The sequence below is a fragment of the Pseudomonas sp. HD6515 genome, from assembly GCF_024971855.1.
Lineage (GTDB): Bacteria > Pseudomonadota > Gammaproteobacteria > Pseudomonadales > Pseudomonadaceae > Aquipseudomonas > Aquipseudomonas alloputida.
Genome location: NZ_CP079827.1, coordinates 4,190,677 through 4,652,049 on the forward strand (window position 1 = coordinate 4,190,677; position 461,373 = coordinate 4,652,049).

Below are 461,373 nucleotides of genomic sequence, written 5' to 3' on the forward strand. Positions count from 1 at the left end.
GGCGCGCTGCCGCCGTGGGCTGGAGGGCCCCGCCGAAGCCTCGGCCACCCTCAGGCCGGCCGGTCGCGGTTGTCGATGAAACTCAGCGCTTGGTACAGCATTTCAATGCGCGGCATGCTGCAGCCTGCCGCCCGTGCGCGTGCCAGCGGCTCGGCGTAAATGGCCCCCAGCTCCAACGGGCGTTTGTGGACATGGTCGTGATACATGCTCGGCCAGTAGTCGGGCATGCGCTCGGTCACCTGAAACAAGTGCTCGGCATAGCCCTCGGGCAGTACATGGCCACAGGCTGCCGCCCCCTGCACCACCTCGGCCATCAAGGCCTGTATCAGCTCGCGGCTATTGCTGTCGGCCATCAGTGGCGAAGTGCTGGCCCCCAGCAGCACCGACAGCCCGTTGTAAGGCACGTTCCACACCAGCTTCTGCCAGCGCGCCAAGGCCAGGTTCGGCATGGCCTGCGAGTCGATCCCCGCCGCCTGGAACAACCCGGCGCCTTCATTCACCAGCGCGACACCGCAATCGGTGGCCGGCCCGCTGTGATACCCCAGGTTGACCGCCCCCAGCGCCTGGTGGCGGATTACACCTGGCGCCTGGCGGTTGACGCAGATGAAGCACAGGCCGCCGAGCAGGTGCATGTCGCTGCGCAAGGCCGGACGCAACTGCTCCTCGACACCCAGGCCGTTCTGCAACAGCACCACCTTGGCGCCGGGCGCAGCAGCCTGGACGATCAACGGTGCCAACTGCTCGTTGCTGGTGGCCTTGGCCCCGATCAGAAGCCAGTCACAGGGCGGCATGTCGGCGGCACTGACGTAAGCCTGCACCCGCATGTGCAGTGCGCCATGCACGGCACTGTCCAGGCTCAGCCCGCGTTCACAAACGGCCTGGTACTCGCTGCGCAACAGAAAATGCACATCGAAACCGGCCCGGGCCAGCATCAACCCATAAAAGCCGCCGATGGCGCCACTGCCGATGATGCCGATGCGAGGGGGGTGCGAATGCATGCCAATCTCCAGGTAAAGGGTCAGCACTCTTTTTACACAGGTTACGTAGCGCTGGGCAGTCCATTCGCGCGCAACCCCCTCGCTCAGGTAAAAACCCCACAATGACTGGGTTCAGCCCATTGTCGTGCCATCTGTAACGCGCTAAGGTTCGGCTCCCCGCTGCGATTATTCTTGCTGCTGGGCCGCACGGGGATAGTTGGCGGCCGGCACCCGTGACCTGACGAGTAACACGATGGCTGATTTACCGATCGATGACTTGAACGTTGCCTCCAACGAGACCCTGATCACCCCTGATCAGCTCAAGAAGGAAATCCCCCTCAGCGCCAAGGCCCTGCAGACCGTGACTGCCGGCCGTGAAGTGGTGCGCAATATTCTCGACGGCAAGGACCATCGCCTGTTCGTCGTGGTCGGCCCTTGCTCCATCCACGACATCAAGGCAGCCCACGAATACGCCGAGCGCCTGAAAGTGCTGGCCGAAGAAGTGTCCGATACGCTGTACCTGGTCATGCGCGTGTACTTCGAAAAGCCGCGCACCACCGTCGGCTGGAAAGGCCTGATCAACGATCCGTACCTGGATGACTCGTTCAAGATCCAGGACGGCCTGCACATAGGCCGCAAGCTGCTGCTGGACCTGGCCGAAATGGGCTTGCCGACTGCCACCGAAGCGCTCGACCCGATTTCCCCGCAGTACCTGCAAGACCTGATCAGCTGGTCGGCCATCGGTGCCCGCACCACCGAATCGCAAACACACCGCGAGATGGCCTCGGGCCTGTCCTCGGCGGTGGGTTTCAAGAACGGCACCGACGGCGGCCTGACCGTTGCCATCAATGCCCTGCAGTCGGTGTCCAAGCCGCACCGCTTCCTGGGCATCAACCAGGAAGGCGGCGTGTCGATCGTCACCACCAAGGGCAACCCATACGGCCACGTGGTACTGCGCGGCGGCAATGGCAAGCCGAACTACGACTCGGTCAGCGTCGCCCTGTGCGAACAGGACCTGGCCAAGGCCAAGATCAAGGCCAACATCATGGTCGACTGCAGCCATGCCAACTCCAACAAGGACCCGGCCCTGCAACCGCTGGTGATGGAGAACGTCGCCAACCAGATTCTCGAAGGCAACCAGTCGATCATCGGCCTGATGGTCGAAAGCCACCTGAACTGGGGCTGTCAGTCCATTCCGAAAAACCTGGACGAGTTGCAGTATGGCGTGTCGATCACGGACGCCTGCATCGACTGGTCGGCGACCGAGAAAACCCTGCGCAGCATGCATGCCAAGCTCAAGGATGTGCTGCCGCAGCGTAAGCGCGGCTGAACATTGCGGGAATAAAAAACGCCGGGCACTGCCCGGCGTTTTTTTGTTGTGTCGGGTGCCTATGGTCAGCTCAGGCCTTGCTCGAATGCCGCTGCTGGCGCTCCATGTAACGCTCCACATACGAGCAAGACGGGATCACCGTGTAGCCCATCTGCTCGGCGTACTCCAGCGCCCGCTCGGTCAGGGCGGCAGCGATCCCACGGCCGCGCAGGGCGTTGGGCACGAAGGTGCGATAGATGTCCAGCGTCTGCTTGCCCAGATCCATGTACGTCAGGTAGGCACGATGACCGTCCACGTTGGTCTCGAACTGATGACCGGCCTGGTCATGGTGGATGGTCAGCGCTTCGCTCATCACTACTCCTCGCAGGTCTTCTCGGCAGACCCTTACCTTAACCGATGGTGGTTTATCCGGCACAGAATCCTCTACGCCACCTGTTGCCGCTTCGACCATTGGACGATTGTAATCGTTCGGATCGTCTGGCACTCACAAGATAGTAGGCACCGCGAGCGGGATTGCTCAAGGTGGTGGCGCTTAAAAAAGGTCAAAACGCCGCCCGGGTGACTTTCCCAAGCCCGCGCAACAGCCACCGGATGTTCTAGGGCTTAAGACGCTGATCGACAGTTAAAGTCACCCTTAGTTCAACAAAAAAGTTCCTGCACCACAACCGCTTGCGAACCCTGCACATTTTTTTCACAGACACGTCGCAAATCTTGTCGGCGCGGAGTCAAGCAACATTTTTTTTGCAGTTCTTGCGCTCTGTCAGTTTACTTACTACAAGTAATGGGTACTATGTACGCCGGCCAGTTTCTCTTTCCTGAGAGATGGCTATTTAATAGAAAGTCCTTGAAGGGGAACACGATGAACAACGTTCTGAAATTCTCTGCTCTGGCTCTGGCCGCAGTTCTGGCTACCGGTTGCAGCAGCGTATCCAAAGAAACCGAAGCTCGTCTGACTGCGACTGAAGACGCAGCAGCTCGCGCTCAAGCTCGTGCTGACGAAGCCTACCGTAAGGCTGACGACGCAATGGCAGCCGCTCAGAAGGCTCAGCAGACCGCTGACGAAGCCAACGAGCGCGCTCTGCGTATGCTGGACAAAGCCAGCCGCAAGTAATAATCCTCACGGATTGTTAAGAAGCCGACCCACTTGTGGGTCGGCTTTTTTATTGCCTTTGAATCCGACAAACGCGGCCAACAGGTACAAAAAGGCCTGCACTAAGGCAGGCCTGGGTGTGTCGAAATCACCTTACTGCAGTTCGGGCGGAATGCTCGACACCATCGGTGCGGCCCCTTGGTTTTCCACCGGCACGGCAATTTCTACCGGCATGCCATCTTCTGCAGCCACCACGTCACGTACCATGTCCCAGTTCATGCGTAGGTTATTGGCCAGGTCTTCACGCTTGAGCAAGGCATTGATAACTGCGGTGTGTTTGTCGACCACTGACGGGTTACCCTGGTCATCCAGCGGCGTGTGTGCCTCAAGATAGACCTTGCCGGCGCTGATACCGAACTTGTAAGGCTCGTTGATGATGCGCACTGGCGTCCCCACCGGCACCATCTTCGACAGTTCAAGCACGTTGTTGTTAAGCATGCGGAAGCAACCGTGACTGGTGCGCATGCCAATGCCGAACTTCTTGTTCGAACCATGGATCAGATAGCCCGGTACGCCCAAGGTGAACTTGAGCGGCCCCAGCGGGTTGTCCGGGCCAGCCGGCACCACCGTCGGCAGGATGTCACCGTCCTCAGCGTGCTCTTTGCGAATCGAAGCGGGCGGCGTCCAGGTCGGGTTGGGCGTCTTGGCGGTGATCTTGGTGTTGGCGATCGGCGACCCCCACCCCTCGCGACCAATGCCCAGCGGGAAGGTGTACACCACGCTCTCCCCCTTGGGGAAGTAGTACATGCGGTACTCGGCCAGGTTGATGACGATGCCTTCGCGCGGCCCCGGCGGCAGAACGAAACGGGTCGGCAGGATGATCTCGGTGCCGGCGCCCGGCAGCCAAGGGTCCACGCCGGGGTTGGCGGCAATCATTTCCAGGTAGCCGAGGTCGTTTGCGGTGCCGATATCGGCGAACGTGTCCTCGTACTTTGCCTTGATCACATGCACCTGGCCGACGATGTCTTCACCGGGCGGTGGCAGTGGCAGCTCCAGCGCAGCAGCGGGGCCCGCTACCAACAGGGCGGCCAGGGACAGGCTACGGGTGACGGCAGGAAAGCGCGGCAACATCCGGTAAATCCTTCGAAAGATGGGTCAAGAGAATCGATTGTACACCCGCGCCGATGCAAGCGGGAGGCATTGGCACGCTGCAAGCGTTTCAGATGATGAAAGGCGCTTGTCGTTCAGCTGCCATGCAGCTCAGGCCACACCGGGCGCATGCCGCGTCGCTGGGCATCGAGGATGGCACGGCACAGCTCACACAGGCGGCCATCGCGGTAAATCGATCGCGGCACCCCCGACCAACGCGGCTGGGCTGGCAGCAGGCCGCCACACAAGGTACGGTCGACCGGCACGCCCAGCTCAAGCTGGCGGGCCACGAGGTGGACGCGGATTTCCTGGCAGGCGAACAGGTCGAGCTGCTCGTCGGGCTCGATCAGTTGATAGGCATACAGGGACCAGGCAGGGCGCGGCATTTGGAGCACTCGAAACGGGGGGCGCAACATTAGCCGAAAGGCGCCCCCGTTTAAAGCTTCACAGCAAGGGTTTTATCGCTGGCCAGGCATTTTCCAGCAGGCGCTGCTGAGCCCCCTGGGCCGGATGGATGCCATCAGCCTGCATCAGTTCAGGTACGCCCCCTACCCCTTCGAGGAAAAACGGCACCAAAGGAACCTGTTTGTCCGCTGCCAGCTGTTCATACACCTTGGCAAAGGCGGTGGTGTAACGCACACCATAATTGGGCGGCAGGCGCATGCCCAATAGCAGCACCTTGGCCCCTGCCTGACGCGAACGCTCGATCATCGAGGCAAGATTTTGTTGCAATTGTGCAGGCGGCTGCCCGCGCAGGCCATCGTTGCCGCCCAGCTCCAGCACCACCAGGCTTGGTTTATGTGCTGCAAGCAGCGCCGGGAGCCGCGCCTGGCCACCTGCGCTGGTATCGCCACTGATCGAAGCATTGACCACTTTGTCGTCAAAACCTTCGTCCCTGAGACGGGCCTGCAAGAGAGACACCCAGCCCTGACGGCTATCCAGGCCAAAACCGGCGCTGATACTATCGCCAACAACCAGCAGTGTTCCTGCCGCTGCGCTCTGGGCCAGGCAATACAGGGCCAGACCGGCACTCAACCACCACACTCGCATCGGATTCTCCATGAGCCCCAGCATTCTCGTTGCGCAGAACCTTAGCAAAGTGGTCCCCAGCGCGGAAGGTGACCTTACCATCCTCCACGCACTGTCTCTCGACCTGGCCCAAGGCGATAGCCTGGCCATCGTCGGCGCCTCGGGCTCTGGCAAGTCGACCCTGCTCGGCTTGCTCGCCGGCCTCGACCGCCCCAGCGCTGGCAATGTCGTGCTCGCCGGCCACGACCTGGGGCCACTGGATGAAGACCAACGCGCCCGTGTGCGCGCCGAACATGTGGGTTTCGTGTTCCAGTCGTTCCAGCTGCTCGACAGCCTCAATGCACTGGAAAACGTCATGCTGCCACTGGAGCTGGACGGCCGCCGCGATGCCCGCGAACAGGCTCGCACTTTGCTGGAGCGGGTCGGCCTGGGCAAACGCCTGAGCCACACACCTCGGCAGCTGTCGGGCGGCGAGCAGCAGCGCGTGGCAATCGCCCGCGCCTTCGCCGCGCAGCCTGCGGTGCTGTTCGCCGATGAGCCCACCGGCAACCTCGACAGCCACACCGGCGAACGCATCAGCGACTTGTTGTTCGAGCTGAACAAGGAGCGCGGCACTACCTTGGTGCTGGTCACCCATGACGAACGCCTGGCCCGCCGCTGCCGGCGCCAGATCCGCCTGGACGCGGGCCGCCTTGTGGCGCCGATGGAGGCCCGGTGAGCCGTATGCCGCTGTCCCGCCTGTGTGGCCTGGCACTGCACCAGTTGCTGCGCGATGTTCGCGCCAGTGAAGTGCGCGTGCTGTTCTTTGCCCTGCTGGTGGCGGTAGCTGCCAGCACCGCCATCGGCTATTTCGGCGCCCGCCTCAACGGCGCCATGCAGCTGCGCGCCAGCGAGTTTCTGGGCGCCGATCTGGTACTGCAGGGCAGCGCACCGGCCCGCGAGCAACAGCTCGATGCCGGCAAGGCACTGGGCTTGCGCCATGCACGCGTGGTCGAGTTCACCAGCGTGGTCGGCGGCGACAATGGCATCCAGCTGTCCAGCGTAAAGGCCGCCGACGGCGCCTACCCATTGCGCGGGCAAGTACGCAGCGCTCCGGCACCTTATGCCGAAGAAACACCCGGCGGCGGCCCTGCCCCTGGCGAAGTGTGGGTGGAACCGCGCCTGTTGGCAGCACTGGGGCTGGCAATCGGCGACAGCATCGACGTGGGCATGAAAACCCTGCGCATGAGCCGTGTGCTTACCTACGAACCGGACCGCGCCAACAACTTCTACAGCCTTACCCCGCGCGTGATGATGAACCTGGCCGACCTGGAGGCCACCGGCGTGATCCAGCCGGGCAGCCGGGTCACCTACCGTGACCTGTGGCGCGGCGATGCCGAGGCACTGGCGCAATACCGTCACACCGTGGAAAAAGACCTGGCCGCCAACCAGCGCCTGCGTGACACCCGTGATGGCAACCAACAGATCGGCGGCGCGCTGGGCAAAGCCGAACGCTACCTGAACATGGCCAGCCTGGTGGCTGTATTGCTGGCAGGCGTAGCCGTGGCATTGTCGGCCAGTCGCTATGCTGCACGCCGACTGGACGCCAGTGCCCTGCTGCGCTGCCTGGGCCTGTCGCGCCACCAGGCATTGGGCCTGTATTGCCTGCAACTGGCCATGCTCGGCCTGGTCGCTGCCCTGGCCGGTGCCTTGCTCGGCTGGCTGGCTCAGCTGGGCCTGTTCCGCCTGCTGCACGGCTTGCTGCCGAGCGTGGTGCCCGCTGGCGGCATCGTTCCTGCGCTGGCAGGTATCGGTACCGGGCTGGTGGCACTGGCTGGCTTTGCCCTGCCGCCCATTGCGGCGCTGGGCCAGGTGCCGCCACTGCGCGTGCTGCGCCGTGACCTGCTGCCGATACCTGCGAGCAGTTGGCTGGTGTACGGCGCCGCCCTGCTCGCCCTGGGCCTGATCATGTGGCGCCTGAGCCTCGATCTGCTGCTCACCTTCGCCCTGCTCGGTGGCGGCCTGGTCGCTGCGCTTCTGCTCGGCGGCCTGCTGTTGCTCGGTTTACGCAGCCTGCGCCAGCTGCTGGCCGGTGCGCCACTCACCTGGCGCCTGGGGCTGGGCCAGCTACTGCGCCACCCCATGGCTGCAGCAGGCCAAGCCCTGGCATTCGGCCTGATACTGCTGGCCATGGCCTTGGTCGCCCTGCTGCGCGCAGAGCTGCTCGATACCTGGCAAGCACAACTACCCAAGGATGCGCCCAACCACTTCGCCCTGAACATCCTGCCAGATGACCGTGAGCCGTTCATTCAACACCTGCACCAGGTCAATGCCGCTTCAGCGCCGCTGTACCCGGTAACGCCCGGGCGCCTGGTGCAAATCAATGAAAAACCGGTACAGCAGGTGGTCAGCAAGGACTCGGCAGGCGAGCGCGCCGTGCAGCGCGACCTCAGCCTGACCTGGGCCGCCGAGTTGCCCGAAGGCAACGTGCTGACCGCAGGCAGCTGGTGGCAAGCCTTGCCAGCCGACAACGATATCCCCGGGGTTTCGGTGGAGGCGGAACTGGCCAGCAGCCTGAAACTGCAGATGGGCGACCTGCTGACGTTCGATATTGGCGGTCAACAGCGCCAGGCCCGCGTGAGCAGCCTGCGCAACGTGCATTGGGACAGCTTCCAGCCGAACTTCTACATGATCTTCCAGCCTGGCACGCTGCAGGGGCTGCCGACCACTTACCTGACCAGCTTCTACCTGGCACCGGGGCACGACCTGGATGTCGTCGCGCTGTCACGGGCGTTTCCGGCGGTGACCATCCTGCAGGTGGATGCCTTGCTCGACCAGCTGCGCAGCATTCTCGCCCAGGTAACCCTGGCGGTGGAGTATGTGCTGCTGTTCGTGCTGGCCGCGGGGCTGGCAGTGTTGTTCGCTGGCTTGCAGGCCACGCTGGACGAGCGCATTCGCCAAGGGGCACTGTTGCGCGCACTGGGCGCGGCGCGGCCCTTGCTGGTAAAAGCCCGACGTATCGAGTTCGGCCTGCTGGGCGCGGCCAGCGGGCTATTGGCGGCCGTGGGCTGCGAACTGATTACCTGGGTGCTGTACCGCTATGCCTTCGACTTGCAGTGGAGCCCGCACCCGTGGCTGCTGGTGTTGCCGCTGACAGGGGCACTGCTGGTGGGGGGTGCGGGGGTGCTGGGAACGCGGCGGGCGTTGAATGCCAGCCCGCTGGCGGTGTTGCGCGAGGCTTGAGGCCTGGCTGTCAGCGCTTCTGCAGGCGCACCCCTGAGGGCTGGGCGATCGCCTGCCGGGACAGCACATGCCTCACGCTGGCGCAAGACGGGCCCGGTCAGTCCGTCGAGACGCCCTGGCCGTAACGGATGCTGCTCACATACCAGGTCGCTTCACCGGTAGGTGTATGCACCACCACCTCATCACCCTCCTCCTTCTTCAGCAAGGCGCGCGCCATGGGGGCATCGATCGAGATGTAATCATTGCGCCCGTAGATCTCGTCGTAGCCGACAATGCGAAACTTCATGGTCTCGCCCTCGTCGTTCTCGATCTCAACCCAGGCACCGAAAAACACTTTGCCTTCCTGCTCGGGCGAGTACGCCACCACTTTCACATCTTCAAGCCGCTTGCGCAGGTATCGCACCCTGCGGTCGATTTCGCGCAGCAGCTTCTTGTTGTACTGGTAGTCCGCGTTCTCGCTGCGGTCACCCAACGAAGCGGCCCAGGCAACCTTTTGGGTGATTTCCGGACGATACACCCGCCACAGGTGGTCCAGCTCTTTCTTCAGCGCCTCATGGCCTTCTGTGGTGATGATATTGGTGCTCAATAGCGCATTCCTCAGCGGCGGGTAATCAGGCCTTGACGCGCGATGCGGGTGAGATGGCCTATGACTTCGGCGGCCTCGTCCGGTGCCGGCGCCTGGATCACAGCCAGGTCGAAACGGTCATTGCCATACTGCGCGAGGTGGCAGCCACTGTCGGCGAACTGGATCAGAAAGGCACGCGCCTGCCCCTTGCGCCGTGACAGGCCTTCAAGATGACGTAAAAGGGTGGGTTGATGCCGGCCGCCGAGCAGGATGCGCGGTGTGCGGGACGCCTGGCTGGCAGGCAAAGGGCTTAAACAGACACTGGTACGTGGGCAACTCATGGAGCTTCTCTCCGCCTCGCGAATCCCGCTGGGCAGCGGTGGGAGGCGTCACCGAACCAGCGCTTTAGCGGTATTTCGGACGGCCCGGAGGTGGGGCTTTCCTGCGCCCCGCAAGTAGCTGTTTAAATCGGCGCAGGCGGTATGCTAGAGCGATGAGCCCCAAGTTGCAAGCGACGAGCCGCAAGCAAGAACACGCCGAGTATTGGCCCGCGCTTGCCTGCGGCTCGTAGCTCACAGCTTGCAGCTGATTATCGGGCGATCAGGCGGTCGAGCGAGAAGCGGCCAGCGCCTTCGATCATGACTGCAACAGTGCCGGCCAACAGCGCCAGGGCGAACTCATAGCCGTTGTTGGACATGAACAGGCCGTTGCCGATGTGCACCGAAACGATCGCCACTACCAAGGTCACCGTCAGCGCCAGGGCCGCCGGGCGAGCCAGCAGGCCGACCACCAAGGCCAGGCCGCCGAAGAATTCGGCACTGCCGGACAGCAGGGCCATCAGATAACCCGGCGCCAGGCCGATGCTTTCCATCCATTGGCCGGTGCCTTCCAGGCCGTAGCCACCGAACAGGCCGAAGAGTTTTTGCGCACCATGAGCCATGAAGATGATGCCGACCAGGATGCGGATAACGCTCAAGCCAGCGCCAGCACGTGTAGAGAACAGCGCGTTGAGGGTAGTGTTTTTCATGTCGAAGCGTCCTTGAAGTGAAGCAGTTGTGTGGGTATGGGCGCCATCATAATCAATTCTATTGATATGAAAATCGCAAAAAACCCAACATAACAATCGATAAAATCGATTTTAACGCTTCGCCACGCGCTCCAGTGCCGCGCGTTCGCGGTTGAAGGCCAGGTAGTACTTGTTGATGCTATTGACGAAATTGACCGGTCCCATCCCCACTTGCTCCATGGCGATGCGTTCAGTCTGGAAGAACCACTGGTTACCGTTTAGACCTCGCCGTCGAGCCTCTGCGCGCATGGCCTGAACCCGCTCGGGGCCGAGGTTGTAGGCTGCCAGCACAAAGGCCATGCGCTCACGCTCGTTGATCTTGGCACTGGCAAAAAACTTGCGCCGGATAAGCGCCAGGTAACGGGCACTGGCCAGGACATTGCCATCTACCGTTGCAGTGTTGCTCACCCCCACCCGCTGGGCTGCCGAAGGGGTAATCTGCATCAGGCCATGGGCACCGCCAGTACCGCGTGCAGCCGGGTTGAGCGTCGACTCCTTGAAGGCCAATGCAGCCAGGTTGAGCCAGTCGATCTGTTGCGCCTGGCCATGCTTCTGCAACACCGCCCGCACCGATGCCAGACGCTGGCGGTCCTTGCTGGCCAACGGGTTGTGTACCCGGTACTGGCGGCGGTAGATGCGCTCGAACGCCGCATCCTGGTTATCTGGCGCGCGGTAACCTTGCAGAAAGTGATCGACTGCGGCCAACAATTGCGGCGCATCACGCCCTACATACCAGCGCATGGCTTGCGGCGCACCCAGGCGCACCCGGCTGTCCAGGCGCAGGCGCGGCATAACCCGGGCCCAACGCCGGGCAATGGGCTGCTCGACCATGGTCAGGTGGTAGATGCCTGCCTGTACCATCTCCAGCACATCCTCCACCGCCAGCGTCGAATCGACCCACTCCACTTTGATCGGCGGCCGCTTGCGCAGTGCCAGTTGCTGGTTGACCTGCTGGATCAGCGGTCCGGCAGCACTGGCGCTGGTCAACGCCACGGTACGCCCTGACAGCTGTTCGACCTTGCTGAAACTTCGCTCGCCTTTGCGCCCGACCAGCATCAGCGGCACTTGGTCGAGTATCGGCGCACTGCTGCGGACACCGCTCACCGTAGTGGGGTCAAGCAGCTCGCCTGGCGCGGCCAGGTCACCCTCGCCGCGGGCCAGGGCGCCCAGCAACTGTTCCTTGGCCCGCGGGATGAGCTTTAGCTGGATCTGCTGGTCGTCGGCAGTACGAGCATTGAGGAAATGCTCCAGGGCACGCAGCCGATAATACTCGATGCCGACTGGCTCGCCCTTGACCTCACCGGAACTGTTGCGGCTCTGGTTGACCAGCACTCGCAGTACTTTGCTGGTGCGAATCTGCGGCAGGTCACGCACCTTGGCAGGCGGTATGTGCTGCTGTGGGCCCGGCGAGCGCGCCTGGACGGGGCCGGTAAAGATCAACCCCAGCGTCAGCAGAAAAATGAGCCAGCATCGCTGCATGCGAAAACGTGTCCGTGGTCGGTGAGCGGCATCCATGGGTTGCACCGCCAAGTGATAAACGACGGTAAATGACCACGGCAACAGCATGAAGTTCTTGGTTTTTTCAGAAAAACGCGCTTTTTGCTATGCTGGCCGCCCCGCGGCACGAGATAGCACCATGCAACTGATCGATATCGGCGTCAACCTGACCAACAGCAGTTTCCACGACCAACAGGCCGCAATCGTCGAGCGCGCGCTGGAGGCCGGCGTTACGCAAATGCTGCTGACAGGCACCACCCTGGCGGTCAGCGAACAAGCCCTGGAACTGTGCCATCAACTGGATGCAAGCGGCGCCCACCTGTTCGCCACGGCCGGCGTGCACCCTCACGATGCCAAGGCCTGGGATGCCGACAGCGAGTGCCAGCTGCGACGGTTACTGAGTGAACCGCGCGTACGCGCGGTGGGCGAATGCGGCCTGGATTTCAACCGCGACTTTTCCCCTCGCCCGCTGCAGGAAAAAGCCTTGGAAGCCCAGCTGACACTGGCTGCGGAGCTGCGCCTGCCGGTGTTCCTGCACGAGCGCGATGCCAGCGAGCGCTTGCTGGCGATTCTCAAGGACTACCGCGACCACCTGACCGGCGCGGTGGTGCACTGCTTCACCGGTGAGCGTGAGGCGCTGTTCGCCTACCTGGACCTGGACCTGCACATCGGCATTACCGGCTGGATCTGCGACGAACGCCGCGGCACTCACCTGCACCCGCTGGTGGGCAACATTCCTCAAGGCCGGCTGATGCTGGAAAGCGACGCGCCCTACCTGCTGCCGCGCAGCTTGCGGCCCAAGCCCAAGAGCGGGCGCAACGAGCCGGCGTTCTTGCCGGAGGTACTGCGCGAGGTGGCCTCGCATCGCGGTGAATCAGCCGAGCACACGGCGGCGCATACCACGGCAACGGCGCGGGCTTTCTTCCAGCTCCCCTGAGTCTCGCGTGTTTCTGCGGGGCGGGTGAACACAGTTGATATGCATCAACACATGTCTAGGAGGATGAGGGCACAATGATGGCACCTTGCCAATATTGTTTCCGCTCAACTCAGAGAAGACCTGCCCATGGGTGCCTGGCTTAGCAATGTTTCCCTGAAGTACAAGTTCTGGGCCGTCAACGCAGTGGCCTTTGTCACCACCTTGCTGCTGGTGCTGTACGCCGTGCACCTGGAGCAACGCGCACGTGCCGAGGCGGCTCAGAGCCAGGCGGTCGCACAAGCCCAGTTGCTGGCCGCCTGGCCAGCCGGGCAAGCACTGCCACGCCCGGCCAACGTCATCAGTTGGTCAACCGGGCAAACGCCAACCTACGCCGGGGAGGCGCTCGATGCCCTGCGCAACGCCCAAGGCTGGGTCGCATTGCCGAGCGCCTGGGTCCTCGGCGAAAACCCACTGCGTGGCGCACAGGTGCTGCGCAGTGGCGACCAGCAGTTAGCTGTGCTGGCCCAGTCACCCAGTTTGCGCCAGGTCTTCTTCGATCGTTTCAGCAATTACGCGGTGTGTGTGCTGATCCTGATGCTGGCCATGCTCGGCGCCTCCCAACTGCTGATCCGCTTCCTGCTCAGCCAACTCAACACCCTCAAGGACGTGATGCTGCACGTGGAAAAGACCGGCGACCTGTCGGTCCGCGTACCGCTAGCCAGTGGCGACGAGGTCGGCCAGATGGCCGGGGCCTTCAACGCCATGCAGTCCACCTATCACCGCGTGGTCAGCACCGTCGCCCACAGCGCAGCACAGTTGGACTCGGGCGCTGCACGCCTGGCCGCCAGCATGAGCGACGTACGCCATGGCATGCTCGGCCAGCAGAGTGAAACCGACCAGGCCGCCACTGCCATCAACGAAATGTCGGCGACCGTGCACCACATTGCCCAGCACGCCGGTGCCACCCGCGATTTGTCACAAACCGCCGACACCTTGGCCGGCAGCGGTCAAGCGGTGGTCAGCCGAGTGCAGGATTCGATTTCCGGGCTTTCCAGCGGCGTGCAACAAACTGCCGAGATGATTCGACAGCTAGCCGAGGACAGCCAGAAGATCAACGGTGTAGTCAGTGTGATCCACAGTATTGCCGAACAGACCAACTTGCTGGCGCTTAACGCTGCCATCGAAGCCGCGCGCGCCGGTGACCTGGGCCGTGGCTTTGCCGTGGTGGCCGATGAAGTGCGCAACCTGGCCAAACGCGTGCAAACCTCCACGGATGAGATCACCACCATGGTTTCGGCCCTGCAGTCGGGCACCCGCGATGCGGTGGAGTTCATGCAGGAGAGTTCGTACAAGGCCGACGACTGTGTGCGTCAGGCACAGGAAGCCGGTGAGGCGCTGGCTGAAATCACCGGTGCCGTGGCGCAGATGCGCGAAAGCAATACCCAGATCGCTGTAGCGGCCGAGCAGCAAAGCCAGGTAGCCGAGGAAATGAACCGCGCGGTGGTCAGCATCCGCGATGTCACCGAGCGGACCGTGCAGCAGACGGTCGGTTCAGCGACCACCAGCAGCGAACTGGCGACCCTGGCCGGCGAACTGAACAAGGCCATTGGCCAGCTCAAGCTATAGTCACCATAGCCAGCTTCGATTGGCCCCCGCGTGGGGGCCGCACTAAGCTTTGGGCATGACCGAGAGGAAATCCCCATGAGCAAACGCCTGCCCAATCTTCCCGCCTGGCAATGGCGCGGCTATCACCATAATCACCGCCACCCGGCCAACCTGGTGCTGCACCTCATTGCTGTGCCGTTGTTCATTCTAGGGACACTACTGGTGCTGTCCGGCCTGTTCGGTTTCGACCTCGGCCAGATCGCGGTGGGTGTGATTGCCCTGGTCGCCGCGCTGGGCCTGCAGCGCCAAGGCCACCGCCTTGAAGCCCAGCAGCCCGAGCCGTTCGCCAACCGCCAGGATGCCGTGCAGCGCTTACTGACCGAGCAGTTCATCACCTTTCCGCGCTTTGTGGTGAGCGGGGCCTGGTGGAGGGCCTGGCGGGAGCGGCACAAGCACCGGCACTGAGCCAGCTGCCGGAGCGCTACTTGTGAGCAGCCTTGCAAGGGTCAGGCGAAAACAGTGACGGTCTGCCGGCTCAAGGCCAACAACTCGCCCTGCGCCGTCCACAACGCCGCGGCAGCATGACCATAGCCATCCCGCGCATGCTCGGTCTCCACACAGTACCGGCACCATTCCTGGGTCGAAAGCTTCGCCGTTGGCTGGATGAACTCGATGGTCCAGGTCAGCGTACTGCCCGCAGCGGGCTGCTTGAGAAACGGCATAAGGCTGGGCGGCCACGCATCCACCAACGCCAGCAAGTGCGCCTCGTTCACCGGCTCGTCAGCCACATCCCGCAAACGCACCCAGCCGCCCATCTTGCGCGACTGATTGCCACTGAACGGCAGCCCGCCTACTGCCCAGCGCAGGGCCACATGGCGCATGAACTCCGGGGTAACGCCTTTGATATAGGGCAACTCCGGGGCCGCCTCTTCGAGCGCAGGCATTTCAATGGCCGGTAACGCCGGCACTTCGACCACCGAAGGGCGGCCCGCACCGAAATTGCCCTGCACCAAAGTCACCACCTGGCCATCCTGAACCGCGCGGCCCAACAGCGTGCTAACCGCCTTGCCTTCGCGCAAAACCTCCACCTCGAAGCGGATGGGCACATCCGCAGCCGCTGGCGCCACGAAGCTGATGGCCAATGAGCGTACCGGGCGGCTGTCGCAGAGCCTAAGGCGCATGGTTTCATACACCATGGCCGCCATCAGGCCACCAAAGGCAGCGCGCCCCTGGGCCCAGCTGGGCGGAATGCTGACGGAATCCGGGTTGGCCCGTACGGCGTCGAGGAGTTGGTTGAAATTCATTGGCCGGCTCCTGCCTGCAAAGAAAAAGGTCCGCTCATCCTAGCCAGCAAACGCCGGGCAATCAGCCCGCATATCGGTCATTTTCCGTGATAACGCCGCGCCAGCGCCTCTTGCAGGGCATCCAGCGTCACATCTGACTGGCGCTCCGCCTCATGCAACTCCTGCTCCCAACCAGCCTTGCAGGGGAGCAGGTCGGCATGATCGCGGGCTTGCAGCAGCCATTGCAGGCGGTCGTGCCAATCCCCCAGGTTGCCCTGTGCCTTTTTCAACAGACGTTGCAGTTTCTTCCCTGCGTGATCGAGTTGTGGGTAGGCCTCATCGCCATAGCGCGCACGCTTGATCAGCAAACGCAGGCGGTGGCGATCGTGAGCCGGGTCCTGCAACGCTTTGTGCAACTTGCGCCACTGCTTGACCAGGCGCTTGTCGATACGCTTGCCCAGCGACTTGACCAGCCCCTCCCGGTCCGCCGCCCGCAGGAACAATGGAAAGGCGTCGAGAATCGCCAATACCCTGGCCAGCTGTGGGCTGGCAGCGACACTGGCGAAGGTCCTGTCACGCCCCTCCAGACGCCGCTGCCCGGCTGCCGCATGACCGCGCCCGATCAGCTCAGCCGCCAGCACCTCGCGATCACGCAGCGGCGTGGTAAGGGTACCCAGCGAACGTGCCGCATCCTCCAGTTGCTCCACACCCGGCAGCCCACGCAGCGGCCTCAGCAGACTGCGCAGGCGCCGCAAGGTGATACGCAAGTCGTGCAAAGCCTCGCTGTCGGTATTGGCAGCCAGGCGTTCACGACAGGCCAGCAAGCGCACCTGCAAGGTCAGTATCTGGGCAACGACATGGTCGAGCATGGCAGACATACGATGCTCCCTGTTCAGCGCCCGGCGCGAGATTCACGAATGTAGAACCGCGCCTTTTCGGCTTTGCGGGTGCAGCTTTCGTAGCCTTCGAACTGCTGCTGGGTCTTGGCCCCGGTCAGCAGTGACAAGGCCTTGGAATAACTTACAGCACCGGCAAAGCCTTCGGCCTTGGCCAGGTCCAGCTCCTTCCAGGCGGCATCCAGCTGGGTCGCGCAGCTGTCACGGTAGGCCGTCTTGCCCGCGCAGCCAGCTAGGGCCAAGGCAATCAGTGGAAGGCAGATCCAGGCTTTCATCAGTAATACCTCTATGGAAAAACGGTGGCTGTTCGACGCTCCGACAGCTGGAAAGTGCCATGCCCAGCCGGCTTTGCCTGGCCAGTTTTATTACAGTAGCTCAGCACGATCTACATTGAAGCACAGGCAGCGATGGGTGCATTGTAGGACCATGATGGCACTGGCCGGGGAATGTTCATGAGTAAACGTGTGGCACTGGTACTGGGATCGGGCGGCGCCCGAGGGTATGCACACATCGGCGTGATCGAAGAAATCGAGCGCCGCGGCTACGACATAGCCTGCGTCGCAGGGTGTTCCATGGGCGCGGTGATTGGCGGTATCTATGCCGCCGGCAAGCTGGACGAGTATCGCAACTGGATCGAAAGCCTCGACTACCTGGATGTGCTGCGCCTGGTCGACGTCAGCTTTCGCCTCGGTGCGATTCGCGGCGACAAGGTGTTCGGGCAGATCCGCAAGATCGTCGGTGAGATAAACATCGAGCAACTGCGCATACCCTACACCGCAGTGGCCGCCGACCTTACCAACCAGCAGGAAATCTGGTTCCAGGAGGGTTGCCTGCATCAGGCCATGCGCGCCTCAGCGGCCATTCCCAGCCTGTTCACGCCAGTGATGCAAGGCAACCGCATGCTTGTCGACGGTGGCATCCTCAACCCGCTGCCAATCGTGCCGGTGGTGTCCAGCCATTGCGACCTGATCATCGCGGTCAACCTCAACGCCACCAACCAGAAGCAGTACCAGTTGCCGGTGATCGAGCGCCCGGCGGCATTCAAGATGCGCTTTGACGCCTTGTTGAGCTCGCTGGGTTCACGCTTGCCATTCCGGCGCAAACCGGCGGAAGAGCTGATCCGCATCGAAAAGGAAATCGTCGCCGAGGGGTTGGCACCGCCAAGCCCGTGGCTTGCCGACAGCGCCGACCCGGAAAACCAGCAACCGGCAGCGGCCCCGGAGCGCGAGGGCGCACCGAAGTCGGCCACCGGCTCTTTCATCATCGACAACGTGGGGCCAGCCTCGCTGCTGGACTTGATCAACCAGAGCTTCGAGGTCATGCAGACTTCGTTGGCACAGTACAAGATTGCCGGCTATCCACCGGATGTGCTGATCAACGTGCCCAAGCGGGTGTGCCGGTTTTTCGAGTTCTACAAAGCGCCGGAGCTCATCGCCCTGGGGCGAGAGATTGCACGCGATACGCTGGACAGTTATGAAGGGGTGAAGCGGTAGCACCTGGTTGGCGCCGCACCTGAAGGCGGTGTGGTGCTCGACAATGACCGTGCTCGCGGCTGGCGAAAACGAAACAGGCCGCACGAGGCGGCCTGTTTCTTCATGCAACGAACACCTTAGTAACGGGTGATGTCTGCATTGGCTTCCAGCTGCTTGCGGTAAGCCGCAAAGTCCTGCTGGCCAGCACGGGACGCGAGGTAGCGACGAATCTGCTGCTTCTCTTCGTCGGTGGCGGTAGCGCCGTCGTTCACACCCTTGAGCTGCAACACCACCAGGCTTCCGTCACGCAGCACCACACTGCCATACACAGGCTTGTCCTTGGCTTGCGGCTTGCCCAGACGGAACAGTGCCTGCAGTTCGGCCGGGTCAATACCGTCCTCACCACGGGTGACTGCCTCATAGGCTTTCCAGCCTTGGCCTTCGTGAACGCTGCCTGCTGCGATGGAACCGTCACGCAGGCCGGCAATCAGCTTGTCTGCCTTGGCCTTGAGTTCGGCAGTCGCCTTCTCTTTGGCCAGGTGCTCCCTGATGTTCTTGGCCACAGCGTCCAGCGGCAGTTGCTCTGGTTTGCGGTGTTCCTTGACGCGCAGCACCACGGTGGTCTCAGGGTCGAGCTCGATGGCGGTGCTATTGGCACCCTCATCCAGCACTTCTTCAGAGAACGCCGCCTGCACCACCGCACGGTTGGCGGTAATGCCTTCACCGCCCTCACGGCCGAAGGCCGCGGAGGTGTGCACCTTGAGGTTCAGGTCCTGGGCCGGCTGGGCCAGGTCGGAAGCCTCGTAGGCAGCATCCTGCAGTTGCTTGCTGGCGTCGACATAACGCTGCTCGACCAGCGGCATCTTCAGATCGCGGGTCAGTTTGTCCTTCAGGCTGGCGAAGCTCGGTACTTCTGGCGCCTGGACGCCCAGCAGCTTGATCAGATGGTAGCCAAACTCGGTGCGCACCGGAGCAGATACCTGGCCATTCTGCAGCTGGTACAGCGCCTCTTCGAAGGCCGGGTCGTATACGCCCGGGCCGGCAAAGCCAAGGTCACCACCGGTGTTGGCGGAGCCTGGGTCCTGAGAGAACTCCTTGGCCAAAGCGGCAAAGTCCTCACCCTTGGCCAGACGCTGCTCGATCTCTTCGGCGCGGGCCTTGGCCTGGGCGTCGGTGACCTTGTCGTTGACCTCGATGAGGATGTGCGCGGCATGACGCTGCTCGGCCAGGTTGGCGATTTCCTTCTCGTACTGGGCCTTGAGCTCTTCGTCGGTCACTTTGACCTGATCGAAGAACGCCGACTTCTTCAGCTCGATGTAGTCGATCACGACCTGGTCAGGCGACATGAACTCCTTGGCGTGCTGGTCGTAGTGCGCCTTGACCTCTTCGTCGCTGACCTTGACTGCGGCCGGGTCGGCCTTGAACGTCAGGGAGGCGAAGTCGCGGGTCTGCTTCTCCAGGCGAGCAAAGGCATCGACCTGTTGATCGGTGACGAAGCTGCTGCCGGCCAGGCCGGTGCGCAGTTGGCCGATGAGCATTTCCTCGCCGAGCATCTCGCGGAACTGCATGCGACCGTAGCCCATCTGGCGGATCACCTGGTCGAAACGGTCAGCGCTGAACTTGCCGTCCACCTGGAACTCAGGGGTCTGCAAGATCACCTGATCCAGCGCGGCCTCGGAGAATGCGAACTTGGCATCCTCAGCACCTTGCAGCAGCAGCTTGCGGCTGATCAGCCCCTTGAGTGCCTCCTCTCGCAGCAACTTGTCATCCAACAGCGCCGGGTCGAAATCCTTGCCCAACTGTTGCATCAGTTGACGGCGCTGCATGTCGGCCGCCTGGCTCAGCTCGTTCTGGCTGATGGTCTGGCCGTTCACCTTGGCGGCGTCCTGGCTATGAGTGGCGGCCTGGAAAATGGCTTCGAAACCGGTCAATGCCATCAACACGACGATAAGGCCGATGATGGTCTTGGCAATCCAACCTTGTGAATTGTCCCTGATATTTTGCAGCATGCGTCCCCCAGAAACGGCTGTACCACTGCGTCGACAACCGCGGAGCGTGGGTAGAATCCTGATAAAAGAAAGGCGCATCCGAGGATGCGCCTTTTCTTAGCAAACGTGTCAGGCGGGAACGTTTGCGCCCCGCCATCACCGTGCTCGGACCAGGCCAGGCCGGGTCCGGCTGAAAGACGACTTAGTTGACGGCGTCTTTCAGGCCTTTGCCTGCCTTGAAACCTGGAACCTTGGCGGCTTCGATCTTGATTGCCTTGCCGGTTTGCGGGTTGCGGCCGGTACGCTCGGCGCGCTCCTTGACCGAGAAGGTACCAAAGCCAACCAGTACCACATCGTCACCTTGCTTCAGGGCGCCGGTGACGGATTCGATGACTGCGTCCAGCGCACGGCCGGCTACAGCTTTCGGGATGTCTGCAGATGCGGCGATAGCGTCAATCAGTTCCGACTTGTTCACTCTAAGTCCCCTTATTTCTCTATTGAGTTTGTTTCTAAGTATGTAATGAAAAGCTTATGAAACGTGTGCTGGGAGGCATGGCGACAATAACGTGCCGCTTTATAGCAAGGCGCCGAAAATACTGTCAAGGAAAGCCCCCCAGCCAAAAACTACTAATGCGTGCTGATTCTTTCCTTAGCATCGCCGTCGCGCTTCTCGTCTTTCGCGACAATCTCCGGAGCCACATCTGGCAAGGGCTCCGGGGCGTATTGCAGCGCAATTTGCAGGACTTCGTCAATCCATTTGACCGGTTTGATCTGAAGATCCTGTTTGATATTTTCAGGAATCTCCTTGAGATCGCGAACATTCTCCTCGGGAATGATCACCGTCTTGATCCCGCCACGGTGTGCCGCCAGCAGTTTTTCCTTCAGCCCGCCAATGGCCAATACCTGGCCACGCAAGGTGATTTCGCCGGTCATGGCCACGTCGGCACGTACCGGAATCTGCGTCAGCGCCGACACCAGTGCGGTGCACATTCCGATACCGGCACTTGGGCCGTCTTTCGGCGTGGCGCCCTCAGGCATGTGAATGTGCACGTCATGCTTCTCGTGGAAGTCGGCGGCAATCCCCAGGCTGCGGGCGCGGCTGCGTACCACGGTCTGCGCGGCGGTAATCGACTCGACCATGACATCGCCCAGCGAGCCGGTCTTGATCAACTGGCCCTTGCCGGGGATGACCACGGCCTCGATGGTCAGCAACTCGCCGCCCACCTGGGTCCAGGCCAGGCCGGTTACCTGGCCGATCTGATCCTGCTGCTCGGCCAGGCCATAGCGGAACTTGCGCACGCCCAGCAGGTGCTCCAGCTGCTCGCTGGCCACCTTGACCTTGACCTGCTTCTGCCCGGTATGTTCCTTGACCACCTTGCGGCAGACCTTGGCAATTTGCCGCTCCAGGCCCCGCACACCGGCTTCACGGGTGTAGTAGCGGATGATGTCGCGAATCGCCGAGATGTCGACTTCCAGCTCTTCCTTCTTCAAGCCGTTGGCCTTGACCTGCTTGGGCACCAGGTACTTGACCGCGATGTTGATCTTTTCGTCCTCGGTGTAGCCAGGCAGACGGATGACTTCCATCCGGTCCAGCAGCGCCGGCGGGATGTTCATCGAGTTCGAGGTGCACAGGAACATCACGTCCGAGAGGTCGTAGTCGACCTCCAGGTAGTGGTCGTTGAAGTTGTGGTTCTGTTCAGGGTCGAGCACTTCCAGCAGTGCCGAAGCGGGGTCACCGCGCATGTCGCTGCCCATCTTGTCGATCTCGTCGAGCAGGAACAACGGGTTGCGCACGCCCACCTTGGTCATCTTCTGGATCAGGCGACCCGGCATGGAGCCGATGTAGGTACGGCGGTGGCCACGGATCTCGGCCTCGTCACGCACGCCACCCAGGGCCATGCGCACGAACTTGCGGTTGGTGGCGGCAGCGATCGACTCGGCCAGCGAGGTCTTGCCGACACCGGGTGGCCCGACCAGGCACAGCACCGGACCGCGGATCTTCTTGACGCGCTTCTGCACGGCAAGGTATTCGAGGATGCGTTCCTTGACCTCTTCCAGGCCATAGTGGTCGGCATCGAGGATTTCCTCGGCCTTGGTCAGGTCCAGACGCACCTTGCTCTGAGCCTTCCACGGCACCTGCACCAACCAGTCGAGGTACGAGCGCACCACGGTAGCTTCGGCCGACATCGGAGACATTTGCTTGAGCTTGTTCAGCTCCGCCTGAGCCTTGGTCAAGGCATCTTTAGGCAGACCTGCGGCTTCGATGCGCTTTTTCAGCTCTTCGACTTCATTGTGGCCTTCGTCACCATCGCCAAGTTCTTTCTGAATGGCCTTCATCTGCTCATTCAGGTAGTACTCGCGCTGGCTGCGCTCCATCTGCTTCTTGACCCGGCCGCGAATGCGCTTTTCGACCTGCAGGAGGTCGATTTCGGCATCCAGCAGTGCCAGCACGTGCTCGACACGGGTAGTCAAGTCGACGATTTCAAGAATTTCCTGCTTCTGCTCGATCTTCAGGGCCATGTGCGCGGCCATGGTGTCGACCAGGCGACCTGGCTCGTCGATGCTGTTCAGCGAAGACAGCACTTCGGCAGGCACCTTCTTGCCCAGCTGAACGTATTGTTCGAACTGCGACAGCAGCGTGCGCACGAACACTTCCGACTCGCGCTCGGCAGTGTCGGTTTCGTCGATCAGGGAGACTTCGGCACGGATGTGCCCTTCAACTTCGGAGAAGCGCTCGACCGCACCGCGCTGTTCGCCTTCGACCAGCACCTTGACGGTGCCATCAGGCAGCTTCAGCAGTTGCAGCACGGTGGCAACGGTACCGACGCGGTACAGGGCGTCCTCACCCGGATCGTCGTCGGCTGGGTTCTTCTGGGCCAGCAGAAGGATCTGCTTTTCGCCCGTCATCGCCGCCTCGAGGGCTTCGATGGACTTTTCGCGCCCCACGAACAGCGGGATAACCATGTGCGGGTAAACAACGACATCGCGCAATGGCAAAAGAGGCAAGTCGAGGGTGGTCTTCATGATTTCGCCTCTACAGCGGCCTTATGGCCGGAAACCGGTGGAAATGATGCTTGGACCTAATGTGGGGGCAGGCTTGGGAAATTACAAGCGCTTGCACAGGAAAAGCAGAAAGGGGCCCGTAGGCCCCCTTCTTGCTTGCAACCGAGAACCGGCCATTGCCTGAATCAGGCGTCTGGTGCGGCTTTGGCTTGCGGTTCGCTGTTTTCGTAAATCATCAGCGGCTGCGAGGTACCCTCAATGACGCTCTCGTCGATAACCACCTTGCTGACATCCTTTTTCGAAGGAATCTCATACATGGTATCGAGCAGCACGCCTTCGAGGATCGAACGCAGGCCACGAGCGCCAGTCTTGCGCTCCAGGGCCTTGCGTGCAACGGCCTTGAGCGCATCGCTGCGGAACTCGAGGTCGACGCTTTCCATCTCGAACAGCTTGGCATACTGCTTGGTCAGGGCATTCTTCGGCTCGGTGAGGATCTGCATCAACGCAGCCTCATCCAGCTCGTCGAGGGTAGCCAGTACCGGCAGGCGGCCGACGAATTCCGGAATCAGGCCAAACTTGACCAGATCGTCCGGCTCGACCTCACGCAGGGACTCACCAACCTTCTTGCCCTCTTCCTTGCTGCGCACTTCGGCACCAAAACCAATGCCACCTTTGGTGGAGCGGTTCTGGATGACCTTTTCCAGGCCCGAGAACGCACCACCGCAGATGAACAGGATGTTGCGGGTATCAACCTGCAGGAATTCCTGTTGCGGGTGCTTACGACCACCCTGCGGCGGAACCGAGGCCACGGTGCCCTCGATCAGTTTCAGCAGCGCCTGCTGCACGCCCTCGCCCGAGACATCACGGGTAATGGACGGGTTGTCCGACTTGCGCGAAATCTTGTCGATTTCGTCGATGTAGACAATGCCCATCTGGGCCTTTTCCACGTCGTAGTCGCACTTCTGCAACAGCTTCTGGATGATGTTCTCGACGTCCTCACCCACATAACCGGCCTCGGTCAGGGTGGTGGCGTCAGCAATGGTAAACGGTACGTTCAACAGGCGTGCCAGGGTTTCGGCGAGCAGGGTCTTGCCCGAGCCAGTTGGCCCGATGAGCAGGATGTTGCTCTTGCCCAGTTCGACTTCGTCACCCTTCTTGTCACGCTGGTTCAGGCGCTTGTAGTGGTTGTACACCGCTACGGCCAGCACCTTCTTCGCGCGCTCCTGACCAATCACGTACTGGTCCAGGATGCCGCTGATTTCTTTCGGCGAAGGCAATTTGTGCGCGCTGCTCTCGGCCTGGGCTTCCTGCACCTCCTCACGGATGATGTCGTTGCACAGGTCGACGCACTCGTCGCAGATAAATACCGAGGGCCCGGCAATCAGTTTGCGCACTTCGTGCTGGCTTTTGCCGCAGAAGGAGCAATAAAGCAATTTGCCGCTGTCCTCGCCGTTACGGGTGTCAGTCATTCGATCGATCCAATCCGGTAGGCTTGCAACACAAGATGAAGGCAATTGCGGGCTTTTTCAAGTCCGCAGGTAGGCGCTTTCGACGCCCACCTGCTCTGACCCCCCGGTTCAGGAGGCCAGTTGCCGCTTGTCGTAGACCGAGTCGATCAGGCCGTACTCGGCTGCGCGCGAGGCGCTCATGAAGTTGTCACGCTCGGTGTCACGCTTGATGGTCTCGAGTTCCTGGCCGGTGTGATAGGCCAGCAGCTCGTTCAGACGGGCCTTGATATTGAGGATTTCCTGGGCGTGGATCTCGATATCGGTGGCCTGACCCTGGAAGCCGCCCAGCGGCTGGTGGATCATCACGCGCGAGTTAGGCAGGCAATGACGCTTGCCCTTGGCACCTGCCGCCAGCAGGAAGGCGCCCATGCTGCAGGCCTGGCCGATGCAGATGGTCGAAACGTCCGGCTTGATGAACTGCATGGTGTCGTAGATCGACATGCCGGCGGTGACGGAGCCGCCCGGCGAGTTGATGTACAGATGGATATCCTTGTCCGGGTTTTCCGCCTCAAGGAACAGCAGTTGCGCAACGACGAGGTTGGCCATGTAGTCCTCTACCGGGCCAACCAGGAAGATCACTCGCTCCTTCAACAGACGCGAGTAGATGTCGTAAGCGCGTTCGCCACGGGCGGACTGCTCGATAACCATCGGGACCAGGCCGCCTGCGGCCTGGATGTCAGAGCTCTGCTGAATATAAGAATTGCGGGACATGTCCTGCGCTCACTCCCAAATAGTCATGGCTTGAATACGCACAAGCCAGCTCGAAGGCTGGCTTGTGGAGGTTTCCTACGAGAGAAGACCGTTACTCAGCAGCGGCAGGCGCCTCGGCTGGTTTAACGGCTTCTTCGTACGAGACCGATTTGTCGGTCACAGTCGCTTTCTGCAGAACAGTATCTACAACTTGTTCTTCCAGCACAACCGAACGCACTTCGTTCAGTTGCTGGTCGTTCTTGTAGTACCAGGCGATGACCTGCTCAGGCTCTTGGTAAGCCGAAGCCATTTCTTCGATCATCTCGCGAACCTTGGCGTCGTCCGGCTTCAGCTCGAACTGCTTGACCACTTCGGCCACGATCAGGCCCAGCACGACGCGGCGCTTGGCTTGCTCTTCGAACAGTTCGACTGGCAGCTGCTCAGGCTTGATGTTGCCACCAAACTGCTGAACAGCCTGCACGCGCAGACGGTTGACTTCGTTTTCCAGCAGGGCCTTTGGCACTTCGATCGGGTTGGCGGCCAGCAGACCGTCCATGACCTGGTTCTTGACCTTGGTCTTGATCGCCTGACGCAGCTCACGCTCCATGTTCTTGCGAACTTCGGCGCGGAAGCCTTCCAGCGTCGATTCCTTGATGCCGAACTGGGCGAAGAACGCTTCGTTCAGTTCTGGCAGTACAGGTGCCGAAACGCTGTTGACGGTGATGGTGAACTCGGCGGCTTTGCCAGCCAGGTCCAGGTTCTGGTAGTCCTCTGGGAAGGTCACGTTGACAACGCGCTCTTCGCCAGCCTTGGCGCCTACCAGACCTTCTTCGAAGCCTGGGATCATGCGGCCGGAGCCCAGCACCAGCAGGGTGCCCTTGGCCGAACCACCGGCAAACGCTTCACCGTCGACCTTGCCGACGAAGTCGATGTTGACCTGGTCGTCGTTCTGCGCAGCGCGCTCGACGGCCTCGAAGCGGGTGTTCTGCTTGCGCAGCACTTCCAGCATGTTGTCCAGGTCGCTGTCAGCCACTTCGGCGCTCAGGCGCTCGACCTTGATCGACTCGAGGCCCGCAACAGTGAACTCAGGGAAGACTTCGAAGATGGCGACGAACTCCAGATCCTTGCCCTTTTCGAAGGACTTGGGCTCTACAGCCGGGGCGCCAGCCGGGTTCAGCTTCTGCTCGACGATGGCTTCGTAGAAGGAAGCCTGGACCAGGTCACCGAAAGCCTCTTGACGGGCGTCCGCCTCGAAACGCTGACGGATCACGGTCATCGGTACTTTACCAGGACGGAAGCCCGCAATCTTGGCGCGCTTGGCAGTCTGCTGCAGACGCTTGTTGACTTCGTTCTCGACGCGCTCGGCCGGAACGGCGATGGTCATGCGGCGCTCGAGAGCGGAAGTGTTTTCAACAGAAACTTGCATGGATATTCCTCGTTGCACAGACGTTAGCCGGCGTTAGCCCGACTCCAGAATCAAGGGCAAACATTCTAGTGAGTCACGCAGCAGAAGTCACCCCACACGGGACGACTGAAAACAACGCCGGTCGATTAACTTTCAAGGCCCGCACGGCACAGCGCCAGGCCTGCTTCCAACAGGGCTGCACGGCGCCGGAGGGCGGCCTGCAGCCGAAATACTTTGTCAAACAACTACCCGCAACGCATTCGCCTCCTTTATTGAGGATCAATGTCGTTGAACTGGCAGTACTCCTCCCATTCCAGCCCCAGCGCCTCGGCCACTTCACGGTGCGTTTCCAGGCGCATGGCCTGCAACTGCTCCGGGGATTCAGCAATCAATTGCAGCGCCAGCTCCCAGGGCTCAATACCCTGCTCCTCGGCGGCATCCTCGAACGCCCACTCGATCTGCTGGGCCTGCTCACGCGCATCCAGCTCGCGGATCTCCTCGAGCAACTGCGGATTGGCTTCGGCAAAGCGCTGCAGCGCCAGGGCCTGACGGGCTTCTTTTGCAATCATCGTGATGTCCTTTGCCGGCCGAACAGGCCGGTGTTTCAACCGGCTGAAATCTAACAGCTTTTATTGGGGTGCCACCAGAGGATTACAAGGGGCAGGAGGTGTTTTGGCTGAGGCGCGGCTCATCACCGCTACGCAGACCCAAAACAAAAAGGCGCCCGATCTCACGATCAAGGCGCCTTTCAGGAATATGGGGTGGACGATGGGAATCGAACCCACGACAACTGGAATCACAATCCAGCGCTCTACCAACTGAGCTACGCCCACCATATTGCGGTCTTGCGGTACAACCTTAAAGAAGCATGGTGCGGACGAAGAGACTCGAACTCTTACAGCTTGCGCCGCTGGAACCTAAATCCAGTGTGTCTACCAATTTCACCACGTCCGCGTAACGCTTAAAACAAAGGCGCCAGATGCTATCGAGGCGCCCTTGAAAAATATGGGGTGGACGATGGGAATCGAACCCACGACAACTGGAATCACAATCCAGCGCTCTACCAACTGAGCTACGCCCACCATATTGCATTACAACCTACTTGCTTGCCAAAGCTGCCTAATGGCGCACCCGGCAGGACTCGAACCTGCGACCATCCGCTTAGAAGGCGGATGCTCTATCCAGCTGAGCTACGGGCGCTTAAGCTTGAAGCCTAACCGAACGAGACGCTAACAAGGAACTGTTAAACCACTCATTCTGCCCGACTTAGCCAACCAGTGCTAGGCTGTGCCCGACAAGTGCGGCGAATCTTATAGTCGACCCCGAAAGTCGTCAACACCTTTTTCGAAAAAATTTAAATTATTTAAGGGGTTAGGGGATTTGCCCGACCACCCGCCTTTGCCCTTGGCCCATGTCGTGCGAGAATGCACGTTCTTTATTGTTCCTTCTCGATGGTTAATCACGCGTCTATGACTGCACACCTAATCGATGGCAAGGCTATCGCCGCCAGCCTGCGCCAGCAGATCGCTCAACGTGTCGTGGAGCGTCGCCAGCAAGGCCTGCGTACGCCGGGCCTGGCAGTGATCCTGGTCGGCACCGACCCCGCCTCCCAAGTCTATGTCTCGCACAAGCGCAAGGACTGCGAAGAGGTCGGCTTCATTTCGCAGGCTTTCGACCTGCCCAGCGAGACCACGCAACAGGCCCTGACCGAGCTGATCGACCGTCTCAATGACGACCCGGCCGTCGACGGCATCCTGTTGCAACTGCCGCTGCCGGCACACCTGGACGCCTCGTTGCTGCTCGAGCGCATTCGCCCGGACAAGGATGTGGACGGCTTCCATCCGTACAACATCGGCCGCCTGGCCCAGCGTATTCCACTGCTGCGCCCGTGCACACCGAAAGGCATCATGACCCTGCTGGAAAGCACCGGCCAGGACCTGTACGGCATGAACGCGGTGATCGTCGGCGCGTCCAACATCGTTGGCCGCCCGATGGCCATGGAACTGCTGCTGGCCGGCTGCACCGTGACCGTCTGCCACCGCTTCACCAAGGACCTGGCCGGCCATGTCGGGCGTGCCGACCTGGTGGTCGTGGCTGCCGGCAAGCCGGGCCTGGTCAAGGGTGAGTGGGTCAAGGAAGGCGCCATCGTCATCGACGTGGGCATCAACCGCCAGGAAGACGGCAAGCTGGTCGGCGACGTGGTCTACGAGACTGCCCTGCCCCGCGCCGGCTGGATCACACCGGTGCCGGGCGGCGTCGGGCCGATGACCCGGGCGTGCCTGCTGGAGAACACGCTGTACGCGGCAGAAGAGCTGCACAAGTAATACCGCGTAATGCGAAAACGGCACCTTTTGCAGGTGCCGTTTTTTTTGCCCGTGACAAATGACCTCTTCGCGGACGAGCCTGCTCTTGCAAGCGGTTGTCCGGCCCCCAGGGGGCGGGGGAAGCCACCACGGTGTTCAGCCGATCACTTCCTGGCCGCCTCCCAAGACTTCAGCAGTTCGTTGTAGCTGACGGTCTCGCCCATGGGCTTTTCGTTGGCCAGCTTGGCTTTCGGCGCACCCGGCTGGTCGAACCAGTACTGGGCGTCCTTCTCCGGATTCAGCTTGGGCGCACACGTCGCCTGGGCATTGGAGCGTTGCAGGCGCTCCATCATGCGGTCCTGGTCGCGGGCCAGCCCATCCAGGGCTTCCTGCGGGGTCTTTTCGCCACTGGCGACTTCGGCGATATGGCTCCACCACAATTGCGCCAACCGCGGGTAGTCCGGCACGTTGGTGCCGGTCGGCGTCCACTGCACCCGCGCAGGGCTGCGATAGAACTCCACCAGCCCACCGAGCTTGGGCGCCAACTCGGTCATGGCCTGGGAGTTGATGTCCGACTCACGAATCGGCGTCAGGCCGACGATGGTCTTTTTCAGCGATACGGTCTTTGAGGTGACGAACTGGGCGTACAGCCACGCCGCCAGGCGTTGCTTCTCGGGGGTGGACTTGAAGAAGGTCCACGAGCCGGTGTCCTGGTAGCCGAGTTTCATACCCTCTTCCCAGTATGGCCCCTTCGGTGAAGGCGCCATGCGCCACTTCGGCGTGCCGTCGGCATTCACAACCGGCAAGCCGGGCTTCGTCATGTCGGCGGTGAACGCGGTGTACCAGAATATCTGCTGGGCAATGTTGCCTTGCGCCGGCACAGGGCCGGCTTCGGAGAAGGTCATGCCCTGCGCTTCCTTGGGCGCGTAGGCACGCATCCAGTCCACGTACTTCTGCGTGGCATAGACGGCGGCCGGCCCATTGGTATCGCCGCCGCGGGTCACGCTGGAACCCACCGGATGGCAGTCCTCCACGCGAATGCCCCATTCATCGACCGGCAAACCATTGGGCAGGCCCTTGTCGCCGCCGCCGGCCATCGAGAACCAGGCATCGGTGAAGCGCCAGCCCAGTGACGGGTCTTTCTTTCCGTAGTCCATGTGCCCGTAGACACGCTTGCCGTCGATCTCCTTGACGTCTTCGGTGAAGAACTTGGCAATGTCCTCGTACGCCGACCAGTTCACTGGCACCCCCAGTTCATAGCCGTACTTCTCTTTGAACCTGGCCTTCAACTCAGGCCGTTCGAACCAGTCGGCGCGGAACCAGTACAGGTTGGCGAACTGCTGGTCGGGCAGTTGGTAGACCTTGCCATCGGGCGCGGTGGTGAAGGAAATACCGATGAAGTCCTTCAGGTCGAGGGTCGGCGAGGTGTAGGCTTTGCCCTCGTTGGCCATCAGGTCGGTGATCGATTCCACTTTGCCGTAGCGAAAGTGCGTACCGATCAGGTCGGAGTCGTTGACCCAGCCGTCATAAATGTTCTTGTCCGACTGCATCTGCGTCTGCAGTTTTTCCACCACATCGCCTTCCTGCAGCAGGTCGTGGGTCAACTGGATGCCGGTGATCTCACTGAAAGCCTTGGCCAGCACCTTGGATTCGTATTCATGGGTGGTGATGGTTTCCGACACAACGTTGATCTTCATCCCGCGAAACGGCTCGGCTGCCTTGATGAACCACTGCAATTCGGCCAACTGCTGTTCGGGGGTAAGGGTCGAAGGCTTGAACTCGCTGCCGATCCATTTCTTTGCCGCCTCTTCGTACTGGTCGGCCCAGGCTGTGCCTTGCACGCTGGCCAGTACCAGCAACGCGGCCAGGGTCAAATGTCGCCTGTTGTGTTTGTTGTCGAACATTGTGATCTCCCGTTTCAGTTATCCCACAGGGCCGCTCGCTCAGCCCCAGCGCAACACCACCGCCAGCCACGCCAGCGACAGCAGCGAGGCCACCCACAATGGCCAGTCGCTGACACCTACCACCAGCAGGTGCAGGTAGGCGCTGGCCAGCAGGCCGATGAACAAACGGTCACCACGGCTGGTGACCAGCGGCAAAAAGCCCCGTCGCTCTACGCAGGGGCGACGCAGTTCAAGCAGGGTCATGCCCAGCAGCAACAGGCCCACAGCGGCGAAGAACAGCGCTGTCGGCAGGGTCCAGGCCATCCACTCCATGCGTTGCCCTCCTCACACCCGGCCCAGGGCGAAGCCCTTGGCCACATGATTGCGCACGAACCAGATCACCAGCATGCCCGGCAAGATGGTCAGCACCCCCGCTGCCGCCAGCACACCCCAGTCGATGCCCGATGCCGACACCGTGCGGGTCATCACCGCGGCAATCGGCTTGGCATTCACCGAGGTCAGGGTGCGCGCCAGCAGCAGTTCGACCCAGGAGAACATGAAACAGAAAAACGCCGTGACGCCGATGCCCGAGCCAATCAGCGGTATGAAGATCTTCACGAAGAAGCGCGGAAAACTGTAGCCGTCGATGTAGGCGGTTTCGTCGATTTCCCTTGGCACGCCCGACATGAAACCCTCCAGGATCCAAACCGCCAGCGGTACGTTGAACAGGCAATGGGCCAGCGCCACGGCAATGTGGGTATCGAACAGCCCGATCGACGAGTACAACTGGAAGAACGGCAGCAGGAACACCGCCGGTGGCGCCATGCGGTTGGTCAGCAGCCAGAAGAACAGGTGGCGGTCGCAGAGAAAGCGGTAGCGCGAGAACGCATAGGCCGCGGGCAACGCCACGAGCAGTGAAATCAGCGTGTTCAGGCACACGTAGTACAGCGAGTTGATGTAGCCGCTGTACCAGCTGGCGTCGGTGAAGATCACTCGGTAGTTGTCGAGCGTGAACGCCTGCGGCCACAGGGTCAGGCCGCCAAGGATCTCGGCGTTGCTCTTGAACGACATGTTCAGCAACCAGTAGATCGGCACCAGCAGGAAGAAGAAGTACAGCAGCAGGGCCATTGATTTGCGTGTGCTCATGGCCTAGTCCTTGTCGGCATGGGTCATGGCGGTGTAGAACAGCCACGACACCAGCAGGATGATCAGGAAGTACACCAGTGAAAACGCTGCCGCCGGCCCCAGGTCGAACTGCCCTACGGCCATACGCGTGAGGGTCTGGCTGAGGAACGTGGTCGCATTGCCTGGCCCGCCGCCGGTCAGCACGAACGGTTCGGTGTAGATCATGAAACTGTCCATGAAGCGCAGCATCAACGCGATCACCAGCACGTTCTTGAGCTTGGGCAGCTGGATATGGCGAAACACCGCCCAGCCCGAGGCCCGATCGATGCGCGCGGCCTGGTAGTACACGTCGGGGATCGCACGCAGCCCCGAATAGCACAGCAGAGCCACCAACGAAGTCCAGTGCCACACATCCATCACCAGCACGGTGAGCCAGGCGTCGAATGGGTCACCGGCATAGTTGTAGCTGACCCCGAGCTTGGCCAGGGAAGCGCCGAGCAGGCCAATGTCGGCCCGGCCGAAAATCTGCCAGATAGTGCCGACCACGTTCCACGGGATCAGCAACGGGATAGCCATGACGATCAGGCACACCGAGGCCATACGGCCTTTGGTTGGCATGGCCAGGGCGATGCCTATACCCAACGGAATTTCGATCAGCAGTACACAGGCCGAGTAAATGAACTGGCGCAGCAATGCGTCGTGCAGCGCCGGGTCGCGCAGTACCTGGCGGTACCAGTCGGCACCGACGAAGTAGCGGCTGGACTGGTCGAAGATGTCTTGCACCGAGTAGTTGACCACCGTCATCATCGGCACCACCGCGCTGAACGCGACCAGCAGGAACACCGGCAGCACCAGCCACCAGGCCTTGTTGTTCGGCACCTTGTTGTTCATGGCCCGGCCTCCAGCAGCACATCGTCGACATACAGCATCAGCCACTGCGCCGGCAGGCTGACCCAAGCCTTGTCCACAGGCAACGGGCGGTCCTCGCCCAGCCTCGCCTTGAGCGCGACACCGCCCAGTTCGAGGGTGACGATGCGATAGGTACCCAGGTCTTCGACGTCCAGCACCCGTGCCGGGTAGGCACCCTCGAACGGGCTGTCCCACAGCTGCACGAACTCCGGGCGAATGCCCAGCTGCAGCCGCCCGCCCGCCAATGCAGCCAGGCGCTCGCACAAGCCATCGGGCAGTACCAACTGGACATCGCCGAACACCACCGCGCCCGCCTCGGCACGCACGTCAATCAAGTTCATGCCCGGGCTACCGATGAAATAACCGACGAACGTATGCCGCGGTCGCTCGAACAGCTCGCGCGGCGTGCCGAACTGGACGATGCGGCCGCCGTGCATCACCGCGATCTTGTCGGCGAAGGTCGAGGCCTCCAACTGGTCGTGGGTGACGTAGATCATGGTGATGTTGAACTGCTCATGGATCTGCTTCAGCTTGCGCCGCAGCTTCCACTTCAGATGCGGGTCAATCACCGTCAGCGGCTCGTCGAACAGGATCGCCGACACGTCATCGCGCACCAGGCCACGCCCCATGGAGACTTTCTGCTTTTCATCGGCGGTGAGGTTGCGTGCTTTCTTGCGCAACACGGCAGTCAGCTCGAGCACTTCGGCAATTTCTTCCACCCGGGCACGCACCCGGGCTTCATCGAGCCCCTGGTTGCGCAAGGGGAAGGCCAGGTTGTCGAACACCGTCATGGTGTCGTACACCACCGGGAACTGGAACACCTGGGCGATATTGCGCGCCTGCGGGGACAGCTGGTTGACCGGCTTGCCGTCGAACAGCACCTCGCCATGAGACGGCGTCAGCAGCCCGGAAATGATATTGAGCAAGGTCGACTTGCCGCAGCCCGACGGCCCGAGCAACGCATAGGCACCGCCCTGTTCCCACACATGTTCGAGTGCGTGCAGGGCATAGTCTGCCTCGCTGGCGGGCTGGCGGCTGTAACTGTGCGCCAGCTGGCGCAGGCGGATTTCGGCCATCACCCTCTCCTCGCCTGGCGCAGCCCCGGGGCCTGCACCAACACCCCGGCGCTGTCGAAAACGAACAGCTTGTGCGTGGGGATGAACACGCGTATCGGCGTGTCCACCTGGTATTCGTGCACCCCGGGAAGGTGCAGCACCATGCGCCAGTATTCGTTGCGCACATGCAGAAATGTTTCTGACCCACTGATCTCGGCCAACTCCACCAGCACCGCCAGCTCCAGGTCATCGTCATGGGCCGGCACCAGCGCGATATGGCTGGGGCGCACGCCGAAGCGGTAGTCACCTTCGGCCAGCGGCTCCAGGTCGGCATTGCGGGCAAAGTGCACGGTCTGGGCCAGGCTCACCTCGTTACCCGTGATACGGCCAGACACCAGGTTGATCGGCGGCTCGGAAAACAGCTCGGCAGCCAGCACGCTCCTGGGGCGCTGATAGACCTCGGCGGTGGGCCCGCTCTGCACGATACGGCCTTCGTGCACAAGCGTGGTGGTGCCGCCCAGTGCCAGCGCCTCGTTGGGCTCGGTGGTGGCGTACACAGCAATGCAATGGCGCGCCGCGAACAGCTCGCGCAGCTCCTGGCGCAGGCCTTCGCGCAACTTGTAGTCGAGGTTGACCAATGGCTCGTCGAAGAGGATCAACGAGGCATCCTTGACCAGTGCCCTGGCCATCGCCGTGCGTTGCTGCTGGCCACCGGAGAGCTCCAGTGGCAGGCGTTGCAGGTAGGTTTCGATGCGCAGCATCTCGGCAGTTTCCTGCACCCGCCGTCGGATCTGGTCCTCGGCCATGCGCGCCTGGCGCAGCGGCGAGGCGATGTTTTCGTACACGCTCAAGGTCGGGTAATTGATGAATTGCTGATACACCATCGACACATTGCGCTGACGCACCGGCACACCGGTGACGTCCTGGCCATCCATCAGCACCCGCCCCCGGTCCGGACGGTCCAGCCCGGCCATCAGGCGCATCAGGCTGGTCTTGCCGGCCAGGGTGCGACCCAGCAGCACATTGAACGAACCGGGCTCGAAACGCAGTGACGCCTCGACGATCCACGGCTGGTTGTCGACGCTACGGCTGACCTGCTCCAGCACCAGGGACATGGCGTGGCCTTTTTGTGATTGTTGTCTGCCGGCTACAGCCAGTTCCGTGCCAGTCCTTGCCCGGTGCTCTGGTTCGGGGCCTGGGTGGCAGCGCTGGCAAATCGCGGGCGCGCAGGTGAACACAATCACTGCACAACTGGACACTGGCCAGTTTGACAATGAACAGCCGTGGACAACACTGAACGGCGGTCGACCCATGACAACAATCACACAGGACAGGCCCATGGCCGCATCCGCTTCGACCCACACCCGCCTGATCCAGGCTTCCTGGGACCGCTGCCGCGACCACGGCCTGCAGCCGCAGCATGCGCCGGACTTTGACTGCCTGTCCCGCGCCGAGCTCAGCGCCCTGCTGGAGCGGCGCCAAAACCTGCTACGCCTGACCCGCGAGGAAGTGCTACCGCACTATGCGCACCTCTTGGGTAACGCCAGCTACCTGGTGATGCTGGCCGATGCCAGCGGCTGCCTGCTCGACAGCTGGGGCTCGCGGCGTTTCATCGAACCGCGCCAGCACCATGGTTTCAGCGCCGGCGCCCATTGGCACGAACGTGGCGTCGGCACCAATGCCCTGGGCACCACACTGATTTGCGCCGAAGCGATTCACGTCGGCCAGGACGAACACTTCCTGCGCCAGAACCGCTACATGTCCAGCGCCGCCGCCCCCCTGTTCGACGCCGCACGGCAGCTGGTCGGAGTGCTCGACGTAGCCAGCGACGGCTACCTGCCGGCCAGCCAGACGCTTGGGCTGGTGCGCATGATGGGCCAGAGCCTGGAAAACCGCCTGATCCTCGCCGAACATGCTGACCAGCATGCGCAACTGATCTTCAACAGCGCCTCCGACAACCTCGACAGCCCTTGGGCCGGCCTGCTGGTGTTCGATGAGCGCGGACAGGTGTTGGCTGCCAATCACCGGGCCGATAGCCTGCTCGGCGTAAACCCGCTGCAGCAAAACATCGAGCAACTGTTCCAGTTACCCCTGCAACAGCTGCTCAGCCATCCCCGACAACAGCCCTTCGCTCTGCAGGCCACCGGGCGCAACCGCTTTCACTGCCAGTGGCACCCCCCACGCGAAACCATTCGACGCCCCGAAGCCGGCAACGCCGAGCCGCGCCTGGAAAAAGCCTTGAAACAAGCCGGCCTGCTATTGGAGAAGGACATCCCGGTGTTGGTGGAGGGCGAAACAGGCGTAGGCAAAGAAGTGTTCGTCGACACCCTGCACCGGGCCAGCAGCCGCGCCAGGCAGCCGCTGGTCGCCGTAAACTGTGCGGCGATCCCGGCCGAACTGGTGGAGTCGGAACTGTTCGGCTATGACAAAGGCGCGTTCACCGGCGCCCACCACAAGGGCAACCCAGGGCTGATCCGCAAGGCCGACCACGGCATCCTGTTTCTGGATGAGATTGGCGACATGCCACTGCCCACCCAGGCCCGCCTGCTGCGCGTACTGCAGTCGCGCAGCATCCAGCCGCTGGGCAGTGGCGAACCGGTGCCGGTGGATATCCGCGTGGTGTCGGCGAGCAATCGCAACCTGGCCGAAGAAGTGCGCGCCGGGCGCTTTCGCCAGGACCTGTACTACCGCATCGCCGGCCTGACACTGGTGCTGCCTCCCCTGCGCGAACGCGCTGACCGGCGCCAGCTGATTGAGCAGGTGCATGCCCGCTACCGCGAGCCCGGGCAACCTGCGCGGCTGCCCCCGGCCATAATCGACCTGTTCGATCAACACCCCTGGCCGGGCAACCTGCGCGAACTGGTGAGTGTGCTACAGGTGGCGTTGGCCCTGGCGGCCAACGGGCCAGTCGGCGTCGAGCACCTTCCAGCGGGTTTTCTGGCCGAGTCGAAAACACCGGTGCCGATAGCGACTGAAGAGACGGACCTGCAGAGCCTGGTCGAGCAAGCCAATGGCAACCTGTCGGCGGTGGCCCGCCGACTGGGTATCAGCCGCACCACACTGTACAAGCGGTTGCGTGAGCGATGAATCGATTGGCCCTGAAGCGCGCCGCACAGCAGGTTTTCGAAGCCACCCCTGATCGACAGCAGGTGGCGCCCCCGTGCAGCTCAAGACCACGGCCCGCTGATGGCCTTCAAGGGTCACGCCACTGCACTGGCTGCCGGTAGGCCTGTGCCCAGGCTTGCACGTCACTGGCGGGCATCGGCCGGGCGATGCAGTAACCCTGCGCCAGCTCGCAGCCCAGGCCCATCAGTACCCGACCGTGCTCGACACTCTCCAGCCCCTCGGCAATCACCTCGCGGCCAAACGCCCGCGCCAGGCCGATCACCGCCTCCGTCAGCGCCAGGTCGTCCTGGTCATGAAGGATGTCACGCACGAACGACTGGTCGATCTTGATCGTCTGGGTCGGCAAGCGTTTCAGGTAACTCAAGGACGAATAACCAGTGCCGAAATCATCCAGTGAGAAACGCACACCCAGCGCACGGCAGGCATCCAGGCAGCGGCTGACATGCTGCAGGTTGTCGATGGCCACCGACTCGACGATTTCCAGGTCCAGCAGCGCCGGGTCCACCGCCGGGTACGCTGCCAGCAACTGCTGCAGGCGCTCGGCAAAGTCATTGCGCTGCAAATGCCGCGCGGCGATATTCACGCTCAGCGACCAGGGCTGCCCTTGGCGCTGCCAGGCCTGCAACTGGCTCAACGCCTGCCCGATCACCCACTCGCCGATTTCGACGATCAGGTCGGTCTGCTCTACCCATGGCAGGAAATCGCCAGGCGGCACCACACCACGGCCTGGCCGCTGCCAGCGCAATAAGCCCTCGAAGCCCAGTACCTTGCCGCTGCGCAGGTTGACCTTGGGCTGGTAGTAAAGACACAGCTCACCGTTGCGCAGCGCCCGGCGCACGCGCGCCACGGTCTGGTGGGTGGCCTTGAGCTCCTGTTCCTGCGACACGTCGAACAGATGGTAACGGTTGCGCCCGCGCTGCTTGGCCACATACATGGCCTGGTCGGCGTGGCGCACCAGGGTGTCGGCATCTTCGTCATCCTGCGGGTACAGGGTCACGCCGATACTGGCGCTGAGCGACAGTGTATGCTCACGCACCACACAGGGCGCCGCCAAGGCACGCAACACCCGCTGCAGGGCTGCATGCAGCTGGTGCTCATCATCGACATCGCGCAGGATCAGCACGAATTCGTCGCCCGACAGCCGCGCCACGGCATCCCCACCACGCAGGATACTCTTCAGGCGCTGCGCCACTTCCACCAGCAGCAGGTCACCCACGGCATGCCCGTAGCCGTCGTTGACCGCCTTGAAACCATCCAGGTCGAGCATGCACACCGCCAGCGAGATGCCTTCGCGGCGCGAGTAGGCCAGAGCCTGGTTCAGCAGGTCGGACAGGTAGGCGCGGTTGGGCAGGCCGGTGAGCACATCGTGACCCACCCGCCACTGCAAGGTATGCAGCAGCTGGCGCTTCTCCGTGACGTCAAAGCGGATCGACACATACTTGCGCACCTGGCCTGTCAGCGGATCGACCAGTGGCACCATGGTGCTGTCGACCCAGTACAACGAACCGTCCTTGGACCGGTTGCAGATTTCGCCCTTCCACACCCGCCCGGCGACCAAAGCCCGCCACATGCCGACAAAGAACGTCGGTTCATGCAGCCCGGAATTGAGGATGCGGTGGTTGGCCCCCAACAGTTCTTCACGGCTGTAGCCCGAGATGCTGCAGAACTGCTGATTGACGTAGGTGATGTTCCCACGCAGGTCGGTTTCCGAAAAGATTGCGGCCGCGTCCACGGCCGCGCGATAGTTATCATCCATAAAGCATCCTGCCTTAGCGGTTGAAGCGCTCCACCAGGGCGCGCAATCCGGCGCACACGTGTTCCAGTTCGGTACCGCGCGAGGCGGCGGCGTTGGCGCTGTGGGCGCTGTGCTGGGCAATACCGGCTACGCCGTTGATCTGCCGCGAAACATCTTCTGCCACCGCCGACTGCTGCTGCGAGGCGGTGGCCATCTGCTGGCTCATGTCGCTGATGCGCTGTACCGCGTCACGAATGCCATGCAGCGCCTGTCGGGCTTCCTGCACCTGGGCAACGCCTTGCTCGGCACCGTCGATGCCTCGGCTGGCGATCGCCACGGCTTCCTCGGCGCCACTGCGCAGGGCATCGATGATGGCCTGGATGTGCAGGGTGGACTGGCGGGTCTTGTCGGCCAATGCCCGGACCTCGTCGGCGACCACGGCAAAGCCCCGGCCCTGCTCGCCCGCACGGGCAGCCTCGATGGCGGCGTTGAGGGCCAGCAGGTTGGTTTGCTCGGCAATGCCGCGGATCATCCCGGCTGCCTCGGCGATGGCGCCGGTCTGACCCGCCAGGTGGCTGACCGCCTGGTTGATCTGCGTCACAGTGCTGGCCAGGTTACGAATGGCCGTGCCGCTGGCATCGGCCACCTGGCTACCTTGCTCGGCCAGCAGGTGCGCCGTGTGTGCCTCGGCGGCGGTCAACTGCACGTGGTTGGCGACTTCGCCAATGGAGGCGGCCATCTGGTTCATTGCAGTGGCGCTCAGGTCGGTTTCGGCACGCTGCTCCAGCAATGCCGCCTCGGTGCTGCGCGACAACTGCCCGGCATCGCGAGCGGCCACGGCCATTTGCCCGGCCAGATCGCTTAGCCGCGTCAATGCGGTTTTCAGGCGTGCCTCTTCGCTGATCAGCATCAGTTGCAACTGCCCGGCAGCACCCGACAGGTCGCTGTAGGTCAAGGCTGCAACCGGGTCGGCGAAAGCACCTTCGGCACCCTGCACAATCTGCTGCAGCTGCCGCCCGAGGGCATTGCGCGCCCATAGACCGCAGGCCACGAACAGCCCCACAGTCAGCCCCTGCCCCACCAGGCCAGGCCACAACTGATTGGCACCCACCGCCAGCAGCCCACCGGCCAGTGGCAAGGCCAGGGCCTGCGTCAGCAAGCTCAGACGGCGCGGCGCCGACAATGCCGCCTGACCGTTGCGCAGCCGCGCATAGAGGGCTTCGGCACGGGCTACTTGCTCGCGCGTGGGGCATACGCGCACCGACTCGTAACCCACTACCCGCCCACCTTCGAGGATGGGCGTGACGTAGGCATTGACCCAGTAGTAGTCGCCGTTACGGCAGCGGTTCTTGACGATACCCATCCAGCTCTTGCCGGCTTTCAGGTAGCGCCACATCAACTCGTACACCGCCGGCGGCATGTCCGGGTGGCGCACCAGGTTGTGCGGGCTGCCGATCAGTTCGGCCTCGCTGTAGCCACTGATGGCGGCAAACTCAGGGTTGCAGTAGGTGATCAGGCTGGCGGTATCGGTAGCAGAAATCAGCCGCTGATCGGGGGGGAAACGTTGCTCGACCGGGGTTACCGGCAGGTTGAGGCGCACGATGAGACTCCATTCGATGACAAGCCGGTACCCAGTACATCGACGGCCATCGGAACCGATTCATGAGGATCCGTTCCAATGGGCAAAAGCGCTTCCTGCCGTTACGGCACGAGGCCGAACGGTACAAGGAAGGTGACGATGACTGACCGGTCAAGCCATGAATTCTACGAAATTCATCACATAAATAAAACAAAGGTGATCGATCATGGCGTTGCGCCACATTGATAGATATCGTTAAGTTCTTGATTCTAAATGGGAATTAAGCGATGACGAGATCAGCTTTGGGTATCGCCCTGCGCCGCTACCGCAAGCTGGCGGGCCTGACCCAGGCACAACTGGCTGAACGAACCGGCTTCGACCCCAAGACCATCAGCCGTTTCGAAACCAGCACCTACACCCCCAGCATCGATGCAATCATGGCGTTTGCCCAGGTGCTGGGCGTCAAGCCCAAGGACTTCTTCGCTGAACCGGACGACGAAGAGGAGCAGCGCGCCTACCTGTTCGGTGTCATCCACAACGCCCCACCCAAAGATCTTGGCAAGCTGATTGCAGCGGTGGATCAGGCACTGGCCAAGCCCTGAGCTATTTCAAGCGCCCCCCTTTTACGGCACGCACCGAACTAGAGCATGGCAGGCTGGATTGCCCCACAACTGGTCAGACCGGTAAGGCCAAAAAAACCTTGCAATCAGGTATTTTTCGCGCTTTTATGGCCTCGCGCTGAACAAACCGGTAAGACCACAATAATTAAGTCCTGCGCTCTTTCGCCCCGTGCGGCTACCGAAGCAAGGACACCGATCAGAGACTCCTCCCATGCTCAAATGGTGCTCGCGTTCGATTTTCCTGCAAGTCGTACTCGGCCTTGCCCTCGGCATCGCCTGCGGTCTGAGCTTCCCCGACCTCTCCCTGCAACTCAAACCCCTCGGCGACGGCTTCATCAAGCTGATCAAGATGCTCATCGGCCTGATCGTGTTCTGCGTGGTGGTCAGCGGCATTTCGGGTGCGGGTGACCTGAAAAAGGTCGGCCGCATCGGCCTGAAGTCGGTGATCTACTTCGAAGTGCTGACGACCCTGGCGCTGGTGATCGGCCTGGTGTTCGCCTTCACCAGTGGCATTGGCAGCGGTGCCAATATTCACCTGGATCAACTGTCCGCCGCCGATGCCAACGGCTTGGCCGAGCGCGGCCAGCACATCCATGGCGCCACGGCGTTCTTCATGGACCTGATCCCCACCTCGGTGATCGGTGCCTTCGCCGACAACAACATTCTTCAGGTGCTGCTGTTCTCGGTGCTGTTCGGCAGCGCGCTGAACCTGGTGGGTGACTCGGCCGCCGGCATTTCGCGACTGATCAACGAACTGAGCCATGTGATCTTCCGCATCATGGGCATGATTGTGCGCCTGGCGCCGATCGGCGTGTTCGGCGCCATTGCCTTCACCACCAGCAAGTACGGCCTGGCGTCGCTGCAGCACCTGGGCGGGCTGGTGGCGCTGTTCTACCTGACCTGTGCCGGCTTCGTGCTGATCGTGCTGGGCACCGTCATGCGCCTGTCGGGCCTGAAGCTGCTGCCGTTGATCAAGTACCTGCGTGAAGAGCTGACCATCGTCCTGGGCACCGCCTCTTCCGACGCCGTGCTGCCACAGATCATGCGCAAGCTTGAGCACCTGGGCATCGGCAGTTCCACGGTCGGCCTGGTGATCCCTACCGGCTACTCGTTCAACCTCGATGGTTTTTCCATCTACCTCACCCTGGCGATCGTGTTCATCGCCAACGCCACCGGCACGCCACTGGAAATGACCGACCTGCTGACCGTCCTGCTGGTGTCGTTGGTGACTTCCAAGGGGGCTCACGGCATCCCAGGCTCGGCACTGGTGATTCTTGCCGCCACCCTGACTGCGGTACCGGCGATCCCTGTGGTTGGCCTGGTACTGGTGCTGGCGGTGGACTGGTTCATGGGTATCGGCCGGGCGTTGACCAACCTGATCGGCAACTGCGTGGCCACCGTGGCCATTGCCCGTTGGGAGAAGGACATTGACCTGGAGCGTGCGCAGAACGTGCTCGACGGCAAGCCTGGCTTTGCCCCCACGCCACGCAAGCAACCCAACGCCCATCAACAGGAATTCTGAGCGAACGTGGCCGGCATGACGCCGGCCCTTCCAGGAGCGAACCGTGATCAGCTCATCAACCGTCGTCAACTCAGTGGTGGAAAAACTCCGCCAGGCCCTGGCCCGCGGCCAATGGCGTACCGGCGACATGCTGCCAGGCCAGCGCGAACTGGCCGAACAACTGGGCATCAGCCGCCCCAGCCTGCGCGAAGCGGTAACCGTGCTGGAAACACTGGGCCTGGTGCGCTCGTTACCCGGCAAGGGCGTATTGGTGCTGGATGCCGATGCCCAGGCATCGGGCGTGGAAACCAGCGCAGCGGCCAGCCTGGCCGACGTGCTGGAACTGCGCTACACACTCGAACCGTTCATCGTCGGCCTGGTGGCGCAGTCGGCCAACAGCCAGGACATCGGCCAGTTGCGCCTGACCCTGATGGACATGCGCGAAGCGCTGGAGGCCGATGACAGCGAGGCCGGGGTCAAAGCCTACATTGCCTTCCATGAGGCGCTGTTCGCCCTGACCACCAACCCGATTTTCCAGAGCGTGGTGCAGCAGACCGGCAATGCCCTGAAGCAAAGCGCCGACATGCTGCGCAACTCGCCAGAGCACCTGGCCGCGCGGCTGAAGGAAAACGAAGCGGTGGTGCGCGCCATTCGCGAACGCAGCAGCGCCCAGGCCAGTGCCCAGATGCGTCAGCACATCGTGGCCGAAGGGCTGCGCATGGGCATCGCGCTGAATATCCCGGACGAACATCCACATCCATGACCTCAGGAGAGTGCCCATGAACGCCGCCCCCCACTTGCCTGCCCTGCTCGCGGCCGGCGAAACCCGCCTGTCGGCCGAGCAGATTTATCCGCGGCTGTTCGACGCCATTCTCGAACAGCGCCTGCCGCCGGGCAGTCTGTTGCCCGAACAGGCGCTGGGCCATGCCTTTGGTGTCAGCCGCACGGTGATCCGCCGCGTGCTGGGGCGCCTGTCCGACCAGCAGGTGGTGGTACAGCGCCCCAGCCACACCGCACATCTGGCTGCACCCGACCCAGACCAGGCACGTCAGGTGCTCAGTGCCCGTCGCCTGGCGGAAACCACGCTGATCACCCTGGCCGCGCAACGCGCCCGGCCGGCGCAGGTACGCCAGCTACGGCAACTGGTGGAGCGCGAGCGCCAGCACCATGAGCGTGGCGAACGCTGCGCAGCGATCCGCCTGGGCGGCGAGTTCCACCTGAAACTGGCGCAGGTGGCGGCCAATGCACCACTGGCGCGATTTCTCAATGGGCTGGTGCCGATGACCTCGCTGATCATCGCTCGCTACGAAACGCCGTGCTGCGATCACTGCGCGTGGGAAGAGCATGCGGCAATCATCGATGCCGTGGAGCAAGGTGATGCCGAAGCGGCGCTGGGGTTGATGCACAGGCACCTTGACCGTCTGGAAGAAAAGCTCGACCTGGAATAACCCGACCAAACGGACGCGATCGCTCCCACGCAGGCCGCGCTCACGCAACCACCTGCATCAGAGCGGATGCGGGCGATGGGCTGCACAGCAGCCCCAATAACCCCACCCTATACTTCGAGAACCACCCCAGCCTCTACCAGGGAGGCGGTCGCGTGAGTTCTCGAGTCCTCCTGTTGCTCTGCCTTCTGCTGGCCCTCGGCGGTTGTACCAGCAAGCGCCCCCCTGCCCCGCCGCCACCCACAATACTCACTCCCGCGGCCTGGCAACGCATCGACCAGGAACTGATAGAAGCCTCGGCCGGTGCCGCCGGCTCGGCCAACGACTATGCCCGGCGCTCTATGCGGGTGTGGAAGGAGCAGGTGCAGCAACGCACCGAAAGCGACTTCATCCCTTGGTTCACGGGTTACTGGACCCAGCAGTGGCTGACCCTCAAGGTGGCCTGGTACAAGCTCGACAGTGGCGAGGGTCGGGAACCGGCAGAAAAACGCCTGGCCCTGTACCTGCAGGAGCAGTATCACGCGCGGGTGATCGAGCCGGTAGCTGAGCAGATCAACCCCGAGGGCATCCGCGACCGCGCCTGCGAACTGTACCTGCAACTGCTCGGCCAGCAACTGCCGGCCATCATCAGCCGTTACAACGCGCCGCCCGAGCAGTTCAGCCAGCGTCTCAACCGTATCCCCGCCATCGCCCTGGGGCCACCGGATGCGCGCAATGCCAGCCTGTATCAGTTGCTGCGGGCCAAGTCACTGGACCAGCAACCGGCCTGGCAAGCCATGCGCCAGCACTTGCATCAGCAGGCCAGCAAAGGCCCCGGCAGGACCGATGTCGGGCTCAACTCGGTGGCCACCCAGGCCAGCGAAAAGCTTGGCGCCACCCTGGCCCCACGCGGTATCGCCAGTGCCGTGGCATCGGCAGTGGGCAAGGTGGCAGGGGCGATGATTTCGATTGCTGCAGCCGGTTACGGGATGATGACCCATGACCGTGATCACCCGCAGATGGTCGAACAGCTGCGGGTGATCCTGAACGTGGCGTTGAACCAGGAATGGCAGGAGTTGATGGAGAACCGCCAGAGCGGGGCCATGGCGGGGGTCTATTACCTGTCGGGGCAGGTTGAGGACAGCTTGCTGGCCAGTGCGCCGCGGCCGGTGGAGCAGCAGGTCGAGCAGCAGCAGCAGGCGCCTTTGATCATTCGCCTGCCACCTTAGAGGCGGCCTGTGCCGGCTCCTTCGCAGCGCAAGGCTGTATCAAGCTGTGGCCAGGGCAGCGCTTGGCAAGCCAAACACACGATCAAACGCCCAGTTGTAGGCAAAGGTGTAGCACGGCACCAGGATGATGAACGCCATATCCACCAGCAGCGCCTCCAGCAATGTCATGTCCAGCCACCAGGCAATCAGCGGAATCAAGTAAACCACCAGGGTCAACTGGAAGCCGATGGCATGCACCACCCGCCGCGCCACGCTGCGCCCACGCTTGGCCTGGCTGCTCTCCCAGTACTCGAACAGGGTGTTGTAGATCAGGTTCCAGAGCATGGCGATGGTGGTGATCATCACCGCCAGCGGCCCGGTATGCGACGCCTGCGTATCTGACAGGTAGGCCAGCCCGAGGGTCGACATGCACAGCCCGATCAGTTCATAGAAAGTCACGTAGACCAGCTTGCGTTTCAATCCCTGCACCCAGGTTACCTCCAAAGACAAAATGCGACGGGGGCGATCATGCTTCAACGCACTTGACAGAAAAAGTCAGCAGCTGTCAGATCAACTGACAGGAGGCTGCCATGAACTTTTCCAGCGACAACATCCAGCTGTTTCTGGCCGTGCTCGACAACGGTTCGTTTTCTTCCGCTGCGCGCGCCCTCAAGCGCGTGCCGTCAGCCGTGAGCATGGCCATTGGCAACCTTGAAGCAGAACTTGGCTATAGCCTGTTCGAACGTGGTCCGCGTGAAGTTCGCCCAACCGCACAGGCCTTGGCCCTGGAGCCACACGCCAGGCTGATTGCCGAACAACTCGGGCTGCTACAGGTTCATGCCCTGGAGTTGTCCCAAGGGCTGGAGAGCAGCCTGACCCTGGCGGTGGTACCCGACATCGATCACCGCCCGCTGCTGGCGGCCATCGCCAACCTCGGTGAGCGCCACCCCTTGCTGGACATTGCCCTGGTCAGCGCCCCGCAGGAAGAAGCCCTGCACTTGCTGGACAGCGGTCGTGCCGACCTCTGCGTAGCCTTTGCCGGCCTGCAGGTCGATGCCCGCCGCGGCTTCCAGCACATCGGCATGGAGTCGCTGGTAGCCACCCTGTCGCCGGCCCACCCGGCCTTGCGTGAGGGGCGTATCCACTACCTTGAGGACCTGACCCAGGTGCGTCAGATTCTGGTGCGCAGCCGCGATCTGCCACTGGCTGACCCTCGCCCGCTGATCGGCGCCACACACTGGTCCACCGACAGCTTCGACCTGGCGCTGCAGATGGTTGAAGCTGGCTTGGGCTGGGGTGATCTGCCGTTGTCGCGGGTCGCGCCGCTGCTGGCCAGCGGGCGTCTGGTGCGCCTGGAGTTCCGCAATACACACAACGCGTTGCAACTGCCCGTGCATATCCTGTGGCGCAAACAACAGCCGCTGCAGCAAGCCGCACGCCTGCTGATCGAGCAGTTGGCTGACCCGTGACTGCCGTCCGTCGAAACGCCTGTAAGAAATTTCTCTAAGCACTTCAATCTTTTACCCCTCGAGCCGATATCTCGGTCGACAGGCCCCGCATCGCGTCATGAGCGCGCTGCGCCCTCCCTTCATTGGCTCAAGGTCTCGAAACATGAACCTGAAATTTCGCCACAAGATCCTGCTCAGCGCCTGCGGCGTCGTGGTCCTGGCATTTGCCCTGTTCACGCTCTACAACGACTACCTGCAACGCAATACCATCCGCCAGAATATCGAAGCCTCGGTGCAGCAGTCCGGTGCACTGACCGCCAGCAGTGTGCAGAACTGGATGAGCGGGCGCATTCTGGTGCTGGAGAACCTGGCTCAGGACATCGGCCAGCAAGGCGCCGGCGACACCTTGGCAGGGCTGATCGAGCAGCCGTCCTACACGCGTAATTTCCTGTTCACCTACCTGGGCCAGGCCAACGGCGAATTCACCCAGCGCCCGGATGCCCGCCGGTTACGACCCGCGCCAGCGCCCTTGGTATGGCGCCGCCGCCAACGCCGGGCAGACCGTGCTGACCGCCCCGTACCAGGGGGCAGTCGGTGGCCTGATGGTGACCATCGCCACGCCGGTGAAGAGCAAGCGCAATGGCGAACTGATCGGTGTGGTCGGCGGTGACGTTACCCTCGACACCCTCGTCGAGATCATCAACTCGGTCGACTTCGGCGGCATCGGTCACGCCTTCCTGGCCGACGCCAATGGCCAGGTGATCGTCAGCCCGAACAAAGACCAGGTGATGAAGAACCTCAAGGACATCTACCCAGGCAGCAACCTGCGGGTTGCCGCCGGCATGCAGGATGTCACCCTCAACGGCCAGGACCGCATCATCTCGTTCGCCCCGGTGGCCGGCCTGCCTTCGGCGCAGTGGTACATCGGGCTGTCGATCGACAGGGACAAGGCCTATGCCGCGCTCAGCCAGTTCCGCACCTCGGCGATCATTGCCATGCTGATTGCCGTGGCCGCCATCGCCGGCCTGCTCGGCCTGCTGATTCCGGTGCTGATGAGCCCGCTGACCACCATGGGCCGCGCCATGCGCGACATCGCCGAGGGTGAAGGTGACCTTACCCGCCGCCTGGCCGTGCAGAACAAGGACGAGTTCGGCGAACTGGCTACCTCGTTCAACCGCTTTGTCGAACGTATCCATGCCTCGATCAGCGAAGTGTCCTCGGCCACCCGCCTGGTGCATGACCTTTCGGAGAAAGTGGTCAGCGCGTCCAATGCGTCGATCAGCGGTTCTGAAGAACAGAGCATGCGCACCAACAGCGTCGCTGCGGCCATCAACGAACTGGGCGCCGCCACCCAGGAAATCGCCCGCAACGCCGCAGATGCTTCGCAACATGCCAGCGGTGCCAGCGAACAGGCGCACGGTGGCCGTGAAGTGGTTGAAGAAGCCATCAGCGCCATGACTGCCCTGTCGCAACGGATCAGCGAGTCGTGCGCGCAGATCGAAACGCTCAACGCCAGCACCGACGAAATCGGCAAGATCCTCGACGTGATCAAGGGCATTTCCCAGCAGACCAACCTGCTGGCACTGAACGCCGCCATCGAAGCGGCCCGTGCCGGTGAGGCCGGCCGTGGCTTTGCCGTGGTGGCCGACGAGGTGCGCAACCTGGCGCACCGTACCCAGGAGTCGGCGGAAGAAATCCACCGCATGATCACCAGCCTGCAGGTGGGCTCGCGCGAAGCGGTGCACACCATGAACACCAGCCAGGTTTCCAGCGAGCAGACCGTGCAGGTGGCCAACCAGGCCGGCGAACGCCTGGCCAGCGTGACCCAGCGCATTGGCGAAATCGATGGCATGAACCAGTCGGTGGCGACAGCGACCGAAGAACAGACTGCCGTGGTCGAGAGCCTCAACCTGGACATCACCCAGATCAACGCCCTGAACCAGCAAGGGGTGGAGAACCTCAACGAGACCCTGCGCCATTGCGACCAGCTGGCCCAGCAGGCTGGGCGTTTGAAGCAGTTGGTGGGCAGCTTCAGGATCTGATGGCCTTGGGGGCGCTTCGCCCCCTTGCGCAACGCAAGGCCGCTTCCACAGGTGTTACGCGGTTGCCGTGGAAGCGACCTTGTGCCGCGATCGGGCTGTCATGCAGCCCGTTACGCCACCGCCGCTTCAACAGCCTTGCCCCGCCGCACCCAGGCCAGCAGCACCGCCGCCATCAGCACAAAGCCCAAGTAACCGAAGAACGGGTACACCTCACCCACCAGGCTGATGAACCCCACCAGGCTACAGCCGAACGCCACCACCCCGGTCACCACCGAGCCCCAGCGGAACTTCGTCGTGCCCGCCGGTAACAGCCGCGAGAGGAAGGAAAACAGCGTGCCCACCGCGGTGTTGACGATCATGCCGAAGATGATCAGGCACATCACCAGCCCCAGCAGTGGTGACACTTCGTTGGCAATCGACAGCATGGGCATCGGCTGGTCGGCCACACTATCCAGGCGCGACAGCAGCCCGGCACTCATCACCAGCATCAGGCCGCCTAGCGCTGCACCACCGAGCAGGCCTCCCCACACAGCGGCTTTCTCGCCCTTGGCCGAACCGCCCAGAATGGCCAGGATCGGCGCACCCGCGACGATGTTATACGACACATACAAGAACGCCCCCAGCAGCCAATGGCGGGTGCCGGCCTGTTGCTGGCTGGCCACCTGATCGAGCGCAGCAAAGCTCTGCTCGCGGGTGATCACGGCATACAGCGCTATTGCCGAAGCCACCAGGATCAGCAAGGGGGTGATGGCGCCAATTGCAAGTATCATCTTGCGCACGTCCAGGCACACGATACCGACTACCACCAGCGTCACCAGCACGCTGCCAGTCAGGGCCGGGATGCCGAACTGCTGCTCCAGCAAGGCACCACCACCGGCCAGCATGACCACGGTGACGGCGAACATGAAAAAGGTGATCAACCAGTCGACGAACATGCCCAGGTGACGGCCGCAGATGGCCAGGATCACATCCTTGTGCGAGGTGGCCTGCTGGCGATTGCCCAGCCCCGCCAATGCCATGCCGAGGAAGGTGAACAAGGCGGCGCTGACCAACGCGCCAGCCAACCCCCACACGCCGAAATCGACAAAGAACAACAACAGTTCCCGCCCTGAAGCGAACCCCGCCCCCACGATCACGCCGACAAATGCGCCGGCGATCTTCAGCTGCTCTTGCATGTGAACCTCTGGATTTATTGTTGTTTTGTCATCGCCGTCGCATACCGGTTGTAGGGGCGGCCTTGCAGCCCATCGCGACACAAGGCCGCCTCTACACGGGCTCTTTGCCCTGTCAGGCGTCGCCGACGAACGCCTGCACTTCTATCTCCACATCCACGCCCAGGGCCAACGCCGAAGCCACGGTGGAACGCACCGGTAGCGCCACGCCGAAGAACGCCTTGTACACCTCGTTGAAGCCGGCGAAATGGCGCATGTCCGACAGCCAGACCGTGGCCTTCACCACCTGGTCGAGACGTGCGCCACAGGCCTCCAGGCTTTCGGCGATACGCTCGCAGGCAGCACGGGTCTGGGTCTGGATATCACCGCGCACCACTTCGCCGCCAGCGCTCATCGGCACCTGCCCGGAGAGGAACAGAAAGCCACCGGCCTTTACGGCGCGGGAAAACGGGAACGGCAAGCTGCTGGGGAAACGCTGAATGTCATTGCTCATGGGATGCTCCTTTCAGGGTTGCTGGAAACGGGCCGGGGACAGGCGCTCGGGCGCCACGCCCTGGCTGACAAGGTCGGGACACAAGGGCTGGCCCATCAGCAAGTCGGCGGCCAGGCGCGAGGCGCCCGCTGCCGACTGGATGCCATAGCCACCTTGGGCCGCCAGCCAGAAAAACGCGGGTGCATGCGCATCGAAACCGATCACCAGGTCGCCGTCGGCAACGAATGAACGCAGCCCGGCCCAGGTGTGGCTAGGGCGGCGGATCGCCAAGGTGGTCATGGCTTCAATGTTGTAAATACCCAAGGCCACGTCGAACTCCTCGGGCGCGGCATCCTGTGGCTCGACCGGGTCGGCATTGGCTGGAGACCCCAACAGTTGGCCGGCATCAGGCTTGAAGTAGAAGCTTTCATCGACGCCAATCACTGCAGGCCAGCGGGCAAAGTTTTGTTCTGCCGGGCCGGGGAAGGTGAACGCGCTACGGCGGCACGGTTGCAAGCCGATGCGCGCCACCCCGCACTGCTCGGCCACACGGTCCGCCCAGGCACCTGCAGCATTGACCAGACATCGGGCCTGCAAACGGCTGCCATCAGCCAACTCCACCTGCCACACGCCGTCCAGGTAGCAGGCCTGGATCAGCTCGGCGTTGCAGCGCAGTTCACCGCCGGCAGTGCGATAACCCCGCAAGAAGCCTTGGTGCAAGGCATGTACATCAAGGTCCATCGCACCTGGCTCAAGCACCGCGCCGGCCAGGGTTTCGCCACGCAGGCTGGGTATCAGTGCCAAGGCCGCGTCCCGGTCCAGCAGGCTGACTTCTGTGCCATTGGCCAGGTTCTGCGCGTAAGTTTGCTCAAGCAGTTCACGTTGCTCCAGGCTGGCCACATACAGACAGCCTCGCGGCTCCAGCAGCGGGTGCTCGCAGAAGCCCTGCGGTGGCGCTTCGTAGAAGGCTCGGCTGGCGCGGGTCAGTGCCTGGATCTGTGGGGTGCCGTAAGCCTCCATGAACATGGCCGCCGAACGCCCGGTGGAATGGTAGCCAGGCTGCGATTCACGCTCGACCAGCAGCACGCGCTGCTGACCGGCCAGGCGGTAGCCCAGCGAAGCGCCGGCGATGCCAGCACCGATGATCAGGGTGTCGTAGGTCGGGGTCATGCACGCTCCTGCCAGGCCAATTATCATTTATGAGAATTCTAATATATGAGAATTTAGAAATGCGCAAGGGTCCAAGGTAAGATGCCCGACCAACGCCGCATGCCGAGATCCCTGAATGCCTTCAGCTCTACCCCAGCTTGACCGTGCAGTAGTGGGCCAGCGCCTGCGCCAGGTGCGCAAGGCGCGCCAGATGACCCTCAAGCAATTGTCCGAAGCCAGTGGTGTGCCGCTGTCCACGTTGTCGAAGATGGAACTGGCGCAGGTGTCGGTCAGCTATGAAAAACTGGCCGCTGCTGCGCGGGCGCTGAATGTCGATATTGCCCAGCTGTTCCGCGCCAGCGGCACGGTCAGCGCCCCGGTGCCGGTGACCGTGGTGGTTGACTCACTGCCCGCAGCGGCGGGTTATTCGACCGGCACCTACGACTATTATCCGATTGCCGGGGATTTCCCCGCGCGACGCATGACACCGGCTTATGCCCGCATCATTGCCCGGGAACGCGGCCAGTTCGACGATTTTATCCGCCACCCCGGGCAAGAGTTCGCGCTGGTGCTGAGCGGGCGTGTGCGCATCGAGTTCGAGACCGGCGAAGCGGTCAGCATCGGGCCGCAGGAGACGGCGTATTTCGACAGCCAGGTGGGGCACATCTACCTGTCGGAAAGTGATGACGGTGGTGATGCCCATGTCATGGTGGTGATGACTGATCGTTGATCGGTCACGCCCGCCCAAGGCAAACCCGGTTATAACCTAATAACGAACAAGTCTATTTGGCTATAAAAAAATCTATATGCTGACTGGCATCCGATAACGGGCAAAGTTGGGCAGTCGAGTAGCGTATGGATGTAGGTTCTTTCGGTTTCACCATTGCTGGCCTGGTCGTGGGCTTCATCGTCGGTATGACCGGCGTCGGTGGCGGCTCGCTGATGACCCCGATCCTGTTGTGGTTTGGTATCCACCCGGCGACCGCTGTCGGTACCGACCTGCTGTATGCAGCGATCACCAAGGCCAGTGGCGTCTGGGTGCATGCGCGCAACAAGAACATCGACTGGAAGATCACCGGCCTGCTCAGCCTGGGCAGCGTGCCCGCAGCGGCGCTGACCCTGTGGTTCCTCAGCACCCTGCACACCGACACCTCGGCGCTCAACGCCATCATCAAGCAAGGCCTGGCGGTGGTGCTGATCCTGACCGCGCTGGCCATCCTGTTCAAATCGCGCCTGCAGGCCTTCGCCAGCCGCCATGCCGGTGATCACTACCACCTCAGCGACCGTAGCCTGAACACCCTCACGGTGCTGACCGGCGTGGTGCTTGGAATAATGGTCACCCTCACCTCCATCGGTGCTGGCGCCCTGGGTACAGTGGCGCTGTTCCTGCTGTACCCGTTCCTGGTCACCCGTCGCCTGGTCGGTACCGAAATTGCCCACGCCGTGCCACTGACCTTGGTAGCAGGCCTGGGCCACGCGGGCATGGGCAACATGGATTGGTCGCTGCTGGGCTACCTGCTGCTGGGCTCGCTGCCAGGCATCTATCTGGGTAGCCACCTCACCGGGCGAATCTCCGACCGCGTGCTGCGCCCTTGCCTGGCAACGATGCTGCTGCTGATCGGTTACAAGCTGGCGTTCTGAGCCTTAGCCCAGGCGCAACCGCCACTGCCCGGTAAAGCTCAGTTCCAGACGTGACAGCGGCAGCACGTCAATTCGCTGCCCGGCACTCATCGGACACCCAAGCACCTGTACCAGCATGGCGCGTATGACCATCGGGTGGGTCACGGCCAGCCAGTCACCCGGCCTGTCAAAGGCCGCCAGCCAAGCGGCCAGGCGCTGGCATAGCGCAGCGAACGACTCGCCACCATGCACGGCACTGGCCGGATCCCGCAGCCATTCTGCCAACGCCTGCGGTTGCTCGGCTTGTAGCTGCTTCAACGACAAACCCTGCCAACGCCCAAGGTCGCAATCGGCCAAGCCCGGCTCGACCTGTACTGCCCCCGTTAACCACGCCGCCGTCTCGCAGGCCCGCCGCTCTGGCGCACTCAGCAGTTGCACGCCTGATCGGTCGGCGTCTGCCTGTCGGGCTAGCGGCAGGATGCCATCATCCGTATGGTGCAGGCGCCCGTTCTTCTGGGCCTGGGTCAGGGCATGGCAAATCAGGGTCAGGCGGATGGCTTTCACCAGGCATTTCTCGCAGCGGGCTGGGGTGCATGGTTTAGCACGCTGCGAGACGTTTGGCTGCAACAATGTCGCCGGCCATTCGCGACCCGATTGACTTGCGATTGGGCCGCAGGGCGGCCCTTGGGATCAGAAGTTGATATTCAGCGCAGCAAACACCGCCCTGCCCGGCTGGTTATACGTGTTTGCCCCCGAGCTGCTGGCGTTGCCGCCGCGCAGGATCTGCTTGTCGAAGACGTTGTTCACGCCCACCCGCACGTCGTAGTTGGCATTGAACTTGTACCCGGCGCTCACGTCCACCAGGCCATAGGCCTCGACGTCCTGCTGGGCGGCCTTGTCGTAGTCCTGCTGGGTGCGGTAGTTGTAGGTCGGCGATTTTTGCTTGCCGAAGTAAGTACCCGCTACCTGGAATGACAGCTGCTCGGTCGCGCGCCAGTCGAGGCTGGTGTTGACGGTGTATTCCGGGATCACCGACAGCGGCTCGCCCGTTTCGCGATCATCGTTGTCGAGCATCCAGGTCAGGTTGGTGTTCCAGTCCAGGGTCGGGGCCAACTCGATGAAGAAGTTGCCTTCGACACCTTCCACCCGCGCCTTGCCGGCGTTGTCCCACTGAGTCACGCGGCTGCCGGTACCCATGGTGTAAAGCACATCGGTATCACCGATGATCTTGTTCTTGTAGTCGTTGCGGAAGTAGGTGGCACTGGTGCGCCAGGTACCCCGGTCGTACAGCAGGCCGATTTCCTTGTTGACGCTGATCTCGGGCTTGAGGTCGGCGTTGCCCTGCAGGTAGCAGCCACCATTGTTGGCCTGTTGCACACTGCAGCCATTACCGCGGCTGTACAGCAGGTAGTTGGGGTTGGACTGGTACAGGTTCGGAACCTTGTAGGCACGGGCGATGCCGCCTTTTACCGACAGCGCTTCGGTCAGCTTGTGCGACAGGTTCAGGCTCGGGCTGAAGTTGTCACCGAAGCTTTCGTGGTGGTCGAAACGCAGGCCCGGCGTAAGGGTGGTGTCGCCAACGATGATGTTGTCTTCGACAAACAGCGCATAGCTGCGTGCGGTCATCTTCGAGCTGCTGCGATCGAAGCCGACAAGGCCGTCATTGTGGGTGGGGTCGGAGCTTTGCGGGCGCAACGAACCTTGGTCGTTGAGGGTTTCGTACAGGTACTCGCCGCCCAAGGTAAGCACATGTTCTGTGCTGCCCATGGCGAACGGCAGGTTCACCTCACTGCTCAGGCGTGTGTTACGCAAACGGGACATGGCCCCACCTTCGTCGCTTGGGGCACCTTCGGTGCGGCCAGCCAAGCCCTCGTTAAGGCGCCAGTTGCGTACGTATTCGTAGGCCAGCGTGGTCTTGCTGGTACCCCAGGTGAAATCACCGAGGTGGGTCAGGTCATAAGTACTGCGCTGCATCACGTTGGTTTCGTGGCCGTAGAGGCTGGAGACGAAGTCGACGTCTCCGCCGCCGTTGCTGTTCATGGTGTCGCCGGCAAAAATGTTGCCCTGACGGCTGTAGCCGGCACTGGCTTCCAGGCGATGCTCGTCGTTCAGTTTCCAGCTGAGCAGGCCGTTGATGTCCTTGTTGCGAACGCCTTCTCGCCCCGCAACCAAGGCGCTGGTGGCATGCCCGGCGTTGATGTCCAGATCGTCGGCGTCAGTCTTGGCCAGGCCACCGTACAGGCGCAAACCCAGGTTATCGGTCAGGCCGCCACCGAGGTTGAAGTTGGCTCGCCGGCTGGCGCCTTCTGCGCTGTCTTCGGGCAGTTGCGTGTACAGGCTGACGCTGCCTTTCAGCTCGTCGGAAGGACGCTTGGTGATGATATTGACCACCCCGCCCATGGCGCCGGAGCCGTAGCGTGCGGCGGCCGGGCCACGCAGGATCTCGATGCGCTCGACCGCTTCGGCCGGCACCCAATTGGTTTCACCCCGAGTATCACGGTCACCGTTCCAGCCATAGCGCACAGCGTTGCGCGCGCTGGATGGCTTGCCGTCGATGAGGATCAACGTGTTCTCCGGGCCCATGCCGCGCAGGTCGATCTGCCGGTTGTTTCCGCGTGCGCCACTGGCACTGTTGCCGGTCAGGTTAACCCCGGGCTCGCGGCGGATGATGTCGGACAGGTCATTGGCCGGTGGGTGGCGCTTGATGTCCTCGGCCGTGATGATCGACGTGCCCAGGGCCTGTCGCGCCTCGCGCTCGGCGGTGATCAGGGTGTCCTGGATCACCAGCGCGTTGTCGGCGACGGGCGCTTCCACTACCTCACCCGCACGCCGCTCCTCGGACTCTGCCGCAGTCGCCAGCATGGACGGCGACGCCAGCGCGACGAACGCCAGGGCCAGGCTGTTGGATGAAGTTCTGCACTGCATGGGTACATCTCCTGCGATTCATGAGCGAAAAGGCACATCCCTGTCGGAAACCGGGAGCCCTCGCCCACCGGCCCCGCACTCAGTTCGGCGGCCAACAGGGGTGGTAAATATAGAGAGTCGCAAATGCGAGTACATCTTATTTACGAAGTTTACATGTTTGTAACTGAACTTTGCTGAACCGTGATCTTTGGCACAGCGAGGCTCGCTGTGGGAGCAACGGTCTTGCTCAACATTTGATAAGCCTTCGCGCTCGCCTGTAGGAGCGGGTTTACCCGCGAACACCGGCGAAGGCACCCTATGACGGAATGACCACCCTGCATTCATGGACAGTTCAGTCATGTCCGCAGGCTGTTGCTGCCATCCACCTATCCGATTTGCATCCTGTGTGCAGGCATCTACAGTTTCGACGTACAACGCTGCGGAGCGGCCAGATGCGTGGCGATGACAACAACTGCGCAAGCACTGCCAAAAGCCAGCCGAAAATGCCCCGCAGCATCTGGGCGCTGGGCTTCGTGTCGATGTTGATGGACATTTCCTCGGAGATGATCCACGCCCTGCTGCCCCTGTACATGGTCAGTGTGCTCGGCGCTTCGGTGATCGCGGTGGGGTTCATCGAAGGAATCGCCGAGTCGACCGCATCGTTCACCAAGGTGTTCTCTGGCGCCCTCAGCGACCGACTGGGTAAACGCAAGCTGCTGACAGTGATCGGCTATGGCCTGAGTGCGCTGATGAAGCCGGTATTTCCCATGGCCTCCGGACTTGAGTGGCTGACTGCGGCACGCTTCGTCGACCGTGTCGGCAAAGGCATTCGGGGGGCACCGCGTGATGCACTGGTGGCCGATGTTACGCCGGTCGAGCTGCGCGGCGCGGCGTTCGGCCTGCGTCAGGCGCTCGATACCGTGGGCGCTATCCTCGGGCCATTGCTGGCGATCGTGTTGATGTGGCTGACAGCGAGCCATTTCCAGACCGTGTTCTGGGTAGCTATTATCCCGGCGTTCGTGGCGGTGTATATCCTAGTTGCCTTCGTTCACGAACCTGAAGCCTCAGCTATGGGGCGTCGGGTACGCTCACCGTTGGCACTGCACGCGCTTCGGCGCCTGGGGCCGGTCTATTGGCGCCTGATCGGTCTGGCCACGTTGTTCACCCTCGCCCGTTTCAGCGAGGCGTTCTTGCTGCTGCGGGCTCAGAACATAGGCCTGACTCCGCTGTGGGCGCCGGCGGTACTGGTATTGATGGCGATGGCCTACTCACTGTCGGCCTACCCTGCCGGCGTGTTGTCGGACCGAGTGGGGCGCCGTGGCGTGCTGATGGCCGGGCTAGGCCTGCTGATCACTGCCGACCTGCTGCTGGCCCTTTTGCCAGGATGGGCCGGGCTTGCCTTTGGGGTAACGGCCTGGGGCCTGCACTTGGGCTTCAGCCAAGGCATCTTCTCTGCCATGATTGCCGACAGCGCCCCCGCCAACTTGCGCGGTACCGCCTTCGGCCTGTTCAACCTGCTGACCGGTGCGGCACTGCTGATAGCCAGCGTGGTAGCCGGATTGCTGTGGGAGAGTGCGGGGTTCCAGGCAACCTTCCTGGTTGGTGCAGGGTTTGCCGTCACCACCCTTGCAGGGCTGACGCTGCTGCGCTGAACCTGGCTAGCCTGGCGGTTCACGACTGCAGCGCACGCAGGTTGAACAGTTCCATCCTGTAACCCGAACGCTCCCGCCGCAGGGGTCGAACGCCTGGCCAGGGAGCACGGCCTGCCGGTGAAGGCGTTCGAGTGGTTCGGGTCACCAAGGATGTCGGCAATGCTCGCAGTGAAGGGGCCAAGCTGATCGCGATGCTGGATGGCGATCTCCCCCTCAAGCCGAACTAGGCCAGCGCAGCCTCCTGCTCCAGCAACGACCAACCGCCATGCCCATCCACCTCAAGCCGGTGAGTATGGAACGCTGCCAGCGTGCTGCGGTGGCCGACACTGACCAGCAATGCACTCGGCATTTCCGAACGCAACAACGCATACAGGGCATGCTCGAGCCCCTCATCCATCGCCGAGGTGGACTCGTCGAGAAACACCACCTCAGGCCGGTTGAACAGTACCCGGGCGAACGCCAGACGCTGCTGCTCGCCCACCGAGAGGATGTGTGACCAGTCACAGCTGACGTCCAGACGCTCGGCCAGGTGGGCCAGGTTGACCTGGCGCAGTGCCTGCTGCATGAGCAACTCATCCTTGGTATTACTGGCTGCCGGGTAGGCAATGACGGTACGCAAGTCACCCAGCGGCAGGTACGGGCGTTGCGACAGGAACAGTGCCTGATGCCCCGTTGGCCGCCTGACCTTGCCTTCGGCATACGGCCAAAGACCCGCCAGGGCACGCAGCAGCGTGGTTTTACCACTGCCCGATGGCCCTTTGATCAACAACGCCTGGCCGGCATGCAGGCTCAGGTCCAGGTCGGCGATAAGGGCATGTCCGTCCGGGCGCAGCACCTGCAATCCCGCGATCTGCAGCGCATGCGCCTGGTCTTCGGTGGTGACGCGCGGCAACGCACTTGCCTGCTGGTTGGCATCGAGAAAGCCGGTGAGACGGTCAAGGGTCGCGCGGTACTGCGCGAACGCATCGTACGACTCACGGAAGAACGACAAAGAATCCTGCACCTGCCCAAAGGCCTGGGAAGTTTGCATGACGTCGCCCAGCTTGATCGCCCCACTGAAGAAGCGCGGCGCCTGAAGAATGAACGGAAACACAACGGCTACCTGACTGACACCCAAGTTGAAGCCACTGAACTTCAAGTTCCGGTACACCAATGCCCAGGCATTCACGATCAAGGCAGCAAAACGGCCGAGCAACGTGCCCCGCTCGACTTGCGAACCTTGGTAGAAGGCAATGTTCTCGGCGTTCTCACGCAGACGCATCAACGCGTAACGGAAGTTGGCGGTGAGTTTCTCGTTGAGGAAGTTAAGCCGGATCAGCGGGCGCCCAAGGCGGAAGGCGACCCAGGTGGCGACGATGACATACAGGTAAACGGCAAATACCATCGCCCGAGGGATCTCTACGCCGGCCACCGTCAACGGTGCCGACAGCCCCCAGAGGATACCGGTGAACGCCACGAGCGAAACCAGCGCACTGACTGCGCCCAGGGCAAGGGTGACCGAGTTGGTGACAAAAGCGTTAACGTCCAGTTCGATACGTTGGTCAGGGTTGTCCACTGGCTCGGCAAGGAACTGGCCACGGTAATAGGCATCGCCCTGCATCCAGTCGTGGGTCAGGCGCTCGGTCAGCCAGACCCGCCACTTGATACTGAATGCCTGGCTGACATAGAAGGTGAACAGCGAGCGCAACACATGGATGGTAGCCAGCACTGCGAAGACGCCGAGCAGGTACCAGAACGCCGCCTGGTCAAGGCCCTGCAAGGCGCTGTAGAAGCCGTTGTACCAGAACGAAAAAAGAACGTTTAGGCGAACCGAAAACAGCGTCAGGACCAGCAGCAGGGCAAACACCAGCAACGGCCGCCAACTGCGCCTGAAACTGAAATAGGGCCCGGCAAGCTGCCAGAACTGGCTGCCCCAGCGTGTACAACGCACGGCCAGAGTTGCGGCTGCAGTGAAGCTGACAAGGGTGATGAACGAGGCGATTGCCAGCCAGCTTAGGCTCTCTTGCAGGGCCTGATGCCAGTTCATTTCCATGGTAAGTATCCGTGCTGAGTATTTCCGCGAGCGTAGCATTACGCTGTCATTCGTCAGGTATAAATGACGCACATTTCATGATTTGTAGGAGCGGGTTTACCCGCGAATGGGCCGGGCCTGCTACCCAATTTCCACCCGCCGTTCACTGTTGCCGCTGCTACCGTATTCGCGGGTAAACCCGCTCCTACACAGTTTGGTGGTGGACACACATCGGGGGGTGGACACAGGCCGTCGTAGGAGCGGGTTTACCCGCGAACACCGGCGAAGCCGGTGCCCTCCACCGAGCTGCCTGTTCCCACAGTGATTCGAGCAGGTCCAGTTTTTTTGCCAACAAAGACAAAACCCCTACCTGCATGCGCAGATAGGGGTTTTGCGAAATGAATCTTGACGATGACCTACTCTCACATGGGGAAACCCCACACTACCATCGGCGATGCATCGTTTCACTACTGAGTTCGGGATGGGATCAGGTGGTTCCAATGCTCTATGGTCGTCAAGAAATTCTGTTGCCAGAATGTCCAGATGGACAGCCCAGCGAATTCGGATATGCGATATTTGTGGTCTTACGAATTTTCGGGTCTTTCGTCTTCACCACCGCAACCTGCGTCAGCAAATTGCTTGGGTGTTATATGGTCAAGCCTCACGGGCAATTAGTATTGGTTAGCTCAACGCCTCACAGCGCTTACACACCCAACCTATCAACGTCGTAGTCTTCGACGGCCCTTTAGGGGATTCAAGATCCCAGTGAGATCTCATCTTGAGGCAAGTTTCCCGCTTAGATGCTTTCAGCGGTTATCTCTTCCGAACATAGCTACCCGGCAATGCCACTGGCGTGACAACCGGAACACCAGAGGTTCGTCCACTCCGGTCCTCTCGTACTAGGAGCAGCCCCTCTCAAATCTCAAACGTCCACGGCAGATAGGGACCGAACTGTCTCACGACGTTCTAAACCCAGCTCGCGTACCACTTTAAATGGCGAACAGCCATACCCTTGGGACCGGCTTCAGCCCCAGGATGTGATGAGCCGACATCGAGGTGCCAAACACCGCCGTCGATATGAACTCTTGGGCGGTATCAGCCTGTTATCCCCGGAGTACCTTTTATCCGTTGAGCGATGGCCCTTCCATACAGAACCACCGGATCACTAAGACCTACTTTCGTACCTGCTCGACGTGTTTGTCTCGCAGTCAAGCGCGCTTTTGCCTTTATACTCTACGACCGATTTCCGACCGGTCTGAGCGCACCTTCGTACTCCTCCGTTACTCTTTGGGAGGAGACCGCCCCAGTCAAACTACCCACCATACACTGTCCTCGATCCGGATAACGGACCTGAGTTAGAACCTCAAAGTTGCCAGGGTGGTATTTCAAGGATGGCTCCATGAGAACTGGCGTCCCCACTTCAAAGCCTCCCACCTATCCTACACAAGCAAATTCAAAGTCCAGTGCAAAGCTATAGTAAAGGTTCACGGGGTCTTTCCGTCTAGCCGCGGATACACTGCATCTTCACAGCGATTTCAATTTCACTGAGTCTCGGGTGGAGACAGCGCCGCCATCGTTACGCCATTCGTGCAGGTCGGAACTTACCCGACAAGGAATTTCGCTACCTTAGGACCGTTATAGTTACGGCCGCCGTTTACCGGGGCTTCGATCAAGAGCTTCGCTTGCGCTAACCCCATCAATTAACCTTCCGGCACCGGGCAGGCGTCACACCCTATACGTCCACTTTCGTGTTTGCAGAGTGCTGTGTTTTTAATAAACAGTCGCAGCGGCCTGGTATCTTCGACCGGCATGGGCTTACGGAGCAAGTCCTTCACCCTCGCCGGCGCACCTTCTCCCGAAGTTACGGTGCCATTTTGCCTAGTTCCTTCACCCGAGTTCTCTCAAGCGCCTTGGTATTCTCTACCTAACCACCTGTGTCGGTTTGGGGTACGGTTCCCAGTTATCTGAAGCTTAGGAGCTTTTCTTGGAAGCATGGTATCAACCACTTCGTCGCCTAAAGGCAACTCGTCATCAGCTCTCGGCCTTGAAATCCCGGATTTGCCTAAGATTTCAGCCTACCACCTTAAACCTGGACAACCAACGCCAGGCTGGCCTAACCTTCTCCGTCCCTCCATCGCAATAACTGGAAGTACAGGAATATTAACCTGTTTTCCATCGACTACGCTTTTCAGCCTCGCCTTAGGGACCGACTAACCCTGCGTCGATTAACGTTGCGCAGGAAACCTTGGTCTTTCGGCGTGCGAGTTTTTCACTCGCATTGTCGTTACTCATGTCAGCATTCGCACTTCTGATACCTCCAGCAAGCTTCTCAACTCACCTTCACAGGCTTACAGAACGCTCCTCTACCGCATCATCGTAAGATGATACCCGTAGCTTCGGTGCATGGTTTGAGCCCCGTTACATCTTCCGCGCAGGCCGACTCGACTAGTGAGCTATTACGCTTTCTTTAAAGGGTGGCTGCTTCTAAGCCAACCTCCTAGCTGTCTAAGCCTTCCCACATCGTTTCCCACTTAACCATGACTTTGGGACCTTAGCTGACGGTCTGGGTTGTTTCCCTTTTCACGACGGACGTTAGCACCCGCCGTGTGTCTCCCATGCTCGGCACTTGTAGGTATTCGGAGTTTGCATCGGTTTGGTAAGTCGGGATGACCCCCTAGCCGAAACAGTGCTCTACCCCCTACAGTGATACATGAGGCGCTACCTAAATAGCTTTCGAGGAGAACCAGCTATCTCCGAGCTTGATTAGCCTTTCACTCCGATCCACAGGTCATCCGCTAACTTTTCAACGGTAGTCGGTTCGGTCCTCCAGTCAGTGTTACCTAACCTTCAACCTGCCCATGGATAGATCGCCCGGTTTCGGGTCTATACCCAGCGACTAAACGCCCTATTAAGACTCGCTTTCGCTACGCCTCCCCTATTCGGTTAAGCTCGCCACTGAATATAAGTCGCTGACCCATTATACAAAAGGTACGCAGTCACCTAACAAAGTAGGCTCCCACTGCTTGTACGCATACGGTTTCAGGTTCTATTTCACTCCCCTCTCCGGGGTTCTTTTCGCCTTTCCCTCACGGTACTGGTTCACTATCGGTCAGTCAGTAGTATTTAGCCTTGGAGGATGGTCCCCCCATATTCAGACAAAGTTTCTCGTGCTCCGTCCTACTCGATTTCATTGACAAGAGATTTTCGTGTACGGGGCTATCACCCACTATGGCCGCACTTTCCAGAGCGTTCCACTAATCTCAAACCAACTTAAGGGCTGGTCCCCGTTCGCTCGCCACTACTAAGGGAATCTCGGTTGATTTCTTTTCCTCAGGGTACTTAGATGTTTCAGTTCCCCTGGTTCGCCTCTTGCACCTATGTATTCAGTACAAGATAACCAGCTTATGCTGGCTGGGTTCCCCCATTCAGAGATCTCTGGATCACAGTCTGTTTGCCGACTCCCCAAAGCTTATCGCAGGCTACCACGTCTTTCATCGCCTCTGACTGCCAAGGCATCCACCGTATGCGCTTCTTCACTTGACCATATAACCCCAAGCAATCTGGTTATACTGTGAAGACGACATTCGCCGAAAATTCGTACGTTGCTCTTTCGAGCAGAACTCACAAATTTTACCTTAGCCTGATCCACCAGCAGTGAAACTGGTGTTCAGTCTATATCTATCACATATCCGAATTTTTAAAGAACGATCTGACAAAAGCCAGAAATCAACATTCGATGCGAATGCTCATTTCTGAGTTTGATCAAGGTACAGCAAGTGGTGGAGCCAAGCGGGATCGAACCGCTGACCTCCTGCGTGCAAGGCAGGCGCTCTCCCAGCTGAGCTATGGCCCCGCATATTGGTAGGTCTGGGCAGATTTGAACTGCCGACCTCACCCTTATCAGGGGTGCGCTCTAACCAACTGAGCTACAGACCTATATAGGGTCTTGATCGTCTTCGACAATGAATCAAGCAATTCGTGTGGGAGCTCATCAGCAGGCTGATGTCGTCGATTAAGGAGGTGATCCAGCCGCAGGTTCCCCTACGGCTACCTTGTTACGACTTCACCCCAGTCATGAATCACACCGTGGTAACCGTCCTCCCGAAGGTTAGACTAGCTACTTCTGGTGCAACCCACTCCCATGGTGTGACGGGCGGTGTGTACAAGGCCCGGGAACGTATTCACCGCGACATTCTGATTCGCGATTACTAGCGATTCCGACTTCACGCAGTCGAGTTGCAGACTGCGATCCGGACTACGATCGGTTTTGTGAGATTAGCTCCACCTCGCGGCTTGGCAACCCTCTGTACCGACCATTGTAGCACGTGTGTAGCCCAGGCCGTAAGGGCCATGATGACTTGACGTCATCCCCACCTTCCTCCGGTTTGTCACCGGCAGTCTCCTTAGAGTGCCCACCATAACGTGCTGGTAACTAAGGACAAGGGTTGCGCTCGTTACGGGACTTAACCCAACATCTCACGACACGAGCTGACGACAGCCATGCAGCACCTGTGTCAGAGTTCCCGAAGGCACCAATCCATCTCTGGAAAGTTCTCTGCATGTCAAGGCCTGGTAAGGTTCTTCGCGTTGCTTCGAATTAAACCACATGCTCCACCGCTTGTGCGGGCCCCCGTCAATTCATTTGAGTTTTAACCTTGCGGCCGTACTCCCCAGGCGGTCAACTTAATGCGTTAGCTGCGCCACTAAAATCTCAAGGATTCCAACGGCTAGTTGACATCGTTTACGGCGTGGACTACCAGGGTATCTAATCCTGTTTGCTCCCCACGCTTTCGCACCTCAGTGTCAGTATCAGTCCAGGTGGTCGCCTTCGCCACTGGTGTTCCTTCCTATATCTACGCATTTCACCGCTACACAGGAAATTCCACCACCCTCTACCGTACTCTAGCTTGCCAGTTTTGGATGCAGTTCCCAGGTTGAGCCCGGGGCTTTCACATCCAACTTAACAAACCACCTACGCGCGCTTTACGCCCAGTAATTCCGATTAACGCTTGCACCCTCTGTATTACCGCGGCTGCTGGCACAGAGTTAGCCGGTGCTTATTCTGTCGGTAACGTCAAAACAGCAAGGTATTAACTTACTGCCCTTCCTCCCAACTTAAAGTGCTTTACAATCCGAAGACCTTCTTCACACACGCGGCATGGCTGGATCAGGCTTTCGCCCATTGTCCAATATTCCCCACTGCTGCCTCCCGTAGGAGTCTGGACCGTGTCTCAGTTCCAGTGTGACTGATCATCCTCTCAGACCAGTTACGGATCGTCGCCTTGGTGAGCCATTACCCCACCAACTAGCTAATCCGACCTAGGCTCATCTGATAGCGCAAGGCCCGAAGGTCCCCTGCTTTCTCCCGTAGGACGTATGCGGTATTAGCGTTCCTTTCGAAACGTTGTCCCCCACTACCAGGCAGATTCCTAGGCATTACTCACCCGTCCGCCGCTGAATCAAGGAGCAAGCTCCCGTCATCCGCTCGACTTGCATGTGTTAGGCCTGCCGCCAGCGTTCAATCTGAGCCATGATCAAACTCTTCAGTTCAATACTGCTTGGGTTTTTAAGAAACCCTAAACTTGGCTCAGCAATCTCAAATGACTATGTGATTTCTCGCATGGTCACTTGTGATGCTGATAATCTTTTTGACTATCAGTCCGTACTCACAAGCACCCACACGAATTGCTTGATTCAATTTGTTAAAGAGCGTTTGGTTAAGAGCTTTTCGTCTCAACCGAGGCGCGCATTCTACGCTTTCCTCAGAGCCTGTCAAGCGTTTATTTTGAAGTTTTTAGCGAGAAACTCGTTTAGCTTCAAACACTTGACTCAACACAGTGGCTAGCTTTGCTTCGCTACCGCGTTGGAGTGGTGCGCATTATAGGGAGGCCATCGAGAAGGTCAACCTTTAATTTCAATGATTTGAAATATTTCTGGCAAAACCGCTTAAGGGCTACCACCCACCCCACCAATTGCGCACTATATTGCTCAACACCTCCCTCGCCAAAGGATTGCCGCACTTAAATGAACACCCAGCCCCGCAGCCTGGCCGCCACCCTCTTCCCGATCGGCCTACTGCTTATCGCCATGGCATCGATTCAGTCCGGCGCCTCTCTGGCCAAAAGCATGTTCCCCATCATCGGCGCACAAGGCACCACCACCCTGCGCCTGATCTTCGCCAGCATCATCATGCTGCTTATACTGCGCCCGTGGCGGGTACGCATGACCGCCAACACGTTGCGCAACGTGGTCATCTACGGGATGGCACTGGGCGGCATGAACTTCCTCTTCTATATGGCCCTGCAAACGGTACCCATCGGTATCGCTGTGGCCCTGGAATTCACCGGCCCGTTGGCCGTGGCAATCTTCTCCTCGCGCCGACCGATCGATTTCCTGTGGATTGCGCTCGCCATCGCTGGGCTGCTGCTGTTGCTGCCAGCAGGTCACAGTGGCCAGGCACTCGACCCAGTGGGCGCCGCCTATGCGCTGGGGGCGGGCGTGTGCTGGGCGCTGTACATCCTGTTCGGGCAACGTGCAGGAGCCGAGCACGGCATCCAGAGCGCGGCCCTGGGGGTGGTAGTCGCGGCCCTGTTCGTCGCCCCCATCGGTATCGCCCACGCCGGTAGCGCTCTGCTCACACCTGCCGTGATCCCCATGGCGTTGGCCGTTGCAATACTGTCCACCGCCCTGCCATACAGCCTGGAAATGGTTGCCCTCACGCGAATCCCGGCGCGCACGTTCGGCACCCTGATGAGCATCGAACCGGCATTTGGCGCATTGTCCGGCCTGCTTTTCCTCGGCGAGATGCTGACACTCACTCAATGGCTGGCGATTCTGGCAATCATTACCGCCTCGGTCGGCACCACCCTGTCCATGCGCAAGGCAACCAGCCCGGCCATCGCAGCAGACTGATATGAGAAATATTTTCATTTGAGAAAGGATTAGTGATTGTAGCAGCCCGTCTCGCTGATTAAGCTGTCACAGAATCATCATCTTTACGCTATCTACTGGGCCGAACACGGACGCTGGGGGAAGGTTCAGGAAGAACCGAAGCGACAACGACAGGGTCGTGACAACTGATTTGCCCTGCATTTAAGGACAGGAATGAAACGAATTTTTCTCATCCTGGCCATCTTGGCTATTGCTGGATGTGCCGCCACAGCCAAGACCGAGGTCAAAAGGGGCAAGAAGGGCCTGCATATCAATTGCTCCGGTCTTTCTTCCTCGTGGGACAATTGCTACAGCAAGGCCGCAAGCGCCTGCAGCACGCGCGGCTACCGAGTTGTTGCGCGCTCGGGCGATAGCGATGAAGAAGCCGGTGACTATTTGTTCGGCATCAACCCGGCGGGTTACACCAGCCGTAGCATGATCGTCATCTGTAAATAGAGAAAAGGGCAGCTCGCAAACTGCCCTTTTTCATTTGTGTTACAGCGGTGCAGTACGCAGCTCCAACCAGGCTAGCGCATCCCCTTGGAGCAAAGGCGCCAGGCGCTCACGTACGCTGGCGTGATAGCCGTTCAGCCACTCCACCTCTTCCTTGGCCAGCAACCCGGGCAACAGACAGCGGGTGTCGATAGGGCACAGCGTCAAGGTCTCGAATTGCAGGAAGTCACCAAAGGCACTCCTCCCCGCTTCGCGGTTGACCACCAGGTTCTCGATGCGAACGCCCCACTGCCCCGGGCGGTACGTACCCGGCTCGATCGAACTGATCATGCCCGCTTGCATGGCCGTCTGCGGTGCAGGTGCCGCCTGGTAGGCGATTACTTGAGGCCCCTCGTGAACGTTCATGAAGTAGCCCACCCCGTGGCCCGTACCATGGCCATAGTCGACCTGGTCAGCCCAGATCGGCGCCCGGGCAATGGCGTCGAGCAACGGCGACAGTACCCCTCGCGGGAACGTGGCACGCGACAGGGCAATCATGCCCTTGAGTACACGGGTGCAGTCCTGCTTCTGTGCCAGACTGGGGTTACCGACCGGCACCATGCGCGTGATGTCGGTAGTGCCGCCCAGGTATTGACCGCCCGAGTCGATCAGTAGCAAGCCATTACCCTCGATGAGCGCATGCGACTGCTCGGTGGCACGGTAGTGTGGCATCGCGCCATTGCCATTGAAGGCGGCAATGGTAGAAAAGCTCAGTGACACGAAATCAGGGCGTCGAGCACGCGCGGCACTCAATTGCTCGTCAACCGTCAGCTCCGTAATGACCTCCCGGCCGAGGTTCGCCTCGAACCAGGCGAAAAACTCGCACAAGGCTGCGCCGTCCTGCTCCATGACCTGGCGAATGTGCACCAGGTCGTCGTCACCCTTGCAGGACTTGCTCAGCGTGGTGGGGTTTAGCCCCTCGACAAGAACCACCTCTGCCGCCAGGTTGTCCAGCAGGCCGCAGGTCACCCGGGCCGGGTCCACCAGCAGCCGCGCCCCCGCAGGAACAGTGCCAAGCGCCTTGCCTGCTTCGCTGTAGTCGCGCACCTCGATGCCGTCGACCTCCAGCACATGACGCAGGTGCGCGTCCACCTTGTCCTGGCCCACGAACAGGATGGCCTGCTGCTGATTGATCAGGGCAAAGGCCAGGAAAACCGGATTGTAAGAAACATCGCTGCCGCGCAGGTTGAACAGCCAGGCAATGTCATCCAGGGTTGCGATGAAGTGCCAGTCGGCCCCCTTGGCCAGGATGCCCTGGCGCAATTGCGCGAGCTTTTCCGCCCGGCTCACCGTGGCGTGTGGCGGCAGGTGCTGGTACACCGGGTTGCCTGGCAGCGCCGGGCGCCCGTCCCAGACTTGACCCAGCAGGTCCATGTCAGTCACCAGCTGCGCTCCACGCGCCTTCAGCCGCTCGGCCAGCTGGCGCGCCGAAGCCAGGGCCATGACCGCACCATCCACTGCCACGCGACCGTTGGGCTCGACGTTTTCGCCCAACCATTCCAACGCTCCGGGTTTGCCCGGCAACAGTTTCATCAGTTCGATGCCGCTGCCCTCCAGCTCCTGAGCTGCCTGCTCCCAGTAGCGGCTATCGACCCACAGCCCGGCAAACCCAGGCGTCACCACCAACGTACCGACCGAGCCCTGGAACCCCGAAAGCCACTGGCGCCCCTGCCAGTAACCGGGCAGGTATTCGGAAAGATGGGGGTCGGCCGAGGGTACCAGCAAGGCATCGATGCCCCCTGCCGCCATGGCTTGGCGCACGTGCACCAGTCGCTGCGGCACGCTTTGCTCAAGGGTGGTCTGGACGTTCATGCGCTCTCCTGCGACTTCATAACGGTTGATCCAATAGGCCGATAATGGAACAGCCACCCGGGCGCTGCAATCGCGACGACCAAGATACGGCATGCATTGCCCACCACGCCCTGTGCCAATAGGACACTTCCTACAACAGGACCAGGACCACCGATCAAGTTCCCCTGAACTTCCCCAAGACACCGGCTTCACACACAGTACACTCATTGCACACAGGCAAATGACCATGCCCAGTGCCATCGAACCGAAAGCCGGCGTGGTGTTGCTTGACACCCGCGACCACACGCCCGAACACGAGCACGGCGTTCATCTAAAGCTTGTCGAAGGCCTGGCACGTTTGCTGGGCTGCTCACCTATACAGCCCACGCAGCAGCCAGATGCCGCCGATGCCTACTATTATCTGCCAACCGAGACCCTGATCGACCCCAGGCGATATGCCGCCTTGGGTATTTGCAGCGAACAGGACCTGTTTGGCGGCATGGTGCCGCACCCCTACATGGCAACCAAGGCGATCTCTCACCCGTTACCCGCCGAGGCCAGCTTCCCGCCGGGCTGGACCGACGACTTCGCCCGACAGGCCAGCGATGCCCTGCTGCGCGGCTACACCGTGTTCAGCAAAACCGACGCTCGCACTGCCGCACAGTTGCTGCTGCTCGACGGCCCGCTGAGGGTCAAACCGGTACTGGCTTGCGCAGGACGCGGTCAACAGGTCATCACCACGGCAGACGCCCTTGAGCCTCTGCTGGCCGGCATGGATGACCAAACGTTGGCGCTGTGGGGCCTGGTGCTCGAAGAAGACCTGAGCGAGGTGCAAACCTTCAGTGTCGGTCAGGTGCGCGTCGCCGGCTTGACCTGCAGCTACTACGGTACCCAGCAACTGACACGTGACCATCAGGGTACCGAGGTCTACGGCGGTTCTGACCTGGTGGTGGTACGTGGCGACTATCAGGCGTTGCTACAGCTCCCACTGGAAGACCACCTGCGCCTTGCCATCAACCAGGCCATGGTTTACGAACAAGCCGCCGAGCAGCACTTCCCGGGCTTTGTCGCCTCACGTCGCAACTACGACATCGCCCGCGGCATCAGCCCTTCGGGCCACCTGTGCAGCGGGGTGCTCGAACAATCCTGGCGCTTGGGTGGTGCCAGCAGTGCCGAACTGTTGGCCCTGCAGGCGTTTGCCGATGACCCTGCATTGCAACGGGTACGTGCCTCCACCCACGAAGTATTCGGCAACCCCGACCTGCCCACTGACGCCACCCTCTTTTACCAAGGAAACGACAGTGAACTCGGACAACTCAGTAAATTTGCGCGGATTCGCGAACATGGCCATTCAGAGTGAAACCGTTGAACTGCAGGTCGAGAATGACCGCATCGCCGGCACCTTGGTCAGTCCGGGCACCAAAATGCCGGGGATTCTCTTCGTACACGGCTGGGGCGGCAGCCAGCAACGTGACCTGGCCCGCGCCCGGCATATCACCGGATTGGGATGCGTGTGCATGACCTTCGACCTGCGCGGTCACGAAAAGACCGAAAGCCAACGCCTCACGGTCACCCGTGAACAAAACCTGCAGGACTTGCTGGTGGCTTACGATCGACTGGTCAGCCACCCGGCTGTCGACAGCAGCGCCATCGCCATTATCGGCAGCAGCTATGGCGGTTACCTGGCGACTCTGCTGACCCGCCAACGGCCGGTCAGATGGCTGGCCCTGCGGGTACCTGCCCTGTACTGGGATGACGAATGGGGCACCCCGAAGCAAACCCTTGACCGTCAACGCCTGAATGCCTATCGCCAACGCCACCTGGGCCCGGCCGACAACCGCGCGCTGGCCGCGTGTGCCGAATTCGGCGGGGATGTGCTGCTGGTGGAGTCAGAGCAGGATGACTACGTGCCGCACAGTACCTTGATGAACTACCGCTCGGCGTTCGTCAACGCCCACTCGCTCACCCATCGCATCGTCGACGGCGCCGACCACGCACTGTCCAGCGAAGAGAGCCAGAAAGCGTACAGCTCGCTCCTGGCGGCATGGATCAGCGAAATGGTCATAGGTGCCCGCCTGGATCGCTACCCGCACTACGCACCATGGTATGCCTGAGGACCGCCCACCTGGCAATGCAGGACGCCATCGTCGCCGCGCACCAGGCTGCGCAAGGCCTGGTAGGCGGCGAAGTTGACGCCGCGTGCCTGATGCTGGCCCAGCAGGTCAAGAAAGGATTCCTCGATGAAGTGCACGGCCGCCGCCGCCCAGGCCTGGCGTGACTGCCATTGCAAGTACTGCAACACCCGGCTGCCATCGTCGCTGGCCTGGATGCTCACACCCTGCAGCCCTTCGCAACGCGCAGCCAACGCTTCACTACGGGCCACCAGGGCCTGAGCCAACGCTTGCTGGCACATACTGGGCACTTCGTATTCGATCATCTGGGTAAACCACAAGGCATGAGGTGATGCCAACATCGACAGTCTCCTGGCTACGTACGCATGCAGCGCGATGCCGAGCAGGGTAAAACCTCAAGCAAAGTCAAGGTCAAGTGGTTTCTATAGAGCCTCGCCGGATACCGCAAACCGCCGCCGATATTCACTCGGGGTAAGGCCAGTGACACGCTGGAATACCTTGCGAAACGCGCCCGGATCCTGATAGCCGACACCCCACGCGATCTGTTCGACGTTGCGCCGGGTAAACTCCAGCAAGCGGCATGCACGCCCCACCCTCACCTGCTGGCAATACTCGGTCGGGCGCAGCCCGGTAGCGGCACGAAAGCGCCGCAAGAAAGTGCGCGCCTCCAGCCCCGCGCAGGCCGCCATCGTGGCCAGGTCAGCATCCTGCCCGCCATTGCCCTGCAACCAGTGCTGCACCTTCAACACGGCCTCGTCGCCGTGATCCAGGCGCGGGTTGAACACAGCGCCGGGCAGCGGCGCCGCGACCGGATCGACGGCCAGATAGCGGGCGGTCTCCTGAGCCACCGTCGTCCCCAAAAAGCGCTCCAGCAGGCGCAAGCCGAGGTCCGTCCAGGCCATCAACCCTGCCGAGGTCACGATGTCGCCGTCATCCAGCAACGGCTGCTGAGCCTCTACCCGCACCCTGGGGAAGCGCTGGGCAAGCGCATGCACATAATTCCAGTGCGTGCAGGCCGGGCGCCCGTCGAGCAAACCGCTGGCGGCAATGAAAAATACACCGATGCATACCGACGCCAGCACCGTACCACGCCCGTGCAGCAGGCACAGCGGCGCGCGATGACGTTCGAGCAACTCGGCTTGCGGAGCTGACTCCAGGCTTGGCGGAATGATCAGGACCCGCAGGCCTGGTACGGTGACAGCTGAGTTATCCGACGCAGGCAACAACTGCCCCGTCTCATCTGCCTGCCAGCAACTGACGCGAATGTGCGGCAGCTCGACGGCCCCCAGTTCGGCCGCAACCCGGTTGGCCACCAGGAACAGGTCGGCCAGGCCATGCACAGCGGCGCGCTGCACGCCGGGGTATAGCAGCAAGCCGATATCCAGGTTAGCGCCGGTGTCAGTTTTTGCCCGCATAGTGTCGTTCGCGCCAATCCTCAGGTGAGTGAACACAGCCTATAACTAACGTCTCTCGACGACTACTGCCACAGGAGGCAGCATGAGCAAGCAGGCACTGATCATCATCGACATCCAGAACGACTACTTCCCGGGCGGCAAGTGGCCCCTCGATGGCGCCGACCAGGCGGCCGACAACGCCGCCCGCCTGCTGGCAGCCGCACGCCAGCGCGGCGACCTGGTGGTCCATGTGCGGCATGAGTTCGACACTGCCGATGCACCCTTCTTTGCCCCCGGCTCGCAGGGTGCGGCCATCCACGCCAAGGTCGAGCCATTGCCGAGCGAGCCGGTGGTGCTCAAGCACAAGGTCAATGCCTTCCTCGGTACCGATCTTGAGCACACGCTGGACCGGCATGGCGTCGAGGCGCTGACCATCGTCGGCAGCATGAGCCACATGTGCATTGACGCCGCCACCCGGGCTGCAGCCGATCTGGGCTATCAAGTGACTGTGGCGCACGATGCCTGCGCGACCCTGCCACTGGCGTTCGACGGCAAGCAGGTGCCGGCGGCTCATGTGCATGATTCGGCGATGGCGGCGCTGGCGTTTGCCTATGCCAATGTGGTGAAGACCGACGAGCTGCTGAAAAGCTGATCGGCTTGAGACCTTTGGGGCTGCACAGCAGCCCCAAAGCCTGCAGGCTCAAATCGCCACATTGCGCACAAACCGAACAGCCACCACGCCATCGTTACGGTAGGCATACCGGCAGTTACTGGGGAACACATGGAACTGCCCCACCTGCAAGCGATGCTCGACCTCTTCGATGATCAGCGTCAGCTGCCCATCGATCACATAAATCTGCTCGCTCCAGCCTTCGGCATCGGCCTCACTGTGATAGCACTCCCCCGGTGCCAGGGTCCATTCCCAAAGTTCCACCTCGCGCCTTGCCGGGCTGGTGCCCAGCAACACCGCTCGGCTCTGCGGGTGTTCGCCAGCCCACGCCAGCTCTTCAATGCGCCCGGGGTCGCGCAGGTCTGGCGCCTGGATCAGGGTACTGAAAGCCACGCCCAAGGCTTCGGCAATCAGGTCCAATGTGGTCAGGCTGACATTCTTCTCGCCCGCCTCGATCGCGACCAGCATGCGCCGGCTGACCCCTGAACGCTCGGCCAGCGCCGCCTGACTCAAGCCGGCGGCGTTGCGCAGACTGCGCACATTGAGGCTGACATGTTGCAGCACCGATGCCCGGTGCGAAGAATCCTTGTGCACTATATTGCTCACTGGTCAAGATTGCGCAGTATACTGCCCACTTTTGCGGCGATTGTGCGCCGCCCTTTCCGAGTGTGCAAGACCATGAATCAGCCCAGCAGCAAGCCTACCCCTGCCGTCACCTTCCGCCTGAGCAAGGCCGAACTGGTGCTGGTATTCATCACCATGTTGTGGGGCGGCACTTTCCTGTTGGTGCATAACGTAATGACCGTCAGCGGCCCGATGTTCTTCGTCGGCCTGCGTTTTGCGGCAGCCGCGCTGTTCGTTGGTGTGGTCTCGGCGCGAGCGCTGCCCGGCCTGACCTTCACCGAACTGAAGGCCGGCATGCTGATCGGCGTGTCGATCATGCTCGGCTATGGCCTGCAGACCATGGGCCTGCAAACCATCAGCAGCAGCCAGTCAGCGTTCATCACTGCGCTGTACGTCCCGTTCGTGCCGCTGCTGCAGTGGCTGGTGCTGGGGCGGCGGCCTGGCCTGATGCCCAGCATGGGTATCTGCCTGGCATTCATCGGCCTGATGCTGCTGGCCGGGCCGGAAGGCGGCAGCCTGCGTTTCAGCGAGGGCGAACTGGTCACCCTGATCAGCGCCGTGGCCATCGCCGGTGAAATCATTCTGATCAGCCGCTACGCCGGTCAGGTCGATGTGCGCCGGGTTACGGTGGTACAACTTGCGACCGCATCGCTGCTGGCGTTTCTCATGATCGTGCCGACCCAGGAGCGCCTCCCCGACTTCTCCTGGCTGTTGCTTGCCAGCGCAGTGGGCCTGGGCGCAATGAGTGCGGTGATCCAAGTGGCAATGAACTGGGCACAGAAGTCGGTCTCGCCTACCCGCGCCACACTCATCTATGCCGGTGAACCGGTGTGGGCCGGCATCGTCGGGCGTCTGGCTGGCGAGCGCCTGCCTGGCGTGGCGCTACTCGGCGGCCTGCTGATCGTGGTTGCCGTGGTGGTCAGTGAACTCAAGGTGCGGCGCCCTCGCGAAACCGTCGAAACACGCGATGTACAGAACCCTGGCGAAGGCCAGGCGGGGCTGTAAAACAGTCAACAGCGGCTATTCTTTGTAAAAAACTGTTATAAAAAAACCGCTTGTCACAGCCGGTTTGTAGGATTCTGCGACAGCTTGCGTGTTGGTGATAAACACCTCGGCACGTATGATTCTTTGCAAACTTCTCCAGAATAGGCCGCTATGTCCTTGATAGTGCTATTGCTTCTGCCGTTCGTGGGCAGTTGCCTGGCAGCTGTGCTGCCGCACAACGCACGTAACGCCGAGTCCATTCTTGCCGGGCTCGTAGCCCTGGTCGGCACCGTCCAGGTAGCACTTCTGTACCCTCAGATTGCCCATGGTGGCGTCATTCGCGAAGAGTTCCTGTGGCTACCCAGCCTGGGGCTGAACCTGGTGTTGCGCATGGACGGCTTTGCCTGGCTGTTCTCGTTGCTGGTACTGGGCATTGGCACGCTGGTATCGCTGTATGCGCGCTACTACATGTCACCGCAAGACCCGGTCCCACGCTTCTTCGCGTTCTTCCTGGCATTCATGGGCGCCATGCTCGGCCTGGTCATCTCCGGCAACCTGATCCAACTGGTGTTCTTCTGGGAACTGACCAGCCTGTTCTCCTTCCTGCTGATCGGCTACTGGCACCACCGCGCCGACGCCCGTCGCGGCGCCTACATGGCGCTGATGGTAACCGGTGCAGGCGGCTTGTGCCTGTTGGTAGGGGCCCTGCTGCTCGGCCATGTGGTCGGCAGCTATGACCTGGACAAGGTCCTGGCTGCCGGGCATACCATCCGCCAGCATGCGCTTTACCCGGTGCTGCTGCCCCTGATACTCATCGGCGCCCTGACCAAGAGCGCACAGTTTCCCTTCCAGTTCTGGCTGCCCCACGCCATGGCAGCGCCCACACCGGTGTCGGCCTATTTGCACTCGGCCACCATGGTCAAGGCCGGGGTGTTTCTGCTGGCACGCCTGTGGCCGGTACTCTCCGGTAGCGAGGAGTGGTTCTGGATCGTCGGCGGTGCCGGCGCCCTCACCCTGCTGCTTGGCGCTTTCGCCGCCATGTTCCAAAATGACCTCAAGGGCCTGCTGGCCTATTCGACCATCAGCCACCTGGGCCTGATTACCCTGCTGCTGGGCCTTAACAGCCCGCTGGCTGCCGTCGCCGCGGTATTCCACATTCTCAACCATGCCACCTTCAAGGCCTCGCTGTTCATGGCCGCCGGCATCATCGACCACGAGAGCGGCACCCGCGACATTCGCCGCCTCAGCGGCCTGATCCGCCTGGTGCCCTACACCGCGACCCTGGCCATGGTCGCCAGCGCCTCGATGGCCGGCGTGCCGCTGATGAACGGCTTCCTGTCGAAGGAAATGTTCTTTGCCGAAACGGTATTCATCAGTTCCACCGCCTGGGTCGAGGCCACGCTGCCGGTGATCGCCACCCTGGCCGGCACCTTCAGCGTGGCGTACGCCCTGCGTTTTACCGTCGATGTGTTCTTCGGGCCGACGGCCCAGGACCTGCCCCATACCCCGCACGAGCCGCCACGCTGGATGCGTGCTCCGGTGGAGCTGCTGGTGCTCACGTGCCTGGTCGTGGGCATCTTCCCCACCCAGTCGGTCGGCCCCCTGTTGGCCGCTGCGGCCCTGCCGGTGGTTGGCGGCACCCTGCCAGAATACAGCCTGGCCATCTGGCATGGCTGGAACGCGCCAATGATCATGAGCCTGGTCGCCATGAGCGGCGGCATCGTTCTGTACCTGCTGCTGCGCAAACAACTGCGCCTGGGTCGCTTCCCCTACCCGCCCGTGATCGAGCGCTTCAATGGCAAGCGGTTGTTCGAGCACGGCCAGGTTCATCTGATGTTGCTGGCGCGTCGCATCGAACGCCTGTTCACCACCCGGCGGCTGCAGTCGCAGCTGTTCATGCTGGTATTCGCCGCGTTCCTCGCGGGCCTCACGCCGATGCTCCATAGCGGCCTGAGCTGGGGTGATCGCCCGAAGATTCCGGGTTCCGGGGTATTCGTCGCCCTGTGGCTGATCGCCATTGCCTGCGCCATCGGCGCCGCCTATCAGGCCAAGTACCACCGCCTGGCGGCACTGATCATGGTCAGCGTCTGCGGCCTGATGACCTGCATCACCTTCGTCTGGTTCTCTGCGCCCGACCTGGCACTGACCCAGTTGGTGGTGGAAGTGGTCACCACCGTGCTGATCCTGCTCGGCCTGCGCTGGCTGCCACGGCGTATCGAAGGCGTGTCACCGCTGCCGGGTAGCCTGGAGCGCGCGCGCATGCGCCGCCTGCGCGACTTGCTGCTGGCCGTGCTGGTGGGTGGCGGCATGGCCGTGCTGTCGTACGCCATGCTGACCCGGCCCACGCCCAACGACATTTCCTCGTTCTATCTGAGCCGTGCGTTGCCTCAGGGCGGCGGCACCAATGTGGTCAATGTCATGCTGGTCGACTTCCGCGGCTTCGATACCCTCGGTGAAATCACCGTGTTGGTGGCTGTGGCACTGACGGTGTTCGCCCTGCTACGGCGCTTCCGTCCTCCAAAAGAGAGCATGCAACTGCCGGCGCAACAACGCCAATTGGCGCCGGACGTAGTCACCGACCTGATCAACCCGCGGCATGCCACCGATACCGCGCTGGGCTTCATGATGGTGCCGGCAGCTCTGGTGCGCCTGCTGCTGCCGATCGCCTTGCTGGTGTCGATGTACCTGTTCATGCGCGGGCACAACCAGCCCGGTGGCGGCTTTGTCGCTGGCTTGGTCATGTCGGTGGCGTTCATCCTCCAGTACATGGTGGCCGGCACCCAGTGGGTCGAAGCGCAGATGAGCCTGCGGCCGCTGCGCTGGATGGGTACCGGGCTGCTGTGCGCGACCCTGACCGGGGTCGGCGCCATGCTGCTGGGTTACCCGTTCCTCACCACCCATACCGCCCACTTGCACCTGCCATTGCTGGGTGATGTGCACGTGGCCAGCGCGCTGTTCTTCGATATTGGCGTATTCACCGTCGTGGTCGGCTCGACCCTGCTGATCCTCACAGCCCTGGCGCACCAGTCGGTGCGCGCCTACCGCCCGGGCAACCCGGCAAAAACCAGCCAAGCAGGAGCCGCCTGATGGAAGAAGTGATTGCAGTCGCCATCGGCGTGCTGGCTGCCTCCGGAGTGTGGCTGATCCTGCGCCCGCGTACCTACCAGGTGATCATGGGCCTGTGCCTGCTTTCTTACGGGGTCAACCTGTTCATCTTCAGCATGGGCAGCCTGTTCATCGGCAAGGAGCCAATCATCAAGGATGGCGTTACCCAGGACCTGTTGCATTACACCGACCCGCTGCCACAGGCACTGGTGCTCACCGCCATCGTCATCAGTTTCGCCATGACCGCGCTGTTCCTGGTAGTGCTGCTGGCCTCGCGAGGGCTGACCGGTACCGACCACGTGGATGGCCGGGAGCGTGACGAATGAGTGATATCAGTCAACTGATTGTCGCCCCCATCCTGCTGCCGCTGATCACGGCGGCGATGATGTTGCTGCTGGGTGAAAAGCACAGGCACATCAAAGCCAGGCTGAACCTGCTGTCCACCTTCTCCGGCCTGGTGATCGCGGTCTGTCTGCTGCTGTGGGTGCGCACCCAGGGCCAGGCAGCGTCGATCGGCGTGTACCTGCCGGGCAACTGGCCGGCGCCATTCGGCATCGTGCTGGTGGTGGACCACCTGTCCGCGCTCTTGCTGACCCTGACCGGGGTCATCGGTTTCAGCGCGCTGCTATTTGCCCGTGCCCGCTGGGACGGTGCAGGGGCCAGCTTCCATGCGCTGTTCCAGATCCAGCTGATGGGGCTGTACGGCGCCTTCCTCACCGCCGACCTGTTCAACCTGTTCGTCTTCTTCGAAGTGCTGCTGGCCGCCTCCTATGGCCTGCTGCTGCATGGTTCGGGGCGTGCGCGGGTGCGCGCCGGCCTGCACTACATCGCTATCAACCTGTTCGCCTCGTCGCTGTTCCTGATCGGCGCAGCGATGCTGTATGGCGTGACCGGTACCCTGAACATGGCGGACCTGGCGCTGAAGATTCCACTGGTACCGGAGGCCGACCGTGGCCTGCTGCATGCCGGCGCGGCAATCCTGGCCATGGCCTTCCTGGTCAAGGCCGGTATCTGGCCGCTGAACTTCTGGCTGGTGCCAGCTTACGCGTCTGCCAGCGCGCCGGTGGCTGCACTGTTCGCCATCATGACCAAAGTCGGCCTGTACGCCGTGCTGCGCCTGTGGACATTACTGTTCTCCGGGCAGGCCGGGGCCTCGGCGCATTTCGGCGGCGAATGGCTGGTTTACGGCGGCCTGGTTACCCTGGCGGTGGCAGCGGTATCAATCCTGGCGGCACAGCGCCTGGAGCGTATGGCGGCACTCAGTATCCTGGTCTCGGCCGGCACGCTGCTGGGTGCGGTGGGTTTTGCCCAGGCGGCTCTGACCGGCGCGGCGCTGTTCTATCTGGTCAACTCGACCCTTGCGCTGTGCGCACTGTTCCTGCTCGCCGAACTGGTCGAACGCTCGCGCTCGGCCAATGAAGCGCCGCTGGACGACGAAGAAGACGCCATGCCGCCGCCACTGGAATCGCTGCACCCGCCCAAGGGCATCAACCTCGACGATGAACAGCAGGTGGTAATCGGCCAGATCATCCCGTGGACCATGGCCTTCCTCGGCCTCAGCTTCATCGCCTGTGCACTACTGATCATCGGCATGCCGCCGCTGTCGGGCTTTGTCGGCAAGCTCAACCTGATCAGTGCGCTGTTCAATCCACTGGGCCTCGGCGTACCGGTCGAGCAGCCCCTGAGTGCCGCCGGCTGGGGCCTGGTGGCGTTGCTGATCCTGTCCGGCATGGCCTCGCTGATCGCCTTCGGCCGCGTCGGCATCCAGCGTTTCTGGAAGCCCGAAGAGCGCCCGTCCCCGGTGCTGCGGCGCTATGAATGCCTGCCCATTGTCATCTTGCTCGGCCTGTGCCTCATCCTCAGCTTCAAGGCCGAGCCGTTGCTGCGCTACACCCAGGACACTGCCGCCAGCCTGCAGGCCCCCGATGCCTATATCGACGCCGTGATGGCCGCCCGGCCGATTCCTGGCCCCACCTCGCGCGACGTACAGGTGCAGCCATGAACCGACTGTTCCCCGCCCCACTGCTATCGGTCTCGCTGTTCGGCCTGTGGCTGCTGCTGAACCTCTCGGTCAGCCCTGGCAACCTGCTGCTGGGCGCCGCACTTGGCATACTGGCGCCACTGTTGATGGCGCCCCTGCGCCCGCAGCATGCACACGTACGGCGCCCCCTGGTCATCGCCCGCCTGATCGTCCGGGTCGGCATCGATGTGATCGCCTCCAACCTGCTGGTAGCCCGTGGTGTGCTGCGGGCCGGCAAGCAGCCGCCACGCTCTGCGTTCGTTCACATACCACTGGCATTGCGTGACCCCCACGGCCTGGCAGCGCTGTCGATGATCACCACGGTGGTGCCTGGCACCGTCTGGTCCGAACTGGCACTGGACCGCAGTGTGCTGTTGCTGCATGTGTTTGAGCTGGACGATGAAGCGGCCTTCATACAGCACTTCAAGGACACTTACGAACGCCCGCTTATGGAGATTTTCCAATGACAGGCCTGCTCGCCAATGCCGTCCTCGCCAGCCTGTTCATCTTCGCCCTGGCCATGGGCCTGGCGCTGATCCGGCTGTTCCGTGGCCCGTCCGCCCAAGACCGCGTGCTGGCCTTGGACTACCTGTACATCCTGGCCATGCTCACCATGTTGGTGCTGGGTATCCGTTATGCCAGTGACACCTACTTCGAAGGGGCCCTGCTGATTGCACTGTTTGGTTTTGTCGGCTCGTTTGCCTTGGCCAAGTTTCTGCTGCGCGGTGAGGTGATCGAATGACTGAAGCCCTAGTACTGCCATTCTGGCTGGAGCTGGTCACCGCCGCGCTACTGCTTACCGGCAGCCTGTTCGCCTTGGTCGGTGCTATAGGCCTGGTACGCCTGAAAGACTACTTCCAGCGCATGCACCCGCCAGCGCTGGCCTCGACCCTTGGTGCCTGGTGCGTTGCACTGGCCTCGATCATCTACTTTTCGTGGCTCAAGGGCACCCCTGTGCTACACGCGTGGCTGATTCCGATCCTGCTGTCGATCACCGTGCCGATTACCACGCTGTTGCTGGCGCGGGCGGCGCTGTTTCGCAAACGCATGTCCAAAGAGCCGGTGCCTGAAGAGATCAGCAGCGGCCGAGACCGTGGCAATTGAAGGTTTGCCGTCTCAACCTTGGCTGAGGCGCTGCAACTCGCGCCGGACCATGGCGGCATATGGCGGCGGGCTGAGGCGATAGAGCTCAGCCGCCACCCAAGTCAACCAGGCGCCTTGCAGCTTTTCACGTCCGGCCAGCAAACGTTCTGCCTCAGCCACGGCATCTGCCTGGTGCTGCCGATGAAACTCGGCCCGCGAGGCTGGTGCGTCGTCACTGTCGGTCATTCACTGGCCTTGAAGGTGGTCAGTTCACCCTTGCGCCATTTGGCGACCTTGCCAGTCACTGCTTTAAGCAACTTGCCCAGGCCTTCCTGCACTTGCTGCTGCGCGGCGAATACCAGCATCACGCCATGGCCTTCACGAAACACGATGCCCTCGCCTTCCGGCACAGAAACGAAGGCGTAGTCGCCCACGCCATACACATTCAACTTGATTTCGCGAAAGCGCATTTCCAGCTTGCCACCTTCGCGGCTGGGCAATACGGCAGCACGAAAGTGGTCGCCGACTTTCAGTTCAAGGCGCTGCTTGTCATCGACCACCAGTGCACTCTCGGTGTCGATTTCGGCCATGTACAGGCCTTCAGGACTCTGCTCGGTGACATAGATGAAGCGGCCCTGAAACAGTTGGGCCAATTTACCGCGCAAGTCGCCCAGGGCGAACAACGCATGCGTATCAAGTGTGCTGACTGCCAATGAAGTAATCCTCAACCGGTTACAACCCGCCCTCACCCAAGCTCGGGGAGGCACGGCCATTTCTTATCGATAGGCAAAAAGAGTAATAAAGCGATATGCGAAATGTCTGTGCTCGCTGACGATGCAGCGTGCAGGAATCTTTACTCTGGTTTGCCAGACTCGCCCTCAACCGAAGGCGTTTGGCTCATTCCCGGCTTGGGAAGCGTGATGCCTGAAATCACTTGCCAGAAATCGCAACCAATGGCGTGAGCCTGCAAGAAGACAAGCCCTGGCATCCATGTGCGCATTACTGTAGGACAAATATGCCCGAAAACACCGAAACCCGTCGAGAGGCAATAAACATTTTCAGGCAGCCAGCCCTTTCTTCAGTTGCAGTTGCCAGGCAGCCTGACACTCAAGCGCTTCTTCGCGCGTGGCGAAGGCGGTGCCGCGCCGCTCGCCATTGACCAGCACGACCCAGCAAATGCGCTTGCCCAGCGCCTGCAAGGTGGCCGGCACACCCGACCCTATCATCACAGCCACATCGACTCGGCTATTCATCATTCCCTCCGGAATTTAATTAGCACCCTAACGATAAAGCCATGATACGCCCGACAGTGACGCGGAAACAGCGCATCCCGGTACATCAGTGTTTCGTAAGGCGTAACAAAAACGGTATCGACGAGAAACGCAAAAAGCCCCAGGAATTGCTTCGAGGGGCTTGCACCACGCGCGGGTTTATACCTGACGCTGGTGGCGGTCGAGCTGCTCGTGGCGCTCCTGGGCTTCGATGCAGTACTTGGTGGTCGGGCTGATCAGCAAGCGCTTCAGGCCGATAGGCTCACCACTGTCATCGCACCAGCCGAAGCTTTCGTCGGCAATACGGTCCAGGGCCATTTCCAGCTGTGGCAGCAGGCGCTGGTCGCGGTCGATGGCATTTACCAGCCAGCTACGTTCTTCTTCGACCGAAGCCACGTCGGCGGGGTCTGACGGGGTGTCCAGGCCTTCGATGGTGGTGCGGCTGAGTTCGATGCGTTCATGGGTTTCGACTTTCATCGCCTGCAGCAGCTCAGTAAAGAAGGCAAGCTGGTCGGCGTTCATGTAGTCATCGGCCGACATGGCCAGCAACTGTTCCTTGGTCATCGATTTCTCTATGAAAAAATGTGCATTTGGGCGATTCATGTGCCGTCGATGCCTATGCATCGCCAGCGGAATTCTTCAAGCGCCAACCGGCACTCTTTTACAGGGGGCGGCAGTCTAAGGCGCCACGCCGCGTGGAGCAACTGCAAATGGGTGCGAATTTGCTTCCACTGCTCACAATCCGCCGGTCGGCACCCCAGCTCAGCTGCTGGGCCAGCAGTAAACTGAGATTCTGGCAGTGCCCATCCGCCTGCTGTTGCTGTTGCTGTTGCTGTTGCTGTTGCTGTTGCTGTTGCTGTTGCCGTTGATCTTGATCTTGATCTTGATCTTGATCTTGATCTTGATCTTGATCTTGATCTTGATCTTGATCTTGATCTTGATCTTGATCTTGATCTTGATTTTGATCTTCGCGACTTCAGGAGGCCGAACGCAGGCCTTGCGGAGGCAGGTGACGGGCATGGATGCCCGTCAAGCGCTGAGGCCCCAGGATGGGGCCTTCGGCGCGGTCCTGCCGGGAGCAAGGCCGGAGTGAGGGGACCCCGGAGCGCAGCGCAGGGGCCGGATGATGGGAGCGCAGCGTTTTTTGGTTACTTTTTGTCGCGTTTGACAAAAAGTGACTCGCCGTAAGGGCGAAAAGGTGAGTCGGTGTCGCCATCGCGAATGGACTGTTCGCTGAGTCAAAACAGACGAATTTGCTTCTTGCTTCTTGCTTCTTGCTTCTTGGATGTGGGCATTCACATCGAGTAGGTATTCATTCACGCAGGTGGCGCATAGTCACCTTTCCGCCCTTACGGCGGGTCACTTTTTGTCAAACGCGACAAAAAGTAACCAAAAAACGCTGGCTCCTATCATCCGGCCCCTGCGCTACGCTCCGGGGTTCCCTCGCTACGGTCTTGCTCCCGGGAGTACGCGCTGCAGGCCCCATCCATGGGGCCTCAGCGCTTGACGGGCATCCATGCCCGTCACCTCCCTTCGCAAGCCCTACGCTCGGCCTCCTGAAGTCGCAATCTGCGTCGCCTGAACTATCGCGCACTTAGAAGCAAAAGCCACAGCAACGGCAACGGCAACGGCAACGGCAACGGCAACGGCAACGGCAACGGCAACGGCAACGGCAACGAACCGAGTCTGATCAACGGTCCTTGAACTGTGCCTCACGCTTGGCGATGAATGCGGCCATGCCTTCTTTCTGGTCTTCGGTGGAGAACGCCGCATGGAAGACCCGACGCTCAAAGCGAACCCCCTCGCTGAGGGTGACTTCAAATGCTCGGTTGACGCTCTCCTTGACCATCATGCCCACCGGAATCGACTTGCTGGCAATGGTCGCCGCCACCTTAAGCGCCTCCTCCACCAGCTCTGCCTGCGGCACGATCCGCGCCACCAGGCCTGCACGCTCGGCTTCTTCCGCCCCCATCAGGCGGCCGGTCAGGCAAAGCTCCATGGCCTTCGCCTTGCCCACCGCACGCGTCAGGCGCTGGGTACCGCCCATGCCCGGCAGCACGCCCAGGTTGATTTCCGGTTGACCAAATTTGGCATTGTCCGCCGCGAGGATAAAGTCGCACATCATCGCCAACTCACAGCCGCCGCCCAGGGCAAATCCAGACACGGCAGCAATGATCGGCTTACGGCGATTGGCAATGCGGTCGGCGTCGCTGAACAGGTCGTCGACGTAGATCTGCGGGTATTGTAGCTCAGCCATTTCCTTGATGTCGGCGCCAGCGGCAAAGGCTTTGGCCGAGCCTGTCAGCACCACGCAGCCGATGTTCGGGTCGCGCTCAAGCTGGTCCAAGGCCTGGTTGATCTCACCGACAATCTGCGCGTTCAGCGCATTGAGCGCCTGCGGGCGGTTGAGGGTGATCAGGCCAACCTTGCCGTGGATGTCCAACAGGATGGTTTCGAATGCCATGCAGTCTGCTCCTTCAAAGATTGCGCGCAATGACCATGCGCTGAATGTCGCTGGTGCCTTCGTAGATCTGGCAAACCCGAACGTCGCGGTAGATCCGCTCCAGCGGGAAGTCACTCAGATAGCCATAACCGCCCAGGGTCTGCAAGGCATCCGAACAGACCTTTTCGGCCATTTCCGAGGCAAACAGCTTGGCCATCGACGCTTCCACCAGCGCCGGACGCCCCGCATCACGAAGGGCAGCGGCGTGCAATACCATCTGCCGGGCAACGGAAACTTTCGTTGCCATGTCAGCCAGGCGGAACGCCACGGCCTGGTGCTCGATCAGCGGTTTGCCAAAGCTTTGGCGCTCGTTGGCATAGTCGCGCGCCACTTCGAACGCCGCGCGGGCCATACCCACCGCTTGCGAGGCGATGCCGATACGGCCGCCTTCAAGATTGGCCAGGGCGATCTTGTAGCCTTCACCCTCCGCACCCAGCCGGTTGGCCACTGGCACGTGCACATTGTCGAAAACGATCTGGCAGGTGTCGGAGGCGTGCTGGCCGAGTTTGTCCTCGACCCGCGCTACCTGGTAGCCCGGCGAATCGGTCGGCACGATGAAGGCGCTGATGCCACGCTTGCCGGCCTCCGGGTCGGTGACTGCAAACACGATCACGACGCCGGCGTTCTGCCCCGAGGTAATGAACTGCTTGCTGCCATTGAGCACGTAATGGTCGCCCTCCAGGCGTGCACGGGTCTTCAGGCTGCTGGCATCAGAGCCAGCCTGCGGCTCGGTCAGGGCGAAAGCACCGAGCATCGCACCTGTCGCCAGCGGGGTGAGGAATTGCTGTTTCTGCTGCTCGTTGCCGAAGCGCAGAATCGGCACGCAACCCACCGAGTTGTGCACGCTCATGATGGTCGAGCAGGCGCCATCACCCGCAGCGATTTCCTCCAGCGCCATGGCATAGGCCACATAACCCGTGTCGCTGCCACCCCACTGCTCGGGCACCAGCATGCCGAACAGGCCCAGTTCGGCCATTTCGTCGATGGCCTCTTTCGGAAAGCGATGGTCCTTGTCCCATTGCTCGGCAAACGGCTTCAGGCGTTCCTGGGCGAAAGCACGTACCGCGTCGGCGATCTGTTGTTGCTCGTCATTTACCAGCATGGTTCACCTCAGTACAGGCATTCAACAGCCATGGCCGTGGCCTCGCCACCGCCGATGCAGATGGCCGCCACACCCCGTCGCAGATTGTTCTGGCGCAAGGCCGACAACAGGGTGACCAGAATACGTGCGCCAGAAGCGCCGATCGGGTGACCGAGGGCGCAGGCGCCGCCGTGGATATTGACCTTGTCGTGTGGCAGGTCGAGGTGTTTCATGGCCGCCAGGGTGACCACAGCGAAGGCCTCGTTGATCTCGAACAGGTCGACTTCGGCCAGGTTCCAGCCGGTGCGTTTCATCAGTTTGTCGATCGCGCCGATCGGGGCGGTCGGGAACAGCGCCGGGGTGTCGGCAAAGGCGGCGTGGCCGTGGATGACGGCCAATGGCTTGAGGCCACGTTTGTCGGCCTCGGAGCGGCGCATCAGCACCAGCGCCGCAGCGCCGTCGGAAATCGAACTGGCGTTGGCCGCCGTCACGGTGCCGCCTTCACGAAACGCCGGTTTGAGCTGCGCTATCTTGTCCAGGCGTGCCTTGGGCGGCTGCTCGTCATCCTTGATGACGCGCTTTTCCTTGCCCTCGGTGACTTCCACCGGCACGATCTCGGCGGCAAAACGGCCGCTGCTGATGGCTTCCTGCGCTCGGGTCAGCGAGGCGATGGCGAACTGGTCCTGGGCCTCGCGACTGAAAGAATTGGCCTGGGCGCAGTCCTCGGCAAAGGTGCCCATCAGGCGGCCTTTGTCGTAGGCGTCTTCGAGGCCGTCCATGAACATGTGGTCGATGATCTTGCCGTGGCCCATGCGGTAGCCGCCACGGGCTTTGTCCAGCAGGTACGGCGCGTTGGTCATGCTTTCCATGCCACCCGCCACTACCACGTCTGCGGTGCCGGCCAGCAGCAGGTCATGGGCCATGATCGCGGCTTGCATACCCGAGCCGCACATCTTGTTCAGGGTGGTGCAGGTGGTGTGCTTGTCCAGCCCGGCGCCTAACGCGGCCTGGCGTGCCGGCGCCTGGCCCTGGCCGGCCGGCAGCACGCAGCCGAACAGTACCTGCTCGACACAGGCGGCACCGATGCCGGCACGTTCCACGGCACCACGAATGGCGGCGCTGCCCAGTTGCGGCGCAGTCAGGCTCTTGAGGTCGCCCTGCAACCCGCCCATGGGCGTGCGCACGGCGCTGACGATAACGATGGGGTCATTGGCGAGGGTCATGTTCGCTCTCCTTACTTGGCAGCCATGCGCAGCGCACCGTCGAGGCGGATGACCTCACCGTTGAGCATGCTGTTCTCGATGATGTGGCGGGCCAGCGCGGCGTATTCCTGCGGGCGGCCCAAGCGGGGCGGGAACGGTACGCCGGCAGCCAGTGAAGCACGTACCTCATCGCTCATGCCGGCCATCATAGGGGTTTCAAAGATGCCCGGCGCGATGGTCATCACGCGGATGCCGAAGCGTGCCAGTTCGCGCGCAGCCGGCAAGGTCAGGCTGGCAATGGCACCCTTGGAGGCAGCGTAGGCGGCTTGGCCAATCTGGCCGTCATAGGCGGCAATGGAGGCCGTGTTGATGATGACCCCTCGCTCGCCGCTCTCATCGGCAGCCCCTTCGGCCATGGCCGCCGCCGCCAGACGCAACAGGTTGAAGCTGCCGATCAGGTTGACGTTGATGACCTTGGCGAAGCTGGCCAGGCCATGCGGGCCCTGCTTGCCCAGCACCTTCTCGGCACCGACGATGCCCGCACAATTGACCAACCCATGCAAGCTGCCAAAGGCGCTGACAGCTGCATCGACAGCCGACTGGGCCGCTTGCTCGTCACTGATATCAGCCACGGCGAAACGGGCGTTGTCGCCCAGCTCGCGGGCCTTGGCTTCGACAGCCTGGGCATTGAGGTCGACCAGCATGACCTTGGCGCCAGCCTCGACCAGCATCTGTGCAGTCGCGGCACCCAGCCCTGAAGCGGCGCCGCTGACGATGAAATGTTTATTGGCGATGTGCATGAGTACTTTCCTTTCAGACGCTGACAGGGGTGGCCTGTTGCGCTTGTTGTTTGGCGACTTCCTGGTTGCGCAGGATGAAGCGTTGCAGCTTGCCGCTCGGGGTCTTGGGCAGCTCGCTGACGAATTCGATTTCCCTGGGGTAGGCATGCGCGTAGAGGCGCTGGCGCACGTGCTGGCGCAAGGTTTCTTCCAGCTCGACGCTGCCGGCGTAGCCGCTGGCCAATACCACGAACGCCTTGATCAGCTCGGTGCGCTCCGGGTCGGGCTTGCCGATCACCGCGGCCTCGATCACCGCCGGGTGCTCGATCAACGCGCTTTCCACATCGAACGGCCCCACCCGGTAACCGGAGGTGGTGATCACGTCGTCGCTACGGCCAACGAAGCTGATGCTGCCATCCGGGTTCAGCTCGACAGTGTCGCCGCTGAGGTAGTACTTGCCGATGAAGGCTTTGGTCGGCAGGCCGTGGTAACCGCCGAACCAGCACAGCGGCGACTGCTCGCGGTCAACGGCGAGGATGCCTGGCTGGCCGGCTGGCCGCTCGTTGCCCTGCTCGTCCAGCACCACGATGCGGTGACCGGGGATGGCATAGCCGGCAGAGCCCAGGTGCACCGGGTGCTGCAGACCATGGTGATTGCACAGCACCATGCCCAGTTCGGTCTGCCCGTAGTGATCGTGAATGGTCACGCCCAGCTCGTCGGCGAACCAGCGGATCACCTCGGGGTTAAGCGGTTCGCCGGCACTGCTGACCACCCGCAGACGACCCTTGATCGGTGCCGAGAAATCTTTGCCCGCCGCAATCAGCAAGCGATACGCGGTGGGCGAGCCGGCCAGGTTGGTGATGCCCAGCTTGTCGATCACCCGGGCGCAGCTCTCGACACTGAACGGGCCATCGTAGAACGTGGTGGCATGCCCCAGCGACAATGGGCCGGTAACGGCGTAATACAAGCCGTACGCCCAACCCGGGTCGGCCAGGTTCCAGAAGTTGTCCTCGGGCAGCAGCTCGATGGCATCACGCATGTAGCCCTGAAACGCGACGATCGCACGCAGTGGCACTTCCAGGGGTTTTGCCGGGCCAGTGGTTCCAGAAGTGAACATCAGCAGGAATGGATCGTTGCCTGAGCGCATCACCGGCTCACATACGTCCGCTGCGCGCTCCAGGCATTGCTGGAAGTCCAGCTCACCACTGCGGGCCTTGACAGTGATGATGGTCGGGCAGACGTGCACTTCGTCCAGCTTGGCGCGGTTGTGGCTATCGGTGACTATCACTCGGGCATGGGATTGCTCAAGCCGGTGCTCGATGGCCTTGGGGCCGAACGCGGTGAACAAGGGCTGGTAAACCGCCCCGAGGCGCCAGGTAGCGAGGATGGTCACCAACAGTTCGGGGGTGCGCGGCATCAAGCCGGCAACCCGGTCGCCTGCGCCTACCCCCTGCGCCTTTAGCACATTGGCGAACCGGGCAGCCTGCACCTGAAGCTGATCGAAGCTATAGCGCGCGCTGTTACCATCGCGGTCTTCATGAATCAGTGCCAGCTTGCCGTCACCGGCATGGCGGTCACAGCATTCGACACAGGCATTAAGGGCTTCAAGGTTGCCGTGCAATGCCGCCACAACGGCCTGGTCATGGTCAAACGTGCGAGCGGCCTCGGCGTAATCGCGCATCATCGGACTCCTGGTTTCTTGTTTTTGGAGTTGAAGCATCGGTCCGACGATGTTCGCGCCGCTCATGCGCGGCGGCAATGGCCAAAGCTGTCAATCTGGATGACTGGTTTGGCCGCCGCCCATCACCCCTCTGCGCGCTCGGCTGCACGCAGGTAGGACTGGGTGAGCCCTGCGACCAGGCGCTCGATGTCGAGATCCTGCTGTGCCTGCAGCCGGTGTAGTTGCTGCTCGAAGGCCGCCGGCGCCAAGACAGGACGTTGAGCCTGCAGCTCAAGCGTGCGCCGCGTGTAGTCCGCACTGAGGGCATCGAACATTTGGTCATGTTGCTGGCGCAGGTAACGTCGCCAGAACGCGCGCTGGCTCAGGCTATCGGTCAGGCCCTCGATGATCTGCGCGCGCGTAACCCGCAGGAACGCATCCTCTATCTGGGCCTGTGTCAGCGCGACAGCTTCGGGATAGCGCATGGCATATGGCTGGTTGGGCAGCTGCAACCGGCTACGAAGTTGCACCCTGTAAGCCAGCCCCAATGCCAACTGGTCAATATGTTCACTGGCAGCCAGACGCTGCCGGCCATCCTGGTAGGCAATCCCTTCCAGTTGATCCAGCCGGAACAGTTGCCTACCCAGTTCGAGCAACTCTCCCCTGCTTTCAGGGTTGGCTGCGGCGGCTTCTGCCTGCGCCTGCCTCACCGATACTTGCAGTGCACTGAAGTGACTGGCAACGGCGTCCGAACATGACAGTGGCAGGCCGGCCTGCTCAAAGATCCGCCGGCACAGCACCGGGTCGCCGTCCAGCGTAGCCAGCAGTGTCCATACGCCGTCAACCAGCGCATCACGCCCTTCACCCGCTTCGCTGTAGTCCGCTGTCATCTCCAGGCGAGCCAACAACCTGAACAACCCGCTGCTACCCGCTTGCTCCAGCAACCGCAGCCACACGCCCTCCCGCTCGGCCTGAACCGTCGCATCCGTATGGCCTACCCAACGCGTACGGGCCCTGACCAGGTCAACTGAACCCAACTGCTCAGGGGAGTGCCGGTGCTCTTCGATCACATCGAGTGCATACAACCCTCTTTGCTGCATGACCGACAAGGGGTTGTTTTCTATCAGAATGGCGCGTCGAAATGCATAAGGCATCAGCTGGATCTCGGTGGGCACTTCGCGGAGTTGATTGTTACGCAGGTCAGCACACTCGAGTAGACCACAGAGCTCCAGGCGACGCGGCCAACTGCCCAGGCGACAATGACGCAGGTTCAGGCTTGTCAGCCGAGAAAGTTGATGAAAGCTCATGTCCAGCGCTTCCAGCCGGTTATGGCTGAGATCAAGATGCGCAAGGTTGGACAAACCATGCAAAACGCCGATCGCCTGGGCATCGAGGCGTATCTCGTTATGCGCTAACCGAAGCGATTGAAGATTCGGTAAATGGGCAATGCCTGTTGGTAGACGCATCAACGCGTTGTTGTTGAGGTTAAGGTGCGTCAGGGCAGTGAAGGGGCGAAGGAAGTCGACCGGTATGTCAGTAATCCGGGTGTCGTTCACGCTCAGCAGGGTAATGCGATGGAAATCGATGTTCGGCGGCAGTGCCGGCAGTGTGCGCAAACTCAAACCGCTCATCGACAAGCGCTGCCCTTGTGTTTGCCCCTCGCCGGCCGAAACAGGCTCGCCCTGCAGTCGCCAGGCTCGCAGGATGCTATCGGCCGTCAACCTGCGGGCGGCGCGTCGACCCTCCTGCAACTCGGCACCGACCCAGCGATTCAGGTACAGCACCAGTTGGTCATGTGCTTCCTGCAGTTCTACTAGGCGCTCGAAGACTGGCTGCGGGCCTTGTTGCACACGCGCCAGCTCCACATCGAGCGCGGCCTCGTCCAGGCCAGGATAAAGCGACCGTAGCTGGTCACGAATGATCGCCCGCTCATCTCTGGGTGCAGCGCCAGGGCGGCCACTGAGCGGGTATCCCACGCGCCCATCGTCCATGCGACGCCCTGGATTGAGCCAGGCCTGCTCCTCTGGCCAGCCGAGCATGCGCGCGATATCCCAATGGGAAGCGGGTAACCGCGCCAGAAGCTTCTCACGCAGTTGGCTCGCCGCCGCACTGCCCACCAGTTGCATCGCTGCCCGCTGCTCCGACGTTAGTGCAATGAAAAGCGCCTCGAAGATACATCCAGGCTCGTCAGCGATAAGCACGTGTGGCACACCTGACCCGTCGTAGATCAGAAACCTGCCTTCGTGCCGGACCACTGTTCTTTTTGCCTCGGTTTGCCCGCCGCTACCGAGGCGCCTGATAGACCGCCCATCCAGCCCGGAGTCACGCAAGTCGAGGTCAACTTGTTCAAGTCCGAAGCTATCCAGTAACGCAAGGGCCAGCTCGCCGGTGACGTCACTGTACGCTGTGCTCAGATACAATCCCGCCAGCCCCCGGCTCAGGCGAGCCAGACGCAAGAGCGAACGGGCGTTGTTCGCGCACGGCAATGGCAGCCGCCGCTCGACCCGCGCCATTTGGTGCTCAAGCTCATGCGCTTGGCCGGTTACTTCATTTATGTAGGCCGAAGGCAAACCCGGAAAGTCCCGCTTTACCAACATGCTCAGCGGGTCTGCTGCAAGTGACTGCTCTGTCAGGTGGGCAAACAATTGCGGCCGCAACCCGGCCTCATGCCCCCGGATCTGCTCCAGTCCGGCGCCCACGTCTGGCCTTGCTTCACACCAGGCCAGCAGTTCACTGTCCGATGGCACCAACGCCTTCAGTCGAACACGCTCGAAAAACGTTTGAATGCGTGCATGCGCCTGGAAGGCGCGCAAGGTTTGGCCAAGGCTCACCGGCGCCGAGCGATTCTCCACGAGAACGCCGCGCAACAAATCTGCATCGATACCTGCCACCCGCATGATCTGCTCGGCCTGATGTGCGTCGACAGGGGAATGCTGTGGCCATAATGCATCCAGCATGCGAGCAGGCGCCTGCCAGCTGAGTGGTTGCTCACGCATCAGCTGCCAGCCACGCTCACCATTGTGCAACACGACCGGCCCGTAGCCGCCCTCACTCGCTACATGGCGCAGGCGATAGGGGCCATCGGCGATAGGCTGATGCACTTCGAAGTTGCGCCCATCGATACGGACCCAGCGGCGGCCCACCTCGCCATAGCGTCCCTCTTCAAACAGGTCGATAGCGCCCGGCAGTGATCGATAATTCCTGGCGTTGAACTGCCACAGGCGACCGCGCCCATTCCCAAGGCTTACCGGCTCCAGGCCCGCGACAAACGCACTGCGCACAAAACTGACACCCGCCACCGTCGCAGCGGTAGCCGCCAAGGTTTCGGCAACCCCCAGCAGATGCTGCAGCGCTTCGTGTTGGTGCCCTCTCGACCAATCCCGTGTCCCTTCGAACACTTCAGCGCACGTCTGGGCAACCACCTGACCCAGCAGCACGCCGCCCACAGCCGGGATGAACAAGCCGGCGAGGTTTACCAGGTCCAGACCTGCCGCTTTCCACTCAGCGTGTCTGGCGCTTACCGCCAGGCTATCAGCGTCGGCAGTCGGTACCAGCAGCAACCGGGCATCTTCCTTGGCCCGTTGCACTTGCCGAGTCGCCAGTTGCGTGAAGATCCCTCCTTCAGGAGTTTCACCCTCAAGCTCCAGGTCCGGCAGCTTGTCTTTCAAGCGCTTGCCGAGGGTACTGACAAAACCTGCACGGTGCTCAAGGCTGATGAGCTGTGTGAAGTACTGCCAGTAACCGGGATCTGGCAACAACATCGCCACGGTACTGTTCATGGAGGCGGCATTATCGAAGAACCGCAATGCCTGCCGGGGATCACCAGGCAGGTAAAGTACGATGCCCCGTTCATTTCCCGCCTTGTCTTGCAGGTGGATCAGCAAGCCATCGACCACAGGTTTCCCTAGTGCCCTCAGCAGCATGGGTTTGCCTTCAAGCCCTTGTTGTCGCTGCCCCTGACCGTGGTCCACCAGCTCGCGCAGTGCAAGCTGCACATCGACGCTTATGTTTCCCTGCAAAGCCGCAAGCTCGGTCGCCAGCTTCAGCCCCGAACGTTTGTCTTCAGCCAGCACCGCCTGGGTAGCTGGCGGGAAGATCCTTTGCAACGTGTCCTGATAGCACTGACCAACGTCCAGATTGCGACAGGCCGTAATCAATGCTTCCAGCGATGCATTCAATGGTTTATCGCTGCCTGGCAAAACCAGCCCCGTGCCTTCGTAGTAGCGGGTATTCGCAGCAAAGTTGCGCATCAGCCGCAGTAACCCGTTTTCACGCGTCTGGCTGTACCCGTATGTCTGTTGCAAGGTACCTGGCAGTGTGCCGAAGCGCGGCGCTACCCGCAGCCATTCGAGCCGGGCAAATACCTGCCCGTCCGGCAACGGTGCATCCAGCAAAGCCGCCAGGTGCTTCTCGGCAAACTGCTGGAGCGGCAGTAACTCAAGCGTCAGGCCACTCAAGCGAGCCTGGCTGGCGTGGTGCGCGTTCAGGCTGGTGCGCAGGGTGTTGATCTGGCCCCGTGACGCGCGTTTGAGCCACTCAGGTAATCGGGCACCGATGAATGGGTCATGGCCCGTCGTGTTGATAATCATGGTGGGTTCCCCCGCTATTTGACGAAGCCAACCATGTTGTTCAAATGCCGGGCCAGGATGCAGAGGGAACGGGTTCGATCGGCTCAGGAGCCTCGGGGCGGCCGCGACGGCATGTTCAGTTCCTGCTCGGTAAGCCTCAAGGCGAGCGCATCGAACGCCAGCTCGGTTTCTCGCTTCAGCGCCTCGCAGCGCCCCACATACTCACCACTGCCCAGGGTTTCTTTCTGCTCGTCCAGGGCCTCCATTGCAGCGTCGAAATGGTCGGAAATTTGCGCATACGCTTCGGGATACCTGGCGCGCAGGTACGGCGCCCAGAAATCTCGCTGACTGATATAGCGAGCCCGTTCAGCACTCGCTTCGGCCTCCAACACTGCCGCGTACGCCCGATCGAGATGAGCCTGGGTGACACCGGCAATCGTACGAAACTGCATGGTCCGCGGTTGCCCTATCAGGTTCAGGCGGCTTGCCAACCCGGTGCGATACGCCAGGCTCACTTCGACCTCATCCACACCACGCCCTTCGGCCGGTCGGCCAAGGTAATCGCTACAGGCGAAGCGTTCTACTTCATCAAGACGGAACATTCGCTGAGCCAACAACAAGCGGGCGTCACGCGTGGCGATCGGATCGCCCCCGAATGTCACTTGCAGCACTCTCATGCGGACCTCGAGCTGGCTGAAACAGTGCGCCACACTGTCAACGCAAGTCCGCGGATCGGCCGCTCGCTCAAAGAGTTCTTCACGGATCCGGGTATTTTGCGTAGCGGCTTCTATCATCCGCCACACTCTTCGCGAAAGGTCTTCGCGCACCCGTCGAAAATCGGCACTGTCAATCAGCTCTGCCAGCAACTGGAAAAACTGGGTATGGCCTGGTTCACGCCTCAAGGCATCCCACTGTTCAGCGCTGCCGACCTGATCATGCGTGTCCAGTGTCTGCAGCCACGCTGTTCTGGCCCGGAGCAGGTCTGCCTCTTCCCCCTGCAAATCGCCCAGAGGCGGTTGTACCGCGTACAAGCGCTCGCGATCGGCCGCCGATAGCGCATTGCCGTCGACAAGCACCCGCTGACGCACGGCCAGCGGGGCATCGATCAATGACGGGGGCAAGCTGGAAATCTGGTTGTATCGCAGATCGGCATACTCAAGCAGGCCACACCACTCAAGGCCTTCCGGTACCACCTGCAACCCAGCTCGATACAAATGAAGCTCGCGCAAGCGGGAAAGTCGGTGGATACGCAAGTTGATCGAGCCCAATGGGTTTCCGCTAAGGTCCAATGTACGCAGGCTGGCGAGGTGCGCCAATGCATTCACGTGTGGCTCGGTCATGCGAATTCGGTTGCTTGCCAGGTGCAGGTAACGCAACTGGGGCAACGTTTCGAGCCCTTGCGGCATTGCATGCATGCTATTTCTGCTCAAGTCCAGACGCTGCAGGTTCGGGAAAAGGCTCAGAAACCCTGGCGGCAGTGCCGGTAGCCGCAACCCCACCAGCGTCAGGTCCATGATGTGGCCAAAGTCAGTACCCGACGGTATCGCAGGCAACCCGCCCACCGGCACGCTCAGGACACTCAGCCGCAACCCACTTTCCTCTACGTCGGAATAAACAACCCGCTCACCTTCCAAACGCCAGGCACGGCGAAAAGCGTCCGCAACCCCCCTACGGTAGCCACGATCAGGCTCGGCTACGGCGTCCGTCCAGCGGGCGAGACTCTCATCAAGCCGGCTATACTGGAGTTCCTGATTCAGCAGGTTGGTATAGACCGAATGCGAACGGGTCAAGAGGATTTGCAAGAATCGTTCGACCTCATGCTCATCGAACGAAGGGTAAAGGCCACGAATCCTTCGCAGCAGCATATACCTCTGTGCGCTGGTCGAAGCCCCCCGACCACTGAGCAAGTAGCCTACCCGCCCATCGGGCAACCGGTGCAATGAGGAAGCCACGGGCTTGGCGTCACGCCATCCGAGCAGTCGGATCAACTCCAGACGGTCACGCGGTAGCCAACCTTGCATCGACGAACGTATACGGCCTGCAGCATCTACGCCCACCCACCCTTGAAGGCGCAGGAAGGTGGGCGGCAAACAAGCGGACAGCACTTCGAACAGCCCTTGGGGCTGTGCTACCTCCGTCTCGCATTGCCGGCCCATCTCGTCGTAAAGCTCAAAGCTGCCCGCACGCCACACCATCACCGTGACCTGCTCTGCTCCAGTTTGCTCGGGGAACAGACGTTCAAGCGTTGGTCCCAGGCTTGAACCCTTACGCAGTACCAGGTTCATCTTGCCAGGTGTCAACCCTTGGCGGCGCAGCAAGGCAAACGCCAGATTGACGCCGTCTGCATGGTAACTGCTGCGCAGAAAAAGCGCTTCCCGCGCCCGGATCAAGCGGGCATGTTGCAGCATGCTGCGCGCCTGCTCGGCCAACGCCAACGGCACGCGGGACGTGCTCGACATCTGCTGGCGCAGCTCAACGTCAGCTGCCTTGAGCAAAGACAGCGCGTAGGCGTCCGGTAGGCTCGAGAAGCTGCTTTTCAACGTGTTCAGCAGTGGCTCATCTTGCAAATAATCCTTCGCAAGGTGATCCAGCAAAGGCCCCCGCAAGCTTTCGGCCGCCACTTTGATTGCATAGGTCTGCGCAGATAGACTCTGCCCTTGCAGTCCCAACTTGTTGATGCACCACTGCCAAGCGTTGGTATCGTGTTCTCCTACCTCCAGGCTGACGAAAAACGCCTCGATCCTGGCGTCAGCGGCAAACCGCTCCAGGGTATCGCGCAGCCCCACTGGCAGAGCACGGCCTTCAACCAGCAGACCGCGCAAATGCGCCTCGTCGACATCCGCCACGGTCAGAATGTGCGAGACTCGCTCCGGGCTGAGGTTAGCCGCGCCTGGCCAGAGTCGCTTGAGTAAAAAATCCGCCCCCTGCCACTCCAGAGGCCGCTCGTAACCGAGCCGCCAGGCACCTTCACCGTTATATTCCAAGGGAGGGCCAAATACACCCGAACCTTCCCGGTGCAACAATCTCCAGGTTCCCGCGGTATCGCGCCGTACCCGGTAAAGAACCCCCTCGCGTCGCCACCAATAGGCTTGGCCATCGCCAAGCAGCCCATTGTCCAGCTCAATCATTGTCGATACCGCCCTGAGTGCCTGGTACGGTCGCAGGTCGTGATGCCATAAACGTTGTTTGCCTGCCTCAGTAGTGACCGGCTCCAACTGCCCGACAAATGCGCTGCGCACTGCGTGCATGCCCGCAGCGACTGCGCCCCCGGCAGCCACTGTAGCGGCGACCTGAAGCAGATGCTCGAGTGCTTCGTGCTGGTGCCCTTGGGCCCAATCGCTGGCCCCCTCGAACACCTCGCCAAGCACTTGGCGGCCTAGATCAGCCAAGAGCAATGCACCAATGGCAGGCACAAAAAGCCCTGCCAGGTCCAGCAATACCAACCCCGCAGCCTGCAGCCCTTGCAAGCGCTCTGCAGCAGCCTTGGCGTTTGCCTGGGACGTCGGCACAGCCAGGAAAGCGGCATCGGCCTTGATGCGTTGCACATGCTCAGCAGCCAAACCGGTAAACAGCTCATCACCTGCAGCAACCGGGCATGGCTCCAGGTCCGGTTGTTCATCCAGCAGACGTTTGCCCAACTTCTCCTGGTAGTCAGCCTGGCTGGCAAGTGCAACACGACGAGCAATCGCCTGACGGGATCGAGCATTGCTCATGGCAACGACCAGGTCTCGGTTAGCCGAACGCCAGTCATCGTAGCGGCGCAACGGCTGATGGGGGTCGTCCGGCAGATAAAGCAGCACACCCAATAGCCTTCTGGGATTGAAGAGCAAATTGGTAAAACCGCTGGGCGTGCCAACCAGTTTGAATGCAATTGCCCCATCCACCCGATGCCCGAGGATTTGCAGCGCACTCATGCTGAGCTCATGATCCGAAGCCAGCTCGGGACGCGTGCCCTGGCAGACCTCGCGCAACATTCGCAGGTCACTGTAAGACAGTTGCTCCTTGACGGCCGCAATTTCGACAGCCGCAGCCAGTTCCAGACGTTTGTCGTCGGCCAGCTGGCGCTTGAAACTGGCCGTCAGTACCTGATCAAGGTGCTCTTGATAGGCCTTGCCGACATCGGTGCTGCGGCACAGCCGGACAACTTCGTCGATTCGCTGGGTGATGACATGTACCGCTTCGCCGCTTGCGGGTGTTGGGTGCACCAGCGCCGTGCCGGGAAAGAATGACTCACCTTCATTGAAATTCTGCAACAGCTTCTGCAAAGCCGGCACGGTCACAAAATAGGACTCGAACGCCTGCAGCTGCCCCTGGCTAACCTTCAGGCGCCGTCGTTCTTCACGCCACCTGGCCTTGGAGACGTCTATATCTAGAGACAATTGCGACTTCATGACCTGCTGAAGGTGGCCAGCAGCAAATTGCTCGAGCGGTTGCACCTGCTGCCAGACCGCCGCCATACGTCGCTGGCTCTGCAAATGTACTGTCATGCAAGCACGCAGCAACGCCAACGGCTTGGGTGCGGCGCGCTTCAGCCAGGCGGGCAATTGCTCAACTATGAAGTCATTGGCGGGGTGCTGCAGTTTGGGGTGGATCGCGGGTTCGGGCATGGTCGAATCCTCAGTCTGGATTTGGCCTGCCACCCTGGGCCCGTGTGGGAATGCACTACAGCGGGAAGTGTTCGCCCTTCAGTGCCCTGCCCCTCGCGCCTGGATCAATGCCCGATAATGCCCTGGGTTGCAGCCGAACCACTTGCGAAATGCCTTATAGAACGAGCTGCTGTCGGCGAACCCCAAACGCTCGGCAAGCTCGCCCATGGCCACGTCTTCCTGGCTGAGCCAGGCGATCGCCAGCTCCCGTCGTACGCTGTCCTTCAAGCCCTGGTAGTTCTGCCCCTCTTCTGCCAGGCGCCGCCGCAGGGTCGATGGCGACAGGCACAGCTGCCGGGCCAGGCGGTCAGCATCGGGCCATTGCGCAGGGGCAAGGCGCAGCAGGTCGGTGCGGATACGCCGCCCGAGGCTGGCCGGGTCACGGTATTTGACCAGGATATTGCCCGGCGCTTCGGCCAGAAAACGCTGCAGTTCCTCTTCACTGCGCCGCAGGGGCAAGTCGAGGCATTGCGAAGCGATGATCATGCGTGTGCGTGGACGCTCAAAATGCAGGTTTTCCGAAAACATGACCCGGTAGTCGTCGCAAAAGGGTGGTTCGGTACAACGCAGATCAATGCTCAGAATCGGGATACGCCGCCCGGCCAGCCAGCAGGTCACGCCATGCACGATCATCCAGAACGTGAAATAGGTGAACGCGCGGCGCGGTTCGTCACGCGGCTCATTGATGACAATTTCGGCCAGGCCTTGCTGGCGCACCAGGCTGGGCTGCATGTCTTGAAGCATCAGCGACAGAAATGCCAGCGAGGTGTCCAGGCCTGCACCCAGGGTTGGTTGGCCCATGCTGGCACGGCACATGAATGCCAGGCTGCCACTGCGCAGACCGCGCGGGTCCATCGCGAAAAATTCGTCGTTGCAGCGCCGGGCCAGCAAGCGCCACAGGCGGGCATAGGACTCGGCACTGACCCTTGCCTCTGGCAGGTGCAATTGTTCAACGGCGATGCCCGCCCTGGCCAGCAAGCCGCTGTCAGGCTCACCGGCAGGGCAGGTCTGCAACAGCGCTTCGCGCACCAGCTGCATGGAAATGGTGTCTTTGTCGCTCATCGACGGTCCTGTCGGCTGATTGCCGGCCATATTAGGGTCTGTATGAAAAGCCTTGAGACGAAGGTCAGGCAAGGCGAAAACAGCCGAGGAAGCGGAGTTTACGGGTTGTAAATGAGCATTCCGAGGCTGTTTTCAACGCAGCATCACCGAGTATCAAGGCTTTTCATACAGAGCCTAGGGTGCCCCGCAGCAAACAGCCATCATAGCCCCGCTGCCAGGCTCAGGAATGCCTGAATCAGGCGCAGTTCGCGACGGCGCTCCAGGCAGCCGATCACGTGTTGGTTGACAAGGCCCTCGCCGGCCAAGGGTCGTGCCACCACACGGGGATCATTGGCCACTTCAGTGGAAGAAACAACGCCAATACCCAGCTGCGAGGCCACTGCCTCGGTTACCGCCTCCCGGCTGTCCAGCTCCAGCAATACACGCGGTTGCACGCCCGCCTTGATGCAGGCCTTGTCGAAGGTGCGCCGGGTGGTGGAGCTGGGTTCGCGCAGCACCATGATCTGCTGGTGCAGCTCGGCCAACGGCAAGTCCTCCCGCTCGCTGGCCCAGGCGTGCCCCACGGGTAACAACGCACACAGGCGCGACTCACAGAGATTTTGCAGGTGCAGCCCTTTGCGCGGCTCGATTTCGGTCAGCACTGCCACGTCGGCATGCTCGCCGAGCAGCGCAGCCAACGTCTCCTGTGCATTGCCCAGACGCAAGTTGACGGTGACGCCAGGGTACCGCTCACGCAGCAGCGCCAGCATCGGCATGACCCGGTGCGGACCGTCGGCGGCTACCTCCAGGCGCCCGGTCAGCAACTGGCGGTTGGCCTCGAGCATGGCCTGCGCTTCTTCAGCCAGGCCGAACATGGCGCGCGTGATGGCCGCCAGGCGCGTGCCCTCTTCGGTCAGTTCCACGCGCCGTGCAGTACGCCGCAGCAAGGTGATCTGGTAGTGCTCCTCCAGAGCCTTGACGTGCCCGGTCACCGCCGGCTGGCTGATGAAGAGGCGCTCGGCAGCACGGGTAAAGCTGCCCTCACGGGCCACGGCGTCGAAGGCGCGCAGCTGGAACAGGTTCATATTTATCGGCCTGACTTATAGCTGAGATAACAACAAACAATTTGATTGATGACAGCGCGAATTGCAACCTAGGCCTCGTAGTTTCAGCCCACCGCTTGTGAGGAATAACGGAATGAGCAACGCCCCGATTCTGCTGACCCCAGGTCCCCTGACCACATCAATCCGCACCCGCCAAGCCATGCTGGTGGACTGGGGCTCCTGGGACCGTGACTTCAACCAATTGACTGCCAGCGTCTGCGAACAACTGCTGGCCATCATCGACGGCGCCAGCAGCCACCACTGCGTGCCCCTGCAAGGCAGCGGCACCTTCGCCGTGGAAGCGGCCATCGGCACCTTGGTGCCACGCGATGGCAAGGTTCTGGTACTGATCAACGGCGCGTACGGCCAGCGCCTGGCAAAGATCTGCAAAGTGCTGGGCCGCACCTACAGCACCTTCGAAACGGCCGAAGACCAGCCGACCACGGCCGCCGACGTCGACCGGCTGCTGGCCGAAGACTCGGCCATCACCCATGTGGCGCTGATCCACTGTGAAACCAGCACCGGCATCCTGAACCCGCTGCCCGAAATCGCCCAGGTGATCAAACACCATGGCAAGCGCCTGATCATCGATGCCATGAGCTCGTTCGGTGCGCTGCCGATCGATGCCCGCGAAATCCCCTTCGAAGCGCTGATCGCAGCCTCCGGCAAGTGCCTGGAAGGCGTACCCGGCATGGGCTTCGTCTTCGCCGAAAAAAACGCCCTGGTGGCCGCCGAAGGCAATGCCCACTCGCTGGCCATGGACCTGCACGACCAGCACGCCTACATGGCCAAGACCGGGCAATGGCGCTTCACCCCGCCTACCCACGTGGTCGCGGCCCTGCACGAAGCACTGCAGCAATACAACGAGGAAGGTGGCCTTCCGGCCCGCCACCAGCGCTACGCAGACAACTGCAAGACGCTGCTCGACGGCATGGCAGCCATCGGCCTGCGCAGTTTCCTGCCCGCCGAAATCCAGGCGCCAATCATCGTCACCTTCCACGCCCCCACCGATGCCCGCTACCAGTTCAAGGACTTCTACGAGCGGGTCAAGGCCAAGGGATTCATTCTCTACCCGGGCAAGCTGACCCAGGTCGAAACCTTCCGCGTCGGCTGCATCGGCGTGGTCGGGGCGGACGGCATGCAGGCCGCCGTAAATGCCGTGGCCGAGGTGCTGCGGGAAATGGAAGTGCTGGACATCTGACGCTTTGCCCACCCGAACCCAGGAATTCGCGCACATGAACTACAACAACCCCACCCAACTGCAAGCCGCCATCCTCGACTGGGCTGGCACCGTGGTCGATTTCGGCTCATTCGCCCCCACCCAGATCTTTGTCGAGGCCTTTGCCGAGTTCGACGTGCAGGTGTCCATCGAAGAAGCCCGAGGCCCGATGGGCATGGGCAAATGGGACCATATCCGCACCCTGTGCGACGTACCGGAAATTGCCGAGCGCTACCGCAAGGTGTTCGGCCGTACCCCGACCGATGATGACGTCACCGCCATCTACAACCGCTTCATGCCACTGCAGATCGAGAAGATTGCCGTGCACTCGGCACTGATCCCCGGTGCGCTGGACACCCTCACCGGTCTACGCCAGGACGGCCTGAAGATCGGCTCGTGCTCGGGTTACCCGAAAGTGGTGATGGACAAGGTGGTGGAACTGGCGGCGCAGAACGGCTACGTAGCCGACCATGTCGTGGCCACCGACGAAACCCCGAACGGCCGACCATGGCCGGCCCAGGCCTTGGCCAACGTGATTGCGCTGGGGATTGACGATGTAGCGGCCTGCGTGAAGGTGGACGACACCGTGCCAGGCATTCTTGAAGGCCGCCGTGCCGGCATGTGGACCGTGGCGCTGGTCTGCTCGGGTAATGCCTTGGGCCTGACCTGGGAAGGCTTCCGGGCGTTGAGTGCCGAGAAACTGGAAAGCGAGCGCCAGCGCATCCATGCACTGTTTGCCGGCTCCCGCCCACACTACCTGATCGACACCATCAACGACCTGCCCGAAGTGATTGCCGACATCAACCGGCGCCTGGCCAAGGGCGAGATGCCGCAAGCCTTCTGACCCTTGCGTTTTCGCAGTGGTAGCGGCCCTTGCGCGACACAAGGCCGCGCCTACGGCGGCCTGCGCCCAATCACCGACCTGTGTCCACCCTCGATCAGGCGTAGGAGCGGGTTTACCCGCGAATACGGTAGCGGCGGCAACGGTGAACGGCGGGTGGAGATTTGCCAGCAGGCCCGGCCTCTTCGCGGGTGAACCCGCTCCTACACGCGGCCTGTGCCCAACCACCGACCTGTGTCCACCCCCGATCCGGCGTAGGAGCGGGTTTACCCGCGAATACGGTAGCGGCGACAACGGTGAACGGCGGGTGGTAAATGGCCAGCAGGGCCGGCCTCTTCGCGGGTGAACCCGCTCCTACACGCGGCCTGTGCCCAACCACCAACCTGTGTCCACCCCCGCTCCTACGGCCGACAAACCTGAGCTAGAACGTTATTGTGGCAATTGCACCCGCGGTTTGGTCGCGGCAAAGATCGCCCAGCTGGAGACGAACAGCGCCGCGATCAACGGACCGATCACGAAGCCGTTTAGGCCGAACACCGCCAGCCCGCCAAGGGTCGACACCAGGATCAGGTAGTCCGGCATGCGCGTATCCTTGCCCACCAGGATTGGCCGCAACACATTATCCACCAGGCCGATCACCAGCACCCCGAACGCGGTAAGCACCACCCCTGGCAGTATCGCCCCGGTCAGCAGGAAATACGCCGCTACCGGCGCCCAGATAATGCCCGCGCCCACCGCCGGCAGCAGCGACAGAAACGCCATCAGCACCGCCCACACCAACGCACTCGGGATATCCAGCACCCAGAAAATAAAGCCTCCCAACGCACCTTGGGTAATGGCCACCAGCACGTTGCCCTTCACCGTCGCCCTCACCACACGATTGAACTTCAACTGCAAACGACGCTTCTGGTGCTCGGGCAGCGGGACGGCCATCCGCACCCGGCGCGCGACTTCCGGACCATCACGCAGGAAAAAGAACAGCAAGTACATCATGATGCCAAAACTGATCAGGAACTCGAATGTGCCCTGCCCAAAGCTGAACGCCTGGCTGGCCAATACCTGGCTACCCTGGGTTGCCCACTTGGCGATCTTGTCACGCAGCCCGTCGAGGTTACCCATGCCCATATTGTCCAAGCCACGCTGGGCGAATGCCGGGAGCATGTCCTTGCCGCGCTCGACGTAACCGGCGATGTCCAGTTGCCCGCTTTCGATGCGCTGGTACAGCGTGGCGCCCTCTTGAACCAGCAGGGCGCTGGTGATGATCACCGGCAGGATCGCCACAAGCAGGCACACCAGCGTGGACGTGGCCGCGGCAAGGTTGCGCCGCCGACCGCAGCGGATCAGCAAGTGACGCTGCAGCGGGGCGAACAAAATGCCGAGAATCACCGCCCAGAAGATTGCGCCGTAATACGGCAGAAGAATCCAGAAGAAGGCAATGGTCACCAACGCCAAGAGTACTGCCAGGGCTTTGTTCTGTAGCGCGGTTTCGTTCATCGCAGTTCCTCAAATGGCTTATGAGTGATTAGTGCACCGCACCTGGACAAAAGTGCCGCGCTCACTTGACGCAAATCAATACGCGCCTTGTCCATCGCCCCTAGCATCCCGGCCTTTTTGCCCCGGTGCGTACATGAACCCTACTGCCAAGCCCGAACTGCTGGCCCCCGCCGGCACCCTCAAGACCATGCGCTACGCGTTTGCCTACGGCGCCGATGCGGTCTACGCCGGCCAGCCGCGTTACAGCTTGCGGGTGCGCAACAACGCGTTCGATCACGCCAACCTGGCGCTGGGGATCGAGGAGGCGCACGCCTTGGGCAAGCGCTTCTACGTGGTGGTCAACATCGCCCCGCACAATGCCAAGCTCAAAACCTTCCTCAAGGACCTGGCACCCGTGATCGAGATGGCGCCGGACGCGCTGATCATGTCCGACCCCGGGCTGATCATGCTGGTGCGCCAGCACTTCCCACAGATGCCGGTGCACCTGTCGGTGCAGGCCAACACTGTCAACTGGGCCAGCGTGCAGTTCTGGCAGCAACTTGGCCTGAGCCGGGTGATCCTGTCACGGGAGCTGTCGCTGGACGAAATCGAGGAAATCCGCCAGCAGGTGCCGGGCATGGAACTGGAAGTGTTCGTGCACGGCGCCCTGTGCATGGCCTATTCCGGCCGTTGCCTGCTGTCGGGCTACCTCAACAAGCGTGACGCCAACCAGGGTAGCTGCACCAATGCCTGCCGCTGGAAGTACGACGCCACGCCGGCCACCGAGAACGCCACCGGTGACATCGTGCGCCAAGTGCAGCCCACCCTGGGCCTGGGTGCGCCCACCGACCAAGTGTTCCTGCTGCAGGAAAGCAACCGCCCCGGCACTGAAATGCCGGCGTTCGAGGATGAGCACGGCACCTACATCATGAACGCCAAGGACCTGCGCGCCATTCAGCACGTCGAGCGCCTGGCCTTGATGGGCGTGCATTCGCTGAAGATCGAAGGCCGTACCAAATCGCACTTCTACTGTGCCCGCGCGGTACAGTCGTATCGCCAGGCGATCGACGACGCGGTGGCCGGGCGACCATTCGACCGCGCCCTGATGGGCAACCTCGAATCCCTGGCGCAACGCGGTTACACCGAAGGTTTCCTGCGCCGCCACGTGCACGACGAGTACCAGAACTACCAGCGCGGCAACTCGATGTCCGAGCGCCAACAATTCGTTGGCGAGCTGACCGGCGTGCGCGTCGACGGCCTGGCCGAGGTCAAGGTGAAGAACCGCTTCGCCGTGGGCGACCATCTGGAGCTGATGACCCCGCGCGGTAACTACCACTTCGACCTGCACCGCCTGTGCAACCGCCAGCAGCACGCCATCGAGGTAGCACCGGGCGATGGCCACGTTGTGTATCTGCCGATCCCGGAACAGGTTGCCCTCGACTACGGCCTGCTGATGCGCGACCTCCGCATCGACGAAGCAGCAAGCTGACAACACTGTAATGTGCACATCAGCTACCTGACAGCCGGCGGCAGCGAACATCGTGGCGCTTCTGCATGAGGCCACGCCATGTTGCGCAACCCCTCGCGCCGTACGTTTGTCAAAGGCCTGGGCGCCGCCAGCACGCAGGCGGGCGGCAACAAACCGCGCTGCGCCTGGAAGCCGCTTACGCTATGCTGCTGACCAACCGCTGGATACTGGAGCCGACCCTGGAGGCCAACCTCTACGGGCGCAACGACGCCGGGCGCGAGCAAGGCGCGGGGTTGGCCGACAGCGTGGTGGGCCTGCGCCTGCGCGACGAGATCACGCACGGCTTCGCCCCCTACGTCGGGCTCAGTTTCAACCGCCTGCGCGGCTCACGAGCCAACCAGGCCCTGGAAGACGGCGAAGAGCTGGGCCGGACCCGCCTTGTCGCCGGTATCCGCCTGCGTTTTTTAAGGAGTGCTTCACCATGCTGCGCAAACACCTGCTGACCCTGAGCCTGCTGGCCGTCACTGGCCTGGCCCAGGCCGCCGAGACCATCGACGTCTACCGCGACCCCAACTGCGGCTGCTGCAAGGCCTGGATCAGCCACCTGCGTGACAACGGCTTTACCGTCAACGACCACGTCGAGCCAAACATGAGCGCCGTCAAGCAACGCCTCGGCGTGGCGCCACGCCTAGCGTCGTGCCACACCGGGGTGATCGACGGCAAGTTCGTCGAAGGCCACGTGCCGGCCGAGCAGGTGCGCCTGCTGGCCAAGCGCAACGACCTCAAGGGCCTGGCGGTGCCGGGCATGCCCATGGGCTCGCCCGGCATGGAGATGGGTGACCACAAGGATGCCTACCAGGTCATCGGGGTGACCCAGGATGGCCAGGACACCGTGGTCGCCAACTACTGATGCCCAGCCTGGGGGCGCTGTTTCTCAGCGCCTTTGGTGCCGCCACCCTGCTGCCGCTGCAATCGGAGGCCGTGCTGGTCGGTCTGTTGCTGCGCCAGCCCGAGGCATGGGCGATCCTGCTGCTGGTAGCCACCCTGGGCAACGTGCTCGGCTCGGTGGTCAACTGGCTGCTGGGCCGGGCCATCGAGCACCTGCGCGACAAACGCTGGTTCCCTTTCAGCGCTGCCCAGCTGGCGCGTGCGCAGCAGCGCTACCAACGCTGGGGGCAATGGTCGCTGCTGCTCAGCTGGATGCCGGTGATCGGTGACCCGCTTACGCTGATCGCCGGGATCATGCGTGAGCCGTTCTGGCGCTTCCTGTTGCTGGTGACCCTGGCCAAGGCTGGCCGCTATGCAGTGCTTGCCATGATCACCCTGGGCTGGTTTCACGCCTGGTAACACCTTTCAGGTTTCGCGTGGTCCACTGCCTGTTACAGTCGCCCCATTCAACCTGGCCCTACACGGAGTGCCCCCATGCTGCGCGCAACCGCCCTCGCCCTGGCCTGCCTTGCCAGCAGTTCGGCCATCGCTGCCGAGTCGCCTACCTACGGCCCCCAGCTTGAAGGCTTCAGCTACCCGCACCCCCTCAAGCATTTCGACTTCAAGTCCCAGGGCCAGGCCCTGCAGATGGGCTACATGGACGTGCCCGCCCAGGGCCAGGCCAACGGCCACAACGTGGTGCTGATGCACGGCAAGAACTTCTGCGCCGCCACCTGGGAAACCACCATCGACGCCTTGAGCAAGGCCGGCTACCGGGTCATCGCGCCCGGCCAGGTCGGCTTCTGTACATCAAGCAAACCGGCGCATTACCAGTACAGCTTTCAGCAACTGGCCGACAACACCCATGCCCTGCTCGAACAGCTGGGTGTGAAGCAAACCATTGTGCTCGGCCACTCCACCGGCGGCATGCTGGCCACCCGCTATGCGCTGATGTACCCCCAGCAGGTGGAACGCCTGGCAATGGTCAACCCGATCGGTCTGGAAGACTGGAAAGCGCTGGGGGTGCCCTACCGCACCGTGGACCAGTGGTATGCCCGCGAACTCAAGCTGGATGCCGAAGGCGTACGTGCATATGAACGCAAAACCTATTACGCCGGGCGCTGGAAGCCTGAATATGAACGCTGGGTGCAGATGCTGGTGGGCTTGAACAAAGGGCCGGGGCATGAAGCGGTGGCGTGGAACTCGGCACTGATCTACGACATGATCTTTACCCAACCGGTGTACCACGAGTTCAAGCACCTGCAGATGCCGACCCTGCTGCTGATCGGCGACCAGGACACCACGGCCATCGGCAGCGATATCGCGCCGTCGGAGGTAAAGGCCAAGCTGGGCAACTATGCAGAGCTGGGGCCGCAGGTGGCCAAGCTGATACCCAAAGGTGAGCTGATCACGTTCGAAGGCATGGGGCACGCGCCGCAAATCGAGGAACCGGTGCGGTTCAATCGCACCCTGGTCGAATGGCTGGGCAAGTGAGCCAATGATTGGCCCCTGTGGGAGCACGCAGGCTTTGGGATTTTGCGCACGCCCGCTGCTGCCACAGGGTTCCTTTACACGTTCCAGACCTGCGCTTCCGTCCAGCCCAGCTCGGCAAAGTCGCCCGCCCGCAACTCGGCCTCTTCCTCGCAGAAAAACTCATCCAGCTGTGGTGGCCTGACCGCTGTATCACTGAGCATTGCGTGCACCTGCCCACGGTGATGCACCTGATGTTCGAACAGATGCGCCAGCAACCGCAGCCGCTGCTCGCGCTGCACCCGATCGGGCCGCACGACGCTCACATAGCGGCCCAGGTCGCCATCACTCAGCCCCCGGCAGTAGGCGATCAAACGGTGGTCAGCCTGGGCCTGCTCGGCATGCAGATCGGTGCAGGTGGCAAACGGCTGCTCCGGGTCGAAAAAGCGTTCGCCGTCGGCATCGGGCTGCTCGCCGCGCTGCTCGCACTCGAGCATATGCAGGTAAAACCAATCCACCGTCAGCAAGTGGTTGAGGGTGGCCTTGATCGACGGGAAGAAGCTGCAACGCGGGGCGACGAACTCGTCCTGGGTCAGTTGCAGGCAGGCCTTGTACAGGCGGTGGTTGGCCCAGCCATTGTTATAGGCCTGGGTCAGCAGATGATGCGATAGCGGCTGCATGGTCGGCTCCTTTTCAGGCGAAGCGTTGCAGTTGCATCTCCCGTAGCCGGCTCAGGGTGCGCTGGTACGGGAACGCCAGATACCCTTGAGTGTAGAGGGCATCGAGCGGCACCTGTGCCTCCAGGTACAACGCCACCCGACGGTCATAGCATTCGTCGACCAGGGCAATGAAGCGGCGAACCGCATCGTCCTTGGGCGACAGCGCCGGCAGTTCACGGTCACCCGCCACGACCCTCGCCGCGCCATCTTCGGTGCCTCGGGCAATACGCCCCGCCCGCTGTTCCCCGCCCAGCGCCGGAATGCCGGAGACCAGAATCGAGGGAAAACGGTCGCACAAGGCCATGAACTCCATGGCCGCCAAGGGTTGATCGCACAGATCGGTGAAACGACACCAGATAGCCTGCTCACTGCGCCGCACGACGTGAATGTGCCTTGAGCCAATAACCAAAGGCTGATTCGTGCCGGCGTCTTCGGGGCTGAGCTGGCGAAACACCTCGGCCAACTGGCTGGCCTGCCCTGCCTCCGCTACCCAATAGCGCTGCCGCGCTTCACCGGGGTGCAGGCGGTGATCCTGCTCGCCCGCTACCGGCAGGACCTGCATGTGACGACCAATGGAGGCGATGGCCGGCAGGAACCGCTCGCGGTTGAAACCATCGCGGTAGAGCTGCTCGGGCGGCTGGTTGGAAGTGGCAACAATCACCACGCCCTGATCGAACAATACCTGGAACAGGCGGCCGAGGATGATCGCATCACCGATGTCGTTGACGAACAGTTCATCAAAGCACAGCACACGGATTTGCCGCGCCAGCTCCGCCGCCAGGGCCAATAGCGGGTCGGCGGTGCCGTTGAGCTGAAACAGGCGTTGATGCACCCAGGCCATGAAGTGATGAAAGTGCTGGCGCCGGCTCGGTATGCGCAGGCACTGGTGGAACTGGTCCATCAGCCAGGTCTTGCCGCGCCCGACCGGGCCCCAGAGGTAGAGGCCCTGGGTGGGGCGGCCCTGGTCGAGGGACTGGAAGCAGGCTTGCAAGGCCTCGACGACGCGGGCCTGGGCGGGGTCAGCGACGTAGCCCCGAGTGCTCAGGGCTTGCTGGTAGAGGGTTTGGGGGTCGATGGCCATGGCCGCATTCTACCCGACTGTCACCCTCGGTGCAGGCGCGCGTCAGTCGGCCAGGCCGGCCTTGAGTAGCGCGCCGTCCTTGTCATCGGTCAGTACATACAGGTAACCATCTGGCCCCATCCGCACATCACGGATACGCGCCTTCAGGTCACCGAGCAACCGCTCTTCGTGCACCACCTTGTCGCCCTCCAGTTGCAAGCGGATCAATTCCTGCGTGGCCAGCGCCCCTATGAACAGATTGTGGTCCCAGGCCTTGAACGTTGGGCTGTCGTAGAATGCCATACCGCTGATACCCGGTGACTTTTCCCATACATGGTGCGGGTCGACCATGCCGTCTACATGCTCGCCCTTGGCCTCGGGGATGGGCAGCAGCGAGTAGTTGATGCCGTGGGTCGCAATCGGCCAACCATAGTTCTTGCCAGGCTTTGGAATGTTGATTTCATCCCCTCCGCGCGGGCCGTGTTCGTGGGTCCACAGCTGGCCTGTCCAGGGGTTGAGCGCGGCGCCTTGCTGATTACGGTGGCCGTACGACCAGATCTCCGGGCGCACGTTGTCCTTGCCGACGAAGGGGTTGTCTTTGGGCACTTCGCCGTCCGGCAGAATACGCACGACCTTGCCTTGCAACTTGTCCAGGTCCTGGGCAGTGGGGCGTTGGTTGTTCTCGCCCAGGGCGATGAACAGGTAGCCATTGCGGTCGAACACCAGCCGCGAGCCGAAGTGGTTACCCACCGACAGCTTGGGCAGCTGGCGGAAGATCACGGTGAAATGCTCCAGCCGGGCGCGGTCCTCGGACAGCTGCCCGCGGCCGACCGCAGTACCGGCCTTGCCGTCACTGCCCTCCTCGGCGTAGGACAGGTAAACGGTGCGGTCCTTGCCGAACTCCGGTGACAGTGCCACATCCAGCAAGCCGCCCTGGCCTTCGGCCCAGACCTTGGGTACACCGCTGATCGGCGGGCCGACCTTGCCTTCGGCATTGACCAGCCGCAGGTTGCCGGCGCGCTCGGTCACCAGCATGTCCTTGCCACCGGGCAGGAAGGCCAGGGCCCAGGGGTTGCGCAGGCCATCGGCAAGCGTGTCGACGATCAAGGTGCCTTCTTCGCTGGGGAACCGCTGTTCGGCCGCCGCATGCGCCCACAGTGGCAGCAGCGCGGCGGCGGTCAGGGTGACTAGCCAGGGTGCTCGAAGCATGCCGGATTCCTTTCAAGTGGGCTTAAGGCGCACGAGGGTTATCGCGCGGTGGCCGGGTGGGTTCCAGGTTCGGGGTTTGCTGCTGACGGCGCAGGTTGTCGCCGTTACCGATGCCGCGGTTGTCCAGGGTGGGTGGGCGCTGGTACGGGTCGGTGGACGGGCCACGTACCGGAGGCGTAGCTGGCATGCTGCCTTGACGACTGTTGGGGTTGGCCCGCTGGATCGGGCTGTTGTAAGGGTTGCTGTTGCCGACAGCATGTTGCACGGGCTGCTGCGCAGCTGCGTGCGCGGGCAGGCACAGCGCCAGGCTGAGGGCCAGGATGGGCAATGTCGGGGTCATGCTTCACCTCCTGTACGAAAATGCCGCGCCTGGTGGGTTTGATAGCCTAAGGCGCGAGGGGTTCGCGGCAAAAGTGTGAATGCGGGTGGAGTTGATTCCTGATGTTTCAGTATGGGCCGCGGAGGGCTGCTTCGCCCTCCAATGGCCGCAACCTTCTACTGGCCGTTATCCACCTTGTGCCGCGCCGCATACAGGCACAGCATCTCCATGGCCAGGGTTGCCCCGGCCAATGCAGTGATATCGGCATGGTCATAGGCTGGCGCCACTTCCACCAAGTCCATGCCTACCAGGTTGATGCCACGCAGCCCACCCAGAATCTCCAGCGCCTGCACCGTGCTCAGCCCGCCACACACCGGCGTTCCGGTACCGGGCGCGTAGGCCGGGTCGAGGCAGTCGATGTCGAAGGTCAGGTACACCGGCCGCTCGCCCACCCGCTGGCGAATCGCTGCAATCACCGCCTCTGTGCCCTGGCGGTGCACCTGCCTGGCGTCGAGAATGGCAAAGCCCTGGCTGTCGTCATTGGTCGTGCGCAGGCCAATCTGCACCGAGTGGGCCGGGTCAACCAGGCCTTCGCGGGCGGCATGCCAGAACATGGTGCCGTGGTCGATGCGCTTACCCGCCTCGTCCGGCCAGGTGTCACTGTGCGCATCGAAATGGATCAGCGCCAGCGGGCCATGGCGGCGGGCGTGAGCCTTGAGCAGCGGGTAGCTGATGAAGTGATCGCCACCAAGGGTCAGCATGGCGCAACCCGCCTGCAGAATGTGCTCGGCATGGGCCTCGATGCTGTCCGGTACCGACTGCGGCGTGCCGCTGTCGAAGGGGCAGTCGCCATAGTCGATGACCGCCAGGTGGTCGAACGGGTCGAACGCCCACGGCCAGTGGCGGGCCCAGGCCTGCTGGACCGAGGCAGCACGGATCGCCCGCGGGCCGAAGCGCGCGCCGGGGCGGTTACTGGTGGCCGTGTCGAACGGCACACCGCTGACCACCACATCCACACCGCGCAAGTCGCGGCTGTAGCGGCGGCGGGAAAAACTGACAACACCGGCGTAGGTGCTTTCTGCGGCGGTACCATACAGGCTATCGCGGGTCATGGCCTGGTCATTGCTTGCGGCTTGGTCCACGGTCGGGCTCCTTGATTGTCATGGGCTACTGCCGGCTGCGGAAGGCGGTCCACAGACGGTTGCGTTGTCGCAGGTCGGCCAAGGCCATGCTGCGGTCGGCATACAGGCGCTGACGCACCTCGGCCGACGGATAGATATCCGGGTCGTTGCGCACCGCTTCGTCCACCAGCGGCGTGGCAGCCTGGTTGGCATTGGCGAAGAACAGCGTGTTGGTCAGCGCTGCCACCGACTCTGGCTTGAGCATGAAGGCGATGAACGCCCGTGCGGCCTCGGGGTGCGGGGCGTCCTTGGGGATGACCAGGTTGTCCTGCCATACCAGCGTGCCTTCGCGGGGGATGCGGTAGATCACCTCGAACGGCTTGCCGGCACGACGGGCCTGGTCGGCGGCCATCGCGGCATCACCGTTGTAGGTCAGCGCCAGGCACACGCTGCCATTGGCCAGGTCGTTGATCTGCCGGCCGTTGGCAACGTAGCTGACCGACGGCTGCAACTGGCTGAGCAGGTTCTGCGCGGCAGCCAGGTCATCCTTGTTCTGGCTGTAAGGGTCCTTGCCCAGGTAGTTCAGGGCTACGCCGATCACCTCCTGGGGCGAGTCAGGCAAAGCGATGCCGCAACCCTTCAGGCGGGTGGCGTACTCGGGCTTGAACAACAGGTCGAGGCTGTCCAGCGGTACATCGCCAAGGCGCTGGCGTACTGCCTCCACATTTACCCCCAGGCCCAGCGTGCCCCAGGTGTACGGCACAGCATGGCGGTTGCCGGGGTCAACCTCGGCCAGTTTGCCCAGCAGGTCCTTGTCGAGGTTGCCATAGCCAGGCATGGCCTGAGCGTTCAGCGGTTGCAGGGCATTGGCCTTGAGCGCTCGGGCCAGCACGGTGGATGACGGCACCACCACGTCGTAGCCGCTACCACCGGTCAACAGCTTGGTTTCCAGCACCTCGGGGGTGTCAAAGGTGTCGTAACGCACCTTGTAGCCCGTTTCCTGTTCGAAGCGCTGCAAGGTTTGCGGGGCGACGTAATCGGCCCAGCTGTAAAGATTGACGACCTTTTCTTCGGCCTGCAGCGGCAGGGCCAGAACCAGAGACAAAAGGCACAACGATCGACGCATGGCGGACACCTCGGTAAATGGGTGGATGCCGCGAGCATGCCAGCCGGGTTACATTGCACAAATGGCAAGTTTGCAAAGCTGACATTCATCAGGAGCAATGTAATGTTCGGACAAGTGCACGACCCCGACCTGCACCTGCTGCGGCTGTTCGTCACTGTAGTCGAGGCAGGTGGCTTCAGCGCCGCTCAAGGCGTGCTGGGCCTGAGCCAGCCCACCATCAGCCAGCGCATGGCGCAACTGGAGGCACGCTTGGGTTACCGCCTGTGCAGCCGCGGCAAGGGTGGTTTTCGCCTGACGGAAAAAGGTGAATTGCTATTGGAGGCGGCGCGTGGGCTGCTGCTGAACATCGAGCAGTTTCGCCAGCAGGCCAACGGCGTTGCCGGGCGGCTGCTGGGAACTGTGCGCATAGGCATGGCGGAAAATCAGGACAAGGCGGTGAGCCTGAAACTGGCGGCGGCCATTGCGGCATTTCGCAGGCGAGAAGAATCGGTGCAACTGGAGCTTGTCAGTGCACCGCCGGCGGAGCTGGAACGGCTGTTGCTGGAGCAGCGACTGGACTATGCCATCAGCTACTTTTCCGGCAACCAGGCGGCCTTTGATTACCAGCCCTTGTTCGCGGAGCGCCAGCGGCTGTATTGCGGCAAGGGGCATGTGCTGTATGGCGAGACGGATGTTGGGCTTGAGCGGTTGCTGGACATGGACCAGGTGCGCCATCCGTACCGTTTTCTCAAAGGGGGCGAACCATTCCAGAGCAGACGCAGCACGGCAGTGGCGGAGCAGATCGAAAGCGTGCTGACGTTCATTCTGTCTGGGCGGCATATTGGCTACTTGCCATGCCACTGTGCACAGGGCTGGGAGGCCGAGGGGCTGTTATGGGCGCTGGACCCTGAGCTTGATTTTGGGGTGCCGTTCACCTTGGCCCGGCACCGGGCACAGGGGGTTGGAGAGGCAGCCCATGTATTTGCGCAGGATTTGCTGGCGGCGTTTGCCTGAACCGGCCCCTTCGCGGGTGAACCCGCGCCTACACCGGATCGGTGGTGGACACCTGTCGGTGGCTGGGCACAGGCACCGTCGTGTAGGAGCGGGTTTACCCGCGAAAGGGCCGGCCCTGCTGGCCAATCTCCACCAGACGTTCACCGTTGCCGCCGCTACCGTATTCGCGGGTAAACCCGCTCCTACGCCGGATCGGGGGTGGACACAGGTCGGTGGCTGGGCACAGGCCGTCGTGTAGGAGCGGGTTCACCCGCGAAGGGGCCGGGCCTGCTGGCCAATTTACACCCGCCGTTCACCGTTGCCGCCGCTACCGTATTCGCGGGTAAACCCGCTCCTACATCGGATCGGTGGTGGACACCTGTCGGTGGCTGGGCACAGGCACCGTCGTGTAGGAGTGGGTTCACCCGCGAAAGGGCCGGTTCAGGCAACCACAATCAGTAAGCCATGCTCCAGGTCAGGGTGTAGGTCCGTCCGCGCCCCTGGTAGTCATACAGATACGCCGGCCCGTAGGTCGGCGAATAGAACAACGTCGCACGCTGTCCCCATACCGTGCTGTACTGTTTGTCCAGCACGTTCTGGATACCGGCACTGACGGTGCCGAAACCGGTGTCTTGGCTGCCCAGCAGGTCAAAGGTGGTGTAACCGTCAATCTCGTGATCGGCATCGTCCTTCAGGCTGAAGGCATGGTTGGCCTGCAAGCGTGCACTGCGGCCATCGCCCTTCCAGCCGACAAACGCGGTGGCCTTGGACAACGAGGCATAACGGGCATCGCGCTTGATCCAGCCGCCGTCCTCGGCCTCTTCCTCGGAGCGTGTCATGTGCAATGTGCCGCCGGTTTCCCAGCCGGTCTGGAAGTGCCGGGTCAGTGCACCTTCAAAGCCAAAGTCGCGGCTTTTCTGCTCTTCCACGTCGATGGTCAGCGTTTGCGAATCGACGTTGATGATCTTGTCCGACCAGATGTAGTACAGCGCTGCCTGTGCATCCCAATCCAGGTCGGCATAGCGCCAGCCCACTTCCACCTGGCGGCTCTTGATACCGGCCAACGGGTTATCGGCCACGCTCAGGCCCGGCTTGCCGTAGTACTTGGCCGGGTCAGGCAGGTCGAAGCCTTCGCCATAGTTGCTCCACACCTGGTGGCCGTTCTTGAAGTCGTAGATGGCACCGACGTTGAACAGGTTGACCTGATAGTCGTTACTGCCGCCCGGCACGCCCTTGAAGTCGCTGACATCCACGTCCATCTGCTGGCGCCGGGCGCCACCGGACAACGTCAGGTTGTCGGTGGCATGCCAGTCCAGCTGGGCATACACCGACACACCATCCACCCGGTAGCTGGGGTAGCGTGCGGCCTTGCTGTCTTTTTCCAGCTCAAGGCCACCCGACTCGGACGAGGTCTGGGCGTTGAAGGTGGTCTGCTCGGCGTTGAAGCGCTCGCGGTCCAGGTCAACGCCGTAGGTCAGCTTCAGCGTATCCCACTGTTTGGCAAACAGGCCCTTGAGGCTGGTAACTTCGAAGTTTTGCTGCGAGGCGGCAAAGTACACCCCGCGCGAGCCGGTGGGCGTGGCACGGTTGTAGTACGGGAACGGGTAGAAGTTGTCGTCTTCCTTGCGGTACGAGGCCTGCAGGTAGAAGTCCTGGCCCAGCACGTCGGTGTGGTGGTAATTGGCGTTGAGCAGCAAGCGCCGCGTACGCGGCTCCAGGTCCGATGAATAACCGCTGCGCAGCTCGGCGTCTTCCAGGTCGGATGGCGCGTTGTAGTTCAGGTTGGGGAAGTAGATACCCGTGCTGCCGTGGTTGCCCGAGTCGTAGTACTGGGCCAACAGGTCGAGGCTCTGCTGGTCGTTCAGCTGCAGGCCCAAGGTACCGAGTACGTCGATGGTGCGGTTGTACTGCAGGTCGGTCTGGGTGTTGTCGATGAAGATCTGGTCGCCAGCACCATCGTAGAAGGCTTCGTTCTGCTCACCGGAAACGCCCAACCGGGCATTGACCCGTTCGTTGCCGCCGCTGACCGACTGGGCGAAGCGGGTGGCCAGGTCGTCGCTGTTGTTGAAACCGCTGCTGGCCCCCAACTGGGTCTCGAAGCGCGCCGGGCCAGGCTCGCCCTTTTTGGTCACGATGTTGATGATGCCGCCAGTGGCGCCACCGCCGTAGATGGCGCTGGCGCCAGACAGCACTTCGACGCGCTCGACGTTGAACGGCGAAATGCTGTCGAACTGGCGCGACAGGCCGCGGGAGCTGTTCTGGCTGACCCCGTCGATCATCACCAGCACGTTGCGCCCACGCATGTTCTGGCCGTAATTGGTGCGCCCTTCCGGCGCCAGGTCAAGGCCCGGTACCAGCTTGCCGATGGCTTCCTTCAAGCTGACGCCGCTGTCGATCTGCTCGCGCAATTGCTGCTGGTCGACCACCCAGACGGTCCCAGGGATTTCGCTGATGGCAGTGCTGGTGCGCGACGCTACGCTGACTTCGATCGGCTTGAGGTTGACCGCCTGCGGCGCGGCCTCGGCCTTGCGCAGGGTGACGGTGCGAGCCTCGCTGAACTGCCAGCTCATGCCGCTGCCGGCCAGCAACTGCTGCAGGGCCTGCTCGACACTGTAGTTGCCCTGCAACGCCGGGCTGACCTGGCCGGCGACATCGCCTGTGGTGTACAGCAGGTGCAGGCCGGCTTGGTCGGCGAAGGTGGTCAGCGCCTGGTCCAGCGGCTGGGCTGGCAGGTCGAGCTGGACCTGGCGGGCCTGCATCTGGGTCTGTTCGGCAGTCGTCGCGGCCCCTGCGTGCAGGGGGCCGAGCAACAGGGCCATGGCACTGCAAGACATCAAGGCATGGTGAAAAGGACCGCGACGGCGGTGCAAGGGCTTGAGCATCAGAGGCACGAATGAGCTTCCTGACAAGTCGTAAATGAGAATGGGTTGCTGATCAGTCTCACTACGACGATCTGGCTTGCAGGAACTTGCAGTGGCAAATGGAAAATATTTTTATTTCTGTCCGGCCTCTTCGCGGGCAAGCCCGCTCCTACAACGACTGCGCCCGCCTGAAGGTTGTGCGACCTGTGCAGGAACGGGCTTGCCCGCTAAGAGGCCGGCACAGGCTGATCAATGCACCACGGCCAACCACGGCAGGTAGGTCACCTTCAGGCCATACCGCTGCTCCAACGTCCGCAACAGGGCCTCAGGTTCATCCAGGTCAAACACCCCGCTCACCTCCATCGCAGCCAGCTTGCTGTCGGACAACACAATGCGCCCATGCCGGTATCTCTCAAGCTCCGTCAGCACCTGCCCCAGCGGCTTGCCGTTGAAGATCAGCTTGCCACGCTGCCAGGCCATCTGCGTGCCGGCATCGGCCGCCACCGCCAGTTCATGTTCACCCACCTTGGCTTCACCGCGTGCCAACACGACGTGGCCATCGCGGTGCACGCTGAAGGTGGCGGCATTGCCCTGCACCCGCGCACCGGCCGTTTCGACCACGAACGGACGTGAATCATCGGCGGTCTCGAACAGCGCCTCACCCGCATCGAGTACCACACGCCGCTCATGCTCGCTGAACGCCACGCTCAAGGCACTGGCGCTGTTCAGCGTCACCCGTGTGCCATCTGCCAGGGTAATGACCTGCCGCTCGCCCACGGCGGTGTGGTAATCGGCCAGCAGCATCGGGGCTTGCTGCCAACCCGCCACGGCGGCGACCAGCAACACCACCGATGCCGCCACACCCGCCTGCTTCAGCCGGCCGCGGCAATGGCGCAAGGCCTGGCCGATATACTTTGCCACCATGCTCTCGGAAACCCCCAGGCGTTGAGCGACCTGCTTCTGGGTCAGGCCCTCGACACGGTTGAGCAACAGCGCCTGGCGGGCATTGTCGGGCAACTGCAACAGGGCCTGGTCAAGAATCTGCAAGCGCTCGCGGGCCAGCAACGCCGCCTCGGGTGCCGGCGCCGGACAGGCCACCTCACAGGCTCCGTCGCTGTCGTCGTGGCTGGCGGCGATGCGTTGCTCACGGCGCAAGGCGTCAATCGCCAGGTTGCCGGCCACACGGAAGATGAAACTGCGCGCGTGCACCACCGGGACCGCCTGCTCGTCGATGTTCACCAGCTTCAGGTAGGTTTCCTGCGCCACATCGGCCGCGCGCTGACGGTCGCTCATGCGCCGCGTCAGAAACTGCAGCAGGTCGTCGTAGTGCTCCTGGAAGCTTGCCAGCAGGCCCGACATGGGTGAAGTCAGCATGATTGGGGAACAGCCAGTAAGAGAGGTTATCGGGCGTTAATGAGAAACAGTATCTTTCATATGAACCGATACTTTCAACGTCGACGCGCATTTGCCACACTGCCAGCTCCACTCCGGCAAGGTCACAGCCCATGACTGCCCGTCTGTACCGATACACCCGCCTGTTTCTGGTCCTGCTGATGGCCTTTGGCCTCGCGGCCTGTGCGCTGCTCCAGCCACGCGACCCGGTGAACATCAGCGTGATCGGCATCGAACCACTGCCCGGGCAGGAGCTGGAACTGCGCATGGCGGTGAAAATGCGGGTGCAAAACCCCAATGAGTCACCGATCGATTACAACGGCATCGCCTTGAACCTGGAAGTGAACGGCCAGCCGCTGGCCGCTGGTGTCAGTGACCAGCAGGGGCACATTGGCCGCTACGACGAAGCGGTGATCGTGGTGCCGGTAAGCATCACGGCGTTTTCCTTCCTGCGCCAGGCCTATGGGCTGGGCAAGGTAGATTCGCTGCAGGGTCTACCCTACAAGCTGCGCGGCAAACTGGCCGGCGGGCCGCTGGGGACCGTGCGTTTTACCGATGAAGGCAAGCTGGACCTGCCCAAGGGCACCTACTGATAAGCGCCGGGCGGGTGTGCTCAGCGGTTGGCGCTGGCTGCGGCCATCAGCTTGTTGACTTCGCTGCGCACCATGCTGGCGTATTCAGGCGGCGTCATGCCGTCCAGTTCGGCGCGCACCCACTCGGCCCATTTGCCCTTGCGCCGTGGCTTTTCGGCAATCAGCCGGGCGGCTTCGCCCTTGGCTTTGCCCAGGTTGTTCTGCCACATCTCGAACAACCGGGCCTTCTCTGCCTCGATCTGCGCCCGTTCCTCGAAGCTCATGTTGGCCAGATTGAAACTCATGAAGGTACCTGCAGGTTTGAAAATGGCCGCTATCTTACACCCAGGCACAGCATCACCGGAAAGCCGCCGCAACTTTCCCGACGTGGCGGCATCCATTGTTCACATCACCCCCATTGACGAGGACGAGTTCATGGCCCGGAAAAACGCCACGCTGGCGGACAGCGATCAGATCAAGGACCAGGTATTCAGCGAACTGCAATCGCTGATAGAAGAATCGGAAAAACTGCTGAACGACAGTGCCGCACTGGTCGGCGAAGAAGCAGAGACGTTGCGCGCCCAGGTGAGCCTGAAGCTGCGCCAGGCACGCCAGGCGGCGAGCAACGTGCGCAGCAAGGCGCAACCGGTGGTGGACGCCACTCAGGACTACATCGGCGGCCACCCCTGGCAGACCGTGGCCATTTCCGCCGGCCTCGGGTTGGCGGTAGGCCTGCTACTGGGTCGGCGCAGTTAAGGCCTGCGCCGCCTGGTGCACATCAGGCGGCCAAAGCCTGCGGGATGCCGCTGTGGAAGCGCAGCTCCTGGTCTGGTGACTGGATCAGCTCCATTTCCGCAGCGCGTACCAGCTCGACACGGCGGGCGATGTCCGCTTCATCACCGTAGTTGTGCGCCAGTTTCAGGTAGCCCTGGTAGTGGCGCGCTTCGCTTTTCAGCAGCCCGTGGTAGAAGCGGCCCAGCTCTTCATCCAGATGCGGCACCAGCGCGGCAAAACGTTCGCAACTGCGCGCCTCGATGAACGCCCCCACCACCAGCGTATCCACCAGCTTGACCGGCTCGTGGGCGCGCACCAGTCGGCGCAACCCCGACGCGTAACGCCCCGCCGACACCGGGCGCAACGGCACCCCGCGACGCTTCATGAGGCGTAACACCTGTTCGTGATGCACCAGCTCCTCGCGGGCCAGGCGCGACATCATGTTGATCAGATCAAGGTGAGTGTTGTACTTGGCGATCAGGCTCAAGGCCGTGCTGGCGGCCTTGAACTCGCAGTTCTTGTGGTCGATCAGCAGGGTTTCCTGGTCGGCGAGCGCCGCTTCGATCCAGGCGTCTGGCGTCGGGCAGCCAAGAAAGGCGTCGATTTCGGGGATCAGGGACATAAGCGTGCAACCACACAGAACTGGCAGGGCCGGCGATTATACCGGCGGCGGCTGGCGATGCCAGTGACTATGCTTGATGTACATCAAGCGCTGGAGGGGGAAGCGCCGACTATAGTCAGGCATTGGTCGCCATCATCGAAGGGAGTTAACGCCCATGCAAGCCGTCCGCAGCATTCTCGTCGTCCTCGACCCCGCGCACGCTCACAGCCGGGCGCTTACGCGCGCCAAGCTGATTGCAGGCGTCACGGGCGCACGCCTGCACTTGCTGATGTGTGACAAGCGGCATGATCACAGTGCGCTGCTCAGCCTGCTGAGCAGCCAGTTGCATGATGACGGCTACGCCAATGTCACCCATGAAGAGGGCTGGCGCGACAGCCTGCACGACACCATCATCCATGTACAGCAGGCCGAAGGCTGCGAACTGGTGATCAAGGAACACCGCCCGGACAACCCGCTGAAAAAGGCCCTGCTCACCCCCAGCGACTGGAAGCTGCTGCGCCAATGCCCGGGTACCGTGCTGATGGTCAAGAGCGAACGGCCGTGGACCGGGGGCAAGATTTTGGCGGCGGTGGACGTGGGTAACCAGGACGAAGACCACCGCCGCCTGCATGCCAGCATCATCGACCACGGCTTCGAGATTGCCAAACTGGCCAAGGGAGAACTGCATGTCATCAGCGCCCACCCGTCGCCGATGCTGTCAGCGTCGGACCCGGCCTACCAGCTGAGCGATACGATCGAAAAACGCTACCGTGAAGCATGCAAGGCGTTCCAGGCCGAATACGGCATCAGCGATGAGTGCCTGCACGTGGCCGAAGGGCCAGCGGATGTGTTGATTCCACATACCGAAAAGAAGCTCGATGCAGTGGTGACCGTGATAGGCACGGTGTGCCGCACGGGGATTTCCGGGGCGTTGATTGGCAATACCTCGGAAGTGGTGCTGGATGCGCTGGAGGGCGATGTGCTGGTGCTCAAGAGCGAAGAAGCCATCGCCCACCTGGCGGAGCTGGCCCGCGGCTGAGTAGGCAATATGCAGGCCCCTTGTAGGAGCGGGTTCACCCGCGAATGCGTCATTGATTTCAACGCCACATTCGCAGGCAAACCCGCCCCAAGGTTCCGTTGCCGCCCGGGAATCTAGACCAACGCCTCCCGCACCTTCGGGTCAAGCCCCTCCCCCGCGTGGGCCTCGCTCCACTCCGCCAATTGCCGGAGCATCGCCGGCGTCCAGAAGCTCTTCAGATGCTGCCGCACCCCTTGCACCGCCAGCGCCCGGTCTGGCTCGCTGTCGAAGTAATGGGCAATCTGGTTGGCCATCTTGACCAGGTTTTCACTGCTCATCGGCGAACCTCGGCTTTCTCCGCAGCACGGCGCTCTTTCAGCAGCCGCTGCTGTTCATCACTGAAGTCCTGATAGCGCTTCTGCCATTGCGATGGCTGGAACACTTTCACCACTTCCACTGCCGTCACCTTGTACTCGGGGCAGTTGGTGGCCCAGTCGGAGTTGTCGGTGGTGATCACGTTGGCACCCGACTCCGGGAAGTGGAAGGTGGTGTACACCACGCCCGGCGCCACCCGCGCACTGACCTTGGCACGCAGCACAGTCTGCCCGGCGCGGCTGCCGATGCCGACCCAGTCACCGTCGTGGATGCCACGGCTTTCCGCGTCGGTCGGGTGGATCTCCAGGCGGTCGGCATCATGCCAGGCAACGTTGGCAGTGCGCCGGGTCTGGGCGCCGACGTTGTACTGGCTGAGGATACGACCGGTAGTCAGCAGCAACGGGTAGCGGTTGTTGACCTTTTCGTCGGTGGGCACGTAGCCGGTGAGCATGAAGCGGCCCTTGCCACGCACGAACTGGTCGATGTGCATGGTCGGCGTGCCGTCTGGCGCAGCGTCGTTGCACGGCCACTGCAGGCTGCCATGGCGGTCGATTTCCGCGTAGCTGACACGACGGAAGGTCGGCGTCAGGCGGGCGATCTCGTCCATGATCTCGGACGGGTGGCGGTAGTTCATCGGGTAGCCCAGAGCGTTGGCCAGGGCCACGGTAGCTTCCCAGTCGGCCTTGCCGGCCAGCGGCTCCATGACCTTGCGCACCCGCGAAATACGCCGCTCGGCGTTGGTGAAGGTGCCGTCCTTTTCCAGGAACGAACTGCCCGGCAGGAACACATGGGCGAACTTGGCAGTTTCGTTGAGGAAAATGTCCTGCACCACCACGCACTCCATGGCGAGCAAGGCCGCCGTGACGTGCTGGGTGTTGGGGTCGCTCTGGGCGATGTCCTCACCCTGGCAGTACAGCGCCTTGAAGCTGCCATCCAGCGCCGCCTCGAACATGTTGGGAATGCGCAGACCCGGGTCGGGCTGCAAAGTCACGCCCCAGGCCCGTTCGAACTCGGCGCGCACGCCCTCGTTGGAGACATGCCGGTAGCCGGGCAGCTCGTGGGGGAACGAGCCCATGTCGCACGAGCCCTGCACGTTGTTCTGCCCGCGCAGCGGGTTCACCCCTACCCCTTCACGGCCGATGTTGCCAGTGGCCATGGCCAGGTTGGCAATGCCCATCACTGCGGTGCTGCCTTGGCTGTGCTCGGTCACACCCAGGCCGTAGTAGATGGCCGCGTTGCCGCCGGTGGCATACAGCCGGGCCGCAGCGCGGATCTGCTCAGGTGGCACGCCACAAACCGGGCCGAGCACCTCGGGAGCGTTGTCTGGCAGGCTGACGAAGTCGCGCCAACGGGCAAAGTCTTCGGTTTCGCAGCGGGCATCGATGAAGCGCTGGGCCAGCAGGCCCTCGGTGACGATCACGTGGGCCAGGGCGTTGAGCATGGCCACGTTGGTGCCCGGGCGCAGTTGCAGGTGCAGGTCGGCGCGGGCGTGCGGCGAGTCGACCAGGTCGATACGCCGTGGGTCGATCACGATCAGCCGCGCCCCCTGGCGCAGGCGGCGCTTGAGTTGCGAGCCGAACACCGGGTGGGCGTCGGTGGGGTTGGCGCCAATCACCAGCACAACGTCGGCCTGCATCACCGAGTCGAAGCTTTGCGTGCCGGCTGACTCACCCAGGGTCTGCTTCAGGCCATAACCGGTGGGCGAATGGCACACCCGTGCGCAGGTGTCGACGTTGTTGTTACCAAACGCCGTGCGCACCAGTTTTTGCACCAGGTAGGCTTCTTCGTTGGTACAGCGGCTGGAGGTGATGCCGCCGATGGAGTCGCGCCCGTATTTGAGCTGGATGCGGCGGAACTCGCTGGCGGCATAGGTCACGGCCTCGTCCCAGCTGACTTCCTGCCACGGGTCTTCCAGGCGCTTGCGGATCATCGGTTTGGTGATGCGGTCCGGGTGGGTGGCGTAGCCCCAGGCAAAGCGGCCCTTGACGCAGGCGTGGCCGTGGTTGGCGCCACCGTTCTTGTCCGGGACCATGCGCACCAGCTGGTCACCCTTGATTTCGGCGCGGAACGAGCAGCCAACGCCGCAGTAGGCGCAGGTGGTAATGACCGAACGCTCAGGCTGGCCAAGCTGCACCAGGCTCTTTTCCGTGAGGGTCGCGGTCGGACAGGCCTGCACGCAGGCGCCGCACGACACGCATTCGGAAGCCAGGAAGTTTTCGCCACCCGCGGCCGCCACCCGCGATTCGAAACCGCGCCCGGTAATGGTCAGGGCGAACGTACCCTGGATGTCCTCGCAGGCGCGCACACAGCGGCTGCAGACGATGCACTTGCTCGGCTCGTAGTCGAAATACGGGTTGGAAACGTCTTTTTTCTCGTCCAGGTGGTTGGCGCCGTCATAGCCGTAGCGCACCTCACGCAGGCCCACCTGGCCGGCCACGGTCTGCAGCTCGCAGTTGCCGTTGGCCGAACAGGTCAGGCAGTCCAGGGGGTGGTCGGAAATGTACAGCTCCATCACGTTGCGACGCAGGCCGGCCAGGCGCGGGGTTTCGGTGCGCACCACCATGCCTTCACTGACTGGCGTGGTGCAGGATGCCGGGTAGCCACGCATGCCTTCGATTTCCACCATGCACATGCGGCAGGAGCCGAAGGCTTCGAGGCTGTCGGTGGCGCACAGTTTGGGGATGCTGGTGCCCAGCATGGCGGCGGCGCGCATGACCGAGGTGCCAGCAGGCACGCTGATGGCGCGGCCGTCGATGCTCAGGCTGATCTGCACGTCGCTTTCGCGGGCCGGGGTGCCGAGGTCGCTGCTTTTATCAGAAGCGGGGTCGAAGAGATTGATCACTGTGCGGCCTCCGTGGTGGTCAGCCCAAAATCGGCGGGGAAGTACTTGAGCGCGCTGGCCACCGGATAGGCAGTCATACCGCCCATGGCGCACAACGAACCGTACTGCAGGGTGTCGCACAGGTCGCGCAGCAACAGCGCCTGGTCATGGCGCTCGGTGATGTCACTGCTGGCGATCAACCGGTCGACCACTTCCATGCCCCGGGTGGAGCCGATGCGGCACGGGGTGCACTTGCCGCAGGACTCTTCGGCACAGAACTGCAGGGCGAAACGCGCCATGCTGGCCATGTTCAACGTATCGTCGGCCACCACCACACCGCCGTGGCCGAGCATCGCGCCCACGGCAGCAAACGCTTCATAGTCCAGTGGGGTGTCGAAATGGCTGGGGGGTACCCAGGCACCAAGCGGGCCACCGACCTGCGCGGCCTTCAGCGGCCGGCCACTGGCCGTGCCACCGCCATAGCCTTCCACCAGCTCGCGCAGGGTCAGGCCGAACGCGCGCTCGACCAGGCCACCCTGGCGAATGTTGCCGGCCAGCTGGAACGGCATGGTGCCCAGCGAGCGGCCCATGCCGAAATCGCGATAGAACGCTGCCCCCTTGGCCAGAATGATGGGCACCGAAGCCAGGGTAAGCACGTTGTGCACCAACGTCGGCAGGCCGAACAACCCTTGCAGCGCAGGCAGCGGTGGCTTGGCGCGGACAATGCCACGCTTGCCTTCGATGGATTCGAGCAGCGCGGTTTCTTCGCCGCAAATATAGGCGCCGGCGCCCACCCGCACTTCCAGGTCGAACGCCTGGCCGCTGCCGGCTACGTCAGCACCCAGGTAGCCAGCGTCACGCGCGATGGCGAAGGCCTGGTCAAGTACCCGGATGGCGTCGGGGTACTCCGAGCGCACATAGACGTAGCCCTTGTCGGCCCCCACGGCAAGGCCGGCAATGATCATGCCCTCGATCAGCAGGAAGGGGTCGCCCTCCATCAGCATGCGATCAGCGAACGTGCCCGAGTCACCCTCGTCGGCGTTGCACACCACGTACTTCTGCCCGGCGCCAGCGTCACGCACGGTGCGCCACTTGATGCCGGCCGGGAACGCCGCACCACCACGGCCACGCAGGCCGGAGTCGAGTACTGCGGCAACCACTTCGGCACCGTCCAGCGCCACGGCGGCCTCGAGGCCTGCGAAACCGCCATGGGCACGATAGTCGTCCAGTGACAATGGGCGGGTGATGCCCGCGCGTGCGAACAGCAAGCGTTGCTGGGTCTTGAGATAGGGTATTTCTTCGACCGGCCCCAGTGCCAGCGAGTGGCCACCGGGTTCGCCCGCCAGGGCATCAAGCAGTGACGGCACATCGTGTGGCGTAATCGGACCGAAACCCAGGCGCCCTTGCGCACTGTCGCACTCGATCAGCGGCTCCAGCCAGTAAAGCCCGCGCGAGCTGGTGCGCTGGATGTCCAGTGGCAACTGGCGGCGCTCGGCCTCATGCAGCAGGGCATCGGCAACCTGATCGGCACCCACGGCACGGGCTACCGAATCACAGGGAATATACAGCTTCAGCATGCTGAGTCCTCCCGGCAACCATTGACCAAGTCCCGCAGGCGCTCAGGGGTGAGGCGCGCGTGCACCTGGCCGTCCAGCTCCAGCGCTGGCGAGCAGGCACAGGCACCCAGGCAATAAACAGGGCGCAGGCTGATGGCGCCGTCGGCGCTGGTGCCGTGGTCGCCCAGTGCCAACTGTTCACGCAATTGCGCGGCGAGGGCTTCGGCGCCACGGCTCTGGCACGACTCGGCACGGCACAGGCGCAGGGTGTGGCGAGCGGGCGGCGCGGTGCGGAAGTCGTGATAAAAACTGATAACCCCACGCACTTCAGCCAGGCTGAGGTTGAGGGCATGGGCGATCTCGGGAACAGAAGCGTCGGGGATGTAACCCAGCTCGTGCTGGACGGCATGCAGGATCGGCAACAGGGCACCCGGGGTGTCCTTGTCGCGGGCCAGAATGCGCTGGATTACAGGCAGGTGGAGCAATTCATCAGGCATACAGCGGACCTCGGCATCACGGACCCTGCCTGATTTTTTTTAAGGGGCAGGTTTCCGGCGTGTTCTGCTGCGGCGCACCGCCCACGTCACAGTTGCGTGGTACTGGCGGCCTCCTCGCCCACGGCCGCACGTCTGCGCGCACTGACCCTTGGGCATCCTGCTAGCATGGCACTTGTAGCGCCGAGGGGTTGCATGCGAGCGACCAGGCGCATTCTGAAACCGACGAACGTGGTTACGCCCCGGCATCATCTGCCACGGCTTGCCGATCAGGTGGGTCTTGAAACCATCGTTGCATGCACCAGGCCCTCGAAACCGAACCTGGTCCATTGCCGGGCCTGCCAGACGGCAGCCCCGGCAATGGGCTGCCATCCAGCATGGCGACGGGGCAGAACGCGACTGAGTTCAGTCGGTAGACTGCACCGTTGCGGTGTCGGCGGCGGGAGCCGGAGCCTGGGCCTGGGCCTTTGACTTCGCACGATTGCGTCGATCCTGGCTGCGTTGCCGCGCAGCCTGCTGCTTGGCATGCAGCGCCTGAGCGGCGGTCACAGTACCCGCGGCCTGACCGTTCAAGTCAAGGCGCGGAGCATTCTCCACCATGCTCGCCCAGTATCGAGCGCCCCGGCACCACGTGGAAATGCCCAGCTTGAGCTGTTCACGGGTTAACCCAAGCAGCTCCAGGTGTTGCTCGGCATCCTTGAAAATGCCCTCCTTGAGCGGCACCTTGGGGGCCGGGTTGACCGGGAAAGCCAAGGGAAAATGCTTCTGCAGTGGCCAGATCGCTGCCACCGCCGGGTCCATCTCACGCGGCTTCGCCTGCGGGGGCGACTTGCGCTTGGGCGGTTTCGCGCTCTCGGCCTTTACCTGCCCTTTTTCCGCCCGCAGGCGGTCTCGTAGCTCAGCTAGTTGTTCAAAACCCATTGTTCATTCACTGCTTCGAAGTTGATTGCGTGGTGCAAGGATACCCCATGCAGCCAGCACATTGCTTGCAGGCCAACTTTCCCGGCCAGCCCAGGCACAAGCGCATGCCTGTGCGACGGCCCTCAGCTGAACACCCAAAGCACGCGTGTGGGCTTGTCGGTCAGGTTGGCATACCGAAAACGGGCGTGGGGTTGCAACTGAAAACTGTCATTGGCGTACAGCGTGACCGGGTCAGCATCGCCCAACCATACGGTCAGTTCGCCTTCGAGCACGAAGCAGCCCTGCTCCGAGCTGTCGTCCAGGTACTCCTCGCCACTGCTGGCCCCCGGCTGCAAGTGGCTATCGAGCATGGAAAACGCGCCCGTTATGGAGGGCGATGCCAGCACGTCGGTGATGCCACCTGCCAGGTGCAGCGTGCGACGCTCGTGCGGGCGGGTGACCCAGTCGAGCTCACGGGGTTTGTCCAGCTTGTAGAAGTAGGCTGTGGATACACCGAGCTCTTCGCTGATGGCTGTGAGATCGGCCACAGTCGGGCGTGACACGCCGCGTTCGACCTGGGACAGAAAGCCCACCGAACGGCCGATGCGCTGTGCCAGCTCGCCCAGTGTCAGGCCCTTGAACTTGCGCAGGTCGCGAATCAGTACTGCCAGGCCTTCGATTTCTTCGTGCACTTTCATGGTTGAATCGCGACTTTCAGACGGGAAATGGATGCCCAGAAAAGTACAGGATTCATTTCACAAAGCAAAATGCTTTGCGGAAGGTGCCTGACGTGAAATGTACGATTGCGGCACCGATCGAGCACCGCGCAGGCGGCGCTCGATCTCACAGGTGCTGAGAACAGCTAACCAGGCCCTCCGTCCTTACCGAACAGCCTCATAGGTCAGGTCCAGGCACTTGCGGGCTTTCTCCACCAGTTCGTCGATCTCTTCGATACTGATCACCAGCGGTGGGGCGATGATCATGGTGTCGCCTACAGCGCGCATGATCAGGCCGTTGTCGAAGCAGTGCTGGCGACAGATCATGCCGACACCTTTGCCTTCATAACGGGCCCGGGTGGCCTTGTCTTTCACCAACTCGATCGCACCGAGCATGCCCAGGCCGCGCACTTCGCCTACCAGCGGGTGGTCGGCCAGTTCGCGCAGGCGTTGTTGCAGATAAGGCGCGGTTTTATCGTGCACCTGCTGGATGATCTGCTCGTCACGCAGGATCCGCAGGTTCTCCAGGCCTACCGCTGCCGCCACCGGGTGGCCGGAATAGGTGAAGCCGTGGTTGAAGTCGCCGCCTTCGCTGATCACCTTGGCCACCTCGTCACGCACGATCACCCCGCCCATGGGGATGTAACCGGAGGTCAGGCCCTTGGCGATGGTCATCAGGTCAGGCTTGAGGTCGTAATAATCGGTGCCGAACCACTCACCGGTACGGCCGAACCCGCAGATCACTTCGTCGGCGACGAAGAGGATGTCGTACCTGGCCAGGATTTCCTTGATCTTCGGCCAATAGGTCTGCGGCGGAATGATCACGCCACCGGCGCCCTGGATCGGCTCGGCGATGAAGGCGGCGACGTTGTCCACGCCAACTTCGAGGATCTTCTTCTCCAGTTGCTCGGCCGCCCACACACCGAAGTCGGCCTCGGTCATGTCGCCGCCTTCGCCAAACCAGTACGGCTGCGGGATGTGCACGACATCCGGGATCACCCCGCCCTGCTGGTGCATGCCACTCATGCCGCCCAAGGCGGCGCCCGCCACGGTAGAGCCGTGGTAGCCGTTGATGCGGCCAATGATGACCTTCTTGTTCTTCTGGCCCTTCAGAGCCCAGTAATGGCGGACCATGCGCAGCACGGTGTCGTTGCCTTCGGAGCCGGAACCGGTGAAGAACACGTGGTTCATGCCTTGCGGGGCCACCTCGGCGATCGCCTTGGCCAGCTCCAGCGCGGGCGGGTGCGCGGTCTGGAAGAACAGGTTGTAGTAAGGCAGCTGCTTCATCTGCTGGCTGGCGACATCGGCCAGCTCATCGCGACCATAGCCGACTGCCACGCACCACAGGCCGGCCATGCCATCGAGAATCTTGTTGCCCTCGCTGTCCCACAGGTACACGCCCTTGGCCGAGGTGATGATGCGCGGGCCTTTCTCGGCCAGTTGCCTGACATCGCTGAACGGGGCCAGGTGATGGTCGCGGCTCATGGTTTGCCAGGCAAGGGTCTGCGAATTCTGTTCACTCATTGACTTCACTCCATCAAAATGCGCAGCCGCGCTGCGAGGTATTTTTTACAGGTGGGAAAGGCCGCTGCTCAGGCAGACAGCAACAGCCTCTGGCGCAGTACCGAGCGGTGCCGGCAGGCCTTGCCAAAGGACTGGAAGATGGCCAGGTAATGGGGGTTATCCATGACCTGGAACTCGGGGTGCCATTGCACACCCAGGGCAAAACCCTTGCTGTTCTCGACCGAAATCGCTTCCACCAGGCCATCGGGCGCCAGCGCTTCCACCCTCAGCCCGGGGCCCAGTACGTCGATGCCTTGGCCGTGGATGGAATTGACGTCGAATATTGCCGGCAAGCCCATACGGTCGAGCATGCCGCCAGGCTCTACATGCAGGGTGTGGCGCGGCCCATATTGCTTGTCGAGGGGCTCATCCTTGCCTTCGCGGTGGTCCATGAACATGCCGGTCTCGTGGACCTTCTGGTGCAGGGTGCCACCCAGCGCCACGTTCATTTCCTGGAAGCCACGGCAAATGCCAAGTACCGGTACACCGGCGGCGATGGCGGCGCGCATCAGCGGCAACGTGGTGGCATCGCGCAGAGGGTCGTGATGGGTGCCCGCAGCACTGGCCGGGCCGTTGTAGTGGTACGGCTCGATGTTGGACGGCGAACCGGTGAAGATCAGCCCATCCACCACGTCAAGAATATCGGCGCTGTCCATCAGCTCACCGAGGCTGGGAATGACGATGGGCAGCCCACACGCCGCCTTGGCTGCCGCGCGCGCGTATTTCTCGCTGATGGTCTGGGTTGCATGCAGCTCAATCATGCTGGTGCATGCGGTAATGCCGATCACGGGCACACGTGGCATATCTTCCTCCGGCAAATCCATATTGCGCGTTGTATTGAAACGGTAGAAAGGGAGGGTGCAGCGTCGCTGTTCCAACCTCGGCACCTACAGGAACCAGCGGTATTCGCGGGCATCGATGTGGTGCATGAAGTCCAGTTGCTCCTGGTATTTGTTTTCGCAATAGACCATCACGAACTCGCTGCCCAGGCCTTCGTTGACCACCGGGTGGTGACGCATGGCGGCCAAGGCGCTGAGGGCATCCTTGGGGAAGTCGATGCCGCTCTGGCGGTTGTCGTTCAGCGGGGCGATGGGCTCCACGCCACGATCCAGACCATGCTCCATCCCGGTCAAAATGGCCGCCAGTACCAGATACGGGTTGGCGTCGGCGCCAGCGAGGCGGTGCTCGATGCGCAGGTTGCGCGGGTCGGACTCGGGGATGCGGATGCACGCGTCACGGTCTTCGAAACCCCAGCTGGCCTTGCTCGCCGCGTTGACCATGGCGCCATAACGTCGGTAGGCATTGTGGTTGGGGGCAAAGATCGGCATGCAGTGCGGCAGCAGCTCCAGGCAGCCTGCCACCGCATGGCGCAGCTTGCGCTGTTCACTTCCCGCCAGGATGTTATTGCCGGCGGCGTCGTACAGGCTGACGTGCACATGCATGCCGCTGCCTGGCGCGTCCAGGTAAGGCTTGCTCATGAAGCTGGCACGGTAGCCGTGCTTCATCGCGATACCGCGGGTACTGCGGCAGAACAGTGCCGACCAGTCCGCCGCACTGAGGGCATCGTCGCTGTGCGAGAAGTTGATCTCGAACTGGCCTGGGCCCAGCTCTGCGGTGATGACGTTCGCCGGCACGCCCTGCTCGTTGGCGCCATCGACCATCTCGTGCAGGACCGACGAGAAGCGCGACAACCGCTCGATGTGCATGTTCGGCTGATCGTCTTCATCCTCGGTTGCCGTGTCACGTGGGTACTGTGGCAGGCCGTTATCAAGCTTGCGGTCGAACAGGTAGAACTCCAGTTCGAACGCCACCACCGGGCGGATGCCACGCTTGGCCAGACGCTGAAGCACACGCGCCAGCACTTCACGGGGCTCGAATTCGATCGGCTTTGCGGTGCCGTCGGACGTGATCAGCATCTGGGCGATCACTTCCTTCTCCCAACGCACCGGTTTCAGCGTACCCGGCACCAGGCGCCGGGCGGCATCCGGGTCGCCGTCGGCGAAGCAATAGTCACCAATCGGGTAAAGGCCGCCCTGGGTCCCCAGCAGCACGCAGTTCTGCGGCAGCTTCAGTGGCGCACCGGCTGCGACTTTTTCCAGCATGTCCATGGGGTAGCGCTTGCCGTAGAAGTGCCCGGGGATGTCCAGCGCAATCAGGTCGACATAGCGAATTGCCGGGTGTTCTGCTCGGAACGAGCGCACTTCAGCCAGCAGGTCCGGAAAGATGACACTCATCTTCTTATCCTTGTGAGGTGAACGAATTCAATTGAAGACCCAGAGCACACGGGTGGTTCTGTCCGTCAGGTTGGCGTAACGGAACGGCGCATGGGGTTGCAGCTGGAAGCAGTCGTTGGCTTGCAGGGTCACGGCATCGCCCTGGTCCAGCCACACCGTGAGTTCGCCCTCGAGCACGAAACAGCCCTGCTCGGAACGGTCGCTCAAGTACGCCTCCCCACTGGTGGCGCCCGGCTCGAGAAGGCTGTCGAGCATGGAGAAAGCGCCTGCGATGGTCGGCGAAGCCAGCACGTCGGTGATGCCCGACTCCAGGTACAACGTGCGCCGCTCGTGGGGGCGCGTGACCCAGCCAATGCTGCGGGGCTTGCTCAGGTTGTAGAAGTACGCGGTTGATACGCCGAGCGCTTCGCTGATAGCGGTGAGGTCTGCCACGGTCGGGCGCGAAACGCCGCGTTCGACCTGGGAGAGGAAACCCACCGAGCGGTTGATGCGCTCGGCCAGTTCACCCAAGGTCAGGTTCTTGAATTTGCGCAGGTCGTGAATAAGGATCGCGAGGGCTTCAACCTCTTCGTGTCTCTTCATCGTTTCGGACTGCCGTGAAATTTTTAGACTTATTTTTCATGAAAATTTACATGAAAAATTTCACGCGTCAAGCTGAACAATGAAAATGTGCAGCCGCCAACAGAGGGCTTGCTGCGCAGCGTGGCGGATTGCCTGCGGTGGCGCGGGTTTCTTTACAGGCGCTCGGCGAGTAGCCTCGTGGGTGAATCCTCCAGCCCGACCCTGTCCATCGCCATGCCAAACGGTTTCCCTGATTTGCCCTCACTCAATGCGCTACGTGTGTTCGAAGTGGTTGCCCGCCACCTGAACTTTCGCCTGGCCGCCGACGAGCTGGGGGTGACCCAGGCGGCAGTTGCACAACAGATACGCGGGCTGGAAGCGAGCCTGAACCTTCGTTTGTTCGAGCGCCTGCCCCGGGGCCTGGCACTGACCGATGCGGGGCTGGGCTACAGCGGCAGCATTCGCAACGCCTTGGCGATGATCGATGAGGCAACCCGCCTGCTGCGGCCACAAGCGTCTCATCTGACGGTCAGCGTGACACCGACCTTTGCCTCCAAATGGCTCATTCCCCGGCTGGGCCGCTTTGCGCACAGCCATCCGGACATTGATTTACGTGTACTGGCCACAGATCGGCTGTCCCACTTCAATACCGACGGCGTGGATCTCGCAGTCCGCTATGGCAAGCCCGACATCGGCGCGGGTTTGAACAGCGAACTGTTGATGGAACAGCGTATCGTCGCCGTGGCCAGCCCAACGTTGTTCGAAGCCAGCAAAGTCCCCACCAGCTTCGAGCAGCTTCAAGCGTTCACCCTGCTTCACGATGCCCATGATTTCTGGCCTCGGTTCCTTGCACAACTGTTCCCGCAACACGGGCAAGCGACTGCCAAAAACCTGCGGTTCAACCAGACTTCATTGGCCATCGATGCGGCCATCAGTGGTCAGGGTATTGCGTTGGCAAGCCTGGCGTTCGTCAGTGATGACCTCGTCGCGGGCAGGCTGACCCAGGTCTTCGCTCAGCAACTCAGGCTCGATAAGTCGTTCTATCTGGTATGGCCACGAAAGTTGCAGCAGCCGGAGTCGCTAGGCATTGTCCAGCGCTGGCTCAAGCAACAAGCAGGCAATAGTTAATCTACTGCCTTGGTGAAGTTTAGCTGTCTCCCTCGCGGCCACGACTGCTGCTAATTTTAGTGCACCTAAGCATTAGGCCATTAACGTTCCGGAGGCAGCATGTCAGTAGAAAAAGTTTCGATCATCACAGCAGGTGGCAGTGGTATGGGCGCGGCTGCGGCACGGCGCCTGGCCGCTGACGGGTTCAAGGTTGGCATCCTGTCCTCCTCGGGCAAGGGCGAAGCGCTGGCTGCCGAGTTTGGCGGTGTGGGTGTAACAGGTAGCAACCAGTCGGTTGAGGACCTGAAACGCCTGGTCGATGTCGTGGTGGAAAAGTGGGGGCGCATCGACGTGCTGGTCAATAGCGCCGGCCATGGTCCGCGAGCGCCAATCCTGGAAATCAGCGACGAGGACTGGCACAAGGGCATGGACACCTATCTGCTCAATGTCATTCGCCCGACTCGCCTGGTGACGCCCTACATGCAGCGCCAGAAAGGGGGCGTGATCATCAACATTTCCACCGCCTGGGCGTTCGAGCCGAGTGAGCTGTTCCCGACGTCTGCAGTGTTCCGTTCGGGCTTGGCCGCATTCACCAAAATCTTCGCCGACCAATTCGCCGGGGACAACGTGAGGATCAACAACGTCCTCCCCGGCTGGATCGACAGCCTGCCGGCCACCGAACAGCGCCGCGACAGCGTGCCGCTCAAACGCTATGGCACCCGCGAGGAAATCGCCGCCACCATCGCGTTTCTCGCCAGCGAAGGCGCTGCCTACATCACCGGGCAGAACATCAAGGTCGATGGCGGCGTGACACGTAGCGTTTGATTGCCCGTTGGCCGCAGCATACGCAACGGCGACCCCCACCTCCTTCGAAGCTATCGGTCAGCGTCACCCTTGCTGGCCGGTGGCGGGTATTAGGTTAGCGAGACGGCGTGCCCATCTGCTGCTGATGCTGCATCATCTGATCCATCATCATCTGTTGCATTCCCATGTATCTGTCCATCATGTATTGGTGCTGCTTCATCTGCTCAGGCGTCATTCCGGCGTAATGGCTGCTCATCTGCCCCCAGCCCATCATGTGGCCGCTCCCCATCATGCGACCGCCCATCATGCCGCCGCAGCACCCCATCATTCCCTTCATCGTGAGCATTCCTTGCTGCATCATGGCCTGGTGATCTTGCATGAGTTTCTGGCGCTGGACTGGATCGGTAGTTTTGTGGATCAGGCTCATTTGATCCTGCATTTTTTTCAGATTTTCTTGAGCCTTCGCCATCTCCTGATCAAATTGCTCAATGTTCATCGACTGTTGAGTCGGCTCGGCGGCGCTGGAGGCCTGCTGGGCAAGGGTTAGAGCAGGAAAAAGAACACCCGCCAAAGCCAGGGCGACGAGTTTGGATGCTGTCATGGTTCAGATCCTTATAGGGAATGGCGGGCAGGGAATGGAACGTTGCTGTTCAGTATAGGTCTCGATTAAGGACGCAAACTGGTGCACGTTGAAAGGTGTCGCTGACACCTAAGCAAGTCGTGAGGGGCGCGCGCAAGCATTCATGGGCTACCGGCGCAAAGTTAAATAATGCGCCATCACCCAAACACTGTGTGTCGACAAGGGTTGTGCCGGCGGCGCCGATGGCAATCCAAACCGCCTCTTCGCGTGGAACGGCCCAACCTTCTGCCGTTCATGCTCGCCCCTGGCTTCATTTTTTAACGCGGGAGGATCGCCAAGAAGACCTCATGCGCATCATCAGGCGTAACTCAACCAAGCCGATGCGGCTTCGCCAGCGTCATTTCCACGCATCAAGACCGCCAGTAGGGTTCTCAGCTTTGCTTTTGAAAAACTCTCGTAAATGATCAACAAAATAAGCGACTTTCGCAGATAAATTCAGGCGTTCTAAATAGACAGCGTAAATGTCTGCCGGCTCGGTCTCATAATCGTTCAAGACTTCCACAAGCTGACCTGTACGTAGATAACCGGCCAGGTTTCATTCCGCTCGCATCAATATCCCATGCCCGTCCAGCGCCCAAGTCAACGCTACCTCTCCATCGTTAGTACTCAAGCTCCCGTGGACCTTGATGGCGTCGAACTGTTTGCCTTTAGACATACGCCATATCCCGAATGCGGATTCATTTTGACGCAACACGATACAGTTGTGCCGGACCAGGTCTTTTGCCGTCTCAGGAGTTCCGTGGGTACGTAAGTACTCAGGGCTTGCACACAAACGTCGGCGATTAACCGCTATTTTCCTGGCAATGAGCCTTGAATCAGGCAGTTCACCAAAACGGATCGCCACGTCAATTGCGTCATCAGGGAGATGGATAGGCCGGTCCGTCAGGTGAAGCTGAACTTCAACCTCTGGATAGCGCTTGGCGAAGAGTGAGATGGCTGGCCCTACATGGGTGCGGCCGAAGCCCAGCGGTGCATTCACGCGCAACAAACCCTTTGGCTCGGCCCTGCTGCTGGATACCTGCCGCTCCATCTCCTCGATCTCGCCGAGAATGCGTTTTGCATTGATCAGGTACGTCTCACCTTCGGCCGTGAGGCTGATGCTGCGCGTCGTTCGGTTCAACAAACGAACGCCAAGACGCTTCTCCAATTGCGCAAGCCGCTTGGTTACAGCGGGGGGAGTGAGGTTCAGCTCACGGGCTGTCGCTGCCAGGCTGCCAGCCGCCACCAACTGGCTGAAAAAAGCAAGTTCCGACACAGGATTCATAATTAACCTCAAGGAAATAATGTCTTAAATCTGAGTCTATTACACCACTCAGAAAAAACCATTACCTTAGGCCTGCCTGATTAACCACAAAAACGCTGGGCTATTTAGCTTTGCCGGTCTTGCCTGTCTGCCGCTTAGCCCAGTCGCCACATAAATCCGACTCACAACAATAATTCGGAGACGGCAATGGCCAAACGATGGATAAGTAAGCTGTATGTGCAGGTACTGATTGGCGTCTCAATTGGGGTACTGCTAGGCGTGCTCTGGCCGGAGGTCGGCGCAGACATGAAGCCACTGGGTGATGCCTTCATCAAACTGATCAAGATGGTTTTTGCACCGATCATCTTTGCAACCGTGGTTCTCGGCATCGCCAAAATGGAAAACATGAAGGAGCTCGGCCGTGTCGGTGCCCGGGCCCTGATCTACTTCGAGGTTCTCTCCTCTTTCGCATTGGTGCTGGGCCTGATCGTTGTGAACCTGGTGCAACCTGGCCAAGGCATGAACATCGACCCTGCCACCCTGGATAGCAATGCCATCTCTACCTACACCGCTGCTGCCGTTAGCGGATCGGGCGGCTTCACCGACTTCTTGTTGCATGTAATCCCCGGCAGCGTAGTGGATGCCTTTGCCAAGAACGAAATCCTGCAGATTCTGCTGTTCTCGACCTTACTCGGCATTGCGCTGGCCAATCTAGGAGAACGCGGCAAGCCCGTAGTCGATGTGCTCGAGTCGTTTTCTCACGGCATGTTCTACATCGTCGGCATGATGATGCGCATTGCTCCGCTGGCAGCCTGTGGCGCCATGGCTTTCACCGTCGGCAAATATGGCCTGGGCTCCATCGTTTCGCTGGGCAAGCTGATGGCAACTATGTACGTGACCTGCTTCCTGTTCGTGGTGATCGTTCTCGGCTCAATCGCTCGGATGTCTGGGTTCAGCTTGTGGAAGTTCCTCAAGTACCTGCGGGAGGAGCTGTTCACCGTATTGGGCACCAGCTCATCGGAGTCTGTTGTGCCACAAATGATGAACAAACTGGAGAAGGTCGGCGTCTCGAAACCGGTAGTAGGCCTGGTCATTCCTTCGGGGCTGACTTTCAACCCTGACGGCCAATGCATCTACTACACAATGGCGGCGATATTCATCGCGCAGGCAACAAATACCCCACTGACCCTCATGGACCAGCTGATCGTCCTGGGCGTGCTCCTGCTCACATCCAAAGGCTCTGCAGGCGTCACGGGTTCGGGCTTCATCACCCTGGCCGCAACCCTGGCCACCATGGACAACATCCCTGTAGCCGGCATGGTTCTGCTTCTTGGCGTAGACCGCTTCATGTCTGAGGCTCGCGCCATTACCAACACCATCGGCAACGCCGTGGGCACCATGGCCATCGCCAAATGGGTCGGTGCCCTCGATAGCACCAGGATGAATCAGGTCTTGGATGGCCAAGTGGTGGGCGAGCCAGAAAAAAGCGAATCACTGCCTTCGGCTGCCAAGCCTGCCATTGACTCTGACCCAAAAAACCTTGTGATGCACTGAGGAAGTAAACATGGAAACCGTAGACAAAGAAGCCGCTGTGGAATCGCTGACCGACGTCTTGGCGAAGTTCACCGCCTACATCGGCAAGCGCCTGCCCAAGGATGTAAAAGAAAAGACCGCCAAGCTGCGCGCAGCGGAAACCAACCCGCTGGCCATCGCCGTCTACGACTCGATGGCCGACAACCAGGATTACGCTGACAAGCTGAACCGCCCCAGCTGTCAGGATACCGGTGTGATCCAGTATTTCATTTCCGCCGGTGCACGCTTCCCGCTGCTGGGCGAAATGGAGGGCATCCTCGAGAACGCCACCAAGGAGGCGACCATCAAGGGCCCGCTACGCCACAACGCAGTTGAAACCTTCATCGAAAAGAACACCGGCACCAACACCGGCTCGAAGATCCCGTGGCTGGACTGGGAAATCATCCCCGATGCCGACTACGCCATTGTCGATGTGTACATGGCGGGTGGTGGCTGTACGTTGCCGGGCTCGGCCAAGGTGCTGATGCCAGGGCAAGGCTACGAAGGGGTCACAGAGTTCGTCTTCGATGTCATCACCTCCCGCGGTGTCAACGCTTGCCCGCCTTTGCTGGTAGGCGTGGGTGTATCGACCTCGGTCGAGACCGCGGCACGCCTTTCGAAAAAGGCCATCCTGCGCGAAGTGGATTCCAGCCATCCCAACGAAAGTGCAGCGATGATGGAGAAGCTGCTGGAGGAAGGCCTGAACGAAATCGGCATTGGCCCCCAGGGTTTGACGGGCAACAGCAGCGTGATGGGCGTGAACATTGAATCGTCGGCCCGACACCCCTCGACCATCGGCGTCGCGGTATCGACAGGTTGCTGGGCGCACCGCCGCGGCAAGATCCGCATCAATGCCGACCTCACTTATGACATCCTCTCCCATGAAGGCGTAGTACTGTGAAAAAGATCCTGACCACTCCAATAAGTGACGAAGATTTGGCAAGCCTGAACGTTGGCGACGTGGTTTACCTCACTGGCCAGTTGGTGACTTGCCGAGACGTTGCACATCGCCGGCTTATCGAGTTAGGCCGGGAGCTTCCTGTAAATCTTCGCGGCGGCGCGATCTTTCACGCAGGCCCCATCGTCAAGAGAAAGGACGATGGCAGCTTTGAAATGGTGTCGATCGGCCCGACGACTAGCATGCGCATGGAAAAGTTCGAGAAACAGTTCATTGAGCAAACTGGGGTAAAGCTGATCGTCGGCAAAGGCGGCATGGGCCCGGAGACCACCACGGGCTGCCTTGAGAACAAGGCGGTGCATGCAGTGTTTCCAGGCGGCTGTGCCGTCTTGGCAGCGACCCAGGTGGAAGAGATCGAACGCGCCGAATGGCAGGACTTGGGCATGCCGGAAACGCTATGGGTCAACCGTGTACGAGAGTTCGGCCCGCTGATCATTTCTATCGACACCAAGGGCAATAACCTGTTCGAGCAGAACAAAGCCCGGTTCAATGAACGCAAAGGCGCGGTGATCGAGAAGATCAATAGCCAAGTACGGTTCATCAAATAAGCGAATGGGCGGTGAAGGTGATCAACTCCACCGCCCAACACCGCCATCCCCTGCCCTCTCAACGTACTCGCTGAACGTCCAAAGTAGTGGAACGCGACGCGTCATACATCCCAAATACGCCCAGAGACAGCCATGCACAACCGCAGTCATCATCAATTGCGAAATGACTTCCGTGTTCTTCTCAACGGTCACGCTTGCCTGAGTACCGCTTCGGTTTTTGACCCTTTATCCGCACGCATCGCTTCGGATCTCGGCTTCGAAGTTGGCATACTGGGCGGCTCTGTTGCCTCCCTGCAAGTGTTGGGTGCTCCTGACATCGCTTTAATCACCCTTAGTGAATTCGCCGAGCAGGCCACCCGAATTGGCCGCGTGGCTAGCCTTCCGATAATTGCTGACGCTGATCATGGATATGGCAACGCCCTTAACGCCATGAGGACAGTTGTCGAGCTAGAACGGGCTGGGGTTGCAGCACTCACCATCGAAGATACCCTCCTGCCTGCCCGATTTGGCAGCGGTGCCCTGGAGCTGATCAGCACCGAAGAAGCCACCGGTAAACTGCGCGCGGCGCAAGAAGCAAGGATTGATAGCTCACTCGCCATCATCGCCAGAACCCACGCTGGTGTGCAGCCGCTACAGGACGTTATCCGTAGAACCAGGGAATTCGAGCGATCGGGTGCCGATGCGGTGTGCCTCGTTGGTGTGAAGGATGTTCATGAACTCGCCGCCATCGCCGATGGATTGACCCTTCCAGTGATGCTAATCACCTATGGCAACAGCGAGCTTCGGGATGCACCTGGCCTAGCAGAACTCGGCGTGCGCATCGTGGTGGATGGCCATCAAGCATACTTTGCCTCGGTTCAGGCCACCTATGAAAGCCTGCGCATACAGCGCCGTCGCCAGGTTAACGCTGACAAATCGGCCTCAACGCTCGTTGCTGGCTATTGCTTGCAAAACGAATATAAAGACTGGGCAGCAGAGTTCATGCTTTTCTCAAAGTAACAACTCAGCACTGTTGAACGCCCCTTTCCGATCCAGGCGACGAATCAATCAAGGGATGATCGCAAACCAGTCCCATCAGTGTCGGCCAAGGTCAGTTATCCCGCCATGTGTCTGGAGGCGTGTTTGCTTGCGGTAAAAGGCGTGAATAGCCCACACCACCCCGACGAACAACATGCCTGTTCCAAGCGCTTCCATAGGAGACGGCCAGCGTTGGTTGATGAGCAGGCCCATCGTAGTTGCATAAATGGTCCCGCTGGCGATCAATTGCCCGCTCAGCGCCAGCGGTAGACGCCGCGTTGCGATTGACCATGCCCAGGCACCTGCAAGGGTGGCCCCTAACCCCTGAATCAGCCCACAGACGATCAGCGCCTGAGTACCTGCCAATCCGCTCGGATGGCTAGCGAAATGAGACAGTTTCAAGTACAGCCCAACCGGGATGAACGCCAGCATTTCGACACTGCACATGAAGATCAACATGGCTGACCACAACATGGGAGACATGCTTGGGCGTCGAGCCAAAGCACTTTCATTCAATAGACCAAAACCGGTCCAGAATGCGATTGCCAGCAATGATGCAAGCAGCCCAAGCAGTAACGATGCGGTTGGGAGCACTGCCGCCGCACGGCTAGCATCAAACACACTCAGATTGACCAGGCTGATGCCCAGACCCGCCACCAGCAGTGGCCCGGCAATGGCGCGCCAGGGCACGCTGGCACTGCGCAGGTTGCCGGCAATCGCAAGCACGATCGGTACTGACCCCATCATCACCGGAGGGATCACCGGCCCGGCTGCCAAGACCGCAGTGGTGATCAGGAAGAAGTAGCCAATGTATCCCAAGAAGCCCAGCAGTGCGGCACAGGCCCAGTCAATCAGTCGCAATTGCCGCACTGCGCTACGGTAAACGAACAGCACCAGCAGGCTACCTAACCCGGCAAAGGCATAGCTCACCACTGCCAGGTCAAAAAGGCTGTAGTCACCGACCAGCCCCGGAAAGATGTAGAGCAGTGACCAGGAAAAGGTGGCGGCAATGGCCGCTAACAAGCCCAGGGTCATACGCCCTGCTCCTGCCTCTGGATCCAGCAATGAGCTATTTGTCGGGCAGTGTCGAATACCCGCACGTCCTGGCCCATCGCGCCGCTGACAAAACTGCCCTCCAGCAAGATAAACAGCCCTTGGGCAACTGCGTCGGGGTCGTTTATACCGGCGCTCATGGCCAAGGCAGCAAGGTTTTCGCGTATCCCTTGCTTATGCCGGCTCACTGCCAAATGCACGGGGTGGCTAAACTGGGGGAATTCAGCCGCACTGTTAACGAACAGGCACCCGCGCTCGCTATCTTTTAAAAGAAAGCGTTCATACAGATCGAAAAAAGCGAGCATGCCACTGACCGGCTCAGGATGCCTGGCCAAGGTGCACGCTACCTCTTCACGCCAGCGTCGGTCACGCTCCTCAAGGCACGCCACTATCAGCGCATCCTTGGAGGGGAAATGGCTGTAGAGCGTCATTTTGGTAACACCCGCCATCGCGGCAATGGCCGTTACCCCCGTCACGTATACACCTTGCGACAGAAACAGCTTCAGCGCGGCATCAATCAAACGCTCACGGGTATTGTCCAATTCAAGGCACTCCGGCAAAGGGACGGAGCTGACTATACTGACCGGTAAGATTCAGACCGCATCCAGATACGACCTGAAGCATGGCCGCTACGACACAGAGCGCAGCAGCAAAATGCAGGCCTGGCCAATCAGAGACTTGCTACGCCAGCTAAGCGCCCCCTGTACTTGGGATGCGAATCGGGGCTGTGTGGCTGATCGTGCCGTCTACCCGCTTGCGAAACACCGCTTGGCCCAACGTGTCTTGGGCATGCCGGTGGCAACTGTGTTTACCGAGATCGATCCCGACCCGTGCTGACTCGCTCGTGATGATGGCCTCCAAAACAAAACACCCTGCGAAAGCTTAGCCCTCGCAGGGTGTGGGGGTGACCCATTCATTTAGCCCGGCCTATGCTCGGCTTTCGTGCACGCTAAAGCCGGTACGGCATGGATGCGGTCAAATCATCGATCATTTTTTGAAGAAGACCCGACAGCGTTGCTGAGGCCTTTCGAATTATGATCGCCTGGCGTCGTTCCAGAGATGGCCGTGGACTTGGCCAAACCGCGAGTGTCCTTGGAGTGAGCGACACCCGAGGTGGTGGTGCCATGACCGTTGTCGCTGTTGCGCGAGCTTCCGTAATGATTGCCGCTTACCCCATGATCGCGGGTCGCCTTTCCAGCGTGATCACTTCCAAGGCCCTTCCCGCTTCCACTATGCCCTCCCATGCCACCGCCATGTCCGGCGCCGTTTCCACCGCCATGTCCGCCGCCACCGCCATGACCACCGCCGCCGCCACCACCGCCACCGCCACCGCCACCGCCACCACCCTTGGCATAGGCGGAACTGATCGGGGAGATATCGGCGGGCAAGAATGCCGTCATCCCGAGTGCCAATGCACAAGCAAAGACAGCAACCAAAGGTTTTTTCATTTTTTGTTCGGCTCCGGAGGCGCGAGTGGGTGGCTAAAGTGCAGATTGGACCTGATACAGCCACCAAAGTTCTCGCATTCCGACAGACTGCCAGGGTAACGTCGCAGCGGCCGTGTCCGGCGTGGCGTCCGGCGCAGGCATTCTGTTTCACGTTGCAGCCGCCTCGTTAGGCCTTACCCTACTGATGCAAACCTCGGTGCTCGCATTTTGGGTGATCAAGCTCTGCCGGCTATCTGCTCTGGCTAGGGATCAAGGTGCTGGGCGCTCGTAGCCTGATAAGCTTTCAGCCGGCGTCCAGGCAATCGCTATCCAGCATTTTTCTGACCGGTCTGCTTTCGGCTGCGCTCAACCCCAAGCCAGGTTTGTTCGTGCTGGCGCTCATTCCCCAGTTCGTCGACCCCGCACGCGGGTCGGTCAGCGTGCAGATGTTGGTTTACGGCGTGTGGTTCGCTGCACTCACGGCATTGGGGTTTGCCTTGATGGGCATTTTCGCCACGGGACTGTCTCGCTACCTGTACCGGCGGCCACGGCTGGTGAATGGGCTGAACGTGGGCGCAGGCCTCACCTTCGTTGCGTCTGGCGTCTCGATTGCGGCGTTGAGCCAGAGATAGCAAGCAGGAGAAAGCGGCGGGGCTGCGTATGAGCCCCGCGTTTCATCACGATGCTGAAGCCTCGACGGCCAGCTTCGCATGGGTGTTCAGTTCCTCGGCGATGAAGGCCGAAATCATCGCCCGATAGACCTGTTCCACCACCTCAGCCGAGGCACCGGTTTCGTCAGCCATCTCACGAACCTCCTTGATCACTTGCTCGACCCGAGCAGGTGCACGCACATCATCGGTGGTTTTCTTGAAGCCCGCTGCTTGCGTCACGAGCCTTCCACGTTTGGCGAGAAGCGAAACGAGGCTGCGGTCGATTTCATCGATCCGTTGACGGACTTCGTCCAGAGAGGTGCAAGGTACATCCATTTGCTTGACTTCCTTTTCATGAGCCTGCGATGGATTGGAGCAGGCTGTCGTGGGTGACTGGGTCGTGCAGTGTAGCTTCTATGCTAGGTTCGCTTCACGCTCCTCAGAGGGGTGTAACGCCGCAGCGAGTGGCCCGTCACGATGACCGGAAACACTGCATGCACGCGGGATATCTCACTCCTTATCGAACAACCAGCTCACGCCTGCGTGGCGCATGTCGTGAAAATGCAGATCGTCCACGCCAATCATCTTTCGCCATGGCTTGAGCAGCCTGCTGGCGGGCGAATGTCTGGGACCTTTGGTAGACTAGGACACCCTTTTTCTTGAGGCGGATCTGGACGGTATAGCTAACCATTCCATCGGCCTTTTTCCTTGCTCTGATCGTTGCCATGATTTCCGGTGGTACGAGTGTGTTTGGCGGCGGTAGCCCGCACCACTATCAAACCCAACACGCCCCCGGAAAATGGTACATAAATGCGTAGCCCAGAATGCCCCTAGAATCAGCTTCAAAGCCACAAACCACGCGCCCTGAGCCGTCACGCCGCTTCAGCGTTGCCCCTATGATGGACTGGACCGACAGGCATTGCCGGTTCTTCCTGCGCCTGCTCTCCCGGCAAACCCTGCTCTACACCGAAATGGTCACCACCGGTGCCCTGCTGCACAACGACGCCCACCGTTTCCTGCGCCACGATGCTTCTGAGCACCCGTTGGCCCTGCAACTGGGCGGCAGTGTGCCGGCCGACCTGGCCGCGTGTGCGCGCCTGGCTGAAGAAGCGGGCTACGATGAGGTCAACCTCAACGTTGGCTGCCCGAGCGACCGGGTGCAGAACAACATGATCGGCGCGTGCCTGATGGCTCACCCGGCGCTGGTGGCCGACTGCGTGAAGGCCATGCGTGACGCCGTATCGACGCCTGTCACGGTGAAGCACCGCATTGGTATCAACGGCCGTGACAGCTACGCCGAACTGAGCGACTTCGTCGGCCAGGTGCGTGAGGCCGGCTGCCGGAGTTTTACCGTGCATGCACGCATCGCGATTCTCGAAGGGCTGTCGCCGAAAGAGAACCGCGAGATCCCGCCGCTGCGCTATGACATCGCAGCGCAGTTGAAGAGGGACTTCCCGGACCTGGAGATCGTGCTCAACGGCGGGATCAAGACCCTGGACGAATGCCAGGCACACCTTGAAACCTTCGATGGCGTGATGCTGGGGCGCGAGGCGTATCACAACCCTTATCTGCTGGCCGAGGTGGACCAGCAACTGTTTGGCAGCGATGCGCCGGTGGTCAGCCGTAGCGAGGCATTGGCGCAACTGCGGCCTTACATCGTGACGCATATGGAAAGTGGCGGTGCGATGCACCACGTTACCCGGCATATTCTGGGGCTGGCCCAAGGATTCAAAGGGGCGCGGCGCTTCCGCCAGTTGCTGTCGGCAGACATTCACAAGGCGGCCGAACCCTTGGCGGTGTTTGACCAGGCCGTGGAGTTGTTGCAGGGGCGGTGACCTCAGAGGGAGGGAACCTCGGGCTTGCTTGCGACTCGAATCTTCACCTTTCGTACAGCCCTGTGCGGGCCAGCGGGTCCGCAGGGTTTCGGCGGCCCTTGAGCGGCTGTCGGGGCTCGGGTAATGTCGAGTAAATGCACAGGACAGAGCACGCCCATGACCTCCAAGCTGGAACAACTCAAGCAGTTCACCACCGTGGTCGCCGACACCGGGGACCTGGACGCCATCACCCGCCTGAAGCCGGTCGATGCCACCACCAACCCGTCACTGCTGCTCAAGGCTGCTGCCATCCCGGGCTACGCCGACCTGCTGAAACAGGTGAAGGCCGACGCCAAGGGTAATGTCGACCTGGCCTGCGACAAGTTTGCGGTGGCGGTAGGCTCGGGCATTCTCAAGGTCATCCCGGGGCGAATCTCCACCGAGGTGGATGCACGCCTGTCGTTCGATGAGCCAGCCCTGCTGAACAAGGCTCGTCAGCTGATCGCCCTGTACGAGGCGGCCGGAGTGGCAAAAGAGCGTGTTCTGATCAAGCTGGCCTCCACCTGGGAAGGCATTCGCGCCGCCGAGCAGCTGGAGAAGGAAGGCATTCAGACCAACCTTACCCTGCTGTTCTCCTTCGCCCAGGCCCAGGCTTGTGCCGATGCCGGGGTGTTTTTGATTTCGCCGTTCGTGGGCCGTATCTACGACTGGTACAAGAAGAGTACCGGCCAGGAATACGTGGGCGCCGAGGACCCAGGCGTGCAGTCGGTTACGCGCATCTACAACTACTACAAGGCCAATGGTTACAACACCGTGGTCATGGGCGCCAGCTTCCGCAATATCGGCCAGATCGAACAACTGGCCGGCTGTGACCGCCTGACCATCAGCCCCGAGCTGCTGCAGCAGCTGAGTGATGACCAGGGTGAATTGCCGCAGGTGCTGAAACCGGGCAACGCCGGTGAAGCCAAGCAGCACCTGAACGAAAGCCAGTTCCGCTGGGCGATGAACGAAGACGCCATGGGCACCGAGAAACTGGCCGAAGGTATCCGCCAGTTTGCGCGGGACCAGGAAAAGCTGGAGAAGTTGATGGCTCAAAAGGCCTGATACAGTTCGTGTTTGCCTGACGGGCGGGAAGTGTTCAGTATTTTTCGCCCGTTTTGTTTGCCACGCCTTAGTTGTGTATTGAATTCTCGGGCCTGTTCGCGGGCAAGCCCGCTCCTACACCGATCGATGTAAGGGCGGGCTTGCCCGCGAACAGGCCGCCATAGCCACCCGAGCTGTCGATGACCTCCCCTAACCCGTTGCCCCTCGTTCTCGCCGGCCCGGTACTGCGCCGCCTGGAACCCCAGCGTCTGGCCGTCTGGCTGGTCACTACCCAACCGCTGCAGCCCGCGTTCGTCTGCCTGGCAAGCGAGGCCCACGTCGATTGCCAGGTGGTGCCCATTGGCCAGCATGCCTACGTTCACCTGTTGGACATCCAATTCGCCAGCCCCCTGCCCTGCAACCAGTTGCTCGACTATGACCTGCTGATCAACGGCCAGGGTATCGCCGACTGGGCGCCGCACTTGCTCTACCCGGGCGCCCAGCGCCCAAACCTGGTGCTGCGTGAGCGCCTCGACCAGTTGCTGCACGGCTCCTGCCGCAAGCCGCACCACCCTGCTGCCGACGGCCTGCTGTGCGCCGACCGGCTGCTGCAGGGGTGCAAGAAGCCCGAAGACCGCCCCGCCGTGCTGGTGATGACGGGCGACCAGGTTTACGCAGACGATGTCGCTGGCCCCATGCTGCGCGCCATCCATAGCCTGATCTCGCGCCTGGGCTTGTTCGACGAGCAACTGGAGGGTGCGGTGGTAGCCGACAGCCAGGCGCTGTACCAGCACCCGGCCAGCTACTACCACCGCGCCGACCTGCTGCCGGCGCTAGAACGCAACGACACCCTGCGCGAGCGTTTTTTCGGCGGCAAGCGCAAGCCGATCTTCTCGTCCAGCAACGCCGACAACCACCTGGTGACCTTCGCCGAAGTCATGGCCATGTACCTGTTGGTGTGGTCGCCGGTGCCCTGGCAGCTGGTGGACCTGGGCATCCCCAGCGGGCTCAGCGACGAGCATCAAGCCCGATACCGGCAAGAGCTGCCGCTGATCCAGGGGTTTGCCGACAATCTCGGTCAGGTGGCGCGGGTGATGGCCCACCTGCCCTGCCTGATGATCTTCGATGACCACGACATTACGGACGACTGGAACCTCTCGGCGCAGTGGGAGGAAACGGCCTACGGCCACCCATTCTCGCGAAGGATCATCGGCAACGCCTTGCTCGGCTACCTGCTCTGCCAGGCCTGGGGCAACAGCCCGGACGATTGCAATCCGCTGATCGAACAGTGCCAGGTGCTGACCCGCCAGAACCAGGATGAGCTGATTGGCGAGCTGCTGCGCTTCCAGGGTTGGCAGTTCAGCCTGCCGACAGAACCACCGCTGCTGGTACTGGATACCCGCACCCGCCGCTGGCGCAGCGAAAGTAACCTGGCCAAGCCGTCCGGCCTGCTGGACTGGGAAGCGCTGAGTGAATTGCAGCAAGCACTGCTCGATCATCCCTCGGCAGTCATCGTGTCGCCTGCGCCGATTTTCGGGGTGAAGCTGATCGAGACGGTGCAGAAGGTGTTCAGCTGGCTGGGCTACCCGCTGCTGGTGGATGCCGAGAACTGGATGGCCCACCGCGGTGCAGCGCAGGTCATCCTCAATATCTTCCGCCACTCGCGCACGCCGGGGCACTACGTGGTGCTGTCGGGAGATGTGCATTACTCGTTCGTGTATGAGGTGCTGATTCGCCACCGCCAGCGCAGCCCGCACTTGTGGCAGGTGACCAGCAGCGGAATCAAGAACGAGTTCCCCCGGCGTTTGCTGGATGTGCTCGACCGGCTCAACCGCTGGTTGTATGCGCCGCGCTCGCCGCTCAACTGGTTTACCAAGCGGCGGGAGATGGAAGTGGTGCCGCGCACGCCGAACCATAGCAAGGCGGGGGAACGGTTGTGGAATGGTGCCGGGCTGGGACAGGTGTTTTTTGATGAACAGGGGCGGCCGGCGCGGGTGTATCAGCTGGATGCGGGCGGGGGTGAGGCTACAGAGTTTAAAAACCGGGCGTAGTGAGATTCAGAGTTTTTACAGCCTGTGCCGGCCTCTTCGCGGGTAAACCCGCTCCTACACCTGATTGGGGGTGGACACACATTGGTGTTTGGGCGCAGGCCGTCGTAGGAGCGGGTTTACCCGCGAAGAGGCCGGCACAGGCCAGAGATCAGCCCCGCTCCAGCGCATTGACCAGATCATGGAAGGCTTCGCGGTTGGAGTCATTCAGGCCCATGAGGATCTTGTGCGCCTCCAGCACCTTGGAGCGCACCACCTCTTCATTCTGGTCCTGCGACGGCAAGTCGGTCAGGCAATCGGTGCAGGGTATCGGCCGATCGACAATGTTGAACACCTGATCGAAGCCCATCGACTGCAATAGCCGTGAAATGTCCGGATTGGTAGTCACCACCGTCGGCAGCAGGCCCACCTTCTGCCGCGACAGGATCGACAGCTTCGCCAGCAGGCCCAGTGTGGTGCTGTCGATACTCTCGGTTTCAGTCAGGTCGATGACAATCGCCGAGAAGTTCAGCGCAGTGAAAATCTTCTCGATCGTCGCATCCAGCGCCGAACACAGGGTCAGGCGCACTTCACCAACGAATTTCAGTACGAAGGTACCGCTCTGCTCGGCGAACTGAATTCTACCGGTACTCATTGAAGGTTCCTGCTCAACACCAATAGGGCGATATCATCCGGCATCTCCCCAAGCGTAGCCAATCCAAATCGTTGACGCAGCCCATCCAGACTGCCACCTGCTGCCTTGACGATCTCCGGCAAGGCGGCTTCTTTTTCTTTGAGCGTATCACCCGGCAAAAGGTCCAGAATGCCATCGGACATCAGGCTGAGGCTGAACTGCGGGGGCAGCTCCACCACCAGGTCCTGGTAGGTGGCCTCATCGAACAACCCCACCGGCAGGCCGCGGCCTTCCAGGTAGCGGCAATGCTCGGGGGTATACAGTACCGGCAACGGCAAATGGCCGCCGACAGCGTAGGTCAGCAGGCCGGACTCTTCGTCGATCACCCCGCCGACCATGGTGACGTGCTTGCCCAGCTTGCTGTTGATCAGGCCGCGGTTGATGTGGCTGAGCACTTCAGACGGCTTGAACTCACGCATCCTGCTGCGTTTGAGCTCGAACATGAGGCGCGTGGTCATGAATTTCAACAGCACGGTGACAAAGGCCGACGACGCCCCATGCCCGGATACATCGGCGAGGTAGAAAGCAATGCGCCGCTCGTCCACGCGGAAATAATCGACAAAATCACCCGATAGGTACAACGACGGGATGATCTGGTGCTCGAAGGCGAACTCACCGGCCACCCAGGGGCTTTCCGGCAACATGTTCATCTGCACCTGGCGACCGGCGGTCTGGTCCTCCTGCAACAGGTGCAGGCTAGCCTCCAGTTCACGGTTGGCGGCTTCGAGCTTGTCGCGGTAGCGCTGGTTTTCCAGCACAAGGCGCGAGCGGTCGAGGGCGCGGCGCACCGAATGCTCGAGTACGGCCAGGTCTTCCAGCGGCTTGATGAGGTAGTCGGCGGCGCCCAGGCGCAACGCTTCCACCGCATCACTCATGACGCCGGCACCGGACACCACGATCACCGGCAACTGCGGCGCACGCTCGCTGACCTGACGGATCAGTTCGAGGCCGCCCATCTGCGGCATGCGCAGATCGCAGATCACGAGGTCGGGCTGGTGTTCTTCGAAGACCTGAAGCCCCTGCTGGCCATTACTGGCCTGGAGGACGCTGAAACCACTGTCTTCAAGGTAGGCGGCGAGGCTGGCACGGACCACGTCGTCGTCATCGATGATCAGCAGCGTTGCACTGGTTTTCTGCATGTGGGCGAACGGCGCCGATTTAGGTTGGTGCAGCGGTGTCGGCAAGGCAGACGGCCAGCTACGGGAATTCTTTATGGTCACACTCTACTTGAGTTGTAGGACAAGAACACCTGCCCGGCAACTGTCAGAGGTACCTTGTAAGGCGCAGACGGTACTCCCATCCGGCAGGGGTTTCAAGCATGCTGGGGTCGACCTCGCCGCTCTTTACAGGGCAAATCACCGGGAGTTATAAGAAAGTCGACCAGCGCAACCCGACGGGAAGGATGCAGCATGCCCCACACGCCCTCCAGCCATAGCGAAAAACGCGACTTCATTCGCATGCGCATCGACACCGAGGTCAGCCTTTTGCACGAAGGCCAGGTCATTGCGGCGGTGTGCCTGGACCTGTCCAGCGGCGGCATGCAGGTACAGGCGCCGCAGCGCTTTCTGGTGGGTGATCTGATCGAGGTACGGATCGACTCCGACCATCCGGCGCTGAAGGGGCTGCATGCCAGCACCGAAGTGGTATGGATTGCCGACCAGCCGGGCGGGCAGCAGAAGTTCGGGCTGCGGATCCTGGCCATGCATTGATCCTGAGGCCGCTTTGCGGCCCCAGGTTCACAGATCAGAAGTCGTCTTCGACCTCGCCATCCTTCACCTTGAACTCGCGGTTTTGCAGGTAGGCATTACGAATGAAGATGTACTTGTCACCCTGAATCAGCTTTTCGGCCGAGAGCAGGCTGGCGCGGGTGTCGATCACGTCCAGCGCAAAGATCGAGTTGCGCGTAGGCACGTGGTCGATGTAGCGATAGGGTTTGGTATAGGTGTCCGGGTACTTGGCCACACCGTCACGCACGGTGCTTGGGCCCAGCAGCGGGATGACCACATACGGCCCGCTCGGCACACCCCAGTAGCCCAGGGTCTGGCCAAAGTCCTCGTCGTTGCGCTGCAGGCCCATCTTGGTACCCACATCGAAGAAGCCACCCAGGCCGAAGGTGGTGTTGACGATCAACCGCGCCGTATCCACGCCCGCCGCATGCGGCTTGAGCTGCAGCACGTCGTTGGCGAGGTTGGTCACGTCCCCCAGGTTGCGAAAGATGTTGTGGATGCCATCTTCGAGGAACTGTGGAGTGACCGCTTGGTAGCCCTTGGCCAATGGTTTGAGGGCATAGGTGTCGAGGGTATCGTTGAAGCGGAAGATCGGGCGGTTGACCGCTTCCCAGGGATCTTCCTCGGTGGCGGCCTGGGTGGCTGCCACGGGCGCCAGCAGCATGCTGGCACAGACACAGGCCTGGGTGACTCGTTCGATCACACTGGCACCGATCCTACGCATAGATGTTTCTCCATCGAATTTCTCGGCCGCAAGCGCAACAGGTCGCGCTGCTGTTAAGGCGGCAGTATAGAGACTTGCGTGCTGATAAACAGCCTTACACATTTTTGCTGAATATTTTGTGAACAACTGTTGCGCAGCGGCCGATGTCACAAGACGGTAACAATCAACGCATAGCCTTCGAACCATTTGGGGGAAGTTGCCATGGACACTGCGCCCGCCTTCACTGCTGTGCTGTTCGGCTTGCGCGGCTGCCTGGTGCAGGCTACCCATGGCGCGCCATCACCCGCCCCCGGCGCCCTGGCCACGCTTGCCAGCCTGCGTCAGCGCCAAGTGCCGTGCATCTGGGTGGATGACCTCAATACCGCGCAAAGCGAGCGCCTGGCCCATGTGCTGCCCGACTGGCTGCCAGGGCATACGGTCAATGGCGTGCGCTGGCCAGCGCCGAACGCTTGCTGGCAGGCACTGATGGCGCTGGACAGCGAGCGCCTGGATGGCTGCGTATTGGTCAGCGGCGATCCGCGCCTGCTGCAGTCTGGCCTTAACGCCGGCTTGTGGACAGTAGGCCTGGCCGCCTGCAGCCCGTTATGCGACCGCACTTCTACACAATGGCAAGCCATGAGCCCGCAAGAGCAGGATCTGGCGCGCAGCAAGGCGACACTGGCGCTGTTCAGCCTGGGCGTGCACTCGGTGATCGACCATCTGGAAGCGCTGGACACCTGCCTGGTGGACATCGCCCAGCGCCGGCGCAAGGGTGAAAAACCCTGATACAGCAGCCTTGACGCGGATCATGCAAATCGGCAGCAGGTAGATTACCCTGAAGACAGGCCAGAACCTTTGCCACGTCGCCGAGGTCCATGGCTTGCCAAGCCATTGATGGAGAATAGCCAATGCCTGCCCGCGAATTGCAAGAGCGCCTGAACAGCTTGCGCGAGCAACTGGACCGCAACGTACCGCTTTCGGAAGAAGAGCTGGCCGCCCTGCACGATGAGGCGCGCCAGATCGAGGCGCAGCTGAAACTTGAGGAAGCCACGCCAGACAACAACCTGGTGGACGGCGTGAACCTGGCGATCGAACGCTTCGAGGCCGACCACCCCGACCTCACTGCCACCCTGCGCAGCATTGCCAACTCACTGCACAGCATGGGGATCTGAAATAGCGGGGGCCGCTAAGCGGCCCCCCTGTATTACTGCCGAACCAGGCGTTTGTTATCCGGGCTGATCGCCCCGGTGCTGCGATACGGGTTGATGTCCAGCCCACCGCGGCGCACATAACGTGCATAGACCGTCAGGTGCTCCGGCTGCAGCAGATTCTTCAAGTCCAGGTAAATCCGTTCCACACACTGCTCATGGAAGTCGGCATGCTGGCGGAAGCTGATCAGGTAGGTCAGCAGGCTGGCATGGTCCAGCGCCCTGCCCTTGTACTCAACCACCACGCTACCCCAATCCGGCTGGCCGGTGACCGGGCAGTTGGACTTCAGCAGATGGCTGTGCAAGGTTTCTTCCACCACCCGCGCCGGGTCGCAGCGCAACAGCTCTGGTTGCGGCTGCTCGTAGTTGCTGATGGCCACATCCAGTGCATCGATGCACTGCCCCGGTAACGCCACCACACCCTGGGCTTCAACCTCGGCCAAAGTGCGCACCTTCACCCCCACCGGCTTGCCGGCAGCGGCGGACAGGTCTTTTTCCAGGCATGCCTGCAACGCGTCCAGCGAGGCGAACACCGTCTGGTTCAGCGAGTTGAGGTACAGCTTGAATGACTTGGACTCGATGATGTTTGGCGAGTCCGCCGGGATGGCGAACTCGCCGATCGCCACCACCGGCTTGCCCGAAGGCAGCAACCAGCTCAGCTCGAAGCAGTTCCAGAAATCCACCCCCAGCCAGGGCAAGGTCTGTGCAGTGACGCCCAGCTCGGCCCACTTGGCAGTACGCGGGATCGGGAACAACTGCTCCGGGGAGTAGGTGGCGATGTATTCGCTGGACTTGCCCAGCGGGGAATGTTCGGCAGCGGGATGCATGGAAACTGACCTAGAGGTTCGAAAATGCCCCTAGTCTACCGGTTTTGCACCCCGCCTTGCAGGGCCAGTCACTCAATGGTCAATGCCCCCACCATACCCGCCTGGTAATGCCCCGGCACGTTGCAGGCAAACTCGATGGGCGCGGATTGGCGGAAGGTCCAGGTCAGTTCGGCGCGCTGGCCAGGCATGACCATCACAGTGTTGCCACCCCCGTGACCATGGCCATCGCCGTGGTCCATCATTTGGCCGTGGCTCATCATCTTGTCGTGATCCATGCCTTCGTGGTTCATGGCCTCGGTGAACATCTTGCCTTGCATGGCAACCATTTCCTTCTGGTGTTCGGCATGCATGGCCTTGTCGCCCAGGTTGAATTCGTGCGGCAGGTTGCCCTCGTTGACCAGCACGAAGCGCACCGTCTCGCCGGCTTTTACCTGCAGGCTTTTGGGCTCGAAGGCAATGTCCTTGAGCACCACGTTGACCGTGCGGGTGGCCTTGGCCGCCGGGGCAGGCTCACCAAAGGCGAAGCTCTGCGCCTGGCTAGCGACAGCCGGCAGGCTGCCCAGGGCAAGGGTGGCGGCAATGAACAGGTGTTTCATGATGACTCCGGGAATACACAGCAGGATGAAGCCACATTAGCCGGGGCGACTGGCAGTTACCTGACAGGCACATTACAACTTCGTCAGTTTGGGCGAGCGGGCACATCGTCACGTATCATTTCACCCACCCCATTACCCCTGTGCTAGCGGTAAAGCGACGCCATAGGCTACGCACAACCTTTCAGAATATGGACAGTGCATGAAACTGCTGATCGTCGAAGACCAGGCCCGCACCGGCCAGTACCTGAGCCAAGGCCTGAGCGAGGCCGGCTTTGCCACCGAGTTGGCTACCGATGGCGAGACCGGCCAGTTCCTCGCCCTGACCGGCGACCACGACCTGCTGATCCTCGACGTGATGCTGCCTGGCCGCGACGGCTGGCAGATTCTTCAGGCCGTGCGCCAGGCAGGCCTGGATACGCCAGTGCTGTTCCTGACCGCCCGCGACGCCGTCGAGGATCGCGTGCATGGCCTGGAACTGGGCGCCGACGACTACCTGGTCAAGCCGTTCGCCTTTTCCGAACTGCTGGCCCGGGTACGCAGCCTGCTGCGCCGTGGCACCAGCCCGAGCCAGGACACGACCCTGAGCCTGGCCGACCTGCGCCTGGACCTGATCCGACGCCGCGCCGAGCGCGCCGGGCTGCGCATCGACCTGACCGCCAAGGAGTTCTCACTCCTTGAGCTGCTGCTGCGCCGCCAGGGTGAGGTGCTGCCAAAATCGCTGATCGCCTCGCAGGTGTGGGACATGAACTTCGACAGCGACACCAATGTGATCGAAGTGGCCATCCGCCGCCTGCGCCTGAAAATCGACGACCCGCACCCCAACAAGCTGATCCACACCGTACGCGGCATGGGTTACGTACTCGAAGAGCGTGCCGAGTGATGCGCCGGATTTCCCTCGGCAGCCGCCTGGCCCTGCTGTTCGCCGCCTGCACGGCCACCGTCTCGCTAGGCGCCGGCCTGCTATTCAGCCGGGCCAGCGAGCAGCACTTCGTCGAACTTGACCAACAACTGCTGGACTCGCGCCTGTCCTTGTTTCGTACGCAACTGGCTGATGTCAGCACGGCTGATGAGCTTCAGGCCCGCCTGCCTGCCCTGCGCGATGAACTGAGTCACCAGGCCGACTTGGCCTTGCGTATCAGCGCCAGCAATGGCGCCACCTGGTTCGAAAGCCGCAGCGGGCTGCCGCAAGCAGCGCTGGCCACCGGGCTGGCCACCCTGCATGCGCAAGGCATCGACTACCGCAGCCTGTCCGTGCCCCTGAAACAGGGCGCCATGCAGTCGCCGCGACTGACCCTGTACCTCGACATCACCCACCACCAGCACTTCCTGCAGGGCATGCAACGGCTGATCTGGCTGACGGTCGGCCTGTCGGCGCTAACCACCGCACTACTGGGTGCCTGGGCCGCCCGCAGCGGCCTGCGCCCATTGCGGCAGATGGGCCAGGTGGCCGCCAGCGTGTCAGCGCGTTCGCTCACCACCCGTCTGCCGGTGGCGCAGATGCCCGAAGAGTTGGCCGAGCTGGCCAGCAGCATGAACGCGATGCTGCAGCGCCTGGACGATGCCTTCCAGCGCCTGTCAGCGTTCTCGGCCGATATCGCCCACGAGTTGCGTACGCCGCTGTCCAACCTGCTGACCCACACCCAGGTCACCCTCACCCGCCCACGCAGCCTCGAAGAATACCGAGAGGCGCTGCATGGCAACCTGGAAGAACTGCAATGGATGGCGCAGATGATCAACGACATGCTGTTTCTGGCCAAGGCCGACCACGGCCTGCTGGTACCGGGGCACGCGCCTTTGACGCTGCATGACGAGGTGGATGCGCTGCTGGAGTACTACGCGCCTCTGGCAGAAGACAACGACGTGCAGATGCTGCGCGAGGGTGAAGCCGTACTGCACGGTGACCGGCATATGCTGCGCCGGGCGCTGTCCAACCTGCTGGACAACGCCATGCGTTTTACCCCGGCAGGAGGACAGATCAAGGTAACCCTGGGGCCGGGGCCGACGATCAACGTGGCCAATACCGGGCTGGCTATCGACCCGGCGGCGCTACCGCGGCTTTTCGACCGCTTCTACCGGGTGGACCCGGCGCGGCGGGAAGGCAGCAGCGAGCATGCGGGGTTGGGCTTGGCAATTACCCGGTCGATCGTGCAGGCCCATGGCGGGTGCATACGGGCGGAGTGCGAGGGTGGGTGGACCCGATTCGTGATCGAGTTCGCTCAAGATCGGTAACCCTGGGGCGCTTTACGCCCCCAGGATCTCAGGCAAACATCAAACCGCCAGGCCAATCGCCGGCTGCACCTGCGACGCCCGGTAGGCCGGGTAAAGGGTCGCCAGGAAACTCATCACCAGGCCGGCGGTGCAGATGATCGCCACATCCCCCCACTGCAACTGCGACGGCAAGCTGCTGACGAAGTACACATCCGACGTAAAGATGTGCTGCCCGCTCACCCGCTCCAGCCAGCCGACGATCTGGCTCACATTGAACGCCGCAATCACGCCCAGTACGCCACCAATCAGCGTGCCGACAATGCCGATCAGGCTGCCCTGGACCATGAACGTGCCCATGATCTGCGCCGGCGTGGCGCCCAAGGTACGCAGGATGGCAATGTCCGGCCCCTTGTCGTTCACCACCATCACCAGGGTGGCGATGATATTGAACGCCGCTACCGCGATGATCATCATCAGCAACAGGCCGATCATGGTCTTTTCCATCTTCATGGCGCTGAACAGGCTGCCCTGGGTATGCGACCAGTCATCGGCCCGGTAGGCGTCCCCAAGCCCGGCAGCAATCGCCTTGGCCACTTGCGGAGCGGCATACAGGTCGTGCAGCTTAAGGCGCACACCTTGCACCTGGCCCGGCGCCCAGCGCTGCATCTCAGCTGCATCAGCAACATGGATATAGGCCTGCGACCCATCCAGCTCGGCGCCGACCTTGAAGATGCCAACCACGGTGAGGCGCTGCATGCGCGGGGTGATGCCACCCGGTTCCTTGCTGATTTCCGGCACGATCAAGGTCAGCTTGTCGCCGGTGTTCAGGCGGAAGCGGCGTGCGGTCAGCTCACCGATAACCACACCGAACTCACCGGGCTGCAAGCCCTGCAGACGGCCCTGGACGATGTGCTGGCCAACGATGGAAACCTTGCCCTCCTCGGCCGGGTCGATACCACCCACCTGGATCGGCTGCATGGCGCCCTTGTACGACAGCATGCCTTCCATCTCGGTAATCGGCGCCACAGCCATCACCGCCGGATTCTTCATGGCGGCGTCGGCCACCTTGTGCCAATCGTCCAGCGGCTGCACGCCCAGGATGGCGGCATGCGGCACCAGGCCGAGAATGCGCGAGCTCATTTCGCGCTGGAAGCCGTTCATCACCGACAGCACCACGATCATCGCCAGTACGCCCAGCGACAGGCCGATCATCGAAGTCATGGAGATGAACGAGATGAAGTGGTTGCGACGCTTGGCTCGGGTGTAGCGCGCGCCGATAAAGATGGGCAAGGGTCTGAACATGTACGAAATCACCCAATGGAAACAGGAAAACGGGGCAGCACCTGCCACCCCGGCAGTCGATCAGATGGCCACCAGGTGGCCATCGTCGAGCTTCAGCACACGGTCCATCTGCCGCGCCAGGTTGAGGTCGTGGGTGACCACCAGGAATGCCGTGCGCGAAGCGCTGGACAGCTCCTGCATCAGTTCCTGGATGCCTTGGGCGGTATGGTGGTCGAGGTTACCGGTCGGCTCGTCGAGCATCACCAGGCCGGGGCGGTTGACCAGCGCCCGGGCAATCGCCACACGCTGGCGCTCGCCGCCGGAAAGCTCGGCCGGCTTGTGGTTCAAACGGTGGCCCAGGCCTACCCGTTTGAGCAGCGCCTCGGCACGCTCCCGGGCCTCGGGGATGGGCGTTCGGCCGATCAGCAGCGGCATGCACACGTTCTCGATGGCGGTGAATTCCGGCAGCAGGTGGTGGAACTGGTAGACAAAGCCCAACTCACGGTTGCGTAGCAGGCCACGGGCACGCTCGCCCAGTGCCGACAGCTCTTCGCCAGCCAGCCACACGCTACCCTGGGTCGGCCGGTCGAGGCCGCCCAGCAGGTTGAGCAAGGTACTCTTGCCCGAGCCGGAACTGCCAACGATGGCCACCCGCTCACCGGCCTGCAGTTCCAGGTTGAGCCCGGACAGCACCTGCACCGACTCCGGGCCCTCGTCGTAGGACTTGCCCAGGTTGCGGCAACTCAGAACGGCTTTATCACTCATGCGCGACTCACTCATAACGTAGCGCCTCTGCAGGCTGGGTGCGGGCCGCACGCCAGGCCGGATACAGGGTGGCGAAGAAACTCAGGACCAGTGCCGCACCGCAGACCATGTACACGTCCTGGGCCAGGATCTGCGACGGCAGGTAATCGATGAAGTACACGTCGGCGTTGAGGAACTTGTGGCCGATCAGTGTCTCGATGCCGGCGATCGCCGCGCTCACGTTCAGGGCCGCGAAGATCCCGACGACGGCGCCGATCAGGGTACCGATCACCCCGATCACCGTACCCTGGACCATGAAGATGAGCATGATCTGCCCGGGCGTGGCGCCCAGGGTGCGCAGGATGGCGATGTCGCCGCGCTTGTCGTTGACCACCATCACCAGGGTGGAAATGATGTTGAACGCCGCCACCGCCACGATCAGCAGCAACAGCAGGCCGATCATGGCCTTTTCCATACGGATCGCCTGGTACAGGTTGCCGTGGGTACGGGTCCAGTCACGGCTATAGAACTCCTGTTCGCCCAGCTGCTGGGCGATGCTCCAGGCTACGCGCGGCGCCTGGAACAGGTCGTCGAACTTCAGGCGCAGGCCCTGGACCTGGTCGGGCTTCCAGCGGTGCAGGCGGGACAGGTCGCTGATGTTGGTCAGGCCCAGGTAGCCGTCGATCTCCCCCGCGCCAACGTGGAAGGTGCCGACCACGGTGAAGCGCTTCATGCGCGGGAACATGCCAGCGGGGGTCACGCTGACCTCGGGGGCAACGAAGGTGAGCTTGTCGCCGATGGCAACGCCCAGCTTGGCCGCCGCCTTGTCGCCGATCATGATGCCCCACTCGCCCGGCGCCAACTGGTCCAGGCGGCCTTGCAGGACGAAGTTGTCGATGATCGACACCTCGCGCTCGCGAGCAGGGTCGATGCCGTTGAGCAGCACCTTCTGCACCTTGCCATCATGGGTCAGCAGGCCCTGCATCTGGGTGAACGGTGCAACCGCCACCACCTGCGGATTCTGCTTTACTTGTTGGGCAAGGGCCTGCCAGTCGGCAATGGGCTGGCCGCTCTCCAGCGTGGCATGGGGAATCATCCCCAACACGCGGGTGCGCATCTCGTGGTCGAAACCGTTCATCACCGACAGCACCACGATCATTACCACCACGCCCAGGGCGAGGCCGATCATCGAGGTCAGGGAAATGAACGAGACGAAGTGATTGCGACGTTTGGCACGGGTATAACGCGTGCCGATGAATGCGAAAAGAGGTCTGAACATGTCGGGGCTTGTTCGGATGAAAGGGAACGTCCTTGTGGCGAGGCGCCTACGGCGGCTTTACACTCGGACCACCGCCGCTACCTTGGGTTCGCCATGACGACATTAGACGAAGAAGATCGCCGCGAATACTACCGCATCGAAGATCGGATCGCACTTCAAATAAGCCCCCTTAGCGCGGCCGAAGCCCTTGAACCAGATGTGTTGCAAGATGATTCGCCGTTGTTCAACCTGCTCAGCGAGCTGCACCTGTCCGACTTCGAGTCGCAACACCTGTTGCGCCAGCTAAGCGACAAGGACCGCACCCTCGCCGCGTTCCTGCGGGCACAGAACAAGCGCCTCGACTTGCTCAGCGCGGTGGTTGCACAAACCCTGCTTGGCGAGGTCGGCGAGCCGCTGCCGGTGGTCATTTCCGAAGGCGGCATCGAATCCGCCCAAGCCACACAGATTGCCCCCGGCACCCGGGTGAAAGTGAAAATGGTGCTGATGCCGCGCGCCCATGGCCTGCTGCTGCGCGGCAAGATCACCCATTGCGACCCTCGCCCGGAGGGCGGCTTCGAAGTCGGCACCGAGTTCATCGACATGACCGATGCCCAACGACAACTGCTGGCGCGTTACATCCTGCAGCGCCAGCAACAGCAACGGCGCCAGCAGCTGGAACTGAACGACCCCGCCTCCTGAGCCAATTTCTCCCTGATTTGAAGGAACGAACGTGACCCTGATCTACGGCCATCGCGGCGCCAAGGGCGAAGCACCCGAGAACACCCTGAAGAGCTTTCAGCAATGCCTGTCCCATGGCGTGACCCGCTGCGAGCTGGACCTGCACTTGTCATCCGACAACGAACTGATGGTCATCCACGACCCCACCCTCAAGCGCACCACGGGCCGGCGCGGCAAAGTGGTCGAGCACCCGGCCGCCGAACTGGTCAAGATCGATGCCCGCAAAGGCGGCCCGGGCCATGTGCAGCCCTGCCCGATCCCGAAACTGGAAGAGCTGTTCGAAAAATGCCCGTTCGAACACTGGCAACTGGAGGTGAAAAGCGCCTCGCGCACCCGCGCGGCCACCACCGTCCTGGCGATCCGTGAACTGGCCCAGCAATATGGCCTGCTGGACAAGGTGACCATCACCTCCAGCTCACGCGAAGTACTGGGCGCCGCCCAGGAACTGGTGCCAGATGTGAAGCGCGGGCTGGTGGCCGAATACGCCTGGCTCGACCCGCTGAAGGTGGCACAGAACTACGGCTGCGAACTGCTGGCATTGAACTGGACGCTGTGCACCCCCGAGCGCCTGCTCAAAGCACAGGGCCAGGGTTTGCATGTGTCGGTGTGGACGGTCAACGAGCCGGCACTGATGCGCCGGCTTGCTGACTTTGGTGTGGACAGCCTGATTACAGACTTTCCCGGTTTGGCCAAGACCACCCTCGGGTAGGGTTGAAATCGGTCTCTCCGACCGGCTCAGGCCACCGGTCGGAGCCGCTCAAAAAAGCCGGTTCAGGCCGTCATAGGCAGCTACCCGATAGGCTTCGGCCATGGTCGGGTAGTTGAACGTGGTGTTGACGAAGTACTTCAGATTGTTCTGCTCACCCGGCTGGTTCATGATCGCCTGGCCAATGTGGACGATCTCCGAAGCCTGGTAGCCGAAGCAATGCACGCCGAGGATTTCCAGGGTTTCGCGGTGGAACAGGATCTTCAGCATGCCCTGCGGCTCGCCGGCGATCTGCGCACGCGCCATGCTCTTGAAGAAGGCCTTGCCCACTTCGTACGGCACCTTGGCCTGGGTCAGCTCCTGCTCGTTCTTGCCGATCGAGCTGATCTCGGGAATGGTGTAGATACCGGTCGGCACGTCGTTGACGAAGCGCCAGCTGCCGTTATCGACAATACTGCCAGCGGCCGACCGGCCCTGGTCATGGGCGGCACTGGCCAGGCTTGGCCAGCCGATCACGTCACCGGCACCGTAGATGTTCGGCACGGTGGTGCGGTAGGCCTCGTCGACCTCGATCTGGCCGCGGCTGTTCACCTTGATGCCGATGTTTTCCAGGCCCAGCTTGTCGGTGTTGCCGGTACGGCCGTTGCACCACAGCAAGGCGTCGGCCTTGATCTTCTTGCCCGACTTGAGGTGCAGGATCACCCCGTTGTCCAGGCCTTCGACGCGCTCGTACTCTTCGTTGTGGCGCACAGTGATGTTGTTGTTGCTGAAGTGGTAGCTCAGCGCCTGGGAAATTTCCGAGTCGAGGAAGCTCAGCAACTGGCCACGGTTGTCGACCAGCTCGACCAATACGCCCAGGCCACTGAAGATCGAAGCGTATTCGCAACCGATCACGCCGGCACCGTACACGATCAGCTTGCGCGGGGTATGGCTGAGGCTGAGGATGGTGTCGCTGTCGTACACGCGCGGGTGGTGGAAGTCGATGTCGGCCGGGCGGTAGGGGCGCGAGCCGGTCGCGATGATGATGTGCTTGGCGTTGAGCTTCTCGACCACGCCGTTCGGGCACACCACTTCCACGGTTTGCTCGTCGGCAAAGCTGCCGGTGCCGAAGAACACGTCGACGCGGTTACGGGCATAGTAGCCGGTGCGCGATGCCACCTGCTTGGCGATGACCTTCTCGGCGCTTTTCAGCACGTCCGGGAACGAGAACCAGCGCGGCTCGCCGATGGCACGAAACATCGGGTTGGTGTTGAACTGCATGATCTGCCGCACCGAGTGACGCAGTGCCTTGGACGGAATGGTACCCAAGTGGGTGCAGTTGCCACCGACCTGGCGACGGTCATCGACCATCGCTACCTTGCGCCCTGCTTTGGCGGCATTCATTGCCGCGCCTTCACCGGCCGGGCCGGAACCCAGCACCACTACGTCGTAGTTGTAGACAGCCATGCGTACTCCTTCAGAACTGGCCCGCAAGCCACGGTCGCTCGCGGGGCACGATCATGCCGCCGGGGCGCCATGAGAAAATTCGGGTGCAGTCTAATCAACCCTGAACGCCGCGCACATTAACCCTTGGTCGCGTCGTAGGCCAATTTTGCCCGCACTACATATGCTTCACCCATTCCGTGGCGGCAATCATCCCTGCTTGTGCTTTCACTGGCCTTTCACTGCCCGTTCGAACGCGGGCGTAGCTCGGGAGACGAAGCCTCCCTCTGCTCGAGTCACCAAAACCGCAGCCAGGTCATGCGCCACGGCAAAATCCCAGCCTTGCTGTGGGCCCAGGATGAGTAGCAGCGTCGAATAGCCATCGGCCAGCAGTGCTGAGGCGTCCAGCACCGTAACGGCAGCCAGGTCATGTTCGACCGGGCGCCCGAGGCGGGCATCGAAGGTGTGCGAATAGCGCCGGCCATTCTGCTCGAAATAGTGCCGATAGTCACCCGAGGTTGATACTGAAAGGCTATTGACCGGAATAACCTGGCGAGCGATCTGACGGTCTTCGCGGGGCAGTTCCAGGGCAATACGCCAAGGGCTGCCGTCAGGCTTGCGGCCAACCGCCTTCAGCTCGCCAGTGGCCTCGGCGACAAAACTGCTGACACCCATGGCCTGCAGGCGCGCAGCGATCAAGTCGACAGCATGACCGGCGACGATACTGTTGAAGTCGAGCTGCACAGGGGCATCCTTGCACAGGGCTCGACCTTTGACGCGCAGGTGCTGGTAGCCCACACGCTGGCGTACCTGGGCCAGTGCCTGTGGTTCGGGCACCTGCTGGTGACGGGCCTGAGGGCCGAAGCCCCACAGATCGAGCAAAGGCTCTACCGTGAGATCGAAGGCGCCATCGCTCTGCTCGGCAAGGTGCTGGCCCAGGCTGACCAACGCGAGCATGTCAGGCGGCAGGGCCAGGCACTGGCCGGCAGGCAAGCGGTTGAACTGGCTTACGATGGAATCGCCGCGGTAGGTCGAGTAGTGGTGGTCGATGTCGTGCAGGATGGTTTCCACCGCCCTCTGCACCTGGGCCGGCTCCGGGCCACCAGGCTCGCGGACGTACTGGATGCTGTAGCTGCTGCCCATGGTCGGGCCACCCAGGCGCTCCAGGGTGGGGCCCTGGTTGCAGGCGGTGAGTAGCAGCAGAATGAACAGTAGGGCTGTGCGCACAGTAGGGTTTCTCGGTTGCCAGTGCTGGCCTCTTCGCGGGTAAACCCGCGCCTACAGAGGCAGCGATAATCCTGTAGGCGCGGGTTTACCCGCGAAAGGGCCAGCACTGACAACACACATTCAGAATAAAAAAAAACGGGAACCCGAAGGTTCCCGTTTTTTCATTGCCTTACAAGCGAATCAGCGTGGAAACGCTGGCGGGTTCACACCAGCCATGTCTTCCATCACACGAACCACCTGGCAGCTATAACCGAATTCGTTGTCGTACCAGACGTACAGAACAACGCGGTTGTCGTTGGCGATGGTCGCCTCTGCGTCAACCACACCGGCGTGGCGCGAGCCGACGAAGTCGGTCGAAACCACTTCCTGCGAAGCCACGTAGTCGATCTGCTTGTGCAGCTCCGAGTGCATGGCGATCTGGCGCAGGTACTCGTTGATCTCGTCGCGAGTGGTGGCCTTTTCCAGATTCAGGTTCAGGATGGCCATCGAAACGTTCGGCGTCGGAACACGAATCGCGTTGCCGGTCAGCTTGCCCTTCAGCACTGGCAGTGCCTTGGCCGCAGCGGTGGCGGCGCCGGTTTCGGTGATTACCATGTTCAGCGGCGCGGCACGGCCACGGCGGCTGCCCTTGTGGAAGTTGTCGATCAGGTTCTGGTCGTTGGTGAACGAGTGAACGGTTTCGACGTGGCCGTTGACGATGCCGTACTGGTCGTTGATGGCCTTGAGCACCGGCACGATGGCGTTGGTGGTGCAGGAGGCCGCCGAGATGATCTTGTCATCGGCAGTGATGTCACCGTGGTTGATACCGTGCACGATGTTCTTCAGCGCGCCCTTGCCAGGCGCGGTGAGGATCACGCGGGCAGCACCCGGGCAGGCCAGGTGCTGGCCCAGGCCGTCGGCGTCACGCCATACGCCGGTGTTGTCGACGATGAGCGCATTGTCGATGCCGTACTGGGTGTAGTCGACTTCGCTCGGGCTCTTGGCGTAGATAACCTGGATCAGGTTGCCGTTGGCGGTGATGGTGTTGTTGGCTTCGTCGATGGTGATGGTGCCATCGAACGGGCCGTGCACCGAGTCACGGCGCAGCAGGCTGGCACGCTTGACCAGGTCGTTTTCGGCGCCTTTGCGCACGACGATGGCACGCAGACGCAGGCCGTCACCACCACCGGTCTTCTCGATCAGGATGCGCGCCAGCAGGCGGCCGATGCGACCGAAGCCGTACAGGACAACGTCGGTGCCTTTGCGCGCCGAAGCGTTCTGCTGACCGACCACGTCGGCCAGCTCTTCACGGACGAACTGCTCGGCAGTGCGGCCATTGCCTTCCTGCTTGAACTTGTTGGCCAGCTTGCCCAGGTCGACCGATGCGGCGCCCAGTTTCAGCTCGCTCATGGCCTTGAGCAGGGGGAATGTCTCGTGGACGGACAGTTCGGTTTCGTCGGTTTGGCGGTGGCGCGCAAAGCGGTGCGCCTTGAGGATCGAGATAACCGAACGGTTGATCAGGCTGCGGCCATAAATCGAGCTCACCACATTGTTATTGCGGTAGAGCTGACCGATAAGCGGGATCATCGCTTCAGCCAGGGCTTCACGATCAATCCACTCACCAAGACACTGGTCGGGCTTCTGAGTCACGGGAACCTTCCACATGTAGGGACAGAAAAAAGGGGCTACATTATGACGCCCCAACGCGGAACCGGCAATGAGTGCCTGTCACAGTGACGCAAGCCAGCGTTCATGCCCTTTCGAGCCTGACAGCCGGCACTGTCACCGGTACAATCGGTCTCTTTGCCGCAACGCTTGGAGTGCAATCTCCCGTGTCAGTTCTGCGCCTACCGCAAATGTCGGCCACGGCCGGCAAACAAACCTGGGGCAACCTGCCCGGTGCCGCCCTCAGCCTTGCCATCGCCGAAGCCGCCAGCAGCGCTGGCCGCTTCACCCTGCTGCTGACGGCCGACAGCCAGGCCGCCGACCGTCTGGAGCAGGAGCTGCGCTTCTTTGCCCCAGACCTGCCAGTGCTGCCGTTCCCCGATTGGGAAACCCTGCCCTACGACCTGTTCTCGCCGCACCAGGACATCATCTCCCAGCGCATCGCCAGCCTGTACCGCCTGCCGGAGCTGAGCCACGGCATCCTCGTGGTGCCGATCACCACCGCCCTGCACCGCCTGGCACCCACGCGTTTTCTGCTGGGCAGCAGCCTGGTGCTGGATGTGGGCCAGACCATCGACGTGGAACAGATGCGCCTGCGCCTGGAGGCCAGCGGTTACCGTTGTGTCGACACCGTCTACGAGCATGGCGAGTTCGCCGTGCGCGGCGCGCTGATCGACCTGTTCCCGATGGGCAGCAAGCTGCCCTACCGCATCGACCTGTTCGATAACGAGATCGAGACGCTGCGCACCTTCGACCCCGAGACCCAGCGCTCGATCGACAAGGTGGATTCGGTGCGCCTGCTGCCGGCACGCGAATTCCCGATGCAGAAGGAAGAAGTGACCCGCTTCAAGGCACGCTTTCGCGAGCGCTTCGACGTCGACTTCCGCCGCAGTGCAATCTTCCAGGACCTGGCCAGCGGCATCATCCCCGCCGGTATCGAGTACTACCTGCCGCTGTTCTTCGAAGAAACCTCGACCCTGTTCGACTACCTGCCGACCGACACCCAGGTGTTCTCGCTACCCGGTGTGGAACAGGCCGCCGAGCACTTCTGGAACGACGTGCGCGGGCGCTATGAAGACCGCCGCGGCGACCTCAGCCGGCCGCTGTTGCCGCCGGCCGAGCTGTTCCTGCCGGTGGAAGATTGCTTCGCCCGGCTCAAGCAGTGGCCCCGGGTGGTGGTCAGCAGCGAAGCGCTGGAGCCTGGCGTGGGCCGCGAGCGCTTCCCGGCGCGCGCCCTGCCCAACCTGGCCATCGAGGCCAAGGCCAACCAGCCGCTGGCCGAACTGGCCAACTTCCTCGAACAGTTCCCCGGCCGCGTACTCTTCACCGCCGAATCAGCGGGCCGCCGGGAAGTGCTGCTGGAGCTGCTCGAACGGCTGAAGCTGCGCCCGCATACCGTCGAAGGCTGGGACGATTTCATTACCGGTGCCGAGCGCCTGGCGATCACCATCGCCCCGCTGGACGACGGCCTGCTGCTGGACGATCCAGGGCTGGCCCTGATTGCCGAAAGCCCACTGTTCGGCCAGCGAGTGATGCAGCGCCGGCGCCGTGACAAGCGCGGCGAAACCGCCAACGACGCGGTCATCAAGAACCTCACCGAGCTGCGCGAAGGTGCGCCGGTGGTGCACATCGACCATGGCGTCGGGCGCTACCTGGGCCTGGCCACGCTGGAAATCGACGGCCAGGCCGCCGAATTCCTGACGCTGGAATACGCCGAGAACGCCAAGCTGTATGTGCCGGTGGCCAACCTGCACCTGATCGCCCGCTACACCGGCAGCGACGACGCCCTGGCTCCGTTGCACCGGCTGGGTTCGGAGGCCTGGCAGAAAGCCAAGCGCAAGGCCGCCGAACAGGTCCGCGACGTGGCCGCCGAACTGCTCGACATCTATGCCCGCCGCGCCGCGCGCAAGGGCTACGCGTTTGCCGACCCGTCCGCCGACTACGCCACCTTCAGCGCCGGCTTCCCGTTCGAGGAAACCCCGGACCAGCAGGCCGCCATCGAGGCCGTGCGCGCCGACATGCTGGCACCCAAGCCAATGGACCGCCTGGTCTGCGGCGACGTGGGCTTCGGCAAGACCGAAGTGGCCATGCGCGCGGCGTTCATCGCCGTGCACAGTGGCCGCCAGGTGGCCGTACTGGTGCCCACCACCCTGCTTGCCCAGCAGCATTACAACAGCTTCCGCGACCGCTTTGCCGACTGGCCCGTGACCGTGGAAGTGATGAGCCGCTTCAAATCGGCCAAAGAAGTGGCCGCCGCCGCCGCGGACCTTGCCGAAGGCAAGATCGACATCCTCATCGGCACCCACAAGCTGCTGCAGGACGACGTACGCTTCAAAGACCTGGGCCTGGCCATCATCGATGAAGAGCACCGCTTTGGCGTGCGCCAGAAAGAACAGCTGAAGGCGCTGCGCAGCGAGGTCGATATCCTCACCCTGACCGCCACGCCGATTCCACGCACGCTGAACATGGCGGTGGCGGGCATGCGCGACCTGTCGATCATCGCCACGCCGCCAGCACGCCGCCTGTCGGTGCGCACCTTCGTCATGGAACAGAACAAGAGCACGGTCAAGGAGGCGCTGCTGCGCGAACTGTTGCGCGGTGGCCAGGTGTATTACCTGCACAACGATGTGAAAACCATCGAAAAATGCGCCGCCGACCTTGCCGAGCTGGTGCCCGAGGCACGCATCGGCATCGGCCACGGGCAAATGCGCGAACGCGAGCTGGAACAGGTGATGAGCGATTTCTACCACAAGCGTTTCAACGTGCTGGTGGCCTCGACCATTATCGAAACCGGTATCGACGTGCCCAGCGCCAACACCATCGTCATCGAGCGCGCCGACAAGTTCGGCCTGGCCCAGCTGCACCAGCTGCGTGGCCGGGTTGGCCGTAGTCACCACCAGGCCTACGCCTACCTGCTCACACCTACCCGTCAGAAGGTGAGCGCCGACGCCGAAAAGCGCCTGGAGGCGATCGCCAACACGCAAGATCTTGGCGCAGGCTTTGTGCTGGCCACCAACGACCTGGAAATCCGCGGTGCCGGCGAGCTGCTGGGCGAAGGCCAGAGCGGGCAGATCCAGGCAGTGGGCTTCACCCTGTACATGGAAATGCTCGAACGTGCGGTCAAGGCAATCCGAAAAGGTACCCAGCCGAACCTTGAGCAACCCCTGGGTGGCGGCCCGGAGATCAACCTGCGCCTGCCGGCACTGATCCCCGAGGACTACCTGCCTGACGTGCATGCGCGCCTGATCCTGTACAAACGCATTGCCTCGGCTGCCGACGAGGAGGGCCTCAAGGACTTGCAGGTCGAGATGATCGACCGCTTCGGCTTGCTGCCAGAGCCGACCAAGAACCTGATGCGCCTGACGTCACTCAAGCTGCACGCGGAAAAGCTCGGCATCAAGAAAGTCGATGCGGGGCCCAACGGTGGCAAGCTCGAGTTCGAAGCCGAAACACCGGTCGACCCACTGACCCTGATCAAGCTGATCCAGGGTCAACCCAAACGCTACAAGTTCGAAGGCGCCACCCAGTTCCGCTTCCTGGTACCGATGGAACGCCCCGACGAACGTTTCAATACCCTGGAGGCGCTGTTCGAGCGCCTGACCCCACAGCCTGCCTAAGGAAGACTCATGCGTGCCATCCGTTGCCTGACCCTGCTGCTGGCGCTGTTCGCCCCAGCGGCCTTCGCCGAAGGCCTGTATCAGGTAGAAATGATTCTGGTGCGGCAGAACAGCGTGCCCGCCTTCACCAGCCCGTTCGCCCCCGAAGACTGGAGCGCTGGCGCCCCACGCCTGGCGAAAGAGGCCGAGCGCCCCCCAGCACTTGAAGATGAAGCCACCCGCCTGGAAGCCACCGCCGACTACACGGTGCTGATGCACAAGGCCTGGCAACAGCAGGTGGGCAGCGAACCCAGCCGCATCGCACTGGGCGGAGGCACCGAACAGTTCGGGCACTTCCCTATCGAAGGCAACCTGAGCATCGCTGAAGGCCGCTTCATCACCGTCGAGGCCAACTTCTGGGTCAACCAGCTGGATGGCAACGGCAACGTGCTGCAAAGCGAGCAGTTCAGGCAAAGCAACAGCAACGTCAAGGGCGGCCAGCTGACCTTTCTCGACGGCGGGCACCTGGCGGTGCTGCTGAAGGTGACCCCACCAGGCACGCCGAAAATGCCGGTGATGGACCCGGAGATGATGGAGCAGTAAGCCCATGAAGGACGATGCCGCCGAAATGGTGAACGCCTATCCGAACTGGATTCAATCGTTCAGCAAAGCTGCCCTGCAGCGCGGTGAGCGCTATGCCGAGGAAGGCAGGGCCGAACTGGAAGGCATTCATGGGCCAACCATAACGGCCAGTTGCCAGGGGAGCGGCAACAACCACTACCGGCAACACATCAAGTTGCACGTAGCGGGCGGCCGGTGCCATGTGCGCGGTGACTGCGATTGCCCGGTACGGCAAAACTGCAAGCATTGCGCCGCTGTCCTTTTTTGCGTCAGCGAGCGCTTTTCCAGCAGTAAGGACACGCAAGCCAACCCGGGCGCCTTGTCCGCCGAACTGCAGCACTGGTTGAGCGGCCTGGAGCAGGCCCCACCCAAGACCGACGCGACCGAAGACAAACGCGGGCGCATGGTGTGCTATCAGCTGCAGCTCACCGACGATGCGGGCTGCGCCCTGCTTGTGCGCAAGGGCACGCGAACGGAGGACGGCATCCGCTTCAGCCGCGTCCAGTCCCTTTACGATTTCCTCTACGAGCCACCGCGCTTCGTAACAGACGAAGACATCCGCATTCTGCGCCTGCTCTCGGCCCTGAATCAGGGCGGCGGCCAGGATCGCGGCTACCGACTGAAGGGCCATGAAGGTGGCGAGCTGTTCCAGCGCGCCCTCGAAACCGGGCGGATGTTCTTCGACACCGACCTCCCCCTGCTTCATGAAGGCCCGGTGCGCCACGCCGAGTTTCGCTGGGTACGCCTGGACAACGGAAATTACCGGGGGCGGTGGTACAGCGGCGAAGCGATGCTGCGCTGCGTCATCCCGCTGCTGCCGCTTTACTACCTGGACCTGCCGACCCGTGAAGTGGGCAAGGTCGAGCACAGCCTGGATCCCCACGTCGCCGTACAGCTGACTATTGCACCCGACGTGCCGGAACACCTGGTCGTACCCCTGAGCCACAAGCTCAATGCCCTCAGCCATAAGGTGCCGACCCCGACGCAAGTGCAGGAGCAGTTGCTCGATAACATCCAGCCAAAGCCCCTTCTTGCTCTCGGCAGCCTTGAATACACCGCCTACATGCCGAAAACCGGTCGCATGCAACGGCAAATGCAACACCGCGCCGCATTGGCGTTCGATTATGACGGCTTGCAGGCCAGCGGCACCGACGAAAAGCCGCTGACCCGCCTGGCAGGCAGCACCAGCCAGCGCATTCGCCGACAGACTCAAGCCGAGCAGGCGCTGCGCAAGGTGCTGCGCGATTTCGGCTTCAAGCCCGCCACACGGCAGAGCAAGGCCCTACCCGACAGCGCCGGCGAAATGCACCAGTTGCCTGACGACGAAGCCTGGCTGCGCTTTGCCCGCGAAGGCCTGCCGCGCCTGCGCGAAGCCGGCTGGGACATCGATATTCACCGCGACTTCGCCTTCAACCTGCAGGAGGTGGACGATTGGTATGCAACCATCGACGAAGCGCCTGGCCATGAATGGTTCGACCTGGAACTCGGCATCGTGGTCGATGGCCAGCGCCACAGCCTGCTGCCGATCGTGTTGCACCTGCTGCGCAGCAGCCCGGAGCTGCTACGCCCTAGCGAACTGGCCCGGCGCAGCGATGATGAACACCTGCTGATCGACCTCAATCGCGGCCGTCTCGATGCCCCGGCTTTGCGCGTCGCCCTGCCCTATGGCCGCATCAAGGCAGTCATGGGCACCCTGGGCGAGCTCTACCTGCACGAGGACACTGCAGGCCCGTCCCTGCGCATGGAGCGCGCCGACGCCGCGCGCCTGAACGAAATAGAAGGCCTGCCCCTGCACTGGGAAGGTGGCGAGCACGTACGCGATCTGGGCCGGCGCCTGCGCGATGCCCGGGACCTGCAGGTAGAACCGCCCACAGGGCTGCAGGCCAGCTTGCGCCCCTATCAGCAGCAAGGCTTGAACTGGCTGCAGGCCCTGCGCGAGATGGGTACCGGCGGCATCCTCGGCGACGACATGGGCCTGGGCAAGACCCTGCAGGCCTTGGCCCATCTGCTGCTGGAGAAACAGTCCGGGCGCCTGAATGCACCGGCCCTGGCAGTCATGCCAACCAGCCTCATACCCAACTGGCTGGACGAAGCCCAGCGCTTCGCCCCCGACCTGCGCGTCCTGGCACTGCATGGGCCGGGGCGCAGCAAGCACTTCACCAAACTCCATGAGTACGATTTGGTCCTGACCACTTACGCCTTGATGCCACGCGACCTGGAACAGCTGCGCCCCCAGGCCTGGCACGTGCTGATACTGGACGAGGCGCAAAACATCAAGAGCAGCAGCAGCAAGGCTGCCCTCGCCGTCTGCGAGCTACAGGCCGGGCAGCGCCTGTGCCTGACCGGCACGCCAATGGAAAACAACCTGGGCGAACTGTGGTCGATCTTCCACTTCCTGATGCCCGGCTGGCTGGGCGACCTGAAGCGCTTCAACCAGGATTACCGCAACCCGATCGAGCGCCACGGTGACAGCGAGCGCATGGCCCACCTGGCCAGCCGCATCCGGCCGTTCCTGCTGCGCCGCACCAAGGAGCAGGTGGCCACAGAACTGCCGGCCAAGACCGAGATGGTGCACTGGGTCGAGCTCAGTGATGCCCAGCGCGATACGTACGAAGCCGTGCGAGTGGCCATGGACCAGAAAGTCCGCGACGAAATCGCCCGCAATGGCGCCGCACGCAGCCAGATCGTGATCCTCGATGCGTTGCTCAAGCTGCGCCAGGTGTGCTGTGACCTGCGCCTGGTCAAGGGGGTAGAAAGCAAAGGCAACCAGGCCGACAAGGGCAAGCTGGGTGCGCTGCTGGAGATGCTCGAAGAACTGCTCAGCGAAGGGCGCCGGGTATTGTTGTTCTCACAGTTCACCTCGATGCTGGCACTGATCGAGCAGGAGCTCGAGAAGCGCAAAATCCGCTACAGCCTGCTGACCGGTGATACTCGCGACCGTCGCACGCCAGTGCAGCAGTTCCAGCAAGGTGAAAGCGAAGTGTTCCTGATCAGCCTCAAGGCGGGGGGCGTAGGCTTGAACCTGACGGCGGCGGACACCGTGATCCACTTCGACCCCTGGTGGAACCCGGCCAGCGAAAACCAAGCTACCGACCGTGCCTACCGCATCGGCCAGGACAAGCCGGTGTTCGTGTTCAAGCTGATTACCCGGGGTACGGTGGAAGAGAAGATTCAGTTGTTGCAGCAGGAAAAGGCTGCATTGGCGGCCAGCCTGCTGGACGGCGGGCAGGCTGGGCAATGGCGGCTTGGCGATGAAGAAATCGAGGCCCTGTTTGCGCCATTGCCCGGAAAGCGCGGGCGGTAGGCCAAAGGGGGATACAGCGTAGGAGCGGGTTCACCCGCGAATGGGCCGGGCCTGCTGGCCAATCTCCACCTGCCGCTCACCGTTGCCGCCGCTACCGTATTCGCGGGTAAACCCGCTCCTACAACGCAATTGGTGGTGGGCACACATCGGAGGTTGGACGCAGGCCGTCGTAGGAGCGGGTTTACCCGCGAAAGGGCCGGGCCTGCTGGCCAATCTCCACCCGCCGTTCACCGTTGCCGCCGCTACCGTATTCGCAGGTAAACCCGACTTGTGGGAACGAACAGGCCAGCGCAGTCAATCGACCAGCTGAGCTTCCTTCAACGCCCCCAACGCCTCCAGCCAGCGCGGCTGCTGGCGATAATCGGTCCGCGCAAACCCTTGCCCACGCATCCGGGCAATCCGCGGCGATGGCTTGACCTTCATGCGCTGCGCCGCACTCAGCGCCAGCTCCGCCGCCGCCCGGTCATTGCACACCAGGCCCATATCACAACCGGCGCTCAGCGCCGCCTCGATACGGCTGGCCGCGTCGCCCACCACATGCGCACCGGCCATCGACAGGTCATCACTGAAAATCACCCCATCAAAGCCCAGCTCGCCACGCAGGATGTCCTGCAACCAACGCCGCGAGAAGCCAGCGGGCTGGTTGTCAACCTGCGGGTAGATGACATGCGCCGGCATCACTGCCGCCAGCTGCCCACTCAGGCGGGTAAACGGCACCAGGTCGGCCCGGCGCAGTTGTTCCAGGCTGCGCTCATCGGTGGGGATGGCCACGTGCGAATCGGCTTCGGCCCAGCCATGCCCCGGGAAATGCTTGCCACACGCGGCCATACCTGCCGCATTCATGCCACGGATGAACGCGCCGGCCAGTCGCGTTGCACGCAGCGGGTCACCCTCGAAGGCGCGGCTGCCCACCACGGCGCTACGCTGGTGGTCCAGGTCGAGCACCGGAGCGAAGCTGAGGTCCAGGCCAACTGCCAGTACCTCGGTCGCCATCAGCCAGCCGCACTGTTCAGCCAGGTATTCAGCATTGTCGTTATCGGCCAGCGCACGCATGGCCGGCAGGCGCACAAAGCCCTGGCGCAGACGCTGTACGCGACCACCTTCCTGATCCACGGCCAGGATCAGCTCGGGGCGAATGGCGCGGATGGACGCGCACAGTTCGCGCACCTGGCGCGGGCTGTCGATATTGCGGGCGAAGATGATCAGGCCAGCCACTTCCGGCTGGCGAAGCAGTTGACGGTCTTCGGCGGTCAGCCATTTACCGGCGATATCCACCATCAGGGAGCCTTGCAGGCTGACAGTCATGGGTAATCCTTCATTGAAGACAGAGAGAAGCCCACCGGGGGGCAGCAGACACCGGCAGACACGCGCTGTTGGCCACAGGCGAAGCCATAAAGGCGCTGGTCAGCAAGGGAAATGTGAAGTAGATCGAGATAGGGCATGGGCGCTAGCTTAGCGGAAGCGCCCCGCCACGCCCAGCCTTCAGGCCTTGGCGGTAGCCGAACTGGTCTTGGTTCGCGGACGCAGCTGCGCAGTGGCCATCGCCTCGTCGGTCACACCGCTGTCAGCGCGCATGCCTGCCGCCAGGAACGGCACCATCAGGCGCATCACCTGCTCGATCGAGGTATTGATGCCGAAGTCAGTCTCGGCAATCGCCCGCAAGGCCTTGATACCGGACATGCTGAAGGCCGCGGCACCCAGCATGAAGTGCACACGCCAGAACAGTTCCAGTGGCGGAATGCGTGGCGCAGCCTCGTTCACCAGCAGCATGTAGCGGCGGAACACCTTGCCGTACATGTCTTCCAGATAGCGCCGCAGGTGACCCTGGCTCTGGCTGAACGCCAGACCCAGCAGGCGCATGAAGATCGACAGGTCGTTGTTGCTACGCGGCTGCACGGCCAGCGCCTGCTCTACGAGCATTTCCAGCAGTTCTTCAAGGCTGGGCTTTTGCTCCGGCTTGGCCTGGCGGCGCTCCAGCTCACGCTCGAGACTGGCGCAGAATGGGCCGAGGAAACGCGAAAAAACAGCCTGGATCAGCGCCTTCTTGGAGCCGAAATGATAGTTGACTGCCGCCAGGTTGACCCCGGCCTTGCTGGTAATCAGCCGCAACGAGGTTTCGGCGAACCCCCTTTCCGCGAACAGCTGCTCGGCAGCATCGAGAATGCGTTCAACGGTTTCCGATTGGGCCATGACTACTCCGACTACTCCGCCAGACAAACAGGTGTTTGAAACATACGTTTCAGCCCTGCTTCTGTCAAGGCTCGGTGACTGGGCGGTCGCCATTTAAAAGCGCCAGCCGGCCCACTGCAAGCGCCACCTCTTCTGTTTATTGCGGCTTTTGGCTTGCAGCGCACTCAGTACTGTATATAATCCCAGTCACTGTACAAAAAGACAGAGCGCTTACCATGTTGAAACTGACGCCACGCCAAGCCGAAATTCTCGCGTTCATCAAGCGCTGCCTGGAAGACAACGGCTTCCCGCCTACCCGCGCCGAGATTGCTCAGGAGCTGGGCTTCAAGTCGCCCAATGCCGCCGAGGAGCACCTCAAGGCCCTTGCCCGCAAGGGCGCGATCGAAATGACGCCGGGCGCTTCCCGCGGCATCCGCATCCCTGGCCTGGAAGCCAAGGCCGAAGAAACCGGCCTGCCCATCATCGGCCGGGTCGCTGCCGGTGCGCCGATTCTTGCCGAACAGCACATCGAGCAATCCTGCAACATCAACCCTGCCTTCTTCCACCCCCAAGCCGACTATTTGCTGCGCGTACACGGCATGAGCATGAAGGACGTCGGCATCTTCGACGGTGACCTGCTGGCGGTGCACACCTGCCGTGAAGCCCGTAACGGCCAGATCGTGGTGGCGCGCATCGGCGACGAAGTTACCGTCAAGCGCTTCAAGCGTGAAGGCAGCAAAGTCTGGCTGCTTGCCGAAAACCCCGAATTCGCCCCCATCGAAGTCGACCTGAAAGAACAGGAGCTGGTGATCGAGGGCTTGAGCGTCGGCGTCATTCGCCACTGATCCAGGAGGCGTCATGCAGCAGTTCATTCACGCACCCGAGCAAGTCCAGTTGCCCCTGTTCGAAGCATTCCTCGCCCAGCCCGTGCTGCCAGGCCTGAAAGCCAGGGAACCGGCGCGCAAGAGCAGCCAGCCCGAGCTGTTCAGCGAACTGTCGCTGCGCGGCGCCCCTGGCCACTGCCAAAGCCTGCTGGCGCCCGTGCTGCGCGAGCTGAGCGAAGAGGACGAGGCCCGCTGGCTGACCCTGATCGCCCCACCGCCAAGCCTGACCCAGGCCTGGCTGCGCGATGCCGGGCTCAACCGTGAACGTATTCTGCTGCTGCAACCCCGCAGCAATCAAAGCGCGCTGCAGCTGGCCTGCGAGGCTTTGCGCCTGGGCCTCAGCCACACCGTGGTGAGCTGGCTGGGCAACGTCAATGCCACTGCACGCCAGCAACTGCTACGTGCAGCCAGTGCCGGAAACGCACAAAGCCTGAACATCCGCCTCGGCTGATGTTCAGGCTTTGCCTGTCACTTCAAATAGCCTGATACGCTGCTGCACACTCAGTGCAGCACACGCGGCCCTTCATCACGCTCGAGCTCGCCATCCATCAGGCGACCGGCCATCTGCACGCCCACACTGAGCATGGCCTTGGCCACTTCCACATGCTGACCCTGCAGGAACACCTTGGCGTCTTCCGAGAAATCCAGGGTTACCAGAGAGCCCTCATCCTCGGCGCGACGAAGTTCGATGCGGCCATCAGGCAACTCGACAATTTCCAGAAAAGACGTAGACATAAATGGCAGTTCTCCGCGAAAGGCGATTATTGTACCAGCCGTTGCGTCTATCAGCACTCACTCAACGCGTCGCGGAAACGTCTCACCAAACTTTTGAGGTCGTTGCGCCAGCTTTCCAGCTCGGCACGCGACAGCGCTGGATGCTCAGGCTCATCAAGATTGACGGCTTGAATCAGAGGCTGGGTAACGTCGGTTTTCGGCGCTTTTCTGGCGACCGGTGGTCGGAACAAATCGGCATAAGCACCGAGCATTTGCGCCAGCCAGGTTTCGCGTTGGCGAGCCAGCTCCAGCAACTCGGCCACTTCCGGGATGGCGATACCGTTCAGGGCATCGTCGGCCAGGGCTTGCTCTACCGTTGCGACGACCGGCAGGCGATAGAAGCCCCCGATTTCATGGCACAGCCCCAACAGAGCGCCATACAGGTGGAACAGCGCCGACTCGCGCTCAGCCTGGACCAGGCCTTGGGCATTCATGGCCTGGCTTTGTTCAGCCTTGGCCATGGACTCGAGGGCGAGGCCGGCGAAGAACAGTTTCTGGTTGGTGCGGGTGTAGAGTTCCTGGGCCATTTCAGTGCCCTCCCATAAGGCTACAAGGCGGATATCTGCATCATAAATGATTGGGGCCGCTTTGCGCCCCTTCGCGGGCTGCCCGCTCCCACCAGTACAGCGCCACATTCAAGGGCGGCGCGATACCTGTGGGAGCGGGCAAGCCCGCGAAGGGGCGCAAAGCGGCCCCAAATCACAGCACCGATGGATCAGCGCTTGTCTTCAACCTTCCAGGCATTGCCGTCGTAAAACGCCTTCCAACCGGTCGGTTTGCCATCGACCTCGGACTGCACGTACTGCTCCTTGGTCTTGCGGCTGTAACGAATCACCGCCGGGCGGCCATCCGGGTCTTTCTGCGGCGCATCGCACAGGAAGTGGTACTTCGGGTCAATCTCATGCTTGTGCGGCACAATCTCCAGCACCAGCGGCGCACGGGTTTCGCGGTTCTTGGGGAACTGGCTGGCAGCCAGGAACAACCCAGAAGCACCGTCGCGCAGCACGTAGGTATCATCGACCTTCTCGCACTTGAGCTCCGGCATGTCCACCTTGTCCATCTTCGGTGGAGCCGCCTCGCCGCTCTTGAGCAGCTTGCGGGTGTTCTTGCATGCCGGGTTGGTGCAGCCGAAGAACTTGCCGAAACGGCCGGTCTTCAATTGCATCTCGCTACCGCACTTGTCGCACTCCAGGCTCGGCCCTTCGTAACCCTTGATGCGGTAGTTGCCTTCTTCGATCTCGTAACCGACACAATCCGGGTTGTTACCGCAGATGTGCAGTTTGTGTTTCTCGTCCAGCAGGTAGGCGTCCATCGCCGTGGCGCAGATCGGGCACCGGTGCTTGCCCAGCAGCACGCGCGACTCCGACTCGCCCTCGTCGTCAGCGGCAATCTCGTCGCCCGGCACCAGGTTGACGGTAGCCTTGCAGCGCTCTTTCGGCGGCAGGCTGTAGCCAGAGCAGCCCAGGAACACACCCGTAGAAGCGGTGCGAATCATCATCGGCCGACCACATTCCTTGCATGGAATGTTGGTCATGGTCGGCTGGTTGGCGCGCATGCCGTCTTCACTGGACTCGGCAGTCTGCAGCTTTTTGCTGAAATCGCCGTAGAACTCGTCGAGCACGTTCTTCCAGTCACGCTCGCCCTGGGCCACGTCGTCGAGGTTCTCTTCCATGTCGGCGGTAAAGCCGTAATCCATCAGGTTGGAGAAGCTCTCCGACAAGCGCTCGGTGACGATATCGCCCATCTTCTCGGAGTAGAAGCGGCGGTTGTGCAGCGTCACATAGCCACGGTCCTGGATGGTGGAAATGATCGCCGCGTAGGTCGATGGGCGGCCAATGCCGCGCTTTTCCATTTCCTTGACCAGGCTGGCTTCGGTAAAGCGTGCAGGCGGCTTGGTAAAGTGCTGGCTCGGGTCGATCTGGATCAGTTTCAGCGCTTCACCCTGAACCATCTCTGGCAGCACGTCGTCTTCGCCCGGCTTGCTCTGCTGTGGCAGCACACGGGTGTAGCCGTCGAACTTGAGGATGCGGCCCTTGGCACGCAGCTCGAAATCGCCGGCAGCGACGGTAACGCTGGTGGACAGGTACTGCGCTGGCGGCATCTGGCACGCCAGGAACTGGCGCCAGATCAGCTCGTACAGGCGCTCGGCGTCACGCTCCATGCCGCTGAGCTTGGTCGGGTGGGTATTCACGTCAGAAGGCCGAATCGCTTCGTGCGCCTCCTGGGCGCCCTCCTTGCTGCCGTAAACCAGTGGCGCCTCCGGCAGGTACTGCTTGCCGAACTCCCGTTCGATGTAGCTGCGTGCCATATCCAGGGCGTCAGCCGACAGGTTGGTCGAGTCGGTACGCATGTAGGTGATGTAACCGGCTTCGTACAAGCGCTGGGCCATCATCATGGTTTTCTTCACGCCGAAGCCCAGGCGGTTACTGGCCGCTTGCTGCAAGGTGGACGTAATGAACGGTGCCGATGGCTTGCTGCTGGTCGGGCGGTCTTCGCGCTTGACCACGCTGTAGCTGGAAGCCTTGAGCTTTTCCAGCGCAGCCATGGCCTGAGCTTCGTTCAGCGGCTTGAAGGCCTCGCCCTTCTCGCGCGCCACCTCGAAACGCACCTTGGCGTTCTTGGCGGTGCCGAGGTCGGCGTGGATCTCCCAGTACTCTTCCGGGATGAAGGCGCGGATCTCACGCTCACGCTCAACCACCAGCTTCACCGCCACCGACTGTACACGGCCAGCGGACAGACCACGGGCAATCTTGGCCCACAGCAGTGGCGAAACCATGTAACCGACCACGCGGTCGAGGAAACGCCGCGCCTGCTGGGCGTTGACCCGGTCGATGTCCAGCTCGCCTGGCTGCGAGAAGGCTTCCTGAATGGCCTTCTTGGTAATTTCGTTGAACACCACGCGCTTGTAGCGGGTGTCGTCACCCCCGATGGCCTCGCGCAGGTGCCAGGCAATGGCTTCCCCTTCGCGGTCCAAGTCGGTTGCGAGATAGATGGTGTCGGCATCCTTGGCCAGGCGGCGCAGCTCTTCGATCACCTTTTCCTTGCCAGGCAGGATCTCGTACTTGGCCTTCCAGCCATGGTCGGGGTCGACGCCCATGCGTGCCACCAGCTGGCGGCGGGCCTTCTCTTTCGGCGAAAGCGCCGGCGCCTCACCCGCAGCCTTGCCACGCTTGGCGGCCGGCTCTTTGCTCGCGCTGGCCGAACCGCTGGTGGGGAGGTCTCGGATATGGCCGATACTCGACTTCACCACGTACTGGTTGCCCAGGTACTTGTTGATGGTCTTGGCCTTGGCCGGGGATTCCACAATGACCAGCGATTTGCCCATGGATCGGAGTATTCCTGAATCTGAAGATAAAAAACGCGCCAAGTGCCAGACGCGGCACCGCTATATATAGTGGCAAAAGTGTGAGGTCAAGCTCGGACGATCACGCGTGCGACTTGCCCAGCAACCCGGGCAGCCCCTCTTCGGCCTTGACCAAAGCAAAGCGTGGCACCTGCTCGCCGTCAAATTCGACGGACTCCTGGAACATCGAAAGGGGACGTACCCAGAAGCTGTAATCACCATACAGGCATTGGTAGAACACCATCCACTCTTCGGTTTCGGAGTGCCGCGCAACACTGAAGACACGGTACTCAGGCCCTTTGTAATGCCGGTATACGCCTGGTTGTATCTGCATGTTGCACACCTCCTGAATAAAACCTGAAAAAACAAAACCGGGGCACTAGGCCCCGGCTGCTGTCCCGCTACGCGATCAGACGCGTTCGAAGACAGTGGTGATACCTTGGCCCAGGCCGACGCACATGGTCGCAACACCCAGCGTACCGCCATTTTGCTTCATGACGTTGAGCAGGGTGCCGGAAATCCGCGCCCCGGAGCAACCAAACGGGTGGCCCAAAGCAATGGCGCCGCCGTGCAGGTTAACCTTCTCATCCATCTTGTCGAGCACTTTCAAGTCTTTCAGCACGGGCAGGGCCTGTGCAGCGAAGGCTTCGTTGAGCTCGATGAAGTCGATATCGGCCATGGTCAAGCCCGCACGCTTGAGGGCTTTCTGGGTCGATGGCACCGGGCCGTAGCCCATGATTGCCGGGTCGACACCGGCCACTGCCATCGAACGGATCACCGCCAATGGCTGGATACCGAGGTCCATGGCACGCTGACCGGACATGACGATCATGCACGAGGCGCCGTCGGTGATCTGCGACGAGGTACCGGCCGTGACCGTACCGCCTTTCGGGTTGAACGCAGGCTTCAGCGATGCCAGGCCTTCGAGGGTGGTTTCCGGGCGAATGGTTTCGTCGAAATCGAACACCTTCAGGAAGCCGTTCTCGTCGTAGCCCTGCATCGGGATGATCTCGTCCTTGAACTTGCCTTCGACCGTGGCCTTGTGGGCCAGCTGGTGCGAACGCAAGCCGAACAGGTCCTGCTGCTCACGGGTGATGCCGTGCATCTTGCCGAGCATTTCTGCAGTCAGGCCCATCATCCCGGAAGCCTTGGCGGCATGCAAGGACAGGTGCGGGTTGGGGTCTACGCCATGCATCATGCTGACGTGGCCCATGTGCTCCACGCCACCGACCACGAACACATCACCGTTACCGGTCATGATCGCCTGGGCGGCCGTGTGCAGCGCGCTCATGGACGAGCCGCACAGGCGGCTGACGGTCTGCGCCGCGGAAGTGTGCGGGATCTGGGTCATCAGCGAGGCCATGCGGGCGATGTTCCAGCCCTGCTCCAGGGTCTGGTTGACGCAGCCCCAGATCACGTCCTCGACTTCTTTCGGGTCAACCTTGCCGTTGCGTTCCAGCAGCTTGCTGATCAGGTGCGCCGACATGTCTTCGGCGCGGGTGTTGCGGTGCATGCCACCCTTGGAGCGGCCCATTGGCGTGCGACCGAAGTCGACAATCACCACGTCTCTTGGATTCAGGCTCATATCAAATCTCTCGCTCTAGCTCGTTGACCGCTCAGTTGAAGAAGCGCTGGCCGTTCTTGGCCATTTCACGCAGCTTGGCGGTCGGGTGGTACAGCGGCCCCAGGTCGGCATACTGATCGGCCAGGGCGACGAATTCGGCCACACCGATCGAGTCGATGTAACGCAGCGCACCACCGCGGAAGGGAGGGAAACCAATGCCGTAGACCAGGCCCATGTCGGCTTCGGCAGCGGTTTCGACGATGCCGTCTTCCAGGCAACGCACGGTCTCCAGGCACAGCGGGACCATCATCCAGTTGATGATGTCTTCGTCAGTGACTTCACGCTGCTCGAACACGATCGGTTTGAGCACGTCGAGCACGGTGGCATCGAAAACCTTCTTCGGCTTGCCGCGCTTGTCGGTTTCGTAGGCGTAAAAGCCCTTGCCGTTCTTCTGGCCCAGGCGGTTGGCCTCGTACAACGCGTCGACTGCCGAGCGGCGCTCGTCCTTCATGCGATCCGGGAAGCCTTCGGCCATGACGTCACGGCCGTGGTGGCCGGTGTCGATGCCGACCACGTCCATCAAGTAGGCTGGGCCCATCGGCCAGCCGAACTTCTCCATGACCTTGTCGATGCGCACAAAGTCGACACCGGCGCTGACCAGCTTGGCAAAACCGCCAAAGTACGGGAACAGCACACGGTTGACCAAAAAGCCCGGGCAGTCGTTGACCACGATCGGGTTCTTGCCCATTTTCTTGGCGTAGGCCACGGTGGTGGCAACCGCCACTTCACTGGACTTCTCGCCACGGATCACTTCAACCAGCGGCATCATGTGCACCGGGTTGAAGAAGTGCATGCCGACGAAGTTTTCCGGGCGCTTGAGCGCCTTGGCCAGCAAGTTGATCGAGATGGTAGAGGTGTTGGAAGCGAGGATCGCATCGTCCTTCACCTGGCCTTCCACTTCCGCCAGTACCGCTTGCTTGACCTTCGGGTTCTCGACCACAGCCTCGACGACGATGTCGACATTGGCGAAATCGCCATAGGACAGGGTCGGTCGAATGGCGTTGAGGGCCTCGGCCATCTTGGCCGGGGTCAGGCGGCCCTTCTCGACGCGGTTGCCAAGCAACTTGGAGGCCTCGTTCAGACCCAGCTGAATGGCTTCTTCGCGGATGTCTTTCATCAGGATCGGCGTACCTTTGACCGCCGACTGGTAGGCGATACCGCCGCCCATGATGCCGGCGCCGAGCACGGCGGCCTGCTTCACGTCGTGGGCGATCTCGTCATGCGCCTTGGCCTTGCGCTTGAGTTCCTGATCGTTGAGGAACAAGCCGATCAGGCTCTCGGCGACCGAGGTCTTGGCCAGCTTGGCAAAGCCTGAGGCTTCAACTTCCAGGGCCTTGTCGCGACCGAAGTTGGCGGCTTTCTGGATGCTCTTGATCGCTTCGACCGGGGCCGGGTAGTTCGGGCCGGCCTGGCCAGCGACGAAGCCCTTGGCCGTCTCGAAGGCCATCATCTGCTCGATGGCATTGAGCTTGAGCTTTTCCAGCTTCGGCTGGCGCTTGGCCTTGTAGTCCAGCTCGCCACTGATGGCACGCTTGATCAGGTCGAGGGCACCGGCCAGCAGCAGCTCAGGGGCGACCACCGCGTCGACGGCCCCCACTTTCAGGGCGTCTTCGGCACGGTTTTCCTTGCCGGCGGCGATCCACTCGATGGCGTTGTCCGAGCCGATCAGGCGCGGCAGGCGCACGGTACCGCCAAAGCCCGGGTAGATACCCAGCTTGACTTCCGGCAGGCCGATCCTGGCGCTGGTGGACATGACCCGGTAGTCGGCCGCCAGGCACATTTCCAGGCCGCCGCCCAGCGCGATGCCGTTGATGGCGGCAACGGTCGGCACTTCGAGGTCTTCGAAGGCGTTGAAGATACGATTGGCTTCCAGGTTGCCGGCGACCAGTTCGGCCTCAGGCAGCTTGAAGTTGTCGACGAACTCGGTGATGTCGGCGCCGACGATGAACACGTCCTTGCCACTGCTGACGATCACGCCTTTGACCGAGGCATCGGCCTGGATGGCATCGACGGCCTGGCGCAGCTCGTTCAGGGTAAGGCGGTTGAACTTGTTGACGGACTCACCCTTGAGGTCGAACTTGAGCTCGACGATGCCACTTTCAAGAGCCTTAACCGTGATGGCTTTACCTTCGTAAATCATCAACTGATCTCCACGATATGGAAGCTGAACTGTACACGCCGATCACTGCAGCAGAAGCAGGCCTAAGCTGCCTTGCCCCAGGCACACCCGTCAGCGCGCTAGTCGGAAGTATGGCTTGGCGTCATGACATACAAACGCTCAATTCATACGCCCGTTTGATTTGGGTGTGCACACATTCTCCGAAAAGATGGGCGTTGTCAAATGCTCACGAGCACGGCGAAAACGCGACTTTCCAGTCATTTTCTATCGTCCGGGTACAAAACATGATGACAGTGATCGCCCGTCATCCATGTCAGCGATTGACCACAAGCATTGGCTGACGGCTTTGCGCTTGCGCGGCGAGCCAGTGCGACTACACTGGCACTTGCTTGAATGAATAACCCGGCCTGCCTGGCCTTTTCTGCGCAGCAGAACGCAAAGCGGCGACTTGGCACCCCACCCCTTCAGGGTTATGCCGAGCCGCCGCTTTGTCGTTGCAGAACAGATTGACCAGCCTGGATGCCCCGTAGGAGCGGGTTTACCCGCGAAGCAGGCACCGCGCAGTTTGGCACCGGCTCTGCCGGTGTTCGCAGATGAATCCGCGCCTACAGGAGTCGCGCATGGGCGGCGCTCAAGCCAAGGTTTCGAGGGCGTAGGCAACATCCTGCAACACAGCAGTATCGCCACGTTCGGTCCAGTACAGGGCAATCATCCGCGCATCGGCCTCGACCTTGTACACACTCGCCGGCAAGCGCGACAACGCGCCCATGAAACGTGGGTCTTCGCAGGGCTCGCGCCACTGGTTCCACCACACCCCGGGGCTGACCTGCCAGAAGCTGAAGCTGTCCTCATGCCCACGGCGCCGGGCTCTGTGATACTGCGGGCAGGGGCTTGGCGGCTCCTTTTCCAGCCAGTGCGGCCACTGCTGCGGCGCCAGTTGCATGGCCAAACCCATGCGCCGCGCCTCCAGGCGCAACTTCATCTGCTCGCTCTGCTTGCGCGAGCTGCGCAGCCAGGAAAGCGGGCTGAGAATCAGCGCAAGGATTGACACCACCAGCAATACCGTCATATCAGTAGTTCCCATAAAGCGTTGCAAATGAGCTGGTTAGCCATTTTTCACGGAAGACCCGCCCGAAAGCGACCATACTTCTTCTATCGCGATTGCCAGGAGTACCGCTCATGGAATACGAACATTTGTTGGTCGCCGTCGACCTGACCGAAGAATGCGACCCGGTGATCAAGCGCGCCATGGCGCTCGCCAAACCTTCGAACGCCAAGGTATCGCTGGTGCATATCGTCGAGCCGATGGCGATGGCATTCGGCGGTGACGTGCCGATGGACCTGTCGCAGCTGCAACAGCAGCAGTTCGACCAAGCCAAGGAGCGCATGGAACGCCTGTTCAACAAGTACCCGGACATCCAGCGTGGCGATTCGCATCTGACCTACGGCCAACCGCGCCAGGAAATCCACCAGCTGGCCAAGGAGCAAAAGTGCGACCTGATCGTGGTGGGCAGCCATGGCCGTCATGGCCTGGCGTTGCTGCTGGGGTCCACGGCCAATGATGTGCTGCACGGCGCGCCGTGTGACGTGCTGGCGGTACGCTTGCTGAAGAAGGATTGACTGGACCTGAACCCGCCTCTTCGCGGGCCAGCCCGCGCCTGCAAGGGTATGGCAATCCCTGCAGGTGCGGCTTTACCCGCGAAGAGGCCGGAACAGGCTAACGCCAATCAGCCTTCCAGCTCAGCCCAGCGCTCCACCAATACATCCAGCTCGCCCTGCAGCTTCTCGATCCGTGCCAGCACCGCCGAAGTTTCTGCAATCGGCCGCTGATAGAAGCCCGCCGCATTCACTTCTTCCTGGGCTTCAGCCATACGCTGCTCCAGCTCATCAATCTGCCCCGGCAGCATCTCCAGCTCACGCTGCAGCTTGTAGCTCAGCTTCTTCTTCGAAGCGTCTTCCACCACCGGCGCCGCAACAGGCTCAGGCTTGGCCTCGACCTTCTCCACTACCGCGCTGTTGAGCGCAGACTTACCGCCCTTGCTCTCGGTCACACCCAGCAGCTTCGGCGAGCCGCCCTGGCGAATCCAGTCCTCGTAACCGCCCACATACTCACGCACCTTGCCCTCGCCTTCGAACACCAGGGTGCTGGTCACGACGTTGTCGAGGAAGGCCCGGTCGTGGCTGACCATCAGCACGGTGCCCTTGTAGTTGGACAGCACCTCTTCCAGCAGCTCGAGGGTTTCCACGTCCAGGTCGTTGGTCGGTTCGTCGAGTACCAGCAGGTTGGCCGGCTTGCTGAACAGCTTGGCCAGCAGTAACCGTGCACGCTCACCCCCCGACAACGCCTTGACCGGCGTACGCGCGCGCTGGGGGCTGAACAGGAAGTCGCCCAGGTAGCTCAGCACGTGGCGGTTCTGGCCATCGATCTCGATGAAATCACGGCCTTCCGCCAGGTTGTCGATTACGGTCTTTTCCAGGTCGAGCTGGTGGCGCATCTGGTCGAAATAGGCCACCTCAAGCTTGGTGCCGCGCTCCACTTTGCCCGCAGTGGGCTCAAGGTCGCCCAGCATCATCTTGAGCAACGTGGTCTTGCCAGTGCCGTTTGCGCCCAGCAGACCGATGCGATCCTGCCGCTGCAGGACCATGGAAAAGTCCTTGACCAGCAGGGGGCCGTCCGCGTGATGGAAGCTGACATTTTCCAGCACCATCACCTGCTTGCCGGATTTGTCCGCGGCTTCGATCTGGATGTTGGCCTTGCCCTGTCGTTCACGGCGCTCGCCACGCTCCACACGCAGGGCCTTCAGTGCACGCACGCGGCCTTCGTTGCGGGTACGGCGGGCCTTGATACCCTGGCGGATCCACACTTCTTCCTGGGCCAGGCGCTTGTCGAACAGCGCGTTGGCGGTTTCTTCGGCGGCCAGTGCGGCCTCCTTGTGCACCAGGAAGCTGGCGTAGTCACCGTTCCAGTCGATCAGGCCGCCGCGGTCCAGTTCGAGGATACGGGTGGCCAGGTTCTGCAGGAACGAACGGTCGTGGGTGATGAACAATACCGCGCCGTTGAAGCCACGCAGGGCCTCTTCGAGCCAGGCGATGGCACCGATGTCCAGGTGGTTGGTCGGTTCGTCGAGCAGCAGCAGGTCGGGCTCGGACACCAGCGCCTGGGCCAGCAGTACGCGGCGGCGCCAGCCACCGGACAGCTCGGCCAGGGTCTTGTCGGCCGGCAGCTGCAGGCGGCTGAGTGTGCTTTCCACCACCTGTTGCAGGCGCCAGCCGTCGCGGGCCTCCAGCTCGTGCTGGACGTGCATGAGTTTTTCCAGGTCTTCATCGCCCTGGATGTTCATGCTCAGGTGGTGGAACTGCGCCAGCAATTCGCCCACGCCGTCCAGACCAGCGGCTACCACGTCGAACACCGTGCGCTCGTCGGCTACCGGCAGCTCCTGTGGCAACTCACCGATCTTCAGGCCAGGCGCACGCCAGATTTCACCGTCGTCGCCCTTCTGCTCGCCCTTGACCAGGCGCAGCATGCTCGACTTGCCGGTGCCGTTGCGGCCGATGATGCACACCCGCTCGCCACGAGCGATCTGCCAGGACACTTTGTCCAGCAGCGGCATGGCGCCGAATGCGAGGGACACATCGCTGAATTTGAGCAGGGTCATGTTCGTCTCCATAAATCGGGCGCGCATTCTACCTGACTTGGCCTTCGACGGCATCCGCCAGGCCAACCGGTGAGCACCTGGTGACATCTGGTCGAACTTAATATCCCGATACAAGCACAGTGCTTTCACCCACTGCCGGCAAACAGCTAAGCTAAGGCAATAGCTTTCAATAGTGCTGGCTCCGCCGACACTTCCCATGGTTCAACTGCCCGGACGTATCATGCGCAGCCGCCTGTTACATATCGCATCCTGCCTGCTGCTTACCGCTGCCACCTGCGCAGCGCAGGCCACCGACCTGACCCTGCAACGCCAGTACTATGACGAGGCCAAGCGAGCGCTGGCCAAAGGCGACAAAGGCCCGTACCTGCGCTATGCCCAGGCCTTGAGCGACTACCCGCTGACGCCCTACCTGGTCTACGACGAACTCACCGCCCGCCTGAAGAGTGCCAGCAACCAGGAAATCGAAGGTTTCCTTGCCAAGCATGGCGACCTGCCCCAGGCCAATTGGATGAAACTGCGCTGGTTGCGCTGGCTGGCCGAACGCGGCGAGTGGGATACCTTCGTCAAGTACTACGACCCCAAGCTCAACTTCACCGAACTGGACTGCCTCAACGGCCAATACCAGCTCAGCCACGGCCTGCGCGCCGAAGGTTACGCCACCGCCGACAAGCTGTGGAGCGTCGGCAAATCGCAACCTGCCGCCTGCGACACGCTGTTCGGCATGTGGGCAGCCGAAGGCCAACTGACCGAGGCCAAGCGCTGGGAACGCACCAAGCTGGCCGCCCAGGCGCGCAATTACGGCCTGGCCAACACCCTGGTCAAGACCCTGACCACCCTCGGCCCGCAGGGGCGCCTGCTGATCGACGTCGCGCAGAAGCCCGAGCTGCTCAACCAGCCGTCGCGCTTTACCCCGGTCAACGAGGCCATGTCCGACGTGGTCAGCCTCGGCCTTCGTCGCCTGGCCCGGCAGGACCCGGAGCGGGCCATGGCGCTGCTCGACGATTACGCCCAGCGCATGCACTTCTCGCGTGACGAAAAGGTGGCCATCGCCCGCGAAATCGGCCTGACCCTCGCACGCCGCTACGACCCACGCGCGCTCGACCTGATGACTCGCTATGACCCCGAGCTGCGTGACAACACTGTCAGCGAATGGCGCCTTCGCCTGCTGCTGCGCCTGGGCCGCTGGGAGGACGCCTACGAGCTGACCAAACGCCTTCCCCAGGACCTGGCCAGCACCAGCCGCTGGAAGTACTGGCAGGCTCGCAGCCTGGAGCTGGCACAGCCAAACAACCCGCAGATCCCGCTGCTTTACAAGACCGCAGCGCGTGAGCGTGACTTCTATGGCTTCCTCGCCGCCGATCGGGCACAGACACCCTACCAGCTGAACAACAAGCCGCTGCTGCTGAGCCCACAACTGGTCAAGAAGGTCCGCAACACGCCCGGCATCCAGCGCGCACTGGAATTCCACGCCCGCGGCCAGATCGTCGACGGCCGCCGTGAGTGGTACCACGTCAGCCGCCACTTCACCCGTGACGAAATGGTTGCGCAGGCACGCCTGGGTTATGAGCTGCGCTGGTACTTCCCAGCCATCCGCACCATCAGCCAGGCCCAGTACTGGGACGACCTGGACATCCGCTTTCCCATGGCCCACCGCGACACGCTGGTGCGTGAAGCCAAGGTTCGCGGCCTGCATTCGAGCTGGGTATTCGCCATCACTCGCCAGGAAAGCGCCTTTATGGAGGACGCACGCTCACCCGTGGGCGCCAGCGGCTTGATGCAACTGATGCCGGCCACGGCCAAAGAAACCGCACGCAAGTTCAGCATCCCGCTGGCCTCACCGGCGCAAGTGCTGAACCCGGACAAGAACATCCAGCTGGGTGCGGCCTACCTGAGCCAGGTACACAGCCAGTTCAACGGCAACCGGGTGCTGGCTTCGGCAGCCTACAACGCCGGCCCCGGGCGCGTGCGACAGTGGCTCAAAGGGGCCAAGCACCTGAGCTTCGATGTGTGGGTGGAGTCGATCCCGTTCGACGAAACACGCCAGTATGTTCAGAACGTGCTGTCGTATTCGGTGATCTACGGGCAGAAGCTGAATTCACCGCAGCCACTGGTGGATTGGCATGAACGGTATTTCGATGACATGTGATTGCTGTTGAGCCTGTACCGGCCTCTTCGCGGGTGAACCCGCGCCTACAACGACCGCGTAACCCTTGTAGGAGCGGGTTCACCCGCGAAGAGGCCGGCACAGGCAACACACCTATTCCAGGATTTCTACTTCCATCCCCACCTCCAGCCACCCACTGCCATCCACAGCCAGGTTCTGGCCGAACAGCACGTCGCCTTCTTTTTCGCGGAAAGTCTTCAGCGTAGCCATCGGCTCACGGTCAGCGCTACGCTCCCCGGTGGCTGGATCGATGGTCGTGAAGATGCACCGCACACTGGGCTTGAGCACGCGAAACGCCAAGCTGCCGATGCGAATCCGCTTCCAGCCATCCTCGGCAAACGGCTCCGCGCCCTGCACCACCAGGTTGGGCCGAAAGCGCCGCATCGACATGGGCCGGCCAATACGCCGGTTAAGCTCGTCCAGCGAGCCCTGCCCAATCAGCAGCAAGGGGAAGCCATCCGGAAACGCCGCACGGTCACTGTTGAAGCCGTAACCATTGGGCAGGTAACGCGCACGCTGCTCCGGGCAATGTACCAGGCGTACGGCTTTGCCCAGCAACTCACTCAACCAGGCCGCCGCGGCATCGCCAGCGTCCGGCACACGCAGGGTATCGCGCCAGATCGTCACGCCGCGCAGGGCGTCATCGGCAGGCGGTACAGGCACCCGCAACGGCGCCTGTCCAGGGGCTTGCAGCAGCAACTGGCCGCTGTCGTCATCGCTCGCGTCGATCTGGCCAAGTTGTGGCCAGGCACGCTGGGTCAGGAAGCGTCCGTTTTCTTCCTCGACCACCATCCAGCGCCGGTCGCCTTGCAACCCCAGCAACCCCACCGGTGATGCCTTCAGGCTTTGCGCCTGCCCCGACTTCACCGGGTATCGATACAACTCACTGAGAAACATCCCTGCTGCCTCGCTTCATGCCAAAAGCCAAGCTTATACCTGGCCGGCACAACGTTCACGCGGCGGTGGTATCCAGCAGCAGGCGCTGCTTGACCACATCGACCAGGCGATCAGGCTGGAACTTGGAAAGGAAGTTGTCACAGCCCACCTTCTTCACCATGGACTCGTTGAAACTGCCCGACAGCGAAGTGTGCAGCACCACATAGAGCTGGCGCAGACGGGCATCGCTGCGGATCTCGGTGGTCAGCCGATAGCCGTCCATTTCCGGCATTTCTGCATCGGTGAACACCATCAGCAGCTTTTCGCACACGTCCTCGCCGGCGTCGGCCCAGCCCTTGAGCATGCGCAGCGCCTTCAGGCCATCACTGGCCACGTGCAGCTTCATGCCCAACTGAGACAGGGTATCGCGCAATTGCGCCAAGGCCACACTGGAGTCGTCCACCAGCAGCACTTCGCGGCCGCGGGCCCGGGCCAGCACTGGGTCGGCGAGTTTGTCGCCAGAAACCCGGGCGTTGTAGGGCACGATTTCGGCCAGCACCTTTTCCACGTCGATCACTTCCACCAGCTTCTCATCAACCTTGGTGATGGCAGTCAGGTAGTGCTGGCGACCGGCACTGGAAGGCGGCGGCATGATCGACTCCCAGTTCATGTTGACGATGCGGTCGACACCGCCCACCAGGAAGGCCTGCACCGAGCGGTTGTATTCGGTGACGATGATGGTGCTGTCCGGCCCCGGCTGTAGCGGGCGCATACCGATCGCCTGAGACAGGTCGATCACCGGCAGGGTCTGCCCACGCAGGTTGACCACACCACAGACATAGGCGTGGCGCTGGGGCATCAGGGTCAGCTTGGGCAGTTGCAGTACTTCCTGCACCTTGAACACGTTGATCGCGAACAGCTGGCGACCGGCCAGACGAAACATCAGAATTTCCAGGCGGTTCTCACCCACCAGTTGCGTGCGTTGGTCTACCGTGTCGAGAATGCCAGCCATTGGAAAGCCCCCAGGCTTGAGTCTTAAAAGGTGAAATCATCTACCCTGTATCGGCGGCTTCACGCACACCTTGACCCCTGCGGGAAAATGCCGCGCAGATAATTGATATCACTTTACCATCATGCTTTACTGCCGACACGCCAGGGCAAATCAGGGGCACGACAAAAGTTCCCTACCCTAGCCCTTGATCAGGGAAACCCTTAGCGGCAATCGGGTGCAACCTGATGTTCGCGATATCCTTTAGCCATTAATGTGACGTCATTCTCATTGCATGAATGGAGTCAGGCTTTTGCTAGCTATCGTTTCGGCGTGCCCGCCCCCTGCGCCTACCCCACGCGCGGGGACTTGATGATGGACACTGCCTTATCGTTCGATGACGCCCTGCAGGGCTTCCTGCTGGATGCCCAGGTACTGCTGACCCAGGCCCAGGAATGCCTGCAGCATCTGGAGCTTATAGACAATGACCCGGATGCCTGCAGTTGCCTGAACAACACCCTCGACACTATCGCCCGTCAAGCTACGCGCCTTGGCCTGCGTGAAGTTGCCCACTACACCACCGCCCTGCAACAGTTGCTCGCCCCGGCCTGTCACGGTGGTTGCCTGCAGCGTGAAGCCCTACCCGCCATAGGGGCATGCCTGACCTTGCTGGCCTGGCAGTTGGAGCTGGTCGATAGCCGTACAGGGCGGCTGAACCTGGACATCGGCGAGCAACTGGTGCTGCTGGGTGAATTGGCCAAAGTCGTACAAGCACCCTTTGCGCCAGCCTGCGCGTCCTGCGATGAAGAAGGCAGCGCGTGCATTCACCCGCACAGTGACGTGGCAACCGGCAACCGCCCCAGCCGCTCTAATCGCATGCATTAACCTGACGCAAAGTGCAACTAAGCAACTTGATTGAAACCCGACCATGGTCGAACTTGGAAAGTTCACCAGGCTTTCGGTGCATGCCGTTGAATCATTGCCGCGCTAGTTACAGCACAAGTGGGTACAGCGCGATTAAAGGGTGGCACTTTGCTACCCGAAAAGGCCCGACCAGTAGGCGTTTCAACGCGTTACACGGCCGCGACCAATGCAATGCAAAGTGATAATATGCGCCCCCACAAACGCTTGCTGCCGGAACAACGGTGGCAAGAATGCGTGTTCGAAAAAACATCGAAAGTACTGCGCCAAAGCCTCTGACCAGCATTGTGCAAGGCCTCCATCAGCAATACTTCAGTGGCCTCCCTACCTATGTTTCCACGCTTGAAGACTTCTTTGCATTGCTGCTCCCGCGCCGCCGTGCTGCGTTGGGCAACGGTCGGGCTTTGCGTGGCCTCACTGGTTGCCAACATGGCGCTATACCTGGCCAACCAGACAATCCCGGCCACCCTGCTGGTGCTGCAGTTGGTCGCCACGCTGGGTGCTGTTGTACAACTGGGCCTGAGCGCCAGGTCGATCCACCTGCGCCCGGCCGAGCTGGCCGAGCGCATGCTCAAGGTGCAAGAAGACGAGCGTCAGCATCTGAGCCGGGAACTGCACGACGACATCGGCCAACTGCTCACCGCTGCCAAGCTGCAACTGCAGTGGCTGCAACGGCGCATGCCCGAAGACTTGCAGGGGCACTGCGAGGCCCTGCGCAGCACGCTGGATGACACCCTCGGTAACGTGCGCGATGTTTCCGCGCTGCTCAACCCCCGGCAGTTGGCCAGCCTTGGCCTGGAGGCCAGCCTGCGCGCGCACCTGGTACGCACCCTGGCCAGCAGCGGCGTGCACTGGAGCCTGGCGTGCAACCAGCGCCTGGGCGGCATCGACGAAGCCGTGGCCATGGCGGTGTTCCGTATTACCCAGGAGGCAGTGACCAACATGCTGCGCCACGCCCAGGCACACAACCTGGTCATCCGCCTGCAACGCACCCCTGAGGGGCTGGCGTTGTCGATCCACGACGATGGTCGTGGTTTCGCCCCTGCCCGGCACCCGGCCGAGGCCGGTCAGCGCGGCTTGGCCGGCATGCAGGAGCGGGTAATCGCGCTGCAGGGCAGCCTCGACATCACCAGTCAGCCTGGCCGAGGCACACAGATCGAAGCGATGTTCCCGTGGTCCCCGCGCACTCAGCAACGCGCCAGGAGTATTACCAACCATGACCTGTAGACTACTGCTGGTAGATGACCACTCGCTGATCCGCGCCGGGGTGCGTGCACTGGTCTGCGATATCCCCGGCTATGACGTGGTCGGCGAAGCCGACGACGGCAGCCAGCTACTCGACCAGGTACGCACACTGGCGCCCGACATCATCTTGCTGGACATTTCCATGCGTTCGACCAGCGGCCTGGACGCCCTCACCCAACTGCGGGCCAGCGGCAGTACCTGCAAAGTGCTGATCCTGTCCATGCACACCGACCCGGACCTGATCATGCGGGCCCTGGAAAGCGGTGCCCACGGCTACCTGCTCAAGGACACCAGCGCCACCGAGCTGGAACAGGCGCTGGGTGCCGTACGCCACGGTGAGCGCTACCTCAGCCCGGCCATCGCCCACACCGTCATCAACCAGGCGCTGCGGCACACCAAACTAGGCAAGCAAAGCGCTGGCGAACGGCATAATCTGACTTCACGGCAGCTTGAGATCCTCCGCCTGATCGTGCGCGGCAAGTCCACCCGGGAAATCGCGGCAGGCCTGGGCCTGTCGATCAAGACCGTGGAAACTCACCGCTCACAAATCATGAAGCGCCTGCAGATTCACGACGTGGCCGGCTTGGTGCTGTTCGCCGTACGCGAAAAAATCATCAGCCTGGATGACTGAGCAACGGTGACCCGGCCGGCAGGTGCAGGTGCAACGCCGCCGGCCTTGCCTGAAAGCGCAGGTTGGCAGCTTGCAACGGCTCGCCATCGAGGTTGATGTCCAACCCTTGCGAACTCTTGATCTCGACCCATGGCAGCCTGGCCCGAACGAACAGGCCGTCACCGCCCAACAGGTCCCGCAGAGCCCCCACCACTTCCTGTGGTGCAGGCAGAATAGCGACGTCAAGCAAACCGTCGTTGACCATGGCTTCGGGGCACAGCACCTGCCCGCCCCCAGCCTGTCGGCCATTGCCGATACCCAGCGCCAGCAAATCCCCTTGCCAGTGGAAGCCTGGCCCTTGTAGCTCTACCGAAGCCGCCTGTAGCTCACTGAAGCGGGATAACCCGGTGAACAGGTAGGCGGCAGCGCCCAGCACTTTCTTGAGGTCTTCGGAGGTATTGGCGGTGACCTGGCTGCCAAAGCCACCCGTGGCCATGTTGAGGAACAACTGATCGCCAGCCTGCCCCAAGTCTATTGGTTGTGGCGCGATATTCAGCAAGGCCAGCGCCGACGCTGGCTCCAGGGGGATGCCAGCGGCTTTGGCGAAATCGTTGGCCGTCCCCAATGGCAACAAGGTCAGGCTGGCGTTGGTAGCAGCCAAGCCCATGGCCTCGGCCACATCCCGCAACGTGCCGTCCCCGCCACCGGCGACGATATGGCTGTAACCCGCCGCCAGTGCCTCGGCGACCAGCCGTTGGGCGTCGCCCGCCTCCCAGGTAACCCGTACATCCAGCACCCAGCCGCTATCGCGCAGGTCGCGCACGGCGCTGCGCACGTCTTCGTTCATCGCCTGCTTGCCGTGCAGCACCAACATTGCCTTGCGCCCTTGCATGTGCGCGTCTCCGTAAAGTGGACCACCCCCTATCTCGACCACTGGCCCACCCGGATCGTTGCATGCCCTGGAAAAAACAGTGTGCCGGCGCCAGGCCTGCAACTGGTCACGTCGCCGGTCATTTTTTCCACACCTGACAATCCCGGCTATGCTCAGCAAATACCCCTATTGCCATGGACGCGCCCGGCAGTGGCTCCCCCACTGCTCCCAACGGGCGCGTTTTGCTATCTGCAGCCTTTCGCGAGGACTTCGGGTCATGCGCATTCTCTGGACACTGCCCTACCTGCCTTGGCCGACCACCAGCGGCCACAAGACCCGGCAATACCATCTGCTGCGCGCACTGGCCCAGCGCGGCCACCGGATTACCCTGCTGGTGCAGTCGAAGATCCCTCTCTGCGACGCAGCACGTGAGGCCCTTGAGCCCCTACTCGAACGCCTGATCGTGCTACCCCGCAGACCGCTGCACAGCCCACTCAACCTGCTGGCTTCACCCATCATCGACTACCCCATGCGGGCTATCATCAATGGCCTGGCGCCTTGCCTGCGGCACCGGTTCGAGCAACTGCTGGACGAACCCTGGGACGTGATCCAGATTGAGCACAGTTACAGCTTCCAGCCGTTCGAAAAAGCCCTGCAGGCCCGCAGGCTGCCCTACATGCTTAGCGAGCACACCCTGGAGTCGGTAATGGGCGGCGCCTGCCACGATCGCCTGCCGCTGTGGCTGCGCCCGCTCAACGCCTTCGACCGCTGGCGCTACCGGCGCTGGGAGCACCGTGTGCTGCGTCAGCCCACCGAACTGGTGGCAGTCAGCGCCCATGATGCCGAGCTGATCGCGCAGATCAGCGGGCGCCCGGTGAATGTGGTGATTAACGGCGTGGACTGTGATTTCTACCAGCAGGTGCAACCTGCGCTGCACAGCCAGCGTCTGTTGTTCGTCGGCAATTTCGAATATGGCGCCAATCTGGAGGCCATCGAATGGGCACTGGACGACATCATGCCGAAGGTGTGGATGAGCAACCCGGCGGTGCGCCTGGCGATTGCCGGGCACGCGATGCCGGCCAACTGGAAGCTTCACTGGAACGACCCACGCATTGAATGGTTCGGCTACCGCCCCGACCTGCGTGAACTGCAACGACGTTCAGCCCTGTTCTTTGCCCCCCTGCGCTATGCCGGTGGCTCGAAGGTGAAAATCCTCGAAGCGATGGCCGCCGGCTTACCCGTGATCACCACCGACAAGGGCGTTTCAGGCCTGACCGTGAACAACGGCGAACACTACTTGGGCAGTGACGACGGTGATCAACTGGCATTGCTGATCACCCAGCTGCTCAATCAGCCCTGGCGCATGAGCCAGTTGAGCGCCGCCGGGCGCCAGTTTGCCCACCAGCGCCACGACTGGAGCGTGGCTGCCCAACAACTGGAGAATGTGCACATACGCCTGACCCAGGCGGCACCGGCCGAGGCCGCGCCGCTGGCCAGTGCCTGGCTGGGCCGCTCAGCCAAGTAGCTCGCTGAAGGGGATGAATGGCACGATGTCGCCCTGCTTCGGCGTGCTGCCTTCACGCACTTCCACCAGGCCCTCCGCCCAGGCTGCGCTGCGCAGCACACCCGAGCTCTGGTTCTTGTAGATGCGCACTCGGCCCTGTTCGATGCGCGCGCGCAGGTATTCGCGACGCGTACCCGGCTTGGGCCAGTCAAACCCTGCCGGCATGTCGAACCGCAACGGCGTGACGTCAATCACACCCTGACGACGCAGCAGGTAGGGCCTGGTCAGCAGACCGAAGGTGACCAAGGTCGAGGCGGGGTTGCCCGGCAAGCCAATCACCGGCACGCCCTGGAAGTGGCCGAAGGTCAGCGGCTTGCCCGGTTTGATCGCCAGCTTCCACAACGCCAGTTCGCCGGCCTCGCGCAGGGCGGCACCGAGGTAGTCGGCCTCGCCCACCGAGACGCCTCCGGTGGACAGAATCAGGTCTACGCCACCCAGTTCAGCCAGGCAGGCGCGAGTGCGGGCCAGGTCATCCGGCAGGATGCCGGCATCGACCACTTCGCAACCCAGCCGCTGCAACCAGCTGACCAGCAGCCTGCGGTTGCTGTTGTAGATCTGCCCAGGCCCGAGCGGCAGGCCTGGCTCGACCAGTTCGTCGCCGGTGGACAGCACCGCCACTTTTACCTTGCGCACCACGTCCAGACGGCCATGCCCCAAGGTCGCCGCCAGGCCCAGTTCGATCGGCCCAAGGCGGGTGCCGGCGCTCATCACCTGCTCGCCCTTGCGGGTCTCCTGACCTTGAGGGCGTATGTTCTGCTCGGTGCGCAACGCTTCGAGAAAGCGCACCCGGCCATCTTCGAGTACTTCGGTGTTTTCCTGCATCTCGACGCAGTCGGCCCCCTCCGGCACAGGCGCGCCGGTGAAGATCCGTGCGCAGGTACCCGGTTGCAGCGGCTGGGGCGCATGGCCGGCGAAAATACGCTGGCTGACCGGCAGCGGCTGGCCCTGCCAATCAGCCAGGCGCAAGGCATAACCGTCCATGGCGCTGTTCGGCCAAGGCGGCAGGTCGAGGGAGGCCACCAAGTCAGTGGCCAGCACGCGGCCTTCGGCTTCGGCCAGCGGCAGGTTTTCGGTCTCGCGGATCGGTGCAGCTTCGGCCAGCGCCAGCAGTTGCTCCAGCGCCTGTTCCACCGGCATCAGCGGCCGGGCCTGGCTGACCTCAGCCACGGCTGTCACAGGCCGCTGCCTGCTTCAGGTGCGCCACGAAGTTGCACGGGCGATGACGGGCATCAAGCTGCTCGGCAAGGATGCCATCCCAACCGGTGCGCACAGCGTTGGTCGAGCCCGGCAGGCAGCACACCAGCGTGCCGTTGGCCAGCCCGGCCAAGGCTCGCGATTGCACGGTGGAGGTGCCAATGTCGGCCACGGAAATCTGCCGGAACAACTCACCAAAGCCGTCCACTTGCTTGTCCAGCAGGCAGGCCACCGCCTCGGGGGTGCTGTCGCGGCCAGTAAACCCGGTACCGCCGGTAATCAGCACCACTTGCACGCTGTCATCGGCGATCCAGGTGGCAACCTGGGCTCGGATCTTGTACAGGTCATCCTTGAGCAGCACGCGCTCGGCAAGGCGGTGACCGGCGGCGCTCAGGCGGTCGACGAACATCTGGCCAGACGTGTCGGTGTCGAAGGTACGGGTGTCGCTGACCGTGAGTACGGCGATGCTTAGCGCCACGAAGGGGGTATCTGCCTTGGCTTTCATGGGTGTCCGTCACAACAGGATGAGATGGACGCAGTTATATCACAGCGCACCTTTTCCAGCGTTGCCCCCCTCAGCCTTGCCTTGGGTCAAGAGAACGAATTAATCGCTATGCTGCACTTGGAGTGAACTTGCACTAACGTCCTGCGTCATAAAAGTCATCTAGCACCATCGCACTTGGAGAAACACGATGATCAAACGGACCCTACCCGCCTTCCTGCTTGCCTTGGGTTTGGGCGCCCTTGCTGGCTGCTCGACCCCAACCGTCATTACCCTGAACGATGGCCGGGAGATCCAGGCAACCGACAAACCGTCCTACGACGAAGACTCTGGCTTCTATGAATTCGAGCAACTCGACGGCAAGCGCACGCGCCTGAACAAGGACCAGATCCGCACCGTCAAAGAGCTCTGATCAAGGCCCCGTTCAGGCCATGGCCCTTTAAACAACAAGGGCTTGCGGGCAAAAACGGGATGCAGTAGGATTTTGGTCATCGGAGTGTAGCGCAGCCAGGTAGCGCGTCTCGTTCGGGACGAGAAGGCCGCAGGTTCGAATCCTGTCTCTCCGACCAAATCCTTGTCAAAAAGCCCGCCTTGCGCGGGCTTTTTGTTGTGTGCGAAAAATACGTCAGTGCGCCGCTTCAGCCTCCAGGGGCACATGCAACCCCTGCAGACCGAGTCAGGCGGTCAGCCGAGAGGTGACTTCGCCCAACTGCCCTGACAAACCATGCAGGCGCTGCCCCGCCTGCTCGGTATGCTGCACCGCTTCCTGGTTGGCCGTGGCAATCCGGGTAATTTCGATCAGGTTACGCGAGATATCTTCGGCCACGCTGGTCTGCTCCTCGGCCGCAGTGGCGATTTGCCGGTTCATGTCGCGGATCGCCTCCACCGCCTGGGTGATACGTTGCAGCATCTGCCCGGCCTGCTCGACCTGCTCAGCCCCTTCCTGGCTGCGTTGCTGGCCGCTTTCGATGGCCTTGACCGCCTCCACCGCCCCTGACTGTACCGCTTCGATGATCTGGTGAATTTCTGCAATCGACGCTGCCGTGCGCTGGGCCAGGCTGCGCACTTCATCGGCGACCACCGCAAAACCACGCCCGGCTTCGCCCGCACGGGCCGCTTCGATGGCCGCGTTAAGCGCCAGCAGGTTGGTCTGCTCAGCAATGCCGCGGATCACTTCCAGCACTTTGCCTATACGTGTGCTGTCATGCTCCAGGTCGCGAATTACCGACGCCGTGCCGGCAATTTCGCGGTTGACCAACCCGATGATGTCGATGGTCTGCTGCATCACCTGCTCACCCGCCTGGGCGCTGTGGTCGGCGTCATCGGCCGCACGGGCAGCCTCGGCGGCGTGGCGAGCGACCTCTTGGGCAGTGGCGGACATTTCGTGCATGGCCGTGGCCACCTGGTCGGTACGCTGGAACTGGTCATGAGTACCGCGGGCCATGTCACCGGCAATACTGCGCAACTGCCCGCTGGCACCTTCCAGCTCCTGAGCGTTGTCCTGCAGCCGGCCGACAGTATCGGCAAGGAAGTCACGCAGGGTGTTGGCCGCCCGCGCCAGGCGCCCCAGCTCATCCTCCCGACGGCTGTCGACCCGGGCAGCAAAGCAGCCCTGGCTGAGCTGCGCGACGTACTCGATCAACTGGCGGATCGGCTCGATCAGGCTACGGTTGACCAGCCACAGGCTGAGCAGCCCCACCAGCACCGCAGAAGCCAGCATCACCAGCAGGCCCAACCATACCGTGCGCTCGGCACTGGCGTTGATGCTGGCGGCACGCTGGCGGGCATCGGCGCGCAGTTGCTCGACCAGTTCGCTCATTTGCTCACTGGCGGCACGGTCCACGCCTTTGACCGCCCGGTCGCCCGCTACCGGGTCACCGCCTGCCGCCAGGAAGGCCTGGCGACCTTGCGCATAGGCCTGGCCCAACTGGCGATGGCTGTCGCGCAATTGCTGCAGCGACGGCTTGAGCCTGGCATCGCTGTTGTCGATCAATTGCCCGAGCAGTTGTTGAACTTGCTGTTCGCGGGCCTGGAACTGCTGCCAGTACTTGTCCATTTCCGCAGGCTGGCGGCCGCGCAACAGCACGTTCTTCCATTCCTGCACCTGGATCTTGAACTGCAGGTTGGCTTCGTCAATCAATTGCGAGGCCCGCAGCGGCCCGTCGACCAGCTCGGCGTAGCCCCGCACGCTGGACGACAGGAACTGGAAACACACCAGGGCGATCAGCAGCATCGCCAACACACTGCCGCCGAGCAGCGAGAGAATTTGCACTCTGAGGGATTTACGCAACATCGAGGGTCTCGGAACCAGAGGGAGTAGGCTGAGGCCGCTGTACAGCCTCATTACTGGCAGGCCAAAAAAAAGCTGCCATCACGCAATGGCAGCCAGGTCGAGCACTTACGCAACAGTTGAGGCAAATCTTCTCAGGCAATTACTACAGAAATGTTACAAAGCCACGACACGCTAGCCCGTGGTGAACTGCAGCGCTGCCAGCCGCGCATACAGCGGGCTGTCCTCGATCAACTGACGGTGGGTGCCCACCGCCACCAGCCGGCCTTGGTCGATGACCGCGATGCGCTCGGCATGCTGTACCGTGGCCAGGCGATGGGCGATCACCAGCGTGGTACGGCCGGCCATCAGGCTGGGCAGCGCTTGCTGGATCAAGTATTCGCTTTGTGCATCCAGGGCACTGGTGGCTTCGTCCAGCAACAGGATCGGCGCATCGACCAGCAAGGCCCGGGCAATCGCCAGGCGCTGGCGTTGCCCGCCGGAAAGGCCGATGCCGCCCTCCCCCAGTTGTGTCTGGTAGCCTTGGGGCAGTTGCCGGATGAATTCGTCGGCATGGGCGCCGCGGGCTGCTGCTTCGACTTCAGCCAAGGTCGCCTCGGGCCGGCCATAACGAATGTTGGCCTCCACCGTGCCACGGAACAGCGAGGGGTTTTGTGCCACCAAAGCAAACTGCCGGCGTAGCTGGTCGGGATCACATGCGGTAACCGGCTGGCCATCAAGCAGGATACGCCCTTGTTGGGGGTCGTAAAAACGCAGCAACAGATCGAACAGGGTCGACTTGCCTGCCCCGGAAGGGCCTACCAGGGCGACGGTCTGCCCGGGCTCGATGGTCAGGCTCAGGCCGTCGACAGCTGACACCGTGGGCCGTGAAGGGTAAGCGAACACGACCTGTTGCAGCTCGATATGCCCGCTGGCCCGCGGCTGCGGCAGCACCTGCGCCACGTCGGGGGGCAGGATGGCACTTCGCGCTGCCAACAGTTCGGCAATGCGCTCGGCGGCACCCGCGGCCCGTTGCAGTTCGCCGATCACCTCACTGAGGGTACCGAAGGCACTGCCGACGATCAGGCTGTAGAACACGAATGCAGCCAGCTCGCCTGCGGATATACGCCCGGCGATCACATCCATGCCGCCGACCCACAGCATCACCCCCACCGCCCCCAACACCAGCACGATCACCAGGGTAATCAGCCAGGCACGCTGTGTAATCCGTTTGCGGGCAACAGTAAACGCTGCTTCGACCGTATCGGCGAACAATGCGCGGTCGTGCGCCTGGTGGTTGTAGGCCTGCACGGTCTTGATCTGCCCCAGCGTTTCAGCCACGTAGCTGCCCACATCGGCGACCCTGTCCTGGCTCTGCCGCGACAGGCTGCGCACCCGACGGCCGAACAACAGGATCGGTGCCAACACCAGCGGCAGCGTTACCACCACGATGCTGGTGAGCTTGGGGTTGGTGATGAACAGCAATACCACACCGCCAATGACCATCAGCGCGTTGCGCAGGAACATCGACAGCGATGAACCGATCACTGATTGCAGCAAGGTAGTGTCCGCAGTCAGCCGAGACTGGATCTCGGAGCTGCGGTTGTCCTCGAAAAAACCTGGGTGCAGGCCGATCAGGTGATCGAAGACCGCACGACGGATATCGGCCACACAACGCTCGCCAATCCACGACACCAGATAGAAACGGCTGAAGGTACCCACCGCCAGCGCCAGCACCAGCAGCAGGAACAGCCCGATGGTCTGATTGAGCTGATGCGCGGAGCGGGTCATGAAGCCTTGATCCACCAGCAGGCGGATGCCTTGGCCCATCGACAGGGTGATGCCAGCGGTGACCACCAGCGCCAGCAATGCCAATAGCACCTGACGGCGATAAGGGCGAACAAACTGCCAAGCCAGGCGCAAGGCACGGCGTTGGCGCGGGGAAACCGATTCGGGCATGGCGACGACCACAAAGGGTGGGGAAGCGGCAGCCTACCACTCATCCCGGTCGGGAGACTGCATGAAGGTTGCTATAACGCATCGATCTAACCAGCTTATGGAGCTTTCACAGGGTTTCTGCTGGACTGTTGCTGCCGTGACCCGGAAGCTGTCACAGGCCAGTCACGGCGCAGGGCTACCCTGAGCTTGAACCTGAAGAGGAGACAGTGCATGAGCTTGCAGCATGGCAGTGATAACCAGAAGCCCCAGACCTCCCCGCAACCGCAAGTATGCGGTTCGATAATCGACGCCAAGGGGCGCGAAGTGCCGATCACCGAGCAGATGATCCAGCAGGCCTGCAAGGCCCTGGAAGAAAGCCGTGTCGAGCGCGTACGCAAAGGTTGATCGGCGAATTCTTTGCAACCCGGCGCTTGCGCCGGGTTTTTATTGGCCCAGCCAGTGGGCTTGGCCGCCCCCACAGGTAACCGCACCTACCTGCAAGATCAAGGCAAGGCGTGCTTAGACCAACACCCCACCCAGGGCACTGACCAACTGCGCCAACTGCGGCGCCTCCCCGTGCAAGCGCACGGCCAGCCCCTCGATCTCGCGCCTTGGCGGGTATTGCTTGCGCAACTGGTCGAACGCTGCTCGCTGTTGCTGCGGATCATCGCTCAGGCTACGGCGGAAATCGGCATCATCACGGCGCGGGTCATACACGGCGCGACACAGGGTGGCCAAGGCCCAGGACAGGTCGGTGCTGGCATCCAGCTCGATCTGCGCCAGCGGTGGCTTGGGCAGCAGCTCGGCCAGTCGCACCTGCTCATTCACACCGAGGAAGCGACACAGCGCCTGGTAGATCTGCGCCGTGCCACGCTGGCGGCCATCGAGGCTATAGCCGGCAATGTGCGGCGTAGCCAGGGTGCACAGGTCGGCCAACGTCAGGTCGACCTGCGGCTCCCCTTCCCACACATCCAGCACCGCGTGCACGTCTTCACGGTCCAGCAGCAGCTCGCGCAGGGCCACGTTGTCCACCACCGGGCCACGGCTGGCGTTTACCAGCCAGGCACCCGGGCGCAACTGTGCCAGCTGCGCCTGCCCCAGCAGGTGCCAGGTCGGGTGCTGGCCGCCGCGTTGCAACGGGGTATGCAAGCTGATCACATCGCACTGCTGCAGGATGGTTTCGAGGCTGACGTAGTCGCCGCCCTCCGCGGCCTGACGCAACGGGTCGCACACCAGCACCTTCCAGCCCAGGCCATGCAGCACCCGCACGAGGCGGCCACCCACTTCACCCGCGCCGACAACGCCGTATACGCGCTCAGGCAATGCCACGCCATCCAGTTCGGCCAGGGTCAGCAGGCTGCCCAGCACGTAATCGACCACGCCGCGGGCATTGCAGCCAGGTGCGCTGCTCCAGCGGATGCCAGCTTCTGCAAAGTAGTCCAGGTCCAGGTGATCAGTGCCGATGGTGCACGTGCCGACAAAGCGTACACGGCTGCCTTCGAGCAACTGACGGTCGACCTTGGTCACCGAGCGCACCAGCAGGATATCGGCGTCCTTGACGCTGGCAGCATCGAGGCTTCGGCCGGGGTAGCGGCGAATTTCACCGAAACCCTGGAAGAAGGCATCGAGCAGCGGGATGTTCTCGTCGGCAACTATCAGCATGGCGCTCTCCTGTCTGGGGAGCGCAGTGTAGGCGCAACGCCGGGCGTGTTCCAGAGCGATTCAGTCGGCTTTCTTGCGGATCCAGTACAGGAAAGTGCCGGCGTCCTCTTGTTGCTGCAGCAGCTCGTGGCCGAGGAAGTTGCAGAACTTGGGGATGTCGCGGCGGGTCGACGGGTCGGTGGCGATGACCTTGAGCAGGCCGCCGGCGGCCAGGTTGCGTACGTGCTGGTGCAGCATCATCACGGGTTCCGGGCAGTTCAGGCCGGTGGCATCGAGGATGGCGTCGGGGGTGAAATCGGTCATGGGGGGCTCCGAAAATGATCGCTATTGTCGCGCATAGCGCGACGCGGTCCAAGCACGGCTTTCAAACCCAGCGCTCTTGATCTTGATCTTGATCTTGATCTTGATCTTGATCTTCGCGACTTCAGGAGGCCGAACGCAGGCCTTGCGGAGGGAGGTGACGGGCATGGATGCCCGTCAAGCGCTGGGCCCCAGGATGGGGCCTGCAGCGCGGTCCTCCCGGGAGCGAGACCGGAGAGAGGGAACCCCGGAGCGCAGCGCAGGGGCCGGATGATGGGAGCGCAGCGTTTTTTGGTGGGCCTGCCCCGTGACAACGGACGCCAAGAAGCGATACTTACATCGCTATCTTGGAGGTTGTCATGTACCCAACCACTCGCCGCAATTACACCGATGAGTTCAAGATTCAGGCCGTTGCGCTGGCTGAAACGCTTGGCAGGACGGAAGCTGCTCGCCAGCTGGAGATGTCTGTGAAGACGTTGGACAACTGGGTCAACGCTTCCCGCAACGGCCAGCCGTTGAGCTCTCCTGACCGTCGCGCAATCACCCGAGAGGACAGCGAGTTAGCACGATTGCGAGCCGAGAACGCCGAGCTGAAACTGGAGCGTGAAATCCTAAAAAAGGCGGCGGTATTCTTTGCCAAAGAGTCCAGGTGAGATACGCCTTCGTCGCTGAAGAACGGGCTCAGTTCCCGGTGCGTCTGTTGTGCCGGGTAATGGGTGTCTCGGTTTCAGGGTTTTACGACTATCAGCATCGCCAAGGCCGTCCAGATCCGGATGCACAAATACGCATCGATCTACACAAGGTTTACGCGGCTAGCCGCAAGACCTATGGCCGACCACGGCTAGTCGAGGCGCTAAGGCAGCAGGCCTATGCGGTAGGTCATAAGCGCGTTGACCGGCTGATGCATGAAGAGCACATACAAGGCCGATCCAAGGGCGGTTTCAGGCCGTGCACCACCGACAGTCACCATGCGCTGCCAGTGGCGAGCAATTTATTGGGTCGTCAGTTCTCCGTTCAAAGCTCCACCCCAGCCTGGGTCAGTGATATCACTTACATCGCTACGAAAGAGGGCTGGCTTTATCTGGCAGTGGTACTGAGCATCCAAACCCGCCAGGTGCTAGGTTACAGCCTGGCGGACAGGATGCCTGACGACTTGGTCGAGCGCGCTTTTATGAACGCCTGGAACGCATGTTTGGGCGTCTACGGAGTGATTTTCCATTCCGATCAAGGGCGCCAGTACGCGAGCAGCAGGTTTCGTCTCGCTTTGGCCAAGAAGGGCTTCGCGCAAAGCATGAGTCGGAGAGGAAACTGCTGGGATAACGCCGTAGCTGAAAGTTTCTTCGCTACATTGAAGAGAGAGGAAGCCTGCGCGGTCTACCCCACAAAGAAACAGGCTCACCTGGCAATTGCCAGCTACATCCATGGGTTTTACAACAGCTGTCGACTGCATTCAGCACTGGGTTACCGTTCACCGAACGAATACGCAAAAGGCTTAAGGCAGTTGGCTTTGTAGCCAGCTTCTTGGCGTCCGCTGTCACGGGGCAGGCCCAGTATTCATTTGCGAAGGTGGCGCATAGTCACCTTTCCGCCCTTACGGCGGGTCCCTTTTTGTCGTGGCAAAAAGGAACCAAAAACCGTCGGCTCCCATCATCCGGCCCCTGCGCTGCGCTCCGGGGTCCCCTCGCTCCGGGCTTGCTCCCGGGAGGACCGCGCTGCAGGCCCCATCCTGGGGCCCAGCGCTTGACGGGCATCCATGCCCGTCACCTCCCTTCGCAAGCCCTGCACTCGGCCTCCTGAAGTCGCAATCTGCGTCGCCTGAACTATCGCGCGCTTAGAAGCAAAAGCAAAAGCAGACGCAGACGCAGAAGCACAAGCAGAAGCACAAGCAGAAGCAGAAGCAGAAGCAGAACGACGCGCTGGCCTCAGCGGGGCTTCAAGTCGAGCCGCCGCAGGTGGCAGGTTACTTCTTCACGGTCGTGGTACAGCTGCTTGCAGGCAATCGACACCCTGATCTTGCGTGCCTTGAATGTTGCCTCCATACGGTCGAGCAGGCGCCGTACTTCGGCATAACGCTGCTTCATCGGCAACTTCAGGTTGACCACCGCCTCGCGGCACAGCCCCTCACCCAGCCAGGTTTCAATCAGCGAGGTGGTACGCGCCGGCTTCTCGACGATATCGCACACCATCCAGTCTACCGGCTGCTTCGGCTGCCAGGTAAACCCATCGGCCATCAAGTGCTGGACCAGGCCTGTGTCCATCAGGCTTTCGGCCATCGGCCCGTTATCGATGGCTGTCACCAGCATGCCACGGCGCACCAGCTGGTAGGTCCAGCCACCCGGTGAGGCTCCCAGGTCGACGCCGGTCATGTCATCCCCCAGGCGCTGCTCCCACTGCTCACGCGGAATGAACTGGTGCCAGGCCTCTTCCAGCTTGAGTGTCGAACGGCTAGGTGCCTCGCGAGGGAACTTCAGGCGCGGGATGCCCATGGGCCACAAGGCGCTGTTGCTGGCCGATGCCACGCCGACAAATACCCGGCGGCCGCTGATGAAGGTCAGCAGCAAGCGTGGGCGACCGGGGTCGTCGACCAGGCGGCCGGCCTTCTCCAGGGCCTTGCGCAACGGCACTTCGAACTTTCGGCAAAAAGTGGACAATTCCTTGCCTTCGTTGCTGTCCAGCACCTCCAGCCAAAGGCTACCGAACACCGGGAAGTCAGCCAGCTGCGCCAGCAGTACGCTGATGCGGTCACTTTCCGGCAGTTCAACGTAACCGCCACGTGCCCACTGCCGCGGGAAAATCAGCTGGTTGAAACGCAGTTCCCCCATCAAGCGCTCGGCACCGCCCTCCTCGCTACAGACAAACTCGGCACTGGCACTTTGCGGCTTGCCTTTGGCATAGCCGGCAACACCCAGGCGGGCGGCATGTTCGCTGATTTCGGCGCAAACCTCGCCCTCGAAACCGGGCCGGCAATGCATGAACAGGGTATTCATCTCTCACTCCACGACGGCTGGCGCACCACAGGCGCCGGCAGGGCGGCGATGATAAAGGAAGTTCGGAACCTGCGACACGCCCCGCCGGTCCAGAAAAGGGTCAGGTAGCGTAAACCGGTCTAACCTGACCATTCAGCCAGGTCCGTGCCGTGCGGACCGATACAGAGCGGTGCTGCCGGCAAACCGTGAATATTTGCCGGGCACCGGTGCAGAAGGAGTTGGCAATGCCCTCGCTCGATAGCCTGAACACCCTCAAGCCCCTCAAGGTCGGCGACCAGACCTACCACTACTTCAGCCTCACCGAGGCCGCCCGCCAGCTGGGTGACCTGCAGCGCCTGCCCATGTCGCTGAAAGTGCTGCTGGAAAATCTGCTGCGCTGGGAGGATGGCGCGACCGTCACCGGCGACGACTTGCGCGCCATTGCCCAATGGCTTGGCGAACGCCGCTCGGACCGCGAGATCCAGTACCGCCCGGCGCGGGTGTTGATGCAGGACTTCACCGGTGTGCCCGCCGTGGTCGACCTGGCGGCCATGCGCGCCGCCATGGCCAAGGCTGGCGGCGACCCGCAACGGATCAACCCGCTGTCACCGGTCGACCTGGTGATCGATCACTCGGTAATGGTCGACCGCTACGGCACGCCGCAAGCCTTTGCCGAAAACGTCGACATCGAAATGCAGCGCAATGGCGAGCGCTATGCCTTTCTGCGTTGGGGCCAGAGCGCCTTCGACAACTTCCGCGTAGTTCCCCCGGGCACCGGCATATGCCACCAGGTCAACCTGGAATACCTGGGCCGCACGGTGTGGACCCGTGAGGCCGACGGCCGCACCTATGCCTTCCCCGATACCTTGGTGGGCACAGACTCGCACACCACCATGATCAACGGCCTGGGCGTACTCGGCTGGGGTGTCGGCGGCATCGAAGCGGAAGCGGCCATGCTCGGCCAGCCGGTATCGATGCTGATCCCCGAAGTGATCGGCTTCAAGCTGACCGGCAAGCTGCGGGAGGGCATCACTGCCACTGACCTGGTGCTGACCGTGACACAGATGCTGCGCAAGAAAGGCGTGGTGGGCAAGTTCGTTGAATTCTACGGCGACGGCCTGGCCGAGCTGCCCCTGGCCGACCGCGCGACCATCGCCAACATGGCACCGGAATACGGCGCCACCTGTGGCTTCTTCCCGGTCGACCAAGTCACCTTGGACTATCTGCGCCTTTCGGGCCGCCCCGAAACGACCGTGCAGCTGGTCGAACATTACTGCAAGGCGCAGGGCATGTGGCGCCTGCCCGGCCAGGAGCCGTTATTCAGCGACACGCTGGCGCTGGACATGGACGACGTCGAAGCCAGCCTGGCAGGGCCCAAACGGCCACAGGACCGCGTAGCGCTGGGCCAGGTCAGCCAAGCCTTCGACCACTTCATTGAGCTGCAGCCCAAGCCGCTGGCCAAAGAAGTTGGCCGCCTGGAAAGCGAAGGTGGTGGCGGTGTCGCGGTGGGCAACGCCGACCAGGCCGGTGCAGTCGACTACAGCCATCAGGGCCAGACCCACACCCTGCGCGATGGCGCCGTGGTGATTGCCGCGATCACCTCATGTACCAACACGTCCAACCCCAGCGTGATGATGGCTGCCGGGTTGGTGGCAAAAAAAGCACTGGAAAAAGGCCTGCAACGCAAACCTTGGGTCAAGAGCTCGCTGGCGCCAGGCTCCAAGGTAGTCACCGACTACTTCAAGGCAGCCGGGCTCACGCCTTACCTCGACCAACTGGGTTTTGATCTGGTCGGTTATGGCTGCACCACCTGCATCGGCAACTCCGGCCCGCTGGACGAGGCGATCGAAAAAGCCATTGGCAGCGCCGACCTGACCGTGGCCTCGGTGCTATCGGGCAACCGCAACTTCGAGGGCCGCGTGCACCCGCTGGTCAAGACCAACTGGCTGGCCTCGCCCCCGCTGGTGGTGGCCTACGCCCTGGCCGGCAGCGTGCGCCTGGACCTGACGCGCGATCCGCTGGGCTCAGGCAAGGACGGCCAACCGGTCTACCTGCGTGATATCTGGCCGACCCAGCAGGAAATTGCCGAGGCCGTGGCCAAGGTCGATACGGCGATGTTCCACAAGGAATACGCCGAAGTGTTCGCCGGTGATGCGCAATGGCAGGCCATCGAGGTGCCACAGGCCGCCACTTACGTGTGGCAGGCTGACTCCACCTACATCCAACACCCACCGTTCTTCGACGGCATCGGCGGGCCGCCGCCACAAATTGCCAATATTCACGGCGCACGGGTGCTGGCGCTGCTGGGCGACTCAGTGACCACCGACCACATTTCCCCCGCGGGCAACATCAAGACCGACAGCCCGGCCGGGCGCTACCTGCGGGAACAGGGTGTGGAGCCTCGCGACTTCAACTCCTACGGTTCGCGGCGTGGCAACCACGAAGTGATGATGCGCGGCACCTTCGCCAACATCCGTATCCGCAACGAAATGCTGGCAGGTGAAGAAGGCGGCAACACCTTGCATGTGCCCACTGGCGAGAAGCTGTCGATCTACGACGCGGCCATGCGTTACCAGCAGGAGGGCACCCCGCTGCTGGTGATTGCCGGCCAGGAGTACGGTACCGGCTCGAGCCGCGACTGGGCAGCCAAGGGTACCAACCTGCTGGGGGTCAAGGCCGTGCTGGCAGAAAGCTTCGAGCGTATTCATCGCTCCAACCTGGTGGGCATGGGCGTGTTGCCGCTGCAATTCAAGGCCGGGCACAACCGCAAACAGCTGGGGCTGACCGGCAAGGAACAGATCGATGTACTGGGGCTGGACGGCGCACATATTCGCCCCGGCATGAGCCTGCCCTTGCGCATTACCCGCGAGGATGGCCAGCAGGAACAGATCGAGGTGCTATGCCGGATTGATACCCTGAACGAGGTGGAGTACTTCAAGGCCGGGGGGATTCTGCACTATGTGTTGCGCCAGATGATCGCCGGTTGAGACGGAGCGTCTGGCCGAAGATGTGTTCCGCTCTCTAGACCGAGCGCTGCGCGGGCGGCGCTCGGTCTCCTACACGCCAATACCTCAAAGCTATATGCTTCGCGACAGCACTGGCCCTTGGCCATCCATTCGGTCATCATCTGACTTACCCGTCATTGAGTGCAATCAATGAACCAAATATCCATTCAATAAAACCAGCGGCTTGCCGATACCTGTCGAAAGCCCTGCGGACTATCACCCATGCGTAACAACCAGCCGATTACCCAGAGAGAACGGACTTTCCCTGCCCAGCAGCGGTTGATCTCCACTACCAACGCCAAGGGTGTGGTCACCTACTGCAACGATGCCTTTATCGAAATCAGTGGATTCACCCGCGAGGAGCTGACTGGCGCACCGCACAACCTGGTGCGTCACCCCGACGTACCGCCTGCCGTGTTTGCCCATATGTGGCAAACCCTCAAGCAGGGCCAGCCGTGGATGGGCATCGTCAAGAACCGCTGCAAGTCCGGTGACCATTACTGGGTCAACGCCTATGTCACCCCCATCTTCGATAACAACCAGGTTGTCGGTTTCGAGTCGGTGCGGGTCAAGCCCACCGCCGAGCAGATCCGCCGCGCCGAGGCCCTGTATCAGCGCATCAACCAGGGCAAGCCACCGGTACCGCGCCGCGACAAGTGGCTGCCAGTGCTGCAGGACTGGCTACCGTTCATCCTGATCAGCCAGGTGGGCTTCCTGATCGGCAACTGGCTGGGTCATTCCTGGGGCTTTGCCTTGGCCGCAGGGCTTTCGGTACCACTGGGCCTGCTCGGCCTGAGCTGGCAGCAGCGCGGCCTCAAGCGCCTGCTGCGCCTGGCCGAGCAAACCACTTCCGACCCACTGATCGCGCAGATGTACACCGACAGCCGTGGCGTGCAGGCGCGCCTGGAAATGGCCATGCTCAGCCAGGACGCACGCATGAAAACCTGCCTGACCCGCCTACAAGACAGTGCCGAACTCCTGAGCGACCAGGCACGCCAGTCCGATGCCTTGGCGCACAAGAGCTCTACGGGGCTGGAGCGCCAGCGGGTGGAGACCGAGCAAGTCGCCGCTGCGGTAAACCAGATGGCCGCCACCACTCAGGAAGTGGCCAACCATGTGCAGCGCACCGCCGATGCCACCCAGGAAGCCAACCGCCTGACCAGCCAAGGCCGGCAAATTGCCGGAGAAACCCGCGAGGCTATCGAACGTCTGTCGGCGGCAGTGGGCGAGACCGGCCAGACGGTTACGCAACTGGCCAAAGACAGCGACGAGATTGGTGGCGTGGTCGACGTGATCAAGGGCATCGCCGACCAGACGAACCTGCTGGCACTGAACGCAGCCATTGAAGCGGCGCGCGCCGGTGAAATGGGCCGTGGTTTTGCCGTAGTGGCTGATGAAGTGCGTCAGTTGGCCCAGCGCACCGCCGAATCCACCGGGCAGATCCATGGCCTGATCGCCAAGCTGCAACAGACCGCCAGTAACGCAGTGCAGACCATGGAAACCGGCCACCGCCAGGCACAGGAAGGCGTCGACCGGGTAATGCAGGCTGACGAGGCGTTGGTAGGCATCAGCGAAGCGGTGGCCAATATCACCGACATGGCCACCCAGATTGCAGCTGCAACCGAGGAGCAGACCGCAGTGGCTGACGAGATCAGCCGCAACATCAGCACCATTGCCGAACTGGCCGACCAGACCGCCGAACAGGCGCAGCACTCGGCACTGCTGAGCGAGGAACTGACCAGCACGGCGGGCAGCCAGTATTCGCTGGTGGAGCGCTTCAACCGCTGAAGCTCGCGACTTGGCCCTCCGCCGCGGTGGAGGGCACCGGCTCTGCCGGTGTTCGCGGGCAAGCCCGCCCCTACAACGGAATGTGCCGAACCACCGATGCGTGCGTAGGAGCGGGTTTACCCGCGAATACGGTAGCGGCGGCAACGGTGAACGGCGGGTGGAAATTGGCCAGCAGGCCCGGCCCTTTCGCGGGTGAACCCGCTCCTACACGCGGCCTGTGCCGAACCACCGATGCGTGCGTAGGAGCGGGTTTACCCGCGAATACGGTAGCGGCGGCAACGGTGAACGGCGGGTGGAAATTGGCCAGCAGGCCCGGCCCTTTCGCGGGTTAACCCGCGTGCTGTGTTACCAGTCCAACCGCAACCGGCTCTCGAAGTAGCGCTCTTCGCCACTCAGCGGGTCCTCGAAACGCAGGCTCTGCGCCAACAGTTTCAGCGGCCGCTGGTAGTCATCCTCTTCATTGAGCAACTGCGGATAGAACGGGTCATTGCTGATCCCTGCCCCCAAGGCCGCCATGTGCACACGCAACTGATGGGTCTTGCCGGTCACGGGCGATAGCCCATAGCGCCATCGCTCACCGTTCTTCTCCAGCACCTCGGCCAGGGTTTCACTGTTGGCCTCACCCTCCACCTCATGCATGCGGAAAAATGGCTCGCCATGCACCAGGCGGCTTTTGTGCACCAGCGGAAATGCATGCTGCGGCATGGCAGCGGCAATGGCCTGGTAACGCTTGTCGATACGCCGCTCGGGGAACAGCCGCTGGTAGGCGCTGCGGCTGTGCGGGTTGGCGGAAAACAGCACGAGCCCAGCGGTGTGCCGGTCGATGCGGTGCAACGGCACCAGGTGCGGATTGTCCAGGCGACGGATCAGGCGGCGCAACAAGGTCTGCTCGACGTATTCACCGGTCGGCGTCACCGGCAGGAAATGCGGTTTATCGGCCACAACCAGGTGCTCGTCCACATGCAGCACCACCTCCTGCACCGGAATCGGCCGTTCGTTCGGCACTTCGCGGAAGTAATGCAAACGCATGCCACGCTTGTAAGGCAGGTCGGCGGCAACTGCGTGCCCGTTGGCATCCAGCACCCGGCCACGGGCAAAGCGGTCAAGCCACTGGGCGCGGTCGATGGCCTTGAAATGGTCACACAAGCAATCGAGCACCGTCACCCAGTTACCAGGTGGCAGGCACACCGTACTGGCTTGCTGGCGGGCGGGGTCGAAAGGCGTGGTCATGGCTGGGCTCGAGACGTTCATGGCCGCGCATTATCGCCCAAGCCCGCCCCCTCAACCAGCCTGGGCCATCGCCTCGCAGCGCTCCTTCAGCCAGCGCAGTACCTGCACCGGCTCCCAGCGGCCAGGGTCGTAGAGTGCATAGAGCAACCCCTCATAACCCACCACATCCAGCCCTCGGTGGTAACCGGCCCGCTGGAACAAGGCCTCGATCTCGGCGAAGCAGGTATTGAAGTGCACTTTGCCGAACGGCGTGCAGTCGCCCGTCACCAGGCCTTCGAGGCGCAGTTCCAGAACGGCGTCAGCCACCCGATCCACGGGCATGCGGTTGACGCTGTACTTGAGTTGCTCGACATTGAGCATGGCTTCACCTCGATACTGTATTTATATACAGCATACGAACATCCCCTTGCTGCCGTCAATGCGCTTCATTGCAGCCCCGCCAGGTAGCCGCTGCCTTTACGCAGGGTCAGCACCTGCCTGCGCGGCGTGCCGCGCGTCACCGACAGGTGCACCCATTTATCGAATTCCAGGATCAGCTGATCGAAGGGCACCGTACTTTCGCTGACTCGCCGAACGGTCTCGCGCGGGCTGACCTCGATCACCGTGAAGTCCGCCGCCAGCCCTTGCACGTGCTGGCTATCGGAGGCGCCACCGATCAACCGATTGACCCTTTCACTGCGATACCCGCTGCTGATGATGATGGGCGCGTCGAACAATGCACGTACCTGTTCCAGCGCACAGCACAGTAATTGCAGGTTGGCCCTGGCTTCGAGGGGCGGTGCATTATCGAACCCTTCGCGGGCGGCGAGCTGGGAAACGGTCATTTCATCGAAGGTGAAATGTGGAGTGATGAACATGGCGAGCTATTCCGATGATGGAGAAGGTTACCGGCGACGGTGCGCCTCCACCGGATCATCAGCTCGCTTCACAGATCATGGAGCAGGGTTGCAACTCCTCTGCAGCCATCATTGCCCAAGAAAAGCCACCACTTGTTCGGTATCGAACGGCCAGTGCAGCTCGGCGCCGTTGTCACAGCGCCGCAGCACCGGAATGATCAGGCCATAACGTTCGAACAAAAGCTCGCTCTCGGCGATATCGACCAGCTCTACCAGCAGGCCATGATCGACGAGAGGCATCAACACAGCCTCGGCCACTTCGCAGAGGTGGCAGCCGAGGGTGCCGAACAGTTGACATTCAGGCAGCATGTGGCAGGTCCCGGGTTGGCATACACAGAAGCCTATTCTAGGCGCGCCACGCCCACCCTGCACCTGACCAGGCTCAATCCTGGCTGGTAGCACCGATCCGGTGCAGCGACAGGTCCGCGCCCTGGAACTCCTGCTCATGGCTCAAGCGCAGGCCATGCAACGCACGAATGGCTCCGTACACGGCAAAGCCACCGGCCAACGCCACCAGCACGCCCATCAGGCTGCCCAGCAACTGGCTGACCAGGCTGACACCGCCCATGCCGCCCAGCGCCACCTGGCCGAACACGCCACAGGCGATGCCACCCCACACGCCACACAGGCCATGCAACGGCCACACACCCAGGACATCGTCGATTTTCCAGCGATTTTGCGCGGCGGTGAAGGTCCAGACAAACAGAGCGCCGGCCACCAGGCCGGTGGCGAGCGAACCCACCGGGTGCATCAGATCGGAACCTGCGCAAATCGCCACCAGCCCGGCCAGCGGGCCGTTATGCAGAAAGCCCGGGTCGTTGCGCCCGGCCAGCAACGCCGACAGGGTGCCACCCACCATCGCCATCAGCGAGTTGATCGCCACCAGGCCGCTGACGCCCTGCAAGGTCTGGGCACTCATGACGTTGAAGCCAAACCAGCCGATGATGAGGATCCACGAGCCCAACGCCAGAAAGGGAATGCTCGACGGCGCAAACGCCACCAATCGGCCCTCGCGGTAGCGCCCACGGCGCGCCCCCAGCAGCAGCACCGCCGCCAGCGCCAGCCAGCCCCCCATGGCGTGTACCACCACAGACCCGGCAAAGTCGTGGAACGGTGCGCCGAAGCGTGCCTGCAGCCAAGCCTGCACGCCCAGGTTGCCGTTCCACACCACGCCCTCGAAGAATGGATAGACGAACGCCACGATCAACGCCGTGGCGCACAACTGCGGCACGAACCGCGCCCGCTCGGCAATGCCCCCGGAGATGATCGCCGGAATCGCCGCCGCAAAGGTCAGCAGGAAGAAGCACTTGACCAGCGCATAGCCATGGTCGACAGCCAGCGTTGTCGCCGGCTGGAAGAAGTTGACCCCGTAGGCGATCCAGTAGCCTATAAAGAAGTAGACCAGCGCCGAGATGGCAAAGTCGCTGAGGATCTTCGACAAGGCGTTGACCTGGTTCTTGTGGCGCACCGTGCCCACTTCAAGGAACGCGAAGCCGGCATGCATGGCCAGCACCAGAATGGCGCCCATGAGAATGAACAGGGTGTTGGAACCGTGGACCAGAGAGTCCATAGCGCTGTGCATGTTTTCCATGAAATAGGCAGACCTGCTGAAAAAGGCACCAGGACAGTTCAAGAACCTGCATCCCTGCACCGAATCGGTGCCAGCCCCTACCCTGTTCAGGTGAGCGGGGTGAAGCCTGCGTGGTTTTTTCTTGGGTTTGTCGTGGATTGGGTTAAGGTTTATCGGTATCCGCTGCGCGGGCGCCCTGAATCGGCGCAAAACCGGTCATAGGCGCTCCGCAACGTGGCAAAAACTTAGCAAGGCCCATACCAGCAGCCGCACTTGAACCTTCCATGCGTGCTGTCACTCGAACTACCAACACTCATCGACAGGGAGAGACCCATGGCCAGCAAATCGGCAAAGAATGCACAAGAGATATTGATGGCTGACTTCCAGGCCTTGGTGCGCGACACCGAGAAGCTGCTGGCCGACACCGCCAACCTGGCCGGCGACCAGGCCGACGAGTTGCGCGAGCAGATTCACGAGCGCCTGACCCAGGCCCGCGAAACCCTGCAACTGACCCAGGACTCGGTACGTGAACGCGGTCAGGCAGCGCTTGGCAGCGCCGAGCAGTACGTGCAGGAAAACCCGTGGCGGGCAATCGGCATCGCGGCCGGCGTCGGCCTGTTGATCGGTCTGCTGGCCAACCGGCGCTAAGGGGAACCCATGGAGAATGACGCCAACGGCGCCGGCGCTTCGGGTAAGCGCCTGGGCGCGGCCATGCTGGGGCTGCTGCACAGCCACATCGAGCTGTTCGGTATCGAGTTGCAGGAGCAGAAGGGCCGTACCTTGAGCCTGCTGCTGTTCGCCGGCCTGGCGCTGGTGTTCGCCCTGCTGCTGCTGACCGCGCTGTCCGGGCTGCTGCTGGTGCTGCTGTGGGACAGCTATCGACTGGCCGGTATCATTGGCCTGTGCGTGTTCTATGGCATTGCCGCACTGTACTGCGGCGTGCGCCTGAAGGCGGCGGTGTTCGACGAATCATCGCCCTTCGGCGCCACCCTCGACGAACTTGCCAAGGACAGGGAGCGCCTGTTGCCATGAGCCTGCCAGAACTGCCAAACACGCGTAACCCGCGCGAACTGCGCAAGGCGCTGCTGCGCCTGCGCATGGAGATGCACCGCCAGGAAATCCGTCATGAGTCCGGTCAGTTGCTTGAACCGCTGCGCCGCGTGCGCGGCATGGGCAGCTCGCTACATGAAGGCCTGGGTATCAAGCATGCGCCACTGTGGGGCATCGGCGCTGTGGTGGCGCTGGGCTTTCTCACCGGCAAGGGCGTACGCAGCGGCAACCTGACGCGCCTGGTACGGTTGGGCAGCACCCTGCTGCCGCTGGTACGCCTCTACCTGCAAGGCGGCCGCCGGCCCTGACGCTCGCCCCGGCAGAAGCAGCCTTGTGCTGCGAAGAGGCCCGTACGATCGATACAAATGCATCAAAGGGCCGGCCTTTTCTTCGCAGCACAATGCGCTCCCTGCAGGGTATGCTGCTGCCTTCGAACGACAGGAGACCGCGCCTTGGACTGGCACACCTTGCTTACCCGCGAACGGCTGGGCAAAGCCCTGTACAGCGCCGATGAACTCGGGCGCAGCCCCTTCCACAAAGACCATGACCGCATCATTTTCTCCGGTGCCTTCCGCCGCCTCGGCCGCAAGACCCAGGTGCACCCGGTGTCGAGCAACGACCATATCCATACGCGCCTGACTCATTCGCTGGAAGTCAGCTGCGTCGGCCGCTCGCTGGGGATGCGCGTCGGCGAGACCCTGCGCGACAACCTGCCGGACTGGTGCGCCCCCAGTGACCTGGGGATGATTGTGCAGTCAGCCTGCCTGGCCCACGACATCGGCAACCCGCCATTCGGCCACTCCGGCGAAGACGCCATTCGCCACTGGTTCCAGCAGGCCGCCGGGCGTGGCTGGCTGGACGACATGAGCGATGACGAACGGGCCGACTTTCTCAACTTCGAAGGCAATGCCCAGGGCTTTCGTGTGCTCACCCAACTGGAATACCACCAGTTCGATGGGGGGACCCGGCTGACCTATGCCACCCTCGGCACCTACCTCAAGTACCCGTGGAGCGCCCGCCATGCCGACGCCCTGGGCTACAAGAAGCACAAGTTCGGCAGCTATCAGAGCGAACTGCCCCTGCTCGAACAGATCGCCCGCAAGCTCGGCCTGCCGCAGCTGGAACACCAGCGCTGGGCGCGCCACCCACTGGTGTATCTGATGGAGGCTGCCGATGACATCTGCTACGCGCTGATCGACCTGGAAGACGGCCTGGAAATGGAGCTGCTGCAATACGCAGAAGTCGAAGCGCTGTTGCTTGACCTGGTCGGCGAAGACCTGCCAGAAACCTACCGCCAGCTCGGCCCACGCGATTCTCGTCGGCGCAAACTGGCCATCCTGCGCGGCAAGGCCATCGAACACCTGACCAACGCCGCCGCCCACGCCTTCGTCGAGCAGCAGCAGGCGTTGCTGGCCGGGCAACTGGCGGGCGACCTGGTGGAACACATGCATGGCCCAGCCAAACGCTGTGTACTGCAAGCCAAGGACATGGCGCGCAACAAAATCTTCCAGGACAAGCGCAAGACCCTGCACGAAATCGGCGCCTACACCACCCTGGAGATTCTGCTGAACACGTTCTGCGGTGCGGCCCTCGAGCAGCACGGTGGACGTACGCCATCGTTCAAGAGTCGCAGGGTGCTGGACCTGATCGGCAACAATGCGCCAGACCCGCATGCCTCGTTGCACAGCGCCTTCCTGCGCATGATCGACTTCATCGCCGGCATGACCGACAGCTATGCCAGCGAAATGGCCCGAGAGATGACCGGGCGCTCCAGCCCGACCTGAAACGCGTCGGTGCAGCGCGGGCTCGGCCAGGCGCTGCACCACGCTGCAGGAAACTTCCTACACCGAGGTAACCACACTAAACGGCACGAATAAAAACTAATGAAAAGTTACCAAAATCGCTTTGACAGCGAGTTAAGCACACCTATTCCGTAGCCCATTTTGCTTTATCTTGTAAGCCGTTTCCCATATAAGCCTAACAGCCATTCCTCGCACGCCTGACGACTTCCAACTGCGATAAGGTGCCCACTGTCACCCTCAATCGACCGCAGGGAAGTTGAACATGCATTCCATATTTATCGTTGACGACCATCCGGTGATTCGCCTGGCCGTCCGTATGCTGCTGGAAAACCAGAACTACAAGATTGTCGGCGAGTCGGACAACGGCGTAGACGCCATGCAGATGATCCGCGAGAGCAACCCCGACCTGGTCATTCTCGACATCAGCATCCCCAAGCTAGACGGCCTGGAGGTGCTGGCCCGCTTTCAGAGCATGGCCCTGCCCTTGAAGGTTCTGGTACTGACTGCACAGTCCCCGGCATTGTTTGCCGTACGTTGCATGCACTCGGGCGCAGCGGGTTATGTTTGCAAGCAGGAAGACCTGAGCGAACTGCTCAGTGCAATCAAGGCCGTACTGGCCGGTTATAACTACTTCCCCAGCCAGGCAATAAAAAACAACCAGACGACCGACAGTGACCTGCAACTTTTCCGCCAGGTAAATGATCGCGAACTGATGGTGCTTCAACTTTTCGCCCAAGGCCGCAGCAACAAGGAAATTGCCAAGGGCATGTTTCTCAGCAGCAAGACTGTCAGCACCTACAAGAAGCGCCTCATGCACAAACTGCAAGTCAATACGCTGGTCGATCTGATCGAGATGGCCAAGCGCAACGCGCTGGTCTGAACATGGTCATGGCCCGAGCTATCAACTGCCTGCTGCTCGTTCTGCTGCTGCTCAGCGGCGCAACACAGGCTGGCCATCGTGAAGCCGCGTCTTTTACGTTACTGGCGCGCTCATCGGCCCGCCCGGTCCAGCCCGTGCTCACGCCCGAACAACGGCAATGGCTCGAAGGCCAGCAGGAACTGGTACTGGGCACGTCGGCCCCCGACTATCCGCCGTTCGACATCACCGGTGGCGGCAACGACTACCAGGGCCTGACCGCCGAGTATGCAAGCCTGATCGGCAAGGCCTTGCAGTTGCCAGTGAGGGTGCTGCGTTTCTCCAGCCGGCAGGCGGCGGTGGAGGCGCTCAGGCACGGGGATATCGACCTGCTGGGCAGCGCCAATGGCTACGAAGCGGCCAGTGACGGCCTGGCACTGTCGCGCCCCTATGCCGTCGACCAACCTGTACTGGTAACGCGTGAAGACGAAAACCGGGCACTGGACATGGACCTTGCCGGCATGCGCCTGGGTATGCTCTACCACTATTTGCCCAAACAGGAAGTACTCACCGCCTACCCCAAGGCCGAGCTGCTGGCCTTTGGCTCTTCCAGCCAGGCACTGAATGCTGTCGCATTCGGCCAGGCCGACGTGTTCATCGGCGACACCATCTCCACGCACTACCAGCTCAACCGTGGTCATCTGCCCCGCCTGCGCATGGCCAACTTCGGCAAACACGAGGCCATCGGCTTCGGTTTTGCCTTGCGTCAGCAAGATACCGTGCTGCTGGACCTGGTGAACACCATCCTGGACAGGCAAAGCCCGGCCATACGCTCCAGTATCTTCAAACGCTGGAGCGCCGGCAGCGACCTGTTGCTGAGCGATCGCCAACTGCAATTGAGCGCGGCCGAGCAGCAGTGGTTGCAGAAGCATCCCGTGATGCGCGTGGCAGCCGATGACGCGGCTGCACCACTGTCCTATTTCGATGATTCGGGGCATTTCCGAGGCATCACCGCCGACCTGCTGGAACTCATTCGCCTGCGCACCGGGTTGCGTTTCGAAGTGCAGCGCGCCAGTGGCATTGCCGACATGGTCGCCCGCCTCAAGGATGGCCGGGCCGATGTCATCGCCGCACTGGCCAGCGCCGGGAAACCAGGGGACGACCTGCAAATCAGCCGCCCCTACCTCGAAAGCGCCTATGTGCTGGTCAACCACAAGGACAACAACACACTGAGTTCACTGGAGCAGTTGCAGGGGCATCGCATCGCCATTACCCGGGACAGCACCATGAACGCCATGCTGTCCCGGGACTACCCAAAGATAAGCTGGGTCGAGACCGAAAGCGCGTTCTACTCCATGGCGTTGCTCAACAGCGGGGCCGTCGATGCGGTGATCACCACCCTGATCGACGCCAACCACGCCTTGGCCAGCAACCCCGAACTGGTCATCCGCACCTCGGTCGGCAGCGAACCCGCCAACTTCGCCATGGCCACCACGGCTCCGTCACCGGCGCTGTTGTCTATCCTCGACAAGGCTTTGCTGAGTATCTCACCCGAGGAGCTGGGGGTAATCAACAACCGCTGGCGCGGCTTTGGCAGGCATGAGGATGACAACACCAAAGTCTACAGCCGCCTTGCCCTGCAGGTGGTGCTGGCCACGGTCGTGCTCTTGTTGCTGGCCCTGCTCTGGAATGCCCGCCTGCGCCTGCAGATTCGCCAGCGCCAGCGCGCCGAACGCGCGCTGAACGACCAGTTGGCATTCATGCGCGCCCTGCTCAACGGTACGCCCCACCCCATGTATGTGCGCGACCGCGAGGGTTGCCTGAAAAGTTGCAACTACAGCTACCTTGAAGCCGTGCAGGCCCGCTCCGATCAAGTGATCGGCAAAAAACTCAAGGACAGCCTGTTTGCCGATTCCGAGCAGGCTCGGCAGATCCAGGCTGATTACCAGAAAGTCATGGCGGCGGGCTCGCCGCTGATCAAGGACCGCCCACTACGGATCAAAGGCCGGGCATTGACTATCTACCACTGGATCTTGCCGTACCGCGACTCTCTGGGTGAGGTACAGGGGATCATCGGCGGCTGGATCGACATCAGCGAACGCCGGCAACTGGTCATGGAGCTGCGCCAGGCCAAGCAGCAGGCCGACGATGCCAACCGCGCCAAGAGCACGTTCCTGGCGACCATCAGCCACGAAATCCGCACCCCGATGAATGCCGTCATCGGCATGCTGGAACTGGCGGTCAAGCGCGCCGACCAGGGCCGGGTGGACCGAAGCGCGCTGGAACTGGCACACCATTCGGCCAAAGACCTGCTAGGCCTGATCGGTGACATTCTCGACATCGTGCGCATCGAGTCCGGGCACTTGTCCCTGGCCCCGGAGGTGGTCGACCTGGCGGCGCTGGTCGAATCGGTGGCGCGCATTTTCGATGGCCAGGCGCGACAGAAAGGCCTGGCCCTGGAGGTGCAGATCGCCCCGGCCGCACGCTGCCCTGTCCTGCTTGACCCGCTGCGCTTCAAGCAGGTGCTGTCCAACCTGGTAAGCAATGCCATCAAGTTCACCGAGCATGGTCAGGTGCGCATCTGCGTCAGTCTGCTGGATGACGGTACCAGCACACCCGCCGTATTGGAGCTGGAGGTGCGCGACAGTGGCATCGGCATCCACCCCGACGACCTGCAGCGCCTGTTCAACCCGTTCATCCAGGCCAACCCGCACAGCCAGGGCGCCCGCGCAGGTACCGGGCTGGGCCTGGCCATCTGCCGTAACCTGTGCGAAATGATGGGCGGCAGCCTGTCCATGAAAAGCCTGGAGGATGTCGGTACCCAGGTGCGCCTGAAGATGCCGCTGCAACGGGTGGATGGCGCAGAGCAGCCGAAACCGCTGCCCGAGCAGCTCGACGTGCCCGACCCACGGCTGAACGTGCTGGTCATTGATGATCACCCGGCCAACCTGCAACTGATGGCGCAACAACTTGGCTACCTGGGCCTGGAGCACGCCAGCGCCCGCGATGGGCGGGAAGGCCTGGCGACCTGGCGGGAAGGCGACTTCGATGTGCTGGTACTCGACTGCAACATGCCGCACATGAACGGTTACCAGCTGGCGACTGCCGTGCGCGCCGAAGAACGCCAGGGCAAGCGCCCCCCCTGCACCATCCTCGGCTATACCGCCAACGCACAGCCGGAAGTACGCCGCAAGTGCCTGACCGCCGGCATGGACGACTGCCTGCTCAAGCCCATCAGCCTGAGCACCCTCAGCCAGCGCCTGGCTGGCATTCGCCCGCGCCGCCAGCAACGCCCCCGCCGCAAGCTGTACCAGCTGGACGGCCTGGCCGCCGTGGTCGGGCCTGACCCGGTCGATCGCCAGCGCTTCCTGGAGGCCCTGCACCAGAGCCTTCAGGCCGATCTGGCCAGCCTGATGGCGCTTCACCCGCAACACGACAGCGGCGCCATTGCCGAGCAGGCCCACAAGGTGCTAAGCGCCGCACGCATGCTGGAAGCCCCTGACCTGATGGCGGCCTGTGAAGCCCTCGAGGCCAGCGACTTGCCCACTGCCCAGGTGCGCCTGCGGCGCCAGGCACTGGCACGGCATATGTGCCGAGTGGAACGTGCCCTGGCCAAGGAATTGGCCACAAGCAGAGATACTCAGGCAGGCAACCAGACGTGTTAACTGGTAGACTGCGCGGCGTTATTACCTAAGAGGATTGTTTCATGGCCACAAACCGCTCCCGTCGTCTGCGCAAGAAGCTGTGTGTCGACGAGTTTCAGGAATTGGGCTTCGAGCTGAACCTGGAATTCAAGGAAGATCTGGATGACCAGGCAATCGATGCTTTCCTCGACGCGTTCCTGGAAGAAGCCATGGACGCCAACGGCCTGGATTATGTAGGCGGTGACGATTTCGGCCTGGTGTGCTCGGTCAAACGCGGCTCGGTCAGCGAAGAACAGCGCGCTGCCGTTGAAGCCTGGCTCAAAGGCCGCAGCGAACTGACCAAAATCGAAGTCAGCCCGCTGCTGGATGCCTGGTACCCGGAAAAGCCTATCAACAAGGCTGAGTGATACTTGTCAGCTTCGAGCTGAAAGGTTGATTGCTGAAAAGGCCACCCCATTCGGGTGGCCTTTTTATTGGCGATGCTTTTCCGTCGAACGTGACGCATCGTGGCTGCGCTTGGGGCATAATGCGTAGTGTTTACGTCGTGGGGCCATCATCTCTTACAGCCCCAAAGCCCTTTTCCCTCGCCGCAGGGTATTCACTCACTATGATCAAAACGCTTCGTCCCCTCGTTCTTGCCGGCCTGCTGTTGCCACTTGCCTTGCCCAGCCACGCCGCCGTCAATACCACCCTGCCTGCCAAAGTGCAGCAGGCGCTCAAGGCCAACAAGCTGCAGGACACAGCGCTGTCGCTGGTGATGCTGCCGCTGGATGGCCCCGGCACCCCGACCGTGTTCAATGCCGATGTGTCGGTGAACCCGGCCTCGACCATGAAACTGGTCACGACCTACGCCGCCCTCGAACTGCTTGGCCCGACCTTCCAGTGGAAAACCGAGTTCTACACCGACGGCACCCTGAGCAACGGTGTGCTTAACGGTAACCTGTACCTTAAAGGTGGCGGTGACCCCAAACTGAACATGGAAAAGCTGTGGCTGCTGATGCGTGACCTGCGCGCCAATGGCGTGCGCACCGTCACCGGTGACCTGGTGCTGGACCGCAGCCATTTCGTGCAGCCCAACCTGCCGCAGTTCAACGACGACGGCGGTGATGATAACAAGCCGTTCCTGGTCAAGCCCGACTCGCTGCTGGTCAACCTCAAGGCCCTGCGCTTCGTGGCGCGCAATGATGGTGGCAAAGTCACCGTCGCAGTCGAGCCGCCGATTGCCAGTATCCGTATCGACAACCAGGTCAAGCCGGTAGCCTCAAAGAAATGCACCGGTGATGTGCGCTACAACCCGGTGCCCCAGGCCGACGGCATCAGTGTCACGGTCAGCGGCCAACTGGGTGACGGCTGCAACTCGCAAACCTACCTGTCGCTGCTCGACCATTCCACCTACGCCGCCGGTGCCGTGCGCGCAATCTGGAACGAACTGGGTGGCAACATCCAGGGTGGCGACCGCATCGAGAATGTGCCCAAGAGTGCTCGCCTGCTGGCCCGCGCCTTCTCGCCAGACCTGGTGGAAGTGATCCGCGACATCAACAAGTACAGCAACAACACCATGGCCCAGCAGCTGTTCCTGAGCCTTGGCGCGCAGTTCCGCACCGATGCCGATGGTGACGACGCCCGTGCTGCCCAGCGCGTGGTACGCCAATGGCTGGCGAAAAAAGGTATTACTGCGCCGCATCTGGTGATGGAAAACGGCTCTGGCCTGTCGCGTGCCGAACGGGTCAGTACCCGGGAAATGGCCGAGATGCTGAAAGCCGCCTGGAAGAGCCCTTACGCTGCCGAATTCATGAGCTCGATGCCGCTGGTGGGCATGGACGGCACGATGCGCAAGCGTCTCAAGCGCACCGCGATGACCGGTGAAGGGCACATCAAGACCGGCACACTGAACACTGTGCGGGCGATTGCCGGCTTCAGCCGCGACAGCAACGGCCATACCTGGGCGGTGGCGGCTATTCTCAACGACCCTAAACCGTGGGGTGCCTCGCAGGTGCTGGATCAGGTGTTGCTTGACCTGTATCGCCAGCCGAAGCTGGCTGGCAGTACAGCAGCTAATTGATTGGTTAGCCTGTATTGGCCTTTTCGCGGGTGAACCCGCTCCTACAGGGGTGAGCACGGCTTACCAAACCTGTGCAACCTGTAGGAGCAGTTTTCGCCGCGAAAGGCTCGGTACCGGCAACCGACAGCGCTTAGGCCGACTCCCCCTCCACCCGGTCCCGCCCGGCCTGTTTGGCCGCATACACGCCGGCGTCGGCGCGCAACAGCAAGGCATCAGCGCCTTCGCCCGACCGCCAACCCGCCACCCCAAAGCTTGCAGTCACCTGGCCCACGCCTTCCACCGGCACATTGCGCACCCCTTGCCACAACTCCAGCGCCAGCAACCGCGCCTGATCGACATCGCTGCCCGGGCAAAGCACCATGAACTCTTCCCCGCCCAAGCGGCAAAACACATCGGTACGCCGTAAACGCTGACCGATGCGCTGGCACAGGCTACGCAGCACCCGGTCGCCGACGGCATGGCCGAAGCGGTCGTTGATGCGCTTGAAGTGATCGATGTCGAGCATGATCACCGCCAGCGCCAAGCCATCGCGCTGGGCCCGTTCCAGTTCGATCTTGAGCCGCTCCTGGAAGTAGCGACGATTATGGATACCGGTCAGCGAGTCTGTGACCGACAGCGCCCGCAACTCTTCCTCCACGCCCTTCAGGTCGGAGATGTCAGTCAGGTAGCCATGCCACAGCGTGCAGCCCTGCTCGCCCACTTCCGGGGTCGCCTCGCCACGCACCCAGCGCAGCCCGGCCCGGGGCAGGCAGACCCGATACTCCTCGCGCCAGGGTGACAGGTGTTCGGCCGAATAGCGCACCGAGCGGCGCACGCGCTCCAGGTCATCGGGGTGGATACGTTCGAACACCCTCGAGGCATCCTCACGTAATTGCATGAGGTCGACCTCATAAATGTCATACAGGCCCATGCTGGCATATGGAAAACACGAATGGCCGTTGGCATCCAGGCGATATTGGTAGATGCCGCCCGGCACCTCGGCACTGAGCTTTTCCAGCAACCGGTCACGCGCTGCCAACGCCTCATGCACCCGGCGCCGCTCGGTCACGTCAATGCAGATGGCCAGGTAGCCAACCCACAACCCCTGTTCGTCGAGCATGGCAGTCACCAGCATGTTGGCGACCAGCTGACTGCCATCAGCCCGTAGCAAGGTCCACTCGCCAGGCTCGGCCCCGTGCTCCTGTACCGTTTCAGCGAACATCGCCTGGCCCCCAGCAATGGCGCGGCCAAAACGCAAGCTCAAGGCATGGGCACGCAGGTTCAGCTCCTCCGGCAGCACCAGGTCTTCAAGGCGCAAGCGGCCGATCGCTTCGCTGGCCGCGTAACCGAGCATGCGTTCGGCACCGGCGTTGAACGTGCTGACCACCCCCTTGAGGTTGGTGGCGATGATCGCCACCTGGGTCGCGGCATCCAGCACACTGCGCAGTTGGTTGTGGGTGCCACGCAACGACTGCTCGCTGACCTGCAACTCGGCCGTACGCTGAGCGACCAAGGCCAGGGCGCGCTGACGCTGGCTCAACAGGCTGTAGAGCAGCACGCTGAGCAACAGGCTCAACAGTCCGCCCAACAAACCGACCGCCAGCACTGCCGAGGAGCGGTTCGCCTGCACGAACGCCTGGCTCGGCTGAATGCTCAGCTGGAAATAGTGATCGGCCAGGCGCAACAACTGATTGCTGGCCAGGGCCAAGGGCGCGACCTGATTTTGCGAATCGAACATCACGACGGGGCCTTGTAACCCAGACGGGTCCGTGATGCGCACGACAAGGTTGTCATCAGTCGCTACCGGCCGACCGTCGCTGACCAGCTCGCGCATGCTCAGCAAGGCCACCACATAACCCGCTGCAGCACCGCGGGGGTCGGCATCGGAAAATACCGGCGCGACCATCAACAGGCCGCGCTCTGCCGAGTGGGTATCGAACAGGGCCAATGGCTCGGACACCGCCATGCTGCCTGGCCCCAACGCCCGCGCCAAGGCCGCCTGAGGCTCGCTTCGGCCAGCGAGGTCCAGGCCGTAGGGCAACCCGGGCAGTTCGCCCGATTGGGTATAGAGTACCGGGAAGTAATGATCGCGCTGCGACGCCGGGCGCCACTGGCCTTGCGCGTCCTTGTCCCGGATCACATAGCCTGGGCCGGTATGGTCACTGGCCAGGCGCTCGAATTCGGCGCGTTGCGCAGCCTCGACGCGCGGCGCCCAGGCATAGGCCAGGGTGCGCTGTAGCAGTGGCCGGGCATAGCCGTCAAATTCGCGCGGGCTGATGTCGTTGGAAAAGCTGAAAAACCGCCGCAGCCCGTCCAGGCGCTGCTGCTGTTCGTCAAAGCGCTCGGCAATACGGCTGGCGCGCTCGCTGGCCAGCAGCTCGAAGCGCTGGCGCAGTTGCTGTTTGTAGAAGGTGTGCGCGGCAAATGCCAAGGCGGCGGTCAACAAGCCGCCCGCCACCAGTGCAATCAGCGCCATCGCCCAGGCGGACGCCCTCTCTGTGCACAAGCCAAGCAACCGCGCACGCACGCCACACTTTGACATACACCCATCTCGTCACGTCAGCGTCCTGCGGATTATCTTGCCCTGCCCTCAGTTATAGCTATTGGCCATTAGCCGTGCAATGTACCTCGTCGCCTCAACGAAGCTGCAAACGCCAGGCGCGATGGATACGGTTATTACGGGCGAAGTCCGGGTCCAGGGTCTGCGCGCTGATTTCTTCCACCACGTAACGCGCCATCAGGTGCTCGTCCAGCTGGAACTTGCGGAAGTTGTTGGAGAAATACAGCACACCACCCGGCGCCAGACGGGCCATGGCCAGGTCCAACAGCTGAACATGGTCACGCTGCACGTCGAATACACCTTCCATGCGCTTGGAGTTGGAGAAGGTTGGCGGGTCGATGAAGATCAGGTCGTAGCTGTCACGGTTGCCTTCCAGCCAAGCCATTACATCGCTTTGCTCCAGGCGGTTGCGCTCGGAATAGCCATTGAGTGCCAGGTTACGCCGCGCCCAGTCCAGGTAGGTTTTCGACAGGTCGACGCTGGTGGTGCTGCGCGCACCGCCCTTGGCCGCGTGCACGGTGGCCGTGGCGGTGTAGCAGAACAGGTTGAGGAAGCGCTTGCCGGCAGCCTCACGCTGGATGCGCATACGCATCGGGCGGTGGTCGAGGAACAGCCCGGTATCCAGGTAGTCGGTGAGGTTGACCAGCAGCTTGACGCCACCTTCGTTCACTTCCTGGAAGCGGCCCTCGGTAGCCTGACGTTCGTACTGGCGCGTGCCGCTTTGCCGCTCGCGACGTTTGAGCACTACACGCTGCGGCGAAATGCCCAACGCCTGCGGGATGGCCGCCAGTGCATCGAGCAGACGCGCCTGAGCCTTGTCCGGGTCGACCGAACGTGGCGCGGCGTATTCCTGCACGTGTACCCAGTCCTGGTACAGGTCGACCGCCAGGGCATATTCAGGCATGTCGGCATCGTACAGGCGATAGCAGTCGACCTGCTCGCGACGGGCCCACTTGCCCAGTTGCTTGAGGTTCTTCTGCAGGCGGTTGGCAAACATCTGCGCCCCTTCCGACAGCCGCGCGGGCTCGCTGGCCTGCGGCACCTGCTGGCGGGCTTCGGTGCCTTCAGGCTGCGCTTCGCGGCGTTCACCGGTGACGAACTGGTCAGGCTGCACCTTGAACAGCAGCAGCTTGCATGGCAATGCGCCGTTCCAGAACGCGTACTGCTTGTGGCTACGAATGCCCATGCGCTTGCCCAGTTGCGGCGCACCAGTGAATACCGCTGCTTCCCAGCCCATGCAGGCCTGGCGCAGGCGCTCGCCCAGATTCTGGTAGAGGTACAGCAGGCTGGCTTCGTCACCCAGACGCTCACCGTAGGGCGGGTTGCTGATGACCAGGCCTTTCTGGTTCTGGTCCGGGCGTGGCTCGAAGGTACTGACTTCGCCTTGGTAGATCTTCACCCAGTCGCCCAAGCCGGCACGCTCGACGTTGTTGCGGCCCGGCTGGATCAGTCGCGGGTCAGCCTCGTAGCCACGGATCCACAGCGGTGGCTTGGCCAGGCCGGCCTGCGCGCGCGCCTGCGCTTCGTCATGCACCTTGCGCCACAGCGCCGGCACATGGCCGAGCCAGGCACTGAAGCCCCAGCGTTCGCGCTTGAGGTTGGGGGCGATATCGGCGGCGATCATCGCGGCCTCGACCAGGAAGGTACCCACACCGCACATCGGGTCGGCCAGCGCACCACCTTCGGCAGCAATACGCGGCCAGCCAGCACGGATCAGCACCGCTGCCGCCAGGTTTTCCTTCAGCGGCGCGGCGCCTTGCTGCAGGCGGTAGCCACGCTGGTGCAGGCTGTGCCCGGACAGGTCGAGGGACAATATGGCCTCGCCGCGGTCCAGGCGCAGGTGCACACGCACGTCAGGGTCGATCTTTTCGACTGACGGGCGCAGGCCTTCGCGGTTACGCAGCTTGTCGACGATCGCATCCTTGACCTTCAGCGCACCGAAGTGAGTATTGTCGATGCCTGAGCCATGGCCGCTGAACTCCACAGCCAGGGTGCCGTCGGCTGCCAGGTGGTCAGCCCAGTCGACCGCGTGCACGCCGTCGTAAAGGTCGTCGGCGTTCTTCATCGAGAAGCGCTTGAGCACCAGCAATACGCGGTTGGCCAGACGTGACCAGACACACAGGCGGTAAGCAGTTTCCATGTCGGCGGCGCCGCGAATGGCCGAGGTGTGCTCGCGCACCTCGTCAAGGCCGAGGCCCTTGGCCTCTTCGGCGAGCAGGCTTTCAAGGCCTTTGGGACAGGTGAGGTAAAGTTCGAAACGGTCCGACATGAGTATTCCAGCGCCTTGGGCTATTTGACTGACGGGGCGACGCATCGCCCCGCGATGTTTGCCCGTACACCTTTCCAGCAGGCGTGCGGGTGGCCCTCTGCGGCACACAACGTGCTGCAGAAAAGCCGGGCCGCCTGACCGATCCGTGCTTGGCCCAGTGGCAAAGACAGCTTAGATCATCAGGCAGTACGCGTAATTCTGGCGATCTGCGGGCCAATGTGACCCTTCGTCGCATTTCAAATTATTTCTGTCATCCGCAAACAACGCTGGCGAAATGACGTCAAAGAACGGCAAACCCCGATCATTGCAGGGCTAAACACCAAACAAGGTTGAGTCGCATTTATTTACTTATCCCCTCACCCTTGGAAAGGTTACGTGCTTATGACAAATCGATCATTCACACCGTGACTCGCATTCGATAGAACTGGTCTCAGGCCGCTTCGCAACGAGGCGGCACTTTCAGCTCGCCACGCCGGCAGCGAGCGCAAACCGGCAGAACGACTCTGCCCGGCCTCGGAGAGGCCGACGGGACATTACAGTCAACAAGTGAGGGCAACACCCTATGAGAAGACTTAAGCGTGATCCGTTGGAAAGAGCATATTCACGTGGCTACCAATACGGGGTTACCGGCAAATCCCGCGAACTTTGCCCCTTCAATCTTCCTTCTGTTCGCCAAGCCTGGATCAACGGCTGGCGTGAAGGTCGCGGTGATAACTGGGACGGAATGACTGGCACCGCTGGCATCCATAGACTCAACGAAAATCACGCCGTTGGCTGAACGAGGACACTGAATTCGATTTACCATGCACGCCCCATCCGGGCGGCGGGCGAAGGCCCAGGGGCCCCTTGAAGGGGCCCTTTTTTATGCCTTGGCAAACCTCATAAGCTGTACCCACTATCCCTGCAAGAGCGGGCTTGCCCGCGAACCGGCCCGTCAGGTCACCGCGGCATTGCCGCGATAGCATCCACCGCTTCGCGAATCAGCGCCGGCCCTTTGTAAATGAAGCCCGAGTAGATCTGCACCAGGCTCGCCCCGGCCGCGATCTTCTCGGCAGCATGGCGGCCTTCGGTAATGCCACCGGCGGCAATGATCGGCAACTTGCCGCCCAGCTCACCTGCCAGCACCTTGACGATATGAGTGCTCTTCTCCCGCACCGGTGCGCCCGACAGGCCGCCCGCCTCACCACCGTACGGCAGTGCTTCGACACCTTCACGCCCCAGCGTGGTGTTGGTGGCGATCACCGCATCCATGCCCGACGCCATCAGCGCGGCGGCCACCAGCGCCGTTTCTTCGTCGCTCATGTCCGGTGCGATCTTGATTGCCAGGGGCACGCGCTTGCCATGTGTACCGGCCAGTTGCTCGCGTCGCTCGGCCAGGGCATCGAGCAACTGCTTGAGCGAGTCGCCGAACTGCAGGCTGCGCAGGCCCGGGGTGTTGGGCGAGCTGACATTGACCGTGATGTAGCTGGCGGCGGTGTAGACCTTGTCCAGGCAGATCAGGTAGTCATCGACGGCACGTTCGACCGGGGTATCGAAGTTCTTGCCGATGTTGATGCCCAGCACCCCCTTGTAGCGCGAGGCGCGTACGCGCCCCAGCAGGTGATCAACGCCCAGGTTGTTGAAACCCATGCGGTTGATGATGGCCGTGGCTTCCGGCAGGCGGAACAACCGTGGCTTGGGGTTGCCAGGCTGCGGACGCGGGGTGACAGTGCCGATTTCGACAAAACCGAAGCCCAGCTGGGCGAAGCCGTCGATGGCCGCGCCGTTCTTGTCCAGGCCAGCTGCCAGCCCCACCGGGTTGGCGAAGTTCAAGCCCATGACCGAAACCGGCAATGACGCCGGTTGCTTGCACAGCATGCCGTTGAGGCCCATACGGCCACCGGCGCCGATCAGGTCCAGGGACAGGTCGTGGGAAGTTTCCGGGGAAAGCTTGAACAGCAGCTGGCGGGCCAGGGTATACATGGGCGGGCAAGGCTCAGGGTGAGTGAGGGGGCGATTATAGCCAGCGTGGGGCTGGCAGGACAGCAAATCGTGGAGCGCTTGGCACATCGGTTGCACCTGTTCAGCCCACAGCCTTATCAGTAAGGGCGAGGACTCTTGTGAACACTGTACCCCGAGCAACGCCCCTGGCCTGGGTCAACGGCAGCGACGCGCCGGAAAAAACCAGCCTGAACATCGGCTACATGGCCCTGACCGACTGCGCCTCGGTCGTGGTCGCCGCCACCCAGGGCTTCGCCCAGCAGCACGGCCTTACCCTCAACCTCAAGCGCCAGGGCTCGTGGGCCGGGCTGCGCGACAAGCTGGTCAGCGGCGAGCTGGACGCCGCGCATTGCCTGTATGGCCTGGTCTACGCCGTGCATCTGGGCATTGGCGGCGTACCCGCCAGCGACATGGCCGTGCTCATGGGCCTGAACCAGAACGCCCAGGCTATCAACCTGTCCCCTGCCTTGCAGCGCAAGGGCGTGACCAACCCTGAGGCGCTGGCGCGCCTGGTGCACCAGCATGGCGCACGCCTGACGTTCGCCCAGACCTTCCCCACCGGCACCCACGCCATGTGGTTGTATTACTGGCTGGCCAGCCAGGGCATCCACCCGCTGCGCGACGTCGACAGCGTCGTGGTGCCACCGGCGCAGATGGCTGCACACCTCCAGGCCGGGCGCATTGACGGCTTCTGCGTCGGCGAGCCCTGGGCCGCCGACGCGGTGGCCAAAGGCCAAGGCTTCACCCTGGCCACCAGCCAGTCGATCTGGCCGGATCACCCGGAAAAGGTCCTGGCCTGCGCCCGCGTCTTTGCCGAGCAATACCCCAACAGCGCCCGTGCGCTGATCAAGGCGATCCTCACCGCCAGCCGGTTCATCGAGCAAAGCCCGGAAAACCGCCGCAGCACCGCGCAACTGCTCAGCGCAAGTGCCTATCTGGACACCCCGCTGGACAGCATAGCCCCCCGCCTGCTCGGCCACTATGAGGATGGCCTGGGCAACCAATGGCAAGACCCACATGCCCTGCGCCTGTTCGACCAGGGCCGGGCCAACCTGCCCTACCTGTCCGACGGTATGTGGTTCATGACCCAGTTCCGCCGCTGGGGCCTGCTGCGCGAAGACCCCGACTACCTCGGCGTGGCCCGGCAAGTCCAGCAACTGCAGTTGTACAGCGAGGCCGCACACAGCCTGGGCATCGCTTGCCCAGGCCAACCGATGCGCAGCAGCCTGCTGATCGATGGCTCCCGCTGGGATGGCAGCGACCCCTTCGGCTATGCCCGCAGTTTCAGCTTGCATGCCTTGGGTGACTTGCCCGATGCCCGTGTCGGCGCGTGAGGGGGACGAACATGCTGCGCATCCTGCTGATCGACGACACCCAGAGCAAGCTCGGCCGCCTCAGGGCGGCGTTGAGTGAGGCCGGCTTCGAGATCATCGAAGCCCCAGACCTGACCATCGACCTGCCCGCCTGCGTCGAAACGGTGCGCCCCGACGTGGTATTGATCGATACCGACTCACCAGACCGCGATGTGATGGAACAGGTAGTGCTGGTGAGCCGTGACCAGCCGCGGCCCATCGTGTTGTTCACCGACGAGCACGACCCCGGGATGATGCGTCAGGCGATCCAGGCCGGGGTCAGCGCCTATATCGTCGAGGGTATCCATGCTGCGCGGCTGCAGCCGATCCTGGACGTGGCCATGGCCCGCTTCGAGAGCGACCAGGCACTGAAGGCGCAGCTGCTGGCGCGCGACCAGCAACTGGCCGAACGCAAGCGCATCGAACAAGCCAAGGGTTTGCTGATGAAGATGAAGGACTGCAACGAAGAGCAGGCCTATACCCTGATGCGTCGCCAGGCCATGAGCCGGCAGCAGAAGCTGATCCAGGTGGCCGAACAGATCATTGCCATGCATGAGATGCTCGGCTGATGCGCTGAAAATCTCAAGCCAGCCCCACCAGAAGTTGGCCCATCTCTTGCTCAACAAAACTCACCGGTAGCCAACGGCGGTTACCCCACTTGAATCCCGACAAAGACGTCGCTCTCCCCTCCACGCCCGTGGAGCGGGTAGCGGCGTTTTTTTCGTTCCGTTGTACTACCGAGTGAGGTGTTCGATGAGTACCAGCTTCTGGAAATCCGGGCATGTGCCCACGCTGTTCGCCGCATTTCTGTATTTCGACCTCAGCTTCATGGTCTGGTACCTGCTGGGCCCGCTGGCGGTGCAGATTGCTGCCGACCTGCAACTGAGCGCACAACAGCGGGGCCTGATGGTGGCCACGCCGATCCTGGCCGGGGCAATCCTGCGCTTTGCCATGGGCATTCTGGTTGACCGCCTGTCGCCCAAGACGGCTGGCCTGATCGGCCAGGTCGTGGTCATCGTCGCCCTCGCCGCAGCCTGGTACCTTGGCGTACACAGCTATGAACAGGCCCTGCTGCTCGGCGTGTTCCTGGGCTTTGCCGGTGCGTCCTTCGCCGTCTCGCTGCCGCTGGCCTCACAGTGGTACCCGCCACAGCACCAGGGCAAGGCCATGGGCATCGCCGGCGCCGGCAACTCCGGCACGGTGTTCGCGGCCCTGCTGGCACCGGCACTGGCAGCGGGCTTTGGCTGGGACAATGTGTTCGGCTTTGCGCTGATCCCGCTGTCACTGGCGCTGGTGGTGTTCGCCCTGTTGGCGCGCAATGCCCCGCAACGGCCCAAACCGAAAGCCATGGCCGACTACCTCAAGGCACTGGGCGACCGTGACAGCTGGTGGTTCATGTTTTTCTACAGCGTTACCTTCGGCGGTTTCATCGGCCTGGCCAGTGCCCTGCCCGGCTACTTCAGTGACCAATACGGCCTGAGCCCGGTCACCGCCGGCTACTACACCGCCGCTTGCGTGTTCGCCGGCAGCCTGATGCGCCCGCTTGGCGGCGCCCTGGCTGACCGTTTTGGCGGCATCCGCACCCTGCTGGGCATGTACGGCGTCGCCGCCATCTGCATTGCCGCCGTCGGCTTCAACCTGCCCTCTGCCGCGGCCGCACTGGCGCTGTTCGTCAGCGCCATGCTCGGCCTGGGTGCCGGCAATGGCGCCGTGTTCCAACTGGTGCCCCAACGCTTCCGCCAAGAGATCGGGGTAATGACCGGTCTGATCGGCATGGCCGGTGGCATCGGCGGCTTCCTGCTGGCGGCCGGGCTTGGCACCATCAAGCAGCACACTGGCGACTACCAACTGGGGCTGTGGCTGTTCGCCAGCCTGGGCCTGCTGGCCTGGTTCGGCCTGCACGGGGTGAAACAGCGCTGGCGCACCACCTGGGGCTCGACTGCAGTCACTGCAGCGCGGGTCTGAGGCACGCCGATGAGCCTGCAACTGAGCTTTGCCCAGGCCAGCGCCACCGGGCCGCGCGCGGAAAACCAGGACGCCCTGCGCCTGGTGACACCGGCACCAGAACTGGCCGCCAGCAAAGGCTACCTGTTCGCGCTGGCCGACGGCGTCAGCCAATGTGCCGACGGCGGTCTGGCGGCACGCGCCAGCCTGCAGGCACTGGCCCTGGATTACTACGCCACGCCGGCCACCTGGAGCGTGGCCCAGGCCCTCGACCGTCTGCTGCTGGCGCAAAACCGCTGGTTGCGCGCCCAGGGCAGCGGCCAGCCGTTGTTGACCACGCTTAGCGCGTTGGTGTTGCGCGGCCGACGCTTTACCCTGGCCCATGTAGGCGACTGCCGGGTGTACCGCTGGCACGGGGGGACGCTGCAATGCCTGAGCGAAGACCATGTCTGGGACCAACCGGGCATGCAGCATGTACTGAAACGGGCATTGGGCCTGGACCAGCACCTGCTGGTGGATTACCTGGAAGGCGAGCTGCAACCGGGTGAATGCTTCCTGCTGCTCAGCGACGGGGTCTGGGCCAGCCTGGGCGAACAGCACATCCAGGCCGTGCTGCGCGAGCAAACTGACCTGCAACTGGCCGCCGACACCCTGGTGGCCAGTGCGCACCTCAACGGCAGCAAGGACAACGCCAGCGCCTTGCTGGTGCAAGTCGATCAACTGGGCACGGCCAACCTGGGCGATACCCTGGCGCAACTGCAACAATGGCCAGTGCCCGGCCCGCTGCGCGAAGGCCAGGTGATCGACGGCTGGCAGGTCGAAACACTGCATGCGCACAGCCGCCAGTCCTTGCTGTACAAAGTGCGCGATAGCCAGAACCAGCCTTGGCTGCTCAAGACCCTGCCCCCGGCACGCGAACAGGAACCAGGGGCGGCACAAGGGCTGTTGCTGGAAGAGTGGTTTCTGCGCCGCATCGCCGGCCGGCACTTCCCCGAGCTACACACCGCCAGTCAGCGTCAGCACCCGTACTACGTGATGCGCGAATATCCGGGCCAAAACCTGGCGGCGTTGCTGGCCGAACAAGGCCCGCTGCCCTTGCCGCAATGGCTGGAAGTCGCCCGGCAACTGCTGCAGGCAGTCGGTGTGCTGCATCGGCGCAACTTGCTGCACCGCGATATCAAGCCAGACAACCTGCACCTGGGCCGTGATGGCCAGCTGCGCCTGCTGGACTTCGGCCTGGCTTATTGCCCGGGCCTGTCCGAAGACCCGCTGCACGAGCTGCCCGGCACACCCTCGTACATCGCCCCGGAAGCATTCGAAGGCCACCCGCCCAGCCCGCGTCAGGACTTGTATGCAGTGGGCGTGACCCTGTACCACCTGCTGACCGGACACTACCCGTACGGCGAGGTAGAGGCCTTTCAGCGCCCGCGCTTCGGCCAGCCGGTCAACGCCGCGCGCTACCGACCCGACCTGCCGGAATGGCTGCAGCACAACCTGCTGCAGGCCGTGGCGAGCGACCCGGCGCAGCGCTTCGAAACCGCCGAACACTGGTTGCTGCTGCTCGAGCGCGGCGACCGCCAGGAACTGCCCAGTCGACCCCGGCCGCTGCTGGAGCGCGAGCCGCTGAAGGTGTGGCGCACCCTGGCCCTGTTGTCGTTGCTGATCAATTTGATACTGCTGTTCACCCTGCTCAAGGGCTGAACGCACCTTGCCGATGAGGAAACCCTGATGAATGCAAAAGTATGGCTGGTCGGTGCCGGCCCTGGTGACCCTGAACTGCTCACCCTCAAGGCCGTGCGTGCGTTGCAGCAAGCCGCCGTGGTCATGATCGACGACCTCGTCAACCCGGCAGTGCTCGAGCATTGCCCGCAGGCCCGGGTAATGACCGTGGGCAAGCGCGGCGGCTGCCGCTCTACACCGCAAGCGTTCATTCAGCGCCTGATGCTGCGCCACGCGCGACAGGGCCGTTGCGTGGTGCGGCTCAAGGGCGGCGACCCTTGCATCTTCGGCCGTGGCGGTGAGGAGGCACTGTGGCTGCAGGGCCATGGCATCGAAGTGGAGGTGATCAATGGCATCACTGCCGGCCTTGCCGGGGCCACGCAGTGCGGGATCCCCCTGACTTCACGGGGCGTGAGCCGAGGGGTGACGCTGGTGACGGCGCACACCCAGGACGATAGCGAGCTGAACTGGGCGGCCTTGGCTCAGGGCGGGACAACACTGGTGGTCTACATGGGGGTGGCGCGGCTGGAGCAGGTGCGCCAGGGATTGCTGGCGGGGGGTATGGCGCCGGGAATGCCGGTGGCGATGATCGAAAATGCCTCGTTGCCGCAGCAGCGGGAGTGCAGAAGCGATGTGCAGGGAATGGTGGAAGCTGCGCGGGCGTTTGGCTTGCGTAGCCCGGCAATCCTGGTGATTGGAGAGGTGGTGGGAGAGCAACAGGCTGTGGGGCGGATCGCAATCGCAGGCTAACAGCAGGAACAGCCTTCGAGGCCGGTTAAACCCCAGGCAAAGAAAAACCCGGCCGAGGCCGGGTTTTTCATGAAGCTTCAAACCAATTACTTGGCCTGGGCTTCTACCTGAGCTTCAACGCGACGGTTGATAGCACGGCCTTCTTCGGTGGCGTTGTCAGCAACCGGACGGGTTTCGCCGTAGCCAACCGAGTCAACACGGCTGGATTCTACGCCGTACTGCTGGGTCAGCACTTGCTTGACAGCGTTGGCACGACGCTCGGACAGCTTCTGGTTGTAAGCGTCTGGACCCACGGAGTCAGTGTGACCTTCAACCACGGTGGTGGTTTGTGGGTACTGCTTCATGAAGTCAGCCAGGTTTTTGATGTCGCCGTAGCTGTTAGGCTTGACGACCGACTTGTCGAAGTCGAACTTGACGTCCAGCTCAACGCGAACGACTTCGGCAACAGCCGGGCAGCCGTCGGCGTCAACGGTAACGTTGGCCGGGGTGTCTGGGCACTTGTCGACGTTGTCGCACACGCCGTCGTTGTCGGAGTCGGAGCAGACTTCAGCAACTGGAGCAGGAGCAGCTTCAGCTTGCTTCGGGCTACCGCCGAAGTTCAGGCCAACACCAACGCTCGGGGCCCACTCGGTGTCGCCCTGGTCGATGTTGTACTGAGCTTCTACGCCGGCACGGGCATAGAACATGTCGGTGATGTACCACTTGGCGCCAGCGCCAACGTTGGCGAAGGTGGAGTGGTCACGACCGCCACGGCCGGTCTGGCCCAGCGACTGGTGCGAGAAACCAGCGGAAACGTACGGACGGATGGCGTCGTACGGGTTGTTGAAGTGGTAAACGGCGTCCAGGGCGGTGTTCGAGCCCTTGATGTTCTTGCCGTCTTCGCCACGAGCGTTGTGCACTTCGTCGTAGCCCAGACGCAGCTCAACGTCGTCGGTCAGGAAGTAACCGATCGAGCCGCCGAACAGGTTGCCGTCGTTCTTGAAGTCGCGCTGGCTGTCGAAGAATTCTTTCTTGTAGAAGATTTCAGTCTCGACGGCGCCTTGACCTTGTGCCATAGCGCCAATCGAAGTGGCGGCTACAAGCGAACCAATGGCCAAGCCCAAGGTGTTTTTCAATTTCATCCGTTAAATCCCCATCTGGTGATAGTTAAGCAGTCCCACCACAAACAAGAGGGACAACTCGACGGCGAGTCTAGCAGAACTCGCCGGTTCGTTAGAGATATTTGCACGCCCCTAAGTTTCATCAAGGCCGGCAAATTTCTCCCGAAGCTTGTCTAGCGCGCGCTTGTAACGCATTTTCGTCGCGCTCAGGCCCATGTGCATGATGTCGGCAATTTCCTGAAATTCCAGCTCTGCGACAAAACGCAGCACCAGAATTTCCCGGTCAATCGGGTTCACATGCACCAGCCACTTGTCCAGCCCGCCTTTTTCTTCCGGCTTTGGAGCCTTGTCCTCGGACGCCTCTTCAACAGGGTCCAGACTCAAGGCATCCATCAACCGACGTTTGCGGCGCTCCTTGCGGTACTGGGTAATGCACTCGTTGTAGGTGATGCTGTAGAGCCAGGTCTTGAACTTCGACTTACCCTCGAAGTTTTTCAGCCCGTACAGCACTTTCAGCATCACTTCCTGACAGACATCGTCCGCGTCACGGTCGTTCCCCAGATAACGCGCACAGACGTTGAACAGGGTCCGTTGGTAGCGCCGCATGAGCTCTTCATAGGCGCGGGTAACGTGGTACAGCTCCTCATGCGAACGCGCCACCAACTCTTCGTCTGTGAGCTCGCGGGGGTCATAGCGCATGGGCGGCGAATGAACTTTATTCAAAACGGATCTGGCCGACAGTCAGGTCAATGTCGCCGCGCGACCCCGTGGGTCGAATTTCGCGGCGGCATACATTAACAGCTTTTGTGCGGTTAGCGGCTATTGACGCGCTGTTCAAGCAGCTCGCGGTTAGACAGCGACACCAGTTCGCCATCATCGGTCAGCAGCGTCGTCTTCACCGTACCGATCTCCTCGATATGCCCTTCGACCTCTCCAATCCGCACCTGCTGGCCCACTTGGTACAGCTCGCGCACGTAGATGCCGGCCAGGATCTGCCCGGCAATTTCGCGACTGCCAAGGCCCATGGCCAAGGCAACGGCCAGACCAACGGTAATCAGCCCGATAACGATGACGTGGTTCAGCAGGTCGGTTTTCACTTCCAGCTGGCTGATGGCCACCGAGATGCTGATGATGATCACAAGGCCTTGGGTGATACGCCCCAGGCCTGCCGAGTATTCCAGGCCGATGCCTTCGGCAGCGCCACGCACCAGACCATTGGCCACCTGCGCCAGCAGCACGCCGGCCAGCAGCACCAGGGCCGCGCCGAACACTTTGGGCAAGTACAGGGCGAGCATGTCGAGGGTTGCCGAAACCCGCTCCAGGCCCAGCGATTCGGCGGCCGAGACCAGGAAGATGAGCAGCACGAACCAATAGACGATCTTGCCGATCAGGGTCGAGATTGGCACCTGGATGCCGCCCCGACCGAGCATTTTGGTGAGGCCGGTACCGGCCATCAGGCGGTCCAGGCCAAATTTGGCCAACAGCTTGGACAGCAGCGTGTCGAGCAGCTTGGCCACCACGAAACCGAGCAGCACCACGACCAGCGCGCCGAACAGGTTGGGGATGAAGTTCGCTACCTTGGTCCAAAGGGCTGTCATCGCGGTGACCAGGCTCTGGGTCCAGAGATCGAGTTCCATATTCAATCGGCCTTATCTGCTTTGCTGCCGGGGGCAGCGTTGCGGGAAGAGTGTCGACGCACCGGCGCAACATGCGCCGAGCCATTGTTCACGGCAATCAGCAGCGCCTGGCTCCAACGGCCAAGCAGGCTGAACAGATCACCCGCGCCAACCTGGCGGTTGGCGGTTTTCAGCACGCGACCCAGGCAAGCGGCGTCGTCCCGGTCGTCCCGGTCATTGCCGGAGGGTGACGCCTTGAGCAGGTCGCGCAGGGATTCTTCAAACGGATCGTGCATGGGCACCTCGCGCAGTGTCAGCAAGAGACGAGACGGCCGGGCGACGGGTCACACATCCTGTTGGCACGAAGGTTTCAAATTGCACCGCTATACCCATCGCAACCGCCGGAACAGCCACCACTGCCCCACGGCCAACCCCAGCACGACAATGCAGGCGAACAGGAAGCCCAAAGGGTTTTCCGCCCCGGGGATGCCGCCGACATTGATGCCCAGCAGCCCGGTGACAAAGCTCATGGGCAGGAAGATGCAGGTGATGATGCCAAAGCGGTACATGGTGCGGTTCATCCGCTCGCTGCGCCGCCGGTCCTCGCTTTCCAGCACCAGCGCAGCGCGTTCGCGGGCCAGTTCCAGCTCTTCGAGGTAGCGGATCAGGCTGTTGTTGAGTTCATTCCAGTAATCGGCGTCGGCATTGGCGAACCAGCTCCATTTGCTGCGCGACAACTGCGCGTAGATTTCCCGTTGCGGGGCGAGAAAGCGGCGCAAGCCAGCGGCACGGCGGCGGATCTGCTGCAGGCTGCCCTGCTCCGGGGCATACCGCTCGTCGGATTCGACCTTTTCTTCCTCCAGGTCGACGAGCTCGGCCAGGTCGCTGACCAGGCCCTGGACCTTTTCGGTGAGCAACTCACCCATCAACAACAACAGTTCCGAGGCCGATTTCGGCCCCCTGCCCTGTTCCAGCAACTGGAGAATTTCATCGCTGGCGCGCAACGGCCGCAGGCGCAGCGAGATAACCCGCTGCGCCTCGGCGAAGATGCGCACCGAAACCATGTCTTCGGGCTCGGCACCCGGGTTGAGGTTGACCCCCCGCAGGAACAGCAACAGCTGTTCGTCCGCCATGGGCAGCAGGCGCGGCCGGGTGTTTTCTTCCAGCAGCAGCTCGCAGGCGAACTCGCTCAGGCCGCTGTCGTGCAGCAGCCAGGAACGGGTTTGCGGATGGCTGCGATCCCAGTGCAGCCACAGGCTCTGCTCCGGTTGCAACTGCAGGTCGTCCAGTTCGGTACGGGCAATAGAACGCGCGCCGCCTTTGCCATCGAGCACCAGGGCATGCACCAGCCCCCACTGCGCGTTGTCTTCCTCGAACATCAAAGCTCCATCAGCGCGTGCTGCGCATTACTCCGGCATTTTCAGCGGGCTCGGCGAGACCAGCACGCCATTGTTGTCGGCATACACATATTCGCCCGGGCGGAAGGTGACCCCGGCGAAGGTCACCACCACGTTGAGATCGCCAATACCCCGTTTGTCAGTCTTCATTGGGTGGCTGGCCAGGGCCTGCACGCCAACGTCGGTCTGGATCAGCACGTCGACATCACGCACACAGCCGTAGATCACCAAGCCTTCCCAACCGTTTTTTGCGGCTTTTTCGGCGAGCATGTCGCCCAGCAGCGCACGGCGCAGCGACCCCCCGCCATCGACCACCAGCACTTTGCCCTTGCCGTCGAGTTCGACCTGCTCCTTGACCAGCGAATTGTCCTCGAAACACTTGATGGTAACGATCTGGCCACCGAACGAATCGCGGCCACCGAAATTGCTGAACATCGGTTCCAGCACTTGTACCAGGTCCGGGTAGGCGTCACACAGGTCGGGCGTTACGTAATGCTGCATGGGAAGCTCCTGTCAGTCACAACGAAAGCGGGTATCGGCCAAGGCTACACCTTGGAGGCTGTCGCAGTCATCCGGGACCGGGCAGTCATTTGTATTCATCCTGCACCGGGCCTTCCACGCGTGACCCGTTCCTGCGCAGGAACGCGCCGTTATCCAGGTGTAGGAGCGGGTTTACCCGCGAATACGGTAGCGGCGTCAAAGGTGAACGGCCGGTGGAGATTGGCCAGCAGGGCCGGCCTCTTCGCGGGTAAACCCGCTCCTACACGACGGCCTGTGTCCAACCCCCGATGTGCGTCCACCACCAATCCGGTGTAGGAGCGGGTTTACCCGCGAATACGGTGGCGGCGTCAACGGTGAACGGCGGGTGGAGATTGGCCAGCAGGCCCGGCCCTTTCGCGGGTGAACCCGCTCCTACACGCGGCCTGTGTTCTACCACCGAGGTGTGTCCACCACCAATCTGTGTAGGAGCGGGTTCACCCGCGAAGAGGCCATGACAGGTACAGCAAACTCAGCTGGCAGGCACAGGTTCCGCAACGACAGTGGACGCATGCACCGGCAGCAGCGGGTTGCGCAGCCAGCGCTCCACCAGCGGCCACACCTGCACCTGCGCGGCCTTGCTCACCAGCATGTCGACATGCCCAAAGGCCTCGAAACCTTCTTCACGACCCAGCCGCAGGAACTGCTTGCGCTCGCCGCCCAACTGCTCGAACAGCTTGCGACAGGCCCACACCGGGTCCTGGAAGTCCCCTGCACCGGCCACCGCCAGCAGCGGTACATCCACTTCAGCCAGCCCTGCCCACCAATCGTTCTGCTTGTCGCCAAAGCGCCCGAACAGGCCGTGCCAGCGCATGCTCTCCAAGGCGAGGCCTATCGGCTCGTCTTCAGGCCCACGCTTGAAACGTGGCCCGGATATCTGCCCCCAACGCTTGAGCACCAGCTTCGCGCCCCAAGCCAGCGGCGGCACTTTCAATGGCCAATAGACACGGCTGATCTGGGTACCGAACAACGCCACACTGGCGACTTGCCCAGGCGCCAGGAAGCCGCCACCCAGTGCTGCCGCCAATGTCGTCCCCCCCAGCGAATGGCCCACCCAGTGCGGCGCCTGGCCCGATTGCTCGCGCACGAAGGCGTTGATCAGCGGCAGGTCATCACGGGCGTAGGCAGCAACACTGTTGTGCTTCCAGGCAAGGTTGCGCGGCGACAAGCCATGGCCTCGCATTTCCGGGATCCAGACATCGAAACCGGCGCGCGCAAGGTAGGCGCCCAGGCCAACCCCTTTGGGTGAATACCAGAAACGCCGATTGGAAAAACTGCCGTGCAGGAGAATGACCGGCACGCCTTGGGCCTGAACCTGGTCGGCCAGCCCCAGACGGGTGATGGCGAGCTCGACGCTGGGGTCCGGGCCGTTACCGGCCTTGATCCGATACACGTCTTCGCTGAGATCGCCGCGGCGCTCGGCACTGAGCAGGGCCACGGGGAATAGAGTGCTGCTGCTTTGCATAAGGTTGCTTGGTGCACAAAAAAGGGCGGGGTCCATTGCTGGAGCTCGCCCTGGAAAAAACCAGGCAGGAGGACGCCAGACGTCCCCCCGCGTTTTACTGCATCAGGCCGCGCCTTGGCCTTCGGCCAGGAAGAACCAGGTTTCGAGTACCGAGTCCGGGTTCAGCGACACGCTTTCGATGCCCTGTTCCATCAGCCACTTGGCCAGGTCCGGGTGGTCCGATGGGCCTTGGCCGCAGATGCCGATGTACTTGCCAGCCTTGTTGCACGCGGCAATGGCGTTGGCCAGCAGCTTCTTCACCGCAGGGTTACGCTCGTCGAACAGGTGAGCAATGATGCCCGAGTCACGGTCCAGGCCCAGGGTCAACTGGGTCAGGTCGTTGGAGCCGATCGAGAAGCCGTCGAAGTATTCCAGGAACTCTTCGGCGAGGATGGCGTTGGACGGCAGTTCGCACATCATGATCACGCGCAGGCCGTTGTCGCCACGGGCCAGGCCGTTTTCGGCGAGCAGGTCGACAACCTGGCTGGCTTCGCCCAAGGTGCGCACGAACGGCACCATGATCTCGACGTTGGTCAGGCCCATCTCGTTGCGCACGCGCTTCAGCGCACGGCACTCGAGCTCGAAGCAGTCACGGAACGATTCGCTGATGTAGCGCGACGCACCGCGGAAGCCCAGCATCGGGTTTTCTTCTTCTGGCTCGTACAGCTTGCCGCCGATCAGGTTGGCGTACTCGTTGGACTTGAAGTCCGACAGGCGCACGATGACCTTTTTCGGGTAGAAGGCCGCCGCCAGGGTGCTGATACCCTCGACCAGCTTCTCGACATAGAAGCCGACCGGGTCGTTGTAGCCGGCAATGCGCTTGTCGACGCTGTCTTTCAGGTCGGCAGGCAGGCCCGCGTAGTTCAGCAGTGCCTTGGGGTGCACGCCGATCATGCGGTTGATGATGAACTCCAGGCGTGCCAGACCGACACCGGCGTTGGGCAGCTGGGCGAAGTCGAAGGCGCGGTCCGGGTTGCCGACGTTCATCATGATCTTGAACGGCAGTTCCGGCATGGCATCGACCGAGTTCTGCTTGATGTCGAAGCCCAGCTCACCTTCGAAGATGAAGCCGGTGTCGCCTTCGGCACAGGAAACGGTCACGCCCTGGCCGTCTTTCAGCACCTGGGTAGCGTTGCCGCAACCGACAACCGCCGGGATACCCAGCTCACGGGCGATGATCGCCGCGTGGCAGGTACGGCCACCGCGGTTGGTGACGATGGCGCTGGCGCGCTTCATCACCGGTTCCCAGTCAGGGTCGGTCATGTCGGAGACCAGCACGTCACCCGGCTGGACCTTGTCCATTTCCGATACGTCGTTGATGACGCGAACCTTGCCGGCGCCGATACGCTGGCCAATGGCACGGCCTTCGACCAGCACGGTGCCTTTCTCTTTGAGCAGGTAGCGTTCCATGACGTTGGCGCTGGAACGGCTCTTCACCGTTTCCGGGCGGGCCTGGACGATGTACAGCTTGCCGTCGTCACCGTCCTTGGCCCACTCGATGTCCATCGGGCGCTGGTAGTGCTGCTCGATGATCATGGCCTGCTTGGCCAGCTCGCTGACCTCGGCATCGGTCAGGCAGAAGCGTGCGCGCTCGGCGCGGTCGACTTCGACGGTCTTGACCGAACGACCGGCCTTAGCCTCGTCGCCGTAGATCATCTTGATCGCCTTGCTGCCCAGGTTACGGCGCAGGATGGCCGGGCGGCCGGCCTGCAGGGTGTTCTTGTGCACGTAGAATTCGTCAGGGTTGACTGCACCCTGCACCACGGTTTCGCCCAGGCCGTAGGCGCCGGTGATGAACACCACGTCGCGGAAGCCCGACTCGGTGTCGAGGGTGAACATCACCCCGGCAGTGCCGGTTTCCGAGCGGACCATGCGCTGCACGCCGGCAGACAGGGCCACCAGCTTGTGGTCGAAGCCCTGGTGCACGCGGTAGGCGATGGCGCGGTCGTTGAACAGCGAAGCGAACACTTCCTTGGCCGCGCGGATCACGTTATCGACGCCACGGATGTTGAGGAAGGTTTCCTGCTGGCCGGCGAACGAGGCGTCCGGCAGGTCTTCAGCGGTAGCCGAGGAACGCACGGCAACGGCCATGTTGTCGTTGCCGGCGGCCATTTCGGCGAAGGCCGTACGGATTTCCGAATCCAGGCGTGGCGGGAATTCGGCTTCCATGACCCACTGGCGAATCTGCGCGCCGGTCTTGGTCAGGGCATTGATGTCGTCAACGTCCAGCGCGTCGAGCGCGGCGTGAATGCGGTCGTTCAGCCCACTCTGCTCGAGAAAGTCACGGTACGCCTGAGCCGTAGTGGCAAAGCCGCCCGGCACCGACACGCCGGCACCGGCGAGGTTACTGATCATCTCGCCCAGGGATGCGTTCTTGCCCCCCACATGCTCCACATCATGGACGCCGAGCTTATCGAGGGAAACTACGTACTCTACCAAGGTGATCTCTCCACTAACTGTGTTGGAAAAGCTCAAAAGGCGCCCGCCTGTCTTCTATGACTTGGCCGGGCGTTTGTGGCCTGTACCTGGAAAATAGGCGCTGCAAATGTGGCAGAATGTCGACAGCCGCATTCGGCAAACCGAACTTATCATATCCAAGAATCGTCATCAGCTTAAGGCCCAGATCGCAAATGAAACGAACCGCGTTCTTCATCTCCGACGGCACCGGTATCACTGCCGAAACCCTGGGCCAGAGTTTGCTCGCGCAATTTGAGAGCATTCCCTTCAACAAATTCACCCGTCCTTACATCGATTCGCCGGACAAAGCGCGGGCCATGGTCCAGCAAATAAACGCTGCGGCCGAGCGGGATGGGGTCCGCCCGATCATCTTCGACACCATTGTCAACCAGGACATCCGCGAGATCCTGGCGACGTCGAATGGCTTCATGATCGACATCTTTTCTTCGTTTTTATCCCCACTTGAGCAGGAATTGATCGCCCATTCGTCGTATTCCGTGGGCAAATCCCACTCGATTGGTGGCAATTCCAACTACATGGAACGCATCGAGGCGGTGAATTTCGCCCTGGATAACGACGATGGTGCACGCACCCACTACTACGACAAAGCCGACCTGATTCTGGTTGGCGTGTCGCGTTGCGGCAAAACCCCAACCTGCCTGTACATGGCCATGCAGTTCGGCATCCGTGCCGCCAATTACCCGCTGACCGAGGACGACATGGAGCGCCTGCAGCTGCCGGCGGTGCTGAAAAAGCACCACAGCAAGCTGTTCGGCCTGACCATCGACCCCGACCGCCTCACCGCCATCCGCCACGAACGCAAGCCCAACAGCCGTTATTCCAGCTTTGCCCAGTGCGAATTCGAAGTGCGTGAAGTGGAAAGCCTGTTCCGCAGGGAGAACATTCCCAATATCAATTCCACGCATTTTTCGGTGGAAGAGATTTCCGCCAAGATCCTGGTCGAAAAAGGCGTGGAGAGACGGTTCAAGTAACAGCCCCGCCCCCCTGTAGGAGCGGGTTTACCCGCGAAAGGGCCGGCCCTGCTGGCCAATCTCCAGCGGCCGTTCACCGTTGCCGCCGCCACCGTATTCGCGGGTAAACCCGCTCCTACACGGAGGAGAAAACGCATCAGGGGTTGGACCCAGCTCGGTGGTTGGGCACAGGTCGCTGTAGGAGCGGGTTCACCCGCGAAAGGGCCAGCCCAGCCATACAAAAAAAGCCCCGGCATCACTGCCGGGGCTTTGTTTTACCTCACCACAAGGCTCAGGACGGCACCACCGCTGCCTGCCCGCTCATGGCCAGGTCGACCAGCTCGCGGTTGGCCACCGCGTACATCGCATAGTCAGTGCCCGTGGCATTGCGCAAGTCGTCGAGCATGGCGCGCCAGCGCTCCACCATTCCCCGATGCTGCTCTGACCACAGCGCCACGCGGGCATCCATGTCTTGCGGTGCATCGGCCATCTGCAGGACCGAAATGGTGATCGCCCGCTGCTGCAAGTCGATATCGTCGCGGAATGCCTCGCGCGCCAGCGCCTGCCAGTTGTTTTCCACCGGCAGGTTGCTGATTTCCTGCAGGTACCAGGTCAGGTCCAGCGCGCTGCCCACGGCGAAGAATGCCTTGGCCACCTGCGCAGGCTCATGGCCGGTAACGTCGGCCGCTTCAATGATCGGCAGCAGGGTGTACAGGTGGCTGGTACCCGCCACCATACGCGCCAGCAACTCCGGCACACCGGCGTCGACAAAGCCTTGGTAGCGCACCATCCAGCGTTCGCGGGTGGGGCCTTCTAGCAGCTCATCCAGCTTCAGACCCAACTGCGCAATCTTCGGCCCGAAGTGCGCGGTATCGCGCCCGGCGTCCTGTTCGTTGCGGCGGCTACGCAGGAACCAACGGGTGGCACGGCGGCCCAGTCGCATCAGCTCGTCCATCAGGGTGAGCTGGATTTCTGCCGGCACCTGATAGTCCAGCGCCTCGATCTGGCGGAACCAGTGCGGCAGGTGGAAGATATCGCGCACGATCACGTAAGCACCGGCCACGTTGGCCGGGCTCATGCCGGTCGACTCCTTCAGGCGCTGGACGAAGGTGATACCCATGTTGTTGACCAGGTCGTTGGCGATCTGGGTGCTGACAATTTCGCGCTTCAGGCGGTGGCGGCGCATGGCCTCGGCGAACTTGCTGACCAGGGACGGCGGGAAAGCGGTTTCCATGTCACGGGTCAGGTAGTCGTCGTCCGGCACCAGCGATTTGAGCAGTTGCTCCTTGAGGTCGATCTTGCTGTACGAGATCAGCACCGACAGCTCGGCGCGGGTCAGGCCGTGGCCGGCAGCCAGGCGTTCGGCCAACTGCTCTTCGGACGGCAGGAATTCGATGGCACGGTCCAGCTTGCCCCGCGCCTCGAGGTCGGCCATCAGGCGCTTGTACTCGGCAATCCGCTCGCGGGCGCGGCGGGCAGCCAGCGACAATGCCTGGGTCTGCTTGTAGTTGTTGCCCAGTACCAGCCCGGCGACTTCGTCGGTCATGCTGCCCAGCAGCTGGTTGCGCTGCTTCTCGGTCATGTCGCCACCCTGCACCACTTCGTTGAGCAGGATCTTGATGTTGACCTCGTGGTCGGAGCAGTCCACGCCGCCGGCGTTGTCGATGAAGTCGGTGTTGGTGGCGCCGCCATTCAGGCCGAACTCGACGCGGCCGAGCTGGGTCATGCCCAGGTTGCCGCCCTCGCCCACTACCTTGCAGCGCAGTTCGTTACCGTTGACCCGCAGCGCATCGTTGGCCTTGTCGCCGACATCGGCGTGGCTCTCCGTACTGGCCTTGACATAGGTCCCGATGCCACCGTTCCACAGCAGGTCTACCGGGGCCTTGAGCAGCGCATTGAGCAACTCGGTCGGGGTCAGGCGGTCGGCTTCGATGGCGAAGCGCTCTTTCATCTGCGGGCTGATGGCGATGCTCTTGGCACTGCGCGGGAAGATCCCGCCGCCTTCGGACATGATGCTGGTGTCGTAGTCGCTCCAGGCCGAGCGCGGCAGGTCGAACAGGCGCTTGCGTTCAGCGAAGCTGGAAGCGGGCTCCGGGTTGGGGTCGATGAAGATATGCAGGTGGTTGAACGCGGCCACCAGTTGCAGCTTGTCGGACATCAGCAGGCCATTGCCGAACACGTCGCCGGCCATATCGCCCACACCAATGACGGTGATCGGGTCTTCCTGCACGTTGATGCCGCGCTCGCGGAAGTGGCGCTGCACGCCCACCCAGGCACCGCGCGCGGTAATGCCCATTTTCTTGTGGTCGTAACCGGCCGAGCCGCCGGAAGCAAAAGCATCGCCCAGCCAGAAACCGTAGTCGATAGCGATGCCGTTGGCGATGTCGGAGAAGGTCGCAGTACCTTTGTCCGCCGCTACCACCAGGTACGGGTCGTCATCGTCATGGCGCACCACGTTGGCCGGCGGCACCACGCCACCGTCCTTGAGGTTGTCGGTGATGTCGAGCAGGCCGGAAATGAAGATGCGGTAGCACGCCACGCCTTCGGCGGCAATCTCGTCACGGCTGCCGCCCAGCGGCAGGCGACGCGGCAGGAAACCACCCTTGGCGCCGACCGGCACGATGACCGAGTTCTTAACCTGCTGGGCTTTCACCAGCCCCAGCACTTCGGTACGGAAGTCCTCTTCGCGGTCGGACCAGCGCAGGCCACCACGGGCAACGTTGCCAAAGCGCAGGTGCACGCCCTCGACGCGTGGCGAATAGACGAATATCTCGAACTTTGGCACCGGTTTGGGCAGTTCGGGGATCAGCTTGGGGTTGAACTTGAAGCTGAAGTACGACTTGTTCTGGCCGTTTGCGTCGGGCTGGTAGAAGTTGGTACGCAGGGTGGCCTTGATCAAGTCCAGGTAGCGCCGCAGGATGCGGTCTTCGTTGAGCACCTGCACGTCGTCCAGGGCGCTCAGGATGGCCTGTTCCAGGCGCTGCTGCTTGTCGTCAAGGTCGTCCTGGGTAAGCTTGCGCGCCAGGTAGAAGCGGGTCTTGAACAACCGGGTCAGCTCACGGGCGATGTCGGTGTGGTTGTTCAGGGTGCTGGCGATATAGCCCAGATCGAAGCCCAGACGGATCTGTTTCAGGTAACGGGCGTAGGCACGCAGCAAGGCCACGTCGCGCCACGGCAAGCCGGCGGTGAGCACCAGGCGGTTGAAAGCGTCGTTCTCGGCATCACCACGGACGATGTGGATGAAGGCGTCCTGCAGGGTGTCGTTGAGCTGCTGGATGTCCAGGCTCAGGCCTTCGCTGTAGGTGAAGGCGAAGTCGTGGATCCAGTATTCGCGGCCATTGGCATGGCGCAGGCGGTACGGGAACTCGCCGAGCACGCGCAGGCCGAGGTTTTCCAGAATCGGCAGCACGTCGGACAGCGCCAGCGGGGTGTCGGCGTGGTACAGCTTGCAGTGCAGGATGCGCTCGCCCACCTGGGTCAACGGCTGGTAGAAGCTCATTGCCAGCGGCTTGCTTTCCGACAGGTTCAGCACATGCTGCAGGTCGACCACCGCCGAGTGCGCGGCGAAGCGCTCGCGGTATCCGGCCGGGAAGCCTTTGGGGAAATCGGCGAGGATGTTGGTGCCTTGGGCTTCGCCGAAGTTCTCCACCACCAGTGCCGAGTAGTCGTCATGCCACGAGCGGCAGGCCTGGATGACTTCGCGTTCCAGCTGCTGCGGGTCGATGTCGATACGGTTCTTGGGGTCGACCCGCAGAATCAGTTGCACACGGGCCAGTACCGATTCGGAGAAGAAGGTCCAGAACTCGCAGTCGCTGGCCTTCAGGCGCTCCATCAGCACCTGCTGGATCTTCTGCCGCACTTCGGTGGAGTAGATTTCCCGCGGGACGTAGGCCAGGCAGTAGCAGAAGCGGCCATACGGGTCTTTGCGCAGGAACACGCGGATCTTGTTGCGCTCCTGAATCTGCACGATTGCCATGACCGTGCTGAACAGCTCGTCGATCGGCGTCTGGAACAGGTCGTCGCGCGGCAGCACTTCCAGCACCTGGGCCAGTTCCTTGCCCAGGTGGGCCTTGGGATCGAAGCCCGAACGGCGCTCGACTTCGGCCACCTTCACGCGGATGTACGGAATGGCATGCACGCTTTCGCCATACACCGACGAGGTGTACAGCCCCATGAAGCGGTGCTCCTTGATGACCTTGCCGTCGGCGTCCAGCTGGCGGATCGACACATAGTCCGGGTAGGCCGGGCGATGCACGCGGCTGGGCAGCGCAGCCTTGGCGAACGACAGCAGCAGCGGCTCGTTGAGGTAGGCCACAGCGTAGTCTTCGATGCGCAGCTCTTCTGCGGTCAGGCCCACGCGCAGACGGCGCGGCAAGCCGAGGAACGACTGCTCGTCGTAGACCATCTGGCCGCCATCGGCGTCGCCCTTGACGGTGAATTCTTCATAGCCCAGGAAGGTGAAGTGGTTATCCAGCAGCCACTCGAGGAAGGCCTTGACTTCGCCCTTCTCGTTTTGGGCAGGACCAAAGCCGGTCTGTTCCACCTGCGCCACCACTTCACGCAGCTTGGCCTTCATCGGCTCGAAGTCGGCCACCACCACCCGTACCTCGGCCAGCACCTGCTCGATCTCGCGGGTCAGTACTGTCAGCTCGGCGGCATTGGCGCAGCGGTCGATCTCCAGGTACATCAGTGACTCGTAGCGCACGCCCTCGCCCTGGGTGCCCTTGGGCAGCAGTTCCAACAGCTCGCCTTTGGCGCCACGGCGCACGCTGAGCACGGTGGTTTGCAGGGTGTGGATGCTGTAGCCACGGCGGTTGAGCTCGGTACGCACCGAGTCGACCAGGAACGGCAAGTCATGGTGCAACACTTCGACCACGGTATGGGTCGACTGCCAGCCATTGCGTTCGTAATCAGGGTTGTACACCCGCACTTGCGGGTATTCGGGGTCGAAACGCTCGATGATGCGCCAGGCTGACAGGGTGCAGCCGGCCAGGTCGGAAAGCCTGCGCTGGGTGAGTTCGTCCAGAGAGATGATGCCGAAGAACTGCTCGGCGAACAGCGCCACTTGTGGCAGGGACTGCTCGCTGATGTGCTGCGCCAGGGCCGCTTGCAGTTGATGCTGGAAGTCGGCTTTGCTGGCTGCGGTGAAGAACGCCATCTGTGGTACTCCGCTTGGGCTTTGTAATAATTGAAGCGTCGCTGCGTGCGCCGTGTACGGATCAACGATAGCCAACCCGTGGCATGACGGACGGTAAAAACCAGACGTTGAACGTGCGCAGGCACGCCCAGGGCTCGCCGAAGCTTAACGACTGATCGGTCATCTACGCTTGCAGCGCTGCGACAATTTCGGTCAAGGGGCGGTAACTTTACGTTTATGCCTGTACGCAAGACTGTCAGAATTCCCTTCCGTTTCCTTTGACCCGAGCCTGCTCATGCAAATCAACACCGCCCTGCTGTTCGCCACCCCTTGCGATGACGAGGAAGACAACATGGCGACCCTGTGCTGCCACAGCGACAAGGGTCAGATGTTCCTGCTTACCCGTTACCCGGACGAGGACACCGTCGACCTGACGCTGGATGACGAGCCGTCGACGCTGGATGGCCTTAAAGTGACCCTGAGCGCCAAGCGCCTGCTGATCGAAGTGGCGGCCGGCGACCGGGACGCGCTGAAGGGGGATGAAGCACTGGAAATCAACCTGACCAGCGAGCTGAGTGACATGGATGAAGTGAAGGAAACCCTGGAGAACATCCTGGCCGGTACTGGAACCTTGGTCTGCGAGCTTTGAACCCTGCCCCTGCCTAGTGGGAGCGCGGTCCCTGTGGGAGCAACTGTCTTGCTCAATTTCTAAAAGCTGGCGCGATCCCTGGACTGCCCCCCAAAAGTTGGACAGTTTTAAGCTGCAGCCTGAGCCCTGTACTCCACAGGGCTCAGGCCATTGAGCCTCAGCTTGATGCGATCATGGTTGTAGTAGTGAATGTACTCATCCAGACCCGCTCTCAGCTCATCAATGCTCTCGAAACGCTTCAGGTAGAAAAACTCAGACTTGAGCGTGCCGAAGAAGCTTTCCATGGCCGCGTTGTCCAGGCAATTGCCTTTTCGAGACATGCTCTGCTTTACCCCACATTCGCTTAGCTTACGGCGGTATTGCGCCTGCTGGTAATGCCATCCCTGATCCGAATGCAGCACGAGCTTCGGTTTCTCTCCCAGGCAATCGAGCGCTTTGCCAAGCATGTTCCCAACCAGGCTATAGCACGGGCGGCTGGCCATTTCGTAGGCCACGATTTCGCCGTTGTACAAATCCATCACGGGCGACAGATAGAGCTTCTGTTGAGCTACTTTGAACTCGGTTACGTCAGTCACCCACTTTTGGTTTGGGCGTTGAGCGATAAAATTTCGCTCCAGTACATTCGCTGCCACTTTACCGACGGTACCTCGATAGGAGCGATATTTCTTGGGGCGCACTACTGATTTCAATCCCTGCTCAGCCATCAGCCGTTCAATGACCTTCTTGTTCACCCGCTTTTCCTTCCTGATTACGAGTGCGATACGGCGATAACCATAAAGCCCTTTCTGCTCGTGGTAGACGCGATGCACCAATGCCTTGAGCTCAGCATGCCGATCTGGCTTCTGCTGAGCTTTGAGCTGGTAGTAGAAGGTGCTGCGCGCCAGCTCGACCAGTTGAAGGAGGTCAGGCAAAGGAAACCTGCGCTTGAGTTTGGAAACGATCAGGACTTTTTCCCGCGTGTTCGTTCCTTTTCCTCGCGCAGAGCCTTGAGCTCCTTTAGGACAGCATTCTCCATGCGCAGGTACTCAAGTTCAGCCATCAGCTGATCTCGAGACTTCTGATCATCATTGGTATCGGTGGGTTTGGCAGGCTTGATCTTCTTCGACACGTCGATTGGCTTTCTTGGCTTGATGGCAGTAGAGGGTGCAGGACTGCCACTGTAGTACTGCCGCTGCCAAATGCCTATCTGAGAAGACTGCCCAAGACCAAAGTGGGCAGCGGTCTGGCGCAGCGAAAGCCGATGCTCGTGCATATAGCTAAGCACCTGCTGTTTGAAATCACTGGTATAGCGCCGCCCATGCGAGCCTGGACCAATGCCATTATTGGCCTGATAACTGGCCACCCAGCGTCGAAGCAGGCTGAAATCGATACCTAAGTGTTGAGCCACCTTTCGGAAACCGTTGCTGCCATCCAGGTAGGCTGTGATCGCTGTGAGCTTGAATTGCTCGGTGTACTTACCCATAGATCCCCCAAGGGTTGGATTGGTGTCCAACTTCTTGGGGGCAGTCCATCCCTGTGGGAGCGGTCTTGCGTCGCGATAGGGCCGCGCAGCGGCCCCAGGATCTCGACATCATGCATAGATTGCTGGGGCCGCTTTGCGGCCCTATCGCGACGCAAGGCCGCCCCCACAATGATCAGGCCAGCGCCTGCTGCATCTCTTCGGCCTGCACCCGCAACGCCTCGCAAAACGGCTCCACCGCTGCCGATGCCGGCCGATGGTCCGGGCGTATGAGCATCACCTGATAGGGCACCGATACCCGTAACCTGCGGATCGGCAACCCGCCTTGCGCCGCCTCCAGCCCGCTCAGTGGGTTGATGATCGCCACCCCCAGGCCTTGCCTGACCATGGCGCACACCGAAGCGGCACTGGTGGTTTCGATGACCGTGCGGCGGTTAACCCCGGCCGCACGAAAGTGCTGATCCAGACGCTGGCGGTAGGTATCCAGGCTGGCCAGGTTGATGAAATCGACCTCATGGAAATCACTCAGCTCCAGTTCAGCCTTCACCTGCAGCGGGTGATGCTCGGGCAACACGCACACCATGTTGGCACTGAACAGCAATTCACCATACGCGCCGCGCGGTATCTGTTCGACTTCAGTCAGGCCAAGGTCATGCTGCTGGGCAACCAGTGACTCCTCCAGCAAAGGCGACTCCTGCGCCAGAATGCTCACACTCACGCCGCTGTGCTGCTGGTGAAAGCGCTGGCAGGCCTTGGGCAACAAGGTTTGCGAGAACAGCGGCAGGCAAGTGATGGCCAGCCGGCCCTGCTCGAAGTTGCGGATGGCCTGGGCAAAGCGATCGATCCGCTCCAGCCCGACGTAGGCGCGCTCGACCTCTTCGATCAACAGCAGCGCCTGGGCCGTCGCCACCAGGCGCCCGCCCTCGCGCTCGAACAGGTTCAGGCCAGTCACCTGCTCCAGCCGCGCCAGTTCGCGGCTGACGGTCGGCTGCGAGGTGAACAGCAAGCGCGCCGCACCGGTGACACTACCAGCGGCCATGATGGCGCGGAACACTTCGATGTGGCGGACGGACAGTTTCACGGCAGCACCCGGTGAGTCGACAATGGGTATATCAGATATGAATGACTGGCAGAAAAATAGCTATTTTTCTGAATCCCCGCTTTGATTCATCCTCGTGGCCTTCCTTATCCGAGTAGCGCCACCATGACCGCACCCTTCACCCTTCTGGCCGAGGCGGTTCGCCAGCACGGCTCGCCGCTTTGGGCGTACGACGCCAGCACCATCGCCGAGCGTGTCGAGCAGTTGAACGTATTCGACACCGTGCGCTTCGCCCAGAAAGCCAACCCCAACCTGCATGTGTTGCGCCTGATGCGCGCCCATGGCCTGGTGCTGGACGCCGTGTCGCTGGGTGAGATGGAACGGGCCTTCGCCGCGGGTGCGAGCGTGGACGGTGACCCTGCCGGCGTGGTGCTGACCTGCGACGCGCTGGACCGCCCCACCCTGGAGCGCGTGGTGGCGTCAAAGATCGAAGTCAATGCCGGCTCCATTGACATGCTGCGCCAACTGGGTGAACGCTCGCCCGGCCACCGCGTGTGGATCCGCATCAACCCGGGCTTCGGCCATGGTCACAGCCGCAAGACCAATACCGGCGGCGAAAACAGCAAGCATGGCATCTGGCACGAAGAGCTGGACGAGGCGCTGGCGTGCATCAAGGCTTATGGCCTGCACCTGGTGGGCGTGCACATGCACATTGGTTCCGGGGTGGACTACCAGCACCTGGAACAGGTGGCCCGCTCGATGATCGAGCTGATCGGCCGCCTGGGCGTGGACATCGAGGCGTTCTCCATCGGCGGCGGGCTTTCCACGCCTTACCGCAGCACCGACAAACCGGTCGACCTGCAGCGTTATGCGCAGACCTGGGCGGTGGCGCGCAAGGAGATCGAAGCGATGCTCGGCCACCCGGTGCGCATGGAGATCGAACCCGGGCGCTTCCTGGTGGCGGAGTCGGGCTACCTGGTGGCCGAAGTCCGTGCCGTGAAACAGGTGGGGCGCAATACCTTCGTCATGATCGACGCTGGCTTCAACGACCTGATGCGCCCGGCGATGTACGGCGCCTACCACGGCATGACTCTGCTCGATGCCGATGGCCAGGCAGTAGATCGCCCGCGCCAGCCGACCGTGGTGGCCGGGCCGTTGTGTGAATCGGGTGACGTGTTCACTCAGGATGACCAGGCGCTGACCCCGCAGGACCTGCCTCAGGCACAGGTGGGCGACCTGCTGGTGATCCACGATGCCGGGGCCTATGGCGCGTCGATGTCGTCGAACTACAACAGCCGGCCACTGCTGCCGGAGTTCCTGATCGAGAACGGTGCCCTGCGGATGATCCGCCGGCGCCAGACGGTGCAGGACCTGCTGAGCCTGGAGGCGGATTTCTAAAGATCGCCCCCGGGCGTGCACACTCTTTTGCGGGCACGCCCGCTTCCAACTGACCTTCACCTCCAGCTTCATCCCCCGGCACGCTCAAGCTGGGTGCGATCGGGCCGCTTTGCGGCCCTGTTTCGATGCGGGACGGTATTTAAAAAAGCGACCAGGGTGGCTCTGCACCCGATAGCCATGGCGCAACGAGAGGCAGATGGGTTGACGTGAAAGGCGACGAAAAGCCTGCCAACGTCAACGATACCGCTTAATCAGAAATTTCCTACGCACCTATCGGAAGCGCAATGCTCCTTTGAGAAGTGATTCCTCGCTAGTGTCCAGCCTCGGGTCGAATGCAACGCTTGCATGCATTTGATGATCATCCCTGCTCGCTGGAGCTATACATGGACTCGTTGAAAGAAACCCTCGAACTGTGCAGGCGCATCACCTCCGGCTACCGCCCTGCCCTGCGCAACAGCCCCGTCGCCGACTGCACCCGCCGCTTCGAACTGCTGCCCCTGCGCTACGCCGCCGTCGGCGGCAACCCGGCACAACGTGCCCGCCTGCCCAAATTGCCGGGCTATCTCAGCCCGTTCCAGGAGGTCGGCGAGCTGACCCACTCCAGCTACGCCATCCGCCCTTTGCGTGAGGGCTTTCTCTACCTGCTGATCAAGCGCCATAGCGCACCGGCCTACGAATGGCACAGCCAGTACCGCGTGGCGCCCAATGGCTCGCTGCTGTACATCAGCGCCGACGCACCGTGGGAGCCCGCCCCCCTCACTGGCAATCTGGATGACATCATCCGCAGCTTCGGCTGGACCATCACCCTCTACGACCTCGACGACATCCAGGAACTGCGTCCGCTTTTTAGCCCTTCCCCACTCACTCCGCGCCTGCTCGACAACTACCGCCTCCTCGAAGACGAATACCGCAATAGCCTGCCCGCCATCGATATCGCCCGCTTCATCCAGCCTTCCGACGCCCCGCCACAGCCCCACGTCCTCAAGCATGACCAACTGAACTGGGTGGCCGACTTCAAGGCACAAAACGATGCAGACCTGCAGGCACTGCTGGACCTGCAGCCGTTCAACAACGACCAGATCGTCTCGCCGCACGCATCACGCCAAGCGCTGGCACCGCTGGTGAACCACAGCAAACCCCGTGGCGCCGCCATCGTCATCGAAGACGCCATCGGGATCACCCAGGAGCTCAACGCCTGGCGCAACGCCGCTGTCGAGGATGTGAAGACCCAGTGGCTGGCGCGCACCGTGGAACCCGGGGTGGACAACGAACGCAAGCTGCTGGTCGCGCAGTCGTTCCTGGAAATCGAAAAACTCTATCCGCAGATGGTGGCCGAGCAGATCGTCAAGCGCGAAGTCATGGCCGAAAAAGTCCGCAACCAGCCCCACCTGCATCCCGAGATCTACTTGTTCTCCGAACGGGCCAATCAACAGGCCGATGCCCATGATGAACGCATGAAGCCCCACCTGGCGCAGTTCGAGCGCGAGGTCCGCAGCAAAGTCCAGGCCCGCCAGGATGCCGGCGAGTTCCGCAAGCGGTTCGACCAGAAATACGGCCACCTGGTCGACCGCCAGGCCATGCACGATCAGCTCGACGGTTTCGAGCAGGCCATGCAACACGCCCAGCAAGCCGCCGAGGACCGCGCCAAGGACCATACCCGCTGGGTGGTCAGCGAACGCTTGTTGCAGGCGCTGGACCGCTACGACAACGCCGACCTCATCAACGGCCTGGCCTTTGCCGAACAGACCGGCCAGTGCGTGATCGGTATGGAGTTGAGTGAAGGGGGTACGAAGGTGCTGGACCACTGGTGGCGCAGCGACGTGGCGGACCGGCGTAATCTGGCGATGCGCGGCATCAGCTACAACCAGGACGACATCCGGGAAGAGCTGGCGGCACTGATTGAGGCCGCCAAGGCCGAACCGCCCTCGGAATTCAACTACACGCTGGCCGAAGGCCTTGCCAAGCGAGCACATGCGGCAGCGAATGCCTTCGGGCGTATGAACGCGCTGTACGAGGAACTGCAGAAGCGGAACAACAGCGCCAGCATCGGCTTGTATGGATGGTTCGTCGCGCTTGGGCGACAGGTGCTGCGTAGCGGAGCCCCAAACAGTGCAGACCGAGCATTGCACCATGGACTGCGCCTGGCGTTGTTTGCTTCGGTACATGAAACAGCTGTCGACGTACGCCTGAGTGAAGCTGCACGTAGCGGGCAACCGGTTAATTCAATACGCAGTGGTGGCCAGATTGCGCGCTATCTGGATCAGGCGTGGGCTGAAGGCTTGATGCAGGCAGACAGTCAGAAGAGTGACTTCTATAAAGTGCGTGCCGCCGGTCTGGTCTGCCTGCTGGAAGGCATGCTGATGGCGTTCAAGGCGCGGGAGCTGCCCGACAGTGATGCGCGAGTGAAGACCGAACTCCTGGCAGCCGCGATGACCACGGCAGCGGCGGGCTTTGAAGTTGGCGCCAGCTATGTGGATCAGGTGGCAATCCGATATGGCGCGAAAAGTGTGACCGGCAGAGGGGCTGCGGCAACCTTGGGTAGGTTGAAGCTGTGGGGAGCTGCGTTAGCTGGTACGGGAGGATTCGTCTTGGCGTGGTGGGACTTCGCTGACGGAGCGGAAAACTTCAAAGCAGCAAGCGCTTCAACAAAATCATGGACATTGGCCGGAGCCTACCACACGCGCGCGATGGCAACATTGACGTTATCTATAGGCGAACTGGGAACTGCCATTGCCATAGCGAAGCCTTTTTTTGATTATCTATCCCATAACGCCAAGACTAAATTTGCAAGAATGTTGGCATCCTCTATGGGTGAGCTTGCAAAAAAATTAGGAACCCAAGCTGCGCGCCTTCTGCTCGCACGATTGGTAGTCGGAGCTTTCTGGATAGGGCTCATCCTGACGATCGCAATTTACCTCCTTGAAGATGATGCATTGGAAAAGTGGTGTAGGCGCTGCTGTTTCCGAATCAGAAAAACAGCTAAGCCTTGTGAAGAACATGAAGAATTAAAGGAGCTTCATTCCGCTTTCAGCGAGGTCTTATAGTGTATCTAATCGAATGGGGTTTCTGGCGGATGGCAATCGAGTCCGAAGCTGCGCGCAAGGCGTACGTAGCCGAAATGACGCCAGCAGAAAATCGCGCAATGCGTGACTTTTACGAAGGTGACCTAGAAGAGGAAGTCCATTTTCGGAAGGTAAGCGAAAACCCTCGTGCACGCGGCCCTGTTTATTCCTTCAATGAAAATTTCCTAGAGATGCGATGCGGTGGCTCGGAAGAGAAGCGCGGCATCATCACCTTAATGACCTTGGGCAGCTTGGGACCAATGACCTACTCATGGCTAAACATAACCCTTGGCTCAATCTATATAAATGCAACCCAGCCTGAGTTCCTTTCCGTATTTTCAGTTTTATTTAGCACTTACATGATCTTGCTAGGGGGTGCCGCCTATTATATATATGCAAAATATGGATTCAGACTTTCAAGGCTGGAAATGCTAACCAGCCGCCATCTGCTCATTCGATTCAATCGAAAAACTCAACAGGTCCACCTCCACCGCCCCGGCTACTGCGGCGGCATCGTAACCTTCCCATGGAAAACAACAGGAAGTACAGCCATCGACCCAGAAGATGACTCACTCAGCATGGGCATGCGACTCGGCCTGGTCTGGCACCCCAGCCGCACCGGCCTGCCCCACATGGAGATGGCCCTGCTGGGCAAACAAGGCCAAGGCGGCAGCGAACTGCGTGATGAGTGGGAATTCATCCGCCGTTACATGGAAGAAGGCCCACACGCCGTCCCCCGCCCCCGCCTGAGCACCCAGCTACCCTCACCCCTCCAGGCATTCAGCGCCCAGTTCGAAGGCCTTGGGCGTTTCTTCCGCAAAAGCAGCTGGCTGTTCAAAGTTGCGCTGCTGTTTGTCTGGCCCGCGTTCGTCATCATCGGCGCCGGCCACTGGCTCAGCCTGCTGCTGTGCTGGCGACCGCGCTGGCCGAAGGTCATCCGCGAGGCCGGCCTGCCCGGCAAGCCGGTCCCCCCCGTGACAACTCTGAGCGACTACCCACCCGCAATCCAGGCACGCCTGCTCGCCAACGCCGACCGCTGGCAGCTCAAGCCCGGCAAGCGGCCGGAGAAAAAGCCACGCAAACCGCGCACGCCCAGAAGGCCCAAGGAGATCAATTGATGCCATACATCATCCTTGCAGATGGAGCGTACCCATGGACTCTTTGAACCATCACTTCCTGCTACCGCCGAGGACCGCGCCAAGGACCATATCCGCTGGGTGGCCAGCGAACGGTTGTTGCAGGCACTGGACCGCTACGACAACGCCGACCTCATCAACGGCCTGGCCTTTGCCGAACAGACCGGCCAGTGCGTGATCGGCATGGAGTTGAGTGAAGGGGGCACGAAGGTGCTGGACCACTGGTGGCGCAGCGACGTGGCAGACCGGGGCAACCTGGCAATACGCGGCATCACCTACAACCAGGAGGACCTGCGGGAAGCACTGGCGGCGCTGCTGGAAGCCGCCAAGGCCGAACCGTCGTCAGCGTCATCCTTCGCCCTGCCGGAAGCACTTGCCCGGCAAGCCCATGCCGCTGCCAATGCCTTTGGGCGCATCAACACCCTGTACGAACAGATGCAGGCACAGAGCAGCACGGCCAGCATCGGCCTGTATGCCTGGTACGTCGCGCTGGGGCGGCAAGTGCTGCGCACCGCGACCCCCAACAGCATGGACCGCGCGTTGCACCAGGGTTTGCGGCTGACCTTGTTCGCTTCGGTGCATGAAGCGGCTGTCGATATTCGCCTGAGTGAAGCTGCACGTAGCGGGCAGCCCATTGACCCACAACGCAGTGCAGGCCAGGTATCAAGGTACCTCGACCAGGCCTGGGCTGAAGGGTTGATGCAGGCCCGTAACAGTGACTTCTACAAAGTGCGTGTCTCCGGGCTGGTGTGCCTGCTGGAAGGGATGCTGATGGCCTTCAAAGCGCGCGAACTGCCTGACAGTGATGCGCGGGTGAAGACCGAACTCCTGGCGGCCGCGATGACCACGGCAGCGGCGGGCTTCGAAGTTGGAGCCAGCTATGTGGACCAGGTGGTCGCGCGGTACGGCGCGAACAGTGTGACCGGACGAGGAGCAGCGGCCGCTTTAGGGCGTTTGAAACTATGGGGCGCCAGTTTAGCTGGCACCGGGGGTTCACTGCTGGCGTGGTGGGATTTCACTGATTCGGTTGAGCATTTCAAAAACAGCCAGAGTGGCGCTACCAAGCAGGTTCAAAAAAACTCCAGACTCTTGGCGGCTACTTATTTTGTAAGAGGGGTCGCTACAGTGACTCTCTCACTTGCTGAGTTAGGAACGGCCGTTGCGACTGCAAAACCTTTTTTCGACTACCTTTCTCAAAATACCAAGACCAAGCTCGTCAGGATGCTATCCACCTCCTTGGGAGCACTTGCAAAGAAGCTCGGCACGCAGGCTGCTCGGTTATTACTTGCGCGCCTCGTTCTTGGGGCGTTCTGGATTGGCCTGATCTTCACATTGATTATTTACATACTTGAAGACGATGCTTTGGAAAAGTGGTGCAAACGCAGCAGCTTCCGCCTTGCAAAAAACTCAAAACCGTTTGAAGAACAAGAAGAGCTGAAGGTCCTGCACTCCGCATTCAGCGAGGTATTGTGATGTATCTGATCGAATGGGGTTTTTGGCAAATGGCTACTGAATCCGAAGCCGCGCGAAAAACATATGAAGCAGAACTGACACCGAACGAAAAGCGTCAAGATTTATATGAGGGTGACCTGACTGAAGAAATGCACTTCCAATCCGTTAGTAAACAACCCTATGCAAGAGGACCTGTTTTCGCGTTCAGCGACACTATTTTAGAAATGCGCTGCGGAGGTTCAGAAGAGAAGCGTGGACTTATTACGCTCGCAACGCTCGGCGCTGTCGCCCCGGCCATTGCTGTGGGACTAATGATCACCACTGGATTTTTATGGATGGACATCACCGATCCGGATGGGCGTTCCGTAATCACTATTCTTTCAACACTTATAATGCTCTCAGTCAGCCCCACCTTAGTGTATCTTTATTCAAAGTATGGAATCCACTTAACCCGACTAGAAATGCTGACTAGCCGTCACTTGCTTATTCGCTTCAATCGAGCAACCCAACAAGTTCACCTACATCGACCGAAATACTGCGGTGGAATCGTAACTTTTCCATGGAATGCAACCGGAAGCACTGGCTTATATCCAGAAGATGACTCACTCAGCATGGGCACGCGACTCGGCCTGGTCTGGCACCCCAGCCGCACCGGCTTACCCCACATGGAAATGGCCCTGCTGGGCAAACAAGGCCAAGGCGGCAGCGAACTGCGTGATGAGTGGGAATTCATCCGCCGTTACATGGAAGAAGGCCCACACGCCGTCCCCCGCCCCCGCCTGAGCACCCAGCTACCCTCACCCGTCCAGGCATTCAGCGCCCAGTTCGAAGGCCTTGGACGTTTCTTCCGCAAAAGCAGCTGGCTGTTCAAAGTTGCGCTGCTGTTTGTCTGGCCCGCGTTCGTCATCATCGGCACCGGCCACTGGCTCAGCCTGCTGCTGTGCTGGCGACCACGCTGGCCGAAGGTCATCCGCGAGGCCGGCCTGCCCGGCAAGCCAGTCCCACCCGTGACAACCCTGGGCGACTACCCACCCGCAATCCAGGCACGCTTGCTCGCCAACGCCGACCGCTGGCAGCTCAAGCCCGGCAAACGGCCGGCGAAAAAACCACGCAAGCGCTCTGCACCTCAACAGGCCAACGAAAGTGACTGATCAAACTGCACCCGGCGCGCGGGTACATTTGCGACACCTTCACTTCATCGGCAGCCAGTTGCAGCACGATGCAAAGCCATCATCCCATGACCGCTTCCCGTAGTCCGCCCATGTAGTGCTCCAGGCGACTACGCAGCCAACGCTCGGCCGGGTCGCTGTCGGTGGTGCTCAACCAGACCATGGCCAGCTCCAGTGCAGCAGTCTCGAACGGCAGCGTCTCGGCCTGCAGGTTGCCCCAGCGTTCCATACCCTGTGCGGCATAGTCCGGGCAACAGGCCAGCAGGTCGGTACCGGCCAGAATCGCCGGCAGCGAACTGAACTGCGGCACCGACAACACCACCTTGCGTTCACGGCCGATGTCTTTCAACCAGTCATCGACCACACCCTGGGTGTTGGCGGTTGGCGAAACCTGGACATGCGGGCGTTGGCAAAACTCATCCAGTGAAAGCGGCGTGCTGGACTTGTCGGCCCGCACTACCCTGGCTTGCAGGGTGCGTAGCACCTTGCGTTTGGCATTGGCGGGCAGGCCCTTGGTCTGGCTGATACCCACCGTCACATCGCCCGCCGCCAGCAGGTCCGGAATGCGCCAATAGTCCACATGCTGCACGACCACCACCACGTTTGGCGCCTCCACCCGCAGCGCCCGCAACAGCGGCGGCAGCAGGCCCGACTCGACATCATCGGACAAGCCGATGCGGAAGGTCATCTTGCTGGTCAGCGGGTCGAAATCATGGGTCATGCTGAGGGCGACAGACATCGCATCCAAGGCTGGCGTGAGGTACTTGATCACCTCTTCGGCCCTGGCCGAGGGCTCCATGCGGTTGCCCACTCGAACCAGCAACGGGTCGTTGAACATCACACGCAACCTGGCCAGCGCGGCGCTGACCGTGGGCTGGGCGACGAACAGCTTCTCCGCGGCACGGGTGAGGTTGCGTTCCTGCATCAGCGCTTCGAACACCACCATCAGGTTGATATCGGCTTTGCGCAGTTCGTTGCGGTTCATGGGTGCTCCCGGGCCGTGCTTGTTGTTCGGGTTCAATTCCGGCATCGACATGCATCCTAGCCGAGTCGAAACCTGCACTGCACCTATGCGATCGCCATTGCCCCCTACTGCGCGACCGGGGTAATCTTCCGCGCTCTTCCCTTCCGGCCTCCCCTGCCGTGCACCGCCCAGGCGTTGACTCGCGAAGCGGTCATTCATGATGCCGACACTTGCATGGCCGCCGCTCACTGGCGCGCCCATCCGCCATCAATACACTCAGGATGACACCATGATCATTCGCCAAGGCATCGCTGCAGACTACCCGCAGCTGCTCGACATCTGGCTGCGCGCTGTTCGCGCGACGCACCACTTCCTGCAACCCTCCGACATCGACGCACTGTTGCCACAGCTGCGCGACGTGTACTTCCCGGCCGTCGAGCTGTGGGTTGCGGTAGACACCGATGACCAGCCACTGGGCTTTATCGGCTTCAATGAAAACCATGTGGAAATGCTTTTCGTCGACCCAGCGCACCACGGCCAGGGCATTGGCCGTGCACTGCTGGATTTCGGCCGCCAGTCACGCAGTGCGATGAGTGTCGATGTCAACGAGCAGAACCCACAGGCAACAGCGTTCTACCAGCGCTATGGCTTCGTTCAGACCGGCCGTTCACCGCTGGATGGCGAAGGTCGCCCGTTCCCTTTGCTGCACATGAGCTTGCCCACCCGGGCGTGAGCAGGAGGCACTCACCGCGATGGCCCGTAAAGCGAAGCCCCTACCGCCGTCCGACTGGGTCATCCGTAGTGCCCAACCGGGCGGTATCGAGCGTATCGAAGCCTGGTTCGGTAGCCACGGCTACGACCCGCATCGCCACGATACCTATTCGATCGGCCGCACGCTGGCCGGCGTGCAAAGCTTCCACTACAAGGGTTCGCTGCGCCACGGCATACCGGGCAACACGCTGGTGTTGCACCCGGACGAACTGCATGACGGCATGGCCGGCACCGACGCAGGCTTTCGCTACCGCATGGCCTACGTCGACCCGGCACTGATCCAGAACGTGCTGGGTGGTCAGCCTTTGCCCTTCATCGCTGGCGGGCTGTCCAGCGACCCTCGCCTGTACCACGCCAGCGAAGCGTTCGTGCAGGCAGTGGACCACGCGCTGGAGCCATTGGAAGAACAGGACGCCCTGTATGACCTGGCGATCGCCTTGCGGGCCGTCGGCGGCAAGCCGCGCGGGCGCAAGCGCCTGGATTACCAGGCAGCCGAACGCGCCCGGGCCTTCATCATGGAACACCTGCATGTGGGCATAACACTGGACATGCTGGAACAGGCCAGTGGCCGCGAACGCTGGAGCCTGTCGCGTGACTTTCGCACGCTGTACGGCACCAGCCCCTATCGCTTTGTCACCCTGCGCCGCCTCGACAGCTTTCGCCGAATGATCCTGGACGGCTTCACCTTGGTCGAGGCAGCCCTTGCCGCAGGCTTTCATGACCAGAGCCACATGACCCGGCACTTCACCCGCTGCTACGGCGTACCGCCCTTACGCTGGCTGGAGCGTTTGCGAGCGTCACGCTGAGAAACCGCAGTCGCCCGCGTATCCCGTGGGAGCAGGCGTGCAGGATCGTACAAGAACCGGACTCGCCCGGCGCGATAGGCTGACCACTCCACTTTCCGAGGAACTGTCATGCCTGAGTCCCGTCACCCACACCCCTCCCTGCCAGTGAACCTGGTCCACAAGGCAGCGCTTATCGAACAGCAATGGAGCCCCAGGGTCGTTGCCGAGATGAACGATTACCAGTTCAAGGTCGTGCGCATCGAAGGCGAATTCATCTGGCACGCGCACCCGGAGACCGACGAAGCATTCCTGGTGCTGGAAGGTACGCTGCGTATCGACCTGCCGGATGGCTGCGTGCATGTGAACCCTGGGGAACTTTATGTGGTGCCACGCGGCGTCGAGCACCGGACCGCCGCGCAAGGCGAAGCGAAACTGATGATGATCGAACCGCGGGGCATTCTGAATACCGGTCATGAAGGGGGGGATCGCACAGCACAGAGCGATGTCTGGATTTAACAACATTCACCACTTTCAAGCTGAGGTCTCTAACTTCACAGCAATAATTAACCATAAACAATCGCCTTATTGCGATTTGTAACCATGGCAATTCGCTCGCCGCCCACACTTCGCAACCCGGCACAGGTTCGCCTCGATATAATTGGATCCAATAACGAGGGTAACCTGCATGCAAGCACTGGAAATGGACTACGGACACGGCGATGAAGTGGCCAGCCACTGCCACGCCGAAGACCAGCTGATCTACGCCGCCAGCGGCGTGATGCGGGTCAGCAGCGAGGGCGGCAGCTGGGTGATCCCCGGCGGGCATGCCTTGTGGATGCCTGCGGGGGTCAGCCATGCCATCCGCATGGAGGGCGTGGTCTACCTGCGTACCTTGCTGCTCGATGCCCACATCGAACGCTGCCAGGTCATCGTCGTGTCCGGCCTGCTGCGCGAACTGATCCTGGCGGCGTCACGGGTGCTGAACCTGCGCGACGGCGCGCATGCTCGTGCGCTGATCCTGTACGAACTCGCCGCCGCCCGGCGCATCGATGCCTTTGTCCCTACGCCGCAGCACGCACGCCTGCGTGCCTGGTGCGAGCGCTTCCTGCAGGACCCGGCCCAGGACCTGACCCTGGAGCAATGCGGCGCACAACTGAACATGAGTGCCCGCAGTGTGGCCAGGCTGTTCCAGCGCGAGGTGGGCATGTCGTATGGCCAATGGCGCGCCCGTGCCCGGGTGATGCTCAGCCAGCAGTGCCTGGCCGATGGCAAGCCGATCCTGAACGTTGCGCTGGAGCACGGCTACCAGAGCGCCAGTGCATTTACTGCCATGTTCAAGCGCATCCTCGGCCATGCACCGAGTGATTGGCAAAACGGTACCGCGCGCGAGCACTGAGCCTCAGGTTGTCCCGCTTGCGCGCAGGGTTGTCCCGCTTGCGACAGCGACGCCCATGCAACCCTCGTTAACCTCGCATCACGACCTTTGAGCGACAATCGTGATGCCCTTACTGCACTCATTTCCAGGCCCTGCCCGGCTTGCCACAGCCCTCGGCATGCTCGCTGCACTCGCGGCGTGCGGCCACCAACCCACGCCTGCCGAACCACCTCCAGCGCTGCAGGCAGACCCGCTGGCGAACATGCCGGCCAGCGTCAGCAAACAGCCCCTGCCCGAACGCTGGTGGGCACTGTATCAAGACCCCCAACTCAACCGCTGGGTACAGCAAGCCCTGGCGCACAACCAAGGCCTGGCACAGGCCGAGGCCAACGTGCAGGCCATGCTGGCCGGCATCGGCGAGTTCGACGCCAGGCGCTGGCCGTCTACCGCGATGGGCGTTGCCGCTACCTATGGAAGAAGCGCCGATGACCAGACGCTGGCCGAGGCGACCGACAGCAACGCGCCGTCACAATGGCAATTCAACCCGGGCATCGAGCTGGCCTATCAGGTGGATATCTGGGGCCAGGTACGCGCCGCCATCCAACGTGCCCGGGTGCAAGCCGAAGCCAGCGCTGCGGCACTAGACCTGGTACGCCTGCAGGTAGTCGCCCAGACCACCCGCGCCTACATCGACCAGTGCACCTACGCGGCTCGCCTGGAGGCAGCGAAGCAGGCCTTGCAAACCCTCGACCACAGCGTGCAACTCAGCCAGCGTCAGCGCCAGGCCGGTGTGGCCACTGCCCTCGACAGCGAGCGCCTGTTGGGCTTGCGGGAGCAAGTGCGTGCGCAACTGCCGATGCTCTCAGCCCGGCGGCAGATGGCGCTTTACGAACTGAGCATGCTCAGTGGCCAGGCCTCGGTGGCCGAAGCCACGACCTGCGTAGCCATCCCCACGCTGTCGGCGCCGCTGCCGGCTGGCGATGGCTGGCATTTGCTCGAGCGCCGGCCAGATGTGCGCCAGGCCGAACGGGAACTGCAGGCGGCCACCCTGGAGACCGACATCGTGCGGGCCGACCTTTACCCAAAGGTCAGCTTCGGCGCTTCGTTGACGTCTTCGGACCATCACCTTGCCAACCTCGGCGACAGCCGCGCGGTGATGTTCGGCATTGGCCCGCTGATCCGCTGGGAATTTCCCAACCTGAAGGCCAACCGCGCACGGGTGAGCAAGGCCGAGGCATTGCAGCGGGCGCAGGTCGCCCGTTACCACGGCGTGGCGCTGAGCGCGCTGAAAGACGTGCGCCAGGCACTGGCCCGCTACGACGGCGAGCGACAACGGTTGCAGGCGCTGGAGGCAGCCCTGGCGCACAGCCAGCACAGCTTTGCCCTGGCCCAGGGTAACTACCGTGCCGGCACCGTGGACGGGCTGGCCCTGCTCGACAGCGAGCGCGAAATGATCAGCCTGCGGGCCAGCCACACAGAAGCCCGAGGGCGCCTGGCGCAAGCGCAGGTAAACCTGTTCCGCGCGCTGGGCGGGCGGTGGTAGCGAGACGCAAGACCAGCAGCGAGCACCGCCCACTGTAGGAGCGGGTTTACCCGCGAAGAATACACCGCGGTGGATAGCACGGGCGTCGCCCGTGTTCGCGGGCAAGCCCGCTCCCCCACCAATCGCGCCAGCTTTTAGAAATTGAGCAAGACAGTTGCTCCCACAACGGACAGCCAGCAGGCCCAATTCGAGAATGGAAACCAACCATGAATGTTGCCGTAGACAAACCCTCACCCGCCGAAACTGAACAGCGGCCGAGCGCTAAAACCCGTCGCCGCCTGGCAGTCATCGCCAGCGGCAGCCTGGCCACAATCACCCTGCTGGCCTTCACCTGCTACTGGTTCAGCACCGGCCGCTACCTGGAAACCACCGACGATGCCTACGTCCGCGCCGACTGGGTGGCCCTGAGCCCACGCGTGGCGGGCTACGTAGCCGAGGTCGAGGTGGCTGACGACCAGCCGGTGAAAGCCGGCGATGTGCTGGTGCGCCTGCAAAACCGCGACTACCGCGCCCGCCTCGACCAGGCCCGGGCTGGCGTGACCGAGGCACAGGCGGCACTGGCCGCCGCCCAGGCCAGCCAACAGGTGGCGACCGAGCGCATCGACCAGCAACAGCAAGCCATCCTGCAGGCCGAGGCCGTCGTGCGCAGCGCCAGCGCCGAACAGCGCCGCTGTGAACTGGATGTCCAACGCTACCGTGGCCTGGTGCGTGACGATGCAGCGACCATGCAGCGCCTGGAAACCGCCAGCGCCCATGCCAGCCAGGCACAAGCCGCACGGCAAGGTGCCCAGGCCGCGCTGCGCCAGCAACGCGCTCAACTGGCCATGGCCAAGGCCCGGTCAGCCCAGGCCGAGGCCGAGCTGCAACAACGGGCAGCGGCCCTGGCACGCGCCCTGGCCCACCAGCAGCTTGCCGAGCAAGACGAACAGGACACGGTGATCCGCGCGCCGATCACCGGCGTGGTCGGCCAACGCCGCGTACGCACCGGCCAGTACGTGGTGCCGGGCCAGCCGCTGCTGGCTGTGGTGCCCCTGCAACAAGCCTATGTGGTGGCCAACTACAAGGAAACCCAACTGGCCCGCATGCGCCCCGGGCAACCGGTAGAAATACATGTAGACAGCTTCGCCAGCCAGCCACTGCATGGCCATGTGGCCAGTTTCTCGCCAGCCTCGGGCAATGTCTTCGCCTTGCTGCCGTCGGACAATGCCACCGGCAATTTCACCAAGATCGTCCAGCGTTTCCCGGTGCGCATTTTGCTCGACAAACCGTTGGATGGCCCGCAGGTACTGCCCGGCATGTCGGTGGTCAGTACAGTCGACACACGCCCCGCAGAGGTTGCCGATGCGCACTGAGCAAACGGTCTCGCTGCGTGCCTGGGTAGCGGTGCTTGGCGGCCTGTTCGGCTGCTTCATGGCGGGTATGAACGTGCATGTCACCAGCGCCGCCCTGCCGGAAATCCGCGGCTCGCTGGGTGCCAGCTTCGAGGAAGGCTCATGGATTTCCACCGCCTACCTGGTGGCGGAAATCGTGATGATTCCGCTGACGGCCTGGTTGGTGGACGTGTTCTCGCTGCGCCGGGTCATGTGGACCGGCTCGCTCATCTTTCTGATCGCCTCGGTGGCCTGCTCATGGGCGCCCAACCTGGAGGCGATGATTGTAATCCGGGTGATCCAGGGGGCTGCGGGCGCGGTGCTGATTCCCCTGTCGTTCCAGCTGATCATCACCGAACTGCCGGCCAGCAAGATGGCCATGGGCATGGCGCTGTTCAGCCTGGCCAACAGCGTGGCGCAGGCCGCCGGGCCGTCGATTGGCGGCTGGCTGACCGATGCCTATTCGTGGCGCTGGATCTTCTATCTGCAACTTTTCCCCGGCATTGCACTGCTACTGGCCATCGCCTGGTCGATCGAAGCCAAGCCGATGAAGCTCGAACTGTTACGCAAAGGTGATTGGCTGGGTATCGCGGCCATGGTGATCGGCCTGGGCGGCTTGCAGATCGTGCTGGAAGAAGGCGGTCGGCTGGACTGGTTCGGCTCGCCGCTCATTGTCGGCATGAGCGTGGTCGCTGCCATTGCGTTGGTGGTGTTCGTGGTGACCCAGCTGTTCGGCCAGCGCGCGTTCATCAACCTGCGCTTGCTCGGGCACTACAACTTCGGCGTTGCCAGCGTGGCGATGTTCATCTTTGGCGCTGCCACGTTCGGCCTGGTGTTCCTGGTGCCCAACTACCTGTCGCAGTTGCAGGGGTTCAGCGCGCACGACGTGGGCGTGGCGCTGATCGCCTATGGCGTGGTGCAGTTGCTGCTGGCGCCGTTGATGCCCCGGCTGATGGGCTGGACCAGTGCCAAGTTCATGGTCGCCAGCGGCTTTTTGATCATGGCGCTGGGCTGCTGGCTGGGGGCTAGCCTGAGCGCCGACAGTGCCGACAACGTGATCATCCCGTCCACGGTGGTGCGCGGTATTGGCCAGCCTTTCATCATGGTTGCGTTATCGGTGCTGGCGGTGGCCGGGCTGGACAAGCGTGAAGCCGGCTCAGCCTCGGCGGTGTTCTCGATGTTGCGCAACCTGGGTGGCGCCATCGGTACGGCCGGGTTGACGCAACTGGTGGCGACCCGTGAACGCTTTCACAGTGAGCGCATTCACGAGCAGGTGACGCTGTTTGAGCCAAGCGTGCAGGCGCGTATCAACCAGACGGTGCAAAGCTGGCTGCCGCCTCAGCAGCAAATGCTGGAAGCGTTGGCGGCAACCATTCGACGAGAGGCTTACCTGATGGCCTACAGTGATGCGTTCTACCTGGCGTGCCTGGCATTGGTTGGGTGTGCCCTTGCAGCGTTGCTGCTGCGGGCCAGACAGCAGCATTGAAGGCAGTATCGACCTCTGTGGGCGACCGAAGCGTTCGGTATTCGGCCGCTGTTACACTGTCAACCGATGAAATTGGCGAACCCGAGCAAAGGTATGAACCCGACGCGCTACTCCACCGTGGCAAAGGACTTGATGCAAGCGATTGCCAGCGGCCGCTACCCAGTAGGCAGCCTGCTGCCGACCGAGTTCGAGCTGTGCGACCTTTACAATGTGAGCCGGCACACGGTGCGTGCCGCTATCGACCAGTTGCTCACCCAAGGGCTGGTGTCGCGCCGCAAGCGCGTGGGCACACGCGTGGAGGCCAGCAGCCCGCGCGGCGGCTATTCGCAGACGTTAGCCAGTGTGGCTGACCTGGCGCACCTGGCAGACACCCAGCAGCGGGAAATCCAGAACGTGCGCCACTTTGTCGCCGACCTGAGCGAGGCGGCGAGGCTGGGGCTGGTGCCGGGGGAGCATTACTTCTGCGTATCGAGCCTCCGCGTCGACAGGCAGCACCCTGCCGCGCCGCTGTGCTGGACCGACGTGTATGCGCCGCGCGACTACACCGCGGTCGTCGAACTGGCCCGCGAGCACCCCGACCAACTCATTGTCGGGTTGATCGAACAGCACTATGGCCGGGCAATCGCAGTGGTCGACCAGCGGGTGCGCGCGGTGTTGCTGACAGCGGAAATGGCCAGGGCGCTGAAGGCAGAGGCGGGCTCACCGGGGCTGAAGATCATCCGCCAATACCGCGAGGAAAATGGTGATTTGATGGCGGTCTCAGAGACCGTGCACCCGGATGACCGCTTTACCTTGGTCACCCAGATGCGCCGCGACCGCTCCCCCGCCTGAACCCGCTCGTACAGGGATGGTTCAACTTTCAGCTGATGAACAGGCCGTTGCGCCTAAAGCGCCCCCAGTTGCCTTTCAGCTTCGACCAACTGCCTCGCCCGCGCCGTGCTCACCCGGTGATCGCGTGCCAGCCAGGCGTAGATCGTCGGTAGCACGAACAAGGTGAACAAGGTCCCCACCAGCATCCCGCACACAATCACCACCCCCAACCCGAAACGGCTGTTGGCGCCGGCGCCGCTGGCGAACAGCAGTGGCAGCACGCCAAAAGTCATCGCCGCCGTGGTCATCAGCACTGGCCGCAAGCGTATTTGCGCCGCACGAACAATGGCGGCGGCACGATCGAGGTTGTCGCGCACCTGAATCTCGTTGGCGAACGCCACCATCAGGATGCCGTGCTTGCTGATCAGGCCGATCAGCGTCACCAGGCCAATCTGTGTGTAGATGTTCAGCGTGGCCCAGCCCAGCGCCAGCGGCAGCAGCGCACCGCAGATCGACAGCGGCACGGTCACCAGAATGATCAGGGGGTCGACCAGGCTTTCGTACTGCGCCGCCAGCACCAGATAGATCACCACCAGGGCGGCGAGAAATGCCCACATCAAGGCAAAGCCCTCCTGCACATACTGGCGCGATTCCGATTGCCAGTCGTGGCTGAAGCCCGGTGGCAGCTCGGCGGTGAGCTGTTCCAGAAATGCCACAGCGTTGCCCATCGATACACCCGGGGCCGGGATTGCCTGCAGGGTACTGGCGTTCTGCTGATCGAACTGCAACAGGCGGTTGGGTGCCACTTCGATATCCAGGCGCACCAACGTAGCCAGCGGCACCAGGCTGCCATCTTCGGCGCGCACATACTGGCGGCTCAGCGCCGCAGGCGTCAGGCGTTGGTCCTGGATACTCTGCGGGATCACGTCATAAGAGCGCCCGAACAGGGCGAAGCGGTTGAGGTACTGCTCGCCCACCAGCACCCCCAGCGACTCACCAATGGCCTGCATGCTGATGCCCAGGCTCGCCGCCTTGGCCCGGTCCACGCGTACCTTGACCACCGGGTTGTTGTAGTCGAGGTCGCTGTCCACCACGGCGAACAGGCGGCTGTCGCGGGCGCGTTGCTTGAGCACTTCCATGGTCTGGAACAGCTCGGGGTAATCCCGGGCGCTGCGCAGCACCATCTGCACCGGCAGGCCACCGCTGGAGCCCGGCAGTGACGCGACCTGGAAGGCGAAGATGCTGCTGCCCTCGATATCCGCAACGGCCTGCTGCAACTGCGCCTGCACCTGTGCGGCGGAACGCTCGCGCGCCTGCCAGGCGCTGAGGTTGGTGCCACCGAAACTGGCAGCCGGGCCGTCGGTGCCGTTGATGATCCAGGTGTCGGTGGTTTCGGCAATGGACTTCATCACCTGGTCGAGCTTCAGCGCAAAGCGTTCTGCGTATTCGAGGCTGGCATGCTGCGGCGACTTGATGGCGGTCAGCACCGCCGCCTGGTCCTCGGGTGGCGCCAGCTCGCGCTGGGGCAGCAGGTACAGCCAGGGCAGGCTCAGGCACACCAGCAACGCCACGCCGCCACTGATCCAGCGGTGTGCCAGTGTGTAGGCCAGCACCCGTCCATAGGCCCCGCTCAGCGTGCCAAACAACCGATCGGCGACAGTGGCCATGGCGCCAGGCTGCTGACCGGGCTGCAGCAACAGCGAGCTCATCACCGGCGACAAGGTCAGCGCCACAATGCCGGACACGATCACCGCCCCCGCCAGGGTCAAGGCAAACTCACGGAACAGCGTGCCGGTCAGCCCGCCCATCAAGCCAATGGGCGCATACACCGCCGCCAGGGTCAGGGTCATGGCGATCACCGGCCCGGCGATTTCCCGCGCCCCGGCCAATGCTGCCGCGACCGGCGACTTGCCCTCCTCGATATGCCGATGCACGTTTTCCACCACCACAATGGCATCGTCCACCACCAGGCCGATGGCCAGCACCATCGCCAGCAAGGTCAGCAGGTTGAGGCTGAAACCGAACATCAACATCAGGCCCGCGGCCCCCAGCATCGACAGCGGAATGGCCACCACCGCGATCAGCACGCTGCGCAGCGAACCCAGGCACAGCCAGATCACCAACACCACGATCAGCATCGCCTCCATCAAGGTGCGCAGCACTTCATGGATCGACGCATCGATGAAGCGTGCGGTTTCATAGGCCAGCGCCACGTTCACGCCAGGCGGCAAGGTCTGCTGGATCTGTGGCAGCAGCTGGCGAATACCCTCGACGATCACCAGAGGGTTGCCGCTGGGCGTGGGGAACAGCCCCAGGTGCACGGCAGGTTTGCCGTCCATGGTGGCACTGGTCTGCGTGGCCGCCGCACTCAGCTCGACGGTGCCGATATCGCGCAGGCGCACCAGGTCGGTGCCATCGTTGCGGATGATCAGCTCACGGAAGTCTTCGACCCGGGTCAGGTCGGTGTCCACCTGGATATCGGCCAGCACGTACTGCCCGCGCACCTGGCCCGGCGTTGCCTGGTAGTTGTTGGCACGTACCGCCTGCGCCACGTCCGCCGCCGTCACCCCGCGCCCGGCCATCTGCTCACTGTCCAGCCACAGGCGCATGGCCAGGCGCTGCCCGCCGAACGACTGCACCTTGGCCACGCCGTCGATACCGGAGAACTGCGGTTCCACCACCCGTGACAGGTAATCGCTCAGTTCCGGTATCGACAGGCTGTCGCTGGCAAACCCCACATAGGCCACGGCAGTGGAGTCACCTGCTGACAGTTCCACCACTGGGTCGTAGGCTTTTTCCGGCAGGCGATAGCGCACTTGGTTGACCTTGGCCATGGTTTCGGCCAGCGCCTGGGTCGAATCGCGGTTGAGCACCATGCGCAAGGTGATCAGGCTGCGCCCCTGCTGCGACGACGAGGACAGGTAGTCGATGCCTTCGACCGACGACACTGCCTGGGTGATCGGCTGCGTCACGAAACCCTGCATCAACTCGGCGGAGGCACCGGGGTACTCGGTGCTGATGGTAATGGTCGAGCTTTCCAGCAACGGGTACTGGCGGATCGGCAACTTGCCCATGGCAAACAGCCCCATCAGGATGATCAGGCTGCTGACCACCAGCGCCAGCACCGGGCGGCGCACGAAGACGTCGGTAAACCTCACGACTGCCGCCCTCCCTGGCTGGCCTGCAGGCTGTCCTGCGCCACTGGCTCGACCGGCATGCCATCACTCAGTTTCAGCTGGCCGGAAACCACCACACGGTCACCGGGCGTCAGGCCGGAGGTGATTTCCACCCGCCCCTGCCAGCGCTCACCGGTGGTTACCTGCACCCGGCTCACCCGGGTGCCATGCTGCGGGTCCTGGGTCGCGACAAACACCGTCTGCCCGTAGGCGGTGTAGGTGATCGCGGTTTCCGGCACGGCCAGCACGGTCGACGGCTGCGCAGCATCCAGCCGCACGCCGGCATACATACCCGGCTGCAACTGTCCTTGCGGGTTCGACAAGGCCGCCTGTACCTGCACAAGGCGTGCTGTGCTGACCACCGGGTCGACCGCCACCACCCGCGCCTGGAAGTCTTGCCCACGCACCGCATCCACCGTCAGTGCCAGCACTTGCCCGGCGTGCACTTCGGGGGCGGCCTGCTCGCCCAAGGCGAAGTTCACATGCAACTGGCTGATGTCGGCCAGGCTGACGATGGTCTCGCCAGCGCCCAGGTACTGGCCCTGATGCACACGGCGGATGCCGAGCTTGCCGGCGAACGGAGCACGAATGGCCTTCTGCGCGATCAGCGCCTCGACATGCTGCAGCTCACCACGGGCCACGTCCACGGCCGTGGCGGCGTTGTCCAGCAGCTCTTGCGACACGGCATTCATCGCGCGCAGTTTGCGGCTGCGCTGCAGCACCACGTCAGCGTTACGCAACCTGGCCTGCAACTGCACGCGAAGGGCCTGCTCGGGCGCGTCGTTGAGCTGCACCAACAACTGCCCGGCCGCGACTGTCTGCCCCGACTCGAAGGCGATGCGGGTAATACGCCCTGGCATCTCGGCCGCCACCTGCACCTGGTTGACCGCCTCCAACTCCCCCGAAGCAAAGCGCTGCCGCGCCAGTTGCACCTGCTCGGCCGTGGCCAGCGCCACCTTGGTCGCCGGCCACACCGCCGCAGCGGGTGGCGCCGAGCCGCTTCCCACCAGCGCATAGGCAGCGGCCAGCGCACCGGCAACAGCGCCGGCCCAGGCCAGTAACGTCCGTTTGTTCATGCACAGCTCCGATCACAGGGAAAGCGGTTGCAGGGAAGATCGGGCAGGACTATAAAAGCTCAACTTTACTTGAGGTCAACAGGCATGGCAGCGGACAACACACGGATGCTCACAGTGGGTGAAGTGGCCAAGCGCAGCGGCGTGGCGGTATCTGCGCTGCACTTCTACGAAACCAAGGGGCTGATCGCCAGCGTCCGCACGGCAGGCAACCAGCGCCGCTATCCCTCGCTGGTGCTGCGTACCCTGGCGATCATCAAGGTAGCCCAGCGCACGGGTATTGCGCTGGAGGAAATCAAACAGGCCTTCAGCCGTTATGCCCCCAACAGCAAGCTCACGGCCGCGCAATGGGGCGAGATGTCCACGGCCTGGCGCGAAGACCTGAATGCCCGCATTCGCACACTGGAAGCACTGCGCGACAGCCTCGACAACTGTATTGGTTGCGGTTGCCTGTCGCTGGAAGACTGCCCGCTGCGCAACCCCGAGGATGTGCTGGGCAAGGAAGGGACCGGGGCACGAATCCTCGAAAAGAAGGCCCGCTAGCCTCGCGCGCTCATGCCAGGTGCGCCCCTTTGCCGGCGCGCATGACCTGCAGGTGACAAACAGTTGCTTTGAACCATTGCGGCGATTCACCGCCCTAACCCTGTGCTGTTAACCCAAAGCCGCTCACAGGAAGGACTAAGCCATCATGAAACGCGAACAGATCGAAGGTGTAGCAGAGGACCTGGCTGGCAAGGCGCAAAGCGCCGTAGGTCGCCTGGTCGAAGACCCGGCACTGGAAGCCGAAGGCGATGCGCGTCAGGCCGCAGGCCAGTTGACCAAGTCCTACGGCGACACCCTGGACACGGTGTCCTCGTTCGTCAAGGAAAAGCCCTTCGCCGCACTGGCCATCACCGCCGCCGTCACACTGGTGGTCTCTCGCCTGCTGCGCCGCTGAACCACGGCGCCTCAGGCGGTTCAGGGCCGGATATCTTGTCCGGCCTGCGCCATCACCAGATGGCGATATCGTAGGTCAGGTAAAGGCGATTGCTGTCTCGGCCGCGGGCGAAATCTGATCGATACACATAGTTTCGCAGCTTTACGCCCAGCCCTTTCAGCGGCCCGCCCTGCACCACGTAGGCAATCTCGGCGTCACGCTCCCATTCTTTGATGCCCTCGCCACCTGAACGGCCATTGTCGCCACTCAGGTAGCGCGTCATGAAGGTCAGCCCCGGCACCCCGGCGGCAGCGAAGTTGTAGGCGTAGCTGGCCATCCAGGTCTTCTCTTCCTCTTCGATGAACTTGCCGATGCCGACGTTGCTGAACGAATAGACCGTTGCCCCACTGATATACGGCAGCCCCGCTTCACCATCGAGCACTTGGTAACCTGCGCCGACGGTATGCCCGGAGTGGGCGTACGACAGTTGGCCGCTGAACAGGTCGTTGTCGATGCCACCGCCATACGCCGTACCGCTGTCGCGGCTTTTGAAGTAACGCAGGTCGGTGGTCAGCACGCCGCCGCCCAGCGGCAGGTCGTGCACCAGCCCGGCGAAGTCCTGGCGGTAGAAATGCTCGAGCTCGCCATGGAAATAACTCAGGCGCAGTTGCTTGCTGACGGCATAGTCAGCACCGGCGAAGCTGAAGTCGCCAGACGCTGGGCCGCCATACCCGTCCAGGTACAACCCGGTACTATTGGATGAGTCGCGCTGTTTGAAGCGGTCCAGGTGGCCAGCGGTAAGGGTGAGGTTGTCGATGTCGGTGCTGGTCAGCTGGGTTCCCTGGTAAGTCTGCGGCAGCAGGCGTGCATCGTTGTACACCAGTACCGGTGTCTTGGGCAGCAAGGTGCCATGCTTGGCCACGGTGCTGCCCAGGCGGGCTTTGGCCGTGATACCGGCGCTGGCGAATTCGTCGGCCGCGCGGCCATCGTCACGCACTGGCAGCAACCCGGTGCCGCTGCGCCCACGGCCGGAGTCGAGCTTGACGCCGACCAGGCCCAAGGCGTCGAGACCCAGGCCGAGGGTGCCTTGGGTGAAGCCGGACTGGTAATCGAGCAGAAAGCCTTGAGCCCACTCCACCCGTTCGCTTTTGGCTGTGGCGGCGGCGCGGGCGCTCATACCCTGCTCGTCACGGAAATTCTCGTTGAAATACACGTTGCGCAACTGCAGCTTGAGCTTGCTGTCATCGACAAAACCGGAAGCGCCGGCAACAGGCAGCCAGCCGCACAGCAGGCCACAGGTGGCCCCACGGAACACAGCTCGGGACATGATCGGTACTCTATTGTTGTTTTAGGGATGAGCAGGCGTTGCGCCTGGCAGCACCAGAAGCGTTCAGACGAAGAAGGACAAGGCGCCCGTCAGCAGTGCCAGCGCCGTGATCACCAGCGAGGTGAGCACCGCCCATTTCACAGTGGCTTTCTGGAAGTCGCCGATGTCGCGATCGACCATGCCCACCAGCAGCAGGGTCGAGGCTACCAATGGGCTCATCAGATGCACCGGCTGCCCCAGCACCGAAGCGCGGGCGATCTCTACAGGGTCGATGCCGTACGCGGCCGCGGCATTGGCCAGGATCGGCACAACGCCGAAGTAGTACGCGTCGTTGGACAGCACGAAGGTCAGCGGCATGCTGGTCAGCGCCACCACCAGCGGGAACCAGTGGCTCCACGCATCCGGAATCCAGTCCACCAGCGTCTGGGCCAATGCATCGACCATCTTGGTACCCGAGAAAATACCGGCAAAGATGCCTGCGGCGAACACCAGCAGCACCACGGTCATGGCGTTGCCCGAATGGGCGAGGATGCGTTCTTTCTGCACATTCAGCTGCGGGTAGTTGATCATCAGTGCGGCGACGAAACCGATCATGAACAGGATGGCCGCGTGCATCAGCCCCAGCACCAGCGCGGTCATCACGGCGATCACCAGCACCAGGTTCACATAGGCAAGGCGCGGGCGCTTGTGCGGGCTGTCGCCAAGGATTTCCTTGATGTAGCAGTTGCCCCCTCCGGACTCCAGGGCAACATTGCCGATACGCCGGCGCTCGGCACGGCCCAGCAGGTAGGCGGTGAACACGACCCACGCCGCCCCACCGATGACGGTGGGCAACATCGGAATGAAGTAGTCGGTCGCATCCAGTCCGAGCGCGGCAATGGCACGGGTGGCGGGACCACCCCACGGGCTCATGCCGCTCATGATGCTCAATGACAGCATCGATACGGTCGCCAGGATCATCGGGTTCATGCCGATGCGCTTGTACAGCGGCAGCATGGCAGCGCAGGTAATCATGTAAGTCGTGGTGCCATCACCGTCCAGCGCCACCAGCAGCGACAGCAGGGCGGTGCCGATGGCGATCTTGATCGGGTCGCCATTCACCCGCTTGAGAATCTTGCGGATCAGCGGGTCGAACAGGCCGGCGTCGATCATCAGGCCGAAGAACAGGATGGCGAACAGCAGCAGCGCGGCAGACGGTGCGACCATTTTCAGCCCATCGAGCATCATCTTGCCCAGGTCTGGCGCAAAACCGCCAATAAGGGCGAAAACAATCGGCACGATGGTCAGCGTGACGATCGGGGACAGACGTTTACTCATGATCAGGTAGGTGAAGGTCACCACCATGATCAGGCCCAGAAGTGCGAGCATGGTTTGTTCTCTTGTTTTTATTGTCTATGTGGCCACCTGCAGCGCAGACGGCCCCCTGCCCCCCACCCGGCAACGCCTGGTGGGGGCCTGTGAAAAGCTTGAGGGTGTCGGGGCTCAGCCGCGGCGGTGTGGTTCGGCGACCCAGTCGGCTGTTTCAGCAACGGGGCTGACCACCGGCTCGCCGTTCAGGCGGCTGTGCAACGTCTGGCGGTCACAGGCGTTTTCCGACAACGAAACCACCACCGTCGCCACTGCGTTGCTGGCAAGACTCGTCAGCGCACGGGCTTCCGACATGAAGCGGTCGACCCCGATCAACAGGGCCAGGCCGGCCAGGGGTATGTCGTGGATCACGGTAAGGGTCGAGGCCAAGGCCACGAAACCGCTGCCGGTGACACCTGCCGCGCCCTTGGAGGACAGCAGCATGATCGCCAGCATGGTGACCACCTGGCCCAGGCTCAGGTCGATGTTGCAGGCCTGCGCGATGAACACGGCTGCCAACGACAGATAGATGGCAGTACCGTCCAGGTTGAACGAGTAGCCAGTGGGCAGCACCAGGCCAACCACGCCTTTCTTGCACCCAAGCTTCTCGAGTTTCTCGAGCATTCGCGGCAGCACAGGCTCGGTTGAAGAAGTACCCAGCACAACCAGGAACTCTTCGCGGAAATAGCGCAGCAACTTCCACAGGCTGAAGCCATGGGCCCGGCAGATGCCACCGAGCACCACCAGCACGAAGAACGCGCAGGCGATGTACAACGTCCCCACCAGCTTGGCCAGCGCGCCAAGGGACGTAATGCCGTACTGGCCCACGGTGAATGCCAGTGCGCCGAAAGCGCCGACCGGGGCAAAGCGCATCAGGTAGCCGAAGATGCGGAACACCATGGTCGAGGCCGACTCCAGCACGTCCAGTACCGGCTTGCCCTTTTCGCCCATCGACGAGAGGGCGAAACCGCTGAGTACGGCGATGAACAGGACCGGCAAGACCTCACCCTTGTTGAAGGCACCGATGAAGGTGTCCGGGATGATGTGCATGAAAAAGTCCACCACACTCAGCTTGGCGGCCGACGCGGTGTACTGGCTGAGGCCCGCTGTGCTCAAGGTAGCAGGATCGATGTTCATGCCGGCACCTGGCTTGAACAGGTAAACCGCCGCCAGTCCGATCACCAGGCTGACCACCGTCAGGCCCAGGAACAGCAGCAGGGTCTTGCTCATCAAGCGCCCCAGGGAACGCTTGTCGGTCATGCCGGCGATGCCGGTGACGATGGTGCAGAACACCACCGGCGCGATCATCATCTTGATCAGCTTGATGAACGCATCACCCAGCGGCTTGAGGGCCACGGCCTGTTGCGCCCAGAAGTGTCCGACCACCACGCCCAGCAGGACGGCGCAGAGAATCTGGAAATACAGCGATTTGGCGAGTCTCATGGCATCACCCATTGTTGAAATTGTGCGGATGCGCTTGTTACGAATGTGCAGGTCTGGATCGGTGCCTGGAACTACCCGGCCAACCTGCGGAATGTAGGGGCGTAGACGAACCCTGAGAAGAGCCGCCGGGCGGTTCGCACCACCGAAGCCTGGATCGTCTGGCCCTCGGCACCGCTGCGCGTCAGCGCAACATCGATGCCGCCACTTGGGTGCTCCAGGCGGACCTCGGCCAGTTGCTGCGCGCCTTCGCCCAACAGGTCGGCAATCACGGTGCCAGGGCTGACGCAGGCAGTCGCCAGCCCCACCGCTCCAGTGATCGCCAAGGCACGATGGCAGTTGTGCGGCATGAAATAGCGAACCTGCAGCGTGCCGTCGTAGCGCGGCTTGGACACCAGCACTGGCTTGGGGATGACCATGCCACTGACATCGCCCAGGCCCATGGCCTTTCCGGCCTTCAGCCGCAACGCTTCCAGGCGTTCGAGCAGCGCGCTGTTGGCGTCCAGCTGAGCCGGGGTTTCCGAGCCGCTGACACCCAACTGGCTGGCCTCCATCACCATCATCGGCATGGCCATGTCGATGCAGGTCACCGGCACGCCATCAATCACGTCCTGGGCCTTGCCCGTGGGGAACAGCTTGCCGGTCTTGCTGCCGACCGCGTCGAGGAAGGTCAGGTGCACTGGGGCGGCAGTGCCCGGCACCCCATCGATCGCCGTACGGCCTTCGTAGCGCACGATACCGCCGGGCGTTTCGACCAACGAATTGACGAAGGTGCCAGTGTTGAGGTTACGGATGCGCACCAAGGTCTTGCCTTCCTGGCCTTTTACCAACCCCTGTTCGATGGCGAATGGCCCAACCGCACACAGCATGTTGCCGCAGTTGGGGGCCGTATCGACCCGCCGCTGTGCGACCATCACCTGCACGAACAGGTAGTCGACGTCGGCGTCGGCGTGCAATGACGGGCTGATGATCGCCACCTTGCTGGTCTGCGGGCTGCCGCCACCGATGCCGTCGATTTCCAGCTCATGGCCAGAGCCCATGAGGTTGATCAGCAACTCGTCGCGCTCGACCACATTGGCAGGCAGGTCCCAGGCGTGGAAGAACGGCCCTTTGGAGGTACCGCCGCGCATGAGTACGCAAGGAATTCGCTGCATGATTTCGCACTCTTGTTGATCAATGGACATCATTGATGCTGTGAGCAAAAGAGTGACAGGGATGGATAAATCAATCCAATGCAAATATCGTAGCTATTATTGCGATTCAAACATGAATAAAGCGCCGGGCCAGTCGAAGGTTTTCTTATGGAATATGAGCTGCAAGACATCAGATCTTTCGTGAAAATCGCCGAACTTGGCAGTTTTCATGAGGCCGCAGAAGCGCTTCACCTGTCCCAGCCGGCCCTGAGCCGACGGATCAAGAAGCTGGAGGAAGGCCTGGGCACCTCGCTACTGGAACGCACCACTCGCCGGGTCAGCCTGACCAGCGTGGGCCGCGACTTCCTGCCCAAGGCCAGGCGCTTGCTGGATGATTTTGAAGACTCGATCCTCAGCATCCGCGAGCTGGCCGAGCGCCAGACCGGTCAGGTTACCCTCGCCTGCATTCCTACCGCGGCGTTCTACTTCCTGCCGTCGGTGATCCGCGATTACAACGAGCAATACCCGAAAATCCGCATTCGCCTGCTGGACCTTAGCGCCAACGACGGGCTCGAAGCCGTGCTGCGCGGCGAGGCCGACTTCGGCATCAACATGATGAGCGGCCAGCACCCGGACATCGAGTTTGTCTCGCTGGTGCAGGAGCACTTTGTACTGGCCTGCCGGCGTGACCACCCACTGGCGAACCGCGCCTCCGTTACCTGGACAGAGCTGGCTGATTACCGCCTGATCGGCGTCGGCCGCCTGAGTGGCAACCGCATGCTGCTGGACCATGCGTTGTCCGGGCTCAACCTGCGGCCCAAGTGGTTCTACGAAGTGCAACACCTGTCCACGTCGCTGGGCATGGTCGAGGCCGGGCTGGGCGTGTCCGCCATGCCCAGCCTGGCCATGCCCAATGCCGACCACCCCACGCTGGTGAGCGTGCCGTTGATCGAGCCGCAAGTCACCCGCACGCTAGGGCTGGTGTACCGGCGCGGCGCATCGCTGTCGCCGGCTGCGGAGAAATTCGTTTCGATCCTGCTGCAGAAATGGCCAAATCGCTGAAGGAAGCCGCGCGCGGCCTTAGTCGTTCTTACCCAGCATGTACCGGTCAAAATGCTCGATATGCTCATCGAGGTTGTCCTCGAGCATCATCCGGTACTGATCGCAGAAGTACTTCAGAATCTCTTCCCGTGCCGCACCCAGCTCCGCGCCGCTCTTGAAGCTGCGGGCGCTCATCCAGGCGCTGAAGCGCGCGGCACCGAAGGTCAGCGAGGCGCTTACCTTGCCCAGGTCTTCGAACTTTTCGATCTGCTGGTTCGCCAGTTCGATGTGCGCATCGGCGCGATCGTAAAAGGCCTGGTCGGTAGCTTGGGTCATTGGGGTTCACCTTGTTGCGCAATGCGAGCGGGAGGCCAAGCCTTGCATGTCGCGGCGCATACGTGCAAGGCTGAAAAAGGATCACCCATGACGAAAAGGAAGCAAAGCACCTCATGCTTGGAATCACACGTATCCATCGCTATTTGCGCCCACTGCCTGCGAAACCGACTGCAGCCAGTGGGCGTGACCTCAAGGCCAAACGCGCCACCCACCTCGCCTCAACGGTTGCCAACCTCCTCTGCACGCCCCGCTCCGCCCCGCCTTACCTCTGCGTCACTCCTGAACGTCCCCCCGTCGAACGTGTGCCCCCGACCTGACTGCCTCCACTGCAGCTCACACACCGTTCTCGCCTGTTGCAGGCGGGATGCCTGACGCAACGACAAGGGGCAACAACCAATGCTTTTCTTTCACGGTAAACACATCTTCAGCGCCATCTTCGATATGGATGGCACCCTCTTCGACACCGAGCGCCTGCGCTTCAAGACACTCAAACAAGCGTCTCTGGAAATCTTCGGCAAAGCGCTGAGCGAGCAGACCCTGATTGGCTCGCTGGGCCTGAGCGCAAAAAAGGCCGAAGCCCTTGCCAAGGCGCATAACGGCGACGACTTCCCGTACGCCGAAATCCGCCAACGCGCCGATGAACTTGAGCTGGCGTACGTGCGCAATCACGGCGTACCGATCAAGGCCGGCCTGCTGGAGGTGCTGGAGCGCCTGCGCAAGTCGGGCCTGACCATGGCAGTGGCCACCTCCAGCCGCCGTGCCATCGCCGAGGAATACCTGATCAACGCCAACGTGCTGAAGTACTTCGACATCACCGTTTGTGGCGATGAAGTCAGCCAAGGCAAACCCCACCCCGAGATTTTCCTGAAAGCCGCCCGCGCGCTCAATTGCGAGCCAGGCCAGTGCTTCATGGTCGAGGACTCGGAAAACGGCATGCTGTCAGCGATGCGCGCCGAAGGGCAGGCGATCCTGATCGAGGACATCAAGCCGCCTGCGCCGGAAATCAAGGCGGGCGCGCTCAAAGCCTACCGCAGCATGCATGAATTTCTCGCCGACCTGAGCGCGTGCGTACCCGACCTGGGCATGCCTGCATTGAGTGAGCCGTTCCCGGCCTCGATGAACCAGTTCAGCGTGGGCATTCATGGTTTCGGCGCCATCGGCGGCGGTTACCTGACGCAGGTATTTTCCCATTGGGACGGCTACACCCGACCGCGTGAAATCATTGCCGCAACCCGTTCGCGCATGCTGCGCGAAAGCGTCAGCGCCTTCGGCCGCTACAGCGTGCGCTACGGTGCCACATCGTTCGACCAGACCATCGACAACGTGCGCATGATCGACATGGACGATGACGACGCGGTCATCAGCATGTACACCACTGCCGAAATCATCGGCCTGAGCCTGCCCGAGCAGGCCATCAGAAGCCAGGCCAGGGTGATCGCCCAAGGCCTGCTGCAACGCTTCGAGCGCCGAGGCCGCGAGCTGACCCTGCTGATCGTATTGAACAAGGTTGGCGGTGCGGCGTTCGTGCGGCGTCATGTGCAAGCCGAGCTGGCGTTACTGTGCCCGCCTGCGATCAGCGAGCAGGTTTTGCAAAAGACCCATTTCGCCGAAACGGTGGTCAGCCGCATCGTGTCCAAACTGGGCAATGACGCGCTGGTGCGGCAACTGCGCATCAAGTCGCAGATGTTCCAGAACAGCCTGGAAGACGAGCCCGCAAGCACCTGCAAACCTTCAGCGCCGCAACCGGAGTACGAACGGCTGATCGGCCACTTCAGGCCCTTTGCACAGCCCAGCAGCGCCATGAGCCAGCTGCATCTGGTGCTGTTCAACAGCGAAGCCGACATGCCGCTTTACGCCGAGCGCGGCAGCGATCTGCTCGAACGCCTGCGCCAGGTGAAGACAGTGCCAGACATTGCCCAGATCCAGATCATCAAGAACCGCCTGTGGAACGGCCCGCACGCCATCGTGGCCTGGTACGCCAGCCTGCTGGGCCATGCCTGGGTCGGCCAGGGCATGGGCGATGCGCGGGTGAGTGAACTGGCCGAGCGCCTGATTCGCCAGGAGGTCGCGCCCGCACTGGTGGCCGAATACCCACAGATGGCCGAGGTGGTCAGCCGCTTTGCCGAGGCATTTCTCGAGCGCTGCAAAACCTCGTTCAAAGACCCGTGCGCCCGGGTAGGCCGCGACCCCTTGCGCAAGCTGCAACGCAACGAACGCATCCTCAGCAGCATCGACCTTGCCCGCAAGCACGGTATTGCAACCCCGGCCCTGGCGTTTGGCGCGGCCCTGGCCATTCACCATGCCCTGCAATGCGAGGACGACAAGGATCAGGAAGCCCGGGCGATCAGGCAGGTTTATCGGGATAACCACACCAGCGTCGAGGCCGTGCTTACGCATGACAGTGACTGTAATGGCAAGCGTTTTCCAGGGCTGGACCCGATCACGGATGCGCAGCTGATCACCGCCATTTCAGATGCTTTCCGGCAGTACCCGCAAAGGGATATGGCCACCCGACGGGATGACCTTTGCATAGGCGCATGAGGTACTGCATATGCCTGAAACCATCACGGTGAATGGCACCGGCTCCGTCGGTGTTCGCGGGGCAAGCCCGCGCCCAACTTGATCGCGCTAGCTTTCAGGTGTTGTGCAAGACCGTTGTCCCCACAGGTATTGCATCAGCCTCAAGCCTGCGCGATACCTGTAGGAACGGGCTTGCCCGCGAAGAATCCAGCGCGGTGAATGGCACCGGCTTCGCCGGTGTTCGCGGGGCAAGCCCGCGCCCAACTTGATCGCGCCAGGTTTCAGCATCTCGTGGTTTTGCTAACAGAACGTACCACGCATGCCTGCATGCCCGAATCCTGCATTCAACCTCTGCCGCAGCCGCTGCGGCATGGACAGCCTGAACACTCCATTCCCCATGACGCCTGCCGACCTTCACTTGATATGACACAAGGCTTGCCAATGACACAAGGTGTCATTAAGATCGCCGTGTGTCCTGGCAGCGCCATCACGACGATCAGCCAGCGCCCGCCCTTTTCCCTGCAGGTACCGCCCATGACGACCACCATGCACACCCCCAAGGACCAGCTTGTCAAACTCGCCCAGCAACAGATGCTGACGGCGCTGACCGACAACACCTACACCGTGCGACAAAAGCTCGCCCTCACCTGCCGCATCCTGTTCGACGGCGGCCACGACTCTGGCCTGGCCGGGCAGATCACTGCGCGTGCGCAGGAACCTGGCACCTACTACACCCAACAACTGGGGCTTGGCTTCGACGAAATCGCTGCCTCCAACCTGCTGGTGGTGGACGAAGACCTGACGGTGCTGCAAGGCCGTGGCATGGCCAACCCGGCCAACCGCTTCCACAGCTGGCTGTACCGCGCCCGCCCCGACGTCAACTGCATCATCCACACCCACCCGTTGCACAGCGCCGCCTTGTCGATGCTGGAAGTTCCGCTGGCCATCTCGCACATGGACCTTTGCCCACTGTTCGACGACTGTGCATTCCTCAAGGAATGGCCCGGTGTGCCGGTGGGCAACGAAGAAGGCGAAATCATCGCGAACGCGATTGGCGACAAGCGCGCAATCCTGCTTTCCCATCATGGCCTGCTGATCGCTGGGCGTTCGATCGAGGAAGCCTGCGTGCTCGCCCTGCTGTTCGAGCGCGCAGCAAAGATGCAACTGCTGGCCATGGGCGCCGGTGACATCCGCCCCATCCCCGAAGCACTGGGCAAAGAGGCCCACGACTGGATTTCCACCCCCAAACGTCACGGTGCTGCCTTCAGCTACTACGCGCGCCGTGCCTTGCGTGCCCATGGCGACTGCCTGGGCTGATCGAAGCTGTACTCTTCCCTCAACAACGGCAAAGGTGCCTGGTCATGTCTACACCTGTAATTCGCGGCGTTATCGGCTACACCATCACTCCCTTCACGGCAGACGGCACACTCGACCTGGATGCGTTGGGCACGTCCATCGATAGCCTGATTGCAGACGGCGTGCACGCCATCGCGCCGCTGGGCAGCACCGGCGAAGGGGCTTACCTGTCCGACAGCGAATGGGAAACCGTGGTGCGTTTCAGCCAGGTACGCATTGCCGGGCGCGTGCCCAGCGTGGTCAGCGTCTCCGACCTGACCACCGCCCGCACCGTGCAGCGTGCCCGCCTGGCACAGGCCTGCGGTGCTACGGCGGTGATGGTGCTGCCCATCTCTTACTGGAAGCTCACCGAAGCCGAAGTGGTCGCCCACTACAAGGCGGTCGGCGCCGCCATCGACATTCCGATCATGCTCTACAACAACCCGGGCACCAGCGGCACCGACCTGTCGGTGGAGCTGATCCTGCGTATCCTCGGCGAAGTGCCCACTGTGACCATGGTCAAGGAAAGCACCGGTGACATCCAGCGCATGCACCGCCTGTTCACGGCTACAGATGGTCAGGTGGCGTTCTACAACGGTTGCAACCCGCTGACCCTGGAAGCCTTGGTGGCCGGCGCCACGGGCTGGTGTACCGCCGCGCCCAACCTGATCCCGGCACTCAACCTGGCGCTGTGGGACGCCGTACAACAAGGCGATCTGGCCGAAGCCCGTGCGTTGTTCTACCGCCAGTACGAGCTGCTGGAGTACATCACCCGCCGTGGCCTGCCGACCACTATCAAGGCCGGCCTGAAAATGCTCGGCCAGGATGTCGGCGCCCCACGCCTGCCCCTGCAGCCGCTGGATGCGCAAGGCAGTAATCACCTGAAAAGCTTGCTGGTGGCGCTGGCCAACTGACGCCCAAACCTGCCCGGCAGCCTGTCGCTGTCGGGCAGTCTTTTTCTTCAGGAGCAGCCTTGGGCTGCGAAAGGGCCAATGACGCTGCAGTCGGATTACCCCTTCGCCGCACAAAACTGCTCCTCATCTGACCATTACCAGAGGCAACCATGGACGCGCCTGCTCAAAGCTCTACCACCCCGCTCAGGCTGACAGACATCCTTCACCCGGTGATTGCCGGAATCGTTTCGGTGATCGTCAACTACGGCGGCACGTTCATCCTGGTGTTCCAGGCGGCCAAAGTGGCCGGGCTGAGCCCGGAGCTGACGTCATCGTGGGTCTGGGCGGTGTCGATCGGCGTCGGCCTCAGCGGCCTGGCACTGTCCTGGTACAGCCGGGAGCCGGTCATCACAGCCTGGTCCACGCCAGCCGCCGCCTTCCTGGTCACCGCCCTGGCCAGCGTGCCCTACAGCGAGGCCATAGGTGCCTACCTGCTGTCGGCCGCCGGCTTCGTGGTGCTGGGGCTGAGCGGGTGCTTCGAGCGCCTGGTGCGCGTCGTGCCCGGCGGCATTGCCGCCGGCCTGCTGGCCGGCATCCTGCTGCAGTTTGGCATCGGTGCCTTTGCCAGCCTGTCGGTCGACCCCACCCTCGCCGGACTGCTGATTGCAGCCTATGTGGCCTTCAAACGCTTCACCGCCCGTTACGCCGTGGTCGCCATATTGCTGCTGGGCCTGGGCTACCTGTTGCTGCAGGGGCAAGTGGGCCTGACGACGTTGCGGCTGGAATTCGCCTCACCGGTTTTCACCGCGCCCACCTTCTCCCTCAACGCGGCCCTCAGCGTGGCCCTGCCATTGTTCCTGATCACCCTCACCGGCCAGTACATGCCCGGCATGCTGGTGCTGCGCAACGATGGTTTCAAGACCAGCGCCAACCCGATTGTCGCCGTCACCGGCATCGGCTCGTTGCTGATGGCGCCCTTCGGTTCACACGCGTTCAACATCGCTGCCATCACCGCGGCCATCTGCACCGGCAAGGAAGCCCATGAAAACCCGGACAAGCGCTGGGTGGCGGGCATCGCTGCCGGTGTCTGCTACATCCTCGTCGGGGTGTTCGGGGTCACGCTGGCGAGTGTCTTCATGGCCCTGCCGGGCACCTTTATCACCACCCTGGCGGGCCTTGCCCTGCTGGGCACCATCGGCGCCAGCCTGGCCAGCGCCCTGGCCGATGCCCGTTCACGCGAGTCAGCACTGATCACCTTCCTGGCGGCGGCGGCCAACATCAGCCTGCTGGGTATTGGCGGGGCCTTCTGGGGCCTGGTCATTGGTCTGCTGGCCCATGTTGTCCTGAACGGTCGCCTGCCCGGTTTGCGGGGCGCCTCCCGCTAAGCGGGCTTTCCACCACCTTGCCGTGCGCCAGGGGCGCACGCTGTTCAACAGGTATCGACATGCCCCACGCTGGCCCCAAGCTGCTGACCCAAATTGCTGCCGCGCACTTCGTCAGCCACGTGCACATCATGCTGATCCCGGCGCTACTGCCCGTGCTGCCCGGCCTGCTGGGCGTGGGCTTCGTAGAGCTGGGCGTAGCCCTGGCGGTGTTCAACATCGTCTCCGCGCTGGTACAGGCCCCGCTGGGTTACGCCGTCGACCACTATGGCGCACGTAAAGTGCTCAAGGCTGGGCTGTTGCTGGGCAGCCTCAGTTTCGTGCTACTGGCGGCCAGCCCCGGGTATGCGGTATTGCTGGTGGCGATGGCCATGGCGGGCCTGGCCAATGGTGTGTACCACCCGGCCGACTATGCGCTGCTGGCCAACGGCATCGAGCCCGCACGCCTGGGGCGGTCGTTCTCTATTCATACCTTTGCCGGCTTCCTCGGTTCAGCCGTTACCCCAGCCGTATTTCTCGGCATCGCCGCGGCGCTCGGCACGCGGGCAGCCCTGGCGGCGGGCGCGGTATTCGGGGTAGCCGCGCTACTGCTGATATCGATACCAGGCAGTGGCGTTTACCGGGTCGCCAGGCGTGCCAACAAACAAGACACAGGCCCGGCCGCAGCAACAGGCCGCGTACGTTTGTTCACCCCCATGATCGGCGTGCTGACGGTGCTGTTCATCCTGCTCAACCTGAGCACCAGTGCCATCGAGAAGTTCTCCGTGGCCGCCCTGGTCCAGGGCCAAGGCCTGACACTGGCCTGGGCCAACGCCGCGCTCACCGCTTTCCTGCTGAGCAGCGCAGCCGGCGTGCTGTGCGGGGGCGCTTTGGCCGACCGTACCCGGCGCCATGGCTTGGTAGCGGCACTGGCCTTCGCGCTGGCGGCTGCGCTGACCGCTCTGGTGGCACTGGGGCTGCTGCAGGGCTGGGCATTGGTGGTCGTACTGGGTGCCATCGGCTTGCTCACCGGGGTCATCGCCCCATCACGGGACATGCTGGTCAAGGCGGCGGCGCCACCCGGGGCCGAGGGCAAAACCTTCGGCCTGGTGTCGACCGGGTTCAACGTCGGCGGTGCCATCGGGCCGGTAGCGTTCGGCTGGATGCTCGATCAGCGCCTGCCCAACGGGATTTTCATCGCATCGGTGGTGTTCATGTTGCTGACGGTGCTGCTGACCCTGGCACAGGAGATGTATTCAGCCAGAAGGCGCGCGACTGAACAGCTGGCGCGCGCCCTGTAGGCCCGGTGCAGCATTGCCAGGCCACGATCAATCACTCATTGCGCCGGGTTGGCATGCATCACTCGCCCGCCTGCCCCCGGCCGATTGATGAACAGCACATCCAGCACACTGTTGCGCAAGCCCTTCACTGCATTCCAGTTCGCTGACGCATGCACGTATCTGTCGCGCAACAGCCGCTGTTCTTCCTCGCTCAACCCCACCTGGCCAGTTTCCCCCAAGGCAAAGGCATGCAATTTGCGGCTGATGCTCGACAACTCATCCGGCAGCCGATGCTCAGCCTGCGCCCCCAACGGCGCAAACGCCACACCCGCGCGCACCGCCAACGCCCGCATCACGCTCAGGTACACCCGGGACAAGTGCCCCGCCACTTGCCGCTCCCGGTACACCGCCGCATAGACCTGCTTTTGCGCCTCGTCCCGATGCGCACCGGCAATCGGCTCCTCCCAGGTCATCACGCGCGGCCTGGGTTCGCCCATATCGGCAAACGCCGAAGCCAGCAAGGCGCTCACCTTGGCATGGACGCGGCACTGCTCGACACGCATGCCTGCGGGCACACGCTGGGACTGCGGCTTGCACAGCAGCACCTGCTCCAGGAGGGTCTCCGGGTAACCCCCCCCAATATTCGAGTGCACGCCCGGCAGCAGGATATCGTGGCCACTGCGCACCAGCGGGAAGTTATGCCGCCGCTCGTCCTCGGCCACCAGCTGCACCACGTGCCGGGCAATACCCGCCCCCAGGCCCAGGCGCAGGCGACCGTGGCGGCCGTCTGCCGGGTCGAAGTCGCCCTGTAACGGCGCGATGATCGCCGCCACGGTGTCGAACAGGCCGATAAAGTTGATCGAGGTTCCGCACGCCACCGACAACAGCCCGCCCGCGCCCTCGTGCAGCAGGTTGGCCAGATGCCGCACCGCCGCCGCACCGCGGCTGAAACCGAAAAGATCGAACTCGACCCCTTCCAGCGTTGCCTGCGGATGCGCCCGGCGCCACGCCTGCAGTTGCTCGGCCATCGCCTGCAACGCCTCGGCAACCCGCGCCTCGGCCCCCGTGCGCCCATGCCCGGTGGCCGAGGCGTAGACATGGTCGGCTTCACCCGCCAGCGTGCCCACGCCTTCCACATAGTGCTTCAAGAACGCCTGCGGCCCCTCGGCATTGGCCGCCTCAGCCGGATACAACGCATGCAACAGGGCCACATTGCTCAAGGCGTTGCCATAGCTGCCGCCCTTGTCGCCCTGCTCACCCATCGTCATGGCATTGTGCTGGTTATTACCGGTGCCATCGAAGAAAACACCAAACCGCAAGGTGATCGGCGTAAGGTTTGGCGTGCTGGCGCTGCTCATTTTCATCATCGTGCCTCCTGCTTGTCCGAAAAGCACAAGCAGGCGCCAGCACGCCGTCACGGAACATCAGGCAATGGCCAGCCATACGTGGGACATTTCTTTGCCCGCATGCCCGGCTGCAACGATAAATTTACCCGCCGCCATTGGTGGTCGCCCCCCCGGATAGATTAAAGTATCCCCCCTTGCCAAGGCTGCTGCCTCACGCCGCCTCAGGCCCCTACCAGGAACCGTCGCCGATGGAACACCGTGAAGCGCTGATCGCGCTGCGCACTTTTCTTTCTACCCAGATCCTAGGCCAGGAGAAACTGGTCGAACGGCTGTTGATCGTGCTGCTGGCCGACGGCCACATGCTGGTCGAAGGGGCACCGGGCCTGGCCAAGACCAAAGCCATCAAAGAACTCGCAGAAGGCATCGAAGCGCAGTTCCATCGCATCCAGTTCACCCCCGACCTGCTCCCGGCCGACATCACCGGCACGGAGATTTACCGCCCGGAAACCGGCAGCTTCGTGTTCCAGCAGGGGCCTATCTTCCATAACCTGGTGCTGGCCGACGAAATCAACCGCGCACCGGCCAAGGTGCAGTCGGCGCTGCTCGAAGCCATGGCCGAGCGCCAGGTCAGCGTGGGCCGCAGCACCTATGACCTGTCGCCGCTGTTTCTGGTCATGGCCACGCAGAACCCGATCGAGCAGGAAGGCACCTACCCGCTGCCCGAAGCCCAGCTCGACCGCTTCCTGATGCATGTAAAAATCGGCTTCCCCGACGCCGCCGTAGAGCGGCGTATCCTGGCGCAGGCCCGGGGTGAAGCCCTGGGCGGCGAGACCAAGCCTGAGCGCCGGGTCAGCCAGCAGGCCATCTTCGCCGCGCGCAAGGAAATCCTTGGCCTGTACATGGCCGACGCAGTGGAGGAATACCTGGTGCAGCTGGTCATGGCCACCCGCACCCCGGCCAAGTTCGACACCGAGCTGGCCGACTGGATCGCCTACGGCGCCAGCCCGCGTGGCTCCATCTCGCTGGATCGCTGCGCGCGTGCCCATGCCTGGCTGGCCGGGCGCGACTTCGTCAGCCCCGAAGACATCCAGGCCGTGCTGTTCGACGTCCTGCGCCACCGCATCATCCTCTCGTTCGAGGCCGAGGCGGCAGGGATCGACCAGGACCGCGTGGTCCAGCGCATCCTCGACGTCGTCGCCGTTGCCTGACCCCATGCCCACTGCGCAGCTGGCCGAACACGGCATCCGCATTGGCCTTGCCGAGCTGATCGACATGCGCCACCGCGTGCGCGAAATCCAGCTGTTTTCCAAGCCCGGCCAGCGCAGCCCGCTGGTCGGCCTGCACCATTCCAGGCTGCGCGGGCGCGGCGTGGACTTCGACCAGGTGCGCGTTTACCAGGCCGGCGACGATGTGCGCAACATCGACTGGCGTGTCACTGCGCGTACCCAGGAGCCGCACACCAAGCTGTTCCACGAAGAACGCGAGCGGCCGATCTTCATCCTCGTCGAACAAAGCCAACGGCTTTTCTTCGGTTCAGGGCTGATGTTCAAGTCCGTGCTGGCGGCCCAGGCGGCGGCACTGTTCGGCTGGGCAGCGCTGGGCCACAACGACCGCATCGGCGGCTTGGTGTTCGGCGACAACGAACACCACGAGATCAAGCCCCGACGCAGCAAACAGAGCCTGCTGCAACTGCTCAACCGCTTGGCAAAGGTCAACCAGTCACTGCACACCGAAGCCATACCCGGGGCCGACAGCCTCGGCCTGGCCCTGCGCCGCGCCCGCGAAGTGCTACGCCCCGGCAGCCTGGCCATCGTGATCTGCGATGAGCGCTCGCTCAGCGCCCAGGTGGAACAGCACCTGGCCATGCTCTCACGGCATTGCGACCTGCTGTTGCTGCCGGTATCCGACCCGCTCGACCACGCGTTGCCCGCCGCCGGCCTGCTGCGCTTCGCCCAGCGCAGCGCCCAGCTGGAGCTCGACACCCTCGACGCCAACCTGCGCCAGGCCTACCGCCAGCAGGCCGAGGCCCGCATCGAGCGCTGGGAGCTGATGGCGCAAAAGCTGAGGGTGGTCCTGATGCCACTGAGCACGCAAAGCGAAATGATCGAGCAACTGCGCGAGTACCTGAACGCCCAGCGGCCACGGAGCGCGTCATGAACCCGCTCGACCAGTTGCACCCACTGATCGCCCCGGCACCGGTCAGCCTGTGGCCACCCGCACCAGGCTGGTGGCTGCTGCTGGCCGTCCTGCCACTCCTGGGCTGGGGCCTGTGGCGGCTGCGCCGCTGGCGCCCGGGCAAACGCCGCATCGTGCGCGCCGAACAACCCCTGGACCCGGTACGCCTGGAGGCCTTGGCCGAGCTGGCCCGCCTGCCACGCCCGTATGACGGCGCCCCGGCCGGCGCCTGGCTGCAACAGATCAACGCCTTGCTCAAACGCCTGTGCCGCAACCACTACCCAGGCGCCAACAGTCACACCCTCAACGGCCGCCAGTGGCTGGCCTTTCTGGATAACCGCTGCCCGGCCGCCGGCCTGACCCGCTGGATGGTACTGGTCGAAGGCGCCTATAAACCCGAGTGCAAGCTCGATGACAAGGCCATCGCCGGGCTCAGCCAAGCCGTCGAAACCTGGATCCGCAAGCATGTTTGAACTGGCCTGGCCGTGGGTCTTCGCCCTGTTGCCGTTGCCATGGCTGGCGCGCCTGCTGCTGCCCGCCGCCGACAGCGGTGAACCGGTGCTCAAGGTGGGCTTCCTCAGCGAGCTGGAAGGCCTGGCCGGGCGCCGCGCACGGCTCAACCTGCCCACCTGGCGCCAGCAGGCACCGTTCGTCGTCATCTGGCTGTTGCTGCTGTGCGCCGCCGCTCGCCCGCAATGGCTGGGCGAACCGGTGCCGATCGCCGCCAGCGGCCGCGACCTGCTGGTGGCGGTGGACGTGTCCGGGTCGATGGACTTCCCCGACATGCAGTGGAAGAACGAGGACATCAGCCGCCTCGACCTGGTCAAGGCGCTGATGGGCGACTTCCTGCAAGACCGTGAAGGCGACCGTGTGGGCCTGATCCTGTTCGGCAGCCAGGCCTACCTGCAGGCGCCGCTCACCTTTGACCGGCGCACCGTGCGCACCTTCCTCATCGAGGCGCAGATCGGCATCGCAGGCAAGAACACCGCCATCGGCGACGCCATTGGCCTGGCGGTCAAACGCCTGCGCGAACGCCCGGCACAAAGCCGGGTGCTGGTGCTGATCACGGACGGTGCCAACAACGGCGGGCAGATTCACCCGCTGACAGCCGCCCGCCTGGCGGCCCAGGAAGGCGTGCGCATCTACACCATCGGTATCGGCGCCAACCCCGAAGCCAGTGGCACCCCAGGCCTGCTCGGCCTCAACCCGAGCCTGGACCTGGACGAAGCCGCGCTCAAGGAAATTGCCGACATCACCCACGGCGCCTACTTCCGCGCCCATGATGGCGCCGAACTGGACGCTATCGGCGATACCCTCGACCAACTGGAGCCCGTGGCCCAGCAACCGACCCAGGCGCGCACAGCCCAGGCCCTGTACGCCTGGCCCCTGGCGCTGGCGCTGCTGCTCAGCGTGTTGCTGGTGTTAGCCGTGCAGTGGCCCGACAACCTGTTGCAGCGCCTGCTGCGCAAGCCTCGCTTCCTGCAGCCGCACCCGGAATGGCGCCAGCGCTTGAAGCGCCTGCGTTTAAGGAGGCGGCGATGATCGACTTGTGGCCCCAATGGCTGCGCCCGCTCTGGCTGCTGGCGGTTCCCGTGCTCGGCTGGCTGCTGTACAAACTGTGGCACCGGCGCAAGCGTGCCGGGCGCTGGCAGATGATTCTGCCGCCCGCCTTCCATGGTGTACTGCTGGGTGGCGGCAGCGGCAGCACCAGCAAACTGCCGTGGGTGGCGCTGGGCCTCGCCTGGTTACTGGTGATCCTGGCGCTGCTCGGGCCCAGCTGGCAGCGGCTGGAAGAAAGCCGTCAGCGCCCGGCCGACCCCCTGGTGATCCTGCTTGAACTGACCCCGCAAATGCTCGCCGAGGACAGCCCGCCCAACCGCCTGGAACAGGCCCGGCGCAAGATCCTCGACCTGCTTGAACACCGCCGCGACAGCCAGACGGCGCTGGTGGTGTATGCCGGCTCCGCGCACACCCTGGTGCCGCTGTCCGACGACCTGGCCACCACCCGCAATTTGCTTGAGGCCATCGACCCGTCGATCATGCCAAAACCCGGCCAGCGTGCCGACCTGGCCGTGCAAAAAGGCCTGGCGCTGCTGGCCCAGAGCGGCCTCGGCCAAGGCCGCCTGCTGCTGGTAGGCTCGGCGCTCAGCGCCGCCGAGCGCCAGGGCATCACCCAGGCCCTCGGCCGCCAGGGCCCAAGCCTGCTGATGCTGGGCATCGGCAGCCGCGAAGGCGCCCCGGTGCGCCAGGCCAATGGCGAATACCTTAAAGACGACCAGGGCGGCATCCTCTTGCCTCGCCTGGACAGCGCCAGCCTGAAGGGTTTTATCAGCGGCACGGGCGGGCGCTACCGGCACGCCCGCATCGACGACCTCGACCTGCGTGGCCTGGGCCTGTTCGACAACCCGCGGAGCGGGCGCAATGACGGCCAGACCCTGCAACTGGACAGCTGGGCCGACCAAGGTTACTGGCTGCTGATTCCGTTGTTGCTGCTGGCCGCCTGCGCTGGCCGGCGCGGCTGGCTGTTCTGCCTGCCGCTGCTGCTGGCCTTGCCGCAGCCTAGCCAGGCTTTCGAGTTCAACGACCTGTGGCTGCGCCCCGACCAGCAAGGCCAGAAGCTGCTGGAGCAAAACCGCCCGGCCAGCGCTGCGCGTCACTTCCAGAACCCGCAATGGCGCGGCATGGCCCTGTACCAGGCCGGCGACTATGCCGGTGCCGCCGAGGCATTTTCCCAAGGCGACACTGCAGCAGCCCACTACAATCGAGGCAATGCTCTGGCCCACAGTGGCGAGCTGGACGCCGCCCTGGATGCCTACGAGCAAGCCCTGGAGCGCCAGCCCGACCTGCAGGCCGCGCTGGACAACCAGGCGCTGGTGCAGCAACTGCTGCAGCAACGTGAAGCCAAGGCCGAAGAACAACCGCCCGGCAGCGATGCCCAAGACACGCCCGGCAGCGAAACCGAAGGCAACAGCAGCTCGGCCAGCAGCCCGGCCCAAGGCACACCCGGCGACGACCAACAGGCCAGCCCCGAACAACCCGGCGAAAGCAGCAGCAACAGCCAGGCCGCCCCCGGCAACCAGGCCGGGGGTGACGACAGCGTCATCCAGCCGCCACAGCGCCCGGTGTCGACCAGCCTCGACGGCGAACAGCGCCAAGCCCTGGAGCAATGGCTGCGGGAAATTCCCGACAACCCGGCAGAGCTGCTGCGACGCAAATTCTGGTATGAACAGCAATTGCATCAGGAAAAATCACGATGAGTCGCTTCGGCGTCTTTCTCCTCACCCTGCTATGGGCCGTACTGGCCCACGCCGAACCGCTGCTGCAGGCCAGCGTCGACCGCACCCGCCTGGAAGCGGGCGAAAGCCTGGAACTGACCCTGGAAAGCCAGGACGTCACCCAGTTCGGCAAGCCTGACCTGCGCGCCCTGGAAGGTGACTTCGAAGTGCGCGGCACGCGCCAGTTGAACAGCCTGCACACCCTGGACGGCGAAACCCGCGCCAGCACCCGCTGGATCATCACCCTGCTGCCACGGCGCAGCGGTAGCCTGCGCATTCCCGAGCTGCAGCTGGGCCAGTCGCACAGCCAAGCCATCGAATTGCAAGTGCTGCAGGCCGATGCCAGCCGCCAGGACAACGCTCAGGTCTTCATCGAAGCGACCCTCGACAGCCATGACGTCTATGTCCAGGCCCAAGCCGTGCTGACCCTGCGCATCTACCACTCGGTAGCGCTGTACGACGACAGCAGCCTCAGCCCACTGCAACTGGAGAACGCCAAGGTCGAGCCGCTGGGCGAGTCGCGCACGTATGAAAAGGAAATCAATGGTGTGCGTCATGGCGTGATCGAAACCCGCTATGCGGTGTATGCCCAGCAAAGCGGCACCCTCGACATCCCGCCACTGACGTTCACCGCCACGGCAGCCGCCAGCAGCGACGAAGCAGCACAGGCCAATGGCACGGCCCGCGCCGGCCACCAGGTGCAGGTCAGCTCGCTGCCCTTGCGCCTCACGGTACGGCCGATTCCGGCAGCCTGGCCGGCTGGCTTGCCGTGGTTGCCCGCCAGCAGCCTGACCCTGGAAGAGCACTGGAGCCCCGACCCGGGCAGCCAGCAGGTACAGATTGGCGACTCGCTGACGCGCAACATCACCTTGCGTGCCGAAGGCTTGTCCAGCACCCAACTGCCGCCGCTGCCGGCCACAGAAATCATCGGCCTGCGCCGCTACCCTGACCAGCCGCTGCTGCGCAACGAAATCAGCGAACGGGGCATGACCGCCAACCGCGAAGAGCGCGAGGCCCTGGTGCCGACCCACAGCGGCACGCTGGCCTTGCCGGCGCTGGAAGTGGCCTGGTGGAACACCCGCGAAGACCACCTGGAGCACAGCAGCCTGCCGGCGCGCACGCTGAACGTGCTGGACAACCCGGCACTGAGCGCCGACACCCCGGTGGGCGACAACAGCAGCGCCAGCACCCTGCTATGGCCCTGGCAGCTGTCCACACTGGTGTTCGCCCTGACCACCGTGCTGGGTCTTGCCCTGTGGTGGCGCGCCCGTTCGCGGCCAGCGGTACTGCGCACCGCGCAGAACGGGCCAAGCCCACGTACCTTGCTGGACGACCTCAAGCGCGCGTGCCAGGCCAACGACCCCCAGGCTACGCGCCAGGCGCTGGATGCCTGGGCCCGGCAGCAACCGGAAACCCTGGCCGAGATGGCGGCGCGCTTCGTGCCGTTGTCGGATGCGCTGGATGGGTTGAACGGGGCGTTGTACAGCGAGAGCGGGCAGTATTGGCAGGGGGAGGATTTGTGGCGGGCGATTGGTACCATTCCGCCAGCTGAGCAGGTGTTGCTGCCGGCGGGCGAGAGCGGCAGCTTGCCGCCGCTCTATCCCAAGTGATGCGCAGTGGCTGGTTGCGAATTTTCAGCTCATGGCCGCCCCTGACAATGCTTGCCGAATGTACCAGCCGAGTCAGATGAACCGCTGCCCCTCGAACGGGTTCCAGCTCTGCTGCCCTTTGGCCTGCTTCAGGTAATAGGCCCGGTTGGTCAGGAAACTGTACAGAAACGCAAACCCCATGCTGATACCGTTATCCAGAGGACGCGGGATTTCGCTGCCCGTCGCCACCTCATAGACGCTCAGCAGCAGCCCGATGCCGATGATGATGGCCAGCATGACCAGGTTCTTCTTCCACAGCCCCAGCACGAACCAATAGATCGGGCCGAAGAAAAAGGCTATGAAATTGTTGTTGATCAGCAACTTCTTCCCGAATGGCAAGGCGCGGAATGCGGCTTTGTAGGACTCGGAGGTGGGGGCGCCGTACTGATCGAAGAAGGCGAAACGCTCCCGCCATTTTGGCTTGAGGTTATCCGGGGATGATTGGGTCTGAGGGATGCCTTCCATTGGTGACTCCTGTGATTGTCGTCCGTGGGTTTCGAATAGCCGTGATCATGGCCGTTTCGGAGGGTAGATCAGCCTACTTTTGAGGGCAAGCTTGATCCCTGGTACAAAGCGAGAGCCAGCTCACAGAACGTTCAAGGCAAAAGTGGCCGAGCGTGTGCTCGCTGCTTTGCCGCGACACGTCTTGTGGGGCAAACCGAGATGAGCGACACCCTGCTATCAATGTCAGCTTTTCATGGAACCAACGTGGCAACCCGCGTCAACGCCTGGAGTCGCAGGACGCTACCGCGATAAGCCAATGCCATCCATGAACAAGGGGTTTAATGCGCGGGCTTGCCTGCAGGACAACCAGCACCGTGCGCCGATGAGATCAAGCGCTGAACTTTCGGGCCGCACAGCGGCCCCGTGCTTGGGTTACCATACCGCCCTTGCGCAACACCCATCACCCAAGCCAAGCCCTCGCTTGCTCGACTCGACACCAACAGGTCATCCATGCGTCTGTTTCATACCTCCGACTGGCACCTGGGCCAAAGCCTGCACGGCCAGGAACGCGACTTCGAACACGCCTGCTTCCTCGACTGGCTGCTCGGCCAGCTGCGCCTGCGCCAGCCGGATGCGCTGCTGATTGCGGGCGACATCTTCGACACCGTCAACCCGCCCGTCAAAGCCCAGGAACGCCTCTACGACTTCATCGTCCAGGCCCATGAGCAACAGCCCAAGCTGGACATTGTGATGATCGCCGGCAACCACGACTCCGGTTCGCGCATCGAGCTGCCCGCCGCACTCATGCGCCGCCTGCGCACCCATGCCCTGGGCCGTGTGCACTGGCTGGACGAGGGCCAGCTGGATGCCGAGCGCCTGCTGATCCCTCTGACCAACGGCCGGGGCAAGGTCGCTGCCTGGTGCCTGGCCCTGCCGTTCCTGCGGCCGGCCGAAGTGACCGGCCCGCAGCTGGGTGACGATTACCTGCAAGGCATCACCCAGGTGCACCAGCAACTGATCGCCGCCGCCCTGAAGAAACGCAAGAAAGACCAGGCGCTGGTCGCCATCAGCCACGCGCACATGGCCGGTGGCGCGGTGTCGGAAGACTCCGAACGCAGCCTGATCATCGGCAACGCCGAGGCGCTGCCGGCCAAGCTGTTCGACAAGGCTATCAGCTACGTCGCCCTGGGCCATCTGCACAAACCGCAGAAGGTCAACCGCGAAGAACGCATCCGCTACAGCGGCTCGCCAATCCCGCTGTCGTTCGCCGAAATCAACTACCCGCACCAGGTCCTGGAAGTGGAGTTGGACGGCAACGGCCTGGTCAGCGTCGAGCCACGCCCCGTACCACGCGCCGTGGCCCTGCAACGGGTGGGCCCGGCACCGCTGGGCGAGCTGTTGCAGCAACTGGCCGAGCTGCCCGTGGTCGACCTGCTTGAAGACCCCAACCGCCAGCCCTGGCTGGAGGTGCGGGTGATGCTCGACGAGCCGCAACCCGACCTGCGCCAGCAGATCGAAACCGCGCTTGAAGGCAAGGCGGTACGGCTGATCCGCATCAGCGCCGAGTACGCCGGCCGCAACAACGCCGAGGACGATGACCTGGCCTTTGTCGAGCTGGCCCAGATGACCCCGCAAGACCTGTTCAGCCGCGCCTGGGAGCAAGCCTACGGCAACCCCGCCGACGAGCAGGCGCTGGCCGACTTCGCCCTGCTGTTGCAGGACGTGCAGCAGGAAGAGGAACAGCCATGAAGATTCTCGCCATCCGCCTGAAGAACCTGGCATCGCTGGCCGGCCCGATCGACATCGATTTCACCGCAGAACCGTTGGCCAGCGCTGGCCTGTTCGCCATCACCGGGCCTACCGGTGCGGGCAAGAGCACCTTGCTTGACGCCCTGTGCCTGGCGCTGTTCGGCACCGTGCCGCGCCTCAATGCCATTGGCCGTGAGGCCAAGGTGCCGGACGCCGACGGTGACATCCCCACCTCCGACCCGCGCAACCTGCTGCGCCGTGGCACCGGCAGCGGGTTTGCCGAGGTCGATTTCGTCGGCATCGACGGCCGCCGCTACCGCGCCCGCTGGGAAGCCAACCGCGCCCGCGACAAGGCCAACGGCAAACTGCAGCACAGCCGTCAAAGCTTCTACGACCTCGACAGCGAGCAAGTGCTCGGCAGTGGCAAGAACGAATACAAGCAACTGGTCGAAGCCCGTCTGGGCCTGAACTTCGAACAGTTCACCCGTGCGGTGATGCTGGCCCAGAGCGAGTTCGGCGCGTTCCTCAAGGCCGACGACAAAGACCGTAGCGAGTTGCTGGAAAAGCTCACCAACACCGCGATCTACACCCGCCTGGGCCAGCGTGCCTTCAGCAAGGCGCGCGAAGCCGGCGAGGCGCACAACGCCCTGAAAGAACGCGCCAGCCATCTACTGCCGATGGCTGCCGAGGCCCGTACCGAGCTCGACCAGCGCCTGGAGCAGGCGCAACAGCAGTTCAAGGCCGACCAGGCCGGCGAGCGCCAACTGGAGCAGCAACGCAACTGGCTGAATGAACAACGCCAGCTACAGGCCCAACACACCGAAGCCAGCACCACGCTGCAGGCCGCCGAACTGGACTGGCAACAGCTGGCCGAACCACGCCTGGACCTGGCACGTCTGGAGCGCCTGGCCCCACAGCGTCACCAGTTCCACCGCCGACAGGCCCTGAGCGCACAGCTGGCGCCAGTGGCCGCGAAAATGGCCGAACAGCAACAGCAGCAAGCCGAACTGCAGGTGCGCACCCGCGAACTCGAACAGGCGCTGGACACTGCGCGCCAAGCGCTTGCCGACCGCCAGGCCCAGCACAGCGAGAACGCGCCGCGCCTGCGCCAGGCTTTTGCCGCGCAGGACAGTCTGGCACGCCTGGACCAGGAGCTGGCCGCCCAGCGCAGCATCAGCCAACAGGCCCAACAACAGGTCGCTGACGGCCAGCAGCAACTGCAGCAGCTGGAAGACAACCAGCAGCGCAGCGTGCAGCAACTGGCGCAGATCGACACCGCGCTTGCCGACAGCCAGCACCTGGCGGGCCTGGCCAATGCCTGGCACGCCTACCTGCCGCAACTGAAACAGGTGATGCTGATCGGTGGCCGCCTGACCAAGGGCCGAGAAGAGCTACCCGGCTTGCAGGCCCAGGCCAGCCAGGCCAATGCGCACCTGCAGGCCGAGCGCGACGCCTACGACCTGTTGTTCCGTGAAGCCAAGGCCGAACCCCAGGCCCTGGCCGAACAGATCGACCTGCTCGGCGGCATGCTGCAGGACAACCGCAAACAGCAGCGCGCCGTAGAAGAAATGTCACGCCTGCACGGCCGTGAACAGGAGCTGCGCCAGCAGCTGGATGCCCTGCGCGAACGGCAGCAGCAGGCCATGCTGCAACGCCAGCAACTGATTACCGAAGGCACCGCCGCCAAGGCCGAGCTGGAGGCCGCCGAGCAGGCGTTGATCCTCACCCGTCAACTGCTGGAACGGCAACGCCTGGCACGCACCACCAGCGTCGAAGAGCTGCGTGACCAACTGCGTGACGGCGAACCCTGCCCGGTCTGTGGCAGCGCCGAACACCCCTTCCATCAGCCAGAAGCGCTGCTGCAGAGCCTGGGTCGCCATGACCAGGCCGAAGAGCACGCCGCGCAGAAGCAGGTCGAAACGCTCAACAACAAGCTGGTGGAGCTGCGTACCCAGCTGGGTGTGGTCAATGCCCAGCTCAAGGACTTTCAGCAGCAACAGCAGCAACTGGGCGAACAGTTGCAACCGCTGGTGGCTCAGGTACAGGCACACAGCCTATGGCCAGCCCTCGCCCCGCAGGACGACAAGGCCCGTAGCACCTGGCTCGACAGCCAGCTGCGTCGCCTGGATGAAGAAATCAGCCAGGACGAGAAACGCCAGAGCGCCCTGCTGGCCCTGCAAAAAGACGCCGCCCGCCTGAACCAGCAATTGCAGGCGGCCCACGACGCCCAGCAACAGGCCCAACGCCATCTGGAGCAACAGCACCAGGCCCTGGCCAACGATGAGCAACTGTTGCAGCAAGGCCTGAACGACCTGGCCGGCGTACTGCCAGAGGAAGCGCTCAAGGCCCTCAACGACGACCCGGCCAATGCCTTCCTCGCCCTCGACCAGCAGATTGCCCAGCGCCTGCAGCAACTGGAACAGCGCAAGGACGAACAGGAAGAACAGCAAGCCCGGCAAGCCCAGCTGGACAAACTGCGCGATCAGCAACAGGCGCGCGTGCAAGGCCTGCAGCAGTTGCAACACACGCTCGCGGCCCTCGACGAACAGCGCCAGCAGGCCCAGGCGTCGCTCGGCGAGCTGCTAGGCGAACATGCCAGTGCCGAAGCCTGGCAGCAGCATATGGAAGCCACGCTGGAACAAGCCCGCGCCCTCGATGCCGACACCGCCCAGCGCCTGCAAGATCTGCGCACCCAAGGCGTGCAACTGGCCAGCGAGCTCAAGGCCAATACCCAGCAACAACAGGCACTGGATGCCGAATGCCAACAGTTGCAGGCCCAGATCGCCCAGTGGCGCAGCGAGCATCCGGAACTGGACGATGCCGGCCTCGATCGCCTGCTGGCCATGGATGACGCGCAAGTCAATGAATTGCGCCAGCGTTTGCAAGGCGCGGAAAAAGCCATCGAGCAGGGCCGCGTGCTGCTGCAGGAACGTGAGCAGCGCCTGCAACAACACGCCGCACAAATGACCGTGGACACCTCGGCCGAAGCCTTGGAACACGCCCTGACCGAGCTGCGCGGGCGGCTGGTCAACCATGAGCAGCAATGCGCCGAATTGCGTGCACAACAGGCCGACGATCAGCGCCGGCAGCAGGCCCACCAGGCGCTGGCGGCAGAAATCGAACAGGCCCACCAGCAGTGGCAACGCTGGGCCCGCCTCAATGCCCTGATCGGTTCGGCCTCCGGTGATGTGTTCCGCAAGATCGCCCAAGGCTACAACCTTGATCTGCTGCTGCACCACGCCAACGCCCAGCTACGTCAGCTGGCCCGTCGCTACCGCCTCAAGCGCGGCGGCAGCGCCCTTGGCCTGCTGGTGCTGGACACCGAGATGGGCGACGAACTGCGTTCGGTGCACTCGTTGTCGGGCGGGGAAACCTTCCTGGTGTCGCTGGCCCTGGCGCTGGGCCTGGCGTCGATGGCGTCCAGCACCTTGCGTATCGAGTCGCTGTTCATCGACGAAGGCTTCGGCAGCCTCGACCCCGAGTCGCTGCAACTGGCAATGGACGCCCTCGACGGCTTGCAAGCCCAGGGCCGCAAAGTGGCGGTGATTTCCCACGTACAGGAAATGCACGAGCGCATCCCGGTCCAGATCCAGGTGCGGCGCCAGGGTAATGGCCTCAGTGACGTGGAGGTGTGCGGGTGATCCTCTACTCGTTCCGCCGCTGCCCGTGGGCCATGCGTGCGCGCCTGGCCCTGCGCTATGCCGGCTGCGAGGTGGAAATCTGCGAGGTGGCGATGAAGAACAAGCCGGCAGAGCTGCTGGCCTTGTCGCCCAAGGGCACGGTACCGGTGCTGGATACCGGTGCCGAGGTACTGGAAGAGAGCCTGGACATCATGCGCTGGGCGCTGACGCAAAACGACCCGCAGGATTGGCGGCTACAGGCCAACCCTGCGGCTGCGCAGCAGGCTGAAACACTGATTGCACGCAATGACACCACGTTCAAGGCGCACGTGAACCTGTACAAGTATGCCGAACGTTACCCGGAGCATTCCCGCGAGCATTACCGCCAGCAGGCCGAGGCCTGGCTGGCGGAGCTCGAAGGCTTGCTGGTGGGGCGGGCTTACCTGCTGGCCGACCACCCGAGCATGGCCGATGCCGCGTTGCTGCCCCTGATGCGCCAGTTTGCCGGGGTCGAACCGCAGTGGTTCGCCGAGGCGGCTTATCCGCGTGTGCGGAGCTGGCTGGAGGGGTGGCTGGCTTCGGAGCTGTTCAGGTCAGTGATGGCCAAATAAGTTCACGCGATACCTTGCAGGAGCGGCCTTGTGTCGCGACAGGGGCCGCTCCTACAGGACACCGCACAAGGCTCAGTGGTGGTGCTTGCCACTCAGGGCCGCATGGAAATTGGCGCTCTGGCGCAGGTACTGCTCGGTGTAGCTGTGGGTGGCAGAAGCCTTGCTGCTGTCGGCATGGGCATGCGCTGGCAGTACGACCGATGCGGAAATGGCGGATGCGGCAATAACCGGGAAGAGATTGAAGTTCATCTGGGCTGACCTCGACGGCGGTGGTTTGACGGTGGCCCTTTTGGGCCTTGGGTCAAACTTACGCCGCCGAGGCCGCACGCAAAAATTCATTGCGGCAGTACCGATTATCACGCTGATCGATATCACTCGATGAACTTGAGGTCCGAGGGTGCATCCTGCTTCAGCGTCTGCACCGTCTCCAGCAGCTTGCCACTGCGCGGATCGCGACGTATCACCACGATCTGGTTGCTCTTCTGGTTGGCCACCAGCAGGAAGTTGTCACTCGGGTCCAGGGCAAACTCCCGAGGGTGATCACCTTCTACCGGGCGACGCTGCAGGAACGTCAACTGGCCGTCCTGCTTGCCCACGCTGAACGCCACAATTTCATTGGCTGTGCCACGGTTGCTCACGTACAGGAAGCGCCCGTCCGCCGACAGGTGCAAGCCACCTGCTGCCTTCGCTGCGGCCTCCTGGCGCTCGGTCAGGGGTAAGCGCTGGCGTTCAACCAGGTTGCCGTCCTGCACATCGAACATCACCACCTCGGCGTTCATTTCCAGGGTGAGGTAGGCGTGCCGGCCCTTGGCGTCGAACAGCAAGTGACGCGGACCGCTGCCCGGCGGCAAGGCCACGGACGCAGGTATCGCCGCTGTCAGCGGGTGGTCCGCACTGGCACCGTCGTAGCGGTAGATGAACACCTTGTCGGCACCCAGGTCGCTGGCATACAGGTGCTGGCCATCCGGCGACAGCACCAGCGAATGCACGTGGGCGCCGGCCTGGCGCTCAGGGTTGACCCCGCTCGCCTTATGCCGGGCCTGTTGCACCACGGGCTTGAGCGTGCCGTCCTTGGCCACCGGGATCACCACCAGGCTGCCACCGGGGTCGGGGTTGACCGCGTAGTTGGCCACAAACAGGTAGCGCTGGTCACGGCTGAGGCTGGCGTGGGTGGGCTCGTCGCCCTGGGTGACCACTTGGTTGAGCGGCTTGATTTCGCCGTTGCTGCTGATGCTGAAACTGCTGGCATGGCCCTGCGGGGTCTCATTCACCGCGAACAGCTGACGCTGGTCGGCCGACAGCACCAGCCACGAAGGGCTGACGCTTTTCACCACCTGCAGGGGCGTGGGGCCGATTTGGCCGGCCTTGTCGTCGAAATGGTAGCGGTAGATACCCTGGCTGGCGCCATCGGTGTAGCTGCCCACCAGCAAGGTGGCGGCGTGGGCAGAGATTGTCAGGCTCATCAGGCTAGCGGTCAGCAGGCTCGTCCAGGTCCGGTTCATCTTGGTCATCATCCGGGGCACGAAAGGCACTCATACAGACTAGCCGATGCTCGCCGTTGGCATCGTTGAGTTGCCATTCATCGCCGGTGGCGATAGCGGCGGCGACCTGTTCGGGGGTGAAGGACCAGCGGCGAAGCTGGCGGCCGTCCATGCATTCGACGGTGAGACCGGATGCGTCGGCGGTGAAATCGAAGGCATGCAGGCCGTCAATCAGGAGCATGTCGCAGGACTGCAGGGCGGTGGCGAGGGGGGACATGGGGGTACCTGTGGAAGATGTGGCGGCATTATAACCCTGGTGCTGCTTTGCAGCCCAATCGCGACACAAGGCTGCCTCCACACGGGAACGCGAACCTAGTGGAGGAGCGGCCTTGTGTCGCGATTGGGCCGCAATGCGGCCCCCTTGCGATTCAATGGGCGAAAATCGAGCCCCCCTCCTTGCCCACCATCTTCTCCGGCTTGATCAGGAACCGTGCCAGCGCCGGCAGCAGCCACAGTGCGCCAAACATGTTCCACAGCAGCATGAAGGTCAGCATCAGCCCCATATCAGCCTGGAACTTAATTGCCGAGAAGATCCAGGTGCACACGCCGATGGCCAGGCACAAGCCAGTGAACAACACGGCTTTACCCGTCGAGCGCAGGGTCTGGTAATAGGCCTCCTGCAACGGCAGCCCCGCACGCAGGAAGCTTTCCAGGCGGCTGTAGATATAGATGCCATAGTCCACGCCAATGCCCACCCCCAACGCCACCACCGGCAAGGTCGCCACCTTCACCCCGATGCCCATGTAGGCCATCAGCGCGTTGCCCAGCACCGAGGTCAGCACCAGGGGCAGCACGATGCACAGCGTGGCGGCGAACGAGCGGAAGGTGATCAGGCACATCACTGCCACGCAGATGTACACCAGGATCAGGATGGTCAGTTCGGCCGACTTGATCACTTCGTTGGTCGCTGCCTCGATACCGGCGTTGCCCGCCGCCAGCAGGAACTGCAGGCCTTCCTTGTCATGGCTGTCGGCAAACGCCTTGGCCACGGCGGTGACGCGCTCCAGCGTTTCAGCCTTGTGGTCATTGAGGAACACCAGCACGGGTGCCAATGAGCAGTCGCCGTTGTAAAGGCCGTCAGCCCGGGCGATGGAGTTGTTGAGGATGTCCGGGTTACGCGACAGGGTTTCCCATTTCAGGCTGCCCTCGTTCATGCCCTTGATCACCTGCTTGGAAACGGTGACCAGGGAAATCGCCGACTGCACGCCAGGGGTGTTTTCCATGGTCCACATCAGCTCGTCGATCGGCGCCATGGTCGAGTGGACCGAGCACTTCTCCGACGGCGTCTTGACCATGATCACCAGCACATCGGAACTGGTCGAGTAGTTGCTGATGATGAAGTTGTTGTCCTGGTTGTAGCGTGAGTCGGGGCGCAGCTCCGGTGCGCCCTGGTCGAGGTCGCCGATCTTCAGGTTCTGGCTGTACCACAAGCCCCCGGCGAAGGCGAGCAGCGCCAGCACCACCGACACCGGCGCTACCTTGGCACTGGCGAAGTTCGACAACAGGCGCCAGAACGGGTGCTCGCGGGTCGCGTCTTTCTTGCTGCGTTCGATGGCCTTCTTGCTGATGCCCACGTAGGAGATGGCCACCGGCAACAGGATCAGGTTGGTGAACACGATCACCGCCACGCCGATGGAGGCGCCGATGGCCAATTCGCGAATCACCCCGATGTCGATGATCAGCAGGGTAATGAAGCCCACCGCGTCGGCAAGGATGGCGATCATTCCCGGCAGGAACAACTGACGGAAAGTGCGCCGGGCAGCGGTAAGGGCGTTGTCGGCGTCACTCGACTGCAGGGCGATGCCGTTGATCTTCTGCACCCCGTGGGAAATGCCGATGGCGAAGATCAGGAACGGCACCAGCATCGAGTACGGGTCCAGGCCAAAGCCCACCGCATGCATCAGCCCCAGCTGCCAGACCACCGCCACCAGCGTGGTGATGAGCACGGCGACAGTGCTGCGGATGCACCAGGTAAACCAGTACAACAGCACCCAGGTGATCACCAGGGCGACGCCGAAGAACATCGCCACCATCACCAGGCCATCGATCAGGTCACCGACCTTCTTGGCAAAGCCGACGATGTGGATTTTTACATTGGGGTTCTGCGCCTGGAACTTGTCACGGATCTTCTCTTCCAGCAGGTGAGAGAACTGCTGGTAGTCCAGCTTCACCTGTTTGCCCGGGTCCTGCGGGTCGGGGTAGCTCTCCAGCAGCGGCACGTCGACGATGCTGGACTTGAAGTTGTTGCCTACCAGGCGCCCCACCTGGCCTGACTTGAGCACGTTGTCGCGCAGGGTATCGAGGCTGTCCTGCGACCCGTTGTAGGTGTTAGGGATGACCTCGCCACCGGAAAACCCCTCTTCGGTGACCTCGCTCCAGCGCACGCTGGGGCTCCACAGTGACTTCAGCCCGGCCCGATCGACACCCGGGATGTAGAACACTTCGTCATGGATCTGACGCAGGGTCTCCATGTAGTCCTTGTCGAAGATGTCACCGTTCACCGCCTCCACCGAGATGCGCACGGTGTTGCCGAGGTTGGCCAGGTCGTTGCGGTGCTCCATCATCTGCTCGATGAACGGATGCTGCAGCGGGATCATCTTCTCGAAGCTGGTGGAGGGGCGAATCTGCGTGGCCTGCCAGAACAGGAAAATGCTGACCAGCACGCACAGGGCGATGACCACTGGGCGGTTGTTGAAGATCAGGCGTTCGAGCAGCGTGGCCTTGTCCTGGTGATGCGGGTGCATGGCAATGCTCTCCCTGCTGGTCATGGGCGCACCTCCCGGGCCGCCTGATCAGCCCCTTCGGCGCTGGCCAGGTGTACACCCCCCTGCCCCACCAGCAGCAGGCCGCCGTTGGCCAGGCCACTGACGCCGGCCAGGGCCAGGCGGTCGGCACGGTTGTACACGCTGAAGGTCTGGCCGTCGTCCGTGCTGCGCAGCACGCTGCCACCATTGCCGACCAGCACCAGGCTGCCATCATCGACAAGCGTAGCGCCTGCCAGGCCGAACTCCAGGGTACCGCGCGCGGCCTTGAGTTCGATCGGCTGCCAGCTGTCACCGAAGTCGCTGGAGCGGAACAGGTTGCCGCGAAGGCCGTAGGCCAGCAGGGTCTGCGGCCTGGCGGTGCCGATCACGCCGAACAGCGAGCCCTCGTAGGGGCCCTGAACCTTGGCCCAGGTCTGGCCGTTGTCGGTGGAGCGGAACATGCCGCCCTGCTCACCCACGATGAACAGGCCGGCATCGCGCACGTGGGCGATACCGTTCAGGTGCAGCTGGTCCGGGTTGTCCAGCCGCTCGGCCACATCCTGCCAGTGCTGCCCACCATCGGTGGTTTCCAGCAAGGCACCATAGGCCCCCACGGCAAAGCCGTGCTGGGCGTCAAGGAAGGTGACATCGAGCAAGGGCGCTTCACGGGCGAGGTCTTCGAACTGCTTGCTCCAGGTGGCGCCGCCGTCGCTGCTGGCGAGGATCTGCGCGTCATGGCCGACGGCCCAGCCACGCTTGTCGTCGAGGAAAAACACAGCAGTGAGCAATTGCCGGGTGGGTACCCGGGCCTGGGTCCAGGTACTGCCTTGGTCGTCGGAGAACAGAATGTGGCCGCGATCACCCACCACCACCAGGCGCTTGCCGGCATGGGTGGCGTCGATCAACAGGCTTTGGCTGGCCCTGGCCGATTCGGTGGAGTATTCGTCGGCGGCCGCGGCCTGGGCGCTGTCTGCCCACACCCCTAATGCCAATGCCAGCATCGCGCTGGCTGCCCATGGCCAGGCACCACGCCTGGCTGGCGTACGCAACTGTTCCCTCATGACTGCCCCTTGTTGTGTTCTTTTTGGTGGGTCAATGCATTGCAGGCTTTGCAAAAAGCCTGATCTAGAGGCCTGCAATAGCTTGAGGGGATCGTAGCGGGGATGTTTGCGGGAAGACAACGGGCGGGGTGTTATGTTTTGTTGTCGGCAGGGGAAAGCCGGGGCCGCTGGGCGGCCCTTCGCGGGTAAACCCGCTCCTACAAGGTTACGTCCCCCTGTAGGAGCGGGTTCACCCGCGAAGGGCTGCAAAGCAGCCCCAATTCACAACAATTACGCCAGACTCTTGCTCACAACCTCATACACATCACTGGACAACTCACCCGAAGCCAGAATCCGCTCCAGCTCACCCTTCATCAGCGCCTGACGCGCATCGTCATACTTGCGCCAGCGGGTCAGCGGCGCCAGTTGCCGCGAGGCAATCTGCGGATTCAGCGCATTCAGCTCGATCACCAGGTCCGCCAGGAAGCGATACCCGGAGCCATCGGCAGCATGGAAGTTGACCAGGTTCTGCCCGGCAAAGGCACCGATCAGCGCACGCACCTTGTTCGGGTTCTTCAGGGTGAAGGCCGGGTGTTGCATCAATGCCTTGACCCGCGCCAGCCCACCCGGCAGCGTGCTGGCCGCCTGCACGCTGAACCATTGGTCCATGACCAACGGGTTGTCCTTGAAGTGCTCGGCAAACGCCGCCAGCGCTTTGGCGCGCTCGGCCTCGAACGGCGAGTTGACCAGTACCGCCAGCGCGGTAAGGCGCTCGGTCATGTTGTCGCAGTGCTCGAACTGCTCCAGGGTCGCCTCCAGCACCTGTTGCTTACCACTCTGCATCAGGTACGACAGGGCAATGTTCTGCAGGCTGCGGCGGGCAAAGTGCTTGGCCTCGGCCACATAGGCAGTACTGCGCGACACTGCACGGTTGGCCTGGTAACGCGCCCACAGGGCGTCGAACAAGTGTTCGGCGATCTGCTGGCGTGCGAACTCGCGGGCGGCGTGGATGGCGTCGACGTCGGCCACCTGGCTGATCTCGGTAAGGTACGCCTCACCTGGCAGCGAGAGCATTTCGGCCACCATGGCAGGGTCCAGCGATTCGTTGCCCAGCACAGTGCCCAGGGCGGTGATCAGGCGCTGGTCGAGCTTCAGGGCTTCACCGCGCTGATGCTGGCCGATCAGTTCCTGCAGTACCTGCACCGACAGCTGCTGGCCCGCTTCCCAGCGGTTGAAGCCGTCGCTGTCGTGCTGCATCAGGAACATCAGCTGGTCGCGGTCATACGGGAAGCTCAGCTTCACCGGGGCGCTGAAGCCACGCAGCAGCGACGGCAGCGGCTTGGCCTGAATGCCCTGGAAGGTGAAGGTTTGCTCGGCCTCGGTCACCGACAGCACGCGGCTGGTCCCTTGAGCGGCGTCTTCGCCCGCCAACTGCAGCGGCAGGTCATTGCCGGCGGCATCCAGCAGGCCGAGTTCCACCGGGATCACGAACGGCAGTTTCTCGGCCTTGTCCGGGGTCTGCGGGCAGCTCTGGCGGAACGTCAGGCTGTAGGTCTGCGCGGCGGCGTCATACGCCTCGCTGACCTCCAGACGCGGGGTACCCGCCTGGCTGTACCAGCGCTTGAACTGGGTAAAGTCGACGCCGTTGGCGTCTTCCATGGCCTTGATGAAGTCGTCGGTGGTTACCGCCTGGCCATCGTGACGTTCAAAGTACAGGTCGCTGCCTTTACGGAAGCCTTCGGTACCCAGCAGGGTACGGACCATGCGCACCACTTCGGCGCCCTTCTCGTAGACGGTCAGGGTGTAGAAGTTGGAGATTTCAATGAAGCTGTCCGGGCGCACCGGGTGGGCCATGGGGCCGGCGTCTTCGGCGAACTGGTGGGTGCGCAGGTAGGCGACGTCTTCGATGCGCTTGACCGTGCGCGAGTTCATGTCGGCACTGAACTCGGCATCGCGGAACACCGTGAAGCCTTCCTTCAGCGACAGCTGGAACCAGTCACGGCAGGTGACACGGTTGCCCGACCAGTTGTGGAAGTACTCGTGGGCGACCACCCCTTCGACGCGCTGGTGCGCAGCATCGGTGGCGGTTTCGGCGCGGGCCAGCACACAGCTGGAGTTGAAGATGTTCAGGCCCTTGTTTTCCATGGCGCCCATGTTGAAGTCGTTGACTGCAACAATCATGAAGATGTCCAGGTCGTACTCGCGGCCATAGACTTCTTCGTCCCAGCGCATGGACTTTTTCAGGCTGACCATGGCGTGGTCACACTTGTCGATGTTCTCGGGCTCGACGTAGATGCGCAGGGTCACCTCACGGCCGGACTGGCGGGTGAAGCTGTCTTCAACGCACCACAGGTCACCGGCCACCAGGGCGAACAGGTAGGCCGGCTTCATGAACGGGTCTTCCCAGGTCGCCCAGTGGCGGCCATCTTCGGCCGGCCCGCTGCCGATCGGGTTGCCGTTCGACAGCAAGACCGGGTAGCGATGCTGCTCGGCGATGACCGTGGTGGTGAAGGTGCTCATCACGTCCGGGCGGTCGAGGTAGTAGGTGATCTTGCGGAAGCCCTCGGCCTCGCACTGGGTGCAGAACATCTTGCCCGACTTGTACAGGCCTTCCAGGGCGGTGTTGCTTTCCGGGTGGATCTTCACGCTGGTGTCGAGGGTGAAGCGCTCGGCCTTGGGCTGCACGGTCAGGCTGTCGGCGTCGAGCCGGTAGTCGCCTGGCTGCAGTTCCTGGTCATCCAGCGAGGCGCGCAGCAGTTCCAGCTGCTGGCCATCGAGTTCCAGTGGCGGCAGGCCAGCACCGCGTGCCGGGTTGCGGCGCATGACCAGTTGCGCGTGAACCAGCGTGTGGTCCTCGAACAGCTCGAAGGTCAGGTGCGTCTCGTCGATCAGGTACTCCGGCGCCTGGTAATCCTTGAGGTAGATCACTTGCGGTTGTTCGGTACGCATGTGCAGGTCCTTTTTACTGGAGCACGGCCAACTGGTAGGCCGTGTACTTGCGAATATTGATCACACCGGTGTCGAAGATCAGGTACTGGCCCTTGATGCCCAGCAGCGTGCCCTCGGCCACCGGGTCCTTGTCGAGGTTGAAGCTGACAATCTTCTTCGGGTACGCCTCGACCGGGTAGTTCATCTGCACCACTTCGGCGTCCGGCAGCGGCTGGATCGCCTGCAGGCCAAAGCGCCCCTGCAGCTCGCGCAGGCCGTCGGCGCAGGCTTCGAAGACCTGCTCCCGGATGGCCGGCAGGTCGAGCACCTCGGCATCGCCCTTGAGCAGCGCGCGCCAGTTGGTACGGTCCGGCACCTGGCTGCGCAGCACGTCTTCGACCAGGCCCGATTGCTGCCGGGTGGCCACGCGCATGATCGGCAACGCCTGGCTGGCGCCCTGGTCGAGCCAGCGGGTGGGCAGCTGGGTGGCACGGGTGATGCCGACCTTGATCCCCGACGAATTGGCCAGGTAGACGACGTGGTCGGTCATGCAGAACTGTTCGCCCCACGACGGCTCCCGGCAGGTGCCGGCGTCGTAGTGGCATTTTTCCGGGGCCATGATGCACACATCGCACTGGGCCAGCTTGGTCATGCACGGGTAGCAGTAACCCTGGCTGAAGCTGGTCTTGGTGCGCTTGCCGCAATGGCTGCAATGAATGGCGCCGAGGTATTCCAGGCGCAGGCGCTGGCCGATCATGGGGTTGACCGGCACCTGCGTGTCATCCAGGCGGAAGCTGTACTGCACCACCGGTGCCTGCAGGCTTACCGCCATCTTGCTCAACGAGCCACGTGCGAGTTCGATCAATGTACCGAGTCCGACTTGAACAGAATGTTGGCAATGGGCGCGGACTTCGACGCGCATTCCTGAGGGCCCATGTAGCCGGTGCGCTGGTCTTCAGGCAGGTTCTTCATCTCCCAGGCGATGACCGCCTGCAGCGACAGCTCTTTCTGCTCGGCGGTGAGCTTGCGGCCATCGGACCATTTGCCGATTTCCACGGCCAGTTTCAGGCTCTGGTAGATTTCCGGGGTAATGTTTTCAATCATTTGCGCGAAAGTGGACATAGTGTCTCCTGATTCAAGCCGACAGTTTACGCCGGGCCAGCGCCCCACCCAAGAGCCCGGTCAGGCATCCGATGAGCAGCCCGCCGACGTGGGCGGCATTGGCGATCTGGCCAAGGCCGAGCGTGCCGACCACGCCGGTCAGGCATACCACCAGCCAGATCAGCATCATCACCAGCACGCCCTTGGGCAGGTTGAAGTAACGGTCAGGCGCCAGCCACTGGTACAGCCAGATATGCCCGAGCAGGCCGTACAGCACGCCGGACAGGCCGCCAAACAGGCTCGGCCCGCTGGTGTAGTGCTGGGCCAGGTTGGACACGAGGCTGAACAGCAGGGTCAGGCCCAGCAACGCCCACGGGCCCTGGCGCAGTTCGATGCGTTTGCCCAGCTCCCAGTACCACAGGCTGTTCATGGCCAGGTGCAGCACACCGAAATGCAGCAGCATGGGCGATACCAGGCGCCACCACTGGCCTTCATCCAGGGTTTGCGCCAGCGAGGTGAAGTACAGGTAGTCGCCCTGGACACGGAAGTCGAGGAAGGTGAACCAGCTGATGGTGGTGAAGTTGTCGCCAAGGCCCGTGAGGCCGGCGACGATGAAGCACAGCAGCAGGGTGAGGGTGGTGATTTTGCAGGCCTTGGCCTGGGCTGCCAGAGAAGGCTGTGTGGGGGCATTCGCCGGTGAACCCGCCCCTACAGGGTCGGCGCTGGCCGGCAGGTCGGCGTTGCCGTCGGGGTAGCGCTGGTAAAGCTGCAGCACATCTTCGGCCAGGGTGTCGGGAGCCCAGAGAACCTGGGCATCACCCTCCTCGCTGACCCGGTGCGGCACCTGCAGGCGTTGCAACAGGTGGACGAAGCCGCTGAGGTCGACCGACAGCGGCAGGCGCATCACTTCGATAATGTTCATTGGTTGGCCTGTGGTCGGTCGACGTCGACCCAGACGAACTTGTGTGGGTCGATACGGGTTTCATCATCCAGCCTGTAGGCAACCAGCTTGCCGTAGAGCACGGCGCTGTAGTCCAGGCAGGCCAGGTTGGCGCGGATCGGTGCCGGTCGGCCGCTGCGCCAGTAATGCCCGACGAACAGCATCGGCTGGTCTTCGTCATAGCGCAGCAAGGCGTTCTTCTGGCTGTGGCTGAGCGGGGTGCTGGCCACTGCCTCGGGCAGGGCATCGGGCTGGAACACGATGTCACCGTAGGTTTTCGGGTCTTCTTCCCAGAACTTGGTGCGGAAGAACGCGCGGGTCAGGCCGTCGCCGCCGGTCAGCGTCAGCCCGTCCGGCAGGCGCATGTCGGTACCGCGCAACAGGCGGTTGCACACCGTGTCGGCAAAACTGCCACTGACCGCCGAGGCCTGGATGAAGTGCTCATCGATGCGTCCGTCGGGGTATTGCCGGCGCAGCGGCTCGATCAGCCGCGGGTCCCAGCAGGCGTGCACCAGACGGAAGCGCCCTGCATCGATGAACAGCGGCAGCTGGTAGAACCAGTTGACGAAATCGTGCCAATCGCCGGGGTGCTGGGCAAACTGGGTCAGGGTTTCGTCGATCAGCCGGGCATGCCGCGGCGTATGTTCGCGGACATAGGCCTTGCCGCTGCCAGGCAGCGCCGGGGTGACCCAGCCCAGGGCATTGTATTCGTGGTTGCCCATGATGCAGAACGCCTGGCCGGCTTCGACCATGTCGTGGACGATGTGCAGCGCCTCACGAATGCGTGGCCCGCGGTCGACGATGTCGCCAAGGAACAGCGCCTGACGTCGCGGGTGGCGCCACACACCAGCCACGCGCTTGTATCCGAGGGCGTCGAGCAGGCGTTCAAGGGTCAATGCACAGCCGTGCACGTCGCCGATGATGTCAAAACTTCGCGCCGGATCGAGCATCAGTCGTCACTGCTCCCCAGGCGGCTGCCCCAACCCAGTTTGGTGCGGCAGACCTCGTAGTAATTGTGGTCCAGCGGGTGGATCAGGCGCAGCTTTTGCGGCTTTTTGCTGACCGTGATGGTGTCGCCGGGGGCGCACGTGAAGTGGTTCTGGCCGTCACAGGACACCTGCGGGTAGATCTGCAGGTCCTTGGACACCACGATCTTCAGCTCGCTGTTGCCGTCAACCACGATCGGCCGACCCGACAAGGTGTGCGGGTACATCGGCACGATGACGATGGCATCGAGCTTGGGGTGCATGATCGGGCCACCGGCCGACAGCGCATAGGCGGTGGAGCCGGTGGGGGTGGCGACGATCAGGCCGTCGGCCTTCTGGCTGCAGACGAACTGGCCGTCGATGTAGATCTCGAACTCGATCATGCGCGTGGACTTGCCTGGGTGCAGCACCACGTCGTTCAGCGCATCGCCCTGGCCGATGGCCTCATGGTGGCGACGCACCTCGGCCTGCAGCAGGAAACGGTTTTCTACCAGGTAGTGGCCGTCGAGCACTTCGGCGACCTTCTGTTCCAGCTCGTCGGGGCGGATGTCGGTGAGAAAACCCAGGTTGCCACGGTTGATACCCAGCACCGGAATGTTGTGCCGGGCCAGCGCGCGGGCAGCGCCCAGCAGGCTGCCGTCGCCGCCGACCACGATAACCAGGTCGCAGACCTCGCCCAGCAGCTTGCGGGTGGACGTCTGCAAGCCATGACCGGGCAGCACTTCGGCAATGGTGTCCTCGAGGATCACGTGCAGGTGGCGATCGAGGAGGAATTTTTTCAGTCGGCGAATGGTGTCGAGCACCTGCGAGCTGCCAAGGCGACCGATGATACCGATATTGCGAAATTGCTCCATGGGGCTCCTGCGAGGCTCTGCGGCGGGTGACGATGCGCCGATTATGGGCGAAACCACCGGGCAGCGGCAAACCGGCTATGCTCGCAGGATGACGCCATTCGCCCAGCTTCACGACCTGCCCCGACAACTGCAGCACTCTACCGTGCGTGACCTGGCATGGGCCCTGTTGTCGCCGCCCCTGCTCAGCGCCCCGCCCTGCCCCCAGCGACACCCGCTGGCGGGCAGCCTGTGGGCGCAGCAGCCGCAACGCCTTGAACAATGGTTGCGGGCCCTGGATGCCGATGACCGACCGTTGCGCGAGTGGCTGGCGCAATTGGGCAGCCGGCGCCTGGGGCATTACTACGAACGCCTGTGGCAATTTGCCCTGGGCCAGGCGCCAGGCATCGAGCTGCTGGCCGCCAACCTGGCGATTCGCGACGGCGGGCGCACCTTGGGCGAGCTCGACGTGGTGTTGCGTGACTGCGACGGCGTGCACCACCTGGAACTGGCGATCAAGCTGTACCTGGGCCCGGAAGGCGCCGGGCACGATCCCCATGCCTGGCTGGGGCCAGGTTGCCATGACCGGCTGGGGACCAAGCTTGCGCACCTGGCGGGGCACCAATTGCCCATGTCCAAGGGGGCGCACAGCCGTCAGGCGCTGGCCCAGCTAGGGGTGGAGCAGGTGCAGGCGCAAATGTGGCTGGGTGGTTACCTGTTCTATCCACGGCCTGGGCATGCCGAGGCGCCGGAGGGCGCCAACCCGCAACATTTGCGCGGGCGCTGGCTTCGTCGGCGGGACTGGGTGATGGCCGAGGGCGAGCGTTGGCAGCCGCTGCAGCGGCATGCCTGGCTGGCACCGGCTAGGGTGGCGTCAGGTGAGTGCTGGCAGGCGGAGCAGTTTGCGGCGTGGCTGCATGTGCTGGAGCAGCAGGCACCGGCGCACTTGCTGGTACGACTGGTGCCTGATGCCGAGGGCGCCTGGCAGGAGGCAGAGCGGGTGTTTCTGGTGGCTGATGACTGGCCGTATCTGCCCGGTAACTGATGTCGCCTGTTCCTGCCCCTTCGCGGGCCCGCCCGCGAAGAGGCCGGTGGCTGGCAACACAATTTTCACAGACCCAGCGCAAAGATTCGTTTCTGGTAACCATTACAATGGTACCTGAGCGCCAGCAAGAGCGCCTTTCCGACCTGATGACGAGGACCGATCATGGTTTCATCCAACCCCGCGACCCATTACGCGCGCCTGTCCATCGCCCTGCATTGGCTGATGCTGGTGCTGCTGGCCGCTGTCTATGCACTCATCGAACTGCGTGGCCTGTTCCCCAAGGACAGCGTCGAACGCAACCTGATGAAGGACCTGCACTTCATGCTCGGGCTCAGCGTGTTCGTGCTGGTCTGGCTGCGCCTGGCCATGCGCCTGAGCCGCCCGACGCCGCCAATCGTGCCAAAACCACCGGCCTGGCAGACTGGCCTGGCGCACCTGATGCACCTGGCACTGTACCTGATGATGATCGGCCTGCCGCTGGCCGGCTGGCTGATCCTCAGCGCCGCCGACAAACTGGTGCCGTTCTTTGGCCTGGAGCTGCCACATCTGATCGGCCCGAACCCGGACCAGGCCAAGTTCATCAAAGGCTGGCATGAGCGTATTGGCAGCTGGGGCTACTGGCTGATCGGCCTGCATGCACTGGCCGGGCTTTACCATCACTATGTGCAGCGCGACAACACGCTGTTGCGCATGCTGCCTTACAAGTAACCGCGTCGCCCCTGCAGGCCGCCTGTGTGCACGAAGATCAGGCGGCTGCCGGGCTTGAACAGCCCGGCAGCGACCTGATCACGCAAGGCCAGCAGAGCCTTGCCGGTATAGAGGGCTTCGAGCGGCACGTCAGTGTGCTGCTCGCAGTCGGCGATGAACGTCAGTAGCGCATCGTCGAATTTTCCGAAACCGCCACGGCAGGCGTCGTGTAGCTGGTAGCCGTGCGTGCCGGCCAGTGCTGCCACCGTCTCCGGCACCCCATGATCCCTGGGTACGGCCAAGGCGCCATGCACGGCATGCGCCCCTGCCTCCGCCATTACCAGCCCGGCCAAGGTAGTCCCCGTTCCGGCAGCCAACCACCAGGCGTCGTAGTCTGACCACCCCAAGGCCGAGATTTGCGCGCGCGCCTGCTGCATGATCAGCGCGCAGCCCTGCGCACCGGCCAGCCCGCCGCCCCCTTCGGGGATACAGTGCCAGCCTGGGTAGCGCGCCTGCCAGGAAACCCAAAAGCCTGGCTCATTACGCGCACGGTAGCCGCCGTAGCCTAGCCAATGCAGTTTCATGCCCAGCGCCTGCAGGTCACGCACGGTTGGCGTGTCCTGGGCATGGCCGCGTAACAGGCCGACGGTGGCGAAGCCGAAACGCTTGCCGGCAGCGGCCAAGGCGTGCAGATGGTTGGAGTGGTTGCCGCCAAGGCTGATCAGGCCTGGAGCATGGCTGGCGCCGGCCTGTTGCAGGTGGTGGCGTAGTTTGAACCACTTGTTGCCGCTGATCAGCGGGTCGATCAGGTCCAGGCGCAGAATGGCGGCCTGGACCTGGGCTTGTTGCAGCCAGGGCAAGTCCAGAAACTGCAGGGGGGCTTGGGGGAGGTCGAATACATGCATGGATCGCAGTGTACAGGGTAATCCCGCAAGCGCTTGTAATCGATGAGTCGCCCCCGCCGAGGCATCACAGTGCCAGGGTGGCTCGACACAGGCATCGATACCCCGGCACAGGCTGTCGTAGGAGCGGGTTCACCCGCGAACACCGGCAAAGCCGGTGCCATCCACCGCGTCACCTGTTTCGCGGGCATGCCCATAGATTAAGGCGCAGGTGTCGGGTTCACGCAGCCCCAACGACCTCAGAGCTCAGCCGCCAACCGCGAGCCTTGGTTGATCGCCCGCTTGGCATCCAGCTCGGCCGCCACATCCGCGCCACCAATCAGGTGCACCGACTGCCCCGCCGCCGCCAGCCCTTCCTGCAGCTCGCGCAGCGGATCTTGCCCGGCACAGATCACCACGTTATCCACCGCCAGCACCTGCGGCTCGCCGCCGTCCACACGAATGTGCAGGCCGGCATCGTCGATAGCCAGATACTCCACGCTGTTGAGCATCTGCACCCCCTTGTTCTTCAACCCGGTGCGGTGAATCCAGCCGGTCGTCTTGCCGAGCCCGTCACCCACCTTGGATTTCTTGCGCTGCAACAGGTACACCTGCCGCGCCGGAGCATGCGGCTCGGCCTTGATCCCGGCCACACCACCTCGCGCCTGAAGGTGGGTATCGATGCCCCACTCTTTCCAGAATGCCGCTCGGTCCTGGCTGGTGGCCACGCCCTCATGTACCAGGTACTCGGACACATCGAAGCCGATACCTCCCGCGCCAATCACGGCCACCGACTTGCCCACAGGCTTGCGCTCGAGCAGCACGTCCAGGTAGCTGAGCACCTTGGCGTGCTCCACGCCCGCAATGGCCGGGGTACGCGGGGCGATGCCGGTAGCCAGGATGATTTCATCAAAGCCGCCGCCCACCAGTGCCTGCACATCCACACGGGTATTCAGGCGCAGGTCGACGCCCGTGCTTTTGACCTTGTTGCGGAAGTAACGCAGCGTTTCGAAGAATTCTTCCTTGCCCGGCACCCGCTTGGCCACGTTGAACTGGCCACCGATTTCGCTGGCGGCGTCAAACAGGGTCACCGCGTGGCCCCGCTCGGCCGCCACGGTGGCCGCCGCCAGGCCAGCCGGGCCGGCGCCTACCACGGCAATGCGCTTCACCGTACGTACAGGCAGGTAGTTGAGTTCGGTCTCGTGGCAGGCACGCGGGTTGACCAGGCAACTGGTCAGTTTGCCGCCGAAGGTGTGGTCCAGGCAGGCCTGGTTGCAGCCGATGCAGGTGTTGATTTCATCCGCGCGACCGGCAGCGGCCTTGTTGACGAAGTCCGGGTCGGCGAGAAACGGTCGGGCCATCGAGACCATGTCCGCATCGCCCTCGGCCAGCACCGCCTCGGCCACCTCCGGGGTGTTGATGCGGTTGGTGGTGATCAGTGGAATGCTCACCACGCCCCGCAACTTGGCGGTGACTTTGCTGAAGGCCGCACGCGGCACTTTGGTGGCGATGGTCGGAATACGCGCCTCGTGCCAACCGATTCCGGTGTTGATCAAGGTAGCGCCGGCCTGCTCGATGGCCTTGGCCAGCAGCTCGATCTCGTCCCAGGTGCTGCCACCCTCGACCAGGTCGAGCATCGACAGGCGGAAGATGATGATGAAGTTCGGCCCTACCGCGCCACGCACCCGGCTGACGATTTCCACTGCCAGGCGCATGCGGTTTTCATAACTGCCGCCCCAGCGGTCGGTGCGGTGGTTGGTGTGGGCGGCGAGGAACTGGTTGATGAAGTAGCCTTCCGAACCCATGATCTCGACACCGTCGTAACCGGCACGCTGGGCCAGCACGGCACAATTGACGAAGTCGGCAATCTGCTTCTCGATACCCTCCTCGTCCAGCGCCTTGGGCTTGAACGGGTTGATCGGCGCCTGAATCGCGCTAGGTGCCACCTGGCGTGGGCTGTAGGCGTAGCGCCCGGCATGCAGGATCTGCAGGCAGATCTTGCCACCGGCAGCGTGCACCGCCTCGGTGACGATGCGGTGCTTGTCGGCCTCTTCCTCGGTGCTGAGCTTTGCCGCACCGGAATACACCCCGCCTTCATCATTGGGCGCAATGCCGCCAGTGACCATCAGGCCAACGCCACCGCGGGCGCGCTCGGCAAAGTATGCAGCCATGCGCTCGAAGCCGCCGGGGCGCTCTTCGAGGCCAGTGTGCATCGAGCCCATCAGGGTGCGATTGCGCAAGGTGGTAAAGCCCAGGTCCAGCGGGGCAAGCAGGTGCGGGTAGCGGTCGGCGGCCATGGAAAGGTCCCCTGATGGCGTGATCACGGATTGCGGGCACCTCACTGGGTGGCGGGCCCCGTCGTTTGTCTGTCTGCGACATTAAACAGCCGTTTGAATTGCCTCAATGATCAAAACTGACAAGTTAATGATCGTGATGAACAGTAGAGGCAGCGACTGCCGGGAAGGCTCCAGAACTTCAGCGCTATAAGGTTCGCCTGGCTTGATCGCCAAACAGTCTCCTCGCGCATTTGCCAGACAACGCGGCTCTGCCAGACTCTTCAAGCACGTTTGATCATCCACCCATGGAACGTGGCGCCTACTCAGTGCGCCCGGAGGGTTCGCTCATGCTGACAAAAGGATGGGACACCATCAGCATCGTTCGCCAGGACAGCGTGAACAGTGACCTGGCAGCCAGCTGGAACAGCCTCGACCACGAATTTTCCTATACCTCGGATGAAGGCTACGCCTGCCACGGGGTGTTCGACTGCTGGTCGATCATCAACGGTGGCGGCGGTCGCTTGCTGCGCCTGCGCATGCCTATACGCTCAGGTTTTTTCGAGGCCAGTGGCACCAGCCGCTCGCTGGCCGGCGCGGCTGCCATCATCGAGGTCACCCTGTCGCTGTTGCCACAAGGCAACGGCCAGGTGCAGTTGAAGTCGGCCTTCCTGCACAAGGCCGGAGCCACTCAACCCCTGCAGGGCGACGAAGGCGGCTGGCTGCGCGGCATCACCCTGCAAGACCCCGACGGTTCGCTAGGTCCTTTCGCCTCCGTGGTGTTGGACTGCATCTGCAACTACCTGGTCGAGCATCCCCGACAGTTCACCCATACCTTCGCGACCATCAACTTCAGCAAAGCCACTGCCCCGGAATGGGCCAGACCGCGAAAATGTACCTATGCGTACCTCGATTCAGGCTTCCTGGCGATCATGGCCGTATGTACCGAACGCGACATCAGTGGGCTGCCACTGGATATCGATGTGTCGGGCATCAGCCAGGGTGGACAGTCGAGCTACGTGCTGTCTCCACGCATGGTCCTGGAGCATCTGGTACTGCCCGGGCTGCTTCAGCTTTACCAGGGTGCCACGGCGCAGGACTACCGCTTCGACAATACGCAAATGGTCAACATACCGACCTTGCGCATGAAGGCCATCAAATCAGGGGCGATCTGGTACACCCCCGTTGTCTTCGCCGGTTGCAACCCTGCACGAATGCTCGGTGACTTCATCACCGTCGACTATCAGGGCAACTGTGACCTGCACGCAGGTATCGACATGAAGTGGAACGGCTGGCTGAGGATGAAGCTGGTGCTCGATGGCAACACCATCAACTTCGTCAAGCAATCGTCCGACTTCAGAAAGGAAGTGCATATTCCCTGGTACCTGGCCTGGCTCTCGCCCATCGTCAGCCTGATCACCCACATCGTCGCCGCTGTGATCTCCGATGACCTGATCAGCGCCATCGCCGCGCGCGGCGGCTCGGTCAAGGCCGACACCATCGATTGCGTGTCCTGGAGCAACGACACCCATACCGCTTCGTCGAGCTACCTCGCCGAGGCCCTTGTCATCAACTACGTGTGACCCCACCAACACAAGGAGCCGTATCATGAGCAATGAAAGCAAGGTCATGCTGTCCGGGTTTGCCCAACCCATCTCGCTGCGCCTCGATCACCTCAATGAAACCGCGCGCCAGACCCTGCGCGAATCGCCCCTGTACCGCAACGCGGCGTTTGTACACAGTTCCGAAGACACCTTGCGCGCCGCGCAGCTACTGACCAATGCCGGAACACTGGCCAGTACGGTCACGACCAATGGCTGGGATACCGTGAGCATCTGCCGGGTCTCTGCGCTCAACCAGCGCATTGCCCTGGAAAAAACCTACCCCGCCAGCATAGACGCCGGGGTCGACAGCTTCTCGCTCAAGGCCGACTTCGACGCCTGGTCGATTACCACCGGCGGCGACGGACGCAACGTCAAGGTACGCATCCCCTTCGGCTCGGGGACATACAAAGGCCTGAATGGCAAAACCTACCAGGTCCAGGGAATGTCTGCGGATGTCTACGTCAAGCTCAGCTACTTCCCGGCGCCCAATCCAGTATCGGCTTCAGACGGCACGTATGAACTGCAAGTCAACACCCAGGCAACGGACCCGGATGACCCGATCGCTGCGGTGATTGCCCTGAGGGACCCGAACAACGTCTTGAGCGGCATTGACCAGAGCGTGATGCGCGGCGTACTCGAAGACTGGCTGAACCAGCCCGAGAACCTGAAGAAGTTCGACACCCTGTTCAGTACCGTACTGATCAACAACATGGGCAAGGAAAGCGAGGAATTCAAATGGCTGCGCGCCACCTCCATGAGCTATGCCTATACCGACAAGAACACTGAGGAAAGCAGCATCTTCGGGGTGCTGGCCATGACCAACGAGCGTGACTCCACGGGTTTGCCGAACCAGTTGCCTGCCGTGATGCTGGCTGCGGACAACAATGCCAACTTCCTCATCAGCCGGGAGATCTTCGTCAAGTACCAGTTGCTGGCGGCATTGCCGTTCATCTTCGAGGGTACCACCGCGGCCAACTTCACCCTGGATTCAGCGGGCACATCCATCACTGCCAACGACCTGAAGCTCGACAGCGTCAAGTTTGGGGCCATCACCTATCATCCCGTGGCCGAAAAGTTCGATATCAACTTCGACGAGTCCTATATCCGCACCGAATGCAAGGTACGCACCGATATCTCACCGGGTATCGTGGCCTATACCCGTATCGTCACCAAGCAGACGCTGCAACTGGGCGTCAACGACAAGGGCGAACAGGTGATGGTATATGCCATGGTCGGAGACCCGGATGTCCAAAACACGACAGACATCGCCACCTGGGTGGTCGTCACCGAAGCCATTCTAGGCGCGATTGCCGCCGTGGCCACCGCCGTGGCGGGTGGTGTGGGCGGCAAGGTGATGGCGTTGATCGTCGGCATCATCGCAGCGTTGGTGGTGGCCATTGTCAGTATCGTCATCCACGTGATCATCGAGCGCGTGGTGGCGGGTGGTGTAACCAACAACATTCCGTCCATAGCGCCCATGGTCAAGGTGGCGGCGAACCAGGTCAAATGGCCATTCAGTGAACCGGATGCCTTTGTCCTGACCGACATCACCTACTCCGGTGCGCTGATATTCGGTGGCTCGCTGAAGTTGCTCGAGAAATTCTGCATCCAGGACAAACGTCTCGCCCTGGCGACGCTGGCCGCCTGACCCTGCCAACACAACCCCGGGCCTCAACGCCCGGGGTTCCTTGCACGCCCATCGCCATTCCTTTGGTATGATCAAAAGTCGATTGTGCATGGATCCATGCAGTGCGCTGCTCAAACCGATCACAAGGCGCGAGGTTGCGGCTTCATCGTTCCGTATGGCCACTCCACTTTTAGCGAATACCCACGCTTGATGCGAAAACTCCTGGCAAGCGCCCTGGCGCTGGTGATGATCGCCGCCCTCTGCGGCTATGGCTTCTGGACCCAACAGCGCCCGGAAGGCCACTACCTGTCCGACCTGCGCATCGAACTGGCGCTTAACCATGGCGTCCCGGGCGAGCACGGCAACCTGCTCGGTGTCGAACCACTGCTGTACCCGGGCGACTATCAGAACTTGCAACGCCTGCACCGCAAGCTCGCAGCCTATCTGGAGCAAGCCCGCGCCCAAGGCCTGGTGAACCCGCGCACGGTGGTCGTGCTGCCGGAACACATCGGTACCTGGCTGTGGGCGCGCGGAGAGAAGAGCGAGCTGTATCAAGTTACCCAGAGCCGCGAAGCCCAACAATGGCTGGAACTGAGCAACCCGCTGCGCTATGGCCTCGCGGTTCTTGGCGCTGACGGCGACGACTGGCGCGCCGATGCGCACTTGCGCATGAAGGCCGAGCAGATGGCCGCAGACTACCAGCAGCTGTTCGGCGGCCTGGCCAAGGAATTTGGCGTCACCTTGGTGGCCGGTTCGATCGTGCTGCCCGAACCTTATGTGAAACAAGGCGTACTGCATACCGGCCGTGGCCCGCTGTTCAACAGCAGTGTGGTGTTTGCCGGTGACGGCTCGCTACTGGGGCAGCCCCAGCGTCAGCAATATCCCGACAGTGAAATGCGCCGCTACGTCCACGACGGCCGCCAGCACCCGCTGCAGGTCGTGCAGACCCCGGCCGGGCGCCTGGGGATACTGGTGGGCAGTGACAGCTGGTACCCGGAAAACCACCAGCAACTGACTGAACAAGCCGTACAACTGATCGCCAACCCAGCGTTTCTCAGTGGCAAGGGCAGCTGGCAAGCACCCTGGCGGGGAAATCGCCACCAGGATGCCAGCGCCGGGCTGGCCTTGCAGCGCGGCGAAGTCAGTGAACAGGCGGCTTGGCAACGCCTGACCGAAGTGGCCGGAACCGACATCAGCAGTATGAGCGTGTTCATGCGCGGGCAGTTCTGGGAACAGGGCAGCGATGGCCAGGGCTTTGCCCGCCAGTCGGGAGCGTTGCTTGCCGCTCCTCCCAGCCCAGGTGCCCGCCTGCTGAATGTGTGGCTGTAAGCCCATGGCCCGCCCCCGCGTGCGCCTGGGCGAACTGTCGGTGGGTTTTGTCCAGCCTTTGAGCGAAGCCCTGCGCGAGCTGGGCCACGACCCTGAACCATTGCTGCGCCGCTACGGCCTGGACGCGACACGCCTGGGCGAAGCCGGCGCACGCCTGTCCATCCCCCGCTACATGCATCTGGGCCACGCAGCAATCGAAATGAGCGGCGAGGCTGCTCTAGGCCTGCGTATGGGGCGCCTGAGCCGTCTGGCGCATGCTGGCCTGGCCGGGGTCACCGCGGCCCAGGCCCCCACCTTGGGTGAGGCGGCGCGCACCCTGCTGCGCTTCGAGCCGCTTTACGCGGCCAACTACCGTGGCCATTCCTGCTTTGTGGAAGATGCCCAGGGCGCCTGGCTGCGCTTCTACTCCATCAGCCCGTATAACGACTACAACCGCTTTGTGGTCGACTCACTGCTGACCGGCTGGCTGGCCCAGTTGACCGACCTTGCCGGCACCCCAGTGCAGGCCGAACGCCTGGACATCGAGTTTGCCGCGCCCTCCTATGCCGCGCGCTATCAACCGCTCTGCAGCACGCCTGTGCAGTTCGCCGCCGACGGCAATCAGCTGCGTCTGAGCCGCGCCACCTTGCAACTGGCCAACCCCGGGCATTGCCCAAGTACCTGGCAGCACCTGCTGCAACTGTGCGAGGCAGAGCTGCTGCAGCGCACGCGGGTGCGCAGCCTGGGTGAGCGCATCACCCACCTGCTGGGCCCGCTGCTCAATGGCGGCCGTGAACCGGACCTGGAAGAAGTGGCGCTGCACCTGCAACTGCCAACCTGGACCTTGCGCCGCAAGCTCGCCGAGGAAGGCACGCGTTTTCGCGACCTGCTCAACGAAACACGGCGCGACCTGGCCGAGACCTACATCCGTGACACGGCGCTGGCCTTTGGCGAGATTGCCTATCTGTTGGGGTTTGCTTCGGCCGAGGCCTTCCAGCGCGCATTCAAGCGCTGGACGGGCCTCACGCCGGGGGAGTTCCGCCGCAGCCAGCGGCAGCCGGGTTAGAGTTCGGTGGCGTCGTCGGCCGGTTCCGGGGTGTCCAGTTCGTAAGCCTGGGTTTCGAGTAGCTCTTCCTGGTATTCATCCATTGCCCTGCGTCCTCTTTGCTCATTTTGCCTTTGTAGGTATCGCCTTCAGCCTAAGCAGGTGGGATGAAGGGATGATGACAAGCTTATGTTCCGGTACGTAGCAACCGTTAGATCTCTGTGCTATCTGAATAGTAGACGTTTCTGAGCAGGTGTAGAGGGCACTGGCGTTAGCCCGAACACAATCCATGCGGCCATAACGCTAGGCAGCTACTTGGTGGAGGGTGACGGGTGGAGCTTTTGTGGAGCAGCGAGGATTTCGTAATCGCAGGGCAGCCCTACGAAGGCTTTCCCATCCTGCTTTGGGATTCGATGGCCAGTTGTATCGAAGCCAATCAATTCTTTCGCTATTACCTTCTTCGCGGGGCCATCGGTTCTAAGAACTCCTGGCCTAGTACTGGCCGAGCGCTCTATGACTTCTTCAGCTTCTTGCAAGCTCATGATCTTGACTGGCGAGACGTAGATCGAGGTGAGGAAATAAGCCTTTTAGCTTCCTATCGAAAATACTGCACAGACACGTGCGGCCTTGCACTGAACACCACCCGTCAACGCCTAACTTACGCTTGTGCATTTTACAAATTTGCACTTGATAAACACTGGGTGGTGCGCCTTCCGTTCAACCTTGAAGAGCGCATCGTGAAAGGTAAAACAAGTTTCCTTGAGCATGCGAGCGCGAGAGGGCGCATGGCATTAGTTAATGACGCAATGCCTCGCAATCACAAGTCCTTGCCAAAGTTGAATCGCCCCTAGTTTCCTAGACACTCTCCAAGCTCAGAAAATAGCGTTTCTCATACTCTACTGGAGACAGCTGCATAGCACTGCTGTGTCGACGTTTTGGGTTATAGAACATCTCGATGTAATCGAAAATATCACTTCGAGCTTCGTCACGCGTTCCGTAAATCTTTCGCCGGATCCGCTCCCGCTTCAAAAGCTGGAAAAAGCTCTCGGCCACGGCGTTGTCATGGCAGTTTCCCCGTCGGCTCATGCTGCTGATCACATTGTTGGCCTTAAGGAAGCTTTGCCATTCTGAGCTACTGAACTGACTGCCTTGGTCTGAGTGAATCATCACTTGCTGCTGTGGCTTGCGTCGCCAAACGGCCATCAACATGGCGTCGATAGCAAGGTCGCTGCACATCCTTGGTTTCATTGACCAACCAATTACTTGGCGTGAGAAGAGGTCCAGCACTACTGCCAGATAAAGCCATCCTTCATAGGTGCGGATATAAGTGATATCTGTCACCCAGACCTTGTTCGGCTCGCTGACCTTGAACTGTCGGGCAAGGTGGTTGGGAGATGCCACTGTTGGCTTTCCGCCATAAAACTCAGGACGACGGCGATAGCCCGTTTGCGAACGCAACCCCTCTGCCTGCATCAAACGACCGACTCGATTTCGCCCGCATGTCTCTCCCAGCTCACGCAGGTCATCATGAATTTTGCGGTAGCCGTACACACCTCCGCTTTCGAGCCAAGCATGTTTGATCAAGCCAAGCAGACGATGATCTTCTTTTGCTCGGGCAGATTGAGGCTCGGCCAGCCAGGCGTAGTAGCCGCTGGGATGCACCTTGAGGGTTTGGCAAAGACGCCGCACTGGGTAATCGGTCGAGTGCTTTTTGATGAAGGCGTACTTCAGCCGCACTCCTTGGCAAAGTACGCGGCGGCCTTCTTTAAGATGTCTCGCTCTTCCGTCACGCGCTTGAGCTCAGCGCGCAGCTTGCGCAGTTCGGCTTGCTGGTCATCGTCATGCTGACGCTGCTCTTGGGGTTTGCTGTAGAGCTTGATCCAGGCGTAGAGGCTGTGAACGGACATGCCCAAGCGCTGGGCAACGTCGGCGACAGGCTTGCCTTTCTCGGTCACTTGCTTGACCGCTTCGATCTTGAATTCTTCAGGGTAACGCTGACGACTCATGGCACCTCCTATTTGGGCCTCATTATGAGGCTTGGAGGTGTCTACGGAACCAGGGGCGATTCAGAAGGCTATTTCAGCACAGGTCAGACGGCCTGTGCTGACTTGATCGGAGAATCCCTAGTATTCGGAGTGCTGGAATCAGTAGTATCAGGGCTTACTGGCAGCGCCCCTAGGCGGGGCGTGCTGATTCCACCACTTCATTCTGCAGTTAGGATCGCTATGGCCTACCTTGAAACTATCCCCGAGCCCTGGACGGCTCACCACATTCAGTCAGCGATAATGTCAAACTTCCAAGCTGCTCGTACTTCAATTGATCAGACCGACGGAGGGAAGCTGTGGCGAGGTACCAAAGAGTTAGACGACACCGTTTGGATTTTCCAGGCCAGCGCGGCTGAAGTGATAGAGGAGATCGGCTCCTTTGGTGAAAAAAGCAAGGAGCTGGGGTTTTGGGAAAAAACAAATCGGAAAACGGCCGAAGACTTCGTTAGGGAGGTGAAGCGGAAACTGTTCTACGCAACGTCTTCTGTGATGGCGTTAGTCGAGGTTGCACGAGTTTTCAACAAAAAGTGGGGCGTAGAAGGCTATGGAGATGGCGTTAAGGCTCATTTCTCCACCCTGGGATTGCATGAGTTTTTGCAGGATTTACGCAATTATAATGCTCACTGGCGAATCGCCGAAGCTAACTGGCGCATAGACTACGATTTTCAAGGCGGACGTGTCGCTCGCTTTGTAGTCGACAGGGGCGAGCTGCTGGCCTGGGGTAATTGGAAGGCCGGAGCGAAGCGATTCATCGAAGACGGGGGAACCGAGATTGATATCGGAGCTGCCTTCGATACGTACCGAAAACAAGTGAAGAGCTTTTACGAGTGGCACAAAGGTCAGGTGCTTGAAGCAAAGGCCCCGTTGCTGCGTACCTATCTTGAATACAAACGGATTCACGATGGGCTCAATCAGCAGATGAAATGGAATGCAATTTTGGGTCACGTGCCCGACTCCCTGAATCCATACCAATACCTTTCCCGGTATCTTTCAACTGCGCAGATGGAGAAGGTTTTGGCCTTCGAACATCGAAGTGAGGCACAAATTGACGCCCTCATCGATGTCCTGGACATGCGAGACTTCTGCAATGCTCAGCTTAGAGCAAAGGTGCAGAAGCTATTTAAACCATTAACTACTGCAGAGTAGCCCGCTGAGCCGCAGCCCAGCTGGCTATAACTAGGTCCAGGCAAAGCGCCTCTCACGCTCGTATTCCATGAGGGCGCCCGTGGATTGAATGTGGCGAGTGCGGCGGGCTCGTCTGAGCATGCCGCCGACGTCGATTAGCAACGGATAATCCCTTTTCAGCTCTTCCAGACTACTCTGGAATATCCGAGCGACTTCAAGCAGTTCCATATTTTTACTCTTCCTGGCCTAGTCACGTCCCTGAGAACGTTTGAATGCGTGCTTTCTCGTATGCCTGATAGTGGGCCTCAAGAAAGAGGATTCGAGGCTTGGGACTGAGAGCGAAAAGGCGCTTCCCATGATAGGCCTGGTACCCGGCATCGTTCACTGAGCTGGCCACCTCGACAGTGAGTGAACGCGGGTTGATCGTCACCAAGTGCGCGTCGAACAGCCGGTGCAGGTCGACTCTGAGCAAAAGCCCGTTGGTGACGTCGTTCGTTTGATCCCCGCGATAGGGAATGATGTGAGCCGCCTCGAGCAGGGTGTCGACAGTGCACCCGGTGATGCAGCACTCCCTACCATATCGCTCGAGCATCGCAGTCCGGAAATTTCCCTGCCCAGGGCGGATCACTGCGACCTGAGAGCGTACAGCCCTTCGATCAACCTTGAGTAAGGCCAGCTCCGCTCCAAGAGCAGCTGCAGGCGCTTGCGCCTGAATCTCCGAAGGCAGGACATCCTCCAACTCAAGAACCAACTCGTGCTGGAGCATCCGGCGGTAGCTAGGTTTCTCAGGTGCCTCTGCAGTCAGCGACCGGAGTATGGCCAGTGTCTCGGCCGCGGCTTCCAACGATGCAAAGCTTTCCGGCCGGTTGTCCCAGGCCTTTCTGAGTTCATCCACGGTGAGCTCGCTCACGGCCGCCAGCGTGAGCCCTGCTGCGTCGCTGTTCGCCACGTCAGGAGCATGCACCGGCGCCACTGTTGCTTCTTCCTGGCCCATCAGCTCTTCCTGCTCCGCTACCGCGAAGATGGCCATGACCTCTGGATGGCCAATGTAGGTGCTGGCGCCGGCGTAAAATTCGTCAATGCCCTCCAGCACCCTGACCAGCGCATACATCTCCGCCGCCGCCTCCGTCGTTCCGCAGCTGTGCGATCGACACGCCCAGGCCTGCACCAGGTCATCAGCGGTAAATTCGAGAAGGTCTTCGACCTCGAGAGCGTAGAGATGCCGCGGCGGATCGTCGGGAAGGGCGGCGGAGGACTTGCCAGGTGAATACGGCGCCGAATGATGAGAAATCGAAACGCCATCGACAGTTACCAAGCCATCGCTGTCTTCAGCCACATAGGTGGTGAACTCGTGAAGGTGCCGATACCAACTACGGTACCCGGCCAAGGTAATTCGCGACTTGCCCGGTTTGAATGTTTTTCGGCTGGGCTTGGCCCGTGGCCGGCTCGCCGGTGTTTTCACGGTGGTCCGTCACTCATGTAATGGCAGCGGAAAGTATACCGTAACGCACCACCAGATTTTTCAGCATGGCTGCCTCAAAAGCAACGCTCAGCCCGGCCATTCCTCCACAGGTTTGACGGAGGAATAGGAACCTGGCCGGTCCAACCGAGCAATTCGGCCAGGCGAGGGCTGAAGACCGAGCCCCTACAATCCCTGTGAAATCTGGTTGCCACAGATAGCGACTTGCGCTTCGTGCTCTCCGTGCGACGCTGGGCCCCATAACGTTCCAAGTTACATCCACAGTGCCGGCGAAGGACCTTTACCTCTGCGGGATCGAGACTGACTGTCCAGGAAGAGCGATGGCCAAGCCCGACATTACCAAGCAGGAAGTCATTCGCAGCTCATTCGGCTGCGAAGGCACGCGTTTGTTCCTGGTCTACGACGCAGGGTCGGGGGCTTATCGGCTCGCAACCCGTTGGCAGTGGCTCGCCGCTTTCGATTCGATCTGGGACGCCTGCGATGCGTTCGAAGCCCTCGAGTTGCTGGCGGGGTGTGAAAAACAGATAGCAGGCCCGATCAAGCATGAGATCAAGCGTGTCCCGCGGCATTCGTTTGGCTCGGCCCAGAACACGATGGGTCGCCTCAATTATCTCATCAACAGCGTTGAGCGTCGCCTACAGGGCCTTCGCCCCATCCGGTGTGGGAGCAAAGGCAGCGTTGAGCGCTGGATCGCGGCGTAGCCGCCAGAGTGGAGAAATAACCATGGCAGCTGAGAAGCCAAGGGTACGAGTAGCAATCGCGTTCGCGCGTAACTTTGCGTCAGGCCTGCTACAGAATGCGGAAGCGAGCCATCAACAGCTCGGCACCACCTTGACCGAAGCAGAGATCACGGTTGTCCAGCAGGAACTGGAGCGGATCAGCCAGCGCCTTCAGGCGACGGTCAATCAAGATGCCCTCGCTTTGGCATAGGCCTCTGGCCAAGCAATCGCTTTTGCCGCCTGTTGTGCGCTGGGCAAAACGATTAGAAAATTCCTAGTACCGCCTAACCCCAGGCCATGCGCTGGGCTTAGGCATTAGAAAGGCGCGGCTTACGCGCCAAGAAAAGGAAATAATCATGGTAGCGAAAAAGGAATGTTACTGGCTGAGACACCAGTGGGTAGACAGTGGCGGGGGCGTGACCGATGTATATGAGCGTAACCAACATTGCTCACGATGCGATACCACACGGGTGTACCGTGATGGGGTGACGGTCGATAAGCCCGGCAAGTTGAAGTACTTCGGGTTGATTGGCGGTGCGCTCATGCTGGCCATAGGAGCTCTATCCATGACTTACGGCACGCACTAGCGTGGCCTGGATGAATGTGGGCTGCGCCTGGTTAAGGTGAACAAAGGCCGCCTCCATCAGCTGACAGCGCCGATCAGCATCGGCTGACGCCAGGCTGCACCCATCGGCGCGGTTTGCAATGATTACCGAGGGCACTCACCAGATTTGCGTGGGTGCCCGGCCTAAGCTGGTCGCTGTTCAACTGGCCGGCAGATTAGCTTAGCGTCCTCCCCTTCCCAGTATTCACGGTTGAGACGTTCTGCGTCGGTCTCCGGAATCAGATGCTGCCAGCGCTGCTGTTCGACTTCTTGCTCTCCAGTTCGTAAGTCGCGGGTGAGGGTGACGCCGGCGGCGGCGAAGCGCTTCCGCACTTTGGCCCAGAAGCCGTGCGACCTCATTACCTCGTACAGCGGCGTTAACGGCAACTGATACCGTGACCATAAAAGCCACAATGCCACCTGGCCGAAGCCTCGCCCCTGGTGCCTCGAATCGATCTCGATGTCGTCAATGTAGAGGCGATCATGCAGCGGGCTGAAGCCATACCAGACCCGCCCAACGTGCTCGCCCTGGTGCTGGATGGCCGCGTCAATATCCGGGCCTGGGAAACAGAAATTGCCGCGTATAGGTTCACTGCGATCGATGACCAGCTGCAATCCCCTCGCCTGGACATCCAACAGGGCTCTCTGACGGCGCTGGAAGAAGTCGCGCATCGGGTCGAAGGTCATCTGGTCACTCATGACGAAAGGCCTTTGCAGGATCACACAGCGCGGTTTATGTAGCACTCTGGCTCAACATGATCGGAACCAAACCGCTCCACCGCCAAGAACCACCAGTTCCCTTTGCGCTTACCAGGATCCGATGCCCTAACTTCACCGGCCTCGAGGCCACGGGGCTTCTGATAAACCACCTGGTCACCGACTACCAGGGCCTTGGCCGGGAGACGTTCAACCAAGTAGCTGTTGCCAGCGGGGTCGCTCATCGCGATCCAAAGCCGCTCACCGCAGGCCAGGCAGGTCCAGGTGCTCGCGTTGACCGCGCTGCGATCAAGACCGCTCGTATCGCAGCCGGCGCAGCTGTAACTTTGGTCATACAGATCGGCAATGCGAAACGACATAGGTCGCCATCCTTGGGTTATTGAACGGCAAGTACTTTATCAGCAGGGAACGCCTCGGGGCACCTTCAGCACCTAAACCATTGCAGGTATTATTTGCTGCCCTACTCCACACCTCCTCAGAACCTTATGACTGAAGAACTAGAGGCCGCAAACCCAGCTGGTGCCCACCCATTCCAGGCAGTGATCGATGAGCTGATGGCTGCCGAGGTTCGCGTTACCGGGTGCGAGAACGCTTACAAGCTGCTGTTCAAGCTCTGCAAGCTCAAGGGCATGCAGATGAATGGCTCCGCAGTTACGGCCGCGAGGAATGGCGGTATCAGTAGAACCAAGGTGGTGACCCAGGCCCGTCAACTGCTGAAGGAGTACCTGGCCACCGGGCTCATTGTTCTGCCTGCACACATCAAGGGGAAAGGCTTAGAGCACAAGTACAAGCACGATGGGGATCCCGAGGCGGGCAGAAACTTCAACCGTGAGGGATGGCGGGCACCCCTCCCGTCGAAGCCGAAGCGGACGAAGCCCGCGAAGAACCAGACTCTTGGCGGCATCCAGTCGGGCCAAAAGCAGGCCAGCAAGACCCTCGCCAACGTCCGCAAGATGGCAACCATTGAGGCTTACGCCAAGGAGCACAACTGCACAATCACCCAGGCGATGATCGCGCTAATGTGATCGGGTATACCAAGACCGCAAACTAATCGCCGGCAGCGAGCATGCCTAGCCAGGCGCGGCCGATCCCGTAGCGCTTCCAGCCAGACATAAAGCGCACTTCAATATGAAACGAATCGAGACCCATCGATTCGGCTTTCAGCCTAGCAACTTAGCGGTCTATCCGTCTCAACCACTCAAGCGCCTTTACCGGCTTGCTTCCCTCGGGAGGATCGCCAGGTGCTTCTGCGTACATAAATAAGCTATCTAAGCTAGCGTGAGTTTCGGCCTCTGCTACCGCGTCAGCGACCGCAGCGAGTACAAAGGCGGGTACCGGAAACTTATTCATAATTAGGAAGCTCGGCCGTACAGTGGATGATCGTTTTCCTAAGCAATCGACTCAGTCTTCAGCACCGTAGTACGCATTACATTTGGGGCACATCCACTTCCCTGCAAAATGAAAGTCAGATGACACATTTGAAAGGCGCACCCGCCGCTCGCCGACGTCCCAACACGAGGTGCAAAATCGCCCCGTCTCACCTTCAAAGCTGTAGACGCCTTCGTTTGTATATGTAGGCTGCCCCACAGCCTTCTGCTTGACCTGTGCTTGAAGAAGGACGATCTGTTCCTGAGCTGCAGCCAGTTTCATTTTGAGTTCGCCAGATTCAAGCTTTGCGTCCCCAAGAGCCGAGTGCAGATCCGCGACGATCATTTTGAAATCAGCGTCGCCAACTTTTTTGGCCAAATCACGAAGTTTGTTAGAAGCGTCCAACGCCTGCTGCAGAATTGCGATGATGTCCATAGTTTTCCTGCTCGTCCCTAGGGAGCGAAAAGCATCCCTCTCTACTGCCGCTACCCAGCTCGATGGCTGGGGTTGGGCATTAGCTAAACCGTTACATGGTCATGGTCTGAATCGGTTGGCACCTTGACACACGGTAAAACCTTAGTCGGTCAAGCATCACACTCACACCTTGATCGGACCGTACATCCCTGTGTAGATTAAGGCGTTCCATATTTTCTTGATCGCCTGGCCGGCTTCTTGGTTTACAAACAAAGATGACCTAGCTCCATGGGGGCTGCCCAGAAAGTACGGGCGCATTGTTTCCCATGTCTCAGCCACTTCAGCCCAACGCCACCCCGGGACCTCTTTTTCCAGGATCAAGGCCATTGCCACTGACAGAGGAATTGTGCCATCCAGCAGGAGCGGTTTATCCCAAGTGCACTTCACTAAAACCGGCGCGGCATTGGGATTATAGAACTGTACATCGAGCCGTTCTGCCGTAACCGTGGCGACGGGGTGATGAGGGAGTGCATTCACCGAGTCGATGACGTCCTGGCCATCACCATAGGGACAGGTAATAAACCCGTTGGCAAAAAAACGGGTGTGATCAATTCCCTTGTACCCACACCCGTTACCGGGAACGATCACTGGGTGCCGGTCATCGTGATGACACACCAAAGGGTGCCATGAAGGGTAGCTGTCGACGACCGGCCCTAGTTCATCCGAAATTTCCCGCAAGGCCTCACGACTGCGGCCGCGCTCTGAATCGTCAATGCTGCGCGATACCAGATAGGCCTCCGCGTACTCATAGCCGGTTTTCGCTGCTTCATCAGCCCTAAATGCCATGTCCACGCTCCACTTGATCAACTCACAGCAAACACAATATACATTATTAGCGCATGAAAATATCATTTCATGCAAAGAAAAATAATTTCATGAACACCTGTTCCAGGTTGACAGCCTACAGAGCGACCTCAAAAGCCCTCCGGATGACGACCTGATCAACGTTCAGATAGGCTTTGCTGTGATCAAGACAGGCGTGCCCGAGGATCGCCTGTACTGTCTCTGCGTCGCCGGTCGCGGCCAAGACTTTTGCAGCAAGTGAGCGCCTGCCACTGTGGGACGAACCCTGTTTGATACCCGCCTGCCGGTAGAGTCTGCTGATCGTCTGTTGCAGCGCATCGCAGGCCCGGGACACCTCGGGTCCACTGTCCAACTGGCGATGTTTGAACGCGAGTTCAAAGGCTTGCCCTTTGTGCGTCATGACAAGTTTTGAACCGGGGCGCAGCCCTCGATATTCATCTTTACCGGAAAGCCCCCAGCGGCGATGGGATCGCAAGACCAACCACGCATCCAGCGCGGCAAGGCATCGTGCATGCGTGAGGTAAATGTCTCTTGGTCGGCATCCCTTCGTAATTTCTCCGCTCAGATACACTTCGGGCTTGATTGCACCACTCGGATAAAGCACGTCGGACACCTCAAGCAAGGCCAGTTCCGTCACGCGTATGCCAGTTGTATGAGTTAGCCAAAGCAACATGACATCACGCTCGGGCAGACGCCCTGTGACGGATGCAACTCGAATCAGGGTGTTTGAATTGTGCAGGGCGAAGCGAGGCGGCACGGCGGGGAAGCATGGGAAAAGCTCTCTGTTGGGGTTGAACGCGGATCTGCATCGATCCTTAGAGAGTGGGTAATAGGCCTCCGAGGAAGCCTATCACCAATGGTTTCGCGGTGTTCACGGAAAATTAGTGGTATTCCAGCGTCTGCAACCCACTTAACGCTTGCTACCAATATCAAGAAAGTCTGACATTATTAAAAACTAATCGCTAACAACCCCCACACTGGAGATTACCATGATTATTGCAGAACTCGCCGGCTGGACATGCCGCCAGATCGATGGAAGTTTTCTTGTTATCGCAGAGACATGTCATATAGTGACCACTTTCAACGGTGCATGAATGGCAAGATTCTTTGTAGGACCCAGGCGGAGAAAATTGTGGAGGACAGTCGTGCGCGTCACAAAGCGCAATTATGGCATGAGGGATACTCAAGGGTAGCTTGTCCGAGGACTTGAATGGGACCGTTTCATCGGCATGAGCATAAACGCCCAAGACTAAGGCTATGGAAGCAAGTGCCAATAAAAATCTGTTCACTTTCAATCTCCTTTAAAAAGTTCCGTTTAATGGTTGACCCTCGTTTGCTCTTGATGCCGAGACGCAATAAAAGGAATTTGCATAGTCTTGGCAATTTCCAGAAAGACGCACACACAAAGTATATCCTTCCCCTTGCGTCCACTGCTGTCCAGCGCTCACTGGTCCGGGTGAACCCGGAACATTCGGATACGTGCTTGGATCAAGATTCCGAACTGGAGGCGCTACACGTATGTCAGCCAAACAACGATCCTGGCTGGACGTTAGAACTGGGTATTCAGCATAGGCATTGGAAAAAACCAATATTGCTAAGAGAGCGACACTCATGACTATGCGCATAAAGGGTCTCCTGTCTAACCTAATAAGGAATAGCAGGGATCTTGAAAATCTATAGACTGATTTCCAATATAAATTACTTCCTCTCGTAATAATTGTTGCTTAACTGTTCAAAGGGTGGTCACCGAAACTGGGCTAAGGTTTCGAGGTCGCCGCGCTCGTCGGCGTTGATCTCGCGGCGCACCCAGGCGGCATCGATGTGCCCGTAGAGACGCCCGCGCAGCACGTGCAGCTGCTCCACCTGCAGCTCGTCTTCCTCCTCCGCGTCATGCAGCGCCTGGGTGTGCTGCTGCAGCTCCTCTAGCACTGCAGCAGGGAAAAGGCGGCGGCGCGGTGCAGCCGAGAGATGATGTCCTGCAGGAAATCGGGCAGTTGCTGCAGGCGGGCGGCGTGCTCGGCGCGCATCCGGTTCAGTTCTTGTTCGTCGCTCATGGGTTACCTGGTGTGAGGGTCGAGGTGCGCATAAACCAGACCCGATTATTTTGGGGTCCATCCTGACGGGATCTAGTTGCCGCTGGCATGCAAAAAGACCCCCGCGCCGGCTGGTAACGGGGGCATCGATTTAACAGAGCCAGGGGTTCGGTTTAGTGGCCGAGCGCCTTGACGCAACTGTCGATCATCCCCTGCAGCAGACGGCTAAGGGCCTGCGCCTCGGTCTCGCTGATCAGGCTCGGCGACAGCGCCTCCAGGCGGCCGCGCAGCGGCGGCTCCAGGGCCAGCAGGTCGTCCAGGGTGGGCGTCTCGCTCAACGCGGCCAGGGCACGGTAGAACGCGGCGAGGTCGGCCACGCGGGTCTGCTCGAAGGCAGTCATGGAATCGGGGGTAATCTCGGTCATCGGTGTAGGACTTGAATACGGTTGGAGTGGGTTCAATAATCACGGGAAAGCTTGCGCGAGTGACCGGCAACGCTCAGCGGCGGCGCCTCAACGGTGTATTCGCCGGCACTCAGGCCAGTATCGATGCGCAGGTTGAGGAAACTGACTTATCGGCACACCAGGGCAGTCAATCAGTACGTTCAGCCAACCTTGCCGTGAAGTATGGGTTGTGCCCGCACATAAGCGACCACGGATCGTTTGGCCCAGACTTTGTAAGCTCAAGATGCGAAGCGTACAGCTTCGATCTCCTATGTGCTATTGCGCTTATGATTTCTCTCCGACAGGCCATGTTTGGCCACCAGGAATTTGAGAAGGTCCCCCACCCGCCCCTCTGGGAGCTGGCTGCACGGCACTTCCTGCGAAAAGATGTTGGTGGTGCTTTGCCAACCTTCGATAATCCATACACGCTTCGCCATGGTGCATGCCTCTGTACGGAACCGCCGTTGCCAAATAGTTATTTTAACTTAAACACCGCATCGTCAACCTGCCTCTTTAAGACCACCTCTGCAATAAGAGTACGATGCGCCTTGAAAAACTTCTGAACCTGATTTCCCGCAATAGGTAGTCCATCAGTGGTAGCCGCGTCGATACTCGTGTAGCCGACAGGTATCCTCGGAGGCTCGAAGACCGGCGCGGCCGATATACTTAGATAAAGAGTATCAACTGTGTACTTTTCTATGATGGCCGTTAAGTCTTTGATGGATATATAAAGCGATCTATACGCACTATTGTCCTCATAAGCATGAACGGCACTAAAAACATCTTCATAAATTTCTTTTTCGAATTTCTTATCCGTATTTGTTTTCCTATACATCTCTATGAAGTAATCCGTGATGTCATGTGCAAAATTATCGCTTGCATGGGTAACAAGGTTCAGGTACCGAGGCGATCGATCCTCCACGAATGGGTCGAAGGTGTGAATCTCATCTTGCCAAGAAAATTTATTGTTATTTTCTGGAAACTCCTGGTCATTCACCGTCAGGGCGCGTTTTATTAAGGCAAGCGTATTCGGGTTTTTAGCTCCACCATCTTTTAAAGCGATGGTACTGTGATTCTCATGATCAACAATACCGAACGCGATATCACCTTTGGATTCGATGAGTTTCCAACCTTCGTTTTCAACCTGTTGCTCCGAATTCAATGACAGTTGTAACAAAGCGCAGTTCAGGTTAGCCGTGCTAATTCGTACCGTTCCGTCACCACCGTCCTCATTCGCGATGGCCTGGACGCCGTCATACCCAACATTCCCTACTAGTACAGTAGCGAGGATCTTGCCAGCACCATACCAAGTGGCTGTTGAGAATAGGTCTTTCTTGGCGAGCTCAGCGGTGTAGGGCGAACCCAGTTCCAGCCCCTTTAGAATTTCGGTACCAGTCTGCCCTTTAAATTTACCCCAGCCTTTGATGGCGCGACCGAGGAATGATCGACCTTTGTGGGCAAGAGGGGAGCCGAAATTCGCCGGTGCTAGCATCAGGAAATGAAGGATTGGCACGGTATCACTTTGATAGAAACGGGTCATCCAGTCACGAACTACCAACGCGCCAGTACTATGTGTCACCACATCGACTGACCTAGGCTCAGTTGGCAGCTTGTGTTTTAACCATGCACGCTGCATGGCTACGGCAATATCGGCGTAGGTTACATTGTCCTGAAGAGATATCCAGTCAGCAATATTAATTTGTATTGGCGGTCTTTGAGACCATTTTGCTATTTCGGCCGCCAGTTTTCGAAATGAATTTCCATCATCGCTCCACCCGTGAACGATAACAATATGCCTAGACATAAAGCCTCCTGGGATGCTGCCGATAGCCGCTCGATTTTCTTTTTCAGCCGTTGCTGCCTTTGGAGCCTTACGCTGGAGTTTCTTTATTTCCTCTCGAAGTTTTTCAGGAAGTCCCCCGACCAACTCCGAAAGTTGAATGAACTTATTTTGATATCCCTGCTTCTGGATTAAATACATTGGATCAGGCCTACCGCTGACAGCCCGTAGGTCGACCTCAATCTTTAATCGTGCCAGATCAGTTATCAAAGCCTTTAATTTTTTGTCCATGACCACCAATCCATGCGGGCTAAGTCTGAGAGCTTAGCTCAAGATAGAATCACGTCAGCGACCTAAAAAAAAGGCGACCTCATGAGAGGTAGCCTTTGATGAGTTAAGCAAATAGATCCGAGATCGCCAAAGTTTGTGTTGCAGCTTTGTCCTTCATCGATGCCAGGATCTGTTCGTGCTCGGCGTTGCTGATCGAATGATGGCGGATGTAGGAGCGCAGATCGGTACCGGTTAGATCGCGCTGCATGCGGTGCCAGAATTGCGCTCGTCGAGCCATTGCGTCGTAATCAGCAGCCTTGCCTTTGGCCAACTTGACCATGCCGTTGTTCAGGTAGAACTTGGCGCTGTCAGTTGGAGCCAGGCTTTTGGACATCGCGTGGAACGCCTCATCGAACTCGTCCACGAAACAGACCGCATCCGCCGGGTCGATTTCCGTTTCCTCGGCTTCTTCGTAGTAGACGATGTTGCGATCCTTGCCCTCAAAGCGGTCACGGATGGTTCGCATCGCCGGCCGTCAGGTGTCGAAAATAGTTAGAACACTTAAATTATTGATTGCGCGAAGAAAAAATTCACTTAACAGTTAGCAAGGCTCCAGAACCTACGAGTGGTAAACGTAGCAGGTGTTCAGGAAGTTATCGCGGGGCGTCTGTAACAGGGGATGTTTACAGCCTGAACCGTCCCTTTCGCGGGCTGCCGGCAAAAAGGCCGGTTCAGGCGACCCATCAAAGGGAGGGGGCGGCGGCCTCGACCGGCTGGGCATCCTGCTGCACCTGAATGGGTGCAGCTTCCGCCGGCGGGGCCACAGGCTGCGAACCTTGGCTGTCATCCAGCACCGGCGCCGCTGCCGCCTCGCTGGCCGGGGCTACCCCCGCAGGTGCAGGCGTCGCCTCAACCAACGGTGCAGCTGCCGGGGCCGGCGCCACCGGGTTTGCCGCCGCTTGCTCCGGAAGCCCAAGGTCAGCCGCCGGTTTTTCAACCTTCGGCGCTGGCTCTTCGACCTTGGCCTTGCTCACTTTTTTCGGCTTGGGCAGGTAGCTCTCCACCAAGGCGAAATAGCGGTCATAGAACTGCGCTGCGGTCACCGTCTCACTGGCCACCTTGACCATCGAGTCGTCACTGGAGCCGATCGGCATCGACACCGAACCCAGCACCCCCACGCCCAGGCTGGCGGAGGTGTTGGACTTTTTCAGCGCATAGCGGTCCTGGAGGGCGTTGGCGAACATGGTCGAGCGCTGATCGTCGCTCACGTCCGGCGCACAGGTGACATTGAAGCTGATCTGCAGGTGGTTCTCGCTGTTTTGCTGAAAGCTCTTGTTACCCACCACCTGGTTGGCGCCGCTGCTGGTGATGATGTATCCCTGGCTAAGCAAAGCACGCCGGGCGGCCTCGCAAGAGCCAGCATCGCTCACCGGAAAGCTGCGCGAGAAGGTACCCGAGTCATCGAAGTTCTCGTGCTCGTAGACGGCCGCTTTTTTCGAGGAACAACCGGTCACGCCCGCCAGCACCAGGGCCAGCCCGAGCGCACCAAAGACGGAAGATCTGGTCATTGCGAATTCCGGGTATGTCGGGAAAGTGCCTATTGTGCAACACAGCAGGCAGGCACAGGAACCGCTGGTCGGTGAAGAATCTGTCAGGCTGGTGTAAATCTGGGTAAAGGCAGGCACTTGCCAGGCGCACCAACGAAAAAAGCGACCCGAAGGTCGCTTTAACGTTGCTTCAAGGCGTTCATGGGGCCTTAAAGCGAAGATGGCGCAGCGGACGGGACTCGAACCCGCGACCCCCGGCGTGACAGGCCGGTATTCTAACCGACTGAACTACCGCTGCGTATCATTCAGGCTTGCGCCCGATTGAAACCTGGGTCTACCCTTCCGGCGCGATGGCCTCTGGGCAGGCACAAAAAAAGCGATAACGCGATCGCTTCTCTTGTGTTTGCTTCAAGGTGTTCTAGGGACCTTGAAACGAAGATGGCGCAGCGGACGGGACTCGAACCCGCGACCCCCGGCGTGACAGGCCGGTATTCTAACCGACTGAACTACCGCTGCGTATCGTTCAGGCTTGCGCCCGATTGAAACTGGGATCAGCCCAAGGCGTGTGCCTTGTGGCTTCAGACCGGTGCCAGGCACCCATCTGTTACTGAAAAATGGCGCAGCGGACGGGACTCGAACCCGCGACCCCCGGCGTGACAGGCCGGTATTCTAACCGACTGAACTACCGCTGCGCAGTGCGTTCCTCTCTGGCTATCGGCTTCTTGCGAATCCGATGCTCCAGGAACATCTCAGGAAGTGGTGGGTGATGACGGGATCGAACCGCCGACCCTCTGCTTGTAAGGCAGATGCTCTCCCGGCTGAGCTAATCACCCTCGCGATGTTGCTTGTTGCGTTTGCTTCGCTGAGGCCGCGAAATTTACGCAGGTGGCGAAGCTAAGTCAATAGCCCCATTGAATTTTTTTCAAAAAGGCAACGTGAGGTTATTGCCTGTGCCGGCCTCTTCGCGGGTAAACCCGCTCCTACAGTCGGACATTAACCGTTGTAGGAGCGGGTTTACCCGCGAAGAGGCCGGCACAGTTTAAACAAGGTGCTCAGCTATAGATCATCTTGCGGGTCATGCCGCCATCGACCACAAACTCCTGGCCGGTGACAAATGCCGCCTGGCGTGACAGCAACCAGGCAACCATGGCCGCGACATCTTCCACGGTCCCTACCCTGCCCGTTGGGTGCTGGGCATGGTCAGCTTCGCTCAACGGCTCGGCACGGCGCTGCGACGGATCACGGGCATCGATCCAACCCGGGCTCACCGCATTGACGCGAATCTCCGGGCCCAGGCTCATGGCCAGGGCATGGGTCAAAGCCACCAGGCCGCCCTTGCTTGCTGCGTAAGCCTCGGTGTCGGGTTCGGACTGCCGAGCACGGGTAGAGGTCAGGTTGACGATCGCCCCATTGTGCGCACGCAGGTACGGCGCACAATGCTTGGCCAGCAGCATGGGGCCGCTGAGGTTGACCGCCAGCACCCGGTTCCATTGGGCCAGGCTCAGGCTTTCCAGCGTCTGGTTGTGCGGGTTGGCAATGGCCGCATTGCACACCAGCGCGTCCAGCCGGCCGAACTGCCCGAGCACTTCGGACACGCCGGCACTGACCTGGGCCTCGTCGGCAACGTCCATGGTGATGAACCAGGCGTTGTCGCCCAACGCCTTGGCCGCTTTGGTACCACGCTGGCGGTCCAGATCACTCAGTACCACTTGCCAGCCTTCGCAGATCAGCCATGCGGCAATGCCAAGACCGATGCCGCGGGCCGCGCCCGTGACCAAGGCTACCCGGCCATTGTGGCCCGGGGTGCTGCCGCTGATTTCGATCACAATGCCGCCAGCCCGCGCGCCAGGTCAGCCTGCAGGTCGGCCACGTCTTCCAGGCCCACGGCAACGCGGATCAGGCTGTCGCGGATACCCGCCGCTTCACGCTCCTGCGGCGACAGGCGACCGTGTGAGGTGGTCGCCGGATGAGCGATGGTGGTTTTGCTGTCACCCAGGTTGGTAGTGATGGAAATCACACGGGTAGCGTCGATGAAACGCCACGCGCCCTCTTTGCCACCCTTGACCTCGAAGCTGACCACTGCACCAAAACCGCTCATCTGGCGCTTGGCCAGTTCGTGCTGCGGGTGGCTGGGCAGGCCGGCGTAATGCACCTTTTCCACGCCGTCCTGCTGCTCCAGCCATTCGGCCAGGGCCTGAGCGCTTTCGCAGTGTGCACGCATACGCAGGCGCAGCGTTTCCAGGCCCTTGGTGAAGATCCAGGCGTTGAACGGGCTGAGGGTTGGACCTGCGGTTCGCAGGAAACCCACCACTTCTTTCATTTGCTCGGCACGGCCGGCAACCACACCGCCCATGCAGCGGCCCTGGCCGTCGATGAACTTGGTGGCCGAGTGGAACACAATGTCGGCACCCAGCTTCAGCGGCTGCTGCAACGCCGGGGTACTGAAACAGTTGTCCACCACCAGCATGGCACCCTGAGCATGGGCGATTTCGCTGAGCGCAGTGATATCGACCAACTCGGCCAGCGGGTTGGAAGGCGATTCGACGATCAGCAGCTTGGTGTTGGCCTTGATGGCCTTTTCCCAACCGGTGAGGTCGACCAGTGGCACGTAGTCCACCTGTAGACCAAAGCGCTTGAAGTACTTCTCGAACAGGCTGATGGTGGAGCCGAATACGCTCTGCGACACCAGCACATGGTCACCGGCACTGCACAGCGACATGACCACGGCCAGGATCGCCGCCATGCCGGTGGACGTACCCACGGCCTGTTCGGCACCTTCCATGGCCGCCAGGCGCTCCTCGAAGGCACGCACCGATGGGTTGGTGTAGCGCGAATAGACGTTGCCCGGCGTTTCGCCGGCAAAGCGCGCAGCAGCATCGGCTGCCGTGCGGAACACATAGCTGGAGGTCAGGAACAGCGCTTCGCTGTGCTCACCTTCCGGGGTACGGTTTTGACCAGCGCGAACCGCCAGGGTGTCGAAACCGACACCCTCGAGGTCACTGTCCAGTCGCCCGGCATCCCATTGATCCGTCATGCCGTCGCTCCCAAAATCAGTTGTTGTAAAGGTCGATGATCGCGCTGACGGCCTGGTTCTTGACCTTGGCCAGGTCATTACGGGCCTGCTCGATGCGGTCGAGGTAGGCTTCGTCGATATCGCCAGTGACGTATTCGCCGTTGAACACCGCGCAATCGAACTGCTCGATCTTGATCTTGCCGCCGCCGACCGAGTCGATCAGGTCTGGCAGGTCCTGATAGACCAGCCAGTCGGCGCCAATCAACTCACCCACCTGTTCGGTGGTGCGGTTGTGGGCGATCAGTTCGTGAACACTCGGCATGTCGATGCCGTAGACGTTGGGGTAGCGTACTGCAGGGGCCGCGGAGCAGAAGTAGACATTCTTGGCGCCAGCTTCGCGGGCCATCTGGATGATCTGCTTGCAGGTGGTGCCGCGCACGATCGAGTCGTCCACCAGCATCACATTCTTGCCGCGGAACTCCAGCTCGATGGCGTTGAGCTTCTGACGCACCGACTTCTTGCGCGCGGCCTGGCCGGGCATGATGAAGGTACGGCCGATGTAACGGTTCTTGACGAAACCTTCGCGGAACTTGACGCCCAGCCGGTTGGCCAGTTCCAGCGCGGCAGTGCGACTGGTATCCGGGATCGGGATGACCACGTCGATATCATGATCGGGGCGCTCGCGCATGATCTTGTCGGCCAGCTTTTCACCCATGCGCAGACGCGCCTTGTACACCGAGACCCCATCGATGATCGAGTCCGGGCGCGCCAGGTAGACGTGCTCGAAGATGCACGGCTGCAGCTTCGGCGCTTCGGCGCATTGCTTGGTGAACAGCTGGCCTTCTTCGGTGATGTACACCGCTTCGCCCGGTGCCAGGTCGCGGATCAGGGTGAAGCCGAGCACGTCCAGGGCGACGCTTTCCGACGCGATCATGTACTCCACACCTTCGTCGGTGTGACGCTGACCGAACACCACCGGGCGAATGCCGTGGGGGTCGCGGAAACCGACGATGCCGTAGCCGGTGATCATGGCCACCACGGCGTAACCGCCAACGCAGCGGCTGTGCACATGGGAGACCGCAGCGAACACGTCTTCTTCGGTCGGCTGCAACTTGCCGCGCACCGCCAGTTCATGGGCGAACACGTTCAGCAGCACTTCCGAGTCGGAGTTGGTGTTGACGTGGCGCAGGTCGGACTCGTAGATCTCCTTGGCCAACTGCTCGACGTTGGTCAGGTTGCCGTTGTGAGCCAGGGTGATGCCGTAAGGCGAGTTGACGTAGAACGGCTGGGCCTCGGCCGAGGTCGAGCTGCCCGCAGTGGGGTAGCGCACGTGGCCGATGCCGATGTTGCCTACCAGGCGCTGCATGTGGCGCTGCTGGAACACGTCGCGCACCAGGCCATTATCCTTGCGCAGGAACAACCGGCCGTCATGGCTGGTCACGATACCGGCAGCGTCCTGGCCGCGGTGCTGGAGGACCGTAAGCGCGTCATACAGCGCCTGATTGACGTTCGACTTACCGACGATACCGACGATGCCACACATGCGACGCAACCCCTACTTTGATGAAACTTGAGTGAATAGCGCTCAGGGCTTGGACGGCCCGAGCAACTGTTCCTTGAACGGAAGATCAGCCGGAGTGCTGATCAGCCCACTGGGCGTCCATTGGCCGGTGAAACCCAGAATCAGGTTTTTCGACCAGTCGGCGACCAAGAGAAATTGTGGTATCAGGCGTGATTCCTGCCACCAGGTGTCTTGTTGAACCGGCCCCAGGCTGATCAGGCCTATGGCCACCACTACCAGCAAGGCCCCGCGCGCAGCACCGAAGGCCATGCCCAGGAAACGATCGGTGCCGGACAGCCCGGTCACGCGGATCAGCTCACCGACAAGGAAGTTGACCATGGCCCCCACCAGCAAGGTGGCGACGAAAAGAATGGCGCAGCCAGCGATGACGCGCATCGATGGCGTCTGGATATAGCTCTCAAGATACACCGAGAGCGAACCGCCGAACATCCAGGCAACCGCACCGGCAATGATCCAGATGAGCAAGGACAAGGCCTCCTTGACGAAGCCGCGCTTGAGACTGATCAGTGTGGAGACGGCGATGATCGCGATGATCGCCCAATCAACCAAGGTAAATGCCACGGTGCTGCCTGCAGACGTTTGAGGCGGCGCATTTTACCAGAGCGGCGGGCCGGGAGTAAGCGGAATGTCAGCTGGATTGGTGTTGGGCCATTGGCAGGCAAACCCGCCCCCAACTGGTTCTGGCTGAGCCTTGCAGCGGCGCAGTACCTGCAGGAACGGGCTCACCCGCGAATGGGCGGCATGGCCGCCCCCCGGGGAATCAGCTGCGCTCAGGCTGGAAGCGCACCACAAAGCCCTTGAGGCTGTTCTGACGGTTGATGGCGTCACGCACGCGCTCGGCTTCGGCGCGCTCGATCAACGGCCCCACGTACACGCGGTTCATGCCACCCGCCGTACGGATATAGGCGTTGTAACCCTGGCTACGCAGGGTTTGCTGCAGCTTTTCGGCACCGGCGCGGTTGGACAGGCTGGCCAGCTGGATCGACCAACTGACGGGCAGGCCATTGGCGTCGATCTTCGATGGCGCGGCAGGCGCTGGTGTTGCAGCAGCCTTGGCCTCCACCTTGGGCGCGGGTGCCTGCGGCTTGGGCGGTTGAACCTGCGCCTGGGTCTGCGGCGACGGGGTGATTGGCTGGCTGGGCGTACTCGCCGGCGCAGTGGCCTCGTCGATCACCACCGGCGCCGGCTGCACCTCCTGCGCAATAACCTGTGGCTCCGGCACGGCAACCGGCTCCACCTTCACTTCCGGTAGGCTGGGCATGGCCGGTGCCTGCGGGGCTTCGACGTGCACCTGGCGCATCTCGTCCTCGCGGGTAAACAGCATCGGCAGGAAGATAACCGCCAGCGCCACCAGCACCAGCGCACCCACCATGCGCTGTTTCATCCCTTTATCCAGCACAGCCATCTATTCCACCCTCCTGGGCGTGCCGCTCCAGCCATTCCAGCGCCTGGGCGACACAGAAAAACGAACCGAACAGCAGGATCTGATCATCCGCCGTCGCCTGCGCACATTGCCCTTCAAGGGCGGCGTCGACGCTGGCATAAGACTTCACCGTGGCACCGAGGTTCGCCAAGGACGAGGCCAGTTCTGCGGCCGGGCGACTGCGCGGGGTATCCAGCGGCGCCACCGCCCAGTCGTCGATGAGGCCCTGCAGCGGCGCGATAACGCCCTCCAGATCCTTGTCGGCGAGCAGGCCAAACACCGCGAGGCGGCGCCCCTTGAGCGGCCGGGCCGCCAGGCGCCTGGCCAGGTACTGCGCCGCATGCGGGTTATGCCCGACATCCAGCAGCAACGCTACCGGCTTACCCTGCCAGTTCAACAGACGGAGGTCGAGACGCCCAGTGATACGGGTATCCAGCAACGCCTGGCGAACTTGCACCGCGTCCCACGGCAGCCCCATCAGCAGGTAAGCCTGCAAGGCCGGCGTGGCGTTTTCCATGGGCAGGTCTAGCAAAGGCAGGTCACGCAGCTCGACCTGCGCACCATCGGCGGCAGTACCACGCCAGCTCCAGCAGCCTTCGGCGCTGGTCAGGTCGAATTCCCGACCACGCAGGAACAGTGGCGCGGCCAGTTCGGCGGCCTTGTCCAGCAACGGCCCGGGCGGATCCAGATCACCGCACAGGGCCGGCTTGCCCGGGCGGAAGATGCCAGCCTTCTCGAAGGCCACCAGCTCGCGGGTATCACCCAGGTAATCAACATGGTCGACACCGATGCTGGTCACCAGGGCGAAGTCGGCATCCACTACGTTGACGGTATCCAGGCGGCCACCCAGGCCCACCTCCAGCACCACCGCATCCAGCTGCGACTGGTAGAACAACCAGAACGCGGCCAACGTCCCCATCTCGAAGTAGGTCAGGGAAATATCGCCCCGCGCCGCCTCGACGGCGGCGAAGGCTTCGCACAGGCGCTCATCGCTGGCCTCTTGGCCATCGATCACCACCCGCTCGTTGTAACGTAGCAGGTGCGGCGAACTGTACACACCGACCTTGAGCCCCTGGGCACGCAGCAACGACGCCACAAAGGCGCAGGTCGAACCCTTGCCGTTGGTGCCGGTCACTGTCACCACGCGCGGCGCCAGCTTGCCCAGCGCCAAGCGGGCAAGCACCTTCTGCGACCGCTCCAGGCCCATGTCGATGGCCGAGGGGTGCAACTGCTCGAGGTAGGCGAGCCATTCGCCCAGGGATCGTTGTTTCATCACGCGACGGCAGCCGCCTCACGCGCTTCTTCCGGCGTTTGCTGACCGGTCATCTGCGCCAGCAGGCGGGCCAGACGCGGGCGCAATTCGCCACGGGAGATGATCAGGTCGATGGCACCGTGCTCCAGCAGGAACTCACTGCGCTGGAAGCCTTCAGGCAGCTTCTCGCGTACGGTCTGCTCGATCACGCGTGGGCCGGCGAAACCGATCAGGGCCTTCGGCTCACCGACGATGACGTCGCCGAGCATGGCCAGGCTGGCGGAAACACCGCCATACACCGGGTCGGTCAGGACCGAGATGAACGGGATGCCTTCTTCGCGCAGGCGCGCCAGCACGGCAGAGGTCTTGGCCATCTGCATCAGCGAGATCAGCGCTTCCTGCATGCGCGCCCCCCCCGAAGCGGAGAAGCAAACCATTGGGCAGCGGTTTTCCAGGGCATAGTTGGCCGCGCGGACGAAGCGCTCGCCGACGATGGCACCCATGGAGCCGCCCATGAACGAGAACTCGAAGGCGCTAACCACGATCGGCATGCCCATCAGGGTGCCGCTCATGGAGATCAGCGCGTCTTTTTCGCCAGTCTGCTTCTGCGCAGCGGTCAGGCGGTCCTTGTACTTCTTGCCATCACGGAACTTCAGGCGGTCTACCGGTTCCAGGTCAGCGCCCAGTTCGGCCCGGCCTTCGGCGTCAAGGAAGATGTCGATGCGCGCACGTGCGCCGATGCGCATGTGGTGATTGCACTTGGGGCAGACATCCAGGGTCTTTTCCAGCTCCGGACGATACAGCACGGCCTCGCAGGACGGGCACTTGTGCCACAGGCCCTCAGGCACCGAGCTCTTTTTCACCTCGGAACGCATGATCGAAGGGATCAGTTTGTCGACTAACCAGTTGCTCATGCTTTCTTTCTCCAGTATTGGCAGGCGGGGGACGGCGTCACCGGCCCTACCCTGCCCTTGAGCTCAAAATCTTTTATGAAACGATGGTGGACCGGCCGCCGGGGTTTCCAGCGCGCCACTCCACCGCTAATGTGTTGTTTGCCACCACAGGTGCTGGCAGCGGCCCGCAGGGCTGCGAAAGCTATGGACGATGGCGCGCAGCCAGCCGTCACATCTGCCATCAAGCCTGTTTCACCGCACGCATGAAGGCCTCGATCTTCGCCGCGTCCTTGATGCCCTTGGCCTGTTCGACGCCACCACTGACATCCACCGCATAAGGCTTTACCCGGGCAATGGCCTGGCCAACGTTATCGGCCGACAGCCCACCCGCGAGAATGATCGGCTTGCCAAGACGCGCCGGTACCAATGACCAGTCGAACGCCTCGCCGGTTCCCCCTGGCACGCCTGGCACATAGGTGTCCAACAAAATGCCGCGGGCACCCGCGTAACGCTGACAGGCCGCCTCCAGGTCATCGCCAGGGCGCACACGCAGGGCCTTGATCCAGGGGCGGTGGTAGCCTTCACAGTCCTGCGGGGTTTCATCGCCGTGAAACTGTAGCAGGTCCAGCGGAACCACTTCGAGGATCTCGTTCAGCTCACAGCGCGAGGCATTGACGAACAGCCCGACCGTGGTCACGAACGGCGGCAGCTCGGCAATGATCGCCCGCGCCTGGCGCACGTCCACCGCCCGCGGGCTCTTGGCATAGAAGACGAAGCCGATGGCATCGGCCCCCGCTTCGGCAGCGGCCAGTGCGTCTTCGATGCGGGTAATCCCGCAGATCTTGCTGCGAACATTGCTCATGGAACAAGAACCCTGATTGTTGCGGCGAAAGGGCGGATGTTAGCAAATGGCTTTTCGCTCGTCAGTCTGCCAACGCCTCGTAACCACTCAAAAAGTGTGGACCGATGTAACGCTTGGGCAACGCAAACGCTTCGGGGTACTCCACCTGCACCAGGTAAAGCCCGTATGGGTGGGCCGTTACCCCACCTTCACGGCGGTTGCGCCCTTCCAGCACCTCGCGCGCCCAGGCAACCGGACGCTCGCCGGCGCCGATGGCCATCAGCACACCGGCAATGTTACGCACCATGTGGTGCAGGAAGGCGGTGGCACGCACGTCCAGCACGATCATCTGGCCATGGCGGGTAACACGCAGGTGGTAGATGTGCTTGATCGGTGATTTGGCCTGACACTGGCTGGCACGGAAGGCGCTGAAGTCGTGGGTACCCAGCAGGAACTGCGCCGCCTCGGCCATGCGATCGACGTCCAGCGGACGGTGGTTCCAGGTCACCTCTTCGGCCAGGTGCGCCGGGCGAATCGGGTCGTTGTAGATGACGTAGCGGTAGCGCCGGGCGCAAGCCTTGAAGCGGGCATGAAAGTCGGCCGGCATTGGCCGCGACCAGACCACACTGATGTCGTGCGGCAGGTTGAAGTTGGTGCCCATGGTCCAGGCGCGCTCGTCACGCACGGCACGGGTATCGAAGTGCACGACCTGCCCGCAGCCGTGAACGCCGGCGTCGGTACGCCCGGCGCAGACCACCGAAATCGGCTCGTTGGCGACCTTGGACAGCGCTTGCTCCAGGGCTTGCTGGACACTCGGCACGCCGCTGGCCTGACGTTGCCAGCCGCGGTAGCGCGCGCCTTTGTATTCCACGCCCAGGGCGATGCGGGAGTAGCCTTCGGCCGCGGATTCGGCGGTAGCGGTGTCGATGATGTCCAAGAGCATGAAACCTGTGGGGTGTACGGAATGGCGGGGATTATAACGACAACGGCAGCCTCGTAGGGCTGCCGGTGGTTGCACACTGCATGTGCGGGCCTCTTCGCGGGCGCGGTCAGCCCGCCAAGAGGCCTGACCTGCTTGCATCAGACCAGCCGGGAGAGCATGTCCTCGGCTTCCTGACGCTGGCTGTCGTCGCCATCCTTGACCACTTCGTCGAGGATGTCACGCGCGCCCTGGCTGTCACCCATGTCGATATAGGCACGGGCCAGGTCGAGCTTGGTGGCGACTTCGTCACTGCCGGAGAAGAAGTCGAAGTCCAGGTCGTCCAAAGGCTCGGGCTCGGGCTGCGCCACCGCGTCTTCGCTGGTGAAGTGCGGCTCCAGCGATGGCGTTTCGAGGCTCTGCGACAGCTTGTCCAGCTCGGCGTTGACGTCATTGAGCTCCGAGGCAAAGCTCTTGGCGGCCGGCGAATCGTCTTCCAGCGACAGGGACAAGTCGAAGTCCGATGGCAGGTCGAACTCGGAGACCGGGTCAAACTCCGGCTCGCTGTCGAAGGCAGCCAGTTCGGACGCGACATCCAGTGGATCTTGCTCCAGCGCCTCCGGGGCAGCCGGGGCAACCGGCTCGCTGACGTCGAGGTCGAAATCAGACAGGTCCACGGCAGGCTGAGGCTCGGCCTGAGCCAGCATAGCCTCGAAATCAGCGTCGGCGTCGGCTTGCAGCTCGGCATCCACGGCAAAGGGCTGTTCTTCTGGCGGAGCTTCTTCCTGTACGGGCTCATCCAGCACAGGCTCAGCGATTACCAGCTCGTCGGGTACGCCCCCCTGTGCGATCGGCTCGTCCAGCACGGACGCGGCCAGCGGGTCTTGATCGGCCAGGTCTTCACCCAGGCTCAGGTCGAAGGCGCTGTCCAGATCCTGCTCGGCCAGGTCCGTTGCATCGAGCGTTGGCACTTCATCGAAGGCGTCCAGCTCAGCGTCAGGCTCTGCTTGCGCGACAGCCTCTGGCTCAGCCTCCACGTGCGGCTCGAACCCGGACAACTCGTCAGGCACCACATCGGCAACCACCGGCGCTTCGGGCTCATCGTGCAGCAGCTCTTGCACGTACTGCTCATCCATTTCGGCAGCCAGCGCCGCCGCACCCAGGCCGGCAGCAGCCAGGCCGAGCATGGCGGGGTAACGCTCTTTCAGGCTGGCGACTTCAGCAACGTTCTGCTCGCTGGCCGGCAACTGACGCTCCTGTTCAGCGAACGCGCTCTGGTCACCCTGACGGGCGTACACGTCCATCAGCTTCAGGCGCAGGTCGTCACGCTCCGGCGCGGCGGCCACGGCGGGCTCCAGCAGCTCGGCAGCACGATTAAGGCGGCCTTCGGCCAGGCATTGGTCAACTTGCGCCAGCAGCGCGGCGTGCGGGTCTGCTTGCGGCTCAGGCTCGGGTTCTGCCTCAGCGACCGGTTCTGCCACTTTTTCCGCAGCGACGGCAGCAGCAGCCGAAGCGGCAACCACAGCCGGCGACAGGGTTACGCCAGGCTCCCGGGCTTCGACGCCGTCGAAGCTCTCGGTATCGCTGTCGAAACCTGCGCCCTGCTCTTCTTCCAGCGCCCGCGCCATGCGCAGGTGCTTCTCGGCTTCTTGCTGGGCTTTGCGCTTGCGCGCCAGCAGCCACAGCAGCAGTGCCAGCACCAGAATGCTGGAACCGGCAATCACCCCCAAAAGCCACGGGTTGCCCAGGACCGAATCGAGCGTACCCTTCGGCTGGCTGACGGATGCTGGCTGGGCGTCCGGCACAGGCTTGGGTGCGGTATCGGCAGCAGCAGGTGCCGGATTGACCACGGGCTGCTCCGGAGTAGCGGCAGCCGCTGCCGACGCGTCTGCGCCCTGGCCTTCCAGGCGTGCCAACTGGTTGTTCTTCAGCTCGATCAGGCGCTGCAGCTTGTCCAGCTGGCTCTGCAGGTCGGCCATGCGGCTTTTCAGTTCTTCGTTGTCGCGACGGCTGGTGTCCAGGCTTTCCTGGGCCATGGCCAGCTCGTCATTCAACGCCTTGGCCTGGCCTGCACCGGCCTGCTTGCCCGGGCTGACCAGGCGCAGGTTGTCGCCCTGGGCGATACGCGACGGCGCAGCTTCGGCGGCGCCACGGCGGGTGGCATCCAGCTGGCGGGCACGCGGCCCCAGGCGACGGCCTTCACGCCAGGCCGCATACTGCTCGGCCACCTCGCGGTTCGCTTCGCCCTGGGCGATGCTCTGGATCTGCTGCTGGTCGGGCAGGCGCAGTACCTGGCCAACCTTCAGCTGGTTGATGTTGTTGCCGATGAAGGCGTCCGGGTTCAATGCCTGGATCGCGATCATGGTCTGCTGGATCGACCCACCCTGGGCGTTACGCGCGGCAATCTGCCACAAGGTGTCGCGACGCTGGGTGGTGTAGTTGCTGGCACCGGTCATGGCCGGTGTGACATTGCCTGCCGCCGGCTTGTCGCCCTGCGCCTTGGCCTGGTCGAGCAGCACACTATAGTCACGCAGCAGACGGCCCTGCGGCCACATCACCTGCACCAGGAACTTGACCACCGGACCTGGCAGCGGCTGACTGGACGTCACGCGCAGCACACTTTTGCCGTTGGGGTTGATCACCGGTGTGAAGGTCAGGTCTTCGAGGTAGGTCGGAAACGCCACCCCGGCCTTGCTGAACTCTTCCGGTGGCGCCAGGCTCGGCGCCACCTCGGCGGCTTTGAGGTCGCGCACGTCGAGCAATTCGATCTCGGCGTCCAGCGGCTGATTCTGTGCCGACTTCAGGGTCAGCTCCCCCAGGCCCAGCGCATTCGCCATGCCAGACGACAGCGCGGATGCTGCAGCCATGGCCAGAACCAGTTTGCGAATTCGAAGCATGACCTCTTCCCTTGTATGAATCGTCCCGAAACCTGCATGCGGAGCAGGACAAAAGTGCTCGCCAGTATCTTTTACGGCATGTGTTTAATCAACAATTGCGCCACTTGCACGGCATTGAGCGCGGCGCCTTTGCGCACATTGTCAGTGGTTAGCCAGAGGTTGAGTTGCTGGTCTTCATCGACACCGTGACGTACACGTCCAACATAGACCACGTCTTGGCCCACTGCGTCACCTACCGGGGTCGGATAATCATCGTTTTCCACCCGCTCGATGCTGTCGGCTGCCTCCAGGGCCTGGTTGACCGCTGCCAGGTCTACCGGGCGACGGCTTTGCACGGCCACACTGAAGCTATCGCCGAAAAACACCGGGACTTGAACACAGCTCACGGAAATCTTCAGGTCAGGCAGGCCCAGCAGCACGCGCAGTTCGCTGACCAGGCGGCGCTCCAGGGCGGTATGGCCCTGCTCGTCGGCAGCACCGACCTGGGCCAGCAGGTTGAATGCCACCTGGCGGTCGAAGAAGCGCGGCTCCAGCGGGCGGGCATTGAGCAGTTCGGCGGTTTGCCGGGCCAGCTCGCTGACCGCTTCACGGCCTTGCGCCGACACCGCCAACGCGGCCATCACTTGTACCCGCTCGATGTCCAGCAGGCCTTTGAGCGGCGCCAGCGCGACGGCCAGGGCTACTGCGGCCGAGCATGGGCTGACAATGCGCGCTGGCAACGACAGGCTGGCCAGGCGTTCGGCGTTGGCTTCCGGCACCAGGGCCAGGGCGTCGTCCAGGCCGCCGGACAGGTCGATGACCGTGCAGCCCGCCTGCAGCGCCTTGCTGGCAAAGCTGCGGCTGACGGCGGCGCCGGTGGCGAAGAAGGCCAGCTTGACCTGGGCGAAGTCGAAGCTGTCGACTTCGCGCACCTTCAGTTTCTTGCCAGCGAACATCACGCTGCTGCCCGCCGATTCCATGCTGGCCAGCAGGTGCAGGGTGGCAACCGGGAATGCCAGTTCCTCGAGGATCTGCACCAAGGCTTCACCGACGCTGCCGGTGGCGCCGACGACGGCGATATCCAAAGGGTGTGTCATGGAAGGGATCCTTTTGCTGTAAACGGCGGGGGCGGCACTTTACTCGGATTGTAGGGTTTTGTCTGTGCCCACCCGGCGCTGCTGTTGCTGTTGCTCGATTGCGTCTTGCTTCTTGGATGTGCGCACTCACACCGAGTAGGTATTCATTCGCGCAGGTGGCGCATCGTCACCTTTCCGCCCTTCCGGCGGGTTACTTTGGTCGTGGCCAAAGTAACCAAAACCGTCGGCTCCCATCATCCGGCCCCTACGCTACGCTCCGGGGTCCCCTCGCTCCGGGCTAGCTCCCGGGAGGACCGCGCTGCAGGCCCCATCCTGGGGCCCAGCGCTTGACGGGCATCCATGCCCGTCACCTCCCTCCGCAAGCCCTGCGCTCGGCCTCCTGAAGTCGCAATCTGCGTCGCCTGAACTAACGCGCACTTAGAAGCAAAAGCCAAAGCAAGAGCAACGGCGTTCTTCCAGGTACACCAGGCCGAGGGCAGCCATGCCGGCGATATCCTTATCCAGATGACCAGGCAGAACCTCACCGAATGCATCGGCGGTGCCGGCCGATCACCGAGTTCGCTTTTGATCTTGCTTCTAAACGCGCGGTAGTTCTGGCGACGCAGATTGCGACTTCAGGAGGCCGAGTGGAGGCATTGCGGAGGGAGATGACGGGCATGGATGCCCGTCAAGCGCTGAGGCCCCATGGATGGGGCCTGCAGCGCGTGCTCCCGGGAGCAAGGCCGGAGCGAGGGGACCCCGGAGCGCAGCGTAGGGGCCGGATGATGGGAGCCGACGGTTTTTGGTCCCTTTTTGCCACGACAAAAAGGGACCCGCCGTAAGGGCGGAAAGGTGAGTCGGCGTCGCCATCGCAAACGGACTGTACGCCCGATCAAAACCGGCGCTTAAGCTTTTGAGCTTTTGGGTTGTACGCTTACACATCAAGCAGACATTCATTCACGATGTTGGCGCCTATTCACCTTTCCGCCCTTCCGGCGGGTTACTTTGGTCGTGGCCAAAGTAACCAAAGCCGTCGGCTCCCATCATCCGGCCCCTGCGCTGCGCTCCGGGGTCCCCTCGCTCCGGGCTTGCTCCCGGGAGGACCGCGCTGCAGGCCCCATCCTGGGGCCCAGCGCTTGACGGGCATCCATGCCCGTCACCTCCCTCCGCAAGCCCTGCGCTCGGCCTCCTGAAGTCGCAATCCGCATCGCCTGAACTACCGCGCACTTAGAAGCAAAAGCAACGGCAACGGCAACGGCAACGGCAACGACTCTGTCAGAGCAGACATTTCGCCATTAAACAGCGGTATGACTTATCCGGCGATTAGGCCCGCGACTCAAATGCAAACCTTCAGGCATAAAAAAATACCGCACTGTCACCAGTGCGGTATTTTTCAGGTAAAGCCTGAACGATCAACGCTCCAGCAGAATCCGCAACATGCGGCGCAGCGGTTCGGCGGCGCCCCACAGCAGCTGGTCACCCACGGTGAACGCGCCCAGGTACTGCGAACCCATGTTCAGCTTGCGCAGGCGACCAACCGGGATGTTCAGGGTGCCGGTGACCTTGGTCGGGGTCAGCTCCTGCATGCTGATTTCACGCTGGTTCGGCACCAGCTTCACCCAAGGGTTGTGCTGGCTGATCATGCCTTCGATGTCGGCGATCGGCACGTCCTTGTTCAGCTTGATGGTCAGCGCCTGGCTGTGGCAGCGCATGGCGCCAATGCGCACGCAGATGCCGTCGACCGGGATCGGGCTCTTGAAGCGACCGAGGATCTTGTTGGTTTCGGCCTGGGCCTTCCACTCTTCGCGGCTCTGACCGTTCGGCAGTTCCTTGTCGATCCACGGGATCAGGCTGCCCGCCAGCGGCACGCCGAAGTTCTCGGTCGGGAACGCTTCGCTGCGCATGGTCTCGGCAACCTTGCGGTCGATATCGAGAATGGCGCTGGCCGGGTTGGCCAGGTCATCGGCCACTGCCGCGTGGGTAGCACCCATCTGCTTGATCAGCTCGCGCATGTTCTGCGCGCCGGCACCCGAAGCCGCCTGGTAGGTCATGGCGCTCATCCACTCGACCAGACCGGCCTCGAACAGGCCACCCAGGCCCATCAGCATCAGGCTGACAGTGCAGTTGCCACCGATGTAGTTCTTGGTACCGGCGTCCAGCTGCTGGTCGATGACCTTGCGGTTGACCGGGTCAAGGATGATCACCGCGTCATCCTGCATGCGCAGGGACGAAGCGGCGTCGATCCAGTAACCCTGCCAGCCGGCTTCACGCAGCTTGGGGAAGACCTCGTTGGTGTAGTCGCCGCCCTGGCAGGTCAGGATCACGTCGAGGGTCTTGAGTTCTTCAATCGAATAAGCGTCCTTGAGGGGCGCTGTATCCTTGCCCACGTTCGGACCCTGGCCACCAACATTGGAGGTAGTGAAGAACACCGGCTCGATAAGGTCGAAATCCTGCTCCTCCAGCATCCGCTGCATGAGCACGGAACCGACCATACCGCGCCAACCGATCAGACCTACACGTTTCATCGCAACTACACCTTTGCTAAAAGTGGGCCGCCACCGGGAATTTTGGGGGGCGGGCCAGAGAGATTACAGATTCCGCAGCGCTGCGACTACTGCGTCGCCCATTTCCTGCGTACCAACTTTGCGGCAGCCTTCCGAGAAGATGTCGCCGGTACGCAGCCCCTGGTCCAGAACCAGGCTCACGGCCTTCTCGATCGCCTCGGCGGCAGCCGACTGATTGAAGCTGTAACGCAACATCATCGACACCGACAGAATGGTCGCCAGTGGGTTGGCGATACCAAGGCCCGCGATGTCCGGTGCCGAGCCGTGGCAAGGCTCGTACATGCCTTTGTTGTCGGCATCCAGAGACGCCGAAGGCAGCATGCCGATGGAACCGGTCAACATGGAAGCTTCATCCGACAGAATGTCACCGAACATGTTGTCGGTCACCATCACGTCGAACTGTTTGGGGGCACGCACCAGCTGCATGGCAGCGTTGTCGACGTACATGTGGCTCAGTTCCACGTCCGGGTAGTCCTTGGCCACGTCTTCGACCACTTCACGCCACAGCTGGCTGGAGGCCAGAACGTTGGCCTTGTCGACCGAGCACAGCTTCTTGCCGCGCACACGGGCCATGTCGAAACCGACACGGGCAATGCGGCGCACTTCGCTTTCGCTGTACGGCAGGGTGTCGTAGGCCTGGCGTTCGCCGCCTTCCAGCTCGCGCTGACCACGCGGGGCACCGAAGTAGATGCCGCCGGTCAGCTCACGGACGATGAGGATGTCCAGGCCCGATACGATTTCCGGCTTCAGCGACGAGGCATCGGCCAGTTGCGGGTAAAGGATGGCTGGTCGCAGGTTGGCGAACAGGCCCAGTTGCGAACGGATCTTCAGCAGGCCGCGCTCTGGGCGAATGTCTCGCTCGATCTTGTCCCACTTCGGCCCGCCCACAGCCCCCAGCAGCACCGCATCGGCCTTGCGCGCACGCTCCAGGGTTTCGTCGGCCAGCGGCACACCGTGCTTGTCGATGGCGGCACCGCCAATCACGTCGTGCGCCAGGCTGAAGCCGAGCTGGAACTTGTCGTTGGCCAGCTCCAGTACCTTGACTGCCTCGGCCATGATTTCCGGGCCGATACCGTCACCTGGGAGAATCAGAATCTGCTTGCTCATGCTTTCCTCTATCCATTCACGCGGCGTGGCCAAGCGGGCCCCACCGAAAAGTGCTTAACGCTCGGCCCACAACACCAGCACATCGGTGCTGAATGAGCCGTCGGCCTCGATCTGGTAATACTGCCGTACTTCTTCGCCCATGGCTTGCTGCAACTGGCGGATGGCCACGCGCATCGGCTCGGGGGTGCGCATGCGTTCAACCCAGGTGCTCCACTCCAGGCGCAACGGTTGGCGGGTGTGGCTGCGCACGTGCAGGCCGGCTTCGCTGACCTGGCGTTGCCACTCGGCGGCGGAGTAGTCGCGCACATGGCTGGTGTCGCGCAGCACTTCGACCGTTTGCAGGTAAGTGTCGAGCAGCGGGCTGCCCGGCGACATCACGTCGATGAACGCCGCCACACCACCGGGCTTGAGCACCCGGCGCACCTCGCGCAGGGCCAGGCCCAGGTCGCTCCAGTGGTGGGCCGAATAACGGCTGAAGACGAACTCGAACGACGCATCGGCGAACGGCAGGCGTTCGGCAGCGCCGCGTTCGGTCGTGATATTGGCCAGGCCACGCTCGGCGGCGGCGCTGGCGACCACGTCGAGCATGGACTGCGAGAGGTCGTAGGCGACCACTTCGGCAACCAGCGGGGCGACGTGGAAGCTGACATGACCGGCACCGCAGCCCAGGTCCAGCACGCGGGCATGGGCCTGCCCTGCCAGCTCAGCCTGCAGCAGGGCGAATTCACTGCCTTGGGCGTGCACGGCGCTGCTGAGGTAGGCGCTGGCCTGCTCGCCGAACTGGCGTTGGACCACATCGATGTGCTGGGTGCTGGTCATGTCTCGTTCCTTTAGATTTTTGTTGCCTGTGCCGGCCTCTTCGCGGGTAAACCCGCGCCTACAACGACCGCGTAACCCTCTGCCCGCGAAGAGGCCCGCACTGTCACCTACGAACTTCAGGCATCACGGAACAGCCAAGGCTGGCTGGCGCGGTGCTTGCTTTCGAAGGCCTTGATCGCGTCGCTGTCCTGCAGGGTCAGGCCGATATCGTCCAGACCGTTGAGCAGGCAGTGCTTGCGGAATGCATCGATTTCGAAGTGCAGCACCTTGCCATCTGGGCGGGTCACCGCCTGCGCCTGCAGGTCGATGGTCAGCTGGTAGCCCGGGTTGGCTTCGACCTGCTTGAACAGCTCGTCGACTTCCTCATCGCTGAGAATGATCGGCAGCAAGCCGTTCTTGAAGCTGTTGTTGAAGAAAATGTCGGCAAAGCTTGGCGCAATGATGCTGCGGAAGCCGTACTCGTCCAGCGCCCAAGGGGCATGTTCACGGCTGGAGCCGCAACCAAAGTTCTCCCGCGCCAGCAACACGCTGGCGCCCTGGTAGCGCGCGTGGTTGAGCACGAACTCTTCGTTGACCGGGCGCTTGCTGTTGTCCTGGTAGGGCTGCCCCACGTCCAGGTAACGCCACTCGTCGAACAGGTTCGGGCCAAAGCCGGTGCGCTTGATCGATTTCAAGAACTGCTTTGGGATGATCTGGTCGGTGTCGACGTTGGCACGGTCCAACGGTGCGACGAGGCCAGTGTGCTGGGTAAAGGCTTTCATGCTGCGCTCCCTTGGATCAACTCGCGGACATCGATGAAGTGGCCGGCTACCGCGGCAGCGGCGGCCATGGCCGGACTGACCAGGTGGGTACGGCCACCGGCGCCCTGACGGCCTTCGAAGTTGCGGTTGGAGGTGGACGCGCAATGCTCGCCGCTTTCCAGGCGGTCCGGGTTCATCGCCAGGCACATCGAGCAGCCTGGTTCACGCCATTCGAAACCGGCTTCGAGGAAGATCTTGTCCAGGCCTTCACGCTCGGCCTGGGCCTTGACCAGACCCGAACCTGGCACGACGATGGCTTGCTTGACGCTGGCGGCCACCTTGCGGCCCTTGGCGATTTCCGCCGCAGCGCGCAGGTCCTCGATTCGCGAGTTGGTGCACGAGCCGATGAACACACGGTCCAACTTGATGTCGGTGATCGCCTGGTTGGCGGTCAGCCCCATGTACTTCAAGGCACGCTCGATCGAACCACGCTTGACCAAGTCGGCTTCGGCCGCCGGATCCGGTACGCGCTGGTCGACGGCCAGAACCATCTCGGGCGAAGTGCCCCAGCTGACCTGTGGCTTGATCTGGCTGGCATCCAGCTCGACCACGGTGTCGAATACGGCATCGTCATCCGAAACCAGGTCTTTCCACGATTCGACCGCTTGCTTCCACTGCTCACCCTTCGGCGCGTACGGGCGCCCTTCGACGTAGGCAACGGTAGTGGCATCGGTCGCCACCAAGCCAACGCGGGCACCGGCTTCGATGGACATGTTGCAGATGGTCATGCGGCCTTCCATCGACAATTCGCGAATGGCACTGCCAGCGAATTCCATGGCGTGACCGTTGCCACCGGCAGTGCCGATCTTGCCGATCACGGCCAGGACGATATCCTTGGCGGTGACGCCGGCCGGCAATTGGCCTTCCACGCGCACCAGCATGTTCTTCATCTTCTTGGCGACCAGGCACTGGGTGGCGAGCACGTGCTCGACCTCGGAAGTGCCGATGCCATGGGCCAAGGCACCGAAGGCGCCGTGGGTGGAGGTGTGCGAGTCACCGCAGACCACGGTCATGCCCGGCAAGGTGGCGCCTTGCTCCGGGCTGATGACGTGGACAATGCCCTGGCGCTCGTCGTTCATCTTGAATTCGACGATGCCGTATTCGTCACAGTTCTCGTCGAGGGTCTGCACCTGCAGGCGCGATACCTGGTCGACGATCGCCTCGATACCGCCCTTGCGCTCTGGCGTGGTCGGCACGTTGTGGTCGGGCGTGGCGATGTTGGCGTCGATACGCCATGGCTTGCGGTTGGCCAGGCGCAGGCCTTCGAAGGCCTGGGGCGACGTCACTTCGTGGATGATGTGGCGGTCGATGTAGATCAAGGACGAGCCGTCATCACGGCGCTTGACCTCATGGGCTTCCCAGAGTTTGTCGTAGAGCGTTTTGCCAGCCATCAGACTGTTCCTCATCAGCGTCTTTCTATGCCAAAGACCCCTTGGCTTGTACGGACGATGCTAGGGGGTTAGATTGAATAACTCAAATTCATAATTTTTATGCTTTGGATAACCCAAAGGAATACGACACCATGGACCTGGCCAACCTCAGCGCCTTCATCGCCATTGCCGAAACCGGCAGCTTTTCCGGCGCAGCCGAACGCCTGTTCCTGACCCAGCCGGCCATCAGCAAACGCATCGCCGGCCTGGAGCAGCAACTGGACGTGCGCCTGTTCGACCGCCTGGGCCGCGAAGTAACCCTGACTGAAGCCGGGCGCGCACTGCTGCCGCGGGCCTACCAGATTCTCAACGTCCTGGATGATACCCGACGGGCGCTGACCAATCTGACCGGGGCCGTGAGCGGTCGCCTGACCCTGGCCACCAGCCACCACATCGGCCTGCACCGCCTGCCCCCGCTACTACGGGTTTTCACCCGCCAGTACCCGGCAGTGGCACTGGATATTCAGTTCATGGATTCGGAACAGGCCTACGACGAGATTCTGCATGGCCGCGCCGAAATCGCCGTTATCACCCTGGCGCCCGAGCCACACCACTTGGTCAAGGCCGTGCCGGTGTGGGATGACGCCCTGGACTTTGTCGCCGCCCCCGAGCACCCGCTGGCCAACAACCAGGCGGTCAGCCTGGCTGACGTCGCCCGCCACCCGGCGGTGTTTCCCGGCGGCAATACCTTTACCCACCATATTGTCCAGCGCCTGTTCGAAAGCCAGGGCCTGACGCCGAACATCGCCATGAGCACCAACTACCTGGAAACCATCAAGATGATGGTGTCGATCGGCCTGGCCTGGAGCGTGCTGCCACGCACCATGCTCGACGAACAGGTTTCACCCATCGCTTTGCCCGGCATACAGCTGTCGCGCCAGCTAGGCTACATTCTGCACACGGAGCGTACGCTATCGAATGCGGCCAGGGCATTCATGGCCCTGCTCGACAGCCACTCAGGGCCCACCTGACTGGCTGTCAGCTATTCCGATTCCAAGGACACGTCATACGCCAAAGGTCTGGTACCGATGCCCAAATCAGCAAACCGCTTTTTGCGCCTGCCGCGAATACCTGCCGCTGATCCCCAGGAGTCCGAGCAGGCCTGGCAGAACGCCCCGCAACTGCTGGCAGCGCTCAACGGTGCGCGCCTGGGTGCCTGGCTATGGGATATCGAAAGCGGCAGGGTCAGTTGGTCGCGGGGCACCCAGGCCCTGTTCGGTTTCGATCCACAGCGGCCACTGCCCGCCGATATCGATTACCTCGACCTGCTGCCCGAGGAGGACCGCGCCCGCACGCGTCAGGTGTTCCAGGCGGTGGTCAATGGCGAGCCGGTGGAGCAAGCCATGCGCCACCGTATCCGCTGGCCGGACGGCAGCCTGCACTGGCTGGAGATCAACGGCAGCCTGACCCACGACCCGCACGGCCGACCGCAGATGATCGGCGTGATCCGCGAGATCACCCGCCAGCGCGAACGGGAAACAGCACTGATCAATTCGGAAAAGCGCTTCGCCACGCTGTTCCACCTGAGCCCCAACGCCATTTTGCTGACCCGTCGCCACGATGGCATGATCTTCGAGGTCAACCAGCACTTCGAAAACATGTTCGGCTGGCCCGGCAGCCAGGTGATCGGCAAGACCAGCCTGGAACTGGGCCTGTGGGTCAACCCCGAACAGCGCCACCAGATCATGGAGTCGACCCGCGCCAACGGCGGCCCGTTGATCATGGAGGTGCAATTTCGCGCGACCAGCGGCAAGGTGCATGACGGCATCCTGTGCACCCAGGGCATCGAGCTGGAAGGCGTGACCTTCCTGATCAGTACATTCGTCGACACCACCGAACGCAAGCGTGCCGAGCAGGCCCTGAAGGACAGCCAGGAGCGGCTGGACCTGGCCCTGGACTCGGCGCAACTGGGCACCTGGGACTGGCACATCCCAAGCGGCATGCTCTACGGCTCAGCCCGCGCGGCGCAGCTGCATGGCTTGCCGCCCATCCCTTTTCATGAATCGTTCGATGCGTTCTTCGAAGGTGTGCCGGAGCAAGAGCGCAACTCGATGCGACAGGCCTACCGCAGCCTGCGCGAAGGGCCTGCCGGCAACTATCAGATCACCTACCGAGTGCAGTTGGAAAACGGCACTTCACGCTACATCGAAAGCCGCGCGCGGCTGTACCGCGACGACCAGGGCATCCCCCTGCGCATGGCGGGCACCTTGCTCGACATCACCGATCAGGTGGAGCGCGAACAGCGCCTGAGCGCCTCGGAAGAGAAGTTTGCCAGCCTGTTCCAGGTCAGCCCCGACCCGATCTGCGTCACCCGCCAGGACACTGGCCAGTTCATCGAGATCAATCCGGCGTTCACCCAGACCTTCGGCTGGAGCAGCGAGCAGGTGCTTGGGCGTACCGCAGAGGAAATCGGCCTGTGGGCCGAGTCCGTCGAGCGCGCCAAACGTATCGAGCAGGTGATCCGCGAACAGGCCTTGAGCAACGTCGCCGTGGTACTCAACCACCGCAATGGCGCCCCGATGACCTGTGTGATTTCCAGCCGCCTGATCACCGTCGACGACCAGCCCTGCAGCGTTACCACCCTGCGCGACATCACCCAGCAACAACGCGCCGAAGCCGCGCTTAAGTCCAGCGAAGAGAAGTTCGCCAAGGCCTTCCACTCCAGCCCCGACGCCATCACCATCACCGAACGCCACAGCGGCCGCTACCTGGAAATCAACGACGGCTTCTGCCGCCTGACCGGCTACAGTACTGCCGACGTGATCGGCCACACGGTTTATGAGATCGGCATCTGGGCCGACGACAAGCAGCGCAGCGCGCTGCTGGCCGAATTGCACGAGCGCGGCCGGGTACACCACCGCGAGATGCTCGGGCGCAACAAGCGTGGCGATATCCTCACGGTCGAGGTTTCGGTGGAACCGATCACCCTCAACGAAGTGGATTGCCTGCTGCTGACCGCCCGCGACGTCAGCCAGCTGAAGAACGCCCAGGCGCAGATACGCCACCTGGCCTATCACGACCCGCTGACCAACCTGCCCAACCGCGCCTTGCTGATGGACCGCCTGAGCCAGCAGATCGCCCTGCTCAAGCGTCATAACCTGCGTGGCGCCCTGCTGTTCCTCGACCTCGACCACTTCAAGCACATCAACGATTCGCTGGGCCACCCGGTGGGCGACACTGTGCTGAAGATCATCACCGCCCGCCTTGAGGCCAGCGTGCGCCTGGAGGACACCGTGGCGCGTCTGGGGGGCGACGAATTCGTGGTGCTGCTCAGCGGCCTGGAAGGGAGCCGCGAACACGTGGAAGAGAAAGTGCGCGAGCTGGCCGACACCCTTCGCGAACTGCTGGCCGAGCCAATGTCACTGGATGGCCAGCGCCTGCAGGTAACGCCCAGCATCGGCGTGGCGCTGATCCCCGACCACGGCACCACACCGGCCGACCTGCTCAAGCGTGCCGATATCGCCCTGTACCGGGCCAAGGACTCCGGTCGCAACACCACACAGCTGTTCCACACCACCATGCAGAAGGCCGCCAGCGAGCGCCTGCGCATGGAAAACGACCTGCGCCTGGCCCTGGCCCGTGGCGAACTGGCGCTGCACTTCCAGCCGCAGGTGGATGCCCGCGACAACCGCATCGTCGGTGCTGAAGTACTGCTGCGCTGGCACCACCCGCTACTGGGCCAGCAACCGCCCTCGCAGTTCATTCAGGTACTGGAAGAAAGCGGCCTGATCCTTGAAGTTGGCAGCTGGATTCTCGACGAAGCCTGCGACGCCTGCGCCCGCATGCTCACCGACGGGTTGATCGATGCTGATGATTTCAGCCTGTGCGTGAACATAAGCCCGCGACAGTTCCGCCAGAACGACTTTGTCGGGCGGGTGCTGCGCAGCCTGGACGATTACCGCCTGCCGCGACAGATGCTGACGCTGGAAATCACGGAAGGCATCGTCATCCAGAACCTGGAAGACACCATCAGCAAGATGCGCGAGCTGAAGCGCTATGGGGTGAGTTTTGCCATGGATGACTTCGGCACCGGCTATTCCTCGCTGACTTACCTGAAGCGCCTGCCGGTCGATGCGCTGAAGATCGACCAGAGCTTCGTGCGCGATGCACCGGTCGACCCCAACGACGCAGAAATTGTCCGCGCCATTGTCGCCATGGCGCGCAGTCTGGACCTGGCGGTGATAGCCGAAGGGGTAGAGCTGACCGAACAGCTGGCGTTTCTCGAGCGGCTGGGGTGCCATCTGTACCAGGGTTATCTGCACAGCCGGCCATTACCGTTGCTGGAGTTTCGGCAGATGTTGCTGGAGGCGCCGGCAGATTACTGATCGCATGACGGCCGCGCACCTACCTGGGACCGCGTGAGAAGCACGAAAAAGGGCACCTCTGGAGGTGCCCTTTTTTCAGTGCCGCGCGGTCAGTTCAGCGCTGGTTTTTCGCTATTGATCGGAATGCGCTTGGCCTTGGCTTCTTCAGGCACGATGCGCAGCAGGTCGATGCTGAGCAGGCCATTGGCCAGGCCGGCAGCCTTCACTTCGATGTGATCTGCCAGGCGGAACGACAGCTTGAAGGCGCGTTGTGCGATACCCTGGTGCAGGTAGGTCACTTCAGCGGCGCTATTGTCGCGCTTGCCACCGGTCACGGTCAGGACACCTTTTTCGACCTGCAGGTCGAGGTCTTCTTCCTGGAAACCAGCTGCAGCAACCACGATCCGGTAGTGGTCATCGCCATGCTTTTCCACGTTATAGGGCGGGTAGCTGCTACCGGCCTCGTTACGTGCCGCGGATTCGAACAGGTCGTTGAAACGGTCGAAACCAACGGAATGACGGAACAGTGGAGCAAGAGAGAAAGCAGTAGTCATGGTCATAAACTCCTGAGATTCAGCAAGTAAGTCATTACGCGACCCGGCTTCGGCATCGCGTACTCAAAAGATATGGCCGAGGGAAACGCTTTCAAGGGGCAAACAGAAAAAATTTGATTTTTTTTGCACGGGGCCTGATGGCCTATTTGCCGGTCAACCCGCCCCTACGACGACCTGCGCCGAACCACCGCTGCGTGTGTGTGTGTGTGCGTGTAGGAGCGGGTTTACCCGCGAATACAGTGGCGGCGGCAACGGTGAACGGCCGGTGGAAATTGGCCAGCAGGCCCGGCCCTTTCGCGGGTGAACCCGCTCCTACGACGGCCTGCGCCCAACCACCGATGTGTGTAGGAGCGGGTTTACCCGCGAATACGGTGGCAGCGGCAACGGTGAACGGAAGGTGGAGATTGGCCAGCTGGGCCGGCCTCTTCGCGGGTAAACCCGCTCCTACGACGACCTGTGCCCAACCACCGATGCGTGTGTGTAGGAGCGGGTTTACCCGCGAATACGGTGGCAGCGGCAACGGTGAACGGAAGGTGGAGATTGGCCAGCTGGGCCGGCCTCTTCGCGGGTAAACCCGCTCCTACGACGGCCTATGCCCAACCACCGATGCGTGTGTGTGTGTGTGTAGGAGCGGGCTTGCCCGCGAATACGGTGGCGGCGGCAACGGTGATCGGCGGGTGGTAATTGGCCAGCAGGCCCGGCCCTTTCCCGGGTGACCCCGCGCCTACAGGTGCCGTACCCGCGTAGCGCCCTGCTCAGGCGACGCAAGCCTCCAACGCTTGCGCCTCAACCCCTAGCAACCGGCTGATCCGCGCGCAGTCATCTTCCCGACGCAACTCGGCAAACAAAACCACCGCTTCGGGGTAACTGCGAGTCAGCATCGCCAGCCACTGCTTCATCCGCCCTGGCGCATAACGCGGCGACAATTTGGCCTGGGCCTGGCGCCAGAACTCACGCAACAGTGGCAACAAATCATGCCAGCTCATCGGCTGATAGTCGCGCCCATCCCGCGCCGCTGCAATCTGCAGGCCCAGGTCCGGGCGCGATACCAGCCCACGCCCGAGCATGATGTCTTCAGCGCCACTGACCTCGCGGCAACGCCGCCAGTCATCGACCGTCCATATCTCGCCATTGGCAAACACCGGGACCTTGACCACATCCTGCACCCGCGCCACCCACTCCCAGTGCGCTGGCGGCTTGTAGCCCTCAACCTTGGTCCGTGCGTGCACCACCAGGTGTGCCGAACCGCCCTCGGCCAGCGCCGTGGCGCACTCCAGTGCCCCATCGGGGCTGTCGAAGCCCAGACGCATCTTCGAGGTCACCGGAATGTTCGCCGGCACCGCACGCCGCACTTCACGCACAATGGCGTGCAGCAACTCCGGCTCTTTGAGCAGTACCGCGCCACCGCGCGACTTGTTCACCGTCTTTGCCGGGCAACCGAAGTTCAGGTCGATCACCGGCGCCCCAAGCTCGCAAGCCAGTGCGGCGTTTTCCGCCAGGCATACCGGGTCCGAACCCAGCAATTGCACGCGCATGGGCACACCGGAAGCCGTGCGCGCGCCCTGACGCAGTTCAGGCGCCAGCTTGTCGAACGAGGACGCCGGCAGCAGGCGGTCGCACACGCGAATGAACTCGGTGACGCACCAGTCGATACCGCCCACACGGGTCAATACGTCGCGCAGGATGTTGTCGACCAGCCCCTCCATCGGGGCCAGAGCAATTTGCATGTCGGGGTCTCAGCGGAAAAAGCCGGCAGTTTAACAAAAAATGCCGGCGACTCAGGCGCCGATCAGCGCCGGACCGTAACCTTCGACGAATTCCGCCGGCATGCGCCTGGGCTTGCCGCTGGACAGCTCGATGCAGGCAAAGGTGGTTTGCGCACGCAGCAGCGTCACACCATCGCGCGGGCGCTTGAGCTGAAACCGCCGCGTCATGCGCAGGCGTTGGTCCCAGTCAATGATCCAGGTGGCCAGCTGCAGCTCATCGTCTTCATAGGCGGCGGCCAGGTAGTCGATTTCGTGGCGCACCACAGCCATCGCCCGGTCAAGGCGCCGGTACTCGGCCAGGTCCAGCCCCAGACGCTGGGAGTGGCGCCAGGCGCAGCGCTCAAGCCAGGTGACGTAGACGGCATTGTTGGCGTGGCCAAGGCCGTCGATGTCCTCGCTGCCGACGCGCAGGTCGATGACGAAGGGTGTTGCCAGGTCCCAGCTCATTTTCGCTTCCTTGGCGCAAAAGGCGATTTAGCAGCGATCTGCGGGGCAATGTCCAGCCCCAGCGAGCCTGAAGCGGTCGTTGTAGGAGCGGGCTTGCCCGCGAATCAGACACCGCGGTGGGTGGCACCGGCGATGCCGATGTTCGCGGCTGAAGCCGCCCCGACACTGACCGCTTCAGCCCGAGCCAGCAATTCGAGCACGGCGTCACTCAGCCGCGGGTCGGCCAGCACTCGCTGGTGACCACCCCCTTCCTGCAGCATCAGCCGGCTGTCGAACCAGGCCTTGTGGATCACATGTGCCTCATCTGCGGGCACGAGAGCATCATCGGCAGCATGCACCACCAGCCCCGGCAGTTCCAGCTGGTAACCCGTGACATCCAGCCGCGCAATCTGCATGCCCACATCGCGCTCGATCTGGCGAATGAACGCTGCCCGCGCCCGTGCAGGCAGCCCCAGGCGATGGGCAAAACCACGCAACACACCGAGCAACCGCGCCGGCGCTGCAATGCTGACAGCCGCCTCTGTACGCAGCCCCATCTGCAAAGCCAGCAGCACGCTCGCCCCACCCATGGAATGGCCAATGACTGCACGCAAGGGCGGCAACTCAGCCGCAGCCTCAAGCAGCGCCCGGGCAAACAGCACCACATTCGCTTGCTCGCCAGGCGAACGACCATGCCCAGGCCCTTCCAGCGACACCACCGTATGCCCCGCCTGAACCAAGGTCTCGATCAAGGCGGCAAACTGCGTCGGGCGCCCTTCCCAACCGTGCATCAGCAGCACGGTCGGCCCTTGCCCCCAGCGCAAGGCAGACAGGCCGAAGCGCAGTGTAATGCGCTCGGCGCTGGCCAGCACAGGCAGCTCCCAATCCCGCGGCGGCAGGTTGCGCGGGGTCATGAAGGCACGGCGCATCTTGCCCGCGACATGCTCGGGGGCCAGGCGGCCCAAGGTGCCATTGACACCGCGAATCCAGCTCAGGGTGGTCATCGCCATGCTCCAGGGTTAAAGCACCGCCGATTTGGCGGCGCGCAGAATACGGTCAGACAGGTCACTGGCCCCCAAGGCCCGGGCCAGCGCCAGCCCCCCCACCATCAGGGCCAGGTCGGCCAATGCTTTGTCAGCATCCTCAGGGCGGTCGACCATCGCGGCAGTCATCAACTCGATATGCTCGGCCAGCACCTCGCGGAAGACCTCCGGCAGGCGCTGCATTTCGCCCAACGCGTTAGGCAGCGGGCAAGCATGGACTTCGCAGTCCCGGTGCTTGCGCGAGAGGTAGAAAGCCCCGGCCAGCGCTCGCCGCCCGGCGCCATCGAGATTGGGGTCGATCTGGGCGAGCAAGGCACGGCGCTCACCCAACAACTGGCGGAACGCCTCGAGCATCAGTTCGTCCTTGCTGTCGAAGTGCGCATAGAAGCCCCCGACGGTCAGGCCTGCCGCACCCATCACCTGGCTGACGCTGGGCTCGGCCGGGCCGTGCTGGATCAGCGCACTGCGCGCAGCTTCCAGAATGCGTTCGCGGGTTTTGCTCTTCTTGTCGCTCATCTGGCACACACCACACAAAATATGATGATCGAAATATTATTCTCATCATATTTTTTGGCAAGCAAAATGTGCGGCCGTTTGTCGGGGGCAAATTATTGAGAAGGGAAAAAACAAAAGGCCCATTCAATAAGCGAATGAGCCTTTAAAGTCCCGCAAAACGCGGGTAAACGTGGCGTCCCCTAGGGGACTCGAACCCCTGTTACCGCCGTGAAAGGGCGGTGTCCTAGGCCACTAGACGAAGGGGACGTAACCTTCGCGAAGATCCACTTGCGTGAACCCTGGCAGAAATGGTGGAGCTAAGCGGGATCGAACCGCTGACCTCCTGCATGCCATGCAGGCGCTCTCCCAGCTGAGCTATAGCCCCGAAACAAAAGGCTCATCAATAAGCGACGAGCCTTTTAAAGCCCTGCAAAACGCAGGAAAAGTGGCGTCCCCTAGGGGACTCGAACCCCTGTTACCGCCGTGAAAGGGCGGTGTCCTAGGCCACTAGACGAAGGGGACGTAACCTTCGTGCCGATCCGCTAACGCGAACCGCGGCAAAATTGGTGGAGCTAAGCGGGATCGAACCGCTGACCTCCTGCATGCCATGCAGGCGCTCTCCCAGCTGAGCTATAGCCCCGGATTTCTAGCCTCGCGGCCCAGCGACATAACAACATCGCTTGTGTAAAACTGGCGTCCCCTAGGGGACTCGAACCCCTGTTACCGCCGTGAAAGGGCGGTGTCCTAGGCCACTAGACGAAGGGGACGAACCTTCTTACCTTCAAGACCTGGTTGCTGGACCCGGTCTTGCTTATCAGCCTTGGCTGCTAAGCGGAATTTGGTGGAGCTAAGCGGGATCGAACCGCTGACCTCCTGCATGCCATGCAGGCGCTCTCCCAGCTGAGCTATAGCCCCACAATGTCGCTTTGAACTGAACCGCTGGCTGGGTGCCTGGCGTTTCGTTTTCGTTCATCGCTGTGGACGGGGCGCATATTAAGTTCGGATTGCAAGGCTGTCAAACGAATTTTCAAAAATATTCAAAAATTTTTTCACAGATAACAATCACTTACCGCCCTGCTCCACTCAATCCGGCCACTTGGCCCTCAGGGAAATGCCTGTGGGAGCGGCCTTGTGTCGCGAAAGGGCCGCAAAGCGGCCCCGACGGATTTGCGTCGAGTCAAAGATTGTGGGACCGCGTTGCAGTCCTTTCGCGACACAAGGCCGCTCCCACAGTGCTCAACAGCGGTGCTCGGAAAACGGTCAGCCGATGGAGCCCAACAGCTTTTCCCACTCTTTGTTTTCTTTCTTCGACACTCCACCCAACAGGTCCAGGGCCTGGCGCAGGCGGTAGCGCGTCAGGTCGGGGCCGAGGATTTCCATGGCGTCCAGCACCGAAACCGAGCTGGCCTGGCCCGTGATGGCGGCGAACATCAGCGGCATGGCGTCACGCAGCTTCAGCTCCAGCGCTTCGACCACAGCCTGGATGCAACCGGTGATGCGCTCTTTTTCCCACTGACGCAGGCTTTCAAGCTTCCACAGGATCAGCTGGATCACCTGGCGCACCTGGTCGGCCGACAGTTTCTTGCTTTCGAACAGTTTGGCGTCCAGCTTGAGCGCACCTTCGAAGAAGAACCCGCCCAACGGGGCAACCTGGCTGAAGGTTTCTACCCGGCCCTGCACGTGCGGGGCAATCTTCATCATGTAGTCGCTGTTGAACGCCCATTTCTGCAGGCGTGCGGCGAATTCCTCTACCGGCAGCTCACGCAGCCACTGGCCGTTGAGCCAGGACAGCTTCTCGATGTCAAAGATCGGGCCGCCCAGCGAGATACGCGACAGGTCAAAGTGCTCGACCATTTCGGCCAGCGAGAACTTCTCGCGCTCGTCAGGCATCGACCAGCCCATGCGGCCAAGGTAGTTGAGCATCGCTTCAGGCATGAAGCCCATGCGCTCGTAGAAGGTGACCGAGGTCGGGTTCTTGCGCTTGGACAGTTTGGATTTGTCCGGGTTGCGCAGCAGCGGCATGTAGCACAGCTTGGGCTGCTCCCAGCCGAAGTACTCATACAGCTTGATCAGCTTGGGCGCCGATGGCAGCCACTCTTCACCACGCAGCACGTGGGTGATGCCCATCAGGTGGTCGTCGACCACGTTGGCCAGGAAGTACGTCGGCAGGCCGTCGTTCTTCATCAGTACCTGCATGTCCATGCGGTCCCACGGGATCTCGACATCGCCGCGCAGCATGTCCGGCACCACGCAGATACCCTCGCTCGGCACCTTCATGCGGATCACGTGCGGCTCGCCAGCGTCCAGGCGGCGCTGCACTTCTTCGGCGCTCAGCAGCAATGCACGGCCATCGTAACGCGGGGTTTCGCCGCGAGCCTGCTGCTCGGCACGCATCTGCTCCAGCTCTTCGGCGGTGCAGAAGCAGTAGAAGGCGTGGCCGGCGTCTACCAGCTCTTTAGCGTATTTGGCGTAGATTTCGCCACGCTCGCTCTGCCGGTAAGGGCCGTGCGGGCCGCCGACATCCGGGCCTTCGTTCCATTCGATGCCAAGCCAGCGCAGGGCGTCGAAGATCTGTTGCTCCGACTCACGCGTGGAGCGCAGCTGATCGGTGTCTTCGATGCGCAGGATGAACTCACCGCCGTGCTGCTTGGCAAAGCAGTAGTTGAACAGGGCGATGTAGGCAGTGCCGACATGGGGGTCGCCGGTAGGCGATGGCGCAATACGCGTGCGTACGGTGGTCATGGAGAGTCTCGAACGAAAGATGAAACAAAGGCGGGATGTTAGCAGGAGGCGGGCACCGGGCTCCAGCAATGGCGCGAACGTCACTTGTCGACAGGCCCGGTACCGCTGTTAAATTTGTTTACATTTCTGGAACGATAGTCCCCATGCCTGCCCAACTCAAACGCCGCCTGACGCTCTTCTTCGCCCTGGTGGCCATCATCGCCCTCGCCTTCCTGGGCCACTGGTACTTCAAGGGCCGCTTCTACGAGAGCACCGACAACGCTTACGTGCAGGGTGAGATCACCCGTATCTCCAGCCAGCTTGGCGCACGTATCGAAACGGTACCGGTCGAGGACAACCAGCACGTCAGCAAGGGCGACCTGCTGGTGCGCCTGGAAGCCGCCGACTTCGAGCTGGCGGTCGAACGCGCCCGTGCCGCCCTGGCCACCCGCGAAGCCGAGTACGCACAAGCGCAAAGCCGCCTCACCCAACAAGGCAGCCTGATTGCCGCCGGCCAGGCCCAGTTGGCGGCCACCCAGGCCACGTTCGACCGTTCACGGCTGGACCTGAGCCGTGCCGAGAAGCTGCGCAAGCCGGGTTTTGTCTCTGAGGAGCGGGTCACTACCCTGTCGGCGGACAGCCATGTCGCCGGCTCCCAGGTCGACAAGGCCCGCGCCGACCTGCAAAGCCAGCGCCAGCAGGTCACCGCCCTGAACGCCGAACTCAAGCGCCTCGATGCGCAAATCGCCAATGCCCGCACCGACCTGGCCCAGGCCGAACTGAACCTGACCCGCTGCGAAATCCATGCGCCGATCAGCGGCACCATTGGCCAGCGTAATGCGCGCAATGGCCAAGTGGTGCAGGCCGGCGCCTACCTGCTGTCGATCGTGCCGGATGAAGACATCTGGGTGCAGGCCAACTTCAAGGAAACCCAGATCGGCCGCATGCACCCCGGCCAGCGCGCGGAGCTGTTGTTCGACAGCTACCCCGACACACCGATCGAAGGCCGGGTGGACAGCCTGTTCGCCGCGTCCGGTGCGCAGTTCAGCCTGCTGCCACCGGACAACGCCACCGGCAATTTCACCAAAGTTGTGCAGCGCATCCCGATAAAACTCACGTTCAGCGCCGACAACCCGTTGCACGGGCGTATTCGCCCCGGCATGTCGGTGACCGCCACCGTCGACCTGCGCAGCGCAGACGAAGGCCACAATGGCCGGTGACCAACTGCTGCGCCCCACGGCGGAGCCAACCCGACGCGACTGGATCGCGGTGATGAGCGTGATGCTCGGTGCCTTCATGGCAGTGCTGGATATCCAGATCACCAATTCCTCGTTGAAGGACATCCAGGGCGCTCTGTCGGCGACCCTGGAAGAAGGTTCATGGATTTCAACCTCCTACCTGGTGGCGGAAATCATCATGATCCCGCTAACGGCCTGGCTGGTGCAGCTGCTGTCGGCGCGGCGCCTGGCGGTGTGGGTATCCAGCGGCTTCCTGCTGTCGTCGCTGCTGTGCTCGATGGCCTGGAACCTGGAGAGCATGATCCTGTTCCGCGCCTTGCAGGGTTTCACCGGTGGCGCGCTGATCCCGCTGGCCTTCACCCTGACGTTGATCAAGCTGCCCGAGCACCACCGTGCCAAAGGCATGGCGATGTTCGCCATGACCGCCACTTTTGCCCCCTCCATCGGTCCCACCCTGGGCGGCTGGCTGACCGAAAACTGGGGCTGGGAATACATCTTCTACATCAATATCCCACCAGGCCTGCTAATGATCGCCGGCTTGTTGTATGGGCTTGAGAAGAAGGAGGCGCACTGGGAGCTGCTGAAAAGTACCGATTACGCCGGCATCGTCACGCTCGGCCTTGGGTTGGGCTGCCTGCAGGTGTTTCTCGAGGAAGGCCATCGCAAGGACTGGCTGGAGTCACACCTGATCGTCGGCCTGGGCAGTGTTGCCCTGGTCAGCCTGATCACCTTCGTCATCTTGCAGTTTTCCAAGCCACACCCACTGATCAACCTGCGCATTCTTGGCAACCGCAACTTTGGCCTGTCGAGCATCGCCAGCCTGGGCATGGGCGTGGGCCTGTACGGGTCGATCTATCTGCTACCGCTGTACCTGGCGCAGGTACAGGGTTACAACGCCTTGCAGATTGGCGAAGTGATCATGTGGATGGGTATTCCGCAGCTGTTCCTGATCCCGCTGGTGCCGCAACTGATGAAGGTGATATCGCCCAAGGTACTATGCGCGCTGGGGTTTTGCCTGTTCGGCGCTGCCAGTTTCGGTTCGGGGGTGCTCAACCCGGACTTTGCCGGGCCGCAGTTCAACCATATCCAGATCATCCGCGCCCTGGGTCAACCGATGATCATGGTGACCATTTCGCTGATTGCCACCGCGTATATCCAACAACAGGATGCAGGGTCCGCGTCGAGCCTGTTCAATATTCTGCGTAACCTCGGTGGCGCGATTGGTATTGCCTTGCTGGCCACCCTGCTGGATGCGCGCACCAAGGTGTACTTCGACTACCTGCGCGAATCGGTGGTGCCGAGCAACCCGCAGGTGGCTGAGCGGCTGGCGCAATTGGCGGAGCGCTTGGGCAATGACAATGCGGCGCTGGGCAAACTTAGCGAGATTACCCACCAGCAGGCACTGATCATGGCTTACAACGATGCCTTCCACTTTGTCGGGATCGGGTTGGCGGTGAGCATGGTGGCGGTGTTGCTGACCCGCAAGTTGCCGGAGGGGCTGAAGGCTGGGGAGGCCCATTGAGGCTATTACAGATCAGATGCGGTCCCTGTGGGAGCGGGCATGCCCGCGAACACCGGCGCAGCCGGTGCCAGCCACCGCGTTGAATTCTTCGCGGGCACGCCCGCTCCCACAGGGCCCGCGCCCGGCTTCAGCTGCTAATCAACCGCTCCCGCAGTTGCGCAATCTCGTCACGCAACTGCGCCGCAGCTTCGAACTCCAGGTCGCGGGCGAACTGCATCATTTTTTCTTCCAGCTGCTTGATGCGCTTGGTGATCTCGCCCGGCGTACGCAGTTCGGCCTCGTAACGGGCGCTCTCCTCCGCCGCCTTGGCCATGCCCTTGCGCTTCTTGCTGCGCGCACCAGGCACGGCGGCACCCTCCATGATGTCGGTGATGTCCTTGACCACGCCCTTGGGCACGATGCCGTTGGCTTCGTTGAAGGCGATCTGCTTCTCGCGGCGACGCTCGGTTTCGTCAATGGCCCGCTGCATCGAGCCTGTTACGTTATCGGCATACAGGATGGCCCGGCCATTGAGGTTACGTGCCGCGCGGCCAATGGTCTGGATCAGGGAGCGCTCGGAACGCAGAAAACCTTCCTTGTCCGCATCGAGGATGGCCACCAGCGACACCTCGGGCATGTCCAGGCCCTCGCGCAGCAGGTTGATGCCCACCAGCACGTCGAAGGTGCCCAGGCGCAGGTCACGGATAATCTCCACCCGCTCCACCGTGTCGATGTCCGAGTGCAGGTAGCGTACCCGCACATCATGGTCGGCCAGGTAATCGCTGAGGTCCTCGGCCATGCGCTTGGTCAACGTGGTCGCCAGCACACGTTCGCCTGCCGCGACACGCTTGCGGATCTCGGACAGCAGGTCGTCGACCTGGGTCAGCGCCGGGCGCACCTCTACCTGCGGGTCGACCAGCCCGGTCGGACGCACCACTTGCTCCACCACGCGCCCGGCATGCTCAGCCTCGTAGGGGCCCGGAGTGGCCGAAACAAAAATGGTCTGCGGGCTGACATCCTCCCACTCGTCGAAACGCATCGGCCGGTTGTCCAGCGCTGAAGGCATGCGGAAGCCGTACTCGACCAGGGTCTCCTTGCGTGAACGGTCGCCCTTGTACATGGCGCCGACCTGCGGAACGCTAACGTGGGATTCGTCGATCACCAGCAGCGCATCAGGCGGCAGGTAATCGTACAGGGTGGGCGGCGGTGCCCCGGCCGGGCGCCCGGACAGGTAGCGCGAGTAGTTTTCGATGCCGTTGCAGTAGCCCAGCTCGAGGATCATCTCCAGATCGAAGCGGGTACGTTGCTCCAGACGCTGCGCTTCGACCAGCTTGTTGGCCTTGTGCAGGTACTCCAGACGCTCCTTCAGTTCTTCCTTGATGCCCTCCACTGCTTCCAGCAGCGTTTCCCGCGGGGTGACGTAGTGGCTCTTGGGGTAGAAAGTGAAACGTGGCAGCTTGCGGAAAACCTCGCCGGTCAACGGATCGAAGGCGGCGATGTTCTCCACTTCATCATCGAACAGCTCGATGCGGATGGCTTCCAGGTCCGATTCGGCCGGGAAGATGTCGATCACGTCACCGCGTACCCGGAAGGTGGCGCGGGCAAAGTCCATTTCGTTGCGGGTGTACTGCAGGTCGGCCAACCGGCGCAGCAGCGCGCGCTGGTCGAGCTTGTCGCCACGGTCCACGTGCAGAACCATTTTCAGGTAGGTCTCGGGGCTGCCCAGACCGTAGATGCACGACACGGTGGTCACGATGATCGCGTCACGCCGCTCCAGCAGCGCCTTGGTCGCCGACAGGCGCATCTGCTCGATGTGGTCGTTGATCGAGGCGTCCTTCTCGATGAAGGTGTCTGACGAAGGTACGTAGGCTTCCGGCTGGTAGTAGTCGTAATAGGAAACGAAGTACTCCACCGCGTTGTTGGGGAAGAACGCCTTGAACTCCCCGTACAACTGCGCGGCCAGCGTCTTGTTGGGCGCCAGCACCAGCGTTGGGCGCTGCACCTGCTGGATGACGTTGGCAATGCTGAAGGTCTTGCCCGAACCGGTCACCCCGAGCAACGTCTGGTGCGACAGCCCCGCCTCGATGCCTTCGACCAACTGGCGGATAGCCTCGGGCTGGTCGCCGGCCGGCTGGAAACGTGTGACGAGCTGGAACTCGGACATGAAGGACCTCGCGGTGCAGCAGCTGTAAATTTAGCCAGTAGTCTATACCCAAATGCGCCCGTTCGGGGGCGCTTTCAAGGCACAGGTGTGGGCGGGCTCAACGGTGGACACGGCATTTAGACCAATGGTCGAAAAATATTTGCGCAAATAGCCCCAAAAGCTGCGCCAGAGTGTCGCGGTGACCGGTCGGTATCACTATACTGACTCCCCGTTTGTGCACCGCTTCAGTGCATTCGGCTGGAGCGTGTACGCCCTATCACACTCCAATCAGAGCCAAGGTAACAATGAGCCTGTTTTCCGCTGTCGAGCTGGCACCCCGCGACCCTATTCTGGGCCTCAACGAAGCATTCAACGCCGACCCACGTACCGACAAGGTCAACCTGGGCGTAGGCGTGTATTGCAATGAGGAGGGCCGCATTCCGCTGCTGCGCGCCGTGATCGAAGCCGAAACCCAGCGTGCCGCCCAGCACGCTTCGCGCGGCTACCTGCCGATCGACGGCATCGCCACCTACGACCAGGCTGTGCAGAAGCTGCTGTTCGGCGCCGAGTCGCCACTGCTGGCCGCCGGCCGCGTGGTCACCGTGCAGGCCGTCGGTGGTACCGGCGCACTGAAGATCGGTGCCGACTTCCTCAAGCGCCTCTCGCCCAACGCCGTGGTTGCCATCAGCGACCCTAGCTGGGAAAACCACCGTGCGCTGTTCGAATCAGCCGGCTTCCCGGTGCAGACCTACCGCTACTACGATGCGCCGACCAACGACGTCAACCGCGCCGGCATGCTCGAAGACCTCAACGCCCTGCCGTCCGGCTCGATCGTGGTGCTGCACGCCTGCTGCCACAACCCGACCGGTGTCGACCTGAACCTGGACGACTGGAAGAACGTCCTGGAAGTGGTCAAGGCCAAGGGCCACGTGCCGTTCCTCGACATGGCCTACCAGGGCTTTGGTGACGGTATCGCCGAAGACGCCTTCGCCGTGCGCCTGTTCGCCGAGTCGGGCCTGGAGTTCTTTGTTTCCAGCTCGTTCTCCAAATCGTTCTCGCTGTACGGCGAGCGCGTCGGCGCACTGTCGATCGTCACCGCCTCCAAGGACGAGAGCACCCGCGTGCTGTCGCAGGTCAAGCGCGTGATCCGCACCACCTACTCCAACCCGCCAACCCACGGCGCAACCATTGTTGCCACCGTGCTGAACAGCGCAGAACTGCGCCAGATGTGGGAAACCGAACTGGCCGAAATGCGCGAGCGCATCCACGGCATGCGCAAGCAGATGGTTTCGCTGCTGGCCGAATACGGTGCCAACCGCGACTTCAGCTTCGTTGGCCGCCAGGTTGGCATGTTCTCCTACTCGGGCCTGACCGTTGAACAGGTCGCCCGCCTGAAGAACGACTTCGGCATCTATGCCCTGGACACCGGCCGTATCGCGGTGGCCGCGCTGAACCAGAGCAACATCCACGTGGTGACCAAAGCGATCGTGGAAGTGCTGTAACTCATTGTTTTGCCTGGGGGTGGGTTGACTTCTCCCAGGCAATCAGTAAGATACGCGCAGATTCCGCGATAGCTCAGTCGGTAGAGCAAATGACTGTTAATCATTGGGTCCCTGGTTCGAGTCCAGGTCGCGGAGCCAGACATTGAAGAAGCCCCCGGATGCGCAAGCAACCGGGGACTTTTTCGTTGCGCTGGAATTATTGGCCAAGCACCTCGGTCACTGGCTTGCCCTCGTCCACCAGGCTCCAGACCAGCAAACTGGCCGGCTGGGTTTTGCTGGCGTTGCGTGAAACGCTGTGCACGGTGCCCGGCGCCTCGTACCAATAATCGCCGGCCTTGTAGGTCTTTTCCTGCTCGCTGTTGAGCTTCGATACCACCGCCCCTTCCAGGACGTAAGCCATGACTGCGCCCGGATGCTGATGTGCGGGTGATGCCTCGCCCGGGGCGTAGCTGACGGTGAGCATGACGGCGGTTTTGCCGGGGGCATTAGAGGGCTGCTGTTGTTGCAGGACCTTGACCTGGTCGGCGACATCACCGTGGGCCCAAGCGGGTGTTTGGGCGGCGAGCAGTGCGAAGAGGATGATGGCTAATGGATTCATGAGCTTTCCTGGAGGACAAGTGCCTGCAGGTTAGACCCTGATTGGCTGAAGACAAATGGCCAATCCGGGGGAAAAGCAGGGGGCCGATTTTCGCCTGTACCGGCCCTTTCGCGGGTAAACCCGCTCCTACGACGGCCTGTGCCGCCCTCGATGCGTGCGTAGGAGCGGGTTTACCCGCGAATACGGTGGCGGCGGCGACGGTGAACGACGGGTGGACATTGGCTGGCAGGCCCGGCCCATTCGCGGGTGAACCCGCTCCTACGACGGCCTGTGCCGCCCTCGATGCGTGCGTAGGAGCGGGTTTATCCGCGAATACGGTGGCGGCGGCGACGGTGAACGGCGGGTGGAAATTGGCTGGCAGGCCCGGCCCATTCGCGGGTGAACCCGCTCCTACGACGAGCCTGCGCCCAATCACCGATGCGTGTGCAGGAGCGGGTTTACCCGCGAAGAGGCCGACATCGTCAACATAGGCCTCAGCCGCGCCCGATCGGGTAAAACGCCCCCCGACTCCACACCCCAAGCCACTCCTCCCCGTCGATCACATGCGGCACCGCCAGCTCCACCAGTTGGTAAAACACATTGCGATGTATCAGCGCCTCCAGGTTGCTGCGCATCAGCACATACGGTGATGGCTCCTGCGTCACCGGGTCGATCACTACCCGCAGGGGGTTATCCGGCCCCGCCTCGACCTGGTCCTCGACATTGCTGGTAAAGCGCAGCACCTGCTGTTCGCCTTCGCCCTGCACGTCCAGCAGCACGGCCACGAATGGCGCATCGTCGACACGAATGCCAACCTTCTCTACCGGGGTAATCAGGAAGTAGTCATCGCCGTCGCGGCGAATGATGGTAGAGAACAGCCGCACCATCGGCTTGCGCCCGATCGGCGTGCCCAGGTAGTACCAGGTGCCATCGCGGGCGATGCGCATGTCGATGTCACCACAGAAATCCGGGTTCCACAGGTGCACCGGCGGCAGCCCCTTGGCCTTGGGGATCTGCGCCAGAAGGTCATTGGCCTTGCCGGAGTCGCTCATCACGCTTGCCTCATTCACTCATGCCCAGGAGGCTACGAGCGTACTCGCGCATCGGCGCACCAAGCAAATCCTCCGGCGTGTTGTCGTGGAACGTCAACAAACCGCCACGGCTCTTGATGCGTGCGGTGTCGATCAGGTAGCGGGTACTGGTTTCGATCAGCATCATCTGCACCACGCCAGAGTCCCAGCCCAAGCGGTCGACGGCCTGCTCGTCATACCACTCGTCACCATTGCCGATGCGATCGTCGGTACGTGCGAAGCGCGTGTACAACACGTAGTCCGCACCCACCGAGCGCGCCTGGGCAATGGCCTCTTCGAGGCCCAGCGGGCCTTGGGCACGACGTACCATCGGGAAGTATTCGACGAAGCTCTTGAAGGCCTGCTCGGCCACTGCATTCTGCCGAGGCACCGGCCCCTCGCCCGGCGGCACGAATGCACCCTGGCCAATGAAAATGAACGAATCAGGCTGCAGGCGGATCGACAAGGTGCGACGGGTTTCGCTGTGGTCCAGCAGACCGGCATCGCTCATGTGATAGCGGACGCCTTCGCCCATATCGCTGACATTCATGCAGCCGCCCAGCGCCATCAGCGCCAGCAGCAAGACCAGGCTACGCATCTTTCCTCCAGTGGCCGGCGACGAAAAACCGGCGAATAGCCGGCGGATGCAGCTTTTGCGCCAGCTTCAGCCACCGATCACTTTCATGACTGTCACGCCACCGGAGAAGGCCACGTCCTGCTTGTCAGCCAAAGCCTTGACCAACAACCGCTGCAAGGCCGGCAGCGCCTGATGACGCGGTTTTTCCAGCAGGTCGCCGACGAAGTGCCGGTTACCTGACGACAGGCAGCCATGCAGCCAGCCCGTAGAAGACAGGCGCAGCCGCGAGCAGGTCCGGCAAAACGGCACGCTTTCGTTGGCAATGACGCCGAAGTGGCCCCTGCCAGGGATGTGGTAACGCATGGCTGTGGCGTCCAGCGGCGCATTCACCTGGGCGTAGGTATGCTGGCCGCCGATCAGCGCAAGCAGCTGGTCGAGGCCTACAAACTGTTGGAGGAAGGCGTTGCGATCGTGAGAGAGGTGACCCATGCGCATGAGCTCGATGAAGCGCAGCTCGAAGCCGCGCGCGAGGCAGTAATCCAGCAGCGGCAGTACCTGATCAAGGTTTTTCCCGCGCATCGGCACCATATTGACCTTGATTCGCATACCCACGGCGCGGGCCTGCTCCATTGCGTCCAGCACAGTGCCCAGGTCGCCGCCACGGGCAATCTGGCGGAAAGCCAGCGGGTCGAGGGTGTCGAGGGAAACGTTCAGCCGACGAATCCCCGCCGCCTGCAGTTGCGGCAACTTGCGCGCCAGCAACTGGCCGTTGGTGGTCAGCGAGACGTCGTCAAGGTCGAGTTTGGCCACGGCAGCCAGAAAGGCATCCAGGCGCGGGCTGACCAGTGGCTCACCGCCAGTAATCCGCAGACGCTCGATGCCGGCGGCTTCGATCAGATAGGCCACGCCGCGGGCCAGGGCATCCGCAGACAGCTCGTCCTGCGCCGCCACCAGCCGCTTGCCGTCGGGTACGCAGTAGGTGCAAGCGTAGTTGCAGGCAGCCGTCAGGCTGACGCGCAGGTTGCGAAAGCGCCTGCCTTGACGATCGACAATCATGAATGACTCCGGCATGGATGAAGGGGCCGGCAAAACCTGACTCATAAATCAGGTTTTTGCAAGCCCCATGAGCAATGCCGAATGTCCAGACGATAGCGAAACGCTTTGGGCTGCACTGCCGCGCAGAGAACGCACGACGCAGTGCTTATGGGAGCGGGCGTACCCGCGAAGAATCAAACGCGGTGCCTGGCACGGGCTGCGCCGGTGTTCGCGGGCGCGCCCGCCCCCATAGGGCCCGCGCAGTTTCGCGCAAGGCTCAGTTCGAGGGTTCCGGGTCGCGCTTGCGCTTGTTGCCCATACGCACGCCAATGTCCATCAGGAACTGGAAGAAGCCTTCCTGGTCCTCCAGCACATTGCTCCAGAACGGCGAGTGGTACAGCGCCACAGCGCCGTGCACCAGCGCCCAGGCAGCGCAGTAGTGGAAATACGGCGGCACGTCTTCGAGCTTGCCTTCGCTGATACGGCCCTTGATCAGCTGGGTCAGGCGGTCGAAGTTGGAGGCACGGATGCTGTGCAGCTGCTCGACCATTTCCGGCACCTGATTGCCCTTGACCACCTTTTCTTCAAGGCGGTCGAACAGCCGGTAGCGTTGCGGATCGCGCATGCGGAACTCGAAGTAGGCGCGCGACAGCGCTTCCTTGTCACGGTCGACGTCGGCCGAGTGCAACAGCTCGTTCAGGTCACGCTCGTAATCGAGCATCAGGCGCAGGTAGATCTCCGCCTTGGACTTGAAGTGCTTGTAGATCGTGCCTTTGCCGATGCCCACGGCGTCGGCGATCATCTCGACGGTGACGCTGTCTTCACCTTGCTCGAGAAACAGCTTGAGCGCGGTATCGAGGATTTCCTGTTCGCGACGGCGAAACTCACGGACCTTACGAGGTTCTTTCTGCATGGGAAGGACTGGATGACAATCGAAGCGGTTTATTATGCCTAACTTGCGGGAAATTGCACGGATCATCCACGCATGTCTGTGTTTCACGATGCATACAGCCATGCGCTGCGGGAGGAATGAAACGTTGGCGTATTCCAAATCTGTTTAAAAAACGTCCAATATGCACTGGCACTGCGCCAAACCTGACCAATACTTGAAGTGTTGGCGCGGCGCATCCCCCCCCAGTGGCGCGCCGATAAAGGTGCTCAGGGACCGCGTACCTTTGTTTTACTCCTAATGGTCTTAACCCGGATTCCTCCCCCAGAACCCGGGTTTTTTTTGTGGGGAGGGTGGTGTGACGGCTGCCAGGTGCGTGCCGCAAGATTCTCAGCGCCTGTGAGATCGAGCGCCGCCCGCGCGGCGCTTCGCGGGGAAACCCGCTCCTACGCTTGTTTCGGGCCAATTAGGCCCGTGGGATTTGCGCGCGAACGCCTTGGCGCACCCCTCGATATCGCGTCGTACAAACAAGGCGGTCGCGCGCGCCTGGCACAGAAGGGAGATCGGGCGCCGCCCGCGCGGCGCTTCGCGGGTAAACCCGCTCCTACGCTTGTTTCGGGCCAATTAGGCCTGTGGGATTTGCGCGCGAACGCCTTGGCGCACGCCTCGATATCGCGTCGTACAAACAAGGCGGTCGCGCGCGCCTGGCACAGGACGGACTGGCCCGAAACAAACGTAGGAGCGGGTTTACCCGCGAAGCGCCGCGCGGGCGGCGCTCGATCTCACAGGCGCTGCAAGGGTTGTGGCAGGCACCTTGTGCCCCTCACACAATCTTTAACCCCGGTAAATCAAGCCACTCGCGCCAACGGGAACAGCCGCTTGAAGTTGGCGGTAGTCTGCTCGGCCAACTGCTCATAACTGGCCCCACGCAACGAAGCCACATACTCCGCCACCTCCCGCACGTACTGCGGCAGGTTCGGCTTGCCCCGGTACGGAATTGGCGCCAGGTAGGGCGAATCGGTCTCCACCAGCAAGCGATCGACAGGCACCTGCCGCGCTACTTCCCGCAAGGCATCAGCATTGCGGAAGGTCACGATGCCCGACAGCGAAATGTAATAACCCAGGTCCAGCGCCGCCTTGGCCATGTCCCAGTCTTCGGTGAAGCAGTGCAGCACACCCGCTTGCGGCAGGCTCGCCTCACGCAGCAGCGCCAGGGTATCGGCGCGCGCTGCCCGGGTATGCACGATCACCGGCTTGCCGGTCTGCCTGGAGGCCTCAAGGTGCAGGCGGAACGAAGCCTGCTGCAGCTCTGCCGCCTCTGGCTCATAGTGGTAATCCAGCCCGGTTTCACCAATCGCCACCACATGCGGGTGGGCCAATTCGCGCAACAGCCACTCCAACGCCGGGGTTTCGCCAGGGGCCAGGTCCAGCGGGTGCACGCCCACCGAGCAGTCGACGTCAGCGTACTGCTCGCTCAGCGCCTTCACTGCACCCGCATTCTCGGCACTGACGCCAATGCACAGGAAATGCCCGACCCCACGCTCACGCGCCGCCTGCAGGGCAGCATCGAGGGAGCCCTGGTGGGCACTGAGGTCAAGACGGTCGAGGTGGCAATGGGAATCTACGAGCATGGGATAACGGCACACATGAAAAATGGGAAATCAGCGGGCACCCGGCAGTTGCAGCCAGTGAGCCAGCAGCGATTCAAGCAACAAGGCACGGTTGAGGTTGGCCTTGCCCAGCACCTTCTGGCGCTGCTCGAGGATCCAGGCCTGCACTTCCAGCACCTTGGCCTGGCGGCTCTTCTGCGCCAGGTATTGCACGACCTTGCGCATATCGGCCAAGCCTAACCCTTCCTCGTCCTGGGTCAACTGGTAGCGCAGGATCAGGTGCGACCAATCGCAGAACCAGTCGAACAGCAGCAACAACGGCACACCGCTCCAGGCATCGGCCAGCTGGCTGGGCGATTGCTGCTGCTTGAGCAGCTTCTTCACCCCATCGGCCACCAGCGCGCGTTGCTCGCGCACACCCTGCGCCTGCAGGCTGACCGCCATCAATGGCGAGCCCGCTGCCAGCGTCAGCAGCTCATCGCGCTCGACCTCGTCGCAGTCGGGTAACGCGCCAGCCAGCCATGCCTGGCTCTGGGCCAGGCTGGGCTGCGGGCAGGCCACCTGCTGGCAGCGGCTCTTGATCGTCGGCAACAGACGGCTGGGCTGGTGCGTCACCAGCAACAACACGGTGTCACCGGAAGGTTCTTCAAGGCTTTTGAGCAGGGCGTTTGAGGCGTTTACATTCATCGCCTCCACCGGCTCGATCAACACCACCTTGCGCCCGCCCAACTGCGCGGTCTGCACCACAAAGGCCACCAGCTCCCGTACCTGGTCGACCTTGATCGGCTTGTCAGCCTCCTCCGGCTCGAGGACGAAGTTGTCCGGGTGGCTGCCGGCCTTGAGCAACAGGCACGACTTACACGCCCCACAAGCGTCCAGGCCCTGCGGCTGCTGGCACAACAGGCGCGCCATCAGGCGCTCGGCCATGGCCCGCTTGCCAATACCCTGCGGCCCATGCAGCAGATAAGCGTGGGCGTGGCGGCTACGACCGGCCAGTTGCTGCCACAGCGCCTGCTGCCAAGGGTAGGCCTCAGCCACGGCAACGCTCCAGAATGCCTGGCAGCAGAGCGTCGATGTCACGCTGCACAGCCTCCAGGGATTGTGCCGCATCAAGCAGGCTGTAGCGCTGTGGCGCGCCTTGGGCGCGCTGCAGGTACGCCTGGCGCACTGCTTCGAAGAACGCCTGCCCTTCCTGCTCGAATCGGTCCAGGCGACCACGGGCGGCGGCGCGGGCAAGGCCCACTTCTACCGGCAGGTCGAAGACCAGGGTCAGGTCCGGGCGCAGGTCGCCCTGGACGAATTGCTCCAGAACAGCGATACGCTCGACCGACAAACCACGACCGCCGCCCTGATAGGCATAGGTGGCGTCCGTGAAACGGTCACACAGCACCACAGACCCGCGTGCCAGCGCCGGCCGGATGACCTGCGCCAGGTGCTGGGCGCGAGCGGCGAACACCAGCAGCAGCTCGGTGTCGGCCGCCATGCCTTCGTCGCTGGGCGTCAGCAACAGTTCACGCACCTTTTCCGCCAGCGGCGTACCGCCTGGCTCACGGGTCAGCACCACGTCCAGGCCGTGTTCGCGCAGGCGCGCGGCCAGGTAGTCGCGATTGGTGCTCTTGCCCGCGCCTTCGGGGCCTTCCAAAGTTATAAACAAGCCGCTCACAGGCAGTCCTTAATGTTGTTCGTCAGGCGTCGGCCGCTCGGCCGCTTGCGCACCGCCGGCAGGGGCATCCTGCGCGGGCGCTTGATCGGGGGCTGGCTGCGCAGCTGGCTCGTCCGCTGCTGGCGGCTCAGGGCGCTGCGCATCGTCGGCGCCCGACGCCTGTTCGGCATCATCGGCCCCTGGCTTGGCCTCTTGCTGCGGCGCGGGGCTGGAGCGGTAGTCCGACCGGCGCTTGAGCTGGAACTCGCGCACTGCCGAATTGTGGTCGTCGAGGTCGTCGGAAAACACATGGCTGCCATCGCCGCGGGCGACGAAGTAAAGGCTGGTGCCATTGGACGGGTTCAGCGCCGCGTGAATCGCCTCGCGGCCGACCATGGCGATCGGGGTCGGTGGCAGCCCAGTCATGGTGTAAGTGTTGTAGGGCGTTGGCTCGCGCAGGTCGGCGCGGGTGATCTTGCCGTTATAGCGTTCACCCATGCCATAGATAACCGTCGGGTCCGTCTGCAGCATCATACCCAGGCGCATGCGCCGCACGAACACGCCGGCGATCTGCCCGCGCTCCTGCGGAATGCCGGTTTCCTTTTCGACCAGGGAGGCCATGATCAGCGCCTGGTAAGGGTCACGATACGGCAGGTCGGTGGAGCGCTCGGCCCACTCCTTGGCCAGCACTTCGTCCAGACGCATGTAGGCCTGCTGCAGCAACTCGACATCGGTCATACCCCGCACGAAGCGGTAAGTGTCGGGGAAGAAGCGGCCTTCGGGGAATACACCGGTATGGCCGAGCTTGTCCATGACCTCGGCATCCGACAAGCCGTCCAGGGTATGCTTGATCTTTTCATGCTTGGCCACGGCCGCACGCACCTGACGGAAGGTCCAGCCTTCGACCAGGGTGAGGTTGTACTGCACCACGTCGGCACGACGCCAGGCGTCGAACAACTGCTCGACGGTCATCCCAGGGGTAAGACGGTACTCGCCAGTGTGCAGCGGGGTGCCGGCCATGTTGAAGCGCCAGTACAAACGCAACCAGACAGCATCGTCAAGCAACCCATCTCTTTGCATGCTGTAGAACATGCGGTTGGGGTTAGTGCCATTGGGCACATCCAGCAGGCGCTCCTGCGTGACGTGCAGGGGCTGCTCCAGGACCGAGTTGACCTTCCAGGCCGACCAGCCAAACGCCAGGCCGGCAAGGATCAAGCCCATTTCCAGCAACAGCAGGAATTTACGTCTCACGAATTCAGGTTTCCAGTAACGTACGGGCAACGGCCTGCAGTTTACGAGTGAGCGGGCCCGGCGACCAGTTTAGCGCGGCTACGCCACACACGGGCCAAATGCCGTAAACGCTATTGCAAACAAATACTTCATCCGCTTGCTCAAGCGCCTCGAACGACAGGTCGCAGACATGTGCCGCAATACCCAGCAGCGGGGCCTGTTCCAGCAGTGCGGCACGCATCACGCCCGCCACGCCACAACGGCTAAGGTCGGCGGTAAGCAACACGCCATCGCGCACCAGAAACAGATTGCTGTATACCCCTTCGATCACCCTGCCCTGCGCGTCACGCATCAGGCCTTCGGCATGGTCGCTGTCCTGCCATTCGGCACGGGCCAGCACCTGCTCCAGGCGGTTAAGGTGTTTGAGGCCGGCCAGCAGTGGTTGTTCCCCAAGCCGGGTCTGGCAAGGGAACAAACGCACGCCATGCTCAGCATGCTCGACAGGATAGCGGGGTAATGGGCTGCCTTGCAGGATACGCCGCGGCGCTGCATCGACAGCTGGCGCATAGCCACGCTGGCTATCGCCACGGGTAAGGATAAGTTTGACGACACCCTCACCCAGCTGGCTGGCGTAACGCAGCAGCTCGTCGCGCACCAGCGCCAGGTCGGTGTTGATCGCCAAGCGCTGGCAGCCCAGTGCCAGGCGTGCAAGGTGGCCGTCCAGCAAGCTGGGCTGGGCACCTCGCACGGCGATGGTTTCGAACAGGCCATCGCCGTAGGCCAGGCCGCGGTTCTGCAGGTTGAGTGCAGTCGCCGGCTGGCCGTCGATCCAGCTGTGCATCAGTCGGCAAACCGGCGGAATACCAGCGAGCCGTTGGTGCCGCCAAAGCCGAACGAGTTGGACAGCACCACGTCGATCGGCATGCTGCGCGCCTGGTGGGGAACGAAGTCGAGGTCACACCCTTCGTCCGGCTCGTCCAGGTTGATGGTCGGTGGGGCCATCTGGCTATTGATTGCCAGCACGCTGAAGATCGCTTCCACCGCGCCTGCGGCGCCCAGCAGGTGGCCCGTCATCGACTTGGTCGAGCTGACCGCCAGCTTGTAGGCATGCTCGCCGAACACGCGCTTGATCGCCGCCACTTCGGCCACATCGCCCGCTGGGGTAGAAGTGCCGTGGGCGTTGATGTAGCTGACGTCTTCCGGCTGGATACCGGCATCGCGCAAGGCGTTGGCCATGCAGCGGGCAGCGCCTTCGCCAGAGTCGGGCGGCGACGTCATGTGGTAGGCGTCGCCGCTCATGCCAAAGCCAACCAGTTCGGCGTAGATAGTCGCCCCGCGGGCCTTGGCGTGCTCCAGCTCCTCGAGCACCAGGGCCCCAGCACCGTCGGACAACACAAACCCGTCACGCCCCTTGTCCCACGGCCGGCTGGCCCGGCTGGGTTCATCGTTGCGGGTAGACAGCGCGCGCGAAGCGCCAAAACCGCCCATGCCCAGACCACAAGCCGCCATTTCGGCGCCACCGGCGATCATCACATCAGCTTCACCGTAGGCGATATTGCGCGCGGCCATGCCGATGCAATGGGTGCCGGTGGTGCACGCAGTGGCGATGGCATAGTTCGGCCCTTGCAGGCCCAGGTGGATCGACAGGAAACCGGAGATCATGTTGATGATCGAGCCCGGCACGAAGAACGGCGAAATGCGGCGCGGCCCTGAATCGTGCAGGGTGCGGCTGGTTTCTTCGATGTTGGTCAGACCACCGATACCCGAGCCCATGGCCACGCCAATACGCTCGCGGTTGGCATCGGTGACCTCCAGGCCGGCATTACGCACAGCCTGGAAACCAGCCGCCAGGCCGTACTGGATGAACAGGTCGAGCTTGCGGGCCTCTTTGGCCGACAGGTACTGCTCAACCTCGAAGCCTTTCACCGAGCCGCCAAAACGGGTGGAGTAGGCAGACAGGTCCGTGTGTTCGATCGGACCAATGCCACTGCGGCCAGCCAGAATGCCCTGCCAGGTGCTCGGTACATCGGTACCCAGTGGCGACAGCATACCCATACCGGTGACCACGACGCGTCTACGCGACACAGTACTCTCCTTTTCTAATAACAGAGTCTCTTGCCATTGCATTCAAGCGCTGGAATGAAATGGCAACAAGCTCTTGGTGCGCGGTGAACGAAGCCACCTGAAAAATGCGAGGCGCTCGCAAAGAAAAAACCGCACGCCAGCGAAGGCAGTGCGGTTTTCCCCGACAAGAAACGTCGACTGTAGCGTCTTAGGCCTGGTGGGCTTTGACGTAGTCGATGGCAGCTTGAACGGTAGTGATCTTCTCGGCTTCTTCGTCAGGGATTTCGGTCTCGAATTCCTCTTCCAGAGCCATCACCAGTTCAACGGTGTCAAGCGAATCGGCACCCAGGTCATCGACGAAGGACTTAGTCTCAGTCACTTCTTCTTCCTTGACGCCCAGTTGCTCGGCGACGATTTTCTTGACGCGTTCTTCGATGGTGCTCATACCTAGTTTTCACTCCTAATGGATATATGTCAGGCAGCTGGCCGGTGGCTAATTTTATAGAAAGACGTTCGCTTTTCAAGCTAAACGCACCTTCAGGCTAGTCACCACACCCGCTGCCTGGAATCTGGTTGCAGCTTTATAACGGATTTTAGGCTCGCAGTATGACTCTTTTTTTACGAAACCCGTCACATTGAGTTGCAGTATTACATGTACATCCCGCCGTTGACCGGCACGGTAGCGCCGGTCACGTAGGCGGCGCCGTCGGACGCCAGGAACGAAACCACCTTGGCAATTTCGTCAGCCTGGCCCAGGCGGCCCAGCGGAATCTGGGTCTGCAGGGCTTCGCGCTGAGCTTCTGGCAGCTCGCGGGTCATGTCGGTATCGATGAAGCCTGGGGTCACCGAGTTGACGGTGATACCACGCGAACCCACTTCACGCGCCAGGGCGCGGCTGAAACCTTCCAGACCGGCCTTGGCAGCCGCGTAGTTGGCCTGACCTGCGTTACCCATGGCACCAACGACCGAGCCGATGCTGATGATACGACCCCAACGTGCCTTGGTCATGCCACGCAGCACGCCCTTGGACAGACGGTAGAGGCTGTTGAGGTTGGTGTCGATGACATCGAACCACTCGTCGTCTTTCATGCGCAGCATCAGGTTGTCGCGGGTGATACCGGCGTTGTTGACGAGGATGGCCGGCGCACCGAACTGCTCGCCAATGGCGGCCAGCACGGCTTCAACCGATTCGGCGCTGGTCACGTTCAGCTCCATGCCGGTGCCGGTGATGCCGTGTTCTTTCAGGGTGGCAGCGATGCGCTCGGCGCCGGACGCCGACGTGGCGGTACCGATCACGGTCGCGCCCTGGCGGCCCAGCTCGAGGGCGATGGCCTGGCCAATGCCACGGCTGGCGCCGGTAACCAGTGCAACTTTACCTTGCAGGCTCATGCAAGCTTCTCCAAATCAGGCCAGTGCCGCGCGAGTGGCAGCAACGGCGTCAGGGGTGTTGAGGTTGTAGGTGGTCACGCCGTCGGCGCAACGCTTGTTAAGGCCAGCCAGGACCTTGCCCGGGCCACACTCGACCAGGTTGACCGCACCGTTGGCGGCCAGGGTCTGCACGCACTCGACCCAGCGCACCGGCTGGTACAGCTGTGCCAGCAGGTCGTGCTTGAGGGCATCGAGGTCGGCGCCGACGGCGGCAGTGACGTTCTGTACCACCGGAATCTGCGGGGCCTTCCATTCGATGGCATTGACCGAATCGGCAAAGCGCTCGGCGGCGGGCTTCATCAGGGCGCAGTGCGACGGGACGCTCACCGCCAGTGGCAGGGCGCGCTTGGCACCTTTGGCCTTGCACAGCTCCATGGCGCGGTCTACCGCCGCCTTGTTGCCGGCGATGACCACCTGACCAGGCGAGTTGAAGTTCACGGCGCTGACCACTTCATCCTCAGCGGCTTCGGCGCAGATTTCCACGACCACAGCGTCGTCCAGGCCGAGAATGGCAGCCATGGCGCCGTGACCGGCCGGTACGGCTTCCTGCATCAGCTGACCGCGGCGCTCGACCAGGCGAACGGCATCTTTCAGGCTGATGCTGCCGGCGGCGACCAGGGCGCTGTATTCGCCCAGGCTGTGACCGGAAACGAAGGCCGGCTTGGCACCGCCCTCTTCCAGCCACAGGCGCCACAGTGCGATGGACGCAGTAAGGATCGCCGGCTGGGTCTTGTCGGTCTGGTTAAGTTGCTCTTCCGGGCCGTCCTGGACCAGCTTCCACAGGTCGTAGCCGAGCGCTTCGGACGCTTCCTTGAAGGTTTCGATGATCACTGGCTTCTCGGCGCCGAGCTCGGCGAGCATGCCCAGCGACTGGGAACCTTGACCGGGAAAGACGAATGCGAGGGATGCAGACATTGAACAAGCCCTTATGATCTTGTCGTCGGATAGTGTGCGCCAGGCCCGAGGCCAGGCGCGGAATCTGAAAACTTGGATGGAAACACAGACCAAGCGGTCACATTTAAGCACTTCATCGGCGAAATGCCTAAGGCAACAGGTCTTCAAGGCGGCCATGCAGCCGCTGCGGCAGGTTTTCCTGAATTTCGATCAGCGCCCGCTGGATGGCACTCTGAAACCCCTGCACGCCCGCCGAGCCATGACTCTTGATGACGATACCCTGTAGCCCCAGAAAGCTCGCCCCATTATGCCGCGCCGGCGCCAGGTCGGCCTGCAGACGCTTGAGCAGCGGCATGGCAACGGCCCCGGCAACGCGGGCAAAAGCACCGCCCTTGAACAGTTTTTCGATGCGCGCACCGATCATCGTCGCCAGGCCCTCGCTGGACTTGAGCAGTATGTTGCCGACAAAACCGTCGCACACCACCACGTCTGCCTCACCCCGGTACAGGCCATCCCCTTCGACGAAACCGACATAGTTGAGCCCACGGGCGCCCTGCAACAACGTGGCAGCCAGCTTGACCTGCTGGTTACCCTTGATGTCCTCGGTACCGATGTTCAACAGCGCCACGCGTGGCCGATGCACACCCAGGGCCTGAGCGGCCACCGAGCCCATTACCGCGAACTGGTAGAGGTTTTCGGCGCTGCAGTCGACATTGGCGCCCAGATCGAGCAATTGACAGTAACCCGTCTGGGTCGGGATCGCCGCCACCATGGCCGGCCGGTCGATACCCGGCAGGGTCTTGAGCACGAAGCGCGACAACGCCATCAGCGCCCCGGTATTGCCGGCACTGACACAGGCCTGGGCTTTTCCGTCGCGCACCAGTTCGAGGGCGATGCGCATCGACGAATCCGGCTTGCCGCGCAACGCCTGGGATGGCCGCTCGTCCATGCCGACTACCTCACTGGCGGCCACAATCTGCAGGCGCGCGCGATCCGCAGCTGGCAAGCCACTGATGAGATCTTCAAGGAGGGAGGGTTGACCGACGAGGGTCAGGTGGAGCGAGGGGGTAGCCGAAAGGCAGGCAATGCTAGCCTGGACAATGCTGCGGGGACCGAAGTCCCCGCCCATTGCGTCGATCGCGATGACCTGAGCGGACAAGGATTACTCGTCAGCGCCCTTGTCGACCACTTTACGACCACGGTAAACGCCTTCTGGCGAAACGTGGTGACGCAGGTGAACTTCACCGGTGGTTTTCTCTACCGACAGCGCGTTTTCCGACAGAGCGTCGTGCGAACGGCGCATGTCACGGGCAGAGCGGGATTTTTTGTTCTGCTGAACAGCCATAATTGATTAACTCCTAAACGTTTGGGTCACGCTTTAACTGCGCCAAAACACTGAACGGGTTGGACCGCGATACCTCGTCCTTGCTCGATTCGGGCTCGTCTGCGCCCGCCGGCTGCTGGCATTCTTCCGGATGATGAGCAGGCACGATTGGCAAGGCGAGCAAAAGCTCCTCCTCGACCAATGCCTGCAGATCCAAAGGATCTTCGCCCAGTTCCAGCACGTCATAGCCTTTCGGCAACGACTGGGTATTCGCACCCTCCTTCACCACGGCGTATGTACATTCGCTGTGGACCGGTAGGGTGACCAGCTCAAGACAACGCTGGCAAACCATCTTGACTTCGACGTCCAGCTCGCTGTGGATTACCACCACGTGCTGTTCATCTCGTTCAAAATCGAACTTCGCCTGCACCGTACCGACATTGTCGGAAAGCGGGTCGCAGAGTCTTTCCAAATCAGCGAGTTGCAGCGAACCGTTAAGGGTTACGCCACGATCGGCTAATTTGCGCGGGTCAACGTGAGGTGGAATCGGGTCATTCAACATAGGCGCAGCATTCTAGGGATGCCCCCCGCCCCTGTCAAAGGAAATTAGGCGGCATCGTGCGTGATAGAATTGGTTCAACCGAACCCGGAGTCTACCATGCTTCCTTTGTTACTGGCTTCCAGCTCTGCCTATCGCCGCGAACTGCTCGCTCGCCTGCACCTGCCCTTCACCTGGGCAAGCCCCGATATAGACGAGCAGCGCCGGCAAGACGAGCCAGCCGTTGAGCTGGTACGCCGCCTTGCCAGGCAAAAAGCCGAGGCCTTGGCGGACAGCCATCCCAGGCACCTGATTATCGGGTCGGACCAGGTAGCTGTGCTGGGCGAACAGGTGCTGGGTAAGCCGCACACCTTCGAGCGGGCTTGCGAGCAACTGCTCGAGTGTAGCGGGCAGCAGGTGAGCTTTCTGACTGGACTGGCACTGCTGAACAGCGCCACCGGGCAATGCCAGGTGGATTGCGTGCCGTTTACCGTCACGATGCGCGAATTGAGCCGCGAGCGCGTGGAGCGCTACGTCGCGACGGAACAGCCGCTGGATTGCGCAGGGAGCTTCAAGGCGGAGGGGTTGGGGGTGAGCCTGTTCCAGAGCACCCATGGGTGCGATGCAACCAGCCTGATCGGGCTGCCACTGATTCGGCTGGTGGATATGCTGACCAAGGAAGGGGTGGTGGTTCCGTAGCCTGGCTGGAGATTTTGGCGCCCGACGGATCGAGCGCCGCCCGGGAGGGTGAACGATCGGGGATATTGGCCGGCAGGTCCGGCCTATTCGCGGGTAAACCCGCTCCTACAACGGGCGTGGCGACACCAGCTCATGCTCGCGAATGCGATGGTGCTGCGACGGTGAAAGGCCAGGGTATTGGACGGCAGGTCCGGCCTATTCGCGGGTAAACCCGCCCCTACAACGCACCGCTGGGCACCCCGATCGATGAGCGCGCCGCGCGGGCGGCGCTCGATCTGCCAGACACCACAAGAACTGCGACAAACTCAACGCAACTGCGGCCCCTGGAACCCCATCCACATCGCCAGGTGCTCAGCCACGCTGGCACCCACGCGCTTGGAGAAGCGATCGAAAGGCGACTCCTGAACGGTGAAGTCCACCAACTCCTTCTCCCCCACGATCTCACGCGCCACATAGCTGGCACTGCCCAAGCCATCCACCAGCCCCAGCGCCTTGGCCTGCTCACCCGACCAGATAAGGCCACTGAACAACTCCGGATGCTCCTTGTCCTTCAGGCGCTCACCCCGCCCCTGCTTGACCATGGCGATGAACTGCTGGTGCGTGGTGTCCAGCACGCCCTGCCAGAACCGGGTCTCTTCTGGTTTTTCCGGCGAAAACGGATCAAGGAACGCCTTGTGCTCACCCGATGTATAGGCACGCCGCTCGACCCCAAGCTTCTCCATGGTACCAACAAAGCCATAACCCGCCGCCGTCACCCCAATGGAACCCACCAGACTGGCCTTGTCGGCATAGATCTCGTCCGCCGCACTGGCGATATAATAGGCACCGGAAGCCCCAAGGTCGGCGATCACCGCATACAGCTTGATGGCGGGATATTCGGCACGCAGGCGACGGATTTCGTCATACACGTAACCCGCCTGCACCGGGCTGCCACCCGGGCTGTTGATGCGCATCACCACAGCCTTGGTCTTGTCGTCCTTGAACGCCTCTCGCAGGCTCTTGACGATGTTATCGGCGCTGGCAGCCTCCTGATCGGCAATCACCCCCCGCACCTCGACCAACGCGGTATGACTGGCACTGCGCGAAGCGGCCTTGTCCATGTCCATCAGCGGCGAGAACAACGCCAGAATGCCGAACAGGTAGACGAAGGTCAGCAGCTTGAAGAAGATCCCCCAGCGCCGCGACCGTCGCTGCTCCTGCACGCTCGCCAGCAAGGTCTTTTCCAGGAGCTTCCAGCTGTTGCGCTCTTCGCGCTCCCCGGGCTCGGGCTCAGGGGCTTTCCATTCGTCTGCCATGCTTACCTACCTTGGAAGTGGAATTGCGGAACCACCCAGCCACTCGCGCAACTGGGAAAAGTGATCGATACATACCTGCGGGCCAAACTCGGCCAGCGCCTGCAGCGACATGGCACCATAGCCAACCGCCACCGAATGCATGCCGGCATTGCTGGCCATCTGCAGGTCGAATGCCGAATCTCCGACCATCAGCGCACGCGACGGTTCGACGCCACAATGCCCGAGGATTTCCTCAAGCATCAGCGGGTGTGGCTTGCCACGGGTCTCGTCAGCGGCACGGGTGATGTCGAAGAACCGCTCCCAGCCATTGGCCTTGAGCACCCGATCCAGCCCGCGACGAGCCTTGCCGGTGGCCACCGCCAGGCGGTAGCCCTCGGCGCGAAAGGCATCCAGCGACTCGACCACGCCATCGAACAGCGGCGAAGGTTGCTGATCCAGTGCGACGTAGACATCGGCATAGTGCTGGCGGAAGCTGGCAACCTCTGCGGGCACCAGGTGCGGGTACAAGGTGTGGATCGCCTCGTCCAAGGCCAGGCCGATGATACCCTTGACCGCATCATCGCTGCTCTGTGCCTCGCCGGCACGCTCTGCGGCGACATTCATGGCCTCGACGATACGACCAATGGAATCGGCCAGGGTGCCGTCCCAGTCGAAGATCAGTAGCTCATAGCCTTTTTTCATGGATCAGGACGCACTCAAACGTTCAACGGTTTTCGCCCATACCTCATCCACAGGCGCCTCGAGCTTCAACTCGCCACCGTCGGGCAGCGGTACAGTCAACGCGTAGGCATGCAGGAACAGGCGCTTGCCACCCAACTCGCGAATTTCCCGGCTGAAGTCTTCGTCGCCGTATTTGCTATCGCCAGCGATCATGTGCCCGGCATGCAAGGTGTGCACGCGGATCTGATGGGTACGACCGGTGATCGGGCGTGCCTCGACAATGGTGGCAAAGTCGCCAAAGCGGCGCAGCACGCGAAACAGGGTCAGGGCCTCCTTGCCTTCATCGTTCACCTCGACCATGCGCTCGCCGGAACGCAGGTTGCTCTTGAGCAACGGCGCGTTGACCTGCTTTTTCGAGGCTGGCCAGTGGCCGCGCACCAGCGCCATGTAGCGCTTGTCGACACCATCGCCGCGCAGGGCGGCATGCAGGTGGCGCAGCATGCTGCGCTTCTTGGCGATCATCAACAGACCAGACGTGTCGCGATCCAGGCGGTGCACCAGCTCCAGCTCCTTGGCGTCCGGGCGCAACTGGCGCAGCGCCTCGATCACCCCGAAGCTCAGGCCGCTGCCGCCGTGCACGGCGATGCCGGCCGGCTTGTTCATCACGATAAGCGCCTTGTCCTCGTAGACAATGGCGGCTTCCAGACGCTGCAGCAGGCCTTGGGCCACCGGCGCCGGTTCGTCTCGTTCCGGCAAGCGGACGGGCGGAACGCGCACGATGTCGCCGGCCTGGATCTTGTACTCCGGCTTGACGCGGCCCTTGTTGACCCTCACCTCACCCTTGCGCAGGATGCGGTAGACCAGTGTCTTGGGCACGCCCTTGAGGGCCGTGATGAGGAAATTATCGATGCGTTGGCCGGCAAGCTCCGGCGCGACTTCGATCAGCTGAACGCCGGAAGTCGGAGGGGTATTGGTCGTCATTGCGAGATCATAACAATTTTTTATGGAATTGAAGCACTTAATCATTGCTGCTATAGTCGCGAACGCCGCCAAAAGCGGCAGGCCAGCGGCACCAGGCTCTTTGCCGGTCCTTGACCTTCGCAATTCTCCAGGACGCGAGGCCGTCCTACGGGGTTTTCGCCAGTTTACCGAAATGCCTGGAATCGCCACCAGCGCCGTGTAGAGAAGACCGAAAAAAAACGACAAGTGCGGTGTTTCACCTGCTTACCCGATTCTTTTCGCTGCACCTCTGCCCGCGAGTCGCTTCCACGCATCGCCCGGCGAATGCTTCGGAAATACCTGCCTTGGACATGAATGGCGCCAGCGCAGAACCAGCGCTGGCGAAAAATGCAACCCGTTGCGGATTCAGCGCGCGGCAGCACCCGAATTATCAGGGATACGTGCAGGGTGGAGATGCACAGCCCTCGGACCGTGTAGCACCGCGTCCGGCCACCAGCCCACTGACGGCTGGTGAGCGGATAAGGTCCTGAACAGATGCCCTCCGGGCGTCCACGGCTGACGGTTGATTCCTCCTCCTGACTGAGTGCACAAGGCCCGCTTGGTTGATTCGGATACCTATTCGAAGCCACCGGGGCCTTGTTGGCACCGCAGCAAACAGGACGCGTCGTCGCGACAACGGCAGGCTGGGCAACCGGCTGGTGCCGAACGTCGCTCGACACGGGGGTGGCCCGGCCACCCTTTGCGCACCTTGGCACCGACCATGAGACGTCGTGTGTGCCGAACGCCGTTTCCGGCAGCCCGGAAACCGACGGTACAACATGAAAAGAATGCTGATTAACGCGACTCAACCCGAAGAGTTGCGTGTAGCCCTGGTGGACGGCCAACGTCTCTACGACCTGGACATCGAGTCCGGCGCGCGCGAGCAGAAAAAGGCCAACATCTACAAAGGCAAGATCACCCGCATCGAACCCAGTCTCGAAGCCGCCTTCGTCGACTTCGGTTCCGAACGTCACGGCTTCCTGCCGCTGAAAGAAATCTCCCGCGAGTACTTCAAGAAGGCCCCAGAAGGCCGGGTCAACATCAAGGAAGTGCTCAGCGAAGGCCAGGAAGTCATCGTTCAGGTCGAGAAGGAAGAGCGCGGCAACAAAGGCGCCGCCCTCACCACCTTCATCAGCCTGGCCGGCCGCTACCTGGTGCTGATGCCCAACAACCCGCGTGCCGGTGGCATCTCGCGCCGCATCGAAGGCGAAGAGCGCAACGAACTGCGCGAAGCCCTGAACGGCCTGACTGTACCGGGCGACATGGGCCTGATCGTGCGCACTGCCGGCCTTGGCCGCAGCAGCGAAGAAATGCAGTGGGACCTGGATTACCTGCTGCAGCTGTGGACCGCCATCAAGGAAGCGTCCCTGGACCGCGCCGCGCCATTCCTGATCTACCAGGAAAGCAACGTCATCATCCGCGCCATCCGCGACTACCTGCGCCAGGACATCGGCGAAGTGCTGATCGACAGCATCGACGCCCAGGAAGAAGCGCTGACCTTCATCCGCCAGGTGATGCCGCAGTACGCCAGCAAGGTCAAGCTGTACGAAGACAGCGTGCCGCTGTTCAACCGCTTCCAGATCGAAAGCCAGATCGAGACCGCCTTCCAGCGCGTGGTCGACCTGCCGTCCGGCGGTTCGATCGTGATCGACCCGACCGAAGCCCTGGTGTCCATCGACATCAACTCGGCGCGCGCCACCAAAGGCAGCGACATCGAAGAAACCGCCCTGCAGACCAACCTGGAAGCGGCCGAGGAAATTGCCCGCCAGCTGCGCCTGCGTGACATCGGCGGCCTGATCGTCATCGACTTCATCGACATGACCCCGGCGAAAAACCAGCGCGCTGTTGAAGAGCGCGTGCGTGAATGCCTGGAAGCCGACCGCGCCCGCGTGCAGGTTGGCCGCATCTCGCGCTTCGGCCTGCTGGAAATGTCCCGTCAGCGTCTGCGCCCATCGCTGGGCGAAAGCAGCGGCATCGTCTGCCCACGCTGCTCCGGCACCGGCATCATCCGTGACGTCGAATCGCTGTCGCTGGCCATCCTGCGCCTGATCGAAGAAGAAGCCCTGAAGGACCGCACCGCCGAAGTACGTGCTCAAGTGCCGATCCCGGTAGCCGCGTTCCTGCTGAACGAAAAGCGTAACTCGATCACCAAGATCGAGCTGCGCACCCGCGCGCGCATCATCATCCTGCCGAACGACCACCTGGAAACCCCGCACTTCGAAGTCCAGCGCCTGCGCGACGACAACCCTGAAGTGCTGAACAACCAGTCCAGCTACGAAATCGCCGCCGCCGAAGCTGAAGAAGCGCCGCAGCCGACCGCCACCCGCACCCTGGTACGCCAGGAAGCCGCAGTGAAGACGGCCCCGGCCCGCGCCAACGCACCGGTACCGGCCGCCGCTGAAGAGCCCCAGCCTGCCGCCCCGGTCGCCCCTGCCCCGAGCGCTCCGGAGCCAAGCCTGTTCAAGGGCCTGGTGAAGTCGCTGGTGAGCCTGTTCGCCGGCAAGGACGAGCCTGCCGCCGCGCCAGTGGTGCCCGCCGCCGAAAAACCGGCTGCCGAGCGCAGCCCGCGTAACGAAGAACGCCGCAACGGCCGCCAGCAAAGCCGCAACCGCAACGGCCGCCGCGACGAAGAACGCAAACCGCGTGAAGAGCGTGCCGAGCGCGCACCGCGCGAGGAACGCGCCCCACGCGAAGAACGTGCACCGCGTGAGGAACGCGCCCCACGTGAAGAACGTGCACCGCGTGAGGAACGTGCCCCACGTGAAGAGCGTGCACCGCGTGAAGAACGTACTCCGCGCCAGCCACGCGAAGACCGCCGTAGCAACCGCGGCGAAGAGCGCGTTCGCGAGCTGCGCGAACCGCTGGACGCCACCCCGCCAGCCGAACGCGAAGAGCGCCAGCCGCGTGAAGAACGTGTAGCCCGCGAAGAGCGTGCTCCACGCGAAGAACGCGCACCTCGCGAAGAACGTGCGCCACGTGAAGAACGCGCACCGCGTGAAGAACGTGCTCCACGTGAAGAACGCGCACCGCGTGAAGAACGTGCTCCACGTGAAGAGCGCGCACCTCGGGAAGAACGCGCCCCACGTGAAGAGCGCGCCCCGCGCCCACCACGCGAAGAACGCCAACCACGCGCTGCCGAAGAAGCAACCGAGCAGGCTGCCGAACTGGCCGAAGAGCAACTGCCAAGCGAAGAGCTGCTGCAAGACGAGCAGGAAGGCACCGATGGCGAGCGCCCACGCCGCCGCTCCCGTGGCCAGCGTCGTCGCAGCAACCGTCGTGAGCGTCAGCGCAATGCCAATGGCGAGCTGATCGACGGCAGTGAGGAAGAAGGCAGCGAAGAGCAGCCACAACAGCACCAGGCCACCGAGCTGGGTGCCGAACTGGCTGCCGGCCTTGCCGTGACGGCTGCTGTCGCCAGCAGCAACATCAGCTCCGACGCAGAAGCCCAGGCCAACCAGCAGGCCGAGCGTGCTACTGCCGAAGTCACTGCCGTTGCAGAAACCGACAACAGCGAAGCCGCCCAACCGGTCGAGCAGGTCGAAGCGGTCACCAAAGCTGAAGAAGCGTCCGTGGCCCCAGCGGTCGAGCAGCCGGTCACCGAGCCAGTGGCCGCAGCCGAGGCAACTGCCGAGCCTGTGGTCGAAATGGCCCCGCAGCCTGTCGCTGAAGATGCACCTGCTGTTGAGCCGGTCGTAGTTGCAGAAACCGTGGTCACTGAAACCCCAGCAGAAGCCCCAGCGGTAGAAGCCGGTGAGATCGAACAGGCCCCGGCCGTGGTCGAAGTCGCTCCGGTTGCCGCACAGCCTGCCCCGGTTGTCGAAGCCCAGCCAGAAGTGGTGGCCGAGCCTGCACCTGCGGTGGTCGAACCTGCACCTGCAGTGGTCGAACCTGCCACTGTCATGCTGGCCAACGGCCGTGCACCGAACGACCCACGTGAAGTGCGTCGCCGCAAGCGGGAGGCCGAGGCTGCTGCCAAAGCGGCACAGGAAGCTGCTGCAGCTTCCCAGGAACCAGCCCTGGAAGCCGCCGATGAGCACAAACCTCATCACGGCTGATAGCCAAAGCTGAATGAAAAAGCCCCGCCAGTGCAAACTGGCGGGGCTTTTTTTGGTTTGCCTGACGGGCCTCTTCGCGGGTAAACCCGCTCCTACAATGGCCTGTGTCCACCCCCCCCCGATGTGTGTCCACCACCGATCAGCGTGTAGGAGCGGGTTTACCCGCGAATACGGTGGCGGCGGCAACGGTGAACGGCAGGTGGAAATTGGCCACCAGGCCCGGCCCTTTCGCGGGTAAACCCGCTCCTACACGACGGCCTGCGCCCAATCACCGATGTGTATCCATCCCCGATCAGGTGTAGGAGCGGGTTTACCCGCGAATACGGTAGCGGCGGCAACGGTGAACGGCGGGTGGAAGTTGGCCACCAGGCCCGGCCCTTTCGCGGGTAAACCCGCTCCTACGGGGGGTCACAGCCGGCAAATCAGTAAAGATTAGGCTCCATCTCCAGCTCAACCCCAAACCGCTCGAAGATATCCGCCTGAATCTTGCGCGCCAGCGCATGCATCTGCGCTCCGCTCGCCTGGCCATAGTTGACCAGCACCAGCGACTGCAAGCGATGCACGCCAGCATCACCGTCACGATGACCCTTCCAGCCCGCCTGCTCAATCAACCAGCCCGCGGCCAGTTTCACCTGGCCATCCGCTTGGGGGTAAGCCACAACCGCGGGATACTGCGCACGAATTCGCTCGACCAGATCAGCCGTTACCACCGGGTTCTTGAAGAAGCTCCCGGCATTGCCAAGCTCTACCGGGTCTGGCAGCTTCTCGCGGCGAATGCTGCAGATTGCATCGCTGATCGCTTGCGCGGTCATCTCGGTCACACCCTGCTCAGACAGACGATGGCGCACCGGGCCATAGTCCAGATGAGCGTGCAGGGTGCGGGTCAAGGCAAAGCGCACACGCAGGATCAACCAGCGGCCGGGATTGCGCTTGAAAAGGCTGTCGCGATAGCCGAAAGCACATTCCGCCAAACTGAAGTCACGCAGCGCGCCCGTCTCACGGTCCAGGGCTGTCAGCCCGGCGAACACGTCCTTGATCTCCACCCCGTAAGCGCCCACGTTCTGCATCGGCGCAGCACCCACGGTGCCGGGGATCAGGCTGAGGTTCTCCAACCCGCAATAGCCCTGCGCCAGCGCCCATTGCACAAACGCGTGCCATGGCTCACCGGCCTCGGCTTCGACCACGATACGCTCGCCATCGTCACTGAGCACACGCCGACCGCGGCTGGCCATGTGCAGCACCAGTGCATCGATATCGCGGGTCAGCAGCAGGTTGCTGCCACCCCCGATCACCAGTACCGGCAAGCCCCTCTGCTGTGCCTGGCCCAGTGCCTGACGCACCTGCTGGTCGTCCTGCACCTGGCTGAAATAGCGCGCCTTCACGTCGATGCCGAAGGTATTGTAAGGCTTGAGCGATACCTGCTCCTGCCACTGCACTGTCATAGACGCCCCTTGATTTCCAGTACCAGCGCCTGGCAAGCCGCTTCCACCAGGTCCAGCACCTGCTCGAAGCCGTCGGCGCCACCGTAGTACGGGTCTGGCACTTCATCCAGGGCTGCACCGTAGCGGCGCAGGAACAGGTCGAGTTCGCCCACTGCCGTGGACGGGCGCAGGGCGCGCAGATCGCGCAGGTTGTGCTCATCCATGGCCAACACCAGGTCGTATTCGGCGAAGTGCGATGCCTTGACCTGTTGGGCGCGTTGCTGCGACAGGTCGTAACCGCGCGCCAGCGCCGCCTTGCAGGTGCGGCTGTCTGGCGCCTTGCCGACATGCCAATCGCCGGTGCCGGCAGAAGCCACCTGCACCTTGTCAGCGAGCCCGGCGGCGTGCAATTGATGGCGCAGCACGCCTTCGGCGGTGGGCGAGCGGCAGATGTTGCCCAGGCACACGAACAGGACGCGCATCAGGCCTCCAGCAAGCGCCGTACGCGCTCCAGATCCTCAGGGGTGTCGACCCCCACGGCAGGCGCCTCGATGGCGTCCTCGATGTGAATGCGTACGCCGTGCCACAGGGCACGCAGCTGCTCCAGCGCTTCAGCCTGCTCGAGCCAGCATGGGCCCCAGCTGACGAAGTCGTGCAGGAACCCGACACGGTAGGCGTACATGCCAATATGACGGCGATAGGGCACCCCTTCCGGCAGCACGTCGCGGGCCTTGGCAAAGGTATCGCGGGCCCAGGGCAGCGGCGCTCGGCTGAACGTCAGGGCCAGGCCGTTCTTGTCACTCACCACCTTGACCGCGTTCGGGTTGAACACGGTTTCCGGTTCATGGATCGGCTCGGCCAGGGTGGCGATACCGGCTTCCGGATGCGCCGCCAGGTTGGCCGCCACCTGGTCGATGATCACCGGCGGGATCAGCGGCTCGTCGCCCTGCACGTTGACCACAATGGCGTCAGCCGGCAACCCTAGGTACGCGGCCACTTCGGCCAGGCGGTCAGTGCCCGATTCATGATCGGCACGGGTCATCAGCACTTCGGCACCGAAGGCCTGGCAGGCTTCGAGGATGCTGGTGTCGTCGGTGGCGATGACCACACGGCTGGCACCGCTCTTGCGGGCCTGCTCCCACACATGTTGCACCATTGGCTTGCCGGCAATCAGCAGCAGCGGTTTGCCTGGCAGGCGGGTGGAGCGCAGCCGGGCGGGGATTACTACCGTAAATTCCAGGCTCATTTGTCAAGACGCTCGTCGTCGGTCAGGGTGCGTGCCTCGCTTTCCAGCATGACCGGGATACCGTCGCGAATCGGGTAGGCCAGGCCAGCGCCTTTGCTGATCAGCTCGGTCTTGTCGGCGCTCAGCTTGAGCGGGCCCTTGGTGATCGGGCAGGCCAGGATATCAAGCAGTTTGGTGTCCATTGGAGGCTTCCTTTAGGCCAGGTGGCCGGAAATTGAAAACGGGCTCAGGGTTTGCGCAACAAGCGTTGCAGCTGGTTGTCGAACCAGGCGCTGAAAGCCGGCGTAGGCTGCGCTTCGACGGCCAGGTACCACCAGTCGTCAGCGGCAAAGGCCCGGCATTTCACCGCGTCCTTCTCGGTCATGACCAGCGGCAGTGGCGGGCTGAAAGCCAGGCTCCGGGCACTGAACTGCGCATGGTCGGCGAAGGGATGCGGCACCGGCTGCCAGTTTAGCCCCAGCAGGGTGTTGAAGAAACGTTGCGGGTTGCCGATACCGGCCACCGCATGCAGGCGCTGGCCGGCGGGGAAATGGTCGAGCGCACGGCGCTCGCCAGTGCGCACGTTGACCAGGGCCGACGGCTGCAGGCGGAAACCAAAACCCTCGGTGCGGTCTTCGCTGGCGCCGTTGAACAGCACCGCGTCAGCCTCACGCAAGCGGTCGGCCGGCTCACGCAACGGCCCCGCCGGCAGGCAGCGGCCATTGCCCAGGCCGCGGGCAGCGTCGATCAGCACCAGTTCCAGGTCACGGGCCAGGCGGTAATGTTGCATACCGTCGTCGCACAGGATCAGGTCGAGGGGTTCGCTGGCCAGCAATGCCTGCACGGCCCGGGCGCGATCCGGGTCGATCATCAGTGGCACGCCGGTGCGTTGCACGATCAGCAGCGGCTCGTCGCCCGCCTCATCGGCCGGCTGATCGGCCTGCACCCGCCAGGGCAGCCGTGGAGGCCTGGCACCATAACCGCGGCTGACTACGCCCACCTTCAGCCCTTGCTGGCGACAGTGTTCGATCAACCAGAGAATCATCGGCGTCTTGCCGGTGCCACCGACGGTGATGTTGCCCACGACAATGACCGGTACCGGTGCCCGGTAGCTGGCACTGTCACCCCTTAGAAAACGTGCCCGCTTGCGCGTGACCACGCGGCGATACAAGGCCTCCAGCGGACGCAGCAGCGCCAGCGCCGGATGCCCGGCGTACCAGGCAGCGAGCAAGCGGTCGGCGAAAGCCATCAAGGCGTGCCCTGGGCCGCCTCGACGGTGGTCATGCGCAACTGGCTGAAACCGAGCTTGCCGGCAGCATCCATTGCGGTGACCACAGCCTGGTGCGGGGTCTTGCCGTCGGCGCTGATGGCCAGCGGCAGCGTGTTGTCGCCACCCGACTCGCGCGCTATGGCCTCGCTCAGGGTGGCCAGGTCGCTTTTGGGCAGCAGGTGGTTGTTCACCGAATACACGCCTTCGGCGCTGATGGTGATTTCCACCAGCTTGCCCGGGTCGGTCGGCGCCGGCTCGGCGCTGGTGGCTTCGGGCAGCTCGACGCGCAGTTGCGTTTCGCGGGTGAAGGTGGTGGTAACCACGAAGAACAGCAGCAGGACGAACACCACGTCGATCAGCGACGCCAGGTTGATGTCGACGCTCTCCCGCTGGCGATTGCGCCGGAACTTCACGCCTTGCCTCCGGCCACTTCCACTTCACGGTCGCCCTGGATCACTTCCACCAGCTTGATCGCCTCCTGCTCCATGCCGACCACCAGCTCATCGATGCGGCGCAGCAGGAAGCGGTGGAAGAACACCGCCGGGATACCGACCATCAGGCCTGCCGCAGTGGTGACCAGGGCCTTGGAGATACCACCGGCCAGCACGGCGGCGTTGGCGGTCATCTGCGAGCCCATGAAGGCGCTGAAAATGTCGATCATGCCCAGCACGGTGCCCAGCAGGCCCAGCAGAGGCGCCATGGCGGCGATGGTGCCGAGGGTGCTGATGTAGCGTTCCAGTTCGTGGATGACGCGCGAGGCGGCCTCCTCGATGCACTCTTTCATGATTTCACGACCATGGCGCGAGTTGGCGAGGCCCGCTGCCAGGATTTCGCCCAGTGGCGAATCGGCCCGCAGCGCCTTGAGCTTGTCACTGGTCAGTTGCTTGTCCTTGATCCACATCCACACCTGGCCCAGCAGGTGGGGCGGGGTGACGCGGCTGGCACGCAGGGTCCACAGGCGCTCGACGACGATAGCCATGGCAACGATGGAACTCAGAATGATCGGCAGCATCATCCAACCACCGGACTTGACCAATTCCCACACAGTAAACGCCCCTTCGGAAAAAGGCCGCCACTCTACCATAGGCGCGCCGAGGGCTCATCTGCCGGAGGTCAGGGAATTAGGCTGTCGGGCTACCGGGTCGGCCCTCTGGGCCGTGCAGTACCTGTGGCAGCGGCTTTACCCGCGAAAGGGCCAGATCAGCCACCCCCCACATCACGCCAGAATCGCCGCTGTCGGCGCACACCCTCAACCTCCCCATGCCGCCCCAGCACCAACCGCAATGCCCCCTCCACCGCCGTATCATGCATCACCACCCCATGCCGCCCATACCGCTCGACCACCTGCACGTGGGGGTGCCCGAAACTGTTGTTGCGCCCCCGCGAAATCAATACCCCGCGCGGTGCGGTAGCCCGGACGAACGCCTCGGTGGACGAGCTGCGGCTGCCATGATGCGGCGCCTGCAGCCAGTCGATACGCGGCACTTCAGTGTCCGCCAGCCAGGCCCGTTCGGCAGCAACTTCCATATCCCCCGCCAGCAGCAAGCGCTCGCCCTGCGCCTCGACCAACAGCACACAGGAACGGTCATTACTGCTCTGCCCGTCCACCCAGCGCCACAACGAAAAACGCACGCCATCCCAGTCCCATTGCTCGCCACTGGCACACGGCTGCAACGGAACATCAACCAGCGCTTCCCCACCGATTATCCGCTTGATCGGCAAACCACGCGCAATGGCCACGGCCCCGCCCGCATGATCGGCATGCGCATGGCTGATCACCATCACGTCAAGGCCGCCCACCCCCAGCTTGCGCAAGGTTGGCAGCACCACGCGTTCCCCCAAGTCGCTTTCCCCCCTGGCCGGCCCGGCATCGTAAAGCAGGCTGTGATGCCGCGTACGCAAGAGCACCGCCAGCCCCTGGCCGACATCCAGCTGCCAGACCTCGATTTGGCCAAACGGCACCGGCTCCCTGGGTACCCACAGCGCCAGCAGCATCACCCCTCCCAACCCGCGCAGCGGCACACCACGAGGCAGCAAAAGCAACAGCGCACCCAGACATACCAGCAGCCAGGCCCACCACGGCAGGGCCGGCGGCACCCATGCCGGGCGCTGTTGCGCCACCAGCGCCAGCCCGCGGAACAGCACATCCAGCAGGCCACCTGCCAGCCAGAGCAACGCCTCGCCAACGCCCGCCAGCGGCAACATCAGCGTGCCCAACAACGCCAACGGCAAGACCGCCAGGCTGACCCACGGCACCGCCACAAGGTTGGCCAGCGGTGCACTGAGGCTCACCGGCAAGCCGGTGGCCAGCAACACCGGCAGCAAGCCGACGGCGATCACCCATTGCGCTCGTGTCCAGGCCTGCCAGGGCCGCCAACCCCCCAACCGGGCACTGAAGCAGTAGATGAGCGTGGCCACGGCGGCGAACGACAGCCAGAACCCAGGCAGCAACGCCGCCAGTGGCTCGAAGACCAGCACAGCGACCAGTGCAAGCAGCAACGGAAAAAAAGCGCCAAGGTGGCGAAAGCGCAGACGCCAGAGCAGCACCACGGCCAGCATCAGACAGGCCCGCTGCACTGGCACCCCACCACCCGCCAGCCACCCGTAGGCCAGCGCTGCGGCCATGGCCAGGCCGCAGGCCCAGGGTAACCACGGTAGCCTTGCCGGCCATAGCCCCCAACGCGCCAGCCCGGCGACCAGGCCATAGAGCAAACCGGCGACCAGGCCAATGTGCTGGCCGGAAATCACCAGCAGGTGCACCGTGCCGGTGGCCTGCAACGTCTGCCAGTCCTCCCGGGCCATGCCCGCACCATCGCCAAGCACCAGTGCCACCAGCGCTGCCTGCCGGCCATTGGCTTCGACCATCAGCAAGCGCTGACGCAGCGCATCGCGCCAACCACCGGCGACTGGCGCCAGCAACTGCCCCGCCTTGACCGTACCCGTAGCCCCCACCCGTCGCGCCAGCAACTGCGCTTCCCGGTCAGGCCCGTGCGGGTTCAGCAGCCCGGCCGGGCGTTGCAAGGTCACCGCCAGCCGCCACTGCTCGCCCGCCCGCAGCGGCGGCCCATCGAACCAGCTCAGTTGCAAACGCTGAGGCAGTTCGGCCCGCCGCGAGCGTGGCGCTTCCAGCTCGAAACGCACGCCTTGTGCAGTGCGGGCCGGCAAACCCGCCACCCGCCCCTCCAGCCACAAGGTGCGCCCCTCCAGGCCGGCAGCCAGACGATCATCAAGGGCCTGCTGAGCAGACCCGCACGCCCAACACAAGCCCAGCAGAAACCATCCCAACGGCCATACGCGGGTAAACTGGCTGCCGACAGCGCAGGCTGCCAGGGTTATCAACCATCCGACCGATGGCAATGCGGGCAGAAAGCCCAGGCACAACAGCCCGAGCGCGAGCGCAAACATCCCTGTGCGCATGAGGTAGAGCTCCAGAAGGCGAGTCACCTCCTGAGGCATAGCTCAATTGCCGGCATCGCTTGCTCAACAATTGTCACAAACTCTAAACGAGGCGGAGCAGGATTAAGGGCATACTGCCAGGGTCAACGCTCCGGGAGCCTACATGCCGCGCCGACTTTTCAAACGCTACATGCCGGACCCGACCAGCATTCGGGAACACAAGTCCTTACGCTTTTTCGGCAAATTGCTGCACGACCCCAACCTCTGGCACCTGAACCGCCATTCGGTGGCCAGAGCCATGGGTGTGGGCCTGTTCGCGGCGCTTATTCCCATCCCGATGCAGATGCTGCTGGCGGCGGCCCTGGCGATCCCGGTGCGCGGCAACCTGCCGGTCGCCGTCAGCCTGGTGTGGCTGACCAACCCGTTGACCATGCCGCCGGTGTTCTTCGTCACCTACATGACCGGTGCCTGGCTGATGCAGGTACCGCCGCGCACCCTGCCCGACGAGCTGACCTTCCAGTGGATCACCGACCAGCTGTCGACGCTGTGGCAACCCTTCCTGCTCGGCTCGGTGGTGTGCGGCGTGGTGCTGGGCATCCTTGCCTACTTCACCACCATGTTCTACTGGCGCTGGTGGGTGGGCCGGCAGTGGCGTCGTCGCCAATGCCGGTGCAAGGCTTCAGGCCCGCATGCCACGGCCGCTGACCAGCAAGCGAACGCAAACAACGTAGAGCACCGCAGTGGCCACCAGCATGAAGGTGATCGCCGTGCCAATGCTGATATCCGACACCCCTAGAATGCCGTAGCGGAACGAGTTGACCATGTGCAGCACCGGGTTGGCCAACGACACGGTCTGCCAGAACGGCGGCAGCAGGTTGATCGAGTAGAACACCCCGCCCAGGTAGGTCAGCGGCGTCAGCACGAAGGTCGGGATGATCGAGATATCGTCGAAGTTGCGCGCGAACACTGCGTTGACGAAGCCAAGCAGCGAAAAGATGGTGGCTGTCAGCAGCACCACCACCACGGTCACGCCCAGGTGGTGCACCTGCAGGTCGGTGAAGAACATCGACAGGATGGTCACGATCACCCCCACCGCCAAACCACGCAGCACCCCACCCAGCACATAGCCGACGAGAATGGTGTGAGGCGACACCGGCGACACCATCAGTTCTTCGATCGAGCGCTGGAACTTGCTGCCGAAAAAGCTCGACACCACGTTGCCGTATGAGTTGGTGATCACCGACATCATGATCAGCCCCGGCACGATGTACTGCATGTAGGTGAAGCCACCCATGTCGCCGATCTGCCGGCCAATCAGGTTACCGAAGATGACGAAGTACAGGACCATGGTGATCGCTGGCGGCAGCAACGTTTGCGGCCAGATGCGCAGGAAGCGCCGCACTTCGCGGTAGACGATGGTGTTCAGGGCGACCCAGTTGGTGCGCAGTTCCACACTCATACGGCCACCTTCGACAGGTTTTTTTCCACCAGGGACACGAACAGCTCCTCAAGTCGGTTGGTCTTGTTGCGCAGGCTCTGTACCTCGATGTTCTGCAGCGCCAGCTGGCCGAACAGCGCGGTGATGCCGATGTCCTTCTCCACCTGCACTTCCAGGCTATGCGGGGTCAGCAGCCGGCACGGGTAGCCCTGCAGTACCGGCGCCGTGGCCAGGTCCTGCTTGAGGTCGAGCACGAAGGTTTCGACATGCAGCTTGCCCAGCAACTGGCGCATGCTGGTGTTCTCGACGATGGTGCCGTGGTCGATGATGCCGATGTTACGGCACAGCTGTTCAGCCTCTTCCAGGTAGTGGGTGGTGAGGATGATGGTGATGCCCTTCTGGTTCAGCTCGGTGAGGAAGCTCCACATCGAGCGGCGCAGCTCGATATCCACCCCGGCGGTGGGTTCGTCCAGGATCAGCAGACGCGGTTCGTGGATCAATGCGCGGGCAATCATCAGACGCCGCTTCATGCCGCCGGACAACGAACGCGACTGCACATCACGTTTGTCCCACAGGCCCAGCTGGGTCAGGTACTGCTCGGCGCGCTCCTTGGCCAGCTTGGGCGGGATGCCATAGTACCCGGCTTGGGTCACGACGATGTCGAAGGTCTTCTCGAACTGGTTGAAGTTGAACTCTTGCGGCACCACGCCCAGGCAACGCTTGAGCGCGGAGGGCTCGCGGTCCAGGTCGTGACCGAACACGCTCACTGTGCCGCTGGTCTTGTTCACCAGGGTCGAGAGAATGCCGATGGTGGTGGATTTGCCGGCGCCGTTGGGGCCGAGCAAGGCGAAGAAGTCGCCTTCGGCAACATCGAGGTCGATGCCTTTGAGGGCCTGAAAGCCATTGCCGTAGGTCTTGGTCAGCTGTCGGATGGACAGGGCGGAACTCATAGCGGGTCACTTACCGAAGAAAAAGGTGCAGGACACGCCAGGTAAAGTCACTGGCGCAGTGAGTGCAGCCATGGTGCAAGGCCAGGCTGCACAAGTACAGTCACATCTATTGATAATGACTATCGAAGCGGGTTCAAGTGAGCGCGGTCATCACGGCGGCCTGGTAGGCCGGGCGTTGCTTCAGGCGCTCATACCAGGCTTGAAGGTGGTACATGTCCGGGCGCTCGATGGGCAGTTCGAACCAGGCATAGATGAAGCTACCCAGTGGGATGTCGCCCATGCCGATCTGGTCACCGGACAGGTACGGCTGATTGGCCAGGGTTTCGTCGGCAATGGCCAGTAATTGCGCGCACTGCTTGTGCGCGGCGTTGATCGCCACCCAGTCGCGCTGGTCTTCCGGCGTGCGCAGCAGCCCCCAGAACAGCGGGCGGAAGGGTGCGGCGAAGGACGATGTGGTCCAGTCCATCCACTTGTCGGCCAGGGCGCGCTGGCGTGGGTCTGCCAGATACCAGCCCTGCTCCGTGCCGTACTCCGCGCACAGGTAGCGAACGATGGTGTTGGATTCCCACAAAGTCAGGTCGCCGTCTTCGAGCATCGGCACCAGGCCGTTGGGGTTGCGGGCGCGGTAGTGCGGCTCGTTGACCACGCCGAAGGCGCCGCCGGCGTCGATGGATTCGAAGTCCAGGCCCAGCTCGTGGGCGATCCACAGCGCCTTGCGCACATTGCTCGAATTCTTGCGGCCCCAGATCTTCAGCATGGCAACATCCTTTTGAGTGCGGAGGTGGCACAGTCTACTCCAGACCTTCGCCGCCTGTACGGGCCTCTTCGCGGGCAAGCCTCTGCATCGCTCGGTGATGTTGCCACGTACCGTCGTAGGAGCGGGTTTACCCGCGAAAGGGCCGGCCCTGCCGGCCAATATCCCAGATCATTCACCGTCGCAGCACCATCGCATTCGCGGGCAAGCCCGCACCTACATCGATCGGGGGGCTCGCCACACACCGTTGTAGGAGGGAATGGAACGGTACAGGCGAACACATGAACTGAAACTCCCACCGCCACACCCTGTCACTGTTCTGAACATGCCGTTCACAGCATTGCGTCTAAGCTGTCTGGGACGGCTCAAGCCCTTGGTTCCAAGGAGGACCGATTATGTTGCTGTTGTGGTTGGTGGTGCTGGTGATCGGCGCGGCGTACCTCACGCACCGGCGCCTGGCGCCCTTGCAGATTCTCGGCATCCTGGCGGCCTATGTGCTGTTGATGGGCATTTTCAGCAGTGCCCCCGGCTGGCTGCTGGCCCTGATCTGGGTGGTGCTGGCCCTGAAGATCGCCCTAGTTGCGCTCCCGCAGTGGCGACGCAAGGTGTTTACCGCCCCAGTATTCCGCTGGTTCCAGCGCACCCTGCCGCCCATGTCCCAGACTGAGCGCGAAGCCATCGACGCCGGCACCGTGTGGTGGGACGGCGAACTGTTCAGTGGCCGCCCCGACTGGCGCACCTTGCTGGCCTACCCGGCACCGAAATTGACCGATGAAGAACAGGCCTTCATCGATGGCCCGACCGAAGCACTGTGCGCCATGGTCAGCGACTGGCAGATCGGCCAGGACCTGGACCTGCCGCCCGAAGCCTGGGCACATATCAAGCAGCATGGCTTTTTTGCCCTGATCATCCCAAAGGAATACGGCGGCAAGGGCTTCTCCGCCTACGCCCACTCCCAGGTGGCGATGAAACTGGCCACCCGCAGCGGCGACCTGGCCTCCACGGTGATGGTGCCCAACTCCCTCGGCCCTGCCGAACTGCTGCTGCATTACGGCACCGACGAACAACGCAACCACTACCTGCCACGCCTGGCCCGAGGCGAGGAAATCCCCTGCTTCGCCCTCACCGGCCCACTGGCCGGCTCCGACGCTGGCGCCATGCCCGACACCGGCATCATCTGCAAAGGCCAGTGGCACGGCGAAGAAGTGATCGGCCTGCGCCTGAACTGGGAAAAGCGCTACATCACCCTCGGCCCGGTCGCCACCCTGCTGGGCCTGGCCTTCAAAGCCTACGACCCCGACCATCTGTTGGGCGAACAGGAGGAGCTCGGCATCAGCCTGGCCCTGATCCCCACCAACACGCCCGGCGTCGAAATCGGCAAACGTCACCTGCCGCTGGGCGCCGCCTTCATGAACGGCCCCAACAGCGGCAAAGACGTGTTCGTACCGCTGGACTTCCTGATCGGTGGCCAGGCCATGCTCGGCAAGGGCTGGATGATGCTGATGAACTGCCTGTCGGTAGGCCGCTCCATCTCACTGCCTGCCGTGGGTACAGGGGCTGCCAAGTACACCAGCCTGGTGACCGGCCAGTACGCCAATATCCGCGAGCAATTCAACGTGCCACTGGCTGCCTTCGAAGGTATCCAGGAATCGCTGGCACGCATTGGCGGCAACGCCTGGCTGATGGACAGTGCCCGCCTGCTGACCGCCAAGGCCGTAGACCTGGGCGAGAAACCCTCGGTGCTGTCGGCGATCCTCAAGTACCACCTGACCGAACGAGGCCGCGAATGCATCCAGCACGCCATGGACGTGCACGGTGGCAAGGGCATCATCATGGGCCCGAACAACTACCTGGGCCGCAACTGGCAAGGAGCGCCGATCTTCATCACGGTCGAAGGCGCCAACATCCTTTCGCGCAACCTGATGATCTTCGGCCAGGGCGCCATTCGCTGCCACCCGTTCGTGCTCAAGGAGATGGCGTTGGCCGGGCGTGAAGACCACGATCACGCACTTCAGGAATTCGATGACCTGCTGATGAAACACATCCTGTTCGCCGCCGGCAATGCGGCCAGCACTGTGGTGTTCAACCTGGGGCTGGGGGTTTTCGAGAAAGTACCGGGAGACACGCTGAGCCAAGGCTACTTCCGGGCCCTCAACCGCCAGGCCGCCGCCTTTGCCCTGCTGGCGGACCTGTCGATGATGCTGCTGGGCGGGGCGCTCAAGCGCCGGGAGCGCCTGAGTGCGCGGCTGGGCGATGTACTCAGCTACCTGTACCTGTCCAGTGCCGCACTCAAGCGCTACCACGATCTCGGTTCGCCCGAGCACATGCAGCCCCTGCTGCGCTGGGCCATGGAAGAAAGCCTGGGCCAGGCGGAGCACGCCCTGGACCGGTTGCTCGACAACTTCCCCAACCGTTTCGTCGGCTGCGCGCTACGGGTGCTGGTGTTCCCCTTCGGCCGCCGTCATACCGGGCCGAGCGATGAACTGGACGCCGAGGTGGCAGCGCTGATCGGACGCAGCAAAGGCGACCCTGCGCTGGAAGAGCTGCTTGCCGGTTGCTTCAGGCCGCAAGCTGACGGCGACCCGGTGGCAGCCCTGCAACGGGCCTGCGACCTGCTGGAGGCGTCGACGCCGCTGCACAACGCGCTGCATCAGGCAATCAAGGAAGGCAAGGTACGACCGGCGCCCGGGCAGTCGGTGATCGATGCGGCAGTCGACAGTGGTGTACTTCAGCCTGATCAGGCGCAACGCCTGCATGCAGCTGAGCAAGCGCGCCGTGCGGTGATCGACGTGGACGCCTTCGACAAGGCACAGCTGCTGCCGGAGCAAGGCAAGGTACGCTGAGACAGGGGCCGTTTTGCGGCCCCTTCCCCAACCGGCGTATACTCCGCGCCCCGTTTCAACCACCCCGAGGACCGCCCCAATGGCTAACCCCCACCTGGAATATCACCTGCAACTGCTGAACCACCTGCGCACCATATTGGTGGCCCTGGGTGAAGCCGAGCAGGTGCCGGAGGAAAGCCACGCCCTGTTCCTCGAACGCTTCGACGAACTGCTGACCCTGCTGCCGCAAGCCCCGCTCGAAAGCCAATACCTGGGCCAGGACCTGATCTGCCAAGTCATCCAGCGCTACCCACAAATCGCTCACCTGGTGCCCCGCGATTTGCTGTGGTTCTTTGCCGGTGACTGCTTGCATTTCATGCCAGACGAGGAATTGGACCTTTACCAGAGACTGGAGGAGCGTCGCTACGAAGCGGAGCAGAGCGATGAACCCTTTGACTGGAATCAGGAAAAGCAACTGCTGAACGCCTCGAACCAGGGCCGCAGCCACTAAACCGGGTTACGGCTGCCCAGCTTTCTGGGCAGCGCCCCGGGCTGTGTATTTGTGACACGCACACTGTTCTTAAATCTCGCCAAAACGAAAACCTTCTCCTACAGACCTTACCTTGCGCCTTCTCTACCCTGCATCAGGTGCCATCCCCCCCCAAATACGGGCACGAATGGAACATACCTGTTCAAGCTTCACGCTTGGCTTCACTTAGGAAGACGCATGAAAAAAATACTCTCCATACTCGCCATCACGTTGACCAGCAGCGCAGCAATGGCCAACAACGGCACGATGAGTTTCACCGGAACTGTCAGCCCTGGCGGCACTTGCCCTATTGATGTCGTGACACCAGGCACCGGCGTCCCCATGCCAGTGTTGAATTTGGGCAACTACAAGACACAGGACTTTGTCGGTGCCGGCCAAGAAACCCCACGGATCGGTTTTGCGCTACGGCTCACCCCTGGCGGTAGCTGTACCATCGGCACAGGTAAAGTCGCGAACGTCACCTTCACCCCAGCTTACGGCCAAGCCGGCACCAGCGGCGACCTCTACGGCCTGCAAGATGGCATCGGTTACACCAAGGGCTTGGGCCTGAAAATTTCTGACCGAACCGGTGCGCAGCTCGCACCAGACACCCCGTCCATGGACTACCCACTGAGCCAAACTGATCCGACCGAGATGGTTTTCTCGGCCCGCCTGCAGCAAATAGCGCCAGCGGTGGAACAAGGTGATATAGCGTCGACCGTCACCTTCGTGGTCGCGATCAACTGATCATTGCCCCACGTGCTGGAACTCGGCACCTGGGGCCTCCAGATACAAAAAACCTTGAACGAAGGTTCACCCTCTCGATGTCCATCATTCAGCGATTCTTCACTTTACGGGTTGTCGCATTTGCAAGCTGCCTGGCGACCACGGTATCTCCAGCACAAGCAGCGTTGACAATCGATTCCACACGTATCGTACACGGTACCGATTCGCGCAACTCATCGGTAATCGTCGCCAATCCCAGTAACTCCACCTTCGCCGCACAGGCTTGGGTCAACACTGAAGAAGACGACACTGTCACCCCCGTCCCCTTGATCGCTTCACCCGCACTGTTCCGCCTCGACCCGGGCAAACAGCAGATGGTCCAGATCAATCGGTTGCCTAACGACTTGCCGGAAGACCGGGAGTCATTGTTCTACTTCAATGTGCAGGAGATTCCCCAGCAGTTAGAAACCAACGCGAACCTCCTTAACATCGCCCTGCGCACCCGCATCAAGCTGTTCTATCGCCCTAGCCACCTGAAAAGCCGACCCGAAGAACACCTCAAAGCGCTGAAATGGTCGGTGCAGACACTCAACGGCAAGGCCAACCTGGTTGTCGACAACCCCTCGCCTTATCATTTCACCTTCAACCAGGTGCAAGTCGGTGCGCACAACCTGCAAGCGAGAGCGATGGTGGCGCCCTTCTCACAACAAATGTATCCGTTACCAGGCAAACAGCTTGCACCCGATACCAAGGTAACCTTCTCGATCATCAACGACTACGGCGCGACATCCGAAAAACTGACAAGCGATGTTCATCTTTAGGCGGATCAGGGCCGAGTTCGAGGATACATAGGCCCCGCCACTGGCCCCTTGTACATGGCTATCGGTGACCAGGGCCGAAGCCCCGACAGTGCCGTCCTGCAACAGGCGGATGCCGTACAGGTCCGACTTGATGGAAGCGCCCCCCTGCACTGTCGCGCTGCTGCCAGCCATCAGCCTGACGCCGTCGTGGGCACCGGTCGCGTTGATCGAGCCGCCCGTCATGCTAAAGGTCGAGCTCGATCGCGCTACCACATAGTCGATCGTGGCGCCCGTGGCGGTCAGTGACGCGCCATCGCTCAACAGGTAGTCGTCGACTGGCGTCGAGGGGCCAATCACCCGCTCCCCCGAGACCGGCGTCGTGGCCATCGCCAGCGGGCTCAGTGCAAGCGCCAGGGGCGCGAACACGGCCCAGGCCAATGCCTGCGTCGTGTGGGCAACAGGACGATAACTGCTTGGGGACATTGGGTAACACCTCTTCTGCTGGAAAACTCGCGACCCAGCTGGGCAGGCCGCAAGAAAAGACGGCAAATCTACTCAAACCAGCCGACTAGTTATGTCGGAAAAGTCTGAATTCATCATTGCAATGAGGCGTCAGCTATTATTTTGGGGGCGGTTGAACGCTACTGGGCATGGGCCCCAAACACCATGCATGGCAATTTTTTGCTCAATGACCTCAGATACGATCAGCGCATCCAAACCTTGTTCGCGCAGGGAAGGGTCTTCGAACTCGTACCAGCTAAACGCCCGTCCGGTGTGGTCATCATCATCAAACTCATACAGAGGCAGGATGTAATCTTCGTACGGTTCAACCCGCCAGATGAAGCCGCTTGGTGGGTATTCTGTTCCGAGCTTGATCTCTTGCTCCCAGGACAGAACTTCCACATCCCCGGACTGGGCATGCAGCAGTTTCCAATGCATTGTCACCAGATGATTCTCTTTCAGGCCATATTGGCTAAGGTCCCCGACCTTGACCCTTACCGCCGCTGGCAAACTCGGATCAGCAGGGTCTACAAGCGCCTCGCAGGCCAGCCACCCCGTGTCACTCACACCTTCGAACCCAGGCGCGTCCGGATGCACCACAACTGCGCTCACCTTTACGCTTTGGTTCTTGGAGGCAGGCTTGTTCGGAACGCCAGCTCGGGTAATCTCGTAGTGCACGGGCACGGTGGTATTACCGGTTCTCTGGATGTAACTCCACAGAATTTCCGCCGTGATGTTGTCACCCGCGCTATCGGTAGCCTTCACCTGGTAGTCAGCTTGCGTGATGTGGGTATTGCCCCAGTAGAACTCCATGAGGTCATGCTCTTCCAGCCCCTCATACAAGTCGACTTTCAACGTCGCGTTCAGGCGGTCATCCACGGGGAGCAACTCGTTTGCCTGGTTCGATTTTGCGCCGTACACACTGCACAGGGGGAGCCGCGAGTTGATCGGGTCTGGCCAATCCGGGTCTGGATCGGTACCAGGGTCCACCGGCCCGAAGGTTTCAAAGTTGACATTGACGTCTATTGCCTTGGAGCCGCGCGATTTCCCACCCCGCAAGACCTCATAGCTCACATTGACAACCTGGGTACCCAGGACGTCCTCGTCATACTCAACGGCGCTGGACCCGCAGCAATACCTATGCCCAGACTGACCTCCCCGGCACCTGGGGCACACTGACCCTGGGCGAAACCTCCAGCAATGGCGAGGTGTTTCGCAGCCTGCCGTTCAAAGGCGTGCAACTGGCCTCGGACCTGGGCATGCTCCCTGACGTGTTACAAAGCTATGCCCCGGTAATCCGTGGCGTCGCTCAAACCCGCGCCAAGCTCGAAGTGCTGCACAATGGCTACCCGATCTACAGCACCTACGTCGCGGCTGGCCCCTATGAAATCGACGACCTGGGCATTGGCGGCGGCAGCGGCGAGCTGGAGATCGTGCTGACCGAAGCCGACGGGCAGGCCTGTATATCCGCTTGGGCTTCCCTTTCAACGGAGCTGGTAGCAATACATTCACACCGACAGATGACGTAGCTATTCCCTATACGGGTGAGAACAACCGGGACTCAGGCGTAACCCCCCTGCAGATCAAAGAACTTTACAGCACCATGGCACTGATCAAGACCGGACCGATCCCTACCGGGCGGCAATTCTTCAGCGGCCAGATGGTCCGTAGCCAAATCAGCTTTCTTGGCGATGCACTGAACATTCATGTCAGCGGCGTAGTGCAGCAAGCACATTGCACCCTGTTGGCGAACCCGGTGAGCGCCGACCCGGTGCAGCTGGGAACCTATACCCTCGCAGATTTCACGGGGCCCGGCAGCTACACCGATGCGAAGGACTTCTACGTCACCCTCAGCGATTGCAGAGACGACCCAGCCGGCGGTATCGCCAGCGCCTATATTCGCCTGGAAGGGGCAAAAGGGTCGGTGCCCTTGGAGCCAGCACAGGGCGTGTTCAGCCTGGACAACAAGCCGGGTAGCGCAACGGGTATAGGCATCCAGCTACTGCGTAGTAACGATAGCCCGATGCCCCTTCAGCAGGATGAAGCGGTCACGCCACTGGTTGTCGACAAGACCGTGTTGCATTTCAAGGCGCGCTTCTTTCAGACAGCGCCAACGGTGACCGCAGGGCCGGCCAACGGGGCGCTGGACTTCACCATGACCTACCGATAAATGAGCCTGGCGTGGGCACGGGAAGTGCCCACCAGGACAAAAAATATTGGCCATAAAAAAAAGGCAGAGACTTTCGTCTCTGCCTTTTTTACTATATGGAGCGGGAAACGAGACTCGAACTCGCGACCCCGACCTTGGCAAGGTCGTGCTCTACCAACTGAGCTATTCCCGCAATTTGAAGCTTTACCACGTTCGGCGTGAAGCGCCTTTACAGCCTTCACCACCACTGCACCGCATAGACGCCACAGTATTTAAACTGGAGCGGGAAACGAGACTCGAACTCGCGACCCCGACCTTGGCAAGGTCGTGCTCTACCAACTGAGCTATTCCCGCATTTGGCGTCCCCTAGGGGACTCGAACCCCTGTTACCGCCGTGAAAGGGCGGTGTCCTAGGCCACTAGACGAAGGGGACACACAACACTTTTCAGTGCACCAGAACATGAACCTCACGATTCAGCCTGGATTTTCTTTTCCTGCCCCGCCGTTAAGCAGTGCCGGAGAAACTGGAGCGGGAAACGAGACTCGAACTCGCGACCCCGACCTTGGCAAGGTCGTGCTCTACCAACTGAGCTATTCCCGCATTGGCGTCCCCTAGGGGACTCGAACCCCTGTTACCGCCGTGAAAGGGCGGTGTCCTAGGCCACTAGACGAAGGGGACACGCTACAAGCATTACTGCTTGCTTTCACTCCCTGCTGCGTTTCGCTGTGTGCTTTACGCTGCAAGTGGCGCGCATTCTATGGATGGTTCGGGGAGGCGTCAACCCCTTTGTAGAAATTTATTTAAATCAATGACTTCCGGGCACACCCAGCGCTGTTTCGGCAGCCCCGGCGGGGTTTGGCGTTGATTTTCTGGCGTCAAGTCAGCATTAATGTGCCAGCATCCAGTCATGGCACAGTTTGCCGATAGAAAAAGAGAATGGCTGTCAGGGCCTCTCGCGAGCACGCTCGCTCCTACACTCAATCATGCAAACCTATTCATGAGGCATTAACGGTGACACCACTTCTGATCACCCTGCTCATCGTGGCGGGCATCGCGTTGCTGATCGTGATCGGCTACCTCAACAATGTGGTCGAAAATGGCAAGCTTGAGCGCGCCCGGATGAAGATCGAGCTCGCCGACCGCCTGCGCCGCTGCGGCGAGATCACCGAGACGTTCCCCGGCCAGTTCATGACCCCGGCCCTCAAATTGCTGCTGACCCGCCTGGAGCTGAACCTCAACCAGCGCCTGTTGGCGGTGGACAAGCACAATGCCGAATTCAAGGCGCGCATCGCCGAACTGGAAGGGCTGATTGCCCTGGGCGACAAGATGCCGGTCAACAACCCACCTAACCCGATCCACACCGAGATCAAGGCCAAGGACGTACGCTTCTTGCTGGAGGCGCTGCACAATCAGGTGACCCGCGCTGCCCATGAGGGCTTCTTGCCTGCCGTCGAGGCAAAGCATTGGGTCAAGGAAATCCGCCATATCCTGGTGCTGCTGCATATAGAGTTCTTCAACAACCTCGGCCAACAGGCCCTGCAAAAAGGCCAGCCCGGCCAGGCGCGCCTGGCCTTCGAGCGCGGCGTACAGTATTTGCGCAAGCAGCCGGAGCCGAAAGCGTATGAAGAGCAACTGACGTATCTTGAGAAACTGCTGGCTCGGGCCAATGCCCAGGTGCTGGACCGCATGGCCCCGGCCGAGGACGAACACAACGAATTGACCGATGGGCTGAAGACCGATGAGGAGGAGACCTGGAAAAAGAAAGTCATCTATGACTGAGGCTTTGTCTGCAAGGGCGATGCCGGGTGGGCCGCTTGCCTCCTGTCAGTTCTGCCAGTTGTGAACGAACGCAAAGGGGGGCTACGGTGCATGGCAGCTAACCCAACCGCAGGTGCCCCATGGAAGCCCCTAAAACTGCCACCGCTTATGAAATGCATGGATGGCGAGCCCACCTTGTTTGCGACACAGTGGAATTGAACGAAGCGCTATCCAGGGTCCATGGCACTCATCCAGACGACCTCCCGGAAGACTGCGATACGCTGGAATTTGAGATCCCAACGTCATTGGGCTTTGCCTCGCACTTGGTCAGTTGCAGGCTGGGCCGACCACTGCTGAGTTTTTCGACCTCACCCGGAAAAGACACAATCTGTGTTCGCCGGCGATTTCTGAACTACCAACACATCACCCTACGCCGGAAGCCGGGAAGCACATCAGCCGCTATAGAGGCGATCACTGTTTCGTATGAAAGTAGCCATTTGAACTTGTTTCGTGAATTTGATGCTGCCGCATGCAAAGGACTGTACGAGCCAGGTAAAAGGGTGAGGCTTGAAATTGAGCAAGGACGATCGAGCTTCTCTATCGGCTACCCGTGGCGCGCGCAGCGGGAACGCAGTTACGACTTCGACGTGCGCTACCTGACGCTACCGCCCAGCGAGCAACATGTCACGCTGCATGACGTGGATGCGCTACCCGCCAGTGAATGGCTAATGCGTCCCTTGCGCTTCTACCCGCGGGCCTCGGAGAACTCAGCACACTCTATTTTCTATATCGCCTGGCGTGAAGACAACAATGGTATCTTCGCCCCACTCACGATGACCTCCGCGAGCGCTCCTGCTGTAAGCAAGCAACCCTACGCAACCAACACCTCGTACATGAATACCTATGTCGGCCTGGATACAGTCCCTGACGCAGGTTATAGGCTCAGCGACTTCTACAGCTTGAGCCTATTGATCCACCCACGCACTTTGCATGGCTGCACAGGGGCGAAAGAACTCGACAATGTTATGTGTGGCCTGTTCGAGAAAACCCCACCTTCCATAGTGGCCGTTGAGGCGGGCACGCCCCCGGCCTCTGGTGTGGCGCCGCTCGTCAAGATGGTGAGTGCAAGCGAGTTATATAATAAAGCCTCAAACCCAGGTGCAGAAGCCAGCAACCAGGAACCTGTATGGATAGATGTTGTACCCACAGGCAATCTCACCTTTCCTCTGTACAGTACTTATGTGGTGCTCAATAGAGCGCCAACACATGAGTTCAAGTTAAGCAAAAGCGGCGACAAGCTAAAACTGGTTATGACTCACCTCGACGCCAATGGGCTCGAGCGTGAAGTCGATCCGCTTGCCACTGAATGGAGCCTCTTGGCAGGCGGTGGGCAGATTGATGCCGACGGGGTCTTCACGCCAAGCTCATCGAACAAGTTCGCGGTGATACTCGCCATCGAACCCAACCCAGAGCACCATTTCTGGGCGGTGGTGATCGTGCCCGTTCCATTGATGTCGGTGGATGATTTCCTGAAGCTCACCAGAAGGAGTTGAACCGCTGCAAGCGGTATGACTCACCCACATCGGTTACAAATCAGTTCACGCACATAGGTAACAGTCTTTTACTGGCAAGGTCGGTTTTCGAGGATCTGACCAAGCCTTGGCGAGAGCTGAAACCTATGGACCTGAAAATGCTTTTCATCGCGGATTACCTGCAGGGGCCGCCCAGTTCAGGTCGTCCACCTGGTTATACAGAAATGGCGATGAAGTCACGCTCGTCGGCGAACAGCACCTGCACTTGCGCCGCCAGAAAGGGCCGGGGCTGCTGGCCAGTATTCCTGGTCATTCATCGTTGCCGCCGCCACCGTATTCGCGGGTAAACCCGCTCCTACACGGGGGTGGAAACGCATCGGTGGCCAGACACAGGCCGTTGTAGGAGCGGGTTTACCCGCGAAAGGGCCGGGTCTGCTGGCCAATATCCCTGGTCATTCACCGTTGCCGCCGCCACCGTATTCGCGGGTAAACCCGCTCCTACAAGCGAAGAGGCCGGCACAGGCAACATCGATCAGCAGTCAGTCAACGCCAGAAAGATCGCCGCCAACCGCTCCAGCCCCACCTGGTCCGCCTCGCTGAACCGCCCGACCGTCGGGCTGTCCAGGTCCAGCACGCCAATCAACCTGCCGTCCTTCACCAACGGGATCACCAGCTCGCTGTTGGAGGCACTGTCACAGGCAATGTGGCCAGGGAATGCATGTACATCCTCGACCCGCTGGGTCTGCCGCGTTGCCGCCGCGGCACCACACACACCTTTACTGAACGGAATGCGCACGCACGCCACCTGGCCCTGGAACGGGCCCAGCACCAGCTCTTCGTTGCGGTTGAGGTAGAACCCCGCCCAGTTCAGGTCGTCCACCTGGTTATACAGAAACGCGGAAAACTGCGCGGCGTTGGCGATGAAGTCACGCTCGTCGGCGAACAGCGCCTGCACTTGCGCCGCCAGCAGGTTGTAGCCGTCGAGGCCGGCGCCACTGGCATTGAGGTCGATCATTTACTTTTGCTCCAGCAATTGCAGCCCGACCCAGTAGCGGGCGAACTGATAGGCACAACGGCCATTACGGTTACCGCGGCCGGTGGCCCAGCGCACGGCGAGGATGTCGAGTGCTTCGGTGCGCTGCCACACAAGGCCCGCAGGTTGTGCCAACTGGCCAATCCAGTGCTCGACAACGTTCAGGAAGTGGTCCTGGGTAAACGGGTAGAACGACAGCCACAGGCCAAAACGGTCAGACAGGGCAATCTTGTCCTCCACCGCTTCGCTGGGGTGCAGTTCGCCGTCCACACGCTTCCAGTTCTCGTTGTCGCTCTCCTTCTCGGGCACCAGGTGGCGGCGGTTGGAGGTGGCGTACAGCAGCACGTTGTCCGGGGCCTGCTCCAGCGAGCCGTCGAGCACACTCTTGAGCACCCGGTAGTCGCCCTCCCCGGCTTCGAACGACAGGTCGTCGCAGAACAGGATGAAGCGTTGCGGCAACTTCTGCAGTTGCTCGACCACCCGTGGCAGGTCGGCCAGGTGGTCACGTTCGATTTCGATCAGGCGCAGGCCGGCGCTGGCGTGCTCGGCCAGCAAGGCACGTACCAGCGACGACTTGCCAGTACCGCGCGAGCCCCACAGCAGCGCGTGGTTGGCTGGCAGGCCGTTGATGAACTGGTGGGTGTTGCGGCCCAGCTGGTCGCGCTGTTTGTCGACGCCGATCAGGTCGGTCAGGCGGATGTCCAGGCTGACGTCCAGCGGCAGCAGGTAGCCGCTGCGGCCATCACGCTGCCAGCGCGCGGCCAGTGTGGTGCCCCAGTCGATGTGCGGGCGTTGTGCCGGCAACAGGGGTTCAAGGCGCGCCAGTACCGATTCGGCGCGGTCCAGAAAAGCGATCAAGCGAGCGTCCATGACGACTCCTAACAATTTCAGTTTTTTGGGGGCCGCTGCGCGCCCCTTCGCGGGCTTGCCCGCTCCCTCAGGGCTTGCCTTCAGCCTGGGGCTAAGCTGTACCTGTGGGAGCGGACAAGCCCGCGAAGGGACGCCAAGCGGCCCCCGCTTGGCGATCAACTGAAATGAACAGACAGACCCACCAGCAGCCGGGGCTATTCGGCTATGCTTGCGCAGCGCAAGGAACGGGAAACCGGCTCGGGACTCATGGATATCAAGTTCACCAATCGCCTGTCATACAAGCAAGCCCGGTTGACAGTCCTGGTCGGCTTCATCCTGGGAACATTGCTCAGTCTCATCCAGATCGGCATCGATTATGCCAGCGAAGACGCGTCCATCAACCGTGAAGTGAACGCGTTGCTGCAAATCAGCCACAACCCGGCCTCGCGCATCGCCTACAACATCGACTCGGAACTGGCGCTGGAGCTGACCCGCGGCCTGCTGCAGTCGCCGGCCGTCATCCGCGCACGGCTGATCGACAACAACGAAACGGTACTGGCCGATGTCGAGCGGCCAAAACTGCAGGACCGCTCCCGGCCACTCAGCGACTTCCTGTTCGGCGAGCAACGCCAGTTCAAGGAGCGCCTGTACCTGACCCACATGCCGGAGCAATACCTGGGCACCCTGTACCTGGACATCGACACCTTCGCCTTCGGCAGCCGCTTTCTCGACCGTGCCGGCATCACCCTGCTCAATGGGTTCGCCCGCAGCCTGGTGCTCACCGGCCTCCTGTTGGCGCTGTTCTACATGATGCTGACCAAGCCGCTGGTGACGGTGATTGGCGCACTCAGCGGCAGCGACCCGCGCAAACCCCGGCAAACGCGCCTGGAATGCCCACACGGACACGAGCATGACGAAATCGGCGTGCTGGTGAAGGTCGCCAACCAGCAGTTCATCAGCATGGCCACCGAGATCGAACAGCGGCGCACTGCGGAAAACCGTCTGACCCAGTACCTGAACGAGCTGGAAGACATCGTGTCGGCGCGCACCAACGAGCTCAAGGCCAGCAACAGCAGCCTGAGCCTGTCCAACCAGGAGCTGGAACAAGCCCGCAGCCGAGCGCTGGACATGGCCCAGGCTCGCGCCGCCTTCCTGGCCAACATGAGCCATGAAATCCGCACCCCGCTCAACGGCATGCTGGGCATGATCGCCCTGGCGCTGGACAACCCGCTGCCCAGCGAGCAACGCCAGCAACTGGCTATCGCCCATGACTCGGGCAAGGTGCTGGTAGAGCTGCTGAACGATATTCTCGACTTGTCCAAGTTCGATGCCGGCCAGCTGGAACTGGAACGCATTGCGTTCGACATGGGCTCGATGGTGGAAGACACCGCCAACCTGCTGTCGCAGAACACCGCGCAAAGCGTGGAACTGACCTGCCTGATCGCCAGCGACTTCCCCAGCAGCGTGCTCGGCGACCCCACACGCGTGCGGCAGATCGTCAGCAACCTGCTGTCCAACGCGCTGAAGTTCACCCGCTTCGGCCGTGTCGATGTGCGCTTGATGGCCATTGTCGGTGGTGTACGTCTTGAGGTACGGGATACCGGCATCGGCATCCCCGAAGACGCCCAGGCGCGCATCTTCCAGCCCTTCACCCAGGCCGGTGCCGGCATCACCCGCCAGTACGGTGGCACCGGCCTGGGCCTGGCGTTGACGCGCAACCTGTGCAAGGCCATGCAGGGCCACCTGCACATTCGCTCCGAGCCGGGCTTTGGCAGCTGTTTTACCGCCGAGTTGCCGCTGACCGTGCACACCGAAGCCATCCCGCCGGCGCCCTTGCATGGCCGCGTGGCCGCACTGAGCGCAGCCGGCAGCGGGCTCAATGAACTGTTGCAGCACTTGCTGCCTGCCTGGGGCCTGACCTACCAGCGCCATGACAGTTGCGCCACGCTGGATGCCGCAGTGATCGACCTGTTGATCACCGACGACGTCGAGCACCTGTTCGAACTGCGCCCGGCATTGAAAACCCCGATTCTGCTGGTGACTGCCTATGGCAACTTCCTGCCCAACGAGCAGTCCTTGGCTTTGGCCCCGCTGCACCAGCTGGCCCGACCATTGGCACGCAACGCCCTGTACCAGACCCTGCGCCGCACCTTGCAAGGCCATGAGCCCGAACACCCGCTGGCCATCCCGGCCATTACCCAGGAGCAAGGCCGTGCGAGGATCCTGCTGGTAGAGGACAACCCGGTGAACCAGCTGGTGGCCAAGGGCATGCTGGCCAAGCTCGGCTGCCAGGTGCAACTGGCCACCCAGGGCGCGGAGGCCCTTGAGCTGCTGGCGCGTGAGGAATTCGACCTGGTGCTGATGGACTGCAACATGCCGGTGATGGACGGCTACGAGGCCAGCCGGCGTATCCGCCAAAGCGGTCGCTGGCCCGAGTTGCCAATCGTCGCCCTCACCGCCAACGCCATGCCCGAAGAGCGCGAACGCTGCCGGGCGGCGGGCATGAACGACTACCTGGCCAAGCCATTCCGCCGCGAAGAGCTACTGGCCCTGGTTGACCATTGGGTGCCCTTCAGCGGCTGAGCAAACGCTCGATGTCCGCCTGCAGGGCCTGTGGCTTGGTGGAGGGGGCATAGCGCGTGACCTGGCCACTGGCCGGGTCGACCAGAAACTTGGTGAAGTTCCACTTGATCTTCTGGCTACCCAAAATACCCGGGGCGCGTTGCTTGAGTTCGACGAACAGAGGGTGAGCGCCCGGGCCGTTGACCTCGACCTTGCGAAACAGCGGAAAACTCACGCCGAAATTACGCTCGCAGAACTGCGCAATGTCCCGCGCATCGCCAGGTTCCTGCTTGCCGAACTGGTTGCACGGAAAGCCCAGTACCACCAGACCACGGTCGCGGTAGGCCTGCCACAGTTGCTCCAGGCCCTTGTACTGCGGGGTAAAACCGCACTGGCTGGCGGTATTGACCACCAACAGCACCTTGCCCGGGAAGTCGCCCAGCGTCTTGTGCTCGCCGCTCAGGGTCACGCAGGGAATGTTCAGCATCGTTGCAGCCATGATCGGGCTCCGGTCAGTCGCGCGGACGAAGGTCGATGCACACCGAGTTGATGCAGTAGCGCAGGCCGGTCGGTGGCGGGCCGTCAGGGAACACATGCCCCAGGTGCGCATCGCAACGGGCGCAGGTGACCTCGGTGCGGATCATGCCGTGGGAGGTGTCGCGAATCTCGATCATCGCGCTGTCCTCGATCGGGGCGTAGAAACTTGGCCAACCACAGCCAGCGTCGAACTTGGTCTGCGCATCGAACAGCGCCAGGCCGCAGCAAATGCAATGGTAGATGCCATCGCGGCGCTCGCTGTTGTACTTGCCGCTGAATGGCCGTTCGGTGCCCTTGAGGCGGCAGACCTGGTACTGCTCGGGGTCGAGCATCGACCGCCATTCGTCCAGGGTTTTTTCGATCTTTTTCATGTAGAAACCTCGGCAGGCTGAATTTCACCCCACACCGTCTTTTCCGGGGCGCGGGTGGCACGTATATTAGTTGGCTTCGTGTGCCAGGCGTTCAGTCTGGCACCCGCTTCCTGCCCTTTCAAACCTTTCGGCGGGGCGTAGCGCGTTTTCTCAATCGGGATCCCATCATGCAGTTCAGCAAATCGAACAAGCTCGCCAATGTCTGCTACGACATTCGCGGCCCAGTGCTCAAGCACGCCAAACGCCTGGAGGAGGAAGGCCACCGCATCCTCAAGCTGAACATCGGCAACCCGGCGCCGTTTGGCTTCGAGGCGCCTGATGAAATCCTTCAGGATGTGATCCGCAACCTGCCCACCGCACAGGGCTACAGCGACTCCAAAGGCCTGTTCAGTGCCCGCAAGGCGGTGATGCAGTACTGCCAGCAGAAAGAAATCGAAGGCGTCACCATCGAGGACATCTACCTGGGTAATGGTGTGTCCGAGCTGATCGTCATGTCGATGCAGGCGCTGCTCAACAACGGCGACGAAGTGCTGATCCCGGCCCCCGACTACCCGCTGTGGACTGCCGCCGTGAGCCTGGCCGGCGGCAAGCCGGTGCACTACCTGTGCGACGAGCAGGCCGACTGGTTCCCTGACCTTGAGGACATCAAGGCCAAGATCACCCCGAACACCAAGGCGCTGGTGATCATCAACCCGAACAACCCGACCGGCGCCGTCTACTCCAAAGAGCTGCTGCTGGGCATGCTGGAGCTGGCCCGCCAGCACAACCTGGTGGTGTTCTCCGACGAGATCTACGACAAGATCCTGTACGACGAAGCCGTGCACATCAGCACCGCCTCGCTGGCCCCGGACCTGCTGTGCCTGACCTTCAACGGCTTGTCCAAGTCGTACCGAGTGGCGGGCTTCCGCTCTGGCTGGCTGATCATTTCCGGGCCCAAGCACCACGCACTCAGCTACATCGAAGGCATCGACATGCTGGCCAACATGCGCCTGTGCGCCAACGTGCCGGCCCAGCATGCCATCCAGACCGCGCTGGGCGGCTACCAGAGCATCAACGACCTGGTGCTGCCACCGGGGCGCCTGCTGGAGCAGCGCAACCGCACCTACGAACTGCTCAACGACATCCCCGGCGTCAGCTGCGTGAAGCCGATGGGCGCGCTGTATGCGTTCCCGCGGATCGACCCGAAGGTTTGCCCGATCCTCAACGACGAGAAGTTCGCCCTTGACCTGTTGCTGTCGGAGAAGCTGCTGATCGTACAAGGAACGGCGTTCAACTGGCCGTGGCCGGACCACTTCCGCGTGGTGACCTTGCCGCGGGTGGATGACCTGGAAGCAGCCATTGGCCGGATCGGCAATTTCCTGAAGGGTTATTCGCAGTAGGGTTCGACGGGGGGGCGCCGGGGGCCACGAGAGGTTCGACGCGGGATTGGTGGTGGGGCGCAGATCGAGCGCCGCCCGCGCGGCGCTTCGCGGGTAAACCCGCTCCTACGTTTGTTTCGGGCCAATTATGCCTGTGGGATTTGCGCGCGAACGCCCTGGCGCATGGCTCGATATCGCGTCGTACAAACAAGGCGATCGCGCGCGCCTGGCACAGGATGGACTGGCCCGAAACAAACGTAGGAGCGGGTTTACCCGCGAAGCGCCGCGCGGGCGGCGCTCGATCTCACAGGCGCCACACCCCTTGCGGCAAACACCCAGCGGCCTTGACGCAACCCCAAGCCGAATGTTTCTTACATCCTGCAACGCTCTATCCCACAGCCCCCACGCCATCCTCTGCCATACTCCGCCGTACACAGTTTGAAATAGTCCCCCGATTGAATCGGCGCGGCAGGCCCCTTATATACCCCGCAGTAAGCGACAACTCATCCGTCAGGAGAACGTAACAACCATGATGCGCATTCTGTTGTTTGTAGCCACCAACCTCGCGGTGGTGCTGGTTGCAAGCATTACCCTGAGCCTGTTCGGTTTCAACGGGTTCATGGCCGCCAACGGGGTCGACCTGAACCTCAGCAGCCTGCTGGTGTTCTGCGCCGTGTTCGGCTTTGCCGGCTCCCTCGTCTCGCTGTTCATCTCCAAGTGGATGGCGAAGATGACCACCGGCACCCAGATCATCAGCCAGCCGCGCACCCGCCACGAGCAGTGGCTGCTGCAAACGGTCGAAGAGCTGTCCCGCGAAGCGGGCATCAAAATGCCTGAAGTGGGTATCTTCCCGGCTTACGAGGCCAACGCCTTCGCCACCGGCTGGAACCGCAACGACGCGCTGGTCGCGGTGTCCCAGGGCCTGCTGGAGCGCTTCTCGCCCGATGAAGTGCGTGCGGTACTGGCCCACGAAATTGGCCACGTTGCCAACGGCGACATGGTCACCCTGGCGCTGGTGCAGGGCGTGGTGAACACCTTCGTGATGTTCTTTGCCCGCATCATCGGCAACTTTGTCGACAAGGTGATCTTCAAGAACGAAGAGGGCCAAGGCATTGCCTACTATGTAGCAACCATCGTTGCCGAGCTGATCCTTGGCATCCTGGCCAGCATGATCGTGATGTGGTTCTCGCGCCGCCGCGAATTCCGCGCAGACGAAGCCGGTGCGCAACTGGCCGGTACTGCGGCAATGATCGGCGCCCTGCAGCGCCTGCGCGTGGAACAAGGCCTGCCAGTGCACATGCCTGACACCATGAAGGCTTTCGGCATCAATGGCGGCCTCAAGCACGGCCTGGCAGGGTTGCTGATGAGCCACCCGCCGCTGGAAGAACGCATTGAGGCCCTGCGCCGCCGCGGCTGATCCACCTGAGAAAAAAAAGGGCGACTTCGGTCGCCCTTTTTTATTCCCGGCCTTACGCAGCTTCTGTGGGAGCGGGCGCGCCTGCGAACACCGGCAAAGCCGGTGCCATCTAACGCGCCGCCTGGTTCGCGGGCACGCCCGCTCCCACATGGGCCGGGTCAGCCTGCCCTACCTGCTTACCGGCTGAGCCGGTACACCCGCTCCAACAAACTCGACGCCCCGGCCTGCACAAACTTCGGGCTCTCCTCAATCACCTCAACAGCCTCCAACTGCTCCACCTGCCACCCCGCAAACCCCTGCCTCAGCTCTTCATCCCTGACCGAAAACGGCGGCCCGGCCAACAATGACTGGTCATACTCCAGCGTCACCACCAACCCCCGGCAGCTTGTCGGCAGCAACCCCGACAACAGCTGCATATACCGCGCACGCATCTGCACCGGCAGCGCAATCACCGCCGCCCGGTCATACAGCCCCACGCAGTCAGCCACATCCTCTGCCCGCAAGGCAAAGAAGTCGCCACACCACAGCTGCACATCTCCACTGCGCCAAACCTCGAATGCGCCCTGCTGCCGCACCTCGGCCTCAAGCCCGTGCTCACGGAAAAAATCCTCCACCGCCCGCCGCGACAGCTCCACACCCAATACACGATGGCCCTGACCGGCCAGCCAGGCCAGGTCCAGGCTCTTGCCACACAACGGCACCAGCACGCGGCTGCCGGGCGCCAACTGCAGCTGTGGCCAATACGTCTGCAGATAGGGGTTCACCTGCGCCTGGTGAAAGCCGATCTGGTTATCGGCCCACCGCTGCTGCCAGAACGCTGGTTCCATGATTACTCCCGATTTTTAGATGATTTGTCGGTAAAACTTGGTTTGGATTTCGATCTGTAGTTAATCGATGATGGTTGCATCTTAACCTTCAGGACCCCGCCATGCTGCCCAGCCTGTTCATTTCCCATGGTTCCCCCATGCTTGCCCTGCAACCCGGCGCCAGCGGGCCGGCACTGTCCGGGTTGGCCAACGCCCTGCCCCGGCCGAAAGCGATCGTGGTGGTGTCGGCACACTGGGAAAGCCGCGAGCTGCTGGTCACCGGCAGCGCACAGCCCGAAACCTGGCATGACTTCTACGGTTTCCCACCGGCCCTGTATGCGGTGCAGTACCCGGCGCCGGGCGAGCCCGGGCTTGCTGGCCAGGTCAGTGAGCGGTTGAAGGCTGCGGGGTTACCCGCGCACCTGGACATGCAACGCCCATTCGACCATGGCGCCTGGGTGCCACTGTCGCTGATGTACCCGGATGCGAGCATTCCCGTGGTGCAGGTTTCACTGCCCAGCCACATGGGGCCGGCGCTGCAGCTAAAAGTGGGCCAGGCACTGGCGGGGTTGCGTACCGAGGATGTACTGCTGATAGGGTCAGGCAGCATTACCCACAACCTGGGTGAGCTGGACTGGCATGCAGGGCCGGATGTGATCGAGCCATGGGCGCTGGCGTTCAGGGATTGGGTGGTAGACCGGCTGCAGGAGGATGACCAGGCGGCGTTGCTGGATTACCGGCAGCAGGCGCCGTTTGCGGTGCGCAACCATCCCAGTGATGAGCATTTGCTGCCGCTGTTCTTTGCCCTCGGGGCCGGGAGCAAGTTCGGCGTGGTGCATCAGGGGTTTACCCTGGGCGCGCTGGGGATGGACATCTATCGGTTCGACTGAAGGGCCTCTTCGCGGGCAAGCCCGCTCCTACAGGTACTGAAATCTGTGGGGTACCTGTAGGAGCGGGCTTGCCCGCGAAAGGGCCGGTACAGGCAAAAAAAATCCCCGACCTAAGCCGGGGATTTTTTCGTTACGCCAGGATCAATCCTCGCGGTAGCGACGCAGCTTCAGCTGCTTGCCAGCCACGCGGGTGTCCTTGAGCTTGGACAGCAGCTTCTCGAGGCCGTCTTCCGGCAGCTCGACCAGGCTGAAGCTGTCGCGCACCTGGATGCGGCCGATAGCGTCACGCGCCAGGCCACCTTCGTTGAGGATCGCCCCCAGCAGGTTCTTGGCAGCGATGCCATCACGGGCACCCAGGGCGGTACGGCAACGCACGCGGCCTTCGGCCAACGGCAGCGGTGCACGGCGCTCACGATCACCACGGTCAGGACGCTCGCCACGCTCACCGCGCTCGGTACGCTCACCACGCGGGGCGAAGCTCGGCACCAGTGGCTGCTCGCGCTCTACCGCCGCCAGGTCCAGCGCCTGGCCATTGGTGGCCTTGCGCAGCAGGGCCGAAGCCAGGGCACGCGCGCTGCAACCCAGGTCGGTGGTCAGGCGGTCGAACAGCTCGCCGTGGGTGGCTTCTGCTTCGGCTACCAGCGGCGCCAGGCTCGAGGTCAGCTTCTTGATGCGGGCATCCAGCACGGCCTGGGCATTCGGCAGGCGCGCTTCGGCAACCTTCTGCCCGGTAACACGCTCGATCACCTGCAGCATGCGGCGCTCACGCGGGGTAACCAGCAACAGTGCACGGCCATCGCGACCGGCACGGCCAGTACGGCCGATACGGTGTACGTAGGATTCCGGGTCGTACGGCATGTCAACGTTGAACACGTGAGTGATGCGCGGTACGTCCAGGCCACGGGCAGCGACGTCGGTGGCGACGACGATGTCCAGGCGGCCATCCTTGAGCGAGTCGATCACGCGCTCACGCTGGTTCTGGGCGATATCGCCGTTCAGTGCAGCAGCCTTGTAGCCTTTGGCTTCCAGCGCGGCGGCCAGGTCCAGGGTGGCTTGCTTGGTACGCACGAAGGCGATCAGCGCGTCGAACTCTTCCACTTCCAGCAGACGCAGCACAGCCGGGATCTTCTGGTCCGCGTGGACCATCAGGTGGGCCTGCTCGATCGCGGTAACGGTCTGGGTCTTGGTCTGGATCTTGACGTGCTTGGGTTCACGCAGGTGACGCTCGGCGATCGAACGGATCGACGACGGCAGGGTAGCGGAGAATAGTACGGTCTGACGGGTAGCCGGGATTGCGTCGAAGATCACTTCGAGGTCGTCCATGAAGCCCAGCTTCAGCATCTCGTCGGCTTCGTCCAGTACCAGGTACTGTACGGTCGACAAGACTTTTTCGTCACGACGCAGGTGGTCGCACAGACGGCCCGGGGTGGCCACGACGATTTGCGCGCCGTTGCGGATCGCACGCAGCTGTGGGCCCATCGGGGCACCACCGTAGACGGCGACAACGTTCACGCCCGGCATCTGCTTGGCGTAGGTTTCGAAAGCGGTAGCAACTTGCAGCGCCAACTCACGGGTTGGCGCCAGGATCAGGGCTTGCGGTTCGCGCTTGCTCACATCGATCTTGTTCAGGATCGGCAGGGCGAAGGCAGCGGTTTTGCCGGTGCCAGTCTGCGCCTGGCCGATCATGTCGTGACCGGCGAGGATGATCGGGATCGATTGTTGCTGAATGGCGGACGGCTCTTCGTAGCCGGTAGCCACAACGGCAGCAACAATGTTCGGGTTAAGATCGAGAGCGGCGAAGCCGCCGGTTTCCTGGGTCATGGGTCTGCCTCTAGGTGCATCCGCAAAGACCCATGCTCCAAAGCTGCACATGCCTTGAAAGACCGTCAGGTCACCCAGGCAGCTTTGGCGGCGGGGATTTGCGAAAACGATTGAAAAAGAAAACTTGGGAAGGTCCGCCTAGCGGACGCGCAGCCGAAGCTGGACTCGGAGGATTTGCACCACCTGATTTTGAGGTCCGCTAAAAGACCGGCGCGTACTATACCTGAAATAGTCGCGTACGTGAGGAATATTTTCATGGAGGCAGGTCCAGTATCGGGCCATCAAGCACGACAGGCTGAATCGATAATCCCCTGAAGCCTGGCGCGCTCGGTGTCGGCGCGCGTCAGCCACTCACGTCGCCGGCCGAATCTCGCGGATCAGCCCCTCGAGGCTGTACCCTAAACGCGGCGCCAGCGCCTCGGCCCGGGCTCTCAAACCGTCCAGGTCCAGCGACTGCTCCAGGTCTGCCGGCACCAGCAAAATCACATTGCCCTCCTTCACAGGCAGTTCCCAGTAATGCCGGTGGTACAACCCGCGCAACAACGCCGCGCCCAGCGGCCTGCCATCATCGGTGGCCCACTGGTTGATCACCAGCCAGCCGCCCGGGTTCAGGTGCTGCTGGCAGTTCTCCAGAAAGTTCCACGCCAGGTGCCCGACCCCAGGACCATGGTCGGTGTACAAGTCAACGAACAGCAGGTCGGCCTTCTCTGCCGTGGGCAGCAGCTCCAGGGCATCGCCGATGCGCACATACAGCCGCGGGTCGTCGTCCAGGCCCAGGTAATCCATGGCCAGGCGCGGCACATCCGGGCGCAGCTCGATGGCCTCGATGTCTTCCAGCGGCAGGAACTTCATGCAGGCCTGGGTCAGCGTGCCGGCGCCCAGGCCCAGAAACAGTGCACTCTCAGGCAGTTCGTGGCACAGCGCCCCCACCAGCATGGCGCGGGTGTAGTCGTACTCCAGCCAGCTGGGGTCGGCGGTGAACACACAGCTTTGCTCGATCGCATCGCCGAATTCCAGAAAGCGGTAGTCGTCTACTTCGTACACGCTGATGACGCCAAACGCATCTTCCACCCGTGCCAGCAGCCGCTCTTGCCGTTCCGCCGTCATGTCCACCACCCGCCTGCGCAAAAACGCGCATTGTCCGCCAACACCCTTGATGCAACAAGCGCAGCGCCAACTGTTACCATGGCCCATAGCCTACAACCGACAAGACCGAGCCCAAGATGAACCAACCGTGGAGCCCCGACAGCTGGCGTGCCCTGCCGATCCAGCAGCAACCGACCTACCCCGATGCCGCGCACCTGCTGAAGGTTGAACAGACCCTGGCCAGCTACCCGCCGCTGGTGTTCGCGGGTGAGGCGCGCGAGCTGCGCCGGCAGTTCGCCGAGGTCACCGAAGGCCGTGCCTTTCTGCTTCAGGGCGGCGATTGCGCCGAGAGCTTCGCCGAGTTCTCGGCTGCAAAAATCCGCGACACCTTCAAGGTGTTGCTGCAAATGGCCATTGTCATGACCTTTGCGGCCGGCTGCCCGGTGGTGAAAGTGGGGCGTATGGCCGGGCAGTTCGCCAAACCGCGCTCATCTGGCGATGAAACCATTGGCGACATCACCCTCCCCGCCTACCGTGGCGACATCGTCAACGGCATCGGTTTCGACGCCAAAAGCCGCATTCCGGACCCGGAACGCCTGCTGCAGGCCTACCACCAGGCCACCGCCAGCCTCAACTTGCTGCGCGCGTTCGCCCAGGGCGGGTTTGCCGATCTGCACCAGGTGCACAAGTGGAACCTGGACTTTATCGCCAACTCGGCGCTGGCCGACAAGTACCACCAGTTGGCCAATCGCATCGATGAAACCCTGGCGTTCATGCGTGCCTGTGGCCTGGACAGTGCGCCGCAACTGCGCGAAACCAGCTTCTTCACGGCTCACGAAGCGCTGCTGCTGAACTATGAAGAAGCCTTCGTGCGCCAGGACAGCCTGACCGGCGACTACTACGACTGCTCGGCGCACATGCTGTGGATCGGCGACCGCACCCGCCAGCTCGATGGGGCCCATGTGGAGTTCCTGCGTGGCGTGCACAACCCGATTGGGGTCAAGGTTGGCCCGAGCATGAACCCCGAAGAGCTGATCCGCCTGATCGACACGCTCAACCCGGCGAACGACCCGGGGCGTTTGAACCTGATCGTGCGCATGGGCGCGGGCAAGGTTGGCGACCACTTGCCGGGGCTGATCCGCACTGTCGAGCGCGAGGGGCGCAAGGTGCTGTGGAGTTCCGATCCGATGCACGGCAACACCATCAAGGCCAGCAGCGGTTACAAGACCCGCGATTTTGCGCAGATTCTGGATGAGGTGAAGCAGTTCTTCCAGGTGCACCAGGCCGAGGGCAGCCATGCTGGCGGTATCCATATCGAGATGACTGGGCAAAACGTCACCGAATGCATCGGCGGTGCCCGGCCGATCACCGAGGATGCGTTGTCTGACCGGTATCACACCCATTGTGATCCGCGGATGAATGCTGATCAGTCGCTGGAGTTGGCATTCCTGATTGCCGAAACCCTCAAGCAGGTACGGCGCTGAGCGCTTTTCGCTTTTGATCTTGCTTCTAAGTGCGCGGTAGTTCAGGCAACGCAGATTGCGACTTCAGGAGGCCTTGCGGCCATCGCAAATGGACTGTACGCCCGATCAGAACCAGCGCTTAAGCTTTTGGGCTTTTGGGCCTTTGGGTTGTGCGCTTTCACATCAAGTAGACATTCATTCACGATGTAGGCGCCTATTCACCTTTCCGCCCTTCCGGCGGGTTACTTTGGTCATGGCCAAAGTAACCAAAACCGTCGGCTCCCATCATCCGGCCCCTACGCTACGCTCCGGGGTCCCCTCGCTCCGGGCTAGCTCCCGGGAGGACCGCGCTGCAGGCCCCATCCTGGGGCCCAGCGCTTGACGGGCATCCATGCCCGTCACCTCCCTCCGCAAGCCCTGCGCTCGGCCTCCTGAAGTCGCAATCTGCATCGCCTGAACTACCGCGCGCTTAGAAGCAAAAGCCAAAGCAAGAGCAAGAGCAACGGCGTTCTTCCAGGTACACCAGGCCGAGGGCAGCCATGCCGGCGATATCCTTATCCAGATGACCGGGCAGAACCTCACCGAATGCATCGGCGGGGCCGGCCGATCACCGAATTCGCTTCTCGCTTTTGATCTTGCTTCTAAGGCGCGCGGTAGTTCAGGCGACGCAGATTGCGACTTCAGGAGGCCGAGTGGAGGCATTGCGGAGGGAGATGACGGGCATGGATGCCCGTCAAGCGCTGAGGCCCCATGGATGGGGCCTGCAGCGCGTGCTCCCGGGAGCAAGGCCGGAGCGAGGGGACCCCGGAGCGCAGCGTAGGGGCCGGATGATGGGAGCCGACGGTTTTTGGTCCCTTTTTGCCACGACAAAAAGGGACCCGCCGTAAGGGCGGAAAGGTGAGTCGGCGTCGCCATCGCAAACGGACTGTACGCCCGATCAGAACCAGCGCTTAAGCTTTTGAGCTTTTGAGCTTTTGAGCTTTTGAGCTTTTGAGCTTTTGAGCTTTTGAGCTTTTGAGCTTTTGAGCTTTTGGAACTTTGGGTTGTGCGCTTTCACATCAAGTAGACATTCATTCACGATGTAGGCGCCTATTCACCTTTCCGCCCTTCCGGCGGGTTACTTTGGTCGTGGCCAAAGTAACCAAAACCGTCGGTTCCCATCATCCGGCCCCTACGCTACGCTCCGGGGTCCCCTCGCTCCGGGCTAGCTCCCGGGAGGACCGCGCTGCAGGCCCCATCCTGGGGCCCAGCGCTTGACGGGCATCCATGCCCGTCACCTCCCTCCGCAAGCCCTGCGCTCGGCCTCCTGAAGTCGCAATCTGCATCGCCTGAACTACCGCGCGCTTAGAAGCAAAAGCCAAAGCAAGAGCAAGAGCAACGGCGTTCTTCCAGGTACACCAGGCCGAGGGCAGCCATGCCGGCGTATCCTTATCCAGATGACTGGGCAGAACCTCACCGAATGCATCGGCGGTGCCGGCCGATCACCGAATTCGCTTCTCGCTTTTGATCTTGCTTCTAAGCGCGCGGTAGTCCAGGCGACGCAGATTGCGACTTCAGGAGGCCGAGTGGAGGCATTGCGAAGGGAGATGACGGGCATGGATGCCCGTCAAGCGCTGAGGCCCCATGGATGGGGCCTGCAGCGCGTGCTCCCGGGAGCAAGGCCGGAGCGAGGGGACCCCGGAGCGCAGCGTAGGGGCCGGATGATGGGAGCCGACGGTTTTTGGTCCCTTTTTGCCACGACAAAAAGGGACCCGCCGTAAGGGCGGAAAGGTGAGTCGGCGTCGCCATCGCAAACGGACTGTACGCCCGATCAGAACCAGCGCTTAAGCTTTTGAGTTTTTGAGCTTTTGAGCTTTTGAGCTTTTGGGCCTTTGGGTTGTGCGCTTTCACATCAAGTAGACATTCATTCACGATGTAGGCGCCTGTTCACCTTTCCGCCCTTCCGGCGGGTTACTTTGGTCGTGGCCAAAGTAACCAAAACCGTCGGCTCCCATCATCCGGCCCCTACGCTACGCTCCGGGGTCCCCTCGCTCCGGGCTTGCTCCCGGGAGGACCGCGCTGCAGGCCCCATCCTGGGGCCCAGCGCTTGACGGGCATCCATGCCCGTCACCTCCCTCCGCAAGCCCTGCGCTCGGCCTCCTGAAGTCGCAATCTGCGTCGCCTGAACTACCGCGCGCTTAGAAGCAAAAGCCAAAGCAAGAGCAAGAGCAAAAGCAAAAGCAAAAGCAAAAGCTGGAGCTGGAGCTGGAGCTGGAGCAGAAGCGACTGCCACGCATGGCATCACTTCCTCAATGGATCATCCCAGAAATGCCGCTCGGCCTCTTGCTGGATATCCGCCCGACTCAACCCCAGGTCGCGCAAGGTTGCATCACTGAGGCTGGCCAGCTCCTGACGCTGACGGTACAACTGCAGCCAGCGCGCCGGACGCTGCAAGGCCGCATGCCACAGGTAGCTCAGGGAAAAGGCAGGTTGCTGGATGCTGCTGACATGACCTTTCATCGTGAAGCCCTCCGTGTTGATGGCCTCAGTCTCACGCCAGGCATAAGATCAATCCAACGAATGTTTCTGATGCAATGCATCTCGGAGATTGATGCAATGTCCCAGTACCAGAGCCTCGACGCGGATGTCCTGCGCACCTTCGTCGCCATTGCCGAGCAAGGCGGCTTTACCCGCGCAGGCGAAGTGGTCAACCGCACCCAGTCAGCGGTCAGCATGCAGATGAAACGCCTGGAAGAAGACATTCTGCAGCGCCAGCTATTCGAACGTGATGGCCGTCAGGTGCGGCTGACCGCCGAAGGCCAGGTACTGCTGGGGTATGCCCGACGCATTCTCAAGTTGCATGGCGAGGTGTTCAACACCCTGCGCATGCCACACATGGTTGGGCTGGTGCGCATCGGCACACCAGACGACTACGCCATGCGCTTCCTGCCGACCATCTTGTCGAGCTTTGCCCAAGCCTACCCGCTGGTGCAGGTGGAAGTGCATTGCGATTCGTCCAAGCAGTTGATGCTGCGCCAGGACCTGGACCTGACCATCGTCACCCGCGAGCCCGGCAACGAGATTGGCCAGTTGCTACGCCAGGAACGCCTGGTGTGGGCCGCGGCAGAAGGCTTTTGCCCGCACGAACAGCGGCCGATGCCGGTGGCGCTGTTCAACACCGACTGCTTCTGTCGCGCCTGGACCTGCAATGCGCTGGAGGCACAGGGCATCGATTACCGTATTGCCTACACCAGCCCAAGCCTGGCGGCGATCTTTGCCATCGTCACCGCCGGGCTGGCAGTGACCGCGCAGCTGCAGAGCCTGATCGGGGGCAACATCCGCATTCTGGGTGAGAGCGAAGGGCTGCCACAGTTGCCCATGGCCAATGTAATGCTGGTGCGCAGTACGCAGACCCCCTCGCCAATCACCGACTGCATGGCCGACTACATCGTTGAGGGTTTCAAGTGATCGGGGGCCGAAAAACGGCCCCAACCTCTCAAAGCTCAAACCCCAGCATCACCGCACAGACCACCAGGAACACACAGAACATCGCCCGCAATACCTTCTCCGGCAACGCGTGGGCCAGCTTCACGCCCCAGCTGATGCTGAGCAAGCCCCCCACCGCCAAGGGAATCCCCACCCCCCAGTCAACACTATGGTGCACGCCATAGGTCACCAGCGTGACCAAGGTACTCGGCGCCGCCAGCGCCAGTGACAGCCCCTGCGCCACCACCTGAGTAGCGCCGAACACACTGGTCAGGATCGGCGTGGCCACCACGGCCCCACCCACCCCGAACAAGCCGCCCATGGTGCCGGCAAAGCTGCCCAGCACACCCAGCCACGGCCAGGCATGACGCAGCTCGGCACTCGGCGGCGACACCTTCATGAACATCCGCACCACGTTCCACACCGCCAGTGCCACCAGAAAGCCGACAAAACCCAGGCGCATGGAGTGCGCATCAAGCCCCACCGCCCAGATCGACCCCAACCAGGCGAACAGGAAGCTGCACGCCGACAGCGGCAGTGCATGGCGCAACGCGATGCGGTTGCGCTGGTGATACCGCCACAGCGCCAGCAGCACATTGGGCACCACCATCACCAACGCGGTCCCCTGCGCCAACTGCTGGTCCAGGCCAAACAGCACGCCCAACGCCGGAATCGCAATCAGCCCGCCGCCGATGCCAAACAAGCCCCCCATGGTGCCCAGGGCAGCGCCCAGCACGATATACAACAACCACTCGATCATCAGGGCCTCGTCCGCCTGTACCAATAATGCGAGCATGCTAACGAGTGTGCGCTGGCGGGGAAACGCACAGCAGCGCACAATGGCTGTGCGTTCTTCGCAAAAGCAAGGCAGCCATGAGCCCCGATACCCTGACCGACCAATTGAGCCTGTTCCTCGATGTGCTGGAAACCGGCAGCTTTTCTGCCGCCGCCCGTCGCCACCCGCTGACCCCGTCTGCGGTAGCACGGCGCATCGACAACCTGGAAAGCGCCGTCGGCAGCCGCCTGTTCACCCGCAGCACCCACGCGGTGCGGGCCACGCCTGCAGGCAACGCCTTTGCCGAGCGGGCCAGGCGCATCATCGAGGAGTTGCGCCTGGCCCGGGCTGAAGCGGTGTCACTGAGCAATGCCCCGGAAGGCCTGATCCGCATCGACGCCCCTGCCGCGTTTGGCCGCCGCCACCTGGCCCCGGCCATTGCCGACTTCCTGGTGGCCTACCCGGGCCTGGACGTGCAACTGCGGTTGATCGACAGCTTCGTCGACCTGCAGGGCAGCCACCTGGGCGAGGTCGACCTGGTGCTGCGCGCCGGCCCCTTGGCCGACACCCGTCTGGTCGCCACGCCGCTCGCCTACATGGTGCGCATTGCCTGCGCCAGCCCCGCCTACCTGGCCAGCCGCGGCATCCCCACCTGCCCCAGCGAACTGCCCGGGCATGACGGGCTGGACTGGGATGGCCTGGCGCCGCCGTTCGCCTGGCGCTTCAGTGTGGCCGGGCAAACCCGCCTGTACCGCCCCGCGCGCATGCGCATGGCCGCCAACAATGCCGAAACCCTGCTGTTCGGCGCCCTCGCCGGCCTGGGGATAGCCCACCTGCCCACCTGGCTGATCAGTGAATACCTGCTGCGCGGCGAGCTGATCCCGTTGTTTTGCGACGGCGGCATGCCTGAAGCCGAGACCAGCGGCATTTACGCGCTACGCCTGGCACATGAAACGAACTCTCGCAGCCGTTTGCTGCTCGAATTCCTCAAGAGCCGCTTCAGCCCGATTCCACCCTGGGACCTGGCCTTGCGCAGTGAACTGCGCGATTAATTCGCGCACTGATGATCAGCGTGCCAGAATTTTCCATTGATGACTTTCAAGGACCTGCATGAACGCCGACACCCAAGCCTCCTGTGACGAGCTGCTGCTGGACAACCAGGTCTGTTTCGCCCTGCACTCCACCTCGTTGCTGATGACCAAGGTCTACAAGCCGCTGCTGCAGGCGCTGGGCCTGACCTACCCGCAATACCTTGCCATGCTCGTGCTCTGGGAGCGTGACGGCCTGACCGTGGGCGAAATCAGCCAGCACCTGCTGACCGACCCAGGCTCGCTGACCCCGCTGCTCAAGCGCCTGGAAAGCGAAGGCCTGTTGCAGCGCAACCGCAGCCGCGAAGATGAACGGGTAGTGATGGTACAGCTGACCGACAAAGGCCGCGCCCTGCAACAGCAGGCCAAACAGGTGCCGCAATGCATTCTCAAGGCCAGCGGGCGGAGCCTTGAGCAGTTGCAGCAACTGCAAGCCGACCTGCTGAACCTGCGCGAAAACCTGCAGAAAAACCTCTGAGCGCTATGCTGTGGAATGGCCGTTCCGATGAACGGCGATGATTTATCTTGCGCACTAACTAATTGCGCGCTAATTTAAATCCCACACCAACCCCCGCCCTCCTGCAAACGGGAGCGCACAGCACATTAGCGAGGCTCAAGATGCAAAAGGTCACTCCGCTGTACATCGCAGAAGCAACCTCCACCGGTGGGCGCGACGGCAAATCCCGCTCCAGCGACGGCAAGCTGGAAGTCAAGCTCAGCACCCCCAAAGAGCTGGGCGGTGCGGGCGGTGACGGCACCAACCCCGAGCAGATGTTCGCCGCCGGTTACTCGGCCTGCTTCATCGGCGCCTTGAAGTTCGTGGCCGGGCAAGAGAAGAAAGCCCTGCCGGCAGATGCCTCGATCACCGCCAAAGTGGGCATCGGCCAGATCCCGGGCGGTTTCGGCCTGGACATCGACCTGCTCATCAACCTGCCGGGCCTGGCACAGGCCGATGCCGAAGGGCTGGTGGAAAAGGCGCATCAGGTTTGCCCGTATTCCAATGCCACCCGCGGTAATGTGGATGTGCGCCTGCACGTAACCGTCTAAGGCGCAAAGGCTGGCGCGATCCCCTGTGGGAGCGGCCTTGCGTCGCGAACGGGGCGCGAAGCGGCCCCAGGCGTTCGGCATGTAGGCAGAAATTGCCGGGGCCGCCTTGCGGCCCTATCGCGACGCAAGGCCGCCCCCACAAAAGCGCGAGCACAAGCACGCGCTGAGGATTGGAAAAACACAGGCATAAAAAAACCCGGCTTGCGCCGGGTTTTTTGCGTCTCGCAAGAAGCATTACTTCTTGGAACGGCCTTTGAAGCTGTTGTCGCGAGTGTCGATGTCGATCCACTCGTCGATCTGGATGAAGTCGGCAACCGAGATCTCGGTACCGTTCGCCAGCTTGGCAGGCTTCATGACTTTGCCGGAGGTGTCACCGCGAGCAGCGTTCTCGGTGTAGACAACTTTACGGCTGATGGTGGTCGGCAGCTCAACCGACACCAGACGGCCTTCGAAGAACACGGCTTCGCAGACGTCTTCCATGCCTTCTTCGATGTACGGCAGAACGGCTTCGATGTCCTCGGCGTTCAGCTCGTACATGGTGTAGTCGGTGGTGTCCATGAAGGTGTACTCGTCACCATTGATGAACGACAGGGTCGCTTCTTTGCGATCCAGGATCACGTCGTCCAGCTTGTCGTCCGCACCGTATACGGTTTCGGTCTTGTAGCCGGTCAGCAGGTTCTTCAGCTTGGTCTTCATGATCGCGCTGTTACGGCCCGACTTGGTGAACTCAGCTTTTTGAACCAGCCACGGGTCATTGTCGATCCGCAGTACGGTACCGGGTTTCAGTTCTTTACCAGTTTTCATTACGAAGTATCCGAATCTGGATGGATTTATAAAAATCGAGGCCGCGTATCATAGCGAATTTCGGTAAAAGTGTACTAGCGCTTCGGCAAGGTCCGGCTGAGCGGCCTGTCGCGCCCCCCAAAGGCGGGCATGCTGCTGCAGTTCCGGCCAATGCTGGCGGGCCGCCCGCCAGGCCTGGCCCATGTCGATATTCATGTTCCAGGCACGCCACAGGCCCAGTAGGGCTGCATCGGCATCGTCTGACAGGCCGCAGCGATAATGCGCGAGGAACGCTTCGAGTTTTTCCCAATGGGCATTCTCGTCCTGCACATAGATGTGCCACAGCATCGGCTGCCCCGCCCACTGCGCACGCACGAACGAGTCTTCGCCACGCACGGCATTGAAATCGCAGCTCCATAACAGCCGGTCGAAGTCATCCTGGCTGACGAAAGGCAGCACCTGAACGGTCAGCGCCCCACGGGTGCGCACATCACCCACGTGCAGCGGCCCCTCGCCCAACCACTGGCTGAGCCCCGCGACGATGCGCCCTTGCGGGACCAACAGGTGGCAGGCCTGGTCAGCTGTAGCCAGGGCATCAAGCCAGTTGCCCAGCTGCGGGTTTTCATAGGCAAACAGCGAGATCAGCAGCGCATCCGGCACAAGGTCTACACCAAGCCCCAGCAAAAAGGCACGGCGCGCCTCCGCCGACTGCTGGAACGCGTCACGCCGGGCCAGCAGCGAACCCTCGCGCAGCAAACCACCCGTTTTGTCGGTAAAGCCCGGGAAGAAAAATACCTTGCGCAAACCGTTGGGCTGCGGCGAAGGCAAACCATGGCAACCCTCCACCCAGTCCTCGGCACTCAGGTACTCGAGGTTGAGCCAGAGCGGCGGCTGCGGAAGGGCGCGCATGGCCTCGACATACGCCGCGGGCAACTGGCAGGCGAACGCGCCGATCACCACATCGGCCGGCGCCACCGGCAACCACGCTGCCGGCCAGTGGCGCACATCCACGCCGTGTTGCCACTGTTGGGCCGCCGTGGCATCGGCGCCAGGGCACATGGGCGTGAAAGCGTTGAGGTCATCCACCCACAGGCGCACCGCCAGGCCGTGCTCGGCCACCAACTGCCGGGCCAGGCGCCAGGTCACGCCAATATCGCCGTAGTTGTCGACGACGCTGCAGAAGATGTCCCAGGTGGCTTTCATGCGCCCCTCCCGTGCGGGTGCAAAAACAGCGAATTCTGCGCATAAATTGGCGCAGACAAAAGCACCTGCGCAGAAAAATGCCCAAGCGCATGCGACAATGCCCCCCCTACCACGCTGCCAGGAGGCTGCCATGCCGCGCCACCGTGAATTGAAGATCACCCTCAAGCCGTTGCCGTTGATCATGTGCGTTGCCTTGGGCCTGTGGCTGGGCGCCATGGCCATTGCCGCGAGCCTGTGGCTGGCCCAGCAGTTGTGGCCACAGCAGGTGCAACCTCTGGCCCAGGTGGTAGCCCCGCATGCAGACCGCCCCGTTGCAACGCCTGCACCGGCCACTGCCCAGGATGCCCAGGATGCCCAGGCCGAGATGTTCGAACGCTACAAGGACATCCTGCACAAACAGGCGCTGCAACAGGCCGCCGATGCCGCCCAAGGCAACCCGCGCAACCTCAACAGCCCCAAGTGCCAGTTCTGGCTGCAGCAAAACCGTACCGCGCCCACCGAAAAAAGCCAGGCCAACGTGCTGGAGTTCTGTTACTGACCATGGACAAGCCCCACCTGCTGGCGCTGATTGTCGCCACCCTCGCGCATGACCTGGACGTGCTGACCCGCGCGGCGCAAACCGCCTACGAGGCCGCCACCGCCGAAGAGAACATTGCCGAGAACAAGTATGACACGCTGGGCCTGGAGGCCTCGTACCTGGCCACCGGCCAGGCCCGCCGCAGTGCCGAGATCCGCCAGGCGCTGGTGATCTACCAGCAGTTGCTGCTGCGTGATTACGACCCAGCGCGCGGTGTGCAGGTAAGCAACCTGGTGACCCTGGAAAATGAAGATGGCGCGCAACGCCGGCTGTTTCTCGGGCCTGAGGCAGCGGGGTTGAAGATTGGCGAGGGTGACGGACTGGTGACGGTGATTACCCCACGATCGCCGCTGGGGCAGCAACTGCTGGGCAAGCGCGTGGATGACGAGGTGAACCTGGGCGCACAGGTATCGTTCATTGTCGATGTTGTCTGAACCGGCCTCTTCGCGGGCCCGCCCGCGCCCACAAGGATCCCACTGCCTTCAGGGCTGTGATATCCCTGTGGGCGCGGGCGGGCCCGCAAAAGGGCCGGCACAGGCAATAATTCTCTAAAGGGCCTGCAAGGCATCGAACCGCCCCGCCAGCCCCTGTTCGGCAAACTGCTGCACTACAAAATCGATGAACGCCCGGGTCTTGCCCGGCAACAGCTTGTGCTCGGCGAAATACAGGCTGATATGCCCATCGTCCACATACCAGTCCGGCAACACCCGCAGCAGGCGCCCGGCCAGCAAATAGGGCACGGCAAACGGCAGGCTCACCAGGGCAATGCCCAGCGCCTGCTCGGCCACCGCGCACGCCGCGTCCGAATCGCTCATGGTCATCGCCTGACGCAGTTGCAGCGGCTGCTGCGCCTGCCAACGGCTGGTCAACGGCCACGAGCGCACCCGCCCGGTCTGCGGTGACCGCACCAGGATGCCGTCATGGCGTTGCAGCGCCTGCGGGTCTTCTATCGGCGCGTGCCGCTGCAGATAGGCCGGCGCCGCCACCAACACCCGGTGCGCGGGGGTCAGCTTGCGCGCCACCACCCCCGGCGGCAGTTCGAAACCACCACCAATCGCTGCATCGAAACCCTGGCCGATCAGGTCGACCTGGCGGTTGTCGAAATGCCAATCCGGGGTAATCGCCGGGTAACGGCGCAAGAATTCCCCCAGCAACGGCAGCACGTACAAACGCCCGAACACGGTGCCCATGCTCACCCGTAACGACCCAGCCGGCTGGCCTTCTGCACTGGCCAGGTTGGCCACGGCGTACTGAATGGTGCGAAAGCTGTCACTGACCTCGCCAAGAAAACGCTGCCCCGCTTCGGTCAAGGTCAGCTTGCGGGTACTACGCTGGAACAACCGCACACCCAGGCGCGCTTCCAGCTGCGCAACGTGCTTGCCCACGGCAGCCGGGGTTAGGCTCAGGCGCCTAGCGGCTTCGGCAAAACTGCCGACCTCGGCACTGCGGATGAAGCATTCCAACGCGCTGAATGATTCCATGGCCATGATTAGCAACCAAAGGTTTACTCTGCTGATAGTGATTACCATCTTATCAGTAGGCAATCGAGCGCCGATACTGTGCCCATCCAAGGCATTTCGGCCTGGCTTCCAGCAGGAGAACAGCATGTCCAAGCAACTTACACTCGAAGGCAAAGTGGCCCTGGTTCAGGGCGGTTCCCGAGGCATTGGTGCAGCCATCGTGCGGCGCCTGGCCCGCGAAGGCGCGCAAGTGGCCTTCACCTATGTCAGCTCTGCCGGCCCGGCTGAGGAGCTGGCTCGAGAAATTACCGAAAACGGCGGCAAAGCCTTGGCCCTGCGGGCTGACAGCGCTGATGCCGCAGCCGTGCAACTGGCGGTGGATGACACCGTAAAAGCCTTGGGCCGGCTGGATATCCTGGTCAACAACGCCGGCGTGCTGGCAGTGGCCCCGGTGACAGAGTTCGACCTGGCCGACTTCGATCGCATGCTGGCCGTGAACGTACGCAGCGTGTTCGTCGCCAGCCAGGCCGCCGCACGCTATATGGGCCAGGGGGGTCGTATCATCAACATTGGCAGCACCAACGCTGAACGCATGCCGTTTGCCGGTGGCGCACCGTACGCCATGAGCAAGTCGGCACTGGTTGGCCTGACCCGCGGCATGGCACGCGACCTCGGGCCGCAGGGCATTACCGTGAACAATGTGCAGCCCGGCCCAGTGGACACCGACATGAACCCGGCCAGTGGCGAGTTTGCCGAGAGCCTGATTCCGCTGATGGCCATTGGGCGGTATGGCGAGCCGGAGGAGATTGCCAGCTTTGTGGCATACCTGGCCGGGCCTGAAGCCGGGTACATCACCGGGGCCAGCCTGACTGTGGATGGTGGGTTTGCAGCCTGATTGAATGGTTGCCTGTGCCGCGACAACGCCGGCACAGGCTTAGCCTTTCTGTGCCCCCAGGCACTGTTCCATCACGTCCAGAAAAGCCCGGGCAGCCGGTGTGGGGCTGGACGACCACACCGCATACAAGTGCCGCACCGGGGCATCCACCAACCGCGCCACTGCCACCCCTTCGATGCCTTGAGCCACCCGCTCGGGTACCAGGCCGACGGCCATGCCCCGCTGCACGAATTTCTCCACCAGACGAACATGCCCGATCTCGAACTGCACCCGACGCTGCAACCCCACTGCTTCAAACGCCTCGTCGGTCTGGCGTCGCGCCCCGGTGCCTTCGGGGAAGTCCACCAACACTTCGCCTGCCAGGTCAGCCAGCGCCAGCTGTGCCCTGCCCGCCAGGCGATGCCCCAACGGCAACACCGCCACCAGTTCTTCCCGGGCCAGCAACCGATGCTGCACCCCCTGCACCACCTCGCCCTGCCACAGCCCGATAAAACCCACGTCCAGGCGCCGCTCGAGCACATCAGCAATCAGCAATTCGCTCTTGGCCGTGAGCCAGCGTACATCCACATCCGGGAAACGACCGTGAAACACCGCCAACAGGTCGACCAGGTCCAGCGCGGTGAGCGAGCTGATTTCACCAATCGCCAGCCGCCCGCGCACCTGGCCGCAGGCCGCTGCCACGTCATCGGCAATGCGCCGGGCCGCCTCCATCGCGGGCCGTGCACTGAGCACAAAGGCCTCCCCCGCAGGTGTCAGGCGCACCCGTCGCGAACTACGCTCGAACAGGCTCACCCCCAGCTGCGCCTCCAGCCGCGCCACTTGATGGCTAAGGGCCGACTGCACCACATGGCAGCGCTCCGCCGCGCGGGTAAAACTGCCGGTGTCGGCCACGGCAAGGGCATATTCGAGCTGCTTGAGGTTCATCGATCTATCTGCTTTCAAGATGAATAGGTTGAAAACTATACATTGGTGTCATGCCTGACACTTCCTGATAATCATCACCACACACCACTGCCCCCACGAGAATTGCATGCACACCCCCACTCTCAGCCGCGCCTTGATCCTGCTGATGGCTACCGCCACAGGCCTGGCCGTGGCCAGCAACTATTACGCCCAACCGCTGCTGCACAGCATCGCCCAGCAGTTTGGCTTGAGCACCGCCAGCGCCGGCAGCATCGTGATTGCCGCGCAGCTCAGCTATGGCGCCGGCCTGTTACTGCTGGCACCGCTGGGCGACCTGTTCGAGCAGCGCCGGCTGATTACCGTGATGACCGTTGTCTCCACCCTGGGCCTGGTCATCAGCGCCTGTGCACCCAGCCTGCCCTGGCTGCTGCTCGGCACGGCGCTGACCGGGCTATTCTCGGTGGTGGCACAGATCCTCGTGCCGATGGCAGCGACCCTGAGCGAGCCGCATCAGCGTGGGCGCGCGGTCGGCACGCTGATGAGCGGCCTGCTGCTGGGCATCCTGCTGGCGCGTACTGCTGCCGGCTTCATGGCCGAGCTGGGTGGCTGGCGCAGTATCTACGTGCTGGCCGCCGTGCTGATGGCAGTTACCGCCGTGGCGCTGTACCGCAGCCTGCCACAGCACCACAGCCACGCCGGGCTGAAATACCCGGCACTGATCGGCTCCGTGTTCCGTCTGTTCATCGAAGAGCCCGTGCTGCGCCTGCGCTCGCTGCTCGGTCTGTTGGCATTCAGCCTGTTCGCCCTGTTCTGGACACCCCTGGCGTTTCTGCTGGCGAAAGGCCCCTACCACTATTCGGATGCAGTAATCGGCCTGTTCGGCCTGGCCGGTGCGGCGGGTGCGTTGTCGGCTAACTGGGCCGGGCGCCTGGCAGACCGCGGCAAGGGCGCGCTGGGTACCACCGTGGGCCTGGTGGTGTTGCTGCTGTCGTGGGTGCCGCTGGGGTTTGCCGAACAGTCGCTGCTCGCCTTGCTGCTGGGCGTGCTGATGCTCGACCTGGCGGTACAACTGGTGCATGTGAGCAACCAGAACGCAGTGATCGCCCTGCGGCCCGAGGCACGCACGCGGCTGAATGCCGGTTATATCACCTGCTACTTCATTGGCGGGGCGCTTGGGTCGTTGCTGGGCACGCAGCTGTTCCAGCGCCAGGGCTGGATGGGGATCGTGGTGGCCGGGCTGGTGATTGGCGGGCTGGCGTTGCTGGCCTGGGGATGGGCCGAACGCAAGCGCAAGAACACCTTGCAGGTGGCCTGAAGATGCTTGCTGGATTCTTCGCGGGCACGCCCGCTCCCACAGGTGCCTCACAAACCTCAGGGCAGTGATACGCCTGTGGGTACGGGCATACCCGCGAAGAGGCCAGCCACGGCGACAAAGTACCGCACTACCCTCCGTCGCAATGCCGTTGACTTGCCTGCCGGGGCAGCGCTCATTAAGCGCTGGAATGCCCTTTCCCTGACAGGATGAATTTATGACAAGACTCACGGTACAGTCCGGCGATTTCTTGCAAGGTGAAGGCGAGTATCGCAATGGATCGCTCACACTCAAGACCGCGCGCAGCCCCTCACCCGGTGAGCGGATTTCCCTGGCACGCATCAGCGACTTGCGGCTGGCCAGCCTGGAAACCAACCGCAGCCTTGGCAGCGCCTTGGGCTGGGGCGTGGCCGGCGCCCTGGTGGCAGGGCCAGTAGGGCTGCTGGCCGGGCTGTGGTTGGGTGGCAAGGAAGAAGAAGCAACCTTTCTGGCCACCTTCAAGGATGGACGCAAGCTGATGGCCATTACCGATGGCAAGACCTGGTCGAAGATCGATGACAACTGGCGGCAGCACAAGCGGCCGATCAAGACAGGCTGACTGAATACGCCGGGCCTGGATCGTTTTATGTAGAGGGCGGCTGGTAAGATGCCGCCTTTTTCATGGCCTGTGCCGGCCTCTTCGCGGGTAAACCCGCTCCTACAGGGGTATCACCAACCGGTGTATCACCTCCTGGTGCATCACCAACCGGTGTATCGCCACCCGGTGCATCACCCACGGGTGTATCGCCGCCCGGTGCATCACCAACGGGTGTATCCCAACCGGTGTACCACCAACCAGTGTAGGAGCGGGTTTACCCGCGAAAGGGCCAGTACAGGTATCGCGCATCCAGGAGCCCCACCGCATGCCCCCGCATCACCCCCGCCTGCCCCTGAGCCTGCTCAGCCTGGGCCTGGCCCTGCAGTGCCCCTCTGTGTTTGCCGAAGACAGCGTGATGCTGGCCCCGTTGCAGGTCTCCGACACCTACGCCAATGATGGCTACCAGGCACGCCAGGCCGCTGTGGGCGGCTTCCAGCCCGCGCCACTGCTCGACACCCCCGCCTCTGTCAGCGTGTTCAGCCAGCAGTTGCTGGAAGACCGCCAGGTACGCAAGCTTAGCGAAGTGTTGCAAAGTGATGCCTCGGTCGGCGAAAGCTATGCCCCCATCGGCTACTACGAAAACTTCAATGTGCGCGGCTTCGAGCTGAACGCCGCCAGTAGCTATCGCATCAATGGCCAGACCATTGCCGGCGAACAGAACGTAGCCCTGGAAAACAAGCAGCAGGTGGAATTGCTCAAGGGCCTGTCCGGGCTGCAGACCGGCGTGTCGGAGCCGGGCGGCTTGATCAACTATGTGACCAAGCGGGCCCAAGACATACGCAGCGTCACGGTATCGACCAACGAACAGGGCGAACGCTATCTGGCCACCGACCTTGGCGGCTGGTTCGGCAGCGAAAAGCAGTTCGGCCTGCGCGCCAACCTGGCCCATGAAGACATCCGCACCTACGTCGACCACGCTGACGGCAAGCGCGACTTCGCCTCGCTGGCATTCGACTGGCAGATCAACCCGGATGCCACCCTGCAGCTGGATACCGAGTATCAACACCGCGAACAGTCGTCGGTGCCGGGTTACCAGCTGTTCGGAGGCACTGAAGTGCCACACGGCGTCGACCCGGAAGACCGCCTGGCCTACCAGCATTGGGCAAAGCCCGTGCAGAACGACTCACTGAACCTGAGCGGCCGCTTCGAATACCGCTTCAACGATTCCTGGACCGGCACCTTGAGCGCCTCCCGCAGCAAAGTGGTGATCGACGACTACAGCGCGTTTGCCTGGGGTTCGAGCGAGGGGGCGTTTTTCGGCAGCAATGGCGACTACGACATCTATGACTTCCGCAGCCCCGACGATACCCGCCGTACCGACGAGGCACAGGCCATGCTCAACGGGCACTTCGATGCGCTGGGCGTAGGGCACGAGCTGACCGTGGGTACCAGTGCGCAGCGACGCACACTGGATCAGCGCCCCAGCTATATGGAATGGGTCGGCACCGGCAACATCAACACCGGCGCCCCTGCATTCGACCCGTCCGACAAACCCGTAGGCGCCAGCGAGCGCCGACTGGACAGCCGTCAGTACGGCTTGTTCGTCAGCGATCGAATCAGCTTCAACGAGCAATGGCAGACCGTGCTGGGTGCCCGTGAAGTGCGCCTGGATGAAAAGACCTGGGACGAGAACGGCATAGCCGGGCGCCATACCCGCCAATACGAGCTGCTGCCCAATGCTGCAGTTATCTATAAGCTGCAGCCGAACACCACTGTATATGCGAGCTACGCCAAAGGGCTGTCTGCAGGCGGTACCGCACCATTTTCCACTGAGAACAGATTCGAGATCCTTGCACCCACCACCTCCCGCCAACTTGAACTTGGCCTCAAGCACGACTGGCAAGGCCTGAGCCTGAGTGCCGCCCTGTTCCAGATCCGCCAGGCTTACCAGTACGCGCGCCCGGACGGCACCGGCAACTTCACCTACGTGCAGCAAGGCCAGCAGAAAAATACCGGCCTGGAACTGGGTGCCAGCGGCCGGGTGACCCCGAACCTGCAGGTACAGGCCAGTGCGGCAGCCATTCGGGCGCGGGTGCAGAACAGCGGCACCGAAGCCTACGAAGGGCACCAGGCGATCAACGTGCCTAAATTCCGGGCGGCGCTGCATGCGGAATATGCCCTGCCGGTTCCGGGGCTGGCGCTGCTTGGCGGGGCGCGGTATAGCGCCAGCAAGTATGCGAGCCAGGCGGGCAATGTGGAGGTTGGCGGTTATACCGTGTTCGACCTTGGCAGCCGCTACAGTACCCGTGTTGCCGGGTATGACACGGTGCTGCGGCTGACGGTGGATAACGTGCTGGACAAGCGATACTGGCGCGATGTGGGCGATTACCTGGGGGATAACTACCTGTTCCAGGGGGCACCGCGTACCGCTCGGCTTTCGGCTTCGATCAGCTTCTAGATTGCCGGGGCCGCTCTGCGGCCCTTTCGCGACACAAGGCCGCTCCCACAGGTGTGGACTGCCCCCAAGGGTTGGATTGGTGTCCAACTTCTTGGGGGCACTCCAATTGCCCGTGGGAGCAACTGTCTTGCTCAATTTCTAAAAGCTGGCGCGATGGGCTGCGCAGCAGCCCCAATGGCCTTAAAAACAAAAAGCCCCCGTGCTTTTCAGCGCGGGGGCTCTTCGTAGAATGTGGCGGTGAAGAAGGGATTTGAACCCTTGATACGATTTCTCGTATACACACTTTCCAGGCGTGCTCCTTCGACCACTCGGACACTTCACCGTTTCTCTTCAAGCCTTGCGGCCTGTCGAGGTGCGCTAATTTAGTGAAAGACTTTCCCTTTGGCAAGCATTTTTTTCAATTTTTTCATGTATTTGCACTTGGGCTGCCATGAGCACTGACCGACCAGTCAGCCTTGCTGCTTTACCTCGCCCCTGGCGCTGGGTAACGTCGTCGCCACGCCAACAAAAGGACTCTGCCATGAGCGAGCTGATTACCTACCACGCCGAAGACGGCATCGCCACCCTTACCCTGAACAACGGCAAGGTCAATGCCATCTCGCCGGACGTCATCACTGCCTTCAATGCAGCGCTGGACCGCGCTACCGAGGAGCGTGCAGTAGTGATCATCACCGGGCAGCCGGGCATTCTGTCAGGCGGTTACGACCTCAAGGTAATGACCCGCGGCCCCAAAGACGCCATCAGCCTGGTCACCGCCGGTTCCACCCTCGCCCGCCGGCTGCTGTCGCACCCGTTCCCGGTGGTGGTCGCCTGCCCCGGCAATGCCGTGGCCAAGGGCGCCTTCCTGCTGCTGTCGGCCGACTACCGCATTGGCGTCGATGGGCCATACAAGGTATGCCTGAACGAAGTGCAAATCGGCATGACCATGCACCACGCCGGCATTGAACTGGCCCGCGACCGCCTGCGCCGCTCGGCCTTCCACCGCTCGGTGATCAATGCCGAAGTGTTTGACCCGCAGGGTGCCGTGGATGCCGGCTTCCTCGACAAGGTGGTACCGGCCGAGCAGTTGCAGGAAGCGGCAATGACTGCAGCACGAGAGCTGAAGAAGCTGAACATGCTGGCGCACAAGAACACCAAGCTGAAAGTGCGCAAAGGGCTGCTGGAGGCGCTGGACAAGGCGATCGAGCTGGATCAGCAGCATATGGGCTAGACGCACGGGCCCTTTTCGCGGGCTTGCCCGCGAAAAGGCCGGAACAGGCCTGCACCAAGGTTTGCCCCAACCAGTGCACACCCGTACACTGCCCCGCGACCGTCTGGTGTGAGCCGTACCATGCTTTATTCATTGCGTATGTTCCTGCTGGGGCTGCATTTTCTTGCCGTTGGCGCCGTGGGCCTGCTCATTGGCCTGTGCCGCCCCTTCAACCCTGACAACAGCCGCGTTTTCGCCCGGCTCTACAGCTTGCCGGCCACCTGGCTGATGCGCATCAAGGTCAAGGCCGAAGTCGGCCCATTGTGGGACCATCCACCCGGGTGTGTGATCGTGGCCAACCACCAGTCCAACTTCGACCTGTTCGTGCTGGGCCAAGTGGTGCCGCAACGCACCGTCGCCATCGGCAAGAAGAGCCTGGGCTGGATCCCGCTGTTCGGCCAATTGTTCTGGCTGGGCGGCAACGTGCTGGTCGACCGCAAGAATGCCTATCAGGCACGCAGGGCCATACAGAAGACCACCCGGGTTCTGCAGGACGACACCTCGATCTGGATTTTCCCCGAAGGCACCCGCAATCCCGGCGAGCATTTGCTGGCGTTCAAGAAAGGCGCGTTTCACATGGCCATCGAGGCCGGTGTGCCGATCGTGCCGGTCTGCGTCAGCCGCTATGCCAGGCGCCTGAGCCTGAACAGCTGGCGCCAGCGCACGGTGATTGTGCGCTCGCTGCCGCCCATTGCCACGACGGGCATGACGCTGCAGGACCTGCCCGCGCTGATCGAGCAATGCCGGGTGCAAATGCAGCAGTGCATTGACCGCATGGAAAAAGAACTGGCCTGATCCGGGGTTGCTCTGGAGCCGGGTACAGCCCAAGCTGTATCCGTGTTCAATCGAATAAGCGGACAACCATGGGTCGAGTCGTGGCATCGGCGGTGTACAGCGCCGGCAGAAAGGTCACCAACATCAGCATCGACGAAGGCAGCGAGTGGGCGCGCAAGCCGGGGCATTTTGTGTGGATCGGCCTGGAAGAGCCCAATGCCGAAGAGCTGGCCAACCTGCAGTCGCAGTTCAACCTGCACGAACTGGCCATCGAAGATGCCCTGGAAAAACACAGCCGGCCCAAGCTGGAAACCTTCGGTGACGCGTTGTTCATCGTCACTTATTCGCCAGTGCGCCACGAAGGCAAACTGGAATTCATCGAGACCCATATCTTCGCGGGCAACGGCTACATCATCACCTGCCGCAACGGCCACTCCAAATCCTACGCCATGGTCCGCCAGCGCTGCGAGGCTCGGCCCCTGCTGCTGGAACATGGCGAAGACTTCGTGCTGTACGCCCTGCTCGACTTCGTCACCGAGAACTACCAACCGGTCAGCGAGGCCATTCATGGCGAGATCGAAGCGCTGGAGGAAAGCGTACTGGGCGGCTCGCTGCGGGAAGACGACATCCGCC

Annotated in this window: 394 protein-coding genes, 24 tRNA genes, 3 rRNA genes and 14 pseudogenes (1 of these 435 only partly in view); 173 read left to right on the plus strand and 262 right to left on the minus strand. The window is 62.2% G+C overall.

Annotation, left to right across the window (positions count from 1 at the left end):
• Positions 1–50: 50 nt before the first annotated feature.
• Positions 51–998 carry a putative 2-dehydropantoate 2-reductase gene (locus KW568_RS19470; protein WP_004576791.1) on the minus strand — a complete coding sequence of 316 codons (948 nt, stop codon included), beginning with the start codon at positions 996–998 and terminating at the stop codon, positions 51–53.
• 232 nt (positions 999–1,230) lie between these two features.
• Here KW568_RS19470 and KW568_RS19475 point away from each other — a divergent pair, with 232 nt between their 5' ends.
• Entirely contained in the window at positions 1,231–2,307 is a 1,077-nt protein-coding gene (locus tag KW568_RS19475) for a 3-deoxy-7-phosphoheptulonate synthase (RefSeq protein WP_003250292.1), read from the plus strand.
• 70 nt (positions 2,308–2,377) lie between these two features.
• Here the strand turns inward: KW568_RS19475 and KW568_RS19480 are convergent, their stop codons facing one another.
• Positions 2,378–2,659, minus strand: a complete 282-nt coding sequence (locus KW568_RS19480) for a GNAT family N-acetyltransferase (protein WP_003250290.1) — start codon at positions 2,657–2,659, stop codon at positions 2,378–2,380.
• A 507-nt stretch (positions 2,660–3,166) separates the two neighbouring features.
• Between KW568_RS19480 and KW568_RS19485 the strand changes: the two genes are divergently transcribed.
• Complete coding sequence (locus KW568_RS19485) at positions 3,167–3,418, plus strand: Lpp/OprI family alanine-zipper lipoprotein (protein ID WP_003250288.1); 252 nt, start codon at positions 3,167–3,169, stop codon at positions 3,416–3,418.
• A gap of 132 nt (positions 3,419–3,550) precedes the next feature.
• On the opposite strand, the gene KW568_RS19490 is transcribed toward KW568_RS19485, so the two are convergent.
• The 3 genes from KW568_RS19490 to KW568_RS19500 form a co-directional block, all read right to left on the minus strand.
• Entirely contained in the window at positions 3,551–4,528 is a 978-nt protein-coding gene (locus KW568_RS19490; RefSeq protein WP_259536595.1) for a L,D-transpeptidase family protein, read from the minus strand.
• Positions 4,529–4,641: 113 nt separating this feature from the next.
• Positions 4,642–4,932, minus strand: coding sequence for a hypothetical protein (locus KW568_RS19495; RefSeq protein ID WP_003250283.1), 291 nt, complete (start codon positions 4,930–4,932; stop codon positions 4,642–4,644).
• Positions 4,933–4,990: 58 nt separating this feature from the next.
• Positions 4,991–5,596, minus strand: coding sequence for an arylesterase (locus KW568_RS19500; protein ID WP_003250280.1), 606 nt, complete (start codon positions 5,594–5,596; stop codon positions 4,991–4,993).
• 10 nt (positions 5,597–5,606) lie between these two features.
• Here KW568_RS19500 and KW568_RS19505 point away from each other — a divergent pair, with 10 nt between their 5' ends.
• On the plus strand, positions 5,607–6,293 hold the full coding sequence (locus tag KW568_RS19505; RefSeq protein WP_003250278.1) for an ABC transporter ATP-binding protein: 687 nt from the start codon (positions 5,607–5,609) through the stop codon (positions 6,291–6,293).
• On the plus strand, positions 6,290–8,797 hold the full coding sequence (locus KW568_RS19510) for an ABC transporter permease (protein ID WP_259536596.1): 2,508 nt from the start codon (positions 6,290–6,292) through the stop codon (positions 8,795–8,797). The genes KW568_RS19505 and KW568_RS19510 overlap by 4 nt, the downstream gene beginning before the upstream one ends.
• Positions 8,798–8,894: 97 nt before the next feature.
• On the opposite strand, the gene greB is transcribed toward KW568_RS19510, so the two are convergent.
• The 4 genes from greB to KW568_RS19530 form a co-directional block, all read right to left on the minus strand.
• The gene (greB, locus tag KW568_RS19515) at positions 8,895–9,383 is read right to left on the minus strand and encodes a transcription elongation factor GreB (protein WP_003250274.1); all 489 of its coding nucleotides are present in this window, start codon (positions 9,381–9,383) and stop codon (positions 8,895–8,897) included.
• Between the two features lie 11 nt (positions 9,384–9,394).
• Positions 9,395–9,703, minus strand: a complete 309-nt coding sequence (locus KW568_RS19520; RefSeq protein WP_003250272.1) for a hypothetical protein — start codon at positions 9,701–9,703, stop codon at positions 9,395–9,397.
• Between the two features lie 248 nt (positions 9,704–9,951).
• Entirely contained in the window at positions 9,952–10,389 is a 438-nt protein-coding gene (locus tag KW568_RS19525; protein ID WP_003250269.1) for a DoxX family protein, read from the minus strand.
• A 111-nt stretch (positions 10,390–10,500) separates the two neighbouring features.
• Positions 10,501–11,907 (minus strand): transglycosylase SLT domain-containing protein, encoded by a 1,407-nt coding sequence (locus KW568_RS19530; RefSeq protein ID WP_004576793.1) that lies wholly within the window; start codon positions 11,905–11,907, stop codon positions 10,501–10,503.
• 157 nt (positions 11,908–12,064) lie between these two features.
• On the opposite strand from KW568_RS19530, the gene KW568_RS19535 reads away from it, so the two are divergent.
• The 3 genes from KW568_RS19535 to KW568_RS19545 all read left to right on the plus strand — a co-directional run bounded on the left by KW568_RS19535 (position 12,065) and on the right by KW568_RS19545 (position 14,911).
• Positions 12,065–12,862 (plus strand): TatD family hydrolase, encoded by a 798-nt coding sequence (locus KW568_RS19535; protein WP_004576794.1) that lies wholly within the window; start codon positions 12,065–12,067, stop codon positions 12,860–12,862.
• A gap of 126 nt (positions 12,863–12,988) precedes the next feature.
• On the plus strand, positions 12,989–14,467 hold the full coding sequence (locus tag KW568_RS19540) for a methyl-accepting chemotaxis protein (RefSeq protein ID WP_259536597.1): 1,479 nt from the start codon (positions 12,989–12,991) through the stop codon (positions 14,465–14,467).
• A 75-nt stretch (positions 14,468–14,542) separates the two neighbouring features.
• A complete protein-coding gene (locus KW568_RS19545) occupies positions 14,543–14,911 on the plus strand; it encodes an Mpo1-like protein (RefSeq protein WP_004576795.1) in 369 nt (122 codons plus the stop codon).
• Between the two features lie 41 nt (positions 14,912–14,952).
• On the opposite strand, the gene KW568_RS19550 is transcribed toward KW568_RS19545, so the two are convergent.
• From KW568_RS19550 to KW568_RS19560, 3 genes are all read right to left on the minus strand, one after another.
• Positions 14,953–15,750, minus strand: a complete 798-nt coding sequence (locus KW568_RS19550; RefSeq protein WP_004576796.1) for an acyl-CoA thioesterase II — start codon at positions 15,748–15,750, stop codon at positions 14,953–14,955.
• Between the two features lie 77 nt (positions 15,751–15,827).
• Positions 15,828–16,607, minus strand: coding sequence for a CHAD domain-containing protein (locus tag KW568_RS19555; protein ID WP_003250256.1), 780 nt, complete (start codon positions 16,605–16,607; stop codon positions 15,828–15,830).
• A 14-nt stretch (positions 16,608–16,621) separates the two neighbouring features.
• Positions 16,622–16,900 (minus strand): lipoprotein, encoded by a 279-nt coding sequence (locus KW568_RS19560; RefSeq protein ID WP_003250254.1) that lies wholly within the window; start codon positions 16,898–16,900, stop codon positions 16,622–16,624.
• A gap of 177 nt (positions 16,901–17,077) precedes the next feature.
• On the opposite strand from KW568_RS19560, the gene KW568_RS19565 reads away from it, so the two are divergent.
• Complete coding sequence (locus KW568_RS19565) at positions 17,078–18,118, plus strand: patatin-like phospholipase family protein (RefSeq protein WP_003250250.1); 1,041 nt, start codon at positions 17,078–17,080, stop codon at positions 18,116–18,118.
• Positions 18,119–18,234: 116 nt separating this feature from the next.
• Here the strand turns inward: KW568_RS19565 and KW568_RS19570 are convergent, their stop codons facing one another.
• The 11 genes from KW568_RS19570 to KW568_RS19620 all read right to left on the minus strand — a co-directional run bounded on the left by KW568_RS19570 (position 18,235) and on the right by KW568_RS19620 (position 27,891).
• The gene (locus KW568_RS19570) at positions 18,235–20,106 is read right to left on the minus strand and encodes a SurA N-terminal domain-containing protein (protein ID WP_004576797.1); all 1,872 of its coding nucleotides are present in this window, start codon (positions 20,104–20,106) and stop codon (positions 18,235–18,237) included.
• Positions 20,107–20,287: 181 nt separating this feature from the next.
• Complete coding sequence (gene hupB / locus KW568_RS19575; RefSeq protein ID WP_003250246.1) at positions 20,288–20,560, minus strand: nucleoid-associated protein HU-beta; 273 nt, start codon at positions 20,558–20,560, stop codon at positions 20,288–20,290.
• Between the two features lie 152 nt (positions 20,561–20,712).
• Positions 20,713–23,109, minus strand: coding sequence for an endopeptidase La (gene lon, locus KW568_RS19580; RefSeq protein WP_004576798.1), 2,397 nt, complete (start codon positions 23,107–23,109; stop codon positions 20,713–20,715).
• Between the two features lie 164 nt (positions 23,110–23,273).
• Complete coding sequence (gene clpX / locus KW568_RS19585) at positions 23,274–24,557, minus strand: ATP-dependent Clp protease ATP-binding subunit ClpX (RefSeq protein WP_003250242.1); 1,284 nt, start codon at positions 24,555–24,557, stop codon at positions 23,274–23,276.
• Positions 24,558–24,665: 108 nt separating this feature from the next.
• Complete coding sequence (gene clpP, locus KW568_RS19590; protein WP_003250240.1) at positions 24,666–25,307, minus strand: ATP-dependent Clp endopeptidase proteolytic subunit ClpP; 642 nt, start codon at positions 25,305–25,307, stop codon at positions 24,666–24,668.
• A 91-nt stretch (positions 25,308–25,398) separates the two neighbouring features.
• Positions 25,399–26,712 (minus strand): trigger factor, encoded by a 1,314-nt coding sequence (gene tig, locus KW568_RS19595; protein ID WP_003250238.1) that lies wholly within the window; start codon positions 26,710–26,712, stop codon positions 25,399–25,401.
• A gap of 248 nt (positions 26,713–26,960) precedes the next feature.
• Positions 26,961–27,260 (minus strand): DUF6388 family protein, encoded by a 300-nt coding sequence (locus KW568_RS19600; RefSeq protein WP_003250236.1) that lies wholly within the window; start codon positions 27,258–27,260, stop codon positions 26,961–26,963.
• A gap of 188 nt (positions 27,261–27,448) precedes the next feature.
• A tRNA-His gene (locus KW568_RS19605) sits at positions 27,449–27,524 on the minus strand.
• A 36-nt stretch (positions 27,525–27,560) separates the two neighbouring features.
• A tRNA-Leu gene (locus KW568_RS19610) sits at positions 27,561–27,645 on the minus strand.
• A gap of 52 nt (positions 27,646–27,697) precedes the next feature.
• A tRNA-His gene (locus tag KW568_RS19615) sits at positions 27,698–27,773 on the minus strand.
• A 41-nt stretch (positions 27,774–27,814) separates the two neighbouring features.
• Positions 27,815–27,891, minus strand: a tRNA-Arg gene (locus tag KW568_RS19620).
• A 269-nt stretch (positions 27,892–28,160) separates the two neighbouring features.
• Here KW568_RS19620 and folD point away from each other — a divergent pair.
• Positions 28,161–29,015 carry a bifunctional methylenetetrahydrofolate dehydrogenase/methenyltetrahydrofolate cyclohydrolase FolD gene (gene folD, locus KW568_RS19625; protein ID WP_003250234.1) on the plus strand — a complete coding sequence of 285 codons (855 nt, stop codon included), beginning with the start codon at positions 28,161–28,163 and terminating at the stop codon, positions 29,013–29,015.
• Between the two features lie 143 nt (positions 29,016–29,158).
• Here folD and KW568_RS19630 read toward each other — a convergent pair whose 3' ends face one another.
• Genes KW568_RS19630 through KW568_RS19655 form a run of 6 tightly spaced genes read right to left on the minus strand, consistent with a single transcriptional unit; the run spans position 29,159 to position 35,081 of the window.
• A complete protein-coding gene (locus KW568_RS19630) occupies positions 29,159–30,898 on the minus strand; it encodes an ABC transporter substrate-binding protein (RefSeq protein WP_003250232.1) in 1,740 nt (579 codons plus the stop codon).
• Positions 30,899–30,937: 39 nt separating this feature from the next.
• Positions 30,938–31,210 carry a DUF2160 domain-containing protein gene (locus KW568_RS19635; protein WP_003250230.1) on the minus strand — a complete coding sequence of 91 codons (273 nt, stop codon included), beginning with the start codon at positions 31,208–31,210 and terminating at the stop codon, positions 30,938–30,940.
• A 12-nt stretch (positions 31,211–31,222) separates the two neighbouring features.
• Positions 31,223–32,023, minus strand: coding sequence for a carbohydrate ABC transporter permease (locus tag KW568_RS19640; protein ID WP_259536598.1), 801 nt, complete (start codon positions 32,021–32,023; stop codon positions 31,223–31,225).
• Between the two features lie 3 nt (positions 32,024–32,026).
• Positions 32,027–32,893, minus strand: coding sequence for a carbohydrate ABC transporter permease (locus KW568_RS19645; protein ID WP_003250226.1), 867 nt, complete (start codon positions 32,891–32,893; stop codon positions 32,027–32,029).
• Entirely contained in the window at positions 32,890–33,987 is a 1,098-nt protein-coding gene (locus KW568_RS19650) for an ABC transporter ATP-binding protein (RefSeq protein ID WP_003250224.1), read from the minus strand. The genes KW568_RS19645 and KW568_RS19650 overlap by 4 nt, the downstream gene beginning before the upstream one ends.
• Positions 33,987–35,081: an ABC transporter ATP-binding protein gene (locus KW568_RS19655; RefSeq protein WP_004576800.1), complete on the minus strand. Its 1,095-nt coding sequence runs from the start codon at positions 35,079–35,081 to the stop codon at positions 33,987–33,989. Before KW568_RS19655 ends, KW568_RS19650 begins: the two co-directional genes overlap by 1 nt.
• A gap of 223 nt (positions 35,082–35,304) precedes the next feature.
• Here KW568_RS19655 and KW568_RS19660 point away from each other — a divergent pair, with 223 nt between their 5' ends.
• Positions 35,305–37,053: a sigma-54-dependent Fis family transcriptional regulator gene (locus KW568_RS19660; protein ID WP_004576801.1), complete on the plus strand. Its 1,749-nt coding sequence runs from the start codon at positions 35,305–35,307 to the stop codon at positions 37,051–37,053.
• 106 nt (positions 37,054–37,159) lie between these two features.
• Here KW568_RS19660 and KW568_RS19665 read toward each other — a convergent pair whose 3' ends face one another.
• The 3 genes and pseudogenes from KW568_RS19665 to KW568_RS31190 all read right to left on the minus strand — a co-directional run.
• Positions 37,160–38,848, minus strand: a complete 1,689-nt coding sequence (locus KW568_RS19665; protein ID WP_003250219.1) for a bifunctional diguanylate cyclase/phosphodiesterase — start codon at positions 38,846–38,848, stop codon at positions 37,160–37,162.
• A 13-nt stretch (positions 38,849–38,861) separates the two neighbouring features.
• A complete protein-coding gene (locus tag KW568_RS31185; protein WP_370588368.1) occupies positions 38,862–39,737 on the minus strand; it encodes a methyl-accepting chemotaxis protein in 876 nt (291 codons plus the stop codon).
• Positions 39,738–40,097: 360 nt separating this feature from the next.
• Positions 40,098–40,427, minus strand: a pseudogene (locus KW568_RS31190) (PAS domain-containing protein); the annotation flags it as partial.
• 266 nt (positions 40,428–40,693) lie between these two features.
• Here KW568_RS31190 and KW568_RS19675 point away from each other — a divergent pair.
• From KW568_RS19675 to KW568_RS19695, 5 genes are all read left to right on the plus strand, one after another.
• Positions 40,694–41,008: a helix-turn-helix domain-containing protein gene (locus KW568_RS19675; protein WP_003250216.1), complete on the plus strand. Its 315-nt coding sequence runs from the start codon at positions 40,694–40,696 to the stop codon at positions 41,006–41,008.
• Positions 41,009–41,237: 229 nt separating this feature from the next.
• Entirely contained in the window at positions 41,238–42,548 is a 1,311-nt protein-coding gene (locus KW568_RS19680) for a C4-dicarboxylate transporter DctA (protein WP_003250213.1), read from the plus strand.
• Between the two features lie 43 nt (positions 42,549–42,591).
• Positions 42,592–43,290 (plus strand): FadR/GntR family transcriptional regulator, encoded by a 699-nt coding sequence (locus tag KW568_RS19685; RefSeq protein ID WP_003250211.1) that lies wholly within the window; start codon positions 42,592–42,594, stop codon positions 43,288–43,290.
• 16 nt (positions 43,291–43,306) lie between these two features.
• Positions 43,307–43,975 (plus strand): GntR family transcriptional regulator, encoded by a 669-nt coding sequence (locus KW568_RS19690; RefSeq protein ID WP_003250210.1) that lies wholly within the window; start codon positions 43,307–43,309, stop codon positions 43,973–43,975.
• 152 nt (positions 43,976–44,127) lie between these two features.
• On the plus strand, positions 44,128–45,180 hold the full coding sequence (locus KW568_RS19695) for a hypothetical protein (protein WP_033726807.1): 1,053 nt from the start codon (positions 44,128–44,130) through the stop codon (positions 45,178–45,180).
• Positions 45,181–45,219: 39 nt separating this feature from the next.
• Here the strand turns inward: KW568_RS19695 and KW568_RS19700 are convergent, their stop codons facing one another.
• Positions 45,220–45,648, minus strand: coding sequence for a PACE efflux transporter (locus KW568_RS19700; RefSeq protein WP_004576803.1), 429 nt, complete (start codon positions 45,646–45,648; stop codon positions 45,220–45,222).
• A gap of 101 nt (positions 45,649–45,749) precedes the next feature.
• Here KW568_RS19700 and KW568_RS19705 point away from each other — a divergent pair, with 101 nt between their 5' ends.
• Positions 45,750–46,628, plus strand: coding sequence for a LysR family transcriptional regulator (locus KW568_RS19705; protein WP_003250205.1), 879 nt, complete (start codon positions 45,750–45,752; stop codon positions 46,626–46,628).
• A gap of 142 nt (positions 46,629–46,770) precedes the next feature.
• Positions 46,771–48,649 (plus strand): annotated as a pseudogene (gene mcpA, locus KW568_RS19710) (methyl-accepting chemotaxis protein McpA).
• 110 nt (positions 48,650–48,759) lie between these two features.
• On the opposite strand, the gene KW568_RS19715 reads toward mcpA, so the two are convergent.
• The 3 genes from KW568_RS19715 to KW568_RS19725 form a co-directional block, all read right to left on the minus strand.
• Positions 48,760–49,824 carry a hypothetical protein gene (locus KW568_RS19715; RefSeq protein WP_003250201.1) on the minus strand — a complete coding sequence of 355 codons (1,065 nt, stop codon included), beginning with the start codon at positions 49,822–49,824 and terminating at the stop codon, positions 48,760–48,762.
• A gap of 112 nt (positions 49,825–49,936) precedes the next feature.
• Positions 49,937–50,314 carry a RidA family protein gene (locus KW568_RS19720; protein ID WP_004576804.1) on the minus strand — a complete coding sequence of 126 codons (378 nt, stop codon included), beginning with the start codon at positions 50,312–50,314 and terminating at the stop codon, positions 49,937–49,939.
• A 12-nt stretch (positions 50,315–50,326) separates the two neighbouring features.
• Positions 50,327–51,463, minus strand: coding sequence for an FAD-binding oxidoreductase (locus KW568_RS19725; RefSeq protein ID WP_003250196.1), 1,137 nt, complete (start codon positions 51,461–51,463; stop codon positions 50,327–50,329).
• Between the two features lie 115 nt (positions 51,464–51,578).
• Between KW568_RS19725 and KW568_RS19730 the strand changes: the two genes are divergently transcribed.
• Both KW568_RS19730 and KW568_RS19735 read left to right on the plus strand, forming a co-directional pair.
• On the plus strand, positions 51,579–52,172 hold the full coding sequence (locus tag KW568_RS19730) for a helix-turn-helix domain-containing protein (protein WP_012053085.1): 594 nt from the start codon (positions 51,579–51,581) through the stop codon (positions 52,170–52,172).
• Between the two features lie 125 nt (positions 52,173–52,297).
• Positions 52,298–53,083 (plus strand): sulfite exporter TauE/SafE family protein, encoded by a 786-nt coding sequence (locus KW568_RS19735; RefSeq protein ID WP_003250191.1) that lies wholly within the window; start codon positions 52,298–52,300, stop codon positions 53,081–53,083.
• A gap of 3 nt (positions 53,084–53,086) precedes the next feature.
• Here KW568_RS19735 and KW568_RS19740 read toward each other — a convergent pair whose 3' ends face one another.
• Together KW568_RS19740 and KW568_RS19745 are read right to left on the minus strand one after the other, a co-directional pair.
• Positions 53,087–53,626 carry a histidine phosphatase family protein gene (locus KW568_RS19740; protein ID WP_003250189.1) on the minus strand — a complete coding sequence of 180 codons (540 nt, stop codon included), beginning with the start codon at positions 53,624–53,626 and terminating at the stop codon, positions 53,087–53,089.
• Between the two features lie 126 nt (positions 53,627–53,752).
• Positions 53,753–55,987, minus strand: a complete 2,235-nt coding sequence (locus KW568_RS19745; RefSeq protein ID WP_003250187.1) for a TonB-dependent siderophore receptor — start codon at positions 55,985–55,987, stop codon at positions 53,753–53,755.
• 431 nt (positions 55,988–56,418) lie between these two features.
• On the opposite strand from KW568_RS19745, the gene KW568_RS19750 reads away from it, so the two are divergent.
• Complete coding sequence (locus KW568_RS19750) at positions 56,419–57,618, plus strand: MFS transporter (protein ID WP_003250183.1); 1,200 nt, start codon at positions 56,419–56,421, stop codon at positions 57,616–57,618.
• Positions 57,619–57,841: 223 nt separating this feature from the next.
• Here the strand turns inward: KW568_RS19750 and KW568_RS19755 are convergent, their stop codons facing one another.
• The 6 genes from KW568_RS19755 to KW568_RS19780 all read right to left on the minus strand — a co-directional run bounded on the left by KW568_RS19755 (position 57,842) and on the right by KW568_RS19780 (position 65,179).
• Positions 57,842–59,650 (minus strand): ABC transporter ATP-binding protein/permease, encoded by a 1,809-nt coding sequence (locus KW568_RS19755; protein ID WP_004576805.1) that lies wholly within the window; start codon positions 59,648–59,650, stop codon positions 57,842–57,844.
• Positions 59,651–60,032: 382 nt separating this feature from the next.
• Positions 60,033–60,148: ribosomal RNA gene (rrf, locus tag KW568_RS19760) — 5S ribosomal RNA — on the minus strand.
• 131 nt (positions 60,149–60,279) lie between these two features.
• Positions 60,280–63,172: ribosomal RNA gene (locus KW568_RS19765) — 23S ribosomal RNA — on the minus strand.
• A 234-nt stretch (positions 63,173–63,406) separates the two neighbouring features.
• Positions 63,407–63,482 (minus strand) — tRNA-Ala (locus KW568_RS19770).
• 6 nt (positions 63,483–63,488) lie between these two features.
• Positions 63,489–63,565 (minus strand) — tRNA-Ile (locus KW568_RS19775).
• A gap of 77 nt (positions 63,566–63,642) precedes the next feature.
• Positions 63,643–65,179 (minus strand): 16S ribosomal RNA (locus KW568_RS19780).
• The 16S, 23S and 5S rRNA genes sit together here with 2 tRNA genes alongside, the layout of an rRNA operon.
• Before the next feature lie 474 nt (positions 65,180–65,653).
• Between KW568_RS19780 and rhtA the strand changes: the two genes are divergently transcribed.
• Together rhtA and KW568_RS19790 are read left to right on the plus strand one after the other, a co-directional pair.
• The gene (gene rhtA / locus KW568_RS19785) at positions 65,654–66,541 is read left to right on the plus strand and encodes a threonine/homoserine exporter RhtA (RefSeq protein ID WP_003250156.1); all 888 of its coding nucleotides are present in this window, start codon (positions 65,654–65,656) and stop codon (positions 66,539–66,541) included.
• A 192-nt stretch (positions 66,542–66,733) separates the two neighbouring features.
• Complete coding sequence (locus KW568_RS19790) at positions 66,734–67,015, plus strand: hypothetical protein (RefSeq protein ID WP_003250154.1); 282 nt, start codon at positions 66,734–66,736, stop codon at positions 67,013–67,015.
• Positions 67,016–67,054: 39 nt separating this feature from the next.
• On the opposite strand, the gene KW568_RS19795 is transcribed toward KW568_RS19790, so the two are convergent.
• Positions 67,055–68,863 carry an aminopeptidase P family protein gene (locus KW568_RS19795; protein ID WP_003250152.1) on the minus strand — a complete coding sequence of 603 codons (1,809 nt, stop codon included), beginning with the start codon at positions 68,861–68,863 and terminating at the stop codon, positions 67,055–67,057.
• A 220-nt stretch (positions 68,864–69,083) separates the two neighbouring features.
• Here KW568_RS19795 and KW568_RS19800 point away from each other — a divergent pair, with 220 nt between their 5' ends.
• The gene (locus tag KW568_RS19800) at positions 69,084–70,202 is read left to right on the plus strand and encodes a DUF3182 family protein (RefSeq protein ID WP_004577149.1); all 1,119 of its coding nucleotides are present in this window, start codon (positions 69,084–69,086) and stop codon (positions 70,200–70,202) included.
• Positions 70,186–70,956 carry a S9 family peptidase gene (locus KW568_RS19805; RefSeq protein WP_003250144.1) on the plus strand — a complete coding sequence of 257 codons (771 nt, stop codon included), beginning with the start codon at positions 70,186–70,188 and terminating at the stop codon, positions 70,954–70,956. The genes KW568_RS19800 and KW568_RS19805 overlap by 17 nt, the downstream gene beginning before the upstream one ends.
• Here KW568_RS19805 and KW568_RS19810 read toward each other — a convergent pair.
• Together KW568_RS19810 and KW568_RS19815 are read right to left on the minus strand one after the other, a co-directional pair.
• Complete coding sequence (locus KW568_RS19810; protein WP_003250140.1) at positions 70,935–71,315, minus strand: antibiotic biosynthesis monooxygenase; 381 nt, start codon at positions 71,313–71,315, stop codon at positions 70,935–70,937. The genes KW568_RS19805 and KW568_RS19810 overlap by 22 nt on opposite strands.
• An 81-nt stretch (positions 71,316–71,396) precedes the next feature.
• A complete protein-coding gene (locus KW568_RS19815; protein WP_004577150.1) occupies positions 71,397–72,389 on the minus strand; it encodes a GlxA family transcriptional regulator in 993 nt (330 codons plus the stop codon).
• A gap of 82 nt (positions 72,390–72,471) precedes the next feature.
• Between KW568_RS19815 and KW568_RS19820 the strand changes: the two genes are divergently transcribed.
• Positions 72,472–73,020, plus strand: a complete 549-nt coding sequence (locus KW568_RS19820; protein WP_003250137.1) for a cysteine hydrolase family protein — start codon at positions 72,472–72,474, stop codon at positions 73,018–73,020.
• Between the two features lie 48 nt (positions 73,021–73,068).
• Here the strand turns inward: KW568_RS19820 and KW568_RS19825 are convergent, their stop codons facing one another.
• Positions 73,069–73,632 carry a helix-turn-helix domain-containing protein gene (locus KW568_RS19825; RefSeq protein WP_003250134.1) on the minus strand — a complete coding sequence of 188 codons (564 nt, stop codon included), beginning with the start codon at positions 73,630–73,632 and terminating at the stop codon, positions 73,069–73,071.
• An 84-nt stretch (positions 73,633–73,716) separates the two neighbouring features.
• Here KW568_RS19825 and KW568_RS19830 point away from each other — a divergent pair, with 84 nt between their 5' ends.
• The 7 genes from KW568_RS19830 (at position 73,717) to KW568_RS19860 (ending at position 80,875) form a co-directional block, all read left to right on the plus strand.
• The gene (locus KW568_RS19830) at positions 73,717–74,667 is read left to right on the plus strand and encodes a DMT family transporter (RefSeq protein WP_003250133.1); all 951 of its coding nucleotides are present in this window, start codon (positions 73,717–73,719) and stop codon (positions 74,665–74,667) included.
• A 150-nt stretch (positions 74,668–74,817) separates the two neighbouring features.
• Complete coding sequence (locus KW568_RS19835) at positions 74,818–77,733, plus strand: monovalent cation/H+ antiporter subunit A (protein WP_003250131.1); 2,916 nt, start codon at positions 74,818–74,820, stop codon at positions 77,731–77,733.
• Complete coding sequence (locus KW568_RS19840) at positions 77,733–78,077, plus strand: Na+/H+ antiporter subunit C (RefSeq protein WP_003250128.1); 345 nt, start codon at positions 77,733–77,735, stop codon at positions 78,075–78,077. Before KW568_RS19835 ends, KW568_RS19840 begins: the two co-directional genes overlap by 1 nt.
• Entirely contained in the window at positions 78,074–79,753 is a 1,680-nt protein-coding gene (locus tag KW568_RS19845) for a monovalent cation/H+ antiporter subunit D (protein ID WP_004577151.1), read from the plus strand. The genes KW568_RS19840 and KW568_RS19845 overlap by 4 nt, the downstream gene beginning before the upstream one ends.
• Positions 79,750–80,238 (plus strand): Na+/H+ antiporter subunit E, encoded by a 489-nt coding sequence (locus tag KW568_RS19850; RefSeq protein ID WP_003250117.1) that lies wholly within the window; start codon positions 79,750–79,752, stop codon positions 80,236–80,238. Before KW568_RS19845 ends, KW568_RS19850 begins: the two co-directional genes overlap by 4 nt.
• Positions 80,235–80,513 (plus strand): K+/H+ antiporter subunit F, encoded by a 279-nt coding sequence (locus KW568_RS19855; RefSeq protein ID WP_003250109.1) that lies wholly within the window; start codon positions 80,235–80,237, stop codon positions 80,511–80,513. The genes KW568_RS19850 and KW568_RS19855 overlap by 4 nt, the downstream gene beginning before the upstream one ends.
• Positions 80,510–80,875 carry a Na+/H+ antiporter subunit G gene (locus tag KW568_RS19860; protein ID WP_004577152.1) on the plus strand — a complete coding sequence of 122 codons (366 nt, stop codon included), beginning with the start codon at positions 80,510–80,512 and terminating at the stop codon, positions 80,873–80,875. Before KW568_RS19855 ends, KW568_RS19860 begins: the two co-directional genes overlap by 4 nt.
• A gap of 12 nt (positions 80,876–80,887) precedes the next feature.
• Here the strand turns inward: KW568_RS19860 and KW568_RS19865 are convergent, their stop codons facing one another.
• The 14 genes from KW568_RS19865 to KW568_RS19930 all read right to left on the minus strand — a co-directional run bounded on the left by KW568_RS19865 (position 80,888) and on the right by KW568_RS19930 (position 100,690).
• Positions 80,888–81,100, minus strand: coding sequence for a hypothetical protein (locus tag KW568_RS19865; RefSeq protein ID WP_003250102.1), 213 nt, complete (start codon positions 81,098–81,100; stop codon positions 80,888–80,890).
• Positions 81,097–81,567 (minus strand): hypothetical protein, encoded by a 471-nt coding sequence (locus tag KW568_RS19870; protein ID WP_003250101.1) that lies wholly within the window; start codon positions 81,565–81,567, stop codon positions 81,097–81,099. Before KW568_RS19870 ends, KW568_RS19865 begins: the two co-directional genes overlap by 4 nt.
• A gap of 345 nt (positions 81,568–81,912) precedes the next feature.
• Positions 81,913–82,107 (minus strand): hypothetical protein, encoded by a 195-nt coding sequence (locus tag KW568_RS19875; protein ID WP_003250100.1) that lies wholly within the window; start codon positions 82,105–82,107, stop codon positions 81,913–81,915.
• 177 nt (positions 82,108–82,284) lie between these two features.
• A complete protein-coding gene (locus tag KW568_RS19880) occupies positions 82,285–82,689 on the minus strand; it encodes a TraR/DksA family transcriptional regulator (protein WP_003250099.1) in 405 nt (134 codons plus the stop codon).
• 198 nt (positions 82,690–82,887) lie between these two features.
• Positions 82,888–83,145, minus strand: coding sequence for a hypothetical protein (locus KW568_RS19885; RefSeq protein WP_259536616.1), 258 nt, complete (start codon positions 83,143–83,145; stop codon positions 82,888–82,890).
• A 670-nt stretch (positions 83,146–83,815) separates the two neighbouring features.
• Positions 83,816–84,589 (minus strand): enoyl-CoA hydratase, encoded by a 774-nt coding sequence (locus tag KW568_RS19890; RefSeq protein ID WP_004577167.1) that lies wholly within the window; start codon positions 84,587–84,589, stop codon positions 83,816–83,818.
• 13 nt (positions 84,590–84,602) lie between these two features.
• Positions 84,603–85,730, minus strand: a complete 1,128-nt coding sequence (locus KW568_RS19895; RefSeq protein ID WP_003250094.1) for an acyl-CoA dehydrogenase — start codon at positions 85,728–85,730, stop codon at positions 84,603–84,605.
• Positions 85,731–85,738: 8 nt separating this feature from the next.
• The gene (locus tag KW568_RS19900) at positions 85,739–86,932 is read right to left on the minus strand and encodes an acetyl-CoA C-acyltransferase (RefSeq protein WP_004577168.1); all 1,194 of its coding nucleotides are present in this window, start codon (positions 86,930–86,932) and stop codon (positions 85,739–85,741) included.
• An 11-nt stretch (positions 86,933–86,943) separates the two neighbouring features.
• Positions 86,944–87,711, minus strand: a complete 768-nt coding sequence (locus KW568_RS19905; RefSeq protein ID WP_003250091.1) for an SDR family NAD(P)-dependent oxidoreductase — start codon at positions 87,709–87,711, stop codon at positions 86,944–86,946.
• 13 nt (positions 87,712–87,724) lie between these two features.
• Positions 87,725–89,371, minus strand: a complete 1,647-nt coding sequence (locus KW568_RS19910; protein WP_103518297.1) for an acyl-CoA synthetase — start codon at positions 89,369–89,371, stop codon at positions 87,725–87,727.
• Positions 89,372–89,493: 122 nt separating this feature from the next.
• Positions 89,494–93,939, minus strand: a complete 4,446-nt coding sequence (locus tag KW568_RS19915; RefSeq protein ID WP_004577170.1) for an NEL-type E3 ubiquitin ligase domain-containing protein — start codon at positions 93,937–93,939, stop codon at positions 89,494–89,496.
• A gap of 83 nt (positions 93,940–94,022) precedes the next feature.
• The gene (locus tag KW568_RS19920; RefSeq protein ID WP_004577171.1) at positions 94,023–98,525 is read right to left on the minus strand and encodes an NEL-type E3 ubiquitin ligase domain-containing protein; all 4,503 of its coding nucleotides are present in this window, start codon (positions 98,523–98,525) and stop codon (positions 94,023–94,025) included.
• A 78-nt stretch (positions 98,526–98,603) separates the two neighbouring features.
• Positions 98,604–99,626: an AraC family transcriptional regulator gene (locus tag KW568_RS19925; protein ID WP_003250084.1), complete on the minus strand. Its 1,023-nt coding sequence runs from the start codon at positions 99,624–99,626 to the stop codon at positions 98,604–98,606.
• Between the two features lie 200 nt (positions 99,627–99,826).
• On the minus strand, positions 99,827–100,690 hold the full coding sequence (locus KW568_RS19930) for a LysR substrate-binding domain-containing protein (RefSeq protein ID WP_003250081.1): 864 nt from the start codon (positions 100,688–100,690) through the stop codon (positions 99,827–99,829).
• Positions 100,691–100,802: 112 nt separating this feature from the next.
• Here KW568_RS19930 and KW568_RS19935 point away from each other — a divergent pair, with 112 nt between their 5' ends.
• The gene (locus KW568_RS19935; RefSeq protein WP_003250079.1) at positions 100,803–101,909 is read left to right on the plus strand and encodes a 2-aminoethylphosphonate--pyruvate transaminase; all 1,107 of its coding nucleotides are present in this window, start codon (positions 100,803–100,805) and stop codon (positions 101,907–101,909) included.
• Between the two features lie 34 nt (positions 101,910–101,943).
• Entirely contained in the window at positions 101,944–102,771 is an 828-nt protein-coding gene (gene phnX / locus KW568_RS19940; RefSeq protein WP_003250077.1) for a phosphonoacetaldehyde hydrolase, read from the plus strand.
• A 426-nt stretch (positions 102,772–103,197) separates the two neighbouring features.
• On the opposite strand, the gene KW568_RS19945 is transcribed toward phnX, so the two are convergent.
• Positions 103,198–104,262, minus strand: coding sequence for an AI-2E family transporter (locus KW568_RS19945; RefSeq protein WP_004576775.1), 1,065 nt, complete (start codon positions 104,260–104,262; stop codon positions 103,198–103,200).
• Between the two features lie 133 nt (positions 104,263–104,395).
• Here KW568_RS19945 and yegQ point away from each other — a divergent pair, with 133 nt between their 5' ends.
• The 5 genes and pseudogenes from yegQ (at position 104,396) to KW568_RS19970 (ending at position 108,130) form a co-directional block, all read left to right on the plus strand.
• Positions 104,396–105,730 (plus strand): tRNA 5-hydroxyuridine modification protein YegQ, encoded by a 1,335-nt coding sequence (gene yegQ / locus KW568_RS19950; RefSeq protein ID WP_003248916.1) that lies wholly within the window; start codon positions 104,396–104,398, stop codon positions 105,728–105,730.
• A gap of 131 nt (positions 105,731–105,861) precedes the next feature.
• Positions 105,862–106,212, plus strand: a pseudogene (locus tag KW568_RS19955) (copper resistance protein B); the annotation flags it as partial.
• Entirely contained in the window at positions 106,191–106,619 is a 429-nt protein-coding gene (locus KW568_RS19960; RefSeq protein ID WP_003248913.1) for a DUF411 domain-containing protein, read from the plus strand. The pseudogene KW568_RS19955 and the gene KW568_RS19960, both read left to right, overlap by 22 nt.
• Positions 106,619–107,056 (plus strand): YqaA family protein, encoded by a 438-nt coding sequence (locus KW568_RS19965; RefSeq protein WP_004576774.1) that lies wholly within the window; start codon positions 106,619–106,621, stop codon positions 107,054–107,056. Before KW568_RS19960 ends, KW568_RS19965 begins: the two co-directional genes overlap by 1 nt.
• 75 nt (positions 107,057–107,131) lie before the next feature.
• Complete coding sequence (locus KW568_RS19970; protein ID WP_004576773.1) at positions 107,132–108,130, plus strand: alpha/beta fold hydrolase; 999 nt, start codon at positions 107,132–107,134, stop codon at positions 108,128–108,130.
• Between the two features lie 74 nt (positions 108,131–108,204).
• On the opposite strand, the gene KW568_RS19975 is transcribed toward KW568_RS19970, so the two are convergent.
• From KW568_RS19975 to KW568_RS20000, 6 genes are all read right to left on the minus strand, one after another.
• Entirely contained in the window at positions 108,205–108,786 is a 582-nt protein-coding gene (locus KW568_RS19975) for a DinB family protein (protein WP_004576772.1), read from the minus strand.
• 13 nt (positions 108,787–108,799) lie between these two features.
• Positions 108,800–109,906: a cell division protein ZapE gene (gene zapE, locus KW568_RS19980; protein WP_004576771.1), complete on the minus strand. Its 1,107-nt coding sequence runs from the start codon at positions 109,904–109,906 to the stop codon at positions 108,800–108,802.
• Positions 109,907–109,948: 42 nt separating this feature from the next.
• Positions 109,949–111,094, minus strand: coding sequence for a PQQ-dependent sugar dehydrogenase (locus KW568_RS19985; protein ID WP_004576770.1), 1,146 nt, complete (start codon positions 111,092–111,094; stop codon positions 109,949–109,951).
• Positions 111,095–111,116: 22 nt separating this feature from the next.
• Positions 111,117–111,434 carry a hypothetical protein gene (locus tag KW568_RS19990; RefSeq protein ID WP_004576769.1) on the minus strand — a complete coding sequence of 106 codons (318 nt, stop codon included), beginning with the start codon at positions 111,432–111,434 and terminating at the stop codon, positions 111,117–111,119.
• A gap of 155 nt (positions 111,435–111,589) precedes the next feature.
• Positions 111,590–112,555, minus strand: a complete 966-nt coding sequence (gene speB, locus KW568_RS19995; RefSeq protein WP_004576768.1) for an agmatinase — start codon at positions 112,553–112,555, stop codon at positions 111,590–111,592.
• A gap of 25 nt (positions 112,556–112,580) precedes the next feature.
• Positions 112,581–113,660 (minus strand): extracellular solute-binding protein, encoded by a 1,080-nt coding sequence (locus KW568_RS20000; protein WP_004576767.1) that lies wholly within the window; start codon positions 113,658–113,660, stop codon positions 112,581–112,583.
• A gap of 102 nt (positions 113,661–113,762) precedes the next feature.
• Between KW568_RS20000 and KW568_RS20005 the strand changes: the two genes are divergently transcribed.
• The gene (locus tag KW568_RS20005) at positions 113,763–114,653 is read left to right on the plus strand and encodes a LysR family transcriptional regulator (RefSeq protein WP_004576766.1); all 891 of its coding nucleotides are present in this window, start codon (positions 113,763–113,765) and stop codon (positions 114,651–114,653) included.
• A 434-nt stretch (positions 114,654–115,087) separates the two neighbouring features.
• Here the strand turns inward: KW568_RS20005 and KW568_RS20010 are convergent, their stop codons facing one another.
• Both KW568_RS20010 and KW568_RS20015 read right to left on the minus strand, forming a co-directional pair.
• Positions 115,088–117,514, minus strand: coding sequence for a TonB-dependent receptor (locus KW568_RS20010; protein ID WP_004576765.1), 2,427 nt, complete (start codon positions 117,512–117,514; stop codon positions 115,088–115,090).
• Between the two features lie 228 nt (positions 117,515–117,742).
• Positions 117,743–118,867, minus strand: coding sequence for a sigma-70 family RNA polymerase sigma factor (locus tag KW568_RS20015; RefSeq protein WP_014859685.1), 1,125 nt, complete (start codon positions 118,865–118,867; stop codon positions 117,743–117,745).
• A 131-nt stretch (positions 118,868–118,998) separates the two neighbouring features.
• On the opposite strand from KW568_RS20015, the gene KW568_RS20020 reads away from it, so the two are divergent.
• The gene (locus tag KW568_RS20020) at positions 118,999–119,478 is read left to right on the plus strand and encodes an LEA type 2 family protein (RefSeq protein ID WP_004576763.1); all 480 of its coding nucleotides are present in this window, start codon (positions 118,999–119,001) and stop codon (positions 119,476–119,478) included.
• A gap of 20 nt (positions 119,479–119,498) precedes the next feature.
• Here KW568_RS20020 and KW568_RS20025 read toward each other — a convergent pair whose 3' ends face one another.
• On the minus strand, positions 119,499–119,762 hold the full coding sequence (locus KW568_RS20025) for a hypothetical protein (RefSeq protein ID WP_003248880.1): 264 nt from the start codon (positions 119,760–119,762) through the stop codon (positions 119,499–119,501).
• A 130-nt stretch (positions 119,763–119,892) separates the two neighbouring features.
• Here KW568_RS20025 and KW568_RS20030 point away from each other — a divergent pair, with 130 nt between their 5' ends.
• Positions 119,893–120,213, plus strand: coding sequence for a YqjD family protein (locus KW568_RS20030; RefSeq protein WP_003248878.1), 321 nt, complete (start codon positions 119,893–119,895; stop codon positions 120,211–120,213).
• A gap of 22 nt (positions 120,214–120,235) precedes the next feature.
• Here KW568_RS20030 and KW568_RS20035 read toward each other — a convergent pair whose 3' ends face one another.
• A complete protein-coding gene (locus KW568_RS20035) occupies positions 120,236–120,853 on the minus strand; it encodes a tRNA-(ms[2]io[6]A)-hydroxylase (protein ID WP_003248869.1) in 618 nt (205 codons plus the stop codon).
• A 154-nt stretch (positions 120,854–121,007) separates the two neighbouring features.
• Between KW568_RS20035 and KW568_RS20040 the strand changes: the two genes are divergently transcribed.
• The gene (locus KW568_RS20040; protein WP_004576762.1) at positions 121,008–121,871 is read left to right on the plus strand and encodes a universal stress protein; all 864 of its coding nucleotides are present in this window, start codon (positions 121,008–121,010) and stop codon (positions 121,869–121,871) included.
• Between the two features lie 113 nt (positions 121,872–121,984).
• Here the strand turns inward: KW568_RS20040 and KW568_RS20045 are convergent, their stop codons facing one another.
• The 10 genes from KW568_RS20045 to KW568_RS20090 all read right to left on the minus strand — a co-directional run bounded on the left by KW568_RS20045 (position 121,985) and on the right by KW568_RS20090 (position 133,091).
• The gene (locus KW568_RS20045; RefSeq protein WP_003248864.1) at positions 121,985–122,188 is read right to left on the minus strand and encodes a formate dehydrogenase subunit delta; all 204 of its coding nucleotides are present in this window, start codon (positions 122,186–122,188) and stop codon (positions 121,985–121,987) included.
• Complete coding sequence (gene fdhF / locus KW568_RS20050; protein ID WP_004576761.1) at positions 122,185–125,067, minus strand: formate dehydrogenase subunit alpha; 2,883 nt, start codon at positions 125,065–125,067, stop codon at positions 122,185–122,187. Before fdhF ends, KW568_RS20045 begins: the two co-directional genes overlap by 4 nt.
• Positions 125,064–126,623, minus strand: coding sequence for an NADH-quinone oxidoreductase subunit NuoF (locus tag KW568_RS20055; RefSeq protein WP_003248861.1), 1,560 nt, complete (start codon positions 126,621–126,623; stop codon positions 125,064–125,066). The genes fdhF and KW568_RS20055 overlap by 4 nt, the downstream gene beginning before the upstream one ends.
• Positions 126,617–127,099: a formate dehydrogenase subunit gamma gene (locus KW568_RS20060; RefSeq protein ID WP_004576760.1), complete on the minus strand. Its 483-nt coding sequence runs from the start codon at positions 127,097–127,099 to the stop codon at positions 126,617–126,619. Before KW568_RS20060 ends, KW568_RS20055 begins: the two co-directional genes overlap by 7 nt.
• Positions 127,100–127,501: 402 nt before the next feature.
• Positions 127,502–128,017: a ProQ/FinO family protein gene (locus KW568_RS20065; protein WP_003248857.1), complete on the minus strand. Its 516-nt coding sequence runs from the start codon at positions 128,015–128,017 to the stop codon at positions 127,502–127,504.
• A 122-nt stretch (positions 128,018–128,139) separates the two neighbouring features.
• Entirely contained in the window at positions 128,140–128,694 is a 555-nt protein-coding gene (locus KW568_RS20070) for a helix-turn-helix domain-containing protein (RefSeq protein ID WP_003248854.1), read from the minus strand.
• A 183-nt stretch (positions 128,695–128,877) separates the two neighbouring features.
• On the minus strand, positions 128,878–130,236 hold the full coding sequence (locus KW568_RS20075) for an aspartate aminotransferase family protein (RefSeq protein ID WP_003248853.1): 1,359 nt from the start codon (positions 130,234–130,236) through the stop codon (positions 128,878–128,880).
• A 68-nt stretch (positions 130,237–130,304) separates the two neighbouring features.
• Positions 130,305–131,078: a gamma-glutamyl-gamma-aminobutyrate hydrolase family protein gene (locus KW568_RS20080; RefSeq protein WP_004576759.1), complete on the minus strand. Its 774-nt coding sequence runs from the start codon at positions 131,076–131,078 to the stop codon at positions 130,305–130,307.
• An 84-nt stretch (positions 131,079–131,162) separates the two neighbouring features.
• Positions 131,163–132,509: a glutamine synthetase family protein gene (locus KW568_RS20085; protein ID WP_003248849.1), complete on the minus strand. Its 1,347-nt coding sequence runs from the start codon at positions 132,507–132,509 to the stop codon at positions 131,163–131,165.
• 27 nt (positions 132,510–132,536) lie between these two features.
• Positions 132,537–133,091 (minus strand): helix-turn-helix domain-containing protein, encoded by a 555-nt coding sequence (locus KW568_RS20090; RefSeq protein WP_004576758.1) that lies wholly within the window; start codon positions 133,089–133,091, stop codon positions 132,537–132,539.
• A 213-nt stretch (positions 133,092–133,304) separates the two neighbouring features.
• On the opposite strand from KW568_RS20090, the gene KW568_RS20095 reads away from it, so the two are divergent.
• Both KW568_RS20095 and KW568_RS20100 read left to right on the plus strand, forming a co-directional pair.
• Positions 133,305–134,198 (plus strand): LysR substrate-binding domain-containing protein, encoded by an 894-nt coding sequence (locus tag KW568_RS20095; RefSeq protein ID WP_004576757.1) that lies wholly within the window; start codon positions 133,305–133,307, stop codon positions 134,196–134,198.
• Positions 134,199–134,297: 99 nt separating this feature from the next.
• Complete coding sequence (locus KW568_RS20100; protein WP_004576756.1) at positions 134,298–135,002, plus strand: SDR family oxidoreductase; 705 nt, start codon at positions 134,298–134,300, stop codon at positions 135,000–135,002.
• Positions 135,003–135,096: 94 nt separating this feature from the next.
• Here the strand turns inward: KW568_RS20100 and KW568_RS20105 are convergent, their stop codons facing one another.
• The gene (locus tag KW568_RS20105) at positions 135,097–135,582 is read right to left on the minus strand and encodes a hypothetical protein (RefSeq protein ID WP_004576755.1); all 486 of its coding nucleotides are present in this window, start codon (positions 135,580–135,582) and stop codon (positions 135,097–135,099) included.
• Between the two features lie 376 nt (positions 135,583–135,958).
• Positions 135,959–136,885: pseudogene (locus KW568_RS20110) on the minus strand (LysR substrate-binding domain-containing protein).
• 186 nt (positions 136,886–137,071) lie between these two features.
• Between KW568_RS20110 and KW568_RS20115 the strand changes: the two are divergent.
• The 4 genes from KW568_RS20115 to KW568_RS20130 all read left to right on the plus strand — a co-directional run bounded on the left by KW568_RS20115 (position 137,072) and on the right by KW568_RS20130 (position 140,941).
• Positions 137,072–138,418, plus strand: coding sequence for a dicarboxylate/amino acid:cation symporter (locus tag KW568_RS20115; RefSeq protein WP_004576753.1), 1,347 nt, complete (start codon positions 137,072–137,074; stop codon positions 138,416–138,418).
• 10 nt (positions 138,419–138,428) lie between these two features.
• Positions 138,429–139,337 (plus strand): L(+)-tartrate dehydratase subunit alpha, encoded by a 909-nt coding sequence (gene ttdA / locus KW568_RS20120; RefSeq protein WP_004576752.1) that lies wholly within the window; start codon positions 138,429–138,431, stop codon positions 139,335–139,337.
• The gene (ttdB, locus tag KW568_RS20125) at positions 139,334–139,942 is read left to right on the plus strand and encodes a L(+)-tartrate dehydratase subunit beta (RefSeq protein ID WP_004576751.1); all 609 of its coding nucleotides are present in this window, start codon (positions 139,334–139,336) and stop codon (positions 139,940–139,942) included. Before ttdA ends, ttdB begins: the two co-directional genes overlap by 4 nt.
• Positions 139,943–140,074: 132 nt before the next feature.
• Entirely contained in the window at positions 140,075–140,941 is an 867-nt protein-coding gene (locus tag KW568_RS20130) for an oxaloacetate decarboxylase (protein ID WP_004576750.1), read from the plus strand.
• A gap of 75 nt (positions 140,942–141,016) precedes the next feature.
• On the opposite strand, the gene KW568_RS20135 is transcribed toward KW568_RS20130, so the two are convergent.
• The 3 genes from KW568_RS20135 to KW568_RS20145 all read right to left on the minus strand — a co-directional run bounded on the left by KW568_RS20135 (position 141,017) and on the right by KW568_RS20145 (position 143,460).
• The gene (locus tag KW568_RS20135) at positions 141,017–141,994 is read right to left on the minus strand and encodes a DMT family transporter (RefSeq protein WP_004576749.1); all 978 of its coding nucleotides are present in this window, start codon (positions 141,992–141,994) and stop codon (positions 141,017–141,019) included.
• A complete protein-coding gene (locus KW568_RS20140; RefSeq protein ID WP_004576748.1) occupies positions 141,991–142,554 on the minus strand; it encodes a TetR/AcrR family transcriptional regulator in 564 nt (187 codons plus the stop codon). Before KW568_RS20140 ends, KW568_RS20135 begins: the two co-directional genes overlap by 4 nt.
• A 438-nt stretch (positions 142,555–142,992) precedes the next feature.
• Positions 142,993–143,460, minus strand: coding sequence for a hypothetical protein (locus KW568_RS20145; protein ID WP_182375228.1), 468 nt, complete (start codon positions 143,458–143,460; stop codon positions 142,993–142,995).
• Positions 143,461–143,551: 91 nt separating this feature from the next.
• Here KW568_RS20145 and KW568_RS20150 point away from each other — a divergent pair.
• Positions 143,552–144,071 (plus strand): annotated as a pseudogene (locus KW568_RS20150) (LysE family translocator); the annotation flags it as partial.
• A 45-nt stretch (positions 144,072–144,116) separates the two neighbouring features.
• Here the strand turns inward: KW568_RS20150 and KW568_RS20155 are convergent.
• Both KW568_RS20155 and KW568_RS31195 read right to left on the minus strand, forming a co-directional pair.
• Positions 144,117–144,425: a chorismate mutase gene (locus KW568_RS20155; protein ID WP_004576745.1), complete on the minus strand. Its 309-nt coding sequence runs from the start codon at positions 144,423–144,425 to the stop codon at positions 144,117–144,119.
• Between the two features lie 83 nt (positions 144,426–144,508).
• Positions 144,509–144,662 (minus strand): annotated as a pseudogene (locus KW568_RS31195) (site-specific integrase); the annotation flags it as partial.
• 251 nt (positions 144,663–144,913) lie between these two features.
• Here KW568_RS31195 and dusA point away from each other — a divergent pair.
• From dusA to KW568_RS20175, 3 genes are all read left to right on the plus strand, one after another.
• Positions 144,914–145,924: a tRNA dihydrouridine(20/20a) synthase DusA gene (gene dusA, locus KW568_RS20165; protein WP_004576744.1), complete on the plus strand. Its 1,011-nt coding sequence runs from the start codon at positions 144,914–144,916 to the stop codon at positions 145,922–145,924.
• A gap of 156 nt (positions 145,925–146,080) precedes the next feature.
• Positions 146,081–147,007, plus strand: a complete 927-nt coding sequence (gene tal, locus KW568_RS20170) for a transaldolase (protein ID WP_004576743.1) — start codon at positions 146,081–146,083, stop codon at positions 147,005–147,007.
• Positions 147,008–147,186: 179 nt separating this feature from the next.
• Positions 147,187–149,037 (plus strand): alkaline phosphatase D family protein, encoded by a 1,851-nt coding sequence (locus KW568_RS20175; protein ID WP_004576742.1) that lies wholly within the window; start codon positions 147,187–147,189, stop codon positions 149,035–149,037.
• Positions 149,038–149,185: 148 nt separating this feature from the next.
• Here the strand turns inward: KW568_RS20175 and rssC are convergent, their stop codons facing one another.
• Entirely contained in the window at positions 149,186–149,668 is a 483-nt protein-coding gene (gene rssC / locus KW568_RS20180) for an anti-sigma factor antagonist RssC (RefSeq protein WP_003248823.1), read from the minus strand.
• On the minus strand, positions 149,665–150,846 hold the full coding sequence (gene rssB, locus KW568_RS20185) for a two-component system response regulator RssB (RefSeq protein WP_259536630.1): 1,182 nt from the start codon (positions 150,844–150,846) through the stop codon (positions 149,665–149,667). The genes rssC and rssB overlap by 4 nt, the downstream gene beginning before the upstream one ends.
• A gap of 270 nt (positions 150,847–151,116) precedes the next feature.
• Here rssB and KW568_RS20190 point away from each other — a divergent pair, with 270 nt between their 5' ends.
• On the plus strand, positions 151,117–151,416 hold the full coding sequence (locus tag KW568_RS20190; protein WP_003248821.1) for a PilZ domain-containing protein: 300 nt from the start codon (positions 151,117–151,119) through the stop codon (positions 151,414–151,416).
• A gap of 34 nt (positions 151,417–151,450) precedes the next feature.
• Here the strand turns inward: KW568_RS20190 and KW568_RS20195 are convergent, their stop codons facing one another.
• Positions 151,451–152,158, minus strand: coding sequence for a VacJ family lipoprotein (locus KW568_RS20195; RefSeq protein WP_003248818.1), 708 nt, complete (start codon positions 152,156–152,158; stop codon positions 151,451–151,453).
• Between the two features lie 201 nt (positions 152,159–152,359).
• Between KW568_RS20195 and KW568_RS20200 the strand changes: the two genes are divergently transcribed.
• On the plus strand, positions 152,360–152,923 hold the full coding sequence (locus KW568_RS20200; RefSeq protein WP_004576983.1) for a hypothetical protein: 564 nt from the start codon (positions 152,360–152,362) through the stop codon (positions 152,921–152,923).
• 122 nt (positions 152,924–153,045) lie between these two features.
• Entirely contained in the window at positions 153,046–153,309 is a 264-nt protein-coding gene (locus KW568_RS20205) for a DUF4404 family protein (protein ID WP_004576984.1), read from the plus strand.
• Between the two features lie 32 nt (positions 153,310–153,341).
• Here KW568_RS20205 and queF read toward each other — a convergent pair whose 3' ends face one another.
• Entirely contained in the window at positions 153,342–154,172 is an 831-nt protein-coding gene (queF, locus tag KW568_RS20210) for an NADPH-dependent 7-cyano-7-deazaguanine reductase QueF (protein WP_004576985.1), read from the minus strand.
• A 68-nt stretch (positions 154,173–154,240) separates the two neighbouring features.
• Positions 154,241–154,768, minus strand: a complete 528-nt coding sequence (locus KW568_RS20215; protein WP_004576986.1) for a plastocyanin/azurin family copper-binding protein — start codon at positions 154,766–154,768, stop codon at positions 154,241–154,243.
• A 199-nt stretch (positions 154,769–154,967) separates the two neighbouring features.
• Here KW568_RS20215 and cinR point away from each other — a divergent pair, with 199 nt between their 5' ends.
• Positions 154,968–155,648 carry a two-component system response regulator CinR gene (gene cinR / locus KW568_RS20220; protein WP_003248810.1) on the plus strand — a complete coding sequence of 227 codons (681 nt, stop codon included), beginning with the start codon at positions 154,968–154,970 and terminating at the stop codon, positions 155,646–155,648.
• Positions 155,645–156,997, plus strand: a complete 1,353-nt coding sequence (cinS, locus tag KW568_RS20225; RefSeq protein ID WP_033726881.1) for a two-component system sensor histidine kinase CinS — start codon at positions 155,645–155,647, stop codon at positions 156,995–156,997. The genes cinR and cinS overlap by 4 nt, the downstream gene beginning before the upstream one ends.
• Positions 156,998–157,036: 39 nt before the next feature.
• Here the strand turns inward: cinS and KW568_RS20230 are convergent, their stop codons facing one another.
• Genes KW568_RS20230 through KW568_RS20240 form a run of 3 tightly spaced genes read right to left on the minus strand, consistent with a single transcriptional unit; the run spans position 157,037 to position 160,280 of the window.
• The gene (locus tag KW568_RS20230; protein ID WP_003248806.1) at positions 157,037–158,278 is read right to left on the minus strand and encodes a lipoprotein-releasing ABC transporter permease subunit; all 1,242 of its coding nucleotides are present in this window, start codon (positions 158,276–158,278) and stop codon (positions 157,037–157,039) included.
• A gap of 60 nt (positions 158,279–158,338) precedes the next feature.
• Complete coding sequence (gene lolD / locus KW568_RS20235) at positions 158,339–159,022, minus strand: lipoprotein-releasing ABC transporter ATP-binding protein LolD (protein WP_014753922.1); 684 nt, start codon at positions 159,020–159,022, stop codon at positions 158,339–158,341.
• Between the two features lie 7 nt (positions 159,023–159,029).
• Positions 159,030–160,280 carry a lipoprotein-releasing ABC transporter permease subunit gene (locus KW568_RS20240; RefSeq protein ID WP_003248802.1) on the minus strand — a complete coding sequence of 417 codons (1,251 nt, stop codon included), beginning with the start codon at positions 160,278–160,280 and terminating at the stop codon, positions 159,030–159,032.
• A 93-nt stretch (positions 160,281–160,373) separates the two neighbouring features.
• Between KW568_RS20240 and KW568_RS20245 the strand changes: the two genes are divergently transcribed.
• Positions 160,374–160,958, plus strand: a complete 585-nt coding sequence (locus KW568_RS20245) for a PilZ domain-containing protein (protein ID WP_003248801.1) — start codon at positions 160,374–160,376, stop codon at positions 160,956–160,958.
• Positions 160,959–160,989: 31 nt separating this feature from the next.
• Positions 160,990–161,706, plus strand: coding sequence for a glycerophosphodiester phosphodiesterase (locus KW568_RS20250; protein ID WP_004576988.1), 717 nt, complete (start codon positions 160,990–160,992; stop codon positions 161,704–161,706).
• A 48-nt stretch (positions 161,707–161,754) separates the two neighbouring features.
• Here the strand turns inward: KW568_RS20250 and sthA are convergent, their stop codons facing one another.
• From sthA to KW568_RS20265, 3 genes are all read right to left on the minus strand, one after another.
• On the minus strand, positions 161,755–163,149 hold the full coding sequence (gene sthA / locus KW568_RS20255; RefSeq protein WP_003248797.1) for a Si-specific NAD(P)(+) transhydrogenase: 1,395 nt from the start codon (positions 163,147–163,149) through the stop codon (positions 161,755–161,757).
• Positions 163,150–163,353: 204 nt separating this feature from the next.
• On the minus strand, positions 163,354–164,352 hold the full coding sequence (locus KW568_RS20260) for an FAD:protein FMN transferase (RefSeq protein WP_004576989.1): 999 nt from the start codon (positions 164,350–164,352) through the stop codon (positions 163,354–163,356).
• Positions 164,353–164,532: 180 nt separating this feature from the next.
• On the minus strand, positions 164,533–165,996 hold the full coding sequence (locus KW568_RS20265) for a glyceraldehyde-3-phosphate dehydrogenase (protein ID WP_033725352.1): 1,464 nt from the start codon (positions 165,994–165,996) through the stop codon (positions 164,533–164,535).
• Positions 165,997–166,163: 167 nt separating this feature from the next.
• On the opposite strand from KW568_RS20265, the gene mfd reads away from it, so the two are divergent.
• Genes mfd through KW568_RS20280 form a run of 3 tightly spaced genes read left to right on the plus strand, consistent with a single transcriptional unit; the run spans position 166,164 to position 173,517 of the window.
• Positions 166,164–169,613 carry a transcription-repair coupling factor gene (mfd, locus tag KW568_RS20270; RefSeq protein WP_004576990.1) on the plus strand — a complete coding sequence of 1,150 codons (3,450 nt, stop codon included), beginning with the start codon at positions 166,164–166,166 and terminating at the stop codon, positions 169,611–169,613.
• 9 nt (positions 169,614–169,622) lie between these two features.
• Complete coding sequence (locus tag KW568_RS20275; protein ID WP_004576991.1) at positions 169,623–170,195, plus strand: CsiV family protein; 573 nt, start codon at positions 169,623–169,625, stop codon at positions 170,193–170,195.
• Between the two features lie 4 nt (positions 170,196–170,199).
• On the plus strand, positions 170,200–173,517 hold the full coding sequence (locus KW568_RS20280) for a DEAD/DEAH box helicase (RefSeq protein ID WP_003248787.1): 3,318 nt from the start codon (positions 170,200–170,202) through the stop codon (positions 173,515–173,517).
• A gap of 294 nt (positions 173,518–173,811) precedes the next feature.
• Here the strand turns inward: KW568_RS20280 and nagZ are convergent, their stop codons facing one another.
• Positions 173,812–174,810: a beta-N-acetylhexosaminidase gene (gene nagZ, locus KW568_RS20285; RefSeq protein ID WP_176393468.1), complete on the minus strand. Its 999-nt coding sequence runs from the start codon at positions 174,808–174,810 to the stop codon at positions 173,812–173,814.
• A gap of 189 nt (positions 174,811–174,999) precedes the next feature.
• Positions 175,000–175,707 (minus strand): TetR/AcrR family transcriptional regulator, encoded by a 708-nt coding sequence (locus tag KW568_RS20290; protein ID WP_003248784.1) that lies wholly within the window; start codon positions 175,705–175,707, stop codon positions 175,000–175,002.
• Positions 175,708–175,922: 215 nt separating this feature from the next.
• Between KW568_RS20290 and lexA the strand changes: the two genes are divergently transcribed.
• Entirely contained in the window at positions 175,923–176,531 is a 609-nt protein-coding gene (gene lexA / locus KW568_RS20295) for a transcriptional repressor LexA (protein ID WP_004577098.1), read from the plus strand.
• A 13-nt stretch (positions 176,532–176,544) separates the two neighbouring features.
• A complete protein-coding gene (gene sulA, locus KW568_RS20300; RefSeq protein ID WP_003248779.1) occupies positions 176,545–177,021 on the plus strand; it encodes an SOS-induced cell division inhibitor SulA in 477 nt (158 codons plus the stop codon).
• Between the two features lie 50 nt (positions 177,022–177,071).
• Here the strand turns inward: sulA and KW568_RS20305 are convergent, their stop codons facing one another.
• The 7 genes from KW568_RS20305 to KW568_RS20335 form a co-directional block, all read right to left on the minus strand.
• Positions 177,072–177,305: a hypothetical protein gene (locus KW568_RS20305; protein ID WP_003248777.1), complete on the minus strand. Its 234-nt coding sequence runs from the start codon at positions 177,303–177,305 to the stop codon at positions 177,072–177,074.
• 50 nt (positions 177,306–177,355) lie between these two features.
• Positions 177,356–177,871: a DUF6586 family protein gene (locus KW568_RS20310; protein ID WP_003248773.1), complete on the minus strand. Its 516-nt coding sequence runs from the start codon at positions 177,869–177,871 to the stop codon at positions 177,356–177,358.
• Positions 177,872–178,059: 188 nt separating this feature from the next.
• Positions 178,060–180,669 carry a type I DNA topoisomerase gene (gene topA, locus KW568_RS20315; RefSeq protein WP_003248770.1) on the minus strand — a complete coding sequence of 870 codons (2,610 nt, stop codon included), beginning with the start codon at positions 180,667–180,669 and terminating at the stop codon, positions 178,060–178,062.
• 100 nt (positions 180,670–180,769) lie between these two features.
• On the minus strand, positions 180,770–181,021 hold the full coding sequence (locus tag KW568_RS20320; RefSeq protein WP_003248769.1) for a DUF1653 domain-containing protein: 252 nt from the start codon (positions 181,019–181,021) through the stop codon (positions 180,770–180,772).
• Positions 181,022–181,096: 75 nt separating this feature from the next.
• Entirely contained in the window at positions 181,097–182,272 is a 1,176-nt protein-coding gene (gene fadA / locus KW568_RS20325; protein ID WP_003248768.1) for an acetyl-CoA C-acyltransferase FadA, read from the minus strand.
• Between the two features lie 31 nt (positions 182,273–182,303).
• The gene (gene fadB, locus KW568_RS20330) at positions 182,304–184,451 is read right to left on the minus strand and encodes a fatty acid oxidation complex subunit alpha FadB (RefSeq protein ID WP_259536641.1); all 2,148 of its coding nucleotides are present in this window, start codon (positions 184,449–184,451) and stop codon (positions 182,304–182,306) included.
• Positions 184,452–185,061: 610 nt separating this feature from the next.
• A complete protein-coding gene (locus tag KW568_RS20335; protein ID WP_003248762.1) occupies positions 185,062–185,499 on the minus strand; it encodes a hypothetical protein in 438 nt (145 codons plus the stop codon).
• A 110-nt stretch (positions 185,500–185,609) separates the two neighbouring features.
• Here KW568_RS20335 and KW568_RS20340 point away from each other — a divergent pair, with 110 nt between their 5' ends.
• Positions 185,610–186,050: a universal stress protein gene (locus tag KW568_RS20340; protein WP_003248761.1), complete on the plus strand. Its 441-nt coding sequence runs from the start codon at positions 185,610–185,612 to the stop codon at positions 186,048–186,050.
• 107 nt (positions 186,051–186,157) lie between these two features.
• On the opposite strand, the gene KW568_RS20345 is transcribed toward KW568_RS20340, so the two are convergent.
• Entirely contained in the window at positions 186,158–188,086 is a 1,929-nt protein-coding gene (locus KW568_RS20345; protein WP_003248759.1) for an ATP-binding cassette domain-containing protein, read from the minus strand.
• Positions 188,087–188,306: 220 nt separating this feature from the next.
• Here KW568_RS20345 and KW568_RS20350 point away from each other — a divergent pair, with 220 nt between their 5' ends.
• Positions 188,307–190,232 (plus strand): transglycosylase SLT domain-containing protein, encoded by a 1,926-nt coding sequence (locus KW568_RS20350; RefSeq protein WP_003248757.1) that lies wholly within the window; start codon positions 188,307–188,309, stop codon positions 190,230–190,232.
• Positions 190,233–190,343: 111 nt separating this feature from the next.
• On the opposite strand, the gene KW568_RS20355 is transcribed toward KW568_RS20350, so the two are convergent.
• Positions 190,344–191,147 carry an MOSC domain-containing protein gene (locus KW568_RS20355; RefSeq protein WP_004577097.1) on the minus strand — a complete coding sequence of 268 codons (804 nt, stop codon included), beginning with the start codon at positions 191,145–191,147 and terminating at the stop codon, positions 190,344–190,346.
• Between the two features lie 55 nt (positions 191,148–191,202).
• On the minus strand, positions 191,203–192,138 hold the full coding sequence (locus KW568_RS20360) for a chemotaxis protein CheV (RefSeq protein ID WP_003248753.1): 936 nt from the start codon (positions 192,136–192,138) through the stop codon (positions 191,203–191,205).
• A 351-nt stretch (positions 192,139–192,489) separates the two neighbouring features.
• Here KW568_RS20360 and KW568_RS20365 point away from each other — a divergent pair, with 351 nt between their 5' ends.
• The 3 genes from KW568_RS20365 to KW568_RS20375 all read left to right on the plus strand — a co-directional run bounded on the left by KW568_RS20365 (position 192,490) and on the right by KW568_RS20375 (position 194,911).
• On the plus strand, positions 192,490–192,999 hold the full coding sequence (locus tag KW568_RS20365; RefSeq protein ID WP_003248752.1) for a hypothetical protein: 510 nt from the start codon (positions 192,490–192,492) through the stop codon (positions 192,997–192,999).
• Positions 193,000–193,365: 366 nt separating this feature from the next.
• Entirely contained in the window at positions 193,366–194,262 is an 897-nt protein-coding gene (locus KW568_RS20370) for a sensor histidine kinase (RefSeq protein WP_014859338.1), read from the plus strand.
• The gene (locus KW568_RS20375) at positions 194,252–194,911 is read left to right on the plus strand and encodes a response regulator transcription factor (RefSeq protein ID WP_003248748.1); all 660 of its coding nucleotides are present in this window, start codon (positions 194,252–194,254) and stop codon (positions 194,909–194,911) included. The genes KW568_RS20370 and KW568_RS20375 overlap by 11 nt, the downstream gene beginning before the upstream one ends.
• On the opposite strand, the gene yegS is transcribed toward KW568_RS20375, so the two are convergent.
• Entirely contained in the window at positions 194,895–195,782 is an 888-nt protein-coding gene (gene yegS, locus KW568_RS20380; protein ID WP_003248746.1) for a lipid kinase YegS, read from the minus strand. The two genes, KW568_RS20375 and yegS, sit on opposite strands and share 17 nt — an antisense overlap.
• A gap of 256 nt (positions 195,783–196,038) precedes the next feature.
• Here yegS and KW568_RS20385 point away from each other — a divergent pair, with 256 nt between their 5' ends.
• The gene (locus KW568_RS20385) at positions 196,039–197,286 is read left to right on the plus strand and encodes a glycosyltransferase family 4 protein (protein ID WP_259536646.1); all 1,248 of its coding nucleotides are present in this window, start codon (positions 196,039–196,041) and stop codon (positions 197,284–197,286) included.
• Here KW568_RS20385 and glp read toward each other — a convergent pair.
• Both glp and moaB read right to left on the minus strand, forming a co-directional pair.
• A complete protein-coding gene (gene glp / locus KW568_RS20390; protein ID WP_003248742.1) occupies positions 197,275–198,501 on the minus strand; it encodes a gephyrin-like molybdotransferase Glp in 1,227 nt (408 codons plus the stop codon). The genes KW568_RS20385 and glp overlap by 12 nt on opposite strands.
• Positions 198,485–199,024 (minus strand): molybdenum cofactor biosynthesis protein B, encoded by a 540-nt coding sequence (moaB, locus tag KW568_RS20395; RefSeq protein ID WP_003248741.1) that lies wholly within the window; start codon positions 199,022–199,024, stop codon positions 198,485–198,487. The genes glp and moaB overlap by 17 nt, the downstream gene beginning before the upstream one ends.
• A gap of 187 nt (positions 199,025–199,211) precedes the next feature.
• Here moaB and KW568_RS20400 point away from each other — a divergent pair, with 187 nt between their 5' ends.
• Positions 199,212–199,433: a YgdI/YgdR family lipoprotein gene (locus tag KW568_RS20400; protein ID WP_003248738.1), complete on the plus strand. Its 222-nt coding sequence runs from the start codon at positions 199,212–199,214 to the stop codon at positions 199,431–199,433.
• An 80-nt stretch (positions 199,434–199,513) separates the two neighbouring features.
• A tRNA-Pro gene (locus tag KW568_RS20405) sits at positions 199,514–199,590 on the plus strand.
• Positions 199,591–199,697: 107 nt separating this feature from the next.
• On the opposite strand, the gene KW568_RS31200 is transcribed toward KW568_RS20405, so the two are convergent.
• From KW568_RS31200 to KW568_RS20415, 3 genes and pseudogenes are all read right to left on the minus strand, one after another.
• A complete protein-coding gene (locus tag KW568_RS31200) occupies positions 199,698–200,465 on the minus strand; it encodes a methyl-accepting chemotaxis protein (RefSeq protein WP_370626779.1) in 768 nt (255 codons plus the stop codon).
• Between the two features lie 117 nt (positions 200,466–200,582).
• Positions 200,583–201,365 (minus strand): annotated as a pseudogene (locus tag KW568_RS31205) (methyl-accepting chemotaxis protein); the annotation flags it as partial.
• Positions 201,366–201,485: 120 nt separating this feature from the next.
• The gene (locus KW568_RS20415) at positions 201,486–203,249 is read right to left on the minus strand and encodes an ABC transporter transmembrane domain-containing protein (RefSeq protein WP_004577095.1); all 1,764 of its coding nucleotides are present in this window, start codon (positions 203,247–203,249) and stop codon (positions 201,486–201,488) included.
• Positions 203,250–203,459: 210 nt separating this feature from the next.
• On the opposite strand from KW568_RS20415, the gene KW568_RS20420 reads away from it, so the two are divergent.
• A complete protein-coding gene (locus KW568_RS20420) occupies positions 203,460–203,633 on the plus strand; it encodes a PA1571 family protein (protein WP_003248731.1) in 174 nt (57 codons plus the stop codon).
• A 114-nt stretch (positions 203,634–203,747) separates the two neighbouring features.
• Here KW568_RS20420 and pdxB read toward each other — a convergent pair whose 3' ends face one another.
• Together pdxB and tusA are read right to left on the minus strand one after the other, a co-directional pair.
• Positions 203,748–204,890: a 4-phosphoerythronate dehydrogenase PdxB gene (gene pdxB / locus KW568_RS20425; protein WP_004577094.1), complete on the minus strand. Its 1,143-nt coding sequence runs from the start codon at positions 204,888–204,890 to the stop codon at positions 203,748–203,750.
• 60 nt (positions 204,891–204,950) lie between these two features.
• A complete protein-coding gene (gene tusA, locus KW568_RS20430; protein ID WP_003248727.1) occupies positions 204,951–205,193 on the minus strand; it encodes a sulfurtransferase TusA in 243 nt (80 codons plus the stop codon).
• Between the two features lie 356 nt (positions 205,194–205,549).
• On the opposite strand from tusA, the gene KW568_RS20435 reads away from it, so the two are divergent.
• Positions 205,550–205,843: an IS3 family transposase gene (locus tag KW568_RS20435; RefSeq protein ID WP_023661668.1), complete on the plus strand. Its 294-nt coding sequence runs from the start codon at positions 205,550–205,552 to the stop codon at positions 205,841–205,843.
• Positions 205,840–206,703: an IS3 family transposase gene (locus tag KW568_RS20440; protein ID WP_004577668.1), complete on the plus strand. Its 864-nt coding sequence runs from the start codon at positions 205,840–205,842 to the stop codon at positions 206,701–206,703. The genes KW568_RS20435 and KW568_RS20440 overlap by 4 nt, the downstream gene beginning before the upstream one ends.
• A 409-nt stretch (positions 206,704–207,112) precedes the next feature.
• On the opposite strand, the gene rlmM is transcribed toward KW568_RS20440, so the two are convergent.
• A complete protein-coding gene (rlmM, locus tag KW568_RS20445) occupies positions 207,113–208,177 on the minus strand; it encodes a 23S rRNA (cytidine(2498)-2'-O)-methyltransferase RlmM (protein ID WP_004577178.1) in 1,065 nt (354 codons plus the stop codon).
• A gap of 224 nt (positions 208,178–208,401) precedes the next feature.
• Here rlmM and acnA point away from each other — a divergent pair, with 224 nt between their 5' ends.
• On the plus strand, positions 208,402–211,143 hold the full coding sequence (gene acnA / locus KW568_RS20450) for an aconitate hydratase AcnA (RefSeq protein WP_004577179.1): 2,742 nt from the start codon (positions 208,402–208,404) through the stop codon (positions 211,141–211,143).
• A gap of 240 nt (positions 211,144–211,383) precedes the next feature.
• Entirely contained in the window at positions 211,384–212,949 is a 1,566-nt protein-coding gene (locus KW568_RS20455) for a PAS domain-containing methyl-accepting chemotaxis protein (protein WP_003248720.1), read from the plus strand.
• A 345-nt stretch (positions 212,950–213,294) separates the two neighbouring features.
• On the opposite strand, the gene KW568_RS20460 is transcribed toward KW568_RS20455, so the two are convergent.
• The 5 genes from KW568_RS20460 to KW568_RS20480 all read right to left on the minus strand — a co-directional run bounded on the left by KW568_RS20460 (position 213,295) and on the right by KW568_RS20480 (position 216,666).
• On the minus strand, positions 213,295–214,179 hold the full coding sequence (locus tag KW568_RS20460) for a pseudouridine synthase (protein WP_003248719.1): 885 nt from the start codon (positions 214,177–214,179) through the stop codon (positions 213,295–213,297).
• 51 nt (positions 214,180–214,230) lie between these two features.
• On the minus strand, positions 214,231–214,539 hold the full coding sequence (locus tag KW568_RS20465) for a hypothetical protein (protein WP_003248718.1): 309 nt from the start codon (positions 214,537–214,539) through the stop codon (positions 214,231–214,233).
• Between the two features lie 65 nt (positions 214,540–214,604).
• Positions 214,605–215,036, minus strand: coding sequence for a D-Ala-D-Ala carboxypeptidase family metallohydrolase (locus KW568_RS20470; RefSeq protein WP_003248716.1), 432 nt, complete (start codon positions 215,034–215,036; stop codon positions 214,605–214,607).
• A 108-nt stretch (positions 215,037–215,144) separates the two neighbouring features.
• On the minus strand, positions 215,145–215,384 hold the full coding sequence (locus KW568_RS20475) for a glutaredoxin family protein (protein WP_003248714.1): 240 nt from the start codon (positions 215,382–215,384) through the stop codon (positions 215,145–215,147).
• 73 nt (positions 215,385–215,457) lie between these two features.
• Positions 215,458–216,666, minus strand: coding sequence for an ammonium transporter (locus KW568_RS20480; protein WP_004576442.1), 1,209 nt, complete (start codon positions 216,664–216,666; stop codon positions 215,458–215,460).
• Between the two features lie 312 nt (positions 216,667–216,978).
• On the opposite strand from KW568_RS20480, the gene KW568_RS20485 reads away from it, so the two are divergent.
• From KW568_RS20485 to dacB, 8 genes are all read left to right on the plus strand, one after another.
• Positions 216,979–217,293, plus strand: coding sequence for a YqjD family protein (locus KW568_RS20485; protein WP_003248709.1), 315 nt, complete (start codon positions 216,979–216,981; stop codon positions 217,291–217,293).
• Positions 217,294–217,302: 9 nt separating this feature from the next.
• On the plus strand, positions 217,303–217,677 hold the full coding sequence (locus tag KW568_RS20490) for a phage holin family protein (RefSeq protein ID WP_003248706.1): 375 nt from the start codon (positions 217,303–217,305) through the stop codon (positions 217,675–217,677).
• On the plus strand, positions 217,674–218,003 hold the full coding sequence (locus KW568_RS20495; RefSeq protein WP_003248704.1) for a hypothetical protein: 330 nt from the start codon (positions 217,674–217,676) through the stop codon (positions 218,001–218,003). Before KW568_RS20490 ends, KW568_RS20495 begins: the two co-directional genes overlap by 4 nt.
• 144 nt (positions 218,004–218,147) lie before the next feature.
• Positions 218,148–219,479: a deoxyguanosinetriphosphate triphosphohydrolase gene (locus tag KW568_RS20500; protein ID WP_003248702.1), complete on the plus strand. Its 1,332-nt coding sequence runs from the start codon at positions 218,148–218,150 to the stop codon at positions 219,477–219,479.
• Positions 219,480–219,759: 280 nt separating this feature from the next.
• Positions 219,760–220,377 carry a response regulator transcription factor gene (locus KW568_RS20505; protein WP_003248700.1) on the plus strand — a complete coding sequence of 206 codons (618 nt, stop codon included), beginning with the start codon at positions 219,760–219,762 and terminating at the stop codon, positions 220,375–220,377.
• Between the two features lie 8 nt (positions 220,378–220,385).
• On the plus strand, positions 220,386–224,018 hold the full coding sequence (locus KW568_RS20510; protein WP_033726720.1) for an ATP-binding protein: 3,633 nt from the start codon (positions 220,386–220,388) through the stop codon (positions 224,016–224,018).
• Positions 224,019–224,059: 41 nt separating this feature from the next.
• The gene (locus tag KW568_RS20515) at positions 224,060–224,404 is read left to right on the plus strand and encodes a YggL family protein (RefSeq protein WP_003248695.1); all 345 of its coding nucleotides are present in this window, start codon (positions 224,060–224,062) and stop codon (positions 224,402–224,404) included.
• Positions 224,405–224,604: 200 nt separating this feature from the next.
• Positions 224,605–226,059 (plus strand): D-alanyl-D-alanine carboxypeptidase/D-alanyl-D-alanine-endopeptidase, encoded by a 1,455-nt coding sequence (dacB, locus tag KW568_RS20520; RefSeq protein WP_004576444.1) that lies wholly within the window; start codon positions 224,605–224,607, stop codon positions 226,057–226,059.
• A gap of 130 nt (positions 226,060–226,189) precedes the next feature.
• On the opposite strand, the gene KW568_RS20525 is transcribed toward dacB, so the two are convergent.
• Both KW568_RS20525 and rlmKL read right to left on the minus strand, forming a co-directional pair.
• On the minus strand, positions 226,190–228,580 hold the full coding sequence (locus KW568_RS20525; RefSeq protein ID WP_003248691.1) for a GGDEF domain-containing protein: 2,391 nt from the start codon (positions 228,578–228,580) through the stop codon (positions 226,190–226,192).
• 94 nt (positions 228,581–228,674) lie between these two features.
• A complete protein-coding gene (gene rlmKL / locus KW568_RS20530; RefSeq protein ID WP_004576445.1) occupies positions 228,675–230,867 on the minus strand; it encodes a bifunctional 23S rRNA (guanine(2069)-N(7))-methyltransferase RlmK/23S rRNA (guanine(2445)-N(2))-methyltransferase RlmL in 2,193 nt (730 codons plus the stop codon).
• 562 nt (positions 230,868–231,429) lie between these two features.
• On the opposite strand from rlmKL, the gene rmf reads away from it, so the two are divergent.
• Positions 231,430–231,645, plus strand: a complete 216-nt coding sequence (gene rmf, locus KW568_RS20535; protein ID WP_003248687.1) for a ribosome modulation factor — start codon at positions 231,430–231,432, stop codon at positions 231,643–231,645.
• Positions 231,646–231,806: 161 nt separating this feature from the next.
• Here rmf and KW568_RS20540 read toward each other — a convergent pair whose 3' ends face one another.
• Entirely contained in the window at positions 231,807–232,829 is a 1,023-nt protein-coding gene (locus tag KW568_RS20540; RefSeq protein ID WP_004576446.1) for a quinone-dependent dihydroorotate dehydrogenase, read from the minus strand.
• Between the two features lie 137 nt (positions 232,830–232,966).
• Here KW568_RS20540 and KW568_RS20545 point away from each other — a divergent pair, with 137 nt between their 5' ends.
• From KW568_RS20545 to cobA, 5 genes are all read left to right on the plus strand, one after another.
• Positions 232,967–234,181 carry a CmpA/NrtA family ABC transporter substrate-binding protein gene (locus KW568_RS20545; protein WP_019752135.1) on the plus strand — a complete coding sequence of 405 codons (1,215 nt, stop codon included), beginning with the start codon at positions 232,967–232,969 and terminating at the stop codon, positions 234,179–234,181.
• An 11-nt stretch (positions 234,182–234,192) separates the two neighbouring features.
• On the plus strand, positions 234,193–234,768 hold the full coding sequence (locus tag KW568_RS20550; protein WP_003248677.1) for an ANTAR domain-containing response regulator: 576 nt from the start codon (positions 234,193–234,195) through the stop codon (positions 234,766–234,768).
• Positions 234,769–234,952: 184 nt separating this feature from the next.
• A complete protein-coding gene (locus tag KW568_RS20555; RefSeq protein ID WP_004576448.1) occupies positions 234,953–236,164 on the plus strand; it encodes a NarK/NasA family nitrate transporter in 1,212 nt (403 codons plus the stop codon).
• A 9-nt stretch (positions 236,165–236,173) separates the two neighbouring features.
• Positions 236,174–237,844 (plus strand): bifunctional protein-serine/threonine kinase/phosphatase, encoded by a 1,671-nt coding sequence (locus tag KW568_RS20560; protein ID WP_004576449.1) that lies wholly within the window; start codon positions 236,174–236,176, stop codon positions 237,842–237,844.
• 27 nt (positions 237,845–237,871) lie between these two features.
• Positions 237,872–238,612, plus strand: a complete 741-nt coding sequence (cobA, locus tag KW568_RS20565; RefSeq protein WP_004576450.1) for a uroporphyrinogen-III C-methyltransferase — start codon at positions 237,872–237,874, stop codon at positions 238,610–238,612.
• A gap of 86 nt (positions 238,613–238,698) precedes the next feature.
• Here the strand turns inward: cobA and KW568_RS20570 are convergent, their stop codons facing one another.
• The 8 genes from KW568_RS20570 to ppsA all read right to left on the minus strand — a co-directional run bounded on the left by KW568_RS20570 (position 238,699) and on the right by ppsA (position 247,205).
• On the minus strand, positions 238,699–239,733 hold the full coding sequence (locus KW568_RS20570) for an OmpA family protein (protein ID WP_003248667.1): 1,035 nt from the start codon (positions 239,731–239,733) through the stop codon (positions 238,699–238,701).
• A 111-nt stretch (positions 239,734–239,844) separates the two neighbouring features.
• Positions 239,845–240,411: an RNA polymerase sigma factor SigX gene (gene sigX / locus KW568_RS20575; protein ID WP_003248665.1), complete on the minus strand. Its 567-nt coding sequence runs from the start codon at positions 240,409–240,411 to the stop codon at positions 239,845–239,847.
• Between the two features lie 113 nt (positions 240,412–240,524).
• The gene (locus KW568_RS20580; protein WP_003248659.1) at positions 240,525–241,349 is read right to left on the minus strand and encodes a mechanosensitive ion channel family protein; all 825 of its coding nucleotides are present in this window, start codon (positions 241,347–241,349) and stop codon (positions 240,525–240,527) included.
• Positions 241,350–241,351: 2 nt separating this feature from the next.
• The gene (locus KW568_RS20585) at positions 241,352–241,624 is read right to left on the minus strand and encodes a hypothetical protein (protein ID WP_003248657.1); all 273 of its coding nucleotides are present in this window, start codon (positions 241,622–241,624) and stop codon (positions 241,352–241,354) included.
• 87 nt (positions 241,625–241,711) lie between these two features.
• A complete protein-coding gene (locus tag KW568_RS20590) occupies positions 241,712–242,707 on the minus strand; it encodes a zinc transporter ZntB (RefSeq protein WP_003248655.1) in 996 nt (331 codons plus the stop codon).
• A 27-nt stretch (positions 242,708–242,734) separates the two neighbouring features.
• Positions 242,735–243,226, minus strand: a complete 492-nt coding sequence (gene rraA / locus KW568_RS20595) for a ribonuclease E activity regulator RraA (RefSeq protein ID WP_003248652.1) — start codon at positions 243,224–243,226, stop codon at positions 242,735–242,737.
• Positions 243,227–243,734: 508 nt separating this feature from the next.
• Positions 243,735–244,727 carry an alpha/beta fold hydrolase gene (locus KW568_RS20600; protein WP_003248640.1) on the minus strand — a complete coding sequence of 331 codons (993 nt, stop codon included), beginning with the start codon at positions 244,725–244,727 and terminating at the stop codon, positions 243,735–243,737.
• Between the two features lie 102 nt (positions 244,728–244,829).
• Complete coding sequence (gene ppsA / locus KW568_RS20605) at positions 244,830–247,205, minus strand: phosphoenolpyruvate synthase (RefSeq protein ID WP_003248638.1); 2,376 nt, start codon at positions 247,203–247,205, stop codon at positions 244,830–244,832.
• Positions 247,206–247,396: 191 nt separating this feature from the next.
• On the opposite strand from ppsA, the gene KW568_RS20610 reads away from it, so the two are divergent.
• Positions 247,397–248,215, plus strand: coding sequence for a pyruvate, water dikinase regulatory protein (locus KW568_RS20610; protein WP_003248634.1), 819 nt, complete (start codon positions 247,397–247,399; stop codon positions 248,213–248,215).
• A 271-nt stretch (positions 248,216–248,486) separates the two neighbouring features.
• Here the strand turns inward: KW568_RS20610 and KW568_RS20615 are convergent, their stop codons facing one another.
• On the minus strand, positions 248,487–253,352 hold the full coding sequence (locus KW568_RS20615; protein WP_004576879.1) for an NAD-glutamate dehydrogenase: 4,866 nt from the start codon (positions 253,350–253,352) through the stop codon (positions 248,487–248,489).
• A 274-nt stretch (positions 253,353–253,626) separates the two neighbouring features.
• Here KW568_RS20615 and KW568_RS20620 point away from each other — a divergent pair, with 274 nt between their 5' ends.
• Positions 253,627–253,980, plus strand: coding sequence for a hypothetical protein (locus KW568_RS20620; protein WP_003248629.1), 354 nt, complete (start codon positions 253,627–253,629; stop codon positions 253,978–253,980).
• Between the two features lie 107 nt (positions 253,981–254,087).
• Here the strand turns inward: KW568_RS20620 and KW568_RS20625 are convergent.
• Together KW568_RS20625 and KW568_RS20630 are read right to left on the minus strand one after the other, a co-directional pair.
• Positions 254,088–255,442, minus strand: a protein-coding gene (locus tag KW568_RS20625; protein WP_085983016.1) for an IS3 family transposase whose coding sequence is annotated in 2 segments (ribosomal slippage) — positions 254,088–254,966 and positions 254,969–255,442 — 1,353 coding nt in all. Because the reading frame shifts where the segments join, the coding sequence is not laid out codon by codon here.
• Positions 255,443–255,614: 172 nt separating this feature from the next.
• Positions 255,615–256,520 (minus strand): LysR family transcriptional regulator, encoded by a 906-nt coding sequence (locus KW568_RS20630; protein WP_003248628.1) that lies wholly within the window; start codon positions 256,518–256,520, stop codon positions 255,615–255,617.
• Positions 256,521–256,643: 123 nt separating this feature from the next.
• Here KW568_RS20630 and lysA point away from each other — a divergent pair, with 123 nt between their 5' ends.
• The 5 genes and pseudogenes from lysA (at position 256,644) to KW568_RS20655 (ending at position 264,677) form a co-directional block, all read left to right on the plus strand.
• Entirely contained in the window at positions 256,644–257,876 is a 1,233-nt protein-coding gene (lysA, locus tag KW568_RS20635; RefSeq protein WP_003248627.1) for a diaminopimelate decarboxylase, read from the plus strand.
• Positions 257,877–258,259: 383 nt separating this feature from the next.
• Positions 258,260–260,920 (plus strand): T6SS effector BTH_I2691 family protein, encoded by a 2,661-nt coding sequence (locus tag KW568_RS20640; RefSeq protein ID WP_259536661.1) that lies wholly within the window; start codon positions 258,260–258,262, stop codon positions 260,918–260,920.
• Positions 260,920–262,056 (plus strand): DUF6708 domain-containing protein, encoded by a 1,137-nt coding sequence (locus tag KW568_RS20645; RefSeq protein ID WP_212627993.1) that lies wholly within the window; start codon positions 260,920–260,922, stop codon positions 262,054–262,056. The genes KW568_RS20640 and KW568_RS20645 overlap by 1 nt, the downstream gene beginning before the upstream one ends.
• Before the next feature lie 66 nt (positions 262,057–262,122).
• Positions 262,123–263,547, plus strand: a pseudogene (locus KW568_RS20650) (T6SS effector BTH_I2691 family protein); the annotation flags it as partial.
• Positions 263,547–264,677: a DUF6708 domain-containing protein gene (locus KW568_RS20655; protein ID WP_082423816.1), complete on the plus strand. Its 1,131-nt coding sequence runs from the start codon at positions 263,547–263,549 to the stop codon at positions 264,675–264,677. The pseudogene KW568_RS20650 and the gene KW568_RS20655, both read left to right, overlap by 1 nt.
• A gap of 79 nt (positions 264,678–264,756) precedes the next feature.
• Here KW568_RS20655 and KW568_RS20660 read toward each other — a convergent pair whose 3' ends face one another.
• Complete coding sequence (locus tag KW568_RS20660; RefSeq protein WP_167398643.1) at positions 264,757–265,680, minus strand: LysR family transcriptional regulator; 924 nt, start codon at positions 265,678–265,680, stop codon at positions 264,757–264,759.
• Positions 265,681–265,948: 268 nt separating this feature from the next.
• On the opposite strand from KW568_RS20660, the gene KW568_RS20665 reads away from it, so the two are divergent.
• The 8 genes from KW568_RS20665 (at position 265,949) to KW568_RS20700 (ending at position 273,820) form a co-directional block, all read left to right on the plus strand.
• A complete protein-coding gene (locus KW568_RS20665) occupies positions 265,949–266,392 on the plus strand; it encodes an acetyltransferase (RefSeq protein ID WP_004577450.1) in 444 nt (147 codons plus the stop codon).
• A gap of 19 nt (positions 266,393–266,411) precedes the next feature.
• The gene (locus tag KW568_RS20670) at positions 266,412–267,236 is read left to right on the plus strand and encodes an AraC family transcriptional regulator (protein ID WP_004577449.1); all 825 of its coding nucleotides are present in this window, start codon (positions 266,412–266,414) and stop codon (positions 267,234–267,236) included.
• A gap of 108 nt (positions 267,237–267,344) precedes the next feature.
• The gene (locus KW568_RS20675; RefSeq protein WP_003247285.1) at positions 267,345–267,731 is read left to right on the plus strand and encodes a cupin domain-containing protein; all 387 of its coding nucleotides are present in this window, start codon (positions 267,345–267,347) and stop codon (positions 267,729–267,731) included.
• Between the two features lie 169 nt (positions 267,732–267,900).
• On the plus strand, positions 267,901–268,611 hold the full coding sequence (locus KW568_RS20680; protein WP_003247284.1) for a helix-turn-helix transcriptional regulator: 711 nt from the start codon (positions 267,901–267,903) through the stop codon (positions 268,609–268,611).
• A gap of 103 nt (positions 268,612–268,714) precedes the next feature.
• A complete protein-coding gene (locus tag KW568_RS20685; protein ID WP_080635007.1) occupies positions 268,715–270,133 on the plus strand; it encodes an efflux transporter outer membrane subunit in 1,419 nt (472 codons plus the stop codon).
• A gap of 206 nt (positions 270,134–270,339) precedes the next feature.
• Positions 270,340–271,485, plus strand: a complete 1,146-nt coding sequence (locus KW568_RS20690; protein WP_004577447.1) for an HlyD family secretion protein — start codon at positions 270,340–270,342, stop codon at positions 271,483–271,485.
• Positions 271,475–272,989 carry a DHA2 family efflux MFS transporter permease subunit gene (locus KW568_RS20695; RefSeq protein WP_004577446.1) on the plus strand — a complete coding sequence of 505 codons (1,515 nt, stop codon included), beginning with the start codon at positions 271,475–271,477 and terminating at the stop codon, positions 272,987–272,989. Before KW568_RS20690 ends, KW568_RS20695 begins: the two co-directional genes overlap by 11 nt.
• Positions 272,990–273,082: 93 nt before the next feature.
• On the plus strand, positions 273,083–273,820 hold the full coding sequence (locus KW568_RS20700) for a GntR family transcriptional regulator (protein WP_004577445.1): 738 nt from the start codon (positions 273,083–273,085) through the stop codon (positions 273,818–273,820).
• A gap of 53 nt (positions 273,821–273,873) precedes the next feature.
• Here KW568_RS20700 and KW568_RS20705 read toward each other — a convergent pair whose 3' ends face one another.
• Together KW568_RS20705 and KW568_RS20710 are read right to left on the minus strand one after the other, a co-directional pair.
• A complete protein-coding gene (locus tag KW568_RS20705) occupies positions 273,874–276,957 on the minus strand; it encodes a MexW/MexI family multidrug efflux RND transporter permease subunit (RefSeq protein WP_004577444.1) in 3,084 nt (1,027 codons plus the stop codon).
• Entirely contained in the window at positions 276,954–278,051 is a 1,098-nt protein-coding gene (locus KW568_RS20710) for an efflux RND transporter periplasmic adaptor subunit (protein WP_003247277.1), read from the minus strand. The genes KW568_RS20705 and KW568_RS20710 overlap by 4 nt, the downstream gene beginning before the upstream one ends.
• An 84-nt stretch (positions 278,052–278,135) precedes the next feature.
• Here KW568_RS20710 and soxR point away from each other — a divergent pair, with 84 nt between their 5' ends.
• Both soxR and KW568_RS20720 read left to right on the plus strand, forming a co-directional pair.
• Complete coding sequence (gene soxR / locus KW568_RS20715) at positions 278,136–278,591, plus strand: redox-sensitive transcriptional activator SoxR (RefSeq protein ID WP_004577443.1); 456 nt, start codon at positions 278,136–278,138, stop codon at positions 278,589–278,591.
• Between the two features lie 145 nt (positions 278,592–278,736).
• The gene (locus KW568_RS20720) at positions 278,737–278,985 is read left to right on the plus strand and encodes a CsbD family protein (RefSeq protein ID WP_004577442.1); all 249 of its coding nucleotides are present in this window, start codon (positions 278,737–278,739) and stop codon (positions 278,983–278,985) included.
• Between the two features lie 52 nt (positions 278,986–279,037).
• Here KW568_RS20720 and KW568_RS20725 read toward each other — a convergent pair whose 3' ends face one another.
• From KW568_RS20725 to KW568_RS20740, 4 genes are all read right to left on the minus strand, one after another.
• Positions 279,038–280,291: an OprD family porin gene (locus KW568_RS20725; protein WP_004577441.1), complete on the minus strand. Its 1,254-nt coding sequence runs from the start codon at positions 280,289–280,291 to the stop codon at positions 279,038–279,040.
• Positions 280,292–280,354: 63 nt separating this feature from the next.
• Positions 280,355–281,659: a CitMHS family transporter gene (locus tag KW568_RS20730; protein WP_259536663.1), complete on the minus strand. Its 1,305-nt coding sequence runs from the start codon at positions 281,657–281,659 to the stop codon at positions 280,355–280,357.
• 114 nt (positions 281,660–281,773) lie between these two features.
• Positions 281,774–283,081: a dicarboxylate/amino acid:cation symporter gene (locus KW568_RS20735; RefSeq protein ID WP_004577439.1), complete on the minus strand. Its 1,308-nt coding sequence runs from the start codon at positions 283,079–283,081 to the stop codon at positions 281,774–281,776.
• A gap of 71 nt (positions 283,082–283,152) precedes the next feature.
• Positions 283,153–284,232: a 4-oxalomesaconate tautomerase gene (locus KW568_RS20740; protein ID WP_004577438.1), complete on the minus strand. Its 1,080-nt coding sequence runs from the start codon at positions 284,230–284,232 to the stop codon at positions 283,153–283,155.
• 147 nt (positions 284,233–284,379) lie between these two features.
• On the opposite strand from KW568_RS20740, the gene KW568_RS20745 reads away from it, so the two are divergent.
• Positions 284,380–285,273 (plus strand): LysR family transcriptional regulator, encoded by an 894-nt coding sequence (locus KW568_RS20745; protein ID WP_003247268.1) that lies wholly within the window; start codon positions 284,380–284,382, stop codon positions 285,271–285,273.
• Positions 285,274–285,291: 18 nt separating this feature from the next.
• On the opposite strand, the gene KW568_RS20750 is transcribed toward KW568_RS20745, so the two are convergent.
• A complete protein-coding gene (locus tag KW568_RS20750; protein ID WP_004577437.1) occupies positions 285,292–285,588 on the minus strand; it encodes a DUF3144 domain-containing protein in 297 nt (98 codons plus the stop codon).
• 396 nt (positions 285,589–285,984) lie between these two features.
• Between KW568_RS20750 and mtlD the strand changes: the two genes are divergently transcribed.
• The 5 genes from mtlD (at position 285,985) to KW568_RS20775 (ending at position 292,998) form a co-directional block, all read left to right on the plus strand.
• A complete protein-coding gene (mtlD, locus tag KW568_RS20755; RefSeq protein ID WP_004577436.1) occupies positions 285,985–288,129 on the plus strand; it encodes a bifunctional mannitol-1-phosphate dehydrogenase/phosphatase in 2,145 nt (714 codons plus the stop codon).
• A 513-nt stretch (positions 288,130–288,642) separates the two neighbouring features.
• Entirely contained in the window at positions 288,643–289,425 is a 783-nt protein-coding gene (locus KW568_RS20760; protein WP_004577435.1) for an aldolase, read from the plus strand.
• A gap of 44 nt (positions 289,426–289,469) precedes the next feature.
• Complete coding sequence (locus tag KW568_RS20765; RefSeq protein WP_004577434.1) at positions 289,470–290,357, plus strand: dihydrodipicolinate synthase family protein; 888 nt, start codon at positions 289,470–289,472, stop codon at positions 290,355–290,357.
• 149 nt (positions 290,358–290,506) lie between these two features.
• Complete coding sequence (locus KW568_RS20770) at positions 290,507–291,721, plus strand: benzoate/H(+) symporter BenE family transporter (protein WP_019752170.1); 1,215 nt, start codon at positions 290,507–290,509, stop codon at positions 291,719–291,721.
• A gap of 59 nt (positions 291,722–291,780) precedes the next feature.
• Positions 291,781–292,998: an MFS transporter gene (locus tag KW568_RS20775; protein WP_004577433.1), complete on the plus strand. Its 1,218-nt coding sequence runs from the start codon at positions 291,781–291,783 to the stop codon at positions 292,996–292,998.
• Between the two features lie 35 nt (positions 292,999–293,033).
• Here the strand turns inward: KW568_RS20775 and KW568_RS20780 are convergent, their stop codons facing one another.
• Entirely contained in the window at positions 293,034–294,344 is a 1,311-nt protein-coding gene (locus KW568_RS20780) for a DUF2235 domain-containing protein (protein ID WP_033727071.1), read from the minus strand.
• A gap of 227 nt (positions 294,345–294,571) precedes the next feature.
• Between KW568_RS20780 and KW568_RS20785 the strand changes: the two genes are divergently transcribed.
• The 6 genes from KW568_RS20785 to KW568_RS20810 are packed head-to-tail and all read left to right on the plus strand — an operon-like array spanning position 294,572 to position 301,383.
• Positions 294,572–295,531, plus strand: a complete 960-nt coding sequence (locus tag KW568_RS20785) for a MoxR family ATPase (RefSeq protein ID WP_003247242.1) — start codon at positions 294,572–294,574, stop codon at positions 295,529–295,531.
• 4 nt (positions 295,532–295,535) lie between these two features.
• Positions 295,536–296,480, plus strand: a complete 945-nt coding sequence (locus tag KW568_RS20790; protein WP_004577431.1) for a DUF58 domain-containing protein — start codon at positions 295,536–295,538, stop codon at positions 296,478–296,480.
• Complete coding sequence (locus tag KW568_RS20795; protein WP_003247240.1) at positions 296,477–296,971, plus strand: DUF4381 domain-containing protein; 495 nt, start codon at positions 296,477–296,479, stop codon at positions 296,969–296,971. The genes KW568_RS20790 and KW568_RS20795 overlap by 4 nt, the downstream gene beginning before the upstream one ends.
• Positions 296,964–298,040: a VWA domain-containing protein gene (locus tag KW568_RS20800; RefSeq protein ID WP_003247239.1), complete on the plus strand. Its 1,077-nt coding sequence runs from the start codon at positions 296,964–296,966 to the stop codon at positions 298,038–298,040. The genes KW568_RS20795 and KW568_RS20800 overlap by 8 nt, the downstream gene beginning before the upstream one ends.
• The gene (locus KW568_RS20805; RefSeq protein ID WP_003247238.1) at positions 298,037–299,755 is read left to right on the plus strand and encodes a tetratricopeptide repeat protein; all 1,719 of its coding nucleotides are present in this window, start codon (positions 298,037–298,039) and stop codon (positions 299,753–299,755) included. The genes KW568_RS20800 and KW568_RS20805 overlap by 4 nt, the downstream gene beginning before the upstream one ends.
• Entirely contained in the window at positions 299,752–301,383 is a 1,632-nt protein-coding gene (locus tag KW568_RS20810; RefSeq protein WP_003247237.1) for a BatD family protein, read from the plus strand. Before KW568_RS20805 ends, KW568_RS20810 begins: the two co-directional genes overlap by 4 nt.
• A gap of 72 nt (positions 301,384–301,455) precedes the next feature.
• Here the strand turns inward: KW568_RS20810 and KW568_RS20815 are convergent, their stop codons facing one another.
• Entirely contained in the window at positions 301,456–301,887 is a 432-nt protein-coding gene (locus tag KW568_RS20815) for a DUF2628 domain-containing protein (RefSeq protein ID WP_003247236.1), read from the minus strand.
• Positions 301,888–302,376: 489 nt separating this feature from the next.
• Here KW568_RS20815 and KW568_RS20820 point away from each other — a divergent pair, with 489 nt between their 5' ends.
• From KW568_RS20820 to KW568_RS20830, 3 genes are read left to right on the plus strand one after another with little or no spacing between them, the layout of a single operon-like run.
• A complete protein-coding gene (locus KW568_RS20820) occupies positions 302,377–303,615 on the plus strand; it encodes an exonuclease SbcCD subunit D C-terminal domain-containing protein (protein WP_232861279.1) in 1,239 nt (412 codons plus the stop codon).
• Positions 303,612–307,256, plus strand: a complete 3,645-nt coding sequence (locus KW568_RS20825; protein WP_004577429.1) for an SbcC/MukB-like Walker B domain-containing protein — start codon at positions 303,612–303,614, stop codon at positions 307,254–307,256. The genes KW568_RS20820 and KW568_RS20825 overlap by 4 nt, the downstream gene beginning before the upstream one ends.
• Positions 307,253–307,846 (plus strand): glutathione S-transferase, encoded by a 594-nt coding sequence (locus KW568_RS20830; RefSeq protein WP_003247233.1) that lies wholly within the window; start codon positions 307,253–307,255, stop codon positions 307,844–307,846. The genes KW568_RS20825 and KW568_RS20830 overlap by 4 nt, the downstream gene beginning before the upstream one ends.
• Before the next feature lie 72 nt (positions 307,847–307,918).
• On the opposite strand, the gene KW568_RS20835 is transcribed toward KW568_RS20830, so the two are convergent.
• From KW568_RS20835 to KW568_RS20885, 11 genes are all read right to left on the minus strand, one after another.
• A complete protein-coding gene (locus KW568_RS20835; RefSeq protein WP_003247232.1) occupies positions 307,919–308,095 on the minus strand; it encodes a hypothetical protein in 177 nt (58 codons plus the stop codon).
• 122 nt (positions 308,096–308,217) lie between these two features.
• Complete coding sequence (locus KW568_RS20840) at positions 308,218–309,348, minus strand: lactonase family protein (protein WP_004577428.1); 1,131 nt, start codon at positions 309,346–309,348, stop codon at positions 308,218–308,220.
• Positions 309,314–309,604, minus strand: coding sequence for a DUF5629 family protein (locus tag KW568_RS20845; RefSeq protein WP_004577427.1), 291 nt, complete (start codon positions 309,602–309,604; stop codon positions 309,314–309,316). Before KW568_RS20845 ends, KW568_RS20840 begins: the two co-directional genes overlap by 35 nt.
• A gap of 151 nt (positions 309,605–309,755) precedes the next feature.
• Complete coding sequence (locus KW568_RS20850) at positions 309,756–312,155, minus strand: RND family transporter (RefSeq protein ID WP_003247228.1); 2,400 nt, start codon at positions 312,153–312,155, stop codon at positions 309,756–309,758.
• Positions 312,152–313,192: a YCF48-related protein gene (locus KW568_RS20855; RefSeq protein ID WP_004577426.1), complete on the minus strand. Its 1,041-nt coding sequence runs from the start codon at positions 313,190–313,192 to the stop codon at positions 312,152–312,154. Before KW568_RS20855 ends, KW568_RS20850 begins: the two co-directional genes overlap by 4 nt.
• 270 nt (positions 313,193–313,462) lie before the next feature.
• The gene (pepN, locus tag KW568_RS20860; protein ID WP_004577425.1) at positions 313,463–316,120 is read right to left on the minus strand and encodes an aminopeptidase N; all 2,658 of its coding nucleotides are present in this window, start codon (positions 316,118–316,120) and stop codon (positions 313,463–313,465) included.
• A gap of 13 nt (positions 316,121–316,133) precedes the next feature.
• A complete protein-coding gene (locus KW568_RS20865; protein WP_003247225.1) occupies positions 316,134–316,964 on the minus strand; it encodes a DUF2797 domain-containing protein in 831 nt (276 codons plus the stop codon).
• Complete coding sequence (locus KW568_RS20870; RefSeq protein ID WP_003247224.1) at positions 316,961–317,221, minus strand: YeaC family protein; 261 nt, start codon at positions 317,219–317,221, stop codon at positions 316,961–316,963. The genes KW568_RS20865 and KW568_RS20870 overlap by 4 nt, the downstream gene beginning before the upstream one ends.
• A 13-nt stretch (positions 317,222–317,234) precedes the next feature.
• Complete coding sequence (locus KW568_RS20875; RefSeq protein ID WP_004577424.1) at positions 317,235–318,122, minus strand: rhomboid family intramembrane serine protease; 888 nt, start codon at positions 318,120–318,122, stop codon at positions 317,235–317,237.
• Positions 318,119–319,093 (minus strand): metallophosphoesterase, encoded by a 975-nt coding sequence (locus KW568_RS20880; RefSeq protein WP_176393466.1) that lies wholly within the window; start codon positions 319,091–319,093, stop codon positions 318,119–318,121. Before KW568_RS20880 ends, KW568_RS20875 begins: the two co-directional genes overlap by 4 nt.
• Positions 319,090–319,980: an NAD(+) kinase gene (locus tag KW568_RS20885; protein WP_003247220.1), complete on the minus strand. Its 891-nt coding sequence runs from the start codon at positions 319,978–319,980 to the stop codon at positions 319,090–319,092. Before KW568_RS20885 ends, KW568_RS20880 begins: the two co-directional genes overlap by 4 nt.
• Here KW568_RS20885 and KW568_RS20890 point away from each other — a divergent pair.
• Positions 319,979–321,001 (plus strand): DUF1853 family protein, encoded by a 1,023-nt coding sequence (locus KW568_RS20890; protein WP_033727069.1) that lies wholly within the window; start codon positions 319,979–319,981, stop codon positions 320,999–321,001. The two genes, KW568_RS20885 and KW568_RS20890, sit on opposite strands and share 2 nt — an antisense overlap.
• Positions 321,002–321,163: 162 nt before the next feature.
• Positions 321,164–321,709, plus strand: coding sequence for a cytochrome b (locus KW568_RS20895; protein ID WP_004577421.1), 546 nt, complete (start codon positions 321,164–321,166; stop codon positions 321,707–321,709).
• Here KW568_RS20895 and KW568_RS20900 read toward each other — a convergent pair.
• Positions 321,700–322,593: a 1-aminocyclopropane-1-carboxylate deaminase/D-cysteine desulfhydrase gene (locus tag KW568_RS20900; protein ID WP_004577420.1), complete on the minus strand. Its 894-nt coding sequence runs from the start codon at positions 322,591–322,593 to the stop codon at positions 321,700–321,702. The genes KW568_RS20895 and KW568_RS20900 overlap by 10 nt on opposite strands.
• 236 nt (positions 322,594–322,829) lie before the next feature.
• Positions 322,830–324,866 carry an NADPH-dependent 2,4-dienoyl-CoA reductase gene (locus KW568_RS20905; protein ID WP_004577419.1) on the minus strand — a complete coding sequence of 679 codons (2,037 nt, stop codon included), beginning with the start codon at positions 324,864–324,866 and terminating at the stop codon, positions 322,830–322,832.
• A 326-nt stretch (positions 324,867–325,192) separates the two neighbouring features.
• Between KW568_RS20905 and KW568_RS20910 the strand changes: the two genes are divergently transcribed.
• The 5 genes from KW568_RS20910 to KW568_RS20930 all read left to right on the plus strand — a co-directional run bounded on the left by KW568_RS20910 (position 325,193) and on the right by KW568_RS20930 (position 331,277).
• Entirely contained in the window at positions 325,193–326,425 is a 1,233-nt protein-coding gene (locus KW568_RS20910) for a TULIP family P47-like protein (RefSeq protein ID WP_004577418.1), read from the plus strand.
• Between the two features lie 25 nt (positions 326,426–326,450).
• Complete coding sequence (locus KW568_RS20915) at positions 326,451–328,094, plus strand: TULIP family P47-like protein (protein WP_003247214.1); 1,644 nt, start codon at positions 326,451–326,453, stop codon at positions 328,092–328,094.
• Positions 328,095–328,283: 189 nt separating this feature from the next.
• Positions 328,284–329,402 (plus strand): nitrilase-related carbon-nitrogen hydrolase, encoded by a 1,119-nt coding sequence (locus tag KW568_RS20920; protein ID WP_003247213.1) that lies wholly within the window; start codon positions 328,284–328,286, stop codon positions 329,400–329,402.
• A 4-nt stretch (positions 329,403–329,406) separates the two neighbouring features.
• A complete protein-coding gene (locus KW568_RS20925; protein WP_004577417.1) occupies positions 329,407–330,447 on the plus strand; it encodes an AraC family transcriptional regulator in 1,041 nt (346 codons plus the stop codon).
• 311 nt (positions 330,448–330,758) lie between these two features.
• Entirely contained in the window at positions 330,759–331,277 is a 519-nt protein-coding gene (locus tag KW568_RS20930) for a hypothetical protein (RefSeq protein ID WP_004577416.1), read from the plus strand.
• Between the two features lie 4 nt (positions 331,278–331,281).
• Here the strand turns inward: KW568_RS20930 and KW568_RS20935 are convergent.
• A protein-coding gene (locus KW568_RS20935; protein ID WP_085983017.1) for an IS3 family transposase occupies positions 331,282–332,432 on the minus strand; the annotation gives its coding sequence in 2 pieces (ribosomal slippage) (positions 331,282–332,189 and positions 332,189–332,432; 1,152 coding nt in all).
• A 219-nt stretch (positions 332,433–332,651) separates the two neighbouring features.
• Between KW568_RS20935 and KW568_RS20940 the strand changes: the two genes are divergently transcribed.
• The gene (locus KW568_RS20940) at positions 332,652–333,617 is read left to right on the plus strand and encodes a hypothetical protein (protein WP_004577413.1); all 966 of its coding nucleotides are present in this window, start codon (positions 332,652–332,654) and stop codon (positions 333,615–333,617) included.
• Between the two features lie 30 nt (positions 333,618–333,647).
• On the opposite strand, the gene KW568_RS20945 is transcribed toward KW568_RS20940, so the two are convergent.
• Positions 333,648–333,824: a hypothetical protein gene (locus KW568_RS20945; RefSeq protein WP_157404875.1), complete on the minus strand. Its 177-nt coding sequence runs from the start codon at positions 333,822–333,824 to the stop codon at positions 333,648–333,650.
• 22 nt (positions 333,825–333,846) lie between these two features.
• Positions 333,847–335,058, minus strand: a complete 1,212-nt coding sequence (locus KW568_RS20950) for an HNH endonuclease (protein WP_232435463.1) — start codon at positions 335,056–335,058, stop codon at positions 333,847–333,849.
• Positions 335,059–335,396: 338 nt separating this feature from the next.
• Here KW568_RS20950 and KW568_RS20955 point away from each other — a divergent pair, with 338 nt between their 5' ends.
• Together KW568_RS20955 and KW568_RS20960 are read left to right on the plus strand one after the other, a co-directional pair.
• Positions 335,397–335,777 (plus strand): hypothetical protein, encoded by a 381-nt coding sequence (locus KW568_RS20955; protein ID WP_004577411.1) that lies wholly within the window; start codon positions 335,397–335,399, stop codon positions 335,775–335,777.
• Positions 335,778–335,799: 22 nt separating this feature from the next.
• Entirely contained in the window at positions 335,800–336,006 is a 207-nt protein-coding gene (locus tag KW568_RS20960) for a hypothetical protein (protein ID WP_004577410.1), read from the plus strand.
• Positions 336,007–336,543: 537 nt separating this feature from the next.
• On the opposite strand, the gene KW568_RS20965 is transcribed toward KW568_RS20960, so the two are convergent.
• Entirely contained in the window at positions 336,544–337,098 is a 555-nt protein-coding gene (locus KW568_RS20965) for an N-acetyltransferase (RefSeq protein ID WP_004577408.1), read from the minus strand.
• Positions 337,099–337,118: 20 nt separating this feature from the next.
• Positions 337,119–337,475 (minus strand): hypothetical protein, encoded by a 357-nt coding sequence (locus KW568_RS20970; protein WP_004577407.1) that lies wholly within the window; start codon positions 337,473–337,475, stop codon positions 337,119–337,121.
• Positions 337,476–337,601: 126 nt separating this feature from the next.
• Between KW568_RS20970 and KW568_RS20975 the strand changes: the two genes are divergently transcribed.
• The gene (locus KW568_RS20975) at positions 337,602–338,141 is read left to right on the plus strand and encodes a hypothetical protein (RefSeq protein WP_004577406.1); all 540 of its coding nucleotides are present in this window, start codon (positions 337,602–337,604) and stop codon (positions 338,139–338,141) included.
• A gap of 376 nt (positions 338,142–338,517) precedes the next feature.
• On the opposite strand, the gene KW568_RS20980 is transcribed toward KW568_RS20975, so the two are convergent.
• The 23 genes from KW568_RS20980 to KW568_RS21090 form a co-directional block, all read right to left on the minus strand.
• Positions 338,518–338,919: a hypothetical protein gene (locus KW568_RS20980; protein WP_004577405.1), complete on the minus strand. Its 402-nt coding sequence runs from the start codon at positions 338,917–338,919 to the stop codon at positions 338,518–338,520.
• A 162-nt stretch (positions 338,920–339,081) separates the two neighbouring features.
• On the minus strand, positions 339,082–339,744 hold the full coding sequence (locus KW568_RS20985; protein WP_004577404.1) for a hypothetical protein: 663 nt from the start codon (positions 339,742–339,744) through the stop codon (positions 339,082–339,084).
• Between the two features lie 115 nt (positions 339,745–339,859).
• On the minus strand, positions 339,860–340,435 hold the full coding sequence (locus KW568_RS20990; RefSeq protein WP_347783966.1) for a site-specific integrase: 576 nt from the start codon (positions 340,433–340,435) through the stop codon (positions 339,860–339,862).
• 1,249 nt (positions 340,436–341,684) lie between these two features.
• Positions 341,685–341,816 carry a hypothetical protein gene (locus KW568_RS20995; protein WP_259536674.1) on the minus strand — a complete coding sequence of 44 codons (132 nt, stop codon included), beginning with the start codon at positions 341,814–341,816 and terminating at the stop codon, positions 341,685–341,687.
• A gap of 152 nt (positions 341,817–341,968) precedes the next feature.
• Positions 341,969–342,220: a hypothetical protein gene (locus tag KW568_RS21000; protein ID WP_004577401.1), complete on the minus strand. Its 252-nt coding sequence runs from the start codon at positions 342,218–342,220 to the stop codon at positions 341,969–341,971.
• 493 nt (positions 342,221–342,713) lie between these two features.
• A complete protein-coding gene (locus KW568_RS21005) occupies positions 342,714–344,309 on the minus strand; it encodes a triacylglycerol lipase (RefSeq protein WP_259536675.1) in 1,596 nt (531 codons plus the stop codon).
• A gap of 103 nt (positions 344,310–344,412) precedes the next feature.
• Positions 344,413–344,814, minus strand: coding sequence for a hypothetical protein (locus KW568_RS21010; RefSeq protein ID WP_004574903.1), 402 nt, complete (start codon positions 344,812–344,814; stop codon positions 344,413–344,415).
• Between the two features lie 217 nt (positions 344,815–345,031).
• Positions 345,032–345,856 (minus strand): DUF2242 domain-containing protein, encoded by an 825-nt coding sequence (locus KW568_RS21015; RefSeq protein ID WP_004574902.1) that lies wholly within the window; start codon positions 345,854–345,856, stop codon positions 345,032–345,034.
• Positions 345,857–346,056: 200 nt separating this feature from the next.
• A tRNA-Asp gene (locus KW568_RS21020) sits at positions 346,057–346,133 on the minus strand.
• Between the two features lie 141 nt (positions 346,134–346,274).
• Positions 346,275–346,351 (minus strand) — tRNA-Asp (locus tag KW568_RS21025).
• Positions 346,352–346,450: 99 nt separating this feature from the next.
• A tRNA-Asp gene (locus KW568_RS21030) sits at positions 346,451–346,527 on the minus strand.
• Between the two features lie 65 nt (positions 346,528–346,592).
• Positions 346,593–346,668: transfer RNA gene (locus KW568_RS21035), tRNA-Val, on the minus strand.
• A 219-nt stretch (positions 346,669–346,887) separates the two neighbouring features.
• Positions 346,888–347,661, minus strand: coding sequence for an SDR family oxidoreductase (locus KW568_RS21040; protein WP_003247209.1), 774 nt, complete (start codon positions 347,659–347,661; stop codon positions 346,888–346,890).
• Positions 347,658–348,869, minus strand: a complete 1,212-nt coding sequence (locus KW568_RS21045; RefSeq protein ID WP_004574899.1) for an O-succinylhomoserine sulfhydrylase — start codon at positions 348,867–348,869, stop codon at positions 347,658–347,660. The genes KW568_RS21040 and KW568_RS21045 overlap by 4 nt, the downstream gene beginning before the upstream one ends.
• A gap of 16 nt (positions 348,870–348,885) precedes the next feature.
• Positions 348,886–350,391 (minus strand): amidophosphoribosyltransferase, encoded by a 1,506-nt coding sequence (gene purF, locus KW568_RS21050; RefSeq protein WP_004574897.1) that lies wholly within the window; start codon positions 350,389–350,391, stop codon positions 348,886–348,888.
• 42 nt (positions 350,392–350,433) lie between these two features.
• A complete protein-coding gene (locus tag KW568_RS21055; protein WP_003247206.1) occupies positions 350,434–350,991 on the minus strand; it encodes a CvpA family protein in 558 nt (185 codons plus the stop codon).
• Between the two features lie 199 nt (positions 350,992–351,190).
• The gene (locus KW568_RS21060) at positions 351,191–351,835 is read right to left on the minus strand and encodes an SPOR domain-containing protein (protein ID WP_004574895.1); all 645 of its coding nucleotides are present in this window, start codon (positions 351,833–351,835) and stop codon (positions 351,191–351,193) included.
• Positions 351,819–353,126 (minus strand): bifunctional tetrahydrofolate synthase/dihydrofolate synthase, encoded by a 1,308-nt coding sequence (folC, locus tag KW568_RS21065; protein ID WP_259536679.1) that lies wholly within the window; start codon positions 353,124–353,126, stop codon positions 351,819–351,821. The genes KW568_RS21060 and folC overlap by 17 nt, the downstream gene beginning before the upstream one ends.
• Positions 353,126–354,019, minus strand: a complete 894-nt coding sequence (gene accD, locus KW568_RS21070; RefSeq protein WP_004574892.1) for an acetyl-CoA carboxylase, carboxyltransferase subunit beta — start codon at positions 354,017–354,019, stop codon at positions 353,126–353,128. Before accD ends, folC begins: the two co-directional genes overlap by 1 nt.
• 220 nt (positions 354,020–354,239) lie before the next feature.
• On the minus strand, positions 354,240–354,860 hold the full coding sequence (locus KW568_RS21075) for a phosphoribosylanthranilate isomerase (RefSeq protein WP_003247201.1): 621 nt from the start codon (positions 354,858–354,860) through the stop codon (positions 354,240–354,242).
• 61 nt (positions 354,861–354,921) lie between these two features.
• A complete protein-coding gene (truA, locus tag KW568_RS21080) occupies positions 354,922–355,782 on the minus strand; it encodes a tRNA pseudouridine(38-40) synthase TruA (RefSeq protein WP_033726402.1) in 861 nt (286 codons plus the stop codon).
• Positions 355,783–355,919: 137 nt separating this feature from the next.
• Positions 355,920–358,655 (minus strand): FimV/HubP family polar landmark protein, encoded by a 2,736-nt coding sequence (locus tag KW568_RS21085; RefSeq protein ID WP_004574883.1) that lies wholly within the window; start codon positions 358,653–358,655, stop codon positions 355,920–355,922.
• A 71-nt stretch (positions 358,656–358,726) separates the two neighbouring features.
• Positions 358,727–359,731, minus strand: coding sequence for an aspartate-semialdehyde dehydrogenase (locus KW568_RS21090; RefSeq protein ID WP_004574881.1), 1,005 nt, complete (start codon positions 359,729–359,731; stop codon positions 358,727–358,729).
• A gap of 450 nt (positions 359,732–360,181) precedes the next feature.
• Between KW568_RS21090 and KW568_RS31210 the strand changes: the two are divergent.
• Positions 360,182–360,288: pseudogene (locus tag KW568_RS31210) on the plus strand (3-deoxy-7-phosphoheptulonate synthase); the annotation flags it as partial.
• 834 nt (positions 360,289–361,122) lie between these two features.
• On the opposite strand, the gene asd reads toward KW568_RS31210, so the two are convergent.
• The 5 genes from asd to leuC form a co-directional block, all read right to left on the minus strand.
• Positions 361,123–362,235 carry an aspartate-semialdehyde dehydrogenase gene (gene asd / locus KW568_RS21100; protein WP_003247195.1) on the minus strand — a complete coding sequence of 371 codons (1,113 nt, stop codon included), beginning with the start codon at positions 362,233–362,235 and terminating at the stop codon, positions 361,123–361,125.
• Between the two features lie 63 nt (positions 362,236–362,298).
• A complete protein-coding gene (leuB, locus tag KW568_RS21105) occupies positions 362,299–363,381 on the minus strand; it encodes a 3-isopropylmalate dehydrogenase (RefSeq protein WP_003247194.1) in 1,083 nt (360 codons plus the stop codon).
• 54 nt (positions 363,382–363,435) lie between these two features.
• Positions 363,436–364,200, minus strand: coding sequence for a class I SAM-dependent methyltransferase (locus KW568_RS21110; RefSeq protein ID WP_003247193.1), 765 nt, complete (start codon positions 364,198–364,200; stop codon positions 363,436–363,438).
• 116 nt (positions 364,201–364,316) lie between these two features.
• Entirely contained in the window at positions 364,317–364,961 is a 645-nt protein-coding gene (gene leuD, locus KW568_RS21115; RefSeq protein ID WP_004576935.1) for a 3-isopropylmalate dehydratase small subunit, read from the minus strand.
• A complete protein-coding gene (gene leuC, locus KW568_RS21120) occupies positions 364,958–366,391 on the minus strand; it encodes a 3-isopropylmalate dehydratase large subunit (RefSeq protein ID WP_003247191.1) in 1,434 nt (477 codons plus the stop codon). The genes leuD and leuC overlap by 4 nt, the downstream gene beginning before the upstream one ends.
• A gap of 131 nt (positions 366,392–366,522) precedes the next feature.
• On the opposite strand from leuC, the gene KW568_RS21125 reads away from it, so the two are divergent.
• Both KW568_RS21125 and KW568_RS21130 read left to right on the plus strand, forming a co-directional pair.
• Positions 366,523–367,401, plus strand: a complete 879-nt coding sequence (locus KW568_RS21125; RefSeq protein ID WP_003247190.1) for a LysR family transcriptional regulator — start codon at positions 366,523–366,525, stop codon at positions 367,399–367,401.
• Positions 367,402–367,458: 57 nt separating this feature from the next.
• Entirely contained in the window at positions 367,459–370,755 is a 3,297-nt protein-coding gene (locus KW568_RS21130) for a bifunctional diguanylate cyclase/phosphodiesterase (protein WP_004576934.1), read from the plus strand.
• An 89-nt stretch (positions 370,756–370,844) separates the two neighbouring features.
• Here KW568_RS21130 and KW568_RS21135 read toward each other — a convergent pair whose 3' ends face one another.
• The 12 genes from KW568_RS21135 to gltX form a co-directional block, all read right to left on the minus strand.
• A complete protein-coding gene (locus KW568_RS21135) occupies positions 370,845–371,288 on the minus strand; it encodes an Hsp20 family protein (protein ID WP_003247188.1) in 444 nt (147 codons plus the stop codon).
• 755 nt (positions 371,289–372,043) lie between these two features.
• Positions 372,044–373,015 carry a tRNA-dihydrouridine synthase gene (locus tag KW568_RS21140; RefSeq protein ID WP_003247187.1) on the minus strand — a complete coding sequence of 324 codons (972 nt, stop codon included), beginning with the start codon at positions 373,013–373,015 and terminating at the stop codon, positions 372,044–372,046.
• Between the two features lie 51 nt (positions 373,016–373,066).
• Entirely contained in the window at positions 373,067–373,501 is a 435-nt protein-coding gene (locus KW568_RS21145) for a thioesterase family protein (protein WP_003247186.1), read from the minus strand.
• Positions 373,502–373,605: 104 nt separating this feature from the next.
• Entirely contained in the window at positions 373,606–374,484 is an 879-nt protein-coding gene (locus KW568_RS21150; protein ID WP_259536691.1) for an alpha/beta fold hydrolase, read from the minus strand.
• 15 nt (positions 374,485–374,499) lie between these two features.
• On the minus strand, positions 374,500–375,039 hold the full coding sequence (locus tag KW568_RS21155) for a TetR/AcrR family transcriptional regulator (RefSeq protein ID WP_004577676.1): 540 nt from the start codon (positions 375,037–375,039) through the stop codon (positions 374,500–374,502).
• 170 nt (positions 375,040–375,209) lie between these two features.
• Positions 375,210–375,285 (minus strand) — tRNA-Glu (locus KW568_RS21160).
• Positions 375,286–375,327: 42 nt separating this feature from the next.
• Positions 375,328–375,403: transfer RNA gene (locus tag KW568_RS21165), tRNA-Ala, on the minus strand.
• Between the two features lie 61 nt (positions 375,404–375,464).
• Positions 375,465–375,540 (minus strand) — tRNA-Glu (locus KW568_RS21170).
• 42 nt (positions 375,541–375,582) lie between these two features.
• Positions 375,583–375,658 (minus strand) — tRNA-Ala (locus KW568_RS21175).
• Between the two features lie 51 nt (positions 375,659–375,709).
• Positions 375,710–375,785 (minus strand) — tRNA-Glu (locus KW568_RS21180).
• A gap of 72 nt (positions 375,786–375,857) precedes the next feature.
• Positions 375,858–375,933, minus strand: a tRNA-Ala gene (locus KW568_RS21185).
• Positions 375,934–376,278: 345 nt separating this feature from the next.
• The gene (gene gltX / locus KW568_RS21190) at positions 376,279–377,760 is read right to left on the minus strand and encodes a glutamate--tRNA ligase (protein ID WP_003247183.1); all 1,482 of its coding nucleotides are present in this window, start codon (positions 377,758–377,760) and stop codon (positions 376,279–376,281) included.
• Positions 377,761–377,903: 143 nt separating this feature from the next.
• On the opposite strand from gltX, the gene KW568_RS21195 reads away from it, so the two are divergent.
• Positions 377,904–378,959 (plus strand): HlyD family secretion protein, encoded by a 1,056-nt coding sequence (locus KW568_RS21195; protein WP_004577219.1) that lies wholly within the window; start codon positions 377,904–377,906, stop codon positions 378,957–378,959.
• Between the two features lie 49 nt (positions 378,960–379,008).
• On the plus strand, positions 379,009–380,499 hold the full coding sequence (locus KW568_RS21200; RefSeq protein ID WP_172830958.1) for an MDR family MFS transporter: 1,491 nt from the start codon (positions 379,009–379,011) through the stop codon (positions 380,497–380,499).
• Between the two features lie 127 nt (positions 380,500–380,626).
• Here KW568_RS21200 and uvrB read toward each other — a convergent pair whose 3' ends face one another.
• A complete protein-coding gene (gene uvrB / locus KW568_RS21205) occupies positions 380,627–382,642 on the minus strand; it encodes an excinuclease ABC subunit UvrB (protein WP_003247179.1) in 2,016 nt (671 codons plus the stop codon).
• Positions 382,643–382,926: 284 nt separating this feature from the next.
• Between uvrB and KW568_RS21210 the strand changes: the two genes are divergently transcribed.
• Positions 382,927–384,123 (plus strand): amino acid aminotransferase, encoded by a 1,197-nt coding sequence (locus KW568_RS21210; RefSeq protein WP_003247178.1) that lies wholly within the window; start codon positions 382,927–382,929, stop codon positions 384,121–384,123.
• A gap of 62 nt (positions 384,124–384,185) precedes the next feature.
• A tRNA-Asn gene (locus tag KW568_RS21215) sits at positions 384,186–384,261 on the plus strand.
• Between the two features lie 58 nt (positions 384,262–384,319).
• On the opposite strand, the gene KW568_RS21220 is transcribed toward KW568_RS21215, so the two are convergent.
• The 17 genes from KW568_RS21220 to KW568_RS21300 all read right to left on the minus strand — a co-directional run bounded on the left by KW568_RS21220 (position 384,320) and on the right by KW568_RS21300 (position 399,025).
• Positions 384,320–384,721, minus strand: a complete 402-nt coding sequence (locus tag KW568_RS21220; RefSeq protein ID WP_003247176.1) for a cupin domain-containing protein — start codon at positions 384,719–384,721, stop codon at positions 384,320–384,322.
• Positions 384,722–385,194: 473 nt separating this feature from the next.
• Positions 385,195–385,752 carry a DUF1285 domain-containing protein gene (locus tag KW568_RS21225; protein WP_003247173.1) on the minus strand — a complete coding sequence of 186 codons (558 nt, stop codon included), beginning with the start codon at positions 385,750–385,752 and terminating at the stop codon, positions 385,195–385,197.
• 10 nt (positions 385,753–385,762) lie between these two features.
• Positions 385,763–386,368 carry a DUF4823 domain-containing protein gene (locus KW568_RS21230; RefSeq protein ID WP_004577221.1) on the minus strand — a complete coding sequence of 202 codons (606 nt, stop codon included), beginning with the start codon at positions 386,366–386,368 and terminating at the stop codon, positions 385,763–385,765.
• A gap of 66 nt (positions 386,369–386,434) precedes the next feature.
• Complete coding sequence (locus KW568_RS21235; RefSeq protein WP_003247171.1) at positions 386,435–387,403, minus strand: GTP 3',8-cyclase MoaA; 969 nt, start codon at positions 387,401–387,403, stop codon at positions 386,435–386,437.
• Positions 387,404–387,659: 256 nt separating this feature from the next.
• A complete protein-coding gene (locus tag KW568_RS21240; protein WP_003247170.1) occupies positions 387,660–388,295 on the minus strand; it encodes a TetR/AcrR family transcriptional regulator in 636 nt (211 codons plus the stop codon).
• An 824-nt stretch (positions 388,296–389,119) separates the two neighbouring features.
• A complete protein-coding gene (locus tag KW568_RS21245; protein WP_004576627.1) occupies positions 389,120–389,902 on the minus strand; it encodes a TatD family hydrolase in 783 nt (260 codons plus the stop codon).
• A 30-nt stretch (positions 389,903–389,932) separates the two neighbouring features.
• Complete coding sequence (locus KW568_RS21250) at positions 389,933–390,919, minus strand: DNA polymerase III subunit delta' (RefSeq protein ID WP_003247167.1); 987 nt, start codon at positions 390,917–390,919, stop codon at positions 389,933–389,935.
• On the minus strand, positions 390,912–391,544 hold the full coding sequence (gene tmk, locus KW568_RS21255; RefSeq protein ID WP_003247165.1) for a dTMP kinase: 633 nt from the start codon (positions 391,542–391,544) through the stop codon (positions 390,912–390,914). Before tmk ends, KW568_RS21250 begins: the two co-directional genes overlap by 8 nt.
• 9 nt (positions 391,545–391,553) lie before the next feature.
• Entirely contained in the window at positions 391,554–392,774 is a 1,221-nt protein-coding gene (mltG, locus tag KW568_RS21260) for an endolytic transglycosylase MltG (protein ID WP_003247164.1), read from the minus strand.
• Positions 392,775–392,778: 4 nt separating this feature from the next.
• Complete coding sequence (pabC, locus tag KW568_RS21265; protein ID WP_003247163.1) at positions 392,779–393,594, minus strand: aminodeoxychorismate lyase; 816 nt, start codon at positions 393,592–393,594, stop codon at positions 392,779–392,781.
• Positions 393,594–394,838, minus strand: coding sequence for a beta-ketoacyl-ACP synthase II (gene fabF, locus KW568_RS21270; RefSeq protein ID WP_003247162.1), 1,245 nt, complete (start codon positions 394,836–394,838; stop codon positions 393,594–393,596). Before fabF ends, pabC begins: the two co-directional genes overlap by 1 nt.
• A 187-nt stretch (positions 394,839–395,025) precedes the next feature.
• Complete coding sequence (acpP, locus tag KW568_RS21275; RefSeq protein WP_003247161.1) at positions 395,026–395,262, minus strand: acyl carrier protein; 237 nt, start codon at positions 395,260–395,262, stop codon at positions 395,026–395,028.
• Positions 395,263–395,465: 203 nt separating this feature from the next.
• Positions 395,466–396,206 (minus strand): 3-oxoacyl-ACP reductase FabG, encoded by a 741-nt coding sequence (gene fabG, locus KW568_RS21280; RefSeq protein WP_003247160.1) that lies wholly within the window; start codon positions 396,204–396,206, stop codon positions 395,466–395,468.
• Between the two features lie 15 nt (positions 396,207–396,221).
• Positions 396,222–397,160 carry an ACP S-malonyltransferase gene (gene fabD, locus KW568_RS21285; protein ID WP_080634976.1) on the minus strand — a complete coding sequence of 313 codons (939 nt, stop codon included), beginning with the start codon at positions 397,158–397,160 and terminating at the stop codon, positions 396,222–396,224.
• A gap of 127 nt (positions 397,161–397,287) precedes the next feature.
• On the minus strand, positions 397,288–398,298 hold the full coding sequence (gene plsX / locus KW568_RS21290) for a phosphate acyltransferase PlsX (RefSeq protein ID WP_080634975.1): 1,011 nt from the start codon (positions 398,296–398,298) through the stop codon (positions 397,288–397,290).
• Between the two features lie 3 nt (positions 398,299–398,301).
• Positions 398,302–398,484 (minus strand): 50S ribosomal protein L32, encoded by a 183-nt coding sequence (gene rpmF / locus KW568_RS21295; RefSeq protein ID WP_003247154.1) that lies wholly within the window; start codon positions 398,482–398,484, stop codon positions 398,302–398,304.
• Between the two features lie 13 nt (positions 398,485–398,497).
• On the minus strand, positions 398,498–399,025 hold the full coding sequence (locus KW568_RS21300) for a YceD family protein (protein ID WP_003247153.1): 528 nt from the start codon (positions 399,023–399,025) through the stop codon (positions 398,498–398,500).
• 96 nt (positions 399,026–399,121) lie between these two features.
• Here KW568_RS21300 and KW568_RS21305 point away from each other — a divergent pair, with 96 nt between their 5' ends.
• Positions 399,122–399,700, plus strand: a complete 579-nt coding sequence (locus KW568_RS21305) for a nucleoside triphosphate pyrophosphatase (protein ID WP_004576625.1) — start codon at positions 399,122–399,124, stop codon at positions 399,698–399,700.
• Positions 399,701–400,005: 305 nt separating this feature from the next.
• On the opposite strand, the gene KW568_RS21310 is transcribed toward KW568_RS21305, so the two are convergent.
• The 3 genes from KW568_RS21310 to rluC are packed head-to-tail and all read right to left on the minus strand — an operon-like array spanning position 400,006 to position 402,636.
• Positions 400,006–400,995, minus strand: a complete 990-nt coding sequence (locus KW568_RS21310; protein ID WP_004576624.1) for a S49 family peptidase — start codon at positions 400,993–400,995, stop codon at positions 400,006–400,008.
• 6 nt (positions 400,996–401,001) lie between these two features.
• Positions 401,002–401,676: an HAD family hydrolase gene (locus KW568_RS21315; protein WP_004576623.1), complete on the minus strand. Its 675-nt coding sequence runs from the start codon at positions 401,674–401,676 to the stop codon at positions 401,002–401,004.
• A gap of 3 nt (positions 401,677–401,679) precedes the next feature.
• The gene (gene rluC, locus KW568_RS21320; RefSeq protein WP_259536716.1) at positions 401,680–402,636 is read right to left on the minus strand and encodes a 23S rRNA pseudouridine(955/2504/2580) synthase RluC; all 957 of its coding nucleotides are present in this window, start codon (positions 402,634–402,636) and stop codon (positions 401,680–401,682) included.
• 797 nt (positions 402,637–403,433) lie between these two features.
• On the opposite strand from rluC, the gene rne reads away from it, so the two are divergent.
• Positions 403,434–406,709, plus strand: a complete 3,276-nt coding sequence (rne, locus tag KW568_RS21325; RefSeq protein WP_033725197.1) for a ribonuclease E — start codon at positions 403,434–403,436, stop codon at positions 406,707–406,709.
• 422 nt (positions 406,710–407,131) lie between these two features.
• Here rne and murB read toward each other — a convergent pair whose 3' ends face one another.
• From murB to KW568_RS21365, 8 genes are all read right to left on the minus strand, one after another.
• A complete protein-coding gene (gene murB, locus KW568_RS21330) occupies positions 407,132–408,151 on the minus strand; it encodes a UDP-N-acetylmuramate dehydrogenase (RefSeq protein ID WP_003247146.1) in 1,020 nt (339 codons plus the stop codon).
• Positions 408,148–408,612, minus strand: coding sequence for a low molecular weight protein-tyrosine-phosphatase (locus KW568_RS21335; protein WP_004575950.1), 465 nt, complete (start codon positions 408,610–408,612; stop codon positions 408,148–408,150). The genes murB and KW568_RS21335 overlap by 4 nt, the downstream gene beginning before the upstream one ends.
• On the minus strand, positions 408,612–409,376 hold the full coding sequence (gene kdsB, locus KW568_RS21340) for a 3-deoxy-manno-octulosonate cytidylyltransferase (protein ID WP_003247143.1): 765 nt from the start codon (positions 409,374–409,376) through the stop codon (positions 408,612–408,614). The genes KW568_RS21335 and kdsB overlap by 1 nt, the downstream gene beginning before the upstream one ends.
• Entirely contained in the window at positions 409,373–409,558 is a 186-nt protein-coding gene (locus KW568_RS21345; RefSeq protein WP_003247142.1) for a Trm112 family protein, read from the minus strand. The genes kdsB and KW568_RS21345 overlap by 4 nt, the downstream gene beginning before the upstream one ends.
• A gap of 44 nt (positions 409,559–409,602) precedes the next feature.
• Entirely contained in the window at positions 409,603–410,604 is a 1,002-nt protein-coding gene (gene lpxK / locus KW568_RS21350) for a tetraacyldisaccharide 4'-kinase (RefSeq protein ID WP_003247136.1), read from the minus strand.
• Complete coding sequence (locus KW568_RS21355; protein ID WP_003247134.1) at positions 410,604–411,038, minus strand: biopolymer transporter ExbD; 435 nt, start codon at positions 411,036–411,038, stop codon at positions 410,604–410,606. The genes lpxK and KW568_RS21355 overlap by 1 nt, the downstream gene beginning before the upstream one ends.
• Positions 411,035–411,670, minus strand: a complete 636-nt coding sequence (locus KW568_RS21360) for a MotA/TolQ/ExbB proton channel family protein (protein ID WP_003247132.1) — start codon at positions 411,668–411,670, stop codon at positions 411,035–411,037. The genes KW568_RS21355 and KW568_RS21360 overlap by 4 nt, the downstream gene beginning before the upstream one ends.
• Before the next feature lie 155 nt (positions 411,671–411,825).
• Positions 411,826–414,042, minus strand: a complete 2,217-nt coding sequence (locus KW568_RS21365; protein WP_004575949.1) for a DNA internalization-related competence protein ComEC/Rec2 — start codon at positions 414,040–414,042, stop codon at positions 411,826–411,828.
• A 142-nt stretch (positions 414,043–414,184) separates the two neighbouring features.
• On the opposite strand from KW568_RS21365, the pseudogene KW568_RS21370 reads away from it, so the two are divergent.
• Positions 414,185–414,691: pseudogene (locus KW568_RS21370) on the plus strand (DUF2062 domain-containing protein); the annotation flags it as partial.
• A gap of 9 nt (positions 414,692–414,700) precedes the next feature.
• Here KW568_RS21370 and KW568_RS21375 read toward each other — a convergent pair.
• The 3 genes from KW568_RS21375 to KW568_RS21385 all read right to left on the minus strand — a co-directional run bounded on the left by KW568_RS21375 (position 414,701) and on the right by KW568_RS21385 (position 417,166).
• Positions 414,701–415,480 carry an ABC transporter permease gene (locus KW568_RS21375; RefSeq protein WP_003247128.1) on the minus strand — a complete coding sequence of 260 codons (780 nt, stop codon included), beginning with the start codon at positions 415,478–415,480 and terminating at the stop codon, positions 414,701–414,703.
• A complete protein-coding gene (locus tag KW568_RS21380) occupies positions 415,477–416,409 on the minus strand; it encodes an ABC transporter ATP-binding protein (RefSeq protein ID WP_003247127.1) in 933 nt (310 codons plus the stop codon). Before KW568_RS21380 ends, KW568_RS21375 begins: the two co-directional genes overlap by 4 nt.
• Before the next feature lie 133 nt (positions 416,410–416,542).
• Positions 416,543–417,166, minus strand: a complete 624-nt coding sequence (locus KW568_RS21385) for a glutathione S-transferase (protein ID WP_003247126.1) — start codon at positions 417,164–417,166, stop codon at positions 416,543–416,545.
• Positions 417,167–417,558: 392 nt separating this feature from the next.
• On the opposite strand from KW568_RS21385, the gene KW568_RS21390 reads away from it, so the two are divergent.
• The 4 genes from KW568_RS21390 to KW568_RS21405 all read left to right on the plus strand — a co-directional run bounded on the left by KW568_RS21390 (position 417,559) and on the right by KW568_RS21405 (position 422,061).
• Positions 417,559–420,006, plus strand: a complete 2,448-nt coding sequence (locus tag KW568_RS21390) for an acyl-CoA dehydrogenase (RefSeq protein WP_003247125.1) — start codon at positions 417,559–417,561, stop codon at positions 420,004–420,006.
• A 79-nt stretch (positions 420,007–420,085) separates the two neighbouring features.
• Positions 420,086–420,496 (plus strand): PA2817 family protein, encoded by a 411-nt coding sequence (locus KW568_RS21395; protein ID WP_003247124.1) that lies wholly within the window; start codon positions 420,086–420,088, stop codon positions 420,494–420,496.
• A 216-nt stretch (positions 420,497–420,712) separates the two neighbouring features.
• The gene (locus tag KW568_RS21400; protein WP_156336280.1) at positions 420,713–421,261 is read left to right on the plus strand and encodes a fimbrial protein; all 549 of its coding nucleotides are present in this window, start codon (positions 420,713–420,715) and stop codon (positions 421,259–421,261) included.
• Positions 421,262–421,338: 77 nt separating this feature from the next.
• Positions 421,339–422,061, plus strand: a complete 723-nt coding sequence (locus KW568_RS21405; protein ID WP_372340169.1) for a molecular chaperone — start codon at positions 421,339–421,341, stop codon at positions 422,059–422,061.
• Here KW568_RS21405 and KW568_RS21410 read toward each other — a convergent pair.
• A complete protein-coding gene (locus tag KW568_RS21410) occupies positions 421,960–422,523 on the minus strand; it encodes a hypothetical protein (protein ID WP_198290791.1) in 564 nt (187 codons plus the stop codon). The two genes, KW568_RS21405 and KW568_RS21410, sit on opposite strands and share 102 nt — an antisense overlap.
• A gap of 129 nt (positions 422,524–422,652) precedes the next feature.
• Complete coding sequence (locus KW568_RS21415) at positions 422,653–423,615, minus strand: hypothetical protein (RefSeq protein WP_004575946.1); 963 nt, start codon at positions 423,613–423,615, stop codon at positions 422,653–422,655.
• 38 nt (positions 423,616–423,653) lie between these two features.
• On the opposite strand from KW568_RS21415, the pseudogene KW568_RS21420 reads away from it, so the two are divergent.
• Both KW568_RS21420 and KW568_RS21425 read left to right on the plus strand, forming a co-directional pair.
• Positions 423,654–423,998, plus strand: a pseudogene (locus KW568_RS21420) (fimbria/pilus outer membrane usher protein); the annotation flags it as partial.
• 146 nt (positions 423,999–424,144) lie between these two features.
• Positions 424,145–424,711 (plus strand): fimbrial protein, encoded by a 567-nt coding sequence (locus KW568_RS21425; RefSeq protein ID WP_004575944.1) that lies wholly within the window; start codon positions 424,145–424,147, stop codon positions 424,709–424,711.
• 96 nt (positions 424,712–424,807) lie between these two features.
• Here KW568_RS21425 and KW568_RS21430 read toward each other — a convergent pair.
• From KW568_RS21430 to KW568_RS21450, 5 genes are all read right to left on the minus strand, one after another.
• A tRNA-Gly gene (locus tag KW568_RS21430) sits at positions 424,808–424,883 on the minus strand.
• A gap of 85 nt (positions 424,884–424,968) precedes the next feature.
• Positions 424,969–425,044 (minus strand) — tRNA-Gly (locus KW568_RS21435).
• Between the two features lie 3 nt (positions 425,045–425,047).
• Positions 425,048–425,123: transfer RNA gene (locus KW568_RS21440), tRNA-Glu, on the minus strand.
• A gap of 92 nt (positions 425,124–425,215) precedes the next feature.
• Positions 425,216–425,291: transfer RNA gene (locus KW568_RS21445), tRNA-Gly, on the minus strand.
• 2 nt (positions 425,292–425,293) lie between these two features.
• Positions 425,294–425,369 (minus strand) — tRNA-Glu (locus KW568_RS21450).
• A 333-nt stretch (positions 425,370–425,702) separates the two neighbouring features.
• Here KW568_RS21450 and KW568_RS21455 point away from each other — a divergent pair.
• Together KW568_RS21455 and KW568_RS21460 are read left to right on the plus strand one after the other, a co-directional pair.
• The gene (locus tag KW568_RS21455; protein ID WP_004575943.1) at positions 425,703–426,470 is read left to right on the plus strand and encodes a hypothetical protein; all 768 of its coding nucleotides are present in this window, start codon (positions 425,703–425,705) and stop codon (positions 426,468–426,470) included.
• Positions 426,471–426,589: 119 nt separating this feature from the next.
• Positions 426,590–428,002, plus strand: a complete 1,413-nt coding sequence (locus KW568_RS21460) for a hypothetical protein (RefSeq protein ID WP_177331258.1) — start codon at positions 426,590–426,592, stop codon at positions 428,000–428,002.
• Between the two features lie 511 nt (positions 428,003–428,513).
• Here KW568_RS21460 and KW568_RS21465 read toward each other — a convergent pair.
• Both KW568_RS21465 and KW568_RS21470 read right to left on the minus strand, forming a co-directional pair.
• Positions 428,514–428,996: a GAF domain-containing protein gene (locus KW568_RS21465; RefSeq protein ID WP_003247105.1), complete on the minus strand. Its 483-nt coding sequence runs from the start codon at positions 428,994–428,996 to the stop codon at positions 428,514–428,516.
• On the minus strand, positions 428,997–429,884 hold the full coding sequence (locus KW568_RS21470; RefSeq protein WP_003247104.1) for an ATP-binding protein: 888 nt from the start codon (positions 429,882–429,884) through the stop codon (positions 428,997–428,999).
• Positions 429,885–430,088: 204 nt separating this feature from the next.
• Between KW568_RS21470 and KW568_RS21475 the strand changes: the two genes are divergently transcribed.
• A complete protein-coding gene (locus KW568_RS21475; RefSeq protein WP_004575942.1) occupies positions 430,089–432,446 on the plus strand; it encodes a response regulator in 2,358 nt (785 codons plus the stop codon).
• Here the strand turns inward: KW568_RS21475 and KW568_RS21480 are convergent.
• Entirely contained in the window at positions 432,436–432,924 is a 489-nt protein-coding gene (locus KW568_RS21480) for a glutathione peroxidase (protein WP_004575941.1), read from the minus strand. The genes KW568_RS21475 and KW568_RS21480 overlap by 11 nt on opposite strands.
• A 13-nt stretch (positions 432,925–432,937) precedes the next feature.
• Complete coding sequence (msrB, locus tag KW568_RS21485) at positions 432,938–433,333, minus strand: peptide-methionine (R)-S-oxide reductase MsrB (protein WP_003247101.1); 396 nt, start codon at positions 433,331–433,333, stop codon at positions 432,938–432,940.
• Between the two features lie 167 nt (positions 433,334–433,500).
• On the opposite strand from msrB, the gene KW568_RS21490 reads away from it, so the two are divergent.
• Together KW568_RS21490 and htpX are read left to right on the plus strand one after the other, a co-directional pair.
• Complete coding sequence (locus tag KW568_RS21490; protein ID WP_004575940.1) at positions 433,501–434,712, plus strand: pyridoxal phosphate-dependent aminotransferase; 1,212 nt, start codon at positions 433,501–433,503, stop codon at positions 434,710–434,712.
• A 508-nt stretch (positions 434,713–435,220) separates the two neighbouring features.
• Positions 435,221–436,108, plus strand: coding sequence for a protease HtpX (htpX, locus tag KW568_RS21495; protein ID WP_004575939.1), 888 nt, complete (start codon positions 435,221–435,223; stop codon positions 436,106–436,108).
• A 176-nt stretch (positions 436,109–436,284) separates the two neighbouring features.
• Here htpX and KW568_RS21500 read toward each other — a convergent pair whose 3' ends face one another.
• Positions 436,285–436,935, minus strand: a complete 651-nt coding sequence (locus KW568_RS21500) for a thiopurine S-methyltransferase (RefSeq protein ID WP_004575938.1) — start codon at positions 436,933–436,935, stop codon at positions 436,285–436,287.
• Positions 436,936–437,036: 101 nt separating this feature from the next.
• Between KW568_RS21500 and KW568_RS21505 the strand changes: the two genes are divergently transcribed.
• Complete coding sequence (locus KW568_RS21505) at positions 437,037–437,804, plus strand: class III extradiol ring-cleavage dioxygenase (RefSeq protein ID WP_064614035.1); 768 nt, start codon at positions 437,037–437,039, stop codon at positions 437,802–437,804.
• Positions 437,805–437,945: 141 nt separating this feature from the next.
• Here the strand turns inward: KW568_RS21505 and KW568_RS21510 are convergent.
• Positions 437,946–439,659: pseudogene (locus KW568_RS21510) on the minus strand (DEAD/DEAH box helicase).
• Between the two features lie 317 nt (positions 439,660–439,976).
• Positions 439,977–440,732: a spermidine synthase gene (locus KW568_RS21515; RefSeq protein WP_003247095.1), complete on the minus strand. Its 756-nt coding sequence runs from the start codon at positions 440,730–440,732 to the stop codon at positions 439,977–439,979.
• A 116-nt stretch (positions 440,733–440,848) separates the two neighbouring features.
• Here KW568_RS21515 and KW568_RS21520 point away from each other — a divergent pair, with 116 nt between their 5' ends.
• The 3 genes and pseudogenes from KW568_RS21520 to KW568_RS31215 all read left to right on the plus strand — a co-directional run.
• Complete coding sequence (locus KW568_RS21520) at positions 440,849–442,195, plus strand: class II 3-deoxy-7-phosphoheptulonate synthase (protein ID WP_003247094.1); 1,347 nt, start codon at positions 440,849–440,851, stop codon at positions 442,193–442,195.
• Between the two features lie 487 nt (positions 442,196–442,682).
• Positions 442,683–442,789 (plus strand): annotated as a pseudogene (locus KW568_RS21525) (3-deoxy-7-phosphoheptulonate synthase); the annotation flags it as partial.
• Positions 442,790–443,557: 768 nt separating this feature from the next.
• A pseudogene (locus tag KW568_RS31215) lies at positions 443,558–443,663 on the plus strand (3-deoxy-7-phosphoheptulonate synthase); the annotation flags it as partial.
• 791 nt (positions 443,664–444,454) lie between these two features.
• Here KW568_RS31215 and KW568_RS21530 read toward each other — a convergent pair.
• Positions 444,455–444,673 (minus strand): DUF1127 domain-containing protein, encoded by a 219-nt coding sequence (locus tag KW568_RS21530; RefSeq protein ID WP_003252881.1) that lies wholly within the window; start codon positions 444,671–444,673, stop codon positions 444,455–444,457.
• 96 nt (positions 444,674–444,769) lie between these two features.
• On the opposite strand from KW568_RS21530, the gene KW568_RS21535 reads away from it, so the two are divergent.
• On the plus strand, positions 444,770–445,621 hold the full coding sequence (locus KW568_RS21535; protein ID WP_003252879.1) for a LysR substrate-binding domain-containing protein: 852 nt from the start codon (positions 444,770–444,772) through the stop codon (positions 445,619–445,621).
• Positions 445,622–445,649: 28 nt separating this feature from the next.
• Here KW568_RS21535 and KW568_RS21540 read toward each other — a convergent pair whose 3' ends face one another.
• Positions 445,650–446,399, minus strand: coding sequence for a sulfite exporter TauE/SafE family protein (locus KW568_RS21540; protein ID WP_003252877.1), 750 nt, complete (start codon positions 446,397–446,399; stop codon positions 445,650–445,652).
• Between the two features lie 113 nt (positions 446,400–446,512).
• On the opposite strand from KW568_RS21540, the gene KW568_RS21545 reads away from it, so the two are divergent.
• The 3 genes from KW568_RS21545 (at position 446,513) to KW568_RS21555 (ending at position 448,549) form a co-directional block, all read left to right on the plus strand.
• The gene (locus tag KW568_RS21545; RefSeq protein ID WP_098089177.1) at positions 446,513–447,466 is read left to right on the plus strand and encodes a LysR family transcriptional regulator; all 954 of its coding nucleotides are present in this window, start codon (positions 446,513–446,515) and stop codon (positions 447,464–447,466) included.
• A 58-nt stretch (positions 447,467–447,524) separates the two neighbouring features.
• Positions 447,525–447,980, plus strand: coding sequence for a MarR family winged helix-turn-helix transcriptional regulator (locus tag KW568_RS21550; RefSeq protein WP_014861691.1), 456 nt, complete (start codon positions 447,525–447,527; stop codon positions 447,978–447,980).
• A 140-nt stretch (positions 447,981–448,120) separates the two neighbouring features.
• On the plus strand, positions 448,121–448,549 hold the full coding sequence (locus tag KW568_RS21555) for an organic hydroperoxide resistance protein (protein ID WP_003252872.1): 429 nt from the start codon (positions 448,121–448,123) through the stop codon (positions 448,547–448,549).
• Between the two features lie 234 nt (positions 448,550–448,783).
• Here KW568_RS21555 and efp read toward each other — a convergent pair whose 3' ends face one another.
• Both efp and earP read right to left on the minus strand, forming a co-directional pair.
• A complete protein-coding gene (efp, locus tag KW568_RS21560) occupies positions 448,784–449,353 on the minus strand; it encodes an elongation factor P (RefSeq protein ID WP_003252871.1) in 570 nt (189 codons plus the stop codon).
• Positions 449,354–449,401: 48 nt separating this feature from the next.
• Complete coding sequence (gene earP, locus KW568_RS21565; protein WP_259536737.1) at positions 449,402–450,535, minus strand: elongation factor P maturation arginine rhamnosyltransferase EarP; 1,134 nt, start codon at positions 450,533–450,535, stop codon at positions 449,402–449,404.
• 130 nt (positions 450,536–450,665) lie between these two features.
• Here earP and KW568_RS21570 point away from each other — a divergent pair, with 130 nt between their 5' ends.
• Complete coding sequence (locus KW568_RS21570; protein WP_003252867.1) at positions 450,666–451,073, plus strand: hypothetical protein; 408 nt, start codon at positions 450,666–450,668, stop codon at positions 451,071–451,073.
• 2 nt (positions 451,074–451,075) lie between these two features.
• Positions 451,076–451,546 (plus strand): GreA/GreB family elongation factor, encoded by a 471-nt coding sequence (locus KW568_RS21575; RefSeq protein ID WP_003252864.1) that lies wholly within the window; start codon positions 451,076–451,078, stop codon positions 451,544–451,546.
• A 114-nt stretch (positions 451,547–451,660) separates the two neighbouring features.
• Here the strand turns inward: KW568_RS21575 and KW568_RS21580 are convergent, their stop codons facing one another.
• On the minus strand, positions 451,661–452,599 hold the full coding sequence (locus KW568_RS21580; protein ID WP_019752255.1) for a LysR family transcriptional regulator: 939 nt from the start codon (positions 452,597–452,599) through the stop codon (positions 451,661–451,663).
• Between the two features lie 118 nt (positions 452,600–452,717).
• On the opposite strand from KW568_RS21580, the gene KW568_RS21585 reads away from it, so the two are divergent.
• Positions 452,718–453,467 (plus strand): 3-oxoacyl-ACP reductase family protein, encoded by a 750-nt coding sequence (locus KW568_RS21585; RefSeq protein WP_003252861.1) that lies wholly within the window; start codon positions 452,718–452,720, stop codon positions 453,465–453,467.
• 39 nt (positions 453,468–453,506) lie between these two features.
• Here KW568_RS21585 and KW568_RS21590 read toward each other — a convergent pair whose 3' ends face one another.
• Complete coding sequence (locus KW568_RS21590) at positions 453,507–454,391, minus strand: LysR family transcriptional regulator (protein ID WP_100774652.1); 885 nt, start codon at positions 454,389–454,391, stop codon at positions 453,507–453,509.
• A gap of 106 nt (positions 454,392–454,497) precedes the next feature.
• Here KW568_RS21590 and KW568_RS21595 point away from each other — a divergent pair, with 106 nt between their 5' ends.
• The 3 genes from KW568_RS21595 (at position 454,498) to KW568_RS21605 (ending at position 458,717) form a co-directional block, all read left to right on the plus strand.
• Entirely contained in the window at positions 454,498–455,685 is a 1,188-nt protein-coding gene (locus tag KW568_RS21595) for an MFS transporter (RefSeq protein ID WP_054889472.1), read from the plus strand.
• A 214-nt stretch (positions 455,686–455,899) separates the two neighbouring features.
• Complete coding sequence (locus KW568_RS21600; protein WP_003252855.1) at positions 455,900–456,280, plus strand: hypothetical protein; 381 nt, start codon at positions 455,900–455,902, stop codon at positions 456,278–456,280.
• Positions 456,281–456,584: 304 nt separating this feature from the next.
• Positions 456,585–458,717, plus strand: coding sequence for a TonB-dependent siderophore receptor (locus tag KW568_RS21605; RefSeq protein ID WP_259536738.1), 2,133 nt, complete (start codon positions 456,585–456,587; stop codon positions 458,715–458,717).
• 232 nt (positions 458,718–458,949) lie between these two features.
• Here KW568_RS21605 and KW568_RS21610 read toward each other — a convergent pair.
• Positions 458,950–459,039, minus strand: a tRNA-Ser gene (locus KW568_RS21610).
• Positions 459,040–459,237: 198 nt separating this feature from the next.
• On the opposite strand from KW568_RS21610, the gene KW568_RS21615 reads away from it, so the two are divergent.
• From KW568_RS21615 to KW568_RS21625, 3 genes are all read left to right on the plus strand, one after another.
• Complete coding sequence (locus KW568_RS21615) at positions 459,238–459,927, plus strand: crotonase/enoyl-CoA hydratase family protein (RefSeq protein WP_003252834.1); 690 nt, start codon at positions 459,238–459,240, stop codon at positions 459,925–459,927.
• A 120-nt stretch (positions 459,928–460,047) separates the two neighbouring features.
• On the plus strand, positions 460,048–460,761 hold the full coding sequence (locus tag KW568_RS21620) for a 1-acyl-sn-glycerol-3-phosphate acyltransferase (protein WP_003252832.1): 714 nt from the start codon (positions 460,048–460,050) through the stop codon (positions 460,759–460,761).
• A 68-nt stretch (positions 460,762–460,829) separates the two neighbouring features.
• Positions 460,830–461,373 carry the 5' portion of a magnesium and cobalt transport protein CorA gene (locus KW568_RS21625; RefSeq protein ID WP_003252830.1) on the plus strand. Its footprint extends 428 nt past the window's final position, so only the first 544 of its 972 coding nucleotides appear in the window; its start codon is at positions 460,830–460,832; its stop codon lies off the right edge, out of view.

Bases quoted from the DNA above. Each gene is read 5' to 3' on its own strand.
- KW568_RS20615 (WP_004576879.1), bottom strand. From the start codon at position 253,352: ATGGCGTTCTTCACCGCAGCCAGCAAAGCCGACTTCCAGCATCAACTG.
- KW568_RS19550 (WP_004576796.1), bottom strand. From the start codon at position 15,750: ATGAATTTCAACCAACTCCTCGACGCCGTACGGGCCAACCCGGATTCC.
- KW568_RS20685 (WP_080635007.1), top strand. From the start codon at position 268,715: ATGCCCTTACTGCACTCATTTCCAGGCCCTGCCCGGCTTGCCACAGCC.
- tig (WP_003250238.1), bottom strand. From the start codon at position 26,712: ATGCAAGTTTCTGTTGAAAACACTTCCGCTCTCGAGCGCCGCATGACC.
- lpxK (WP_003247136.1), bottom strand. From the start codon at position 410,604: ATGGCTTTCGCCGACCGCTTGCTCGCTGCCTGGTACGCCGGGCATCCG.
- rluC (WP_259536716.1), bottom strand. From the start codon at position 402,636: ATGACGACCAATACCCCTCCGACTTCCGGCGTTCAGCTGATCGAAGTC.
- KW568_RS21405 (WP_372340169.1), top strand. From the start codon at position 421,339: ATGTCCATCATTCAGCGATTCTTCACTTTACGGGTTGTCGCATTTGCA.
- KW568_RS20245 (WP_003248801.1), top strand. From the start codon at position 160,374: ATGACGACATTAGACGAAGAAGATCGCCGCGAATACTACCGCATCGAA.
- KW568_RS19655 (WP_004576800.1), bottom strand. From the start codon at position 35,081: ATGTCCCTGGTGCTGGAGCAGGTCAGCCGTAGCGTCGACAACCAGCCG.
- KW568_RS21390 (WP_003247125.1), top strand. From the start codon at position 417,559: ATGTTGCTGTTGTGGTTGGTGGTGCTGGTGATCGGCGCGGCGTACCTC.
- KW568_RS20335 (WP_003248762.1), bottom strand. From the start codon at position 185,499: ATGACGGTATTGCTGGTGGTGTCAATCCTTGCGCTGATTCTCAGCCCG.
- KW568_RS20485 (WP_003248709.1), top strand. From the start codon at position 216,979: ATGGCCAGCAAATCGGCAAAGAATGCACAAGAGATATTGATGGCTGAC.
- KW568_RS20785 (WP_003247242.1), top strand. From the start codon at position 294,572: ATGGAACACCGTGAAGCGCTGATCGCGCTGCGCACTTTTCTTTCTACC.
- KW568_RS21535 (WP_003252879.1), top strand. From the start codon at position 444,770: ATGTCCCAGTACCAGAGCCTCGACGCGGATGTCCTGCGCACCTTCGTC.
- KW568_RS20920 (WP_003247213.1), top strand. From the start codon at position 328,284: ATGCGAAAACTCCTGGCAAGCGCCCTGGCGCTGGTGATGATCGCCGCC.
- rne (WP_033725197.1), top strand. From the start codon at position 403,434: ATGAAAAGAATGCTGATTAACGCGACTCAACCCGAAGAGTTGCGTGTA.
- lon (WP_004576798.1), bottom strand. From the start codon at position 23,109: ATGAAGACCACCCTCGACTTGCCTCTTTTGCCATTGCGCGATGTCGTT.
- rpmF (WP_003247154.1), bottom strand. From the start codon at position 398,484: ATGGCTGTTCAGCAGAACAAAAAATCCCGCTCTGCCCGTGACATGCGC.
- KW568_RS19855 (WP_003250109.1), top strand. From the start codon at position 80,235: ATGACAGGCCTGCTCGCCAATGCCGTCCTCGCCAGCCTGTTCATCTTC.
- fadB (WP_259536641.1), bottom strand. From the start codon at position 184,451: ATGATTTACGAAGGTAAAGCCATCACGGTTAAGGCTCTTGAAAGTGGC.
- KW568_RS19640 (WP_259536598.1), bottom strand. From the start codon at position 32,023: ATGAGCACACGCAAATCAATGGCCCTGCTGCTGTACTTCTTCTTCCTG.
- KW568_RS21150 (WP_259536691.1), bottom strand. From the start codon at position 374,484: ATGACCACCCTGAGCTGGATTCGCGGTGTCAATGGCACCTTGGGCCGC.
- KW568_RS19815 (WP_004577150.1), bottom strand. From the start codon at position 72,389: ATGCGGGCAAAAACTGACACCGGCGCTAACCTGGATATCGGCTTGCTG.
- KW568_RS20355 (WP_004577097.1), bottom strand. From the start codon at position 191,147: ATGTTTCTCAGTGAGTTGTATCGATACCCGGTGAAGTCGGGGCAGGCG.
- KW568_RS19570 (WP_004576797.1), bottom strand. From the start codon at position 20,106: ATGCTGCAAAATATCAGGGACAATTCACAAGGTTGGATTGCCAAGACC.
- KW568_RS19880 (WP_003250099.1), bottom strand. From the start codon at position 82,689: ATGACCAAGGAACAGTTGCTGGCCATGTCGGCCGATGACTACATGAAC.
- KW568_RS21005 (WP_259536675.1), bottom strand. From the start codon at position 344,309: ATGGACAAAAAATTAAAGGCTTTGATAACTGATCTGGCACGATTAAAG.
- KW568_RS19635 (WP_003250230.1), bottom strand. From the start codon at position 31,210: ATGGAGTGGATGGCCTGGACCCTGCCGACAGCGCTGTTCTTCGCCGCT.
- KW568_RS20610 (WP_003248634.1), top strand. From the start codon at position 247,397: ATGAAACGAACCGCGTTCTTCATCTCCGACGGCACCGGTATCACTGCC.
- KW568_RS20510 (WP_033726720.1), top strand. From the start codon at position 220,386: ATGGCCCGAGCTATCAACTGCCTGCTGCTCGTTCTGCTGCTGCTCAGC.
- KW568_RS20435 (WP_023661668.1), top strand. From the start codon at position 205,550: ATGTACCCAACCACTCGCCGCAATTACACCGATGAGTTCAAGATTCAG.
- KW568_RS20820 (WP_232861279.1), top strand. From the start codon at position 302,377: ATGCGTCTGTTTCATACCTCCGACTGGCACCTGGGCCAAAGCCTGCAC.
- KW568_RS19520 (WP_003250272.1), bottom strand. From the start codon at position 9,703: ATGAGTTGCCCACGTACCAGTGTCTGTTTAAGCCCTTTGCCTGCCAGC.
- KW568_RS21590 (WP_100774652.1), bottom strand. From the start codon at position 454,391: ATGAACCTCAAGCAGCTCGAATATGCCCTTGCCGTGGCCGACACCGGC.
- clpX (WP_003250242.1), bottom strand. From the start codon at position 24,557: ATGACTGACACCCGTAACGGCGAGGACAGCGGCAAATTGCTTTATTGC.
- KW568_RS20985 (WP_004577404.1), bottom strand. From the start codon at position 339,744: ATGGCATTTAGGGCTGATGAAGCAGCGAAAACCGGCTATGAGTACGCG.
- KW568_RS20750 (WP_004577437.1), bottom strand. From the start codon at position 285,588: ATGACCCAAGCTACCGACCAGGCCTTTTACGATCGCGCCGATGCGCAC.
- KW568_RS20845 (WP_004577427.1), bottom strand. From the start codon at position 309,604: ATGTCCCCCCTCGCCACCGCCCTGCAGTCCTGCGACATGCTCCTGATT.
- KW568_RS21230 (WP_004577221.1), bottom strand. From the start codon at position 386,368: ATGCGTAGCCTGGTCTTGCTGCTGGCGCTGATGGCGCTGGGCGGCTGC.
- KW568_RS20955 (WP_004577411.1), top strand. From the start codon at position 335,397: ATGGCCAAGCCCGACATTACCAAGCAGGAAGTCATTCGCAGCTCATTC.
- KW568_RS20240 (WP_003248802.1), bottom strand. From the start codon at position 160,280: ATGTTCAGACCTCTTTTCGCATTCATCGGCACGCGTTATACCCGTGCC.
- KW568_RS21130 (WP_004576934.1), top strand. From the start codon at position 367,459: ATGCCCAAATCAGCAAACCGCTTTTTGCGCCTGCCGCGAATACCTGCC.
- KW568_RS20915 (WP_003247214.1), top strand. From the start codon at position 326,451: ATGAGCAATGAAAGCAAGGTCATGCTGTCCGGGTTTGCCCAACCCATC.
- KW568_RS19525 (WP_003250269.1), bottom strand. From the start codon at position 10,389: ATGAAAAACACTACCCTCAACGCGCTGTTCTCTACACGTGCTGGCGCT.
- KW568_RS31200 (WP_370626779.1), bottom strand. From the start codon at position 200,465: ATGGCCCGCGGTACTCATGACCAGTTCCAGCGTACCGACCAGGTGGCC.
- KW568_RS20740 (WP_004577438.1), bottom strand. From the start codon at position 284,232: ATGCAGCGAATTCCTTGCGTACTCATGCGCGGCGGTACCTCCAAAGGG.
- KW568_RS20305 (WP_003248777.1), bottom strand. From the start codon at position 177,305: ATGTCTACGTCTTTTCTGGAAATTGTCGAGTTGCCTGATGGCCGCATC.
- KW568_RS19960 (WP_003248913.1), top strand. From the start codon at position 106,191: ATGCTGCGCAAACACCTGCTGACCCTGAGCCTGCTGGCCGTCACTGGC.
- KW568_RS19925 (WP_003250084.1), bottom strand. From the start codon at position 99,626: ATGAGCGACAAAGACACCATTTCCATGCAGCTGGTGCGCGAAGCGCTG.
- KW568_RS20760 (WP_004577435.1), top strand. From the start codon at position 288,643: ATGACGACCACCATGCACACCCCCAAGGACCAGCTTGTCAAACTCGCC.
- KW568_RS20600 (WP_003248640.1), bottom strand. From the start codon at position 244,727: ATGCAAAGCAGCAGCACTCTATTCCCCGTGGCCCTGCTCAGTGCCGAG.
- uvrB (WP_003247179.1), bottom strand. From the start codon at position 382,642: ATGTCCGAGTTCCAGCTCGTCACACGTTTCCAGCCGGCCGGCGACCAG.
- cobA (WP_004576450.1), top strand. From the start codon at position 237,872: ATGAATGCAAAAGTATGGCTGGTCGGTGCCGGCCCTGGTGACCCTGAA.
- KW568_RS19715 (WP_003250201.1), bottom strand. From the start codon at position 49,824: ATGCAAGAGCAGCTGAAGATCGCCGGCGCATTTGTCGGCGTGATCGTG.
- KW568_RS21595 (WP_054889472.1), top strand. From the start codon at position 454,498: ATGCACACCCCCACTCTCAGCCGCGCCTTGATCCTGCTGATGGCTACC.
- KW568_RS21550 (WP_014861691.1), top strand. From the start codon at position 447,525: ATGAACGCCGACACCCAAGCCTCCTGTGACGAGCTGCTGCTGGACAAC.
- KW568_RS20495 (WP_003248704.1), top strand. From the start codon at position 217,674: ATGAGCCTGCCAGAACTGCCAAACACGCGTAACCCGCGCGAACTGCGC.
- KW568_RS21000 (WP_004577401.1), bottom strand. From the start codon at position 342,220: ATGACCGAGATTACCCCCGATTCCATGACTGCCTTCGAGCAGACCCGC.
- KW568_RS19675 (WP_003250216.1), top strand. From the start codon at position 40,694: ATGACGAGATCAGCTTTGGGTATCGCCCTGCGCCGCTACCGCAAGCTG.
- KW568_RS20005 (WP_004576766.1), top strand. From the start codon at position 113,763: ATGTTCGGACAAGTGCACGACCCCGACCTGCACCTGCTGCGGCTGTTC.
- KW568_RS20035 (WP_003248869.1), bottom strand. From the start codon at position 120,853: ATGTCCCTGATCCCCGAAATCGACGCCTTTCTTGGCTGCCCGACGCCA.
- KW568_RS20700 (WP_004577445.1), top strand. From the start codon at position 273,083: ATGAACCCGACGCGCTACTCCACCGTGGCAAAGGACTTGATGCAAGCG.
- KW568_RS19975 (WP_004576772.1), bottom strand. From the start codon at position 108,786: ATGCAGCCGCTATCGCATCATCTGCTGACCCAGGCCTATAACAATGGC.
- KW568_RS20965 (WP_004577408.1), bottom strand. From the start codon at position 337,098: ATGAGTGACCAGATGACCTTCGACCCGATGCGCGACTTCTTCCAGCGC.
- KW568_RS21220 (WP_003247176.1), bottom strand. From the start codon at position 384,721: ATGAATCCATTAGCCATCATCCTCTTCGCACTGCTCGCCGCCCAAACA.
- KW568_RS21045 (WP_004574899.1), bottom strand. From the start codon at position 348,869: ATGACGGATCAATGGGATGCCGGGCGACTGGACAGTGACCTCGAGGGT.
- KW568_RS21380 (WP_003247127.1), bottom strand. From the start codon at position 416,409: ATGAGTTCCGCCCTGTCCATCCGACAGCTGACCAAGACCTACGGCAAT.
- KW568_RS20695 (WP_004577446.1), top strand. From the start codon at position 271,475: ATGCGCACTGAGCAAACGGTCTCGCTGCGTGCCTGGGTAGCGGTGCTT.
- KW568_RS20900 (WP_004577420.1), bottom strand. From the start codon at position 322,593: ATGCATGTATTCGACCTCCCCCAAGCCCCCCTGCAGTTTCTGGACTTG.
- KW568_RS21575 (WP_003252864.1), top strand. From the start codon at position 451,076: ATGGACAAGCCCCACCTGCTGGCGCTGATTGTCGCCACCCTCGCGCAT.
- KW568_RS20400 (WP_003248738.1), top strand. From the start codon at position 199,212: ATGATCAAACGGACCCTACCCGCCTTCCTGCTTGCCTTGGGTTTGGGC.
- rssC (WP_003248823.1), bottom strand. From the start codon at position 149,668: ATGAGTACCGGTAGAATTCAGTTCGCCGAGCAGAGCGGTACCTTCGTA.
- KW568_RS20560 (WP_004576449.1), top strand. From the start codon at position 236,174: ATGAGCCTGCAACTGAGCTTTGCCCAGGCCAGCGCCACCGGGCCGCGC.
- KW568_RS19990 (WP_004576769.1), bottom strand. From the start codon at position 111,434: ATGACCCCGACATTGCCCATCCTGGCCCTCAGCCTGGCGCTGTGCCTG.
- pepN (WP_004577425.1), bottom strand. From the start codon at position 316,120: ATGCGTACCGAACAACCGCAAGTGATCTACCTCAAGGATTACCAGGCG.
- KW568_RS21460 (WP_177331258.1), top strand. From the start codon at position 426,590: ATGGAAGCCCCTAAAACTGCCACCGCTTATGAAATGCATGGATGGCGA.
- KW568_RS19540 (WP_259536597.1), top strand. From the start codon at position 12,989: ATGGGTGCCTGGCTTAGCAATGTTTCCCTGAAGTACAAGTTCTGGGCC.
- KW568_RS21465 (WP_003247105.1), bottom strand. From the start codon at position 428,996: ATGATCGACCTCAATGCCAGTGGCGCCGGCCTCGACGGCTACAACCTG.
- rlmKL (WP_004576445.1), bottom strand. From the start codon at position 230,867: ATGTCGGACCGTTTCGAACTTTACCTCACCTGTCCCAAAGGCCTTGAA.
- KW568_RS19895 (WP_003250094.1), bottom strand. From the start codon at position 85,730: ATGCTGGTAAATGACGAGCAACAACAGATCGCCGACGCGGTACGTGCT.
- KW568_RS19970 (WP_004576773.1), top strand. From the start codon at position 107,132: ATGCTGCGCGCAACCGCCCTCGCCCTGGCCTGCCTTGCCAGCAGTTCG.
- KW568_RS19730 (WP_012053085.1), top strand. From the start codon at position 51,579: ATGCCTTCAGCTCTACCCCAGCTTGACCGTGCAGTAGTGGGCCAGCGC.
- KW568_RS20060 (WP_004576760.1), bottom strand. From the start codon at position 127,099: ATGCCTGATGAATTGCTCCACCTGCCTGTAATCCAGCGCATTCTGGCC.
- KW568_RS20030 (WP_003248878.1), top strand. From the start codon at position 119,893: ATGGCCCGGAAAAACGCCACGCTGGCGGACAGCGATCAGATCAAGGAC.
- KW568_RS20905 (WP_004577419.1), bottom strand. From the start codon at position 324,866: ATGGCCGCCGACCGCTACCCGCACCTGCTTGCCCCGCTGGACCTGGGC.
- KW568_RS21335 (WP_004575950.1), bottom strand. From the start codon at position 408,612: ATGCGCGTCCTGTTCGTGTGCCTGGGCAACATCTGCCGCTCGCCCACC.
- KW568_RS20205 (WP_004576984.1), top strand. From the start codon at position 153,046: ATGCCTGCCCGCGAATTGCAAGAGCGCCTGAACAGCTTGCGCGAGCAA.
- KW568_RS20080 (WP_004576759.1), bottom strand. From the start codon at position 131,078: ATGCCACGTGTGCCCGTGATCGGCATTACCGCATGCACCAGCATGATT.
- KW568_RS21345 (WP_003247142.1), bottom strand. From the start codon at position 409,558: ATGGACACCAAACTGCTTGATATCCTGGCCTGCCCGATCACCAAGGGC.
- KW568_RS21365 (WP_004575949.1), bottom strand. From the start codon at position 414,042: ATGCGCACAGGGATGTTTGCGCTCGCGCTCGGGCTGTTGTGCCTGGGC.
- KW568_RS20620 (WP_003248629.1), top strand. From the start codon at position 253,627: ATGCAAATCAACACCGCCCTGCTGTTCGCCACCCCTTGCGATGACGAG.
- accD (WP_004574892.1), bottom strand. From the start codon at position 354,019: ATGAGCAACTGGTTAGTCGACAAACTGATCCCTTCGATCATGCGTTCC.
- KW568_RS20735 (WP_004577439.1), bottom strand. From the start codon at position 283,081: ATGAGACTCGCCAAATCGCTGTATTTCCAGATTCTCTGCGCCGTCCTG.
- KW568_RS20480 (WP_004576442.1), bottom strand. From the start codon at position 216,666: ATGGAAAACATGCACAGCGCTATGGACTCTCTGGTCCACGGTTCCAAC.
- rmf (WP_003248687.1), top strand. From the start codon at position 231,430: ATGAGAAGACTTAAGCGTGATCCGTTGGAAAGAGCATATTCACGTGGC.
- asd (WP_003247195.1), bottom strand. From the start codon at position 362,235: ATGAAACGTGTAGGTCTGATCGGTTGGCGCGGTATGGTCGGTTCCGTG.
- KW568_RS19735 (WP_003250191.1), top strand. From the start codon at position 52,298: ATGGATGTAGGTTCTTTCGGTTTCACCATTGCTGGCCTGGTCGTGGGC.
- KW568_RS19965 (WP_004576774.1), top strand. From the start codon at position 106,619: ATGCCCAGCCTGGGGGCGCTGTTTCTCAGCGCCTTTGGTGCCGCCACC.
- KW568_RS19910 (WP_103518297.1), bottom strand. From the start codon at position 89,371: ATGCGCGATTACGCCGAGGCCGCTCGCACGTTTGACCATGACCAGGCC.
- tusA (WP_003248727.1), bottom strand. From the start codon at position 205,193: ATGACCGATTTCACCCCCGACGCCATCCTCGATGCCACCGGCCTGAAC.
- KW568_RS19680 (WP_003250213.1), top strand. From the start codon at position 41,238: ATGCTCAAATGGTGCTCGCGTTCGATTTTCCTGCAAGTCGTACTCGGC.
- KW568_RS19630 (WP_003250232.1), bottom strand. From the start codon at position 30,898: ATGTTCGACAACAAACACAACAGGCGACATTTGACCCTGGCCGCGTTG.
- KW568_RS20870 (WP_003247224.1), bottom strand. From the start codon at position 317,221: ATGTCCACTTTCGCGCAAATGATTGAAAACATTACCCCGGAAATCTAC.
- KW568_RS21145 (WP_003247186.1), bottom strand. From the start codon at position 373,501: ATGAGCTGGGACCTGGCAACACCCTTCGTCATCGACCTGCGCGTCGGC.
- KW568_RS20090 (WP_004576758.1), bottom strand. From the start codon at position 133,091: ATGAAGAGACACGAAGAGGTTGAAGCCCTCGCGATCCTTATTCACGAC.
- KW568_RS19805 (WP_003250144.1), top strand. From the start codon at position 70,186: ATGGCCATTCAGAGTGAAACCGTTGAACTGCAGGTCGAGAATGACCGC.
- KW568_RS20780 (WP_033727071.1), bottom strand. From the start codon at position 294,344: ATGATGAAAATGAGCAGCGCCAGCACGCCAAACCTTACGCCGATCACC.
- KW568_RS19860 (WP_004577152.1), top strand. From the start codon at position 80,510: ATGACTGAAGCCCTAGTACTGCCATTCTGGCTGGAGCTGGTCACCGCC.
- fabG (WP_003247160.1), bottom strand. From the start codon at position 396,206: ATGAGCCTGCAAGGTAAAGTTGCACTGGTTACCGGCGCCAGCCGTGGC.
- KW568_RS21310 (WP_004576624.1), bottom strand. From the start codon at position 400,995: ATGGCAGACGAATGGAAAGCCCCTGAGCCCGAGCCCGGGGAGCGCGAA.
- KW568_RS20805 (WP_003247238.1), top strand. From the start codon at position 298,037: ATGATCGACTTGTGGCCCCAATGGCTGCGCCCGCTCTGGCTGCTGGCG.
- truA (WP_033726402.1), bottom strand. From the start codon at position 355,782: ATGCTCTTGGACATCATCGACACCGCTACCGCCGAATCCGCGGCCGAA.
- KW568_RS20345 (WP_003248759.1), bottom strand. From the start codon at position 188,086: ATGACCCTGCTCAAATTCAGCGATGTGTCCCTCGCATTCGGCGCCATG.
- KW568_RS19915 (WP_004577170.1), bottom strand. From the start codon at position 93,939: ATGATTATCAACACGACGGGCCATGACCCATTCATCGGTGCCCGATTA.
- lysA (WP_003248627.1), top strand. From the start codon at position 256,644: ATGACCGCACCCTTCACCCTTCTGGCCGAGGCGGTTCGCCAGCACGGC.
- KW568_RS19650 (WP_003250224.1), bottom strand. From the start codon at position 33,987: ATGGCCGAAATCCGCCTGCGCCAGCTGGCGCACAGTTACAGCCGCCAG.
- KW568_RS20640 (WP_259536661.1), top strand. From the start codon at position 258,260: ATGGACTCGTTGAAAGAAACCCTCGAACTGTGCAGGCGCATCACCTCC.
- yegS (WP_003248746.1), bottom strand. From the start codon at position 195,782: ATGCAAGGGCGCAAGGCAATGTTGGTGCTGCACGGCAAGCAGGCGATG.
- KW568_RS19945 (WP_004576775.1), bottom strand. From the start codon at position 104,262: ATGAACGAAACCGCGCTACAGAACAAAGCCCTGGCAGTACTCTTGGCG.
- KW568_RS21305 (WP_004576625.1), top strand. From the start codon at position 399,122: ATGCTTCCTTTGTTACTGGCTTCCAGCTCTGCCTATCGCCGCGAACTG.
- KW568_RS20190 (WP_003248821.1), top strand. From the start codon at position 151,117: ATGCCCCACACGCCCTCCAGCCATAGCGAAAAACGCGACTTCATTCGC.
- KW568_RS21515 (WP_003247095.1), bottom strand. From the start codon at position 440,732: ATGACGGCGGAACGGCAAGAGCGGCTGCTGGCACGGGTGGAAGATGCG.
- KW568_RS21135 (WP_003247188.1), bottom strand. From the start codon at position 371,288: ATGACTACTGCTTTCTCTCTTGCTCCACTGTTCCGTCATTCCGTTGGT.
- KW568_RS20555 (WP_004576448.1), top strand. From the start codon at position 234,953: ATGAGTACCAGCTTCTGGAAATCCGGGCATGTGCCCACGCTGTTCGCC.
- KW568_RS21615 (WP_003252834.1), top strand. From the start codon at position 459,238: ATGAGCGAGCTGATTACCTACCACGCCGAAGACGGCATCGCCACCCTT.
- acnA (WP_004577179.1), top strand. From the start codon at position 208,402: ATGCCCTCGCTCGATAGCCTGAACACCCTCAAGCCCCTCAAGGTCGGC.
- KW568_RS19475 (WP_003250292.1), top strand. From the start codon at position 1,231: ATGGCTGATTTACCGATCGATGACTTGAACGTTGCCTCCAACGAGACC.
- KW568_RS19935 (WP_003250079.1), top strand. From the start codon at position 100,803: ATGAGCAACGCCCCGATTCTGCTGACCCCAGGTCCCCTGACCACATCA.
- KW568_RS21375 (WP_003247128.1), bottom strand. From the start codon at position 415,480: ATGAGTGTGGAACTGCGCACCAACTGGGTCGCCCTGAACACCATCGTC.
- KW568_RS20420 (WP_003248731.1), top strand. From the start codon at position 203,460: ATGAGCTTGCAGCATGGCAGTGATAACCAGAAGCCCCAGACCTCCCCG.
- KW568_RS21490 (WP_004575940.1), top strand. From the start codon at position 433,501: ATGCAGTTCAGCAAATCGAACAAGCTCGCCAATGTCTGCTACGACATT.
- KW568_RS21315 (WP_004576623.1), bottom strand. From the start codon at position 401,676: ATGAAAAAAGGCTATGAGCTACTGATCTTCGACTGGGACGGCACCCTG.
- rssB (WP_259536630.1), bottom strand. From the start codon at position 150,846: ATGCAGAAAACCAGTGCAACGCTGCTGATCATCGATGACGACGACGTG.
- KW568_RS19790 (WP_003250154.1), top strand. From the start codon at position 66,734: ATGAAACGAATTTTTCTCATCCTGGCCATCTTGGCTATTGCTGGATGT.
- pabC (WP_003247163.1), bottom strand. From the start codon at position 393,594: ATGCACAGCTGGATCGACGGCCAGCCGGCGACTGCACTCAACCTGCAG.
- KW568_RS20765 (WP_004577434.1), top strand. From the start codon at position 289,470: ATGTCTACACCTGTAATTCGCGGCGTTATCGGCTACACCATCACTCCC.
- pdxB (WP_004577094.1), bottom strand. From the start codon at position 204,890: ATGCTGATAGTTGCCGACGAGAACATCCCGCTGCTCGATGCCTTCTTC.
- KW568_RS19840 (WP_003250128.1), top strand. From the start codon at position 77,733: ATGGAAGAAGTGATTGCAGTCGCCATCGGCGTGCTGGCTGCCTCCGGA.
- KW568_RS19705 (WP_003250205.1), top strand. From the start codon at position 45,750: ATGAACTTTTCCAGCGACAACATCCAGCTGTTTCTGGCCGTGCTCGAC.
- KW568_RS19800 (WP_004577149.1), top strand. From the start codon at position 69,084: ATGACCATGCCCAGTGCCATCGAACCGAAAGCCGGCGTGGTGTTGCTT.
- KW568_RS20815 (WP_003247236.1), bottom strand. From the start codon at position 301,887: ATGGAAGGCATCCCTCAGACCCAATCATCCCCGGATAACCTCAAGCCA.
- KW568_RS20690 (WP_004577447.1), top strand. From the start codon at position 270,340: ATGAATGTTGCCGTAGACAAACCCTCACCCGCCGAAACTGAACAGCGG.
- KW568_RS20100 (WP_004576756.1), top strand. From the start codon at position 134,298: ATGTCAGTAGAAAAAGTTTCGATCATCACAGCAGGTGGCAGTGGTATG.
- KW568_RS21240 (WP_003247170.1), bottom strand. From the start codon at position 388,295: ATGCAGAAAGAACCTCGTAAGGTCCGTGAGTTTCGCCGTCGCGAACAG.
- KW568_RS20200 (WP_004576983.1), top strand. From the start codon at position 152,360: ATGGACACTGCGCCCGCCTTCACTGCTGTGCTGTTCGGCTTGCGCGGC.
- KW568_RS20360 (WP_003248753.1), bottom strand. From the start codon at position 192,138: ATGGCTGGCATTCTCGACACGGTAGACCAACGCACGCAACTGGTGGGT.
- KW568_RS19565 (WP_003250250.1), top strand. From the start codon at position 17,078: ATGAGTAAACGTGTGGCACTGGTACTGGGATCGGGCGGCGCCCGAGGG.
- dusA (WP_004576744.1), top strand. From the start codon at position 144,914: ATGCCCCTAGAATCAGCTTCAAAGCCACAAACCACGCGCCCTGAGCCG.
- folC (WP_259536679.1), bottom strand. From the start codon at position 353,126: ATGAAACAACGATCCCTGGGCGAATGGCTCGCCTACCTCGAGCAGTTG.
- KW568_RS21530 (WP_003252881.1), bottom strand. From the start codon at position 444,673: ATGAAAGGTCATGTCAGCAGCATCCAGCAACCTGCCTTTTCCCTGAGC.
- KW568_RS19660 (WP_004576801.1), top strand. From the start codon at position 35,305: ATGGCCGCATCCGCTTCGACCCACACCCGCCTGATCCAGGCTTCCTGG.
- leuC (WP_003247191.1), bottom strand. From the start codon at position 366,391: ATGGCTGGCAAAACGCTCTACGACAAACTCTGGGAAGCCCATGAGGTC.
- ttdA (WP_004576752.1), top strand. From the start codon at position 138,429: ATGGAAACCGTAGACAAAGAAGCCGCTGTGGAATCGCTGACCGACGTC.
- KW568_RS21140 (WP_003247187.1), bottom strand. From the start codon at position 373,015: ATGCAAATTGCTCTGGCCCCGATGGAGGGGCTGGTCGACAACATCCTG.
- KW568_RS20505 (WP_003248700.1), top strand. From the start codon at position 219,760: ATGCATTCCATATTTATCGTTGACGACCATCCGGTGATTCGCCTGGCC.
- KW568_RS21480 (WP_004575941.1), bottom strand. From the start codon at position 432,924: ATGGCTGCAACGATGCTGAACATTCCCTGCGTGACCCTGAGCGGCGAG.
- KW568_RS19835 (WP_003250131.1), top strand. From the start codon at position 74,818: ATGTCCTTGATAGTGCTATTGCTTCTGCCGTTCGTGGGCAGTTGCCTG.
- leuD (WP_004576935.1), bottom strand. From the start codon at position 364,961: ATGAAAGCCTTTACCCAGCACACTGGCCTCGTCGCACCGTTGGACCGT.
- KW568_RS20680 (WP_003247284.1), top strand. From the start codon at position 267,901: ATGCAAGCACTGGAAATGGACTACGGACACGGCGATGAAGTGGCCAGC.
- KW568_RS20415 (WP_004577095.1), bottom strand. From the start codon at position 203,249: ATGCCCGAATCGGTTTCCCCGCGCCAACGCCGTGCCTTGCGCCTGGCT.
- KW568_RS20885 (WP_003247220.1), bottom strand. From the start codon at position 319,980: ATGGAGCAATTTCGCAATATCGGTATCATCGGTCGCCTTGGCAGCTCG.
- KW568_RS20015 (WP_014859685.1), bottom strand. From the start codon at position 118,867: ATGCTGACTTCACCCATGTCGGGCCTGCTGGCAAGCTTCCAGGAGCAC.
- KW568_RS20130 (WP_004576750.1), top strand. From the start codon at position 140,075: ATGCACAACCGCAGTCATCATCAATTGCGAAATGACTTCCGTGTTCTT.
- KW568_RS21580 (WP_019752255.1), bottom strand. From the start codon at position 452,599: ATGGCCATGGAATCATTCAGCGCGTTGGAATGCTTCATCCGCAGTGCC.
- KW568_RS20375 (WP_003248748.1), top strand. From the start codon at position 194,252: ATGACCTGTAGACTACTGCTGGTAGATGACCACTCGCTGATCCGCGCC.
- KW568_RS21570 (WP_003252867.1), top strand. From the start codon at position 450,666: ATGCCGCGCCACCGTGAATTGAAGATCACCCTCAAGCCGTTGCCGTTG.
- zapE (WP_004576771.1), bottom strand. From the start codon at position 109,906: ATGGCCATCGACCCCCAAACCCTCTACCAGCAAGCCCTGAGCACTCGG.
- KW568_RS21505 (WP_064614035.1), top strand. From the start codon at position 437,037: ATGCTGCCCAGCCTGTTCATTTCCCATGGTTCCCCCATGCTTGCCCTG.
- KW568_RS21245 (WP_004576627.1), bottom strand. From the start codon at position 389,902: ATGCTCGTAGATTCCCATTGCCACCTCGACCGTCTTGACCTCAGTGCC.
- KW568_RS21060 (WP_004574895.1), bottom strand. From the start codon at position 351,835: ATGGCTGTGCTGGATAAAGGGATGAAACAGCGCATGGTGGGTGCGCTG.
- KW568_RS20465 (WP_003248718.1), bottom strand. From the start codon at position 214,539: ATGCTCAATGTCGAGCAACTCAAGTACAGCGTCAACCGCATGCCCGTG.
- sulA (WP_003248779.1), top strand. From the start codon at position 176,545: ATGCAGCAGTTCATTCACGCACCCGAGCAAGTCCAGTTGCCCCTGTTC.
- KW568_RS19720 (WP_004576804.1), bottom strand. From the start codon at position 50,314: ATGAGCAATGACATTCAGCGTTTCCCCAGCAGCTTGCCGTTCCCGTTT.
- KW568_RS20000 (WP_004576767.1), bottom strand. From the start codon at position 113,660: ATGCGTCGATCGTTGTGCCTTTTGTCTCTGGTTCTGGCCCTGCCGCTG.
- lolD (WP_014753922.1), bottom strand. From the start codon at position 159,022: ATGAGTGATAAAGCCGTTCTGAGTTGCCGCAACCTGGGCAAGTCCTAC.
- KW568_RS20910 (WP_004577418.1), top strand. From the start codon at position 325,193: ATGCTGACAAAAGGATGGGACACCATCAGCATCGTTCGCCAGGACAGC.
- acpP (WP_003247161.1), bottom strand. From the start codon at position 395,262: ATGAGCACCATCGAAGAACGCGTCAAGAAAATCGTCGCCGAGCAACTG.
- KW568_RS19750 (WP_003250183.1), top strand. From the start codon at position 56,419: ATGCGTGGCGATGACAACAACTGCGCAAGCACTGCCAAAAGCCAGCCG.
- KW568_RS20340 (WP_003248761.1), top strand. From the start codon at position 185,610: ATGGAATACGAACATTTGTTGGTCGCCGTCGACCTGACCGAAGAATGC.
- KW568_RS19665 (WP_003250219.1), bottom strand. From the start codon at position 38,848: ATGGATGATAACTATCGCGCGGCCGTGGACGCGGCCGCAATCTTTTCG.
- KW568_RS20055 (WP_003248861.1), bottom strand. From the start codon at position 126,623: ATGCTGAAGCTGTATATTCCCTGTGATTCGGTAGCCCGTGCCGTGGGT.
- KW568_RS20590 (WP_003248655.1), bottom strand. From the start codon at position 242,707: ATGTTCGAGGAAGACAACGCGCAGTGGGGGCTGGTGCATGCCCTGGTG.
- KW568_RS20525 (WP_003248691.1), bottom strand. From the start codon at position 228,580: ATGTCAAAGTGTGGCGTGCGTGCGCGGTTGCTTGGCTTGTGCACAGAG.
- KW568_RS19490 (WP_259536595.1), bottom strand. From the start codon at position 4,528: ATGTTGCCGCGCTTTCCTGCCGTCACCCGTAGCCTGTCCCTGGCCGCC.
- KW568_RS20105 (WP_004576755.1), bottom strand. From the start codon at position 135,582: ATGACAGCATCCAAACTCGTCGCCCTGGCTTTGGCGGGTGTTCTTTTT.
- fabD (WP_080634976.1), bottom strand. From the start codon at position 397,160: ATGTCTGCATCCCTCGCATTCGTCTTTCCCGGTCAAGGTTCCCAGTCG.
- KW568_RS20795 (WP_003247240.1), top strand. From the start codon at position 296,477: ATGAACCCGCTCGACCAGTTGCACCCACTGATCGCCCCGGCACCGGTC.
- KW568_RS20455 (WP_003248720.1), top strand. From the start codon at position 211,384: ATGCGTAACAACCAGCCGATTACCCAGAGAGAACGGACTTTCCCTGCC.
- KW568_RS21155 (WP_004577676.1), bottom strand. From the start codon at position 375,039: ATGAGCGACAAGAAGAGCAAAACCCGCGAACGCATTCTGGAAGCTGCG.
- KW568_RS20675 (WP_003247285.1), top strand. From the start codon at position 267,345: ATGCCTGAGTCCCGTCACCCACACCCCTCCCTGCCAGTGAACCTGGTC.
- KW568_RS20065 (WP_003248857.1), bottom strand. From the start codon at position 128,017: ATGGGTTTTGAACAACTAGCTGAGCTACGAGACCGCCTGCGGGCGGAA.
- rhtA (WP_003250156.1), top strand. From the start codon at position 65,654: ATGAACACCCAGCCCCGCAGCCTGGCCGCCACCCTCTTCCCGATCGGC.
- rlmM (WP_004577178.1), bottom strand. From the start codon at position 208,177: ATGAATACCCTGTTCATGCATTGCCGGCCCGGTTTCGAGGGCGAGGTT.
- sigX (WP_003248665.1), bottom strand. From the start codon at position 240,411: ATGCGCTATGACCCCCGCGAGCTCACAGACGAAGAGTTGGTGGCGCGT.
- KW568_RS20725 (WP_004577441.1), bottom strand. From the start codon at position 280,291: ATGTCCCGAGCTGTGTTCCGTGGGGCCACCTGTGGCCTGCTGTGCGGC.
- KW568_RS20655 (WP_082423816.1), top strand. From the start codon at position 263,547: ATGTATCTGATCGAATGGGGTTTTTGGCAAATGGCTACTGAATCCGAA.
- KW568_RS20320 (WP_003248769.1), bottom strand. From the start codon at position 181,021: ATGCAGATACAACCAGGCGTATACCGGCATTACAAAGGGCCTGAGTAC.
- KW568_RS20175 (WP_004576742.1), top strand. From the start codon at position 147,187: ATGACCTCCCCTAACCCGTTGCCCCTCGTTCTCGCCGGCCCGGTACTG.
- rraA (WP_003248652.1), bottom strand. From the start codon at position 243,226: ATGCAGCATTACGTAACGCCCGACCTGTGTGACGCCTACCCGGACCTG.
- KW568_RS20470 (WP_003248716.1), bottom strand. From the start codon at position 215,036: ATGTTCATCACTCCACATTTCACCTTCGATGAAATGACCGTTTCCCAG.
- phnX (WP_003250077.1), top strand. From the start codon at position 101,944: ATGAACTACAACAACCCCACCCAACTGCAAGCCGCCATCCTCGACTGG.
- KW568_RS21010 (WP_004574903.1), bottom strand. From the start codon at position 344,814: ATGCGAACCATCCGTGACCGCTTTGAGGGCAAGGATCGCAACATCGTC.
- KW568_RS21520 (WP_003247094.1), top strand. From the start codon at position 440,849: ATGAACCAACCGTGGAGCCCCGACAGCTGGCGTGCCCTGCCGATCCAG.
- KW568_RS20550 (WP_003248677.1), top strand. From the start codon at position 234,193: ATGCTGCGCATCCTGCTGATCGACGACACCCAGAGCAAGCTCGGCCGC.
- KW568_RS21545 (WP_098089177.1), top strand. From the start codon at position 446,513: ATGAGCCCCGATACCCTGACCGACCAATTGAGCCTGTTCCTCGATGTG.
- moaB (WP_003248741.1), bottom strand. From the start codon at position 199,024: ATGAAAGCCAAGGCAGATACCCCCTTCGTGGCGCTAAGCATCGCCGTA.
- KW568_RS20290 (WP_003248784.1), bottom strand. From the start codon at position 175,707: ATGGCCCAATCGGAAACCGTTGAACGCATTCTCGATGCTGCCGAGCAG.
- KW568_RS21585 (WP_003252861.1), top strand. From the start codon at position 452,718: ATGTCCAAGCAACTTACACTCGAAGGCAAAGTGGCCCTGGTTCAGGGC.
- KW568_RS19470 (WP_004576791.1), bottom strand. From the start codon at position 998: ATGCATTCGCACCCCCCTCGCATCGGCATCATCGGCAGTGGCGCCATC.
- KW568_RS20280 (WP_003248787.1), top strand. From the start codon at position 170,200: ATGAAGGACGATGCCGCCGAAATGGTGAACGCCTATCCGAACTGGATT.
- KW568_RS20540 (WP_004576446.1), bottom strand. From the start codon at position 232,829: ATGTATACCCTGGCCCGCCAGCTGCTGTTCAAGCTTTCCCCGGAAACT.
- KW568_RS31185 (WP_370588368.1), bottom strand. From the start codon at position 39,737: ATGCTGATCAGCGAAGAGGCACGCCTGAAAACCGCATTGACGCGGCTA.
- KW568_RS20970 (WP_004577407.1), bottom strand. From the start codon at position 337,475: ATGTCGTTTCGCATTGCCGATCTGTATGACCAAAGTTACAGCTGCGCC.
- efp (WP_003252871.1), bottom strand. From the start codon at position 449,353: ATGAAAACTGGTAAAGAACTGAAACCCGGTACCGTACTGCGGATCGAC.
- KW568_RS21385 (WP_003247126.1), bottom strand. From the start codon at position 417,166: ATGCTGAAGATCTGGGGCCGCAAGAATTCGAGCAATGTGCGCAAGGCG.
- KW568_RS19495 (WP_003250283.1), bottom strand. From the start codon at position 4,932: ATGCCGCGCCCTGCCTGGTCCCTGTATGCCTATCAACTGATCGAGCCC.
- KW568_RS19530 (WP_004576793.1), bottom strand. From the start codon at position 11,907: ATGCAGCGATGCTGGCTCATTTTTCTGCTGACGCTGGGGTTGATCTTT.
- lexA (WP_004577098.1), top strand. From the start codon at position 175,923: ATGTTGAAACTGACGCCACGCCAAGCCGAAATTCTCGCGTTCATCAAG.
- KW568_RS19985 (WP_004576770.1), bottom strand. From the start codon at position 111,094: ATGCTTCGAGCACCCTGGCTAGTCACCCTGACCGCCGCCGCGCTGCTG.
- KW568_RS21620 (WP_003252832.1), top strand. From the start codon at position 460,048: ATGCTTTATTCATTGCGTATGTTCCTGCTGGGGCTGCATTTTCTTGCC.
- KW568_RS20665 (WP_004577450.1), top strand. From the start codon at position 265,949: ATGATCATTCGCCAAGGCATCGCTGCAGACTACCCGCAGCTGCTCGAC.
- KW568_RS20825 (WP_004577429.1), top strand. From the start codon at position 303,612: ATGAAGATTCTCGCCATCCGCCTGAAGAACCTGGCATCGCTGGCCGGC.
- KW568_RS20875 (WP_004577424.1), bottom strand. From the start codon at position 318,122: ATGAACATTATCGAAGTGATGCGCCTGCCGCTGTCGGTCGACCTCAGC.
- topA (WP_003248770.1), bottom strand. From the start codon at position 180,669: ATGGGCAAATCGCTGGTCATTGTGGAATCCCCGGCCAAGGCCAAGACC.
- KW568_RS20670 (WP_004577449.1), top strand. From the start codon at position 266,412: ATGGCCCGTAAAGCGAAGCCCCTACCGCCGTCCGACTGGGTCATCCGT.
- KW568_RS20960 (WP_004577410.1), top strand. From the start codon at position 335,800: ATGGCAGCTGAGAAGCCAAGGGTACGAGTAGCAATCGCGTTCGCGCGT.
- KW568_RS20720 (WP_004577442.1), top strand. From the start codon at position 278,737: ATGAAACGCGAACAGATCGAAGGTGTAGCAGAGGACCTGGCTGGCAAG.
- yegQ (WP_003248916.1), top strand. From the start codon at position 104,396: ATGAACCCTACTGCCAAGCCCGAACTGCTGGCCCCCGCCGGCACCCTC.
- KW568_RS20890 (WP_033727069.1), top strand. From the start codon at position 319,979: ATGGGGCTCCTGCGAGGCTCTGCGGCGGGTGACGATGCGCCGATTATG.
- KW568_RS19485 (WP_003250288.1), top strand. From the start codon at position 3,167: ATGAACAACGTTCTGAAATTCTCTGCTCTGGCTCTGGCCGCAGTTCTG.
- KW568_RS19875 (WP_003250100.1), bottom strand. From the start codon at position 82,107: ATGAATAGCCGAGTCGATGTGGCTGTGATGATAGGGTCGGGTGTGCCG.
- KW568_RS19545 (WP_004576795.1), top strand. From the start codon at position 14,543: ATGAGCAAACGCCTGCCCAATCTTCCCGCCTGGCAATGGCGCGGCTAT.
- KW568_RS20840 (WP_004577428.1), bottom strand. From the start codon at position 309,348: ATGAACCGGACCTGGACGAGCCTGCTGACCGCTAGCCTGATGAGCCTG.
- KW568_RS21085 (WP_004574883.1), bottom strand. From the start codon at position 358,655: ATGCTTCGAATTCGCAAACTGGTTCTGGCCATGGCTGCAGCATCCGCG.
- tal (WP_004576743.1), top strand. From the start codon at position 146,081: ATGACCTCCAAGCTGGAACAACTCAAGCAGTTCACCACCGTGGTCGCC.
- KW568_RS21410 (WP_198290791.1), bottom strand. From the start codon at position 422,523: ATGTCCCCAAGCAGTTATCGTCCTGTTGCCCACACGACGCAGGCATTG.
- KW568_RS20790 (WP_004577431.1), top strand. From the start codon at position 295,536: ATGCCCACTGCGCAGCTGGCCGAACACGGCATCCGCATTGGCCTTGCC.
- KW568_RS20370 (WP_014859338.1), top strand. From the start codon at position 193,366: ATGTTTCCACGCTTGAAGACTTCTTTGCATTGCTGCTCCCGCGCCGCC.
- KW568_RS20135 (WP_004576749.1), bottom strand. From the start codon at position 141,994: ATGACCCTGGGCTTGTTAGCGGCCATTGCCGCCACCTTTTCCTGGTCA.
- KW568_RS19905 (WP_003250091.1), bottom strand. From the start codon at position 87,711: ATGCACATCGCCAATAAACATTTCATCGTCAGCGGCGCCGCTTCAGGG.
- KW568_RS19865 (WP_003250102.1), bottom strand. From the start codon at position 81,100: ATGACCGACAGTGACGACGCACCAGCCTCGCGGGCCGAGTTTCATCGG.
- KW568_RS19890 (WP_004577167.1), bottom strand. From the start codon at position 84,589: ATGGCATTCGAAACCATCCTGTTGGACATCCACGGCAAGGTTGGCCTG.
- KW568_RS19795 (WP_003250152.1), bottom strand. From the start codon at position 68,863: ATGAACGTCCAGACCACCCTTGAGCAAAGCGTGCCGCAGCGACTGGTG.
- KW568_RS20025 (WP_003248880.1), bottom strand. From the start codon at position 119,762: ATGAGTTTCAATCTGGCCAACATGAGCTTCGAGGAACGGGCGCAGATC.
- KW568_RS20385 (WP_259536646.1), top strand. From the start codon at position 196,039: ATGCGCATTCTCTGGACACTGCCCTACCTGCCTTGGCCGACCACCAGC.
- KW568_RS20515 (WP_003248695.1), top strand. From the start codon at position 224,060: ATGGCCACAAACCGCTCCCGTCGTCTGCGCAAGAAGCTGTGTGTCGAC.
- KW568_RS20975 (WP_004577406.1), top strand. From the start codon at position 337,602: ATGACTGAAGAACTAGAGGCCGCAAACCCAGCTGGTGCCCACCCATTC.
- KW568_RS19645 (WP_003250226.1), bottom strand. From the start codon at position 32,893: ATGAACAACAAGGTGCCGAACAACAAGGCCTGGTGGCTGGTGCTGCCG.
- KW568_RS19600 (WP_003250236.1), bottom strand. From the start codon at position 27,260: ATGATTGCAAAAGAAGCCCGTCAGGCCCTGGCGCTGCAGCGCTTTGCC.
- KW568_RS19480 (WP_003250290.1), bottom strand. From the start codon at position 2,659: ATGAGCGAAGCGCTGACCATCCACCATGACCAGGCCGGTCATCAGTTC.
- cinR (WP_003248810.1), top strand. From the start codon at position 154,968: ATGAAACTGCTGATCGTCGAAGACCAGGCCCGCACCGGCCAGTACCTG.
- htpX (WP_004575939.1), top strand. From the start codon at position 435,221: ATGATGCGCATTCTGTTGTTTGTAGCCACCAACCTCGCGGTGGTGCTG.
- KW568_RS20350 (WP_003248757.1), top strand. From the start codon at position 188,307: ATGCGCAGCCGCCTGTTACATATCGCATCCTGCCTGCTGCTTACCGCT.
- KW568_RS20730 (WP_259536663.1), bottom strand. From the start codon at position 281,659: ATGCTCGCACTTCTGGGCCTGATCATGGTGGTGACCTTCACCTACCTG.
- dacB (WP_004576444.1), top strand. From the start codon at position 224,605: ATGATCAAAACGCTTCGTCCCCTCGTTCTTGCCGGCCTGCTGTTGCCA.
- KW568_RS21470 (WP_003247104.1), bottom strand. From the start codon at position 429,884: ATGGACGCTCGCTTGATCGCTTTTCTGGACCGCGCCGAATCGGTACTG.
- KW568_RS21090 (WP_004574881.1), bottom strand. From the start codon at position 359,731: ATGACACACCCTTTGGATATCGCCGTCGTCGGCGCCACCGGCAGCGTC.
- KW568_RS21195 (WP_004577219.1), top strand. From the start codon at position 377,904: ATGCCTGCCCAACTCAAACGCCGCCTGACGCTCTTCTTCGCCCTGGTG.
- leuB (WP_003247194.1), bottom strand. From the start codon at position 363,381: ATGAGCAAGCAGATTCTGATTCTCCCAGGTGACGGTATCGGCCCGGAA.
- KW568_RS20040 (WP_004576762.1), top strand. From the start codon at position 121,008: ATGCAAGCCGTCCGCAGCATTCTCGTCGTCCTCGACCCCGCGCACGCT.
- KW568_RS20770 (WP_019752170.1), top strand. From the start codon at position 290,507: ATGGACGCGCCTGCTCAAAGCTCTACCACCCCGCTCAGGCTGACAGAC.
- KW568_RS19850 (WP_003250117.1), top strand. From the start codon at position 79,750: ATGAACCGACTGTTCCCCGCCCCACTGCTATCGGTCTCGCTGTTCGGC.
- KW568_RS21395 (WP_003247124.1), top strand. From the start codon at position 420,086: ATGGCTAACCCCCACCTGGAATATCACCTGCAACTGCTGAACCACCTG.
- KW568_RS20020 (WP_004576763.1), top strand. From the start codon at position 118,999: ATGACTGCCCGTCTGTACCGATACACCCGCCTGTTTCTGGTCCTGCTG.
- KW568_RS20085 (WP_003248849.1), bottom strand. From the start codon at position 132,509: ATGAGTGTCATCTTTCCGGACCTGCTGGCTGAAGTGCGCTCGTTCCGA.
- KW568_RS21225 (WP_003247173.1), bottom strand. From the start codon at position 385,752: ATGAGCGACTCCGGCAAGGCCAATGACCTTCTGGCGCAGATCCCCAAG.
- msrB (WP_003247101.1), bottom strand. From the start codon at position 433,333: ATGAAAAAGATCGAAAAAACCCTGGACGAATGGCGGTCGATGCTCGAC.
- KW568_RS20045 (WP_003248864.1), bottom strand. From the start codon at position 122,188: ATGAGCAGTGAAAACCTGGTCAAGATGGCCAACCAGATTGCCCATTAC.
- KW568_RS20070 (WP_003248854.1), bottom strand. From the start codon at position 128,694: ATGAAAGTGCACGAAGAAATCGAAGGCCTGGCAGTACTGATTCGCGAC.
- KW568_RS19725 (WP_003250196.1), bottom strand. From the start codon at position 51,463: ATGACCCCGACCTACGACACCCTGATCATCGGTGCTGGCATCGCCGGC.
- KW568_RS21425 (WP_004575944.1), top strand. From the start codon at position 424,145: ATGGCACTGATCAAGACCGGACCGATCCCTACCGGGCGGCAATTCTTC.
- KW568_RS19810 (WP_003250140.1), bottom strand. From the start codon at position 71,315: ATGTTGGCATCACCTCATGCCTTGTGGTTTACCCAGATGATCGAATAC.
- KW568_RS20855 (WP_004577426.1), bottom strand. From the start codon at position 313,192: ATGAGGGAACAGTTGCGTACGCCAGCCAGGCGTGGTGCCTGGCCATGG.
- KW568_RS20460 (WP_003248719.1), bottom strand. From the start codon at position 214,179: ATGACCACGCCTTTCGACCCCGCCCGCCAGCAAGCCAGTACGGTGTGC.
- KW568_RS20310 (WP_003248773.1), bottom strand. From the start codon at position 177,871: ATGGCCCAGGAACTCTACACCCGCACCAACCAGAAACTGTTCTTCGCC.
- KW568_RS20895 (WP_004577421.1), top strand. From the start codon at position 321,164: ATGGTTTCATCCAACCCCGCGACCCATTACGCGCGCCTGTCCATCGCC.
- KW568_RS19500 (WP_003250280.1), bottom strand. From the start codon at position 5,596: ATGCGAGTGTGGTGGTTGAGTGCCGGTCTGGCCCTGTATTGCCTGGCC.
- KW568_RS19820 (WP_003250137.1), top strand. From the start codon at position 72,472: ATGAGCAAGCAGGCACTGATCATCATCGACATCCAGAACGACTACTTC.
- KW568_RS20010 (WP_004576765.1), bottom strand. From the start codon at position 117,514: ATGCTCAAGCCCTTGCACCGCCGTCGCGGTCCTTTTCACCATGCCTTG.
- KW568_RS20115 (WP_004576753.1), top strand. From the start codon at position 137,072: ATGGCCAAACGATGGATAAGTAAGCTGTATGTGCAGGTACTGATTGGC.
- murB (WP_003247146.1), bottom strand. From the start codon at position 408,151: ATGACAGTGCAGTGGCAGGAGCAGGTATCGCTCAAGCCTTACAATACC.
- KW568_RS19690 (WP_003250210.1), top strand. From the start codon at position 43,307: ATGAACGCCGCCCCCCACTTGCCTGCCCTGCTCGCGGCCGGCGAAACC.
- KW568_RS20075 (WP_003248853.1), bottom strand. From the start codon at position 130,236: ATGAGTGAACAGAATTCGCAGACCCTTGCCTGGCAAACCATGAGCCGC.
- KW568_RS20995 (WP_259536674.1), bottom strand. From the start codon at position 341,816: ATGAGCGACGAACAAGAACTGAACCGGATGCGCGCCGAGCACGCCGCC.
- KW568_RS20275 (WP_004576991.1), top strand. From the start codon at position 169,623: ATGCGTGCCATCCGTTGCCTGACCCTGCTGCTGGCGCTGTTCGCCCCA.
- KW568_RS21600 (WP_003252855.1), top strand. From the start codon at position 455,900: ATGACAAGACTCACGGTACAGTCCGGCGATTTCTTGCAAGGTGAAGGC.
- KW568_RS20800 (WP_003247239.1), top strand. From the start codon at position 296,964: ATGTTTGAACTGGCCTGGCCGTGGGTCTTCGCCCTGTTGCCGTTGCCA.
- KW568_RS19930 (WP_003250081.1), bottom strand. From the start codon at position 100,690: ATGAACCTGTTCCAGCTGCGCGCCTTCGACGCCGTGGCCCGTGAGGGC.
- KW568_RS21075 (WP_003247201.1), bottom strand. From the start codon at position 354,860: ATGAGCAATGTTCGCAGCAAGATCTGCGGGATTACCCGCATCGAAGAC.
- KW568_RS21110 (WP_003247193.1), bottom strand. From the start codon at position 364,200: ATGACCAGCACCCAGCACATCGATGTGGTCCAACGCCAGTTCGGCGAG.
- KW568_RS21500 (WP_004575938.1), bottom strand. From the start codon at position 436,935: ATGGAACCAGCGTTCTGGCAGCAGCGGTGGGCCGATAACCAGATCGGC.
- KW568_RS19745 (WP_003250187.1), bottom strand. From the start codon at position 55,987: ATGCAGTGCAGAACTTCATCCAACAGCCTGGCCCTGGCGTTCGTCGCG.
- KW568_RS20475 (WP_003248714.1), bottom strand. From the start codon at position 215,384: ATGCTGCCTGAATGTCAACTGTTCGGCACCCTCGGCTGCCACCTCTGC.
- KW568_RS20850 (WP_003247228.1), bottom strand. From the start codon at position 312,155: ATGACCAGCAGGGAGAGCATTGCCATGCACCCGCATCACCAGGACAAG.
- folD (WP_003250234.1), top strand. From the start codon at position 28,161: ATGACTGCACACCTAATCGATGGCAAGGCTATCGCCGCCAGCCTGCGC.
- KW568_RS20940 (WP_004577413.1), top strand. From the start codon at position 332,652: ATGGCCTACCTTGAAACTATCCCCGAGCCCTGGACGGCTCACCACATT.
- KW568_RS20745 (WP_003247268.1), top strand. From the start codon at position 284,380: ATGGAATATGAGCTGCAAGACATCAGATCTTTCGTGAAAATCGCCGAA.
- KW568_RS20155 (WP_004576745.1), bottom strand. From the start codon at position 144,425: ATGGATGTACCTTGCACCTCTCTGGACGAAGTCCGTCAACGGATCGAT.
- KW568_RS19505 (WP_003250278.1), top strand. From the start codon at position 5,607: ATGAGCCCCAGCATTCTCGTTGCGCAGAACCTTAGCAAAGTGGTCCCC.
- sthA (WP_003248797.1), bottom strand. From the start codon at position 163,149: ATGGCTGTCTACAACTACGACGTAGTGGTGCTGGGTTCCGGCCCGGCC.
- KW568_RS19900 (WP_004577168.1), bottom strand. From the start codon at position 86,932: ATGACCCTCGCCAATGACCCCATCGTTATCGTCAGCGCCGTGCGCACG.
- KW568_RS20585 (WP_003248657.1), bottom strand. From the start codon at position 241,624: ATGCACGATCCGTTTGAAGAATCCCTGCGCGACCTGCTCAAGGCGTCA.
- KW568_RS20925 (WP_004577417.1), top strand. From the start codon at position 329,407: ATGGCCCGCCCCCGCGTGCGCCTGGGCGAACTGTCGGTGGGTTTTGTC.
- purF (WP_004574897.1), bottom strand. From the start codon at position 350,391: ATGTGTGGCATCGTCGGTATCGTCGGTAAGTCGAACGTCAATCAGGCG.
- KW568_RS19535 (WP_004576794.1), top strand. From the start codon at position 12,065: ATGCAACTGATCGATATCGGCGTCAACCTGACCAACAGCAGTTTCCAC.
- KW568_RS20810 (WP_003247237.1), top strand. From the start codon at position 299,752: ATGAGTCGCTTCGGCGTCTTTCTCCTCACCCTGCTATGGGCCGTACTG.
- KW568_RS21210 (WP_003247178.1), top strand. From the start codon at position 382,927: ATGAGCCTGTTTTCCGCTGTCGAGCTGGCACCCCGCGACCCTATTCTG.
- KW568_RS20365 (WP_003248752.1), top strand. From the start codon at position 192,490: ATGGACACTGCCTTATCGTTCGATGACGCCCTGCAGGGCTTCCTGCTG.
- KW568_RS19845 (WP_004577151.1), top strand. From the start codon at position 78,074: ATGAGTGATATCAGTCAACTGATTGTCGCCCCCATCCTGCTGCCGCTG.
- KW568_RS20145 (WP_182375228.1), bottom strand. From the start codon at position 143,460: ATGAAAAAACCTTTGGTTGCTGTCTTTGCTTGTGCATTGGCACTCGGG.
- clpP (WP_003250240.1), bottom strand. From the start codon at position 25,307: ATGTCCCGCAATTCTTATATTCAGCAGAGCTCTGACATCCAGGCCGCA.
- KW568_RS19920 (WP_004577171.1), bottom strand. From the start codon at position 98,525: ATGCCCGAACCCGCGATCCACCCCAAACTGCAGCACCCCGCCAATGAC.
- KW568_RS19755 (WP_004576805.1), bottom strand. From the start codon at position 59,650: ATGGAAATGAACTGGCATCAGGCCCTGCAAGAGAGCCTAAGCTGGCTG.
- KW568_RS21300 (WP_003247153.1), bottom strand. From the start codon at position 399,025: ATGTTGAATGACCCGATTCCACCTCACGTTGACCCGCGCAAATTAGCC.
- fadA (WP_003248768.1), bottom strand. From the start codon at position 182,272: ATGAGCCTGAATCCAAGAGACGTGGTGATTGTCGACTTCGGTCGCACG.
- mtlD (WP_004577436.1), top strand. From the start codon at position 285,985: ATGCTTTTCTTTCACGGTAAACACATCTTCAGCGCCATCTTCGATATG.
- KW568_RS20835 (WP_003247232.1), bottom strand. From the start codon at position 308,095: ATGAACTTCAATCTCTTCCCGGTTATTGCCGCATCCGCCATTTCCGCA.
- KW568_RS20775 (WP_004577433.1), top strand. From the start codon at position 291,781: ATGCCCCACGCTGGCCCCAAGCTGCTGACCCAAATTGCTGCCGCGCAC.
- KW568_RS21605 (WP_259536738.1), top strand. From the start codon at position 456,585: ATGCCCCCGCATCACCCCCGCCTGCCCCTGAGCCTGCTCAGCCTGGGC.
- queF (WP_004576985.1), bottom strand. From the start codon at position 154,172: ATGCATCCCGCTGCCGAACATTCCCCGCTGGGCAAGTCCAGCGAATAC.
- KW568_RS21015 (WP_004574902.1), bottom strand. From the start codon at position 345,856: ATGACCAGATCTTCCGTCTTTGGTGCGCTCGGGCTGGCCCTGGTGCTG.
- KW568_RS19555 (WP_003250256.1), bottom strand. From the start codon at position 16,607: ATGTCTGCCATGCTCGACCATGTCGTTGCCCAGATACTGACCTTGCAG.
- soxR (WP_004577443.1), top strand. From the start codon at position 278,136: ATGGCAGCGGACAACACACGGATGCTCACAGTGGGTGAAGTGGCCAAG.
- KW568_RS20095 (WP_004576757.1), top strand. From the start codon at position 133,305: ATGCCAAACGGTTTCCCTGATTTGCCCTCACTCAATGCGCTACGTGTG.
- KW568_RS20980 (WP_004577405.1), bottom strand. From the start codon at position 338,919: ATGGACATCATCGCAATTCTGCAGCAGGCGTTGGACGCTTCTAACAAA.
- KW568_RS20660 (WP_167398643.1), bottom strand. From the start codon at position 265,680: ATGAACCGCAACGAACTGCGCAAAGCCGATATCAACCTGATGGTGGTG.
- KW568_RS20710 (WP_003247277.1), bottom strand. From the start codon at position 278,051: ATGAACAAACGGACGTTACTGGCCTGGGCCGGCGCTGTTGCCGGTGCG.
- KW568_RS20265 (WP_033725352.1), bottom strand. From the start codon at position 165,996: ATGTGGAAGGTTCCCGTGACTCAGAAGCCCGACCAGTGTCTTGGTGAG.
- KW568_RS21235 (WP_003247171.1), bottom strand. From the start codon at position 387,403: ATGATTGTCGATCGTCAAGGCAGGCGCTTTCGCAACCTGCGCGTCAGC.
- kdsB (WP_003247143.1), bottom strand. From the start codon at position 409,376: ATGAGCCTGGAATTTACGGTAGTAATCCCCGCCCGGCTGCGCTCCACC.
- KW568_RS21475 (WP_004575942.1), top strand. From the start codon at position 430,089: ATGCTTGCGCAGCGCAAGGAACGGGAAACCGGCTCGGGACTCATGGAT.
- KW568_RS21125 (WP_003247190.1), top strand. From the start codon at position 366,523: ATGGACCTGGCCAACCTCAGCGCCTTCATCGCCATTGCCGAAACCGGC.
- KW568_RS20490 (WP_003248706.1), top strand. From the start codon at position 217,303: ATGGAGAATGACGCCAACGGCGCCGGCGCTTCGGGTAAGCGCCTGGGC.
- earP (WP_259536737.1), bottom strand. From the start codon at position 450,535: ATGAAAGCCACCTGGGACATCTTCTGCAGCGTCGTCGACAACTACGGC.
- KW568_RS19885 (WP_259536616.1), bottom strand. From the start codon at position 83,145: ATGCCCGTCACCTGCCTCCGCAAGGCCTGCGTTCGGCCTCCTGAAGTC.
- KW568_RS20230 (WP_003248806.1), bottom strand. From the start codon at position 158,278: ATGTTCAGACCCTTGCCCATCTTTATCGGCGCGCGCTACACCCGAGCC.
- KW568_RS21555 (WP_003252872.1), top strand. From the start codon at position 448,121: ATGCAAAAGGTCACTCCGCTGTACATCGCAGAAGCAACCTCCACCGGT.
- KW568_RS20215 (WP_004576986.1), bottom strand. From the start codon at position 154,768: ATGAAACACCTGTTCATTGCCGCCACCCTTGCCCTGGGCAGCCTGCCG.
- KW568_RS20580 (WP_003248659.1), bottom strand. From the start codon at position 241,349: ATGGAACTCGATCTCTGGACCCAGAGCCTGGTCACCGCGATGACAGCC.
- KW568_RS20570 (WP_003248667.1), bottom strand. From the start codon at position 239,733: ATGAAATTGAAAAACACCTTGGGCTTGGCCATTGGTTCGCTTGTAGCC.
- KW568_RS21400 (WP_156336280.1), top strand. From the start codon at position 420,713: ATGAAAAAAATACTCTCCATACTCGCCATCACGTTGACCAGCAGCGCA.
- KW568_RS19560 (WP_003250254.1), bottom strand. From the start codon at position 16,900: ATGAAAGCCTGGATCTGCCTTCCACTGATTGCCTTGGCCCTAGCTGGC.
- KW568_RS20990 (WP_347783966.1), bottom strand. From the start codon at position 340,435: ATGTTGCTTTGGCTAACTCATACAACTGGCATACGCGTGACGGAACTG.
- KW568_RS20195 (WP_003248818.1), bottom strand. From the start codon at position 152,158: ATGCGTAGGATCGGTGCCAGTGTGATCGAACGAGTCACCCAGGCCTGT.
- KW568_RS21540 (WP_003252877.1), bottom strand. From the start codon at position 446,399: ATGATCGAGTGGTTGTTGTATATCGTGCTGGGCGCTGCCCTGGGCACC.
- KW568_RS19830 (WP_003250133.1), top strand. From the start codon at position 73,717: ATGAATCAGCCCAGCAGCAAGCCTACCCCTGCCGTCACCTTCCGCCTG.
- gltX (WP_003247183.1), bottom strand. From the start codon at position 377,760: ATGACCACCGTACGCACGCGTATTGCGCCATCGCCTACCGGCGACCCC.
- KW568_RS20945 (WP_157404875.1), bottom strand. From the start codon at position 333,824: ATGGAACTGCTTGAAGTCGCTCGGATATTCCAGAGTAGTCTGGAAGAG.